Raw genomic sequence first — 402155 nt, forward strand, 5'->3', positions numbered from 1 at the left:
CTCCAGCTCTCCGTCTTTTTCCCCGACCGTATCGGTCATTATTTACGTTAGCTTTTTTACTTCAAGAGGGTTTACACAAAAAGCTTTACAGACCCGAACGCAATTTCCACATACTTCTTGAAAATCATTAATATTACTGAATTTGTTCGTACGTTAATCCACTCTCGTAGTTCGGTAGCAGTATCGATAGGTCCTCCTCGATCGGAATAACAGTACTCCCAGCGTCTCCTGTTTAGTTAAAAATCAGTCTGAAAAATCACGAAGTAGGTTCTCAAATTCCTTGCCATCGTAGTAACTGCCGTCGGAATTAAACTTTTCCACTTCTACAGTACCATCCTCCAAAAATTCAATCTCCCATCGTTGCCCAGGAACTGCCACTTCGACCATTACGCCCTCAGGTCTAACCTTACTTAACTTATAAAAAATCCTCTTACTTTCTAGAACATTAAGAAATCGAATAAACTCTTTTAGTTCTGTCATTGTTTCACCCCTATGATAAATATCAATCCAAGTTATCCCCATGTTATCCTGTCCTTTACCTATTTCTCTATATATTCCGGATCAATGGCCGATAAATAAACAACACGTGATGTGCAATGCTGTCGACACCGAAGGATTGCGTCAGGAAGAGTCGCCGGCCTCCCGCATTCGGACCACCAACTTACGATTCGGCCCACCCTGCAAGAAATCTAATAAACGGGCAATCCTTCCTCCGCATGTTTGTTAAACAAAGGCAGCCGATCTCTCGGCTGCCTACTTGTACGTATTGAGATATCGTCTCCCAAAGGGGGGCTTGTCCCCCGCAGCGTGAATACTCTGTTATGTGATCTCTTCGATAAACCTTTAATGACTATTCATTCCACATTCTTGTTACTTCTTCTAATTCCAAGTCCTCGAATTGCATTTTATAGATATCTGGTTTCTTTAATTGATTCAAAAATTCCAAGCCAAAAGCTGGATCAAAATGATTCATCATCAAAGTCATGACAAGACCATGTGTCCCGATTACTATTTTCTTCCCTCTGTGTTCTTTTAATAGGGGTTCTAGAACTGAGATTGCTCTTTTCTGACAAACAGCATTAGACTCTCCCCCGGCAAGGTATAATTGGGGTCATTGAAACTCTCTCTGATACTAGACATTAACTCTGCATTTTCAATAATAGAAGATGAAAAATGACGTTCTCTAAGATCTTCAAATACTTTTATATCTAACTTTAGGCGCTCGGCCAATCCCTCAACACTAAGAACTGCTCGAGTATAAGGACTTGATATAATCATGTCTATTGCTTCACCTATAAGTAACTTCGTTACGTTTTCAATATCGATCTTTCCTTTTGGGGTAAGCCCTCTTGTTCTTTCGTTTCCTTCATTGTATGGTGATTCTCCATGCCTAACCATATAGAGTATTGTCTTCATATAGGCCTCCATTTAGATTCCTATGCAGGAATTTTCACCGTCACGGTCGTCCCATGGCCGAACCGGCTGTCTATCGTGATCCCATAACCCTCTCCGAACAGCAGCCGGAGTCTGATATGAATATTTGTTAGTCCGATGCTTGTCTCCTCTTGTCCGTCTGGCACGCGCTTCGGATACGCCATGTCCAGCTTGGCTTGGAGGGCGGTCAGTTCCGCCGGCTCCATTCCCTTCCGCGTATCCATAATACGGAAGCACACGTCTCCATTCGCATCCATGCTTCCGCTAATTTAGAGCCGCCCCCCTTGGTCCATCCGCTCCAGTCCGTGGTAGACGGAATTCTCCACAATCGGTTGGAGGATCATTTTGGGCGTTTTCATCTCCAATAGCCGCTCATCGACATGCATGTCCATCGAGAACTTATTTTCGTACCGAATGGAGATGATCTTCATATAAGCCTGCATACAATCCAATTCTTCTCCGATCTGTACGAGCTCGTCTTTTTTGATGCTGTACCGGAAAATCTTAGACATGCATGACGTCATTTGCGCGATCTCTCTGCTTCCGTATTCCAATCCGATGCTGCTGATGCAATTCAGTGTATTATAGAGGAAATGGAGGTTGATCTGACTCTCCAGGGACGAGAACTCCGCCTGCCACTGGCTCAGCTCGGACTCGTATAATCTAGCCTGGGTATTGCAGCTTGTGGTTGACGCCTTCTTGGCCGAACTGCAGGAAGAACAGCACTTACGGGTCCGCCATCCGGTTCAGATACTTGATGGCCAACTTCGCATTTTTGCTGCTTTTCGGGATCCCCCCTTTCATTCTGATCCGGATCCCCGTCAGCCCTTGATCGCTCCGGTCATCACGCCATCGACGAAATACTTTTGCAGTATGGGATAGATCAACAAAATCGGGGGTCGTAAACATCACGCTGGCCGCTTTCAGCGACTCGGGCACAATGTAGGCGCCGACGCTTCCTTCGCCTCCTTGTTGGCTGTCCAACTGCTGATTGGCCGATAATGATCTGATACAGCTTCATCTGCATCGAATACAGATTTTTGTCCGTAACAAACCGCCTGGCTCCTTTATTTACGTGTATAATAGACCTACCAGTAGCGAATGTCACGTTCTCGGACAGAAAGCTGCATTCGCTTTACGCAATTGGAGGATATCATGTCGAAAATCAAAATTTTTGCAGGTACGTCTAACCCGTCCTTAACCGCTCAGATTTGCGACAATCTCGGCGTCGAACAAGGGCAAATCCTAATTTCGCGCTTTAAGAGCGGCGAGATTTACGTGAGATATTTGGAACCGCTTCGCACTTGCGACGTCTTCATCGTCCAATCGCTCTCCCACCCGGTCAATGACAATTTGATCGAACTGTTGGTCATGATCGATGCGGCCAAACGAGCTTCCGCGAAAACCATCAACGTGCTTATCCCTTACTTTGGGTATGCGAGACAACTGCAAAAGGTCGCGCCGCGCGATCCGATCTCCGCCAAGATGGTGGCGGACGTCTTGACCTCCGTCGGCGCAAACCGCGTCATCACGATGGATTTGCATGCGGACGCGATCCAAGGCTTCTTCAAAATTCCGGTCGACCACTTGACTACGCTTGATTTAATTACCAAGTATCTCAAGGAGACCAACATTCCGAACCCGGTCGTCGTCTCCCCGGACGCCGGGCGCGCCAAGATCGCGGAGAAACTGGCGGAGAGCCTCGACGCGCCGTTCGCGATCATGCTGAAGGAACGTCGCGAGGACAGGCCCCCGGAAGAGTCGCATGTCATCGGCGACGTGCGCGGCCGAACGCCGATCGTGATTGAGGACATTATCGATACCGGTCGAACGGTACTCGATGCCGTAGCAGCATTGAAGCGGCAAGGCTCGAATGAGGCGTACGTCTGCGTGGCGCACGGTTTGTTCTCCGACAACGCGTTGGACAAATTGCACCAAGCGCATATCCAAGAGATCGTCGTCACGAATACGATTGAACAGACGCCGGAGCGGCATCCGAAGCTGCGCGTCCTCTCCGCTTCCCAGCTCCTTGGGAACGCGATTCGCATTATTTACGAAGGCGGGTCGATCGACACCCTCTTGCACAATCCCCGTTAACGCGCCGGTACGGGCGCAACCTCGGCTTCGTGAATGCTGAACTTCACGACGTTCCGGATAACAAATCGACAGTTAGAGATCGGTTGCGAGTGTAGACGACTAATATGCAAAATTAAAAATTCGTTCCGAACATTTTCTATCTTCTTTTCATTCGAATATCAAACTAAATCCGTGAATATCAAAAAATCCCGCTGTATCTGATACATTGGGATTCGCTTTGTCCCAGTAATCTAGCAACGCGATAAGCCTCTTCCAACCGGAAGAGGCTTATCGATGTTATCCGTACTGCGATTATCTGGTCCAGTCGTTGTTACGAGCCATAAATAGCTACGTTCTGGTTCGCCAAAGTAAATCGGTTCTCTCTCCAAGCCAACGTGTTCAAGACGTTCCCAAGCGCGTCCGCGTTATATCTCCCGGCGATTCTCTGGTAGGCCAGCAGCTCATAGACTTGGTTGGCATCGAAGTCGACGGGATACAATCCGCTCAGCGGATTCACGAACCCGCTAATAGGCTGCTTCAGCTTCCCGTTCTCCTCATAGATTTCACCCAAATACTCAGCGCCTTTGTACGACAGATCAATGATATATGTCATATTGTTCGCCTTACTAACGACCTCGACTTTGTAGTCGTCCTTATAAGTAACCTCGTATTGAAAGACCTCGTTGTATACGTTAAAGTCGAAAATCACCCGCGGCGAATTGTTTACGAACGAATAGATATAGTGAAACATCATGCCCCCGCTGCCGCCGGAATCGATGCTGATCAAAATATCGTCGATCTTGTTCCCGGTAAAGTCGCCTAGAAATAATCGCGGATTATATCCCGCGTTATCTTTAAGCGGTACAGAGGTCGCCTGGCCGCTGCCGCCATCCCGTACGACCAGCGTGATCTCTTGGATAAAAGGACTATCTGCCGTTCGAATCCCCGTGAGATAGACATAATCGGCGATTCCGTCACCGGTTACATCTCCCAAGGCAGAAGAGACAATGCTCGGGTTGCTTGTAAACGCCCTAGAATAAGGATACATACGATTCCCCTTTATCACGATCTGAAGTTCTCTACATCGTATGGGCGAATTCGCGGTTTGCTACAGTTAGGACGAGTTAAGTCCCGTAATGACGCGATGGCGAACGCAATCAAGCCTCTTCCGAACGGAAGAGGCTCAACCGACATGGCTTGGCTTGCATTCATCTTGTCTTCTCTCTCATGAATACATCGATCTGCTTCTGCACTTCAGCCTTCACTTTATCCAATCCCCCCGCTTTCGCTTTCTCGATGTACGTGTTGAAGGCCGTGTCGACATCTTGTACCGACCCCATGATCAGGGGGGTGAGGAACTGATCTTTGGCGCTGTTCAACGCCGCGATCTCGGATTTGATCCATTCGGTATTGACGTTGAATTCTTCCAGCACGCTAGTATATAAGTATTTCTCCTGAACGTTCTTCAGCAATTGGATGTAATCCTCGCTCCAAGAAGCCTCGGCCGGGAATTGCCTTAGATCCGTAAACCAAAATCCGGACGCATCGGGCGGATACGTATTGCTGCCGGGCGTCACGCCGGCCGGAAGCTCAAGCTTGCCATCCTTGTTCAGGATATAATGCTCGCCTTCGATCCCGTAGTAGACCAAATAATTGTAGGATTTCTCCGAAATGATCAAATCCATCGCCATCAAGGTTCTCTCCGGATTTTTCGCCCCCGCAAGCAAGGAAAACCCATTCACGGTGTACGAAGCGGCGAGCGCTTTTCCATGGGCATCGATGAACGGAATAAGTTCAACGTCATACCCCTTTTCTTTACCTTTGGCGAGGGCTGACCGTAAACTGATCGTATTGCCGAGTCCGATCGCCGATTTGCCTTGATTGAACGCCTCCATGCTGGCTACTTTGTTAGCGAAATAATCCCGATTAATGTAGCCGGCATCATACCAAGCTTTCATTGTTTTCGCGGAGCTCTTGACCAGGGAGGCCAACGGTTCTTCTCCATACGTGTACAGTTTACCCGTACCCTCTTCCATGAAGTGGGCAATGCCTATGCCTCTGATGATCTGGATCGAGCTTTGACCTTGTTCGTTCATTAGCTGATAGATCAGGTTCGTGTCCGTCATCCCGCTCAGCTGCGCCGGTATCATGTTCGGTTCGTTTTTCTTGATCGCTTCGAAGTAAGGTTCCAGATCGGATACTTTCGTGATTTCAGGGATCTTATATTTTTTCCTCAGGTCGCCGCGGATGGCCATCATTGGAATGGCCGGAGACTTTCCCGGCGCGGGGATCATATAAATCTTGCCATTGACGCTCGCTTTCTTGAGCGCAAGCTTATTCACCGACGCGTAATATCTCGGCATGTATCTCCGGATCATCTCTTCGGTAATTTCTAAGTAGGCTCCTTTGGCCGCATGCTGGACGAATCCGTTCCAGTTGGCGGAATAGATCCAATCGGCGTCCTCCCCGGAAGCCAGAATAAGGGGATACTCGGCCTCGAGATCGTTCCACCCGATATACTCCACTTGCATGGTGGCATGGATGTCTTTCTTTAATCGGGTGTTTAATTCCGTCATGACCTTGGCCATTCCTTTGGACGCTTCACCGATCAAATACCCTTTGAGCAGCAATTCCTTGGACGTATCGATTCCAAACCGGGGGCTCGCCGCTTGCGGCGAGCCCCCGGTCCCGGTGGATGGCTTCAACTCCTGGTTGCTGCCGCTGAACACGGACAGAATCGTTCCAATCATCAGAATGGCGCTTGCCGCTATACCGAAACGATTGAACGATTTTAGCATCGATGAACCCCCTATAGCCTATAAGGCATCTAGCCCTTCACGGCTCCGATCACGTTCATTTTCTTCATTATACCGATTCTCCGGCCGGTTAGCATGCTGGATCATGACGAAGCAGCGTCATCTTAATATTCTTAGGGCGTTATATGGATGACATTGCTGAAAGATTCATTGCCTGCCGCGTCTATGGCCCGCACTTTGAAATTATACCGAGTGCCGATCGTCAGATTAGACGCCGTATATTGGGTTGCGGGCGACGCTGTCTGAACGACTAGGGAAGGTTCGGTCGTGCCCTCCGACATCAACAACTCATATTGCGGCGCCGCGGTATTGTCGTTATCCGCGGATTTGGTCCACATGAGCTTAAACTCGGTATCCGACGGTTTGGAATACGACAGGGTTGGCTGCGCAGGAGGCTTCGAATCCACCGGTTTGAGCGCCGTGCCGCCGGTGCCTGTCGGAACAGTCGTCTGGGTGGAAATCGCGATTTTATCCACATCCAATCCGCTCCGGCTTTGCAGCAGGCGCAGCGTGTGCGATCCCGCCGGGATCAAGAAGGTCGAACCCGTGCGCTGCCAGCCCCATTCGCCGGATGACAGGGCAATATTCTGCCCCGAAGCGGCGTTGTTATCGATCCGCAAGGTCACATGGTTCGGCGTTGCGCTGCCGCCCCTCCCCAGAATGCTAATGTAATAATTGCCGGTCGTCTCCACGTTCAGCTTATATTCCAGGTAGATTTGATCGTTCGGATTGGCGGACGCCGTGCGAATATAGGTGCCCTCCGATTGCGCAGAATCGCTCATCAGATACCATTGACCGGTCAATGCCCGATATTGCTCGGCCTCGATATAAGAGAGATTGGCGCTAGGGATGCGATACTCCGCGCTCGTGGTCCAGACATCGATCGAGCTGTCCGTTTGCGACCAGCCGAAGTGCTCTAATGTCGTCCGCGCGGACGATTGATTCCCCGCGGCGTCCTTGGCGACGACCGTAAACCGGTAGAGCCGGTCTGGATCGACCGCAAACTGATCGATTGGATATATAAACCGCTGCGTCCCCGTAACCCCGGATGCCACAAGTCTGTTCCCTTCATAAATGTCGTAGCCCGTGACGCCCACATTATCTTCGGACGCGACCCATTTGAGTTCGATGAACTTCCCGCCCGCGTTGGCCTGTACGTTACCCGGCACGGTCGGACGTTCCGTATCGACGGGCGTGGCTTCAATCTCATCGCTGAACTCCGAGACGCGGCCCGCCAGATCGATCGCTTTGACCTTGAATTTGGTTGCGAGCCCCGACGTTAAGCCCGTCACGATCATGGAGGTTTCATCCGTGGTACCGACGGATGTATAGGCTATGGTACCGCCCGACTCGATGCCGCGGAACACTTCATAATGTTGGATGCCCAAGTTGTCCTTGGATTCCGACCACTCGAGCGTCACGGAGTCCTCCGTTACGGTTTTCGCTTGGACATTGCCCGGCGGATCCGGCGTAACATTATCCGAGGCGAACCCGTAGTTGGTAATCGTATACTGGCCTGGCGCGCCTTCGAATTCGATGTAACCGCCTTCCTTCGTCGAAGGGACAAGGAACCCGGTTCCGCCGTCCTTCTTCACGTGCCAAAAACCAGCCGCCATGTCGGTAATCAGAAACTTCAATGTGCCGTAGGAAGTGTTGGTCACGTTAAATTTCAACGTATCCGAGTTTCGTCCCCCGCTTTGAGCAAAGAAGACCACCCTATCCAGAATCATGACGCCGTCATGCCGCTTCGCATTCGACGGAAGCGGTGTTCGCGTCTCCACGGAGACGGGCGATGCCGGAGTCGTCCCGACATCCATCACCTGCATCACGTTCAAGAACTGATCCGTCAGGGCTGCTGTCTCGGGAGCTACTTCCACCCGATGCGTTCCTCCTTCAACCGTGTTGACCGGGTACTTGTCATTGATCGGATAGTTCGTTCCATTGACAAGATATTCACTGCCGCTTCCTCCCACGGATGTAATGTCCGCAGCCGCAGGAAGGAGCGTGTCGTTCACGAGTTTGCCGTTGTAGTTTCCCTCTGCCCGCTCAATCACGGTGCGGTTTCCGTTCACGACAGGCGTCTCCTCGCTGTGGAGAAGCCATTTCTTCTGGAAGGACGTATCTTTCGCCGTAATTTTGTCATAGGTAATCAAAGCGGCCGGGATCGTCGAATTTTTCAAGTTAAGAAAAACAAACGACCGTTTCACACCCGAAACTTTATGATCCGAATACGCAGCCGTAATATCGCCCTTCAGAAAGCTGAAGTCAGGCACTCCGTCATCGTCGGCCTGAATGCCATGGGAAAGCACCTCGCCGGTCCGGTATTTCTTGGCCGGATTCTGCAAATCGTCCAGATTTAAAGGCTGGTAGCCGTTATTGGCGATCCTCTGTCCGCCGTCATTCGAGCGAACCGTGCCGCGGTATTCGAACGTTTCCGGCGTAACCTTATCTTCGACCAACAACGTGTTAGCTGCTATGGAGCGTTTATGGTAATTCAGATCGTGCTCGCTTCCATAACCTAGAAGTTTGTTGTTATTGTTCGCGTCTCTGCCTTCATATACGCCCGACTTGATCGCCAATGCGCCTTTGTAATACAACTGGAAGCTGCCCGCGTCCCAGTGGGCATGGTCGTTCACGCTCCACTCCTGGATTTTCATCTCCGCGACAACATCAGTCGACGCGAAATTAGTAGAGTCACCGGAATAAGTTTCCCACCCCGTTCTGGCGATCATCGATCCGATCGGGCTGCCGAAATACCGCGTCAGCGGAAGCTCGGTAATCGCCGTTACAGGCTCGGGCGCTAACGTCAAATCACGCAGCAGAAGCGCGAACAACGCAGAGTTGGTTCGATCGTCGGTGTCGATGTTCGGCCTTATACGATTTGCTTCCGTCAGAAATAACCCTTTCTGGTACAAGTATTCGGGATAAGCGGTAGCGCCTAAATTGTCCCAATACTCTCCGGGATCCGCGTAGGTGGAAATATAATTGTCGCCGCTTCGCAAGAGCTGTCCGTCAGGTCTTCTCTCGTACAGCCACCGATAGGGGACGTCCTTCATGGTCTGTGTCCAGTACGGGTCGTTCTCCCCCATCTTCCGATACAGCCAAGACGGCCACAAATCATTCATGTATTTGGCAGGACCATAAGCGACGCCATTGTACGGCATCCCCGACTCGTACAAGAAATCGCGCGCAGGGAAGACATGTTCAAATAGAACATCGGAAACGATGTTATACATCTCCGGCTTCTCGTCATAGATCGCGATGCCGGCGGCCAGCAGATCCCGCAGCCATACCTCGGAGCTGCCCGGGCTAGTGACGGCGCTCTGCTTAAAGGCCGGATAGCCGAGACCGGTTAACTGCGAGGCCATTCGATCAATCCGTTCGATGAAGAAGCTCTTATCCTCGTCTGTCAGCAAAGCGTAGCACCAATCGTAAACAAACGCGGCGGTCAACAGGTTTCTGCCGATCACGTGGTGATCTCCCCCTGCCGCCGGGAGTACGAGCGATCCGAAGTATTGTTTCGCTCCCGTTACCGCGGCCTGACCCGAAGCCTGATTGGCGACGGGATTCATCAAGTACTTGAAAGCGAGCGCATCCAGACTTTCTCTTGCCTGCTGGTTTTCGTTCGTCGTCGGCGAATTCGCACTGTTATACTGTAACTCCGTTAATACGAAGGACCCATCGTAATCGGCGTCGTCCTTGAGCGCTTCCGCCGCCTCTTTGGCCCAGCCGGAAGTTGCATTCCACTTTGCCGTCAAGTCCGCTCTGTCGGCCGCCGTCGCGAATACTCGCGGATGGGCTGCAATCGGTGAAGGAATCGCCTCATAGGCGGGCTCGTCGGCAATCGCCGATGGAATTGCGGTGAACCAACCTACAACCAATACGAATACAGGAACCGCGATGAATTTTCTATGCAAGAAGTTCATTTCGGGGTCACTCCTTCTCCTATTCGGTTCTCGATCAGGCATAACGCAACAAGGCCGGACTTCTTGTGCCGCGGCCTTGTTGCGTAACCGTATACGATTTAAATCCATTCTGCCCGCGAGTATTCGGCGTAGCGGCTTCTGTGTCCAAGGGACGAGAGCGTCATTGTACGGTGACCGTCATTTCCTCGCTTTCGGTCGTACCGGTTGCGTTGATCAATTCGGCTTTGTAGCGGTAAGCGCCCGCGGTCTTACCTGAAATCTGCGTGATGGCCGATTGCGCCGAAGTCGTATTCGCGTTCAGTTGCTGCGTATCGATCAGCACATCGTTCTCGTACAGCTTGTAGGTCGTCCCGTTGATGCCCCACCACAGGTTCATCGTCACCGCGTAATCGCCGTTCTGATCCCAATTGTTATGGGACAGCACCGGATTGCCGGGATTCGCGTCCTTGACGGTGACCGTCACGGGAGCGCAGGCGGTGGCGCCACGACCGTTGCGAAGCTCGCACGTGTACACGTACGTGCCGTTCGGCTTGCCCGTTACGGTCGTTTCCGCGATCTGCGCGCTAGGCGATCCGTCCGTCAGCCGCTTCGCGTCGATGGCGATTCCGTTCTCGTATAGCGTGTAGCTCGTGCCGTTCTGGCCCCACCACAGGTTCATCGTGATCTTGTAATTGCCGTCATGCAGCCCGCTGGCGTGACCGCTGTTGCTGGACAGCACGCCTTGCCCTGGAACCGCAGCGGCGCTCGGCTCGAGCGCGTCTTGGGCGGCTTCCAAGCTGGCTGCGGCCGAATCCAACTGCGCTTGCGTCGCATTCGCATCGTCGTTCGCCGCGATCGCTTGCGTCAACGCCGTCTGCAAATTCGTCCAGGATGCCGCGGTATAATCTTCCTCGTTCAGAGACTGAGCGGAAGCGATGCCGGCCGCAAGCGCGGTTTTATCGGCGATCGGCACAAGCGCTTGAATCGCCGACGTTAAGGCGGTTATTGCCCCATCGACCTCTGATTGGCCCGCAATAGGGTTCTCGTTCGCCGCAATCGCCACTTCTAGCGCGCTTTGCATCGCAGCCCACGAATCCGGCGTGAAGAGCTGTTCGTCCTTCGAGTCGGCGGCCGCGATTGCGGCGAGCAATTGGCTCTTATCCGCCTGCGCCGCCGCCACGGTGAGCGTAATCGTCGGAAGCGCCGTCAGCGCGTTCATATTCGAAGCGGAAGACCCGTATTGAGCGCTGCCGATGCCAATCGTGCCCGTCCCCGGCGATTTGGCCCGGAAGAACACGCGGTAGAGATCGCTCGATCCGCTAATCGGCGACGCGCTCACCGATGGGATGCTTACGAGCCCGCTGGCCGCATCATTCGAGACATCGCCGATCGCAAGTCCTTCGACCTGGCTTTCGGCGGATACGTACTCGAACCGGCTCGCGTCATATTTCAGGACTGCGTTATGGTGGACCGCATCCGTTACATTGCCCAGCCCGACGGATACGGGGAACGCTTCGCCCGCGCTCAGGTCCGGTTTGGCCGAGATCCGAACGCTTGGAGCCGTCTCGGTCCGATAAGCCGTCAAGTAATCCATCGTGTATTTCCCTGTGAAGGATCCCCCTCTGAGCTGGAAATGATCGACTTGCGCGACATTGATCGCGCTGACCATGAAAGGGACATCCTCCACGCGGTAGATGCCCGTGGACCGATCCAGCGTTCCCGCGCTGTCCGGGATACCCGAGTACGTCTTCAGCCCGTCGGCCTGCACGGTCAGGTCGAAGGTCTTCGCTGCCAAGTCGATATCGAAGCGGACGTTCATCCATTGACCGGAAGGCTGCTGGTAGGTGCCGTACGGCGTAATCCGGACGTAAGAATTCGCGCCTTCGACCCCTTTCTGATAGCCGATGCCGCCGTCGGAATATCCGATGAACTTAGCGAAAATCGCGCCGCTGCCGTACAGAGCCGTCTCGTAGTTGCCGACGCTGTGGTTCAATTTGTCGAACGACAGCTTCGTCTCCACCGTCACTTTCCCCGTTAGCGGGGTATGTTTGCGCAGCAGAAACGGAGGACCCGCCGAAGGATTGGCGGAATCGTGATAGCTGTCTACCGCCTGCAACCCTTGACCGCCGGTATCTGCAAGCGGCGTGACGACCACGGACGTCCCGTTACTCTTATTGAACGTCCAGCCATTGCCATTGATCGCTTCTCCCGGCTGCCAATCGTCGAATGAATCGTAGAACGCGGCGCCCGTCAAGGGCAGCGACACGGTAACTTCGGGTCCGTCGACGGTTCGGTTGCCATGCTCGTCGACGGCCTCGACCTTGAAGCGGTAGGTTCCGCCCGGCTGCAAATTCGTCACGTCATAGGTTAAGCCCGTAACCGACGTTTCGGGTAGGATCGGCGAACCGTCCCTGCTTGCGCTCAGGACGTAGGAGGTTACCGGGCCGATGTCCGTCGCTTCCGTCCAAGCGAGCCGAACCGCGTTCGGGAATGTCTGGATCGGACTAATCGAGGACGTTTCTCCCCATGTCGGAGCGGTGGTATCCGCTATCGTGATCGCAAGCTCGTTCGATGCCTTCGAAAGATTGTCGCTCGTATCGACCGCCCTAACGGTGAATGCGTAAGCGTTCCCCATGGACAGCCCCCCGATCGCCGCGTTAAGGGTGCCTGCCGGTACTACGGCTTTCCGGACCCCGTTCGCGAAGACGTGGTACTCCTTCACCTCTACGTTATCCGACGAAGCATCCCAGCTGAGCTCCACCGAATCGGACGTCTGGGAATCCAGACGCAGATTGCCCGGCGCCGTCGGGAGGATTTCGTCGTCCTTGACTTCAACGAGCGCGATCCAATCCAGGTTCATCCCGCCGCGTTGGTGCCATAGCGTCAGATCCACCGGGCCTGCCGGCAATTGCTGATCCGTCTTCACGCGAAGTCCTCTCCACTGGGAGGGGACGGAGCCGAAGCTTATCGTTTTGGGCGCCGCGAAATAATTCATCTTGTCGCCGATCTTGACGAAGCGGATCGAGGTAGAATCTTCCGCCGGTTCGCTCGGCAAATCCCAGCCCGCTACGTACTTGATAACAAGGTCGTACTTGCCGGCCTTCGGCACGTTGAAGCGCCACTCAATCGATTGGCCGATTTGATCCCAGCTGGTCACGCCCGCTCCCCCGGACAGGAACGGACGGGTCGTATACCGGGTCGGAGCCTTGCCGCCGTAGCCCGTGAACGACTCGGCTTCCTGCAGGAGCATGTTCGTGACCGCTCTCGTCGCTTCCGGGTCTTCCCATGTATCCGCGGCCGCGGGATCTCCCGTTCCGACGGACTTCAGCTTCAGGACGCCGATATCTCCCCGCACGAGAATGGCCGCATTCGCATCCAGCAGAACGCTCCGCGAACGCCCGAATTTTTCGAACGTAAAGCCGGCCGGCGCCTCCTGCACTTCGTAGAAGCCCGCCGCATTCGGCAAGTTGCCCCAAGATACCGGAACCCCGTCTATGTCGCGATAAGTCTGAAGAGCAGTCTCCGAACTTGCCCCGTCGATTTCCACCTGCATCGTCGTGGGAGGCAGAGCGCCGGGCATAGGCGCGTCGTTCAGCTTGAAAGCCTTCTGGCCCTTCTCGACGTTGAGCGTCAGAACGCCGTCGGCTAAGGCCAAATGGATACCGCGCGCATCCGTCGCCGACTGCACGGAACCGCCGGAGGGGATCGGTTCACCGCTGGCTTCGTCCCGCACGACGGTAACTCCCGGAGCGTGAATCGCGATTTGCGCGTCAGCCTGGGGAGAGACGGAGAGCCGGTCATCGCCGAATACGATCGTCGCTTGCTGATCGCTCTCGATCAGCGCGACGCCGTTGTTCTCGACACGAGTACCGTCGACGAGAAGCACCGTGTCGCCTTTGACCGCGAGCGCGGCTCCGTCGAATCGGAACCCGTCGCTTCCCGTATCGATGAGTCCGCCGGCCGTCATCCGGACATACACGGTCGATCCGTCTTCGAAGGCCAGCTTCATGAAGTCCCCATGGTCGGTCGATACCGTGCCGTTCGGTTCGCTCCCATGCTTAAAGGGCTCCATCGTCGAAACCATCTTGACCGCCCCGGTCTTGGGCGTCACGAACGCGGCATGGACTTGCTCTTCGGAGGCGAAACTCCCCGTAGGCTTCACCTCTTTGCCGTTGATGCCTATAAACTTCGTATCGATCGTCGATTCCATCTGCCCCGGAGTATAGAACCGGATCTTCAACGCGGCTTCGCCTTTATGGATCGTTGCGCCGGCTCCATCTTCGTCCAGCTCCATCTGATCCTCGGCGTGCAGGCGCCATTCGAAGTTCGAACCGCCCGGAATCGTCGTCGCGAGGTCGTCGATCACGACGAACATATCGGGCCGCAAGTAAATGACATGTCTCAGCGCCTTGTTCAGCGCGCCGTTATAAGCAGCCGACGCATCTCCGCTAGTCGCATCGAAGTCGGGGCTGGTGACGAAACCGAGAATTCGGCCGTCCGCGTCGATGCTGTTGATCGGCTGGCCCTTGCCGCCGTCAATCGTGATGGCATTCGTTGCCAGGGTCTGCCTGGTGTAATCCTTATGGTGCTCGCTGTGGTAATAATCGTAAAATCCGGCCTCCACCGCCAGCGACTCTCCGAATGCTTGAATAATGAATCCGTTCTGATCCGCATGGTTGTGGTTGTAGCTTCCGTACGGACTCGAGCGGAAATAGAACGAAACGCGGTCGGGGTCGTACAGCTCGGAGTGCATGGCGACGAGTCCCGTCGTCGGAAACCATTTCGCCTTCGGCAGATCCACGGGCGGACGGGCGGTAATCGGACTGGCGTCCCAGTAATAATCGGACAATCCGGCTCCCGGAACCGCGCCGATCGCCTGCGCTCCCCATTTCATCCGGGGATCGCCGTACACTTGGGCTAACCGGTTCAAGATGGATACGCTGGTGCTGCCGGGCACATAATGGTTGTCGTCTCCGAAAACGCCTTTCCTGGAATTATGCGGAAACGCGTAAAGCGGATAAAGACCTTCATTGCGCGAAAAAGCCTTGTCGTACAAATTGAATCCGCTCGAGGTTAACAGGATATCCATGAATTCCTTGTTCGCCGAGGAAGACCATTGCCAGTAGCCCGTGCCTTGCGACCAGGATCCATCCTCTCCTCCCCAAGGAGGCAGCAAGTTGATATAGGCGGGGACGACTTGCCGATACCAATCCGCCGCTTCGGGGACGTCATGAAGCAGCGCCGTCGCGATGACGCCCACGAAGCCGAAGTTCGTCCAGCCGTGCGAATCGTACGGATACTGCCGGATAGGCTGATCGATCAGCAGATCATGACTCATCCGCTCGGTCCGGTAGACGATCATCTCCTGTACCTGCTCCTTCTCCTCCTGAGACAGCCGGTCGTAAATCCAGTCGTACACGTACGCGGAGCGATACGAGATGGCGCGGTCCACCTGATCGTTGATCGAATATTTGGTCGCCCCGTCCGGATCCCAGGAAGCGAGATGGAGCAATTGTTCTTTCGCGTCGTCTCCGATTTCCGGATCTCCGGTTATCAGATAAACGAAGGCGGCGTCCAGCATCCTCGAGATCGCCGGATCGACGTAGCGTTTAAGCGCTCGGATCGCTTCGACGTATTCCGGCGAGTTCTTGTTGTAGTCATCGGGGTAAGGAAAGGTCGGTTCGGTCAACAGCGGAGCGTTCTTCGATTGATTGTAGGCGTTCATCTTGGCGTCGAACACGGTCTTGCCGCTAGTCTGCGCAAGCGCCCTGAATTCCGCTAATTCCTCGGGCCGCGTCAAGATCCGGGGATGCTGCGGCGTGACGTTCCCGATCAGCGTGTTGATCGCGGGAACGGGGAATGGAACGGCTTCCTCGGCGATCCGGAACTTCCGGACCGTGCTCCAGGCCGACCAGCCCGTACCTGGTTTGTGGTACCTGACGTGCCAATACCAGGTTCCGGTCTCGAACGCGTCGGGGAAATTGTAGAGGTTCGAGGTAAGCGCCTGTTGCTGGTGAACGACCTCCGACATATCCGCCTTGCGGCTTACCTCCAAAGCGTACTGATCGGCGCCGGGAATGTACGGCCATCCGAAATCCGGCGGATTCTGCGTCGTCACGAGCGCGTCCTCCGGTTTGAACTGTACGTTCACCCCGGTCCTGACGGCAGCCGGCCAATCCGAATCGGCAGCCTGAGCGGACGGAAGCCGAGAAGGCAGGATCTGGATCGAACCTAGGAACAGTATGAACGTCAATACGAGTGCCATTTTTCCTTTGATTCCCTTATACATCAGCATGGTCCTCCTAATTTATGATGGATAGCGCTTAGGACTAGTCCTTGCTCCTCCCTGATTAGTTATTGATAATTAGATCTTAACCGAGAGGATTTTTCGGAGGTACCGCATAGGATTACGAAATTCTTCATTTTCTTAGGAATTTGAAATCGCTCACATTTTCATAAAGCGCTTTGTTTGATAAAATGAGGACATTATCATTCATGTCTTTTTCAGGTAGGGGGGATATTTGTGATAAACGCGATCATCGTGGACGACGAAGCCTGCACGCGCGAAAGCTTGAAACAATTTCTGCCCTGGGACGAGATGGGGGTGGACAAGGTGGAGACGGCGAAGAACGGTCTCGCCGCGCTCGAGATCGCGCGGCGGTTAAAGCCCGACATTCTTCTGACCGACGTCCGTATGCCCAAGATGGATGGCCTTGCGCTGGCAGCCGAAATCCGTCGGCTTTATCCGGATTGCAAAATCATCTTCCTGAGCGGTTATGCCGACAAGGAATATTTGAAGATGGCCATCGAGCTCCATGCGACGAGCTACATCGAGAAGCCGATTAACCTGGAGGAAATCAAGCGCACCCTTGCGAAAGCGGTCACGGAATACAGAGATGATGCCGCAAAAAAAGCGGACCTTCGGTATGCCATGCAGGTCATGGAGGAAACCGCGCCTCTCCTTCGTCAAGAAATTACGCTTGAACTGATCCGTGAATCCGCCGATATCCCCGCATTGACGCGGAAGTATGCCGCGTTTTACCCTTTCGCTCCTTCCGGCTCTTATTTCTGCGCTTATGCCAGAATGAACTGGAACTCCGATTTGAACCGCCATGATAGAGACTCGCGCAAACGGACGCTGCTGCAGCTGCTCTTCGAATTGCCGGTCTCGGCATCCTCCGACTGTCTCGCCGGTTTCGACGTCGACGACCATCTGACGCTTATTATCTACGACTCGCAGGCTCCCGCCGCAGCGTTCGCGGAAGAACGCCTGCAGCTGCTATTGGCCCGGCTCGTTGCACACTCCGGCAATGATTATGAAGTCACCCTGGGAGCAGGACGGCCCGTCCGACAGTTATCCCAAATTCCGCCATCCTATGCCGAAGCGGTACAAGCATCGACGGGCGGCTTTTATTTGGGAACGAATCGGATCATCACAGCCGGTAGTATAGCCGGTTGCCGTTATGATATGGACCCGTCAAGCTGCATCGCGTTCCGGCACAATCTCAATGCGGATCATCAAGCGGCCGCCGAGCAAATCGTCATCGGCCTGACGGACGAAATCCGGTTGTCCATGGATGACGACCTTCCGAAGATTCGACATCTATTCCGCCAGCTTCTGAACATCATCTCGGAGGTCGCCGAAGACCGGGGACTCGTCTCTCCCCAATTGGACGGAGCCTTACGGAATTCCCGAGATGCCGCTCAGGAAGCGCCTACGCTCGCGGAACTCTCCCGCCTTGTCCTCCAACGGATCGAGACCTTGTTCGGAACCCTCGGGACATTCGATTCGGTGAGCCGCAAAATATCCGGTACCATTCGATTCATCAAGGAAAACTATAGCGACCCCGAATTGACGACCCAGAAAATCGCGGCCCACTCCAACTTCAGCCATACCTATCTTTGCGCGCTATTCAAGAAACACACGGGGAAAACGCTGAACGAATACATCACCGAAGTCCGCATGGAAAGAGCCAAGGAATTGCTGAAGGACTCGGATTTGAAATTGTACGAGATCGCCTCTTCCATCGGTTATCCGGGCGCCAACTATTTCTCGACTCTATTCAAAAAGCATACCGGCTGCTCCCCCACTACATTCATGAAGAAGTACTATTTATGATCTTCCTTCGGCTCGCCCGCCTACAGGATTTAAGCATTAAGTACAAGTTGTTTCTATCCTACTTGGCGTTGATCTTAATTCCCTTGTGCATGTTTCTGTATATTAATGCGTCCGTATCGCAAAGGGAAAACGAGAAGGATGTGCTGTACTCCGCTCGCCAGGTTCTCAGCCAAACCCGAGCTTTCCTCGAATTCAAGACCGAATCCGCGGTCAACTCCTTGAACATGATCGCGTTGAACGACACCGTGCAGGAATTGAGTCAAACAAATCGGGACCTCTACCGGAATAATATCGGACGCTGGCTCCTCGACGCCGGCACGCTCGATAAAGTCTTTCTTGTCTCCAAAAGCAATCCCGATATTCGCCATGTCCGCATCTATATGAAGGACGGATTGGTAGCATTGGCGCAGAACGACACGTTCAAGGACTTGAACCGGTATCTGCATTCCGTATGGTACGAAAGCTTGATGGCAGAGAAAAATAAAATCAAATGGTTTGGGAACGGCGTCTTCCCGCAGGAAGGCGACGAACCCTCTATCCATGTGATCCGGAGCATACCGAGCAGCACCAACCTATTGGATAGCAATGGCGCCGTCCAGCTATTGCTGCCTTCGTCCACCTTTCAGTCCATCCTGGATCAGTCCGTTTTCACTCCGTCATCGAAAGCGCTGATTCTGAATGGCAGCCATGAGATCATCAGCACGTCCAGCCAATTCGGCCGTCCCGATCTTCAAGCGTACAACGGCATATTGTCCGCATTCGCCTCCGAAGAATTGAGAACGGGACACTTAAAAACGCTCGAAGTGAATGGCGAAAAACTGCTGGTCGGGGCGCAGCATGTTCGAAATACCGATTGGACGCTGCTGCTGACGACCCCCTACGCCGATATCCACAGCCAAAGCAACAAATCCAGGAAACCGATGATTCTCGTATTTCTGCTCATCGCTTTGTTTACGCTGCCTTTCTCATTCTTCGCCGCTTCCACCGCGATCAAAAGAATCCGGGCGCTCATGGTGCTCACGCGAAAAGCCGTGCGGGGAGACTATCAAACGTCGCTCGTCCCCGGAAGCGCCGACGAGATCGGCGAGCTGATCCGAAGCTTTAACCATATGCTGACTACGATCTCCGGGAATATCGAGGAAAAGTATTTGCTGGGAAAGGAAATCAAAAACTTGGAATTAAGGGCCTTGCAGGCGCAGATCGACCCTCACTTCCTCTATAACACCCTCGATCTGATCAACTGGATGTCGGTCAAAAATCAGGCTCCGGAGATTGGCGTCGTCGTCGTCGCCTTGTCCAAATTTTATAAGCTCAGCCTAAGCGATGGCCAAGATATCATCTCCATCCGGAACGAATTGGAGCACGTAAAGACTTACATCGATATTCAGAATATGAGGTTTGGCGGGAGCATTCAATTGGAGATCGAGGTGCCCGAGACCGTACTCAGCCGAAGCATCATTAAAATCGTCCTTCAACCGATCGTCGAGAACGCGATTATCCACGGCATCTTGGAAAAACCGGAGGAACGCGGAACCATATCCATTCGGTCGGACTTCGACGGGCGCAGCATCATTCTTTATGTGAGGGATGACGGGGTCGGCATGCCGGCCGATCGGATTTCGAAGATCATGTCCAAAGCTTCTGAGCCTAAGGATCGCGCGGGTTACGGATTAAAAAATATCCATGAGCGGATACAACTCGTATATGGGGAGGAATTCGGATTAGCTTTCGATAGCGAACCGGGTAAAGGCACAACCGTCAGCGTGCGCATTCCCGCGTTGCCGGATGCCATGTCTTGAATGATTTTCACTCAATTTTCTTTATTATTCCGATAAGCTCACGTGGAGTATTGCACGTGAGCTTCAGTTTCGGGATGTTATATATATTTGTCGAAATTAAAAGATAATTCAAATAACAATAGTTATTTAATATAATGCAATACCAATTTATTGTTAAACGATAATTTTCATGCTAAAATCATGTTGTCATGATATAAATGAGGTGTTTGAGATGAATGTTAAACGGGGTTCAACCACTTTCTTGAAAGTCATCATTTTTCTGATTGGACTTGCAGTGCTTACCGTGTGTATATATTTGTTGCCTGAAGCAGCCAGAAGAGACGCGATAGAGCGTCCAGGTGATTATTCGCTATACCCGCTTTTGGTATGTGCATATGGAATATGTATTGCGTTTTCTGCAGCGTTGTATCAAGGATTTAAACTTTTAGCCTATATCGAAAAGAACCATGCTTTCTCAGCGTTATCTCTTCAATCTTTGCAGGTCATAAAAAAGTGCGCTTTTACTGTCATTTTCTTCATTTTGTTAGCAATCGTTTATTTAAGAGTGCATGCTCAATTCACAGGTGATGATGCAGCAGGTCCAATATCTCTAGGTCTAATGGGGGTTCTAGCAACAAGTATCCTCGCAGCCATTGTGGACGCACTTCAAAAGCCATTAAAAAAAGCCACAGATATAAAGTCAAAAGATGAATGAAAACAGATCATTTATTTAACTACTAAGACGATAGCTCAATAAACCGCCTTTTCACCAAGGCGGTTTTTTATGGTCAACATCTCAACCTTAAAAATTTAACATAGCATCAGCTTTGTGCCTTTGCCCAGCTGGAAGCTCTCTTTGGCTTTGAATAGGCCGATCGTACCGATGGAGATCAAGTCCTCCAGATCTTCCCCGGTGTTATCGAAATTTTTGACATTGTGAACACAACCCGATGTAATTCAGAACAAAAAATAAACCCAAGGAAATGAAATGTCTGAACAAATTCGAAGCCCTCTTGGAGGGTCCTATGAAAAGAAAAAAATATGCAGCTGCTTCGATTGCGATGTTGAGCTTAACGATCTTGTGATGTGCTTGCGGCTCGAACCGGAACCGGTATGAAAGTCTGGCGCAGGAGGAGCTCCTACAACCAATATTCGGGAGTGCTTGATTCGTTAGCTGGATGGGGTGCCAGTTGACAATCGATTGCTCAGGTCGAATCCTCCGACATGGTCGATTAACTTGCCATCAATCATCGCCCATTGTACTTGGTACTGCGGATCCAACAAGACCAAATCCGCCCTGTAACCAATTTCAATCTTGCCTAACTGGCTCATTCCAAGAATACGGGCAGGCGTAGTCGAAGCCATCGCAACCGCATCAATTAGTGGGATGCCCAATGAGACAGTCAATCGTAAAGCTTCGTTCATTGTAACCGTGCTGGAGGCTAATGTCCCATCAGTTAGCCTCGCTTCGCCGCTCTTCACGGTTACTTCGTGTCCTCCGAATTGATAGACCCCATCTCCTAGCCCCATCGCTTGAAGAGCATCCGTAATCAGGACCATTCCTTCAGGGCCTTTAATCCGGTGCATGAGTCGAACGATCGCCGGGTGTAGATGAACCTGATCTACGATTGCCTGCAGGCTTACATGATCCTCTTCGAAAGCGGCTACGACTAACCCGGGATCCCGGTGATGAATCGGGCGCATACCATTAAAACAATGGGTAACATGACTTGCTCCCGCCTGAAATGCTTCCTTTGCTTCCTCGTATGTAGCGTCAGAATGAGCAACGGCGATTACGACGCCTCTTTCTTTTAAAAATTGAATGAGTTCCATCGCGCCCGGAAGTTCCGGAGCTATCGTAACCATCTTGATAAGCTCCCCTGCTTCCTGGAAGATTTGCTTCATTTCGTTCATGTCCGGATGTCGAAGGAAACGCTCATTTTGCATGCCTTTTCGCTTCACGTTCAAATAAGGACCCTCTAGGTGTATACCGGCAATTTTCGCCCCTATTTCATGTCCGATAACGCGTTTTACAGCACGTAATAGGGCAAGTAAGTCCTCCATACTTGAGCTTACAGATGTAACCAGGAAAGAGGTGCAGCCCGTTAATGCGCAGGCTCTAGATACCTCTTGGATACTATTTTCCGTACCGTCCATCATATCGAATCCATTCGCGCCATGGATATGTACGTCAATCATGCCTGGGATCAACAAATGACCGTTTCCTTCCATGATTTCACAGCTTTTCGGATCAATATCCATCAAAGCCTCAGTCCCAATGTGAGCAATAATTCCTTCGCGAATCCAAACATCGACCGAGCGAAGTACATGGTCTGTATGAGCGGTCTGTACGTTTTTTATAAGGATTGTACTCATTATTCACACCTCCAAATCCAAGTCTACCATTCGGTTATTCATACCCATAATATAGCTTTCATACATATTGAGGTAAAGACGATCATGAGTAACATGATTGTTGTTTATCCTACTGTTAGAAGTAATGTCCTTGTTTCATAATAAAAAAGTAGCCCATCATCTCTGACAGGCCGCCGTCACATCTTTTGAGTCTAATATAGTCGGCGTTATTAATGGGTAAAATGTGCCCGATCGCTCCCCAGAAAATGCTGTATGCGAGCGTCAGTCGTACTTAGCCGACGATCGAGATTCCGGAAAAAGGGCCGAGTAAGGTCGCTGCGTCCGCTCTTCCCCGCCGGTAATCAATCCGAACCGTCCAACCACGACTTCCTTCTCCCGGTCATCGAGGATATCCAGGTTCTTATAAATCTTGCTCTTCTCTATTTTAAGTTGAACTTAAAAGTTTTCGCAGAAAACTTACTTCGGAAGCATATGCTTGGCCACGTCGTAGGCTTCCGAACCGAGGGATGTCAATGAGCGTGATTTCGTTCCCCTCTTTGTCCGTTCCGATCGGGGCACTTGCGCGGCGTAAAGAGACTTCCTCGCTATGATTCTGATCGATTGGTTATCCCCTGAGCAAGCCGCCTATCACCCCCCTGATTAATTCGATACCGGCACGAACGACCACTGACTCGTCCAATAGGTGGCCGGCACGCTGCCCTGCTGCACGCTTCCGGTCATATTCTCGGTATGCAGGAAAAGCCCGCTGCTGCGGTTCTGAATCCGCTTGTAACCTTCCTGGCTCACTTCGCTCCAGTTGCTGGTCGTCACCGTAGGCGCTACGGCGCCATACCCTGCGTTACTCCCTGATGTTCCGTTCAGATACTCGCCTGTCCAACGGTTTTTATACCGCACATAGCCATCCGTCGTCTTCTCTCTCATCCATTGGGAACTCCAATAGGTCGTCGGTACATTGCCGTACTGCACGCTGCCTGTCTTCTGCTCGATGTGCATAATCTGGCCGGTCTGTCGATTTTTGATCTGTACGAACGGTTCCGGATAGCCGCCGTTTTTCTTCCAGACGCGAACATAATCGACGTACCATTTCTTCGGAAACACGTTGTTGTGCTGACCGGAGCCGGCGTCGGTGTAGATGCCCAAGATCATGCCCATTGGGCTTTGCGGCGCCTGATTGATCGTCTTATAGAGCTGGTTATCGTAGTAGAAATTTAGCGCGGTCGGCGTCCACTCCATTCCATAGACGTGAAACTCCGCAGTTGGGCTGCCCGAAGGAACCGGATCCTCGTGCAATACCCAAGACGAAAGGAAATCCGGATCGTTCCAGCCGTAAGCGGCGATCCTCCACGTTTGCGGTTTGCTGAAGAAGGATTCGATGATGTCGATTTCGGCGTTTTTGGTCGTTTGTCCGGTTGGGGTCGTATCTTCCTGCGTCCCGACCAGCCACCAGGCCTGATGTCCACCGCCGCCTACATCGGAGAACTTGGCCCGGATTTCAAAATATCCGTATGTCGTGCTGTAGCCGTTGAATGTCGGTTCATGATGATCGTTCGGCATAGAGCCGTTAAACCGATGCAGCCAATCCCGTTCGTATGTCTGAATGCTGGACACGCGAACCGTGCCGTCGTAGGCCGGGTTCCACGCCGGGGTATCGGCGTCGATGCGTTCGATCAGCGTGCCGTTCTCGATGGTATAGCGGGCTGCCGCTTTCGTACGGTCGCTCGTCCAGTGCGGCAAATAATAGGGGAGCCACTTATTGGTATCTAGCGTTGCATTGTTGAACTCCTCTTGGAAATCAAGCGTATACCCCGATTTCGTCGTCGGATTGGCAGGGAAATCGGAAGCGGCCGCCTCTCCTCCCGGCCAAGCGCCCAACGCCAAGCCCAGTATCGACATCCAGCCTGCCGTCTTTCTGATCCATTGCTTCATGCTTCTATTCTCCTCCTTTGGATGGTTCAACGCTTTCCTCGTTCTTCGCGCTGCCTTCGGTTAACGGGCTTTTCTTTATATCGGCGATTCGCCAGGCATCTCCCTCCTTCACAAGGTCTACTACCCGCTGCTGCTTATAAGACTTGCCGAGCGACAGCTTGCGTGCGGCAAGGTATTGCGGCTCGCATGCGACGAATTCGAACTCGTCCTCCACCTTCGCCTGCGCTCGGCGGTAATCGGCTGCGAACGTAATGTCGTACCAAGCCAGATTCCGCTGCTTGATTTCGATTTGCTGCTGCTCATACAGCTGCTTCAACTCATTCTGATAGCGCTTACCAAGCTGGCTGCGGAAAGTCTCCGTATAATAAGCAAGCTCCTCCTCCGGCCGAATCGTTTTATAGCTGCGGTTATTAATGGCATTCGCATGCAGAATAAGCAACTTCCGTACCGCAATGACGTCCGGATGTTCGTCCGCCACGCTCTCTGCTTGATTTCCCTCCGCATCCAGCACATGCCATAATGTCTGAGCTGCGCGTTCCGCTTGTCTGCGCGCTTCGCCTTCTGTGCTGCCAGCCGCTTCGGATTCACTGTTGGCCGAAGAACATCCTGCGAACATGGCGCCGATTGCACCCAGCAATAAAGCAATAAGCAGGAAGGTAATCATTAGCCACAGCCGGCCGCGCACAGCGCCTCTCGCACCTCGTTTCATTCCTGCCGCCTCCTTTCGCTCTTTGGGTTACACCGTCATTATAGAAGCTATTCCGCGACACCCCCATATGAGATTTTTTCGATTCCTATGGGGATTTGCGTGGTATCCTTTCCCAAGCCTCCGACCAAAAGAAAAACGAGCCATAACGGCTCGTTGCTTATAGTTCCAACACATCCTGGTTACACGATTTTCGCATTCGCAGCACCGGACGCCTCCCTCGCAAGCGAGGTTGAACGCGGGAATGCCAGCGTCACCGTCGTTCCCTCGCGCAGGACGCTCGCGATCCGCAGCCCATACGACTCCCCGCAATAGAAGCGTATCCGCTCGTGCACGTTGCGAAGCCCGTATCCCCCCGCCGACTCCCGTTCCAACAAGGATACGCAAACCGATGATTCCATCCCCGCGCCATTGTCCTGCACAGTCAGAACGACGGCATCCACGGCAAGTTCTGCCCGAATGATCAGCAATCCGCCCGCTTCTTCCCGCTCGTCCAAGCCATGAATGATGGCGTTCTCCACGATCGGCTGCAGGACGAAATGGACGATTTCGCAGCCTAGCGCCTGCTCGTCGATGTCGAATACAACCTCCAGCCCTTCGCTGTGCATCATGCGCTGGATTTCAATATAGGCTTGGATGTTGGCCAGTTCTTCCGCAACGGTCGTCACCGCCTTCCCTTGGTTCAGGCTGGTGCGGTAAAATTTCGAGAGCATATTGGCAGCCCGGCTGATTTCCGGCGCTTCAAGCCGCACCGCTTTCCAGTTGATGAGCGACAGCGTGTTATACAGAAAATGCGGATTGATTTGCGCCTGCAGCGCGGCAAGCTCCGCTTCCTTCTCTTGCGTGCGGGCTTCGTCCACCTCTTGAATCAAGATACGGATGCGCCGCACCATCTTATCGAAGCTGGCTGTCAGCTCCCCGATTTCATCGCTTGACGCCGTTCGGAACGGTACTTGAAAGTCCCCGTTCTCGACGGAGACGATGCTGCGCTTAAGCGCGTGAATCGGCTTGACGAGCGTACGCGTGAATAGCCAGATGAGCGCGAGCAGCACGATTCCCGATAGCAGCAGCACGGACACCGTCGCCCCCAGAATATCGGTCGAGCTGACCTGCACGCGGTTCTTCGGCGCGACGTAATAAACCGTCCATGCGGTGTTCGGAATCTGAACCCCCGTAGACACATACATGCTGCCGTCAACGCGGATGGATTGCTGCCGTTGCTCCCCGATCTGCGCTGAGAGGGATTCGTTAACGCCTCCGTTGTATATGAGACTCCCGGAGCTATCCTTGATCAGATACCGTCCTTCGCCGACGGAATCCCCCGCAAGCTTGGCAAACAATAGATCATGGTCGAGACGCACCCGGAGCACGCCCGCGAAAGTGGTATTGTCGCTCCTCTGGATCGCATGCGACGCATAGAGGACGCCGCTCTCGTCAACCCGCCATAGCGTCTGGTTGCCGGCCTTTGCCTCCCTGTACCAGTCTGTCTGCCTCACTTCGTTGCTCGGATAAATAAAGTTGCCGATCTGCCGCCCTACATAGTCCGAATAGAAGAACACTTCCTTAAGCTCCCGGTGAATGTTGATGTAATACCAAATCGTCGGCTCGATATTCTCGTTCAGCTCCCGGGTATAGTTGAGCATGTTGCCAAGCTCCCGCCCGGCGACCTTCTTCACGACCGGATGGTACACCATGAAATCGATAAAGCCGCGCACCTTCTCCAGTTCCTGATCGACGTTGGCCGCAGCCTGACGAACCGTTTCGTTCATCCCCAGCAGCGCCTGCTTCTCCAGGTAGCCTTCCGCCGCGCGGTAAGCGAACACGCCAAGCGAAGCAACCGGAAGAACGCCAATAATCAAATAAGTCACGATAAGCTTGTGCATTAACTTTCGGTTGCGAAAGAATGAGAGCAGCATATTCACGACGTGCGCACCCGCTCCCGGTATTGAGCAGGCGTAAGGCCGTAGTGGCTTTTGAACATCACACCGAAGTAGGAGATATCCGAGAACCCGACCATTCTGCACACATCGACGATTTTATAATTGTTCTGATCGAGCAGCTCCCGCGCCTTCTCCATTCGAAGCTGGTTAATATATTTCACGATGCTCTGGCCGGTTGTCCGTTTGAATATATGACTGAGATAGCTTCCGGAGAGGTGCACATGGCGCGCCAACTGCTCCAAGCTCAGGTCCCGGTCAAACTGCTGCTCAATCAGACGAATAACCTCGTGCACCGCCCGTTTGCGGTGAGCCTCCTCCACGCCTGACGGTACGGCGTCCTCTCCGGCGGGAGCGGCGTACCGCTTGACCGGCTGCGCAACCGGCTGAAGGAGGGACTGTTGCTGCTCATAATCCGCCGCCAATACTCGCATAACATCCAGAAATTCCTCCGGCTCGATCGGCTTGAGCAAATAATGCTTCACCTGCAGCGTAATCGCCCGGCGGGCGTATTCGAATTCGCCATGCCCGCTCAGAATGACAATACGCAGATCCGGCTTCAGGCAGCGAGCCTCCTGAGCAAGCTGCAAACCGTCCATGAACGGCATCCGGATATCCGTAAGCAGGACGTCGAACGGCTCCTCCTGAAGAATGGCAAGCGCCCGCCTGCCATTCTTCGCTTCCTTGATCTCCATGGGCAGCCGGTGTTTCTCAATCAAATACCGGATGCCGTCCCGTTCGTTCTGATCGTCATCCGCTACAAGCATGCGAAGCATATATCCGCCCCCCTTTTAGACTTTATTCTACCAAATCCGACATTCGCCAGATAGCGAAAAACAGTGTTCCGGCTTTAGCGCCGAACACTGTTATTCAAAAGCGGTTTTGACGGCAGCGAGGTAGGTGGGCACCGATTCAGACGCGGCAAAGATGGAGTATCCGTTCTGCCGCCTCGTACACGCAGCCTGCCGGATCGTCAGCAAATACGTCAGTCCCGAGCGCCCATTCCGATTCCCAGGCGAACCAATCGATCGCCGCCGGCTCGCAGCCGTTCTCAAGCGCATTCCGGAGACTGGCGAAGTATAGCTCCCATCGCGGCCGATAGAACCGCTCAAGTAACCCTGACCACTCGCGGTGCGCATAGTCATGCAACACCTCCGCGGATGCTCGCGGTCCCCATACCGTCACCAAAGTCCGCGCGTTCCATTCCAATTGCTGCCGCTCCGATTCCGTCCCGCCAAGGCTTCGGGCTTCCTTCAGCCAGCGGCCCAGCAGGAATTCCGGGCGCGTCCGCAGCAGTTCCTCCTGCGCGTCCAGCAACGTTAAGAACCGTTTGACCCCCAGCTCGAAGAAAGCTTGCTCTCTCCGCTCATACGCCTCCATAATCTCGGCGTATACCGTACGCGAATAATCGGCTGCGGCCTGCCGGGCAACATCGGCGAGATCGTAGCGGTACCCTTCCGAAGCATCGCAAGCCACCCGGGATGCGAGCAGCAATTGGCAAGCCTCCCGAACCTTCGACGTCTCGTAATGCGGACGCGATGGCCCCCATGTAGACACGTTGGCAATAGCTGGCGCGGGTCTTGCGCACAGCAGCGATTCGGCAGCACCCTGCTGGACGGTCTGCGCATCGTAGACGCTCGCCGCGAGCAGTCGCCAAGCTTGAATGGCTTCATCCGGCGCGTTGCCGTAGCGACGGTGAATATATCCCTGCAGCCATTCGCCAATATCCGGCGCTTCGGTCCGCCACATCATGTCCGTCATCAGGTCGTACATGACCGGATTCGTGCCGATCCCCTCCATCGCCAGGCCGAGCCCTGACATGGCGCCGCTCGACGGATCGCCCAAGGCTTCAAGCGGGGCGTGCGCAATTGTCTGCAGATTGCCGAATAAACCGTTCTTGCCGCCGTAATTCTGGATCATGCACCACACCCACGGCACGCCCTGAAACGCACTCTCGCTTTTCCACGCCGGCTTGGATTCGCACCATAGATCGAGCACGAGCGCATGTTCCGGGTGTACCGCATGCAACAGTTCGCGCTTCGGATTGCCTTCCCATGCCTGGAACACCCACACCGCCGCCGGGTTGCGATGGCGCATATGCCGCTCGACTCCCTTCGCGTATCGGGGAAGATCGACGCCCACGGCGCTTCCCCCTTCATGGAAAGGGTCCATGCTGTAATAGCGAATGCCCGGTCCTGCGAGACGTTCCTGCTCCTCGTAGAAGATCGCGGCGACCGTGCCGAAGGCAGGCCATTCCGGCAGCAGCAGCGATGGCCGGCGGAACCCGCACCATAACCCTTGGTCCAGCGGCAAGTCCCCTTCCGGCGCGAACCGTTCGCCGAAGTCGGCCGGCACCATGCCGCAGTAGCCGGGAACGACCGGCGCGATGCCGAGCTCGCGCATCCGGTCATGAATCCGTTTTGCAAGCTCCGCGCGATCCTCGAACCAACCATCGGTCGGCGGCCCTCCCCAACTGGTCAAATTTTGCATCCACTGCCAGGCGAAAAAGGCCGGACCGCATATCTCAGCCGCCGCTTCCGCCATGGTATACCCGATTCGAACGAGCGTATTCCGCCATACCGTCTCCTGTCCGACCAGACTGAGCATCAGATTGATCCCGTTCAGGGCTATCCAGTCGAGTTCCCGCTCCCATCGCTCCCATGACCAGAACGCCATGGAATAGGAGTACGTGCAGTAATTCAAGTGATAGCGGTAACGATACGGAGAACGCTGGCGGATCGGACGAGCCGGCAGCGGCAGCGGATTCCGCAATTCGATTCGGCTTCCGCACCAGGACAGGTGCACGCCGCCTTCATGCTTCAGGTACCAATGAAAACCTGCCGCCAGGGCGGATACCGAGCTGCCGTTAATTTCGATCCCGCCCGCCTCCGAAGCCTTGACCTCAAACCGTTCGCCGTCCATGTTATCCGTCATGAGGTTTAGCTTGAAGCTCGTAGCAAGCTCACCTCCGATTGTGCGGGCAATTAGCGCTTGGACGGCTTGAACCGCGCCGCGTTCATCTTCCATTCCCATTCTGTCCCCCCCGCTCATCCTTTCAACGCTCCCGCCGCGACGCCTTTGATCATATATTTCTGCATGAACAGATAGAACGCCATAAGCGGCGCGACGCCGAGCATCAGCATCGGGAACAGGCTCGTCCAGTCGACCGAGAATTGGCCGATATTGCGAAATACTTCAAGCAGAATTACGTTATGTTCTCTGGATTGCAGGAACAGCAGCGGATTCATGAAGTCGTTCCACACATTCAAGGTCGACACGATCGCGACCGTCGCGATGACCGGCTTCAGCAGCGGGAACGCGATCAGCCAGAACGTCTTCGGCACCGAGCAGCCGTCCATGAATGCCGACTCCTCCAGCTCCAGCGGCACCGATGATTGAATGAAGCTATGGAACAGGAATATCGCAATGGTACAGCCGCTGCCGATATTGACGAAGATAACGGCCAACAGCGAGTCCATCAAGCCAAGCGCATTGATCAGCTTGTATAGGCTGACGAGTCCCATTTGGAATGGAACCATTAATCCCGCAAGGAACAAGTAGAAGATAGCCCGATGCAGCGTGTGCGAGCGCCGCGCCAGTCCGTACGCCGCCATCGCGGAGAAGACGACGATACCGATCACGGAGGCAATCGTGACGATGGCGGTATTCGCCAGCACGCGCGGATAGACCATCGCTTCCCAGGCTGCGGCGTAATTGCCGAAATCCAGACCTGCAGGCAGCGACAGCGGATGGAGAGCGGCTTCTTCCGGTGATTTGAACGTCGTCACGATCAAGTAATAGACTGGAACGAACACGACAGCCGCCAGCAGAATGAGGATCGCTTCCAGTATCCATGGGTAGCGGCGCAGCCGTCGTTTGGCAGAATAGGGCCGTGTTGTCATCGTATTTTCTCCCCCCACTTGCTCAGATAACGCATCATAATCAGCGTAATTGCCATGACGATGCCGAAGAACACGACGCCGAACGCCGCTCCCCGATTGTAGAAGCCTTCATTAAATGATGTTTTAATATAAGCGGTCATGATCGTCTGCGTGGCATTGCCCGGGCCGCCGTCGGTCAAGGCGAGAATGATATCGAACACCTTCAGCCCGCCGATCATCGCCGTAACCGCCACGACATTGACCGACGGTTGCATGAGCGGCAGCGTGACGCGCCAGAACTGCTTCCAGCCGCTCGCGCCGTCAATATCGGCCGCCTCGTAGAGATCCTTCGGGATGCTCTGCAGATTCGCGAGGAAAATGACCATCGCCCAACCGGTCCATTGCCACAATTGCGTAAACACAATCGAATACAGTGCGATGTCTTTATCGCCAAGGAAGTTGATCTTGCCAAGCCCCAGTGCCTCAAGCCCCTGATTGATTAGCCCGTAATCGGAAGTGGACATCAGATAGCCCCAGAGAAACCCGACGATCAATGGACTAAAGACCGCGGGCATGAAAAAGACGGAGCGTAGCAGATTCCGCGTCGCGAGCTTACGATCGAGGAAGACCGCGAGCACAAGTCCAAGCGACGTCTGGAACACCGTCATAAGCACCGCGTAGAGAATCGAATTTTTCAGGCCGGTGCGCAGCAGGTCGCTGCCGAACAGATGCTTGTAATTGTCGAGACCGACGAACGACAGGTTCGTTATTTTGCGGACCGTATAATCCGTCACGCTGTAGTAAAACATCGACAGGAACGGGTACACGGAGAATAGCACATAGAACAGAAGCGCGGGTGCGATGAACAAGCTATAGTTTAGCTCGCGTTTCCACGTTCTTTGATTCATCACGGCCTTACCGACCTTTCTTGGCAAAATAGACGGCAGCCGCCGGTTAAGCGCTGCCGTATGGTTCGTGCTATGAATAATTCTCGTCGAATACAAGTTACTAACCGCTTACCCTAATAGCTAGGAGCCCAAGTCGCTCAACTCGGCCCGTTTCTCGTCCGTGCCTTTCAGCGCGTCGCCGACTGAGCTGCTGCCGCCCAGCACCTCCTGCAGCCGTTTCCCGTACTCCTCGATCAGCGATTGCGCATTGTCGCCCCAGTTGTTCCATGGCGCATACACGTTGCCCGCTTTGAACGTTTCCTTCACGCCCTCGTATTCTGCAGGCATCTCGAACTCCACGCCTTTCAGGTAACTGCTGCCGCCCTTGTTGTCGTTCCAGAACGCCTGCTGGCCTTCCGGCGTCGAAATCAGATCGAGCACCTTCATGACGGCTTCCGGATGCGCGGATTTGCTGTTCGCCGCGAAGCCGACGCCAGGGCCGCCGATCAGCCAGCCTGGGCCTGGCTGCGAGCCGTAGAACGGGAACATGTTGACTTTGATGTTCGGGTTCTTCTTCTTGATCGCTTCCATCGCCCATGGGCCGGATTCCCACATCGCCGCTTTGCCCGTGGCGAATTCGTCCAGTGCCTGATCGTAGTCGATCCCGAGCATTTCCTCGTTCAGATAGCCGTCCTGAATAAGCGCCGACCACTGCTCGACCGCCGGGACCCAGCTGTCCGCCAGCTTCTTCGCCCCTTGGCCGAACTGTACGTCGAAGTCCTTGTTCTCCGGCTTCGCAAGGAATTCGTTCATCACGTAGCCCATGGACGACTTCATCATCGGCTCCCACGATTTGGCGCCCATCGCCTGAGGCTTTATCCCTTTGTCCTTCAGCGCCTTATGCAGGGCCAATTCCTCCGCGAATGTAGACGGCGGCTTCAGTCCGTATTGATCGAAAATATCGACATTGTAGAAAATGCCCTCGAACCAACTGATGCCTGGAATCGCATACAATTTGCCGTCTGCGGAATACACGTTTTTGCCTGCGTCGTTGTAGCGGTCCGCGAGCGCGGAGATATCCTGAAGGTAACCGAGCTTCGCGTATTTGGTGCTTGCCGACGGACTGACCGACACAATATCCGGTCCCGAACCGGCCGCTAGCTGAGTCGCGATAATGTTGTCGTATTGCTTGTTATCGATAAATTGGTATTCTACTTCAATATCCGGCAGTTTTTTCGCGATAAGGGCAAGCAGCGTCTTCACGCTGTCTTCTTTGTTCCAATAGGCGAGGCGTACCTTCACCTTCTCGGCCGTTTCCTTCTCGCTGCCTTCACCGCCATTTGGCAAGTTGCTTCCGTTATTCCCGCTGCAGCCTGCCAGCGCCATGGATATGGCCATCAGCACGACAAAGAGCGTAATCGAAGCTTTCCTCAACTCTATGACCTCCCGCTATCTACTGTTGTCCTCTTGCGAACCGGTTCTAATTTGATTATAGGCGACGACTGGGAACGCGGAAATCTAATATATTTCGGATCATTATGAGAAAACAGCTGTAATGAAGAATGAGCGCCAGCTTCTCTAACATTGTGAACAAAACCCGATAATTCCGAAACAAAAATAAACCGACTTCCATCACATGACAGAAATCGGCTTACACTTCATTTTTATTACTTTCTTGTAAAGGGCGAACGATACGACCACGACTTCTTTCTCCCGGTCATCGAGTCTTGTAGATCTTGCTCTTCTCTATTTTAAGTTGAACTTAAAAGTTTTCGCAGAAAACTTACTTCGGAAGCATATGCTTAGCCACATCGCCTTGTTCCGAACCGAGGATGTCGATGAGCGTGATTTCGTTCCCCTCTTTGTCCGTCCCGATCGGGTCGTGCAGCGAAACGTCTTTCTTCGTCTTTTTCAACGAACGTAAGTACATTAAGATTTCGTTCTCGATACAACGAGCCGCGAAGGTCGCAAGCTTCTTCCCTTTGCCCTGCTGGAAGCTCTCGATCGCTTTGATCAGGCCGATGGTTCCGATGGAGATCAGCCCCTCCAGATCTTCCCCGGTGTTATCGAATTTTTTGACGTTGTGAACACGACCTGATGTATTTTCGGAACAAAATAAACCGATCTCCGCCTCGAGACGGAAATCGGTTTATCCCCACTTATTATTTCTCTCCTGTAAACGGTCATCGATGTCTTTCACCCATTCTGGTAACGAGGTGCCAAAATGTTGGATTGTGGTGTGATCCGCTTCCAGTGCAATTTCACCGTCGTTACTACTGTTGTCAATGACAATGAGGTAGTCTATCAGATTCAGGTGTTCAAGCAAATTTCTCAAGGATGTCTGATGACGCCTAAGGATATCTTCAGTTTCGATATGATGGCCGCCATTTCGAACTCGCAAAGCGACACGTTCAATGTTAAGACGTACATCTCCTAATCCTACATAAAACACGATGACTTCGAAACCTTTCGACTTTGCCTCCTGCATTTGTCGGATCACGTTGCCGCCTGCAAGCGTGGTTTCAACGGTAAAATCACGCTTATGCACAATGCATTCCCTTGCAAGCTTAATAGCTTCTTTACCGGCCGAAACTTTGCGACGGTCAGGATTTTCTCGATCGATTCCGCGAGCCAAGGCATCCGGATCAATAATAACACTTACACCCAGCCGTTCAATAATCAGATTGCGAATCGTACTTTTGCCGCTACCGTTATTACCGGCGAATACAAACATGGTGGCAATGGGATCATTCATGATAGAGGTCCTGTTCATGTATTCGCTCGATTACGCCATCGCTGTACTCTTTGACAAATTCACCTTCACGCGTTTTGTATACTATATAAGTTCCGTTCGCTTTAGCATCCAATTTTGCTCGATCCCCGGTTAGCTTAATATACTTGCTTAGATCTTGTATACGGTTCATTCCTTTTCACCATCCACATTCAAGTGTATAGCTGAAGTATATCATACCAGGATTCTTAAAGCAGATATCAGCGGTCTGTTTACTGCCTACCAATTAACTTTTCCATCACCGATAACTTGCGTCACTACAAGTTCATCCCGTGGTACCCCATCGCTTGCATGTGGTGCGTTATTTTAAAGTGTAGAAGATAGCCAAGGCGTGGACGCCTTGGCTATTCTACGATGTTAATCAAGATTCATGCATAGTCGCGATTGGGTCGTTCTTGATGAAAGTCCTGTATTAATCACTTCTTCTGCTTATAAAACTCATGGTACAGCTTCATCAACGCCCGCTTCTCAATCCGCGACACATAGGAGCGGCTAATCCCCAACTCCTTCGCAATCTCCCGCTGCGTCCGCTCTTCCCCGCCCGTAATCAATCCAAACCGCCCCACCACGACTTCCTTCTCCCGGTCATCGAGGATATGCTCTTCTCTATCTTCAGCTGCACTTTATCCGCCACATCGTCGGCTTCCGAACCGAGGATGTCGATCAGCGTGATTTCGTTCCCCTCTTTGTCCGTCCCGATCGGATCATGCAGGGACAACACGTGTCCTTCTTGGTCTTCTTCAAACTACGCAAGTGCATTAAGATTTCGTTCTCGATACAACGAGCCGCGAACGTCGCGAACTTCGTCCCTTTGCCTTGCTGGAAGCTCTCGATCGCTTTGATCAGACCGATGGTCCCGATGGAGATCAGGTCCTCCAGATCTTCCCCGGTGTTATCGAATTTTTTGACATTGTGACACAACCTGATGCAACCAGTGGTTAGTGGGCGGTTGCGATAAAGAACGTAAACTCTTAGAGGACCTATAGAGGTCAAATAATAAGCCCAAACGATATTATGGTGACGGAGGGGGAATGATTGTTCTATAATTTAAATTCGGTTGGATCATTTGTTGAAGGTATTGAATCACCGAACAAATAGGAATGTAACCATATAAAAACGGGAAATGCCATAGGTGTCAGGAGGAAAGAAAATGCAACTGATCGACAAAACGAAAGTCCAGCAATTGTTAGATATCCTTATCGATTGCGATTTATATATCCATCTCGAGATGACAACGGGAGCTTACGCAGCGCATCTGGACCTTACGAAACATCCAGCCGCGACCTTTATTACGAACGCCGTTATTCGTTATTCCCACGGTTCGATTTCCGGGGACGGCCCATATCGTGTCGGTTTGAAAACGGGAATTGGCTGGGTTTATTCCGAAGGGCTTACCCATTATGAAGAGACGGATTCCGATAGGCTCATCCTTGCGGGTCACGATCCTGCAGGAAAACTCGTTGTGGCGCTGCAATTGAGTCGGGAACCATTCTAAGGTAAAGGGGAATTGAACAATGATGAAACGACATATCCTAGTTGTACTTCCGCATCCGGACGACGAAGCGTTCGGCGTGTCAGGGACGCTTGCCATGCATCTCGACCAAGGATCGGCGGAAGTCACTTATGCTTGTTTGACTTTAGGAGAAATGGGTCGCAATATGGGAATACCGCCTTTCGCCAACCGGGTCACTCTACCCTCCATACGCAAGCAGGAACTGGAAGCATCTTGCCATGCTATTGGCATTCGGGATCTCAGAATGCTTGGATTTCACGATAAAATGATTGAATTCGAGGATAAAGCGAAGTTAGACGGTAGCATCGAAGCGCTCATGAAAGAGCTGAATCCTTCGTTGGTCATTACTTTCCACCCGACGCTGAGCGTTCATCCCGATCACAACGCATGCGGTGCGGCGGTAATCCGAACGATCGGCAGAATGCCTGCAGATCGTAGGCCGACCGTGCATTGCATGGCATTCGCAAACAATCACGAACACGAGATCGGCAAGCCTGATATCATTAATAACGTTAGAGGTTACCTGAAACAGAAAATGGCATCTATTCAAGCCCATAAGTCCCAATTCCAAGCAGCTGAATTGTTAGGTAACAAAAAATTATCGGATGCGGAAATCCAGGCACGTTTCGGAACGGAACGATTCTGGACGTATCGGTTCTCATAAAACACGATTCTCCTGCTTACCCCCTAGTCGCCGGTCAAGTTTCCGCAATCGGTCGTCAGCCAGTCATCCGGGCCGCCCATCCAGAGCGGCCCATCATTCACTTCTTCTGCTTATAAAACTCATGATACAGCTTCATCAACGCCCGCTTCTCAATCCGCGACACGTAGGAGCGGCTAATCCCCAATTCCTTCGCAATTTCCCGCTGCGTCCGCTCTTCCCCGCCGGTGATCAATCCGAACCTTCCAACCACAACTTCTTTCTCCCGGTCATCCAATATATCCAGGTTCTTGTATATCTTGCTCTTCTCTATTTTAAATTGAACTTAAAAGTTTTCGCAGAAAACTTACTTCGGAAGCATATGCTAGGCCACATCGTCAGCTTCCGAACCGAGGATGTCGATCAGCGTAATCTCGTTCCCCTCTTTGTCCGTCCCGATCGGATCATGCAGGGACAACACGTGTCCTTCTTGGTCTTCTTCAAACTACGCAAGTGCATTAAGATTTCGTTCTCGATACAACGAGCCGCGAAGGTCGCCAGCTTCGTCCTTTTGCCCTGCTGGAAGCTCTCGATCGCTTTGATCAGACCGATCGTCCCGATCGAGATCAGGTCCTCCAGGTCTTCCCCGGTGTTATCGAATTTTTTGACATTGTGAACACGACCCGATTTCCGACAAAATAATAAACCGACTTCCATCTCGTGACGGAAATCGGCTTACATCTTTTCATTATTTCTTTCTTGTAACTGGTGATGGATGATGTTCACCCATTCCGGCAACGGGTCTGTATGGTGCTTAATACTGGTCCTATCCGCTTCCAGTACAATCTCGCAGGCGGAACTGCTATTGTCAATGACGATAAGATGATCGATCAGCTTCAGATGTTCAAGCAGATTGCTTATTGAGGTCTGATGCGCCTAAGGATATCCTAGGTCGATATGATGGCCGCCATTTCGAACTCGCGCCGCTACGCGTTCAATGTTAAGCCGTACATCGCCCAACCCGACATAGAACATAATGACTTCAAATCCGTTCGTCTTCGCCTCTTGCATCTGACGAATACGAACATGGTGGCGATGCGTCATTCATGAGGAAGGTCCTGTTCATTCATTCGTTCGACTTCACCGTTGCTGGACTCCTTCACAAACTCGCCTTCGCGCGTTTTATATACAATATAAGTTCCATTCGCTTTTGCATCCAACTTGGCTCGATCCCCGGTTAGCTTAATGAACTTGCTCAAGTCTTGTATACGATTCACGCTAACCTCGTCCCTCTCTTAGGCAGATATCAGAAGCATATCATATCTTCATGGTTAAATTTAGTTCCTCCTGAGCGTAGGTCGGTAACCATCCCATCACGTACAACTAGCTCCATCTCCAGCGAATGTTTTACGCTTTCTCCCTGTAAAACAATAATGCCAGGCTGAATTTCACCCATTGGCCGGTTGGTTCGGGAAAAAAGCCGTCCATGATTTTTAACGCCGCTTACGCAAAAAAGCCAGGGATGAACAAAAAGTTCATTCCTGACTGTCAAATCATACATGTCCCTACCACTGCAACTTACCTGAAGCGTTCTATCTCTCCCATCGTAGGCAGTGAATCGATCGCTCCGGTTCGCGTTACGGTTATGGCCGCAGCTTTATTGGCGAAAGCCAGCATTTCGCGAGCGGATGCCTCATCAATACCTCGGGCAAATGCCGGCTTTTCCGCGAGCCGAGATAACAACGAGCCAACAAAGGCGTCGCCCGCTCCTGTCGTATCGATTGCTGCCACCCGTTGTCCCGGAACCGAAACGCTGAAATCTCGTGCGTACCAGACCGCACCTAGCGGACCGCGCGTGTATACGACATGCTGCACGTCGCCGACGAACAGCGAGTCGATCGCAGTCTGCTCGTCCGCATGACCTGTGATGTATGCGAGCTCCTCATCGCTAATTTTCACGATATGACTATGCGGAAGGAATTCCAGGATCGTCTGCCTGCACGATTCCCGATCCGGCCAGAGCGGCAGCCGCACGTTCGGGTCGAAGCTGACGACAGCGCCGGCAGCCTTCGCCAACGCAATCGCTTTGCGGTGCGCGTATTTGACCGGGGCCTCGATTAAATCGACGGAGCAGAAATGCAGAATGTCGCCTTCGCCAAACCATTCACCCGCGATCTCCGATTCCTCCAGCAGCATGTCAGCGCTCGGATTGCGGTAGAAGGAGAATTCCCGATTCCCATCCGCTTTCAGGCTAACGAAGGCTAGTGCCGTATTCGCCTCGCTCGTCCGGAATACATAGCGCGTATCCACGCCGACTTGCTCCATCGTCTCCACGAGAAAGTCTCCGAATGCGTCAGCGCCAAGCTTGCCGATAAACGAACTGCGTCCGCCGAGCTTCGCGACCGCGCATGCCACATTCGCCGGCGCGCCGCCTGCGGCTTTACGGAAGCTGTCCACTTCCTTCAGCCCTCCCCCCTTCTGATGGGGGATGAAATCGATTAACGCTTCTCCAATCGTAAATACTGTCCGCAACTTCATGCTCCCTTCTTGACGTTGATCAGGCTAATCAGCGGCCCAACTCCTTACTCGATATCCCACTTCCGAAGCGACGCCACCCGGCAGGAGCCTGTCGAAAACAAACGTAAGCCCGTAGACGCCGCACCCGGATAGATCCGTCCGGTCATGACGATCTCGCCATCGCCGACAAAGACCTCCACTGAGCTTTTGTCCACGAAAATGCGCAAGCCAAGCTTCCCTTCCACAAGCCTCGTCATGGCACGGCGCTCGCCGCCGGGGCCAATACCGGACCGGTCGCGGTTGAATCGGAATAGCTGATCATCCGACCGATAGGTCAATACCGTCTCCTCGCCGTCACCGACGCGCAGCTTCAGTCCGAACTGCTCGGCTTGGACCGCTTCGAATACGACTTCGAGCTCGTAGCAATCGCCGCCGACCGGCAGCTCGCGTTCCCCGTCCAGCCAAATATCCGCTTCCGTATAAGCGTTACACCGGTAGTTCTCCAGTTCTGTAACCGGTCGGTAAATAATTCTGTTTTCATGCCGTACTGCTTCCCTTGGCAAGCTCATCGCGCCCGCCCAATGATGACCGTTCTGCGTCGGCATGTCCGTTTCCCACATATCCATCCAGCCGATGACGATGCGCCGCCCTTTCTCGTCCATCATGGATTGCGGCGCATAGAAGTCGAAGCCGTGGTCCACCTGCGCGTGCTGCTCCATTTCGAACCGACCTGTCTTCGAATCGAATGCGCCGATGACCGCCATCGTGGAATGCAGGTTGCGGTACTGCTCGCCCTGTGCCGGCATCCGCTGTGGCGACAGCATGAACACGTCCTTGCCGCCAAGCTCGAACAGATCCGGACATTCCCAGTTATCGCCGAATTGGCCGTCGCTGCGCGCCAGCTCCCCGATGAACGTCCAGTTCATCAAGTCGTCCGACCGGTAAACGAGCACAAGTCCGTTGCCCGCACCGTCATTGGAGCCGAGCAATACATAATAACGTCCATTCCGCTCAAATACTTTCGGATCGCGAAAATCTTTCTGGCTCGCCCATTCCGGGATCTGGTCATAGCCGATGACCGGATTGCGCGCATGCTTCTCAAAGGTCACCCCGTCCTCCGATACCGCGATGCCCTGCGATTGCTTGTAATCCCGGTCCTTATCCGGACCGGTCACGACATGGCCGGTGTACATCAAATAGAGCTTGCCGTCCTTGCTGACCGCACTGCCGGAGAAACATCCGCCTCGGTCGAATTCAGTATCCGGTGCAAGCGCGACCGGCAGGTATTCCCACTTGATCAAATCTCTGCTCACGGCATGACCCCAATGCATCGGTCCCCATACCGGCTTATATGGATAATGTTGATAGAATAAATGGTATTGGCCATCGTGATGGACAAAGCCATTAGGATCGTTCATCCAGCCGAACTCCGCCATCAGATGGTAATTCAGCCTGTAATCCGGTCTCAGCAGATGCTTCGATTCCCGGATGAAGCGATCAGCATGCTCTCTCGTATACTCTCTAGTCTGTGTCATAAGCCATCCTACCCTTAGCGTTAATTTTATTTGATCGAGCCTTGCATGACCCCTTGAATGATGTACTTCTGGGCAAACAGATACACCACGATGATCGGAAGAATCGTTAGGACAAGGGCTGCCATCAGCGGTCCGTAATCCGACGTGTAGGTGCCCTGGAAGCTGTACGTCGAGAGAGGGAGCGTCCGCTGCTCCGGGTCAACCAGAATAAGAGACGGCAACAGGTAATCGTTCCAAATCCAGAGGACGTTCAAAATCGCGATCGTCGCTGTCGTCGGGGTGAGCACTGGGAACACGATCCGGAAGAAGGTCTGCGTCCGCGTACAGCCATCGATCATGGCCGCCTCTTCCAGCTCCGCCGGAATGCTCTTCACGAATCCATGATAGATAAAGACGGCGAGTGAGCTGCCAAACCCGAGATACATGTAAATAAGCGACCATTTATTGTCCAGCATCCCGAGCGATCCGTAAATTTTCACGAGCGGAATCATGATCGCCTGAAACGGAATAATCATCGAGGCGACCATAATCATAAACGTATACTGATTGAACTTCGTGTTATTCCGGACAAAATAGTGCGCCGTCATCGCGGCGAACATCGAAATAAGCAGCACGCTGACGAGCGTGATGACAAGTGTATTCGAGAACGCGGTCAAGTAGTTCATCTGCTCGAACGCGTTCTTGTAGTTGGTGAAATCCAGGCGTTCGGGAAGCGACAACGGATTGGACGTAATGGCTTTGTTTTCTTTGAACGAATTCAGGATCAGCACGACGAACGGAACGATAAACAGAATGAGGCCAGCCGTTAGCAAGACGGTCTTCAGCCACGGGATAGGGGATTTGCTGCCAACCATTATGCCTCCACCTCCATTCTTTTGCTGAAATACACTTGAAGCAGCGTAATCGCGGCGACAAGCAGGAACAGTACGAACGCCTCTGCCTGACCGACCCCGTAATCGCGGGATAGGAACGCCTTTTCGTAGACATGCATCGATACCATCTCCGTGCTTTTGAACGGCCCGCCTTTTGTCAGGGTAAGGTTCAGATCATACACCATGAAGCACCGCTGCAGAGAAAGGAAGATGGTAACGATGAACGAAGGAATCATGAGCGGAAGAATCATCTTGCGCATTTTCGTCCAGCCGTTGGCACCATCGATGCTTGCCGCCTCCAAAATATCGCCGGGCACGCTCATCAGTCCGGCGACGAAAATGACCATCATGTAACCGGCATACTGCCATACCGTGACGATAACAAGCGACCAAAATGCTGTATCCGGATCAGCTAGCCAAGAAGCGCTAAGGAAGGGGATCCCCGCCTTGGTCCCGAAAAAAACGAGCACGTTAGAGAAAATAAACTGCCAAATAAACCCGAGCACGATTCCGCCAACTAGGTTCGGCACGAAAAAACCGGCTCTGAAAATGCTTTGTCCTTTCATGCCCCTGGACAGCATATATGCCAGCGCAAATGCGATCGCGTTAATAAGTACGACCGAGAGAAAGACATACTTCAGCGTAAGGCCGAACGACTTCCAGAATACGCCGTCCTTGAATACTTCGCCGTAATTGCTGAGTCCAACGAGCGAATGTGACGTGGAAATACCGTCCCAGTTGGTGAAGGTCAAATAAATGCCGTATAGAAACGGAACGATCATGACGGTAATAAATGCAAACAAGGTGGGGCCAGTAAACAGCAGCCTTGAGCGCAGTTTGTTCCATACTCCTTTTTCCGCAATCATAATGATACCTCTCGATCTGTAAGGGATAATGGGGAATGACTTGAAGAAAACAATGGATAAGACACGGTTGTCTTATCCATTGCTCCATGCTATCTGTGCTCTTGAATAGAACTTATTTCACGTTCTTCCAGTAGTCCTCGATTTCTGCCGCCAGCGTGGCGCGGTCGCCCGCTTTCGCCAAGTATTTCTGCATGGATGCGCCGACTTTCGACCAGTGATCCGCCGGAAGCGTGCTCATGGACTGCTCGGATTTTCCGTTAGCAATGTACGCTTGAATCGATTGTCCAAGCGGGTCAGCCGCTGGAAGCGTAATGTTCTTGAACGCCGGAATAATGCTTGCTTTGTTCACGAGGAAATCCTGTCCCTTTTGCTCGTAGACGATCCAGTTCAGGAACTTCTTCGCCGCTTCCTGCTGCTCAGGCGTGCTCTTTTCTTTGTCGAGCACGATCCGCTTGGAAACCGCTGACGAAATTTCCTGGTTGCCGTAATCGTCCGGATTGCTGCTGATCGGCACCGGCAGGAAGCCGTACTGCCCGTTTGCCGTATCAAAGCTGCTGATTTGTGGCCATGCCCAGTTGCCCATGAACCAGATGCCGACTTCGCCCTTGCCGAGCACTTCCGGACCGCGCTCATAGACGCCGGACAGCGGCGATTTTTGGTCCATGTTGTATTTCATCATCAGATCGAACGTATCCATCAGGCCATTGAACACCTTATTGTTCGCCAGATCAGCGGTGCCGGCTTTCAGCGAATCCATAAATTTGTTCACTTCTGCCATATCCTTGTTCTGGCCGGCATAGGCAAGCGGCAAATAGTGCGCGCCAAGCGACCAGTCCATCGGCGAGATGACAAGAGCCTTCTTGCCCGACGCTTCGATCTGCTTGAACAGATTTTCCAGATCAGCCGTCGTCTTAATCGTGGACGGATCGAAGCTGCCGCCTACCGCCTTGTCGACAACCGCTTTATTATAGATGAAACCGTAGCCTTCAATCGCCAGCGGGAACGCGAAGTTCTTGCCATCGAAGCTCGTCAGGTCAGTGGCATTCGCTACGGCATCGGCATTCCATTTCTCGCCGCTCAAGTCAAGAATGCGGTCTTTGAACTTCTCGACGTCTCCGGTATCCAGCATGATCATCGTCGGCGGATTGCCGGACGCATACATAGTAGATGCCCGTTCAAACGGCGAGGAGCCGCCAGGAACTGTCTGAATTTCAAGCGTGATCGCCGGATTGTCTTCATGGAACGCCTTGGCAGCGTCTTCAAGCTGGGTTTGAATTTCGCCTTTGGAGTTTAGAAGGGTAATCTTCACCTCATCACCGACAGCGCTTTCATTACCCGACGAATTTGCCTTTTCCGCAGTATTCGAAGCGCTGCTGCCGCTATTCGACGCGTTGCCGCCGCACGCCGTGACCGCCATAACGAAAATAAGTGCAAGCATAGATAGTTGAAACCCCTTGATGATCCTCTTCACGTTTCTTCCCCCAATTTGATTAAATATTTGGTGTGGTAGTAAATTTGAATCGCTTACATGAAACAGTATATGTCAATCGTTTGACACATGTCAATCGTTTGACATGTCAATCGTTTGACATAGCAGATAAAAGAGCGTTCTAGGTTGTAGAACGCTCTACTAACTGTACCGGCAGCACATTCTCAACCTTGAATGGTTTCCCCTCCAGCTGCTTGCGGATGAGCTCAACGGCCATACGGCCCATCTCCCCAATCGGCTGCCGGATCGACGTTATCTCGGGGTTCAGCCAGGAGGCGGCATTAACATCATCATAGCCGATGATTCGAACATCCTGCGGCACCCGTTTACCCACCCGGATGCATCCCTTGACGGCAAATGCCGCTATAATGTCGCTCGTCGCGAAAATACCGTCCGTATCCGGATGCTCCTCCAGCAGCGTATCAATTATACGCTCGTATTGCTTTTGGTCGAAGACGTTCATGTCCGTCTGAATCGTAATATGCTGAACGCCTTGTTTGCGCGCGGTTTCGTGAAAAGCGTTCGTGCGCAAGTTCGATAGCATATGCAGCTCCTGGTTGCCGCATATGTGCGCGATTTTGCGGCACCCCTTCCGAACGAGCAGCTCCGTGGCAATCTCGCCTCCTCGGTAATTGTCAGAAGATATGGATGGGATTTCATCATCAATCTGTCGGTCGATCGTCACGATCGGGGAGTGCAGATGGCGGTACTCCTCCACATCAAGCGTATGGCTGCCCATGATAATGCCGTCAACCCGGTTCCTCTTCAGCATTTCGATGTAATCCCGCTCTTTCGCCGGATCGAGCTGGGAGTTGCATAGCATCACCTTAAAGCCAGCTTGATAGGCATAATATTCCACATAGTTCGCCAGCTCGCTGAAGAACGGATGGGAGACCATCGGAATGATCAGACCAATCACATTTGACTGCTTTCGGAGCAAAGAACGGGCAATTTCGTTCGGCTGGTAATTCAATTCCGCCATGATATCGAATACTTTCTTGCGCGTCTTCTCGCTAATATAACCCCGGTTGTTCAGCACTCGCGATACCGTTGTGACCGATACGCCAGCTTTCGTTGCGACATCATGTATCGTTGCCATTTCTGTCCCTCTTCTTTTCTTGCAAAATTATGTTCACACTATAACCGATTCTTCCCCGAATAGACAAGTTCAATATCCATCGGGGTTCCTGTTTCCTTTTAAGCCATTCCGTAAATGATATGACATGCTAATTAACGTCTCTAGTTTAAGTGATCAAGGACTACCTTTATATCAATTATTTCCATTGTCCTCCTAAATAAATCTTTAAACGACCACGCAAGAGACTCCCTGCTCATAATTACACCATTCACCTGCTACAATAATAAAATATACACAAAAGCCACTCCCTCGCGGAGTGGCCCTGAACTCACTTCTTCTGCTATAAAACTCATGGTACAGTTTCATCAACGCTCTCTTCTCAATCCGCGGCACGTAGGAGCCCTTCGCAATTTCCCGCTGCGTCCGCTCTTCCCCGCCCGTGATCAATCCGAACCGTCCAACCACGACTTCCTTCTCCCGGTCATCGAGGATATCCAGGTTCTTATAAATCTTGCTCTTCTCTATTTTAAGTTGAACCAAAACGTTTTCGCAGAAAACGTGCTTCGGAAGCATACGCTCCGCCACATCGCCTTGTTCCGAACCGAGGATGTCGATCAGCGTGATTTCGTTCCCCTCTTTGTCCGTTCCGATCGGGTCGTACAGGGACACGTCCTTCTTCGTCTTCTTCAAACTACGCAAATGCATCAGTATTTCGTTCTCAATATACCGCGCCGCGAACGTCGCGAGCTTCGTCCCTTTGCCCTGCTGGAAACTCTCGATCGCTTTGATCAGGCCGATGGTTGCGCGTTGCGGTAGCCGACCCGCGCGGCGATGTCCGCGACGGCCGTGCGCGGCTCTTCCTCCAGCAGACGCGCCGCCTTGGCGAGCCGTGAGCGCGTCACGTACTCCGTGAACGTCTCATTCATGACTTCGCCGAACAAGGTCGAGACGTAAGCCGGGGCAAGCTGCGCCACTTCCGATAGGATTTGAAGCGTGAGATCCTCGTGGAGGCGCTCGTCGATATACGTCTTCAGCTTGAGGATCAGCTCCGTATGCGCGTGATTGCTCGTTTCTTTTACATGCAAGGCGACCTGGTTGGACAACAGGCGGATCGCGGCCATCGTCGCATCGAACGACGGCCTCTTCAGCTCGTCGAACAGCGACGAGGGCGGGACGATCTGCTGCACGTTCAGCTCGATCACGACTTGGTACAACGTCGACGTCAGCTGGAGCAGCGACAGCTCAACGGCCGCCAGCTGCTGCTTCCGGCTCCTCGTCACGTGCGCGAAGTCGTCCAGGAACCGGTTCATCGCGTCGACATTGCCTGCTCTCACCGCGTTCTTGAACGAGTCGTACGCAAACAAATGCGGCGTGCTCGCAAGCACCGCCAGCTCGTCATAGCGCAGCACCGCCTCCTCGCCGTACAGAAATTGGTGACGCGCCGCCTGCTGAGCGAATTGATAGGAGAGCGATAACTCCAGAGGGGAATCGACGCGCGTTCCGATTGAAGCGCCGAACCGAAGCTCTTCCCGGGCGGAATCCTGCATCTGGAGCAGGAACGCCTGGATCCGTTCGGTCTCCAGCTCGGATGCAAGGTCGTCATGCAGTACGATCGCCCCCTCCTGCTGGCCGAGGGCGATCCACTCGCGGCCCCGCACGTGAAACGGCTCCATATAAGCACTGAAGCGATGTATAGCGCCTGAGAGCGGCCGGATATGCACGACAACGTAATGGCCGACAGTCGGCAGACCGTCCAGACGATCCAAGGCGACGTCTGCCCCGAGCAGCGTGTTTTTCAACTCATGCGCCCTCGCCTGCATCTCCAGCGTCGAAATCTTCCGGCCGAGCGAATCCACGACGTTGCCGATGAACGCGAACTCGTTCACCGCGCCCTGATGATGGCCGGTCTGGTGAGAACCGCGTAGATTCGCCATCAGCTGCTTCACCGGAATATAGAATCGTTTGGAGATGAAGAACGAGACGAGCAGCCCGAGCAGCAGCACCAGCAAACAGCCGAGCACGATGTTCGTCTTGAATTGGCTCGAGTCCAAAACAAACGCGTCGATCGGCCGGATTAGCGCGTACGTCCAGCCTTGAACGGATTGGCCGTCCTTCCAATAAGAGAGGATGAAGGGAGCGCCGTCTGCTCCCTGAATGCGCTCGGCCGGCTTGCCGGATGCCATTAGCCGGTTCAACTCCCTCGCTTCCCGCGGGTCGGCTTCCGCGGTTTGAAGCGCCAGGCTGCCGTTCGCATTGTACACGTACAGCCGCTCGCGCGGCGTGGCCATCATGCTGCTGGCGATCTGCTCTACGTAAGCGATCTCCACGTCCACGTATAAATAACCTTTGGCGAATTCGTTCATCGTGCCGTACGGAAGCGCGACGGCGTAGCTGAGCACACGCTCCCCGTCCGGAAGCGTCCGCGCGATCCAGCGCCGCTGCTCCAGTCGAGCCAGATAGGCCATGAACTCGGCGTCTTCCGCATGTGCCGGATCGCTGTAGAACATGTCGCTATCAACGGCGTAATTCCCTTTGGCGAACGCGATCGTCGCATTGTAAACGCCTTCATTTCCGACCTTGAAAAGCTCCAGGCTGGTGCGCAAGGACGAAATTTTGCTGATGTTCCCCTGCCAGCCATGGTCAAGCAGAAAATTCAAATCCGCGTTATACGCATTCGATACCGTCGAGAGCGCGGTATGCCGGATGCTATTCTCGTATTTGCGCAGCACCGTGCCTTCCACGAAGTCTTTCACGCTCATCAGCCGGTTGTGGCTGTCCCTCGCGATTTCCCCGACCATCATCCGGTTCGCCTGCACGTATAGAAATCCCCCTGCCAGCCCCAGCAGCACGACCGTCAACACCGTATAAGACAAGATGAGGCGGCGGAAAAAATTGACCCTGTAACGCGTGAAGGCTCTCATCATTCTCTCCCCCTTGTCTGCAGGACCGCAAGCATCGTCCGAATTCTCCTATTATCATAACGAATCGGAAGAATGTGTAGTATTGCATTTTTTTTGGTGAAAGAAAATACACCTTTGCTTCCCTTCCGGAGCTGCCGGAATGAAACGTCCGACGCGGCGGCCACGACAACAACCCCCGAATCTTGGACTCGAGGGGTTGGGCTGCGCTTCAGGTCGCACGCTGAAGACGGTATTCTTTCGTTATGGGATCTGGATCAACTGCCATTGCTGGTCGAGGCTGCCCGTGTCGCTCCATTGCACGACTTGGCCGCCATCTTCCGTCGCCCCGCCGAGCACGCACAGCAATTTGCCGCTGTTGAGATTTTGGATTTTGTAATAGGAGCCAACGGGCACCAGCGTCCATTTTTGATCATTCTTGCTGTTTTCCACCCACTGCACAGCAACGGCTCCATCAGTCGTACTCGTGCCGTTTATCGAAAGCGCGCGGCCGCTGTTTTTGTTAACCATTGTCTTGTAGCCGTTGCCAACGTCAGTCACATGCCATTGTTGATTCGCCCCGCCGTTATCGGCCCATTGCACGATGCTCCCTCCGTCCTGAAGGTTGGCTTGGTACACATCCAGCACTTTGCCGCTTTTACGGTTCACAAGCTTGTAATAAGGACCGGCGGAATAGCCCAAATCTACATCCCCGTAGTAGACGGTATTCGGGGCGCTGGTCCAGAAGCCATCGACCGCCATCACCAGCACTTTACCGGTACCGGCTACATATTGCAGCATACGGCTGTAACCGCGGGGCATGTTCGTTTGGACCGGTGTCCATGCGCCAACTCCGTTGTTTACATTGATTCGAATATCCGTAGATCCATATGAACTATAAGCCAATCGACCGTTCGGCAGCGAAATAATGACTGGACTTCCGCCATAATCGATCGTCGTTCCTGCGTCCGCCGGATTCCACGATTCCGGATTGGAGGAAATCTTGAAGTTATTCGGGGTGCCGTTCAAGCCGACCATCTCATACGTCATGATATACTGCCCATTGGCCATCTTGGCAACGACGGGCATGCCAGGTCGAAGGTTCCGATCCGAGAGTGCTACGTCTTCCACGACCGCCCCCCAGTTTACGCCATTGGTTGATGTTTGATGGACCAGCTTCTGGGCATGATTAGCCGGATCGCGTTCGTCCGAGTAATACACGATCAGCTTGTTGTTCGCCACCAGGAGGTTCGGCTCCCACACCGGTGTCGGATTGGCGGAACCCCACTGTCCACCGCCCAATGCAACCTCGCTTACGTAAGTCCACGACTGCCCATCATCCGTACTCTTGTATAAAACAACCGCGGTGGCGGACAAATCCGCCGGAGAAGCAATGCCAGCGAGAAGAATCGTTCCCGCAGGCATATTGCCGATCGCTTGCGGCAGTACGTAGAAGAACGGATTGGTCCAGTTGATCCAGCCTTGTCGTGGTCCTGTATAAGGCACGGCAGACGTCTTCGACCAAGTTTGTCCATTATTCGTACTGGAATAGATCGGGAAATTTTGCGTAGCAACCGGCTGGCTGTTATCTTCGAAGGAGGCGAGCAGCTTGCCGCTCGTCGTCTGAACCGATTTCACATACGTAACGCAATACGCTCTCGAGCATGGGCCGGTCGGGGAATATAGAATCGAAGCTCCGAAAGCGCTTGCAGTCAGCGGCAGCATCAGGATCACGCACATGAGAGCAGCCATAATGGAAAGTTTTCTTCCTTGATTCTTCACTTCATTTCGCCTCCTAAAGATCGATGGGGTACGCAGTTTAACCGCTATACGCGTTCGGCTGATAGGCTTACAAAGGAGAGCCCCCTTTCTGTTTGTTCATCTTGCGGTTTTGGTACGAACTCATTGTAACGCGGTCATGAATACGTTTACATGATCGTATTTACGATCTTTTGATCGATTCTGCTCTCTGTGAAAAAGATAAAAAGCGGGCGCTTCACGCACCCGCTTCCTTCACTTTACGAACAGTTCCGCCGTACTAGCCCGCGTTTTGGCATAAGCATTCAGCAACATATCCAACTCCCTACTCGTGCCTCAATATCGCGATAGCATAGCTTTCCAGCACCAGCTCCCCGGTAACCGCAGCTCCCGATACAAGCTCCTGACATTCACCGGTCAACGGGATGCGGACTGCGCGGGCGTTATGATTCAAGACCACGTAGAACTCCCGGCCGTCCTTCCGCTTTCTGACGATTTCGACGCCTTCGTTCTGAACGGAGATCGGCAGCGGGTTGATGCCGGACGCTTCGGCTATTGATCCCATTAACTCCCGCATCGCGTGTTCGTCGAGATCGCAGCCTATATAATAGGCATGTCCTTGACCGAAGCCGTTAACCGTAATGGCCGCTTCGCCATCGTAATACTCGCCGGCATACGTACCGAGCGTTGTGGCCCCGTTTGGATGCAGAATATCACACCATATCGAAGCGAGGCAGGTGCTGCCGCCAATCTGCACCTCAACCTGGCGACCGTAATTTAGCGAATCGAACTCCTCTACTTCGACGCCGCATAGCTCCCTAAAGTCTCCCGGCAGCGTCTGGTCCGTCATCGCGTTATTCCAGTTTCGGGAGCCGGAGCGGAACGTCAATACCGCTCTGCCTCCATTCATGACATAGCGGCTAACCCACGCCTTTAGGTCTGGATCGGACAAATGGAACGCAGGAATCACAACTACCTTATAAGACGACAAGTCACCATGCAGGCCAACCAGATCCACATTATAGCCATGTGCGGAGAAGGCATCATAATACGATTGCAGCAGCCGCGTATAATCGAAATTCCGGTTATGCGGATGGATCGCATGGCTCCATAGATGATCGTAGGATTTCACGATCGCAATGTCCGATACCACCTGCGCTCCCTCCAAGAGAGGCGCCAGCCGTACGAGCTCTCCGCACGTTTGCTGGATTTCCCGATATCTTCTTCTTGGAACCGAGTCGTGATCGAGAATACCGTACCAGTATTGCTCCGCTCCGTACCTGGCCGCGCGAAACCGGAAATACACGATGCCGTCCGCGCCATGAGCGACAGATTGATAGGTCCACAGACGAAGCTGCCCCGGTCTGGGCGTATCGGCGAGAACATTCCAACCGCAAGGCCCGCTCTGGTGCTCCATCACCCAGAAGTTTTGCTTCTTCACGCCTCGCATCAAGTCATGGGCCATGGCTGTCTTCCGATAGGACGGCCGGTCCCAGGGATAATCGATGTAATTATCCCAGGAAACGAAATCAAGGGGCTCGGCAAGATTGAAGTAATCGATCTCCGGGAAATGCCCCATTAAATTGTGCGTAATCGGCTTGTCGCTCAGCTTGCGGATCAAGTCGATTTGAAACTGCTGGTAACGGACGACCGCATCCGACGAGAAGCGCTTATAATCGAGCACGAGCGCCGGATTATGCCCATGATACTCCGGGTCCGCGCCGTCGCAGACGCTGTAGGCCGGTAGAATAAGCTCCGACCAGTCCCGATACGTCTGGCTCCAGAACACCGTTCCCCATTCCTCGTTCAATCGGTCGACCGAGCCGTATTTTTGCTCCAGCCAGACATGGAACGCCTGCAGGCAGTGGTCGCAATAGCAATACGTCGTATCCTGGCAGCCGAATTCGTTATCGATCTGCCACGCTTGAATCCGTCGATCGTGACCATAACGCGCGGCGATGACCTGTACGATGCCTTTGGTCAACTCCTGATAGACCGGATGATTGACGCAGTAATGCCTTCGGCTGCCGTAGCCTCGCACGCCGCCGAATTTATCCCGCTGGTAGATATCCGGGTATTTATCCATCAGCCATTTCGGAGGGGTCGCAGTCGGCGTGCCTAGAATAACGGCAATGCCCCCCTGATCCAACAAACCGATCACATCATCCAGCCATTGAAAATCGTATTGTCCCGGCTCCGGCTCCAGCCTCGCCCATGCAAATTCGCCGATGCGGACCACGTTGAAATTCGCTTCTTTCATCAGCCGGATATCGTGCTCCCACATTTCCCGCGGCCATTGTTCCGGATAATAGCAAGCGCCCAATTGCATGTCGTTCCACTCCCTGTGTCCTCTTGTCGTTACTGCCACTTAAGCATACAAACGGGGAACGGTTAGCGACATGATGGAATCTACGAATATTTGATGAATTATGATGCCGCCATACTGCCTTCTCCTATTGTGTGATAGAATAATGACACTCGATTTGTAAGCGCTTAAAAGATTCTGGAGGCGGGGACCATCATGATCCGACTGTTACGCACAAGCTTCATGTCTAAATTCCTGTTCATCTTCCTGCTGTTCATCCCCTTGCCCATGTTTCTGGCGAAAAGTTACTTGTCCGGGAAAATTATCGACGTCCTCGTCGAGACGAACCAGAACAAAAATTTGCAGCTAACCGAACAAATCGCGGTCAATATCAAGGAGACGATGCGAAAGTATATCATCACCGCAGCCAGCGTCAACTTCGATAGCGACGGGATCCATTACGAGGATACGATCATACCGGCGATCAACCGTTGGCACGTTTCCGCCGACGAATACGAGAAGCTGCAGCTGTCTGATCAGATCAACAAGCGGATGAACTATTTTTTCAACTATACGACCGACTTGCTCGGCGTCTTCTTCGTCTTCCCGGACAATCGCTATTACGGCTACCGCAACTCCATTCCGAACGCCCCAGGCGAGATGCGCGCAATGCCGTGGTATGGCCAACTCAAAAGGGAAACGCCTGGCAGCGTCATGGTCGTCGGCAAAATGCGCAATACGCTGAGCCCTCTTACGCACGGCCAAAGCGCGATCGGCCTTGCCGCCTTCCCGCCCAGTCCCGGCAATGAGACGATCGATTACATCTATTTTGCGCTCAAGCCCGATTGGTTGGATAACGCCTTCACGGACATGAAGCTCTCTCACATCGGCCAAGTCGACATCTTCACCGCCGATCAGCAATCGCTGACGCGAAGCGACCGCAGCGACCCTATGCTGGACATCTTGAAGGATACGCCCGTATGGAAGCAAAATTACGGCTCTTTCCATTACAAGCGCGATGGGCAGGACCTGCTGATCAATTACTACACGGTCGACAATACGGGATGGAAAGTCGTCAGCACCATCTCGTACGGGGAATTAACGAACAGCGTTCAGAAAGTCGTGGGCGTAACCTCCATCGTCCTGCTTGCCGTTACGCTTCTTTATCTGGCCGTGTTCGTCACTTCCGCGACAACGACCGTACTCGTCCCTATTCAACGACTGATCAAACAGATGCGCAGAGTTCAGCAAGGCAACTTAAAGGCCACCTTGGCGATCAACGGCAAGGACGAATTCGCTCATCTGCATGGCGCGTTCAACTCGATGGTCGGCGAAATTAAGCAGCTCATCCGCAATATCGAGGATGAGAAGCAAGAAAAGCTGCTCATGGAGATCCGGGCGCTGCAGTATCAGATCAACCCTCACTTTTTGTTCAATACGCTGCATTCGATCTCGGTTATGGCCAGAACATACGGGATTTACAATATTCAGATGATGACGGAATCGCTAACCAATTTACTGCATAACACGATGGATAAAGGCGCTCACGTCATCTCGCTGGCAGAAGAAGTGCAGCTGCTCGAACATTACACGTATCTCATGGCGTTCCGCTATCAAGACAAGTTCGAAGTCCAGTTCGATGTACCGGTTGAAATCCGGCAAGCTGTCATCCTGAAATTCTTGCTGCAGCCCGTGCTGGAGAATGCCATCATTCACGCATCGGATGATCCTTTCCGCAAGCTTAACATCCGTGTTGGCGCGTATCGGATCGACAACCGGCTGCGGATTGAAATCTCCGATGACGGCCAGGGCATGCCCGCGGAACAAGTGGAGCGGCTGCTGGACAGTCCGAAGGAAAAGTACGACGCGTTCAATAAAATCGGCATCTACAACGTCCACCGCCGTCTTCGTCTAACTTACGGTGAACCTTACGGTGTCCACATAAGCAGTCAATGGGGGGCCGGAACCACGGTCACGCTAGAACTCCCTTATATTGAACCAACGGAGGATATTACGCATGCCTAACCTGCTTATCGTGGACGATGAACCGCTAAGCCGTATTTCAATTCGTACGCTAGGAGATTGGGAATCGCAGGGGTATCGCATCATCGGCGAAGCGTCCAACGGCATCGAAGCGCTCGAATGGTTGGACGAATCGATTGATATCGATATCGTCCTTGCCGATGTGAACATGCCCAAGATGAACGGCATCGAGCTTCTGAACGAAATTAGAGCCCGTTATCCCGATCTCATCGTGCTAATGTTGAGCGGCTTCAAGGATTATGAATTTGTCCGCGAGGCGTTTCGGCTTGGAGCACGGGATTACGTGCTGAAGTCCAATATGAATTTCGAAACGCTCGTCTCGCAGCTCGACTTATTCCTTGCCGAGAAGAGAAGCGTTAATCAGGCAACGCCTTCCCATTCGCCTGACAGTGCCCATACGAGAGCCAAGGCGCTGGAGAAGCTGCTATTCGGCGTTCTGCCGGGAGAGGCTGGGCAGATCGTTCAGGCGCTTGGACTTCGCCTGCAGCCCCGCAACTTGGCCGTCGCGCTGCTAGGTATCGATGATTTCCGCATGCTGCAGGATAAGTTCGACCCCGTCATCCTGATGAATATTGCCGAATCTTCGCATCAGTTAATCAATCAGAAGCTAAGCGAGTTTAAGGTGGGCGAATGCGTACCGCTCTCTCAAGAGCGTTATGCCCTGATCGTGCATTTCCCGGAAGCGAACAGCGAGTCTGCCTTATTCCAACAGCGCTCGATGTTCTTCCAACACTTGCAGAGCGCCTTCATGCGCATGTTGAATTTATCGGTCACGATCGGGATCAGCTCCTTCAGGCATGACTTCGGCGCCCTGCATGCTCAGTATCAGCAAGCGCTGAGATTCGTGGATTTGAAGCTGCTCTATGGCAAAGGCGCCTTAATAACCGAGAACGAGGCCCGTCAAATGGAAGCCGCTACGGACGTCACGATTTTCGGGAAAGAAAAGAAGCTGCTGCAGGCGATCGAACGCATGGATGCGAGCGCCGTCAAATCCGAGCTGCAGTCGATTATGAAGGACATCGTCCGCAGTCGGCCAACCGGCAGCTCCAGCGTGCATGGACTGTACTATGAGCTGCTGTATCTGGTCTTCATCTTTATGCGGGATAAAGGCTTCGTCACCGATGACGCGATCAGCCAGCGCAACGCCTTCCATGCCCTCAATCGGATGGATACGATACACGAAATGAACGCTTATATCGAACAGCTGCTGCTCAAACAGATCTCCGAAATGAAGACCTACCATGACGGCACCTCGAGCAAAATAAAAAAAGCGATCGACTATATCCGCTCCCATTACGCCGAGGAAATCACGCTGCGGTCGTTAAGCGAGCATCTGCAGCTGAGCGAGAATCATCTGAGCCGCATGTTCACCAAAGAAACGGGCGAATCCTTCATCGCCTATCTGACCCGGACGAGAATTCAGAAAGCGAAGGAGCTCCTGAAGCAGACCGATCTTCCCATCGGGGAAATCAGCGAAGCGATCGGCTACGCCAACCAGGAGCATTTCAGCCGCGTGTTCAAGAAAGTCGAAGGTCAGTCGCCAAGCGCTTTCCGGAACTAACATGCACGAAAGAAACCCTCGATCGCATGGATCGAGGGTTGTTCATGTACCGCGGCTATTCTTTCACGGCGCCGGCTACAAGCCCTGCGAAGATGTACCGCTGCAGGATGAAGTACACGACTAACGTGGGGAGCATAATCCAGATGATGCCTGCGCTCATGCCGGCCCAGTTGAGCGTTCGGTCTCCGTAGAACAACATCAGCGCGGTCGACAAGGTCCGGAATTGTTCGGAAGGAATGTATAGATACGGGATGTACATATCGTTGGCGATATCGACGAACTTGATAATGGCCAGCGTCGCCGAAGCGGGCAGCACGAGCGGGAAAATGATCTTCCAATAGATCGTGAAGTAGGAGGCGCCCTCCATCATCGCGGCTTCGTCAAGCTCGACCGGGATCTTGTCCATGAACTGCTTGTAGATGAAGATCTGCACCATATCCGCCCCGGTATAGATCAGAATCGGCGCCAGCAGCGAGTTGTAGATGCCCAGATCTTTGATCAACCCGAAGCGCGCAATCTCCGTCGTGTAGAAGGGAACGATGATGCCGAAGACGAACAGCGCAAGCACGATCCGCTTGAACCGGAATTCGAATCGGGCAATAATATAAGCCAGCATGGAACCGATGATCATATTGGCGAATACGCTTACTGCGCCGATAATCGATGTATTTTTGACCGCAAGCAGAACGTTGGCCTTATGGAAAGATGAGATCAAGTTATCGAGATAGAAGCTGCTTGGCAACGCCAGCGGTTTCCCGCTCGTAATCTCCGGCGTCGTCTTGAACGCCGCGAACAACAGTGTCGCCAGCGGAACGAGTACGATTAACGTGATCGCAATCAACAACCCATGTTTGGCCAGTGCCAAGGGCAGCTGCCTGCGGAAGCGTCTCGTCATCGCGGTCTGCAAATTACTCACAACGCTCCCCCCTTATCCCTTGATGGTAATCAGTTTGCTCTGCACGAAACTGACGATGCCAATGAGTATCATTAACGTGACCGCCATTGCCGCTGCCAAACCGAAGTGATTATATTGGAATGCCGTCTTGATTGTATACACCATAAAGGTCGAAGAATCATATCCCGGTCCGCCGTTCGTGACGAGGAACGGGATATCAAACACCTGGAGGGCCCCTCTGACGTTAAGGAACAAAATAAGCTCGATGACCGTTTTGATTCCAGGGACCGTAATATGCCGAAGTTGTTGAAAGCGGCTGGCGCCATCGATTGTCGCGGCCTCATAGTAGTCTGCCGGGATGGATTGCATCGCGGCGATAAACAGAATGATATGAAGGCCGGAGTATTTCCATAAGGAGATGAAGACGAGCGTAAAATTTACGACATGAGTATCGCTTAGCCAGCTTTGGCTCAGTCGGTCGAGTCCAAACAGATGGAGCACCTGATTCATCGAGCCGTCGGGCGAGAAGAAGAAGGCGAACATGTAAGCGACGGCCACGCCATTGATAATATAGGGCATAAACACGATCACTTTATAGAATTTCGCTGCTCGCAGCTTACTCACGAGCACGGAGGCTACGACGATCTCCAGCGGAATAAATGCCAGGTGAATGATGAAGTATGTCGCATTGTTCTTCAGTGATACCCAAACTTCCTCGGACTGCAACAATTCCTTGTAGTTGTCGAATCCGATGTATTGAAAGCCGCTTGTCAGTCCGTCCCAATCCGTGAAGCTCATTTGCAACAGCTTGAGAGTCGGGTAGACAAGCAGCATAAGCAGCAGGACGATCGGGATGAGCAGGAACGAAACGATGATCAACTTTCGTTGCATGTTGTAGCTCATGCTGGCCTCTCCTCTCTAAATTCGGAATGATAAAAGCCGCGCTGCCGTATCCGCAGCGCGGCCGCTGGCCGGGTGTACGGTTGACCTTATTGAATGCCCAGCTTCTTGCGCGCTTTCGCCCACTTCTCGTTCAGATCTTCCAGCGACTTCTGATAATCTTTGCCGGTGAGCATATATTGACCGATGACATGCGTGTCGAACTGCACTTCGTTCCGGATTTTATTGAAGTTTTCATCGCCGGGGATCAGCATCTTTTGCTTGTACGTCAGCGTATCCGCCGCTTCTTGGAACACGGTCTTCGTCCCGGAAGCCGGAAGATCGACCGTCGCTACCATGCCCGTCCGTTCAATGTAAGGCGCGTATACCTCATTGCCCATGAACCACGCTACGACTTTGCGCGCTTCTTCCGGATGCGCGGACTTTTTGCTGAGGACGAAGAACAAGTCCACTTGGCCTACCTGCGTAATCGTATCGCTCTCGTTATCGACATCCGGAATCGGAAATACGCCGAGATCGCCCACATCGCCGCCAAGCTTCACATAATCCGGATAGAAGAAGTTGGCCGCTACGAGCATCGCCGCTTTCTTGTTGACAATCATATTCTCGGCATCGGTCCAGCTCGTATCGAGCGCCTTACCCATGACATCCGCCTTGATCAATTGATCGAATTTGCCGAATGCCTTGGAGAACGGGCTGACTGCGGTGAATGGCTGATCCGATTTGGCCAGGTCGCTGAGTAAAGTCGGCTGCGATTTGCCGATCGCTTCCGGCAGCCATTCGGCAAACGGATAGACCGGCCATTTGTCTTTGCCGCCCATCGCGATCGGCTGATACTTCCCGCTGTCTTTGATTTTGACGGACAAATCGACGAACTGCTGCCATGTTTTCGGAATTTCGAGTCCAAGCTCCTGGAATACCGATTTGCGGTAGAAGACCCAGTCGCTCATCACTTTCATCGGGAGGCCGTAGTAATCGCCCTCCGGCGTTTTGTTATTCTCGTAAGCGCTGACGAATTTGTTGCTCTGGACGAGTACATCGTCTTTCTTCCATGGCGCGATCGTCGACTGAAAATCGATCAGATTGGCTGCCTTCAGATACGTCACATCGGGGAATTCATTAGCTGCTTGACGAATTTTCATCGTCTTCGTCAATTCATCCGCATTGGCGAACGACTGCAGGTCCACGGTTACGTTAGGCAGCGCCGCCGCGAAAGAAGGTTCCGCGATCTTTTGCTGCCAGAAATCCAGTTCTTCCGCAAATACCGCGACAGTCAGCTTCACCTTCTCCTCGCTGCCACCGTTATTCGAAGCCTTCGCAGCATTGGTTGCGTTCGTTTTTGCAGCATTGTCGGTGCTGGAACTGTTGGTATTCTGCCCGCACGCCGATAGCATTGCTGTTAGAAGAAGCGTACTGACTACCATTCCCGAGTACCATTTTTTCTTGTTCACCCCTGCTCGCCCCTTTACTTCGCTAAGTTATCGTTTGCATCCTTAGAATAGCTGATCTGTGGATGCGTTTACATGATCGATGTTACGAATATTTGATCTAGCTTATCATGTGATGTCCCTCGTCTTCAGGGTCGGGTTATCCTATACCATCCTTGTCCAAAACGGCGGGGACTCTCCGCAAACACATGAACACTTCCACCGGGCGGTGTATTTTTCGGATAAGTATCCAGCCTCATTATGATATAAGAATCAACTCATTTATACTTTAGTCGTAGATTTTCAACTAGAAGTAAAGTAACTAGTATAGCAGCAGAAAAGCTGCAGAAAAAAGGGACATTTCAACAAATGTTGAATGTCCCTACTTTCGGTTAACCGTCCACTCCCGACTTCCAATTTCTTCGTTAGCTGGATGAGGTGCCAATTGACAATCGAGTGCTCCAATCAGATCCTTAACCATGGTCCTTTAGCTTGCCATCAATCAACGCCCATTGTACTTGGTACTGCGAATCCAACAAGACCACATCCGACCTGTAACCGACTTCGATCTTGCCTAACTGAAGCTCGTGAATTCTATAACATGGAGTAGCTAGCAACTTGTCTCTTCCAAAAAGATCGATATACGGTTTGCCAAATACGTTGTACCAAACCAATTCTGGATGGATGACCGCTAGATTTATAGCCTCTTTCCAGCAATCGGCGTTCATATCAAATAGTCTGGCCATAACAGGATCCGTTAATATTGTCGATGACTCCATTAACTTATAATTCAATCTTTTCTACTTCAACCCATTGAAAGTTAAGCAAGATTGGCGGGATAAAGGCAGGATGCATCCATAGATATTGTGCTTCCCTGTTCAATTGACCCAAACAGAACCGTCCTTGCTTGTCCAGCTGGATTTTCCATTCACCGCTTGCCATTGCTTTTCCTTGCTGAACGAGTTTTCTAGCCTGATCATACGAGAATTTTGTTCCACTGGATTTATTAATACTTTCAATAATATGCGAATACTTTTTTGCTGCCTCTGCTTCCATTTCTACGGTCAATTCAGAGTCCCATATTTCTACATAGTCTACCCCGTTGATATGATGTTGTGTTAATAACTTTACATAAGTGTCTGTAACATATAGATGGTTCTTTAGTTGCTGAGGAATTCTGAATATTAATGTAGCTTCTGGTATTTGCTCTTTTATAAAAACTAACCTCTCATAACCAAGAGACTGCTTTTCAATCGACCTTGTTTCATCTACGCAATCGATTACGTTTATAACATTCATTAAAAACAATGGCTCTTGTTCATGTTCTACTTCCAAATATTCAACTTCATTATTAAATTCACTATATAGATTGAACTAATGAACAACCATTAAAAAACATACATGTGCCAAATAAGTATACCTGGACACTCAAACTAGCGATCCTTTACGTCAAACGCGAATTTGGCGAAACCTTTTCCGAAAGAGGAATGTCTAAATTGCTTCATCGACTGGGCTTCAGTCATACGAAAGCCACGTATACGATGGCATTAGCCGATCCCGAAGAGCAGAAAACGTTCACGGACAGGACGTTTCCCGCACTAAAAAAAAGCTTATAAATGGAGAGATCGATCATCTTTTGTTTGAAGATGAATGCATGATTCGCGCGTATCAATCCCTCCAGTATAACTGGTTTCCGATTGGTCACCAGCGAAAAATCCCCACCTTTGGCCGCCATGAAGGAGCCAAGCTGTTTGGAGTGCTTAATTACGAAACAGGCGAAGTTCTCTATCGGGATGGGGAGCGTTACGACACAACTGCTTTTATTCAGTTTCTTGAGGTGATTTTGGATGCTTATCCGAAGGGAAACATCGTCATGATTTTGGATAATGGGCGTATCCATCATGCTGCTCAAGTTGAACAGTTTCTAAGGAATCATCGACGCCTCACATTTGTCTTCTTACCCAAATATTCGCCCGAACTCAATTTGACAGAAGGTCTTTGGAAATGGTTGAAAAGTGATGTGGTGCACAATGTGTTTTACAAGAAGTTCTACCATATTCGAATTAACGTAGCGGCCTTCATGAGACGTGTTAATGCTAATCCAATGGAAGTCATTGATCGACTTTGTGTTCGCATGTAAATCAATAGTTCAGTCTATATAGATTAATCATATCATGATAAAAAAGTCCCCAAACCACTAATAGCAAACCTCCAGGTTCGATACACTGCCTTTTAACCAGACCACTCTAACGTGCCACAAAAAAAGTAAGCTACGTTTCGCGCAGCTTACTTTCTACAATTCTAATCACTTCTTCTGCTTATAAAACTCATGATACAGCTTCATCAACGCCCGCTTCTCAATCCGCGACACGTAGGAGCGGCTAATCCCCAATTCCTTCGCAATCTCCCGCTGCGTCCGCTCTTCCCCGCCGGTAATCAATCCGAACCGACCAACCACGACTTCCTTCTCCCGGTCATCCAAAATATCCAGGTTCTTATATATCTTACTCTTCTCTATTTTAAGTTGAACTTTATCGGCCACATCGTCGGCTTCCGAACCAAGGATGTCGATCAGCGTGATTTCGTTCCCCTCTTTGTCCGTTCCAATCGGGTCGTGCAGCGAAACGTCTTTCTTCGTCTTCTTCAAACTGCGCAAATGCATCAAAATCTCATTCTCGATACACCGAGCGGCGAACGTCGCGAGCTTCGTCCCTTTGCCCTGCTGGAAGCTCTCGATCGCTTTGATCAGACCGATGGTCCCGATGCTGATCAAATCCTCCAGATCCTCGCCGGTGTTATCGAATTTTTTGACAATGTGCGCCACAAGCCGCAAGTTGTGCTCGATGAGCAGGTTGCGGGAATGCGGGTTGCCCTCCGCCATAAGCTGCAGATGCTTGAGTTCCTCTTCTTCTTGCAGCGGCTGTGGGAAGGCGTTGTTTTTGACATACGAGACGAGCAGGGTCAGCTGCTTGATAAACAATGCGATCGCCGCGAATAATCCTGGCATTGTGCCGGCCACCTCCATGCTGATTTGACGCGTAGGAACGCTGCGGTTCCGCGCTTTTCTCGGAAGACTGTTCTATAGTGTATGTGGGCTGGGGCCCATGCGTGCCTGTACGGTCAGCCGCGAGAAAAATGATTCGTCCCCCGCTCACCCGGGTATATCGGCTGCCCCGAACTTTTATAAATCCCAATCCGCCCCTATGCCCTCTCCCTCTCCCACATCATACCAACACGAAAGTCACAATCAGTCACAATTTCACTATAATTCAACATGACTACGCACTGCATTTAACACTTATCCGTTAAGCTTGTCCCAAAGGTGCCGCACGCGCGAGTAAAAGCAGCCAAGTTATGGCAACCGTATATCTATTCGTAGAAATCAAAGAAACGGAGTTGATCGATCCCCATGCCTCATCGCACGTCCACACGCAATCTGCTCGCCGGCGCCTTATCCGTCGCCTTGTTGGCCCAAGGCCTCCTGGCCGGTACGGCGGCGGCCGCACCCGCGAACGCAAACGCAGCCAATCCAGCTAATGCCGCCGCAAACCAAACCGCTTCTACGACCGCCGCAGCAACAGCCGCCTCCCCCTACGAAACGGTCCCGCGCGCGGACGGCAATAACCTCGTCTTCCCGGTCATCAGCGACATTCACATCAACGGCAGCGCCCGGGCTTCGTCCAAATTCAAAGCGACGATGGAGCAGATTAACGCCATCGCGCCCGGCTATGACGCCCTCGTCAGCGTCGGCGATCTGACGGACAACGGCACGTCGGCGCAATATGATGAGCTGATGTCGATCTATAACGGCTTGAAGCAGCCGAACGCCCAGCATCTGTTCGCGATCGGCAACCACGACTACTACGGCTCCGCGACGCCGCAGGCCGCGCAGTCGCTGTTCAAGTCCAAGACCGGCATGGATGGCCTCTACTATGACCGATGGCTGAACGGCTATCATTTCATCGTCATCGGCAGCGAGGACCGGGCCACGAACGGCACGCTCTCCGACGCGCAGATCGAGTGGCTGGACGCCAAGCTGGCCGAGAACGCCTCGCCGGACAAGCCGATCTTCGTCTTCTTCCACCAGCACATTAGCAACACCGTCTACGGCAGCGACCTGTGGGGCCACACCCAGAACGCCGCGAAGCTGTACGGCACGTTGGCCAAATATCCGCAGGCGATCACGTTCTCCGGCCACTCCCACTACGTGCTCGACGATCCGCGGACGGCGCATCAGCGCGACTTCACCTCGCTTGGCACGGCGGCGATCCGCTATCCCGAGCTCGAGCCGGGCAAGGTGCAGGGCAACCATCCGACCGACGATATTACGCAGGGCTACATCGTGGAGGTGCAAGACGACAAGGTGCTCGTGAAACGCCGCGATTTCCACGCGAACGCCTGGACCGGCGAGGATTGGGTCATCGACTACCCGGCCGTGAAAGCCAAGTTCAAATACACCGACAACCGGGATACCGTCAAGCCAGCCTTCCCGGCTAGCGCCAAAGCAACCGTCGTGGGCGGCAGCGTAACCGAGACGAGGTTCCGCATCGAATTCGATCAGGCGACGGACAACCTGAACGTGCACAGCTATGAGATTAACGTCACGAACGATAAGACGGGTCAAAAAGCGACGTCCGTCCTCGCCTTCTCGGACTTCTATCTCGATCCGGTACCGGCGAAGCTCGCCTTCGACATCGGCGGCCTGACCGGGGACACCGCGTATACCGCATCGGTGACGGCGATCGACTCGTTCGGCAACCGCAGCGACAAGACGCTGACGGCGAAGGTGACGACCGGGGCCAAAGCGCCGTTCACCCCGCCGGTCGCGGATGTCATCGACATCGACTTCATGGACGGTACCGCGAAGGACGTCTCCGGCAAAGGCAACGACGCGACGCCGCAGGGCGACGTCGGCATCGCCTACGATCCGGCGTTCAAGAAGCCGGCCGCTTGGTTGAAGGGCAAGAGCAACGAGTTCTTCGCCATCCAGCCGAGCGCATCCATCAAATCCGTGACGCAATCCGCGTCCATTGAAGCGTTGTTCAAGCTCAATTCCATCCGGGACCACGCGGTCTTCGGCAACACGCAAAGCGGCGGCCTTTCTTTCGAATCGACGGACGACGGCAACATGGAGCTGTGGCTCCACGCGGGCGGCAACTATACCCGCATCGGCATCCCGCTCGAGACCGGCGTCGTTCATCACCTCGTCGGCACGTACGACGGTTCGGCCGTGACGCTCTACCATAACGGCGTGAAGGTGAAAACGCAGGGCGTCACCGGCGCGATCAAGCAGCCGGACATCCCGTTCGCGATCGGCGCCGATCCGGAAGCGAACCTGAAGGGCAACTACGTGCTGGACGGTTCGGTCAGCGTCGCCCGGCTGTATAGCAAGGCGCTCACGCAGGAGCAGGTCAAGTACAGCTACGATCAGCTGGCCAAACGGCTGAACGCGCCTTCCTTCAACACGCTGCATGACGGCATCGCGGCAGGACGCGCGCTCGCGGCGGACGCGTCCAAGATCGGCGACGCGCCGGGCCAATATCCCGCTTCGGCCATGACGGCATTCGGCGTCGCGCTCGACAAGGCCGACATCACGATGATGTCCCGCACGGCGGGCGAGGACGAAGCGAAGCAAGCCGCCAGCGAACTCGCCCAAGGGCGCGCCGTGCTCGAAGCCGCCAAAAATGGCGCCGCACAGACAGGCGCATACCTGGAAGGCCAGGCCAAAGCCGTAGCCGGCCAAACCATCGCTTTGACGTACGGCATCCGCGGCGACGCCGCATCCGGCTCGGTCGCGCAGGATCTGACGATCGACTACGCCGCCGATAAGCTGCAATTCCTGGGCTTCGAAGCCGCCGACCAGCTGAAGCCGGGGTTCCAAGTGGTCGACGCCGAGGACAAGGACGGGAAGCTCCGTATTATCGCCGCCGCAATCCCGCCTGCATCGGAGCTGCAAGGCCATCTGCTGCAGATTCGCTTCAAGGTGAAAGCCGGTGCCGCATCGGGCACGACGGCATTGTCCGCATCCCGTATCGTTCTCGCCGACGCATCGGGCACCGAGAAGACGATCCCATCGTCCGGCTCGCATGCGCTAACCATCGGCGCGGCCAGCGACAACGCCGCCCTGCTGAAATTGATCCAAGACGCCTCCGTCTTACATCAGAACGCGGTCGAAGGCGGCGCGATCGGCCAGTATCCGGCAGGCTCCCGAGCAGCTCTGCAGACGGCGATCGATAATGCGAAGCAAACCGCGGACAACGCGGAGGCGACCGACGCCGACATCGCCAAAGCGGCAGCCGATCTTCAACTTGCCGTGCAGAGCTTCAAGGACAGCGTCAACAAACCGACCGCCGGCGACACGAACAACGACGGCAAATTCTCCATTGGCGACCTCGCCCTCGTCGCGCAAGGCTACGGCGCAGCAAGCACGGACGCGAATTGGAACGACATCAAGGCATACGACTTCAATGCCGACGGCCGCATCGGACTCGAGGACTTGGCATACGTGGCCAGACGCATTCTCGGTACGCAGGCATAATTTTCAACGCTAGCCCTTTATCGCATCCTTTCATCTAAATAAACGTAAAGAAGCGAGCGCGCCTCCGACATCGGTAGGCGCGCTCGCTATCTATGGCCGATTCAATACTCGCCCTTTTCAGCGTCTACTATTGGTCCAATTGGTGATACAGATCGATGATGCATGCCGAGAAATCCCAGCCGACTTCCTCGGCATTCGCGGCGATTTTGCGCACGCGCTCTTCGAATTCGACGAGCCAATCTTCCGTTTCTTCCTCGTTCATGCGTCCGATAATATCCCCGTACACCGAGATCAAGCTACTCAGCAGCCGATATTCGTCGTAGCCGGACATGACGGCGAACTCGACGGCCGACTCAACGTAGATCAGCATCAGCTCGGTCACCCCCTTGGCGTCTCCCGTCAACTTCTCGTACTCGGCAATGGCTTTCTTCGCTTCCGCGATCCTCAGCTTCGGCTGGCCGCGACCCGGGAGAAACTCCTGCCTGATCTTCTTCTTATGATCTGCGAGCAGCGCCTGCGCCGCCGACTCGCCGAGTACCTCCAGCGTCAGCATACGCTCCGCCTCTTTGCTCGTCTCGAAGCAGCGCTTCACGAGCTCCCGGAGCTGTTCGGCATCCAGCTGCTTCAAATGCTTGTTCAGCTGCGATTTCGTCAGCTTCGCCGGCTTGTCCGGTTTGTCCGCCGCCGGGACGGCAGGCTCGCGCTTCGGCACGAAATGTCGCCCTTCTTCGGCCAGCAGCTCGTTCACCTCGTCCAAATCGAATGCTTCCGCGCCGAAGTCCTTCGGCATCCACCGGACGATATCCGCATAATCCGGATGCGTCTTGTCCGACAAGACGGCCAGTTTCTCATCATAACCCGCCACTCCGCCCGCATTCTCGGGCGGACAGCTTCTCTCGCCGCCCAAGCATACGGGATACGTCGGCTCCTGCGGCGACTCCTCGATGATCCGCACCGTAATGCGGTGCTTCCAATCGTCGCCGAAATCATAGACATACAGGAAGCTGTCGCCCTCCTGCTTGACATGGCTGCTCACCTTCTCCTTGCGGGCATTCCAATTATTTTGTCCGCCCAATCGAGGAAGCTCGATCATCTTCCCATCCACCAAGAACAGATAGTGATGTTCGTTTTCCCACCCCATGACCGCCTGCACAATCCGGTTCAACTGCTGGAACGTCATGTCCGCGCGGAACCGGAAGTCGCGCCAGATCGGCGGGCTTGTCTCCTCAAGCTCGACTCTGCATATGAAGTCCATTCTCCAACACCTCCTGATAAGACCTATTCTAGTAGGTTTAAGAACGAGAAAAAAGACGCAGCCGAATTACATCCAGCCGCGTCTTTCGTCCCCTACTCCTTCAACTCGTACCCGCTAATCTTCAGATGCGCCTTGAACATCTCCAGCGTCGAAGGCAGCGTCTCCTTGTCAGGCCACGTCTCGCCGCTCCAGATTCCGGATTGCTTCAGCGCGCGCGGACAGTGAACGAACGCCTCTTCGACCTCGACGATGACGGCCATGCCCGTCGTCTTTCCCTTCCACTGCTGCGCCGCGATCAGTTCTTCGCTCCGCGTGACGTACGCGCGGCCGTTGATACGCAGCACCTCGTTCAGACCCGGTATGAGGAAAATCATGCCCACCTGCGGATTGTCCGCGATGTTGAGCAGCGAATCGATCCGCCGGTTGCCCATCCGATCCGGGAAGATCAGATGCCGCTCGTCCAGCACCTTGACGAAGCCCGTCTCGTCACCGCGCGGCGAGACGTCCGCGCGGCCGCTTGCCCCCGCCGAAGCCAGGAAGAAGATCGGCGACATCTCGAGATATCGCTCGATCCCATCGTCGAGGACGCCGACCGTTTTGCTCACCACCGCGTCATGCGGCTGGCCCACGATCTCCTGCAGCTCCTCTGCCGACGTGATGATGCCTTGTTGCCACTTGCTATCTAACATGTTCGTCTCTCCTTAGCTGCCGCCGTTCTCGTGATCGTGCTTCGAATCTTCATTGTACCGTCCCGACGGCAAGGGAAGCAACTCGCGTCCCCGCGCTCCAATGGCCAGCACCGTTCCCGGCGAGCGCCTTCGTCCCCGGCTTCCTAAGATGCTCCGACGCTACCGCGCGCGAACCCCGACCGCCTCCAGCCACGCCTTCGCGATCAGCGAGTGGCCCGCCGCGGATGGATGAACGCCGTCGCCCGCCCAATACGCCGGCCCCGTCTTCATGCTCGCCTGCGCGAACAGCCCGTCGAGCGGCACGTAGGCCGCCTTGAACTCCTGCGCCAGCTCGCGGACGGCCGCGATTTTCGGATCGAGATCTTCGCGCCAGCCCTTCCGGTCCTCCGGCACGGGCAGCACGAACGGCTCGACGAGCACCAGTTTCGCGTCCAGCCGGTCCAGCGTGCTCGTGATCAACCGCCGATACCCCGCGTAATATTGCTCCGCGCTCGTCGGGTCGTTATTATCGTAGCGCCGCCACGTGTCGTTAATGCCGATGTAGATCGAGACCACCGTCGGGTTCAGCGCCAGGCAATCCTCCTCCCACCGCCGCTCCAGATCAACCACCCGGTTGCCGCTGATGCCCCGGTTGTGGAACGTCAGGTTCAGTTCCGGATAACGGCGCCCCAGCTCGGCCGCGATGAAGTACGGATAGCCGACTCCTAGATTCAGCGCTTCATGGTAATTCCGTCCGCAATCGGTAATGCTGTCCCCTTGAAACAAAATGACGTCGTTCGCCGCAAGCGCTGCCATTTTCCTCATCTCCTCTTCCGCCCATACGGGCATGCCATCGTTTTCCTTCACCTTACCAGAAACGCCGCGGCCGCGTAACCCGAACTTTTTGTCTATTTTCCATCCGCCGATTGTACATTCTCGCGATACTTTCTCCCTCCCCCTTCCCCCTCCGCCGAGGGGAACCAAAGGACTTCGCCCTCTGGACTCCCATTTTCATGCTGGTTCGCTTGTTCGGGGTCGGCGGGTTGCTTCGAACTGGCACGCTTTTGTCCTGACGGACAAAGCTTCAGTGGGTGATTAAGTCCGTCCTAAGACTTAAGCCTGTCAACAATAGGCCGCCAGGGGCATCACAGTAACCTTCGCTTTCGTCCGCTTTCGCGGACACGCTTTACTTCTATCCCTTTACAACAAAAAAGACCTTCGCCCGCGCCGAATGCGCAAGCAAAGGTCCTTGATACCACCGTTGATAGAGCCGCGGAACAGCCGCACGAAGGCAGACGCTCCCCGCTTGTTACCCTTTGACGCCCGAGATCGCGACCGATTCGATGATCTGCTTCTGGAACACGATGAAGACGATCAGCATCGGCAGGAGCGCGATGACCGAAGCGGCCATGATGAGCGGGTAGTCCGTCTGGATCGCGTACATCGCGTTGAAGCTCGCGATAACCAACTGAAGCGTCTGCTTCTCCGGCGAGTTCAAGTAGATGATCGGCGCCAGGTAATCGTTCCAGATGCCCATGAACCACAGAATGAACTGCGCCGCGATCGCCGGCTTAATGAGCGGGAAGATAACCCGGCCATAGATGCCGAAGTACGAGCTGCCGTCGATTTTGGCCGCTTCGATGATCGCGTTGGGCACGCTAGACAGGTACTGGCGCAGGAAGAAGATCATCACGATGTTGCCGAACAGCCCCGGGATGATGAGCGGCTTCAGCGAGTCGGTCCAACCCAGCTCCGAAAACATGACGAACTGCGGAATCATGATGGACGGATACGGAATCATGAGCGACGAGAGCAGGATAAGGAAGATGACGTCCTTATACGGCACCTTCAGCTTCGCGAACGCAAAGGCCGCGAGCGACGAGGTGAACGTGCCCACCACCGTGACGGACACGGCGATGATGACGCTGTTCTGAATACCGGAGAGAAGCGGCCCCGCGGTCCAAATCTCCGAATATTTGCCCCAGATGAACGGGTCCGGGATCCATTTCGGCGGCAGCGCGAACACCGCCATTTTGTCTTTCACCGACGTCGAGACCATCCAGATTAACGGAGCGATCATGACAATCGCGCCGATGGCGAGGAGGACGAATATGATGCCGTCCCCGATTAGTTTGCTGCGTGTACGCATAGGTCAGTTCGCTCCTTTCTAGTCGTTTTGGTTCGATTTGTCGAGTCTGAATTGAATCAGCGTGACGATGAAGATGAACAAGCCGAGCACGACGGACATCGCGGACGCATAGCCCATTTGCAAGTTGCCGAACGCCTTCTGCCAGATGTAGAACACGACGGATGCCGAGCTGAACTCCGGACCGCCCGTGGACGTCATGATGTTGATCTCGGTGAAGATCTGCGAGCCGCCGATGATGTTCGTGACGACGAGGAAGAACGTAACCGGCTTCACCATCGGCCACGTGATGTTCCAGAACGCCTGCCAACCGTTGGCGCCGTCGAGATCGGCCGCTTCGTAGTAATCCTTCGGCACGCTCTGGATCGCCGCCAAATACAGCAGCATCGTGTAGCCGAGCCCTTTCCAGATCGCCATCAGCATAATGGCCGGTTTGACCGTATTTTTATCGGCAAGCCAGTTCGGGCCTTCGATGCCGAAGAGATCCAGGAACTGGTTTACCAAACCATAGTCGCCGTTATATGCCCATTGCCACAGAATCGAGATCGCGGCGAGCGAAGAAATGACGGGGATGTAATAAATGACGCGGAATGCAGTCGTGCCCCAGATCCCCCGGTTGAGGCCGAGCGCGAGCAGCAGCGCCAGAATAAGTCCGATCGGAATGCCGATCATCATGAAGACCGTATTGAACATCGATTTGTGGAACAACTCGTCGCTCCACAGTTCCTTATAATTATCCAGACCGATAAAATTCATCTGTCCCAAGCCGTCCATGTCGGTGAACGAGCTATAGACGGAATAGAGGGTCGGATACAAGCCGAAGATAATGAATCCAAGCACAGGCGGAAGGATAAAGAGCAGACCGTAATATTTTTCTTTGCGGTACAGATTGGACTTCGTCTCCATAAGTCACCCCTGAGTGCGGACGTACTCGGCGATGACGCGCTGCGCTTGCCTTCGAGAAAGGCGGCCGCTTGTCGTCATCGCCGGAACGTCTTGACTATTTCTTTATTTAGGTTGGATTATTGCTTGGATTTCGCTTCTTGCTCGAGTGCTTTGTCAAGCAGCTTCTGCATCTTCGGCTGTTCGGCTTTGACGTAGTCGGCCGCCGTTACTTTGCCGTCGAGAACAGGTTGGATATCAGTGAAGAACAGGTTGTACCACTCAGCGTTGTACGTGCGCTCGCCTGGCAGGGAACGGCCGTAGTCGTTGACGATATCCATGAACTCTTGCTTGTTCGCCGGCTTCGTCGCCGTGTCCGCCGCCCAAGTTGCCGCCATGTCCTTCAGGTTCGGAATTTGAACTTTCGCGTCAACCAGCATTTGCATGCCTTCTTGGGAGCCTGTCAGGTAAGCAACCAGCTCGGCCGCTTCTTGCGGGTGTTTCGTTTTGGACGATACGCCGATGCCCAGGGAACCGACCCAAGTTGCCGATTTACCTGTGGAACCAGCTGGGTAAGGGATCAGGTCATAGTCGAATGGCAGCTTCTCGTAAGTCGGCATATCCCAAGGACCTACAGGGAAGAACGCCAGCTCGCCTTTCATCCAACGTTGGTACGTGTCCAGCGTTTGCGCGTCTTCGATCGACGGCGTGATTTTGTGCACATTCTGCATGTCGGCGAAGTATTGCAGCGCTTCTACGAACTTCGGATCGTCGATCGTGACTTTAGTGCCGTCTTCGCTGAGCCAGTCCGCGCCGTTGCTCCATACGAACGACTGCAGCGACCAGTTGACGTTAAAGCCCGTGCCGTACTGGTCCGGTTTGCCGTCGCCGTTGTTGTCCTTCGTCAGCTGCTTGTTCACTTCGATGAACTCGTCCCACGTGTACGGCTTGTCTTTGTCCGGCAGCGGCACGCCCGCTTTCTCGAACATCGTTTTGTTGTAGCCGAGCGCGAATGGGCCTAGGTCTTTCGGCAAGCCGTACAGCTGGCCTTGGCCGACCACGTTGCCGTCGTAACGGTACAGGTTCACGCCTTTTTCCCAAATGTTCGCGATATCGATATTGGAGTTGCCTTCGATTTGCTCCGTGATGTCGGCCAGGACGCCGCTGTTCACGTAAGCGCGAAGGTCGCCGTAGTTAAAGTAGAAGACGTCCGGCACTTTTTTGCCCGTGATCGCCGCTTTCAGCTTCGTGGCATATTGATCGGCAGCCGTTACCGTGATTTTGACTTTCACGCCCGGGTGGTCGGCTTCGAATTTCTCGATAACCTTCGTGTAGGCTTTCTGCTCGTCCGTGCCGCCACGGAACATGAACGACAATTCTTTCGTTTCGACTTTGCCGCCGTTACCGCTGTTGCTTGCGCCAGTGTTGCCGGCGTTCGCGCCGGTTGCGCCGTTGTTACCGCTCTCATTATTGCCGCCGCAACCGCTCAGTACAAGCACGGTAGCCATCGAGAGTGCTGCTACAGACAGAAGACCTTTCTTTTTTGCCACGTTGAACCCCTCCATTATTTATATCATGATTGCTCGCGCGCCTCCGATTGGGATGTCCGCGCATTCAGTTGAAACCGTATTCATTCAGTCGTGCGGTTCGTTCGCCGGCCTTGGGCTATAAGAAAACGGGTGCTTCTTGCTCATGCACGCCATTCCTTATTTCGATCAAATTAGTTATTTTGTTAACGTCTTTGCTTTTATGTTAGTAATATTAGTATAGAGCGCTTTCAAAGTCAACATTATCTTTCAAATTTCGCCATGAACTTCTACTCACACCTTGATATTACTGAGTTTCATAAAAACATTAACTATAACTTTAAGGTTAAAGAGACGTCTTCCCGTCCGGAACCGGCCGGCCGAAGTCCGGCATGCCGCTTTCGTTCCAACCGAACAGTTGCACGCGCGTATGACGGTTCGGATCATAGAGCGGATCGCCCGTAATTTCCTTATAATTGCGCGCATGATACACGATCACGTCGCGTCCGTCCTCGGTTACGGTGAAGCTGTTGTGCCCCGGTCCGTATTGTCCGTTCGCCTCGTCCGTGCCGAATACCGGCGTCTCCGATTTGATCCACGAGGTCGGATCGAGGAGGTCCGATGTTTCCGCAGCCCAGATAATGCCCATGCAGTAATTATAATCGGTAGCGCTGGCCGAATAGGTAATGAAAATCTTACCATTACGCTTGAGCACCGCCGCTCCTTCATTAACAAGGAAGCCGATGCGCTCCCAATCGTATTCCGGCGTCGTGATCATCGCCTGACGGTCGATGTCGATCTCCCAAGGGCTCGTCATCGGCGCGATGTACAGATTGGAGTTGCCTTTAATCTCGGGATCCTTCTGCGCCCACACCAGGTAGCGTACGCCGTTATGTTCGAACGAGGTGGCATCCAGGGCGAACGATTCCCATTTCGTGCGAAGCTGGCCCTTCTCCACCCACTCGCCTTCGAGCGGGTTGGCGGAAGCGTTCTCAAGCACGAACATACGGTGATCGAACAAGCCGTCGTTGGTCTCAACCGTGCGCGCTGCCGCGAAGTAGATGTACCACTTGCCGTCCGCGAAATGAATCTCCGGCGCCCAAATATTCGCGCTCATCATGCCGGTCTCATACTTGCGCCAAGCGACGACGGGCTCCGCTTGCGGAAGTCCCGCGAGCGTCTCGGAACGTCTGACTTCGATGCGGTCGTACTCCGGCACGGAAGCCGTGAAATAATAGAAGCCGTCGGTGTGGCGGTAAATCCAAGGATCCGCGCGCTGCTCGATAAGCGGATTGGAGATTTCGCGTGCTGCCGAAATATTGGTCATGCCTGCTTTCACCTTCTCAATAAAAGTTAATATGTTGGTTAATGATTCATGTTTTTATTATATTTATAACATACAGTTAAATCAACACATTTTTTTGAGAATGTTTGCGTTTGCAAGGGGCTAAATATTGTAATACTCCGCTAGAATCGCGCTGCTTCGCGCTTTTTAACGAAATCGACGGGCGGCTAGTCCGCTCACCACCAACTATCATTCGCGATAATGTTAACCTTCCGACAACGAGCCTTAAGATAGTTTGCAAAATCATTAATGTTCCAGGCAAGTATTCGGCATGGCGACCGACGCGCATTCGAATTGCCCTCCCCCTTCCCCCTCCGCTGCAATGCTGTCAGATTAAGAAGGGCTACGCCCGTTGACCCCACTTTTGTTGCTCCCTCCTCCCACCTCCTCCGCCGAGGAGGCTCCAAAGGACTTTGCCCAAGCGTATGCTTCCGAAGTGCGTTTTCCTTTGAAAACGCTAAGGACTCCCTATTTCGTGCTGGCATGTTTGTTCGCGGTCGGCGATTGGGCTTCAGCGGGGCACGCTTTTGTCCTCACGGACAAAGCTTCAGTAGGTTTTGAAGTTCGTCCTATGACTTAAGCCTGTCAACAATAGTCCCTAGTTTGCTTCATCGGACGTTTTTCCTTAACCTGACAGCATTGCCCCCTGGATAGGTTCATCCGGGCAGGGGCATTCTCTCCGCTTGCCGCTATTGTTGATCCGCTATTGATCCGCAATCGAGCAGCGATGGAACCCAAATGGTTGCAGTGTCCAACTATTTGTTCGTGCCAATCGTTGAATTTTAGCCCTTTTAATGAACATTTTTTTGTCAACCCGTTTCTTTCCGGCGTGATTCGTGCTATCATGAAAGCGCTAACAAATTCATCGTTTAGGGGGCGCATGTTGATGAATGTAGCGAGAGAGGACCGCAACGTGTACGAGAACTTCGAGATCGATACCGACATCCTATACTTCAAGGTGAGCCGGCTGGGGCTCGTCAGTTTCCACGGACGGAACTACAATATAAAGAAAAGCGTGCCGTCCGAACAACTGAACAGTTACATTGCCAGCGGCATATTCGTCAAGGCCAACGCCAACTGCTACGTAAACGTCCGTAAAGTCATCGCGGTAGAAGACGGCATGGCGCGCTTCGACCGCAATTCGGAATCCAAGCTCGTCCCGGTTTCCAAATGGCATCAGTCCCATTTGCGAAGCCTTTTGTCTTGATCCGGCCCTCACGCGCGCAGCAACCCGCGCGTTGATCAGCCCGGACCGCGCGATGCGCGAAGCCTTGTTCCTCCGCCGCGGGGAACAAGGCTTTTTTGCGCTTTTTTCCACTCTCTCCCTCTCATAAGACCGCCCGCGCCGATTAACACTATATCCCATGCGCGTACGAAGGGAGGGTTCCACATGGCCAAGCAGCAAGGACACGGCAAGCAAAACACGACGTCCCGCGACTCCAAGTCGGGCAACAGCAAACCGAACAACAGCGACGAATAGTCATATCCACGCCGCCGAGCATGCAGTACGCGGAGCGCATTCCAATCAAGAGACAGGGACCGGCCGCGGCTTATGCCGGGCGGTCCCTCTAACGGTCGAGTAGCGAGGTTCGTTCTAACCCGGCTAGCGAGCCAAACGAGCGAAGAGCCAGATGAAGGAACGCGATCCGCGCCCCTTATCTGGCTCTTCGTTTATTCGGCCTCCTCGCGGCGTCCCGCGTTGGCCTCGTCGATATTTTGACTGATTCGGTTCAGCAGGCGCGTCAGCTCCTGGATGTCGACCGCGGACAAGCCGGAGAACATTTTGTTCGTGATCACCATGCGCTTCTCCTTCAGCGTCTTGACGATCGACCTGCCCTCTTCTGTCACGGACAGGAAGACGACGCGTCGGTCGTCCTGCGCGCGTTCCCGCTCCAAGAGCCCCAGCTCGATCAACTTGTCCGCGATGCCCGTTACCGCGCCGGGGGTGATGAACAGCTTCTCCGCCAGCACGGATGCTTTCAACGCCCCCTCTTCGGTCAACCGCACCAAGATGCGGGCTTGCATCGGATTCAGCCCGAAAGCGTTCATCCTCGTCCATTCGGCGTCCATCCGCCTGCGAAGCTGAATAAAGGCCTGATCCAGGTCCATCCATTCCTCGTGCCCATTATCGGTCATCGCGCCCTGCCCACTCCTTGCCGCACCTTCATTCTTCCCCTTAACTTTAGAGGAATGACGGGGTAAAGTAAAGCGTACAGCGAGGCCGCCGTGGTACGGTTTGGTGAACTCTCGCCTTCAGGCCAAGACGCACCCGCTTCAATCGAGCTTCTCTATTGGCCGCTGATCGCGGACTGCCCATTCGAGGGGCAGCATGGAGCAACCGTCGATTCACAACCTCGAGTTAAACCGTTATAATTTTCGATCGTCGCGGATCCGCTCTCGGAGACAGCCCGGCTTTCGATTGCCTACTTACGAAACGTCAGCGGCGCCAGCCCCGGCACCGCTTCCCGCAGCGCCCGGCGCGCTTCGCCGAGCAACTCCTCCAGCACCCAGGCCGAAGTGCCGGCAGCCAGCACCGCGAGCCCGTGCTTGTGCGTGAGCGACACGCCCGCCGTCCAGCGTTGCCCCTCCCGTACGGGCCAAGCGTCCAACGCCCCGCGAATCGTCTCCATCTGCCCCGCGCCGATCGCGTCCGAGAACGCGTATAATGTTCCCGTATGCGTCAGATCGCCGAAGCAGCCCGGCGCACCCAGCATCTGACGCGATGGGTCGATCCGCTGATTTTGCGCGAAGATGAGCTCGCCGCCCAGTCTCACCCGCATTCGATTCCGGTACAGCCGGTAATGGAACAGCTCGCCGCGAAGCGTCCGCCCCGGGCACAGCACCTCGGCGCCCATCCATAGCGCGCTCGGCGCCAGTTCTACCTCGGTCTCCATCAACAGCGACGCGTCCTTATAGAGCATCACCGGCTCCGGCATCGACTCGGCGACCGCCCCCGGCGCCAACGCGTACCGCTGCAGCAGCTCGCTGCCCAGCTCGCCGCTCGGATGCACCTTCGTGTACGACTGGTTCGTGATGTAGACGTGCGCGTTCTCCCCGATCGTCCAATCCATCTCGTACCGGTCGCCCTCGAGCAGGCCCGGCGACACGTCCATCACAATGACGGCGAGCGGCCCTCCGAGCGGGAACGACTTGGCGATTTTGATCGGCGCGTCGTGGTACTTGGCGTCCACCCTGGTGTGACCGCCATAGCTGCCGAACGATGCGCGAAGGCGCGACACGCGATGTGCCGCGCCTTCCGTATTAGGCGTGATCGTGGGGATGCGCATGGCTATGCGAGTGGCCGTGGACATGATCGTGGCTATGCGCGACGCCTTGCGCATGCGCCAGCTCGTGCGTCAGCCAAGCGACGATCCGATCGGTGCCGATGCCCCCGTGCAGGTTGGAGAACACGTACGGACGATCGCCGCGCATCCGCTTCGTATCCGCCTCCATCACTTCCAGGCTTGCGCCGACGTGCGGTGCCAGGTCGATCTTGTTGACGATGAGCAGATCGGAGCGCATAATGCCCGGGCCGCCCTTGCGCGGGATTTTCTCCCCTTGCGCCACGTCGATTATATAGATGAAGCGATCCACCAGCTCCGGGCTGAACGCCGCCGCCAGATTGTCCCCGCCGCTCTCGATGAATATCATGTCGAGTCCTTCGAACCGGCTCGTCAGCTCATCCACCGCCTCGAAATTCATCGACGCGTCTTCGCGGATCGCCGTATGCGGGCAGCCGCCCGTCTCGACACCGATGATGCGCTCCTCCGGCAGCACGCCGGTCGCGGCCAGAATGCGCGCGTCTTCCTTCGTATAGATATCATTCGTGATGACGGCCAAGTTATATTGATCCTTCAGCGCCGCCGCCAGCTTCTCGACGAGCGCGGTCTTGCCGGAGCCGACCGGCCCGCCGATCCCGATGCGGATCGGACGCTTCTCCGCGACGATCGGTTTCTCCCATTCCACATGCGTATGTCCTTGTCCTTGGCACATAACGATCCCTCCCGATTGATAATCCGAACCTATGATGAACCTATGACATGAACAACCTTGAATACAGCGTCTCGTGCCGGATCATCGCGATATCCGCGAGCGGCATGTTCGCGTACGCGTCCTCCGGCTCCATCTCCCTCGCGTCGTCCCACGCTTCGGCCGCCGCCGGCGTCAACCTGGCGATGAGCGCTTGCCCCTCCGTCTGACCGATCGCCATGAGCCGCAGCGCGCTATTGACGCACGTGACGATGCACGTATATAAGTAGCCTTCCGCCGCCCGATCCTCCGGAATGCCGAGCTCCCGGCACGCTAGACCGAAGACGAGCGGATGCGTCGCAAGCGCGCGCTTCTCGCGGACCGCTTCGGCAAGCGGACGCAGATTTAGCTGCGGGTAGATGTTCCCGAGCAGTTGCAGCAGCCTCCGCCCCATTTTCTCGATCCCAGACCGCGATTCGGCAGCCACCCGCTGCACGTGCACGAGCCGCTCGAGCGCGAACAACCGGTCCCACTCGCCCGCCGGCACATCGCGGTAGACCGCCTTGATCACCATCGCATCCGACGTCGCCCATGCTTGCCGCAGCATCGCCAGCGCGTACGCTTCGAGCTGCGCGCTCGTCGCGACCCGCCCCTCCTGCACGAGCGTCTCCAGGCCGAACGAGTGCGAGAAGCCGCCGACCGGCAGCGCCGAATCAAGCAGCTGCTGGAGCGCCAGCCACGGTACGACGCCAGCCGGCGCGCGCGTTCCCTGTTCTCTCATCCTGCCGTCACCGCCCTTCGCCCTAGAACAGAAAATAACGTTGGGCCATCGGCAGCACGTCGGCCGGTTCGCAGACGGCCGGCAAGCCGTCGACCTTCACCTCGTACGTCTCCGGGTCGACTTGGATATTCGGCGTGGCGTCGTTATGAATCATGTCCTTCTTCGTAATCGTCCGGCAGCCGCGAATCGGCTCCACCCTTTTGGCCAGGCCAAGCTTCTCCTTCACGCCGCGGTCATAGGCCGCCTGCGAGACGAACGTGATCGAGCTCGATCCGATCGCTTTGCCGAAGGCGCCGAACATCGGCCGCCCGAACACCGGCTGCGGCGTCGGGATGGACGCATTCGGATCGCCCATCTGCGCGAAAGCGATCATGCCGCCCTTGAGCACAAGCTCCGGCTTGACGCCGAAGAAGGCCGGGCTCCAGATCGCGAGGTCCGCGAATTTGCCGGGTTCGATCGAGCCGACGAGATGCGAGATGCCGTGCGTAATCGCCGGGTTGATCGTATATTTCGCGACGTATCGCTTAATGCGGAAATTGTCCGCCTCGGCGTCGTCCGTCTCGAGGGGCCCGCGTTGGCGTTTCATTTTGTCCGCGGTCTGCCACGTCCGGATGATCACCTCGCCCACCCGGCCCATCGCCTGCGAATCCGAACTCAGCATGCTGAAGACGCCCATATCGTGCAAAATGTCTTCGGCCGCGATCGTCTCCGGGCGAATGCGCGAATCCGCGAACGCCACGTCTTCCGGGATGCTGCTGTCCAGATGATGGCATACCATCAGCATATCGAGATGCTCTTCGATCGTATTAATCGTGAACGGCCGGGTCGGATTCGTCGACGACGGCAGCACGTTCAGCTCGCCCGCGGCGCGGATGATGTCCGGCGCGTGGCCGCCGCCCGCCCCTTCCGTATGGTACGTATGGATCGTGCGTTCCTTGAACGCCGCCAGCGTATCTTCGAGGAAGCCCGCTTCGTTCAGCGTATCGGTGTGGATTGCGACCTGCACGTCGTACTTGTCGGCCACGGCCAAGCACGCGTCGATCGCCGCCGGCGTCGTTCCCCAGTCTTCATGCAGCTTCAGGCCGATTGCGCCCGCTTCGATCTGTTCAATAAGCGGATCGATGAACGACGCGTTGCCTTTGCCCGTAAAGCCGATGTTCATCGGGAACGCTTCGGCCGCCTCCAGCATGCGCGCCATATGCCAAGCCCCCGGGGTAACGGTCGTCGCGTTCGTTCCCGTCGCAGGCCCCGTGCCGCCCCCGATCATGGTGGTGACTCCCGAGGAGAGCGCCGTCTCGATCTGCTGCGGACAGATGAAATGGATATGCGAGTCGACGCCGCCCGCGGTGACGATTTTGCCTTCGCCGGCGATAACCTCGGTGCTTGCGCCGGCGATCATGTTCGGCGATACGCCGTCCATGATGTCCGGGTTGCCCGATTTGCCGATGCCGACGATAACGCCGTCCTTAATCCCGATATCCGCCTTCACGATGCCCCAATGGTCGATGATGACGGCGTTCGTGATGAGCGTATCGAGCACACCCTCGTCCCGCAGCGCCCCGCTCGATTGACCCATGCCGTCGCGGATCACCTTGCCGCCGCCGAACTTACACTCGTCGCCGTAGACGGTATAGTCGCGCTCGATGCGCGCCCACAGCTCGGTATCGGCCAGCCGCACCGCGTCGCCGGTCGTTGGCCCGAACATGTTCGCATAGCTTTCGCGGCTCATTCGGTTCATGGCTGCGCCCCTTTCCATGCATCAAGACGCGCGCGGACCTCGCCTTGCATCTGCCCGCGTATCGCCTCGCCGCCGCTCAGCCCGTTCAAGCCATAAGAGCGTTTCGCCCCGCCCAGCTCGACTAGCTGCACCGGTTTCTCTTCGCCCGGCTCGAAGCGGACCGCCGTCCCCGCGGGAATGTCGAGGCGCATGCCGAACGCCGCCTCGCGGTCGAACGCCAGCCCCCGGTTCACCTCGAAGAAATGATAATGCGACCCGACCTGCACCGGACGGTCGCCCGTATTGACGACGATCAGCTGTGCCGTCTCCCGGCCCGCGTTCAACTCGATCTCTCCCGGCGCGGTTCGGTATTCTCCTGGTATCATCTAAGCTCCCATCCTTCCTGCCTTGGCAAATAAATCGCGCGCTCTAATGCGAGATCGGGTGGTGAATCGTCACCAGCTTCGTGCCATCCGGGAACGTCGCCTCGACCTGCACCTCGTGGATCATCTCGGGAATGCCGGTCATCACCTGGTCGCGTTTCAGAATCGTCGTGCCGAATGCCATCAACTGCGCCACCGTCATCCCGTCGCGCGCCCCTTCCATGATTTCGGAGGTGATAAGCGCCACGCTCTCCGGATAGTTCAGCTTCACCCCGCGCGCCAGCCGCCTGCGGGCCACATCGGCCGCCACCGTGATCAGCAGTTTCTCTTTCTCCCGTTCGGTCAGTTGCATTCGTCTCAGCTCCGTTTTGGTTGGACTCCTTAAAAAATTTATCGCGGCAGTCTGCTAAATTACGACAAAAAACCTCACATAATAATGACTCAATTTTAAAGGATGGACTAATCACGGATTATCCCAAGCAGAACCTCACCACTTTTTTCCGCTTTAGACCCATTATAGCGATGGCCCGATTGCAAGTAAATATATCTATGTTAGTTTTTGTGACATCAGAACAAGGGAGAGCGGTTGTTTTAGTCGCTGTCCGCTCCTTCGCGAGGGGGCGCTCCCAAGGGGTGCGATGTAGCCATTTGCCAAGCGTTGTGATAGACTATCAAATATTAAACTTACTTGCAGGACCGCTATTTAGGCGGGTTTGCGCCCGCAATAATTAGAAAAAACACAGTTGTCAGACAACGAACAGGAGGAACACATATGGCGGCAAAAAGAATGCGCTCCGACATGATCAAGAAAGGCTTCGACCGCGCTCCTCACCGCAGCTTGCTGCGCGCGGCGGGCGTCAAGGAAGAGGATTTCGACAAACCGTTCATCGCGGTCTGCAACTCGTACATCGACATCATCCCAGGTCATGTGCATCTGCAGGAATTCGGCAAGCTGGTTAAGGAAGCGATCCGCGAAGCGGGCGGCGTTCCGTTCGAGTTCAACACGATCGGCGTCGACGACGGCATCGCGATGGGCCACATCGGCATGCGCTACTCGCTGGCGAGCCGCGAGATCATCGCCGACTCGGTCGAGACGGTCGTCAATGCGCACTGGTTCGACGGCATGGTCTGCATCCCGAACTGCGACAAAATCACGCCGGGCATGATGATGGGCGCGCTCCGCGTCAACATCCCGACGATCATGGTATCCGGCGGCCCGATGAAAGCCGGCAAAACGTCCGACGGCCGTTCGATCTCGCTCTCCAGCGTATTCGAAGGCGTAGGCGCGTACCAAGCGGGCAAACTCGACGACAAAGGCCTGCAAGAGCTCGAGCAATTCGGCTGTCCGACTTGCGGTTCCTGCTCCGGCATGTTCACGGCCAACTCGATGAACTGTCTGGCGGAAGGCCTCGGCCTCGCGCTTCCGGGCAACGGCACGATCCTCGCGGTGTCCGAAGATCGCAAGGAGTTCGTCAAGCGCTCGGCACGCCAGCTGATGGAACTGATCAAGCTCGGCATCAAACCGCGCGACATCGTCACCAAAGAAGCGATCGACAACGCGTTCGCGCTCGACATGGCGCTCGGCGGTTCCACGAACACGGTTCTCCATACGCTCGCGCTGGCGCATGAAGCAGAGATCGAGTACCCGATCTCGCGTATTAACGAGATCGCAAGCCGCGTACCGCATTTGGCGAAAATCGCTCCTGCGTCCGACTGGCACATCGAGGACGTTCATGAAGCCGGCGGCGTCAGCGCCGTCATCAACGAGCTGTTCAAGAAGGAAGGCGCGCTGAACGGCGACGTCATCACCGTTACCGGCAAGACGCTGCGCGAGAACGTGGCCGGCTGCGAAATCCTCAACCATGAGGTTATCCGTCCGATCGACAATCCGCATTCCCAGCAGGGCGGTCTGGCCGTCTTGTTCGGCAACATGGCTCCGGAAGGCGCAATCATCAAAGTCGGCGCGGTGGACAAGTCCGTCGGCGGCTACCACAAAGGTCCCGCGATCTGCTTCGACTCCCAGGAAGCGGCTCTGCAAGGCATCGCGAACGGCCTGATCAAAGAAGGGCACGTCGTCATTATCCGTTACGAAGGTCCGAAGGGCGGACCGGGCATGCCGGAGATGCTCGCTCCGACGTCCCAGATCGTCGGCATGGGTCTTGGCGCGAAGGTCGGCCTGATCACCGACGGCCGGTTCTCGGGCGCATCCCGCGGCATCAGCATCGGCCACGTCTCGCCTGAGGCGGCCGAGGGCGGACCGCTCGCCTTCGTGAACGACGGCGACATCGTCGAACTCGACATGAACAACCGCACGATGAACGTGCTTATCAGCGACGAAGAGATGGCGACCCGCCGCGCGGCATGGACCGGCTTCGAGCCGAAGATCCGCAAAGGCTACCTGGCCCGCTACTCCCACCTCGTCACGAACGCCAGCATGGGCGGCGTCATGAAAATCTAATCGCCTTTCGCATCTAGCGAAAAGGACCTCGGCTGCCACGTCATCGTGGCCGCCGAGGTCCTTTTCGCTAGGCATCCATCTATTCACGCGCAAACGTAAACCAGCATCCGCATTCGACGATGCTTCATTCGATCGTGCACGAAAGCGCATGGGGCTGCCGGCAGAGGAAGCGCCGACGTCCATGTCGCGTTCAAGTCGAATTCCGACCGATGCCTCTTTTGCTTTTGCGCGAGACACAGTGCGAACGCCGCAAAAAAAATGCCGCCTAGGGCGTGACGCCCCCGGCAGCATTGTGTCCTTCGAAATCGTTATGAGATAATGGCGTTGTTCGTGCTTGCGGGTTCGCGTCTTTCTCTTCCAGTCCTGCCGCGGCGCTCTGCCAAGCTTGCTCGGACGGGTCGCCGCCATAGCGCTGCCAGAAGGTTTCCATCGACATCGCCATTTTGCGCGGCTTGAGTTTCTCCTTATGTTCCTTGAGCCGAGATTTTCCCGCCGGGTTCAGCACCCGCAGCATCAGTCGCAAGTAAATCCTTGTCATCCGGTCGAACCAGCCCTTCGGCAAATCGCTGACCGTGAAGCCGAACTTCTCGACCCCTCGGTGGATCATGCTGATCCCGTAGATGGCCCGCACGTCTTGGTACTCCTTGCGTCCGGCAATCTGGGCGGCAATTCGAGGCAGCGTGCTCTCTACTTCCCGAATCATGCGAATAGCCAGATGCATCAGCGATCTGGATTCCATCATAAAGCGGTGCAGCTTGCCGTTATCCAAGTGCAGCTCGATCACTTTATCCTTATCATGCAAATCGCGGCCATCGCCCAGCTTCATCGTCTGGCCATGGTATTCGGTTACCCGGATATGGAAAATGCCGTCGTTGCCGATCGATTCCAGCCGAAAGACTAGGTGGAATAACTTCTCCCAGGCCAGCCAAACCGCGACCGCGCCTCGCTTCAACAGCCCCGGCAAACCTTTGGCCGCCTCTTTATGCTTATCCGTAATCGCGATCAACTCCGTAATATGCACGAAGCGGTAGCCGCGCTTCGTCCCTTCTTCCATGTAATGCTCCAGCGCCTTCAGCATGTTCGCGGGCGCATCGATATCCGCTCCCCACGTGGCGCCGCAGTCGTGCAGCAGCAGCACTTGGCCGGGCTTCAACTTCTTCATCATCCGGGCCGTCAGCCGCGGGGCGCCTACTCGCTTGCGCCAGTCGCTGAATAGCGACGACCAGAGAATGATTTGCAAGTAGCCGAGATTGGAGAAGTCGAACAGGTTGACGATCCCCCAAGGCGGGCGGTAGTAATGAACGCGTTCGCCGGTCGCCCCTTTAATGATGTCGTACGTCTTCTGAATCTGTTTCTTCACCGTTGCCGGGCGCATGAGCCAGTTGCTCTTGTGCACGTAGTTATGGATGCCGATGACATGCCCTTCCTCGTGCATTCGTTTCAGCAGCTCCGGATGTCGCTCCGCGTGGACGCCGACGACGAAGAACGTCGCCTTTGCGTTGTATTTCTTGAGCAAATCCAGCAGCTGCGGCGTGTATACCGGATCCGGACCATCATCGAACGTAAGTGAAATTTCGCTCTCCGCACGTCCCTTCTTGAAGACGCGAAATCCGAACGTTCGGCTGACAATCCCGGGCAGAAAGGCGTAAAAAGTCAAAAAATAAAAGCCCCATAACAATATATTCTCCATGTCCGTTCCCCACCATCCTAGTCTCGATCCCCGTCCGTGTGGAAGGCGGTGCTCCTGTTAGTCCTTCACTATTGTAACATACACGCGGCGAAAACGGCTATGGTTGCGAATCCCTTGCGAGGCGGCGCTGCCTGATTTTCGTGAGGCGAAATCCATTAGGAAATGCTGTAAATCTATAGTACAATCTTGATATTACTAAGAGCATACGAGAAAAGGAGTCAGATGATGCTTTCCTTCTACCGAAAATATTGGCGGACCGCGTTCGATATCGCGCTCATCGTGCTCACCGTCTGGTTGATCTTGTTCACGTTCAGCTACATCTACCGGATCGCCACGCCGATTTTCCTCTCGTTCATCATTTTCATGATTATCGAACCTCCAGCCAGATGGCTGACTCGGCTCGGACTTAAGAAGTCGATCGCCGCGGGCATCTCCGTGCTGCTGTTCACGATCGTCATCGTCGGCGCCTTCCTCGGCGCGTCGGTCATCATCGCGAACCAAGTGCGCAACTTGGGCGATAATCTAGGCGCTTATCAACAATTGCTCACGACCGAATTTACGAGCAATACCTCTTACTTGAAGCAAAAGTACGAAGGCCTCAATTTGCCGGATAACGTCATTACCGGTATTACCGAAGCGCTCGATTCGGTGACGAAGTGGGGAACCACCGTCGCGAAGAACTTCCTGTTTTCCCTCGGCGGGTATTTGACCTCCTTCTCCACCTTTATTTTTAATTTCGCGATCGGGATTATACTGGCGTATTTCCTAAGCGTGGAGATTAAAGATTGGAAACGCACCGCGAGCGAGAAGACGCCGCGCACGTTCAAGAACGCGTTCTTCTTCCTGAAGGACAACGTGTTTCGCGGCATCGGGATCTATCTGAAAGCCCAAATGAAGCTGATCTCCATTACGTTCGTCGTCATCTTCGCCGCCCTGCTGGCGCTCGGCGTGAACAACGCGCTAGCGATCTCGGCGCTTGCGGCCGTGTTCGACGTCCTGCCGCTGCTCGGCGTCGGCACCGTGTTCGTGCCATGGATCATCTACCTGTTCATCGTCGGCAACACGACGTTGGCGATCTGGCTGACGGTACTGTTCCTGTTCGTCGTGCTAACGAGACAAATTCTCGAGCCGAAGATTACGGGCGACACGCTCGGCGTATCGGCCTTCACGATGCTGGCCTTTATGATCGTCTCGTTGTCGCTGTTCGGCATCGCCGGGGCGATTCTCTCCCCGATTCTGATGATTCTGATCAAAGCGCTGTACGATCAGCGTTACTTCCACCGCTGGATCCGGGCGCCCAAGGGCGAATACGGGCCGGCCGCAGCGGAATCAAGCCCCGTCGAAGGGGATCCCTCTTAACGTTGAAAAGGCCGGATACGGGATGCGCAAACCCGTTCCAGCCTTTTTTTGCGTCGTTCGATACGATCGTGCAAGTACCAGCTCCTTCAGTTGTCAGTCAATCGGGCTTTTGGCCTCCGCCTCCGAGGCCAGAATATCCATCACGCCGCGGAACAGCGCCGTCGCTTGGTTGGCCGTATTCGGCAACCGGTTCTCGGCCAACACGGCGACGGCGTAACGCGGCGAATCAACAGGGCCATAACCGGCGAACCATTGGTTGTTGCGGGGCTTCCCCGCCTTCTCCGTCTCCGCCGTGCCCGATTTGCCCGCTACTCGCCACTTGCCGGCCTGGATCGATTTCCCCGTTCCGGCCTCAACGACTGCCTTCATCCCATCCAGCAGCGTTCGCGCCGTCTTCCGCGACACTTGGCCGTATGCCGACGGCGAAGCCTGCACCGGCAGTTCGGTAACCAGCTGACCGTTGGCGTACCGGATCTCGTGCACGATTCTCGGCTGCAGCACCCGTCCGTGGTTAAGCAAGGTGACGATCATGTTCGCCGCCTGCAGGGGCGACAATCTCACATCTCGCTGGCCGATGCCGGTTTGCGCCAGCACGCCGCCGTCTCGCGCTGCCTCCCCTTGGGCGAATACGGCGCCGCCTTCCTCCTCCGGCAGCAGCCGCACGGCACGTCCGAGCGGCAGCAGATCCTCCCCGCTCACCCAGCCGACTCGGCGGCCGATTCCGAGCTTGTCCGCCGTAACGGCGAGCTGTTCCGGCTGCAACCGCTCGGCAATCGACGCGAACGCAATATTGCAGGAATTCGCGAAGGCGCCCATCAAATCCAGCGTCCCGTGCCCGCTCTTCTTCCAACAATGCAGGCCGTATTTGGCATAAGTACCGTCGCAGTCGAACGTCTCGCCCGCGCGAACGGCGCGCGATTCGAGCGCCGCCGCTTCGGTGACGATCTTGAACACCGAGCCCGGCACCGCCGCGCGGATCGCATGGTTGGCCGGATCGGAGCCGGCTTGTCCGAGATGCTGCGGGTCCAACTTCGGGCGGGAAGCCATCGCAATGACGTCTCCGTTCTTCGCGTCGAGCACGACGACCGCTCCTTCCTTCAGACCGCTTCGTTCGAGATAGTCTTCTATGCGCCGCTCGATGTTCCGATCCAACGTCGTGACGACGCGAAGCGGATAGTACGGATTGCGCGATCCCCTCAGCCGCATATCCAGGCCCGGCAGAGGCTGCGACTTCGCATCCGTATAGAACGAGACGCCGGTCGGCCCCGCGCCCCGCAGCAGCGGATCGAGCGCGCGCTCCAGTCCCGCGCCGCCAAGCAGCGTCGTCTCGCGGATGCTGCCATCCGCCAGCGCCGCCCCGTAATGCGAGCGGATATATTCCGGATGCTGGCTGACATAGCCTAACGCCTGCGCCGCCAAGTAATGATGCGGGTATCGGTTGTGGTAAGGCAGCACCCGGACTCCGTTCAGCCTTAAGCTTGCCAGCAAGGCCGCTTGTTCGGCCGTCAGCGGAGTCGGTGCCTGTCCGCCTGGCGCGGTCCAGAAGGCCGGCTCGCGCAGCCCGTTCATCCAACGGGACAACTCGACCTCGGATACGCCGAGCGCCCCGGCCAGCCGGATTAGCGCATGATACCGGGCGGCGGCATCCGTCTGCCGCGCCTCTTCCTTCATCGGGAACACGGCTAGCGCTTGATAGGACTCTCCGGTCAGCGCCGCCCCGTTCCGATCGTAGAAGTCCCCGCGGCCCGAATCCAATACGAGCGAGCGCTCCCGCTGCATGACCGCCTCGTTGCGCCAATCCTCCCGCAACCCGGCCGCCAGGCGAGACGGCGCGATCTGCAGCCAAGCCAGACGGACCAGCAGAACGGCAAGCAAACCGCTCATGCCCAGCAGGATAAAGAAGATGCGTCCATTGCGTTGTCCGCGAAGCCCATTCCCTTTCATGCGATTCCCTCCGGGAGCTTGTGTGAAGCCGTTTGCTTCCCATTATCTCCTGAGGGTACCTCCCCCAAACCCCCTCCGCCGAGGTGGCCCCAAAGGGCTTTGCCCTCTGGACTCCCTTTTTCGTGCTAACACGTTAAGTTGGTGGATGGCGGGCGCTTTCGTGCTTGGCACGCTTTTGCCCTGATGGGCAAAGCTTAAGGCGCTACTCCCTCCTCCGGCGTTTCTTTCTCCTCCCACCTTCTCCGCAGAGGAGGCTCCAAGCATATGCTTCCGATGAGCGCTTTCCATTGGAAACCGCTCAGGCTCTGCCCTCTGGACTCCCTCTTCGTGCTAGTACGATAGGTCGTGGGCGGCAGATGCTTTCGTGCTTGGCACGCATTTGTCCTCGCGGACAAAGCTTACGGTTCTACTCACGTCCTTCCTGCCTCTGCCCGTAACTTCCTGTGATGTCCGGCCTTCACATGCTGACGACAACGCAAAAACGGCCGGATTCCTCCGGCCGTTCACTGGCGAATGCGTATTATTTGTTCATTTTGCAACCGAAATAGTCGAGCAGGAACCGTTGGAACACCGTCGCCACGAGCGGCAGCTTCTCGTTCGAACGGTAGATGAGCCCGATCGTGCGGGTGACGCGCGGCGACTGCACGCGTACCTTCGCCGGCTGCAGCGGCCCGCTTGCGTAGAGCGCCATCTCCGGCAGCAAACTGACGCCCATCCCGGCCGCCACCAGCCCGCGAATCGTATCGGTTTCCTCGCCTTCGAACCCGATGTTCGGCGTGAAGCCGGCCGCCAGGCAGGCATCCCAGACGATCGGGCGCAGCGAGTAGCCGGGGCTGAACAGCACGAACGTCTCGTCCTTCAGCTGGGCCAGGTCGATGACCGCCTCGCCCGCCAGCGGATGGTTCGGCGGCATGATCGCGTACAGCTCCTCGGTCAGCACCGTCTGTCCGCTCACGTGCTCGTGCGATTCCGGGCAAGGCGAGACGAATGCGAGGTCTACCTCGCCTTTCATGACGTCGCGAATAAGGGACGGGTACATGCCTTGCTTGAAGCGGAATTTGACGTTCGGGTGCTTCTTGCGGAACGCCGCCACCACCTCCGGGATCAGCGAGATGCCAAGGCTGTGCGGGAAGCCGAGCCGAATTTCTCCGCGTTCCGGGTCGAGAAATTCATGGACGTCCATTACCGCGCGCTCCAGGTCGGCCAAGATTACCTCCGCCCGCTTTAGGAATAGCTGACCGACCGGCGTCAGCTGCAAATTCCGCCCCTTTTGCAAGAACAGCTTCGCGCCAAGCTCTTCCTCCAGCTGGTGGATTTGACGGCTGACCGCCGACTGCGCCACATGCAGCTCCTCCGCCGCCTGCGTCACATGCTCCTTCCTTGCCACCTTTACGAAATAATATAACTGCCGAAGCTCCATGAAGTCCCCTCTTCCCCTCGCGCTGACAAATGCATTCCGCCGTTATTTTCGCGTGTTTAATACCTTATCGTACAAAAATCCGAAGCCGAAGCCGGCGATCGCTCCACCCAAATGCGCCCATACATTCGTGTTTGGCGACAGCAGCGAAGCAATAATGCCAAAGATCAGGATCGTATAGACGGTCCTGCGCGACCCTTCGTCCATGGCCTTCTTAAACAGAGCCAGATACAAATAAATGCCATATACGCCATAGATCGCCCCGGACGCGCCGAGAGACGATATGGTATCGGTCTCCAGCAGCGCCGTACATGCATTGCCCATGATGCCGGCGAACAGGTAAAAGAACGCGTAATTGAACTTCCCGAGTATTCGCTCAAGCGGAGGGGCAAAGACGAGAATCGCGAAACAGTTGAACAGCAGATGATCGAATCCGCCGTGCAAAAAAATCGAAGTGACATAGCGCCATGGCTCGTCAAAGCTGAAATAGTCCGTATACGGATCAACGAGCAAAACGCCGTTCCGAATGAAGTAATGATCTCCGCCCAGCCAGAAATCATAGACAAACAAAGCGATATTGATCGCAAGGATCGCAACGGTTATCGGGTAGAGTTTCAAATACGAGCGAAATCCTTCATATCTCAAAAAAATCATCACATGCACTCCTTTGGCAGGTATTGGACAAGCTCAAATCAATATGCTTATAATTAACAGGGTACCGACCATCCATTAAAAGGAGGCTATTGAATCCCAATGGCACAAGAACGTACAGGCGTTGCGACGCTGAAAGGCAATCCGATCACGCTGATCGGCCCCGAGCTGAAGAAAGGCGACCAAGCGCCGAACTTCACGCTGAACAAATCCCTCGTGGAGACGGTCTCGCTCTCCGACTACGCGGGCAAAATCAAGCTCGTGAGCGTCGTACCTTCGATCGATACCGGCGTTTGCGACGCGCAAACGCGCCGCTTCAACGAAGAAGCCGGCAAACTCGGCGACAACGTCGTCGTGCTGACGGTCAGCGTGGACCTGCCAATGGCGCAAGCTCGCTGGTGCGGCGCGGCAGGCATCGACAAAGTGACCCTGCTCTCCGATTACAAGGACAACAGCTTCGGCGAAGCTTACGGCGTGCTGATCCAAGAACTCCGCCTGGACATGCGGTCCATCTTCGTCATCGACGGCAACGACACGATCCAATACGTCGAAGTGTTGAGCGAAATGACCGAGCATCCGAATTACGAGCAAGCGATCGAAGCCGTTAAAGCTCTCGTATAACCTACATACGAACCTATACGCGAATCGTGGCAAAGAAAAAGCGAGTGAGGGCTTTCCCTCCTCGCTTTTTTGTTACGCGCCGGAAGTTTTGTAGGCGCTTAATTTCTTGTCCAGCGTGCGATAGATATCCAGTATAATGCGGTAATTAGAGCCCAAATCGCCGAAAGAGCCGCGAGAAGCCGAGTAAATATCGACGGCCGACGTTACCGGATTAACGGCAATGACAGAGACCGTAATATCCATCGTGCGGCCGGTCACGGTCCGTTTCTCCAATACGATCTCGCCGACGGATTGAACCTCGTGCAGCACTTTGTAGCCTTGCATCTTCTTCAGGGTTGAGACAACCTCTTCCCAAGCCTTATCCTTCGAGAGTTTGTAATAATGGGATTTCAGTAACGGATCTTTTGCCTTATCGCCAGTCAATTCGTGACTGCGCAGCAACCCCATTAGGGTGCGCTTCAACAAAGACGATCTCCCCCTCCGACTCTATGTACGCTACATGTTATGATAGCACATATAAACGCATAAAAAAAAGGGGTTGCCCCCTTCTTGCTTGAAAGATGGAACCCGCTCAAGCCGTCCGACTTGCTTGTTTCTGAACCCGCTCTCGCAGGTGGGTGTCCGCAGAACCGGTTTTGAGATCCCTTCCGTAAAGGGCGTGTCAGCCTCGATCCGATGTAGGACTCCCGTGAAACAGCCATTGGTTCAAAACAATTTAAAGTCGTAACGAGCAAAAGCAGGATGTATTGCTATTATAGCCGTATGCGGAGCAAAAGTAAACGTGGCCGCCGAGCTAATTATTTCCGGCTGCGCTGCTCTTGCGCGTCGTCGAGCGGCAGACCGATTTCGTCGGCTTCCTTACGCGCTTCTTCCGCTTCCGCGGCCGCCGCTTTCTCCGCTTGCATCTGCAGCTTCATATAGATGCCGTAGAAGTTCCAGAAGGCGATGGCGGCCACCACGCTGCCCGTGAAGAACGGGATGAGGAACATGAGCTTCGGGCTGCTCAAGCTAATGTAGATGACCACGCCGCACATGACCGCCGTCGAGATCGAGCGGAACGGACGGCCGATCGTGATGAACAGCGCGTTCTTGATCAGCTGGAACGTCTTCATATGATAGTGCACGACCATCGAGAAGAAGTTAAAGAGCGAGACGCCGAGCAAAATCAGCAAGGCGATAAACAAATACGAAACGAATTGAAGGTCCTTCAGCTCTCCGCCGTAAACTTGAAAGTCGACGATCATGACCGCGAACAGAACGACATAGATGATGCCGGCAATCATGCTTTGCAGGTAGCTATCCTTGTAATTGCGGAAGAAGGTTTTCAAGAGCGGCGCGTCTACTTCGCCCATGACCCACTTGCGCGCCACGCCGAACATCGCCGACGTCGCCGGGAACAACGTGAACGGCGCCACGATCCCCGCCAGAATGAACCCTTGCTTCATGAAGTCCGCAGCCTGCTCTTCCGAGACGGTTCCCGTCGCGACCGCCATGAAATGGGTAAACACCAGGAACATAAACGGTAAGGAGCAAATCACCCAAAGGATGTTCGTTACCGATAGGCGCATAATCCATTCGGATATTTTGTAAAGTCCACCCATCATGCCTTTCATTTCCATGCTTGCTTATCCCCCTGACCTTTCGCCTGGCCGGTCGTTCGCCCCTCGTTCAGGCCAAACGCCAAGCGCAAGCGATTTCATAATCCTATCATAATATAGGTTGGCCCCGAAACGCCAGCGCCCATTTTGTCCGGATATAGGCCATTGCCTTTGCGACGTCGACCTATCCGCATATAGATATAGTGTACTTCGGAAACAAACAACTTTCTAAGGGAGGCATCCTCACATGAGCAATGTTGGTTACGGCGCAGGCTACGGTGCAGCTGGTTTCATTCTGGTTCTCTTCATCCTTCTGGTCATCGTTTCCCGCGGTGTCCTGTACTAATTCCCTGACGGTATCCATGCACCATCCCATAAAAATTCGAGGAGGCAATTTCATATGAGCAATGTATACGGTGGCGGATACGGCGGAGGTTTCAGCGCAGCAGGCATCATCCTCGTTCTCTTCATCCTGCTGGTTATCGTAACGCGCGGCGTTCTGTACTAAGAGCGCCTCGGCACGCCCGAATAACGGAACACACAGTTAAACGACAAGGAGGGGAATCTCAATGAGCAACGTTTACGGCGGCGGCGGCTACAGCGCGGCAGGCATCATCCTCGTTCTCTTCATCCTGCTCGTTATCGTCACGAAGGGCGTCCTGTACTAATACCATCCCCTCCCGGCTAGCCCTAGCCGGGAGGACATTCCCCAATCAAGAGAAGGAGGGAAACATCCATGAGTAACGTATATGGCGGCGGCGGCTACAGCAGCGCGGCGCTGATCCTGGTCCTCTTCATCCTGCTCGTTATCGTCACGAAGGGCTTCCTGTACTAGGAGTCCGGCGAAAATAATAAACGGGGCGCCCCCAGCCGATCTAGCGGCGGGAGCGCCCCGTTCTTGCGTTCGTTACGCGTTGTACCCGAACGAACGTTACATAGCGAAATGCTTATTGTTCTTGGCGCGGACGACGGTATTCGCCGCTCGAGCTGCGACCGCCGCCGCTACCGCCGCCGTCACGGCTGCCGCCGTATCCGCCACGGTTGCTGCTGCTGCTACCGCTGCCATCACGGCTGCCGCCGTAACCGCCGCGGCTGCTGCCGCTGCCGCTGCCGCCGCTGTATCCGCCACGGCTATCGCCGCTGCGGCCGCCCTCGGAACGTCCGCGTGGGCCGTTACCGCTGCGGTTGCCGCCGCCGAATGGACCGCCGGAGAAACGGCGTCCGTTTGAACGAACATCCGGTCTGCGTTTCTTCGCGCGAATCGGATCTTCCGGCGTAAGCTCTATGCTGACATCTTTCTTCTCGCCCGTGATGAGCTTGATTGCCGCGGCAAGAAGGTTGACCGAATCGTATTGTTCCAACAATTGGATCGCGATGCCTTTGTATTCGTTGATGCTCTCTTCTTGAACGAATTCAAGAATCCGCTCGGCCGTTACGCGTTGCTTGCCTTCGATCGCTTCCGCGATGCTTGGCAGCGGCTTCTTCGGAATTTTGTGGCGCGTCACTTTCTCGATGAAGTGCAAGTGATCGATCTCGCGCGGCGTTACGAACGACCAAGCCGTGCCTTCTTTGCCGGCGCGGCCCGTACGGCCGATACGGTGAACATAGCTCTCCGGATCTTGCGGAAGGTCGAAGTTGATAACGTGCGTTACGCCCGATACGTCCAGACCGCGCGCCGCAACGTCGGTTGCAACGAGCACGTCGATGCTGCCGTCGCGGAATTTGCGCATAACCGCGTCACGCTGGTTCTGGGACAAGTCGCCATGCAGGCCATCCGCCGAGTAACCGCGCTTCTGCAGCGCTTCGCTCAGCTCATCGACGCGGCGCTTCGTACGGCCGAAGATGATGGCGAGTTCAGGGGATTCCATGTCAAGCAGACGGCTCAATGCATCGAACTTCTGGCGTTCATGCACTTCGATGTACGCTTGGTCGATCAGCGGCGCGCTGACTTGTTTCGGAATAACCGATACATGCTCTGGGTTATTCTGGAACTGAGCGGCAAGACGTTGGATGTTCGGCGGCATCGTAGCCGAGAACAGCATCGTTTGGCGTTCTGCCGGTACGAGAGAGAGGATGCTCGTGATGTCTTCCATAAAGCCCATGTCCAGCATTTCGTCGGCTTCGTCTAGAACAACCGTTTGCACGTCGTCAAGCTTGATGGTCTTGCGGTTGATGTGGTCGAGCAGCCGTCCCGGCGTGCCGATGATGATTTGAGGACGCTTCTTCAGCGAGCGGATTTGGCGACCGATCTCTTGTCCGCCGTAAATCGGCAGCGAACGGAGACCTTTGTACTTCGTCAGCTTACCGATTTCTTCCGATACTTGAATCGCCAGTTCACGCGTCGGCGTCATGATGAGAGCGACGATCCGATCTTCGCTAGTAGGGATTTTGTTAATAAGCGGTATCGCAAACGCAGCCGTCTTGCCCGTTCCCGTCTGAGCTTGACCGATTAAATCGCTGCCGGTGAGCGCAATAGGAATGGACTTGGATTGAATTGGGGTTGCTTCTTCAAAACCCAATTCCGTAATGGCTTGCAACACTTTTGGTTCCAAGCCGAATTCAGCAAATGTTTTCAAACTAACCTCAAACTCCTTTAATCTGTATCCACAGAAAATATACAGTTTATTATAGCACAGTTGCCTTCACGAATACCAGCTAACGGAAAAGTGGCATAATATCCGGTAATAGCCAACGCCCTAAGATATTCCCGTAATCTGGCGTTTCTTGTCGAAACAACATACAATAGGGTTCGAAAACATAACATGTCGAGAGGAACGTTCCAACAGATGTCGATTCAACACGCGCGTACCGCCATCGCCGTCGCCGTCAGCTCCCTGCTCATCGCGTTCGGATTCAATCAATTCCTAATCCCTCACCAGATGATCAGCGGCGGCGTATCCGGCATTACCATGATTATCAGCTACGGCACGGGCCTCCAGATCAGCTGGCTGTATTTCGTGCTCAACATTCCTATATTGCTGTGGGGCTGGAAGGAACTCGGCGCCCGCTTCGTCGGCTGGAGCGTATTCTCCGTCATCACGACGACGCTCGCCCTTCAGTTCGTTCCGGTCAAACCCATCGTCGACGACTTGACGCTCGGGGCCGTATTCGGCGGCATCATCGTCGGCTTCGGCAGCGGACTCACCCTTCGCGAAGGCGCTTCTTCAGGCGGCTTCGATATCGTGGCGGCGATCATTTCGCGCAAGCGGGATATGTCGCTCGGCATGCTCATCTTCCTGATGAACGGCCTCATTATCGCGGGACTCGGCGCCATGACCGGAGACTGGGATATCGCGCTGTACTCGCTTGTATCGATTTTCACAACCGGCAAAATCATCGACTTAATCCATATTAGCCATATCAAAATCACGGCATACATCGTCACCAACGAACCCGACGCGATGATCAAGGCGATGATTCCGCTGCACCGAGGCGTGACCATCATCCGCACGCGCGGCGCGTACACGCAGACCGAGCGAGACATGCTCATGACCGTAACGACGCGCTACGAGCTGGCCGAGCTGAAGCGCATCATCCAGCAGACCGATCCGAAAGCGTTCGTCAACCTTGTCGAAACGCTTGGCGTCATCGGCCAGTTCCGCAAGTAACGCGCGCACCCGGCTCCGATAGTGTGCCAACATCGCAATACCCGGCATTCATGGAATTTGTAGCCTGACCCTAGGTTTTTCAAGCAGCCGCTGATATAATGAGGATATCCCGTTAGTGCATACGTTTCATGCCATGCGTTTTACCCTACTCTCTACCGGAAAGGGTGATGCTTCGATGGATATGGAAACTGTTAAACTGTCGCGGATCGTGGAGAAGCTTGCACCGGAGCTGATTCCCTTTCTTACCCAGCGCGAAATGAATTTGAATATCGTGCTGCGGGACGGAATGGGCATTCTCGAACCGGAAGACGCGATGGAGATTGTGCAGCACAGTATATGCGAGCATCAGAAGGAAGTTTTACTGCAATAGCAGCTGACGAATATAAGAGAACGGGAACGCCCTGCGGCGTTCCCGTTCTCTTTCGTTGCTTAGGAAATTATGATACTCCTAGAAGCGCAATGCCAACTCGAACAGACGAGTCACCACCCCAGTCAAACGCTGCGTACGAAGTTCGGATGAAAGCTTTGTCCAAAGGACGATCGCGAGCTCATCCCGAAAAGACGCATCGAAGACAGCCGCGAAACGAGCCGCGGTACTTCCGGGTCTCCTAAGTGTTCCAAAGGAAAACTCACCTCCTAAGCATACGCCGGTACGGGTCACTCGAGGATTGAAGGTCGAAGCCCTTTTGTCCATGCGATTCCGATCGGACGAGGCCGGTTAATATCCTTCCAAATACCTCTGTGACGACGTCCAAAACTGCTTTATAATTTGGGTTGAAACGCCACACGCACCAAGGGAGAGGACAGCGATGGACACGATAATTGCCTTCATGCTTCTGCTGTATCAAGCGCTGGGCGGCGACGGTACCGGCGGACAGACGACGACGGCCCGGGAGGTCGCGCACTCGATCTACGCGGCGACGCTGCGCGCGGAGAGCGGGCAGATCGCCATCAACCAGCCCGATTCGGCGCCGGTCTCGGAGATCAAGCCCGTAAGCGCGGTGAAGAAGGATCCGCAGCCGGACGCCCCGAAAGTAAAAGGCGTCTACGTGACGGCCCACAGCGCCGGCGGCGCCCGCATGGCGACGCTGCTGAAGCTGCTCGACGATACCGACCTGAACGGCATGGTGATCGACGTCAAGGACGACTACGGCTATATCACGTACCCGACTGCCAACCCGGAATTGCTGAAACTCGGCAAGCCGCAGAAATACATACGCGATATGCCGGCTCTGATGAAGAAGCTCGGCGAGCATGACATCTATCCGATAGCCCGGATCGTCGTCTTCAAAGACACGGTGCTCGCCCGCAGCCATCCCGAGCTCGGCTATCGCCGCCAAGACGGCTCGGTCTGGGCCAACAACAAAGGCGACAGCTTCGTCAATCCGTACAAGAAGGAAGTCTGGGATTATAATATCGCGATCGCGAAGGAAGCCGTCAAGCTTGGCTTCAAAGAAATTCAATTCGACTACGTCCGTTTCCCTGAAGGCTTCGAGAAGAAGGCCGACGCGCTCGTCTTCGACAAGACGAAGGAAAGCCGCGTCGATGCGGTAGCCGGGTTCGTGAAGTACGCCAAGGCGCAGCTGGAGCCGCTCGGCGTGCGCGTGTCCGTCGATATTTTCGGTTACGCCGCTTCGGTACCCGCCGCGGAAGGCATCGGCCAAGATTTCGTCAAGATTTCGAAGTACGTCGACGTGATCTGCCCGATGGTGTATCCAAGCCATTACAGCACCGGCTGGTTCGGCGTGAAGGAACCGGATACCGATCCGTACGCGACGATCAAAGGCTCGATGGTCGACACGCATAAGAAACTCGACCCGATCGGGTCGTTCAAGCCGGTCATCCGGCCTTGGATTCAAGATTTTACCGCCAGCTGGCTAGGCAAAGGCCACTACGTGAAGTACGGCAAGGCTCAGGTCGAAGCGCAGATCAAAGCGCTGAAAGACACCGGCATCGACGAGTATTTGCTCTGGAACGCGGGCAACAAATATACCCCGGACGTTATCTATTAATTTATATCCTAATACAAGTCAGCGCCCCGTCATGCGACATGATCGGGGCGCTGCCTATTTTAGTGCCGTAGAACGAAGACGTCACGATTAAAAAGAAGCCTTATGGATGCGGCGCCCCGTCGGCGCCTTGTCCATAAGGCTTCTGCTCTGCTATAGCGACAACCGGCTTGCCAGGTTGTACATGTCCATGTTGAACGGCTTCTTCGTGTGCACGACCTTGTCGATGTCGGTCACGACGAGCTCGTTGTTAATGATGCCGCACGCTTTGCCCGAGTCGCCTTCCATCAGCTTGCGCACCGCGAAGTCGCCCAGCTGGCTGGCCAAGATCCGGTCGTTATGCGTCGGGCTGCCGCCGCGCTGGATATGTCCGAGCACGGTAACGCGCGGCTCGATGCCGTTGCGCTGCGTGATGCCTTGCGCGATATCTTCGCCGCTGCCGACGCCTTCGGCGACGAGGATGATGCTATGGCGCTTGCCCGATAGGAAGTTCTCTTGCATTCTGCGCGCCACCAGATCCAGATCGAACGGTACTTCCGGCACGAGGATCGTCTCCGCGCCGCTGGCTAGGCCCGCGTACAGCGCGATATCGCCGCAATGGCGGCCCATGACTTCCACGACCGAGGAGCGCTCGTGCGAGGTCATCGTATCGCGCAGCTTGTTGATCGCGTCGACGACGATGCTCACCGCCGTGTCGAAGCCGATCGTGTAATCCGTGAACGGAATGTCGTTGTCGATCGTGCCCGGCAAGCCCATCGTCTTGATGCCCAGCTTGCTCAGCTTGTTCGCGCCTTGGTAGGAGCCGTCGCCGCCGATGACGACGAGGCCGTCAACGCCGCGCTCGCGCAGAATGTCGGCGCCTCTCTGCTGCCCTTCCGGCGTCAGGAACTCCTTACAGCGCGCCGTCTGGAGAATCGTGCCGCCGCGTTGGATAATGTCGCCTACGCTGCGCAGATCCATCGGACGCAGGTCGTTGTTCAGCAGACCTTGATACCCGCGCTGCACGCCGTAAACTTCGAGACCATGGTACAACGCGCTCCGAACGACCGAACGCACGGCCGCGTTCATGCCCTGCGAGTCGCCACCGCTTGTAAGTACTGCAATTGATTTCACTGCCGTCATAATCTTCCACTCCTCAAGATGACATATGTCTATGGTTTAAGATTGTTGCTTGCGAATCCATACGCTGTTTCCCCAGAAGAACAACCGGGTCATCGGACTGCCCCGCATCAGGCTTCGCGATACGCGGCGGACGCTGTCTTGCATCCGCACCTTCGGGTCGGAAAGGTACAGCGCGAGCAATCCTTCGATAATCATCCGGTGAAACCGCCATGCAGGCAACTCTCGAACATCCGCTCTCGCGCGCTCGACGAACTCGCCCAGCCGTTTAATCAGCTCGGACTGGTCGTCGTAGTAATTGCAAAAATTCAAATCTCCGCCAAGCCGGTCTTCCTCCTGATCGATCAAGTAATCGAGCAAAATGTGGAGACCGCATACGTGCGGGAAATACGCGCCTCGGATCCCGCTCGCCTGCTCCGGCGTCAATGCCGGGTCGCAAGCCGCCTGGAACAGCATGAACATGCCGAGCGTCGAACCCGTCGCCGCGGCGAATTCGTTCCAGCGCAGATGAGCGTAACGATTCTGATGGACATCCCACCATGCAAGCAGCTTCGGCTCGCGCAAATCCTTGCGGATATGCTTGTACACCTGGAGGTCGCCGTACAATTCCACGAGCTCCCGGACGTGGAGCTGCGCGCTCTTGTACCCCGGCAGCAGACGAATGCTGCGCTGGCAGGTACGGACCAGCTCGCGCAAATAGCCGCCGTCCTCGCGTTCGGTCCGCAGCGCATAGTAATCGAGCGGTTCCGCATCCGGATCGACCGCGTCCAGCATCGATTGATGCAGCAGGCGGAAGTCCTCCGAATCGAGCGAGGTGCTTCTGTCGCACAGGTTGTCCAAATAATCGCTGATCGTCTGCAGCGATACGATGAGCGGCACCAGAATGTGCCGGCTGCCCAAATCGGCCGCGGCGTAGACGCCGCCGCCCTGGCAATGGAATTCCTTGCTTGTCATGCTGGCAAGCGCCTGCGCCCGAAGCTCTTCGTCGGGAATCGCCTCGGCGAGCGCCCGCAGCCGGTTCAGCTCGTCTTTCACTTCCGGCAATATGTATTTGTACATGCGGTACATGAGTTTCACGGGCGAAGCCGGAGCGCGTCTTCTCGCCATTGAACGGTTCATGATGTAGGGCGTCCTCCTTGGGCCGCTGTCCGACTAGGAATGACGACGCGGCTCAATCTCCTGATTGATCCGATACCAAATATGCAAATCGTTGATTCTGCTGGCCAAGTCGGCAATATCCGAATTGAGCAGGCACGATCGTTCGAAATCGTCCTCGTCGCTCAGCTGCGCCTGTTTCTCGTTAATGAGGGACTCAAACCGGATGACCAGATCCGGAATGCGGCCGCGAATGGTCTCCCACTGCTCCACGATGGCAATCCGTTCGGCTTCGCTATAGCCGTCCCATTCCCGCGCAAGCGTCGGAAGGGCGATGCCGAGTCTTTCGTTAAACACGAAAACATGATTCACCGTACCAACCCTCCAGCACTAATGTACCATTTCGTTCCGTAATAATCCAGTCTATTGCGCGCTGGGCCCATCCGGAAGGCGGACTTCCGCCCCTCCTTGCAATTGCTTCATATTATGCAACAAACTCGGGGCGAGCGGGCGCATTTTCCATGCTATACTGGTTTACAAATCATACACGTTATTGGCAGACGGAGGTAACACGCAATGGAACCAACCGAACCGGCCCCGGAGACTGCGCCGCAAGATGCGCGGGCGCGTCACGCTGCGGCCGCCAAAGAGACGAACCTGCTTCGCTCCTTCACCTTCTCGGTGTATATGACGCAGGCGGTGATCGTCTCCTTTTTGCCCCTCTATTTTTTGGATGAAGGCTTCAGCACGTCGCAGATCGGCATTTTATATTCGACGGGCCCCTTCATCTCGATCTTCGCCAATCTGCTGCTTGGCATCGCCAGCGACAAATACCGGACGCTCAAGAAGATCTTTCACTTGCTGCTGATCGGACAGCTCGTCATGGTGGCGCTTCTGTTCCAAACCTCGGCTTTCGCCAGCGTCTGCCTGGTTATGGTCGCGTTCTATTTCTTCCAGACGCCGATGAACCCGCTAACCGACAGCCTGATTCTGCTCTCGACGCAGTATACCGGCAGACCCTATTCGCTCGTCCGCATCTTCGGCTCGCTCGGCTTCGCATTGTCGGCGTACGGATTCGGGTTGCTGCTCAAGCAGACCGGCTCGGACCTGACGCTCGTGCTTGCGCTCCTGACGGTCGGCACGACGCTCGCCTTCTCCTTCACGCTGAAGGACTATCAAGGTTCGCTGCGCAAAATGGAATTCGGCGGCTTCTTCCAGCTCATCCGCAAGCCCGATATTCTCATCTTCTTCCTGATCGTGCTGGTCATCTCGATCTCGCACCGGATGTATGAAGGGTTCCTCGCCGTGACGATGCGCGAGATGGGCGCCAGCGATTCGCTCGTCGGGCTGGCCTGGCTCGTCTCCGCCGCCAGCGAAATCCCGATCCTGTTCCTGCTCGGCAAGTACGGCCACAAATACAAGGAACTTCCGCTGCTTGCCATCGCGTGCGTCATGTACGCGATACGCTTCTGGCTGGTCAGCGTCATCGATTCCCCGGAATGGCTCATTCCGGTGCAGGCGATGCACAGCGTGACGTTCGGCGTCTACTTCGCCACCGCGCTTCGTTACCTCTCCACCGTCATTCCCGACGAGTTCCGCTCTTCGGGGCAGGCCGTCTATGCCATCGTCTGGTCGGGCTTCGCGGGCATTATTAGCGGCACTGCGGGCGGGAGCGTGTTCGAATACTTCGGCCGATCGCGCTTCTATCAACTCGCCATGGTCCTCGCGCTACTGGCTGCGGTCGGATTCCTTGCGAAGCACTTATGGAACCGCCGGTCCGAGGGCCGATTGCCTTAACCGACTGACCGGCGACAAGACGCTTATAATTTCTTAAATTTTTAAAAAAGAACCCCTGACGCGCTCGTCAGGGGTTTGGCGTGCTATATGGGATCGTTCCGAGTCGGAACGGTCGGGTCGCTTACAGCTTGATAACGTTCGAAGCTTGCGGTCCGCGGTTGCCTTGGGTAATTTCGAATTCGACCGATTGACCTTCATCCAGCGTCTTGAAGCCTTCGCCTTGGATTGCGGAGAAGTGTACGAATACGTCGTCGCCGTTCTCCACCTGGATAAAGCCGTAGCCTTTCTCTGCGTTAAACCATTTTACTGTTCCTTTCAATTGAACAACCTCCTAAAATAAGTCGCCGCTTGCGCGTGCGATTGGCCCAAGTATACACCTGCTGGAAAGGAATGAAATCAAAGCTTAATTTGCAAGCCTTGTTCCGAACCTGGAATAAAGGGAAGCTTCGAGCGGTACAGCTCCGGCGTTCCTCCCAACCTGCTGGCTGCTTTCATTATATGCGGCAAGTGCGGATACGGCTCCCATTTTAGCGACAGGAGCGGATATATTTTGACGGTGCCGCCCGGCGCGCAGACGCGCATCATCTCCGAGACGGCTCTTTCGTGGAAATCAGGCCCGAATTGATCGGCGTACAGGAATAGAAAGTGGCTGCACAGCACGAGGCTGAACCGATCGTTCTCGAACGGCAGTTCCGGCAGCGCGCCGGCTACATATCGCGATCTGCCTTCCTCGCTTGCCAAGTGCTCGGCGAACTTCTGCAGAGACGCGACGCGGCCCGCCCGGTGACGGCCGATATCGCCGTAATAGGTCCAGTCGAACTGCCCCGCGAGCGCGTCCAGCTTGGCGGTCGACGTCTCGATCTCCACGCGCGCTTCGTTGATCCATGCATCGGCTTCAGGCAAGCCGTATCTCGGATCGAGCGCCGTGACTTGGAAGCCCCGCGCGCCGAGCTCCGCCGTGAAGGACGCCCCTCCGGCGGCAATATCCAGCACCTCGCCTTGCGCGAGCTGCGCTTCATTCAAATCGAACATCCGCATGTACTCGTCAAACCCGCGGCATGTCATCGCCACGCCTACCTGCGCGTATTCCTGCTTGTTGCTCATCTTCTCTCATCTCTCCTCGGCTCATCTCAACTCGGCTCGACTCTGCTCATCCACTCTGGCGAACGGCCTCCGCCGGATTTCCACATTTTAGCATGTGAACAATTTGATTTCTACCCCTCTTTATCGCTATCATGGTAGGATAACCTTTTCCCTATAATGGAGGCTTTCCTAATGTTCAAAAAACACCAAATTTACAAAACGGATAACTACAATATGCTTTCCGTCGAAGTCCAGGGCAAAACGCTGGTCGTTCGCGAAATTTCCGATCAATGGGGCGAGGAGTGCCACACGTTCGTCAGCCGTCCGCAATTAATGCATTGGGCGGAGAACCGCTTCCGCGCCGAGGACTTCGCCGGCCGCGAGGACGAGCTGGTCGAGATCATGGCGCGTTTTCGGGAAGTATAGCGGAATGCTGCTCCCGGCACTGCCGGTCGCAAACCAATTCGCATGCGCTGAATGCTGCAATTCGGCTTTGCCAAATCGCAAACCAATCAGCTTTAAAGGAAAAATTGCCCTTCCTGTCGAACATAACAGACATAGCGACCGCATAGGTTGTGCGAAAGGGAGATTACCGCCTTGGACATGTCCGCAACTACGATTATATTTATCATCGCCGCCTTTTCGCTGGGCCTGGTCGTCATCATGCAGCGGAACAATATTCCGCCGAAGCTGCGCAGAGGACTTGCGATCGCTTCGATCGCGTTTATCGCGTTCGCGTTTTTCCTGATTGTTTATAGCCTGGCAACGATGGGGTCATAATGAAGCCGCGGACGGGTCACACTAGGGGCAAACTGTAAATTGGAGCGTGGTTCCAGTTGAAATGGCTGCCCCTAGTTCTGTCCCTGTCTCTGCTGCCGGGCGCTTCCGCCGTCTCGGCGAAGCCCCCCGGCGCGTCAGCGGACTCATCCACTATATACCAACCGAGGAGGATACCGATGAATCACGTACCGAAACGTTCCGAAACCGCACCCGAGAACCGCTGGAAGCTGGAAGACATTTTCGCCGATCAGGCGGCATGGGACAAGGAATACGCGGAAGCGAAAGAACTGATGAAAAAGGTGTCCGCCTACGAAGGCAAACTGGCTGATCCGAATCAATTGAAAGCCTGCTTCGAGCTGGAAGACGAACTGTCCCTCCATGTCGAGCGGCTCTACGTCTACGCCAATATGAAGCATCACGAGGACACGGCCGAGCCGACGTATCAAGCGCTCTCCGACAAGTCGAAGAAGCTGTCCGTCGAGACCGGCGAGGCGCTCTCGTTCGTGACGCCGGAGGTGCTCAGCTTATCCGACGACCAATTGAACGCGCTCATCGCCAATCCGGAACTGGCTAAATACCGTCACACGCTCGAAGAAATGCGCCGCCAGAAAGCCCACGTCCTCTCGAAGTCCGAGGAGCAGCTGCTCGCGCAGGTCGGCAACGTCAGCCAAGCGCCGAACACGATCTACAGCATGCTGAACAACGCCGATCTCAAGTTCCCGAAGGTGAAGGACGAGAACGGCGAGGAGATCGAGCTGACGCAAGGCCGCTACATCCAATTCCTCGAGAGCAAAAACCGCGACGTGCGCAGCGCCGCGTTCAAGACGATGTACGATACATACGGCAAGCTCAAGAACACGATCGCCTCGACGCTGAACGCGAACGTGACGAAGAACATTTTCTACTCGCGCGCCCGCAAGTATCCTTCGGCGCTGGAGATGTCGTTGTACGGCGACAACATTCCGAAGAGCGTCTACACGAACTTGATCGATACGATCCACAAACATCTGCCGCTCATGCACCGGTACATGGAGCTGCGCAAGAAGCTGCTGAAGGTCGACGAGCTGCATATGTACGATCTGTTCGCGCCGCTCGTGGAGGAATACAAGCTCGACATCACGTACGAGGAAGCGAAGAAAACCGTTCACGAGAGCCTCAAGCCGCTGGGCGAGGACTACTTGAACGTGCTGCAGCAGGGCTTCGACAACGGCTGGATCGACGTATACGAGAACGAGGGCAAACGCAACGGCGCATACAGCTGGGGCGCTTACGGCACGCATCCGTACGTGCTGCTCAACCATAAGGACAACTTGAACAGCATGTTTACGCTGACGCACGAGATGGGCCACGCGCTGCATTCCTACTATTCGGACAATACGCAGGATTATCGCGACGCGCAGTACACGATCTTCCTTGCCGAGGTGGCCTCGACGCTGAACGAAGCGCTCCTGATGGACTATCTGCTGAAGAAGTCGACCGATCCGAAGGAGAAAATGTACCTGCTCACCTACTACGCCGACCAGTTCCGCACGACGGTGTTCCGCCAAACGATGTTCGCGGAATTCGAGAAGCTCATTCACGAGAAGGCCGAAGCCGGAGAGTCGCTCACGCCGCAGGAGCTGAGCAAAATCTATTACGACCTGAACGTCCTCTATTATGGGCCGGGCATGGTCGTCGACAAAGACATCGAGATGGAGTGGGCGCGGATTCCGCATTTCTACACGAGCTTCTACGTGTACAAATACGCGACCGGCTTCTCCGCGGCGACCAGCTTCTCGAAGCAAATTCTCGAAGAAGGCGCGCCGGCCGTCGACCGCTACCTCGGTTTCCTGAAGAGCGGCGGCAGCGACTTCTCGATCAATATCTTGAAGAAAGCCGGCGTCGACATGTCTTCGCCGGAACCGATCGAGCAAGCGATGAGCGTCTTCGAAGACTTGATCGGCCAGATGGAACAGTTGACGAAATAGACCTGTCGGCAGCCTTAAGGAGGGAAGATCCGTTTCCCTCTCTCTAGGTGGCCGAACACGAAAGAAGCTTTGCCCGATGGCCCGGATCTTCCGACCAATGCGGCAAAGCTTCTTTGTTTGTTCCTTGTGCCCGGGAAGGATAGGAATGAATCGGTTAGCCTGCCGCGGCCCCCGCCAGTTCCGCGAGCACCCGCTCGCGCCGCGCGTCGCGCTCGGCCGGCGTCATTTTCGGACAGGTGTAGCACTTCTCGCCGTCCACGCGGCAATGGTAGAGGCAGCACGAGGAATTCATCATGAGCGGCTTCCCCGGCTGCCACGGGTTGTCGACGTAACGCGGATTGCGGTGCAGGAACGGATTCGTCTTGCGGCCGAACACCTCCGCCGGCACGCCCTCGGTCAGCAGCGCGTAATCCGAGAGGAAGCGCGCCTTCACCTCTTCGCGCGGCTCATGCTCCAAGATGAAGTCGCGCACGTACGCCAGCTGGTACGCGTACTGATTCCAGATGAGCGCGCTCTTCATGCCGGCATGCGTCGCGATCGCCTCGACGGCGGGCACGATCTCCTCCCGCAAATAAGCGGTCCATCGTTCCAGCAGAAATTCGGCGCGGCCCTCCGCGGGGATATCCGTCCATCGAACCTCGCCGATTCGGTACCCGAGATGCGCGTGATCGTCATGCTGCTCGGCCTGGAACGTCAGGTTCGTCAGACTCAAATCAAGCAGGCGGTCGTATTGGGCCCCGAATATAAGCAGCGTCGCGCACAGATTGCACAGCGACGTGCCCATGAAGGAAGCGACCAGCTCGTTGCCCGTCGCCTGGACGAGGGCGCTCCCTGCCCGAATCGACGCGATCACCGCGTCCGCATCCGTCAAGCTCGCAGCCGCAAGCTCCAGCAGCGGGTGATCGAACCCCTCCGGCGAAAGATGAAAATACGTGCGGACAAGCGAAAAATCCATACCGTGCTGCTCCATTATGCAAAAGCCCCTTCCGGCGGCCGATTCCGCGAGGCGCGGCCGCACTGATAATCGTTATCATATCTACGCCCAATATAAGCCCCGCTTGCTCTGCCTGTCAATCCGCCCCAATTCAAGGCTATCTCGCAAAAAAAGACCGGCAGCCGCTAGCTCAGCAGCATGCCGATCCCGAAGGCAACCAGTCCCGCGGCCGCGGACGATACCATGTTCACCGCGTCGTTGGTCATGAAACCAAAACCTCTAGTCCGGCGCGTCGCGATGCCGCAGTGACTCGTTCGCTCCGTCTCCGCTCCGCAAGCGGGGCAGCTGTACATCGCCTGCGCCGTCGCCCCGAGGAAAGAATCCGCGAAGGCGCCGAACAATCCGCCGATGCCGGCGGCCGCGATGAGCGACATGGCCGGGTAGCTCGCCTCCCCGGGCAGCAAGGCGACGCTCGCGCCGATCAATAGCGCCCCGCCGGCCGCGGCCGCGCTGCCAAGCAGCGTCACGCCGCCGCTCGTCCCGGCCTTGACGACCTTGCCGCTCAGGAGCGACCGCGGCGCCGACCGGCTAAGCGCGCCGATCTCGGTTGCCCACGTGTCGGCGTTGACCGCCGCCATGACGCCCGCGAACGCATACAGCCACCCATCCGCTGGCCAAATCGCATGCGCCGCGCAGATCGCCAAGCCTAATCCGCCGTTCGCCCACACTTGTCCGGCGTCCCTGCGGCCGCTCTTCGCGTAGTTGGCTTCCGCGGCCTGCTTCTGCCGGTGACGCTTCTTCCACTTGGACCAGAAGGAAGAAGAGACGAAGAAAACGAGAAGCGTCCCGATCCACAGCGGGGACCCGAATGCCAAGAATCCCGCGCCCATCGCGAATGCGGACCAGGCCCCGCTGGCCGACAACGCCCGCGCCCGCCAAGCGGCAGCGGCAGCCAACCCGCTTCCCGCCAAGATCGCGAGCAGTCTCACCCACCAAATGTCCGTCCAATCATGCATTGCTTCATTCCCCATTTCCTGCTACATTATTCGTAAGATTCCACATTCTTCGTTCGACACACCACAACTATATTCGACAGGAATTCGCGGAAGCATGTCGAATTGCTACTTGAACCCAATTCCTTCTAAGACCATCGCCCGCCACCTATTAACCGCAAGGAGTGTCCCGCATTGCCAAACGAACGACGCGATAACGCGGGCACGAGCGGCCCGCGACAAGAGCATACTCCCGAGCAACTGCTTCGGATCATATTCGAATATACCGCCAAAATCGCCCATGAACGGAGCCTGGACAGCGTGCTGCTGCTCATGGCCGACATGGGCCGCGAGATGATCCTGGCCGACCGATGCACCGTCTGGCTGATCGACCAGGCGCGCGGCGAATTGTTCACCAAGGTCGCCCACGGCGTGGAGCATATTCGCATTCCGCTTGGTTCGGGATTCGTCGGCCACGCCATCGCCGCCGGAGAACCCCTTCTCGTCGAGGACGCGTACGCCGATCCGCGCCACAACGCCGACAATGACCGCAAAACCGGCTATCATACGAAATCCGTCATCACCGTTCCGTTCGTCGGCAGCGACGGCAGCATCATCGGCGCCTATCAAGCGATCAATAAGCAGACGGAAGATTCGCAATTTACTTCGGCAGATCTCGAACGGTTAATCCTGGCGGCTTCTTATGCCGGCAAATCGCTCGAATCGGTCATGCTTCACGAGGAGATTGTCGCCACGCAGCGGGACATTATTTTCGCCATCGGGGAAATCGGCGAGAACCGGTCGAAGGAAACCGGCAACCATGTCAAGCGAGTCGCGGAATATTCCTATATTCTGGCCAAGGGCTATGGCTTGAGCGAGGAAGAAGCCGAGCAGCTCAAGATCGCCTCGCCGATGCACGATATCGGCAAAATCGCGATTCCCGACGCCGTCCTGCTCAAACCGGGCAAGCTGTCGGAAGCCGAATACGAGCTGATGAAGGAGCATACGGAAATCGGCTACTCGCTGCTTCGCACGTCCGGCCGCGCGCTGCTTAATATCGCGGCGACGATCGCCTACCAGCATCACGAGAAATGGGACGGAACCGGATACCCGCGCGGGCTTCGCGGCGAAGATATCCATCTATATGGCCGCATTACCGCGATTGCCGACGTGTTCGACGCGCTTGCGAGCGACCGGGTATACAAGAAGGCGTGGGAACTCGGGCGAATTCTGGCGCTGTTCCACGAAGAGCGCGGCCGCCATTTCGATCCGCGGCTGGTCGATGTGTTCTTCCAGTCGCTGCCCACCATGCTCGAAATTCGCGACCGCTATAACGACTAATAAACCGGCCCCCCCTAGCGGATGCCGGTTTATTGGCGATTACAAGCCGAACGCCTGCGCGTACCGATCCGGATAATTCGTGCAAATCATAAGCCCCGGATGGATGCCGGCCAGCCGCCGCATCGTCTGCGCGTCGTTCACCGTCCATACCATGACATCCACGCCCTCCTCCTTCATGACGGAGACGAGCGGCGCGGACAAGAAGGAGTGGCCGAGCGACAAGAAATCGGCCTCGAGCTCCCGCAAATCGCCGACGAGCGTGGAGGGCGCGCCGTCGATGATGATGCCCGTCCGGATCTCCTTGGAGAGCGCCCGCACTTTGCGCAGCGCTTCCTGGTCAAAGGACGTGATGACCGCATCATGCTGCAGTCCTTTCTCGTACAGCAGATCGACCACGCGGCGTTCCAACTCGGGATAGCGGCCGCCGTAAGTCTTTAGCTCGATGTTCAGCCGGGCTCGGCCGATCGTCTCGTCCAGCAGCTCGGCGAGCGTCGGAACGCCTTCGCCCGCGAACGCTTTGTTAAACTTCGCGCCGGCATCGAACTTCCCCAGCTCGGCCGCCGTGAATTCGCCCACCCGGCCGCTTGCGGTCGTCGTGCGTCTGAGCGTGTCGTCATGGATGATGACCGGCACGCCGTCCCGGGACAGCTGCACGTCCAGCTCCATCCACTGCACGAAAGGGAAGGACAGCGCCTTGCGGAATGCCGCCATCGTATTCTCCGGAGCTAACCCGGATGCGCCGCGATGCGCGCACGCTTGTACCATCATCATCTACTCCTTCGCTTTCACGTAGCCTTGCGAATCGACCGTCGCCCCTAAGGAAATTCCTGAAAGGCGGGCCAGCAGCGCCTTCGCCTCCTCGCCTTCGAGCGGAACGGGCTGCGACTGATTGGACCGCATCGGGTGAAACTGCAGCTGGCAGTTGCCGGATGACGCGCACACCGCGTCAAGCACGCCGGTGTCTTTCGTTTTCTCGGTTTTCGTCATATTAAATATATAATTGCCTAAGCTGTATGCAATCCATTTGCCTTTATACGTCTCGAACCCTTGCAGCACGTGCGGATGGCTGCCGATGATCAGATCGGCGCCCGCGTCGATGAAATTGCGGCCGAGCTGCTTCTGGTACTCCTGCGGCTTGTCAGCCTTCTCGATCCCCCAATGCACCATGACCACGACCAGATCGGCCTTCGACTTAGCCGCCTTGATCGCTTCGATCCCTTGCTTCGCATCGCCGTAAGCTTCCGCGACGCCCGCGCGATCCGGGGCCGCCTTCCATGAGCCGACCGGCAGCACGCGGGATAACCCGATGTAGGCGACCTTGATGCCGTTCGCTTCCAGGATCACCGGCTCGTAAGCCTCTTGATCGTCGCTTCCTCCGCCCATATTCGGCAAACCCGTCTCATCCAAAAACCCGATCGTATCGAGCAGTCCCTCTACGCCTTGATCGAGAGTATGGTTGTTGGCGAGACTGACGACGTCGAAGCCGGCTTCCTTCAGCGCGGGCAGCGAGTCCGGCGTGCCCTTGAAGACGAATTGCTTATCCTGCGCCGGCGTGCCCCGCTTCGTGATCGGATTCTCCAAATTGCCTGCCGTCAAATCCGGCCCCTGCAAGTACGTCAGGGACTTGGCGTAGGGGTAATCGTAGCCGTTCTTCTCCATCAGCGCCTGAACGTTCGCGGCGAGCAGAATATCGCCTACGAACGACAAACGGACCGTCTTCCCGGACGGTTCGGGGCTATCGCTCGTTCCCGCTCCGTCGTCATCGTCCGCCGGCGAGCCTGATCCGCTCTCGCCCGTCGATGGCGGAGACGGCCGTTCGTCCTGCTCAGGCGAAGTCGCTGCTCCATTCGCGCCGGCGTTTGCTCCGCCCGCCGTCCCGTCGCCGGTGTCGCCGGCGGCGCTGCCGACCTCGGCTTCGGATGCCTCGTCTACGCCCGAGGCGTCGTCCGGCGGCTGTTCGCCCGTTCCGGCCGCATCGTCCGTGCCGTCTGTGTCGTCATTCTCGCCGGCGCCGTTCTCGCCGCCAGCGGAAGGCGCGTTATCCGCCGTCGTACCTTGCTCCCGGTCATCCGGGAGCGAATCGAGCCCTTCCTTGCTTCCGCCGTTCGTCAGATAGAAGACGGCTATCAATACCCCTATGATGGCCAGCATCGATATATTCGCGACGAGCAGCCGTTTCATTCGCCTGCTTCTTCGCTGCTTGTCCTGTTTGTGCGACTCCGAGCGCGATACGTGCATCGATCCGAACCCCTTAACAAACACATATTTTAGGATAATCCCTACCATTATACCAGCGTTGGGCCGCTCCCGTAAGAGCCTCTCTCTTTAGACGGGGAGGTATCGGAGACCTCCCGCTGATTCGGCGGCTACGAGGCGGCCGGATCGTTCCAGATAGACCAGGTGCGCCAGCGTCTCGGCCATCGCGAAGCGGAGATTGTGCGCATTGCCCGCGATACGGGGGCCGAACAACGCCTCGCATATCGCGTAGCCCGTCTGCGTGCCCGAGGCCGCAAGCTCCTCGATCCGGACCAGACGCCGCTCATGATGAGCCGCGATCGCTTGAATTCGTCCGCCGAAATCGGCGAACGGATCCCGGTGACCCGGGAAGGCCAGCTTGACCTCGTAGGCCCCAAGCTCGGCCAGCGAATCGAGAAAACGAGCGAGCGGGTCGGCGTCCTCGCCGGGCACGACGCTAATATTCGGGGTGATATCCGGCAGCACTTGATCGCCGCAGATCATCCAGCCGGCCTCCTCCGCGTATAGGCACAGCTGCCCCCTGGCATGGCCCGGCGCATCGATCGCGACCCATTCCGCGCCCCCCATGCGCAGCCGCGCGCCCGCTTCGAGATACGTGACTTCCGGCTGCGGACTCACCCGCTCCGCGAAGCTCTCGAGATGCGAAGCAACCGCCTCCCGCAGCGGCTCCGGCATGCCATGCCGTGCGAACAAGCCGATCAGCTCGCCGTTGAACGCGCGGTCGTCGCCCCACAGCCGTCTCGCGTACGCATGCGACTGCCTGGACATCCGCACCGGCGCGCCCGTGCGTTGCTGGAACCATCCCGCAAGCCCGTAATGGTCCGGATGCTGATGCGTCAGCACGATCTGACGGATGTCCGCGAAACGAATGCCGATCGCCTCCATCGTCCGAGCCCACGCCGCTTCCGACTCTTCCGTGCGCAGCCCCGGATCGATGAGCGTATACCCGCCCTCGTCCGGCACCAAGTAGCTATTCACCCATTTAAGCGAGAACGGCAGCGGGATTTTGACTTGCATGATGCCGCCCGGCCAAGCCGTCACGCCTTCCGTCTCGTTGGCGATGCTTGCCATTAGCCCTTCACCCTTCCCGCGATAATCATCCGCTGCGAAGCATCCAGATCATAATCGGCGCCGTCGTAATCCCCGTAGACGCGGTCGATTCGCAATCCCGCTTGTCCTAGCTCCCGTTCGAACCATGCGAGCGGGAACAAGCGGACGCGTTCCTCGTATGTCCTGGCCGGCTCGCCCGGCAGCCCGATCTCGATCTGCTTCGTCACCCAGCCGTCCGTCACCGCCCGGCGCTCCTCGATGACAAGCCCCGTCTGCTCGTCTACCCGGCGCGAATGCGGCACGAGGCGCTTCTCGACGTAGGCCGGATTCATGAAGTCGATTAAGAACTGGCCGTCCGGACGCAGCACGCGCCGGATTTCGCGCAGCACCCGCCCGTTGTCCGCTTCCTCCGCGAAATAACCGAACGACGTGAACAGATTGACCGTCGCCCGGAACGTCCCGTCTTCATAGGGGAGCGCGCGCATGTCTCCTTGGCGGAACTTAACCCGTCCCTCCTTGTTGTGCGCGATGGCCTCCGCGAGCAGCTCCTCGGAAAGATCGATCCCGCTGACGTTGTAGCCGAGCTCCGCCATCGCCACCGCGTGACGTCCCATGCCGCAGCCGATATCCAACACCTCGGCTTCTTCGGGCAGCTGCAGCCAACCGGCCATCCGCTGCGCTTCCGCCGCGGCTTGCTCCCAATTGCGATGCCTATACACGATCATATAATCAGAGCCGAAGCTCTTCTCGAACCACGCCTTCATCTTACGCCCTCCCAAGAAATAACCGAGAATGATTCCCCTGTTATTGTACTGTACCTTCCGCATATCTGGCAAAATCTGCACGGATCGCTGGCATACTTTGCCTCCCCTATGGCGCATACTAACCCAAGCTGCGGTACATCTGCATGCAGCGGAAGGGAGGCGCGCGTACGATGCTTAACCGGATCGGCACCATTATGGCGCAAGCAAAGGATCTGAATACCCACCGGCTTCAGAACAAGGAAAGAACCATCGAGCTGGCCTACATCTCCTCGCTCTGCGACGAAAGTAAAGTGAGCGACTTCATCATCGTCCCTTTCATGAAAGAAGAAGAGGATTTCTTGACGACGCTCATCCATAACCCGAACTTCACCGAGCTGAACGACACCGCTAAATGGGCCGACACGCTGCTGCGCGGCTTCGTGCTCATCTCCGCGGAACAACGCATCTTTACGCTGGACGCGGCCCGGATCATCCGCAGCGAGACGCCGCAAACCCAAGTCGAAACGGCGATCATGGGCTCGCAGATTGCGCTTAGCGAAGATTTAATCGACTCGATTAACATTATCCGCACCCGCTACCCTTCGCCGGAACTGGCCGTGGAAGAGACGACGCTCGGCAACGTGTCGCGCACCCGCACGATGCTCGTGTACGACAACCGGCGCGTCGACCCGACCGTGCTCGCGAACGTGCGGGAGAGCCTGCGCAAGCTTGACGTCGATTTCGTCCAGGCGGCCGGACAGCTGGAGCGGCTCATCAGCGGTCGCAAGCGCGGCTTATTCCCGACGATGCTGATCACCGAACGCCCCGACCGCATCACGGGCAGCCTGCAGGCCGGCAAAGTCGTGCTGCTGCTGCAAGGCTCGGGCTTCGCGCTCATTATGCCGGCGACGTTCTTCGAGTTCATGCACGCCGTCGACGACGAGTTCGATTCCTTCTGGATGACGCGGTTCCTGATTATTCTGCGGTATGGCGCCATTATTCTGACCATTCTGCTGCCATCGCTGTATGTCGCGGTCGTCTCCTATAATCCGGAGCTATTCCGGGTCCAGCTAGCGTTCTCCATCGCGGGCAGCCGATCGGCCGTCCCTTACCCGTCGTTCATCGAAGTCATGATCATGCTGTTCATGATCGAATCGCTCATCGAGGCCAGCGTCAGGCTGCCCAAATACATCGGCTCCACCGCGACGACCGTCGGCGGCCTCATTCTGGGTCAAGCCGCGCAGCAAGCGGGCCTTGTTAGCAGCATCATGATCATCGTCACGTCGGTCGTCGCGATCTCGAACTTCGTGGTGCCGGTGAACAACATGTCCGTCGCGATCCGGTTTCTGAAATATCCGCTCCTCGTCCCCGCGATTTTCTTCGGCCTTAGCGGGGTCGCGGTCGGCATATTCGTCTATCTCGTGTATTTGGCCGATTTGCGCAGCTTCGGCAAGCCGTACTTTCGGATCCTCGGACCGACGAAGCGGCATACGGGGGACATCGGGCAGGTGAAGCCGTCTTGAGCCGTTACTTCTACTATCACATCGTGCTCGTCGCGCTGCTGAATTTGATGCTGTTCGTGCCGCATATTCTGATCCAATACCGCTATCACGGCGCCATGACGTCGATGGCGATTTCGGTCGTCGTCGGCACAGGGCTGTGCTTGATGTTCATGTCGATCATGAGCAAATATCCCGGACAAGGGCTGCCCGAAATTTTAAACCGATTCCTGCCGCGCGCGGTCACGCTGCCGTTCATGGTATTCATGGCCGTCATGTGGATCATCGGTCCCTCGATCGCGGTCGTCTCGTATGCGGTCCTAATCAACCGGTTCATCAATCCGGATACGAGCCCGATCCTCGTGCTTGTGCTGCTGTGCGCCGTCTGCCTCTACGCGGCGACCCGGCCGACGATGACGATCATTTTCCTGATCGAAATGGGGCTGGTGCTGAACTTGCCGCTGATCGTGTTCATTCTGTTCAAAGCGGTGCGCAACGACGCGATCAACTGGGACGCGATCCATACGGTGGCCAACTATTGGACTCAGATGCCAAAATGGAACGCGATCGGCGCCGCCTCCTACATTTTCACCGGCTACGCCAACCTGGCCGTCTACAACCGCGCCATGCCGCCGAACGTGCGCATCCGCCACCGCTGGACGATACCGCTGATCGGCATGCTCGTGCTGGCGCTGACGTTTTTCGTGCCCATCGGCTTCCACGGCACCGAGTCCGTGGACGACTACCTGTACGTATGGAGCATGACGGCCGATTCGATGATCATGAGCTACGGCTTCATAGAACGCGTCATCTTCGTATTCTTGATCATGTACTTGAATTTGACGCTCATCTACACGGCATCCGGGTGGCATCAAGCGATCGAGTTTCTGAAGGGACTCGCCAAGGACTACAAGCCCGAAATCGACGGCGTCCCGATGAAAAAGGCCGGCATGATCATCGGCGCCGCCATCGTGGCCGCCACCGTGCTCTACCTTTACTTTTTCAACGAGAAGATCACCTTCCGGCTGTCCGAATATTGGCTCGGCTTCCGGCTTGTCGTCGAGATCGGCACGGTCGGGTTCCTGTTCGTGCTCGTACGAAAGGGGAAGACCCGTTCATGAGAGGCAAAGGGCTTCTGGCGGTATTGCTGCTGGCGGTTCTGCTGCTTCCGCTGGCCGGCTGCGGATTCAAGGATATCGACAAACGCTTCTTCATCGTGGCCTTGGGCATCGATGCCGCCGACGAGGGCAAGGGCTTCAAGGTGACGCTGCGGCTCGCCGTGCCTTCGCCCAAGATCGAGCCGGGTTCCGCGCTGTCGGAAGTGAAGACGATCCAGGCGCCGACGATCGCCGAAGCCGTCCGGCTGGCCAAGTCGCACGTCGACAAAGAGCTCGATTTCGGCCACTGCAAGGTGTTCGTGCTCGGGGAGAAGCTGGTCAAGAAGAACTACACCGACGTCATGGAGTGGATGAGCCGGCGCCGGGACATTCAATCCGTCGCCTACTTATCCATCGGAAGGCCGGACGCGCAGTCGATCGTGAAGATCGCGCCGAAGACGGAGCGGTACCCCGGCAATGCGCTGTTCCTGGCGTTCGGCGTAGACGGTACCGAGTCGTCCTATTCCATCTCCACCTATCTGTTCGACTTCAACCGCAGGTACGGCGAACATGGCATGGACCCCGTGCTTCCGCTCATCCGCAAGGACCCGCAGGAAGGCGATTATTTCATCTCGCGCATCGCCCTGCTGGACAAGTCGAAGATGGTCATGCTGCTGACGCCGCAAGAATCGCAGCTTTACAACCAAATCGCCAACCGCTTCGGCAAATCGACCATCAAGGCGACGATCGAGGAGGAGAACATCGTGCTCGCGGCCAACTCGGTGTCCTCCAGCTACAAAATCATGAGCGATCAGGACGGGAATCAGAAGCTGAGACTGAAGATGAAGATCAGCGGCTTGTTCGAGGAGGCGCCCCTCGGTATTTACGAGAAGGACTGGCACAAGCTGGAGCAGACGCTGAGCGAGCAGACGGAGGCGCAAATCAAACGCATGTTGGTCAAAATCCAAAAAGCCGGCATCGATCCGTTCGGCTTCGGATTGAAGTACCGAGCCACGCATGCGGGCAACGATCAAACGTGGAAAACCTGGCAGAAGATCTACCCGGAGCTGGAATTCGACGTGAAGGTCAATGTTCATGTGGAAGGCACGGGGTTGTCTAGATAGGAACGCGGTAGGAACGAAGTTTAGAACAAAGCTTGTTCTCGTCCGAGCGGGCAGTTGTCGGCGCGGGCGCATGAAAGCGAAAAGGCGGTACGCCCTCTCCGCGAGAGGGGCATACCGCCTCCAACATAAAGCCCTGCTTATGCTTAATACACCGCGAACAACGCGCCGCGCAGTTCGTCTAGCGTGCCGGCGCCGACGCCGAACATCGCCGTCCGCAGCTCGAACTCGATCCGCTCCATCTGGTCGTGCACGGCCCCGCCGCGCATGCCGTCCGCCGGCTGGCCGCCGGTCGCCCCGCCAAGCAGCGTGCGTCCGTAGCCGGCCAGATTCGCGCCCAGCGCAATCGCCTTCGCGGCTTCCACGCCGGTGGCCAGCCCTCCGCTCGCGACGACCGCATGCGCCGGCAGCGCTTCGCGCACCTCGCGGACGCACTCGGCGGTCGGGATGCCCCAATCGGCGAAGGCCGCGGCCGCTTCGGCCCGCATCGCGTCCCGCGAGCGGTATTTCTCGACCTGGCTCCAGGAAGTGCCGCCGGCGCCGGCCACGTCGATGAACGCGACGCCGGCTTCCGCGAGCCGTACCGCCGTCCGTCCGTCGATGCCCCAGCCGACTTCCTTCACGCCGACCGGGATGCCGGCTTGCTTGCAGACGGCCTCGATACGGCCGAGCAGGCCGCGAAAGTCGGTATCGCCCTCCGGCTGGAACACTTCCTGCATGCTGTTCAGATGCAGCACGAGCGCGTCCGCTTCGGCCAATTCGACCGCCCGGCGGCACTGATCGACGCCATAGCCGTAATTGAGCTGCACCGCGCCGAGGTTGGCGATAATCGGCGAGGTCGGCGCGACTTGGCGAACGCGGAACGTATCCGCCAGCCGCTCGTCCTCGACGGCGGCGCGCATCGAGCCAAGGCCGATCGCCCAGCCGCGCGCCTCGGCGGCTTCCGCCAAGCGCAAATTAATGGCCGACGCCTCGGGCGTCCCACCCGTCATCGAGCTGACGAGCAGCGGCGCCCGCAGCGCATGGCCGAGAAAGCGGGTATGTAAGTCAATGTCGGCAAAGTTGATCTCCGGCAGCGCGCAGTGGCGGAAACGGTACCGTTCCAGCCCGTTGCCGGCTATTTTGCTTTGCACGTCTTCCTCCAGACAAATCCGGATATGTTCGCCCTTGCGCTTCGCAGTCTGGTTGCCCGGCGCCGCGCCCGGCTGTTGGTCTGCCATCCAGACTCCTCCCCCGTCCTACGTGTACAGCAATGTCATGATGATTGTCACGCGTTTTCTACCATCATGACATATTGATTACGGACCCGCAACCAAGCCTGATCGCCCACGGCACGATTGCGCGCCCGCTGTTCATGATACCGTCACATATGATTGATACGATCATTTTTATGACCTTTACAATCATTTTTATTGTTATCTCGGTCTCGTTCTATTACAATAAAGGTATCGAATTTGCAATTGTACATCGTTTCAGCGCATAGCCACGATAACCCATCCCTTAGGAGGTAGATGTATGAATATCCGTTTGTTCGACACCCGCGAAGAACTGGACCGGTACGCGGCAGGGCTGTTCGTCGACTTGGTCAAGGCCAAGCCGGACGCCGTGCTGGGCCTGGCAACCGGCTCGACACCGATCGGCATTTATGAAAAAATAGTAGAGAGCTATAACAACGGACAAGTGACGTTCAAGGATGCGACGACCTACAACCTTGACGAATATGTCGGCCTGCCGCGCGAGAACGAGCAAAGCTATGCCTACTTCATGAACCACCATCTGTTCCGCCATATCGACATTCCGGCGGAGCGGACTTATCTCCCGAACGGTCTGGCCGACGATCCCTCCGCGGAATGCGCGCGTTATGACAATATGCTGTTGTCCCGTCAGGTCGACATTCAGCTGCTGGGCCTCGGCCATAACGGCCACATCGGCTTCAACGAACCGGAACGCGAGCTGCACGCCGGAACGCATATCGTCGATCTGCAGAAGGAAACGCTGGAAGCGAACGCGCGGTTCTTCGCCTCGATGGACGAGGTGCCGAAGCAGGCGATCACGATGGGCGTCGGCTCGATTCTGAAAGCGAAGACGATTCTGCTCGTCGTCAAAGGCGCCGATAAGGCCGAGATCGTCAAACGCGCGCTGCAAGGCCCGATTACGACGGAGGTTCCCGCCTCGCTGCTGCAGACGCACGCGAACGTCATTGTCCTGCTTGACCAAGAAGCAGGGAGGTTGCTGAAAGATGTCCAAATCCCAAGCATGGCGAATCGGTAACATTCATATCGTCGCGGACGGCGCGACGTTCGAAGGCGAGGTCGTCGTCGAAGACGGCGTGATTTCGGCGGTCTATCCGGCAGACGCGGCTGCCGATCGGCCGACCCCTCCCGCCGATGCCGCTTATATCGACGGCGAAGGCGGCTGGCTGCTGCCTGGCTTCATCGACGTTCATGTGCACGGCGGCTATGGCGCCGATTTCATGGACGCGACGCATGAAGCGTTCGATACGATCACGAAATTCCATGCTTCGCACGGCACGACGACCATGCTGGCGACGACGGTTACGCAATCGCCCGAAGCGTTGGAGGCGGTCGTCAAGGCCACTGCCGCCTACCGGGAAGGCGTGATGCCGTATGCTTCGCTGCTCGGCGTCCATCTCGAAGGGCCGTTCATCAGCGAGAAGTGGTCCGGCGCCCAGAATCCGGCCTACATCGTGCCCCCGCACACGGAATGGTTGAAGCGCTGGACCGTCGTCTATCCGTCCATCATCCGAATGATGACGCTCGCCCCCGAGAAGGAAGGCGCCTACGAGACGATCCGCTGGCTCACGGACAACGGGATCATCGCGGCATGCGGCCATACCGACGCATTGTACGAAGAGATCAAAGGCGCGGCCGAGCACGGTCTGCGGCATGCGGTGCACACCTACAATGCCATGCGCGGCCTTCATCACCGCGAGCCCGGCACGCTTGGCGGCGTGATGACGACGGATACGATCAGCGCCGAAATCATCGCCGACGGCCACCATGTCCACCCGGCCGCCATCGACGTGCTGCTGCGCGCGAAGCCCGCGGATAAAGCGCTGCTCGTCTCCGACGCGATCTCCGCGGCCGGCCTGAGCGACGGCAATTACGATCTTGGCGGCTTGGCCGTCATCGTCAAGGACGGCGTCGCGCGTCTCGCCGAAGGCGGCAATCTGGCCGGCAGTACGCTCACGATGATGAACGCGTTCCGCTTTATGCTGAGCAACACGAAGCTTACGGCGGCGGAAGTTAGCCGTCTAGCCAGCGGCAACCCGGCGAAACTGCTCGGCATCGCCGACCGGACCGGTTCGATCGCCGGCGGGAAGCGGGCCGACCTCGTCTGGACTAACGCCGCGTTCAACATTCGCCGCACCTGGGTGCGGGGCCGCGAAGTCTATGCAGGCGAATAATATCCCGCATATGCGGGAGTACTGAACCCGTCTTGCGCCTACAACGACAAAAAGAAAGACCATGAGCGACGCCGTTTTGGCGAATCCCATGGTCTTTATTCTTGTTAGTGGTTAAGGGGAAACGTTCAGGTGAAGAATCCTCAACCTCCGGTTGGTGTGCAGATAAAACGTTAGCTTTGTCCGTCAGGACAAAAGCGTGCTCCGCTCGAAAACACCCGCCGTCCCCCCCCTGCTTGCCTGCTCGAAAACGGGAGTCCAGAGGGCGAAGTCCTTTGGATCCCCCTCGGCGGAGGGGGTGGGGGGAGGGTGAAAGTACGGGTTCTCGAAGGGCGAAGCCCTTTGTTCTATCGCACTTTATTCCACCACATGCACGCTTATGCCATGCAGGCGCGCGGCCGATTCCAAATGATGCGGCAGCGGCGCGTCGGTGATGAACCCTTGCAGCTCCGAGATCGACGCGATCGAGAACAAGGAAGTCCGTCCGACCTTGGTATGGTCGAACATCGCGTACGTCGCTTGGGCCCGGCGAATCATCGCTTTGGCGATATGCGCCTCCTGCTCGGAGTACGTCGTAATGCCGCTCGTCGACGAGACGCCGTCCACGCCGAGGAACATCTTGCCGATGTTCAGCTGGCCGATCATGCCTTCGCCGAGCGGACCGCACAGCTCGAAGCTGTTATGCCGCATCATGCCGCCGGTTACGACGACGCCGATCTCGCTGCCGGCCAGCTCCATTGCGACGTTCACCGCGTTGGTGACGACCGTAATGCCTCGTCTTGTCTTCAGCATCTTCGCAAGCAAATAATTCGTCGTGCCGCCGGACAACCCGACGACGTCGCCCTCCTCGATGAGCGACGCGGCGGCCGCCGCGATCCGCTCCTTCTCGAGGTAAGACAGTCCTTCTTTCTCCGCGAAAGGAAGCTCGCGCACCGCGTTCATGCCGTCGTACATCGCGCCGCCGATCGTCCGGATGACCGGTTCGGTCTTCTCCATCATCTCCAGGTCGCGGCGGGCGGTCGCTTCGGACACGCCGAAGCGCTCGACCACCTCCTGGATCGTGATGCGGCCTTGGCGCTTCAGCACGTTCATGATCTGCTCCCGCCGGCGTCTGCCTTTGGAAGCCTGCGCATCCATCGTCATCTAACGTTCCACCCAGCCTTGCCCTTGCAATCTGCGCTCGACGGCGCTCCATTCCGGCAGCGCTTCCCAGTCGCCGCGCATCTGCACGACGAGCGATCCGTTGATGCTGCCGATGCGCACCGCTTCCGTCGCGCTCTTCCCTTGCAGAATGCCCGCCAGGAAGCCGGCGCAGAAGCCGTCGCCCGCGCCGACCGTATCGATAACCTGATCGGCCGGGTAGAACGGCACGCTCGTCTCGATGCCGTCCTCCAGCACGACGGTCGTGTCGCCGACGCCTTTCATGACGGTAACCGCCGGCAGCGCCGAGAGCTTCTCCTTCACCTTGTCGTAGTCGTCCGTGTCGTAGAGCAAGCGAAGCTCGTCCCATCCCGGCAGGAAGTAATCGGCTTGCTCGGCAAGCGGCAGCACCACTTCGCGCGCTTCCTCGATCGTCCACAGCTTCAAGCGCAGATTCGGGTCGAAGCTGACCTTCACGCCGGCTTCCTTCGCCGCGGCGACCGCGGCCAGCACCGTTGCGCGCGCGCACTCGCTAATGGCGAGCGTAATGCCCGTTACGTGCAGCAGCTTGCAGCCGCGGATGTAATCCAAGTCCAGATCCTCCGGACGCATCCGGCTTGCCGCGGAATGCTTGCGGTAGTAATGGACGGCGAGCTTGCCCGCCACGGTCTCGCGGAACATGAGCCCCGTCGATTCTCCGGGGACCAGCCGGGCGCGGGAGACGTCGACGCCCTCGCCGCGCACCCGCTTCAGAATCGTGCTGCCGAACGGGTCTTGCCCGAGCGCGCCGAACCAGCCGACCGAGCAGCCCAGCCGCGCGGCGCCGATGGCGACGTTGCTCTCCGCGCCGCCGAAGCTCTGCTCCAGCGCGGCCGCTCCTTCCAACCCCCGATATTCAGGCGACATGAACAGCGCCATCGTTTCTCCAAACGTGAGCAAATCCGGTGATCGCATCCTCGAACTCTCCCTATTAGAACGGCGTGATTAGTCTTTCAAAATCGGATATTTCATGAAGTAGATGATCGCCAGGTACAGCACCAGCACGACGATGCTCAGCACGCGCGCCTTGCCGATGTGGGCCGACGCGCTGCTGCCCGATTGAATCTCGATCGCGATGCGCTTGAGCGGCTTCGTGATGATGCCGCCGAGCGCGCCGATTGCCAAGAACAGCAGCGTAACGATGATCATCCAGATAACCGCGTAATCGCCCTGCGACATCAGGTAGCCGCCCGTAAGCAGCTGCAAAACAAGGAAGTATTGGGCGATGCGGTTCGCGGATACGAGACCTTCCGCAAGACCGGCTTGTCCGGCTCCGGCTAGCTTGGAAGCACGGCTGACGAGCGTCGGCAGCACGAGATAGAAGCCCATTCCCGCCGCGCCGATGACATGCAGCAACAACATAATTTTAAACATTGCGTTTCCTCCTGAATGGTAATTGGCGCCAATGCGCCCCCATAAGCGTAATCTACACAATTATACTAAAGAAAGCCGCGTTTTCAAAGCAATCAGCCTTGTTTCGACGCCAAATTGTGCTTCGTCAGCACGGCCTTGATCGCGAAGTAGTCGATCTCCTCCGGCAGCAAATCCTTGATCGGCCGCAGCTTGTCCGCGCCCGCCACCTGCACGGCCGCCAGAACGAGTCCCTCTTGCTCCTCCGTGACAAAAGCGCGCCAGTCTACTTCTTCGCCCTCTTCCGCGCAGCGAATGATATGATTCTCGACCGTGACGCGGCTCATGTCCCGCAGAGCGGCAATGTCCGCGAGCGAGCGGCCCGCCTGCAGCAGCGCGAGCGACTGATAGTGGCTCGGCAGCTCGGCGTTCTCTTCGAGAAGCGCGGCCGACTCGTCGTCCGGCGGCGTCGGCGCGGTCGCGGATCCGGTTCGACCGAACGACGTTCCCTGCGCCAGCGCGAGCCCTGAACCCGAATCATCCGAGTTAACCGGATTCGCACGGAACGAATCGCTCGGCTGCTCGCCCGATGACGCGCCGCCTTCCCGGAACCGGCGCACGATCTCCAGCACCTCGAAGCCGTACTTGCGCACCTTCGCTTCCCCGACGCCTTTCACGCCGAGCAGCTGCTCGCTATTCGCCGGCGCGACGTCCGCGATCTCCCGCAGCGCGGCGTCGAAGAACAGCATGAACGGCGGCACATGCTCCTTGGCCGCGGTCTGGCGGCGCCATTCCCGAAGCGCTTCGAACAGCGGCGAGTTCGAGACCGACGGGCCGGTGGCGCGCCGCTTGGCCGCCGTGCTTCGCTTGCGCATGACCGTCTTGCTGCCCTCGAGCACCGGCAGCGCTTCCTGCGCGAGCGACACGGTCGGATACTCTCCGTCGCTGATCCGCATGTAGCCTTCGGCCACGAGCCAATACAGCCAATCGGAGATTTCCTTCTCCGCCCAATTCGAGAATAAACCGTACGTCGACTGGCGGTCCAAGCCCAGCTCCAGCAGCCGCTTGTCCCTCGAACCCTTGAGCACCTTAGCCGCCATCGTCACGCCGAAGCGTCCCTTCAGCCGGCCGACGCAGGAGAGCGCCTTGCGCGCCTCTTCCGTCATGTCCACCTTCTCGCTCTGATCGAGGCAGTTGCTGCACTTGCCGCACGGCGTCACGTCCGCCTCGCCGAAGTAGCTGACGATATATTGCAGCAGACAGCGATCCGTCCGGGCGAAATGCATCATCGTGTACAGCTTCGACGACTGGATCGACCGCCGCTGCGGATCCTGGGTGCCGCGTTCGATCAGGAACCGCTGCACCTGCACGTCCTGCGGCTCGAACATGAGCAGGCAGTCGCTCTCTTCGCCGTCGCGTCCCGCGCGTCCCGCCTCCTGGTAATACGACTCGACGTCGCTCGGCATCTGCCAATGGACGACGAAACGGACGTTGGGCTTGTCGATGCCCATGCCGAAGGCGTTCGTCGCGACCATGATCCGGATGTCGTCGAAGCGGAAATTCTCCTGCGCGGAAGCGCGCTCGTTATCCGACAAGCCGCCATGATACTTATCCGCCGCAAGGCCGAGCTTCTGCAGATCGGCGCATACCTCTTCGACTTCCTTGCGCGTCGCCGCATAGATGATGCCGGACTGATCCGGCCGCTGGCGGAGGAAGTCGCGGAGAAATTTGCGCTTGTCCACGCCGGTCACGACGGACAAGGACAGATTCGTCCGGGCAAAGCCGGTGACGAACACGTTCGGCTCCCGCAGGCCGAGCATGTCGGCGATGTCGCGGGACACCTCCGGCGTCGCCGTCGCCGTGAAGGCGGCCACAGGAGGCCTGTGCTCCAGCCGTCCGATCCAATGGGCAAGCTGACGGTAGCTCGGACGGAAATCATGTCCCCACTGCGAGACGCAGTGCGCTTCGTCGATCGCGATGAGCGGAATCTGGAGCTGGCTGGCGAGCGTCTCGAACATCGTGCCGTCCAGCCGTTCCGGCGCAACGTATAGCAGCTTGTAGGCGCCCTGCGTCAGTCCGCGCATGACTTCCCGGTACGCCGAGGCGTCCAGCGAGCTGTTCAAATAGGCAGCCGGCACGCCGAGGCGCGTCAGCGCGTCGACCTGGTCCTTCATAAGCGAGATAAGCGGCGAGACGACGATCGTCGTCCCCGGCAGCATAAGCGCCGGAAGCTGATAACAGACCGACTTGCCTCCGCCCGTCGGCAGAATCGCGAGCGTATCGTGGCTCCCTAGTAGTCCTTCAATAATCTCGCTTTGCCCCTTACGGAACGCATCGTAGCCGTATACCTGCTTGAGCAGCCGCTGGGCTTCTTCCATCATCGTGTTTCCCCCTCCCGTATCAGGCAAAAGGACCCTGACGGTTAATCCCGCCGGGGTCCCATGTACTTCATGAGTATAGTGGAACTATGCACCTGTGACAACCTGAATGACGCCGCGGACGGAGTTGGCGGATTTCTCCAAAGCCGCCTTCTCGTCCTCCGTCAACTCCAGCTCGAACACCTTCTCGATGCCGTCGCCGCCGAGAATGACCGGGACGCCCATGAACAGGTTGTCGTAGCCGTATTCGCCCTGCAGCAGCGCGATGACCGGCAGGATCCGCTTCTTGTCCTTCAAGATCGCCTCGGTCATCTGGACGAGCGACGCGGCCGGAGCGTAATACGCGGAGCCGTTGCCGAGCAGATTGACGATCTCGCCGCCGCCGACGCGCGTGCGCTGCACGATCGCTTCGATGCGGTCCGCCGGGATCAGCTTCTCGATCGGAATGCCGCCGACGTTGGAATACCGGACGAGCGGCACCATGTCGTCGCCATGGCCGCCGAGCACGAAGCCGCGGACGTCTTCGACCGACACGTTCAGCTCTTGCGCGATGAACGTGCAATAGCGGGCCGTATCAAGCACGCCGGACTGGCCGATCACGCGGTTCTTCGGAAATCCAAGCGCGTTATATGCCACGTATGTCATCGCGTCGACCGGATTGGAGAGAATGATGACGTACGCGTCCGGGCTCGTCGCCTTGATGTTCTCGCAGACCGATCTGACGATGCCCGCGTTCGTGTTCACGAGATCGTCGCGGCTCATGCCCGGTTTGCGGGCGATGCCGGCGGTGATGATCACGATGTCGGAGCCTTGCGTCTCGGCATAGTCGCTTGTCCCCGTAATGCGCGCGTCGATGCCTTGGACCGGCGTCGATTCGAGCATGTCGAGCGCCTTGCCCTTCGTCGGATTCTCCAGCTGCGGGATGTCGACGAGCACGATGTCGCCAAGCTCCTTCTGCGCCAGCATGAGCGCCGTCGTGGCGCCGGTGAAGCCTGCGCCGACCACGGTAATCTTGTTTCGTTTAATCGCCATATCACGAACCTCCAATGTCCATATTGTAAAGGGTTGCGTACAAAACGTCTGCCCCATCCAGACGCGCGTTCCCGGCAAGTACAACCGAATTACGTTAGTCAGTATGGGGCAGATGACTTGGCTTTTAAACTAAAAGTCGCCATATTGATCACGGAGCAGATCAAGAAGTAACCCGGCATCGAATCTGGCGTTCAGGCTTGAAGTCCGGTGCTCATTTAGGTTGGCCTAAACTCCGCTCCTCCTTCTTCGCCTTCTCGCCACCTTCTCGGTGCTGAATGGTCGACTTATTGAACACGCACGAATGTGCGCGATTACAGGTTCGCGATGATTTGATTCGCAAACTCCGAGCATTTCACTTCCGTTGCGCCTTCCATCAGACGAGCAAAGTCGTACGTGACGGTTTTGTTGTTGATGGAAGTTTCCATGCCTTTGTAGATCAGATCAGCCGCTTCCTGCCAGCCCAGATGCTCGAGGAGCATGACGCCGGAGAGGATAACCGAACCTGGGTTAACAACGTCTTTGTCCGCGTATTTAGGCGCCGTGCCGTGCGTAGCTTCGAAGATCGCGTGGCCCGTCAGGTAGTTGATGTTCGCGCCCGGCGCGATGCCGATGCCGCCGACTTGCGCAGCCAGTGCGTCGGACAGGTAATCGCCGTTCAGGTTCAGCGTCGCGATGACGTCGAAGTCCGTTGGGCGAGTCAGTACTTGCTGCAAAGCGATGTCGGCGATCGCGTCTTTCACGATCAGCTTGCCGGCTGCTTCCGCATCCGCTTGCGCTTTGTTCGCCGCGTCGACGCCTTCAGCGTCTTTAATGCGGTCGTATTGACCCCATGTGAAGGTTTGCTCCGCGAACTCTTGCTCGGCCACTTCGTAGCCCCAGTTTTTGAACGCGCCTTCGGTGAATTTCATGATGTTGCCTTTGTGAACGAGCGTCAGCGATTTGCGGCCGTGTTTCAGCGCATACTCGATTGCGGCGCGCGCCAGACGTTTCGAACCTTCAGCCGATACGGGCTTGATGCCGATACCGGAAGTTTCCGGGAAGCGGATTTTGTTCGCGCCCATCTCGTTCTGCAGGAACTCGATGACCTTCTTCACTTCCGCGGAACCTTCTTGGTACTCGATACCCGCATAGATGTCTTCCGTGTTCTCGCGGAAGATGACCATGTTCACGAGCTCAGGGCGTTTAACCGGGGAAGGCACGCCGTTGAAGTAACGGACCGGACGCAGGCACACGTACAGGTCAAGCTCTTGGCGAAGGGCAACGTTCAGGGAACGGATGCCGCCGCCGATTGGCGTCGTCAGCGGACCTTTGATCGCGACGATGTATTCGCGGATTGCTTCGAGCGTGTCGTTAGGCAGCCATTCGCCATACGTGTTGAACGCTTTTTCGCCGGCGAAAACTTCGTACCACGCGATTTTTTTCTCGCCGTTGTAGGCTTTCTCTACCGCTGCGTCCAGAACGCGCTTGGAGGCTTTCCAGATGTCGCGACCCGTGCCGTCGCCTTCGATGAACGGGATGATTGGATTGCTAGGTACGTTCAGGATGCCGTTATCGATCGTAATTTTCTCGCCTTCGGTTGGAAGCGCAAATTTCTCGAGTTTCATGAGTAGAATTCCTCCTTCAATATAGTAGAGATGAATAGCTGCGATCACAGCATGACGGGTGCCCGCGGCCCCAGGCTCCTCGCCCGATGTGCAGACACCCTTCACGTAAAGCGGTATGTACGCGAAAGCCGGGCATGCTCCGAGACGGCAGCCTCATCGCGCGAGGTGCCGGATCGGGATGCGCCTGCTTTGTCTATTTCCGCTCGGCGATCGGCGTAACCTTCTGGTTCACCGGACCGGTGTATTCGGCGCGCGGACGGATCAGACGGTTGTTCTCGTATTGCTCGAGAATATGAGCCGTCCATCCCGATACGCGGCTGATCGCGAAGATCGGCGTGAACAGGTCGCGCGCGATGCCAAGCGTAGTATATACGGAAGCGGAGTAGAAGTCTACATTCGGCTTGAGGCCTTTCTGGCCCGTGACGAGCTCTTCGATCTTCACGGACATCTCGTACAGCTCCATGTTGCCGGTCAGCTTACCCAGCTCGCGGGACATCTTCTGCAGATGCTTCGCGCGCGGGTCGCCGTTCTTGTAGACGCGGTGACCGAAGCCCATGATCTTCTCTTTGTTCGCGAGCTTCTCGTTGATCGTCGATTCAACCTTGCCGAACGTGCCGATCTCTTCGAGCATCACCATGACCGCTTCGTTCGCGCCGCCGTGCAGCGGGCCTTTGAGCGCGCCGATCGCCGACGTGACGCCGGAGTAAATGTCGGAGAGCGTCGCGACCGTAACGCGAGCCGCGAACGTGGAAGCGTTCAGCTCATGGTCGGCGTGCAGCACGAGCGCTTGGTCGAGCGCCTTCACCGCGACGTCGTCCGGATCTTGTCCGGTCAGCATATACAGGAAGTTGTGCGCCACGGATACGCCGGATTTCGGAGCGATCGGCTCCTTGCCTTCGCGGATGCGCGCGAAAGCCGCCACGATCGTCGGCAGCTGCGCCTGCAGCTTGATCGCTTTCTTCAAATTCGCCTCTGGCGACATATCCTGCGCGGATTCGTCGTATAACGCGAGGCTCGAGATCGCCGTGCGAAGCGCCGCCATCGTGTTCGTGTCTTTCGGATACAGCTTCAGCTGTTCGATGACTTGCGACGGAATCGCCGCATACTCGCCCAGTTGCTTCACGAGGCCGTCCAGTTCGGACTGCGTCGGAAGCTTGCCGTACCAGAGTAAATAAGCGACTTCTTCAAAGGAAGCGTTCTCTGCCAGATCGTCGATATCGATCCCGCGATACGTCAGCACGCCGTCAACAATGGAGCTGATGGACGATGTCGTGGCGACGATGCCTTCCAGACCTTTGGTTGCTGTCATCTTTCTCTCTCCTTATAATTCGGGTATCCTTGCGGCAACAATTGAACAATAATTGGAATTTTAATCCGAATCGTCCCTTCAATCATATCGGATTTTGACAGGGAAGTGAACAAAATCGGACATAAAAATGCTTTATCGCCGTCATCAAAAAATATTGTTGTTTCCCGCCCGGATGCTTGTTTAACCCGCGAAATCGTGGGTATATAACCATACTGACTCAGTTTGCCTCATGTTTGGACAAAATACACGCGCTTTCCGCAAGGTTCTCCAAAAATTGTTCCTCCTTGTGAACAACCGACAATTTCGCATATTCCGGACAGATTCCTCCTGCTTTTAGCGACATGCGAGTAGTGGTAAAATGTTGGCATGGCAAAAATCGAACAAATCGCTCGCCTAAACTATCCCGACCGGAGGCACACATGACGGAACAACGCATCGGCATCATCGACATCGGCTCGAACTCCATTCGCCTGGTCGTCTACGAACGGACAGCGCAAGGCGCGCATCGCGTCATCGACGGCAGCAAACGGGCGGCCAGGCTGTCCGAGCAAATCGACGAGAGAGGCAACGTCCCGGAGACCGCGATCTCCGAGTTAGTCGATATGATGAATCATTTCCGGCTCATCTGCGCGCATCACCGCACCGGCTATATCCGCACCGTCGCGACCGCGGCGATTCGCAATGCCGCCAACCGCGACGACGTGCTGCGGCGCATCGAGGACGAAGCCGGCTTGCGGGTCGAGCTCCTCTCCGGCGAAGAAGAAGCCGCTTACGGCTTTCTCGGCATGATCAATTCCATGGATATCACCGACGGCTTCCTCATCGATATCGGCGGCGGCAGCACCGAGGTATCGCTATTTCGCGACCGTACGCTCGTGCAATCCGTCTCGTTCCCGTTCGGATGCGTCAATCTCACCCGCAGATTCGCCCCCAAGGGCGTGCTGGCGGACGAGGACTTGCGGGCGCTGGAAGCGTATGTGGAGGAAGCCGTCGGCAAGGAGTCCTGGATCAGCTGGTCGCCGGACCTGCCGCTCGTCGGCGTCGGCGGCACGATTCGCGCGCTTGGCAAAGTGCATCAGGCTCACGTGAAATACACGTTCCAGAGCCATCACAATTATCCGATTGCCGGCGACGAAGTCGACGCCTTATTCGAACAAACGCGCAAGCTGCCCCTGGATAAGCGCCGCAAGCTTCCGGGCCTGTCCAAGGACCGGGTCGATATCATCGTTCCGGGCATCGCCATTGCGCGGGCGCTCTATAAAGCGGCGCGTTCCTCTCATTATGTCGTATGCGGGACGGGGCTCAGGGACGGGCTCTTCTACGATACCCGATTTCCCGAGCAGCCCAGACAGACGGACGTGCTCGCCTACAGCGTAAGCAACCTGGCGGCTCTGCATCCGGCCATGCCCCGGCAGCACGTCGCGCAAGTGAACCGCTCCGCGATGCAGCTGCTGGAGTCGCTTCGCCATGACCAGCCGTTGCCCGAACGGGCCTGGCTATGGCTGGACACCGCCTCGTCGCTGTTCCGAATCGGCGCGAGCATCGACTATTACGAATACGCCAAGCATACCTTTTATTTGATGATCAATTCGCAGCTGTTCGGATTGTCCCACCGCGAGCTGCTCATCTGCGCGGCCGTCGCCTCGTACAAGAGCCGGAATCGGGCCAAGCTGCTCGCCGCCTCCTTCCGGCCGATCCTGGACGACCACGACGTGCAGCTGATCTCGCTGCTAGGCACGCTGCTCCAGCTGGCGGTGGCGCTCGACCGCAGCGAGACGCAGGCGATCAGCCGCCTCGACGTCGCGGTCGACGGCGCGAAGCTGCTGCTGTCGGCCACCCGCGCGGAAGGCGCGCTTGCCGTGGAACGCAAAGAAGTCGACGGCTTGGCCGACGACTTCAAGAAGGTGTGGGGACTAACGCCGCATCTGACGGTTCCCCACTTGCGCTAGCGCGTGAATCGCCCCTAGCGCTTCCAGACGCGAATGCGCTTGGCGACGAATTGGCTGCGCAGCGGCTCGCCCGTCAGCGGCGTCCGTTCGTACTGCCCGCTCGGCAGCAGCTCCCGCGCTTTGACGTTGTCCTTCAAGTTCAGCTCGATCACGTTCAGCAGCATGCGCCGCAGCGACGGATCGAATACCGGGCAGAGCAGCTCGATGCGACGGGTCAAGTTTCGCGTCATCCAGTCCGCGCTGGAAAGATATACTTCGTCTTCTCCGCCGTTGTGAAACACCATAATGCGGGAATGCTCGAGGAACCGGTCGACGATCGAGATGACTCGGATATTCTCGCTTCGACCCGGCACGCCGGGCCGGAGACAGCAGACGCCGCGCACGATCAGGTCGATGCGCACGCCGGCCTGCGACGCCTCGTACAGCTTGTCGATCATCTCCTGATGCGACAAGCTGTTCATTTTGGCGATGATTCGGGCCGGGCGCCCTTCCGCGGCATGCGCTTTCTCGCGGTCGATCAGCTCGAACAGCTTCTCCTTCAAGTCCGTCGGCGCGACGCCGAACGCCTTCCACTCATACGGCGACGAATAGCCCGTAATCTCGTTGAACAACGCGGAAGCGTCCGCGCCGATGACCGGATGAGAGGTGAACAGGCCGAAATCGGTGTACAGCTTCGCCGTATTGTCGTTGTAGTTGCCCGTTCCCACGTGTACATAGCGACGCAGCATCTGCTGCTCGCGCCGGACAACGAGCAGAATCTTGGCGTGCGTCTTGAGCCCTACGAGGCCATACACGACGTGGCAGCCCGCCTTCTCCAACTGTCTGGCCCAAGCAATGTTCCGTTCTTCGTCGAAGCGCGCCTTCAGCTCCACGACGACGGTAACTTGCTTCCCGTCCTCGGCCGCATTCGCCAGCGCCTGCACGAGCGCCGATTGGCCGCTGACGCGGTACAGCGTCATTTTGATCGCGAGCACGTCCGGATCGTGCGCGGCATCCGTCACGAAGTCGTTGACCGCCTCGAACGATTCGTACGGATGGTAGGTCAGCACGTCCTGCTGGCGCAGCACGGCGAACATATCGTCCGATTGCTCGAATTCGCTCGGGTACGCCGGTTCCATCCGCTCGAAGCGAAGCGTATCGTACCCGGGCAGCGAGCCGGCGAATCGCATCAGGAAGCTGAGGTCAAGCGGGCCGTCGATCTCGAACATATTGTCGGACAGCTCCAACTCTTCTCTCAGCAGCTGAAGCGCGCGCGGATGCATGCCTTTGGCGTATTCCACCCGAACCGGCATGCCCCAGCGTCTGCGGCGGATCTCCTTCTCGATCTCTTCCAGCAGGTCCTCGGCGCCTTCCTCGTTGAGCGTCAGGTCGGCGTTGCGCGTCAGCCGGAACGGATGCACCGCGATCGGCGCATAGCCGTTGAAGAGCGTATCGATGTGGCGTTCGATCAAATCTTCCAGCAGCACGAACTCCGATTTCTTGCTGTTCGTTCGTCCCGGCACGACGACGAATCGCTGCAGGATCGACGGTACTTGGACGATCGCGAAGAACGGCTCGTCTTCCGGCGGCTGATCCTGTTGGTTCAGCAGCACGGCCAAATACAGTTCCTTCGTATGCAGCAGCGGGAACGGACGACTTTGGTCGACCGCCATCGGCGTCAGGACCGGAAAGACGATTTCGTAGAAATAGTCGTCGATCGCTTTCGTCTGCGTCGCGTTCAGTTCGTTAATATTGCGGAAGGATATGCCTTCCTTCGCCAAGCCGCGCATCACTTCGCGGAACGTACGGTATTGGTCTTGGACCATTTGGCCCGTCCGTTTGATCAATCGCTTCCATAACCCGGCCGGCGTATATCCGGTAAAATCCTTCTTCGTGTATCCCGCTTTCATCTGATCCTGGATGCCTGCCATCCGAACGCTCATAAACTCGTCGAGATTGCTGGAGACGATCGCCAGAAACTTGGCTCGCTCGAGCAGCGGATTGTCGGCATCCTGCGCTTCTTCCAGCACTCTGCGGTTAAATTCCATCCAGCTTAAATCGCGGTTCACATACGGGGGCAGCGGTCTGTTCATGCCAATGATCCTCCTAAGGACACGTTCCATTTTCGATCGCACTTGCTTCCTGGTAAAAACATGAGTCTGTCCCAGTATGAGGCTTAACTATTCGAGACATGTTAAAGAATTGTAAAGAGAACGTTAACAAAGGGCGTTTGTTCCGTTTTTTTGTCAATTTTGGTCGTGTCTGGCCGGCAATGCTACAATCGGAGTATGACGACAATCGGGGGGAAGCTCATGGATCGGACCACCTCACGCCGGTTTTGGCGAGCGCTGTTCGTGCTGTTCGCCATTGCCGTAACCATCCTGCTGCTTATCTACGTCACGCCGCTCGTGTATCCATTTGTAATCGGCTGGCTGCTCGCTTATGCCATCAATCCGCTCGTCACCGGCATGCAGCGCAAGTGGAAGGTGCCCCGCTGGCTCGGCGTCACCGTCACGTTGCTGGTGTTCGTCGCCTCCATGCTGACGGTCGTCTCGGCGCTCATCACGCGGATCGTCGTGGAGATCATCAATCTATCCAAATCGCTCAACAGCACGATCGAGTGGTGGAGACGTCAGTTCGAGCAATTCGTCGCCGCGCCCGAGATCCAGGATGTGATCGACAAGCTCAGCACCTTTTACAACGAAAATCCGAACTATCAGGACACGATCAATTCGCGAATATCCGATACGGCCAATCTGCTCGCGTCCAAAAGCTCCGCCATCCTGACCTCCATCCTGAACGGCATCGTCGTGCTCATCTCTTCGCTCCCGAACGTGGCCACCATTCTCGTCGTCGTGCTGCTGGCCGCCTTCTTCATCAGCAAGGATTGGTACCGGCACACGGCCAAAATGTCGTCTTGGTTCCCGCAGCCGATCCGCCAGTCGACCACGGTCGTTTGGGTTGACTTGCAGAAGGCGCTATTCGGCTACTTGCGGGCGCAATTCATTATGATCTCCATCACCGCGTGCGTCGTGACCGCCGGACTGCTGATCCTGAACGTCGATTACGCCATTACGATCGGCCTGTTGATCGGCCTCGTCGACCTGCTCCCCTATCTGGGCGTGGGCGCCGCCATGATCCCTTGGATCGCCTACACGTTCATCTACGGCGACATCTCGCTGGGCATCGGGTTGTCCATCCTGTACGCGGTCATCCTGGTCGCCCGCCAAATGCTCGAGCCCAAAGTATTGGCGAGCAGCGTCGGGCTCGATCCGCTGCCCACGCTCATCGCGATGTTCGTCGGACTCAAGCTATTCGGCGTACTCGGCCTCATTATCGGGCCCGTATCGCTCGTCATTCTATCGGCCATCCATAAGGCGAACGTGTTCCGCGATATCTATACCTACATCGTGCGGGGGGCCAAGTAGGCCCCTTCTCCAGGATGTGAAGTTACCATTTGCGAATCGTGAACGAGCCACGGCCTATCTGCCTCTCGATCAACCGGTAGATGAGCTTGCGGTACAGCGGCCGGGTGAGCGGAAACAGCAGCGTGATGCCGACGATGTCGGTGAAAAAGCCCGGCATCAGCAGCATTAACCCGCCAATGAGCACGCACAGGCCGTCGAGCATCGCAAAGCCCGGCGGCTGGCCGCTTTGGATCTGCCGCTGCACCTCGGTTAATGCCTTGCGCCCCTCCGACCGGGCCAGCTGCGCGCCGGCGAAACCCGTAAGCAAGATGAGCAGAAACGTGGCCCATCCTCCAATAAAATGCCCCATCTGGATTATGCCCCACATCTCGATCGCGGGTATGATGATAATCGCCGCAACGATCCATTTCAGCATGCTATCGGCCCCTTTCTTCGCGCACGGCCTGCCGGAGCGCCGCGTAGTGGTCCGGCATCGCCTTGTCGAGCCGGCTCGGTCGAAATTCCGCGTTCACCCATACATGCTTCGTGCCGCCCTGCACCAGCAGCTCGCCCGGCGGAACCTCGCCCTCGAAGCGCCTGCCCTGCCACGCCTCCTCCGTCACGCGCCTCACCTCGGAGCGGAACGAAATGCGGACCGGCGAGAACTGTTCGACCGCGGTGCACACGAGCACCGTATCGTCGTATTTGGCCGGCAAGATGAACTTGCAGGCGAGATCGACGACGGGCAATAGCAGGCCGGCGGCTTCGATTTCCTTATACGACATGCTCAAATGCCGAACCAGTTCGGTCCGTCCGATCTCGAACCATGTCGCGTAATTGCCGTGAAAAACGACCCCCATCTGGTCGGTCTCCTGGTAACGCACCCGCAGCGGATGCAAATACCAGATCAGCGGCTTCTCCTCTTGCTCTTCCATCCGACTTCCCCTCTCTCAGGTGAATGAGTAAACGCGAAACTTATAAATGCTTGTATTTGAACAAAAGCGACGGCGCCTATGCGCCATCGCTCTTGTTGTCTATCTTTATACTGAACGTTACTGAGGTTCGCTCGGCCGGCGGCCATCGCTCTTGTTGTCTATCTTTATACTGAACGTTACTGAGGTTCGCTCGGCCGGCGGCCATCGCTCTTGTTGTCTATCTTTATACTGAACGTTACTGAGGTTCGCTCGGCCGGCGGCCATCGCTCTTGTTGTCTATCTTTATACTGAACGTTACTGAGGTTCGCTCGGCCGGCGGCCATCGCTCTTGTTGTCTATCTTTATACCGAACGTTACATTACTTTCGCTTGGCCGGAGTAGATGACGCCCACTTCCGCGTACACCGTGACTTCCGCGCCGTCATGGAGCACCTCAAGCGCGTTGTTTACGCCGAGAATGACCGGGATGCCCAGGTTCAGCGCGACGATCGCCGCGTGGCTCGTGACGCCGCCTTGCTCCGTGATAACGGCTGCCGCCTTCTCGATTGCCGGCATGTATTCGCGATCCGTGGAACCCGTTACGAGAATCGCGCCTTCCGTCGTCTTCGCGATCGCTTCTTGCGGCGAACGCGCCGTGACGATTTTGCCCGTCGCGCTCTGCGTGCCGATGCCTTGGCCTTTCGCCAGCAGCTCGCCCACGGTGTGGATCTTGATCAGGTTCGTCGAGCCCGAACGGCCAACCGGTACGCCTGCCGTAATGATGACCGTATCGCCCAGTTTCACGATGCCGGAGTCGATGCCGCCGCGAACGGCGATGTCGAACATTTCGTCCGTCGTGTCCGCCGGCGTGCCTTTCACCGGAATAACGCCCCATACGAGCGCCAGACGACGCATCACTTGCTCCTCCGGCGTCACCGCGATAATCGGCGATTTCGGACGATACTTCGCGATCATACGCGCCGTGTAGCCGCTCTCGGTCGACGTGATGATCGCCTTCGCGCTCAGATCAAGCGCCGCGTTCGCGACCGCTTGGCTGATCGCTTCGGTCACGGTCGTTTGCTGCGCGCTCGCCAGTTTCGTGAAAATCTCGCGGTATTCCAGCGCGGATTCGGCGCGCACCGCGATGCGGGACATCGTTTGCACCGATTCAACCGGGTATTTGCCGGCAGCCGTCTCGCCGGAGAGCATGATCGCATCCGTGCCGTCGAAGATCGCGTTCGCCACGTCGCTTGCTTCCGCGCGCGTCGGGCGCGGGTTGCGCTGCATGGAGTCGAGCATCTGCGTTGCCGTGATGACCGGTTTGCCGGCGCGGTTGCACTTCTGGATCATTTGCTTTTGCACGAGCGGCACTTCTTCCGCCGGGATCTCGACGCCGAGGTCGCCGCGCGCGACCATCAGGCCGTCGGACACTTCAAGAATTTCGTCCAGGTTGTCCACGCCCTGCTGGTTCTCGATCTTGGAGATAATCTGAATGTGGGATGCGCCGTGTTTCTCCAGCAGCTCGCGGATCTCCAGCACGTCGCTTGCTTTGCGCACGAACGAAGCCGCGATGAAGTCGACGCCTTGCTCGATGCCGAATACGATGTCGTTCGCGTCCTTCTCGGTAATGCCCGGCAGGGAGATCGCCACGCCCGGCACGTTCACGCCCTTCTTGCTCTTGACCGGACCGCTGTTGATGATGCGGCAGTGAATCTCCGTGCCTTCGATCGCTTCGACCGTCAGGCCGATCAAGCCGTCGTCGATCAGGATCGAGGAGCCAACGTGCACGTCTTGCGGCAGGTTGGCATATGTAACCGGAATCCGCTTGTTGTCGCCGATGATTTCTTCCGTCGTCAACGTCACCGTCTCGCCTTGGATCAGCTCATATTCGTCGGCCAGTTTGCCGAGGCGAATCTCGGGACCTTTCGTATCGAGCAAGATCGCGACCGTCTTGCCGAGTTCTTGGCTCGCTATGCGGATATTCTTGATCCGGCCGCCGTGCTCCTCGAAGTCGCCGTGGGAGAAGTTAAGGCGCGCCACGTTCATGCCGGCGTTGATCAATTTCTTCGTGTTTTCGAGCGATTCGCTGGAAGGGCCGATCGTACATACAATCTTTGTTTTGCGCATGGGAATGTCCATCCTCCGTCTAACTTGGCTTATTTAGTCAATACAGTAAACTTACACGATTCGACATCAAAAGTAAAAGGCGCGTAAAGTCGTTACCCTCGCCCTACATGTGCTAAGGCGCAGCCCGCTCGCGCGGGTGCGCCTTCATTATTACCCTGATTGGCTACGCTTGAGCAGGCTCGGCCGCCTCGGCTGCCAGCGCGGACTCGGACGCTGCGCGGACCGCCGGAGCCGGCTCGAAGAATCGGCCGATGCGGCGGAATTTCGCGTAACGATCTTCGATCAGCGCCTCGGCCGTCATGCCCGACAGCTCCTGCAGATGACGCCATACGGCATCCTTGATCGACTCCGACTGCGCCGCCAGATCGCGGTGAGCGCCGCCCTGCGGTTCCGGGACGATCTCTTCCACGATGCCGAACTCGACCAAGTCCGGCGCCGTGATCTTCATGACGGCCGCCGCTTCGTCCGCGCGGGCGGCGTTCTTCCACAGAATCGCCGCCGCGCCGTTCGGGGAGATCGCGGAGTAGATCGCGTTCTCCAGCATGAGGACGCGGTTGCCCACGCCTAGCGCAAGGGCGCCGCCGCTGCCGCCTTCTCCGATGACGACGCAGATGATCGGCACGCCGAAGGTCGCCATCTCGCGCAGATTGCGCGCGATCGCCTCCGACTGGCCGCGCTCCTCGGCGGTGTTGCCGGGATAGGCCCCCTTCGTATCGATGAAGGTGACGATCGGACGGTTGAACTTGCTTGCCTGCTGCATGAGACGCAGCGCCTTGCGGAAGCCTTCCGGGTGAGGAGAGCCGAAGAATCGCGCGATGTTATCCTTCGTGTCCTTGCCCCGCTGATGGCCGATGACCGTCACGGGCACGCCGTTCAGCTTGGCCAGTCCGCCCACGATCGCCAGGTCGTCCGCGAAGAGGCGGTCGCCGTGCAGCTCGATGAAGTCCGTGAATACCGCATGAATGTAATCCAGCGACGTCGGACGCTGATGGTGCCTCGCCAGATGCATCTTCTGGGCCGGCGTCAGCTCGCTGTACAATTCTTCCTGCAGCTGGCGGCAGCGATCCTCCAACCGCGAGATCTCGTCCGAGAAATCGATGCCGGAGCCTTCGCTTACTTTCTTCAGCTCCGCGATCTTGTTGCGCAGCTCGATAAGCGGCTTTTCAAATGGAAGTTCACCCGCCATGGGTGGTGTCCCCCTTTACGCTATGCATATCAAGCAGCTTCGTCAGCAGCGGCTTCAGGTCCTTGCGGTGAACGACCTTGTCCAGCTGTCCGTGCTGCAGGTTGAATTCCGCCGTCTGGAAGTTGTCCGGCAGCTTCTGGCGGATCGTCTGCTCGATGACGACGCGGCCGGCGAAACCGAGAAGCGCGCCGGGCTCGGCCAAATTGTAATCGCCAAGCGACGCGAAACTCGCGGATACGCCGCCAGTAGTAGGATCGGTTATTACGGATATGTATAAACCGCCGTCTCCTTGGAATTTGGCCAGCGCCGCGCTCGTCTTCGCCATCTGCATCAAGCTCAGAATGCTTTCTTGCATCCGGGCCCCGCTAGAAGTCGAGAAGATGATGATCGGCAGACGCTTGCTGTGGGCTTGTTCGATCGCGCGCGTGATTTTCTCGCCGACGACCGAACCCATGCTGCCCGCGAAGAAATCGAAGCTCATGACCGCCAATACGACCGGGAATCCGCCGATCGTGCCGTCGCCGGTGACGACCGCGTCCTTCAGGCCCGACTTCTCCTTCTGGGCTTCGACCTTCTTGGCGTAATCCGGGAATCCGAGCGGATCTTCCGATACGAGATCGGCATCGTATTCGTTCAGCTTCCCGTCGTCGAGAATCATGCCGATCCGCTCCCAGGCGGTAAGCCGCAGATGATGGCCGCAGCTCGGACATACCTTAAGCGTTTTCTCGATTTCCTTGCTGAACTGAATGTTCCCGCACTTCGGGCATTTGGTCATGAGTCCTTCCGGCAGCTCGGGCTTGCTCCGCTGTCCTCCGGAAGGAATGGTGGCGTATTTCTTTTTATGAAATAAGTCCTTGAACACAAGAGACACCTCTTTGGGGGCGCAGTAGTTTTTAACCTAACGTTGCGAATTCAATATGCTGTTGAGCACTTCCTGCACTTCTTCCAGCTCGCCGGATGGGACCAATATCTCAAACTGCTGCTTGGACACATTGATCGGGCGGATTTTTACAAGAAACCCTTCCTGGGTCAGCCGGTTTTTAATGGTTTCCGCAATCTTCGGTGTTTGCGCGATATAGATAACCGTCCACATGAAAGGTACCTCCTGAACATTAAACTGGCTGCAAAAGCCGCCGCGGCGCGGGTGCCGCGCCGATATTCCATCACGGTATCCGGGCATATGATGCCATAATGATATCATAAATGCGGAATTGCCCGCAATGCGCGCCGGTTCCTTGCAGCCAGCGGACGATGTGCGCCTTTCATGCGGTAACCCGAAGCTACGGACATACCTGCCTTCGGATTACTCCGGAACGCCGTATTGGTTCGCCTTCGAGTCCTGATGGGCGATTCGCGCCGACGCCGCCGCCGCGAGGCCCGCGACAAGGTCGTCGAGGAAGACGTGAATATGCTTGCCTTTCTCGTTCAAGCGCCGAATGATGCCGGGCTTCACTTTATCAAGATAACCGAAACTGGTCAAGCCAATCATGCCATATACGTTGGTAATGCCGAGCGCGAGCGTCTCGTCGACGCCGTACAAGGATTCATCCGCTTCCATGATCGCCTGCAGCGGCGCCGGAAGCAGCTTCCGTTCCGCCAGCTCGTCTAGGGCGATTCCCGTGAACATCACATACTGCACCTCGCGTTTGCCCAGGACGGCGAGCACGCTGCTCTCGCATTCCGCCAGCGTCAGATCGGCGTTGTACGGACGTTGAAGCGAGTATACGATATCTGCCACGTCGGCGACCGTCACGCCGCGGCTTTCGAGCCATTTTACCATTTCGGTCGACATAGATTCATCCCTCCGCTTCGGCTTGTACGCGCTCAGCAGGTCTAGCGACGCCTATTGGCAACGCCACCGGTCGAGCGTTCAAGCGGCGAACTGCCGGAGCCGGGGGCCTGATGGACGAGCGTCCGGGACAGCCGGCTCCGTGTTTCCTAAATGTATGCGGAGGGGCGGCCTGTTGTGCATGAAAAAAAACGCCATCGTTATTTTACGACGGCGGAACCATGCCCGAACAGCGCTTCGATCTCCCGCAGCAGCGGCTGCGAAGGCTTGACGCGGTAAGCGTCGCTGAGGGCGACGGTCTGCTGGCGGCCTTCGTAGAAGAGCACCGTCTCCAGCGGACCGGCGCTCGCCGCCAACAGCGCTTTCAGCCGGTCGAGCGCGCCGGGTTCTTCCCGCCCGGCCGGAATTTTGATATAGACGCGCTGCTCGCGCTTAGGGCGCGAGGCGCTGTCGCGAGCAGCGGCCGGGGCGGCTTTCCGCGGCTGCGAGTCATTAGCCGGCATCCGCAGGCCGGCTGTTTCCTGCCGAGCGGCTGTCGGCGCCGTCCTCGGCCCGTTCGGAACCGGGGCATGGTCATTGTCCTGCCCCTGCCCGACGGCCGCCTGACGAGCGCGCGGGCCGTCGGGCTGCGCGTTACTGACGCGTGCGGAGCCGCCCGCATGCTTCGTTCCTCCGGGGGAGGAGGCTCGCGGCGATTCTCCGCCGCGGGCGAATCCGCCCCGCCGGCCGGCGCGCGCGCGCTGCTGCAGCCGCTTCACGTCGTCCGCCAGCCGGCCCGAAGCCGCCGCTTGCGCAAGCGGCACCGACTCTTCCAGGATGAGCTTGAAATCCTCCTCCTGATGCTGGACGCCCGCCTGCAGCACCACGAGATTGCCCGGCTGCAGCAGCGCGGACTGACGCTGCCAGACCGAAGGAAATGCCACCGCTTCGACCTTCAGAATGCGATCCTCCACCTCGAGGAACGCCATCGACTGCCCCTTCTTGGTCGTAAACGGCTTGACGGATACGACCATCCCCGCGATATGGGCAGTCGCCCCTTCCGGCGCCTCCGCCAGATCGACGAGCCGGTCCAGTCCAAGCGGTTCCAGCGTCCGTTCATAATCATCGAGCGGATGGCCGGATAGATAGAGCCCCAGCAGTTCGCGCTCGAGCGCCAGCTGCTGACCGGTCGTGAACGGCTGCACCTCGGGCAAGGTGACGTCCCAGTTCTGCACCTCGTCGAACCCGAACAGCTCGATCTGCAGCTCCTCGCGGTCCTTCCGCCAGCGCGCCGCGGCTTCCACCGTCTCGTCGAGCGCCGCGAACAGCTGCGCCCGGTGTCCGCCGAGCGCATCGCACGCCCCCGCCTGCACGAGCGATTCCAGCACGCGCTTGTTGACGACGCGAAGATCGACCCGCCGGCACAAATCGACCAAACTGTCGAACGGACGCTCTGCCCGCTCCTTCATGATCGAATCGATCGCCTGGGCGCCGACGTTCTTGATCGCGGCCAGGCCGAAGCGAATCGCCTCGCCTACCGGCGTGAACGAGACGCCGCTCTCGTTGACGTCAGGCGGCAGCACCGCGATGCCCATCCGTCGGCATTCGTCCACGTATTCGGCCACCTTGTGCTGGTTGCCCGTCACCGACGCGAGCATAGAGGCCATGAACGGCACCGGGTGATTCGCCTTCAGCCACGCCGTCTGGAACGCGAGGACGCCGTAAGCCGCCGCGTGGGCGCGGGGGAACCCGTAATCCGCGAAACGCACGATCATGTCGTATACCGCGTTAGCATCCTCCTGCGCATAGCCTTGGCTTAGACTGCCTTCGACAAAATGAGCGCGCTGCTCATCCAGCACTTCGCGTTTCTTCTTCGACACGGCACGCCTCAGCAAGTCGGCTTCGCCGAGCGAGAAGCCCGCCATCGTCGAAGCGATCTGCATGATCTGCTCCTGGTAGACGATAATGCCGTACGTATCCGCCAAGATCGGTTCAAGCGACGGATGCGGGTATTCGACCTTAATAGCGCCGTGCTTGCCCTGGATATATTTCGGGATGAACTCCATCGGACCCGGACGGTAGAGCGCCAGCACCGAGACGATATCCTCGAATTCCGACGGCTTCATCTCCTTCAGCACGCGCCGTACGCCCGCCGATTCCAATTGGAAAATGCCGGTCGTATCGCCCCGGCCGAGCATCGCGTACGTCGGCGGATCATTGTCCGGAATATGCCGGAAATCGACGGTTATGCCATGCTGTTTCTTCACCCAGGCAAGCGCCCTCTCCAGGATCGAGAGCGTGCGCAGGCCGAGAAAGTCCATCTTGAGCAGGCCCACGGATTCCAGATGCTCCATCGAGTATTGCGTCAACGCGGTTCGCTCCGTGCCGGCCTGAAGCGGTACCACGTCGGTAAGCGGACTGCCCGAGATGACGACGCCGGCCGCATGGGTCGACGCGTGCCGCGGCATCCCTTCGACCTTCAGCGCCATCTCCATCAGCGCCTTCGTCTTCGGCTGGCGCTCCGACGCCTCGCGCAAATCGTTGCTGACCCGAAGCGCTTCGGCAAGCGTCATGCCGAGCTGTCCCGGAATGAGCTTCGCCGCGCGGTCCACCTCGGCGAACGGCACGTTCATCGCCCGGCCGACGTCGCGCACCGCGGCGCGCGCCGCCATCGTCCCGAACGTGATGATCTGCGCGACATGCTCCTCCCCGTACTTCGCGCACACGTAAGCGATAACCTCGTCGCGGCGCTCGTCGTTGAAGTCGATGTCGATATCGGGCATCGTGATCCGCTCGGGATTGAGGAAACGCTCGAAAAGCAGTTTATATTTGAGCGGATCGACGTCGGTGATGCGCAGCGTATAGGCAACCAAACTTCCTGCCGAAGAACCTCGTCCCGGTCCGGTCCGGATGCCCTGCTCGTGCGCGAACCGAATGAAGTCCCAAACGATCAGGAAGTAATCGCTGAACCCCATCTTCTCGATGACGGACAGCTCATACGCCAACCGCGTCTCCGCAGCCGCCTTGAATCCGGGGTCTTCATTCCACTCGGGCTTGCCGGCGTAACGAGCCTCTAGCCCCTCCGCGCACAGCACCGCCAAATAGGATGCGCTTGCCATGCCCCGCGGAAGCGGTCCGAACGAAGGCAGCAGCGCCCGGTCGAACGTCAGCTCCAGGTTGCACTTCTTCGCGATCTCGGCCGTTCGCGCGACCGCATCCGGCGCCTGACGGAACAGCTGCTCCATCTCGTCCCCGCTCTTCAAATACATCTGGTCGGTCAACATGCGCATCCGATCCTCGTCGTCGACCGTCTTGCCCGTCCCGATGCAAATGAGCACGTCTTGGACGGCCGCATCGTCCGGGCGGAGATAGTGCACGTCGTTCGTGGCGGCCAGCGGAATGCCGGTCTCCTTCGACAGCTCGATCATCCGCCGGACGACCTTCTTCTGGTCGAGCAGTCCGTGATCTTGCAGTTCCAGATAAAAGTCTTCGCCGAAAATCTCCTTATACCGCAGCGCCGCCCGCAGCGCCTCGTCGTCCCGGTCGTGCAGCAGATGCCAAGACACTTCGCCTTTCAGGCAGGCGCTCAGGCATACCAGCCCTTCCGAATACTGCGCCAGCACCTCGTGATCGATGCGCGGTTTATAATGAAAGCCCTCCAGTTGGCCGATCGAGCAAAGCTTCATTAAGTTCTTGTAGCCCGTTTCGTTCTTGGCAAGCAAGATGAGATGGTAGGTCGGATTGTCCTTCCGCGAACCCTTCTCGAACCTGGACCCCGCCGTCAAATAAACTTCGCAGCCGATGATCGGCTTAATCCCGTTCGCCCGGCACGCCTTATAGAACGCGATCGCCCCGTACATGACGCCGTGGTCCGTCAAGGCGAGCGCCTTCATGCCCAGTTTCGCCGCCTGGGCGGTCAGGTCGCGGATGCGCGCCGCGCCGTCCAACAGGCTGTATTCGCTATGAACGTGCAAATGCACGAATTCGTTCTCGGCGCTCATGGCCGTCCCCTTCTTCCCCGAGCGCGAAACACGTGTTCGCGTCCTTTTTCGACTAGTTTAACATATTACGGCCCCGAACGGCCATAGAATGAGACTAGTGGGGACACGCCTCCCCATAATTTACGAGCGAAGCGGGGCGAATGCGCGCCATGGTCAATATACATCCGGTACTCGTGCTGGCCTTTATCGATTTCTTCACGGCGTTCGGCGTCGTGTTCGGCGGCGCCATGCTGGCTGGCATCGGCGCGACTTTCTTGTTCATGCCCCCGTCGACGATGATGCTCAAGACGGCCGCGAACCTGAAAATATGGGCGGTCGTCGCGGCGATCGGCGGCTCCATCGACCCGATCCGGGTCATCGAGAGCAATCTGTCCGACGGCCAGCTGTCCCCGGTGGCGCAGCAAGTCGCCTTCATCGTCTGCGCCTTCCTCGGCGCGCACATGGGCACGGAGCTGATCCGCTGGCTCTGCAAGGGGGCGGCCTGACCGATGCGCGTTCCTCCGTTCGAACGTTACGCGGTGCTTACCCAAGGCGCGGCGAGCTTCGTCGTCGGCGCGATCGTCGGCGCGATTTTCTATCATTCCATCTTCACGGCGAACTTCGAGGCGGTCATGAACGCCAATTCGGACATGGAACAGCAGCTTTCCCAGTACGAGGTGGATCTGAAGGAGCTCAAACAGTTCAAGAACAAGCACTCCGTCATCAAGAGCGTCCTGCCGCTACAAGAGGACACCCGAGATTCGGAGGGCGAAGCGATCGTCTTCGACGAGTTGACGAAAGCCGAGCTGAAGAAGCGCGTCCGGGCGAACTTGAACGCCCTGCTCGGGACAAGCATTTACGATATCGGCACCAATTCCAAAATCGCCCGGTTGCTCCTCGACGACAAGGTGTTCACCGGCATCTACGGCAACTCGTATACGATCGAAATCAAGACGATGCTCGTCTCCGACAACGTCCTGCAGGTATGGTTCCAGGCGAGCGTCCTCAAGCCGTCGCCGGGCTGAAGCGCAGGCCCCGCTTGTTTCGCCAAGCGGCTGGATTCATGGTACAATAAGAGGCAATATGTTACACGTAAAGGAGCTGTCCCTTCGTCATGGAAATTGCCCTCCACTGGGTGCTTATCATCGCCATCATCGCGGTGTCCGTCTGTTCGGTTACCTTCAGCTTCAAGGCGCGCCGGTCGTCCGATGCCCGCGTTCGCGGCTTGAACACCTCGCTGATGAACGTCTGCATGGGCGTCATGCTTATGCTGCTATCGTTGTTCTTCCTGCTGTTGTATAGCGGGTCGACCGTCAAAGTAATCGTCAGCACGCTGCTGATCATCATTGGGCTGTTCAATCTGTTCGCCGGCTTGCGCAACCACAGCGTTTATCGTTCGATGAAAGGGTAGCCCCGGGCTACCCTTTTTTTATTGTTCCGGTTAGGAAGCGACGGCGAATCGCCGCGCCGGTCAGAACGGATCGATCAGCTGGGCGGTTAGCATGGCCTTCGCGGCGAGTCCGCTCGCATCGGACAGCTCGACCTCGAGCTTCGCGTTTTTGCGGCTCATCTCGAGCAGCTTCGGCACGATCGACACTTCGCTCTCCAACTGCAGCGGACGGATGAAATACGTGCTGAAGCTGTCGATTCCGTGATCGCGCTTGCCGAGCTCCCTGATCAGCCCGCGGGCCGCCTGCGCCATCAACGTCACGAGCACGCCTTCGGAGATGACGCCGAGCGCGCCGGACATCTGCGGCGTAATTTTGCCCCGGAATATCCAACCCTCTCCCGTCCCCTCCGCCTTCATGAATCCCGCGCCGATCAAATCTTCGAACGTATCGCCCGACTCCTGCTGCTTGCCGGCATATCGCATCGCGTCCAGCACCTCCGATCGCGTCAACGTCGCGAGCAGCTTGCGGTTCTTATCGACGATCGGCAGCAGGTCGATGCCCTCGGCCGCCATCGTGTGCGCCGCCGACGCGATCGGAATGTTCGGTGCCGCCGTGATGGGGTGACGCGTCATCAGCTTGTCCACCGTCTGCGTCTCCGGCGCGCCTTCCGCATCCTTCATCGTCATCATGCCGACGACGCGGCCGCGATCGTCCAGCACCGGAAAACGCGACCGTCCGGTCCGCGCCGCGAGGGCGTGGAAATCCCGGTTCGTCTCGTTCGTGCGCATCGTCTCGATCGGACGGCTGTACGTGACGATGTCCTCCACCAGCATGATTTTCTGCTTAATCAGCCGGTCGTACATCGCGCGGTTGATCATCGAGGCGACCGTGTACGTATCGAATTTGGACGAAATGACGGGCAGTCCGCGTTCGTCCGCCAGCCGCTTCATCTCCTCGCTCGTCCCGAAGCCGCCCGTGATCAGCACGCCCGCCCCGTGCTCCAGCGCGATGCCGTGCGCGCGGTCCCGGTTGCCGACGATAAGCAGGCTGCCCGCGTCGATATAGCGGCTCATGGCGTCGAGCTCCATGGCGCCGATGACGAATTTGTGCAGCGTCTTCTCAAGGCCCGACGCCCCGCCGAACACCTCGCCCTCCACGATGTTCGCCACTTCCGCGAACGTCAGCCGCTCGACCGCGCCGCGGTTTTTGCGGTTGATCCGCACCGTGCCGATCCGCTCCTTCGTGCTGACGAGTCCGAGCGCCTCCGCTTCCTTGATCGCTTTGTACGCCGTTCCTTCGCTCACTTCGAGTTCTTCCGCCATCGTGCGCACGGACAGACGGGTGCCGATTTTCAGCTTCGTTATATATTGAATGATCCGCTCGTGCTTCGTATGCGCGACATTGCCGCGATCGTCTGTTTCCATCGGTCCCGCTCCTTTTTCACAATACGACAAATAATGATTCCTATTTTAGCAGAAAGCCGATAAAGTAAGGAGTATAGTAGGGTTATACATAAGCTTAACACGCTCCAGCCTAGCTAAGAGAGGCAGACTACCGATGCAAAATTTGGACGAGGTCCTTAATCGCATTTATACGTTTTTCATTATCAGCTATCCGCAATTCGTCATTTATGTGTATTTTGCCGCCGTCCTGCTGGGCATATGGCAGCCCATCCTTCGGCGCCGACTGATGCTACTCGGGATCTTCGCGCTCATTTACGTGGACGTTCTATTCGCCGTGCTGCCAACATCGCTTCATATAGTAAACTCAATGGCGACCAGTCTAACGGTAATTTGGTTCGTTTTCCGAAGACAGTCCGCCAAGATGAAATTGCTCATCTTGACGCTTCTCAACTTCATGGGCATCCTATTCGACACCGGTTTTCTGATCATATATACCAAATTAGGCGGCGATTACAGCAAAATGTGGGATACCGCGCCTCTTCTCATGTACCTGGTATATTGGGTACTATTCAGCGTGCTGCTCTATGCAGGACGCAGATTGCAGCGAAGAGAAACGTCGCCGTTCAAGCGATTCATCGCGTTCCTGATGAGCCTGAGGGGGCGTCCAGCGTTTTACCTGACGCTATTGTCCGTGATGCAAGTCGTTTGCATCTCCTATTTTATACTCAAATACTATGTCGACCCTGTCTTTGACAGCGGGTTTGAAGTGGCGCTGTACGTCTCGCTTATTCTCATTGTGCTGGTCTTGGCATTGGCCATCCGCGAAATTATCAAGACGCGAGAGGAAGCGATCCGGTCCACGCAAAAAACCTACATCTCGGAACTGAATCAAATGTTCGCCACCGTGCGAGGCCAGCGGCATGACTTCATCAACCATGTACAGGTCATGCACTCGCTGCTCGCGATGAACAAAATGGATCGGCTGCGCGAATACATGCACGGCGTCGCGGAAGAAATCCGCAACGTCGACCGCGCGCACGTGGATCATCCGTCGCCCGCGCTGGCCGCGCTCGTCGAAGCCAAGATCGCGATTGCGGACGCCAAACGGATCTCGTTCGATTACCGGATCGACGATGCCCCGGCAACCTTCGGCTCCGTGACGAGCATCGACCTCGTGCGAATGATCGGCAACTTGATCGACAACGCGTTCGACGCCGTCCTCTCCATTCCCGTCGGCGAACGGTACGTGTTGTTAGATATGACTACGATTCGCGGCGCGCTCATCATCTCGGTCACCAATCACGGCACCATCCTGACGGAGGAGCAGATGAACGCCATGCTGACTCCCGGCTATACGACGAAAGCAGGCGAGCACTCTGGTCTTGGCCTAAGCAACGTGGTTGAGCGCGCTGCCGCATACCGCGGTACGGTTGCCGTCGAATCCGACGAGAGTCGAGGCGTCGTCATCACGATTCGCATTCCCAATGTAGCCAAAGCCAAACTAAAAAACCGCAAAGATGCGCGCGCAGCAGATAAAAGGAAACACATGACGGATTCATAGCACCCTTGCTTTTGTGCAGCTATCGTACCAACATTTGAAGATGACTTGGGCGAGGAGCGCGGCGTCGTCATCACGATCAGAATCCCTAACGTGGCGCGCCATGACGCAAGAAAAAAAGCGCATGCTATCAGTTGAAGCGCCTCCGCTCGCCGCGCGTTCGCGAGGCGAATCGCGATTTTCGCAAGAACGTTACGTCACACTTTTCGCCAGCAAGGGAGTTTTTCAACCATGACCTACGCTCGATTCGATGCGCTGCTTGAGTTTTTCTTCATTACGCTTCCGCAAGCCTACGCTATTTTCTGGCTCGTCCATGCGCTGCTCGGCATGCAACAGCCCTTGACTTGGCGGCGCCTCGTCATCGGAACGGCCGTACCGACGACCTATATGGAAATCATGTATAATCTACTCCCGACGTCGTTGCACCTTGTGAATGCTATCATCTCGCTGTTTTTTTCGGTCACGCTGACCTACGCGAAACAAACCTTGAAGCTGCGTTTTCTATTCGTTCTTCTTTTTATCATGCTGGCTATGCTATCGGATTTATTGGCCATATTCATCGCCTCGAATTTCATTGCATTCGAAACCTTTATTAATGGGCCGGTTTACTACAAAATGGCGTTTTGCTTTCCGATTCACTTGACGATGTACGGCATGAGCGTCTATCTCAAACGTAAAGGCTTCGCACCTTTGAAGCAAGCCATGCATTTTGTCATCAGCCTGCGTGGCAAACCGACCTTCTACTTAATCGTCTTATCCGTATTTCAATTTCTATGCGTCGGCTTTTACATCTTTGAAACGTATTTCGACAACACGTACGATGCCGGATTGGGTATTGCGATTTTCATCCCCTTGGTTCTCATCTGCATGGTCTTCATCCACACGGTCCGCCTCATCGTCCGCACCCGCGAGGAAGCGATTCAATCGACGCAGAAGACGTATATCGACGAGATGAACCAGCTGTTCGCCACCGTGCGCGGCCAACGACATGACTTTATCAACCACGTCCAGGTGATGCATACGATGCTCGCCATGAACAAGCTGGACCGGCTGCGCGAGTACATGAGCGGCGTGGCCGAGGAAATCCGCACGGTGGACCGCGCGCACGTCGACCATCCTTCGCCCGCGCTGGCCGCGCTCGTCGAAGCCAAGCTCGCTATCGCCGACGCGAAGCGGATCGCGTTCGATTACCGGATCGAGGATGCCCCGACCGCGTTCGGCGCCGTGACGGGCATCGACCTCGTCCGCATGATCGGCAATCTGATCGACAACGCGTTCGATGCCGTCCTCGCCCTGCCTGCAGGAGAGCGCTTCGTGCTGCTCGAAATGTCCGTCATGCGCGGCGCGCTGGTCATCTCCGTCGCCAATCGCGGAACGGTGCTGACCGACGCGCAGAAGAAAGCGATGGTGACGCCGGGCTACACGACCAAGGAAGGCGAGCACTCCGGTCTCGGCCTCAGCAATGTCGTTGAGCGGGCTGCCCAGTATCGCGGGACGGTCGCGATCGAATCCGACGAGGAGCGCGGCGTCGTCATCACGATCCGAATTCCGAACGTGGCGCGCGCCAAGGACGTCGGACGCGAGCAAGACTCCGCCGCGGAGAGAAGCCGGTCCGCGGACCTTTCCTAACGCCTCGGCTGGAGCAAGCCCTTCTGCTACCGAGCCCAAATTCTTATAACCCGCATAGCGCGCACAACCCAAAGAGCCCGCAGTCCGGCATCATGCCGGATTCTGCGGGCTCTTATCTTTTTTCATCGGCTCGACCCTATGATTAGCCGGCCACGGAACGAAGCGCATCGGAAATAATGCGGTTCACGTCATCGAATACCGCGCTGAACCGGCGCTCCGCGTCGAACAGCCGGCCGATCAGCGGATGACGCGCAATGCTCTCGTATTGCTCGCTCAAGCCGGCCATCACATCCTCCGACGGCTCTTCCCCCGCCATAATTTGCTGCTGAAGCTGGGCTTGGCGCTCGCGAAAATCGTCCATGAGCCGCTTCGCCTCGGGATCGGCGTCCACGGCGGCTTGCGCCGCTTTGAGCGCCTTCGCCTCCTCGCCGTCCGTCAACGCCTTAGCCAGGTCGTACGCCTTGTCGTACACGTTCATCGTCCGTCTCCTCCTCCTTCAAGCCAATCGTCTTCTATAAAAACAGGCTTATTCGCCCTGCAATCGCATGCCTTCCGCCAATCACCAAGGGTGATCTGTCCTCATATGATGAAGTAATTCGCATAAACACCCATAAGACCGCTAGCTGCCCGCCCTCAATTCCCAGCGTGGAAGGAGATTCCTATGCTGAAATCCAAAGTCGCCGTACAAGTGACTAGTCCGGGCATTCTGCCCGATGACGTGGTCATGCTGGGCGATGCTTATTTGAAACCGTGGAAAATCCCGCAAGGCCAGCCGGTCACGCTCAAGTTCGGCGCGATGCGCCAACCCGTTAAGGTCGTTGCGGTCGAGAAATTCGACGGCATGCGCATCAGCCAAAGCCTCGCCAGGCGCATGGGCATTCTGGCGGGCTGTCAGCTTCGGCTGCAGTACCGCAGCGTAGGCGCCGTGCTTGCCCTTGGCCCCTTGATCGGCGTGCTGATCAGCCGGGACGATCCGAGCATGCCGGAAAAACCGTTTGGTTCCATTACGATGTTCTGCAAAGAATTGGTCGATGCCAGCGCCGTCTACGGCGCGCATGTCTATTTCTTTACCCCGGAGGGGATCGGGTCCAGCCATCAGCATGTGGAAGGCTGGGTCTACGCCGGCGGCTGGCGCAAGATCGCCGTGCCCGCGGCCGACGTCATCAGCAACCGGCTTACCTCCCGCAAGCTGGAGAACAAACCCAGCGTACAACATTTTTTCCGAGAAGTAAAATTGCGCCACGGCACCTCCGTCTTCAACGAAAAGTTTCTCGATAAGCCGGAAGTGTTCGAGGCGCTGGGACGCGACCGCGCGCTCGTGAAATATTTGCCCGAGTCGCACGTGCTGCGGAATTACACGATGCTCAAGTCGATGTGCTCCAAATATTCGACCGTCTTCCTTAAGCCCGTCCGCGGCAGTCTCGGCAAAGGCATCATCCGCATCACGCGGCTCGATCAGGAGAATTTCGTCGCCCATCACGCCAACGTAGGAGGCACCCGCAAGCAGCATTTTACGAACCTGGCGAAGCTATTCTCCTCCATCTCCGGCAAGATGAAGTCGGTCCGCTATCAAATCCAGCAAGGTCTGCATCTGATCGATATCGGCGGTCGTCCCGTCGACTTCCGCGCGCTCGTGCAGAAGAACGAACAAGGCAAATGGTCGATGACGTCCATCGTCGCCCGTACCGCGGGCAGCCATCACTTCGTCTCCAACTTAGCCCGTGGCGGCACGCTCAGCACGGTCAAGGAGGCGGTCGCCAAGTCCAATCTGAGCAGCGCGCAAGGCCATGACGCGTCAGCGCGGCTTCAACGCGCCGCGCTCGACATCGCACAGGGCATCGATACGCATATACCGGCCCACTTCGGCGAGCTCGGCATCGATCTGGCGATCGATACGAACGGCCGGGTGTGGCTGCTGGAGGTTAACTCCAAGCCTTCCAAGAACGACAACACGCCGCTTCAGCCGGATCAGAAGATCCGCCCATCCGTCCGCAATCTGATCCGTTACGCCCGGCATTTGGCCGAATTTTAGAAGCGGCTTCGCGCCGCCGCTTAGGAGGCAGCACCGATGAGAGCCCACGCGACGCCCGTATTGGCGATCCTCGCCAGTCCTCCCCGCGCGAGCGCGGGGCAACCCGATGAATCGCCCGGCCGTCTGCCCGAGGACCGGTTCTGCCGCGAGCTGTGCCTTATGGGCGCCGAACTCGGCCTGTACGTCTATGTTGTCCATGCGGACCCGGCTATCGCCGCCATAAGGGGGACGGATTGGAACGGCTACGTCCTGCGAGACGGCCAGTGGGCGCTGCTGCGCTGCCCGTTGCCCGATCTGATCTATGACCGGGCCATCGGCGCGAATCCCGCCGAGCGGCGAGCCAAGGCCGACCTGCTCGAGAAGGTGTCCGCTCTGAAGCCGTTCGCGCCGCTGAACGGCGCCCTTCCCGGCAAGCTCGCCGTCTACGAGGCGCTTCGGGCCGATCCCCGGCTTCGCCCGGCGCTGCCGCCCACGTACGCTTACACGGGCGCCGCCGGTCTGCGGAAGCTGATCGCCCGCTTCCCCGACGGCTTGTTCCTGAAGCCGGACGCCGGGTACCAAGGACGCGGCGCCGTCGCGCTGCACGCCCGCGCCGATGGCTGGCTGGCGCATGGGCGAACGCTTGCGAACGCGGACATCGCGCGCTCGTTCGCGGACGCGGCATCCTGCGCGGCTTGGTGCGAACGTTTCGTTCGCGCCGCCTATATTGCGCAGCCGTATTTGCCGCTTCGGAACGAAGCCGGCGCGAGCTTCGACATCCGCTCGCTGATGCAGAAGGACGAACGAGGCCGCTGGCGCGTCACCGGCATCGCGGTGCGGGAAGGCGCGCCAGGCAGCATCACGTCCAATTTGCACGGGGGCGGCGAAGCCAAAGATGCCGAGGCCGTGCTCGCCGCCCGGTTCGGCGCGGAGGCGGCGCGCCGGCTGCTGCTTCGGACGGCGCGGCTCAGTCTGCGCGCCGCGCGCGCGCTGGAGCTTCGCTTCGGCCGTTTCTTCGAGCTGGGCCTCGATTTCGGCCTTGAACCAAGCGGCCGGCTGTGGCTGATCGAAGCGAACGCCAAGCCCGGCCGCATGTCCTTTCGCGGGAGACCGGTCATCTACCGGCTCGCCGTCCTGCGGCCGCTCCAAGCCGCCCTGCTGCGCGCCGGAACCGGTCGTACCGCATTGTCGCCTATTATGTCGTCGTTCCCTCATCGGTCTACACGCGGCTACACCTACACCCAGCAAGCCCGAAATCATCGGGGATGCATCCAGGAGGTTCATCCATGAGTTTGACATCGTGTCACGTCCACTTTTCACCGCATAACGATAAAGTCATCCACTTGTCGGGTTCGCTCCTTAAATCGCTCAACTTATCCGGCAAGAAGAACGTTCAGCTCAAGCTAGGCAGCGAATCGATCACCGCCGCGCTCAAGCCGATCCGCAAGCAAGGCCATCACGTCTATTTATCCGCAGGCGTACGCCAAACGATCCGCGTGCCGAAGACCGGCAGCATCTCGGTCGTGCAGGCGGCCGAAGGCGAGGTGCAGCTCGGACCGCTCGTCGGCATTCTGACCGACTCGGGCGTGCGCGCATCGAACGCTCCTTTCGGCGGCCGTACCGGGTATATCCGCCAGCTGATCCGCGCCGGCGAAAGCAAAGCCTATATCTTCGCCTTCACCCCGCGCGATATTAATTGGCAGCAAGGTACCGTCAACGGCTATTTCTTGAACGCGCAGGGCAGCTGGTACCGCAAAACGGCGCCGCTGCCGGACGTAGTCTACAATCGGCTCCCGAGCCGCCGGGCGGAAGTATCGTCGCCGATCATCAACCTGCGCGAGCGGTTCATTCGAAATAAAATTCCGTTCTTCAACTGGAGCTTCTTCAACAAGTCCGACGTGTACAAAATGCTCGACAAGGACGTTGAGGCGCTGGAGCATTTGCCCGAATCGGTCAATCATCCGAAGCCGGAAAAAATCAAGGAGATGCTCGAGCGTCATCAATTCGTCTATTTCAAACCGACCGCGGGCAGCCTGGGCATCGGCATTTACCGGTTGACGTACCATCCGAACCGCGGCTACTTCGCGCGCTACCGCCAGAATGGCAGCAACGTGCTGCTGCGCTTTACGCAATTCAACTCTTTGATGCGGATGCTTCAAGGGCGCCATGGCGCGAACCTCAGCCAGTACGTGTGCCAGCAAGGCATTCGTCTGATCGAAATCGACGGCTGCCCGATCGACTTCCGCTTCCACATGCACAAGAACGGCAAGAACGAATGGGTGCCCGTCGGCATCGGCGCGAAGAAAGCCGGCAAAGGTAGCGTCACGACCCATATCAAGAACGGCGGCCAGCTGCTGACGCCTGATCAGGCGCTGACCCAAACGTTCGGCAGCCGCTCGGGCGAGATTTTGGAGAAGGCAAAGAAGGTTTCCATCAAGCTGTGTCAGGCCATCGAGCGCAACTTCCCGCATACGCTGGGCGAGCTTGGCTTGGATATCGGGATCGATAAGGACGGCAATATCTGGATGTTCGAAGCGAACGCCAAGCCGGGCCGCTCCATCTTCGGGCATCCCGCGCTTCGCGGCCAAGGACGTGATTCCTACTCGCATATCATCGAACATTGCCTCTACTTGGCCCGCTTCAAAGGGAGGGAATAGCCGATGGAGCTTGAACTCCAGGATGCCGGGGAGGCGGAAATCTTAGGCAGGCAGCCCGTGCTCGCCATCCTGACGATCGAAGACGATATCCAGCTGTTCCGGGGCAACCGGAGCAACTTCGCGGATTTGATCCGCGCCGGCCGCGAGCACGGCTTTCTCGTCTACGTCGTCACGGTGAAACAATTGAAGCTGACGCGTCGGCAGTTGAACGGGTTTACGTACCATGAGAAGACCGATACGTGGATCGCGCATACGTTCCCGTTTCCCGATCTCATCTACAACCGGATCCCGCTCCGCGAGGACGAACTGCAGCCGTCCGTCAGACGAAAGCTTGAAGCATGCCTGAACCATCCGAACGTTCATCTATTCAACCCGCTCTTTTTCAACAAATGGACGCTCTTCAAATGGCTGCGCGAAGCGCCTGCCACCCGCTCCTATATCCCGTCGACGCGCCGCATGAACAGCCGCGAAGCGCTCAGCGAGATGATGCGGGAGCACCCTTATCTCTACTTGAAGCCGGTTAGCGGCAAAGCCGGCAAAGGCATTATGACCATCAAAGTCCGTCCCGAGAAAACGCTGCCCTTCCGGCTGCAAATTCAAGCCAAACGCAAGAGTATCGCTTACAATTGCGATACGATCGGCAAATTATGGTCGCGGGTGAAACGAGAAAGCGCCGGGGAGCGCTATATCGCGCAGCAAGGCATCCCGCTTGCCTCGTTCCAGACCCGCCGCTTCGATCTGCGCGTCCTCGCGCAGAAGAACATCCGCGGCCAATGGGACATCACCGGCATCGGCGCGCGCGTCGCCGGTTCGCTCAGCATCACGACGCACGTACCGCGCGGGGGAAGCATCGAGGATCCGGAGAAGCTGCTTGTCAGCGTATTTGGCCAAGAAGCTGCGCGTAGGATTTATACGAGAGCCAAACAAGCGGCGCTGGTCATCGCCAAGCAGATCGAACGCGGCGCGGGCATGAATCATGCCGAGATGTCGATGGATCTGGGAATTGACCAATCCGGCAGCATCTGGTTCTTCGAAGCTAACGCGAAGCCGATGAAATTCGACGAGCCGGATATCCGGAAGCAGTCGCTCGACCGGATATTCCAATACGGCCGTTACTTGCTTCGCGGCAGCGGCAAGCGATAGGCTCCGGTGGAGAGGAGGCGGATGAAATGAAGGTGCTGCTGCTCGCTCCCGAGCGCTGGACGCCAATCCTGGCGAAGCTAATCGCCTTCGCCGGACGCCATGGCGATAAGCGGATCACCGCCTCCGCCATCGCCAAGCTTCGCGCGCTCGATCCCGAAGAAGACGTAGATGCCGGCATCGCCGTGGCCACCGAGGACGGCGAACTGGCCGGATTCGCCTTTGCGCTTGCGCAGGGCGAGCGCGCCTGTATCGTCGTCGTGCGCGACGATCTGCGCGGGCGCGGCATCGGCTGCGCCCTGCTTCGCGCGCTGTGCGTGCGGTACGGGCGCCTGTCCTGCACGGTCGCGGCCGACAACGCCTCCAGCATGCAGATGTGCTTCAAGGCCGGGATGACCGCGGTCGCGCTGCAGCGCGGGCCGACCGGAAAACCGACGCTGCGCTTCGAGTACGGCCGTTCGCGCAATTGACCCAAGGAGGATTCCCATGGCCCAACCCGTGCTCGGTATATTGACCCTCTATCTCAACGACGCCGGCCTGCTCGAAGAGCGTCCGGTCTACAAGAAGATGACGCTAGCCGGACAGCAGCTGGGGCTGGATATATTCGTCTTTACGCCGGATGACGTCAACTACAAGACGAATCGCATTCATGCGCATGTTTACGACCCCAATCTAAAGGCATGGCACCGCGAGTGGCGCGCGTTCCCGAATCTGATCTACGACCGCTGCCGCATTCAACGCAGCCCCCGGTTCGAGCGGCTGCAACAGTTCCGCAAGCAATACGGGCATCTGACCTTCCTGAACCGGATGCTTCGCAACAAATGGACGGTTTACCGGACGCTCCGTCTGGAGAGCCGGTTTCGCGAACATTTGCCGGAAACCCGGTTGTATGAAGGACAGAGCGATCTATCGGAGCTGATCCGCAAATATCCGCTGGTTTACTTGAAGCCGATTAACGGCACCGGCGGGCGCGGCATTCTCCGCATCGAGAAGCAGAAGGACGGCACGTATCTGATCCAGGGCCGGGAGCACAATCGGCGGATCATCCGTCCGCAGCGCGTACCGCTCTCTTCGCTGCATGGCCGCCTTGCGTCTTGGGACCTGAAAGGCAACCGATATCTCGTGCAGCAGGGCATCCAGCTCAAGCTGTCCAACGGCCGCGTGCACGACTACCGCATGCTCGTCCAGAAGGACGGCAGCGGCGAATGGACGGTGACCGGCTGCGCGGGACGCATCGGCCCTTCCGGCAGCATCACCTCGAATCTGCATGGCGGCGGCGAGGCGATTCCGATGGTGGATTTAATGCGGCAATGGCTCCGGGACGAGGCGACCGAAGAGACGGCCAAGGCGGCGGCAGAAAGGTTCAGCCTTGAAGTTGCCGCCCATCTGGAAGCGTCATACGGCCGACTCTGCGAGCTTGCCCTCGACTTGGCCATCGATAAGAAAGGTCATATATGGCTGATCGAGGTCAATCCGAAGCCCGCCCGCGAAGTATTCAAACAAATCGGCGACAAGGACACGTACCAGAAAGCGGTCGCGCGTCCGCTCGAATTCGCCTTATGGATGTATGAGCAGAAGCAGCAGCGCAAAGCTTCGGCGGCCGCCCTTAAGCGTAACAAAGGCAAAAAAACCGGTTCTCGTTGAGCATTGAGAACCGGTTTTTTTTTTGTCTTTCAATGCGATTGCTGGCAAAACGAGGAACGCCGCTTATAGCGACAGCAACTCGCGAAAATCGCGGATGAGCACATCGGCGCCGGACAGCTCGTCCGGGCGGCCGTAGACCGCATACGCGCAGCCGATGACGGAAAGACCGTTGCCTTTGCCCGCTTCCACGTCGGAAGATCGGTCACCGACCATCCACGCGGATTCGAGGCCATGATCCCGAAGCAGCCTGGCGACCAGATCCACCTTCGTTGCCGTCTTATATTCGCCGGCGCTGTAGACGCCGTCGAACAGCTCCAGGATGCCTTGATGCTCCGCGACGCCTTTCACGTAATGCTCCAGGCCGTTGCTCGCGACGAACAGCTTGCGGCCGCGCGCCTTGAGTTCGCGCAGCACCTCCTCGACATGCGGATAGAGCGAGCCTTTTCCGGCTTCCAGTCCTTCCAGCTCATACTGAAGCATGAGGACGTCGGCGCGCAGTCTAGCCGCTTCCGTGCTGCCAGGCATCAGGTTCTTCCAAATATCCTCGAGCAGCATGCCCAAGCAGCCAAGCAGCTTCTCCACCGGCGGCGTCGGCTCCAGATAGAGCCCTTCCTCGCGCAGCGTATCGAATATTCGCTCATGCACGCCGCGCAGCAGCGTATCGGTCTCGAACAGCGTGCCGTCCATATCGAAAATAAGCGCCTGCGGCTCAGGCAAGCGTGGCGTTTGTTCCATGATCCGCTTCTCCCCTTTCATGTCTGCACTTATGATACTGGAAAGGGGTGGGGGACGCAATGAGAAGGCGGGGGCTCAACATGGTGAATGCTGCCAGTCCAATCACCATCTCCCACCATCAATATCTCCCGGCCCCAGCCCCGCCCACACGTTCGGAATGTCGACCGACTCGGAGTCGTTGAAGACGAGGAACGCGGTCGGCAGGTAGCGCCCCTCTTCGCTCTTGGTCGACGGACGGTTGAGTACCTTGTCGTCCTTGACGAGCACGGTGGACGAGCCGCCGTCCAGATTTGCCGCGATGACGGCGCCATGCTCGAGCATAATATTTTGCACGTCGTACAGGTTCGCGCCAATGCTGTGCCCCGGCTGGCGGCCGTCGATGACGACGAAGATAATCGCCCCGTCCTCTCGCTGGCCCATCGCCGTGCGCGGCGCGATGCCCCAACCGTCCTTGGCGTTCTTGATGAGCCCTTTGCCGTTGACGATGAGCCGCGGCTGGAACGAGACCGCCTCGCGCACGTTCAGATCTTTCATCTCCTGCAGCGAGTAACGGCCCGCGATCATTTTGCCGTTGTAGTCAAGCCCGACGATCTGCGTCGTCGTTTTCTTGCCCAGGTCGCTATAGAAGATTTCGCCGCGCGATATGACGACGCCGATCGGCTGGAACCCGTTGCCCTGCCAATTCGGGTCCGCGAACCCGCCCGCGTTGACCCCGGCGACCGCGCCCGTCCGCTCGACCATGCTGCGCACCCGCTCGCCCCGGCCTTGCTTAGCCGGCACCCCGAGGCGGATCTTCGTCGAGTCGTTCACGATCATGACATGGCCTTTGTAACCTGTTCCGGAGATTTCCTCGATCTCGACGAGCGGCTTCGTCACGGTTTCCGCTACCGTCTCCGTCGCCGCGGGCCGCACGATTTCATGCGTGTCCACCTCGACCCCCATCTGCTCCTCGACCGCTTTTTTCTCCGCGACCCGCTTGTCCAGCTCGACTTGTCCGATGATATATTTGGCCCAATGCCGATGCTGCGTGATGATAAGCGAATCGGCGGCCAGATATCGTAAGTTGGTGCCGGACGGCGTAAGAAACAGCCATCCGAGCCCCGATGCCGCGATCAGCATAAGGAAGGTCGCAACGTATAAGAATGCTTTAAACGACCGGCGCTTGCGCATGCGGCGCTTCATGCTTTTCGCTTGCATGGCCGCCTGCGCGCGCGTTGCCGCCGGAGAGAGTTGTGCTGCCATCTTCGTGCTTCCCCGCTTTCCATCGTCGTACTTAGCTACAATCTAGACGACGGGGAGAAGCTGAAGGTTTCGTGCCGGCGATAGTTTACTAATTAAGTAAATCAATCGCGCAATTCCGGAAGCCCACGGCCAAAGCATACCCAATTGTTACAGACCGGCGAACATTGCGCATGCGTTCAAAAAACGTTCATCCCCCTCGCCTTTACGGCGATTTCTCCCGTGTTACGATAAGGGCAACCAAACGGAAATCCGGAGAGGAGCCATCCTTGTGTTAGATAAAGCGAAGGTCTATTATGAAGCGCGCACCACGTACTACTCCGTCGTTCTCGTCGTTAACGTGATCGCCATGGCAGCCCTCACGTCGCTTGCGATGGCTCATTTCGTCGTGTTCGTCGCCAGCCTGCTCGTCTATTCGTACGGCTTGCGCCACGCGCTCGTCGCCGAGCTGACGGCCTCGCTCGATCTCCCGGTTCGCGGCGCCCGGCGTCCCCGTTTCGTCCAGCAATGGAAGCGCACCGCGGTGCTTTGGTTCTCGCTGCTGTACACCGTGACGCTAACGGCGCTCACGTTCGCCATGCAAACCATCTGATCATCGACAAGCAGGGACCGCGGCGCTAATCCGGATGGATATGCGCGGGCGCTCCCTGTTTTTTGCGTATCCGCTAAAATACCTTCTTCGCTTCCCGATCCGCCTTAATGATCTCCACCGCTTCCTTGAACCGCATCGCGTGCACGACTTCCCGCTCCCTTAGAAATTTGAGGCCGTCCTGCAGGTCGACGTCGTCGGTCATGTCGATCAGCCACTGGTACGTCGCTCGCGCCTTCTCTTCCGCCGCGATATCTTCGTAAAGATCCGCGAGCGGATCGCCCTTGGCTTGAATATAAGCCGCGGTCCACGGCACGCCGTCCGCATTGACGTAGAACATCGCATGATCACGCTGCGCGTAGTTCGCGCCCAGCCCCGCCGCCTCCAGCTGCTCGACCGTCGCATCCTTCGTCAGCTTGTAGATCATCGTCGCGATCATTTCAAGGTGCGCGAATTCCTCTGTGCCTATATCGTTCAGCAGCCCGACTACCTTATCCGGAATCGTGTACCGCTGGTTTAAGTAGCGCAGCGCGGCGGCCAATTCGCCGTCGGCGCCGCCGTACTGCTCGAGCAGAAATTTCGCCATGCGCGGATCGCATTTGCTTACCCTTACCGGATATTGCAGTTTTTTTTCGTATACCCACATGCGTCTCTTCTGCCTCCTTTAAGTACGGTCCCCAAATCGAATCGAACCAGACTCGCCTATACCTGCCAAGGCCAAGGTGCTTCCGACCACTGCCACGGGAATTTCGAATAGCTGTGTCCGTAGTTCATCAGCGGTCCGTATTGATGCTCGAAATGATAGGCGCACTGCTGTCGCTTCTGGGCCAGCTGGTTAAATTGCGTCACCGCCTGCATGTCGTTCGGGTGGGTATCCAAGTACAAGTTCAGCTCGAGCAGGGCAAAATCCAGCTGCTGAAGCTCCAGAAGCTTCGCGTAATAGTTCGCGTCCAGCTGTTTCTCGCTCATGGCCTCGGTCCTCCCGTTCCGCATTTGGACTCATAAGGGCTGTACAGCGCAGGCCACAGCGTGCCGAGCTTCAACGCCTGATCGAGCGGGAACTGCGGCAAATTCATCGGCTGATACGGAATATACTGATTCGGCGGCACGACGTACGTCTTGACGATAATCGGCGGACACGGATCGAACGGACCGACGAACGGATACCACTCGCGAAGCTGATTGTTGGCGCTCACCGTTAAACCTCCTCTGGGGTGCAGACTACATCCTCGCTCATGTATATGCGGCGTCTATCGCTTTCTTGTTCGTTTTTTCGGCAATTTCCCGGGTAATAAGACAGGTTTGTCCATCGCCGCCGTTGTCGCCCCTCGAACATCGCCTACTCACGCACTCATGCAATGCACAAAAGCCTGCATCCGCTTGCGCGGCGCAGACTTTACGATAGGAGAGAGGACGTCAGTCCAGTTTAATTTTCGATTGGAACAGTCCCGCCTTGCGCGCCGCCATATAGACGATGACGACAAGCGGTCCGAGAAACACGCCGATAACCCCAACGAGCTTAAACCCGACGTACAAACTAATGAGCGCCGGCAGCGCCCCGATCCCGACCGCGTCGCCCAGCACCTTCGGCTCGACGATCCGGCGGAATACGGTAATGACGACGAACAGAATGAGCAAGCCCGCGCCCTCGAAGCTATGGTTGGTCAACAGAAGATAACCGGCCCACGGTACGAGCACCGATCCTGTCCCGAGTATCGGCAGAATATCGACGATGACGATGAGCAGCGCGATGGCTAGCGGATATTTGAGCCCCAGTATAAGCAGGCCGATCAACGTAATCACATAGGTCAGCGCGCTCAAAATAAGCTGCGAGCGGATAAAGCCCAGCACCGATTTGCGCAAATTCTCGAGCACCTGCTCCACTTGGCCGCGCGAGCGTTCGTCGAAAATGGAAAGAAACGACGACTTGAGCGACGTAAGGCTGAACGAGAACAAATACACCGCGACGAGAAACACGATGAAGAAGATGAACATGCCCGGAATGCCTTTGGCAAACCCGACGAACGTTTGCGAAATATTCGCCACCACGTTCACCAGCGAGTTGGACAATCCTTTCAGGGTGCTCTCCAGCTGGCTGGCCGCATCAGGCGGCATATGAGCATACAGTTCTTTGGCGCTGTCGATCGTCTGCTGAACGTAGGCGTTCGCATCGCTGACGACCCGAGGCGCTTTATCCCAGAACGCGATCACTTCCGCGAATAGCTTGACGCCGATGCCGATGAATAAGCCGATCAGCAGCACCGTAAACAGCGTACAAGAGATCACGCCCGCGGCCAGGCGGTTCAACCGGAATTTCCGCATGAACAACCGGTTGAGCGGTTCTAAGAAGATCGCCACCAGCAGGGCAAGCAGGAAAGGCGAGCCTACCGTGAACAGTAGGTACAAAAAAATGAGCCCTGCCGCGGCGGTCAATACTTGTTTCAAGGACATTGGTCCGGTTCCCCCTCTATCTATCTCCCCAATCCCTCAGGTTCATCCGAGGGAGCGTCTACGACCCGAAGTTTCGGCTGCTTGTAGATATGTACGCGAAGCACGCGCAGCTTAACACTTTCGGCCACTTCAAAAATATAACCGTCGTGGATAATTTTCTTCCCCTTGACCGGATTGCCTTCAAGCCTAGTGAACAGCCAGCCTCCGATCGTGTCGACATCCTCGTCTTCGATGTCCAGTTCGAACAGCCCGTTCACGTCCTCAATTAGCGTCCGGCCATCCACCGACGTCACCTCGCCATTTACGACGATGCTCGGCCCTTCCGTATCGAATTCGTCGTGGATCTCCCCGACGATTTCCTCCAAGATCAGCTCGGTCGTCAGCATCCCGGCCGTGCCGCCGTATTCGTCGACCACGATGGCGAGCTGGGAATGCTTGCGCTGCATCATTTTCAGCACATGGCTGATCTCCATCGATTCCGGCACGTTCAGAATCGGCCGCACGAATTTCTCCAGCTCGTGATCCTCGTCCGGATCGGCCATCAACAAGTCCGTAATATGGACGAACCCGATAATCTGATCTTTGTCGTCGACGCACACCGGAAAGCGGGTATGCTTCTTCTCGTAGACCAACTTCATGTTCTCTGCGAACGGCATTTCCGTATTCAGGCAGTCCATGTCCGTGCGCGGAAGCATGATCTCGCGGGCCAACCGGTCCGAGAACTCGAAAATATTATCGAACAGCGTCATCTCGTCCTTATCGATGATACCGCTCTTCGTGCTTTGATTCATCAGAATACGGATTTCTTCCTCCGTATGCGCGGAATCATGCTCGCTGGCCGGCGCAATGCCGACCCAGCGCAGCAGCCGGTTCGCGGTTCCGTTCAAGACAAAGATCGCCGGAAGGAACAGCCGGTAGAACCAGAGCAGCGGAACGGCCAGCCATAGCGAGGTTGCCACCGACTTGCGGATCGCCAGCGACTTGGGCGCAAGTTCCCCGAGCACGATGTGGAGGAATGTAATGACCACGAAGCCGATAATAACCGATACGGTCGTTATGAGTCCTTCATCCGCCATGCCGAGCCGGTAGAACAGCGGTTCCACGATCAACTCCGAAATCGCCGGCTCCCCGACCCACCCTAGCCCGAGCGAAGCGAGCGTAATGCCAAGCTGCGTCGCGGACAAGTAGGCGTCAAGCTTGCCGTTCACTTTAAGCGCGTAACGGGCGCGGACGTTCCCTTCGCCGGCCAGCTGCGTCAGCTGCGTCGAACGCACTTTGACGAGCGCGAATTCGGCGGCGACGAACAGACCGTTGAGCATGACGAGCAAAATGACGAGCAGCAGGTTGAGTACGATAGGTCCGAGATGAAATTCGGTATGCAAGGCCGTAAATCCGCTCCTCTCTCCCGCCTTTTCTTAATACATAACCGCCTGGCGCTTCGTGAAATCGACATCCTTATAGTACATGTCCTTCACGAGCAGGTTCGGTCCGCAGCAGGAAGCTTGCGGGCAATGGCAGCTGACGCTTGCCGCGAGGGAATCGCCGAGCCAGCGGTTGAACAAGTCGCCGAGCCGGTCGCGCCGCACGTTGCCGAACGACGGCACGTCGGCGAAATCGGTCACGAACACGTCGCCCGTGAACAAATTGACGTTCAGGCGATTGCGGCCGTCGGGGTCGTTGCGCACGGTGACGTTCGGCTCCGACGCCAGCCGCCTCAGCAATTCGCGGTCCGCTTCGTTCTCGCTGCAATGGAAGAATGGCAGCGTGCCGAACAGCATCCAGACCGACTTGTCGCGGCGATCCAGCAGATCGGCGATCGCCCGGCGCATATCTCCGCCGCTGAGCACGGGCAAATTCGCCGCGAACGCGCTCGGATACATCGGATGCACCTCGTGACGCTGACAGCCCATCTCCATAATTAGTTTGTGAATCTCGACTATCTTCGTATGCGTCCGGTAGTTAATCATCGACTCCGCGGAGACGAGCAGTCCGCCTTCGGTCAGCCGACGCGTGTTGTCGATCATCCGTTCGTACATCCGCACCGCCGCCTCCCGCGGAACCGGATGTCCGCTCTTCGCGAATCCGACTTCGTGGAAATCATCGGCGTTCGTGTAGTTGAACGAAATATGCATGACGTCCAAATAAGGCGCGATCGCCTCGTAGCGCCCGTAGTCCAGCGTCACGTTCGAGTTGATCTGGGAGCGCACGCCCCGACTGCGGGCATATTTCAAGAGCGGGATGATATACTCGCGAACGGTGCGGTCCGCGAACGACGGCTCGCCGCCCGTGATGCTGATCGTCTGCAGATGCTCCACTTCGTCCAGCCGCCGCAGCATCAGGTCCAGCGGTAGCTTCTCCGGCTCGCGGAGCACGAGCGTATCGCCGACCGCGCAGTGCTCGCAGCGCATATTGCACAGGTTTGATACCGTCATCTCCACGCTCGTCAGGCGATGCCGGCCATATCGGTTCAAGGACGTGATCGGGTCCCATGGATCGTTCTGCGGGGATAACGGGGATAATGGATCATTCGATAATACTTTCATCACATGTCAACACCTTAACAGTTGAATTGTAGCGTTTATGAAGCAGATCGGAATTAAACAACTTTCAACGCCCGGGTATAATACCCTTTATTGTAATGTTCGCCACCTCAGGTTGCAATCTTTTGCGAGGCAAGGCAAGACGGTCGTACCGTCCATGATCAGACAAGGTGAAACGGCTGGCGCCGTCTTTGGCGGCACGGCGCGTTACATTCCGGAGAAATAGAAGCCTAATTATATACGTGAAACCTATAATCTCTTATATTTCAAGGTGAAACGGCTGGCGCCGTCTTTGGCGGCGCGGCGCGTTACATTCCGGAGAAATAGAAGCTGAAGGATAAGCGTGAAACTTATGCTTTCCTCTATGTAAAAAAGGGCCGTTGCCGGCCCCATATCCTCGTTATGTTCAATTAGTCGTTGTCAAACGCAGCGCCGACGCGCACGATCATGCAGCTGAGCTCCCGCGACAGATCCACTTCGTATGGCGCATGGATCGGCTGTCCGTCCCGGTCATACAGAATGCGGATCGTCGGCCGATGAGGCACGAGCGGATTCAGCTTGGCGACAACGCCCGCTTCCCCGGTCCCTAGCTTGACGGTGACGCCGATCGGGTAGATCGCCACGTGATCGCGGAAAACCTGCAGCATCCGCTGCTCGTACAACGTGCCGGAACCGGCGTACAGTCCTTCCATCGCTTCATGGGGGAGCATCGGATCGCGATATACTCGCGTCGTTGTCATAGCGTCGTACGAATCGACGAGACCGATCCACTTGGCGTATTCGTGGATTTGGTCGCCGGCGATCCCTCTCGGATACCCGCTCCCGTTCAGCCGTTCGTGATGCTGGAACGCGCAGTGCGCCGCCAGCAGCGGAATGTTCGGCTCATCTTTGAGTAGCAGATAGCCCCGCTCGGCATGCCGCTTCATCTCCTCGTACTCGTCCCGGCTCAGCGAGCCCGGCTTCTTCAGCACGCCCATGCTGATCTGAGTCTTGCCGACGTCGTGCAGCATCGCGCCCAGACCGAGCGTCATCAATTCGTCCCGGGTATAGCCGCTCGCGATGCCCAGCATCGTGGAATAGACGCATACGTTCAGCGAATGTTGGAACAAATAATCGTCGACGACGCCCATGTTCATGAGCATGATGAGCGCATGCTGTTGGCTGAGCAGATCGTCGAGCACCAAGTTCATCACGTCTCGGAATGGCTTGGAAATGTATGGATAAGGCCCGTTCTTCTGATTGGCGCCGTTCATCAAACTTTGGAATTGCTTGCGAATGGTGCCGAGCGCCTTGTGTCTCGTCTCGTCGCTGATCATGTCCGGCACGACCAAGTCCGCCGTTCGCGGATCCTCGATATAGATGAAGTGAACGCCGTGGTCCGATAACCGGTCGATTAATTTCGCGGTCAGCTCCACATGCTCCGCCAGCAGAACGAGTCCTTCTTCGGAATAGATTTTCTTCGCCAGCCTCATGCCGGGCGCGCATTGGGTGATCGATAATAGACGCATCGGATAGATCGGCCTTCCTTCATCTTTCCCTGTAGGAAATTCGACATTTTTCGTCGCACTGTCGTAATGTTAATGTAAGGGATATTGTGAAAAAGAGCAAGATGTATGCGAGGTTTGTCGACAAATTGTTCGATTTTTCGACGGTTACATGACAAAGATCCAGAACAACGCGGCGAGGAGAAAACGGTAGATGGCAAAATGCCTGAGCTTGATGCGCTGGATGTACCGAAGGAAGATGACGATGACCAGCCAGGCGACGAGGAACGAAGCGACGAAACCGACGAGAAAGAACGTCAAGTTGTCGCCTTGTATGTATTTGTAATTCTCTAGCAGCTCGTAACCCGTTGCGGCCGCCATGATGGGGATCGCCATAATGAATGAAAAATCGGCCGCAGCGCGGTAAGAAGCCCCGACGAGCATCCCGCCGGCGATCGTGGAGCCTGAACGGGAATAGCCCGGCCAGAGTGAGAGGCACTGCAATAAACCGATGAGGAACGCCTGTCGATAAGAGAGGTCGTCCAGCGTTTCGGAGACGGTCGCGATCTTGCCGCGTTCCACGAGCCACTCCGCCGCCCACATGTAGACCCCGCCCGCGACGAGCGCGAACAGCACCGGCAGCTGGTTGAAGCCGTCTCCCTTAATGATATCCCGTAGCAAGAAGGCGAGCAGCAGCGGCGGCACGATCCCGAGCGCGATATGGATCAAATTCAGCCTGCGGGAAGATCGTCGCCCGGCGGCGGACAGCTTGCCGATGACTTCGGTGCGGCGGGACAAGCCCAGCAGATTGGCGATGCGGGTACGATACACGATCGCCATCGCCAAGATCGCCGCCAGTTGGATGATGATCTCGAACGTAATGATGCGTTGGTCGTCCGGCGTATAGCCGAGCAGCTTGTTCGTCAGAATCATGTGGCCGGACGAGGACACGGGCAGAAACTCCGTCAGCCCTTCCACGAAGGCCAGTATAACCGCATTAATCAGCTCTCCCATAAGCGTCCCAGACACTCTCCTTTGCGAGATACAAGGCGAAACTCGTCTCGCCTTCTTTTAGCGGCGAGACGAGTTCCGTTCCGGATAAGCGGATTGGTTTGCGTTCACAATCGGTAGATTGGGAATGCAGCATTCAGCGATCGATAAGCGGATTGGTTTGCGTTCAGCGACGAGAAATACAGGATGATTTATAAGCGTGAAACTTATAAATTCCTGTATTTGGGTCACAGCGCGCCCGATTCGGCCGTCCATCTCGGCCGCAGGCAATCCCGCAGCGCGTCTTCGCTCTGCAGCTGGAGCGCCAGCACGCCGCGAATGAACTCGGGCAAATAATAGCGCACCTCGGTACCGAGTTTGATGGATTCGTAGCCGGCGCCGAACGTAAACATGTCGATCGTGCCCACCGCATAGTCCCGGTCGAGGTCGAACGGACGACCGTCGCTCAGCGTGATCCGCGTGATTTTGTTGTAATCCGGCGCGGACGGGTCCCATCGGATATCAAGTCCGTCTACCGCAAGCGTCCCTAAGACGAAGCCGCGGAACCCGAATCCTTTGATCGGCTTGTCGATGAACGCCTCCAGCAGCGATTCCTCCAACGCGCGCAAGAGATCCCTTCCGGATAGATTCATCCTGCACGGGTTGATCGGCGAAGGACACAGCGCGTGGATCTGGCCTTCGGTCACTTCGCCGGCGGACAAGCCGCCCAGCAGCTGACCCGCGTTGACCAGTCCAATCTCCGTCTCCGTCCATCGGCGCAAGCCGTAAGCGAGCAAATTGCATAGCGGCGATTCCTGGTCCGCGCGTGCCGGAAGCGGCTCGCGCAGCTCCGCTACGACGCGGCCAAGCCGATGCTTGCCCGACTCCAGATAACGCGCCGTTACAGCGGCGGCCGGCTCGTACTCTTCGAGCGCCGACACCGGTACGCATTCCGCGCGAATGAGCGGTTTGCCCGTTATAGGGTCAAGTCCTACTTCGACTCGCCCCACATATTCGCCGAACTTGCCGGCCGCGCATACATAGGTATCCCCGTACACTTCCGGTTGCTCCAGCAGATGATGGGTGTGGGCGCCTAGAATGAGATCGATGCTATCCAATTCCGCCGCGATCCGGCGATCGTATAGAATGCCCAGATGCGACAGCAGCACGATGACGTCGGCTTGCGGCCGCAGCGCTTCCGCTTGCTCGCGGATCTCGTCAAGCGGCTCCGATACCTCCCAATCCAGCAGCCGGTAGAACTCCGTATAGGCCGCCGTCGCGCCGATTAAGCCGAAACGGATGCCGCCTCTCGTCACGATGGCGCTCGGCTGCATCCAAGAAGGACGACGCGTCTCTCCGCTGCGCTTCAAGTTGGCGCACAGCGTCAAGAAGCTCGTGCCGCCTCCGTAGGCGCGTTCCAGCTGGTCCGCCGTCAACGTTAATCCTTCGTTGTTGCCGAGCGTGACCGCATCGTAACCGGCGGCGTGCAGGAGCGAGATATTCGCCTCCCCGTCGCTGCCTTCCGTTTCGAGCCGCGCCCGGTCCATATGATCCCCGATATCTAACGCCAGCACCTGTTCTTCGCCGTACCGGAGGCGGGTTTGATGGATATAGGATGCGATCTTCGCGGCGTTCTCGAGCCGGCTGTGAATATCGTTGCTGTGCAGCAGAACGACCGCGGAATGAGTAGGGTTCGTTTCGTTCATGCCAGCCTCCGTACGTGAGTGTTATCGTTTCTTCAGCATCTCCTGCGGCGAAAACGTGTTCTTGAAGCCATACGAAGCTTCGTCCTGCTCTTGTTCGAGACGCAGAAAACGGCAGACGACGACGCTTTTCACGTTCAAGCATTCGCTGGATCCGTTCGGCGCATACAGCCGGATCGGTCCGCCTTTGGCGAGCGGCTTGCCGTCCTGCGCGAATTGGAACGCCGCGTCCTGCAGCTGCGCCCATGGGATTAACGCTTCGAACGTATCCGCTGCTTCCACCTTCAGGTGCGTCGGGCGAGGACTCGCTTCCGTTAATCCTTGCGCCGCGCGCCATGACCCGTACCAGGCGGCAAAATCGAACGCCTCGCCCCCGCCGCCTTCCACCCGGTCCCCCAAAGGAAACGCGCTCCCGGCTAGCGTCGCCATCTCTTCCGGCGTAGTCATTGCCGCCTCGATTCCTTCATGTTCGATCCGAATCCGTTCTTCCGACATCCGTTGCTCCCCTCTCCCTGCCGATAGCTCCGGTTATCCGCCGATTTGGGACATCCGTCTTGCGGTCGGCTCATGGCTCAGTTCTTGATTCGCAAGTTTGGCCGCCATCTCGTGATTGAGCGGCTTCAAGTCCAGCGCGCGCATGAACAGGTCGTGCATCGCTTCCGGGTCGCCCAGCGCCGGCTTCACGTTCAGCTCGTCGACCCAATACAAGCACGGCTTCAGACCGCCGTCCGAGGTGAGGCGAAGCCGGTTGCAGTTCTTGCAGAAGTGGTCGCTGATCGGATGAATGAGGCCGAATGAACCGGCTCCGCCATCGATTAAATAGTCTTCCGACGGGCCGTTGCCCTTGATATCGTGCTTGGGGCTAACCGCAAATCCGGCTTCCTCCGCGATCTCGAGCACCCGCGACAATGGAAGATAATGCTTGCGCCAGCCTTCGTCGGCATGTCCGATCGGCATATATTCGATGAAACGCACGTGCAGCGGCTGCTCCGCGCTCATGCGCAGGAACGAGAGAATCTCGTCCTCGTTCACGCCTTTCAGCAGCACGCAGTTCAGCTTGATCGGCGAGAATCCGACGCGCGCGGCCGCTTCGATGCCTTCCATGACGCGCCTCAGATCGCCTCGGCGGGCGATGAATTTGAAGCGAGTCGGGTCAAGCGTGTCCAGACTGATGTTGACCCGGTTGACGCCGGCATCGCGAAGCGCTTGCGCTTGTGGCGCCAGCAGCACGCCGTTGGTCGTCAGCGATATATCCCGAATGCCATCGATGGCGGACAGCCTGGCGACCAGGCTGCTCAGATCTGGCCGGACGAGGGGCTCGCCGCCCGTGATCCGCAGCTTCGTAATGCCCAGCTTCGCCGCGGTTTGGACAACCTCCACGATGTCATCGTAACGAAGCAAGTCCGAAGAAGGAGCGAATTCTACGCCCTCTTCAGGCATGCAATATAAGCAACGCAGATTACAACGGTCGGTAACGGAGATGCGCAAATAATCATGCACCCGTCCAAAACGATCGGTCAATGTTTGCACGCCACAGCACTCCCCTTTCATTAGGTCCTATTAGCATAACATTTTTGAAGGGATTATGGTATGCTAGATGAACACGAAACCAACGGTAATGAGAGGTTTTCTGCCATGACGATCGAATGGAAACTGCAGCTATTTGCGGGACTCGCCGACCGGTTCGGCGCGCCCGTTATCACACTTGCGCGGGACGAGGAACAGATGACGGTTCAACAGTTCAAAGCCGCGTTGGCGCAGCAATATCCGGAGCATGAATCGCTGATCGGGATCGCGTTCGTCGCCTGCAACCAAGCCTATGCGGCAGATGGACAAATCATTCGGGCATCCGATGAGCTTGCCCTATTGCCGCCGGTGTCCGGCGGCGAAGATACGGCGGACGTTGCCGAAGCGCTAGCCGCCGAAGCGCCGCGCTACGTCATCACCTATGACCCGCTCTCCGTCGAGGCCATCACGAACCTCGTCATCGCGCCCGGCAACGGCGCGACGCTTACGTTCACGGGCACGACGAGAGAATGGACGCACGGCGTGCGTACCGTCCGTCTCGAGTACGAAGCTTACGTGCCGATGGCTCTGAAGACGCTGGAGCAGATCGGCGACGAGATCGCCGAGCGTTGGCCGGGAACGCTGTCCGCCATCTCGCACCGGCTCGGCGTCGTCGATATCGCGGAGATCAGCGTCGTCATCGCGGTCTCCTCCCCGCATCGAGACATGTGCTACGAAGCAAGCCGCTACGCGATCGAACGGCTGAAGCAGATCGTGCCGATCTGGAAGCGCGAAATCTGGGAAGACGGCTCCGAATGGAAGGGACATCAGCTTGGGCCCTGGAATCCGACGGCATCGCTTTAACCCGTTCCGCTAAGCTGACCCTGCCCTTCCAACATGCACCTTAACGCACTACCTTATTCCGCAGTATGGAGGAGACATCTCGCATGACCGAACATCAACTCGCCCCCTCCGGACGGCCAACCGACGAGCAGCGTTACGCCCGCCAGATGCGCTATGCGCCGATCGGCCCGGACGGACAAGCCTTGCTTGGCGCGAGCCGGGCGGCAATCGTCGGACTCGGCGCGCTGGGCTCCGTCGCCGCCCAGCATCTGGCGCGCGCGGGCGTCGGCTTCCTCCGTCTCGTCGACCGCGACGTGCTGGAGTGGAGCAACTTGCAGCGTCAGGTGCTCTATACGGAAGACGACGTGGCGCGCATGCTGCCCAAAGCGGAAGCCGCCGCCGCGCGGCTCCAAGCGGTGAACAGCTCCATCGTTCTCGAGCCGGTCATCGCCGACGTTACCGGCTTGAACGCGGAAGCGCTGCTAGGCGATGTCGACGTCATTATCGACGGGTCCGATAACTTCTCCGTACGCTACTTGATTAACGACGTCAGTCTGAAGCACGGCATTCCGTGGATCTACGGAGGCGTCGTCGGCGCGACCGGCATGACAATGAATTTCCACCCCGGCGAGACGCCGTGCTTCCGCTGCCTGTTCCCGGCCCCGCCCGCGACGGGCGCCGTGGATACGTGCGATACGGCCGGCGTCCTCGCGCCGGCCGTCGACGTCGTCGCTTCGCTGCAGGCGGCCGAAGCGCTGAAACTGCTGAGCGGCAATCGCGCCGCGATGCGCGGCACGCTGCTGCAGCTCGACCTGTGGTACCACCAGTGGATGCCGCTTCAAGTCGGCGGTTCGCGCCGGGACGACTGCCCGGCATGCGCGCAACGGCAGTACGATTATCTGGACCAGCGTAATGCCGAGCCGGCCGCGGCCGCGCTGTGCGGCCGGTCGACGGTCCAGATCACGCCTGCCGACGGCGCGCAGCCCGTCTCCTTAAACGTCCTCGAGGGGCGGCTTGCCCGAATCGGCGAAGTCGAGCGGAATCCGTTCCTGCTGCGCTATCGCCGGGACGAAGAGATCGTCGCGGTCGTGTTCGCCGACGGTCGCGCGCTCATCCAAGGCACGGAAGACCCGCTGGTCGCCAGACGCGTCTACGCGGAGCTGTTCGGCGTCTAAGACGCCATCGGCTCTGTCATCCATATACTAAAAAACTCCGGTTCGCCGCCAAGGCGGTAACCGGAGTTTTTTGTATCTGAGAAGGCGGATCGTTAACCGATCGAGCCTTCCATTTCGAATTTGATGAGACGATTCATCTCGACCGCGTATTCCATCGGCAGCTCTTTCGTGAACGGCTCGATGAAGCCCATGACGATCATTTGCGTCGCTTCCGCTTCCGTCAGACCGCGGCTCATCAGGTAGAAGAGTTGATCCTCGGACACTTTGGACACGGTCGCTTCATGCTCGAGCGTAATGTTGTCGTTCATGATTTCGTTGTACGGAATCGTGTCGGACGTCGATTGGTTGTCGAGAATGAGCGTATCGCATTTGATGTTCGCCTTGGAGCCTTCGGAGTTGCGGCCGAAGGAAGCAAGACCGCGGTACGTGACTTTGCCGCCGTGCTTACTGATCGACTTGGAGACGATCGTCGACGTCGTGTCCGGCGCCAGGTGGATCATTTTCGCGCCCGCGTCTTGGTGTTGGCCTTTGCCCGCTACCGCGATCGATAGAACCATGCCTTTCGCGCCGCGGCCTTTGAGCACGACCGCCGGGTATTTCATCGTCAGCTTGGAGCCGATGTTGCCGTCGACCCACTCCATCGTCGCGTTCTCTTCCGCAACCGCGCGTTTCGTTACGAGGTTGTAGATGTTCGGCGCCCAGTTCTGGATCGTCGTGTAACGAACGCGCGCGTTCTTCTTGCAAATGATCTCGACGACCGCGCTGTGCAGCGAGTTCGTGCTGTATACAGGAGCCGTGCAGCCCTCAACATAGTGCACGAAGCTATCTTCGTCCGCGATGATGAGCGTACGCTCGAATTGGCCCATGTTCTCCGAGTTGATCCGGAAGTAAGCTTGAAGCGGAATTTCGCACTTCACGCCTTTCGGGACGTAGATGAAGCTGCCGCCCGACCATACCGCGCTGTTGAGCGCCGCGAACTTGTTGTCCGCCGGAGGAATAATCGTGCCGAAATATTCTCTGAAGATCTCCGGATGCTCGCGAAGCGCCGTGTCCGTGTCCATGAATAGAACGCCTTGCTTCTCCAGATCTTCCTGCATGTTATGGTACACGACCTCGGACTCATATTGCGCGGATACGCCGGCAAGGAACTTCTGCTCTGCTTCCGGAATACCGAGTTTATCGAATGTTTCTTTAATCTCTTGCGGCACTTCTTCCCACGTCTTGCCTTGTTTCTCGGACGGCTTGACGTAATACTGGATATCGTTGAAATCTAGGTCGTCAAGCTCTCCGCCCCATCGCGGCAGCGGCATTTTGAAGAACTGCTCCAACGATTTGAGACGGAATTCCAACATCCATTCCGGCTCGCCTTTCATTTCGGAAATCGTGCGGACGATCTCCGGCGTCAACCCTTTACCGGATTGGAATATCGCTTTGTGCTCATCGCGAAAGCCATATTTATACTCTTCCATTTCTGGCATGCTTTTAGCCATGGGTAAGCCTCCCTTTGTATGATGCGCGCATCTCGTGCACGGTTACGATTGTTGTTCGACTCCCTTGCGGAGCGCATTCCAGGCGAGCGTGGCACATTTGATGCGCGCCGGGAATTTGCTAACGCCCGACAACGCTTCAATATCTTCGTTCTCGTCGAATTCGACGTCTTCGCCTTTGATGAAGGCGGAGAACTTCTCCGCCATCGCGAGCGCTTCGGCAAGCGTCCGGTCCTTGACCGCTTCGGTCATCATCGATGCCGATGACATGCTGATCGAGCAGCCTTCGCCAGTAAACTTAGCTTGCTTCACCACGCCATCCTCCACCTGCAGCTGAAGCTGGATGCGGTCGCCGCAGGTCGGGTTGTTCAAATTGACGGTCACGGCGTCTTCTTCAAGCGTCCCGCGGTTACGCGGGTTTTTGTAATGATCCATGATGACGCGGCGGTACAAATCATCCAATTGCATAACCGAAGAACTCCTTTGCGTGCCCGAGGGCGTCCACAAGCCGTTCAACGTCCTCTTCGGTATTGTAGATATAAAAGCTTGCGCGCGCCGTGGCCGATACGTTCAGCCAGCGCATCAGCGGCTGCGCGCAGTGGTGGCCTGCGCGAATCGCTATGCCGCGCGTATCGAGCACGGTCGCCACGTCATGCGGGTGAACATCGTCCAGATTGAACGTGATCAGACCCGCGCGGTCGTGCGCCGGACCGTAGATCGTAAGGCCGTCGATCTCGCTCATCCGCTTATACGCGTAAGCGGTCAGCGCGTGCTCGTGGCGCTCGATCTCATCCATGCCGATCTCCTGGAGGAAATCGATCGCCGCTCCGAGACCAACCGCGCCGGCGATGATCGGCGTGCCTCCTTCGAATTTGTACGGCAGCTCCTTCCACGTCGATTCGTACAGATCCACGTGGTCGATCATTTCGCCGCCGAATTCGACCGGCTCCATCCGTTCGAGCAGCTCCTTCTTGCCATATAATGCGCCGATACCCGTAGGCGCGCACATTTTGTGGCCGGAGAATGCATAAAAATCACAATCGAGATCGCGCACGTCGACACGCTTATGCGGGGTGCTCTGCGCGCCATCCACGACCATCTTGGCGCCGTGCTTGTGCGCGATAGCCGCGATTTCTTTCACCGGGTTGACCACGCCGAGCACGTTCGATACGTAGACGACCGAGACAATCTTCGTCCGGTCCGTAATCGTCGCTTCCGCGTCCTCGATCCGGATGGAGCCATCCGGCTGGAGCGGAATGTACTTGAGCGTCGCGCCGGTCGCCTTCGCGACCTGCTGCCACGGAATCAGATTGCTGTGATGCTCCATCGGCGTCAGGACGATCTCGTCGCCTTCGCCGCATACTTCCCGCGCATAGCTGCTCGCTACGATGTTCAGCGCCGTCGTTGTGCCCCGGGTGAAAATGATTTCCTGCGCGCTCGCCGCATTGATGAATGCGCGAACCTTCTCGCGTGCCCCTTCGTATGCGTCCGTTGCACGAGAGCCCAGCGTGTGAACGCCGCGATGCACGTTGGCGTTGTCGAGTTCGTAGTAACGTGTAACCGCATCAATGACGGAACGCGGCTTCTGTGAAGATGCCGCGCTGTCCAAATAGACGAGCCGATGCCCGTTTATATCTTGATGCAGAATCGGGAACTGTTCCCGAATCGCCTCAATGTTCATGCCTCCAGCTTCCTTTCAAGCAGGGAACGAAGCTGCTCTTGTACCGCCTCGATCGGAATTTCCTCGACGACCGGCGCCAAGAAGCCGTTGATGATCAGACGCTCCGCTTCGCGCTTCGAGATCCCGCGGGACATCAGGTAGTACACCTGCTCCGGGTTAACTTGGCCCACGCTTGCCGCATGGCCTGCGGTTACGTCGTCTTCGTCGATCAGCAGAATCGGGTTGGCGTCGCCGCGCGACTTAGGGCTGAGCATAAGCACTTTCTCCGTTTGCTCGCCGTTCGCTTTGGTGGCGCCCTTCTCGATCTTCGTCACGCCGTTGATGATCGCGGTTGCCGCGTCCTTCATGACCGCGCGCGTCACCATCTGGCTGTCCGAGCTGCGGCCGACGTGAACCGCGCCGGTCGTCAAGCTCATTTGCTGCTTGCCGGAGCCGATGCTGATCACTTTCGCGTCCGACGTCGAACCGTTGCCGCGAAGCAGGGAACGCGTATCGGACAGCGTGTTGCCGTCGTGCAGATCGCCGACGATCCATTCGATGCGACCGTCGTTCTCGACGATGGCGCGGCGAATCGAGAGGTCGATGATGTTCTCGGCCATGTGGTGGATCGTCGCGAAACGGACATGGGCGCCCGGCTTCACGATCACTTCGACGACCGACTGTTTCACGAGCGTCGCCGCGCCGGCGCCTTCGAACGCGCTGCTGACGTTGTCGACGTACGTCACGCGGCTGTTGTTGTCGGCCACGACCAAGATGTGCGGCGCGAATGTCGCTTCCGCGTCGTCGCTGAAGAGCAACGCTTGGAGCGGCAGCTCGACTTCAACGTTCTTCGGCACGTACAGGAATACGCCGCCGTTCCAGATCGCCGAGTGCAGCGCCGTCAGTTTGTCTTCATCCTGCGCGACGGCTTTGAACAGATATTGTTGGACGAGATCGCCGTGCTCGCGCGCCGCCGTCTCGAGATCGGTGAAAATAACGCCTTTGCTTTGCAGCTCGGCCGACAGCTGTTTGAATACGATGCCGGAGTTGCGCTGCACGACGAAGCCCGCAGGCGATTCGCCGCTCAGGTTGCTTACCGCCTCGGGCAGCTCGTCTGCCGAAGCGATGGCCGCTTGCGGCTTGTAACCGCCGATAGCCGTTAAATCCCAACGGTCGATCCGGACTTTCTCCGGTTTCGGCCATTCCAGTGTTTCCGAAAGCTCCGCGCCTTGTCCGCGCAGCGCCGTGAGCCATGCCGGCTCGCCCTTGCTGCGGGAGAGCGCTTCGGCCGCTTCGCGGTTAACCGGAGTCGATAGTTGTGTACTCATTTCGATGCTCCTCCTCCGCTTAAGCCTGGCCGACTGTTTCGTCCACGATGCCCAGTTCTTCTTTGACCCAATCGTAACCTTCGTTCTCCAAGCGCTCCGCCAGCTCCGGTCCGCCGGATTTGACGATGCGGCCTTGCATCATGACGTGAACGAAGTCCGGCTTGATGTAGTTCAACAGACGCTGGTAGTGCGTGATGATCAGGAAACCGCGCTCTTCGGAACGCATGCTGTTCACGCCGGCTGCGACGATTTTGAGGGCGTCGATGTCAAGACCGGAGTCGATTTCGTCGAGAACGACGATTTTCGGATCGAGCAGCATCATTTGAAGAATTTCGTTCCGCTTCTTCTCGCCGCCGGAGAAGCCTTCGTTCAGGTAGCGGTGCGCGAACTCGGGGTTCATCTCGAGTTCTTTCATTTTGCCTTCCATCTGGCGGATGAACTTGATCAGGGAGAGCTCGTTGCCTTCGCCGCGACGCGCGTTGATGGCGCTGCGCAGGAAGTCGGAGTTCGTCACGCCCGTGATTTCGCTCGGGTACTGCATCGCGAGGAACAGGCCTGCGCGCGCGCGCTCGTCCGTTGCCATCTCCATAAGATCTTCGCCGTTCAACGTAGCCGTACCGCCGGTTACTTCATATTTCGGATGCCCCATGAGCGCGGATGCGAGCGTGCTCTTGCCCGTACCGTTCGGCCCCATGATTGCATGGACTTCTCCACCTTTGATTTCAAGGTTGATGCCTTTGAGAATTTCTTTATCTTCGATCGAAGCCGTCAAGCCGTCGATCACGAACTGCGTTGCCATATTGTAATACTCCCTCCGTTAGTCGGCTGTCAAACTTAATGACAATTCCTTATTAATAATTATTCTAATCTGATTCTCAGTGATTATCAATCATTATTTTATTACAAGATTTTGTCTAAAGCAACTTACTGCGCCCTCAAAGCCTGTCCGCTGCGCGCTTTTATAAGCCCAACGCCCCGAGCACCGCTTCGCGCTCTCGCCCGAATGTCTCATCGTCCAATACCGGCTTCCAGTCCGGCCGAAGTCCCAGCGACTCCTCCTCCAGACTTACCCACGACTTGCACCCCGAATAGGACGGCAGCATTGGTATTTCCACGGGCTCCTCTGCCGCGTAAACCCGAAGCAGCAACAGATGCAGCGGCTTGCTCCGCTTCCACTTTAGCCGCTCCTCGGCAAATGCATCGGTCCAGATATGAAACTCCCGGATGCGGTCCAGCGTTTCCTGATCCCGAAGTTCGATATCCTCTACCGCTTCGGCATACGCGCCGACCCGGACGGTACCCTTCTCCGGATTCCAGTCCGCAAGCGTCTCTTCGATCCCTTGCCGATATGCTTCCTTCAGCAGTTCGGGCTTCTGATGCTCGTAAGCCGGCAGCAGGTAGAACGAGTCGCTGACCAGCCGGAAATCTCTCGTCTCCTCCGCGATGCCGCCCTTGCGCAGCACGAGGATCTGCTTCCCTTCCGTCAGCGCCTTGACCGCGACCGCCCAATCCCGCAGCGCCGCCGGCCGATTATGTTGTCCGCCGTTCATGTTTCGGTCCCCTCCGTTCGACACAAAATGCCCTTCTATTATAGCAGAGCGGGTATTCCAACGCGAACCGATATTCGGTATACTGTTTTAGCAGGTCAAAGCAGGCACGGCGAAACGGCAAGCGCCGTCTTTTGTGGCGAGGCGCGTTTCGTTCCACTGAAATACAAGATATAAGGATAAGCGTGAAACTTTATACGATCTTGTATTTCGGAACAGCCCGGATTACGGCTCGCGCTAACGCCCTGGAAGCTTGCACGGAAGGCCCATACCATATCAAACCGGAGGTGGACGCAGCATGTCTGCATATCATCCCTTAACGGAGAGCGAAGCCATCGAGATCGCCCGTTCTTTGAAAAACGTATTTCAAGGCGCGCCCGACAATTTAGCCTGCCGCGAAATCGGCGACGGCAATCTGAATTTGGTGTTCCATATTTCGGATCCCGCCAGCGGACGGAGCGTGATTCTGAAGCAGGCGCTGCCTTACGCCAAAGTCGTCGGCGAGTCGTGGCCGCTTACCCTCGACCGCGCTCGAATCGAGAGCGAGGCGCTCATTCAAGAAGGCAAGCTGGCGCCGGGCCTCGTGCCGCAGGTGTACGCCTACGATGCGGAGCTTGCGCTTACGATTATGGAAGACTTGAGCGACCACGTGATTATGCGCCGCGGTCTCATGGAAGGCGGCCGTTATCCGAAATTCGCGGACGATATCTCGACGTTCCTGGCGCACACGCTCTTCTTCACGTCCGATCTGGGCATGAATCAGCAGGAGAAGAAACTGCGCGTCCGCGACTTTATTAACCCCGAACTGTGTAAAATAACCGAGGACCTCATTTTCGACGATCCATACACGGTGTCGGTCAACAATAATTACGATGCGGCCATCGAAGACGAAGCCGAAGCGCTTCGCGCCGACGAGGAGCTTCACTTCGAAGTCGCCCTGCTGCGCGAGAAATTTCTGACCCAGACGCAATCGTTGCTTCACGGCGACCTACATACCGGCAGTATCTTCATCACGCCGGAATCGACCAAAGTCATCGATCCGGAATTCGCCTATTATGGTCCGGCCGGATTCGATATCGGCGCGGTCATCGGCAACCTGCTGCTGAACTTCGCGTCCCGCCGCGGCTGGGACAAGTCGGACTCCGACGCCGACGACTACCGCCAGTATCTCTTGACGACGATCCGCGACACCTGGAATCAGTTCGAATCGAAATTCCGCGCGCTCTGGGACGAGCATGGCGTAGACCGTCTCGCCTCCGCAAGCGCCGCATATAGAGACGATTACATGAAACGGCTGCTGCAGGATACGTTCGGCTATGCAGGCGCCAAAATGGTCCGGCGCGTTGTCGGCCTCGCGCATGTCGCCGATATCGACCGCATTGAAGACCCGGTTCGTCGCGAAGCTGCCCAACGGCTGGCGCTCGCCATCGGCAAATCGCTGATCAAATCCGGCCGCCAAGCAACCTCCGTCGAACAATTGATTGATATCGCCCTTACCGCAGTAGCGGGTGCCAAGGCATAAGAAAGGAAGTTAACCATGACGCAATCCGCTAACGCGGCGCTGCAATCCGTCATCTGGGCCGGCGAACACCTGGACCTGCTGGACCAGCGCCTGCTGCCTGAAGAAATTGTCTACCTCCCGCTCGTCACCGTACAGGATGTATGGGAAGCGATCCGACATCTGAAAGTCCGCGGCGCGCCGGCTATCGGCATCGCGGCTGCTTATGGCGTCGTGCTCGGGAGCCGGGATATCGCGACAGATGCCGCCGACTGGCTGACATCCGTCAAAGAGGCAGCCGCCCATCTGGCGACAAGCCGTCCGACGGCGGTCAATCTATTCTGGGCGCTGGACCGCATGACGGCCCGGGCCGAGAGCCTCGCCGGCGGCGAGGCGGAGCTGGCCGCGCTCAAGCGCGCGCTGCTGGACGAAGCGATCGCCATCCAGAGCGAAGACGAGGAGACGAACAGACTTATCGGCGAACACGCGCTCGAGCTGTTCCAAGACGGCATGGGCGTGCTGACCCACTGCAACGCGGGCGGGCTCGCGACCGCCAAGTATGGCACCGCGCTCGCGCCATTCTACCTGGCCAAGGAACGCGGCATTCAGTTGAAGGTGTTCGCGGACGAGACGCGCCCGGTTCTCCAAGGCGCTAGACTGACCGCTTTCGAGCTTCATCAAGCCGGCGTCGACGTCACCCTTATCTGCGACAATATGGCCGGCATGGTCATGAGCAAGGGCTGGGTCAACGCGGTCATCGTCGGTACCGATCGCGTCGCGGCCAACGGCGACGTCGCCAACAAAATCGGCACGTACAGCGTGGCCGTTCTCGCCAAGGCGCACGGCATTCCGTTCTACGTCGCCTGCCCGCTGTCCACGATCGACCTGAACACCGCCTCCGGCGATTTGATTCCGATCGAGGAGCGCGGCGAAGAAGAGATTACCGAAGGCTTCGGCAAGCGTACCGCGCCGAAAGGCGTGAAAGTATTCAACCCCGCCTTCGACGTGACCCCTCACGAGTACGTCACGGCGATTATTACGGAGAAGGGCGTCATCAAGCCGCCGTTCGACGTCAATCTGAAGAAGCTGTTCGATCTGTAAGGAGGACGAACGTTAAAAAGGGTTGCCAGACAGATGGCCGCATAAACGGCAGTCTGTCCGGCAACCCTGTTATTTCGGCCAACAACGACGTTTACAACATCAGTTCCAGCGCTTTCGCCCCGGTCATGCCCGTGCTGATTCCGAGCGCTGCGGCTTCGCCGGTTATCGATTCCAGGGGAGCGGCCATCAGTTCTTCCAGCGTCCGGACGCCCACCGCGCGGCCGGCAATGATTTTGCGCTCCGCAAGCCGTTCATTGAGCAGGCCGACGTCGAGCGCCCCGCACATGATATATCCTTTATCCGTCATCACGGCGATCAGCGTCGTCTTGGGCAGCTTCACCTCGACCCCGATTACGGTCGCGCCGTTCTCGAGGACGATCGGTACCACTCGCATCATCCGAAACCACCTCCTTTGCGGCGGAATCATCCGCCATATTGGAATTATCGCTCGCTCCACTATATGCGGTGCGAAGAGGTTTCGTTCGGCAGGATAAGCGCCTGCTCGCCGCGGAGACGGATATTTATTGAGCCGCGCGGGCCGCAGTAGGATTGGCGTTCAAACAGTGGTATGATAAGGGATATTCATGTCTTTATGGAGGCAGGCACTATGAAACCAAACGATACCCAGACACCCGACGATCAAACTGCCTATTTGTTTAACGTGGATATTATGGTGAAGGGCGTGACGAACGCGCAAGCCATGGAGAAGCTGCTGCGGATGATGAACGGCGGGGACGCGGAAGACTTCCGCATCGTCTCCGGCGCCAACCTCGGCATCCGGATCAACCAGATGGAACAGCTCTCCAAGCGCGTCGAACAACTCGAACAAAAGCTGGCCAATACGACCGGCATGCAGGCGCCGCCGAAAAAGCAGCCCGACCGGGTCGGAACGCAAGATACCGCTAAACTTGCGGATGCGATCAATGCGGCGAAGGCCAAGGTGAATAAGCCGGCTCCCGAAGCGCCGACGATGACGTATAGCGCGTTCTCCCAGCGGATCAACGCGGTCATCGAGGACAAGCGGCTCATTCGGCTGAAGGTGAACCGGGGCGCAGGCGTGATGCTCAGCATTCCATGCCGCGTGCTAAGCTACGATGAACGCGCGCAGACGATTACGGTTTATCACGTGGACGAGAAACAGGTGTATACGTTCAAATGGACGGAGATCGAGGACTTTATCGTCTGACTAGCGAAAGCTAGAGGCATATACGTCGCAATGCAGCCGTCCTTCATTCGATTCGGACAAGGCGAAACGGCTATCGTCGTCATTTGCGGCGAGGCGCGTTTCGTTCCGGAGACATTGAGGACGAAATATAAGCATGAAACTTATACTTTCCTATATGTCAAAGAGAGGAGCGAACCGCGGCCGCGGACGCTCCTCTTCTTTATTCTGGCGATGCGTTACTTACTTGGCTTGCCCGCGCCGCTTCCACAGCACGACGACGACGAGCGCCCATGCGGCGACGAACGCGACGCCGCCTAGCGGCGTAATGGGGCCGACCCAATTGAATTCGGTCAAGCTGAGCACATACAGGCTGCCCGAGAACAGGAAGATGCCCAGGTGCATCAGCCGGCCGGCGAGCCGCAGCTTGCCCTCGCCGCCGAGCCGGTCGGCGAGCAGCCCGATGACGAGCAAGCCGAGCGCATGGTACATATGGTAACGAACGCCCGTTTCGAACACGGTCAGCATCTCTTCGGAGATGCGCTCCTTCAGCGTATGGGCGCCGAAGGCGCCGAGAATGACGGCCAGTCCCGCGTGGAACGCGCCGTACAACCCGAATTTGGACAACATAAACACGACTCCTTATCTTTGCAGAAATGATTCCATCAGGTACAATGTGGCTAGATTCGCGCAAGCAAGGCGAACCGGCTGACGCCGTCTTGGGCGGCGAGGCGCGCTTCTCTTGTATTTCACCGCACAACCGGCAGCTTCGATAACAACCAAAGGGGAGAACCTGCATGTCCGATTCTTATCGCCCTCACGAGCACACGGACGGCTACCCGCCGTTCGCGCCGCCCGATCCGCACGATGCGCCGGCCCCGCAAAAACAGTCCGGGCTCGGCATCGCGTCGTTCATTATCGGCATCGCGAGCATTGCCGGCGTCATCGCCAGCATTTTCATTATTACTTCTTTCATTATGAACGATCTGGGATTGAACGGCAACATGATCGAGATCGACGCGGAGAACATGGGCATCGAGCTGCTGCTCGGCGGATTGATCATGATGGGCAGCGTGCTGCTCGCCCTGCTCGGCCTCATTCTCGGCATCATCGGCGCCTGTATGCGCAGCCGCCGCAAGGCGTTCGCAATCGTCGGCATCGTACTGAACGCCCTGCTCGTCGTGCTCGTCGGCGCGCTGTTCCTCATCGGCATCTTGAAAGGCGCAACGGCCATCTAACGCCCGTGTTCGCCCCTCGTCCCCGCACCAAATCCGGCTTCCGCTCCGCACGCGCCGCGCGCGCCGAGGGAGCCGGATTTTTTCGTGCGACCGCCCCCTTGTTCATTCTTCTCACATAACCGCCGGACGCGCGAATAAAATGAGTATTACAGGCAGTAGAGGACGAAGGAGGTGCGCTTCGCATGGAGGCCAATCAAGGACAATCGTTCATCGTATCCCGCGAGGACTGGTCGCTGCATCGCAAGGGCTATCAAGATCAAGCCCGGCATCAGCAGAAAGTCCGCGAAGCCATTAAGCAAAACCTGCCCGATCTCGTGTCCGAGGAAAATATCATCATGTCCGACGGCAAGCACGTCATCAAAGTGCCGATCCGCAGCCTGGACGAATTCCGGTTCGTGTACAACTTCAACAAGAACAAGCACGTCGGCCAAGGCGACGGCGACAGCCAGGTCGGCGACGTGCTCGGCACCGATCCCGCATCCGCCCAGAAAGGCGGCAAAGGCGAAGGCGCGGGCGACCAGCCCGGCGAAGACGTCGTCGAAGCCGAGATCAGCCTGGCGGAGCTGGAGTCGATGCTGTTCGCGGAGCTCGAGCTCCCCTATTTGAAGCAGAAGGAGAAAGATCAGATCGAAACGAAGGAAATCCGCTTCAACGACATCCGCAAGAAGGGCATCATGTCCAACATCGACAAGAAGCGGACGATCCTCGAGAACTTGCGCCGCAACGCCACGAGCGGCAATCCCGGCATTCACGGCATCACGCCGGACGACCTGCGATACAAGACGTGGGAGGAGATTATCAAACCGCAGTCCAACGCGGTCATCATTGCGATGATGGATACATCGGGGTCCATGGGATCGTTCGAAAAGTACGTCGCGCGCAGCTTCTTCTTCTGGATGACCCGCTTCCTCCGCCATCAATACGAGAAGGTCGACATCGTTTTCATCGCCCATCATACCGAGGCGAAGGAAGTGACCGAGGAGGAGTTTTTTACCCGGGGCGAGAGCGGCGGCACGATCTGCTCCTCGGCTTATATCAAGGCGATCGAGATCATCGACAGCCGGTATCCGCCGGCGCAATACAACATCTACCCGTTCCACTTCTCCGACGGCGACAACCTGACGAGCGACAACGAGCGGTGCGTCAAGCTGATCGGCGAGATGCTCAAGCGCGCGAACATGTTCGGCTACGGCGAGGTCAACCAATACAACCGTTCCAGCACGCTCATGTCCGCCTACAAGCACATCCAGTTCCCGAACTTCCTCCACTACGTGATCCGGGAGAAAAGCGAAGTCTACAATGCGCTGAAGTCGTTCTTCCGCAAACGCGAAGGCGTGCCGAGCTAACCCAAGGCACAGCATGAACGGATGCATAAATTCCTAAACAATAAAAAACTCCAGTCTCCCGAGTACGGGACTGGAGTTTCTGTCGTGCTGCGTAAAATCGAATAAGTGCCTTCTGCCGACTACAAGTTCGTCCGGTAAATCGCCTTGTTCTCCAGGCCGCGGATCATCGGCGTCCACGGTTCGCTCTCCGGCGTCGTGTCCAGCGCGTCCTCGACCATCTGCAGCTTCGCGTCCAGCGAGTCGATCAAGTGGAGCGCCACCGCCTCGGCCATCTGCGGCTGGACCGGGCTTCCCCACTCGCCCAAGTTGTGATGCGCCAGCACGACGTGCTGCAGCGCCAGCACCGGCTCGGAATCGAGCGGGATGCCCAGATGAATCGCCGCTTCGACGATCCAACCGGAAGCGAGCGCGATATGGCCGATCAGCTTTCCTTTGACGCTATAGTCGGAGACGATGCCCAGCTGCGCCGTCATCTCCTCGGGCTTGGCGATATCGTGCAGGATGATGCCCGCCTTGATCAGATCGGCGTTCAAGAACGGACGCTGCTTGCAGACGAATTCGCCCAACTCCAGCATCCGCGCCATATGGTACGCCAGTCCCGCGTAATACGCGTGATGATGGGTTTTGGCCGCCGGATAATGCATTAGCTTGTCTTCGACCTTCGCCGTGCAAAAATCGACGATCGCCTTAATGTCCGCGTGTCCGATACCGGCGGCCGCCTGCTTGATCGCGTAGACCAGATCGACCGCTTGGACCGGGGCGGAGCGGACGAAATCGGCGATGTTGACCCCGTCCTCCTCCGTCGCGATGCGGATGCGCTGGATTTTGACCTGCAGCTTGTCCCGGTACGTCTGCACAAGCCCGCGCACCTTCACGAGGCCCATCGGGAAGAACGTCTCCTTGTCCGTCTGCGTCGCGTCCCAGTACTTGGCCGAGATTTGACCGCTGGCGTCGCACAGCACGATATCCATGTAATCCTTGGCGGGCGTCGCGTTCGTTTGCTTGACCTCGCACTCTTTGAGTAGATAGTATCCGGTGAATTCGTCTTGGGGTTGCATTTGAATAATCTGCGTCATGTAAAGCTCCTCCTGTGGTTCGGTATGACCATTATACAATGGAACGCCGTCCGCGCGCGACGAAGCCGCAAAATACGAGCCAAGGCGAAACGGCTGCGCCGTCTTTTCGGCGATGCGCATTTCAAAAGCTGATTGGTTTGCGTTCACTATCCAAGGATGGGGAATGCAGCATTCAGCGTCGAGAAATACAAAGATCATTTATAAGCGTGATACTTATAAAGTTTGTATTTCAAATTCGGCCGTCGGCCCCCTGCGCTTGCGCTCGCCGTCCTCGGATGCCTATGATAGTCATGTACCCGAAAAAGGCGCTGGGAGGACGGAACTCATGACCGATTTCCAAACTAAACTTAACAACTATGCCGACATTATTTTGCGGATCGGCGTTCATTTGCAGCAAGGCCAGACCCTCATCGTCAACGCGGATCTCGATGCCGCCGACTTGGCTCGTCTCGTCGTCAAGCGGGCGTACGAGCTAGGCGCGGCGAGAGTCAAAGTATTCTGGACCGACGATATCGCCACGCGCCATCACTTCGATCTGGCGCCGGACGCGGCGTTCCTGGAGGAGCCGAAGTGGTCGGCGGCCGAGAAGATGGAGCTGGTCGAAAGCGGCGCGGCGTCGGTCACGATCAAGTCGTCCGACCCGGATCTGTTGCGCGGCGTCGCCAAGGAACGCATCGTGAACGCCGAGAAAGCGGCGCGGGGAGCGAATACCAAATATCGCGAATACGTGCAGGCGTTCCGATTCAGCTGGTGTCTGGCCACCGCGCCATCCGAAGGCTGGGCGGCCAAGGTGTTCCCCGATGCGCCGAAGGAAGAGCAAGTCTCGCTGCTGTGGGACGCCATCTTCCGCATGGTGCGGGCCGATCAGCCCGATCCGATCGCCGCGTGGGAGCATCATCTGGCCGAACTGAAGCGGCGCGCCGACTACTTGAACGCCAAAGCCTACAAGATGCTGCATTATACGTCGGAGGGGACGGACCTGTCGATCGAGCTGCCCGAAGGCCACGTCTGGCTCGGGGGCCGCAAGACGAACGATCAAGGCATCGCCTTCGTGCCGAACCTGCCGACGGAAGAAGTGTACACGGCGCCGCTCGCGAACGGCGTGAACGGCACCGTCCGCAGCAAGAAGCCGCTTAGTTACGGCGGCAACATCATCGACAACTTCTCGTTCACTTTCGAGAACGGGCGCATCGCGGACTGGAGCGCGGAGCAAGGCGCCGAGACGCTGCAAGGGCTGATCGAGATGGATGAAGGCTCCCATTACCTCGGCGAGGTGGCGCTCGTCCCGTTCGACTCGCCGATCTCGAACTCGAACCTGCTGTTCTACAAAACGATATTCGACGAGAACGCTTCCTGCCATCTGGCGATCGGCAGCGCCTATGCCGCGTGCGTCGAAGGCGGCGGCAAGCTCTCCCGCGAGGAGCTGAAGGCGCGCGGGCTGAACAACTCGCTCGCGCACACGGACTTCATGGTCGGCTCGAAGGACTTGACGATCCGCGGCATCGCGAAGGACGGCGCGGAGGAGCTCGTGTTCAAGGACGGCAACTGGGCGATCTGACGAAACAGTCGTCTCGAAGCTCGGACGTATGAAAACGCAACGGACCTCGGACCCCATCTGTTGGATGGAGTCCGAGGTCCGTTGCTTTAGTCGCAGGCGCCGTCCGCCTAAGTCAACGGCAGCAGCTGTTTGCGGGCGTCGAGGATGATGCCCGCCGTCTCTTCGATCGCGCGGTTCGTCACGTCGACGACCAGGCACCCCAGCTTGCGGAACAGCTTGCCCGCCAGCTCGAGCTCTTCGGACACCCGGTCGGGACTCGCGTAGCTCACGTCGAACGGAAGCCCCATGCTCTTCAGCCGTTCGATGCGGATCATGATCAGCTTCTCCGGGTTCATCGTCAGGCCGACGAGGCGCTCCGCAGGCATCCGGAAGAGCTCCTCGGGCACTTTGACCTCCGGCACGAGCGGATAATTGGCGACCTTGATGCCTTTGTGAGCCAAATAGATGCCGAGCGGCGTCTTCGAGGTGCGGGAGACGCCGAGCAGCATCAGATCCGCCTGGCTCCAGCCGCTCACATGCTGGCCGTCGTCGGATTTGACCGTGAACTCGATCGCTTCGACTCGGTTGAAATAAGCCCGATCCATCCGGTGCGGCATCGCAGCCCGCTGCGTCGGCGCAGAATCGAACGTGCGGATGAAGCCTTCCATGGCCGGCCCCATCACGTCGACCGCGCAGACGCCCAGACGGGCCGATTCCTGTCGGATCATTTCGCGTAATTCGGGGAGCACCAGCGTATAGATCACCATGCCGCCAAGGGCGGCGGCGCGTTCCATCAGCTGACGGATTTCGTCCTCGTTCTTGATATGCGCCCAGCGCTCCAGACGGACCTCCTGGCCCTCGAATTGGCGGATCGCGGCGCGCGCGACCGCATCCGCCGTCTCGCCAACGGAATCCGAGCCTACCAATATCGTTCTGATTTCCTTATTCAACTTCGTTCCGGCCCCCTCGCCTGAAATGAGCGTACGCCGCCGCTTCAGCCCCTGACGGAGGCCTCGTAAAACAGCTTCACGACCGTCGTCTTCGTAATGCGGCCGACGACCTCCACGCCCGCGTCGGCTTCCTTGCCCCGAGGAACGACGACCGGCAAGCCGTCGATCTCGCGGGCGATCATGATTGCCATCGCGTCCCGGACCGTATGCTCGGGCGAGACGGTCGCCAAATTGGACAAGCGGGTCATGACCAGGCCGAGCAGCATCTGGGACGCTTGCGGATTGCCGAGCGAAACCTTAAGCAAGTCCTTGCGCGAGACGATCCCCGCGAGCCTCCCTTCCGCATCGACGACCGCCAAGCTGCCGACGTTCTCGAGGAAGAGCGTGACCACCGCATCGCTCACCGTCGCCGTCTCGCGCATCACGATCGGCACGCTCATCGCTTCCCGCACCGGCAGCATGGCCGTGTCGTGGGCCAGGGATGCCGCCGGTTCGCCGTTCTCGTCCCGATCTTTCCGCAGAAAATAGCCTACCTTGGGCTTGGCCTCCAAATATTCCAGCATCACCAGCAATCCGAGGTCGGAGCGGATCGCCGGACGCGTCACGCCGAGCAGCTCCGCAATCTGCTCGCCCGTAATCGGACCGCGTTTGCGAACCAGCTCCACGATCTTTTGTTGTCTTGTCGATAGCTTGATCGCTTATCCCTCCGATCGCATCATCTCATCGATTTATTGTAACCGATGCCGGAAGATTTTCACAACAGTAGGCGTACGGCTAAGCCGCCCGTATAGGCGCGGCGCGTTACATTCCGGAGGGATACCCGAGGCTGAGTATGGAGCTTACCTTCTTTAGATCTGAACGACTTCCTTGCGCGGCTGCGGCGGCGCTTCTTCCAGCGCGGCTTGCGCGGCGGCGATCCGGGCCATCGGAATCCGATGCGGCGAGCAGCTCACGTAATCGAGACCGATCGCGTGGCAGAACAGAATCGAATCCCGGTCGCCGCCGTGCTCGCCGCAAATGCCGGTCTTGAGATCAGGCTTCACCGCCCGGCCGTTCTCGGCCGCCATGCGAATGAGCTGCCCGACGCCTTCGACGTCCAGCACCTGGAACGGATTGTGCGGCAGCAGCTTCCGCTCGACGTAACGGGACAGGAACTTGCCTTCCGCGTCGTCGCGGCTGTACCCGTACGTCATCTGCGTCAAATCGTTGGTGCCGAAGGAGAAGAAGTCCGCATGCGCCGCGATGGCCTGCGCCGTCAAGGCGGCTCTCGGCACCTCGATCATCGTGCCGATGCGAATCGGACTTGCCGCCAGCAGCTCCGCCGGCATCCGCTCGCGCAGGACGTCCTCGACCTCCGCCCGGACGACGCCCAACTCCGCGGCCGCGCCGACGAGCGGGATCATGATCTCGGCCCGCACGCGGATGCCCCGCTCGATGCAGGCCAAGGCGGCCAAGCATAACGCGTCGGCCTGCATCCGGTAGATTTCGGGATGCATGATTCCGAGCCGGCAGCCGCGCTGGCCCAGCATCGGATTCGCCTCGCGCAGCGCGTCGGACCGGCGCAGCAGGAGCAGCGCAAGCCCGCGCTCTTCTTCGCTTGCGGCCGCCTCCAGCCGACGCTCCAATTCCTCCCGGCCCGGCAAAAACTCGTGAAGCGGCGGGTCCAGCAGCCGGATCGTTACCGGGAGGCCGTCCATCGCCTCGAACATCCCCTCGAAATCGTGCTGCTGCATCGGCAGCAGCTCGCGCAGCGCAAGCCCGCGCTCCGCTTCGGATTCCGCGGCGATCATGAGCTGCATGACCGCCAATCGCTCGGGCGCGAAGAACATATGCTCCGTCCGGCACAATCCGATGCCCTGCGCGCCCAGCCGCCGGGCGGTTCGCGCGTCCTCCGGCGTATCGGCGTTCGCGTATACCGCCAGCCTGCGTATGTCGTCCGCCCAGTCGAGCACTTGGGTCAACTCGTCGGTCACGGCCGGCTCGCGCAGCGGCATCCGCCCGGCGATGACGAGCCCCCGGCCGCCGTCCAGCGTCAGCCAGTCGCCTTCCTTGATCGTCGCTCCGCCGGCCGACAGCTCCCGCGCCTCGCAATCGATCTCCGCGGATTCGCAGCCGCAGACGGCCGGCTTCCCCATGCCTCTGGCCACGACGGCCGCATGGCTCGTCATGCCGCCGTGACTGGTCAGAATCCCGTTCGCCGCAAGCACGCCGTGAATATCGTTCGGCGCCGTCTCCGGCCGCACTAGGATGACCGGCTTGCCTTCCCGGCTCCAGCTCTCGGCGGTGTCCGCGTCGAAGACGGCCATGCCGATCGCCGCGCCCGGAGAAGCCGGGAGTCCGCTGGCCAGCAACGCATAGCCGGCCGAATCGTCGATGCCGCGATGAAGCAGCCGCTCCAAGTGCGACAGCTCCAAGCGCCGTACCGCCTCCTCGCGGCCGATCAGCCCCTCGCGCACGAGCGAGACCGCGATGCGCAGCGCGGCTTGCGCTCCCCTTTTGCCGGTTCTCGTCTGCAGCAGATACAGCTTGCCGCGCTCCACCGTGAACTCGATATCCTGCATGTCCCCGTAGCGCTGCTCCAACGCATTCCCCCAGCGCTCCAACTCGTCGTAGACCTGCGGCATGACGCGCTTCAGATCGGCGATCGGCTGCGGCGTGCGCGTGCCGGCCACGACGTCTTCCCCTTGCGCGTTCACAAGAAACTCGCCGTACAAGCCAGGCTCGCCCGTGGACGGATCGCGGGTGAAGACGACGCCGGTGCCGCACTGCTCCCCTTTGTTGCCGAACACCATCAGCTGCACGGTCACGGCCGTGCCTTGTTCATCCGGAATCCGGTGAATGTGGCGGTAGACGCGTGCGCGCGGATTGTGCCAGGAACGGAAGACCGCTTCCACGGCCATCCGCAGCTGTCCGCGCACGTCCTGCGGGAACGGCTGCCCCGCGGCGGAGGCGATCGCGTCCTGGTATTGCCGCGTCAGCTCCTGCCAGGCGTCGCCGCTCAATTGCTGATCCTGCGCGCAGCCGTGCCGCTGCTTCAGCCGTTCGAGCAGCCGCTCGAACCGGTCGGCTTCCACGCCCATCACCACTTCGCCGAACATCTGAATGAGCCGGCGGTAGCAGTCGTAGGCGAAGCGTCGGTCCGCGGTTAACCGGGATAGCGCCTCCACCGTCTCGTCGTTCAGGCCGAGGTTGAGAATCGTGTCCATCATGCCCGGCATCGAGGAGACCGCGCCGGAGCGGACCGACACGATCAAGGGAGATTGAACGTCTCCGAACCGTTGGCCCGTCTGCGCCTCCAGCCCGTTCAGTGCTTCGCCGATCTCCGCCCAGATCGGCTCGGATAACGCGCCGCCATCTTGGAAGAAGTCCCGGCAAGCCTCCGTCGTAATCGTGAAGCCCGGCGGCACGGGCACGCCGGCGGCCGTCATCTCCGCGAGATTTGCCCCTTTGCCGCCGAGCAGAGGCTTCATCTCCATTCGGCCTTCTTGAAAGAAGTACACTTTCCTTGCGTTCATGCCGGCTCCTCCCCGCGGGCGTTCTGGCGTGCATGCATCGTGCGGCAGCGATCCGAATCGCACAAGCTGTACAGTTTCTTGACGCCGTTCGTCGGCAGCGTATCGATAATTTCATTGCAGTACCGGCACAGCACAAGACCATAGTTTTCTCGGCTTCCGTAAACTTCCGCGCGTTCTGCTCCCATTCGAATCGCTCCTTTGGATATCGTGTCGCCGACCGTGATTCGCTCCGCGATCCAGCGGTCGCGCATTGGGTAATGCCTTGCGAATAAACGCCGTTGATTCGGTTCTTTCAGAGACCAGCCGTCAAAATAACATCCTTTCGCGGCAGCCGTATTCCGAAGTCCGCCGCTTGCGTCCGCGATCAATCCCTAAAGCTCGATCACGCGGCACGCATAGCCCCATTCGTTGTCATACCAGGCATTCAATTGGATGGGGAGTTCACCCCCATCACCACGGTCGTCTCGGCATCGCCGGGCGACGTCAGCAGAAGCTTCCCCTTTCTCTCCGCCTATATGTTACGCATATATACATTATGACGCCTTATAGTGCATACGAAAGCCTTGTAACCTTATGCGCCTAATGAAGGCACCGCGCCCGCCGTCCGCTTCAGCGCCAAATCATGCTCGGTCTGGATGTAGCGGACCGTGTGCGTGGCGGCGCGCATTACGACCGAATGCGTGGACGCCCTGCGGCCCGGCAGCAGCCGTACGCCTTCCAGGAAGTCCCCCGGCGTAACTCCCGTCGCCGCGAAAATAACGTCCCCCGTTCCGACCAGATCGTCCATGAGCAGCACGCCGTCCGCAAGCCCCATCTCGCCGAGCCGCCGCCGCTGCTCCTCATTCTCCGGCAGCAGCCGGCCTTGGAATTCGCCGCCGAGACACTTGATCGCCGCGGCCGCGAGCACGCCTTCGGGAGCGCCGCCGGAGCCGACGTACAGATCGACGCCGGTCTTGGCGCCGCAAGGCATCATCGCGCCGAACACGTCCCCGTCAGTCAGCAGCCTGACGCGCGCCCCGAGTTCCCGCAGCTCCGCGATCATGCCGGCGTGGCGCGGGCGGTCCAGCAGCAGCACGTTCAGCTCGGACAGCGGCTTGCCCAGCCCTTCCGCCGCCTTGCGCGCCGTGACGGACAACGGATCGCGAAGACTGAGCTTCCCGGCCAGCTCCGCGCCGACGGCCAGCTTCTCCATATAGATGTCCGGCGCATGAAGCAGCTGCCCCTTGGGCGCGAGAGCGAGCACCGATACCGCGTTGTTCATCCCGCTTGCCACGAGCGTGGTGCCTTCGAGCGGATCGACGGCCACGTCGACTTCCGGCCCGCTCCCGTCCCCGACCTGCTCGCCGATATAGAGCATCGGCGCCTCATCCATCTCGCCCTCTCCGATCACCACGCGGCCGCGTATCGCGAGCGTGCGGAACATGCTCCGCATCGCTTCCGTCGCCGCATCGTCCGCTTCCGCCTTGCTTCCTCGCGCCACCCACGGCGCGGACGCCAGCGCTGCCGCCTCCGTGACGCGCACCGCCTCGAGCGCCAATTCGCGTTCCAATGCCCTCATCCTCTCCGGTTATAATTTCCACAACCAAAATGTATCACATTTAAATGTGAGTCACAATAAGTTAATTAAAATATATATGACGCCTACATAACCCGCCCCACCTCGAGGGCAATGCTGTCAGGTTAAGAAGGACTGCGCCCCGTTGACCCCACTTTTATTGTTCCCTCCTCCCACCTCCTCCGCCGAGGAGGCTCCAAAGGGCTTTGCCCTCTGGACTCCCCCTTCGTGCTGGTTTGATTGTTCACGGTCGGCGGATTGGCTTGTGTTGGGCACGCTTTTGTCCTGACGGACAAAGCTTCAGTCGGTTTTGCCCTTCCTAGACATAAGCGCGTTGAAGCCAGTTTACCGCTGGCCTTGGTTGGCTTCATCGCTCGCTTTTTCTTAACCTGACAGCATTGCCGCCGAGGGCACTGCCCTTCTTAACCCCATGCCCCCTCGGAAGAGTTCTTAATCACAACAAAAAACGCCAAAGGTCAAAATGACCCGTGACGTCTTCGTCTCTGAGCGTTTTTTCGCGGCAGCCTTCTTTTGATTGCGAGCCTCTCTTGCGAAACAACCGTCGTCCGCCGACAGGCTACAACAGTCGAAACAGCGCATCGACGCGCGCATCTTCGGCAACATGCCGCGGATAAATAAACCCGCGTTCATCTTTCTGAAAATAAATATCCGCCCGCGCGAAGCATTCCTCTACGAACTCGGAGCAAATATAGGCGTCATTGTCCTCGTGCCGGCCGAGGCCAAGCCCGATCCGCGAGACGATGCGGGCGATCTCCTCGTTGTCGTATTTGCGGTTCAGCAGGTCCAAGCCCCGATCGACGATAGCGCCGACGCGCGCGTCCTCGCTCTCCGAGCCGGCCAGCCCCCGGTGGCGGGCGATGTACAGCTTGCCGTTATACGGGGCGCGGCGATTCTCGTAATTGTCCAGGTAATGCGTCAGCGGCACGAGACGGACGCCGTCGTCCTCGACGCTTTCCATAATCAAAGGGCGTTCGCGCCACCGCACGATGACGGCGACATGGCTGAACATGGAGTCCGAGAACCGCTTGATAAGTTCGCTCACGACATAATTACCGGAGCCGAGCAAAATATCGCCCGTCCGCAGTTGACCGGCCGCCTCGCCGTACGCCATTTGCCCAACGTCCTTGAACTTGTCTGCCATCTTCATCCCGCTCCCCTGTTCCGATTGATTATCGCCTTCCCTGTACAGCAACCATTACCCCAATAACCGAAGCGCCTTCGGATAAGAGGTCAACACGTCGGCGGTTCCGTCGGCGCCAATATAGACGTCGTCTTCGATGCGCACGCCGCCGACGCCCGGCACGTAGATGCCCGGCTCGATCGTGAACAGCAGTCCCGGCTCGGCGATCGACCGGTTGGCGCCGTGCAGCGAAGGCGATTCATGCACGTCCATGCCGAATCCGTGCCCGACCCGGTGCGTGAAATAGTCGCCATAGCCCGCAGCCTCGATAACCTCGCGCGCCGCCGCGTCCAGCTCCGCCAGCGCGACGCCCGCCTTGGACCGGGCGATGGCGGCCATGTTCGCCGCCAGCACCGTTTCGTAGATCCGCTCTTGTTCCTTCGACGCCTCGCCCATGACGAACGTGCGCGTAATGTCCGAGCAATAGCCGTCGGCCACGACGCCGATATCGATCAACACGTAGTCGCCGCGCGCGATCGCGTATTCTCCCGGTTTGCCGTGCGGCAGCGCCGAGCGCGCTCCGGCGAGCACGATCGATTCGAACGCCGGCTTGGAGGCGCCTAGCTTGCGCATCCGGTATTCCAGCTCGGCCGTCAGCTCGATCTCCGTCATCCCGACGACGGCGCGCGAAGCGGCGAAATCGACCACCTTCTCCACGATGTCGATCGCATGGCGCACCTTCGCGATTTCGTCCTCGCTTTTCTTCAGCCGAAGTCCCATAATCGCCGGTTCTGCATCCGCGAAATCCGCGTTCGGCAGCAGCTCGCGCAGCTTCTCGCCTTGGGCCATGCTGACCGCGTTCATCTCCACGCCGAACCGTCCGCCGCGCTCCGGCAGCCGGCTGCCGAGCAGCTCGTACGCATCCTCGGTATCGGACACGGTCACGATATCCGCCGGATAGCCCGCCTCGAGCGCGGCATCCTTGTCGAGCAGCGGCACGAACAGCGCCTCTTGGCGTTCATGCAGCAGCAGCCCCATGAACCGCTCGTGCGGATTGCACAGGAAGCCGGTCAAATAATACACGTTCGTCGGCGACGTGATCAGCGCGCTCCCGATGCCTTGATCGGCCAGCGCGGCGAGCAGCCGATTTTTGCGTTCCATATAGATCGTCATTCGTTGTTCTTCCTCCCGTTCGTTCGGATCGGGCTGCCAATTCAGTCCTACTGGCAATTATAGCCGATATCCGCCGGATGCGCCGAGCGCCCCGTTAACGCGGTACAGCGGCACGCTGGGAAGTCGTCAAAATCAGAGAATAATCGACTTTGACGCTGTCGAATTTTCATATATCATAGAGACAACGTTTCCATCCGCTCAATCCAAACCGGCATTTTCTATTATCCATGCAAGGATATCCGTCATCAATTATTTTCCATTCGCTTAAGCAAGGCGAAACGGCTATCGCCGTCTTTTGCGGCGAGGCGCGTTTCGTTTCAGAGAAATACAAGATGACTTATATGCGTGTAACATATAAGTTCTTGTATTTGAACCAAAGGGGTGGCGGCATGTACAAGGTCATCATCGTCGATGACGAAGCGGTCGTGCGCGACGGCTTGAAGAACACGATTACGTGGAGCGACCACGGCTTTACCCTCGTCGGCGATTACGCGAACGGCCGGGAAGCGCTCGAGGCGGTCGAGCAGCACAAGCCCGATCTGATCATCTCGGATATCAGCATGCCGTTCATGGACGGACTGGAGCTGGCCGCGGCCGTCAGCGCCTGTTATCCCTATATCAAGATGATCATTCTCACCGGCTTCGACGAGTTCGATTACGCCCAACAGGCGCTCCGGCTGAAGGTAGCGGACTTCATCGTCAAGCCGATCACCGCCCGCGAAATCCGCGAGCTGCTCGATAAGGCGCGCGCCGAGATGGACGAGGAGGCGAAGCGCCGCGAGGACATGAGCCGGCTGCAAAGCCAGTTGAAGCAGAGCCTTCCGCTGCTCAAGGAACGGTTCCTCGAGCGGCTCGTCATCAACGGCCTCGGCCGGGCGGAGATCACGGAGCGCTTCGCTTACTTCGGCCTGCCGCCGCTCTCTTCGATGTATGTCGCGATGGTCGTCGACATCGATGATTTCGGCGACCGCGAGTCGTTCGACTTCGACGCCTTCGACGAGGAGATGCTCCGCTTCGCGGCCTTCGATATCGTCAGCGAAATTTGCGCCGGCGAGGGCGTCATCGTCTTCCGCACCCGCGAGGAGCGAATGGTCGCGGTCGTCTACGGCATCGCGGAGGAGACCGCCCTCTACGACAAAGCGTTCCGCGTCGCCGAGCAGGTGCGCCACGAGATCGAGCGCTACCTCAAATTCACGATCACCGTCGGTATCGGACAAGCGTGCCAATCGACCGAACGGCTGCCGAATTCGTACCGCAGCGCCCTCGGCGCGCTGGATTACCGGTTCCTGCTCGGCAAGAACCGCATTATTAGCATTATCGACCTCGAGGGCAAATCGGAGGCGCTGCCGCCGGTGCAGCAAGATTGGGATCGGAAGCTCGCCTCCAGCGTCAAGACCGGCTCCATGCAGGACGCCCAGCGGCTCATCGAGCAGATGGTCGCGGAGCTGAAGTCGTCCATGGTGCCGATCGAAGCGTGCGTGCTCCATATGCAGAAAGCGGTGCTCGCGCTCATGAACTCGATTCAGGATTTGTCGGCTCACGAGAGCGGCGGCCTGCCGTTCGACCCGCAGACGATGCTGACCGACGTGTATCGCTTCAAAACGGTCGACGAGATCGAGCAGTGGCTGAAGCAGGCCGTCAAGACGGTCATGTCCGTCATCGAGGGCAGCCGCACTCACTACACGGGGACGCAGATCCGACGCGCGATCAACTATATCGAGAGCAATTACGCCAACGAGAAAATGTCGCTGCAGGAGCTGTGCCGCCACGTGCTCATGAGCACCAGCTACTTCAGCCTCGTCTTCAAGCAGCATACCGGCGAGACGTTCGTCGAATATTTGACCCGCGTGCGCATCGAGAAGGCGAAGGAGCTGCTGCAGCATACGACGATGAAGTTCTACGAAATCGCGGAGAAGGTCGGTTATGGCGACCCGAACTACTTCAGCATTCTGTTCAAGAAACACGCGGGAATCACGATGAGAGAATTCCGCGAGCGGAGCGGCGTCTGACATGTTCTTCGGACACCGCCGGCCGCTGCTGCCTTTGTTCCCGCTCAAGAGCATCCAATCGAGCATCTCGTTCGCGTTCTCCATCCTCATCCTCGCGACGATCGCCGTGACCAGCTTCATCAGCTACCGGCTGTCGGTCGACGCCGTGGAGCAGAACGCGACGGGCTACGTCGAGGAAATCATCAAGCAAGTCAACAGCAATATCCAATCCTACGTCGACAACATGGAGAACATCTCGCTGCTGGCCATGACGAACAAGGACGTCAAGTATTACATCGCCGACAACAGCTTCATCAGCGCCGAGGAGCGCCGGGTATACGAGAAGCGAATCTCCGACCTGTTCCAGGCGATCCTGTACACGCGGCAGGACATCGCCTCGATCATGGTGTTCGGCTACAACGACCGGTTCGTCTCGGACCGCCGGATCACGAGCCTGAACCCGAACGTGCGCCCCGAGGACACGCCTTGGTTCAAGTCGGCCAAGGAAGCGAAGGGCCGTTCGGTCATCTCCGCGCCGCACGTGCAGAACATCATCAAGAACGAATACCGGTGGGTCGTCTCGCTCAGCCGCGAGCTGCGCAGCACGGACGGCATCATGCCCGAAGGCGTCTTCCTCGTCGATCTGAATATGAGCGTCATCAACGACATGGCCCGCCAGATTAACCTCGGCAACAAAGGGTACGTGTTCATCGTCGACGACGAGGGCAATCTCGTCTATCACCCTCAGCAGCAGCTCATCTACAGCGGTCTGCGGACGGAGCTGATCGACGAGGTGAACGCGGCCGCAAGCGGCACCTCCTTCGCGGCTGGCGGCCGGGACGGCAAGCGGATCTATTCCGTGCAGGATACGAGTTTCGGCTGGAAAATCGTCGGCGTCGCCTATACGGACGAGTTGATGGCGAACAAGAGCGCGATTCGCAAATCGATTTTCTACTATGCCCTGTTCGGCCTCGTCGTCGCCCTCGCGCTGTCGGTGCTGCTCTCCCACCAGCTGTCCCGCCCGATCAAGAACCTCCAGAAGGACATGAAGCTCGTCGAGAAAGGCAATTTCGACATTAAGACCCCCATCGGGCAAATGAACGAGATCGGCCAGCTCGGACGCACCTTCAACATGATGGTCGGCCAGATCAAAAATCTGATGGAGGACGCGATCCTCACCCAGGAGCAGAAGCGCAAGAGCGAGCTGCAGCTGCTGCAGTCGCAGATCAACCCGCATTTCCTGTACAACACGCTCGATTCGATCATTTGGATGGCCGAGCAGAAGAAACACGAGGAGGTCGTGCTCATGACGAGCGCGCTCGCCAAGCTGTTCCGCGCCAGCATCTCCAAGGAGAAGGAGATCGTCCCGATCCGGGTAGAGATCGAGCACATCAAGAACTATCTCATCATCCAGCAGATGCGCTACAACAGCCAGCTGGACTACAAGCTGGACATCTCGCCGTCCATCCTGCCCTACCGTTCGCTCAAAATCCTGCTGCAGCCGTTCGTCGAGAACGCCATCTACCACGGCATCCGCAACAAGCCGGAGAAAGGGCTCATTACGATTCGAGGCTTCGAGCAGGACGGCAATATCGTCTTCGAGGTGGAAGACGACGGGCTCGGCATGAGCGAGGAGCGGCTGGCCGCGTTGTGGAGCGCCGGCGAATCGGAGTCGTCGCCGGGCGGCAGCGGCCGAGGAATCGGCATCAGCAACGTCAACGAGCGCATTAAGCTGTTCTTCGGCGAAGCCTACGGCATCACCATCCGAAGCGAGCTCGAGGTCGGCACGACCGTGACGATCACGATTCCGAAAATCGAGTGAAAGGAGCGGACCTATGCGCACACGGCGGCTATCCATCATCCTGACCGTCATGACGGTCGTTCTCATCCTCTATGCGGTGTTCTACACCCGTCTGGCGGGCGTTACGTCATGGGTCGGCGTCACCGGCTCGGAGACGAAGAGCATCATCGTCATCCTGAAGTCCAGCAACGTCCGCTCCGACTTTTGGCAGGCGGTCAAGGGCGGCGTCGACGCGGCGGCCAAGGAGCTCGGCGTGGAGACGGTCGTGCAAAGCCCGCTGCTCGAGACCGATGCGGATACGCAAGTCACCTTGCTGGACGAGGCGATCAAACGCAAGCCGCATGCGATCGTCGTCGCGCCGATCAACGATTACCGGATGGCCGATAAGCTGGAGCAGGTCCGCAAGGCCGGCATCAAGCTCGTCCTCATCGACAACCCGATTCCGCTCGATCCGCCGCCGGTGTCGGTCGCCAATGACCACCTGAAGGCCGGACGGCTCGCGGGCGCGACCGCCATCAGCATGACCGGCGGCCATCCGAAGGTGGCGATCATCAGCGACAACGTCGACGCGAACGCGTCGAACGCCCGCAAGAGCGGCATCGAGCAAGCGCTGCTCGCCTACCCGAACGGCGTCTACGGCACCTATTATTGCTTAGACTCCAAACAGCGGGCGTATCTCATCGCCAAGTCGCTGCTCAGCGGCAGTCAGCCGCAGTTCAATACGTTCGTGACGCTGACCGAATCGGCGACGCTCGGCGTCGCTCAGGCGATCGAGGAGACCGGCATGGCCGGCGAGATGAAGCTGATCGGCTTCGAGAGCTCCATCGACGAAATTCAGCTGCTGGAGTCCGGCGTGCTCGGCGCGACGCTCGTACAGCGTCCGTTCAACCTCGGCTACCTGGCGCTGAAGACCGCGCTGCGCGACATAGACGGAGGCGATGTCGAGACGACGACGCTCATCGATTCCACCGTCGTCAACCGGATGAACATGTATTCGGCCGAGAATCAAAAGCTGCTGTTCCCATTCAGCGAGAAATAAGAGGAAAGGAGGAGAGCCTATGCACAGCCGCCCAACCGGCGTCCGGACGGCCAAGCTCGCCGCGGCATGCTCGGCGCTCGCGCTGGTAACCGTCGCCTGCTCCGGCGACAGTCCGCCGCCAACGCCGCTCAAGAACGAGGAAGAGCCGGCGCTCATCCGGTTCGTCGCCTCCGAATACAGCAGCGAGACGAAGCCGATGCTCGAAGCGCTCGTGCGGGAGTTCGAGCAGAACAACCCGTACATCGACGTCGAGCTGCAGGTCGCCAATTGGGATATTCTCGACGGCATTTACACGACGATGATCAGCAACAACCAGCCGCCCGACCTGCTCAATACGAACGTATACGCCCATTTCGCCGCCGACGGACTGCTCAACGACTTGAACGCGATCATCTCGGACGAGCTGAAGGATAAGCTGTATCCGAGTCTCATGCAGATGGATCAGTTGAACGGCATCCAATACGCGCTTCCCTATGTGGCGTCGGTACGGAATTTGTACTACAACAAGGAACTGTTCGAGGAGGCCGGACTGACGAGTCCCCCCGCGACGTGGGACGAGCTGCGCGAAGCGGCGCGCGCCATTACCGCGACGGGCAAGGCGAACGGGTTCGGCGTCGATCTGACCGACAACGAAATTCAGGCGTATCTGTCCTACTTCTTCCTCGGCGCGGGCGGCGGCTGGCTGAAGAACGGGGAATGGGCGATTAATTCCGCGGCGAACGTCGAGGGGCTAACGTTCCTGAAGCAGCTGTACGACGAAGGGCTGACCGATCCCGACCCGACGGTCACGACGCGGGACGAGAAGCAGCGGGTGCTCGGCGACGGCCGGCTCGGAATGATGATCTCCGGCACGTATTTCACCTCCGTCGTTCCCCGCGAATTTCCGAATTTGCAATGGGGCTCCGGCCCGCTCCCGGTGAAGGCCGGAGAGCAGCCGCTCGCCTTCGGCGTCCATGACGTGCTCGTCTCCTTCAAGACCGACCATACGAACAAGGAGGCGCTGTCCGCCTTCATCGACTTCCTGTACAACAGCGAATCGTACGCGCAGATGGTCGCCCGCGAAGGATTCGTCCCGGTGCTGAAGGACGTCGGCAGCCAGCTCGCCGTAGCCGATCCGCTTATGAAAAATAGCTTGGACGCCCTCGCCGTCGCCCAGTTCTACCCGATCCAGCAGCCGGCTTGGCAGGCCGTCATGGACAAAGCACGCAAGCTCGGCAGCGCCGTGCTGAATAATCACGTGTCCCCGCAAGCGGCGCTCGACCAGTTGCAGCAGTTCGCGGTGGAGCGCACGAAGGCCGTTCGCGAGGATCGGAATGGATAGATCGTGAAGCGCAGGTCTTGGAGGCTCCCAAGCTTCCGGGACCTTTTTGTTCCCGAAGGAAGGCCCTATCTCGAGATTTCCTCTCCGCTAGCGCACCCCAGTCTGAAATTTCTTCAAGTATCTTTCCATTTTCCTCAAGTGTGCTACAATAAAAGATACCGTTCGGTATCTTTTATCTCATATCTCTGATTCCCCTTTGCCGCGAATGATGTTCGGCCGTGCGGAAAACCGATTCAAGGGAAGGAGCTTCCAACTTGTCGTTCAACGAACAACTAGCCCGTACGAAAGCGAGCTTCAAAGCAGCGTTGCCCGAAGAAGCCCAGGCCAAAATACTGCTTCATGTGAAGGAGCAGCAGGAGTCCGGCATCGTTTACGGTCTACGGGAAGGAGACCAGGCCCCGAATTTCTCCTTAGCCAATCCGCTTGGGGAGCCGATCACCCTGTACGACGAGTTAGCCAAAGGTCCCGTGGTCCTGGTCTTCTACCGCGGAAGCTGGTGCCCCTTCTGCAACGTCCAGATTCGAGCCTATCAGCGCATGTTGCCCGACCTTCAGCAACTCGGCAGCCAGTTGATCGCCATCAGCCCGCAAAGCCAAGACAACTCGTTGACCCAGATGGAGAAAGAACAGCTGACCTTCCCGGTGCTGAGCGATCCTAACGGCGATGTCGCACACCGCTATAATCTTTTGTTCGAATTGCCCGCTTATCTCCAAGACGTCTTTAAACATAAACTCGGCCGGGATCTCGCGCTGATTAATCAATGCGACCGTTGGGTGCTGCCCGTTCCGGCAACGTTCCTTATCGATCGAGGAGGCGTCGTTCGACGCCATTACGTCAACCCGGACTATATGAACCGCATGGAGCCGCAGGAAATTCTCGATCACTTGAAGCGTTTGTAATAAAGAGGCCGCCGACATACGATAAGAAGACCTCATCGCCCGCAAACGCGGGTGCTGAGGTCTTCTTCTTGGCTAAGACGGCTCGCAAGAGCAGAGCGGCCTTCGCTTCGCTTCGGTGCGTTGCCTTAATCAGTGCCGCGCTTCGGGCCGTTTACGAATCTCACGCACTCTCTGCCTACTTCGCCTCTACGACGACGCTATCCAGCAGCCGTCCTCTCACATACGGCAGCAGCCGCCACTTTCCGGCTTCCGGCAGCTCAATCATCGTCGGGATATGGCGGTCCGCCCCGTTAATGGCCCCGGCCAGCGCGTTCGAGGAGAGGATCGGATTGGTTTTGAAGACGGTAATAAGCTCATCTGAACCCTCCTTCACGGCCTTCACCGTGAAGGAGCCGTTCAGCTCGTCGCGGCTCCCCCAGAAATGCCACATCGCTTTCTGCGCCTGTCCGGCCGTGAACGGTACGTCGAGAATCCCGACGCGGCGATCCACGCCGCGCATCTCATAGGCGCCCGAAGCGAACAGCGGGCTGGGCGTCCAGGACGAATCGGGCATGTTCAGCATCAGCTGCCCGTATAGCCGGTCGTCCAGCAGCACGCGAATGCGCCATTCTCCCCCGAGCGGCAGGGCGAATCGGACCGCGTATCGCTCGAGTCCCTCGTAGCCGCTGCTCGGCCTCGAGATGGACGCCGAAGACAGCGTCTCCTCCTCGCCAGTCGCGACATGTTGCGCCTTAATCGTCAGCGTTCGCCTCATGAACGTCTCCAGCGGCGCCGTGAAGGAGAACAGGTAGCCTGCCGTTTCGCCCGCCCGCGCGTTCGGATCCGGAGAAAGCGTGAACAGCAGGCGGCCCTGCTCGTCATACGCTTCTCCCGCGGCGGCGACGGACGCCGATGAATTCCCCGCGCCGATGCCGCCGCGTTGGCCAGCGCCGCCTTCTCCGCTCCAGAACGGCCCGATGACCAGCAGCAGCGCGGCGGCCGCGGGCACGAGCAGACCGGCGGCGACCCACGTCCGAACGATCCGCGCCCGACTCCGTTTTCCGCCCCCGCCCGCCCGCGACATCACCTCTCGCTTCATCGCTTCCGTGAATCGTCCGTTCGCAAACGGCGGCTTCTCCATAGCCTTCGCCCATTGCGGCTTGTCGTCCCGCATAACTACGCCTCCTCTCCCTTGCCGTCCTCGGACAGCATTGCGTTCAGCTGTTTCTTCGCCCGGTGCGACCGCGACTTGACCGTGCCCTCCGAGATGCGGAGCAAGGCCGCGATCTCCCGCAGCGTCAACCCATAGTGATAATCCAGGACGAGCACCTCCCGGTATTTGCGCGGCAGCCGAAGGACGGCTTCCCAGAGCGCGTGGTTCTCCATCCCTTCGAGCGCATTCGCTTCGGCCGAAGGCGCCGCGTCCTTGCGGACGATCCGATCCGTCAGCGTGACCCGCCGAATGAAGGCGCTCTGGACGACATGCAGCGCTTTATTCCTCGTAATGGTCAGCAGCCAGCTCTTGACCGTGCAGCCGCCCCGGAAACCGTAAAGTCCGTTATACGCGGCGAGGAACACCTCCTGCGCCACGTCGTCCGCGGCCTCGGGACGCTTGGTCAGGAAGAAGGCGTAGTTCCAGACGTCGTTCCCGTAAGCGTCCATCATGTCGCGCAGCACCGGCGCCCGGTCATAGCCCGCGTCCAGATGCTTTAAGTACTCCCAACCTTCCGCCAATGCATTCACCTCTATCTTATAAGACCGGCGAACGGCCGGTTTGGTTCCCTTGCCCTCCCCAATCCGCGAAATCATTTGAAAAAATTCCGAACAAAGTTGCGGAGCAAGAGAGGTGAGTCTGTAGAAGCGACAGCGGTCGCCTTTGCGAATGGATATCCCCCTCTTAGAGTACCTAAATCAAGATATCCATGAGCAACAGCGATCGAAAGACCACCACTCTTGCGCAGCAATTCTTTGTTCAACTATTTTAAAAGAATTTATTCAAGATTTCGCGGAAGATATTCGATTCAGCCATTTCCCTCCGTCCTCTATGATGTTCATAGGCGCCGGAACACAAGAGAAGCCGGCGCGAACTCAAGAGAATTTCGAGGAGGGTTTGCATCAATGGTACTTAAAAACAAACTCGCAATGGGGATCGCCGCGACGATGCTGGTACTGCCGCTCGCAGCATGCGGATCGAACAACGAAACAACGAACAACCAACCGGCGAACAACGCCGAAACGAAAACGAATGAAGGCGCGAACAACGCCGCGAACACGGGCGGCGAGACGGCGGACGCCGGCACGAAGCTGACGGGCGACTTCGAAATTCAATACTTCGTCGGCGGTTACGGCGACGCCTGGTGGAAGAAAGTCATTGCCGACTTCCAAGCCGCGAACCCGGAACTCAACATCAAGGCGCTCGGCGGACCAAAAATCAACGAGCAGAACAAACCGCGCTGGATCGCGGGCACGCCGCCGGATTTCGTCTACATCGACGGACCGGAGCTCAACGACCGCCAGCTCGTGGAAGACGGCCAACTTGAAGACCTGACCGAGTGGATCCAAACCGCGACGAACGTCGACGGCGACAAAATCATCGACATCCTGGCGCAAGCGCCGCAGCAGTACGACAGCAAAATTTACAACATCCCGCTCGTGCTCAACTCGTGGGGTATTTTCTGGGATAAAGCGCTCTTCGCCGAGAAGGGCTGGACGGAGCCGACCGATTACCAATCGTTCCTCGACGTCAGCGAGAAAATCAAAGCGGCGGGCATCACGCCATTCATCCATACCGGCAAATATCCGTACTACATCAACGGCGCGTTCCTGTTCCCGGCGATCGTCTCCGCGAACAACAACGACTACACGGTGCTGCAAGACATGGCGGCGAACAAGGTCGAAGCGTACGAAAGCCCGGCCGTCATGACGGCGCTGAACAAAATCGTCGAGCTGCGCGACAAAGGCTTCATCGACAAAGGTTCGGTCCAAATCAACCACACCGATTCCCAAATGCTCTTCCTGCAGCATAAGGACGCATTCATCGCGAACGGCCTGTGGCTGCCGAACGAAATGTCCAAAGACGTGCCGCAAGGCTTCCAATTCGGCTTCATCCCGTCCGTCGGTCAAGACAACGGCGGCAAAATCGTAGCGAACACGTCGACGGCGACGGTAGCGATCGCCAAGAACGCGAAAAACAAAGACGCCGCGAAAGCGTTCCTGCAATTCATCTTCTCCAAAGCGCAAGCGTCCCAATGGGCAGAACTGTCCGGCGCGCCTTCGAACATCAAAGGCGACATCAGCGCATCCAACGCGCCTTCCCATGTTAAAGACGCGGCGAAATACCTGACCGACGCGAACACGGTCGTCATCCCGACGATCACGTACAACGCCGACGTCGACAAAGCGATGCAAGACGCTTCCGCGGCGCTCGCGGCCGGCACGATCGAGCCAGCCGACTGGGTGAAACGCGTCACGGACGCCGTGAAGAAAGCAGCGAAATAATCGGTTCATCTTAGGCACAAGCGGAGGATGGCGCGGGCGACCGGCCATCCTCCGAATTTACATGAAAGGAAGGTGAACGTTATGAACTCAGGATCAGCCAAGCTGCAACGGACGGTGTTTATCGCCTCCTTCATCGTGCCTACGCTCCTGTTCTTCAGCGTGTTCACGATTTACCCGACGATCAAGGCGCTCTACTTCTCGTTCTTCGACTGGTCCGGCATGTCCCAAACGAAAGACTTTATCGGCTTCGACAACTACATCGAGATGTTCAAAGATCCGATCATCTGGCGCGCGATCGGCAACGACTACTTCCTGGTTCTCGGCAAAATCATCGGCATCATGGCGCTGGCGACGTTCTTCGCGGTCGCGCTGACGCGCTTCAACTTCAAGCTGGCGGGCTTCTTCCGTTCGATCTTCTTCATCCCGAACGTCATCTCGGTCGTCGTCATCGGCGTCCTGTGGAACTTTATCTACAACCCGCAAATCGGCTTCCTGAACTCCTTCTTGTCCCTATTTACGAAAGATCAGGTGACGATCACGTGGCTCGGCTTCGCGGATCATACGATCTGGATGCTCTTGCCGCCGGCCATCTGGGCCGGTATCGGCTTCTACATGCTGCTGTTGATCGCCGCCATTCAAAATATTCCGGAATCCTACTATGAGGCCGCAAGCCTCGAAGGCTCTGGTCAATGGCGCCAATTCTGGACGATCACGCTTCCGCTCATTTGGGAGCAAATGAAGGTATCCATCCTGAACATCATGATGACGACGCTGAACGGCTCGTTCGTTATCGTCTGGATCATGACCGAGGGCGGTCCGGACAATTCCACGCAGGTTATGGGCACGTATTTGTACCAAATGGCGTTCCGTCAATACCACTTCGGCTTTGCATCCGCGATCGGCGTGCTTATCCTCGTGTTGTCGCTCTTGACGACCGTCGTCCTGCAGCGCCTGATGCGCCAGGAAACCGTCGAGCTCGGCTAGATTTGGATTAGGAGGAGACCTACATGAATCAGGGGATCAAAAACCCGATCGCCAAAATCATCTTTCTCGCGATTCTGCTCCTATGGAGCGTGTCCGTTATTTATCCGCTCATCTGGACGCTGCTGGACTCGCTAAAGGACAACCAGCAGTTCTTCTTCAACAAGCCGTGGGCGCTTCCGAACTTCCCGCTGCTGTGGGAGAACTACTCCTACGTGTGGGAGAAGTACCACTTCGATAAGTATTTCGTGAACTCGCTGCTCGTCACGGGCGGCGCTACGCTGCTCGGCCTGCTGCTGGCCGCGATGACCGCTTACGTGCTCGCCCGCTTCAAGTTCAAGGGCAGCGGCGCGATCTACGGCCTGTATATCTCGTCGATGATGGTGCCGTTCATCCTGGCGCTCATCCCGCTGTTCTTCCTGCTCAACTCGCTGCACCTGACGAACACGAAGATCGGCCTCATTCTGGTGTACACGTCCAGCGTGCTCGCCTTCGGCATTTTCGTCCTCGTCGGCTTCTTCAAAGGATTGCCGAAAGAACTCGAGGAAGCCGCGAACATCGACGGCGCAGGTTATTACGGCACGTTCTTCCGCGTCATGCTCCCGCTCTCGCAGCCGGGTCTGATCGCGGTGGGCATCATCAACGTATTGAACATTTGGAACGAATATATCGTCGGTACCGTACTCGTGTCCGATCCCGAGCAATACACGCTGCCGATCGAGATCGGCGTCATGCAAGCCGAGATGCAGTACCGCACGGAATGGGGTCCGCTGTTCGCGGCGCTCATGTTCACGATCGTTCCGGTGCTCATCCTCTACATCATCTTCCAGCGCCAAATCGCCAGCGGCATCACGGCGGGCGCGGTCAAGTAAGCCGCCTGTCAAGGCGACCTAACCTTAGCTTGGGCTGCCGCCCGGCTAAGGTTATCTTTTTGTCCGCAATGAAACGGCTAGCGCCGTCCTGTAACGGCGTAGGGCGGCGGTTCATTCCATCGGATGAATTTCCCCCTCCGGGGCGGTTGTATGCCCGCCTTGGTCTGGAGTACGTTAAAAATGCCATAATTTGTTACATTGGCCAATTCGACGCAAAGGAAGTTATGCCTCGTGTCTACCGACATACGCAAGCTGCTCGTCATGAACTCGGTCAGCTCCGTCATCGCCATCTATATCGGCATTTACGTCAATCTGTATCTATGGGAAGACGGACAGCGGATCGCCGACGTTTCCTTCTACAACATGGTCATGTTCATCGGCTGGGGCCTCGCCTTCTGGATCGCAGCCAAGCTGTTGACCCGCTTCTCGGTCCGGCTGCTCTACAGCTGCGCCGCCGGGTTCGGCGGAATCGCCTTCACGTATCTCATGACCGTCACCCTCGACAACCGCCTGCTCTGGATCGCGCTGCTGGGTCTCCCCGTAGGCGCCATGTTCGGCTTCACGTCGGCCGCCCAGAACCTCGGCATGTCGCTGCAGGGCAAGGCGAGCGAATTCTCGAGCTATTTCGCGGCCGTCAGCATTATCGGCCAAGTGCTGTCGGTGGCGGTGCCGATCGCCTCTGCCAAGGTCATCGACTGGAGCGGTTACGGCGGCTCGTTCGTCCTCATGCTAGTCGCCCTCGGCGTCATGCTCGTCTTCTCGCTGCGGATGCCGCCGATCCGCATGCCGAAGTTGTCCGATACGAAGGAGCAGGCGGAGCTGGGTCGCTTCCGATTCCGCGCCGCGTTCAATTTCCCGGGCGCCAAGTGGATGCTGCTCTCCCTGCTCGCCGGCGGCGTATTCCTCCAGTTCCAGAACCTGTTCACGCTGCTCTTCACGTTCTCCGTGACGCAGAACAAGCTGTGGATCGCGCTGCTGAACGTGACGTATACGCTCGTGTCGCTGCTCGGCCTCTGGCTGTACCGCCGCATCCGGATCAACGAATCGCGCTGGCTCTGGATCGGGACGTTGCTGCTCGCGGCGGGCTTCATCGTCGTCATGTTCCCGTATAAGGGAACGATGATCGCCTCCAACCTGCTGACGGCGATCGGCATGTTCTACTTCAACACCGTCTGGACGTCGCAGCAGTTCCGCTGCATCCAGCCGCTCGGCGCCGCCCAGCGGGCTTCCTTCCTCGTCTGGCGCGAGACGCTGCTCATCGTCACGCGCTGCTTGCTGCTGACGCTCACCTTCTCGCTGACCGAGCTGCGGGGCGCCCTGTTCATCTCGCTCATCGTCGTCACGCTCGTCTGCCTGCTGGCGATGCCGTTGTTCCAGCTGCGCGCCCTTCGCCAGAGCGGGACGCGCGCGGAGGCCGTGGAAGCGTCGGCGTAAGCTGCACTGCATAAACAAAAGGCCGTTCGGGGCTTGAACTCCCCGAGACGGCCTTTTTGCAACGCGGCTTGACGAGAGTTCGACTCTCTCGCACGCTCGCCGATTACCGCTTCGCGGACGGCTCGACCTCGACTTTGAACACGTAGCTCGCGCTTCCTTGCGGCCATTTGGCCTGCACAATATACAGATGCTCGCCGGCGCCCGCCGCCAAACGGAAATAAGACCCGTCGTATTTCAAGCTCTCATTCGGGCGCTCCTCGTCAGGGAACGAGACCATAACGCTCACTTCGTCCGGCTCCGTTCCGAATGCCAGCCGAACGTTCTCGCCGCTCGTGCCCAGCACGTGGAACTTCTGCTTCTCCGCCAATTCTTCGTTAGACGGTACGTCCGCGCATGCATCCTTCCAACAATACCCGCCGAGCGAAGCCGCGAAAATTCGATCGCCGACGACCACGCGCAGCTCGGGCGGCAGCGGGCCGACTGCGTCCCCATCCTTCTCCCGTTCTAGAGGCGCCGCGTTCCGGAACAGTTCCGACAGTATCGCCTTGGCCGCGTCCGTCAGCTTGTAGTGGCCCGAGTACGTCTCCTTCGTCGCCAAGCCGGGCTCGTCGCCCTTGAGCCAGAACGAGAAGACGTGTAACGCATCGTCTTCCATCCGCACCGTCGCCGCGAAATCCGGCGGCCTGATATCGAATATAGCCGAGTCGTATTCGGCATCGTTCATCGCTTCTACGAACGACTGGAACGTCTTGGGATCGTCGATCCGCCGCCCCGGTCCGTCCTGCTCCTGAGCGGTAATCGACGCGATGCGAGCGGCTTCTACCTGCTCGAGTCCAGGCAGCGCCGCGCTCCCCGACTGCCGACAACCGATCAGCCAAATTAGCAAGAAGCTCACGCCTAAGGCGCGCAATCGTTTCATTCGCGTCCAGCCCCTCCGTAAATATGTACTATCTACGACTGCACGGGACGACGAAAGGTTGCACAGCATCGAAAACTTCCCCGGCTCTGCGGGGTCTACAGCCCCAGCCGCTCTTCCAGCTCGCGCTTCTGTCTTAAATGGTGGCGGAAGTGCATGCCGATCAGCGCATGCCACTCGCGCGCGTTCAGCCAGCCGAAGCCGCCATGCTCGACTTTGGCATTCGCGTTCGCCGCGGCCGCCCTCACTTCCAGCTCCCGCATCCGGCTCATGACCTGCCGAAGCCGCTCCTCGAGGCCATCGATGCTGTCCGGGTTGTCAGCCTGGTTCATGTCTTCGGGCAGTTCGATCTTAACGGGCGGGAATCCGCCGATTCGGAACGCGTCCTCGCCCGCGGCCGTCTTGCCGAGCGGCTGCTCCGTCTCCGCCTCCGCGCAAGCTTCCACGTGATCCATATACTCGTGCGCGACCGCGATAAGATGATCGTACATTTGGCCGAGCGACCATACGCCCGCCTCCGGAATCTTCCTCAGCTGCTCCAGCGTGTAACGCCGCAATTGTCTCCGGTATTCTTCGATCAGCCGATATTCGCTCATGCCGTATCGCTCCTCTCTTCTCTGCCGTCTCCGCTACCATGCTACCATATCCGGTCTCGGCGGATTTCTTCCGAATTGCTCCTTTGGATGGCGGCGTCGGGAGCCAAAAGAGAGGACTCGCCTCCCCGGCTGTCAAGCAAACCGGTTCAGCGAGTCCTGTAATTCGTTCGATAGTTTCTGCAGCCGCTCCGACAGGGCGACCAGATCGGCGCTGATGCCCAGCTGCTCGGCGCTCTGGGACGCGACTTCCTCCGAGGAGGCCAGCGACTGCTCCGAAATCGCGCTTACGTTCATCATCGCCTCGACGAGCGAATGCTGGATCTGTTCCAGCACCTCGGCCGAGGTGCTCACGCGGTGCAGCTGGCGGCGGAACGCTTCCATGCTGCCGCCGGTCTGGCGGAACAGCTCGTCCGCTTCATGCACGGCCGCGAGCTGCTCGCGGAACACCGGCTGCGCGGCCGACAGCATCGCCGCCGTCTCCGCTACGCCGTGCTCGATCGTGCCGGTCAAGCCGCGAATCTCCTCGATCGACAGACGCGAGCGCTCCGCCAGCTGCCGCACCTCGTCCGCCACGACCATGAAGCCTTTGCCCGCCGAGCCGGCGCGCGACGCTTCGATCGCCGCGTTCAGCGAGAGGATGTTGGTCTGCTTCATGATGTCGTTCAACAAGCCGAGCACTTTGCCGATCGAGGCGGCCGCGGCGTTGAGCGATTCGGCCTTCTCCGTGACGGCGTGGATGACTTCCTCGGAATGGGCGGTCTTCTCGCGCAGTTTGCGCATCGACGCCGTGCCCCGCTCGCTCGCCTCCATGACGCCCTCCGCCGCCGCGGACATCTGCCCGCTCGCCGCCATCATGTCGTCCGTCTGGCGCATCGCTTCGTCCGTCAGCTCCTTGCCTCGTTCCGCGCCGAGCGCGAGCTCCTCCCCGCCCTTGGCGATGTCCGCGGTCGCCGCCGCGACGTCCTTGGCGGCCAGCTCGGTCGACGCCGACGCCGACGCGAGCGAGTGCGCCGTCGTCAGCACCTCCTGCGCGGACATGCGCGTCTGCTCGACGAGCGCGCCGATGTTGCTCATCATCCGGTCGAAGCTCGCGCCCAGCTGGCCGATCTCGTCAGCGGCTTTGGCTTGCGTGCGCACGCTCAGGTCGCCTTCCGCGCCTTGGCGCATCAAGTCCCGCATCCGCGCGAGCGGCCGTCCGATGAAGCGCGCCGTCAAGGCCGCGATTATGATCGAAGCCGCGCACGCGGTCGCCAGTACGATCGCGATGGCGCCGAACATGTCTTCCGTTTCCTTGTACAGGTCCGCGAACGGGATGTAGCCGGCGATCTGCCAGCCGTTGATGGCCGACTGCGCGAAGACGATCTGTTGCCGTCCTGCCGAATCCGCGTAGCTGCCCTCCGTCTTCTCCTTCAACTCGGCCGGCATCGTCAGCTGAGACGGCCCTCCGTTGCCACCCACCTTCTTGTCGTACACGACGCTGCCGTCTGGGCTAATTACCTGCACGGTGCCTTCGCCCATCTCGACGCCGTTGATCTGCTCGCCCATGGCGGAGAGATCGACGTCGATCAGAATGACGCAGTAACCGCCCGTCTGCCCGGCGCTCCGGATGACGCGTCCGACCGAGAACGTCGGGTTCGTATTCCGGTTGTCCGGCAGGTTGGAACCAAGCCACGCCGATTGACCGTCTTGCCGGACGATCGATTGGAACCAGGCATCCTCCCCGTAGGACCGGTTTTTGAGCAGCCCCGATTTGGTCGGGATGAGCGTGCCGTCCATGCGCAGCAGCTCGATGGAAGTGATGCTTTGATCCGAATACATATAATCCTGCAGCAGCAGGTCGATGTCGTCCGCGATCGCCGCGTATGCTGACGAATCGGACGCGTGGTCCGCAAGCGCGGTCACCGAATCGGCGAGCTTCTCGTCGACCATCATTTTGAGCAGGAGCCCATCATACGTTTTATACAGGAAATCGAGTTTCTGGGACGTCTGCTGGGCCGTCTGGCCGTATGCGGCGACCACCTTTTTCTCCAGCGCGCGCTTGGCGATCCCGTATGAAATCATGCCGGATGCCGCGACGAACGCGACGATGGACGCGACCATGATGAGACCGATCTTGAACCCGATGGACTGAAATATACGCCTCCATACCGGCTGACGTGCGGCCTGTTTCTCTCTGACTACGCTGCGCATGGCAGGACCTCCCTTGAAGGTGAAGTGACGATTCGTACCGTTCCCTACCTCCACTATACCGGGAGCCCCCTGGGCCAACCATCGAATATCTTCCTCTTAATCTAGAATTATTTATGCAATGTGAACGACCGATTCCGACACCGAATCTTCACAAATAGGGGGCCGTCCCCGGATTGACGAGGAGACGTCCGATTTTATATAGTTTTATTGTAGAACTATTTCACTGTCGAATATTACGAGAATAAAACCGATTAGTAGAGAGAAAGGAGGTTTGTACCTGTTGGAACCGCAATTCTTGAGGGAACTGATCGTCCGCTACCAGGACGTGTTCTTCTCCGTCAACAGCAAACTCGACGCGGTGCTGAAGGATCACATGCCGGACGGCTTGACGATCGATCAATACGCGACGCTGCGCTACATTCGAGATAACGGCCCATGCACGTCGTCGGAGCTCGCCGATATTTTCTGCGTCGGGAAGAGCTCGATTACCGCGATTGTGAACCGCCTCTTCGAGAAGGAGCTGATTGAGCGCGTGCCGCACAAGAAAGACCGGCGCGTGACCCATTTGAACCTGACCGAGGAAGGCAGCCGGGTCACGAACGATATGGAAGAGCGCATTCAGCGCGCGCTCGCGCCTTATTTGGACCAGTTCGAAGCCGAGGAAGCGATGGCGTTCATTAACACGTTCGAGAAACTGGCCCGCGTACTGCATGGCTAGCCTCGCCCGCCAGGCGAAGCAGCTCATTATTTTATAAATGATAGGAGAGAGATTCACGGATGAGAACGATATTGAAACTCCGATGGGTCATGATCGTCCTTTGGATCGCCCTCGCCGCAGGTTTGATGGCGACCGCTCCCAATATGGCGGACCTCGTGCGCGAGAAGGGCCAAGTCGACGTCCCGGACGGATACTCGTCGTCCAACGCCGGCCAGCTCATCGAAGCGATGGAGGAGCAGGGCGGCGAGAGCAGCGGCGCTTCCACGGTGCTCGTCTTTCACAACGACCAAGGCTTGAGCGAAGCCGACAATGCCGAGATCAAGGCGACTATCGAGCGCCTCAAGCAGGAGAAGGCGCAATACGGCATCGGCGGCGTCACGTCCCACGTCGATACCCCCGAGCTGGCGGAGCAGATGGTCGCCAAGGACGGCAAGACGGTGCTCGCGCTGCTGAACGTCCAGCTGGACGGCCGCACGCCGGTCGAAGCCGCCGATGCGATCCACGATGCGGTCAAGGACGTCAAGGTGGAGCATTATTACACCGGCAACTGGCTCATCTCCGAGGACGTCGTCCAGAGCTCGCAGGAAGGGCTGAAGAAGACGGAGCTGATCACGGCGGTGTTCATTATCGCGATTCTGTTCCTCGTCTTCCGTTCGGTCGTCGCGCCGTTCATTCCGCTGCTGACGGTCGGCTTCAGCTACCTCGTCTCGCAGTCGGTCGTCGCGTTCCTCGTGAAGTACGCGGATTTCCCGTTGTCGAACTTCACGCAGATCTTCATGGTCGCCGTGCTCTTCGGCATCGGCACCGACTATTGCATCCTGCTGATCAGCCGCTATAAGGAGGAACTCGCGCATACGAACGATCGTACCGAAGCGATCGTGACGACCTATCGCACCGCCGGACGCACGGTCATCTTCTCCGGACTCGCGGTGCTCGTCGGCTTCGCGTCCATCGGCTTCTCGACGTTCGTCCTGTACCGCTCGGCCGTCGCCGTCGCGGTCGGCGTCGCCGTCATGCTGATCGCGCTCGTGACGATCGTACCGTTCTTCATGGCGGTACTTGGCAACGCGATCTTCTGGCCGTCCAAGGCGGCGGCGGGCCACAAGCCAAGCCGCTTGTGGGGCTCGGTCGGACGTTTCTCGCTGAAGCGCCCGCTCTGGGCGATCGCCATCCTGGCCGTGCTGACGATTCCGTTCCTCATCGCCTACCAAGGATCGACGTCCTTCAACTCCCTGGACGAGATCGGCGAGAAGTACGACTCCGTCAAAGGCTTCAACATCATCGCGGACAGCTTCGGCCCCGGGGATTCCCTCCCGTCCACGGTCGTCGTGAAGACGGATAAGCCGCTCGACAACTCGGAGGGTCTGGCGGCGATCGAGCAGCTCAGCCGCGAGCTCGCCAAGGTCGACGGCGTGAAGACGGTCCGCAGCGCGACGCGCCCGACCGGCGAAGCGCTCGAAGACATGCAGGTGACCGACCAGGTGACCCAGCTCGAAGACGGCATCGGCAAGAGCGAAGAAGGCATCGGCCAAATCACGGACGGCCTCGCCGAAGCGAGCAGCTCGCTCGCGGCGAACGCCCCGAAGCTCAATGAAGCCGTCGACGGCGTCGGCGACCTGATCGCCGGCACGAACGCGCTCAAGCAAGGCGTCGAGCAGCTCGGCGGCGGTCTGAAGCAGCTGCAGCAAGGACTTGCGAGCGGCGCGGCCGGCGCGGCCGAGCTGAAGGCCGGCCTCGCGCAAGCCAAGTCGAGCGCGGACCAGCTGACCAAGGCCAGCGAGCAGCTGCTCGGCAATTACAAGAAAATGGCCGGCGGGCTCGGTCAAGTATCGAATGCTTACGGCACGCTTACGAAGCAGCAGGCGTCGATCGCGGCCGGACTGGACGGACTCGGCCAAAGTCTCTCCGGGCTGGCGTCCAAATACCCGGATCTTGCCGCCGATCCCGAGTTCCAGCGCGCGCAGGGCTCCGTCTCCGCGCTGGCGGACGGCGCGAAGCAGCTGAGCGGCGGCATGTCGCAGCTGAACGGCCAGCTCGCCACGATCGTCGGCGGCCTCAATCAAGCCAACGCCGGCTTCTCGCAAGCTTACGCCGGTCAGTCCCAGCTTACGCAAGGGCTCGGCAAGCTGGCCGCCGGCATCGGACAGCTGCAAGCCGGCGTCGCCAAGGCGGCGGACGGCCAGGGACAAATCGTCGCGAAACTGCCGGCCCTTACCGGCGGATTCGACCGGCTCGCGGCAGGACAGAAGGAGCTGCAGGACGGCTTCGCCCAAATTAGCGGCCAGCTGGGCCAACTGACCGACGGGTTGAACCAAAGCGTCGACGGCTTGTCGCAAGTGTCCGACGGGCTGGGCTCCGCGGGCGACTACTTGACCGGCCTTGCTTCCGCGCCGGATAAGCAGCTGGCCGGCTGGTACATCCCGCAGGAAGCGATCGACGGCGAGGAATTCCAAGCCGCGCTCGACGTCTATCTCTCGGAAGATCGCCAGACGGTGAAGTTCGACGTCGTCTTCGGCGGCAACCCTTACGAGATCGAGACGCTCGAGAAGGTCTCGGATCTGGATGCCGCGATTACCCGCGCGCTGAAAGGCACCGCGTTCGCGGACGCCGAATACGCCGTCGGCGGCGTATCGAGCATCAACAACGACCTGCGCAATATTTCCGCCGAGGATTACTCGCGCACCGTCGTGCTCATGCTCATCGGCATCGGGATCATTCTGATCGTGCTGTTCCGCTCGATCGTCATGCCGATCTACCTGATTCTGTCGCTGCTCATCACGTTCTACACGTCGATGGCGATCGCGGAAGTGATCTTCGTCCGCATCATGGGCTTGTCGGGCATCAGCTGGGCGGTGCCGTTCTTCGGCTTCGTCATGCTGATGGCGCTCGGCATCGACTACAGCATCTTCCTGATGGACCGGTTCAAGGAGTACCGCCATCTGTCGCCGAAGGAAGCGATTCTCCGCTCCATGGAGAACATGGGCACGGTTATCATGTCCGCCGCGCTCATCCTGGGCGGCACGTTCGCGGCCATGCTGCCATCCGGCGTTATGTCGCTGCTCCAGATCGCGACGATCGTGCTCTGCGGCCTGTTCATGTACGCGCTCGTCATGCTGCCGCTGTTCATTCCGGTCATGGTCCGGGTGTTCGGCGAAGCGAACTGGTGGCCGTTCATGAACCGCAAGGACGACGAGGACGATTACGTCGGCCAGCCAACGGTCGCGATTTCCGGGAAAAGCGACTCTCATCACGGATAACGACAACCGCGGCATTAACGCGCGAGACCGCAAGAATAAAAGGGCTTCGCCCTTCGAGAACCCGATCTTTTCACCCTCGCCCCTTCCCCCTCAAGCGCAAGCTGTCAGGTTAAGGAAAAACGGCTGGTGAAGCCAGCCGTGGCTATAGTTGATCGGCTTACGCACATGCCTATGTCTTAGGACGAACTTCAAAACCCACTGAAGCTTTGTCCGTCAGGACAAAAGCGTGCCACACTCAAGCCCTCCCGCCGACCGCGAACAAACATGTCAGCACGAAATAGGGAGTCCTGAGCGTTTTCAAAGGAAAACGCACTTCGGAAGCATACGCTTGGGCAAAGCCCTGAACGCTTTCCAACGGAAAGCGCACTTCGGAAGCATAGGCTTTGGAGCCTCCTCGGCGGAGGAGGTGGGAGGAGGGAGCAACAAAAGTGGGGTCATCGGGGCGCAGCCCTTCTTAACCTGACAGCATTGCCCCCTCCAGCGGAGGGGAACCAAAGGGTTTGCACCCTCTGCTTTCGTCCGCTCCCGCGGACACGCTTTACGTTTTTATCCACAACATGAACGGTTGCATAATAAAAAAGCACCGCCGACGCTCAACTTCGAGCTCGCGCGGTGCTTTTTGCGTTACGTTATTAAACCAGCCCTAAACCAGGTCACGAGGTGCGGTTCAGCCTCACCGGCTCATACCGTTTGAACCGGATATCGCACACGGTTCCCTGGCCGGGCTTGCTCTTGTACCGGATCGTGCCGGACATCAGCTGAATCAGCTGCACGACGACGAGCATGCCGAGCCCCGTCCCCGCTTCCTTCGTCGTGAAGAACGGCTTGCCGATCTGCCTTAGCTGTTCTTCGCTCATGCCGACTCCCGTATCCGACACTTGGATGCACAGCTTGCCGCCTTCCGTCCACGTCATGACCGTCATCGTGCCGCCGGACGGCATCGATTCGATCCCGTTCTTGAGAATGTTCAGCATGCACTGCTGAAATTTCTTCGGCTCTCCGAGCATCATGAGCGGCCCGTCCTTCATATGCTGAATCCGAATCTCCACGTCCGCCATCGTCGACAGCGGCGTTACCCACGGCATCAAGCCGTCCAGCTCGGCCCGGATATCGATCGGCTGCTGCGGCTCGCGGGTTGGCTTGGCGTAATTCAAATAATCCGAAATGATGGCGTTCGCGTGATTGATGCCCTGCGCGGCATATTCCCGATAGCGCTCGCGCGTCTCCTCGTTAATGCCTTCCTTGCCCATCAGCTGCAGGAAGCCCTTCGCCGTCGTCAGCGGGTTGCGGATCTCGTGCGAAATCGAAGCGGCCATCTGCCCGATCACCTGATACTTCTCCGCATCCATCAGCTCCGTCTGCAAATACTCCTGGTGTTTCACCCGATGGTACACGGCGCTGACGAGCAGCGCGGAGACGACCGTACCCGCAAGCGCCCCAAGCGCGGCCACGACATCGACCGATCCGTTCCCGATCGCGTAAGCGCCCGCCAGGTAAATGGCGACGTGCGTCGCCACAAGGAGGATATACCGCCGCAAGTACCGGGTATACGGGATGCACCCCGAATCGCTACGGTTAAAATACGCGCCGAGCAGCATCAGCGCGGACGTGCCGGCGATCGTAGGCAGCCAGTCGTTGCCGACGATCAACGTGCCGCCTAGCGTAAAAGCCGCCCATACGGCAACGCCCGGCACAAGCCCCTCGAATAAGATCGTGAGCGCGATCGAAATCGGGGTCAAATGCACGGCATATACGAGCGGGTCCACCGTCTCCGTCGCGAAATACAGGCCGGACAGCAGCGCCAAAATAACCATATAGGCCAAACTTCTTCGCGTCTCCCCGAACAGCTTCACCCTCACGACCAGAGACAGAAGACAAGCCCCGAATATATAAAGCAGCCCATGAACCTCATGGGTCAATAAGGAAATCCAACTCTGTTCGCCCATGCGTCCGACGCTCCCTCGCCACGTCCTCTCCTACTTTCTCCCATTATACATCGGGAAACTATGAAATTCTCGTTTTTTTGCGATCTTTTTACATTTTTCTCACGGAATCACTTACGAAATAATCGCATCTTGTCGAAAGATAGAGTAGGACCCAAACGCGAGAGCCACTGTTCCAACGCGCCTGCCGTTAACGAGAGCTGCTCGGCTTCCGAGATGGCGGGCGGGTAGTCCTGCCATTCTTCCGCATAGGAAGCGAACTGCTGGTGGTTGCCGCCGCGGATATTGACATACTCGGTCGTACCCGGCAGTTGCTCGCGTTCGCGGTCCGAGACGTTCAACGTGACGATGCCGTCTTTCGTCGCCGCCACCTGCAGCACGGGCATTCCGCCGACGTCCTCCCCCGCTTCGCGGTCGATGAAGGAAGCGATCAGAAACAAACCTTTCACCCGCTCGCGATGCGCTGCCGCGTAACGGGCCGCTACCGCGCCGCCCAAGGAATGGCCGCCGATCACGAAAGATTCTTGCGGATGCTCGTTCAAAATTCGCGTCGCTCGTTCGGTTGCGAGCGGCGAGAAGTTGAGCGGCATTTTGACCAAATAGACGGGGTAGCCGCGCTCTGCCAGCATACGCGCCCACGGCGAATACCCCGCCGCATCCGCCAGCAGACCGGGGTACACGATGACGCCGGGGGATTTTCGGACGCCTTGTACAGGTTCAAGCAGCCACCATCCCGACGACGAGGAGACGCGTACCCGGTTATCGCTCATCAGCGCCAAGATCGCTTTGTCGCTCGGCTCGAAGACGGCGATCCGGTAAGCCGCCACCAGCGCGATCGCGAGCAGGCAGGCGAGGAACAGCGTACGGCGCAGCCTTTCTTCGAAGCGGCCGGATAGGCGCATACCCATCTTACGTTCGCCTCCTTCCAATCGCATTGCAGAAATCGCATTGCAGAAATCGCATTGCAGCGTTTTCAAATTATTCGCCCGGATTCCGGACGTTATTCCGGCATTCCGGCATCGCCATACATTCCCTCGCGAGGAGGAAGCCCGCGTTGATTCAAGGATACGACGAGTTTCATGCCAGCACGGCGCGCATTTTCCAGCTATTGATGGATGATTGATCATCTGCGAGATTGATATGCTTACGAGGAAGTCGCGGGCCAACGAGGTCCGGCACGACAAATGACACTCACAATGACGACAGGGGGATTTAATTATGAAGAAGAAAGCCGCAGTTATTCTTAGCGCATCCATCCTTATATCCGCTAACGGCATGGTGACTGAAACCTTTGCCGCGACGGCGGATCCGGCGGTTACGACCATGGCCGCGACAAGCACGACGACGACCAGTCCGACAACGACGACGGAACCGGCGACCAGCACAACGTCGGGTACGACGACAACTAGCACCACGGCGCCAACGACCGGCACGACTACGCCGACGACCGGCACGACTACGACGACTACGGGTACAACAGCGCCAACGACTGGTACGACCACGACAACTACTGGGACGACGACGGCACCAACCTCGACGACCAGCACGACAACAACAACGACAACAACTTCCACGCTGCTCAAAGTCGGCTCGACCGGCGATGCGGTCATGAAACTTCAGACCGATCTGAAACAGCTGGGTTACTTTACCTATCCGACGATCACCAATTATTACGGCACGGTGACGCGCGACGCCGTCATGGCTTTCCAGCTCGACTATGGTCTTGCGGCGGACGGCATGGCGGGCACGATGACGCAGACGGCGATCGCGCGCGCGGTGCTCAAGCAATCGCTGCTGGCGGACAGCAAATCGTACATCGGCGTACCGTATCTATGGGGCGGCACGACGACGGCCGGCTTCGACTGCTCGGGCTTCGTCTACTTCATGTTCAATAAGTTCGGCGTGACGATGCCGCGTTACACGTCCGCGAGCCTCTATACGCAAGGCACGTCCGTATCCAAAACGATGCTGCGCCCAGGCGACCTCGTCTTCTTCAGCATCGCCGGCAACGGCAAGGTCGACCACGTCGGCTTCTACTTGGGCAACGGCGAATTCATCTCGGCGCTGAGCTCCAAAGGCATCTATATTCAAAAAATGGAGAACAACTCGTACTGGACGCCGCGCTACCTGGGCGCGCGCCGCGTGTACTAATATTCGACTACGGACTTCGCCGGCAATCCCGCGGCATCGCTCCGCACTGGCGTATGGACGCCGGTGCGGAGTTTTTTCGCGTAAGGTGGAGCTCGCCTATCGTACATATAGCTTGGACTAGTCGCGTTGGTCATATGCATGGCTTCCTTCGCGAAGTCCGCCCATTCGCCTCCGCTTCCGCGTCAACCGATACCTGACATGGTCCATGTCCCGCCGCAATCGACATATCGGCCCCCCTCCCCCCATAAGATGAAGGAAGAGGAAAATCCGGGCTTTACGCCTGCCGAAGGGGGAACCGCATCGTGCATCAGGACGAAATCAAGGCGCTCGAGCGAGCCATTGACGAGATAACGGAAGTTGCCAAAGGGTTCAATCTGGACTTCTATCCCATGCGCTACGAAATATGCCCCTCAGAGATTATCTACACGTTCGGCGCTTACGGCATGCCGACCCGCTTTAGTCATTGGTCGTTCGGAAAAACTTTCAATAAAATGAAAATGCAATACGACTTTGGCCTAAGCAAAATATACGAGCTCGTCATCAACTCCAATCCCTGCTACGCCTTCCTCTTGGACGGCAACTCGCTCATCCAGAACAAACTGATCGTCGCGCACGTGCTCGCCCACTGCGATTTCTTCAAGAACAACGCCCGCTTCAGCGCCACCAACCGCAACATGGTCGAGAGCATGTCCGCCACGGCCGAGCGGGTCAGCCACTACGAGATGCAATACGGCACCGAGCGGGTGGAAACGTTCATCGACGCCGTGCTGGCGATCCAGGAGCATGTCGATCCGACGCTTCGCCTGCCCTACCAATTAGACAAAACCCGCTACATCGAGCTGCTGACCAAGGAACAAGGACGCTCGTCCAGCCAGCCGGCCACGTATGGCTACGAGGATCTGTGGGATCTCGACAGGCAGAGGAATGAAGATGAGGCGAGCAAATCCGCCAACGAGCCGAAGCGCTTCCCGCCGAAACCGGAGAAGGATCTCGTCTGGTTCATTGAGGAATACTCGTCCGTGCTGGAAGACTGGCAGCGCGACATCATGTCGATGCTGCGCGACGAGATGCTCTACTTCTGGCCTCAGATCGAGACCAAAATCATGAACGAAGGCTGGGCTTCCTACTGGCATCAGCGCATCCTCCGCGAGCTCGACCTGACGAGCGCGGAGACGATCGAATTCTCCGCGCTGAACGCCTCCGTCGTACAGCCGTCTCGGCATAGCCTGAACCCGTATTACCTCGGTCTGAAGATCTTCGAGGACATCGAGAAGCGCTGGGATAACCCGACGCAGGAGGAGCGCGACCGGTTTGGCCGCCAACCGGGCAAGGGACGGGAGAAAATTTTCGAGGTGCGCGAGCTGGACGGGGACATCTCCTTCCTGCGCAATTATCTAACCAAGAAGCTGGTCGACGACCTGGATCTCTACATATTCGAGAAGAAAGGCGCCGAGTGGAAGATTACCGACAAGAGCTGGGAGCACATCCGGGACCAACTCGTCACCTCCAAGGTGAACGGCGGCTTCCCGAACCTCGTCGTCACCGACGGCGACCACAACCGCGTGGGCGAAATGTACTTGACCCACCAGTACGAGGGCGTCGAGCTCGATCTCAAATACGTGGAGCGTACCCTCCCGTACGTCGTCCAGTTGTGGGGCAAATCGGTCCATCTGGAGACGGTCGTCGAGGATAAGAAGATCGTGTTCAGCTGCGACGGGAAGAAGACGAGCCGAAAGTTTATTTAGTAGCGAAAATGCGAAAGCCCGCTGGCCGTGATGGCTGGCGGGCTTGTTTGAATACATGACAACGCAAAACGCCCGCCCCGCTCCCTCTTCGGGAACAGGTCAGGCGTTCTCTCCGTCTTGGCCCATCCGGGCCGACAAATCCGCGATCGTCGTGCGCGCCAGCTCCTGCTCCATGGCGGTCTGCGCCTCCTTGAACGAACGCTCTAACGCGCCTTGAATGTTGCGGCCGACCTGGCAAGCCGGATTCGGATTATCGTGAATCGCGAACAGGTCATCCCGATTCTCCTGCTGCACCGCGGCATAGACGTCCAGCAGCGTGATCGCCGAAGCATTGCGGGTGAGCGAAGCGCCCGCCACGCCGGGACTCGTCGCGATCAGACCGGCACGGTTCAGCTGCCCTATGATGCGTCGGATGACGACGGGATTCGTATTGACGCTGCCGGCGATCATCTCGGAACTCATGCGCTGGTCCGAAGCGTATTCGAGAAGCGTCAGAATATGCACGGCGACGGCGAATCGGCTGTTGATCGACATGCTTCTGCTTCCTCCTCCTCGGCCCCAGCCGCAAAATGATGTGCCATCATTATAGTTACCCGGCCCTTGGCAAGTCAATAGGCGCGCTAAGCGGACAATGCGGATACCGCTGCCGAAACCAACGTCAAAGGACCGATTCAATAATAGAATCGGTCCCTCTTCTCGCCCGCCGTGAAGCCTGGCACCCGTTAGACTGCTTCGGCATTCATCCGTGTTTTCCCCTTATAGTCTCTCTCTTGTGGCCTGTCAAGTTAGCCGCGCGGTTGCGAACGCGTGCGGGATCTATTGCCGCCTCTACGGCAGCATGCCCGGTCTATCGCTGTCCGCAGATGGCTTTCGATATGGCCGATTACCGTTTGTTCAGCGCCTTCAAATCCTCCGTGACCTGCTCGATCATCGCCACGAATGACGCCAACTCCTCCGAGCGCGCCGCCTGTTCGCGGGCCTGCACCGAAGTTTGCTCGGAATCTTTGCGCACGAGCACGACCTTCTTCTCGATGTCGCGCAGACGCGTTGTGATCGCCTCCATCGCCTGCTGGGAGGAAGCCGCCGCCTTGCGGATCTCGCCGGCGACGATGTCGAAGCCGCGTCCATGCTCGCCCGCCCGCGCCGCTTCGATCGCCGCATTCAAACCGAGCAGATGGGTTTGCTCCGCAACCCCTTTGATAAGCAGTCCAACCTCGCCGATGCTCTCGACATCCTTCATCAGCTGACCGAGCGTCTGCCCCGCCTGCTCTTGGGATTCCGCCGTCGACACGGCCGAATCGGCGATAACCCGCGCGTTGTCGTCCAGCTCGACGATCATCCCCGCGAGATCCTGCACCGCTTTCGTAATCAGTCTCAGCGACTCCGCCCGCTCGTCGGCCATCTTCTGAACCCGTTCTTGCTCCGTGCGCTGGTAGGCTTCAAGCACGAGCTGCGAATCGAAGCTGAACACCTTCGTCAGCGAATGATAGATGCGCTGCCAATTATCCGGCACCGTGCGCTGCAGCACCTGAATGGCAATATCCATGTAGATGGCGTAAGCCCCGAGATACCAGTCCGTCGTCAACCCGATCTTGGAGTGAACGAGCCCGATTCTAACCCTGTTCTCGATAAAGGCTTCATCGATCTTGCCTTCGGTAATGGACATCCAATAGATACGCATCGTCTCTTTCAACCGATCGATCGTGCTGAATCTCTTGATGATCGCATTCAGCTCCGACTCCCGGCCGATCCGGTCGTAGAAGCGATCGACGACCTCCTTCACCACCTTGGCGAATAACTCCTTCTGGCTGCCTAGCAGCTGTATATCTTCCTCGGTAATTCCCGTAAAATCAAGCTGGCGTCTCCGCTCCGCCGTTACGTTGATCATGATGCAGATGTCCCCCTTATGAATCGATCCCCATGTCACTTCCTTCCTTATTATCATCGACCAAAGGGTTGTAAATATTTACACCTGTGAAAATTTCTCGCCTGCAGATCCCGATTATCGTTTCACCGCGACGACCCGCAGCCTCTCATAATCCGCCGTCCACCGGGCGCCATCCCATAATGCGGTCGCTTTCAACCCGCGCTCCGTCTCCGCGACGACCGCCTCCCGAACGTCTTCCTCAAGTCCGGACAAGATGCCGTTCGCGAAAGTCGCCAGCCATACTCGCATCCCCTGTTCCCCGTCCGACAGCGGCGTCGGACGATCCACGCGTACCGCCATTCGCACCTCTAGGCCGGCCCTCTCCAGCAGTGCCGCGTACTCGCCCACCGTCGGAAAATACCACGGCCACGCCGGCGCGCCCGGCGCCAAGGCCGCCGGCCACGCCGCGCCGAGCGCTTCCCGTATGAGACGGATATTGCCCGCCGCGCCGAACTCCGCGACGAGCCGACCGCCCGGCCGCAGCGAAGCGCTCATGCTGCCCGCAGCCCCTTCCGCGTCGGTCATCCAGTGCAGCGCCGCGTTGCTGAAGATCGCGTCGGCCGCATCTTCGCTGATATAGGACTGACCGTCCGCCACGCGCCAGTCCAGCTGCGTATACTTGGCCCGTGCCTGCGCGATCATGTCCGCCGAACCGTCGATGCCGGTCACGACCGCGCCTCTGCGCGCCAGCTCCGCCGCCAAGTCTCCCGTCCCGCAGCCCCAATCCAGCACTCGCTCTCCTGCCTTCAACTCTAGCCATTCCACCAGTTCCTCGCCGTAACGGGATACGAACGCCATCGATTTGTCGTAACCTTGCGCATGCCAACGCTGCGTCATGCCAACCGCCTCCATCCAATGTTTGGTAAGCCAGTTATATCACGCCGAGGAACATATGTTGAAATATATAAAGATGATATTATTTATAGTTATTAACTATAACTATGCAACAATACAGCCGCAGCTCTCCCAGCGTCGCCCAGGCAGGCAAACGCGCCTAAGCCGGCGTGCGCATTGCTGCGCACGCCGGCTTAGGCGGGAGTCCAAATCTTCGGCTTACGATTAACGGTTCAACAGACTGCCGACGTAGCGGAGGAGTTCATTGGCGCTGACCGGCGTATACCCATGCTCCTCGACGAGACGGTTGATGACCTCGTTGATGCGCTTGAGCTGCTTCTCGTCCGGCGTTTTCGTCGACGTCGTGATTTTGACGATGTCCTTCAGATCATTGAACAGCTTCTTCTCGATCGCTTCGCGCAGCCGGTCGTGGCTTGCGTAGTCGAATTTCTTGCCTTTGCGCGAGTACGAGGAGATGCGGATCAGAATTTCCTCGCGGAACGCCTTCTTCGCGTTCTCGGAGACGCCGATCTGCTCCTCGATCGAGCGCATGAGACGCTCATCCGGATCCATCTCTTCGCCCGTGAGCGGATCGCGGATTTTGGACCAGTTGCAATAAGCCTCGATGTTATCGAGATAGTTTTCGAACAACGTCCGGGCCGACTCCTCGAAGGAGTAGACGAACGCCTTCTGCACTTCTTTCTTCGCCAGCGTGTCGTACTCTTTGCGTGCGACCGAAATGAAGTTTAAGTATCTTTCGCGCTCTTCTTTCGTAATGGACGGATGCTGGTCCAGACCGTCCTTGAGCGCCCGCAGCACGTCAAGCGCGCTGATGAACTCCAAGTTCTGCTTGATGAGCGCGCTCGAGATCCGGTTGATGACGTAGCGCGGGTCGATCCCGCTCATGCCTTCCTCCAGATACTCGTTCTGCATCTCCTTCAAGTCCGCTTCCTTGTAGCCTTCCACCTCTTCGCCGTCGTACATGCGCATTTTCTTGATCAGGTCCATGCCCTGCTTCTTGGTCTCCTTCAGGCGAGTCAAGATCGAGAAAATGGCGGCCGAGCGCAGCGCGTGCGGCGCGATATGGATATGCTTCATATCGCTCTGGCTGATCAGCTTGGCGTAAATTTTCTCTTCCTCCGACACCTTCAGGTTGTACGGCACCGGCATGACGATCATCCGCGACTGGAGCGCTTCGTTCTTCTTGTTGGCGATGAACGCTTTGTACTCCGTCTCGTTCGTGTGCGCGATGATGAGCTCATCGGCGCTGATTAACGCGAACCGGCCGGCCTTGAAATTCCCTTCTTGCGTCAGCGAGAGCAGGTTCCACAGGAACTTCTCGTCGCACTTGAGCATCTCTTGGAACTCCATCAGACCGCGATTGGCCTTGTTCAGCTCGCCGTCGAACCGATACGCGCGCGGATCGGATTCCGAACCGAACTCCGTAATCGTCGAGAAGTCGATGCTGCCCGTCAAGTCGGCAATATCCTGCGATTTGGGGTCCGACGGGCTGAAAGTGCCGATACCGACGCGGTTCTCTTCCGAGACGAACACGCGCTCGACAAGAACGTTCTCGATATCGCTTTCGAACTCGGTCCGGAGCCTCATTTGGCAGGAAGGGCACAGATTGCCTTCAATGCGGACGCCCAGCTCTTTCTCCGCCTCCGCCCGAAGTTCGTTCGGGATGAGATGCAGCGGATCCTCGTGCATCGGGCATCCTTTGATCGCGTAGACCGCCCCGCGCTCCGTGCGGGAGAATTGTTCCAAGCCCCGCTTGAGCATCGTGACCAGCGTCGATTTGCCGCCGCTGACCGGTCCCATGAGCAGCAAAATCCGTTTGCGTACGTCGAGCCTGCGGGCGGCGGAGTGGAAATATTCCTCTACCAGCTTCTCGAGCGCGCGGTCCAAGCCGAAAATCTCCTGCTCGAAAAATTTGTACGACTTGCGGCCGTTTTCTTCTTCAACCCCGTAGGACTTGATCATTTCGTAGACACGAGCGTGCGCAGTCATGGCAGGCGTAGGGTCTTCCTTCAACAGCTCCAGGTACTCCTTGAACGATCCAGTCCACGCGAGCTTATCGCTCTCCGCCTTGTAGGCGGATATCCGTTTTAAAATATCCATGCCTTACCTCCCTCTCGTCCCTTCCGATGCGGTCCCAAGTCAGGCTACTACCGAAGGCCGTTATGCGTTTGGAATCTTGGCTGCCAGGCTTCAATTCAGCGATTGGTTGAAGTGTTATAATCCTATGCGCTAAACCGAGGGAAGTTGCCCTATATTTTAATTGCCGATCTAGCAAAATCCGACCTTTTTCACACAAGCTTAACCTCCCTCAAACTCTGAATCCCGTTCAATGTAAGCGCTTATCGCAAAATACGGCCGCCAACACCTGACATGCCTCGAAAGCTATTCCCGCAGCGAGTACGCGCACCTCGCATCGCCTCCTGCCCGGCACGCATATACTCGTCTTCGACTTGTCCGCTTATCGAACCGAAGCCGCGCATTCGACAACCTCCCCGGCGGTGAAGCGCTTGCTCAACTTATGATATAATGGTCGCCAAGAGAGGAGCGCATGACCCCATGGCCGTTCAGCATGAAACGGAGCTGTACCCTCCGGTCAAACGTTATTTCGAATCACAAGGCTACGACGTGAAGAGCGAGGTGATGCACTGCGACCTCGTGGCCATCCATCCGGCGAGCGGCGAGACCGTCATCGTCGAGATGAAAAAAACGTTCAATCTCGCCCTGCTGCTGCAGGGTATCGAGCGCCTGCGCCTCACCGATCGCGTCATTCTGGCGGTCGAACGCAATCGCAAGAAGAGCGGCGCGCACAATCAGCGGTTCGGCGATCTCGCCGAGCTGTGCCGGATGCTCGGAATCGGCCTTATGACGATCACCTTCTTCAAAACGAAAGCGCCCGTCATCGAGATGCTCTGCGAACCCGGCGATACGCCGATCCGCGGTCGTCGCAGACGGCGCGAAAGCCGGCTGTTGACCGAATTCCGCGAACGCAGCGGCGACTATAATACAGGCGGCAGCACGAAGCGCAAGCTCGTGACCGCCTACCGGGAGAAAGCGCTGCGCATCGCATGGGCGCTGCAGTTGCACGGGGATCTACAACCGCGCAGGGCAGCCGAGTTAACGGAAGTCGTCCGCGCGCGCGAGATTTTGCATAAAGATTATTACGGATGGTTCGAACGCGTCGAACGCGGGGTATATCGGTTAAAGGAGAGCGGTGCGCAAGCGGTCGCCGAGCATGCCGACATACTCGACGCCTGGCTCCGCACCAAGCAAACGCTGCCAAAGGAGACGTTGGAGACATGAACGACCACGATGAGCACGCCTATCGCATTATTGCGAGCGTAGACGAAATCACCTCATTCCCGGCTACCATTACGATCGATCGCGACCCTTTCTTTCTCGTTCAAACCGGCGAGGACGCCGAAGGCTACCGGCTCGTCTCCGCCATATGCCCGCATGCCGGCGGGCTGGTGCGGCAGCACGAGAACGAGCTGATCTGCCCGCTTCACTTCTGGGCGTTCGATCCGCTGACCGGCGAATCGACCAACGTGCCCGGCGAGCGGCTGGAATGCCAGCCCGTCGAAGTGCGGGACGGACATTATACGATTCGAACGAACGCCTAACGAACGAAACCGATACCTCCGCCTCCCTTGAGGGCAGACGGATTCGAAGCTTGGCCCGCAAGGCCAATGTCCGCGAATTCGCGCTTCCTCTCGGGCGCGCGGAGGTTTTTAGTTGGCACGAGCATCACGATCTCGCGAGAAATTCGTTGATCGCCTCCGCGAACAGCCCGATCCCCTTCACCATGCGTTCGTCGTCCAACCCCGTAAAATTAAGCCGCGCCGTATTTCGCTCCTGCACGCCCGCGAAGAACGGCGCGCCGGGCACGAACGCGACGCCTTGGCGAAGCGACGCGCGAAGCAGCGCCTCCGCATCCAGCGCCTCCGGCAGCGTCAGCCACAAGAACATGCCGCCGCGCGGCTCCTCCCAACGCAGCCCCTCGATGCGATGCGAAGCCAGTTCGCGCTGCATCAGGTCCATTCGGCGCCCATACTCTCGCGCGACGTCGCGAAGGTAATCGACGAGCGGAAAATCAGCCAGCAATTGTACGATAATCCGCTGATCCAGCGCGCTCGAATGCAAATCCGATGCCTGTTTGGCTTTGGCCATCATGCGGATCACCGTCGCGTCCCCCATCGCCCAGCCCGTTCGAAGTCCCGGCGCGATCGTCTTGGAAAACGTGCCCAAGTAGACAACCGGACTCCCCTTGCAGCTCCCCGCGAGCGTGAATAAACTCGGCTCCCGCTCGCCGTCCTCGAAGCGCAGCGCGCCGTACGGATCATCTTCCAGGATCGGTACTCCTTCCGCCCCGCACAGCTGTACGATTACCCTCCGGCGTTCCGTGCTCCACGTGCGTCCGGTCGGATTGCCGAACGTCGGCACCGCATACAGCAGGCGCGGGCGCTTCGCTTGGATGAGCCGCTTCACCTCGTCCGGCAGCGGTCCGTCCGCGTCGCTCGCGACCGGCACGACCGTCAACCCATAAACGCCGAACAGCTGCAGCGCCGCGAGATACGTGGGGTCTTCGACCAGCACGATATCGCCGGGCTCGGTCAATGCGCGCACGGCCAAGTCCAGCGCCTGCTGCGAACCGGTCGTCAGCAGCGTCTCCTCCGGCGTCGCGCCCGTGCCCGCCGCCGCCGCTTGCGCGCACAGCCATTCGCGCAGCTGCCGATCGCCTTCCGTCGGCCCGTATTGCAGCGCTTCCGCCGCCCGATCCGTTAATACGCGTGCCGCCGCCTCCCGGATCGCCTCCACCGGGAACAGCTTCGCATCCGGCAGTCCGCCCGCGAACGACAACATGTCTTTCCCCTGCGCCAGCTTCAGCATGTCGCGAATGACGGAGGATTGCATCCCCGCCACTCGTTCGGAAAACCGATATTGCATCGCGCCCGCCTCCTTGTATCGTCTTCTTTCATCATACGCGGGGGCAGGGGCGGAATGAACTGCGCGTGATTGCTTAATCGGGAAGGCCATGCAAACCAAATGCGATTACCAGAATGCTGCGTCCCTCTATCTGGACGCAAACCAATCTGGGTGTTTCACACTTCGTTCACATTTTCCCGCCTCTTCACGCATTTTCTTTTTCCAGGGGGTTGGGTATAATAAGATAGGCTTCACCATGAGCTAACATGGCCAAGCCATGTTCATTTGAAGGCAGAATTACTGGGGGTGTGCAGGATGACGATTGGATTTTTGATCGTACTGACCGTATCGGTATTGTTCTTGACCGCCATGATGACTGCGTCATACAATGACGACAAGACCAAAGGCCTCTAATTGCATGCAAGACAAAGAAGCTTCCCGCTTGAGATCACCCGATCTTGTGCTGGAAGCTTCTTTTCGTTCACCGCGCTAAAGCGTTTAGTCGCGTTTAAGATGTGACATTTCCGTAATGCATTGCGCGCACAAATAACGCTCTTTGAATTCGCGCACTTCTTCCATGTTACCGCAAAATACACATCTCGGGCGGTAACGCTCCAAAATGATATGGTCACCCTGTACTAAAATCTCAACAGGATCGCCTTCGTTCATTTGATATCGCTTACGCAGCGATTTAGGCAGCACAATGCGGCCCAGTTGATCGACCTTGCGCACAACACCAGCCGGTTTCAATGCCGTTCACCTCTTCTGCAGTCTAGGTTTGCAAGCTATGTCACGAGAATATCGCATGTATAACGTTCGCCCTGAGCCGGGTATTTCCTGCCCATTTCACATTTTTTCTTAGTATCATGCAAATACTTCTCAACGATATAACCTCAGCCAGAAGAGGAAATGAAAAACAGCCGCTTGTTTATTCCAAACCGGCGAAGCCGATTTGGCGGAACGCTTCGTAAATGACGATGGCCGCAGAGTTGGACAGATTGAGCGAACGCACCTTGTCCGTCATCGGCACCCGAAGGCAAGTGTCCGGGTGGGCATCAAGGATCGATTGCGGGAGCCCTTTCGTCTCTTTGCCGAACACGAAAAAATCGCCATCTTGGAATTGATATTCCGTATAAGGCCGGGAGGAACGGGTGCTCGCGCAGAAGAATCGCCCTTCGGGGTACAACGCCTTCAACTCGTCGAACGAATCGTGGTAATGCACCTGAACGGCATACCAATAGTCGAGACCGGCCCGTTTCAGCGTTTTGTCATCCGTGTTAAAACCGAGCGGGCGGACCAAATGAAGATGCGTCCCCGTCGCCGCGCACGTGCGCGCGATATTGCCCGTGTTTGCCGGGATTTCCGGCTCTACCAGTACGATATGAAAAGCCATATTTTGTTCGTCTCCTCTGCTACATTTTACATCCGGTTAACGTTACCTTAATCTGGGGAATAACGAAGGGCTTCATAATAGACATCGAACCCACCTAAAAAGGAGTTTTCGGGAACGATGAAAAAGAAGATTTTGGTCGTCGATGACGAGCCCTCTATTTCCATGTTAATCGAGTTCAACTTGAAACTCGCCGGGTATGACGTGCGCTGCGTCCATGACGGCGAAGCTGTATTCGATATGTTAAAGCCGTTCCGTCCCGACCTCATTGTTCTTGATCTCATGCTGCCCAAAATGGACGGGATTCAGGTGTGCCGCGAGCTTCGCAAACAGAATAACGCCGTGCCGATCGTCATGCTGACCGCCCTTCAGGACGTCACCGACAAAATAACCGGCCTCGACAACGGCGCCGACGATTATATGACGAAGCCGTTCTCCCCGCAGGAGCTGCTCTCCCGCATTCAGGCGATCTTCCGCCGGACGCAGGCGTTGCCCGGATCGGGCGGCAACGTTGTGCATGAAATCGGCCGTCTGACGGTATTCGCCGAACAGCGCGAGGTTCGCGTCGATGGCAAAGCGGTGGATCTGACGCCGAAGGAATTCGAGCTGCTGCTCTTCCTCTGCCGTCACCGCGGCAAAGTGCTCAGCCGTCAGCAGCTGCTGCACGGGGTATGGGATTACCACTTCCTCGGCGATACGCGCATCGTCGACGTCCACATCAGTCATCTGCGCGACAAAATCGAGCGTAACGCAAGGGCGCCCGAGTATATTATGACCGTTCGAAATGTAGGATACAAGCTTTCCGGCCCGGCCGCAACTGAATCTGCTATGCAAAACGCCTCATTATAAGCACGACAGAAGACCGCCCCGCGCCTGTGGATCAGGTGCGGGGCGGTCATCATTTCTCCGGCGTTTAACCGTTGCGCTTCTGGAAATCAACCATAAATTCAGCAAGCGCCTTACAGCTCTCCAACGGTACCGCGTTATACGTCGAGGCGCGAAGACCGCCGACGCTGCGGTGTCCTTTCAAGCCGACGAATCCATTCGCTTCGGATTCCTTCACGAATTGCTTCTCCAGCTCTTCGCTATGAATGCGGAACGTTAAGTTCATCGCCGAACGGCTGCCCGCATCCGCGAACCCGCGATAGAAGCCGCCGCTCTGGTCGATCGTGTCGTAGATCAGCTGCGTCTTGTCGCGGTTGTACTGCTCCATGGCCGCAACGCCGCCGCGGCTTTGCACCCATTTGAGCATCAAGTTCACGAGATAAACCGAGAAGGATGGCGGCGTATTGTACAGCGAGTTGTTCTTCACGTGCGTATCGTATCGCATCATCGTCGCGATCGATTTCGGGCTCTCCTGCACGAGATCCTCGCGGGCGATGACGATCGTCACGCCGGATGGACCCAGGTTCTTCTGCGCGCCCGCATAGATAAGGCCGAACTGGCTGACATCGACCGGACGACTCAGGATGTCGCTGGACATATCGCCGATCAGCGGAATATCGCCGGCCACCGGGAACTGCTTATATTGCGTGCCCTCGATGGTTTCGTTGGAGGTAACATGCAAATAAGCCGCGTTCGACGGAATTTCGACATTCGACAAATCCGGGATCCGGTTGAACTTGTCCGCTTCCGAAGATGCGACAACCGTCGTCTCGCCGAACAGCTTCGCTTCCTTCAGCGCCTTGTCCGCCCAGCTGCCGGTCGCGACGTACGCGCCAACTTTGCCCGCTGGCAGCAGGTTCATCGGAATCATCGCGAACTGCGTGCTGGCGCCGCCTTGCAGGAACATTACTTTGTAGTTCGACGGAATGCCGAATAGCTCCCGAAGCAGCGATTGCGTCTCCTCGTTCATTTGCTCGTAAATCGCGCTGCGGTGCGACATCTCCATAATCGACATGCCCGCGCTCGCGTAATCGACCAACTGCTCCTGCGCCTGTTGTAGCACTTCCAGCGGCAGCGCGGCCGGTCCCGCATTAAAGTTATATGCCCGTTTCGTCACCGTGATCCACTCCCGTCTTCTATTTGCCTATGGCTACTATAGCAAGATTACTCTTCGCCTTCAAGTGTCAAAAAGTCGAACATCCTCACACTGTAGATAATCAAACATTCGTCTTTTCGCCCGAAAACGACAATATCTACCCAAATTACGGCCAACTATGATCCAATTTGACTTTATCCGCAGTCCATTCGCTATATCGGCGGACGCTTATAAAAAACGAGCTCCCCCGATCGGGAGAGCTCGTTGATCCGAATGATAAGTGCGTCGATTAGCAGCCGAAGTACAGGCTGTATTCGTGCGGGTGGATGCGAGTAGCAACCGCTTTAGCTTCGTTACGTTTGATCGCAACGTAGTTCTCGATGAAGTCAGCCGTGAATACGCCGCCTTCTGTCAGGAACTCATAGTCTGCCTCGAGAGCGTCAAGCGCTTCGTCCAGCGTGCCTGGTACGGAACGGATTTCTTTCTTCTCTTCGTCGGACAGCTCGTAGATGTTCGTGTCGAAAGGACCATAGCCCAGTGCGGTTGGATCGATTTTGCGCTTGATGCCGTCCAGACCTGCAAGCAGCATCGCCGCGAACGACAGGTAAGGGTTAGCCGTGGAGTCCGGCGTACGGAACTCGATGCGGCAGCCTTTCGGCGTAACCGCCGCGATTGGAATACGAACCGCTGCGGAACGGTTACCTTTCGAGAATACGAGGTTAACCGGTGCTTCGTAGCCTGGAACCAGACGTTTGAACGAGTTCGTCGACGGGTTCGTCAGGGCGATCAGCGCTGGTGCATGGTGCAGGATACCGCCGATGTAGTGCATAGCCAGCGGGCTCAGGTTCGCGTAAGCGCCTTTGTCGTAGAACAGCGGCTCGTCGCCGTTGAAGATCGACATATGGACGTGCATGCCGCTACCGTTGTCGCCGAAGAGCGGCTTCGGCATGAACGTTGCTACTTTGCCGTATTGGCGAGCAACGTTGTGAACGATGTATTTGTACAGCATGAGGTTGTCAGCTGTTTTCGTCAGGGTCGAGAAACGGAAGTTGATTTCAGCTTGACCAGCCGTTGCAACTTCGTGGTGGTGACGCTCAACGCGAAGACCCGCTTCTTGCATAACGCGAACCATTTCGCTGCGGATGTCTTGCTGCGTATCCGTAGGAGCAACCGGTACATAGCCGCCTTTAACGCCGACTTTGAAACCAAGGTTGCCGCCTTCTTCTTTGCGGCCCGTATTCCAAGCTGCTTCTTCGGAGTCGACTTCGTAGTACGATTTGTTCATGCCGGACTCGTAACGAACGTCGTCGAAGATGAAGAATTCGGACTCAGGCGCGAAGAATGCGGAAGTGCCCACGCCGGACTGTTGCAGAAGTTCTTCTGCCTTCTGAGCGATCGAACGCGGGTCGCGGTCATAACGCTCGCCGTCTGGCGTATGGATGTTACACATAACGTTCAATGTTGGATGATCTGTGAAAGGATCGATGAACACAGATTCCGTATCCGGCATCATGACCATGTCGGACTGTTCGATTCCACGGAAGCCTTCGATCGAGGAGCCGTCGAATGCTACGCCGTTTACGAACGTCTCTGCGTCGACTTCTGTCGAAGGAAGGGTGATGTGGTGCGCGCGGCCTGCGAGATCCACGAAGCGGAAATCGACAAACTGGATGTTGTTTTCAGCAATTTTGTTCAAAACATTTTGAACTGACATTGGGTTGTTTCCTCCATTTCCGAACATTAGCGATGTGTTGAACGTTGAACGTTCAAGTTTTTCTCTAAACTATGATTGTTATTATAGAATTCTACGCAAACAATCGTCAATAGCTATGTAAGGTATTTTTTGAATGAAGTGTTAGCTATCTTCACACATTTGCTATAAAGCTTATTTGTGAACGGTTCACAAAAAAACAGGAAACCGCTTCCTTGCCATGCAAGGATTTTGCGGCTTCCTGGATGGTGCTTTCGGCCTGAGGCCGATCGCTTTATTTGGTCCAAGTCGCGAACGCTTCCGCCGGCTCCTTGGAGGTGTCAAACCGTTTGCCCACAAGCGATGCGAGCTGCTCGAGCTCCTTCAGCAGGTTGGCGAATTGGTCCGGGAATAGCGATTGAACGCCGTCGCCCGTCATGGAATTATCGGGGTCGGTATGCATCTCGATGATCAGTCCGTTGGCGCCTGCAGCCACCGAAGCTTTGGACATTGGCTCTACCAGCTCGCGCCGGCCGGTGCCGTGACTCGGATCGGAGATGACCGGAAGATGGCTCAACTGCTGGAGCACCGGAATGGCGGCCAGATCGAGCGTGTTGCGCGTGTAAGATTCGAACGTTCGGATTCCGCGTTCGCAGAGCATGACGTTCGGATTGCCGCCCGCCAAGATGTACTCGGCGGCATTGAGAAACTCGTCGTATGTGGAGCTGAAGCCCCGCTTCAATAGGACCGGCGTCTTGATTGTGCCCAATTTGCGAAGCAGGTCGAAGTTCTGCATATTGCGCGTGCCGACCTGCAGGATGTCCGCGTACTCCGAGCAGATGTCGACATATTCCGGCGTCATGACCTCGGTAATGGTCAGCAGCCCGTGCTTGCGTCCCGCTTCGGCCATCATGATCAGACCTTCCACGCCGACGCCCTGGAAGCTGTACGGACCCGTGCGCGGCTTGAAGGCGCCGCCTCGGAGCACTTGGCCGCCGGCCGCCTTCACGAGGCGCGCGATCTCGTCGATCTGCTCCGGCGATTCGACGGCGCATGGACCGCCCATAATAACGAGATTCTCGCCGCCGATTTTGACGCCTTTAATATCAATAACCGTATCATCCGGATGGAAGTCCCGGCTGGCCAATTTGTACGACTTGGAGATCTTAATGACGTTCTCCACGCCCTTCATGGAACGCAGATGCTCCGCAAGCGTCGGCTCCGCCTTGCCGATAATGCCGATGACCGTGCGGTCCGTGCCCCGCGATACGTGCGCCTGCACGCCCGCTTTCTCGATTTGCTGGACGATTTCCGCGATTCTTTCTTCCGTGACGCTATTATTAGTAATGACGATCATGATGGCCAACTCCTTTTCTCGCTTCAACGCTTATACGCTTTTAAGCTTTTATGCTTTTATTCGTTAAAGTAATTCTACATAAAAAAACCGGCTCCGTCAAGAGACCGGTTATCGTTATTCCGTGGCCGGCAGCCTTGCCGCGCTCGTCTCGAGGTGGACGCGCCGCAGCTTGCGTTTCTCCTTGCGCCGGTTAGCTACCGCCTGAATGCAATATTTCACCGGGAAGTAGAAGATAAAGCCGAGTATAACCCCGTCGATGATGCCGCCGACGATCAGCTTCAAATTCACGAGCAAGATATGGTCGAGCCGCTCGGCGAACCAGTCCGGCCCGAAGGGAACATGAATCTTCATGTTGTTCGGGAGCACCCACCCGCCGACCCGGTTATTGATGAACGCCACCGGGATAAAGATGATCTTGCCCACGACGAACCCGATCAGCGCGCCGGCCAGGCTGCCGCCCATCCAGTAGATGAGCGGGAAGATGAGAAAGAACGCGAGCCCGTACGTGGGCAGCGTAAACATCTCGATCGCCATGCCGATGGAGAAGCCCAGCGCCACGAAGGCCGCTCCTCCGGGGGCGCGCATGAGCTGCGTGTATTTTAATTTGATCCATCGCTTCCAAGAGGGAGACTTCTTCTGCTTGGACATCGCCCGGCGCCCCCTTCCCTAACCTGTCGTCTTCGTGCGAAGGGTCGGCAGCAGTTTGTTCATGTTCACCGTTCTCTTGATTTCCCACGTCGCCGGATTCGCATCGTCGAACTGTTCGAGATAGGCGATGACTTCCTTGGTGATCGGCGTCGGCGTGGAAGCGCCCGACGTGACCGCGACGCGGGTCTTGCCCTTCAGCCACTCGATGTCGATCTCCGATACGTCGGACACCCGATACGCCGTCACGCCCGCGATCTCCTCGGACACTTGCGCAAGCCGGTTGGAGTTGTTGCTGCGCGGGTCGCCGACCACGATAACGAGCTCGGCCTGGCCCGCCTGCCCCGCGACCGCCTCCTGGCGCACTTGAGTCGCCAGACAAATCTCGTTGTGCACTTCGGCATGCGGGAATTTCTCCTGCAACCGCTGCATCAGATGGCGAATATCCCATTGCGACATCGTCGTCTGGTTCGTGATGATGATACGCTCCGAATCCAGCTCGAGCACGTCGATCTCCGCTTCCCGCTCGATCAAGTGGACGCGCTCCGGCGCGACGCCGATCGCGCCTTCCGGCTCCGGATGCCCTTTCTTGCCGATATAGATGATGTCATAGCCCTCGGCCGTCTTCTCGCGGATAAGGTCATGCGTCTTCGTCACGTCCGGACATGTCGCGTCGACGACCGTAAGTCCCTTCTCCTGCGCGCGGCGGCGCACCTCGGGGGATACTCCGTGGGCGGTGAAGATAACGGTCCCTTTGTCAACCTGCTCCAATATTTCCAGTCGATTCTCGCCGTCGAGGGTAATAACCCCCTCTTGCTTGAACGCTTCCGTGACGTGCGCGTTGTGCACGATCATGCCCAAAATATAAATCGGCCGCGGCAAATCCTGATCTTTGACGGCCTGCAGCGTCAAGACCATGGCGTCGACGACGCCGTAACAATAGCCTCGCGGCGATATTTTCACGATTTCCATTTCCTGCACCTGCTTCCTTAACCAATGCCTGAATGATTCCTGAAGACTATTATACCTGATTCGATTGGTCAGGGAAAGCAAGCGGCAGCCACACAATAAATGTCGAACCTTCCGTTTCCCGGGTGGACACTTCGACGGAACCGCCGTGCTCGTCGATAATCCACTTGGCGATGGACAATCCGAGGCCGGTGCCGCTCGTCTTGCCGCGAGACACGTCCGCTCGATAGAAGCGATCGAATATATGCGGGATTTCATCGCTGTTCATGCCAATGCCGGTATCCTTGATGACGATCCCCGCTTGATTCGAGGCGCGCTTCGCGTTTAGATCCACGTAGCCCGACGGCGTGTACTTGAACGCGTTCTCAATGAAAATAAACAGCAGCTGCCGGATATAATCGGCGTTCGCGTTCACATCCGCGCCATCGAGCGCCGACAAGTCGCCGATTCGAAACTCCGCCTGGCGCGGCAGCATCTGCGCCCTGCGCGCGACGTCTTCGACGAGCGGCCTCAGCGGCTGATCGCGCTTCTCCATGACGGAGCCGGCGTCCGCCCTCGCGAGCGACAGCAGGTCGTTCACGAGCCGCGTCATTCGCCTCGCTTCGTCCGCGATATCCTGCATCGCTTCGCGCGTCAGTTCGGCGTGCTGAGGCGAAATAACCGGCATCGCGCCGTCTCCGCCGTCGTCGGCGGCCGCCATGAGCGAAGGGCGCCACACTTTCTCCATCAGCTCGATGTTGCCGCGAATCGTCGTCAGCGGCGTCCGCAGCTCGTGCGAGGCATCCGACACGAACCGGCGCTGCGCATTGTACGCTTCGTCCAGCTCGTTGTACGTCGTCTCGATCCGCTCCAGCATGCCGTTCAACGTATCGGTCAGCTGTCCCAGCTCATCGTTGGGTCCCTTGCGATCGATGCGCACGCTTAGGTTCGATCCATCCCGAACCAAATCCGCCGCCTGGATGATGCCCTGCAGCGGCCGTAGCGCCTGGCGGGAAATAATAAGGCCCGCCACGAACGTCAGCAGCACGACGCCGATGGAAGAGAAGATCAGAATCGTTCTCAGATCGGTCAAGTACTGTGCTTCCTGGCGCGTGATCACCGCGCTGTGGATGACCGCCGCGACCTTGCCGTCGATCAGAATCGGGAATTGATACGCGAGCAGCGACGTGTCGCCTACTTTCATCGTGACGTATCCTTCCTTGATTTCGTTCGACTGCTTCGGATAAGGAAGCTTTACTTTGTTGTCGACGAGATTTTGCGAACGCACCAGCTGCTCGTTCTCGTAATTATACGCTTGCAGGAAAATACTGCGATCGAACCGCGCGCCAAGACCGAAGTCGATCCAAATGCCTCTCGGATCCCGGTTGGTCGGCATGCTGATCGCGACGTTGTTATTCAAGCCTTCCAACGCCGCCGCCTTGGCATCCCGGTAGGTATTAAGGTTGACGAACGTATAAATAGAGACGCCCAGCACGAGCAGCGTCACGGCCAGCAGGCCCGAATACCATAGCGTTAGCTTAAGTCGTATGGGCATGATGTCAGTTCTCCCCCCGCAGCACGTATCCGGTGCCGCGAACCGTTTGAATAAGCCGCTTGGCTCCGCCTTCCTCGGTTTTTTGGCGAAGCATGGCGATGTAAACCTCCAGCACGTTCGATTCCCCGCTATAGTCGTAGCCCCAAATTTTGTCCATGATGGAGTCGCGCGTCAGGACGCGCCGCGGATTCTGCATGAACAGATGCAGCAGGTCGAATTCCTTCGCCGTCAGCTCGATCCGCCGTCCGGCGCGAATCGCCTCGCGGGAATCGAGGTCGAGCGTCAACTCCTCGAAGACGAGGCGGTTGCCGTTGTCCTCGAGCTTGTCCGTCTTGCGCCGCAGCAAGGCGCGAACCCGCGCAAGCAGCTCCTCGAGCGCGAATGGCTTCACGAGGTAATCGTCCGCGCCGATATCGAGCCCTTTCACCCGGTCCTGCACGTCGTCCTTGGCCGTCAGCATGAGAACCGGCACGGAGCTGCCGCCTTCCCGCACCCGGCGCACGACTTCCCAGCCGTCGACGTTCGGCATCATCACGTCGCAGATGAGCAGGTTCGGATCGCTTGTCAGCATCTGCTTGAGCCCCTCGAGCCCGTTGTTGGCCGTCGTCACTTCGTATCCCTCGAACGCAAGGCTGCGTCTGAGCAAGGATGTAATTTTGTCATCGTCGTCGATAACGAGAATATGCGGTCTCATCGGGTTCCCTCCACCCATCAAATGTTCATGCAGCTATTATACCCGATCTCTCGTCCGATTGGATAAGTTGTCCATACGGCCACATGGCCCATCAACGCAGCGAGAGCGCGGGCAGCAGACGCTGCCCGCGCTCTCGCATGGCGCTATTAAGAGGCGTTCGTTATTGCTGAAGCTGCGGGAAATCGTTCCTGTTGCCGATTTCGACGGTGATATCGATTTTCTGGCCGCCGCGGATGACGTTCAGCACCGCTTTGTCGCCGACGGCTTTCTTCTGGATTTCCGCGATCAGCTCTTCTTTCGTCTTGTACGCCGTGCCGCCGATGCCCGTAATGACGTCGTATTGACGCAGATCGGCCATGTAGGCCGGCGATTTGTACGCCACGTTCATGACGATCGAGCCTTCCGTGCTGGACAGACCGAGTTCCTTCTGCGCGTCTGCCGTGATATTGGTCAGCGTCGCGCCGATGAACGGAGCCGGCTTCTTCGGAATTTCTTTATTCGCCTTCAACGCTTCCAGATTCTCCATGATCGTGCTCGTCGGGATCGCGAAGCCGATGCCTTGCGCCTGCGAGCTCACCGCGGTATTGATGCCGATGACTTCGCCCTGCAGATTCAGGAGCGGGCCGCCGGAGTTGCCCGGGTTGATCGACGCGTCCGTCTGGAGCAAATGCTCGTAGTTGCGGTCGCCTTCCGTATCGGAGATGCTGATCGGACGCTCCTTCGCGCTCAGCACGCCCACCGTTACGGTATGATCGAAGCCGACCGGGTTGCCGATCGCGACGACCCAGTCGCCGATATTCGTATTGTCGGCGTTGCCGATCGGAAGCGTCGGGAAGCCCGTGCCTTCGACTTTGAGCACCGCCAGGTCAAGATCGAAGCTCGTGCCGAGCTTCTTCGCCACAAGCGGCTCGTCGTACCCTTCCACGGTAACCCGGATTTCGTCGGCGTCGCCCAGCACGTGCTGGTTCGTCAAGATGTAGCCGCTCGCATCGAAGAAGAAGCCCGTTCCGAGGCCGCTCAGCGTCAGTTCGCCCGAGCTTTGGCCCGAATCGCCTTGACTGCCGTCCCCTTGACCGAAATCATCGCCGAAGAACTGGCGGAAGAACGGATCGTTCAGCATGCTGTTGCTGCTTCCGCTGCTTTGCTGGCGCACGTACGTTTCGATTTTGACGACCGCCGGGCTTGCGCTCTCAAAGATCTGGGCGATGTTGTTCGGGCGCACGACGTCGGCCGCGTTCGTCACCTTCGCGTCCGTCGTGCCGCTCGCCGCCGTCGATACTTGCTTCATCGCCGACTGGCTCGTCAGCGCTTCGGCGCCGCCGAACATGTCCGATTTGTCCGCGTAGACCATCAATCCGCCGACCGCCACCACGCCGGCCATGAACGACCCGAATACCGTCTTGAACGACGTCCGGCGCTTCTCTTTCACCTGCCAGCCATTGCGGGCCTGCTGGGTCGGCGCGTACGGACGAAGCTGCGTCGGCGGCGTCACTTCGACCGCTTCCGCCCTCGCGTAGTCGGATGGCGGAGCATCGCTTGCGGCGCGGGTCGTCTCGCCGGCCTCTACGCTGTTTTGCTTGAACGGACCGTAGGAGTAATAATAGGATGGCTTCTCTTCTTGATCAGATCGCGTATGATCGGCGCTCGCCGTCTTTTCTTTCGGCTCGTCGTTTTGGTTCTGCTCTGCGTTATTGTGAAAGAAATCGTCGAAAGGATGTTTTTTGTTGTTGTCGTCCACGGTAGTTCTCCTCCTCGTCGAGCGCTGCGCGCTCTTTGTTTTTCCCATTGTTATCGGCGTTGCTTATGTTTCTATCTTGCACGATCTACCTTAAATCAAACTTAAAAAATGTATAAACGAAAATAAAAAAACCGACGCGGCGCCAGATCGGCGCTTGGTCGGTTGACGCGGGTGCCTATTAATGAACGATCGACTGCTCTACCTCTTGCAGCAGCTTCTTCGCTTGGTCGACCCACTTGGATTCGATCTTCGCGTCGGGATCGACCGGCTTCTGAAACTGGTTCAAGACGGCGGCCATCGTCGGCACGGACTGGGAATGATCGATGCCTTCATTGTAAAGATGCTTCAACACGAACGGCTGGCCGAGGCGAATCATCGCATCGTTGTTGTCGTTCTCTCCGTCGAAGTTGCCGGACACGACTTGGAACGGGATGCGCAGCCATACTTTGTGCGCCTCGTCCAAGTACCGGTCGAACATGCCATGCTCGTAATCCCAGTCGCCGCCCAGGGCGAATTCATGCTTATACAGCTCATTCTTCAGTTCGCTGAACTCCTGCTCGGTCGATTCGAGCGGTGACGATAACGGAACCATAAAATCGGCACTCTCCTTGCTGCAAATTGTCCTGCGCCTAGGATGCCCTTTATTTCCCGCGTTATCCGCGCTTGAGGCCGTTAACCCGTCTTGACCCAACCTTTGCGGTGAGCGAATACGGCCAGTTGCGTCCGGTCTTCAAGCTCGCACTTCATCAGCAGATTGCTGACGTGGGTCTTCACCGTTTTGATGCTGATATGCAGTTCTTCGGCGATTTCTTTGTTGGAGCGACCCTCCGCGATGAGCAGAAGCACTTCCTTCTCGCGATCGGTGAGACCTTCATCCGCGCCTTGGGCCGTGCGTTGGCGAAGCCCCCGGGTGAGCGCCTGCGAGACGTCCGCGGTCATAACCGGCATCCCTTTGGCCGCGCCGTTCAGCGCGTAAATGAGCTCTTCGGCGGATACCGTCTTCAAGACGTAGCTTACCGCTCCGGCCTCTACGGCCGCGACCACTTTCTCGTCCTCGAGGAAACTCGTGAGCATGACGATCTTGACGTCCGGGAACAGCTGCATAATCGCTCTCGTCGCCTCGACGCCATCCATCCGCGGCATCATAAGGTCCATGAGGATCAAATGCGGCGGGCCGCCCGGAATACTGCCGCTCTGCAGCATACGAATCGCCTCTTCCCCGTCGCCCGCTTCCGCCACGACGTCGAATTTCGGCTCCAGCATCAAATACGTCCGCAGCCCCGCGCGCACCATATCGTGATCGTCTACGATCATTATTCTCCACAGGTCATTCCCGCTCATCGCGTTCCTCGGCTCCTTTATGGCTGTAATTCGGTAGGGTAACGCGCACGCGCGTCCCGCTGCCCGGCTTGCTAATAATCGAGGCGTCTCCGCCCAACTTGCTCGCGCGCTCGCGCATCGTCGACAGCCCGTACGAGCCCCGCTTCACTTGATCGGCCCGGAAGCCGGCGCCGTCGTCCTGAAGCGTCATAATAATCTGGTGCTCGGTCTCCGCGATCGTCAGTAGCGCCGTCTGCGCGCCGGCATGCTTGACGACATTGGCCATCGACTCTTGAATGATTAAGAACAATTGATGTTCCTTGGCCTCGGACAGCTTCTCCTTCACGCGCCATTCCAGCACGCCCTGCAAGTTATTCTGGCGGCAATAATCGGGAAACCACTTATCCAGCGCTTCGCGCAGCGAACGCCCCTCCAGCTCCAGCGGCCTTAACTGGGCGATAAATCCGCGCATCTGCTTCTGCGCCATCGAGGACATGCTGATCAGCTGCTCCATGACCGACTCCGCCTTCTCGTGGTTCAACTCGAGCAACTTCGGCAGCGAGGAGGCCGACATATGAATCGCGAATAATTGCTGACTGACCGTGTCGTGCAAGTCGCGCGCAAGCCGCTTGCGTTCTTCCTGGACCGCTTCCTCGTTCAGCGCGGCTTCCCGCATTACCTGCTGCTCGCCTGTGCGCTCGATCAGCTTGACCCGCTCTTCAAGCGCGGCCTGCAGCTCGTTGAACTCGCGGATCGCGGCGGCGAAGGAGCGCGCGCCCTCCTCCGGCAGCCGGATCGCGTAATTGCCGTGCGCCGCCTGCTTCAACCCCAGATGAAGGAGGTCGATGCGCCGCTGATAGCGCTGAGCGGCCCAATAGCCGAAAGCTCCGCTAACAAGCAAAAAAACGGCGGCGACGCCGATCCACAGGTCGTCTTTGCCGACCTGCGAACCGACGTATCGCCCTCCGAATACCCACACCGCTACCGATAGAACCGACGATGCCGCGAACAGCAGCATCATCTCGAACTTGCTGCTCCTCAGAAGTCGTACCATCATATAGGCGGCTCACCCTACCTTGGTGACGCGCACATCACCGATGAAGGTGCTGACGATCAGCTTGATTTTCTTCTCGTTCTCCTGAAAGTACGGCGTTTCGACGTTCATGTTCTTGAAAATCCCGCCTTCCTTGCGGTCCAACACGGCCACGTCGCCGACGAACGCGCTTGTCACCACGTTGACGCCCGTCTCGAAATCGTTGGGCAGAAACACCTTTACGTCGCCGATGAAGGAGGAGATGTGAATGCGCGTCTCCCCGTAAGGAATTTGCGCCTTCGTCAGGTCGAGCACCGTATCCCCGATAAAATGGGAAATGTTCATCGGCTTGAGCTCCCAATAATCGTGACCCACGTAAATGTCTCCAATGAAACCGGAGCGCGTCTGTACGTTCGGATCGCTGTTCCACCACTCCATCCGGTCGTGACGGCCGCAGGCATGCCGGTCTTTGAACTTATCGGCGCGGTGTTCGATACGCTCCCGCATCCGTTCCGCTCGGCGCTGCAGCTTCTCCGCCTTGCGATTCCATTCCTCTTGCATCCGCTCGTTATGCGCGCGGCGCTTCCAGTCGCGACCGTCCGCTCCGGGCTGTCCGGAGGTCGGAGACGAGGGCGCGACCGGCGGAACGGGAGGGGCCGGAAACGAATCCTTCCCGAAATCCGACGGTTCCCCGGACGCCTTCGTCGGGTCTGGGTGCAGCGGCGGCGCCGGCGGCACCGGCTCGTCGGGGTGGAAAGACGGATATGCGCTCCACTCTTCGCCCGGCGGCTTCTCGATCTTCTCCTTCGGCTTCGGCTTCACCATCATGCGCATCCCGATCAGGATAATGACGAGCGGACCGGCGAATTGCGCCAGGTCGCCTACCGACCAGTCGAACAGATCCAGATTGCGGCCAAGGAATACAATGCCCACGGCCAGCAAAATTCCCGAGCTCCACCAGGAGCCGTAGCCGCTAGCGATTCGTCTTACCGCTTCTTTGATACCCAGGAACAGCAGGATCACGGGCCAGAAGACGGAGATGAGATCGCCAAGATCGTATTCGATCAAGCCGGTTTGCCGCAGCATGAGAAAAGCGCCGATTCCTATAATAAACAGGCCCCACATTAAACGGTTCGCAAAATGTCCGTTCATTCGATTCACCAGCTCCCAATTGCTCTTGCTAAGGTTTGTACTCCAAGTATACCCCAGGCCGCTAGGAGCATAAAGGGTCTGCCGATTGAAAACGTCTCCGTCTGCAGACCGAGCTTGCGCGGAACGTCTTTCCAAAAACATGAAAGCGATGTCACATCTTATGCCTTCACCACGTTGACATCGTTTACATGGCGCTTATATAATGGTGGACGAGCTATATGGCGATAGTTAACCTGACATGTAATCTTTCAGAACGAGACAGGGGATGAAAAACATGGATTTAGCGGCACTTTCCCGAGGGTTGGACACGATCTGGGTCGTCCTGACCGCAGCCATGATCTTGCTGATGGAAGGCGGTTTCGCGCTGCTCGAGGCGGGCTTCGTCCGGCAGAAAAACGCGGTCAGCATCATTATGAAGGTATTTGTCGACATCACGTTCGGGGCGCTTATCTTTTATTTCGTCGGTTTTGCGCTGATGTACGGCAAAGACGTCGGCGGCTTCATCGGTTCAAGCGGGTTTATGATGGGCGGCGACTTGTCGCATATCAACCTCAATATTACGCATGACACGTACTGGTTATTCCAATGCGCGTTCGTCATCGCCGTCATCTCGATCGTCTCGGGCGCGGTGGCGGAACGGATTCATTTCAAAGCCTACATACTATACACGATCATCATGACCGGTCTCATCTACCCGCTGGCCGGGCACTGGGTATGGGCGGTCGGCGGTTGGCTGGGCAAGCTCGGCATGATCGACTTCGCCGGCTCCGCGGTCATTCACGCCTTGGGCGGCTTCTCGGCTTTGGCCGCGGCGATCTTCATCGGACCGCGCATCGGGAAATTCGCGGCGGACGGCAAGGCGAACATCGTGCCGCCGTCCAACCTGCCGCTCGCTTCGGTCGGCGCGTTCATTCTATGGTTCGGCTGGTTCGGCTTCAACTCCGGCAGTACGCTTAGCGCCACGAACGGTTCGATCGGCCATATCGCCGTAACCACCATGCTCTCGGCCGCTGCCGGCGGCGCGACCTGCATTCTGTTCACGATGTTCCGCTACAAGAAAGCCGATCCGCCGATGGTCATCAACGGCTCGCTGGCCGGCCTCGTCGGCATCACCGCCGGCTGCTCGTTCGTCTCCGACGGCGCGGCGATTCTAATCGGCGCGGTATGCGGCATCGCGATGGTGCTCGTGACCGAGTACCTCGAGAGTAAGCAAATCGACGATCCGGTCGGCGCCTTCGCCGTCCACGGCATCAGCGGCAGTCTCGGCACGCTCGCGGTCGGCTTGTTCGCCAAGCCGGAACTGACCGAGGGCATCGGCCAAGGATACTACGGCCTCTTCTACGGCGGCGGCTGGAACCTGCTGGGCATTCAGGCGCTTGGACTCGCGCTTATTAGCGTATGGGGCTTCGCGCTCACCTGGGCAGCGTTCTGGCTCATCCGCAAAATCACGCCGGTACGCGTATCCAAGGACGAGGAATTGATCGGACTCGACGTCGGCATCCACGGCGTGCCCGCCTACAACCAGGAGCACGATTTCCTGGACGTCGAACGGCTTACGGCCGGCAAATAACGCTATTGTCGCTCCCCCTTCCCCCTCCGCCGAGGGGAACCAAAAGGTTAGCACCCTCTGGACTCTGCTAATTAGCGTGACTCGGTTCGCGGCCGGCGTTGATGCGTCCTTTCGCGATGAGCCCGCGTTGTCCTAAGGGACAAAGCTTTTGTTCGAGCTTCGTTCGAGACGATTTGCCTTGGGCTGAATCCTGTCAATTCGAGCTCTTGGCGGGACATCGTGCTGACCTTCGCTTTCGTCCGCTTCCGCGGACACGCTCTACGTTTTATCCAAAACATGAACGGTTGCATAATTTCCTAAATAACAAAAGACCGAATCCGCGAGCGGATTCGGTCTTTTCTATATTCATATAAAGGAGCGAATTAGTTCATCTCGGCTTCCAGATCTTGCGACAGCGCCACGACATCGGTCGGCTCGGAATGCTGGATCGCTCTGGCATGCTCGATCTCCTGGCGAAGCATTCTGACCTTCTCCATTGGCTTCTTGACGTAATGAATGTATTCCACCGCGAGATGATGATCGGGCTTCTTGCCGGACAACAAGCGGCGCAGCGCGGACATCGACTGATAGGCGCGCTCTTCAAGCAGGCGGCGCTTCTCGTAGCGCTGGACCATCTGCTCGATCTCGGCGATCTCTTGTTCCTTCTTGGCGATATAGGCATTCAGAAACGGCAGCACTTCGGCAGCCTTCCGCTGCTTGAAACGGGCTGGCGCTGTATACATGATGGGATCCGTCATGACAATTCCCCTATCCGTCCATGTTATTAATATTCACACCAACAATCATACACGAACGATTCCCGTTTGAGAATACCTAAATCCACATTAATTCCCTTCCGGATGAATGGCGATGTCAGCTCCCATGACGCCGACCACGGCGCCATCCTGTCCCCGGATCGGCACGGCCACCGTAACGCAAGGCTGTTTCGTAATCGCCGATATGTACGGCTCGGACTGATACGAGACGCCTTCCATCGCTTTCTTCCACCAAATGCGCCCTTTCGCGTTAAGGAGCCCCGCGGCCGGCAGCGAAAATACGAACGATCCGTCAGAGCGGTTCGACCAGACCGCCTCGATCTCCGCTTCCGCGCGCAGCATGGCCGTCAACCTCCGTTCGTGCTCCGCCTCCCCCAGTTCGGCCAAAGCCGAATCGGCCGCAAGCCTAGTCAGCTTCGCCCGCGTCGCGGACGTATCGACCTCGCCGTCATAGTCGCGATTCAGCCCGACACGCTGAATCGCCGCGCTTAACGCGCCCGAAGAGCGGTTCAGATCATCGCGAACCCGGTCCAGCTTGCCGATCTGCTGCCGCTGCTGCCGGGTCAGCTCCAACGTGCCGTCCACGCTATGCATTGTGTCCTGTACCGACTCCACCGCTTCGCTTAGCAGAAGGGTTGCCCTTGCCATATGATCCGATTGGCGCAGGCTGGCTTCGCTGCTTATCGCCGCCAAGTCGTCAACCTGGCGAATTTGAGCGACGATGCGCTCCATCCTCGCCTGCGTCCGGTTCATCTCCAAGGCGCCGCGTTCGACCGCCGCCTTCTCCAGCTCAACCGAACGGACGACTTCGACGACGCCCGCCTCGATTTGCCGCACCATCGCGGACGAGCGTTTGACCGCCTCGTTGCTCTGTTCGGCCAGCTTCTTGATTTCTTGCGCGACGATGCTGAAACCCCGTCCGTATTCGCCCGCGTGCGCCGCTTCGATGGAAGCGTTGAGGGCGAGGAGGGACGTCTGCTCCACGATCTCTTGTATGAACGCGTTGATTTCTTCAATATTGGACGTCTGCTCTTGCAGGTGTTGAATATTGCGCTCCATCGACAACGTCTGCGCGTTCAGCTCCTGCATGACGCCGTCGGTCGCCTCGAGAGACTGCTCCACTTCCCGCGCGATGTCACCTGTCGTCTTGCTAGCCCCGTCCAGCCGCACGGCCGACGCGCTGATTTCTTCCGCCGAGGACGTCACTTCCTGAAGGACCGAGAACGCCTGCTCGATTCGCTCGGCCGCGAGTTGGCTGCTCGCCCGCAAATCGCCTTCCCGCAAAGAAGAGCGGTCCGCGATAGAGCCGAGACTTCCGATGGACTGGTTGACCTCCTCCACGGCCGCGGCCAACTGATCCGAGATGACCATCGACTCGTTCGTTAGCTGACGAAGCACATGCACACGCTCATCCTGGTTAGACGCTTTCTTGTGATTTGCCGCGTCCCGTTTCCATCGTAATTTCACCGGTTTCGCCACCCTTTATTTGACATGTCAGATAATGCTACATTATAAGCCTCCATTCGACAAAAAGAAAGAGGAACCGACAACGGTTCCTCTTGTTTAGGTATGATTCGTTCGTTCGCTAAGTATCCGGCCGCGCTTATTTGTCCGCTTTCTGCTGAGCGGATTTGCCAGCGGAATTGGCCGTGTTCGCCGCGTTCTCTTCCGCAAACTCGGCGTTGTATTGATTGGATGCATTCACTTGCTTGTTCTTCTTCGCCACTTTGATCACCTCCCGTACATGACATAGTATGGCAGGGGGCCCACTACTGTATGTACGGAAAAGCTTGTCAATCAGACGTTCGTTTGCTCCAGCATCATTCGTTTAAGAAGTGCTTTCGTACGATGAATTCTAGCCTTCACTGTGCCGACCGGAAGCTGCAGCGCCTCGGCGATCTCTTGGTCTTTAAACCCATAATAGAATTTATAAAGCAGCATCGTTCGGGACCGTGGATCAAGTTCGCCAAGCAGCTCGGAAATCTCCAGCAGAAGCTCGGCCTCGTAGGCGGATGGCGTATCGCCCGCCGAGGACAACAGCTCTTCGTTGTCAGCCACCGTCAGCATCCTGGCGGTATGACGATTCATATTGAGCGCCACGTTCGCCGTGATCGTCTTCGCCCAAGCGTCCAGCTTGCTCGCCTCCCGCAGCGAATCCCTGCTCTGCAGCATGCGCAGCCAAGCCTCTTGAACCGCATCCTGCGCGTCGGACTTGTTGCTGAGCCTGGCATAGGCGACCCGGATCATCTGGTTGTACAACTCCCGCAGCTTCGCTTCGTACAGTTCAAAGGCCGCTCCATCGTCTTCACCGATCAAATCCATTCTGATCCGCTCCATCTGATTGATGACAACGTTTTGCAGAAGTTATTCTACCACAACAATATGACAAAAAAAAGAAAAAAACGCGGTCAACCCCTTGTTGTTCCGCGCTTTTTCCATGTTCTTCCTAGGATTCCAAAAGCTCCGACGGAATGGGCTTTTCTGCGATTACCGCGTCGTTCAATGACCTCAGCCAAGCCTCCGTCAGCTTACCTCCGCCACGACGCAGCACCTGCACCGTGACCGTTCGTTTGCCCCACTGTTTATAAACCTGCTTCTTCGTTTCGAAGTACAAATCGATCTTTTTCCCTTTTATTTTCGAGCCGGTGTCGGCGACGACGGCATAGCCGTATCCCGGCACGTAAAGAAGCGTTCCGATAGGAAACACCTTCGGATCCGCCGCGATGGTCGAGACGAGGTCACGCCGTACTTTGACCCCGGAATAAGTAATCCCGTATTGGGGGTGCCCTGGCCGCTTGCCTGTCGATTCAACGCCAGCCGTATAGCCTGTCGCGATCACTTTGACATGCTTAAGCGCTTTGCCACTCCACGCCGGGACCGCTCTCGCGGATTTGTCCGCCCCGACGCGCGCTCCTGCCGCAGCGGAATGCCCGGAGGCGCGTTTCCGCGGCTCTTTCGCTTTTCGCGACGTTTTGGCAGAGGCCGGCTGCTGCGCTTTCTTTTTCGACGTATTCTTTTGAACCGGTATTTTGGTTATTTTCGTTTGTTTCGTCTTCGCCGTTCTTTTACTCCGGGTCTTGTTGCTTTTGCCCGCTTTTGTCCTTTTCGATTTGGCGGTCTTCCCCGCTTGTTTTCCTTTGGCCGCTTTATGGGCGCTGGACTTCTTGGCCGATCGCGTCGATTTTATCGTGTGAGCCGAGCGGCTCGCTTTTTTCTTTTTGCTCGCTTTGGCAGCCTTCGCCTTGACCGTTTTCGTCTTGGTCGTTCCGCTTATTTTTGCCGCCTTGGCTTGGTGCTTTGCGACAGCGTCCTTGGCTCCGCTCTGCTTGGGCTTCTTATCCGGCTGATCCGCTTTGACGGCCGTGCCGGCGGGCATGCCCTGCGCCATCGCCCGAACCCCGTTAACGCCGGCCGCCGACAGGACGACCGCCGCCGCCGCGCACGCCGCGATCAAGCGTTTGAACGACAAAAAGCTTGTCAACATCTGGGTGTACTCCTCCTTAAGACGAAGGTTCCCCCATTGCGACAAGCTTTATGCAAAAACGAACGTTAGATGGTGATGCGATTAGATGCGCTTGGTCCGGATTTCATCCTGCAGGAGCGATACGATCTCATCGACGGATTTGGCGCCGATATCGCCTTCGCCGCGTTTGCGCACGGAAGCCATGCCGGAGCTCGCTTCGTTCTCGCCCACGACGAGCATATAAGGCGCTTTCTCCAGCTGCGCCTCGCGAATCTTGTAGCCGAGCTTCTCGTTGCGCAGATCGGATTCGACGCGAATGCCCGCCAGTCTCAGCTTCTCCTCCAGCTCGCGCGCGTAGCCTTCGTACGCGATGGAGACCGGGATGATTTTGGCCTGCAGCGGAGACAGCCAGAGCGGCAGGGCGCCCGCGAAATTCTCGAGCAGGAACGCCGTCATCCGCTCCATCGTGCTGATAATGCCGCGATGGATAACGACCGGACGGTGTTTCTTGCCGTCGGCGCCGATATATTCCAGCTGGAAGCGCTCCGGCAGCAGCACGTCGATCTGAGCGGTCGAGAGCGTCTCCTCTTTGCCAAGAGCGGTCTTGATTTGCACGTCGAGCTTCGGTCCGTAGAACGCCGCTTCGCCTTCCGCCTCATAGAATGGCAGACCGAGCTCTTCGACGACCTCGCGCAGCATGCGCTGCGTCGTCTCCCACATCTCGTCGTCCGGCCAGTACTTCTCGGTGTCGTTAGGGTCCCGGTACGAGAGACGGAAACGATAGTCTTTGATGCCGAAGTCTTCGTAGACTTGGCGGATCAGATTGACAACGCGCGCGAACTCTTCCTTGATTTGGTCCAGACGGCAGAAAATATGCGCGTCGTTGAGCGTCATTGCCCGCACGCGGTGCAGACCCGTCAAGGCGCCGGACATTTCGTAGCGGTGCATCGTGCCAAGTTCGGCGACGCGGATCGGCAGATCGCGGTAAGAGCGCAGATCGCTCTTATAGACCATCATATGGTGCGGACAGTTCATCGGACGGAGCACAAGCTCTTCGTTATCGAGCTCCATCTTCGGAAACATGTCTTCCTGATAGTGCTCCCAGTGTCCGCTGGTTTTGTACAGCTCCACGTTCGCCAGGACCGGCGTATACACGTGCTGATAGCCGAGTCTCTCTTCCAGGTCGACGATATAACGCTCCATCGTGCGGCGGATCGTCGCGCCGTTCGGCAGCCAGATCGGCAGCCCTTGGCCTACTTCGCTGGCGAACGTGAACGTCTTCAACTCGCGGCCGAGCTTGCGGTGATCGCGCTTCTTCGCTTCCTCGAGGAAATGCAAATGCTCGTCCAGCTGCGCTTTCTTCGGGAACGCCGTGCCGTAAATCCGCTGCAGCATTTTATTCTTCGAATCGCCGCGCCAATACGCGCCCGCCACGCTAAGCAGCTTGAACGCCTTGATGCGGCCGGTAGATGGCAAATGCGGCCCGCGGCACAGGTCGAAAAATTCGCCCTGATCGTAAATCGTCAGCTCCGCGTCTTCGGGCAAATCGCGAATCAACTCCAGCTTTAGCGGGTCGCCAAGCTCGGTGAACGTCGCGATCGCTTCTTGGCGGCCGATGACGCGGCGGCGGATCGGCAGATCCTCCTGAACGATGCGTTCCATTTCCTTCTCGATTTTCGCCAGATCATCGGAACTGATCGGGTTCTCAAGATCGATATCATAATAGAAGCCGTCCTCGATCACCGGTCCGATGCCGAGCTTGACGTCCGTCTTGCCGAACAGGCGCTTGATCGCCTGGGCCATGAGATGAGCCGTACTGTGGCGGTAGACTTCCAGTCCGTCCGCTGAGTCCAGCGTCACGATCTCGACCGTCGCGTCTTGCACGACCGGCGTATAGAGATCGACCACCTTTCCGTTCAGTTTGCCCGCCACCGCATTCTTCTTCAGTCCGCTGCTGATGGAGGCGGCTACGTCTTCGATCGTCGCGCCCTGCTCGTATTCCCGGACGGCGCCGTCCGGCAGTTTTACTTGAATCGCCATGACTGTTTGATCTCCTTTTCGACTTGGTTCAAGCCATGCGCGGGATGGAATGCACGCAAAAAAGCACTCATCCCGCAGAAGGGACGAGTGCTTGTCAGACCCGTGGTTCCACCCTAGTTCGACCGTGCGTACGCTTGTATGCTGGTCCTTTCGGCATTCTGTAACGGGAATGTCCCGGTCTGGCTTACTTCGGCGTTCGGCCTTTCAACCAGACAGCTACAAAGGGGTACATCCACAGCCGCCGGCGTAAGGAAATTTCAGCCGGGTTTCCTCTCTCTGGAACGGGCGCATCCGCGGATACATGTCTTTGTCAATGCTGTTCTTAAGCGTATTATAATCAACCGCAATTATGCCGGTCAAGTCCGGATTCGCTGCGCGCGCGGGAGATCCGGCAGCTGTTCCTGCTCGCCTTCGCCGAAATAAGTGCCGCAATGGCCGCATTCTACGCATAAGCGGACGCGGTTCTCGAAGATCGATTCCAGCGTGCGCATGACGGCCAGCTCCGGCTGCCTCGTGTGGATGACGATCTGCTTCGGCGATACGGTAATGAGCGTGCTGACGATCATATCTTCCATGTTCATCTCGGATTCCAGCATGTCGACGACGATCCGGTCCGCCGGCGCGGCATCGAGCAGCTCGAAGTGCTCGTCGTACAGCGCGAATTCGCTGCCGCCTTTATGTAACACGTGAACGATCGGAAGTTTGACTTCCTGCATGCGAACGAAATATTTTAGCAGCGATATAAATTCCTGATATTGCTTATCCATGACGTATTCATCGATGGCGTAAGCGGTAATCTCCCGGAGTTCTTCCCAATAAGGGGCTAGTCGGAATGTGACGAATCCGTCCAAATGGATGCGGGTATTCTCCGCGAGAAAGGCTTCGATCTCGGAGGCGACCTTCTGCTTCCTTCGCAGCCGATCCGCTTCCGCGCCGGCAGGCTCGCTCTCCTCGCCCGCGAATTGCGCGCCATCGAGCAAATTTCGGCAATACCGCTCGATTGCTTCGGCCTCTTGAGGATCCTCGTAGTGAAACTGCTTCCGAATGATCGCCTTGATGAGCAGCGGCTCCAGTTCGGCGACGATATAGCCAGCAAGCGCCGACGCCGTCTTACGGTATACGGGAGGGCCATCCTTCTCCAGATGAAAATCGTGCAGGTCCGCGAAAAAGCGGATCGCCTGCTCTTCCCGCTCCATGCGAACGGCGGAACGGGGCTTTCGGTTAGTCGTGCTATGTAAAGCGGCGAATTCATCGTGCAAGTTTTGCTCCAACTTCTCCATCGTCTCATCCGATGCGGACATGAGCGAAACCGTGAGTAGTTCCATACGATCATTCCTCCTTCCTTAATCAGTATATGGCTGCGCAAAAGCAGATATACGATACAAGCGGTGGGACTGCTGGATATTGATTGGAATTAAAGCGTATTCGTGGTATGATTATTGTCTATAGTCGTATATTGCTGGAGTGAATCCAATGAATTATGAGAACCTGGACTATAACCGAGCACGTTGGAACCGCATGCTCCTCAACGGGTTCTGGTCCATATTGATCATTACGTTCTTCTTGGAATGCCTGTATTTGCTAACGGTGGCCGGGGTAGCCAGAACCACTTTCATTACGGAATACATCGTTAGACCCACGATTATCCTGCTCGGGATCCTACTTGCGGCCGAGACCGGGATTAAGCTGCTGCGAGGCAAATACCAGGACTACATCATGATTATTACTTCCTCCCTGCTGTCGGCGGCGATCGTCTACATACACGATACCATCAACTACCTGCTGCTGGCGCTCTTCCTGCCCGTCATGGTGTCCATCTTCTACTTCCACATGCGGAAGCTCGTGTTCGCCTTCTGTGTCACGATCGCCACGCTTTATACGCTTTACGCGGTGATGCCGGCGATGAACGCTTACTTGACGGCCGTCAGCTTGACGACGATCAGCATCATGTTCCTGCTCTTCACGCTGATCGCCGGGGGCATTCTCATGCGCGGACGCGAGTTGATGGCGAATTTGCAGACGTATTTCGAAACGAACCGGGACCTGTTGGTCAAGAACGTCTGGATGGACAAGCTGTCGAAGACCGACGCCTTAACCGACCTGTACAATCACATCACGTTTCACGAATTTTTTGAACGGCTGATTGAACAGCACGAATGCAATGAAGTACCCGTACAGCTGGCGCTCATCGACATCGATAACTTCAAGCAAATCAACGATACGTACGGCCACCGCGCCGGCGACGCCGTGCTGACCCGCGTCGCGGAGACGATTCGCGCGAACGTCAACGTCAACGCGTTCGTGGCCCGATACGGCGGCGAGGAGTTCGCGGTGTTGTTCACGGACATTACGTTCGAGGAAGCGTACGAAGCGGTGGAGAGCATCCGAAACCACGTCTCTCGCTTACCGCACGAACAACTGGGCGGACGTTCGGTCACCGTCAGCATCGGGATCGGGGACTACGCCCGGAACGATGGCAAAGAACGCTTCTTCCATCTTGTCGACGAAGCGCTGTACGAAGCCAAGCATACGGGCAAGAACAAGACGGTCGTGCCGTCGAAAGATACGATGCATGCCAGTCAGCTCGCTTAAGCGGGCTGACTGCAAAAAAAGCTGCACATCCGCCATGGCGGGTGTGCAGCTTTTTGGTATGCGTTCCGAATGCGTCGGATTTAGTTTTGCATGACGAAATCGTTCTCGACCTTCGCGTTGACGTCGTCGAATACCCGTAGAATCTCGTAGCGCGTGTTGCGCTGCGCCGGGATCTTGCCCGCTTCGCGAATAATGTCCAGCGTCGAGCTGATGTTGACCTTGTGCGTCGTGCCCGCGGCGGAGACGACGTTCTCCTCGATCATCGTCGAGCCGAAGTCGTTGCAGCCGTAGCTCAGCGTCAGCTTGCCGATCTCCGGTCCCATCGTGACCCACGACGACTGGAAGTTGTCGATATTATCGAGCGTCAATCGGCTAATCGCCAGCGTCTTCAAGTATTCTTCCGGCGTCGCCTTCTCGCGCTTCATGTTCGTATTGTCCGGCTGGAACGTCCACGGGATAAAGGCCAGGAAGCCTTTAGAGTCGTAGCCATTGGCGATGCACTCATCCTGCGCGTCGCGGACGCGAAGCAGATGCAGCGCGCGCTCTTCCATCGATTCGCCGAAGCCGATGACCATCGTCGCGGTCGTGTTCATCCCGATGCGGTGGGCGATCTTCATTACGTCCATCCAGTCGGTCCACGAGCCCTTCAACCGGCTGATCTTCCGGCGCGTCCGGTCGTCGAGAATCTCTGCGCCGCCGCCCGGCAGCGAGTCGAGTCCGGCCTCGTGGATTTGACGAATGACCTCCTCCAGCGACAAGCCGTTTGATACTTCTTTCATCTTGTGGATCTCCGCCGGCGAGAAGGAATGCATCGTAATCTGCGGGAAATGCTGTTTGATTTTGCGCAAAATGTCCACATAATATTGGAACGGCAGGTTCGGGTTCGTCCCGCCCTGCATCAGAATTTCCGTACCGCCGACATTTATGGTTTCCTGAATTTTCTGCAAAATCGTCTCGTCCGAGAGGACATATCCTTCCGCGTTGCCCGGCGCGCGATAGAACGCGCAGAAGCGGCAGTACACGTCGCAGACGTTCGTATAGTTAATGTTCCGCCCCACTACGAACGTCGTAATCGGCTCGGGATGCTTGCGGATCATAATCTGATTGGCGGCATGCCCCATTTTCTCGATCTCGTCGGATTCGAAAAGCGTAATGATGTCCTCTTGCATGAGGCGCTGACCGTTCAGCGCTTGTTGTAAAATACGGTCCACTTGGTTCATATAGTAGGGACCCTCCTCTTCCGTTCGAGCTCGCGCTCGCTCCTTAACCTTCCTATCCATCGTAACACAAAAAGCCCGCCTCAGTCACCTTGGACAAAAAGGCAACTGCGGCGGATAAGTGGCTCCGGTTGTCTCGGGTGGCGCTCCCGTTGGTGGCTCCGGTTTCTCGATGACGCTCCCGTTGGTGGCTCCGGTTTCTCGATGACGCTCCCGTTGTAGACTTGTTTCCTTTATTGTGTAACTTATTTAGCGGTGAAAACAAGCCTACAAAAGTCGCTGTCATTCGAGAAACCTTCGCTTGGAAGTTTAAACCAAAACGATTTTAGATTTATTGCGCGGCTACCGTCTCGCGCACGGCTTGCGCGAACTTATCGAGCGCCTCGGCCAGCAGCGATCGCGGGCACGCGAGGTTCACGCGCAGATAGCCTTGTCCTTGCCGGCCGAATACCGAGCCCTCGCTGAACGCCACGCCGGCCCGCTCGAACATGAGCTTCTTCAGCTCCTGCGGGTTCTCCGATATCGCCCGACAGTCCAGCCATACCATGTAGGTGCCTTCCGGCTTCATCGGCTTCACCTGCGGAATCTCGCGGGTGACGTAATCGATCAGGAAGTCGCGGTTGTCCTCGAGATACACGAGCAGCTGATCCAGCCACTCGTCGCCGTGGTTATACGCGGCCACGACGGCCGTCTGGCCGAAGAAGCTCTCCATATGGATCGACAGCGTCTTAAGCAGGTAGTTATACTTGCGGCGCAGCTCGGCGTTCGGAATAATCACGGAAGCCGCTTGCAGGCCGGCTAGATTGAACGTCTTGCTCGTCGCGACGCAAGTGAACGACTGCTGCGCGAACGCCTCGGAGATCGACGCGAACGCCGTATGCTTATGTCCGGAGAAGACGAGGTCGTGATGAATCTCGTCGGCTACGATCAATACGCCGTGCTTCAGACAGATCTCGCCGATGCGCGTCAGCTCCTCGCGCGTCCAGACGCGTCCGCCCGGATTGTGCGGCGAACAGAGCAGCATCAGCTTCGCTTCCTTCGCCTGCTCTTCCAGCAGGTCGAAGTCGATCTCGAAGCGTTCCTCGTTCAAGATAAGCGCGTTATCGAGCACGTTGCGTCCGTTCATCTTAATGACGTCGTAGAACGGATAGTAGACCGGCGATTGCAAGATGACGCCGTCTCCCGGCTCGGTGAACGCCATGACGATCAAGCTGAGCGCCGGCACGACGCCGGGGCTGGACGTTATCCACTCGTGCGCCACGTTCCAGCCGTGCCGGCGGGACATCCAGCCCGCAATCGCTTCATAATAAGCCTCGGTGCGGATCGTATAACCGTAGATGCCCTCCTGCGCCCGCTCCACGATAGCCTCCACGACTTCCTTCGGCGGCTCGAAATCCATATCCGCCACCCAAAGCGGCAAAATGTCCTTGCGCCCGAACAGCTTCTCCGATTGATCCCACTTGTACGTGCCTTTGCCCGTCCGGTTAATTCTGCGGTCGAAATCGTACTGATGCGCCATGGATGCTTACGCCTCCCCGATCTCGCGCTTCGCGGCTTCCAGCGCCTGGCCGAGATCGGCGATGATGTCGTCCGCGTGCTCGATGCCGACGGAGAATCGGAGCAGACGGTCGTCGACGCCGATCTGACGGCGAATTTCCTCCGGAATGTCCGCATGCGTCTGCACCGCAGGATACGTCATGAGCGACTCGCAGCCGCCGAGGCTTTCCGCGAACGCGATCAACTTGATGTGACGCAGAATCGGCTCGACATAACGGGCATCCTTCAGGCGGAAGGAGAAAATGCCCGTATTGCCCGACGATTGGCGGGACTGAATATCATGACCCGGATGATGCGCAAGCGCCGGGTAATACACCTCGTCGATCGCCTCGTGCGTCAGCAGCCACTCGGCTACCGCGGTGGCGTTCGCCTGGTGGCGTTCCATCCGCAGGGCGAGCGTCTTCATGCCGCGCATGAGCAGCCAGGAATCCTGCGCGCCGAGCACGGCGCCGATCGAGTTGTGCAGGAACGCCATCTGATCGGACAGCTCCTTGCCTTTCGTCACGATCAGTCCGGCCAACACGTCGTTATGGCCGCCCAAATACTTGGTCGCGCTGTGCACGACGATGTCCGCGCCCAGCTCGATCGGCCGTTGGAAGAACGGAGTCAGCAGCGTATTGTCGACGATCGTCAGCAGTCCCTTTGACTTTGCCCACGCGCTGATACGCTCGATATCCGTTATCATCATGAGCGGATTGGTCGGCGTTTCGATCAGCACCGCCTTCGTATTCGGCGTACAGAGCTGCGCGATGCCATCAAGGTCGTTCGTATCCACGTACGATGCGGTCACGCCGAATCGGCTCATGATCCGCTCCAGCAATCGGTACGTGCCGCCGTACAGATCCAGGGACACGATCAGATGATCGCCCTGTCCGAACAGCGAGAACACCGTTTGCAGCGCGGCCATGCCGGAGCTGCAAGCGAATCCGCGGTCGCCGGATTCGAGTTCGGCGGCGGCCTCTTCGAGCACCTTGCGGGTCGGGTTCGTCGTGCGGGCGTAATCGAATCCCGTGCTCTCCCCAAGCTTCGGATGACGGAAGGCGGTGGCCAAGTAGATCGGGTAGCTGACGGATCCGGTAACCGGCTCTTGTACCGATCCGATTTGGGCTAAGCGGCTTTCAATTTTCATAAGTCTCGGGCTCCTTTGGTTAGGTTCGGATAGGATGCGAGCGCGGCTCCCCTTCATCGTTGTTTCATCCTGCTGCCTGGGCGGGGAATAAGTTTAGATGCCTGCTCCGAGTTCGTACGGCGTTTGCTGGTAGACGTAATAGTTCAGCCAGTTGGAGAATAGCAAATTCGCATGCGCCCGCCAGCTGGAGAGCGGCGCGAGCGTCGGATCGTCTTTCGGAAAATAATTCTTCGGCACGCCGATCGCAAGACCCTTGGCCTTGTCGCGGTCGTACTCCCACTTCAGCGTCTGCGGATCGTATTCCGAGTGGCCGGTCACGAATACCTGCTTGCCGTCCCTGGAGGCGACGAGGTAGACCCCCGCTTCTTCGGATGTGGAGAGTATCTCCAAATCCTCGATGCCCTCGATGTCTTCGGCGCGCACCTCCGTATGTCGCGACTGCGGCACGAAGAACAATTCGTCGAAACCGCGCGTCAACGGCACGTTGCGCTTGTGGATCGTGTGCGGGTAGACGCCGAAAATCTTCTCGTCCAAATTATACTTCGGCACGCCGAAGTGGTGGTAGAGTCCCGCTTGGGACGCCCAACAGATGTGAAGCGTGGAGGTCACGCAGCGCGCGCTCCAGTCCATGATATCCTTCAATTCTTCCCAATAATTCACGTCCTCGAACGGCATCTGTTCGACGGGCGCTCCGGTGATGATCAAGCCGTCGTAGTATTCGTGCTTAATATCGTCGAACGTCTTGTAGAACGATTCCAGATGCTCGCTGGACGTGTTCTTGGACGTGTGCGTCTTCGGATGGAGCAGCACCGCCTCCACCTGCAGCGGCGTGTTGCCGATCAGGCGCAGCAGCTGAGTCTCGGTCGTTTCCTTCGTCGGCATCAGGTTCAAAATCGCGATTCGCAGCGGGCGAATGTCCTGATGGTAGGCGACGCTTTCGTCCATGACGAAGATATTCTCTCGCGCTAAAATTTCTTTGGCTGGCAAATTGTCCGGTACTTTAATTGGCATCTCGATCACTCCTTTGAAATTACGGCTCTAACGATCGTCATGAAGGGTGCGGGTGAGAGGAGTACCGGGAAAATGATAAGGCAAATAGCCCCTTCTGGATAAGAAGGGGCATAATGGGTACACTCATGCGCCTCTCATCTCCCAGAAACCTAAATAAGTCTCCGCAAGAATTAGCACCGTGCTCTTGGCCGGTTGCCGGGCTTCATCGGGCTAGTCCCTCCGCCTGCTCTTGATAAGAAAGCTAATACGTATTTAATTGTACGTTTCGCGATTACAAGCTTTACTTTAATGCAAACGTCTATTGCCGTCAAGCGGGATTTGCGCGAAAAACCCGACCCGTCCGCGAACCGAAAATATGCCGCCGCATATCGTACAGGAAGGGCGTTTCGCTCGCCTTTTTAACGCTTGTATGGAATGTCGCGGGCAGAGTATACTAGACAAGGATTATGCGCAAAATAAGACTCATTTTCAAAGACGACGACAAAGGGGTGTTGACGAATATGGAAGGCGACCCGAGGCCTGCGGGCAACCGCGTGAACGACCGGAACCGAAGCAAGCGGTCCGCTCAAGGCTCCAACTATGTTCGCTCAGCGCCGCCTAGTTTTTCATAGACGGCTTCGACCAGAAGCATGGCGTGGAAGTATACAGCGGGCTCTCTTCGAGATCCGGCATCCGGGAACGAAAGCAACATGGATGAAGGGAGAGAGCACGAATGAAGATCCGACATGTCACTCAAGGCGTGTTTACGCCGGTTGAAGATATTAATACCACGCTCGTCGCGCCGGCCGACGGTTTCTATTGGATCGATGCGGACACCGAAGATTTGGCCATCCTGCAGCCGCTGTTCGCGCTGCACGACTTGGCCGTCGAGGACTGCCTCAGCGAAGAGGATCAGCGTCCGAAGATCGAGATTTACGAAGGGCATTATTTTATCGTTATTAACAGCATCCGCTTCGACGACGAAGAAATTTTCCTGCGCGCCCTCAACATTTTTCTCGGACGGCATTTCATCTTGACGGTTACGAAACAGAAGATTCACGAGCTGCGCGTCCTGAAGCCGATTCTATGGGAGGAAGAAGTGACGCGGCCCGACCGCTTCCTCTATCATCTGATCGACATCGTCGTCGATAACTACTTCGCCGTCGGCGACCGGATCGAGAACCGGATCGAGTCGCTGGAAGAAGATATTCTGATGCATACGAAGAAATCGCATCTGAACGAAATTATCGGTCTGCGAAGCGAAATCCTGTGGCTGAAGAAAATGCTCGGCCCGCAGCGCGACGTGATCGGCACGCTGAACAAGAAAGATCTGCGGCTTGTCGACGATCAGCTGCAGAAGTATTTCGGCGACATTTACGAGAATGCCGTGAAGATTACCGAGACGTTCGAGACGTACCGCGATCTGATGGGCAACTTGCGAGAAGCGTACCAGTCCAGCCTGTCCAACCGGGCGAACGAAATCATGCGCGTCTTCACCGCGATTACGGTCATCTTCATGCCGCTGACGTTCCTCACGGGCGTGTACGGGATGAACTTCGATTATTTGCCCGGCGCGCATATCCACGGCGGCTCGTATATCTTGCTGTCGATCATGGTGACGCTGGGGCTCGGGATGTTCTATCTGTTCAAAAAGAAAGATTGGCTCTGAGGCAACGAATCGCCGCTACGGCCTTTAAACGAAAATCCGGCTTGCGCCATTCCGATCGGATCGGAGTAGCGCAAGCCGGATTTTTTGGCGTACATGGATTGCGGTCATGAACGATGCATCAAGCTTCGCCGGCCAGCGCCTCCCGCGCGCCCTTCTCCAGATCGACGAAGCGCAGCAGCACCATGCCGATGATGAAGAACGCCGCAACCGAGACGATCGCGATGCGACTGGACCCGGTTAGCGTCCCGACGACCGCGAAGATCAGCGGACCGGCCACGGACGAGAACTTGCTCGAGAGGCTCAAGAAGCCGAAAAACTCCGCCGACCGCGAAGGCGGCGTCAAGTTCGCGTACAGCGAGCGTGAAATTGCCTGGCTGCCGCCCTGCACGAGACCGACCATGAACGCGAGAATATAGAAGTGAAGCGCGCTCGTCATGAAGTAGCCGAGCACGACGATGACCAAGTAGATCGAGAGCGACAGGTAAAGCGCGCGCTTATCGCCCATCCGGCGGGCAAGCGGGATGAAGAGCAGCGTGCTCGGGTAGCCCACGAACTGCGTGATGAGCAGCGCGATAATCAAATGGCTCGTGCCGATCCCGATGCCGGCCCCGTAGATCGTCGCCATCGTAATGATGGTGTTGATCCCGTCGTTAAAGAACCAGTACGCGATCATGTACTTCAACAGCTCCGGATAACGCCGCGCCGTCTTGAACGTGTGCGCGATCCGGCCGAAGCCGGCGCGGATATGGACGCCGATTCCGCCTTGCACATGCGGTCTCGAACGCTCCTTCACGTGCCGGAAGAGCGGGATCGAGAAGAGCAGCCACCAGATGCCCACCGTCAGGAACGCCGCGCGCATGCCGGTCGTCTCGTCCGGGAAACCGAACATGTCGTGTCCCATGATCATCGCCACGTTCACCGCGAGCAGCACGCCGCCGCCCAAGTAGCCGATCGCATAACCCCTCGAGCTGATCGCCGAACGCTCTTCCGGTCCCGCAATATCGGTCAACAGCCCGTCGTAGAACGTATTGCCTCCCGAGAAGCCGAGGGTGCCCAGAATAACGAGTATCGAGGCCAGCAGCCAATCGCCTTCGCCCGCAAGCGCCATCCCCGAGCTGGCCAGCGCCCCCATGAACGCGAAGACGGCCAGAAACTTCACCTTCGAGCCGGAGGCATCCGCGATCGCGCCGAGCACCGGCGACAGCACCGCCACCAGCAGCATGCCGGCCGACTGCGTATACCCCCAATAATTTTCCGCCATATTGCCTTCGAGCCCTTGGCCCGCTACGCTCTTGTAATAGATGGGCATGACCGCCGCCAGCATCGTCGTGGCGAACGCGGAATTCGCCCAGTCGTACATTAGCCAGCTCCTGATCGATTTACGGTTCACGTGTTAGTCCTCCTCCAAGAAGATCGGGCAGATCATCGCCGGGTTTTACCGCGCTAGCCATCCTTTCGACATGTACCGGATATTTCCTCCTAAAGTTCCTGTAAAGAAATAACGTCCGTTGCCCGCCGCCGCCGCGTATTCAGCAAATCTTCAGAAAGGGGCTGCTTTCCGGTTTTGCCCATAATGGCATGTTCCTTTATAATAGAGGTATACGGTGATAAAAAAGTTTAATCGACAAAGGAGGGATTCCGTGAACATTAGCCAACTGGAAACGCTGCAGACGATTTCGAAAACGATGAGTTTTCGGAAAGCCGGCGAGCTTCTCAATCTGACCCAGCCTGCCGTCTCCGCCCAGATTAAAAGCTTGGAGGACGAATTCGGCACCGTGCTGATCGACCGCAACCAGCCGGTCACGCTGACCGACCGCGGGCAAGTTTTTCTGGAGCATGCCGAGAAAATTCTCGCGATCGTCGAGGAGATGAAATCCAGGCTGTCGGATCTCAATCAGAATCCGCAGGGGCATATCGTGCTCGGAACGACAACGTCGATCGCCATTCAGATTTTACCGCGCGTCCTGTCGTATTTTCAGGATCAGTTCCCGCTTATCAAGACCACCATTCAATCCATGCCATCTTCGCAAGTGACGACCGCCGTCGAGAACGGGACGGTCGATATCGGCATTAATTATTTGTCCGAACGCAATCCTAACATTGAATCCTCTATTTTGTACTATGATACGTATGAGCTTGTCGTCGCGCCGAATCATCCGATGAGCGGACTGACCCATACCACCGTCGAATCGCTCAAGGATATCCCGATGATCATGCTCTCGCCCGACGCGCTCGGCCGTAAGTTCATCGACCAGATCTTCCGCCGGTACAACATCCAGCCGAACGTCGTCATGGAGCTGTCGAGCAGCGAGGAAGTGAAGCGGATGGCGGAGCTCAACCTCGGCGCGGCCGTCGTGTCCAAGCTCGCCGTCGCCAACGAAGTCAAACTCGGCACCCTCAAGATGATCAAAGTCGCCGAGCTCGAAATGTTCCACCCCGTCGGCGTCATCTACAAGTCGGGGCGGTACCTCAACTCGGCGATGCACCAGTTTCTCAGCGATCTAAAAGGCATGCCGGAGGCGCAGTTTATTAGTAGTGAGTAGCACATTGGATTGAACGCTGCGATAGCAGCGGGCAGCATTGTGCTAGAGGAATATTGGTTTGCCGGTACGGTAGTATCGGCAGCATTATGACAAGACACATTGGATTGAACGTTGCGACAGCAGCGGGCAGCATTGTGCTGGAGAAAAAATCGAATCGCGCAAACAAGGCACGCGATTGTCCTGCTTACAAACCAAGAGCAAAACCGCGAAGCGGGGACGGTGGTTAGCGAAGAAGCGCCTGCGTTCGCCTTTGTTGACGGATTCCCACCTCGATAAATTGTTCAATGGAATCCGGCAACAACAGCGATCGCAGCTACCACCCGACCCGCGCAGCCCCTTTTGCTCAATCCATAACCCGGAGGTAGATACCATGACGACCATCAAATTCGATTTGCACACGCACCATTTCAGATGCGGCCATGCCGACGGCAATATCGAGGAATACATCCAAGCGGGCATCGAAGCGGGGTTGACCGCGATCGGCATCTCCGACCATTCCCCATACTTCGCGAGCGAAGAGGATCAACCCCAACCGGGCATCGCCATGGCGAAGAGCGATTTCGAGAATTACATAAGCGAAGTGCTGCGCCTCAAAGCCAAATACGAGGGCAAAATCGACGTCCTGCTCGGCATCGAGTCCGACTTCTATCCGGAGCATATCGACTTGTACCGCAGCATGTACGACAAGCATCCGTTCGATTACATCATCGGCTCGGTGCACCAAACGCGCGGCATCAGCATTTTCAACCGCAACCGGTGGAAAGGCGTCACGCAAACGAAACAGATCGAGGAGAAAGCCCACTACTACGACTTGATCCGCCAGTCGGCAGCAAGCGGCGTGTTTCAGATCCTCGGCCATATCGATGCCATGAAAGGCTATTTTCCGGCCTTCTCCCATATTCCGGCCAACGAAGCGATAGACGGGACGCTGCAGGCGATTGCCGGCTACAACGTCGCCATCGAGATCAACACGTCCGGCAGCACGAAGGAATGCGGCGGCTGGTATCCATCCGACGCCATTCTGGAGCGCGCGCGTTTCTACGGCGTTCCGGTCACCTTCGGCTCCGACGCGCACAAGCCGTCCCGCGTAGGCGACGAGTGGGAGCTCGTGCAGAAGCGGCTGAAGGAAATCGGCTTTAAAGAATGGGTGTACTACAAGCAAAAGCAGCCGATCGTCGTGCCGATCCCGTAAGGGACGGCTCGCCGACAAGGGCAAAAAAAAATGGACCTGCACGCTGCAGGTCCCAAACCATATATTATTAAAAGGGGGTCTTGTTTATTATAATAGCCCCTTTGTATGAAAGGACGGTAACAGAACTATTTCATTTGTGTAACAAATAAAGGAGCGGATGGCCATGTACGACTACCATCATCTTGGGCATGTGAAACACCAGGCGGTTTCCCGGCGGTCGTTATGGACAACGCTAATCCTCACTTTGTTCTTCACGGTCGTGGAGCTCGTCGGCGGCCTGCTCAGCAATTCGCTCGCGCTGCTCTCGGACTCCGCGCATATGGTGTCCGACGTCATCGCGCTCGGCCTCAGCATGACGGCCATTTATTTTGCCCGAAGGGAACCGAACGCGAAGTACACGTTCGGTTATTTGCGTTTTGAGATTCTGGCCTCGTTCCTGAACGGATTGGCGCTGGCCGTCATCGCGGTCGGCATCTTCATCGCCGGCATCCGCCGGTTCGTCCATCCGCAAGCGATCGACTTCCCGCTCATGCTCGCGATCGCCGCGATCGGACTCATCGTCAATATCGTCCTGACCGTCATTCTGAGCCGCAGCGTCAAGGAGGAGCCGAACTTGAACGTCCAGAGCGCGCTATGGCATTTCATCGGCGATCTGCTCAGCTCGATCGGCGTCATCGTCTCGGCCGTCATCATTTTGTTCACGGGCTGGCTGTTCGTCGACCCGCTGATCAGCATCGTCATCGGCGGAATTATATTCGCCGGCGGCTGGCGCATCATGCGTGAAGCCTATTCGATTCTGATGGAGGCCGTGCCGGCTAAGTTTAATTTGGACGAAATGCGGGCATCGCTGATGGAAGTCGAAGGCGTCGAGGATGTCCACGAGATGCATCTGTGGGCGATCTCCACCGATCACTATTCGCTGACCGCGCATGTGTTCGTCCGCGAGGAAATCCAGCCATACTGCGTCATCCTCGCGATCCATGAGTCGCTGCGCGAGCGCTACGGCATCGAGCACGCGACCATTCAGACCGAGCACGCGCGGCTTCATCCGCACGGCGAATACGGCCGGCGCTTCCTGCAGCGATCGCAGCAATCATAGAAGGAGTTGTCATCATCATGTGGTTTACCGAAGCGGCGCTCAGCGCGCTGCTGTTCGGCCTAGCCGGGTGGTGGATGAAGGTGTCCCAGATGCGGGGCGGTTCATCCGCTTACTTGCTGCTGGGCCTTTACGTGTCCGGCACGCTCGGATTCGGCATCCATGCCATCGCCGTGGGCAAGCTTGCCGACTCGCTCACGGATTGGCGCGTCTGGTGCGCGGGCGTGCTGATCGGAGCCGGCTCCGCGCTTGGCAATGCTCTGTTCATGAAGGCGCTTGAATGCGGCCCCGCCAGCCTCGCCTCGCCTTTAACGAATATGAACATCGTGCTCGTCGTGCTGCTCGGCACATTCGTTTATCATGAACCTTTCACGGGTACCGAGCTGCTCGGCGTACTTCTGCTGCTGCTCGCCGTTCTCTTGATCTCGGTTCGCATACAGGATCACGCAAGCATCCGGAGCCGTCGATGGTTCGGCTACGTGGGGGTCAGCATGCTCCTCTTCGCCGTTCGCAACGGCGGGCTGAAGGTGACGGAAGAGTTATCGTTGTCGGGCGCCTCGGTTCTATTCGTCGCCTATGCGCTGTCGATCGCATGGTTCGGCGTACCCGCGCTGCGGGAGAGACGGGCAATCCACGGCGCAGGACCGATTCGCCCGGATGCCGGCCAAGTACTGGCGCGCGCCTTCCGGGCGCCCCGGATCGGCTACCGTCTCGGGCTGGCCGCCGGCCTGTTCTCGTATGGCGGACTTCAGCTGTACACCTTGTCGTTGCAAACCGGACAAGCCAACATCGCCGGGCCGATCTTCGCCTCCAACAGCCTTATCGTGGCGATCGGCTCGATCGTGCTTTACCGGGAACGGCTAACAGGGCGCCAATGGCTCGCCTTCGCCTGCTTGTTCGCGGGCTTGATTTGCATCAGGCTGTAACCATGGCGCCCTGCGGGCGTCTATCTGCGTCCCAGATGGAATCTCCGGAGCGTCGTATTCAGCAGCCGTTTCACGTTCTGACGGAAGCGCCCCGTCGACGAAATGCGCATCGTCGAGCCCCAACCGTCGTACCGGCTGTCATAGCCGGAGATGACGCCGTACAGCTCACGCACCCGCTCGTTCACCGTATCGAGCTTGACGTCGTCGAACCGGCTGATAACGAGCGGGAACGGATAGCCCTCGTCCGGCTCGCCCGGACGCTCCTTCTCGATCCGGTAGCCCAGCTGGCGGAGCGTCGGCTCGACGGCCGTCCGATCCTCCGCTTGCGCGAACAGCAGCCAGTGGTACACGTTGCGAGGCTGCCCGATATTATCGCCCTTATGAAGCAGCGCGTAGATCATATGCGCGTTATGCACGAACAGCTCCTCTAGCCGATTCGGCAGCAGGAAACCGTAAAACTCCCATACCGCGTCATCCTTCACGTAGTGCTGCGCCCGAAACGTCCATTCCTGCTGCATCCATTCCTGGAAAGCAGTCGCGGAGAAGGCGCCTTTTGGCATATAGTAATAAAACTCCAATCGCGTCGACGTGTTGATCCGGCCGACATACTTGGCGCCGAACGTTCCGGAAGCCCACTTCTCGAGCTTCGATTCGAACAGCTCAAGTTGGACGATCAGCGCTTTCTTCGTTTGCGTCGTCTGTCTTACCGTGTATAAATTCAAGGTCACGGACAACAGGTCGCTATGTTCGGCAAGCGGCATTTCGGACTTATAGCCGATGTTTACGAGAATGCGCATTTGCTCCGATTCCGTCAGCCGCTCATAAAATCCCCATTCGTCCGTCATGATGTCCACCCCATGTCCTCATAGATTTAAGACCGATAGCTAGTATATCTATCATTATAACGTTTACGGCAGCCGTTATACTAATGCTTTCGCAAGAAAAATCGACATTCGCGCCGTGCGAATATCTTCCAGAAGACGAATCGACGCGGTGAACGTATAATCTTTTTACCCCAAATAGCTTGTCTGATTATCTCTTCGCTTACCTATAATTAGTATATATAATTTCTCGGGTTATTGCAGATATTAAGCTTACCCTCTCCCTTTTAAAATGGCAATGTGCTACAATGAAGGTACCTACAAAGAGGTGATACGAATGGACTATTCGAAAATGTGCCCAAAATACGAAAGCGCTGCCGAGCTGCTTGGCAAGAAATGGACGGGCATGATTATCCGCGTCTTGCTTGGAGGCCCTAAGCGCTTCAAAGAAATTAAAGAGCAAATTCCAGAGATGAGCGACAAAATGCTGACCGACCGGATGAAAGAACTGGAGGCTTGTCAGCTAGTCAAGCGTAATGTGTATCCCGAGATGCCTGTGCGCATTGAATATGAATTAACCGAGAAAGGCCGCGGGCTGGAGCCGGTTATTCAATCGATCCAGGACTGGGGCGAAAACTGGTGCTAAACTGCCGTCATGCGAACGGCAGTTTTTTCATTTTCGCCGTCGTTCGCAGGTCACCGCTATAAGGCAGGTCCGTCTCTTTACCTTGTTTGGTTTTCTTATCCTTCATCCCGCTTGCTCCTGCAACCCCTCCACTACCTAACGCGAATCTCTCCCATTTTGTTGCCAGTTCGATTAAAATCAGTGCGTATGCATGAGCATCCAATCGAAAAAAGCGACCTCCGAATGGAAGTCGCTTTCGCAAGCTCGCGGCAGCTTAAATGCCGAGCCACTTTTTGAACATATGCTTGGTCGTGTCTTTGTTGATCGCCGCGATCGACGTCGTGAGCGGAATGCCTTTCGGGCAGGAACGCACGCAGTTCTGCGAGTTGCCGCAGCCCTCGATGCCGCCGTCGGTCATCAGCGCGTCGAGACGCTCTTCTTGGTTCATCTCGCCCGTCGGATGCGCATTGAACAGACGCACCTGCGAGATAGCCGCCGGACCGATGAAGCTGTTGCGGTCGTTGACGTTCGGGCACGATTCCAAGCAGACGCCGCACGTCATGCACTTGGACAGCTCGTAAGCCCATTGGCGCTTCGTCTCCGCCATGCGCGGGCCCGGACCGAGATCGTACGTGCCGTCGATCGGAATCCATGCCTTGACCTTCTTCAGCGCGTTGAACATGCGCTCGCGGTTGATGACCAGGTCGCGCACGACCGGGAACGTCCGCATCGGCTGCAGGCGAATCGGCTGCTGCAGCTGATCGATCAGCGCGCTGCATGCTTGGCGAGGCTTGCCGTTGATGACCATCGAACATGCGCCGCACACTTCCTCCAGGCAGTTCGATTCCCAGCATACCGGAGCCGTCGACGAACCGTCGCTTTTCTTCGGATTCCGCTGAATCTCCATCAACGCGCCGATTACGTTCATATTCGGACGGTATGGAATTTCGAACTCTTCCGTATAGGATGGCTTATCCGGCGCATCCTGACGTTCAATAATAAACTTGACTGATTTCTGAGCCGTAGTCGTTTCAGCCATGATCATCGTCTCCTTCCTTCTCCTCGCTGAATGCTACATTCCTAATCCTTGGATTGTGAACGCAAACCAATCAGCTTTCCTCGCTGAATGCTGCATTCCCAATCCTTGGATTGTGAACGCAAACCAATCAGCTTTTTAAGATTTATCCTTCGAGTAGTCGCGTTTACGCGGCTTGATCAGCGAGACGTCGACGTCTTCGTACGAGATTTCCGGTCCTTCCGGCGTCCAAGTCGCCTTGGTCGTCTTCAGGAACTCGTCGTCGTTGCGGTCCGGGAACTCCGGCTTGTAGTGCGCGCCGCGGCTCTCGTTGCGCAGCAGGGCGCTCAGCGTCATGGCGTCGGCCAGCTCGAGCATGTTCCACAGCTGACGCGTGAACGCCACGCCGGAGTTGTTCCAGTTGGACACGTCGTTGATGTTAATGTTGGTGTAACGCTGTTTTAGCTCTTTGATTTTGCCGAGCGTCTCTTCGAGCTTTTTGTTGAACCGAACGACGGTCATGTTGTTCGTCATCCACTCGCCGAGCTCTTTTTGAATCACGTACGCGTTCTCGGTGCCGTTCATTTTGATGATGCTGTTATGCTTCTCGACTTGGCGCTTCTTCTCGCGGTCGAATACCGTGGAGGAGATGTCGTCGGCCGATTTCTTCAAGCCTTTGATATATTCAACCGCTTTCGGGCCGGTGATCATGCCGCCGTAGATCGCGGAGAGGAGCGAGTTCGCGCCCAGACGGTTCGCGCCGTGGTATTGGTATTCGCATTCGCCGCAGGCGAACAAGCCCGGAATGTTGGTCATTTGGTTATAATCGACCCACATGCCACCCATCGAATAGTGAACCGCAGGGAAAATCTTCATCGGGATCTTCCGCGGGTCGTCGCCCGTGAATTTCTCGTAAATTTCGATAATGCCGCCGAGCTTGACGTCAAGCTCCTTCGGATCTTTATGCGACAGATCGAGGTAAACCATGTTCTCGCCGTTGATGCCGAGCTTCTCGTCCACGCAGACCGAGAAAATCTCGCGGGTCGCGATATCGCGCGGAACCAAGTTGCCGTAAGCCGGGTATTTCTCTTCAAGGAAATACCAAGGCTTGCCGTCTTTGTACGTCCAGATCCGTCCGCCTTCGCCGCGCGCGGATTCGCTCATGAGACGGTTCTTGTCGTCGCCCGGGATGGCCGTCGGGTGAATCTGAATGAACTCGCCGTTCGCGTAGTGAACGCCTTGTTGGTACACCGCGCTCGCCGCCGTGCCCGTGTTGATGACGGAGTTCGTCGTTTTGCCGAAAATGATGCCGGGACCGCCGGATGCGAGAATAACCGCGTCGGCCGATACCGTTTGGATTTCCATCGTGCGCAGATCCTGCGCGGATACGCCGCGGCAAACGCCGTCGTCGTCCAGCACCGCGCCGAGGAACTCCCAGTGCTCGTACTTGGTGACGAGACCCGCTGTCTCCCAACGGCGAACCTGCTCGTCCAGGGCGTACAACAGCTGTTGGCCCGTCGTCGCGCCCGCGAACGCCGTCCGGTGATACTGCGTGCCGCCGAAACGGCGGAAGTCCAGCAAGCCTTCCGGCGTCCGGTTGAACATAACGCCCATTCGGTCCATCAAGTGGATAATGCCCGGCGCTGCTTCGCACATCGCCTTGACCGGCGGTTGGTTCGCGAGGAAGTCGCCGCCGTATACCGTATCGTCGAAGTGCTCCCACGGGGAGTCGCCTTCGCCCTTCGTGTTAACCGCGCCGTTGATGCCGCCCTGGGCGCATACGGAGTGAGAACGTTTAACCGGCACAAGCGAGAACAAATCGACGTGAACGCCCGCTTCCGCCGCTTTTATCGTAGCCATCAGACCGGCAAGGCCGCCGCCGATGACGATTACTTTTCTTTTAGCCATTTCAATTCGCTCCTTGTCCTAAAGCCTAAACGAGATTCGCCCATGCCAGCGCTGCGGAAGCCGCTTCTTTAAACTCATCGCCGCGGAAAGCGAACAGCGACATCAGGAACATGACGCTGCAGATCACGAACACGCCCATCCAGATGTAAGAGGAGATGCGCTGCGCGCGAGGGCCGATCGTAATGCCCCAGCTGACGAGGAACGCCCACATGCCGTTGCTGAAGTGGAACGTCGCCGCGATTACGCCAATAATGTAGAGAACCAGGTAGAACGGCGAGTTCGCGACATCATGCATCACGCCGCCAAGCTCCTCATGGGTAACGTTGCCGACCATGACCTGATAACGGGTTTGGTACAAATGCCAAACCACGAAAATAAACGTAACGACGCCGGTAATCCGCTGCATCGTAAACGCCCAGTTGCGGCCGTATTGGAAGCGGCCCGTATTCAGGTTGGATTGATAAGCGACGTACAGGCCGTACACGCCGTGGAATAACAGCGGCAGCCAGATGCCGAACAGCTCAAGGAAAAACACGAGCGGCAAACCGTTCAAGAAAGCAACGCTGTCCTTGAATCCTTCGGGCCCGCCCTCGTATGCCGAGAAGTTCGTCAGCATGTGTTCAACAATGAACAAGCCGAGCGGGATCACTCCGAGAAGGGAGTGAAGCTTGCGCGGGAAATAAGAGTTTCGATCATTCATAACTTTTGCGTTCTCCTTTCACGACTTTAAGCTTCTTTTTCGCTACATTTCGCCAAAAACACCAATAATTATTGTAACCCCGCCCCTAAACAGCGTCAATTAAGACTTGACACAGTTTATTCACACTTCACATCATACTCTTTTTACACTTATAATGGTATTGCGTATTTTTCATTAAAAGTTATAACTAATTTGCATAAGCCGATTGGTTTGGTGTTAGGTTTAGAAGCACCAGCATTCGGCTAGACGATTGGATTGCCGGCTCCGGTAGGAGCACCAGCATTCGGCTAGACGATTGGATTGCCGACTCCGATAGGAGCGGCAGCCCCTCCACATCATTATTACCCGCGCCGCGAAAGGACGAGTTGCCTTGCTGGAAGAACTGAACATGTTTGCCGCGGTCGTCGATCAGTCGAGCATGAACAAGGCGTCGGCGCTGCTCAATCTGTCGCAGCCCGCGCTATCTCGCAAAATCGCCAAGCTCGAAGAGCAGTTGGGCGTCGAGCTATTCCGGCGCGTCGGCAAACGGCTTGAGCTGACGCGCATCGGCCAGCTGACGTACGAATACGCGGTCGAGACGCGGCAGCAGCATTTGCGCTTCATGCAGATGGTCGCCGACTACAAAGACATCGGGCGGAGCACCATGACGATCGGCGCAAGCTTGACCACGTTGCAGACGACGCTGCCGGATATGATTTGGGCGCTCACGCTGCGCAACCCGGAGCTCGATATTAAGGCGATCACGGGCAAGACGCACGAGATCGTCACGCTCGTCCGCGAACGCCGGGCCGATATCGGCATCGTCGCCTCCCGCATCGACGACGCATCGTTGACCTGCGTGCCGCTGTTCGACGACCACTTGGAGCTCGTGCTGCCCCGCAACCATTTCATGATGGAGAAGGGCAAGCCCGAAATCCAGGATCTGAACGGCATGCCGATGATCTTGTTCTCCAAAGGCACATGGTATCGCATCCTGACGGACGAGCTATTCGACAAGTACCATCTGCTGCCGGACGTGCGCATGGAGATCGATTCGTTCGAGGCGATTCTCCGCCTGCTCCATACGTGCCGCGCCTGCACGCTGCTGCCCAAATCGTACCTGCGTCCGCAGCTGCTCGCCGACAATGACCTCGTCGTCGCTTCGATCGCGGAGCTCGAGGAAACCAAACGGACTACCGCGCTCATCCACGCAGGTACAGAAAGCATGACGCCGTTGCTGCGCCAATGGATCGACGAAATTTCCAAACTGTACAAAGGCTCCTGACGAACGAGGCCCGTCTATTCATTCTCGCCAACAACCTCCTGCGCTTAAACAAGGCGAAACGGCCAGCGCCGTCTTTGCGGCGAGGCGCGTTTCGTTCCGGATTAGCGGATTGGTTTGCGTTCGCAATCCAAGGATGGGGATGCAGCATTCCGCGATGGAGAACAAAAGGACAGCGGCCTTAACGGCCCTGTCCTTTATTGTTTGCCAATTTCGGCGTCTAAATCCATCCCGAGCTTCTTGGCCATCCAGCCGGTCGTGCTCGCCTGCAGCAGAATCGTCAGCATGATGGCCATGAACGTGACGGACGCGATAATATCCGCATGCTTGACGCCCATGCCGGCGATCATGCCCGATAACGCGGCGGGGATAACGCCCGTCTCTCTCACCCAGACCATGAAGAGCATCTCGCGCAGCGACCACTTGGAGACGCGATCCGGCAAGGCGGAGGCGAACACCGACGCCGGTCGCGCGATCAGCATCAGCACGATGACGGCGAGGAGACTTTGCCACCAATATTCGGCCAGCAGCGAGAAATCCACCTGGCTGCCGAGCAGGATGAAGATCAGCATGCGCAGCAGCACCGTAATATTGTCCGTAAAATGGGCCATCTCCGCTTCCTTCTCCTTCATCGAAAGCCCGAACCGTTCGGAGTTGCCCCAGATCAATCCGGCCACGAACGTCGCCATGAACCCGCTGACATGAAGGAGATCGCCGATCAGATAGGCTGCAAGCGCCGTCCCGATCATGGCGATGGTCGAGAAATCCCGAAGCACGCCATAGCGAAGATGCGCAACAAAGTAAACGATCACGAACGACACGACGAGACCGACGACAATGCCGCCTACGGCCGTACGGACGAAATCCCACATCAACGTGCCGGCCGCAAGCTCGCTGCCTGCCGTAATCGCGCCGAGCAGCGCAAAGGTGATGATGGAACCCGTCGCGTCGTTGAACGCCGACTCGCTCTCGACCGTCTCGCGCACGCGCTCGCGAATGCGCACTTGCCGGAATACCGGGATAATGGAGGCCGGATCCGTCGAAGCGATAATCGCCGCCGCGAGCAGCGCGTACATCCAATCGATATCGAACAAATAACGGATGGCTGCCCCGACGATCGCCACCGTGATCAGCACGCCCGGCACGCTGAGCAGACCGACCGTCAAGCCGACTTTCTTCAAACCGTGCAGCCGGATGTTCCGGCCGCCGTCGAATAGGATGATAGCCGAACCTACCGACAAGATCAGCTGGTTCGTGAGCGATGCGCTGGACTCGTTGATCCAGTGCACGCCTTGTCCTAGCAGCATGCCCGCGCCAATGAACAGCGCCACGTCCGGCAGCCGAAGCTTGCCCGCAATAATACCTGCCGTCATGCCCGCCCCTAGTATAATGAGCAGCAAAATCAACAGATGGTGAATCGTATCCGTCGTACTATTTTCCATGTGCGCTCCCGTCCTTATCCGCTCATCAGTCGCCGCCCTAGCGGATAATGGTATCCTCGAACTGCTCGATGCCCTCGTTCGTGCCGATGATAACCATGACGTCCTTCTCGGCGAGCACCTCGGTCGCGACGGGGGCGATAATAACGCCCTGCGGCTTGTTGATCGCCACGATGCTGCAACCGAAGCGTCCGCGCGGATTCAGCTCCTGCAGCGACTTGCCGTTCAGGCATTTGGGGACCGTCAATTCGGCGATCGTATAGTCCTTGGACAGCTCGATGTAGTCGAGCAAATTCGGCGACACGAGCTGATGCGCGACGCGGATGCCCATGTCCCGTTCCGGATAGACGACGCGGTCGACGCCGATTTTCTCCAGCACGCGGCCGTGCAGCTCGGTCATCGCCTTGGCGACCACCTTTTTGACGCCCAGATCCTTGAGCAGGATCGTCGTCAGGATGCTCGCTTGAATATCGTCGCCGATCGCCACGACGCCGCAGTCGAAATTGCGGACGCCGATCGAGCGGAGCACGTCTTCATCGGTCGCTTCCGCCACGACGGCATGCGTGAGAACTTGACTCAAATCCTGCACCGCTTCCTCGTCTTTATCGACGCCTAGCACCTCGTAGCCCAACTCGACCAGCTCCTTCGCCAAGCTCGAGCCGAAACGTCCCAGACCAATGATGACAAACTGACTTTTTTTCATTTCATGGTTTCCCCTAACCTATCGTAATTTTCCCTTCCGGGTACCTGTACAGCTCTTTCTCCGCGCGCGGACCGACCGCGTATGCGAGCGTTAGCGGGCCTAGCCGGCCGGCGAACATCGTCAAGCTGATAAGGATCTTGCCGATCAACGTCAACTCGGGCGTTACGCCGAGCGACAGCCCGACGGTGCCGAAGGCGGAGGTCGTCTCGAATAAAATCTTCAGGAATGCCTGATCCTCCGTCGTGGACAGCACCATCGTGACCGCGAGGACGAGCGCCAGCGACAGCACCGTAATCGTCAGCGCCTTGAGCACGCGCTCGCGGGCCAGCCTCATATTGAAGAGAACGATGTCTTCTTTGCCCCGGATCATGGCGATGACGGCGGCGATGAGCGTCGTGAACGTCGTCGTCTTGATCCCGCCGCCGGTCGAGCCCGGCGATGCACCGATGAACATGAGCAGCACGATGAAGAACTGCGTCGCTTGCCGGAGCGCCACGAGATCGACGGTGTTCGGCCCGGCCGTGCGCGGCGCGACGGATTGGAACATCGCCGCCCAAATCTTGCCGTCCCAGCTTAGCGCGCCAAGCGTCTTCAGATTGGTGAACTCGAAGATAAAGATCACGATCGCGCCGACAGCCAGCAATGCGCCGGTCATGGACAGCACGACTTTACTATGAAGGGACAGACGCTTACGCTGCTTATACTCGATAACATCCGACATAACGATAAATCCGATACCGCCCAAGATAATGAGCATCATCGCCGTCAAGTTGACGATCGGGTCGTTCACGTAGCCCGTAAGACTGACATATTGCGTGCCGAACTGCCCGAACAGGTCGAAGCCCGCATTGTTGAACATCGAGATCCCATGCCAGATGCCGAAGTATATCGCTTGACCGACCGGCATATCGAACGACCAGCGGAGCGCGAACAACGTCGCCCCAACCAGCTCGATCGCCAGCGAGTAGAAGATCACTTTACGGATGAGACGCACGATGCCTTCCATGCTGCTCTGGTTCATCGCCTCCTGCAATATGAGCCGCTCCTTAAGCGATATCCGCTTGCGAAGCACGATCGCGAACAGCGTCGCCATCGTCATGAATCCGAGGCCCCCCACCTGAATGAGCGCCACGATGATGATCTGCCCGGCGACGGACCAGTGGCTGCCGGTGTCCACCGTAACGAGCCCGGTTACGCAGGTCGCCGAAGTGGCCGTGAACACCGCGTCGATGAACGGCGTGTACGTCCCGTCCCGCGAAGCGAAAGGCAGCGTAAGCAGAAAGCCGCCCAGCAAAATAATGAGCGCAAACCCGGTCACGAGAATTCGCGGCGGCGACCACTTGGAGATTTTGAAATACTCGGCCATTCCGGTACCTTGCCTTTACGTGATATAAGAGCGTTTACCCGTTTTTGGGCACAAAAAAAAGCACTGGATCCCCAATGCTTGCGCCGTCGGTCCCATTCCACATTCGCCTACGAGGTTAGCTGACGGATTCGGGCCTGGAAAGGCGGCCCTATTCGCGCTACACCCCGGACTTTGCGGTCCAAGACGCGAAATTCACCCCATGCCATCCTTATGCAAGCCGCGAAGCGCGCATTGCCGGACAGCTTTATGGTTCCCCCGTTTTCATACGAAATTCGGCTATAATCTTCAATTGCTCCTCATTATAAATCCGCCTGACAAAAACACCAAGCGCCGTACGCGCAGATATTGAACCGTATTGCGGCAAAATACGTATGGGCGGACGAGAAATCGTTCCCGCTGTTGCATTATCGGCCGATTATCTCGCGCGCATTTCTTTTTTAATGTATTAACTGACAATTTAGCGCTTACTTATGATAGGGTACAAGTAGTGAAGCTGATTGGTTTGCGTTCACAATCCGGGATTGGGAATGCAGCATTCAGCGATGGAGAAATACAGGATGGAGTGAAACTTATACGTCCCTGTATTTCAAGAAAAGATTTCATGTCCGAAAGGCGGGTTGCTCGCATTGAATCGAATCGAAGTCACACTGAATTGGAAGCGATACAGCTGGCTTGCGGCCGTAAGCGCGATCATCTATGTGCTGGTCCAAATCGTGCCGGCCACCGCGGGCGCCTTCTTCGGTACCGGATCCGAGCAGGTCATCGCCAAATCGGAGGCCGAACGGCGAGCCGCAGCCTTCCTGACGGAACAGTTCGGCCAAACGCCGAACTCCGCGCACGCGTACCATCAATCCGATAAGCTGCTCTACGGCTATTTGGCCAAAGAAAAGCTAATGGATGATTACGGGGACCGGTACGACCGCGATTTTCCGACGGATACGTATCAAGTGACGTCGACCTTGTCGGGCGGGGATGGCGGCGACTTGTACGTCTACATCCATATGGAGAGCGGTAAAGTGGTGGGCTGGCACAAGCCGCACGCGGCCGACGCGGGGCTTCCGGAACCGGAGCAGCGCATTGCGGCGGCGGTCGAATTCGCCATCGAGCAAGGCTTCAAGCGCGATTCGCTCAAAGCGCAGAAGCAGCTGACCCGGGAGGGCGATGTTCGGCTGGACGTCGCCGGCGAAGCGATCGGCGAGGCGAAGCTGTCGCTCCTGATCGGCACCGAATCGAACGGTAATGGCGGCATTCTGGTAACCAGGTACTCCCCCGCTTTCCAGGTGCCGGCCGATTATGAAACGTACGTGGATAAACAGGATTCGCTCGCTTCTTCGTTATCGCTGTTCGGCAGCACGCTCATGTCGCTCGTCTTGTTCATACTGGCCGTTATCTATGCCGCGCTCTATCGCAAGCATACGTCGTTCGTTCGAGGGTGGCTGCTGGCCGCGATCTTCCTCGGGTTTTATTTGATCAATAACTTCAACATGACCGACGGACTGGCGGCAAGCTTCGGCGAGATGGAGAACGCCCGCACCGTCGCGCTGGTTGGCATGGTGATCCAAAGCTTCATCACCGTCGTCATGGCCGCGTCGGTCTACTTCTCGCTCGTGGGCGGAGACGGCCTGTGGCGTTCCATGGGATGGCAGCTGTGGCCCAGAAGCAGGGAGCAAGGCTACGGCGAGCATATGTGGAACAGCATGAAGCTCGGCTACCTGCTCGCGTTTATTCTGCTTGCGGTGCAGACGGTCATTCTGCTCATTCTCGAAAACGCGACGGATGCGTGGTCCACGACCGATGTCATGCAGTCGCCCTACAACTTCGGCGCGCCGTGGCTGTTCCCGCTGTTGGCGTGGTGCGCGGCCATCTCCGAGGAAGCCGTGTTTCGCTTCTTCGCGATCGGCCTGCTGAAGAAGTGGCTGCGCAGCACGTTCGTCGCGGCGCTGATCCCGACGGTCATCTGGGCGCTTGGCCACGTGACGTACGCGATCTACCCTTCGACGACAAGACTTATCGAGCTTACGCTTCTCGGTCTTCTATTCAGTTATTTCTTCCTGCGTTTCGGCTTGGCCGCGGTCATCTTCGCGCACGCGATCTTCGACTCCGTCATGATGGCGATCTCGCTTATGTTCCTTGGCCAGCCGGTTAACATCGCGCTTGGCATCTTCTACATCGTGCTCCCTATCGGCGTCGCTGCCGTATTGCGGAGAATGGGCGCGCGAAAAGGGAGGAAACCGCCCCTCACGGTTCCTCCCTCAACGCTTCAATGATTTGGGCGGCGAGCTTCTCGCCGATCGACAGCGGCCGGAAATCTTCGATTCCGGCCTCTTTGATTTTCTTGATCGAGCCGAAATGCTTCAGCAGCGCCTTGCGCCGCTTCTCCCCGATGCCCGGGATCGCGTCCAGCCTGGAGGCGATCATCGACTTGGCCCGCTGCTCGCGATGGAACGAAATCGCGAACCGGTGCACCTCGTCCTGAATGCGCTGCAGCAGATAAAATTCCTGGCTGTCGCGCGCCATCGGCACGATCTGCGGCGGTTCGCCGGTCATCAGCTGCGCCGTCTTATGCTTGTCGTCCTTGACGATGCCGCAGACCGGAACCGACAAGCCGAGTTCGTGCTCCAAAATCTCCAGCGCCGCGGATATCTGGCCGCGGCCGCCGTCGACGACGATCAGGTCCGGCAACGCAAGTCCTTCCTTCAGCACCCGTTCGTAACGCCGGCGGATGACCTCGCGCATCGTTTCGTAATCGTCCGGCCCTTGAACCGTCTTCACCTTGTACTTGCGGTATTCGTTCTTGTCCGGCTTCCCGTCGATGAAGACGACCATCGCCGAGACCGGATTCGTCCCTTGGATGTTGGAGTTATCGAATGCCTCTATTCGGCGGACATGCGGCAGGCCGAGCGCGTCGGCGAGCCCTTCGGCCGCCTTGCTCGTGCGCTCCTCGTCGCGTTCGATGAGACGGAATTTCTCGTCCAGGCCGACCTTCGCGTTGTTGCTCGCCATCTGGACGACATCGCGCTTCTTGCCCCGCTGCGGCATGAACACCTTCACCTTGAGCCACTTCTGCAATGCCCCGCGGATCTCGTCCGCCGGGCTGCCGGCAGGCGCCTCGTCTTCTTCGTCCGCCTCCGCGGAAGGAGAAGGAACGTCCGAATACGGCGCGGCATCGCCCGCTTCCGCCGTAACCGCCGCTTCGGCTTCGGCCTCCGCCGTCCCGTCCGCTTGTTGGCCGTCCGCGATTGCGGATTCGGGCGTCTCCGGCGCGGACGGCAGCAGAATTTCCCTCGGGAGCGCCGGATTCTCGCTGTAATATTGGGTGACGAACGTCATGAAATCATCGTACGCTTCGCCGTAATACGGGAACATCGAGACGCGCCGCTCGATGAGCTTGCCGCCGCGCATGTACATGATTTGCACGCACATCCAGCCTTTGTCCACCGCGAAGCCGAACACGTCGCGGTCCATCGCGTCGTTGAGCGTGATTTTCTGTTTCTCCATGATCGCGTCGATCGCCATGATCTGGTCGCGGAATTCCTTGGCCCGCTCGAATTCGAGCGATTCGGCGGACGACTCCATCTTCCCTTGCAGCATGCGTCGCACCTCGTCGTGCCCGCCGTTAAGGAATTTCGCGATCTCCTGCGTCATCGCCTCGTACGTCCCCGGCTCGACGTCGAATTCGCACGGCGCGACGCACTGGCCCAGATGATAATACAAGCACACCTTGTCGGGCAGCGTGCCGCATTTGCGCAGCGGATAGAGGCGTTCGAGCAGCTTCATCGTCTGCTGGGCGGCGTATGCGTTCGGATACGGACCGAAATATTTGCCTTTGTCCTTGATCACTCGCCGCGTAACCTCCAGCTTCGGGTGCTTCTCGCTCGTGATCTTGATATACGGGAACGTCTTGTCGTCCTTGAGCAGCACGTTGTACCGCGGATGGTACTGCTTGATCAGATTGCACTCCAGAATGAGCGCTTCCATGTTGCTCGAGGTGACGATATATTCGAAATCGCGGATTTCCGAGACGAGGCGCTGCGTCTTGCCGTTATGGCTGCCGTTGAAATAAGAGCGGACGCGGTTCTTCAGCACTTTCGCCTTGCCCACGTAAATAATGGTGCCGTCCGCGTTCTTCATCAGGTAACAGCCCGGCTGATCGGGCAGCAGCGCCAGCTTGCTGCGAATGTGTTCCTCCGCCTGCTTCCTGCTCGACTGCTTCTGGCTAACGGTTCCCTCGTGATGCTCCATCGGTCTCCCCCTCCCGGAACGTATGACTTATGACTTCTCTCCCTCACAACCATCGTCCATTATTGTACCATACCGAACGGTTGTTTGCTCCTGCGGGAAGGCCTTCCGGGCCGGTAAAGTTTCGCATTTCGGCCGAGAATAATTGGCAGGTTCGGCTTTACTTTTAATTTGATTGTTGGGTATACTAGGGAAAGCAATCTTTGCGCGAGGAGGAAGTTAGCAATGGAGAACGTAAGAGATCCGCGCGAGCACTACAATGAAGAACCGCGCAACGACCTGTTCGACCTCATGTTCGGATTCGGCGGCTTCTTGGGTTTCATGACGCTCGTCTTTGCGGTCATGGTCATCATCAAGTTTGTCATCTCCTAATCGCCCGATTAGGACAAGGCTCCCGGCGCTTGCGCGCTCGGCGGGCCTTTTTTAATGCGGCTTCGAGCGCGCCGATGACGTTTGGTCTTTCCAGACGTTGACAAACCGCCCGAAGCTGGCATACAATGCAACTATTAAACGAAGGAGGCTGATGTCATATGAGAAAACCATCGATTGCCATGTTTCTGTCGGTTGGACGCTCCGGGCAGCAGTCTCTACGGAACAACTCGATTGGCTAACGTTTATTTGTCATGCCTACATTCATTGGCGGCATGACGGCTTAACGCGCGTCAGTCCATGAAGCCGCAGGAGACCGCCGACCCGGTATCTTGCGGCTTTTTTGTTGTTGTTCCGGGCATCTGCCGGGCGTACGGCCATCCCATGGTCCGATCACGCGCCCTGCCAAGTGGCGAGCAGAAGCGTTACCGCAGCATCAGCAGACGGCGTACCCTAGCATGGTGCGCCTACAAGCCGCAGGAGATTTTTCCTGCGGCTTTTTGTCTTTTTCCAAACCCAAACCACCCAATTAAAGGAGCCATCCACGTGAACCCTAATACGAATCAACCGAACGATCCAACGAATGCGCGGCAGACGCTGAAAACCTATGGCTGGAGCGCTCACTGGCAGCATCAAATCGAGTCGTTCCCGCGCGAAGCCGGGCTCGTCCCCGCTCGCGTCATCGCCCAATATTCGCACCAATACCGGATCATCGCCGAAGACGGCGAACGCTCGGCCGAGGTCAGCGGCAAGTTCCAGTACGACGCCGCTTCGCGCGGAGACTTCCCGGCCGTCGGCGACTGGGTGCTCGTTCAGCCACTTGCGGGCGAGGCGCGCGCGATCATTCATGCCGTCCTGCCTAGACGCTCCGCGATGATGCGCAAAGCGGCGGGTCCCAGCGTGCACGAGCAGATCATTGGCGCCAACATCGACACGCTGTTCGTCGTCTGCGCGCTCAACGACGACTTCAACCTCCGCAAGATCGAACGCTATCTGATCGCGGCCTGGGACAGCGGCGCATCGCCCGTCGTGCTGCTGACCAAAGCGGACCTGTGCGACGAGGTCGAAGCGCGGATCGCCGCCGTCGAAGCCTCCGCGCCCGGCGTACCCGTCCATGCCGTCAGCGCCCTGCAAGGGCAAGGCATCGAACAACTGGTCGGCTATTTGACGCCGGGCGGCACCATTGCCGTCACGGGATCTTCCGGCGTCGGCAAATCGACGCTGCTGAACAGCTTGGCCGGCGGCGATCGGATGCGCGTGCAGGGCATTCGCGAGAGCGACGCCCGAGGACGTCATACGACGACCCATCGCGAGCTGTTCCCGATCCCGGGCGGCGCCGTCATGATGGATACGCCGGGCATGCGCGAGCTGGCGCTGTGGGAAGCCGAGGACGGGCTGCAGGAGGCCTTCGCCGACATCGAGGCGCTCGCGGCGGATTGCCGGTTCCGCGATTGCCGGCACGAAGGCGAATCCGGATGCGCCGTCCGCCAAGCCGCGGACGAAGGCGCGCTAGACGCCAAGCGGCTGGCTAGCTACCGCAAGACGAGCCGGGAGCTGGCGCATCTGGCCCGCAAAGAGAACAGCGCGAGCAAGCGCCAGCAGAAGACCGCGTCCAAGCGCGCAGCCGCGCCGAGATCGCGAGGACCGGTTGCATGGGAGGAATGATCCTCTACGCCCATAAGGAGCATGGCCGGATACGCTGGCCGTGCTCTCGCGGGCCGTTTTGGCGAAGGAACGAGGCGTCTGTTTGCGGTTTGCAGCCGCCCTTCGGTCCAGATGTCGCCCTGGCCGCGGGAGAACTTTCGAACGCACGCCAAAAAACGCCCGGCTATCGTCTCCATCAAGGTGAAACGACTAGCGCCGTCTATCGCGGCGATGTGCGTTTCATTCCGGAGAAATACAAGGTGATTATAAGCACGAAACTTATAAATTCTTGTATTTGGACGAAGCTCGGGCGCTAGGCAAGCAAAACGCAGGGACAATCGCTAGCCATTGACGGCCTTCAGCTTCTCGGCTTGCGATTGCGGCTGCTGGCGGCTACTGGCGGCATCGAAGCGTTTGCGCTCCGTGCGGTCGATCTGCACGACGCGGCCATCATGCACCGTAATGAGAACCGAACCGTACTCCAGGCCGTTTACTTGCGACGAAATACGCTCCAACCACTCTTGATCGAGTACCAAAGGCTTTGCCATTGTATATCCCTCCAATTTGTAATTTACGGTCAAATGTGCACCGGCAGCGGATCGACTTTAAGCGGATTCTCCACCATGACCGCGTTATGATCGGTAACCACGTAGATGCGATGTATAAGGACGGACACTTCTTCGCCCGGCTGGATCGGCTCCTGGTCAAGCGAGCGATGGGCGGCGAGTCGGTTGCCCCCGAGGTCGATCTCCAGCTCCAGATGAGCGCCGCGGAAGAAGACGCGACGTACGGTCCCTTTCGCCGAAGCGGACGGCGTCGTCATTTCGTGCGGCCTTCCCGCCTCGACGAACTCCGGCCGGATAATCGCCCTCCCTGTCTCGGGAAGGGCAATGTCGCCGAAGCCGACGAGTTCCCTGGGCTGCGCGATGATCTGGGACTGCCCGATGAACCCGGCGACGAACGCGGTCTTCGGCGCCGTATAGACGTCGACCGGCGTACCCTGCTGCTCGAGCCGTCCCTGCTGTACGATGAGCATTTCGTCCGCGACTTCGACCGCTTCGTCTTGGTCGTGGGTGACGAAGATGGACGTGATGCCGATCGTCTCGATCAGCTGCTTCAACCAAGTCCGGAGCTCCTTGCGCACCTTGGCGTCGATGGCCGCGAACGGCTCGTCGAGCAGCAGCAGCTCGGGTCTTGGCGCCAGCGCCCTGGCGAAGGCGACGCGCTGCCGCTGTCCGCCGGAGAGCTGATGCGGGTAGCGTTTCTCGAAGCCGCGCAGCCCGGTTAGATCGAGCAGCTCGTTCACCCGCTCCGCGATTTCGGCTTTCTTCGCCTTCCGAATCGTCAGGCCGAACGCGATGTTGTCGAACACGTTCATATGTTTGAAGAGCGCATAGTTCTGGAAGACGAAGCCGATGCCGCGCTCCTGCGGCGCGACGTCGTTGACGCGTTTGCCGTTAATCAAGATATCGCCGGTATCCGGCGTCTCCAGGCCGGCCAAGATGCGCAGCAGCGTGGATTTTCCGCCGCCGCTCGGACCGAGCAAGCCGATCAGCTTGCCGCGTTCGATCCCGAAGCTGACGTCCGACGCCGCCAAGTGTCCGCCGTATGCTTTGGAGACGTTTCGCAGCTCAAGATGCAGTCCCATTAGCCTCGCCCCCCTTGGCTCTCTGCGCGGATTTCCATTCGACGAAGCTCTTGACGCCGAGCGTGATCAGCGCCAAAAACACGAGCAGCGACGCGACCGCAAACGACGCGGAGAATTGATACTCGTTATACAAAATTTCGACGTGCAGCGGCAGCGTATTCGTCTCGCCCCGGATGTGGCCGGAGACGACCGAGACGGCGCCGAACTCGCCCATAGCCCGGGCGTTGCACAGAATGATGCCGTACAGGAGGCCCCACTTGATGTTCGGCAGCGTGACACGGAAGAAAATTTGCCAGCCCTTCGCGCCGAGACTCGCCGCCGCTTCCTCCTCCTGCACCCCTTGAGCCTGCATGAGCGGAATCAACTCGCGGGCCACGAACGGGAACGTGACGAAGGTGGTTGCCAGCACGATGCCGGGCAGCGCGAACAAGATTTGAATATCATGCGAGTCCAGCCAAGGGCCGAACCAGCCCTGCGCGCCGAACAGCAGCACGAAGATGAGACCCGATATGACCGGCGAAATCGAGAACGGCAGATCGATAAGCGTTATGAGGAAGTTCTTACCTCTGAATCGAAACTTCGTTATTGCCCAAGCGGCCGCGATGCCGAACACCGTATTCAGCGGCACCGAGATCAGCGCGGTTATGAGCGTCAGCTTCAGCGCCGCCACGGCGTCGGGATCGGTAATCGATGCCCAGTACAAGTTCACGCCCTGCTGGAACGCCTCGACGAACACCGCGACGAGCGGCAGCAGTACGACGAATCCGAGGAAGAGCAGCGCGATGCCGGTTAGCAGCCAGCGGACGATCGGCTTCTCCGTGACATGCTTCGGCCGAACGGAGGCGCTATCGGACAAATGAGCGGTTACGGCTCCTGCCATAGACGGTAACCTCCTTAATCGGCGATGGCGCGACGGTTGCTGCGCCACTGCAAGTAGTTAATGAACAAGAGCATCAGGAACGAGGCGAGCAGCATGACGAGGGCGATTGCCGTAGCTCCGCTGTAATCGTACTGCTCCAGCTTGGTCATGATGAGAAGCGGCGTGATCTCCGTCTTCAGCGGCATGTTGCCCGAGATGAAGACGACCGAGCCGTACTCGCCGAGCCCGCGGGCGAACGCCAACGCGAAGCCGGTGAGCAGCGCCGGTACCAGCTCCGGCAGGATGACGCGCCGGAAGGTGCGCCACCGGTAGGCGCCCAGCATGACGGCCGCCTCTTCCGTCTCGCGTTCGAAATCTTGCAGCACCGGCTGAACCGTGCGGACCACGAACGGAAGTCCGATGAAGATGAGCGCGATCGTAATGCCCAGCGGCGTGAACGCGATCTTAATGCCGAGCGGATCCAGCAGCGAGCCGATCCAGCCGTTCGGCGCGTAGATCGCGGTCAGCGCGATGCCCGCCACCGCCGTCGGCAGCGCGAACGGCAGATCGACGAGACTGTCGATCAGCTTCTTGCCGGGGAACCGGTAACGGACGAGCACCCATGCAACCAGCAGACCGAACGCGAGATTGATCAGCGCCGCGAAGAAAGCGGTCAGGAAACTAATCCGATAGGAAGCCAACACGCGCCCGCTCGTCACCGTATTCCAGAACTGCTCCCAGGTGAGGCCCGTCGTCTTGACGACGAGGCCCGCAAGCGGGATCAGCACGAGCACGCACAGATAAAACACCGTAAACCCCATCGACAACCCAAAACCTGGCAGAACGCTGCGAGCTTTGGAACCTTTCATGTGAAGTCAGCCCCCGTTAACCCCGCATTCCTTAAGAACCCGGCGTGTAAATTTGATCGAAAATGCCGCCATCGGCGAAATGCTTCGTCTGCGCTTCTTTCCAACCGCCGAAGTCATTATCGATCGTCAGCAATTCGAGTTCGGGGAACCGATCCTTGTACTGCTCGGCCACGGAAGTCAGCTGCGGACGGTAGTAGTTCTCCGCGATGACCTTCTGCGCTTCTTCGGTATAGAGGAAATCGAGGTAGCCTTCCGCGACTTCGCGCGTACCCTTGTCGTCCACGACCTTGTCGACGACCGCGACGGGCGGCTCCGCCAGAATGCTGATCGACGGATACACGATTTCGAATTTGTCCTTGCCTAGTTCGTTGACGGACAGATACGCTTCATTCTCCCAGGCGAGGAGCACGTCGCCGATGCCGCGCTCGACGAACGTCGTCGTCGATCCGCGCGCCCCGGAATCGAGGACCGGCACATTCTTGAACAGGTCGCCCACGAACGCCTGCGCCTTCTGCTCGTCGCCGCCGCTTTGCTTCAGCGCGTAGCCCCATGCCGCGAGGTAATTCCAGCGCGCGCCGCCGCTCGTCTTCGGATTCGGCGTAATAACCGAGACGTCGTCCTTCACCAGGTCGCCCCAATCCTTGATGCCCTTCGGGTTGCCCTTACGGACGAGGAAGACGATCGTGGACGTATACGGCGAGCTGTTGTTCTCGAACTTCTGCTGCCAATCTTCGTTCACGAGCCCTTTCTCGGCGATGGCGTCGATGTCGTAACCGAGCGCAAGCGTCACCACGTCTGCCTTGATGCCGTCGATGACCGCCCTGCTTTGCTTGCCGGAGCCGCCGTGCGACTGCTTGATCGTCACGTCTTGGTTGTGTTCGGTCTTCCAGTAATCGATGAACAATTTATTGTAAGCGTCATAGAGCTCTCTCGTCGGATCGTAGGAAACGTTCAATAGTTCGACGGCCGGCTTGGGGGCCGATTCGTTGCCCGCGGCTGCGTTCGCCGCATTCCCCGCTGCGTTCGTGCCGCCCGCGTTGTTCGTGCCGTTGTTGCCTCCGCCGCCGCAGCCGGCCAGCGCAAGACCAAATGCCGTGAATACGAGTAGTGAGCGAAACGAGAATTTCTTTGTCATGTTCGACATGTTAAAGCACCCCTCATCGGTTACAGGCAGACGATCAAACGTCGACGCCAGCGGCGTTATCGAATTAATCCTACCTGTTTACTTTGTTATGAGTGCAATATTAGCAGTGGACAAAGTTTCCTGTCAACGATTAATTTCACAATTCTTATCGAATTAATAAGAATTCATTATGCTTTTTCATGCCCTTAGATGAAGGCTTCTTTTGCGATTGCTAGCGTCGAGAACATTGGCGGTCATGCGCATAGCTCATAAGGTACGGCAGCGATCAACGGTATCGAACGATTCCTCGGACGTCATTAATAACGTTAGTCGTACTAACCTAAAATTCATAGTTGACAGCTTGGAATTGTCTGGCTATGATGAATTCCATTGAGCCCACTGGACCGCCAGAGGCCCTGATATCGAACCGATTTCGGAATGTGAATGCCGCGTTTATGCGGTTTATCCATGCTCCGTCGTCCGCTCGATCCGGGGCCTCTTCGTGTTGGTCCAAGCCCAACTATCTATCACTCCGGGGAGAGATGAGAAATGAACAAAAAATGGCTGATCGCGCTCACCATTCTGGTCTTGGCGTTCACGACAAGCTCCGGCGCTTATGCCGCGACGAAGGCGAAGCCGAAGGACGTTACGCTGCTGAACGTGTCGTACGACCCGACGCGCGAGCTGTACGAAAGCTTCAACAAGTCGTTCGCCGACTACTGGAAGAAGAAGACGGGGCAAAAGGTGACGATCAAGCAGTCGCACGGCGGCTCCGGCAAGCAAGCCCGCTCGGTCATCGACGGTCTCGAAGCCGACGTGGTGACGCTCGCGCTCGCCTACGACATCTCGGCCATCGAAGAAGCCGGCCTCATCAACTCGGGCTGGGAGAAGCGCTTCGCCTCCAACAGCTCGCCGTACACGTCGACGATCGTCTTCCTCGTCCGCAAAGGCAATCCGAAGAAGATCAAAGACTGGGGCGACCTGGTGAAGAAAGACGTCTCCGTCATCACGCCGAATCCGAAAACGAGCGGCGGCGCGCGCTGGAATCATCTTGCCGCTTACGGCTACGCCCTGAAGACTTATGGCCACGATGAAAAGAAGGCGGCCGAGTTTCTGAAAAAACTGTATAAGAACGTACCGGTTCTCGACTCCGGCGCGCGCGGTTCCACGACGACGTTCGTCGAGCGCGGCATCGGCGACGTGCTCCTCGCCTGGGAGAACGAAGCGTATCTGGCGCTCAAAGAACACGGCAAAGATTTCGAAATCGTAACGCCATCCTACAGCATTCTGGCCGAACCTCCGGTGGCGGTCGTAAACAAAAACGCGGAGAAACACGGCACGCGCGACGTGGCGAAAGCGTACCTGGACTACCTCTACACCGAAGAAGGCCAGAAAATCGTCGCCGAGAACTTCTACCGTCCGACGAATCCGAAAATCGCCAAGCAATACGCGAAGCAATTCCCTACGCTGACGCTGACCAACATCCGCGCCTTCGGCGGCTGGAACGCGGCGCAGAAGAAGCACTTCGCGGACGGCGGTCTGTTCGATAAAATTTACGAGGGCTAACCGGTTTCGATCATTCCGGAAAAAACGGACTTTCTTGTAAGATAAAAGAACAACCTCCAAACGACGCGGGATGCGTACGTTTGGAGGTTGTTTGATTTGAAATAAGAATTACGCATATTAATGAAGGAATTAATTCGCCGATGCCGCCGATTGCCTATCCGCGGCCGCCGCGTTTGTTATGCCCCGTCACGACGACAGTGTCCACGAACGGGCGGACGCGGTCCATTAGCCGACGTCCCTTGTGCAACTCTTCGCCTTCCTTGTTCGTGAAGCTGAAATGCTGCTCCAGCATATCCATGTCGTAGTTCGACGTGTAGAACGTCGGCTTGCGATTCATCCGGTAATTCAGGATCGCCCCCAGCACGTGATCGCGCACCCAAGGGTTCAAATTCTCCGCGCCCATGTCGTCGAAGACGAGCAGGTCGGTGTCTTTCATCAGATCGACCGTCTCCTTCAGCTTGCCCGGCTCGTGCATGAGCGCCTTCAAATCCTCGACGAAATCCGGCATGTAGACGATCGCGCCCGTATAGCCTTCCTTGGCGAGCTCGTGCAGCATGTAGCACATGAGGAACGTCTTGCCCGTGCCGAACGAACCGCTCAAGAGCAAGCCCTGCTTCTGCAATCCCGATTCCTTGGTCCGCCCGATATATTCCATCACCTGGCCGGCCGCCTCCAACCGTTCGGTGTCGTTGAACAAAATCTCCTCCGCCGAGTAGCCCTGCTCCAATGCGCGTTCGTCGACATAGAAGCTGCGGATGCGGCCGCGAATTTGATTCTCCCGCTGTCTGGCCAACAGCTTCTTGCACGGCACTCTCCGATCGTCGAGCTGCACTTGGCCGGCGATCGTCTCGCAGGAGAGCATCGTGTAATGGCCTTCGAAATCGTTCGGGCAGTTGTCCAGTCCCGGGCAATTCGTGCACGCGCGGTATTCCTTCACATGCTGGTACACGCGGTTCAAATTGAGCCGGATGGTGTCTACGTCCAGTTCGGGGTGCTTGGCGCGCAGCTTCTCGACGAGCGGGTCGGCAAGCAGCTTCTGCAGCATCGAATCGGCTTGCTTCAATGCGTCCCTGCCGCTTGGCATCCGCTTCAGCACGTCGCCGAGCGATTCCATCATCGCCATCGTTGATCCTCCCCTTCCGTCCTAATCTTAAGATGATTGCCCAAAGTGCCGTCTATCGTTACGCCTTGCCGTCCAGCCGCTGCGCGAGCCTGCGCAGCTCCTCCAGCTTTTCCGCCGACACTTGCGGCCCCTTCGGCATCTCCTGCACGATGTCCGGCTTCTTCCGGCCGCCGCGCGCGGCGGCCGCGGGTCCGCGACCTGCGCCGGCAGCACGCTTCGTGGCCGAACCGGCCGCCGGATACCCGCCGCCGGATTGCCGCGACTCGCGCTCCTTCTCGAGACGGGCTTGTTCCCTCACGTAGCGGATCGCCTTCTCATATGAATCGATCCCTTTCATGAGCATATTGGAGGCGACCGCGTCGATATAGGTCTTCGTGACGCGCTGGGCGTCGTTCATGCCTAATACATAATGAATGAGAACGTTAATGACGGAACCGTTCAGCTTATAATTGAGATCGATCACTTCGAACACGCGCACGATCCATTCCGGCACCGTCCCCGGGAAGAAACGGGCGATGAACCGGGTATGCGGCTCATTGCGCATCAGCATATTGTACTGGTGAATGTCGCAGCGGCCCGCGAGCTGCAGCGGCACCTCCATATAGAATTCCTCCAGCACGCCGATTTCCTCGAGCTGGTCGTCCTGCGATTCCATCGCCGGCTCCGCGGCCGCGGCCGTCCGCGCCATAATTCGCTCGCGATCGTCCTGACGCTTGCGCCCTTGCCGGAACGTCAAGTTGGCGCGCAGCTGCAGCTCGTCGTACATCAGCTCGCCGCGGGCGCCGAATATCCCGTCTTCATCAAGCAGCCTGCACAAGTCGACGACGGAGAGACCGTATTTATACGCCACGTAATTAAGCTGCGCCAGCTGTTCTTCGTCGCCGCGCAGACGTTCGACATAGACGCGGTTCGCCGAGTTGCGCGGGAAGCGCGTAATGATCTCGGCGTATTGGATGCCGGCCGACGCCAGCTTCGGCTTCGGCTCGGCCGCGCGCGCAGGCGCAACCTCGGCAAGCGCCTGGTCCAGCTCCGGATCGATGGCCTGCGCGTTCAGCCGGAACAACTCGTAGAACGGCACGGTCAAATTCTCGCGGTGGAGGCCGGCCGCGCCCGCAAGCTCGTCGGACTCCTTCGCATAGAACATCTCGCGAAGCGAGATAACGGCATACTTGCCGACCTTATCCCGCAGCAGCATCGTCAGGTGCGGACTGCCGAAGAATTCGTCCGGCGACAGCGGCGCCGCCAACTCGTATTCGTACACGTAGTCGTCGCTATCCGTTACGCTAAGCCGGGAGGATTGCAGCAGCCCGACCGCCTCTAGGCGCGAGCACTGGTCGGCCAACTCTTGGCGCCCGCGTTCGTTCATGTCCAAGCCGAGTCCGAGGAACAGCTTGCGCTGCGGGTCCAGCGCGGAATACCCGATCCGGTCGTCTGCAAGCTGGTGATACAGCAGTTCGTATAATCCAGCCGCGAATGCGCCTATCATCGGCTGATAGACATGGGCCAGCATCCGACGGTTCAACGCGCTCATGGCAAAATCGCGAAACACGTAGAAACGGTGATGTTCCGTAAATTGATGCAAATTGCGGATTCGCATGTTAATCGATCGACTCCAATCCGCTCGTATTGTTCTCCTATTCTATCACACTTTGCCGAAAGTCGAAAAAAAGAAAATTCCCTCGATTGAGGGAATTTTCCGTGCGCGTTCGCATGCTGTTCGCCACCCTGCGCCGGGAGCCGAAGCAACCGAATAATTTGCATCAAAGTGGGCGATGCACGTTCATAAGCTGATCATAAGCTGATTGGTTTGCGTCCACAATCCAAGGATTGGAATGCAGCATTCAGCGATGGAGAAGGTCAGGGCAAAGGCGCGAGTGGTTCGTTATCGTTTAAAGAGTCGGCCAACTGGCCCCGTCTTGGCCGCCGACGATCCCGTTCGCGGCCAACTCTTCCATCAGCGCGTCCCGCTCCTGCAGCGTATCGGTCAACGAGTCGTCCTCGTGCTTATCCACCCATTGTCGCATGACGAGTCCGACTTGACGCGAAGATTTCATCAGCAGATGCCGGTCCGCGTCCTTCACGCCGTATAGCTCCGCGTGCGGCAGCAGCCTGAACATCGAGTTCGCATAGTGGTGTCCGATTTGATCCTTCGTGCCGTAGAGCAGCAGCATCGGCTGATGAATCGCGTGCAGCTGCCGCTCGAAGTTCGCTTCGAGGCAGACGGACGTATAATCCCGCCACCGCTGCACGTTCGCGCCGTGCGCGTCGTCTAGCATGCCGTCGAAGGCGGTGCGGTTGTCCGCTTCCTGCCAGGCGCTGGCCCAAGCGATCGGACGCTTGGCGCCCAGCCGGCTGGCCAAGAGCGAGGCCCTCAGCTTCCCGCGGCTAATCATGTCGTGATAGGCCGCCGCGCCGGACAGCAGAATCCCCCCGCGGAACCGGGTTGGATACGCCAGCAGCGCCGCGATCGCCGCCATCGCCCCCGGCCCGTAGCCGCACACGTACGCCGACGAGATCTCGCATTGATCGAGCACGCGGCGCATATCTTCGGCCAGCAGCGGCAGCGACAGCTTGGCCGCTCCCGCTTGGCTGCGTCCATGACCGCGAGCGTCCATCGTCAGCACGCGGCGGCGGTCCCACAGCTCGGATTTCACGTACGTAAATAAACGGCTTGTCGTACAAGGCGGGTGGACGCACAATATCGGCACGCCATGCCCTTCGCTTCGGTAATGGATCGATACGTCGCCAACTTGTAAAAAAGGCACTTGCAACACCTCGGATCTTCCTTGCCTCCCGCATCATAGAGCGAGCGCAATGGTTTTCCCTAGTATTGCCGTGCCTGTGCCGCTTTCATAATTAGAACATTTTGTATCCGCCGCGCCGAAGGGCGCGAATCGTGGCTCCGCTTACATATGCGCCGATGCCGGCGCCGATGATCGGCAGAATGTCCACGAAGGTGAACGCCGTGAAGTTGCCCGCGAACGTCCGGCTGTCATCCCAGGTTTGCCATATATAGACCGGGACGAGGATGAGGACGAGCAGATAAATCGGGAACCACGTCGTCTTTAGCAGCATGTTCAGAATAAAGCCGATCCCGAACATCATGACGAAGAAGAGCACGGTCGCGATGATCAGCTGCAAAAAGTTAACATCCGTATTCATATCCGTTATACCCCTTTCACTACAAATTAGTTTAGTAGATGGCCGAATGGAAGTCAATTTGAAGAAGACGGTTGTCACAAGTCCGCCATTTGCTCTAGCCGCCGCCGTTACGATACAATGAAGGCGACAATCAATGGCAACCATTTTGTTGATATAAGGAGCGATTCTTCAATGAGCGAAGCAGCACAAACCCTAGAAGGCTGGTATGCCTTGCACGACTTCCGTTCCATCGATTGGACCGCTTGGAAGCAGGCGGACGAGGGCGTACGCGCCGCGGCGCTGGACGAGCTTCACGCGTTCCTGAAGCAATGGCAGGCGGCCGAGGATGCCAAGACGGGCAGCACGGCTTTCTACGCGATCGTCGGACAGAAGGCGGACTTCGTGCAGATGCATCTGCGCGAGACGCTGGAAGAGCTGAACGAGATCGAGACGGCTTTCAATAAATCGACGTTCGCGCAGTTCACGGTCAAAACGTACTCCTACGTATCGATCGTCGAACTGAGCAATTACATGGCCGCGCCGGGCTCCGACCCGATGCAAAATCCGGAAATCGTCGCGCGTCTGAAGCCGACGCTGCCGAAAGCGGCGCACATCTGCTTCTACCCGATGAACAAGCGTCGCGAAGGCAACGACAACTGGTATATGCTCGGCATGGACGATCGCCGCGGCATGATGCGCAGCCACGGCATGATCGGCCGCCAGTACGCGGGCAAGGTCAAGCAGATCATCACCGGCTCCGTCGGCTTCGACAACTGGGAGTGGGGCGTGACGCTGTTCGCGGAAGACGCGCTTCAATTCAAGAAGCTCGTCTATGAGATGCGCTTTGACGAAGTGAGCGCGCGCTTCGGCGATTTCGGCGACTTCTACGTGGGCAACCTGCTGACGGAAGAGAAGCTGGGTCAGATGCTGGGCGTATAATCGACGTCGAATAGAACACAAAAACGCGTGCCTGCGAAGGCGCGCGTTTTTGTGTTGCTTATTTTGTGCCAACCTACTCCACGGTCACCGAATCCGCATAGATCGACGAAGTCCCGCTGCCGTTAGCCGCCCCGCCGAACTCGACGCCGATCTCCCGCACGTCGCCCAGATTCGCTTTGCCGGCCAAGGACAGACTTAGCGTCGTTCCCGCGGACGTGACGGACACGGCGCCGCTGTCGTACCACTGATAGCCGCTCCCGGTCTTGATGTACAGCTTCGCGGTCATCCCGCTGCCGAACGAACCCCACGACGCCGTAGCGACGCGCGCCTTGAGCAGCGATTTGCCCGACAAGTTGTGCGCGGCGGCCCGATATAACGTGTAGCTCTTCGTGGCGGCTCCCAAATTGATGTCCGCCTTCAGCCCGCTTGCGCCGCCGGCCTTCCATTCGGAGACGGTCCATGGGCCGCCCGTTACGTTGCCGCCCGCCCAGGACTGGGTCGAGCCTTCGAAATCGTACAAGGTCGTCGCCGAACCGCCTCCGCCTCCGCTTCCGCCCGCTTCGGTAATGGACGAGAGCGCAATCTCGCCGCGATTGACCGTCCACGCGTCGTTCAGAAGCGCCGAGGCGTTCTGGTTGCGGTGCGGCGCCCAGCCGTCGTTCCAGGCGAAGAAGTAGACCGTCTTCGGGAAATTCGTCTTGATCGCGTTGATCCACTTCGCATAGTCGAACGTCCCTTGCGAGTCGGGTCCGATCTCGGTGAAGGCGAACGGCTTCCCGAGAGCGACCAGCTCGTCATACCCGGTCACGCTGGACGCCGGGTTATCATCATACGCATCTAGGCCGACAATATCCACGTAATTCGCGCCTGGGTAATACGCTGTGCGATTGCCCCGGCTGAAGTCAGGCGCGTAAATCCAGATCAGATTGTCGAGCCCCTTCGTCACCGTGAAATAATTGTACATCTGGATCCACGCGTTCTTGAACGCGGCCGCGTCTTGATTGCCCCACCAGAACCAATCGCCGTTCATCTCGTGGAACGGCCGCCACAGCACAGTGACGCCCGCATTCTCTAGATCCTGCAGACCGACCGCCGTCTTGTCCAGATACGCCCGCCAACGCGCGCCCGTATCCGTGCTTGGGTTCAGCAGGTCGCCGAAATTGGCGAGCTTCGTGTTCAGGTTGCCGCCGGTCGCCACCCCAGGACTTGGATAATGGACGTTGACCGTCGCCAGTCCGCCCGCGGCGGCGTAGGATTTCAGCCCGCTGTTGCAATCGTAGTTAATGAGCGTCGTCGGATCCGATGCGCTCGCCCAACCCGCCCCGTAATCGCACCCGAAGATGCCGGGGTGCTGTCCGGTTGCCGTCCGCAGCTCCTCCAGCTGCTGCGTGGAGAAGGTATGTCCGCTATACCCGCCGAAAAAACCGGACACCGTCTTGTTCGCCGTTCGATTCGGCAGATGCGCGAGCCAGTTCAGCGTATCCTTCGTCTTCTGGCTGGCATTGACGTTGACCGTCCCGACCGTGTGCGCATCCGCGCTGGCGATGACGCTCGCTCCGAGCAAAAACACCAAGACATACGGCAGCCATTTTCTCATCCTCATTGTTCATCTCCCCTTCGTTATAGAATCGTGCCCATCTAAACCGATACTTGAGCGGTCCTTCTTTCTGCAAGCTGTCGCCCGATATGTATGCGCTTTCTTGATGTTGAACTCATTATAATCGCTCTCCCAAAAGCGCATCTAGAGGACGGTTTTTACTTCCGAATGACCGCGAACAGGGTTGTTTTTACCTTCGACGAATTGCAATAGGCCCGTTTTTACATGCGGTCGAACACGCAAAAATGCCCGGCGTCCATTCCGGACACCGGGCATTGCAAAGACAGAGAGGAATCCGAGTTTAGTCCTCGTCATCCTCCGCCATGATTCGTTTCATCTCCAAGTATAGCTCCGTCTGCCGATCGCGCTCGCGCCCCTTTTCCTTCAGACGCTCGATCGCGGGAAGAATCAGAATGTCGACTTCCTTCTGAACCACGGCCGACAGATCGTACCGGCTCTGCGACTCCAAGAACGAGCCGACTTCCATCAGCGCGTTATACCGGTCCAGTTCATCCCGGGTCAGCAAGCCGCGTACCTGAACGCTGCAGTGGCGCATTAGAAGAACTTCCCTTTGCGCAGCACGAGCGGAATGCCGCCGATGATGAACAGGTAGCGAAGATCGATCAGCTTCTTCAGCCAGGCGGCCACGCGGCCCTTGTACGTCTTGCCGAACGCAAGGCCGATCGCCTCGCCTTTGCCGAGAGACGCCACCGTGCCTTTGTTCTTGAACTCGAATTTGCGCAGCGGCTGGTTGCGGATCGAGGCGACCAGGTTATGCGCGCACGTGACGCCTTGCTGCATCGCGATCTGCGCGGTAGGCGGGTATGGGCGCCCTTCCGGATTCAAGATGAGCGAGTTGTCGCCGACGATGTAGATGTTCTCGTTGCTCGGCGCGCGGAGGAACTCGTCGACCTTCACGCGGCCGCGCATCGTCTCGAAGCCCGCCTCGTCGATGAGACGGTTGCCGCGAACGCCCGCCGCCCAGATGACCGTCGCGGAGCGAATCTCTTCGCCGTCGCCGACGATGACGCCGTCCGGCGTGCATTCCTTGATCGCCGTGCCGATGCGGAACGTGACGCCCTTCTTGGTCAGCACCTGCATGGCGTATTCGACCAACTCCGGATCGAAGCCCGGCAGCGCGCTCGGCGCCGCCTCGACGTTGACGATCCGCACGAGCTGCGGATCCACGTCGAACTGTTTGCACAGCTCCGGCACGCGGTCGGCCAGCTCGCCGACGAATTCGATGCCGGTGAAGCCCGCTCCGCCCACGACGAACGTCAAGTAGTCCGTACGATGCGGCTCCCGCTTGTAGCGCGCGAATTGGTATTCGATATGTTCGCGAATCAGACGGACCGAGTTGATGCTGCGAATGTTCATCGCGTACTCGCTCATGCCCGGAATGCCGAACGTCTCCGGCTCGCCGCCGACGCCGATGACGAGATAGTCATAGGAGAGCGTGCCGTCCTCCAAGATGACTTTCTTGTCCTGCGTGCGGATTTGGACGACCGTCGACTTGACGAAATCGATCTTGAACTCGTCGATCAGCTTGGAGATGCTCACGCGCGCGTTCTCGGCTTTGTCCGTGCCGGCGGCCGGCATGTGAAGATGCGTCGTAATGTAGTGGTAATCGTGCTTGTTGACCAGCGTCACGTCGGCTTCATTATAGTTCAATTCTTTCTGCAGGCGCAGCGCGGTCAGGATGCCGCCGTAGCCCGCTCCCAGAATGACGATTTTCGGTATGTTGCTCATGTTTAGAATCCCATCCATTCCTATTACTTTATCCTTTGTGAAAAATTACACATATACAGTTGTTTATGGGGTTTCTCTCTGTACGGGAAATTGTAAAATGTCGTCAAAAACCGCATAAAGACGCAATTATACACCCTATATTTAATATCACACATGATACAAATTTTTCAGTTAAGTTTCAAGGGTAAAAATATACGAAAAACTTTAGAATTATATCCAATTTCGTAATTTTCATCAACCCCTTCTGAACAACTTCATCGGGGCGTAATGGTAGTATATTTAAAATCGCGGAGGTGCTGCTCTTTGTCCGACAACGCGAATGACAGCAATACGGTCGACCTGGCCATTATCGGCGGCGGTACGGCCGGCATGTTCGCCGCCTTCTACGGCGGCATGCGGCAGGCTTCGGTGAAGCTGATTGATAGCATGCCCGAATTGGGCGGCCAGCTGGCGGCCCTCTATCCCGAGAAGTACATCTACGACGTCGCGGGCTTCCCTAAAGTGACGGCCCGGGAGCTCGTCGACCGGCTCAAGGCGCAGCTGGCGCATTTCCGCCCCGAGGTTTGTCTGGAAGAGAAGGTGCTGGATGTGATCAAACGCGGGGAGCGTCATTTCGAAATCCGGACCGACCGCGGCGTCCACCGCGCCAAGGCGGTGATCGTGACGGCGGGCGTCGGGGCGTTCGAACCGCGCCGCCTCGAGCTGGCCGAAGCGGACCGGTTCGAGGGGCGCTGCTTGCATTATTATGTGCAGGATGCCAGCCGGTTCCGCGGCAAGCGCGTGCTCGTCAGCGGCGGCGGCGATTCGGCCGTCGACTGGTCGCTTATGCTCGAGCCGATCGCCGCCAGCGTGACGCTAATCCACCGCCGCGATAAATTTCGCGCGCATGAGCACAGCGTCCAGCTGCTCAAGCAATCGGGCGTGCGCGTGATCACGCCTTGCGAGATTGCCGCCCTGCACGGCGAGGACGCGATCGAACGCGTGACCTTGCGGGACGTCAAGACGGGCGAGACGACCGAGCTTGAGGCGGATGCGGTCATCGTCAGTTTCGGCTTCGTCTCTTCGCTCGGACCGATCGCGGAGTGGGGAATCGCCATCGAAGGCGGTTCCATTCTCGTCGATTCCCGAATGGAAACGAGTATCGCCGGCATATTCGCCGCAGGCGACATTACCGCATATCCCGGCAAGCTGAAGCTGATTGCCGTCGGCTTCGGCGAAGCGCCCACCGCGGTTAATAACGCCAAGGTATATATCGATCCGTCAGCCAAGCTTTCGCCCGGCCATAGCAGCAACATGAAATTATAAATGAAGGGAAACGAAAGAGGGTATCCTACCGCTTGGGCGCCGCTTCCCGAAGAGGCGGCAGAACAAGGAGGATACCCTTTATGTTATGTCCGGTATGCAATGGTCTGGAATCCTTATTTGCGCTATGCCGCTCATGCGGCCAGCCTGCTGCGGACTGCGGACGGCTCTCGGATTATAGCGGTCCGTATTCGCCGTACGAGCCGGATCCCGACTTGCATAACACCGATGCGGCGGCAACTAGCGTCTTCTCCGCGGAGCTAACTTGCAAACATCTCGTTAGCTGCCCCGTATGCGGAATGAGCGAGGAGACGGCAGTTAAGCAATGGCGTGCAAGCGAGCATTGATTCTAGCGTACCGAGTGCATTCGCTAGCGGTTGTATCTCTAGGCGGTAATTCGACGCAAGTTGTCCGTGTTGATCTGCCTGCGCTTGATTTCGGCAGCGAGCAGTTGGATAAATTCGGGCTCCAGGTTGAACTGCATGGCCGCTTGATAAGCATCCATGAGCAGCTCGTCAGACAGAATCTCCATGGTTCCACACTCCCTTCCTGTTTCTTCCTGACTCATCTTAGCATGTCCCGATTAAGCAGAACAAGCGTTCGAGATATCCACAACATCATGTGGACAGCGTGTGTGTATATTGTGGGTATTAGAGGAAAAAACAGGAATAGCAACGAGGATAATGTGGATACGGTTATGCACAGCTGCCGAGGACCACTTCTCAATAAAAAACTTTAATGAATATTCTTCCTCCCATTAACGTAATCTATTACCTTCGCTTACTGCGGCCGCGTGTTCACCTCGAATATCCACATCTTCCCGCTCTGATCGATGCCGAAATCAAATCCCAGTTGACCAAGGCCCGGGAATCGCGACTCCAACACTTCCGTCCCGAGGCGGGTCAGCTCGCGCATTTTGCGTTTCTTGCCGGCAACGGCCGCCCCGGAGAACGAACGGCGGATCCCTTCGGAGCCGGATAGCAGCTGCCCGCCCCGGCACAGATTCGTGACGAACAACCCGGGCTTGGCCCACCTGCCCACGATCGCCCTGATCTGCCAGGCCCCGTTCTCCTTCACGTATTTCACTCGGTAATCGACCGGCCTCCCTTGGATCGTCGCCAGCCGAATGCCCTTCTGGATCAAATAACGACGGCCCTTGCGCATCCGGTCCAGCGACCGGTACATCTCGCCGAACGACGCGAAATGCTTCTTCTTCGCATAGTAGGCGTACGCGTAACCGCTTCCGCTCTTGGTAACCTTGATCACGCCATGGCCGCCCGCGCCTTTGACCGGCTTCACGACGACCATGCCGTGCGCGGCGAGCATGTTCCTCAAGTTCGCCTCCGTTAGCAGACGCGTCGGCGGGATATGCGGCGCGATCCGCGGATGCGATAACAGCGCCGCCGTTTTGTCCCATTTGCTGGCCAACTGTCTTCCGAGCTCTTCCATCTCACTCGCTCCTCCCGTCTGTTGACATGGAATAGCATATGCCGCGGAGATAGGAATCTCTTGGATGATTGCCGCCGGCAACCCGCCTGATTCGAAAGGTTGGTAGAGTCCGCCGCCGCGCGAAGCGACGTTAAACCGCGGCTTTGAGCATATTGTTCATGTACGTCCGATAGGCGACCATGAAGTAGACCGACTGCATGATGATATAGATCGCGATGACGATGCCGACATAGAGATAGATTCGGCCGCTCAATAGATTATCCAGCGCCTTCATCGCGAACAGCGTATGCAGGATGCCGACGGCCACCGGCACGTAGAAGATGACCGACACCTGTGCCATTACGACCCGCCGGATTTCGCCGGCCGTCATCCCGATGCGCGTGAGCGCCCTGAACTGCGCCTCGTCGTCCTTCATCTCCGTGTACATCTTGAAGTACAGCATGCTGCCGGAGGCGATGAAGAAGAGCAGGCTGACGAACAGGCCGACGAACAGCGTGAGCGAGCTCGTTTCTTTGATGGACAGATAACCTTCGACCCGGTTGGTCATCGCCTGGTTGCGCATCTCCTCCGGAATGGCGGCTTTCACCTTCACCATCGTGGAGAGCGCGTCTTCCCATTGCTCCAGCTCCACGCCGTAGCTGACGACCCGCTTCTCCGGCGGCGTCCGCGACAACTGCGATTCGTACGTCTTGTCGTCCACCACCAGCAGATACGTGTAGATGCCCACCGGCGTCAGCACGGCTCCCGCCCGCGTCGGCTCCAGATCGAACGTCGTCCAGATGCCGTTCAGCTTCGCCTCGATCGCCTTCCCCTTGTACAAGCCGGTATCTTTCATTTCGACGTACGGGTACACGAGGAAAGCCTTGCCTTCGCCCACGGTCGCTTGGTCGCGTCCGGTCAGCGCGGCGGCCCGGTTATATTCCGAGATGCCGATGACGGCCGCGTTGATCTCCCCAACGCCGGAGCGGAACGCGCCGCCCTTGGCGCCCCGCGTCGCTTCGGTCGCGATGCCGGCCACCTTGATCTCGTAGGCGATCTTCCGCCCGTCGGCGAGCAGGATTTGCCTCAATTTGTCCGGCTCGATGACCTCGTGAACGTCCAGCCCCTTCTCCACGTAGCCAATCGTATGCGGGGCGTGCGACATGAGCTGGGCGCGGCCGTTTTCTTTGAAGACGTACAACGTGCCCGACGCGGTCATGATGACGGCGCTCAGAATCGTCACCATGAACAGGATGCGCGCGTTGTCCTTCAGCTTGAACGCCATCTGGGCGAGCGCGATCATGTTCGTGCGATTGTAGAAGATGCCTTTGTTCCGCTTCAGCAGGCGCAGAATCGCCACGCTGCTCTGCGTGAACAGGAAGTACGTGCCGACCAAGACAAGGAACAGAATCGGCAGCGTCAGCATAAGGAACGTTCCCAAGTTCATGAACGTGGCCAACGTATAACCGCCGGCGAGCGTGGTCAAGCCCAACAGCGCGAGCCAGATGCTGAACGCCGGCTCCTTCTTCGGCTTGCTCGCCTCCTTCAGCAAATCGACGATTTCCGTCCGCCCGACCCGCAGCGCGCCGATCCAGTTGAGCGCGTTGAACAGCAGCAGGAAGCCGCCGACGGTGAGCAGCACCGCCTTCACCGGCACCGAGAACCGGATCGGATTCTCGACGCCGAGCAGCAGCGCCATCGCCATGAAGAACAGCTTGCTGAGCAGAATGCCGATGCCGATGCCGACCGCGATCGCGAGCAGGGCGATGAACAAGCTCTCCAACATGAGCATTCGCCGCAGTTGGGGGCGGGTCATGCCGAACAGGGCATAGAGCCCGAACTCCTTCTTGCGCGTCTTCAGGAAGGCCGAGTTGGCGTACAGCACGAAGAAGAACGAGAAGACGACGACGATATATTCGCACGCCTCCATCCCTCTGCGCACCTTCTCCGCCTGCTCGATATGGCCGTTAATGACGTCCGGATGGAACAGGAACGCGCCGTACATGTAGAAGACGAGCACGGAGAACACGCTGCTCAGGAAGAAGGCGCCGTAAGCGCGCCAATTGCCGCGGATGCTGCTAAGCGCGAGCGAACGGAATGTCATCGAAATTCCCTCCCAACACGCTAAGGCCGTCCAAAATTTGCTGGAAGAACAGCTGGCGGCTCGATCCGCGACGAATCTCCGAGAACAATCGGCCGTCCTTGATGAACACGATGCGCTGGCAGTAGCTGGCGGCGAACGGGTCGTGCGTCACCATCGCGATCGTCGCCGCGAAGCGCTCGTTCATCTGCTTGAGCGATTCCATGACGTCCTTGGCCGCCTTGGAATCGAGGTTGCCGGTCAGCTCGTCGGCCAGCAGAATCGACGGCTTGTGAATCATCGCCCGCGCGATCGCCGCCCGCTGCTTCTGCCCGCCGGATACTTCGTAGGTGCGCTTGTTCAAAATCTGGTCGATGCCCAGGAGCTGCGCAAACGGAATCAGGCGCGCCTCGATCTCCTTCACCGGCGTCCCTTCGAGGACGAGCGGAAGCACGATGTTCTCCTTGATCGACAGCGTGTCGAGCAGATTGAAGTCCTGGAAGACGAAGCCGAGCTCTCGCCTGCGGAACAGCGCCAACTGCTTCTCGTGCAGGCGGGCCGGCTCCGTGCCGTTAATCCAGATGCCGCCCGAGGTCGGCTTGTCGATCGTCGCCAGCAGGTTCAGCAGCGTCGTCTTCCCGCTGCCCGACGGTCCCATAATGCCGACGAATTCCCCTGCCCCCACTTCGAGGTCGATGTCTTCCAGCGCCTTGTAGGCGACGCTGCCTTTGCTGGCGTACGTCTTGCACAGCGCTTGCGTGCGTAATACGGTCATGACGATTCCTTCCCTTCGCTTGGTTCTTATGGGACCAGTATACCGTGAGGGAAGCCGTCCCCCTCATCGATTCAACTTGCAAACGGCAGGAGAAACCTTACAATATTGTCACCTCTCCTCGATGCGGTGCAAGGTTCGCGAACGGAAGGCGATCGTGACGGTCGTGCCGCTCCCCTGCTCGGATTCGGCCGTTATGGCGTGCCCCAGCTGCCGGCATACCAGCTTGGCCAAGTACAGCCCCATGCCGGTCGATTCCCCGACGATGCGCCCGTTCTCCCCCGTGAAGAACGGATCGAATACGCGCGCAAGCTCGTGGGCGGGGATGCCGATGCCTTCGTCGCGAACGCCGATGCTCGCTCCTCCGTCCGGCTCCTGCGCGATTCGGATATACAGCCGCTTGGCGCCCGGCTTGGGCGCGCTGTATTTGATCGCGTTCGTCACGAGCTGCCCGATCGCGAACGACATCCACTTCTCGTCGGTCTCGGCCGAAGCGCTCCCTTCGATCTGCGGATAGATGCCGTGTTTGATGCACAGCCGCTTATGGCGGTTGACCACCTCGCGCGCCAGCGCCTCCAGACGCACTCCTCGCACATGCATGTCCAGCTCGAATTTGGACAACCTCGCCGTATACAGCATCAGATCGAGTCCCTGCGTCAGCCGGTCCGCCTCCTCGCGGATGCTGGCAAAGACGTCGCCCGCATCCGGCTCCTCCGCCCCTTGCTGGCCGAGCAGGTCGATGACCGATACCGGCGTCTTCATCTGATGCACCCATTGATGGGTAAAATGCTGATGCACCTCCTGCTGCCGCCGATAGCGGCCGAGCTCGTCCATATAGGCTTCGTGCTGGCGGGCGATCAGCCGCTGCACGGCGCGCTGGTCGCGCGTGACGCCCGAGCGGATCTGCAGCGCGGCTTCGAGCTTGCCCGCGCGCAGCGCCTCGCCAAGCTCGCGGAAATAAGACCGCTGGCGCACATAATCCGCCAGCAGCCAGACGAGAAGGAAGAACAGCGCGAGCATGAACGCATAGACGATGCTCGCCGCGTCCAGCTTCAAGCCTTGGGTCGCGAGGGCGAGCACGAGCGCCGTCTCCGAGAGCGCAAGCGCCAGCAGGAAAGCCGCGATGTACCAGGCCTTGTCCGCCACATAACGCGCGAACGTCAGCGAGAGGTCCGATGCTTCGAATGGCGCCCTAGCCGCTAAACCTATGCCAGCGCCGTTCTCGGCTTCCCGGCCCGCTCGTTCCGTATGGCCGTTCATGCTCCGGCCTCCTTCATGTTCAGCTTGTAGCCTGACCCCCGCACCGTCTCGATGACGCCCGGCAGTCCGAGCTCCTCCAGCTTCCGGCGCAGCCGCGTGACGTTGACGGTGAGCGTGTTGTCATCCACGAACTGCACGTCGTCCCACAGCGTCTCGAGCAGCCGCTCCCGGCCGACGACGCGTCCCTCGTGCTTCAGCAGACACTCGGCGAGCAGGCATTCGTTCTTCGTCAGCGCCATTAGCCGTCCGTCCCATTCCAGCTCGCTGCGCGCCGGATGGAGGCGCAGCCCGCTCTCATGGAGCTCTCCTTCCCCCGGAGCCTGCTGCGCGGGGACGGCCGCGTATTCGCCGTATGCCCGGCGCAGCAGGCCTTTGATCTTCGCGAGCAGCAGATCGAGCGGGATCGGCTTCGTCACGTAATCGTCGCCGCCGTTCTCGATCGCCATCACCTGATCCATCTCGCCCGAACGGGCCGAGACGAAGATGATCGGGGCGCTGGTCGCCGTGCGGAACTGTCTGCACCAGTAGTAGCCGTCATAGTGAGGCAAATGGATGTCCAGCAAAATGAGATGCGGTTCCCACTCTTCCATTTCCTTCTTCAGTTCATGCATGCGCGCCGCGACGCGCGCTTCGAAGCCGTATTTGACGAGCGACCTGCGCAGCAGCTCGCCGATCTTGTCGTCATCCTCCACGATAAATATGCGGTACATCCCGGTCCTCTCCTCCCGTGCGCGGTTCCGGACATCTCGCGCATTCCGCGTGTCCGCCTTGTTGAATCCGTCGCCGCTTGTCGAACTTTATTCTAGCCGCTTTTCCAGCTTCTCTCAATCCCGGCTCCCTCCCCCTTCCCCCTCCGCCGAGGGGAACCAAAGGACTTTGCCCCTTCAGATCCCCCTTTCTCCCTCGCCCCTTCCCCCTCCGCCGCAATGCTGTCAGTTTAAGAGGGCTCCGCCCTTTTGACCCGAGTTTTATTGCTCCCTCCTCCCACCTCCTCCGCCGAGGAGGCTCCAAGGGCTTTGCCCTCTGGACTCCCGTCTTCGTGCTGGCATGTTTGTTCGCGGTCGGCGGAAAGGCTTGAGTGTGGCACGCTTTTGTCCTGTCGGACAAAGCTTCAGTCGGTTTTGAAGTCCGTCCTAAGACTTAAGCCGTCAACTATAGGCCCTAGTTAGCTTCAGCGGACGTTTTTCCTTAACCTGACAGCATTGCCCTCGGCGGAGGGGTGTAGGGAAACTCCCAAGTAAGCCTTGTCCGCCAGGACAAAGCGTGCCCGCACGAAACCATCCGCCGACCACTGACCTCACGTCAAGCATGAAACGGGTGTCCAGAGGGCGGAGTCTGAGCGATTTCCAACGGAAAACGCGCTTCGGAAGCATGGGCTATGGAGCCCCTCGGCGGAGGGGTTGGGGAGGGCATCATAAAAACCGCGGCTGCAACGATGCAGCCGCGGTCTGATGACGCGATATCGAGACGATTTTAGTACACGAGCGTCAGCCGTACCAGCTTGTCGTTCAGGGTCGTCCGCGCGAACGATTCGTACGTGTAGCTGTACCGCGTAATGCCGGTCTGCGCCGCGAGAGCCTTCTTCATATCCGACGCGAGCGTCGCGCCGCGGGTGTAACGGAGCACCACGGACGTCTCGCCCTGCTCGATTGCCGCGGAGATTTTATCCTTCAGCGCCTGCAAGGTCGTCACCGTGTAATCTTCGTTCATATACGCAAAGCCCATGTCCAAATAGAGTCTGTCGTAGAATGCGACGCGGCTTGCGTCCGTCTTCGCCAGCGCCCTCAGCGTGGCGTCGTAGGCCGTGACCGCCTTCGGATAATTCGCCGCCTTCCAGCTGTGGTCGGCCCGCAGCTGCGCATCGGTGACGTTGTAATAATTGTAGACGACGCGCCCCTTCACGTCCGGCACCGGATCGTCCCAGGTCGTATCCATATGGTACCACTGGCCGCCGAGCCGGACCAGGTTCCACGCATGGGATTGGCCGCGCGAGCTGCCCTCCACGATGCGAACCGGAATGCCGGCCTGCCTCATCATCTCGTACGTTAGCAGCGCGTAACCTTGGCAGACGGTCCTGCCCTTGCTCAGCCCGTCGAACGCCGAATGCGACACCAGCGTCGTATCGTAGGCGATATTCGTCACGATCCAGTCGTGAATGGTTTTCGCTTTCTGATGATCGTTCATGCCGGCGGTCAAAATCTCGTCCAGCGCCTGCGCGACTTTCTGCCGCACCTGCTTCGTCTGGGCAAGCGATTCCCAGTAGGTCAATTTCACCGTTATTTTGGCGCTCGTGCCGGAGATGACGGCCGAGGTCGCATAGCTTTTCACGATATAATGCAAATAATCGTCCGACGCCAGAGCGGCGGCGATCGCCCGGTTCAGATCATTCTTGAGCGCGGTCTTCGTGCCCGTATAGGAAAGGGTGACGGTGCTTGCCCGTTTCTCGATCGCCGCCACGAGCGTTTCGCTCATGTTGGCTTGGACGGCCGTCGCCTGCGCCGCGGCCGCTTCTGCCGGCCGCACCGGTCCGAGCACGGCCGCCGCAGGCGCGGCGCCTAGCAGCATTGCCGCCGCCAGCATGCCTTTAACCAACTTCATCTGCCGTTCCTCCTCGCATCCATGTCTTAGGGTGTCTCTCTCATTCTAGCATCAATCGGCGGATTTGGGACGCGTTGGCCGGCTGCCAATTATTCGCGGATGCTTGCCCAAGCCCATACGTCTATCCATACGCGCCGTTCGCCGGACTAGTACAACGCCGGCCGATCGTTCACGAAACAGGCGCATTTTCCGATCGATTCGAGCTTTGGCAACCGGGGCTAGGAAATCGTTTCCATCCCGGCGCGCCTTATGTTAAAATGAACCCGCTTCGGGGTAAGAGGACATGCAGCAGCGCACCCGCGTTTCAATGAATTTGAAGGATGAAGGAGCGTGCGAGAAAGATGAAATACCGCAAGCTTGGCAAGAACGGACCGAAAATCTCGGTCATCGGCTTCGGATCATGGGCCATCGGCGGAGGCGGCTGGGCGAGCGCATGGGGCGAGCAGGACGACGCGCTGTCGATTGAAAGCGTGCGCGCCGCCCTCGACGCGGGCGTGACGTTCTACGACACGGCGGCCGTCTACGGGCTCGGCCATTCCGAGGAGGTGCTCGGCAAGGCGCTCGGAAGCGACCGGCCGAACGCGGTCGTCGCCACCAAGTGCGGCCTCGTCTGGGACGACGCCGGCGCGATCGCGCGCAGCGGCGCCTACGAGTCGATTCTCCGCGAGGCGGAAGCCTCGCTGCGCCGCTTAGGCACCGACTATATCGACTTGTACCAAATGCATTGGCCGGCCGAAGACGCGCCGCAGGAAGAGACGATGCGCGCGCTCGAGAAGCTTGCGCAGGACGGCAAAATCCGCTGCATCGGCGTCTCCAACTACAACATCGAGCAGCTGGAGCGTTCGCTCACGGTCGCCCATGTCGATTCGCTTCAGCCGCCGTATTCGATTCTCCGTCCCGCGGTCGAAGCTCAGCTGCTTCCGTTCTGCCAGCAGAACGGCATCGGCGTCGTCGCCTACAGTCCGCTCACGTCGGGGCTGCTGTCGGGCACCTACACGTACGAGACCAAATTCAGCGACGACGACTGGCGCTCCCGCAATAAGGCCCACACCGGCGAAGGGCTTCGGCAGAACGTCGACAAAGCCGAGCGGCTGAAGGCGATCGCCGAGCGGCACGGCTTGACGCTGCCGCAGCTCGCGGTCGCCTACGTGCTCGCCCATCCGGCGCTCACGAGCGCGATCGTCGGCGTCCGCAAGCCGTCGCACATTACGGGGGTGCTGCCCGCCGCGGACGTCGCGCTGGACGACGCCACGCTCGTCGAGATTCGCGGCATCGCGGCAGAGTAAGCGCGGCGAACATGAAGCGGATTGGTATTCGTGCGGTTGATGGATAAACGTGCTATGCATGCGTGTATTTCAACGCGAAAAGACCGCCGGGGACTCCCGTCTCCCGGCGGTTCTTTGACATGCGCGCGGATTGGGGTCACCGCATGCGGACATGCCGGCCTAGCCCTCCCGCATCGCGCGAGCCATCTCCGCAAGCTTTAGCGTCGTGCGCCAGTTGCGCGTCGTGACGGTATGGCGCAGCTTGGCCAAATTGTCCGCCAGCTTCGATTCCGACATGCGCTGGCGCAGCAGCAGATAGAGCTCCCGCCCCATGACGCGGTATTCGTCCTTCTCGTTCCCGGGATCGAGCTTGCGCGCGATTTCCTCCGGCCCCGGCGCGTCGTCCGCGAGCAGCGACATCTGGATGCTCTCCTCTTCGCCGAGGCCTGCCGCGTCGTACGGACAATCGCGGATGATCGCGTCCCACTCCTCGGCCGTGCGGACCATGACCCGAACGCGAAAGCCGAACCGGCTCTCGATCGCATCCTCGATGCGGCCCGCAAGCGCCGCCGCCTCTCCCGCTTTCGCCTCGAAGACGACGTTGCCGCTCTGGATATATGTTTGCGCGCGGCCGTGCCCCATCGCTTGAAACATCATTCGAAGCTCGGCCATCGGGATTTTGTTATGCCCGCTGACGTTGATGCCGCGCAGCAGCGCGATATAGATCTGCATGAGGAATCCTCGTTTCCTTTTTCCGCCAGTATACCATGTCGGTCGGAATGCAGGCTATCCGCCCGCCGATGGCTCTTGGGGCAGCCCTCTAAAGACAAGAAACGAAAGGCTGGCAAAGGCTACCCGGATGCTTCGCGATCTACTTCGTTATTCCCCCTGCGGAATCGCGATTGCGAACGACTGCGCGCCTTCCGAGCCCGGGGCGATCTCGTATTTCTGGAATACGACGATGGCTTGTTTTCCCTCAATATAAAAAGTCGGTTCCGCCGAAATGCCTTCGAACGCGTAGACGGCGGCGTTCGCCTTCTTCGCGATCTGGGCGCGAATCGCTTCGTTCACGACCGTTTCGTAGTTCTCGCCGAACAGATCGGCCAGCGTCATGCGCGATGCCGCTGCGCCGTCCTTCACGTTATAGGCGTCGATGCGGTCGCCCCGGTCGTAGGAGCGGTACGTCTCGAGCTCGAATGACAGGATGCCGGAAGTATTGGCGTGCACGGCATAGTCGATGACCAGCTCGTATTTATGGAAAGGATAACCGCCCTTCTTCGCCTTGGCGTAATCGACGCGCGCGACTTGCTTCAGCAGCTCGATGTCCTCGGCGGCATGGCGCGCGATGATATCGTTCAGCTCGGCCTGATAGCGGGCGTCCTTCATCCCGCGGATGACCGGGATTCGCGCCTTGACGCTGACGAGGCTCGATTCGTAGTTTAGGCTTTGGGCGGTAACGGTCGTCTTCGCGGTTTGCGAAGGCGCCGCCGTATAGGTATGGACGGGTTTGCCCGCCGCCAGCGCCGAAGCGCTGCCTCCGGCGATCAGCGCCGCGCCAAGCAACGCGATGGTTGCGATCTGGAACGAAGCTGGAATGCGTGTAGTTGTCATGATGAAGGTTCCTCCGGTTGATTGTCGTTGCCACAATGGCTGATGGATTCATCATACGCCCGTCCGGGGGCAAGGGGGTTACAAACCCGTAACGAAAACGTAACAAGGCGGTAACAGCAGGCGAGCACTCAGCAATCGGCCGAAGGAAACAGTCGGAATGTCAACGTTCAACGCAGCTCCTTACAATTCCCGGATTGCGAAAAAGCCGCCTTCAACGAGAGCGCTCTCCCGTGAAAAACGGCTTCTTCCCTGTCAGATTCGTGCCGCTTCAATTCAGCCATGTCGTCTTCGCAGCCGCTTCCGTCCGCTTCGTCTCCGGCGTCTCCTCCGCCGGGTAGCCGACGAACAGCGTGCCGATCACGTTGCGGCCTTCCGGCGCGCCGATCAGCGCGTGCATCCCGCCGTCGTGCACGAGACCGATGCCGCGCGTTCGCCACACGAGACCGAGCCCGAGCTCGGAAGCGGTCAGCCACATGGCGTGGATCGCGCAAGCCGCGGCGTATTCGTTATCGTGCGTCGCCGCCGCGTCGCCCTCCACGATGTCGGCGGTGACCGCGATGACGACCGGCGTCCCAAGCAGTACCTTCATCGATTCTTCGACGAGCTTCGGCTTCGTCGGGAAACGCGCCTGCAGGTAGGCCGCGGCCGCTTCCTCGTAACGACGCTTCGATTCGCCCCGCAGGACGTAGAAATGCCACGGCTCGCGCAGCCGGTCGTTGGGCGCCCAGACGGCGGCCTCCAGCAGGGCGCGAATTTTCGCTTCTTCCACTTCGGTCGGCAGCAGTTGTCTGACCGCCCGCCGCTTGCGCAGCGCGATTGTAATGGACATAAGAGATCCCTCCTCCGCTTATGATTGCGAGCTAGCGTGTTCTCCGCTTCCGCTTCTCCCGCTGAGCTTCGCACAGATCGAGCCACTTGCCGGCGAGCGACGGATTCGAGGCGAAATGCAGATGCGCGTAACCCGCCACCAGATTCCCCCGCGCCATGCCGTCCGGCTTGGCGCCGCGCATGCCTTTGGACAGGTAGGCCGGTTGCGGCGCGTTCGACGGGTCTCCCGCTTCGGCTTCGCCGGCAGGCGGCTCGTACACCGAGTAATGAAACTCGTGCCCCTTCGCCTGCCCGCCTTCGCCGAGCAGCGCGTTGACCGCCGTGCCGGTCAGCTCCCGATAGCCGAGCGCGGCCAGCTTGCGCTGCATCCGCACCTCGCCGGGCAGCACGCCGGCCATCGGATAGCGGCGTCCCTCCGTATCGGTGATCGCTTCGGTCAAATACATGAAGCCGCCGCATTCGGCCATAACCGGCATGCCGCTCTCCGCCGCCGATCGCACGGAAGCTTTGACCGCTTCGTTCGCGGACAGCTCGGCCGCGAACTGCTCCGGGAAGCCGCCCCCGATATAGAGGCCGTCCGCATCCCACGGCACCGGCTGTCCGGCCAGCGGCGAGAAATACGCAAGCTCCGCCCCGTTCGCCTCGAGCAGCTCGAGATTCTCCGGGTAGTAGAAATGGAATGCCGCGTCCTTGGCGACGGCGATGCGCACTGGACCGCCCGCGCGCGGCACGCCGGCCGCCGCGAACAGCCGGGCCTCAGCCTCGATCGCCGACGATTCGGCGAGCGCGAGAATGCGGTCCAGATCGAAGCTCGCTTCGATCTGCTCGGCCAACCCTCCGAACAGCCCCGACAATTCCCCGCGCTCGATGGCCGGCACCAGTCCGAGATGACGTTCCGGCATATTCAGCGCCTCGTCGCGCTTCAAGTAGCCCACGACCGGTATGCCGCATTCCTGCTCGATCGCCGCGGCGACGAGACGGTAGTGATTGTCGCTGCCGACCTGATTGGCGACGACGCCGGCGATCCGGACCCGCGGCTCCAGCAGCTGGAAGCCCCGCACGATCGCGGCCGCGCTGCGCGCCATGCTCCGGCAGTTGACGACGAGCAGCACCGGCGCGTCCAGCAGCATGGCGATCTCCGCCGTGCTGCCTTCGTTCGAGAGCGGATCGCGGCCGTCATAGAAGCCCATAACCCCCTCGATGATCGAGACGTCCGCCTCCGCGCTGCCTCGCGCGTAAATCTCCTTAACCGTGTCGGCCGGGAACATCCAGCCGTCCAAGTTGCGCGACTGCCGCCCGGTGACGGCGGCATGGAAGGTCGGATCGATGTAGTCCGGCCCGCACTTGAAGCCCTGCACGGCCAATCCTCGGCGCGCGAACGCCGCCATCAGCCCGATCGCGGCCGTCGTCTTGCCAACGCCGCTGCCCGTACCGGCGATGACCAGTCTTCGGTCCGTCATCGCGATATCGCCTCCTTCGCCGAAGGGAACGGCACGATGCCGACCGAGATCGTCACGTTGCCGGACTTCTTCTTCACGAGCGCGAGCTCGCTCGCGCCGGTGTACCGCTTGACGGCCGGCTCGCTGACGCCGTAGGCCCCGGTGAATCGGAACACCGTATCCGACGGCGAATCCATCGGCATCTCGTTCAGTTCCGCGGCCGAATAGACATGCAGCGGCCAGCCGTGCCGCTCGCATACGGCGAGCAGTCCTTCTTCGTCCTGCTTCAGATCGATCGTGCATACGGCTTTGACGCTCTTGCGCGACATCCGCAGCTCGGCCAATGTCTCCTCGATGATCGCCTCGATCTCCTCGGCTGAAGTGCCCCGGTTGCAGCCGATGCCGAGGGCAATCACCTTCGGCCTGTACAACACCCCATTGCGCAAAATCGCTTCTTCCTCCTGCGCGAGCAGCCGGTGCGTCACGACGAGCGCCGCCTCCGGCTCGTCCGCCAACGCTTCCGCGATCGTGCCATAGACGCGGATCGTCGCCGGCAGCGGCGCTTCGCGCGTCCACCAGTCCGGCTCGCCCGACTCCTGCACGACCGCGACCCGCTCCTCGTTCACGACCGACGCGCTGACCGGCGTCAGCTTGTCCGCCGACTCCCAGCTCCAGCCGAACCGGCGGCCGAACAGATCGACGGCGATCGTCTTCTGCACGTCCGAGGCGGTCGTGACGACGGCGCGCGCTCCGATGGCCGCCGCCACTTCCTGCGTCAGCTCGTTGGCGCCGCCAAGATGCCCGGACAACACGCTGATGACGTGCTCGCCTTTGTCGTCGATGACGACGATGCCGGGATCTTCCTTCTTATCTTTGAGCAGCGGCGCGATCATGCGCACGACCGCGCCGAGCGAGATGATGCAGACGATCCCTTTGTACCGGGGGAACAGCGCCGGGAACAATAGCCGCACGCTGCCTTCGAACAGCTGGATGCCCCGCGCTTCCTCGTCGCCGCGCGCGAATTTGCCCATATAGTACATATCCGAATTGCCGAATAGCTGTTGCATCCGCCTGGCCAGCTCGACGCCGTGCTTGGTGATCGCCACGACGGCGACGTCCCCGTTCACGTCGATATCCGGGATTACGCCCTCGACAAGCGCAATCATTCTTTCACCCCTCGGCGGAACCGGTGAGTGAACGTCTTGTCGTACAGCTTGGAGCGGTACTGCTCCTTGCCGTGAATATCCGGATCGAGCGCCCAGCCGGCGAGAATCATCGCATGCGAGCGAATGCCGTGCTCCCGCATTTGGGCCTCCAGCTCGCCCACGGTCGTCCGGATCACGAGCTGGTCCGGCCACGTCGCCCGCTGCACGACGGCGACCGGCGTATCAATGCTCCAGCCTGCCTCGCGCAGCTCGGAGACGACCTTCCGGACGAGCGTCGCGCTCAGGAACAGCGCGATCGTCGTATGGTGCGCCGCCAGGTCGCGCAGCTTCTCCAATTCCGGCACCGGCGTGCGCCCTTCGGCGCGCGTCAGTATAAGCGTCTGCGTCAATTCAGGAATCGTCAGCTCCGCCCCGATCGCCGCCGCCGCCGCGAACACGGAGCTGACGCCCGGCACGACTTCCGCGCCGACCCCCTCCTTCTTCAGCAGCGCGACCTGCTCCATGATCGCCCCGAAGACGGACGGATCGCCCGTATGGACGCGCGCGACCATTTTCCCGGCCCGCACGCGGTCGACCATGATGCCGACCATCTCGTGCAGCTCGAGTCCCGCGCTCTTGATGACCTCGGCCTCCGGCTTCGCCTTCGCGACGAGCGCCTCGCTGACGAGCGAATCCGTGTACATGACCACGTCCGCCTCCTGCAGCAGGCGCAGCCCTTTGACGGTAATCAGGTCCGGATCGCCAGGCCCCGCACCGATGAGATATACTTTCATGTTTCCGTTCATTTTCGCACCACCATCAGCGTCAAATATTCCAGCTCGCGCCCTTCCAGCTCCTCGACGCGCCTCCAAATTTGCTCCTCGCCCGAGGTGACTTTCGTCAGCACCGCCGCCTTGTGCACAAGATCCAGATCGCGCAGCACCTGCAGCATGAGGTCGATCACCTTCGCCACCTTGATGAACACGACGCACGCGTGCGATTCGATCGCGCGGCGCATCGTCTCGTAATCGCCCGTCGCCGGCACGATCGCGACCTGCTCGTCCCCGTCCGCCAGCGGAACGCCAAGCCGCGAAGCCGAAGCGTTCACGGACGAGATGCCCGGCACCGCGACCATCTCGACCTCGGGATGGCGCTCCGCCATGAGCCGCATGAGATGAATGTAGGTGCTATAGATCATCGGATCGCCTTCCGTGACGAATACGACGTCCTTCCCGGCCCGCAGCCGCTCCCAGACCGCCTCCACCGTCTTGCCCCACTGAAGCGCCAGCGCTTCGGTGTCCTTCGTCATCGGGAACGTCAGGCCGAGCATATCCTTCTCCGCCGTGTCGACGTACAGCTCGACGATCGCCAGCGCGTAGCTCTTTGCTCCCATCTTTTTGCGCGGATAAGCGATGACCGGCGATTCCTTCATGAGCCGGAACGCCTTGATCGTAATCAGCTCCGGATCGCCGGGGCCGACGCCAACGCCATATAATCGGCCAAGTTTGGCCGGCGCTTGCGCGGACGCTACTTGGGTTGCTCCTCCGTTCATCGTGGGTTCGCCTCCTCTTCCTCTCTTCGCCATGCCGTCACGATAAATACCGGATTGAGCGCTTCGAACCGGGTCAGATCGAGAATCGGCTTGCTGCGCGACAGCTGCGCGAGCGTCATTCGCGTCTCGAACCCTTCCGCCTCGAACGCCTGCGCCGCCTCGTGCAAGTTCTCGAGCGTGACCGCGTTCAGCACGATGCGTCCGCCGGCGTTCAGCCTCGCGCAGCAGACGGCCAGCAGCTCGCGCATCTCTCCGCCCGTGCCCCCGATGAACACCGCGTCGGGAGCGGCGAACGTCTCCAGTCCTTCCGGCGCCCGGCCGTGAACGGCCGTAAGATCGACGCGGAATTTACGCATGTTCGCCTGACAGTTCGCGAGATCGCCCTCGTTCTTCTCGATGGCGTACACGGCGCCGCGCGGCGCCAGCTTCGCCGCTTCGATCGCGACCGAGCCGGTGCAGCAGCCGATGTCCCATACGACGCTATCCGGACGCAGCGCGAGTTCGGCCAGACTCAGCACGCGCACCTCGCGCTTCGTGATCAGCCCCTTGTCCGGCTTGCGCTGGGCGAATTCCTCATCCGGTATGCCAAGCGGCCAGACCGGCGCGACGGCTCCGGCATCCCGCTTCAGAATGACGACGTTAAGCGGAGAGAACGCTTCCGGCGGCTGTTCGGCCAGCTCGGCCAAATCATGCCAGCCGGTCTTCTCCGTCTCGCCGCCCAAGTTCTCCGCCACGAATGCCCGGTATTCCGTCATGCCGAAATCGAGCAAATACCGCGCGATCGCCCCCGGATGATTGTCCGCATCCGTGAGGAGCGCCGCCTTCGCCTTCCCGTCGAGCCGCTGAGCCAAGCCGCGCAAGCTTCTGCCGTGCACGCTGAGCAGCTCGGCGTCCTGCCAGCTTTCGCCGATCCGCGCGAAGGCATGCTGCACCGAGCTGACGTTCGGGTAAATCTCCGCTTGCAGCTTACCGGCGAGATAGCCGCCGATGCCGTAGAAGAGCGGGTCGCCCGACGCCAGCACGACCGTATCGCGCGTCTCCCGGTCCAGCTCGTCCGCCAGCTGCGCGAGTCCGCCTTTGATAATCCGTTTCTCTCCCTCGTAGCCCGGGAAGAAATCCAGCTGCCGCTCGCCGCCGACGAGCAGCCCGCTGGCATTGATCCAGGCCAGCGACTGCAGCGGCAGGCTGGCCGGCCCTTCGTCGCCGATGCCGATGATTCTCAACGACCGTTCCATGTCCTCATCTCCCTTGCGCTTCCCCTTGCTTCTCCACGCGTCCCAAAATGACGCCCTTCATCGACATGATGACCGTCTCGAGCGCATACGCCGCCTTCGCTTCGCGCAAACCGCTCTCGCAGCAAGCGGCGCACAGCCGCTCGAAGAACGCCAGCATCCCGCGCTCCTGCATCATGTCCCCGACCTGCGCCGCCGTGTTGGCGCCCCGGATTTCCTCGACCGTCCCGGGATCGGCCCCCGCCTCCTCGGCCGCGGACGCCAGGAAGCCGAAGTCGACCGGCGCGCTCTTCGAATGCACCATCATGACGCCTTGGGCTACCTTCGAGAACTTGCCCATCATGCCGGAGAGCGTCACCTTCCGGACGCCTTGTCTGGCGCACATCGTCAGCGCGAAGCCGACGAAATCGCCCATCTCGACGAACGCCTCCTCCGGCAAATCCGGATAAAGCCCCATCGCGACCTTCTCGCTTCGCCCGCCGGTCGACAGCACGATATGCGTGCAGCCGCTCTTCACCGCGACGCGAATGGCCTGCGCGACGCTCGCCTTGTACGCGGCCGTGGAGAACGGCACGACGATGCCGCGCGTCCCCAGGATCGAGATGCCCCCGATAATGCCGAGCCTGCCGTTCAGCGTCTTCTTCGCGATTTCTTCCCCGTCCGGGACCGAGACGACGACGCGGACGCCCCGCTCCAGCTCGAAGCTGTCGAGCGCGGCCTGCACCGATTCGCGGATCATTCGGCGCGGGACGGGATTGATCGCCGCCTCCCCGATGTCGACCGGCAATCCCGGCTTCGTCACGCGGCCGACGCCGATGCCGCCGTCGATCTCGATGCCTTCGCCGTCCCGCCACCGGACTTCGGCCACGATGCGCGCGCCATGCGTCGCGTCCGGATCGTCGCCGCCGTCCTTGATGACCTCGCACAACGCGCGTTCCGCATCATATTCGCAAGCATGCATCAAGAACGTCACTTCCTCCCCGATCGGCAGCTTAATGACGGATTCCGGCTGCGGCTCCTGGAGAATAAGCGCCGTTACCGCCGCCTTGGCCGCCGCCGCCGCGCAGGAACCCGTCGTATATCCGTGCCGCAGCGGCTTGGCCTCCTTCTCCTCCATCGCCATCCGCCGCTCCTATCCGAGGCGTTCCGCCATGAGCGAGATCGCGTTGACCGCCGCGACCGCCACCGGACTGCCGCCCTTGCGCCCGAGGTTCGTAATATACGGAATGTCCAGCTTCGCGAGCTCTTCCTTCGATTCCGCCGCCGAGACGAAGCCGACCGGCACGCCGACGACGAGACCGGGCTTCGCTTCGCCTTCCTTCACGAGCCGGATCAGCTCGAGCAGCGCCGTCGGCGCGTTGCCGATCGCGTAGATGCCGCCCTCCGCCTCGCGGATCGCCTTGCGGATCGAGATGATCGCGCGCGTCGTGTTCAGCCGCTTGGCCTCCGCCATGACGTCCGGATCGGAGATGTACACCTTCACTTCGCCGCCGAACTTCTCGATGCGCGGCTTGCTGATGCCGACCTGCACCATCTGCACGTCCGCGACGACCTTGCGCCCTTGGCGGATCGCCTCGATGCCCGCGCGGATCGCGTCCTTGTGGAACAACAAGCTGCGGCCCAGCTCGAAATCGGCCGACGCGTGGATGACGCGCTGCACGACCGGGTACTGCTCCTCCGTGAACGGATGCGTCCCGAGCTCCTCGGTAATCATCTCGAAGCTCTTCTCCTCGATCTCCTGCGGCTGCACCGTCAGCGGTTTGAACGCCGTCTTGAAATCCATCTCCATCTCTTCGCTATGCCTCCTTCTTAGCAATCGCTGCGGACCTATCGTCCGTGCAGCCCGTCCAAATGCGCGATGACCGCGCCGTAATCCGAATACGCCGTGCCGAACTCGATGTCCGGCCGGCCGATGACGATCGTCTCGATGCCCATCTCCGCCGCCGCCTCGAGCTTCTCGTCGACCGCGCCGGCTTTGCCGCTCTCCTTCGTAATCATGAGCGTGACGCCGTAATGGGCGTAGAGCGCCTTGTTCAGCTCCTTCGAGAACGGCCCCTGCATGGCCACGATGTTCCGCTGCGGAATGCCGAGCTCCTCGCACTTGACCATGTTGTCCGTGCGCGGCAGCATGCGGGCGATCAGCGTGACGTCCGGCAGCCCCTGCAGCCTCGCGGCGAAAATGTGCAGCGTCTTGCTGCCCGTCGTCAGCATGACGACGCCGCCGCGCCGGGCCGCCTCCGCCGCCGCTTCCTCGTAATCCGCCGCGTACGCGACGAGGCTGCCCCGCCCCTCGCCGCTCTCGCGCTCCCGCTCGTAGCGGATGTAAGGCACGCCCGCTTCCGCCGCCGCGGCGATCGCGTTGCGGTGCGCCTCCTCCGCGAACGGATGGCTCGCGTCGACGACGGCCGTCATGCCCTGCTCCCGAATGAGCGCCGCCATCTCCGCTGCCGTCAGCCGGCCGGTCCGGACGGCAAGCCCTGCCGAAGCAAGGCTCGCCGCCGCGCTCTCGGTCACGACCGAAGCGAGCGGCTCGTAACCGCTCGCCTTAACCCGCACCGCCAGCTCGCGCGCGTCGCTCGTCCCGCACAGCATGAGGATCATTGCAGCCCCTCCGATGCGAGCGCGGCGGGACGGTCCGATTTGTCGCGCTCATGACCATGTCCGTCGTGGCGGTGATCATGATCATGGCGATGATGCTCATGATCGTGTCCGTCATGATGGTCATGATTGTGATGATGATCGTGTCCGTCATGATGGTCATGATCGTGATGATGATCGTGCCCGTCATGATGCCCGTGATCGTGGTCATGGTGGTGATGGTGACCGCCATCGTCGTGATGATGGTGGTGATGCCCATGCTCCGCGGCCGCCGCCAGCCGGTATTGGCACATGTCGCAGTTCATCTTCACTTCTTCCCCGAGCGCCTCTCGCGCCCGCTCGAGCAGAATCGTCTGCAGCGTCGGGTGGAAGCCGAAATACCGCGCGAGCGTGAAATCATGCTCCGGATAGCGCGCCTTCAAGCCTTCCAACATATCCTCCATCCGCTTAATCAGCACGCCCGTGAACAGGAAATAAGGCAGCACGATAACATGCTTCGCTCCCAGCTTCAGACACCGCTCCGCGCCGGCTTCGACAAGCGGATCGGTCACGCCCATGAAGGCGGTCTCGACGTAGCCGACCTTCAGCCGCTCCCAGAACAGCCGCGCAATTTTGAACAGGTCGCTGTTCGCGTCCGGATCGCTGCTGCCCCGCCCGACGACGAGCACCGCCGTGTCGCGCAGCTCCGCTTCCGGATCGAGCCCGGACTCGCGCAGCCGGGCCGAGAGAATCTCCAGCACCTGGTCATGCACGCCGATCGGGCGGCCGTAGATGAACCGAACGCTCCGGTGCCGCTCCCGCGCCTCGTCGATCGCAGCCGGAATATGCAGCTTCGCGTGGCCGGCGGAGAACAGCGTGATCGGAATGACCGCCACCCGCTTCGCGCCTAGCGCGGCGCACTTGTCGAGCCCCTGATCAAGCGTCGGTTTCTCGAACTCGAGAAAGCACGTCTCGACCAGCAGGCCTTCCAGCCGGTCCGCAACCGCGCTCACGAACGCCCGGACCTCGTCATTTCCTTCGGCATCCCGGCTGCCGTGGCCGACAAACAATACTGCATCCATCTTTCGTCCGCTCCTCTTCCCTATGAAAATCCCGGCGCGCCGTCGACCGTCGATCCCTCAGTCGCCGCACACCGCGTTATCGATCGCAAACACGGGCAGGTCCTGCTGCCGGTAACCTTCCAGCTCCTTCACCCGTTTGAAAAACTTATGGAATCGTTCGTTCGGATGACCCTCCTGCCGAAAGCGCGCCACGATCCGCTCCACCGTCGGCACCAGCGCCTCCGGCTCGATCCCCTCCGCGACGGGCTGGGCGGCGTGCGCGTTGCGCCCGACCGTCTTCCCGCCCAGAAACAAATCGAATTTCCCCCGTCTGTACACGATGCCGATATCTTCGTTCACCGCGCCGTAGCACGCCATCCCGCAGCCGTTGAAGCCGATGCGCATCTCCTTGGGCACCTTCGCGCCGCCGAGTCCCTCGCCGAGCCGCTCCAAATACGGCACCGATTCGGCTTTCTCCATATTGCAAAAGTCGCATGCCTTGATCTGAACGACGTCGCCGATCGGCGCCAGCGCGAATCCCGCCTCGCGAAGGCGGCCCGTCGCCGAATCCGGATCATCCGTCCGCAGGCGAACGATGAATTGATGGTGCGGCGTATATTCCAGCTCGCCCGCGTCGCCGACGATCTCGGCCAGCAGCATCATTTGCGCCGCGCTCAGCTTCTTGTTCGCCAGCCCGGGACTGACCGTGAATTCGAATATCGCCTCACGTCGGAACGCGGCCCCCGCGCTCCCGCCATCGGCGCTCGGCCCTCGTTCAGCCGGCGCGACGCCGCGGCTGGCATCCACCCGTCGCAGCGCCTCCAGCGCAAGCGATAATGGCGAAGCGGTCCCGACAACCGCAGCCGCCCGCGAAGTCGCCATCGCCATCTCGACTTCCTGCCTTCGCGGCACGCCGTGACCTGCCGGCTCCTCCGCCGCCGCAGCCCCGAGCGTAACCGTCGCCGCCCCTTGCTCGCTTCCCGAGCGGCCGGCCGCGAGCTGCTCAAGCGCCCCGTCGTCCTCACCCCATGCTTCTTCCGATCCGCCGTCTTGTCCTGTCGCGCCGACGGCCTCCAACGCCCAAGGCTCCGCCTCGGTCCGCAGCCGCTCATGCGGACGCAGCGGCTGCACGTCCGCGCCGAGCGTATACTTCCGCTGATAACCGCGCGGCGTAATCATGAGCCCTTCATAGACGCTCGTGGCCGAATTGCCGATGATGACCGTCGTCAGCATGCCGATATCGTGCTCCAGCATCTCCCCGAGCGTCGTGATCACGACGTCCTGCCGATCGCGGTAGGCGCTCTTAACGATGCCGACCGGCGTCTGCGCCGAACGGTACTTGAGCGCGATCCGCTGCGTCTCGACGATCTGGCGCGTCCGCCGCCCGCTGCGCGGATTGTACAGCGCGATGACGAAGTCCGCGGAGGCGGCCGCTTCGACGCGCCGCTCGATGACCCGCCACGGCGTCAAATGATCGCTCAGGCTGATCGTGCACGCGTCGTGCATGACGGGCGCCCCGAGCAGCGACGCCGTCGAATTGATCGCCGAGATGCCCGGGATTATTTCCACCTCGACCCCCGTCTCCCGCCGCCAGCCCCGCTCCATGAGCACCTCGTACACAAGGCCGGCCATGCCGTAGACGCCCGCGTCCCCGCTCGAGATGACCGCCACCTTGCGGCCGGCCTCCGCCTGTCGCACCGCTTCCTGCGCCCGGCTGACCTCCTCGGTCATCCCGGTCCGCACGACCTGCTGCTCGCTCAACAGCCCGCGGATCAAATCGACGTACGTGTTGTAGCCGATGACGATATCGCTTTCCTGTATCGCTTCCTTCGCCCGTTTCGTGATATGTTCGAAGCTGCCCGGGCCGAACCCGACGATCAGCAGCTTGCCCGTTGTCCTCTCCATGCGATTCCGCCGCTCCTTCCTTGTCCACGCAAAAAAGGACATTCCCAACACAACAATGTGTTAGAAATGCCCGTGGCTCGCAAACGAATCCAAACGACCGTCCCTCGCGCATGCGCATAGGGCGGTATCGTTCCTGCTTGTCCGATCTCTAACACCACCCTAATTCCGCGTAGGTTAACAGTGCTGTTGAAACAGGCAGGTCTCCTGACTTAAAGCGATGCGGCGGCGGTCTTCCCGGGAGGCAGTCTCCCAGTGACTTCGGTTGGCGGCGCATCCGTCCGCGGCCATCGATCGGCCGGCGGACAAGCTTCTTACAGTGGCGGGTCCGTGTCGGTTTTGCACCGAACTTCCCTATTAAGCCATAATCGCCATGACTGACGACTTGGCACCTGTTCCCGATATGCAATTGTCTCGATCATCATACAAGAGCCCGCCATAATCTGTCTATGAAAATAATGGTTCGATGGCCGGCCGCTAATCTTTTCCCGTTCCCGGCGCATAACATACGATCGATCCGGCCATCCTATTCTCGACGGCGTGAAGAGAGGTGTGGTTCCATTGAGCCGAACGGTGAAAGGACTCGACACGCGAGGTATACGGAAGTAAACACATTTTGCATAGAAGCGAGGGGTTGTGCCGCAGAGCATTCTGAGGGACACTTTACCATCAGGTAAACCGGATTTCTAACGGATGTGAAACAGATGTTGTCTCATTCTACGCATCGCCGTCGGAGAAGAGCCCTTAAAACGGGCTCTTTTTTCGTTGCGCCCTTCGTAGGTTTCGCCCATCGTGTCGTGGTTTACGGCAAGGCGTGCATAGGACGGACCGGCGCGGGGCATTATATGATCGACGGCGTGAAGAGAGGTGTGGTTCCATTGAGCCGAATGGTGAAAGGACTCGACACGCGAGGTACACGGAAGTAAACACATTTTGCATAGAAGCGAGGGGTTGTGCCGCAGAGCATTCTGAGGGACACTTTACCATCAGGTAAACCGGATTTCTAACGGATGTGCAGCAGAAGTTGTCTCATTCTACGTATCGCCGTCGGAGAAGAGCCCTTAAAACGGGCTCTTTTTTCGTTACCCTGCAATGACAGGGGACTATGGAGCGTCTTTTGGTTTGCTCCCCCTTGTTACCTTTTCCGACTTGTTGAAACATCCCGCATAGAACCGTCCTTGCCCGGACATCATAATCTCGACGGTGAGAAGCGAGGTGCGGTTCCATTGGACGGCATAGTGCAAGGACTCACTAGAGGTAAACGGAAGTAACACATTTTGCATAGAAGCGAGGGGTTGTGCCGCAGAGCATTCTGAGGGACACTTTACCATCAGGTAAACCGGATTTCTAACGGATGTGAAACAGATGTTGTCTCATTCTACGATCACCGTCGGAAAAGAGCCCTTAAAACGGGCTCTTTTTTCGTTGCGTCGCAACGTCATCCGCGTTTTGCATCCAACCTGCGTCGCCTCCGCCCTTTTTCCCCCGCATAAAACCGTCCTTCCCCGGACATGATAATATCGACGGTGAGAAGAGAGGTGTGGTTCCATTGGACGGCATCGTGCACGGACTCACTGGAGGTAAACGGAAGTAAACACATTTTGCATAGAAGCGAGGGGTTGTGCCGCAGAGCATTCTGAGGGACACTTTACCATCGGGTAAACCGGATTTCTAACAGATGTGCAACAGAAGTTGTCTCATTCTACGTATCACCGTCGGAAGAGAGCCCCTGAAGCGGGCTCTCTTTTCCGTTGAAGGCGGTCGAATCGATGGCCGCGACTATTCCGAGGAGGATCAGCATGAACGACGAGTATCGCCCCGCCCAACTGAACGCCGAGCAGCTGGACGAGCTGCGGCAGACCGAAGCGCATCTCCGGTCGGCTTCTAACCCGAATATCGTGTTGATCGCGTACGAGAAGGACGACCGCTCAGCCGAAAAAGGAAGCGTCTAACCGATGATCGCGCTATTCGATCTGGTTCGCGAAGTGCTTCTCGCGGGAGCCATCCACGGCGTCGAGCATGCGTTCGAGCTGTTCGAGTCCTCGTAATACCAATACGCTTGAATTCGAAACGCCGCAGCTCACTGGCTGCGGCGTTTTCGGCGCGCGCTCGCGATCAATTCCCCCGCGCCCCGCTTATTCCCAACGCAAAAAGCCCCCTGCCACGGCGCGAAACTGCGCATTCTACCGTAGAGGGGACTTATCGCGACTTTACTCAATTGCGGATTAGCATTCGCCCGGCGCGCTCGGTTTGCCGGCCGCAGCCGCGGTACGGAAGCTGGAGCCGCAGCCGCAAGTCGCGGATGCGTTCGGGTTCTCGATCGTGAACCCGCCGCCCATCGCCGATTCCTTGAAATCGATCTGGAGACCGTTAAGGTAGCGGAGGCTCTCGCCGTCGACGACGACTTTAAGCCCGTCCAGCTCCATCACGTTGTCCTCGTCCTTCTGTTCGTCGTCGAAGCCCATGCCGTAGGAGAAGCCGCTGCAGCCGCCTTCCTTGACCCCGATGCGAAGGAACAGATCCGGCGATTCTTCCGCCGCGAGCATTTCTTTTATTTTCTCATTTGCGCTTTCGCTAATGGTTATCATACGTTTTCCCTCCCTGACTGCGGCGTCCGGCCGTCGGCGGAGCTCCCGCCAGAGCAGGTCCCCGGGTCGAACGACGCTTTATAATTTATAGTATACACCGCTTCCGGCTATCCCTCAAGGGACGCGCATACATGCACGATGGCGCTCTCGAAGCGTTCGGCACCGTTCGACTTTTGTAGTTGCCGCCTCGCGAAGTGAAGGTTTATAATAGGGGGTAGCTTTGCTCGGACGATCGGATGCAGCATCAACAGGCTGCGCATGTTATTTTTTTCACATAGTTGAATTTATTGCTCCCTTTGGCTGAAGAACGCCCGTGCGCGTAGCATTTCCCGCTCTAACACTACCCATTGACCGGACCAGAAGCGCCCGGCGGACAAGGAGGAACCCTTCATGAACGTCGCAATACCGACAGAAGACAAACAAATGCAGGCCATTATCGAGAAAGTACGCGCCGGCGAACGCCTTACCCGCGAGGATGGCATATTCCTGTACAAATCCGACGACCTGCTCACGATCGGCCAGATGGCCAACGAGGTCAACCTGCGCAAGAACGGCCGCAAGGTGTACTTCATCGAGAACATGAGCCTCTACTTCACGAACGTCTGCGAAGCGCACTGCGCCTTCTGCAACTTCCGCAAGGACGAAGGCCAGCCCGGGTCGTATACCCTCAGCGGCGAGCAGATGATCGAATACGTCGAGCAGCACATCCACCCCGGCGTCCGCGAATTCCATATCGTCGGCGGCCACAACCCGCACGTGCCGTTTCAATATTATGTGGATTCGTTAAAAGCATTACATGAGCGCTATCCGGACGTCACGCTGAAAGCCTACACGGCAGCGGAGATCGACTTCTTCTCCCGGATCAGCGGCCTCAGCTACCGCGAAGTGCTGCAGGAGCTGATGAAGGTCGGCTTGAAGAGCCTGACCGGCGGCGGCGCCGAGATTCTCTCCGACGAATACCGCCGCAAGATGAAAGTAACCAAAGCGGACGTCTCCCAGTACCTCGACGTTCACCGCAACGCGCACGAGCTTGGCTTGCGCACGCATACGACGATGTTATACGGTTCGGTCGAGAAGCACGAAGACCGCATCGACCATATGACGCAAATACGCGAGCTGCAGGACGAGACGAACGGTTTCCTCGTCTTTATTCCGTTGTCCATGCAGCCGATCAGCCCGAAAGCCGGCATTCGCAGACGCAACTCGGCCTACGAGGATTTGAAGACGATCGCCATCAGCCGTCTCATGCTCGATAACTTCCAGCATATCAAGGCGTACTTCATCAACATCGGAACCCAGCTGACCCAAGTTTCGCTCACGATGGGCGCGGACGACGTTCACGGCACGATCGTCAAGGAACGGATCAGCCACTCGGCGGGGGCGCTCACGCCGGAAGGCATTACGCGCGAGGATCTCATCTGGCTCGTGAAAGGCGCGGGCCGCATTCCCGTCGAGCGCGACACCTTCTACAACGAAGTGAAGGTCTACGACTGATCGGATGCGCATTCGCGCATACTACGCGTATGTTGCGGCGTATCACCTGGTTTACACACAATCGCTGAAACAAAGGTTGGGATTCAGATGAAACGTTTTGTAGTATTAGGCGGCGGATACGGCGGGTTGACCGTCGTGCACGAGCTGCTCGAAGGCGAGCTTCCGGACGATACCGTCATCGTCCTAATTGACCGGATGCCCCACCAAGGATTGAAAACCGAGTATTACGCGCTCGCGGCCGGGACAGTCTCGGATCTCGACCTTCGGGTGCAGTTCCCTTCCGACCCTCGTCTAATCGTCACGTACGGCGAGGTGACCGACGTCAATCTCGACGCGAAGCAAGTCATCCTGGCCGGACAAGAGCCGCTCGAATACGAGCGCTTGGTCATCGCGCTGGGCTGCACGGACAAATATCACGGCATCGAAGGCGCGGAGCTGTATTCCAACAGCATCCAGACCTTCTCTTCCGCGCGCAAGACGTATCAACGGCTCAACGACGTCAAGCCTTACGGACAAATCTCGATCATCGGCGGCGGATTGAGCGGCGTCGAAGTGGCGGCGGAACTTCGCGAGAGCCGGCCAGACCTCAACGTCCGCATCATCGACCGCGGCGGCTCCGTCATGTCCGCGTTCCCGGGCAAGGTGCAAGAATACGTCGCTTCCTGGTTCCTCGAGCACGACGTCGAGATGCGCAGCCACGTCTCGCTGAACCGCGTCGAGGAAGGCATTCTGCACGACGCCAACTCGCCGGATCCGATCTATACGGACGTCACCGTCTGGACGGCCGGCATTCAGCCGGTCTCGCTCGTGCAACGCATGTCGCTGCCGAAGGACAAACAAGGACGTCTCGTCATTAACGAATACCACCAACTCCCGGACTACCCGGAAGTATTCATCGTCGGCGATTGCGCCTCCGTGCCGTTCGCGCCGAGCGGGCAAGCCGCCGGCGCCCAGGGCAAGCAGGTCGCGCAGGTGATGCAGGCGATTTGGCATAACAAAACGCCCCGGCTTGGTCCAATGAAGCTCAAGGGCGTTCTCGGTTCGCTCGGCAAAAAAGCCGGCTTCGGTCTTATGGGCAAAACGACGCTCATGGGACGCGTGCCGCGCATGTTGAAGAGCGGCGTGCTATGGAAATCCAAGCACCATATCGGCTAATCGCGGGCGTCGACGCTATAGGTCGTCGATAATACGGTCGAGCGCTTCTCGCTCCGCCTGCTGTTCCTTAATGGCTTCCATAATGCGTTGTTCCAGCTCTTCGGCGGTTTCGCCGGCGACGATCTCGCCGTTCACCATGCCGAACGGGAACAAATAACATTCGCCGCAATTGCCCAGACAGCCATATTCGATCACATCATAATCCGGGTTTTCTTCCAGTCGTTTCATGACTTGATCCGTGCCGTGGTGCATATTGCTGGCGCAGAACTCAATAATCGGTTTTAACATGTTTGATCACCGGCCTTACGTTGATATCCATTTTCATTTGCGCGTCTTTGTACTATAATAGAGTAAGAAAGGAGTTGATTGCAATGAGCGAAAATACGGCAACGATGTATGATGAGGTATTGGATGTCCTCGATAAGCTTCGTCCGTTCCTGCAACGCGACGGCGGCGACGTTGAGCTCGTGGATGTGGAAGACGGTATCGTCAAGCTGCGTCTGATGGGCGCATGCGGCAGCTGCCCAAGCTCCACGATCACGCTCAAGGCGGGCATCGAACGCGCCCTGCTGGAAGAGGTCGAAGGCGTACAAGAGGTAGTTCAAGTATTCTAATCGTGTCCTGACGTCAGGACGTTCGTGTGCACGAAGAGTCTTGCCCTTTCGCGATTAGCGCGAAGGAAGCAAGACTCTTTTTCTTATTGCCCCGATGCGGCGGCGATTATCGAATGGACGTCTTGATCGGATCGAATCCGCCGTTGACGTCGACGACGTTGCCGGTCAAATAATCCGAATGCGGCAGACACAGAAACGCGATCACGCGCGCGACGTCCTCTCCGCTTCCCGGCCGAGCGGTCGGCGCCTCGTCTTCCTGCTCGTTCATGACGTCCGCGATCGAACGCTCCTTGTTCTTGCCTCTAATATCGCCGGGACAAATCATATGTACCGTAATGCCCGAAGCCGCTTCCTCGACGGCCAGCGTCTTCGTGAAGGAGACGAGCCCCGTCTTCGCCGCCGCGTAGACGGCCCGGTGCGGCCAAGCGCGCCCTTCGCCCGCGTGGCCGAAGCCGAAGTGAAAGATGCGGCCCCACTGCTGGGCGCGCATGCCCGGCAGCATCCGGCGGTCGAGCAGCATGACGCCGAGCAGATTCCCGTTCACGAGGCCGATGATCTCCGCTTCCCCATAATCGGCGAAGAGCTCGCGTTCCCTTCGGAACGGCCCAGCGTTATTGATCAGAATGTCGATCGCTCCGGTACGGGACCATGCCAGCGCCTGATCGGCCATCGCCGCCACGTCCTCTGGCTTGGCGACGTCACCTCGAATGGCGATCGATTGCACGCCCATGCCCCGAATGTCCTCGGCGAGCCGCTCCGCTTCTTCCTTGCTGCTCACATAGTTCAGCACGATATCGCAGCCCATCTTCGCCAGCGCGAGCGCCGTCATTTTGCCAAGTCCCTTGGCGCTGCCCGTAATGAATGCCGTTCTCCCTTGCAGCTCCATCCTCGTTCCTCCCTCGCATGAACAAAAGGGCTTCGCCCTTCAAATCTTCCGTTCTGGCTCCCCCTTTCCCCTCCGCCGCAATGCTGTCAGGATAAGAGGGCTCCGCCCTTTTGACCCGACTTTTGGTGCTCCCTCCTCCCACCTCCTCCGCCGAGGAGGCTCCAAAGCCTATGCTTCCGAAGTGCGCTTTCCTTTGAAAACGCTCAGGACTCCCTATTTCGTGCTGGCATGTTTGTTCGCGGTCGGCGGGAAGGCTTGAGTGTGGCACGCTTTTGTCCTGTCGGACAAAGCTTCAGTGGGTTTTGAAGTTCGTCCTAAGACATAGGCATGTGCATAAGGGGAACCAGAAGGTTAAGCATATGCTTCCGAAGTCGTTTTCCTCCGAAAAACGTTCATCTCTGGATCTACTTCGCAGCCGTCTTCGATGTGTCCTCTCGAAGGGAGCCCGCTCGCCAGTCCTTCGGACTGGCTCTTGTTCGAGCTTCGTTCGTTACGTTTAGCTTTGGGGTGGTATCCAATCCAGTAGGTTGTCTACTTGGTTCGGTGCTGACCTTCGATAGCGGTTGCATAGATTTATATGCGAGAACTTATGAATCCCTGTATGAGAGCAAAGAAAAAAGACTTAAAGCGGGCCGGAATCCGGCGGCCGCTTAAGCCTGGCGCTCATCGAAGAGTATAGCATATTATGATTCCCATTTCCTCATCTGGCGAATCGCGTACTCGAACATGATCCGAAGGCTGCGCGTCGCAAGATCGAGTCCTTGCTGCGCGTCCGCCAGCTGCCCCTTCAAATCCTCGATCCGATGCGCTTCGCCGTAATGCTCATGGTTCTGCTTCAAATCATCCTGCAGCTCGGAGTTCATATGATGGATCTCGACATTGCGGCGCCGGCGCAGCCGGTTGGTCGCATCCTTATGCTTCTCCTTCAGCTCGTCCAGCCGGACGGACAGCTCGGGATGCAGCTTGCGCTGGCGCATGTTGCGCAGCACGGTGAAATACGAGAAATGCGGCTTGATCCGCTCTGTCTCGAGACCGAGAAAATCATTCAGCATATTGCCCATCTTGTCCAGTATGGCGAACATGCGGATGAATCCGTTCTTATCGAAAAACACGTGGCGCTGATAGTTCAGCCGTTCGGCCGGCGACATCGCTTCCAGCGATTCGCTCTTCACCATCTCGGCGAACTTCTTGGCCGCATAATGCGTCTGCTCTAATTCGTCGAGCGAGGCGATCAGTCCATGCGTCCACACCTCGTATTTGCGAAGCTTGTGGTCGCGATCTCGCCCGGCGGCGATGCGTTTGTGCACCGTCTGGGCGAATTGCTCCATCGTGCGGATCGTCTCGTACATATCGCCCTGCAGCTCGCGCGGTTTCTCGCCAAACATCATCCGAAGCATGAAACGATGCCCACCTCCTTCGCGCCCTGGCTTATCGGCTTGTCATCTAGATTACCCATGCGGCCGGCGCGTCAATCGTGGTAATATTCGAAGCGCCCGCCTTGTCTGTTAAGGCCGGTAACGACCTTCCCGCCACTTCCAGGAACGGATGGCCAAATCGCACATGAAGGCGAATAAGACCGAGATGATCGTGTTATGAATGAGGCTCGTGAACAAGAACCAGTCCTCGTTCGTCAGCGTCGCGGTCAAGATGGCCCCGCTGAACACTTGGCAGACGACGAGCACGAACACGAGCCGGGCGCCGCGACGGATGGCCGGCTGCTCCTGCGCGTAGCGGACCGCCTTCGCCCATATCAGGCCGAGCAGCACGGTTAGGATGACCGCGCCGATCCGGTGGTAGAAGACGATTTCGGTGGCGCCCTCCAATACCGGCACGATTTCCCCGTTACAGAGCGGCCAGCCGAGACAGCCGCCGGAAGAGTCCGTGTGGCGAATGAACGCGCCCAAGTAGATGACGACGTACGTAAAAACGAGCGCGGCAACCGTCAGCGAGAATATTTGCGGATGAACGGCCTTGGACGGTCGGTCCGCCTCGACGCCGTTCCGCATTCGCCTTACCCAGATGACGAGCAGCAGCGTACAGGTAAAAGCCATAATGGAAAAACCGAAGTGCAGCGCCATAACCGGCGGGGATGTAGGCCACATGACCGCGGCGGCTCCAAGCAGCGCCTGAAGGATCGTAAAGAAGCCCGTTCCTGCGGAATAAAGCACCGCCTCTTTGTGCTGCCGATAGTCTTTGATTGTCAGGATAAAGACGGCAAGGACGATGAGTCCGACAATGCCCGTCACGAGACGGTGGGAATATTCAATCATCGATTCGATCGTATATGCGGGAATAAATTTGCCATGGCAGAGCGGCCAGTCGTCGCCGCAGCCTCGCCCGGACTCGGTGTTCGTCACGAGCGCGCCCGCGAGCAGCACCAGCAGCATTCCGATACAGGCGGCAAGCGCAAGCGCCCGATAGCGTTTAGAGATCATTGTCATCACCTGTTTCCGTATAATTCTTCTCAATTATAGCGAGTCGGTTTGTCAAATACCATGTTGAAAATGTGAACTCAATCACAAAGTCTGAAGTTGTGACGATTTTCGAGCGCTATCCCTGCCGCGCGTTCCGATTGCCTCTTCATCTTATATAGCATAACCAGAATCACGTTTGGACAAAGGCGAAACGGCTATTGCCGTCTTTTTGCGGCGATGGGAGTTACGTTCCGGAGAAATACAAGATGGATGAATAAACGTGAAACTTATACTTTCTTGTATTTCAAATAAAAAACAGACCCGCTGTTTTCTCTTACCGCCGGATGGCGGGCAGGAAAACAAACGGGTCTATTCTGGCGCTTCGCGCCGCTTATCGCTTACTTGCCCAGGGCGCCGGCGACTTCAAGGGCGCGATCGAGGAACTGCTCGATCTCGTCCCGCGACTTGCGGAGCTTGCTGACGAAACGGACGACTTCGCTGCCGCCGCGGAAGGCGATGAAGCTTGGAATGCCCAGTATGTTCAGCTCGCTGCACAGATCCGGCAGATCGTCGCGGTCGATCTCGTAGAAACGGATGCGTCCCGCGTACTGCTTCTCCACCTCGGGCATGAACGGATCGATGAAATGGCAGTCCTTGCACCATGTTGTCTTGAATACGACCACGGTTAGATCCTCGGGCGCGGTCGCTTCGCGAAACGACGCGTCATCGCGGATTTTCTCCATCCGTCTTCACCTCCTTAAGCGCTCGTTAAAACGCGGGTCCAGCTGTCTTACGGCTCGCGCGTGATGACGAGGTAGCTGTAATCGTCGCTTTCCGTCTCCCAGTATAACGTACCTTGAAGCGCTTTGACAAAGTCGCGCGCCGGCACGTACGTCGCGCCGTTGATCGAGGTCGTCGGATACGACCATTTGACGTTCTTCCCGTTCACGGACGCCCAGCTGCTGCCGACCGTAAGCGCCAGCTTCGTGCCCGTCGCGCCGTCCTTCAGCTCGATCTTCTTGCCTTTCGCGTCGGATTTGATCGTCGCGCCCAGTTGACGGGCGGTATCTCGGAGCGGGATAAGCGTAATGCCCGAAGCCGTTACGATCGGTCCGTACACGTCGTAATCCGGCATCAGGTACACCTCTTGACGCGTGATGTGCAGGTCATTGCGCAGCAGCGAGTAAAGGTCGGATTCCTTGTTGAACAGCTCCAGCGCTTCATAACCTTGCAGCTCGACAAGCTCCTCGAACGCGAGGGCGTCGTCGCCTGCTTGCACGGCATCCGGTACGACCGTCTCGTTCACCTTGGACTTCTCGGATACGGCCTTGACGGTGATGCCGGTGAACGGCACGCCTTCTTCCTCGGCCGCCGCGCCGAAGTCGATCGTTGCTTCGAATTCGGATTTGCGGATGTTCAGCTTCGTATCGACGTACAAGCCGAACTTGGCTTTGTTGTTCTTGTTGAAGATCGCGTTGAACGCTTCAACGTCTTCCGTCTTCGCCTTGGCGAGCTCGTCTTTGGCTTCTTTCAGGCCGTCGAGCATCTCGGTAACCGCTTCTTCGATGTCCGCCTCGGACGTCTCTTCGACGGTCGTGCCGAACAGCTCTTCGGCACCGCCCAGTTCTTCCAGCGCGCCGGCTTGTTCCTCGAACAGCTTGATCAGCTCGGTCGTCACCGCCGTAAGCCCCGCCTTATCGGCCATCAGCGCGTCCAGGAACGAATTGATCCAGCCGAACAGCTGCTCGCCGTCGATCTCGGCCACGACGTGCATTGCGTTCACCGTCTCGCCGCCGATCGTGACGGAGGCCGGCGTCGCGCTGATGGACGACGGATTCGGTAAATGGTCGATGACGAAGCCGGAAACCGTATCGACGAGCTTCTCAGCCGCGGCCGTGATGCTGTCCGTCTCCGCCGTTGCTTCGGAGAGGACGCTCAGGTCCAATACGAACGGCTGCTTGGCGCCTTCGAGCGCGATGACCGCCTGCTTCTCGTCGATCGAAGCTTCAAAGCCGATGCTCTTGCCGTTGAACTCCAGGTTCCCCTTCACGGAGCCGTTCTCGGCATCCTTCATCTTAACGCTTGTCAGCTCAAGCTTCGTGCTGGATAGCATGCGCGCAATCTCGGCGTCTTCTTCCGATACGTCCTCGCTATCGCTCGGCACGAGCTTAATCTCGACCGATTCCGTTCCCTCGTAGGAGTCGACCTTCAGCGATTGCTTGAGCATTTGGTTCAGATCGACGCCGCCTACGGCTTGGCAGCCCGCGACGATGACCATGACGACCGCGAGCGCGGCCAGCAGCAGCGCTCTTTTTCCTTTTATAAACAGTTTCATAAGAAATCCCCTCCTCGGATAAAAAAGACCAAGGTCTATTCTATCATGAGGAGGGGATGCGTGAATAGCGCTTTTACGCTAGATTAATCTCGGCTCGCGGCACGCTTCGGCGCCAAGCGCATAAGCGGTCCGAGCAGCTTGCGGAGCGGTCCGGGGAATTGCTTGACCTCCTCCGGCCTTATGACGCGAAGCAGGACGAGCAACACGGCATACACGGCCAGCGCCGCGATGCCGGTCGCCGCCGCGGCGAAGAAATACGTTACCTTGGCCGGCAGACCGTCGAGCGCCGAGCGCGCCAGCAGATCTACCGCGTAACCCGCGCCGGCCGAAGCGACGATCGTGACGAGATAACCGCCCCAACGGCTGCCGAGCACCGTATGGCTCACTTCCCGGCCGACCGCGCGCAGATTGAGCGTGGAGATGGCGATGAAGCAGAGCGTGGACGCGATGATGAGCCCGTATGCGCCGAGCAGCGGCGCGAGCGCCAGACTGCCGATGACCTTGACGACCAATCCGATGATCGTGTGGCGCATCGGAATGCGCGCTTTGCCCATCCCGAACAGCACCGAGTTACTCGTCATCATCGTGATCTGGAAGATCGTGCCCGCCGTTAAGGCGGCGACGAGTCCGCTCCCGCCCGTCCCCTCGAAGAAGAAGCCGGTGACGGAGACGGCAGCCACGGTGAGCGTCAGCGCGGCCGGCACCCCGGTGAAGACGACGATCCGCATGACGAGCGACGTCTGGCGTTCCACCTCGTCCATATTCCGCACGGAGAAGGCCGCGGATATGACCGGGATGATCGACGTGCTGAGCGCGATCGCCAGAATCGGCGGAATGCCCGCCAGCGACTGCGCCCGGATCGCCAGCCAGTCGAGCGCCTCGCGCGCGGCGTCCTTGCCGCCGTAGAAGCTGTCGGTCAGCATATGGAACAGGTTCGTGTCGAAGTTGTACATGAACTGTACCGTGATGGCCGCCACGACGATCGGCACCGAGATGGAGAACATTTCCCGGTAGATCGAACGGTAAGGAAGCGCCGAAGCTGCACCCGGAATCTCCTTGGAGACGGGCGGCTCGGCGGCGTCCTGACGACGCAGTTTGCGCGCGTAATAGACCATGACCGCGAATGCTCCTATGCTGCCGAAGACGGATCCGAACGTCGCGGCGGCGGCGATCCAACGGTCGCCCCAGCCCAAATTCAGCACGATCAGCGCCAAGCCTACGGCCGTCAGCACGCGCGCGATCTGCTCGATAATCTGCGAGATGCCGCCGGCAGCCATCATTTGGCGTCCTTGGAAGTAACCCCGCATCATCGCGATGAGGGGGAAGAGGAGCAGCGCCGGCGCGATCGCCATAATGGACAGGTCGGCGTTTTCTTCCTTGGAGATATATTCCGCGTACAGCGGCGCAAGCAGGAACATCAATAAGGCCATGATCACGCCGGCGAGCATGCCGAAGCGAAGCGCCGCGCCATAGATGCGCTGCGCCTCGCGCGGCTTGCCGAGGGCGTAACGTTCGGACACCATTTTGCTGATCGCGCTCGGAATGCCCCCCGTCGCGACGAGCAATAGCAGCAGATACAGCGAATTGGCGATGCCAAAATAGACGCCGCCGCTGCTTCCCATCATATAATCGAGCGGAATGCGCTGGAAGAGCCCGAGAACCCGGGCTACCAGCGCTGCCGCCGCTAATATTATCGTGCCTTTAATCAGCGAATCCTTCTTAACCATGCGAACAACCTACCGCCTTCTGCCTTATGATTTCGGCTGGATTGCCTCAAGCGGCTGGTGATTGCCGCGAACCGGCGCCGCCGCGCCCGACGGGGCCGCCCAGCGGATGCCGTTGCGGAGAACTTGACGCACGTTCTCGTTGTAGTACGTCGGATACGTCTCGTGGCCCGGACGGAAGTAGAAGATTTTGCCCTGGCCGCGGAAGAACGTCACGCCGCTGCGGAATACTTCGCCGCCTTCGAACCAGCTGATGAAGATCGTCTCGTCCGGGGACGGAATGTCGAAGTGCTCGCCGTACATTTCCTCTTGCGGAAGCTCGAAGAACTCCGGCAGGCCGCCGGCGATCGGATGCGCCGGGTTGACCGTCCAGATCCGCTCTTTCTCGCCCGCTTCGCGCCACTTCAGGTCGCAGCCCGTGCCCATCAGCTTCTTGAAAATCTTCGAGAAATGGCCGGAGTGCAGCACGACCAAGCCCATGCCGTTCATGACGCGCGCGTGCACGCGCTCGACGATCTCGTCCTCGACCTTGTCGTGGCCCATGTGGCCCCACCAGATGAGCACGTCCGTGTTGGCGAGCACGTCTTCGCTCAAGCCGTGCTCCGGCTGATCCAGCGTCGCCGTGCGCACCATGAAGCCATCCGTGCCGATGCCTTCCGCGATTACTTTATGTATGCCTTCCGGGTACACCTTCTTGACTTCCTCGTGCACGTTCTCGTGCAGAAATTCGTTCCATACCGTGACCTTGATCATGCTTGCCGCCGCCTCCTACAAAGTAAATGGTGCTTGAAAGATGATGCCTTAGTTAAAAATCCAGATGAAGAAGATGACGATCATGAAGGCTTGAAGCACGATTTTGACGACGATGCTCGAGAACAGGCCGACGACCGAACCAAAGCCGACCTTCAGCGACTTCTGGAAATCCGAGCCCGCGAACAGCTCGCCGATAATCGCGCCGAGGAGCGGCCCGATCAGCAGCCCGAACGGAATAAACAAGCCGACCACCACGCCGATCGTGCTTCCGATGATCGAGGCCTTGGAACCGCCGAATTTTTTGACGCCCCAGGCGTTGACCGCGTAGTCCGCGATGAACAGCACGGCGACCGTCGCCGTCTGGATCGACCAGAACCAGAAGCCGAAATGCTCGAACGACACGAAGAAGCCGTAGACGAAGAACGCGGCATAGATCGCGAGCGCGCCCGGCAAAATCGGGTACACCGCTCCCGCCATCCCGACGAGGAACAATAACGCGACGATAATCCATCCGGCTATGACCATGATCCCATCACCCTTTCAGCACGTAATGCTCGATCAAGTGCGCCACCGCATGCTCCGTATTCTTCACGATGACCGCGTCCGCCGCCCGCTTCACGGCCTCTTGCGCGTTGCCGACCGCGACGCCGAGACCCGCTTCGCGAATCATCGCGATGTCGTTCAAGCTGTCGCCCATCGTCGCGACCTCGCTCATGTCGATGCCCAGCACGCCGCACAGCTCGCGAATCGCGCTCGCCTTCGACACGCCTTCGGGATTCATCTCCCAGTTCCACGGAGAAGAATTCGTGATTTCGATGCCGCCCCAGCCGCTCGTCTCTTCGTAAATGCTCTGCCGAATCGCGTCGTCCTCCGTGTAATACCCGAACTTGAGCCAATGATGCGACTCGTAATCGTTCGCCGGCGCGATCCACTTCTCCTTATTGAAAATCCCGTCCACCGTATACGCCCAGTACCAAGCGCTCCCATGCTTCAGCGCCACCTCGTGCAGCCGCTTGATCGTGGCCGCCGGCATCAGCGAGCGCCGGTGCAGCACATGCGGCTTGCGCCAAATTTCGCCGCCGTTGACCGTGATCATCGGCGTATCGAGTCCTAGCTGCTCCGCATACGGCAGCGCGCTCCGAAAGCCGCGCCCGGTCGCGAAGCAGACCAGCACGCCGGCATCCAGCGCCTTGCGGATCCACAGCGCGTTCTGCTCGCTCACTTCCTGCACGTCGTTCAGCAGCGTGCCGTCCATGTCGAGCGCAACCAGTTTGATTCGTCGCATTGATTCTCGTGCCCCCTTACGTTTGCGGCTGCCCTGCGCCCGCGCGCCTTATATGCCGCCGTACGGCAAGCGCGCATGACAAGGGACCGTTCTGACGTTCACTAGAAGAATTTTAGCACAATTCGCGCTGATTCCAAACCAAACCAGCCGTCCGCGGCGCGCCTCCGCCGGGACTCATTCATTATAGAATCTTCCGTCTTGCCGCGCCCTACCGGATCTTGGGCAATTTGTGTCTGATTTTGTTCCCGAAAATAAAGATTCGGAAAAGGCAAATGCCGCCCGGCAAGCGAATTGGTTTGTGTGTACAGCCAAGGCTGGACATACAGCATTTCGCTACTACGGACGGCAATTGGTTTGTGTGTACAGCCAAGGCTGGACATACAGCATTTCGCTGCTACGGACGGCAATTCAGCACCGAGAAGGTGGCGAGAAGGCGAAGAAGGAGGAGCTGAGTTTAGGCCAACCTAAATGAGCACCGGACTTCAAGACTGAACGCCAGATTCGATGCCGCGTTACTTCTTGAACTGCTTCGTGATCAAATGGCGGCTTTTTGAATAACCTTACACGCTGCGGCTGTGCAATCTGCGCCATAGACGGCGGGCCAACAGGCCGTGGGTCGGCGAGAAGACGAAGGCGAGCACGAACAGCAGCGCGGCCGCGCACACCATGCAGCCCGCGATCGAAGCGTCAAGCACGACCGCGGCGAAGTAGCCGAGCACCGTGCTGGCAATGCCGATCGCGACGCTGATCAGGATCATCCGGCCGAGCCGGTCCGTCAGCAGGTAGGCTGCGGACGCCGGGATGATCAGCATGCCGACGACGAGGATCGCCCCAACGCTCTCGAACGAGCTGACCGTCGCCATGGATACGAGTCCCATCAACAGATAATGGAACAGCGCGACGGGAATACCGACGGCGGCCGCCAGCATCGGATCGAAGGCGCACAACTTGAACTGCTTGAAGAACAAACCGATGACGAGCACGATGACCAGCAGCGTAAAGCCAAGCATCCAGACGGCCTTCGGCCCCATGTCGGCGCCGTGCAGCGTCCACGTGTTCCAGTGCACGTGCGCGATCTCGCCGTACAAGACGCAGTCGAGATCCAGGTCGACATTGCGCAAATTCAAGCTGACGAGCACGACGCCCGCGGCGAACAGCGCGGTGAACACGACGCCGATCGAAGCGTCCGCTTGGACGCCGCTTTGCTGGAACAGCTGGATAAGGAACACCGTCACGAGTCCCAACACCGAAGCGCCGAGCAGCATAACGATCGAGTCGCGAGAGCCGCTTACCATGAAGGCGATAACGATGCCGGGCAGCACGGAGTGGCTGATCGCGTCGCCGATGAGCGACATGCGCCGCAGGACGAGGAAGCAGCCGAGTATCGAACAGCAGGCTGCCACCAGCGAGCCCGTCAGCAATATCCAGAAATCCGTCATAACGGCCGCTCCTCCTTCCCGCTTACGTTTAACTGCATGGTCTGCTCATGAATGAGCGTTCTTCGCGCTCTGGTATGGGACAGCCGCTTCGCAAGCAGGCCGCGCCGTGGTCCGAACAGCAGCGACACGCCGAACAACAGCGTCTGCGCCAGCACGCTCACCGGTCCCGTGGGCAGGCTCGCCGTCGTCGAGCTCAGCCACGTGCCGACCGCGCCGCTCAGCAGGCCGAATACGCCGGCGAGAACAACCATCGTGCCCAGCCGGTCCGTCCAATAGCGGGCCGATACGGCGGGCGTGATCAGCAGCGCGGCGACGAGGACGACCCCGACCGCCTGGATGCCGGCGACGACCGCCACGACGATGAAGAACATGAGCAGCTGATCCAGGAACGCCACCGGGAAGCCGAGCCCGCGAGCGAAGCCGGGATCGAAAGCGAGCAGCTTGAACTCCTTGAAGAGCAGCGTGCACGCCGCGATAATGACCAAGCTCACGATCAGCATGGCGTTCACGTCCGAGCCGATCATCGACGCCGCTTGGCCGAACAGGAACTTATCGAGGCCGCTCTGGTTGCCATAGTCGCTATGTTGGATTTTCGTCAGCAGCACGATGCCAAGACCGAAGAAGCTGGAGAGTACGATGCCCATCGCCGCGTCCGTCTTGATCCGCGAATAGCGGGTAATGAGTCCGATGCCGAAGGTGGCCAGCAGCCCGGCCGCGCCCGCGCCGAGCAGGAACAACCCGATCGACTTCGTGCCCGTCAGCATGAAGGCGATGCAGATGCCGGGAAGCGCCGCATGGGCGAGCGTATCGCCCATCAAGCTTTGCTTGCGCAAGTAGGCGAAGCAGCCGATGACGCCGCTGCACAGCCCGAGCAGCATGCAGCCGAGCAGAATCCATTGGGCGTTCGGGTCGGTGACCATCGCCCAGAACGATTCCAGCATGCTTACCCTCTCCCTTCGGCCGCCGCGGCGGTATCGGCCGATTCGGCATGCCGGTTCAGGAACGCGAAGCGGCCGCCGTACGTCCGCTGCAGGTTCTCCTGCGTGAACGCGTCCTCCGTCTTGCCGTACGCCTGCACTTCCACGTTCAGCAGCAGCACGGAGTCGAAATATTCCTTCACCGTCGCCAGATCGTGATGAACGACCATCACCGTTTTGCCTTCGCGCTTCAGCTCTTGCAGCAGATTGATGATCGCTTTCTCCGTCGCGGCGTCCACGCCCGCGAACGGTTCGTCCATGACGTACAGGCTCGCGTCCTGCGCCAGCGCCCTGGCGAGGAAGACGCGCTGCTGCTGTCCGCCGGACAACTGGCTAATCTGTCGGTTCGCGTAATCGGCCATGCCGACCTTCGCCAGACACTCCAGCGCGATCGCCTTCTCCTTGGCGCCTGGCCGCCGGAACCAGCCCAGCCGTCCGTAGCGGCCCATCATGACGACGTCGAGCGCGTTCGTCGGGAAATCCCAGTCGACCGACTCGCGCTGCGGCACGTAGCCGATGAGCTTCCGCTGCTCGGCGCAAGGCTTGCCGTACACCGCGACTTCGCCCGTCAGCTTAGGAATCAGTCCAAGCGCCGCTTTGATCAAAGTCGATTTGCCCGCGCCGTTCGGACCGATGACGCCGACGAGCTCTCCATCCCCGATCTCGAACGACACGTCGCGCAAGACCGGCTTCTTCTGGTAGGCCACGCTTAAGCCGCGGATCGCAAGCGGCGGCTGTTTCGTTAGCTTTGTGCTGCTTGGCATTTCGTCACTCTCCTCGCCGATTTCTTATTTGAGCGCGCTGACAATGGTATCGACGTTATGCTTCACCATGCCAATATACGTACCTTCGCTCGTCCCTGCTTTCCCCAATGCATCCGAGAACAGCTCTCCGCCGATCGCGACTTCGTGTCCCATCTTGCTTGCGCCTTCAATTACCGCCTCGATCGACTTCTTCGGCACGCTCGATTCCACGAATACCGCCTTGATCTGGTTCTGCACGAGAAAATCGCGCAGCGCCGATACGTCCTTCGAGCCGTATTCCGAAGCCGTGCTGATGCCCTGCAGCCCCATCACCTTGATGCCGTACGCGTCGCCGAAGTAACCGAACGCGTCGTGCGCGGTGACGAGCACGCGGCTTGCTTCCGGAATGGAAGCGATTTGCTCCGCGGCGTAGTCATCCAGCTTCTTGAGCTCCGCGATATAGGCGTCCGCCTGCGCGCGGTAGTCGCCCTCGTTGGCCGGATCCTTCTCGATGAACGTGTCGCGGATGACCTCGGTCGCCGAAATCCAATTCTCCACGTCGAACCAAATATGCGGATCATGCGCGCCCGAAGGATCGGTGCGCAGCGCGGATTCCGGCAGATCGCGCGCGACCGCGACCGTCGGCTTCTTATCCTCCATCTTCTCGAACATCTCGGCCATCTTCCCTTCCAGATGAAGGCCGTTGTAGAAGATGATATCGGCGTTATCCAGCTTCTTGATATCCCCTTGCGACGCTTTGTATAAATGCGGGTCGACGCCCGATCCCATGAGTCCGGTTACTTCCGCATGTTCGCCGCCCACTTCGGCCGCCGCGTCGGCGATCATTCCCGTCGTCGCCGTGACCGTCAACTTCCCGTCGCCCGCGGCCGGCTCGTTGCCGCCATTTCCGCAGCCCGCAAGCACGACCGCGCTCACCGCCGTATACGCCATGGCATACATCCACCGCCGGATGGCCGAATTCGTTTTCTTTCGCATTTCTCATCCCTGCCTTTGCCTGAATTGGTTCACGGCCGCGCGATCGGCGCCGCATGTCGTCGGACAACTTTTACACCAGACCAATATTATTTCCTTTGTACATACTATTTTACCTTATGCCTCTTTTTTATTATTATACAAAAAAGTTTCCACAGTGCAACATTTAGTCCGAGCTTTTTCGTATATTCGTCTGCCTTGCGTTCGACAAAATGCCAAAAAGACCAGCAAGGACGGGCGATTCCCGTCTTTGCTGGTCTTTTGGTTTTACAAATTCTTCGTCTGTGCGATTACTCGTTCGCTGCTCCCGAATTGGCCGCGTTCGTCCCGTTGTCCGTGCCATCCGCTTGGTTAGCATTGGCGTTCGCGGACGTCTTCGGCTTCTTCGGCACGCCGTTCATCCCGATCTCGTAATCGTACGCATCGAGAATTTTGCGCGCGACGGGCGCTGCCGCATCCGCGCCGAAGCCGCCGTAAGGCATGACGACCGCGACGGCAATGCGCGGATTGTTCGCCGGGGCATACGCGATGAACACCGAGTTATCGATGGTCTTGCCGCCGACGACCTGCTGCGACGTACCCGTCTTGCGTTCTACGGTGTAAGCCGCGCCGTTGAGCACGGCCACGTTGACCTGCGACATGCCCCGCTTCAATTCGTTCCAATACGCTTCCGGGAAGTCCACGGTGTTCAGCACCTCGGGTTTGAACGTCTGCACGACATTCCCTTCCGCGTCCTTGATCATGCTGACGAACTGCGGCTTCATGCGCTTGCCCTTGTTGGCGAGCATCGACGTATATTGCGCCAGCTGCAGCGTCGTGTAGCGGCCCTGCTGGCCGAACGACGCTTGCACGAGGGCCGACTGGGAGCTGCCGGCCTTCATTTCTTCATAATAGTTGATGAATCCGGCGCTCTCGCCCGGCAGTCCGCTCTCGGTCAAGACGCCGAGCCCGAACATCTTCTCGTACTTATCCCAAATGTCGACGCCCTCGTCGCCGTGACGAATGTAGAGCTCGTTGCCGACCATCTTCGCCATCCACGGGTTGGAGGATTTGGCGATCGCCTTGGCCGGATCGAGCAAGCCGTAAGCATGCCCCTTGGCGTTGCCGATCCGCACCCGATGCACGCCTTCTTTGCCGTAATAGAACGAGCCGTTGTCGTTCCAGGTCGTGCTCGTGGTGAACAGCTTCTCATTCAACCCGATCAGCACCGTGAGCGGCTTCTGCGTGGAACCGAGCGGCACCAGGGACGAGGGGAGTTTGCTGACTTCCTTGTCGTCTTTATACGGGCCTGGGATTTGGCGAATCGTCCCGTTCAACGAGATGCCCTGGATCGCATCGTAATCGTCCGGACTGATCCGCCCGCCTTCCCAGACGTTCGGGTCGTAGTCGGGCATGCTTGCCATCGCGATCACTTTGCCCGTGTTGACCTCCATCGCGACCGCGTACCCGGAACGGGCCATTGGCTGCCGCTTGGAAGAATCGGACGTATGCTGCAGGTAATCGATTTGATCCAGGATCGCCTGTTCCGTCGCCAGCTGCACTTCGCGGTTGATCGTCAAGTACAGGCTGTCGCCTTTCTCCGGCTTCGTCACGACGGGCGGTCCGATAATCCGGCCGCCGGAATTGATCGGGTACGTCTTCAGGCCGTTCTTGCCGCGCAGCACGTCTTGGTACATCATCTCGAGTCCGTCGAAGCCGACGTCCTCCTGGCCCAGATAGCGCATGAGCGGATCTTCGTTGTCGTCCCGGCCTTTGTACGTCTTCGTCTGGTCGGCGCCGTTCTCGAACTTCTTCAGATAACCGACCAGCTGCACCGAGACCGTGTCGTCGTCATAATAACGGATGCTTTCCTCGACGATTTCGATGCCTTTATATAAATCGCGGTGCTCCATAAAGTACGCGATCTCCTTGTTCGTCAGCCCGCTTTTGATCCGGCGCGGCACGGAGATCGTGTTTTTGCGGTACTCCAGGTCCATATTCTTGATGATCTTATCGAGCGTCAGCGCTTGCTTCGAATCGCCGTACTTCTGGAACACGCCGTGCAGCCGCGCCGCCAGCGCCTTCGAATCGTCTTCCTTCGAGCCCGGCTCGATCGTGTAGTAGAGCGACTGCGTCGAGGTCGAATACGCGATCGCCTTGCCGCTGGAATCGTAAATATTGCCCCGAATCGGCGGGATAAGCACGTCCTTCGAGCCGCGCGACGCCTCCTCCTCCTTCAGCTGAGGCCCCTCCACGAACTGCAAGATCGCCAATCTGACGATCAATACGCTGAATACGAAAAACGTCACGAAAAAAAACAGGTTCAACCGAAACGAGAAATGCCTGCGAATGCTAATCTCCCGTTTCTTCGGATCATCCTGCACGCCCGCTGCCTCCTTCATTCGTGTAGTCTATACAAACGCCCTTGCGAAAGGGCCTTATGATTCGCGAATATGCGTCCGGTCGAAATCGGCCGGGTTGAACCAGTTGCCCGACGCCGCCCACGTCGCATCCAGCGGGATCCATTGGCCGCCTTGGTCCGCAAGCCGCACCTCGTTCCATGCATGAGGACCGTATCCGCCCCGGCCGTCCGCGCCCTGTCCGGTCACGACCCGGACCTCCAAGCCGACCGTCCGCGCCATCACGGCATAGAGGCGGGCGACGTCGATGCAGACGCCCTTCCGGGAAGCGAACGTATCGGCGGGCGTCTGCTCCTTCCATACGCCGCGCTCCTCGTAATTGCGGGCTTTCTCCCAATCGTAGGCGATCCGGGAGCCCAACCAGTCGTACAGCGCCCTTGCCTTGGCTTCATCGCCGCGCGCTTTGGCCGTCACGGTCTCGGCCGCTTCCTCGATATCGGCGGGCACGGCCGCGTCGATGACCTCGTACTTGCGCTGCAGCACCCGCTTGAACTCCGTCTGCACCGCCTCGGTTAGTACCGGCCCCCGCTTGGCAAGCGCGTCGCCCGCCACCGGCTCCAGCAGCTCGTCGGCCGTCTTGGCGTAGAACGAGGAGCCGCGAATCTCGTCCACTAAAGGACCCGAGGGCAGCAAGGTGACATAAATGAACAACACCGCGAGCGCCACGAACGATCGTCCCGCCCCGAGCATCGCCCCGAGCAACGCGCCGGCCGCGCGACTGCCCGTCTTCACCTGCCCGCGCCGCAGGCCGGCATCCGCGGGACGAACCGACAGACGCTCGAACAAGACCGCCGCGAGCGGATATAGCTGGCCGAGCACGAGACGTATCAGCATATAGAGCAGCAGGAACAACACGCCGAACCTCAGCAGTTCGAAATCGCGCAAGCTCGTCGCGAACGTGTACCAGAGCTGCTTGATCGGCCCCAACTCTTCGCGAGGCACCGTTATTTCCCGCGCAATAAGCCAATCTCTTACATAGGGCGACATTCGCGAGGCGAATTTGCCGGCCAATACGAGCGATAGGACCGTGCTTGCGGTCTCCCACACAAAAAAGAAAAGGTGCTTCGCAGAACCCGACGCACCTCTCCTCACCCCTTGAATGAGCGACACCAGCAGGACAACCAGCACGAGAAGCGCCACAGGCTCCGGCTTCAGCAGCGCCTGTACCCATCCGTTCATGGCTTCTCCTCCTTGTAGCTATGCCGCCCAGACCTCCCGAACGGGTCGCCTCGGCCAACTAGCCGTTCGTCTTCGCTTGCGTAATCAATGCTTGAATCGCATCGTCAATCTTCCAGGTGCCGAGCGCGTTGCCTTGAAATTTCACTTTCACTTCGCCCGCGCCCGGCGTGCCGGTCAGCTCCACGTTCTTCGACTTCACCGTGAAGGTGCCGTCGGCATTGTTCGTGAACGTCGCTTCCTTCGCTTCGCCGGCCATCGCGGAGATGGCTTGTTCCTTAAATTTATCAGTAATCGTCGATCCGATTTCCTTCAGATCGATGCTCTTCAGGTCGTCGAGCGTGTACCCGCTGTATACGATGATGCCCACGATGATGACCGCGACGATCAGCCACTTCACGACCGTCCTCACGATGCGAATGACGAGCCATAGCACGACCAGCGCAATCACCAGCACGAACCAATTGTCTTGGAAAAACTGGGCCCACGTGTCCCAATTCGCGTTCAAATCAAACCCCATCCGATAGTCTCCTCCATTATACCGCTTGCTTACTTTGAATACAAAACATTATACCCGAACCCCTTATGCCCGTAAACGGCCGGAAATGCGCGGGTTTTGGCGGGTTTGGATGGCGGAATTGCCCGTGATTGGCGACTATTGTAGACCAGTTCCCCACCTTATCTGGGAACATCTCTACAACGGGAGCGGTTGCGGGAAATCGGAGCCCTTGCGCGGCTAGCGATCCTCTTCGAAGCATTACCCTCACCTACAGCGGAGATTTCCCGCAACAAGCGACTTTTGCGGCGGAGATTGCGCACGGCAAGCGACTTTTGTAGACGTGTTCCCACCTCTTCATCAGTCATCTAATCCAGGAACACGTCTACAACGGGAGCGGTTGCGGGATCGGAGCCCCAACGGGAGCAATCGGGCGCAATCGGAGCCCTTTAGCGGCTTGCGATCCTCTTCGAAGCACCACCCACACCCTGCAGCGGAGATTTCCCGCCAACAAGCGACTTTTGTAGACGTGTTCCCACCACCTCTTAAGTCACCAAATCAGGGAACACGTCTACAACGGGAGCGGTTGCGGGAAATCGGAGCCCGAGCGGCCCGCGGGAAATCGGAGCATACATATCCAAGCCCTTCCAAGCGTACAAGTAGTAACAGCACAAGCCCTGCGGCGGCGACCGGACCGCATTGCCGCAGGCGGAACAGCGAACTACCCGGCGCACGCCGAGCGCGAGCGCCGACGCCTGGGAGGAATTTCGTTGAAAACCGCAGTATGGCTGTACTTGTTTCTGTTCGTCGCGTTCTTCGATTTGCACGCGCAGTACCCGATCCTGACGCCGTTCGCCATCTCGCTCGGCGCGGCGCCTTCGTTCATCGGGCTGATGATGGGCATCTACTCCATCACGCACTTGCCGGGCAATCTGATCGCCGGCTTCGGCGTCGACCGGTTCGGCAGCCGGCTCTTCATCGTCCTGTCGCTGGCGGCCGCGGGCATCATTCTCGTCATCCAGGCCGGCATCACGAACCCGTGGCAGCTGCTCGTGCTCCGCTCGATCAGCGGATTCGTGCTCGCCTTCCTGTCGCCGGCATGCATGTCGCTGCTCGCCCGCATCGCCCAAAACCAGGTGCAGCAGCGCAAGCTGATGGCCGGCAACGGACTGGTCCATACGCTGGCCTCCGTCGTCTCGCCGGCGGCCGGCGCGTACATGGTCGCCCAAATCGGCTTCACGACCGCCTTCCTCATTCTCGGCTGGGTCCTGATCGCCACGGCCGCCTGCGCGCTGTTCTTCATCCGCGAAGCGCCGAGGAAAGCGCTCGCCGAAGCCGGCGACTCCGACGCGGACGGCTTCGGCGCCCCGGCGGGCGAGCGGAACGACGACGTCGGGCTGCACGAGGGAACCGCGAAGTCGATTCCGTGGCTCGTCTTTCTCGTTCCGATCGCGATGAGCTGCGCGCAAGGCATTCTGTCCTTCGAGCTGCCGCTTATGGCCAAGACCCAGGCGGCCATGATGACGACCGGCCTGCTGTTCTCCGTCGTGAGCCTAGGCGCGCTGTTCACGCTCAGCCTGCTGTTCTTGAACCGAATGTCGCCTTACTTGCGAACGTTGTGGGGGGCGTTCATGCTGGCGATCACGTACTTCGCGATTGCCGCCGAAGTGCCGGCGCCGTTCTATGTACTCCTCTTCGTGATCGGCATGGCCAAAGGAATCATATTCCCGGCGCTCTCTTCCCTGCTGATCGAGCTGAGCGGAGGCGCACGCTACGGCCGAACGTTCTCGGTGCTGTCGATCGCCTTCTCCATCGGCTCGTTCATGGGACCGATGCTGGCCGGCCAGCTTCGGGATTACGTCTCGCCGTATTACATCGCGTTCCTCGCGCTCATGCTTGCCGTCTCGATCTTGCCCTTTCATGCGATCCGCACGGCCGGCGGCAGCGCCCATTTTTCGAAAACTGGGTGAATGCACAGGGCCGCTACCCCTCCAAGACATAAGATACAGTGTGGCAAACAGCTAGCAAGGCAAACACGAAATCAGCAGGCCTTTGCCAAAGACAGATAAGTTGAAAGAGGGGTGAAATACCATGTCTCAATGCGTAGAACACGGCCACAAACACGGCGGTTTTACATCGGCCGGCATCATCCTCGTACTCTTCATCCTGCTCGTCATCGTAATCGGCGGTTTCTGTTACTAGGACCGCATCACCCGCTTCCACTAGGCGGCCTGCCCGAGCAGGCCGCCTGCTTTTATTTAGACGACGCGACGCGCCGAAAAGTATCAGCCCCTCCGGTCTCGTGCCGACACTCGATCCCATCCGCAGGCCGTGCCTTAATCAATCCGCGAAAATCGGCTACAATAAGCGGGTGAGGTGAAAATTGGATGGATATCGCCATTATCGTCGAAGGCAAAAACGACCGCAGCCGGCTGCGCCGCGTCCTTGCGGAAGAAGTGCCGATCTTCTGCACGTACGGCACGCCGAGCGCGAATCAGATCGAGACGCTGCGCAAGCAGGTCGGGGACAAGCAGGCTTACCTGTTCACCGACAACGATTCGTCGGGCAAGCGCATCCGCGGCATGCTGCGCGACGCGTTCCCGGATGCCGAGCACATCTACACGAGACGCGGCTATCCGGGCGTCGAGAAGACGCCGGAAGATTACTTGATCGAACAATTAGAAAAAGCGGGCCTTGAGGCGTACATCGTGTACCCGCCGCAAGATCCCGCTCCCTGGAGCAAAGACGATCAAATTTGAATATCGAGCGCGAAAATAACGAACGTGACGGTAGCGATGCTCAGCACCGTCGAGAGCAGCACCGCCTGCGAGGCGTATTCGGGCTCGTTGTCGAACTCGACCGCCAGGAGCACGCTCGACAGCGAGGTTGGCACGGCGGACGAGACGATGAGCGCCTGCGCCATCAGCCCGTCCAGCCCCATCGCCCAGACGACGGCCGCCGCGAGCAGCGGGCCGGCAACCAGCCGCAGACCGCTGGCCAGCCAGACGTCCGCATGCAGGAGCGCCTTCATCGACCACTTCATGTTCCCCAGCTGCACGCCGAGCGTAATAAGCGCCGTCCCGATGAATGCATTAGCCAAATATCCGAGCGGCGCCTCCACCGCCTTGGGCAGCTCGATCCCCCATTGATGCAGCGCGAACCCAAGCGGAATCGCATAGATGACGGGCTGCTGAATAATGGTGCGCATCACGCCGCGAAGACTGCTTTTGTGCGCGTTGACGCTGTAGATCCCGTACGTGTTGGGGAGCAGCGACTGCGTCATCATGACGAGGATCTGGACCGAGAGCGTGAACGGATTGTTCGCGAAGACAAGGCCGTTCAGCGGGATGGCGTAGTTGGCGCTGTTATAGAACAACACGCTGTTGCGCATCGCGGCCCGCATGCCGCCGCGGTGACCGCGAAGGCGGACGAACGCTTCCGCCGCCCCATACTGAAGCACCATGAAGATCAACAGAAACAGCAGCACCTGAAGCGCCACGCCGGCCGATATGGATGTCGTGTATAAGAGCTGAAAAATCATGGCCGGCGAGAACAAATAAAAGTTAAGCTTGCTGAGCGTGCGAATATCGAGCGTGAACGCGCGCTGAAGCACGATGCCGAGCGCGATCATGACCGATAGCGGCAGGACGTTGTTCCAGACGATCGTAGTCAGGACGCTCATGCCGCGTTAGTCGTCCAACAGCGCGTCGGTAATTTCTTTCAGCTTGTCGGCCGTCATCAGTTCATCCAGCGAGCCGCGCACGTATTTGCGAATATTCCCCTTCTTGTCCACGAAGAAGATCAAGTCGCTGTGGGTGTACAGCTTGGTCGCCGGATCCTTCTGCAGCATGAGCCCGAATTCGGTCATCAGCTTGGTCGTCTCCTGCTCGGTCGCCATATTGAGGAATTTCCAGCCCGTCTGATCGATCTCGTTCGGAATATTGGCGATGAACTGGCGCACCGCATCCGGCTTGTCCCGCTCCGGATCGAACGTGACCGAATGGAACTCGACGTCCTTGCCGAACGTGCCGTCCGCCTTCAGCTCGTTCTGCAGCTCGCTCATCAAGAACGTCGTCGGCGGACAAATATCCGGGCAATTCGCGTAGTAGAAATAGATCAGGCGCACTTTGCCGTCGGAATCGGACAGCTGCACCTGGTTGCCGTCCAGATCGGTCATCGTATAGTTCGGCGCCGGCTTGTCCATTTCGAAATTAACCGTGCTCTTCTCCTGCATCGAGACCAGCAAATAAATCCCCATCGCCGCGCAAAGCGCGAACAGCGCGATTTTGAATGCATGTTTGCGTACGAATGCCATGCGTGTCGTTCCCCCCAAGCAAAAACGGCGCCATTCTCGATCGAAGGTGCCGCTTCACGAATTTTTAAGACCACGTTGTGTTGACGATCATAAGCAAAAAGACGACCATCAAGTAATTAATCGAGAAGAAAAAGTTGACCTTCGCCCACTTCGTCTCCCGCTCGCCTTCCTTCCCGAACCCCATCGCCGTCTGGACGAGCCAGGCGATGCCGCATAGCGCGCCCACGATCAAGAAGACGACTCCTACATAACCGTATGTATAGAGCAACACGACGTTCGGCACGAGCAGCACGATATACGGCACCATCTGCAGCTTCGTCCGGCGCACGCCCTTCACGACGGGCAGCAGCGGGAACCCCGCGGCGCGGTATTCCTCCACCCGGCGAATCGCCAGCGACCAGAAGTGCGGCGGCTGCCAGAGGAACAACAGCGCGAACAGCAGCCAAGCGCCCATATCGACTTCTCCCGTTACCGAGCAATACCCGATCACCGGCGGCATGGCGCCGGAGACGCCGCCGATCGACGTGCTCCACGTCGACGAGCGCTTCAGCCACATCGTGTAGATGACGACGTAGACGAAAATGCCCAACACGCCCAGCCACCCCAGCAACGCGTCGAGCGCGAACAAGATCGCAAGCCCGACGACGCCGAGCGCGATCCCGTACGCCAGCACGGCGCCCGGCTTCAGCCGCCCTTCGGCCAACGCCCGCTTCTGGGTCCGCTCCATCTTCTTGTCCAGTTCGCGGTCCCAATAATTGTTGATGACGCACGCGGAAGCCATCGTGAACGTGGTGCCGATCAGCATATAGAGAAGCAGCAGCCAGTCGATATCCCATTTGGAAGCAACCCAGAAACCGCCGAACGCCGCGAACGCATTCAGCCGAAGCAGTCCCGGCTTGGTCAGGGCCACATATTCTTTTAACACACAGCGAGCCTCCCTGTTCCGATACCGCAAGAGACGCGCCTGGCGCCTCATGGTAATAAATCGTAGTTAATCATACCTCATCCCGCAATCCTTTGACAATCTTCGCGGTCGTTGTTCAAGAATTTGTTGGTTTAGCCCGGAACGCGCGAAGGCCCCCGTTCATTCCTTCGCAAAAACTTGTGGAACAATTTCAGCTCCTGCCTAATATGATGTCTTGTGGATCATCGCCCAACCGAACGCAAAGGAAGTGAGATTCCCCAGCATGGCCGTCATAAAAGCGAATTCGGAGGACATCAAGATGCTAGCCCGGCTAATGCGGGCGGAGGCGGAAGGCGAAGGCGACCTCGGCATGCTGATGGTTGGCAACGTCGGCGTCAACCGCGTCAGAAGCGGCTGTCTCGATTTCAAGAATATCCGAACGATCCCGCAGATGGTGTTCCAAAGTCCGGGGGGATTCGAGGCAACGCAGAAGGGCTATTTTTATCAAGGCGCGCGCGATCGGGAAATTCGGCTGGCCAAACGGATGATCAACGGCGAACGCCAGCACCCCGCGTCCAACTCGCTCTGGTTCTTCAAGCCCGCGGGCGCCTGCCCGAGCCAATGGTTCGACCAATGGAACGCGGGCCGGTTTAAATCGCACTGTTTCTTCCGGCCGACCAGTGCGGACTGCCCGAACGTGTATTAGTTGAGGGAATCAAAGCAAGCGACGAGAGGCCGACAAGCGCAAGGCGAATTTATGTTCATGATCAGAAAGCGAGGAAATCGAATCATGTCTAACGGTTACGGGTACAAAGGTGCAGTAAGTCCGGCGAATACGGCTGGTTGGGGCGGTTACGGTTATGGGGCTCCATACCCTGGAATGGGAATGGGCGCGGCTCCGGCGATGGGGATGGGCGCAGCTCCCGCGATGGGTATGGGCGCGGGTCCAATGATGGGTATGCCCGCCATGCCGCAAACGGCCGTTGCCGGCGTCCAATCCCCGCAAGCCGGCGTTCCCGCCGGCGTACCTAGCGGCGCGTTCGTCACGCCGCAAGGCGGCAATATCGTTACGGTCCCGGTCGTCGAGGAATCCTACGTCGAGAACATCATTCGCCTGAACCGCGGCAAAATGGCGACGTTCTACATGACGTACGAGAACAACCGCGAATGGAACGCCAAAATTTTCAAAGGCATCATCGAGGCGGCCGGCCGCGACCATATCATTATCAGCGACCCGACGACGGGCAAGCGCTTCTTGCTGCTGATGCTGAACCTGGATTACGTGGAATTCGAAGGTCCGATCAACTACGAGTACACGTTCCAAGGCGTGACGATCACGAACACGACGCCGGTCAACGGCGGTACGCACGCCGCGACGACGCTGCCCGCGATGAACGGGCGCTAAAGAGCGGGACGAAACGTCCATGCATGAAGCTTGGCGGCGCCGCCCGGAATCCAATCGGACATGATGCGCCATGAAGAACGCTCTCCGCAGCGTTCTTTTTTTATCGCTTCGGCGGCTTCTACGCTCCCCGCCTCCCATACCTCGACGAACAACAGCGGCTGGTCGGTGCCTTCATACAGCTTAAATCCGCCGGGATCCGCCGACCGCCCCGCGATCCACGATCGAAATTGTTGTTCATGCTCCGGCAAAATCCGGTATTCGACGAAACAGATCACCATGGGCGAAAACTTCCCTTCCGTTATAATAACCCGCGATTCAGAAGATACTGAAACGTACAATATAGAAGTATAACATTTCACGGGCAGGTGCTTCTTATTATGGATAGCGGAACGCATTTGGTCATGGGACTCGGACTCGCCGGTCTCGCCTCCGTCGACCCGGTGGTCGCTTCCGATCAGACGGTGTACGCGGCGGTGCTCATCGGTACCGTAGTCGGCTCCCAGGCCCCGGATTTGGATACGCTGCTTCGGTTCAAAGGCAATGCGATATATATCCGCAATCACCGCGGCATGTCGCACTCCTTGCCTGCTATCGCAATTTGGACCCTTTTGATCACGCTGCTGCTTCAACTCGGCTTCAATTTCGGACTACCCTGGGCGCATATCGCCGGATGGGTGCTGTTGGCCGTCGTCATTCACGTCTTTACCGATTTGTTCAACACTTACGGAACGCAGGCAATGCGGCCCTTCACGAAAAAATGGATTTCGTGGAACATCATCCATATTTTCGATCCCGTCATCTTCACGGCGCATGTCATCGCGATCGCCCTCTGGGCGCTGCGCGCCTTCGATCCCGCCGCGCTGTTTCCGGCTCTGTACGCGCTGCTGATCGTGTACTACGTTTGGCGGACGATCTCCCACCGCATGATTCTGAGGCGGCTGCCGAAACTGGACGATCAGCACGAGCCCGAAGACGACTATATGATCATTCCGACCATCTCCCTCTATGACTGGAACGTGGTCAAGCAGCGCGGAGACGGCTCGTACGTCATCGGCGACTTGAAACAGGGACGGCTGCGCTGGATCGACAGCGCCCGCTGCTCCAGCCATCCGGCCGTGGAACGGTCCAAGCAGGATATCTCGATCCGTTCGTTCCTCTCCTTCACCTCGTTCGCCTGCGCCGAAGTGCGCGAGCATTCGTGGGGATACGAGGTCCGCTGGTGCGACGTGCGTTACCGTCACCGCAAGCAATACCCGTTCGTCGGCGTGCTGCTAATGGACAGCGACTATAAAACGCTGGGCTCCTACGTCGGTTGGCTGAGCGACGAACGGCTCCAGAAACGGCTGCGCATGAACACCTACTGAGCATGAGGCTTCGCCGATGCCAGCGGTTCGCGCTTGACCTATGCGATCCCTTCTTGCACAATGAAGAAGGGATTTTTGCATGTCGCCGGCATGAATCGCGCTCGCTCCGTCCGATATGGACGTTGATCGCCGTCACGCCTTGCCCGCGCGCATGCAAAAGGCTCAAGGTTTCCCTTGAGCCTTGTGGTCTTGCATGTCCGAATTAACGGAACTGCGAACCCGACAGTTGTTGCTCGGCGATTTGCACCAGTTTGCGCGTGATGTAGCCACCAAGCGAACCGGCGTCGCGAGTTGCGAAGTTGCCGTAGTAACCGTCAGCAGGAATTTGGATGCCCAGTTCCTGTGCAGCCTCGTATTTCAGTTGGTTAAGTGCCGCGCTTGCTTGAGGTACGACCAGCGTATTGCTGCTGCGAGATTGTCCTGCCATGTGGAATTTCTCCTTTCATCCTCTTCACGTTGTATGTGTTGCAAGCTTGCAAGCTTATTATGATACGTTGGCCGAAAGAATATGCTTAAGATTTCGTTCATTTTTAAAAACTTTTCAAAGGAGCTTTCGCCCCATGTCCAAGACTCTCTCCCTGCTGTTCGCCGTCGTCTCCGTCATCCTCATGACCGCCACGGCGATCGCCATCGCGCACAGCGCTTGGCTGACTCTTCTGCTCTTCATCCTGACGATGGGCTGCATCGGCGCGGGATTTATCGTAAAGGCCAAACTAAGACGCCGCGGTCAGGGGTAATCCCCTTCCCGCGGCGTTTGGTTTGAATTCTTGCTCTATGCCCTACCGGCCCTATCGCGCCGGCAAGAAGCCCATCCGCTCCTTGACGTCGCGCACCGTCTTGTTCGCCACCTCGGCGACCCGCTCCGCGCCCTGCTTCAGGATCGCGTGGATCTCGCCCGATTCGCGGATCTCGCGGTACCGCTGCTGCAGCGGCTCGAGCGTCGCGACGACATGCTCGGCGAGGTCTTTCTTGAACGCCCCGTAGCCTTGCCCCTCGTACTTCGCCTGAATCTCCTCCAGCGATAGACCCGAACAATGCGAATAGATGCTCATCAGGTTGCTGATCTCCGGCTTCTCCGCCGGGTTGTAGATCACGTCGCGGCCCGAATCGGTCGTCGCCCGACTGAGCTTCTTGCGGATTACGTCCGGCGGGTCCAGCAGCGCGATGTAGCTCGCCGGATTCGGATTGCTCTTGCTCATTTTCTTCGAAGCGTCGTCCAGCGACATGATTCTCGCGCCGACCTTCGGAATATACGGCTCCGGAATCGTAAAGTAGTCGCCGAACCGCGCGTTGAACCGGTGTCCCAGATCGCGCGTCAGCTCCAGATGCTGTTTCTGGTCGTCGCCGACCGGCACCAGATCCGCGTTGTAGAGGAGAATATCCGCCGCCATGAGCGTCGGGTAGACGAACAAGCCCGCGCCGACCGAATCTTTGCCGGACGATTTATCCTTGAACTGCGTCATGCGCTCCAACTCGCCCATATAGGCCAACGTGGTGAACAACCAGCCGAGCTCGGCGTGCGCCGGCACGTGCGATTGCATGAAGACGCTCGCTTTGGCCGGATCGATGCCCGCGGCGATGAACAGCGCGGCAACCGCCTCGGACTGCTCGCGCAGCGCGGCCGGCTCCTGCGGCACCGTGATGGCATGCAGGTCGACGACCATGAAGAAGCATTCGTGCGTTTCTTGCAGCCTGACGAAATTTTGCATCGCGCCGATGTAGTTGCCCAGCGTGAGCTGGCCGCTCGGCTGGATGCCGGATAGTACTCTTTTCATTGGATGATATCCTCCTTTTTTCAATACGCTTCTTTTAAGTTCGCCTTACACTCCGCCTCCCCCAACCCCCTCCGCCGAGGGGGCTCCAAGGGCTCCGCCCTCTGGACTCCCGCTTTCGTGCTGGCGAGTCGAGCTGACGGACGGCGGTTGCTTTTGAGCGGGGCACGCTTTTGTCCTGCCGGACAAAGCTTACGTGAGTTGTCGCTCGTGACGCGGACGTCGTTGATGAGCCTCAAAAAAAAACGCAAAAAGGCCCTCCGCCCGCAAAGGGACGAAGGACCGTGGTGCCACCCTAATTCGTTCGCTTCCGAATGCGCAGCAAACGGGACGAACCTCAAGTTCCTTAACGCGGAACGACGCGTATGCCGCATACTTGCCCGCCTTCTTGCTCGGGTTTCCTCGGCCCTGCTCCGGGATCCATTCCGCCTCGCTCGTCCGCACCGGTTCGCACCGACCACCGGCTCTCTGACGCTTCCGCGCGCGCGTACTTGTTCCCTTCCTCGCATTTAGGATGATTATACTCGCACGCCCGCCACATTTCAATATGGCCATCCCTCCCATTTTCGCCTGCCGGTTCCTTAAAAAAAGAAAGTCCCTCGAGTCCTGCCGCGGCCAAGCTCCGCATATTCTTTCTATAGACTAGTCCAACCCGAAAGGAGCGTTATTCTTATGACCGTCGTTTACCGGGTCGGCATGCCGCTGCTGACCGCCGGCTGCTTGGCGATGCTGGCGCTGATCCTCGCGGACAACGGCTGGCTGAGCGCCCTCGCCTCGCTCGATCCCGCCACGGTGCAATCGTTCAAGCTGCTGCTGCTCGGCATCATTCTCGAGACGTTCCCGTTCATCCTTCTCGGGGTGTTCGTGTCCGCGCTCCTGCAGGTGTTCGTATCCGATGCGACCATCGCGCGCCTGACGCCGAAGCATCCGGTGGCCGGCGTGCTGTTCGGCAGCCTGCTCGGCCTGCTCTTCCCGCTGTGCGAATGCGGCATGATCCCGGTCGTCCGCCGGCTGATCCGCAAAGGCATGCCGCCGTACATCGGCATGGTGTTCATCTTCGCGGGACCGATCGTCAATCCGGTCGTCTTCACCTCGACGTATACGGCCTTCCGCGGCCAGCCCGGGATGGCGTATGCCCGGCTTGGGCTGGCGCTGGCGATATGCGTCGTGCTCGGCCTGCTGCTGAGCCGGTTCCTAAAGCGCAATCCGCTCAAGCGAGACGCTTACGAGCTGGCGGCGGCGAACAACGGCGCGACTTCGATCTACGAGCATGACCACTCGCAGGGGGCCAAAGGCTTCTGGGGCCGCATGGCCGCGACGCTCGCGCACGCCTCCGACGAATTGTTCGACATCGGCAAATACGTCATTCTCGGCGCGTTCCTGACGGCGGTCGTGCAGACGTCCGTCGACCGCGAAGTGCTCGCCGGCATCGGCGGCGGCACGTGGTCCGGCAGCGCGTTCATGATGGGCCTTGCGTTCCTATTGTCGCTGTGTTCCACCTCCGACGCGTTCGTCGCCGCTTCGTTCAACGGCATCTTCGCGCCGTCGGCGCTGCTCGCCTTCCTCGTCTTCGGGCCGATGGTCGATCTCAAAAGCGTGCTCATGCTGCTCGGCACGTTCCGCACGAAGATCGTCGCCGCCATCGTCCTGCTGCTGTTCGCGCTCGTGCTGGGCGGTTCCTTGCTGACGGCGCAGCTATGGTTATAGCCAGTCAACCTACTTGATGAAGGAGGAATAACGATGGCCGGTTCCGACCGCAGGCGCATGGTCCATTATTTGATAAGAGCCGTCCTGCTCGGCGGCTTCGCGCTGTTTATCGTCCAGTTGGCCCGAGGCGACGGCTTGTCGCTCTATATCGCTCCCCGGATGGAGCCGTTCGTCAAACTGTCCGCGCTCGCGCTCTACGCGTCCGCCATCTACCAGGTCTATGCGGCCTTCCGGGCTTCGAAGGGACAACAAGCCGCCGACTGCGGATGCGACCACGAACCGCCGGTGTCTATTCCGAAGAACGTTATCGTCTACGGCATGTTCGTGCTGCCGCTCGCGCTCGGCTTCCTGCTTCCGGAGGCGACGCTCGGAAGCTCCCTCGCCGCCAAGAAAGGCATGACGTTCGCCGGCGCGGAGACGCTGGCGAACGCCCGCTCCGGCGAACGCGCGGCGCCATCCCTGCCCGCCTCGGGCAACGGCGGCGGGGACGCGAACGCCTCCGCGTCGGAAGCGATGTTCCCCTCCGATGAGTATACGGCCAGCTACGCCGTTTACGGGAAGCAGCTCTATGCCCAGCCCGCGATCGCGGTGCCGGACCAATGGTTCATCGAGACGTTGACCACGCTCGATCTATACCGCAAGAACTTCATTGGCAAACAAGTCGAGCTCAGCGGGTTCGTCTACCGCGACGAAGCGATGGGAGCCGACCAATTCGCCGTCAGCCGATTCGCCATGAACTGCTGTTCGGCCGACTCGCTGCCTTACGGCCTTGTCGCCACTTTCGATAACGCCGCCGCGCTTCGCAAAGATTCTTGGGTGAAAGTCTCCGGAACGCTGGAAGAAGGTCAATATGACGGAGGCACCATCTTGCAGCTGCTCGTTACGCACATCGAATCCATCCGAACGCCGGATTCTCCGTATGTGTATCCCGATTACAACTTCGACAAACAGTTCGAGTAAATTGGAAATAAATACATGTAATGTCTCTGTATCCGTTTTCGTATAATCCCCCTCCCAATCTAGCCATACTATCCTTACACAAGGGAGGTGAATTCAGATGGCAGGACAAGGTCAATCCCGCAGCAGCAATACACTCGTGGTGCCTCAAGCTTCGCAAGCGCTGGATCAAATGAAATACGAGGTGGCGCAAGAGCTTGGCATCCAAATCCCGCAGGACGGTTACTACGGCTACATGGCGACGCGCGACACGGGCGCGATCGGCGGCTACATCACGCGCAAGCTCGTGCAAATCGCGGAACAGCAAATCGCAGGTACATATAGCCGCTAATACGGCAACGGTCTGCAACTTCTAGATCGCATCGAACGGAGTGCAGCCGTCATAGCAAGGCGAAACGGCTATCGCCGGCTTTGAGCGGCGATGGGAGTTACGATCAAGACGAAAAGACCTGAGCAGGCTAACCTGCCCAGGTCTTTTCGTTGTTCGTCAAACTGGCCTGCACCCTGCTTAAGGCGCATCCCGCAGCGCGTGCGGCGCGCCGTACTTCGGCTGCAGACGGAACATGCCGTTGGCGATGTTCGCCATATTATAATTCGATTCAAAAGTGATGCCGGCCGACCACGATCCTTTGCGAACGCTGAAATCAAAGCGGATCTCGCCGTGCGTCCAGCCCCGCTTATAGTTCAACGAGTCGAGCGCCAGCTTACGGAACGCGAGCACTTGATCGGGCTTCAGGCCGGGTTCGGCGGATGCCGCATCGATGCTGCCGTCGCGGCTTTCGATCGGATTATGGCAAACGCCATACTTCCCGATCACGTCATTGCGAATTTGAATTGTGACTGTTCCTGCTGCCGCATGGATCAATTCCGGCTCCATCTGCCGAAACACATAATCCATTTGCCGCGCAAGCGGCGTTGCTTCCATTCCCATCATCTACACCTCATCACATTTTTTCATAAAGTTACCATATTAGTACTTCGGACTCATTATAAGACGAAAGACTTACATATTTCAATCATTTTTTACAATATACTTACATATACATTCAATTTCTTCGCAAAAAGCTCTCGTTCGAGCGATTCCGACCAGATCATTCGACCCATTCGCCACTTTTTAGACAAATATAGACAATCCCCGTACCGGTGATATAATAAGGGAAAAGATACCTATACAGGTGACAAACGAAAGGGGCAAGGGTCGGTCTATGAAATGGCTGCACGCTTTATCCGTCCGCAAGAAGCTGATGGTTGGATTTTATTCGAACGTAGTCCTCTTCGCCGTTCTTCTGCTTATCGCGCTTCTCGTCTTCGGCGGCAATGTATGGGCCGGTCTCGTCATTATCGCCGTCATGGCCGCGGTTACTTATCCGGTCGTTCTATTCTTCGAGAAGACGCTCTCGCATTCGTTCGAAGAGCTCAGGAACGCCGCCTACTCCGTGTCCAAAGGCGACTTCACGCAGACGCTGGATGCCTCCTCGACCGGGGAGCTGGGTCATTCCTTCAACAGCATGGTCGGCAAGATCCGCGACATCTTGAAAGAAACATCCGGCATCTCGAACGTCGTCAACGATTCAAGCCGCACGATCTACTACAAGAACACCGACCTGAAGCAAATGATGGATCAGGTCACGACGTCCGCCACGGAGTTGGCTACTGGGGCGGCCGAAATTTCGGCCGACATCAACGTGATGGCCGACTCGATCCGCGAGATCGAAGCGAGCTTCGCAAGCTACGCCGACGCGACCAAGCAGATGAACGAACGTTCGGAGCTGGCGCTGACGCTCGTGGACAAAGGCCGCCAAGCGGTCGAAAGCCAGGCCGAAGGGATGAAACGCAACGTCGACGCGACCGCAAATGTAGCCGCTTCCATTGAAGATTTGGCGCATAAAGCGGACGGCATCTCCGCGATTACGCACACGATCTCCGAAATCGCGGAACAGACCAACCTGCTCTCGCTCAACGCCTCCATCGAAGCGGCCCGCGCGGGCGAGCACGGACGCGGCTTCGCGGTCGTCGCGCAGGAGGTCCGCAAGCTTGCCGAGGAATCGAACGCGGCGACCAAGGAAGTATTCACGCTCGTGAAGAGCATCGACGCCGCCGTCAAGCAAGCGATCACCGGTATTCAGGTGAACGGAGAGGTCGTGAAGACGCAGACCGAAGCGCTTCACCAAACCGAGCAATCGTTCGCGGAAATCATCGGCAGCGTGAAATTCATCTCCGAACAAATTTCCCAGTTCGCGCGCGACAGCGCGGCGATGCTGGAGAGCACGAGACGCATCTCGTCGACGATCCAGAACATCTCGGCGATCACGGAGCAGTCGGCGGCCGGCACCGAAGAGGTAGCCGCCTCGATGAACGAACAGATCGCGTCCGTCCAATCCGTCATTCAAGAGACCGAGCGCATGCAGCAGCACGTCAATCAGCTCCAGCGCACGATGTCCGTCTTTAAAGTGTAAGCAACCTAAAGCAAAAAGCGCCGCCAGGACATCCTGGGAGGCGCTTTTTTTGGCGTTCATGCCGCTCTCTTATTCTTCGCTCAAGAAAAATTGAATGATCGTGTCATGCAGACCCGGCAGTCCTTCATGGCCGAAATCCGGATACACTTCCAGCCGCTTGCGGGATTGAATCTTGTTGTACGCCGCGAATTGGGTCGACGGCGGACAGATCGTATCCATCAAGCCCACGCCCATGACCACGTCGGCCCGAATGCGATTCGCCAAGTGCTGGATGTCGATGTAGCCCAGTCGGGTGAACACCTCGTCCTCCCGCTTGTGCTGCGGATCGAACCGGCGGAAGTATCCGCGCAGTTCCTCGTACGCATCCTTCGCCAAGTCCATCTGCCAGACTCGTTTGTAGTCGCTCAAGAACGGATAGACCGGCGCCGCTTTGCGGATGCGAGGCTCCAGCGCCGCGCAAGCAATCGTCAGCGCCCCCCCTTGCGACCAGCCCGTCGCGTATACGCGGGTTTCGTCAACTTCCTTCATGTCCATGGCGATCGAGGCCAGCTGGGCGGTATCGAGGAAAATGCCGCGGAACAGCAGATTCTCCGGTTTATCGTCAAGCCCCCGGATAATATGACCGTGATGCGTGTTGCCCTTCACGCCGCCCGCGTCCTCCGACGAACCTCCCTGCCCTCTGCAGTCCATGGCGAAGACGGAGAAGCCCAGCGATACGTAAGCCAGGCGCTCGTTCCAGTCGCCGGCGCTGCCGGTATAGCCGTGGAATTGCAGGACGGCCGGATGCGGTTCGGACGCGCCGCGCGGACGCGCGTATTTGGCATGGACGCGTGCGCCCCCTACGCCCGTGAAGTACAAGTCGAAGCATTCGGCCGCCGGCGTTTGGAACGAGCTTGGAATCAGCTCGACCTTCGGGTCCGTCGCGCGCATCTCTGCAAGCGCCTGGTCCCAGTAATGTTCGAAGTCCGCTGGCTTCGGGTTGATTCCTGAATACGTTTGCAGCTGCGCGTACGGCATATCGATTTGCGGCATTTCCATTCTCCTTTACGGTGGTGGATTGGTTTCCTGATTTTCTCATGTTACGCCTGCCGACGAGGTCATGTAAAGTATAAAAATGCGCATTTCCCTGCAATTAATCAAGATTGCCGGTGCATGTTCGCGCCGCATTAGCGGAAAAATGATCACACAGTAACTCGCCACCGGAATGGAGGGAGACAAATGGCTAACGCAGACGGCAACCGGAAATCGGCTGCAGGACGATGGCTTACCGTTCCCGCCCTCCTTGTGGCCATGCAGGCGTGTGCGGCTTGCGCCCTCCCGATCCGCGATTCCGCCCCCCCTCACGCCACGCCGGGCATTCATGCAACCGCGCTCCCGTCGGACTCCCCCGCCTTCCAAGAACTGACCGATTCGCGCCAAGGCAAGCGTTCGGCGGGCTCATACTCGTGGCTCGAGCTGCAGCGGCGGTATCCGGGGACGTTCTTCGTCCGGGGCTCGCGGGGCAGCATGAAAGTCGCGCTGACGTTCGACGACGTCCCCGATCCCCGGTATACGCCGAAGGTGCTCGATCTGCTGGCGAAATACCGGGTTCGCGCGACGTTCTTCGTACTCGGTTCCAAAGCTAAGGCGTATCCGGCCATCGTCGCGAGGATGCGCAAGGAAGGCCATATGATCGCCAATCATTCCTACGACCACCCGGTCTTCACGAAAATATCGGTGTATCAGTTCGGTCAACAGGTAACTCAGACGGATCGACTGCTGCGCTCGCTTGCCGGGTACAGCCCGCGTTTTGTCCGTCCGCCTTACGGCGCCATTACGCCGAGACAGATCGAATGGGCGCAGGCGAACGGCTACACCGTCGTCAACTGGGACGTGGACTCGGAGGACTGGCGCAGCATCGGCAGCGGGCGCATTATGACCAATATCAAAAGCACGCTCCAGCCGGGTTCGATTATTTTGCAGCATGCGGGCGGCGGACCGACGCAGGATTTATCCGGCACGGTACAAGCGCTCCCGCAGCTCATTCAATTTTTGCGGAAGAAGGGGTACGACATCGTGCCGCTGCCCGAGCTTCTTGGCCGCCCGGTTGCCCGGTCGCCGCGTCCGAAGCGGTAGCCAAACACAAAAAGCGCTGCCCCATAACGGCGCAGCGCTTGCGGCGGACCGCGCCGATGGGCGCAGACCTCCTTCTTCCCATGCTTATTTCAGCACATAGACATGGACATATTGATACCCGAACGTGCGCGCTTGCTGCTGCGACGACGAGACGAAGATGTCGATGCGGTTGCCTTTGATCGCCCCGCCCATGTCGGACGCGACGGCAAACATACCGCCCATCGGCAGACCGTTATAATCATAGCCGGTCACGAACAGTTTGGTGCCAAGCGGAATGAGATTCGGATCGACCGCGACGGTCCCGACCTTAAGCGGGTTGCCGAAGTAATCGACGGCGCCCCATTGGCCGTTCTCGCTCGCCGCCGCCGTATAGGCGCTCGCTTTCACCTGCAGCGCGTCCGTGTATGCCACGGCTTTGCCGTTCACTGTCAGCGTCGGCTCGGACTCGTTTGTCGGCAGTTCGGCCGCCATCATTTTCATGACCGGCTTGGCTTTCGCTTTTGCAACAGGTTGCTGCGGCTTGCTGTCGCCATCCGGGATCGCGATCGTAAGTCCCGCGTAGATGTTCAGCGGATTGACGGTCGGGTTGGCTTCCATGAGCTCTGCCACCGACATGCCGTACCGCTTGGACAAACTCCAGAACGTATCGTCGTCCGTTGCTTTGTGCGACGCTGCTTCCGCGCTTGCGGCGCCAGCCGAGGCCAGCAGCGCAAGCCCGAGAACAGCGGCTGCCGCGGTTTTTTTCCAAGACTTGAATGTTAACAATGGACATCCTCCTTTATTTACGAGAAACGCGCCGTCATTCGCGACGCTCGCTCTCGTCAACGCGAACGGAACCGCGGCCCGATACAGCCCGCAAACGATCCGCTCCAGCATGTGGCCTACGAGGTTAGTTGTCGGATTCGGATCGAGGAGTTCGACCCTTCGCGCGCACCCGGCTTTCGCCGCTCGCGATTCACCCCAAGCTTTTGCATCCATCGGGTCGTTCAGTCGACCGTTCGCGGTCTTCCGGACATCCGTGGATGAATCGCAGAATCCATGTCGCCATGCGAACACGGCGGAAAATATCGGCCAGCGATAGTTCCCGAAGTTCCCCCGTACATTAAGTTTCGGCTCGTGTAAAAGGTTACAGTGTCCACAGCCCGATTCCTACCGGTAAATTGCGGCATCGGTTGCGATGTCAGGTATAAACACTGTGTTCATAAACGTTTGCGCGCGAAAACTTTTTATGACCAAGACGAGCGGATAGACGTAGTTTGCAGAAATCAGAAGCGGGATGAGCAAGAAACTCACCTATGCAAAGCGAGGGAGGAGGCATTTCGTTGGGCGGAACCTACTCGGCTATGGAGGATGCCAGAAGTTAACGGTCGACCGGAAGGGCTTGGCAGTATTTATCTTTCGCGCATCGGGGCCGATAGTTGTAGTAAGAAGATTGTGCCGCGCGGATAACGAACGTGTTGCAATTAGTGAAGGCGGCCGGCTGGGTCGCCGCCGCGAGCGCGGTTGTGCTCGGGGTGGGCGCGATCTGGAACCGGGTGAGCTAACGGCTATCAAGGCGCCCGAACGCCGCGTTAGACGTCAAGAAGCGGGTTCCCTGTCCGACAGGAAACCCGCTTCTTGTTGTTCGCCGATCCGCTTTACGTGTGCAATCTTCACCGTACCGGCTGTCCCGGTTTTACCGTCCGCGATGCTTCGCTTTGACGTTCGCCTCGGCCAGCGATTTCATGCGGCTTCCCCTCCATCTTCAATGAAGAGCGATGGACATCCCGAGAGGGAAGGATACTGACTGCGCAATAGCCTCATTTGAACGTGGTGACGAACGTCTTGAACGTCATGCGATTGTCTTTCATCTCCGACGTGCCGGTGATCAGCTTGCCGCCGGACGGACTCCATCGCAGCGGATCGGACGCGTACTGCACGTCGACCGATACCGGCGTCGCCCCGCCCGATACGGCGTCCGCCACGAACACGCCTTGCGTGCCGCCTCCCTCCGAGGTAACGGTGTACCCGATGCGCGCGCCGTCCGGCGACCAGCTGGCGCCGAAGATTTGATTGCCTTTGGCGATCGTTTTCTTCGCTTTCAGCGCGGTATCGGTGAGCACCAGTTCCATTTGCAGCGGCTGCCCGTCTTTGCTCACCCGTTTGACGACGGCGAAATGCTTGCCGTCGGGCGACGGAATGAACCAAATCACGTCGGAAGCGATTCTCTCGTTCTTTTTCGTCTGCGTATTATAGGCGTTCAGCGAATAGTTGCGACCTACGTAATACACGATGTCGCCACGTTGCCGCGGATTCGCGGCCGCGAAATCGCCCGTCCGGTACAGCAGCTCCGTCTTGCCCGTCACGTCCGCTCTTGCTAGGGAGCCGTCCTCCGTCGTAAAGACGATCCGCTCGTTATCGGCCCATTCGCCGTCGGAGATGCCGATCGGCGTGTCGCCGGCGGGCACCGCCTCGCCCGTGTCCAGGTTCAATATAAGCCCTTTCGCCGTCTCTCCTTCATACTGCTTGTAGAACACATGCTTCTGATCCGGCGAGACGATCGCCCCGCCCTGGTCTTCGTTCGCCTGCTTCAATATTTCGTCGGTTCCCGCGGCCAGATCGCGCACGAACAGGTTGAATGGATACCGCGTGCCGCCTTCGACCGCGATCGGGGCGGCCTGCTCGTTCGGCTTGGCGACGATGAGCTGCTCTTCCCCGATCCAATCCATCCCCCGCACGCCTTGCAGCGTGTCGATCTTGGCCACGACGATGCCGGCGGGCTTCTGAACGGGCTCGCTGCCCACCACCGTGATCGTCTTCTCTTCCTTCTGAATCACCTCGCGGTCCGGCGCCGCATCGCGCGCCGAGCAGCCGGCAAGCAGCAACAACGCGACCAACCCCGTAATACCCGCGGTTCTGTAACGCCTGCCCTGCGCGAGCGTTGATGCTTTTCTCATTGTCTGTGCCTCCATTCATCATGATGTCTAAACGTTACCCTGCTTCGGTATCTTGAACGTCTCCGCTTTGTTTCAACGATGTAAACGTTTGTCGCGCGGCGCCGATTGCACGAGCGGCAGCGTAATTTCGAACGTCGCCCCGCGCTCGCCGGTTACCGCCGGCAGCAGCTCGATCGTGCCTCCCTGCAGCAGCACGAGCCGCTTCACGAGCGACAAGCCCAGCCCCGTGCCGCCGCTCAAGCGAGCCCTGTCCTTGCTGACCGTATAGAAGGGCTCGAACAGCTTCGCTCGCGCTTCCTCTGGAATCCCCATGCCCGTATCCCGGACGCGCACGACCGCATAGGTACCTCTTGCGGAGCCGGTGACGTCGACGCGCCCGCCGGGTTCGTTGTATTTGACCGCGTTGTCCAGCACGTTCATGAAAATATGGACCAGACTTTCCCGGTCGGCCATGACCGTCAAATCTTCCGCTTCCGCATGAATCGCGATGCCCAGTTGCGTCGCTTTGGCCTGCAGGCGGCTGGCCGATTCTTCGAGCAGCGGCCGCAGCGCGACCGGTTCCGCGCGTTGACTGAATTCATACTGCTCCAGCTCGGAGAGGCGCAGTACCTTCTCGACCATCTCGAGCAGCCGGTCCGCTTCCTTGCGCATGCTGGCCCTCGCCTCTTCCAGCAGCTGCGGATCGTCGCGGTACATATCGAGCAAATCCGTGTAAGCGATAATCGAGGTTAACGGCGTTTTGAACTCGTGGCTGACGCTGCCGATGAACTGCTTCTGCCGGTCGAAGCTGCTCTTGATTTCCCGGCTCATATAGGCGATGCCTTCGCTCAGTTCGCCTAGCTCATCCCGCCGCATGACCGGCGGCTCGGTCAAATAGCGGCCTTCCCGTATGTCGCCGGCCGCCCGATGCAGCTTACGAATGGCGATTACGACCCGCCGCACGTACAGAAACCCGAGCAGGAAGCTGACCGTCAGCGCGCCGAGGCCGATGTTGCGCAAGCCGGCGGCGACGGATTCATAGAAGAGCCGGTCGGCCTGAAGCGAATAGTGGATCTGGACGACGCCGACTTGTCCGATCGTCCATGTCAGGGGCGCCATATAGATAAGGCTGTCTCCGGCTACCTCGTACGCGATTTTGCCTTGTATCGCGTAATCGAGCGTATCCCGCGCGGCATCCGTACGAGAGAGCGGCAGCGAGTTGCCGGCCTCGCGTCCGTTCGCATCGTACAGCACCACGTGCGCGCCGCTAAGCAGACTGCTCAAATCCGCCGCCAGCTGCGGTCCGGAGCGGCGCAGGAACGTCTGCGCGTCCACGACCGGATTGCCGAGATAAGTCTGCTGCACGCGGAGATTGGCCAACTCGCCGCGCTGCTTGAGCAGCGCTTCGACCCGGTCGCGCTGGTTCACTTCGATCTCCCGCAGGACGAGCAGGCTGAGCGAACCGACGGCGAGGAGCAGCAGCGCCGCCAGCGCAAGCGAGAAGCGCCAGGTCAGCCCGAAGCGCAGCCGACCGCGTACGCTGCCTTGAGGCGACCGGTAAGAAGAAGCGGAGACGGCCTCCCTCACGAAGGAAGCCCCCGAAGCGCTTTATATCCGACGCCGTACACGGTCTGCAGCAGCCCTTGATAAGGCTCGCCGAGCTTCTTGCGCAGCCGCTGCACGTGAATGTCGACCGTGCGCGTGCCCCCGGCGTAATCGATGCTCCAGACGAGATCGAGCAGCTCGTCGCGCGTATAGACCCGTTCCGGATGCAGCAGGAGCAGCGCGAGCAGATCGAATTCCTTCGGCGTTAACTCCACGGACGCGCCGGCGACCGTAAGGGCCCGGCTCGGGACGTGCAGCCGCAGCTCCCCGATCTCCGCCCCCTGCTCCTCCGCGGGCTTGCTCTCCAGCCGTCTAAGCAGCGCCTTCGCGCGGGCGATCAGCTCCCTCAAATCGAACGGCTTCGTCATGTAGTCGTCCGCGCCAAGCTCCAGCCCCAGCACTTTGTCGACGATATCGTTCTTCACCGTCAGCAAGATGATGCCCAGTCCGCTGCGGTTCTCGAGCTTGCGGCATACGTCGTAACCGTTCATCTTCGGCATCATGACGTCGAGCACCATGACGTGCGGACGGAAGGAGGCCGCTTTGGCCAGCGCTTCCTCTCCGTCGCTCGCCGTCTCGACGATGTAACCCTCGCGCCGGAACGCGTAGGCGATGGCGCTCGCGATACTCTGCTCATCGTCGACCACCAGTATTTTCTGTTCCATGATTCCCATCTCCCTAAGGCGATATTGTAGTAGTTCCCAATTGCCGCCGCATTTCTACCTTGTTTCCAAGTTGTAAACAAATTATCGTACACCTTAGGCAGGCAGGCATAACTCCCCGCAGGCCAAGGCATATTATACGAAATACTTGAACGCCTTTTAAGTTTTCAGAATATTATGTATAATAAATGTGTAAGCGCTTGCAATTCAAATGGCTCATTCACAGCCAAGGAGGAATCGCTTATGATGACGTTCGAATCGGAGTACAGAAGACAGGCCATCCGCACGCTGCGGGAAGGACGAGAAGAAGCCAAATCGGAGATCGCCATGGAGGCGAGCCGCTATAGACGCACTTTCGCCAATTGGTTCAGCCGCATGCATGCGGTTACGGCGCCTTTCCTAGGGCCCTCCAACCGGCCGATGCGTTAATGCAAGGCGAAAGGCGCCTCGCCGTCTTTTAGCGGAGAGGCGCCTTTCGTTCCGGATAAGCGGATTGGGTTGCGTTCATAATCCGAGGATTTGGAATGCTTGTATTTCAAAAAACACCGCCAAAGCCTAAGAGTCCCGTTGCGGGAGACTCTCTGGCCCAAGCGGTGTTTGTATGTTTATGGTTTGGTGCGGCGGCAAGACGGTTCGCGGCTCAGAAGTCGTCAAAGACGAAATCCAAATGATCGGCCTTCTTCAGGTTGCATTCCGCGCAGGCGCATACGCAGTTATCCGGCGTGGACAATCCGCCCTTGGATTTGGGCATGACGTGGTCGATCGTATCGCCGAACCTGCCGCAGTACTTGCATATATAATCGTCCCGCTGCAGAATGAGCAGCCTGAAATCCGTCTTCGTGTACAATTTGTGGATGAGCGAAGGATTGATAATTCCGGCCGCTCCTTCCGACACCATGCGGATCGCCATCTCGGTCGGAATCTCCGTTGACCACCGCTTGCCCGTCTCTCGCCGTCCGCGCAGCCGAATCAAGCCGGTTCCCCGGTCATTCAGCAGGGCAACGTCGAATTTGAACGGCCCTTTGATCGGCAAGATCCGCTTGTAAGGCGGCCTGATCTGCGGCCTTGCCGGCGCGATCGCTTGGTCTGCGCCCGATTTGCGCTTGCGCCGCCGCCTCCGTTTGCGCTTGCGCGTCGGCGCCCCGTCGCCTTCGTCGCCATCTGCCGGCGCTTCCTGCCACTCGGCATCGCCTGCGAAGGCATCGTCATCTTCCTCGTCCGGAAGCAGCCATTGGGCTTCCGCTCGCTCTTCGCCGCTTGGCAGGGCGCTCGTCTGAACCGGCTTCGCCTTGGATTTGCGCCGCCGCCGGCGCTTCCTCTTGCGCGCCGGGGCTTCCCCGTCCGCCTCCGGCGCGGCGACTTCGACAAGCGCCATCGCGACGTCGCTCTCGCCGGCGGAACTTTCGCTCTCCGACAACAGCGGGATTAATCCGCTTTCCCCATCTCCCGACTGCTCGTCTTGACCGCGCGCCTCTGCTTCGGACGGCAGTTGAACGAGCTGAGCCGGCTCAACCGGCGCGGCCGCGCGCTTCTTCCGTCTTCTCCGTTTGCGTTTGCGCGGTCGCTCGGCGTCTATGTGAGTCGACGCGCCGTCCATGTCCGCGTCGATATCCGCGTTAAAGGACGTCGGATGATCGGCGTCCAAGCGTTCATCCCGTGTCGAGGTCGCCGGCATTGCGACGTTCCGGCCCGTACCGCTCCGCGCCGCATCCGCGCCCGCGCTTGGCCCAGGAGGATCCTGCTTCTGATTGGCCGCTTCCGCCGCATGGCCTAGCTCGTCTTCTCCGGCGCTAAGTCGCGTTGCCTCGTCGCCCGGCGTCGGCCCCGTATCGGCTTCCCGCCCTCGCTTACGCTGGCAGGAACGGCACGTCCCGCGCCGGCCGCTTCGGCCGGAACGCTTCGTGAAGGAGGTGATCGGCTTCTCCAAGCCGCACGCTCCGCATCGTTTCGCTTCCATTTCCGTTCGCTCCGTTCTTTCGTTCCGATTGAATTCTATCCGGTTTTAACCTTGTCTTGCCAAGGCGAAACGACAGCGCCGTGTTTGGCGGCGCGGCGCGTTTCGTTCCGGAGAAGTACAAGGTGATTAATAAGCGTGAAACTTATAAAATCTTGTAGTTCAAGGCGAAACGACGGCGCCGTGTTTGGCGGCGCGGCGCGTTTCGTTCCGGAGAAGTACAAGGTGATTGATAAACGCAAAACTAAGTCATGGGGCCGCCCATCCCTGCAGCTTACGAAACTGCTCGGGCGTCATCCCCTCGGTCTTGCCGAAGGCGGCGATGAAATGGCTCGGATCCCGGTATCCGCAAGCAAGGGCGATTTCCTTCACCGTCCGCCTTTCGGCCCGGCTCATGATCTCCTTTGATTTGCGGATGCGCAGCCGGATCAGGTACGCGTAGGCGGTAATGCCGAATGCCTGCCGGAACAGCGCGTTCAAGTACCGCGGGCTGATCTGCAGCCGGTCCGCCATGTCCGTGAGTCCGATCTCGGGGTCGCCGAAGCGCTCTTCCAGCCACTGCAGCAGCGGGTCCAGCTTCTCCAGATGATGAAACAACGACGAGCGCCCGCCCGTCTGGCCGTATTTCTTGAGCGTCGTGATGAAACGATAGAGCTGCGCGGAGGCATCAAGACCCGTACGATCCTCGTCGTGCTCCGCCGAATCGATCATCTCGAACAACTGCTTCGTGATCGGGGCGTCTTCATTCCAATGAAACCATTCCGTATGCCGGATATCAAGCGCCGCCAACATCGCCTCGGCCAGCGTGCCGCCGAAGGTCAAATACAGCGTCGTCCATGTTTTGCCTTTCTTCGCGTACGCATGCGGCACGCCGGGGAACAGCAGCGCCCCGTTGCCGGGCGTAAGGGTGAAGCTGCGGCCCGACAGCTCGAACTCGCCTTCGCCGGCCATCGTCTGCAGCCAGTGGAACACGGGATAGCCGGAGCGGCGCTCGATCGGCTCCTGTTCCGGGTTCATGCCGATGCTCTCGACGTATAGCGGAAGGTCCTGCTCGCCCAGCGCGAACAAAAACCGGCGGAGCTGTCCGTTCACCACATACTCCGTTCGGCGGACATTCTGTTCCATATTCTCATATACCGCCTGTTCTTATATTATATTTCTCTTGCTAGCATCATAGCATAAAATAAAGGCAACATCCTAGTATTGCCTATGGGAAAGTGCTTACATACATCAATGCGACGAAAAAAGGAGCTGTTCGCTTGGATACATCGAAACTGCCCAAAATGTTATATGGCGGAGATTATAACCCGGAACAATGGGACGAATCGGTCTGGCCGGAGGATATGCGCCTGATCCGCCTTGCCGGCATGGACATCGCCACCGTCAACGTCTTCTCCTGGGCGCTCTTGCAGCCAGACGAGAATACCTATAACTTCGAGACGCTCGACCGCATTATGGACATGCTTCAAGAGAACGGCATCCATGCTTGTCTGGCGACCGGCACGGGCGCTCATCCGGCATGGATGGCGCGCCAATACCCGGAAATTCTGCGCGTCGATTTCGAAGGACGCAAGCGCAAATTCGGCGGTCGTCACAACTCCTGCCCGAGCAGCGAAGCGTACCGCGCGCATTCCGTCCGCCTCGCAAGCAAACTTGCGGAGCGCTATAAGGATCACCCCGCCCTCTTGCTGTGGCACGTGTCGAACGAATACGGCGGCGACTGCTACTGCGACAACTGCGCCGCTCGCTTCCGGCTGTGGCTGCAGCGCAAATACGGCACGCTGGACAAGCTGAACGAGCAGTGGAACACCCGCTTCTGGGGCCACACGTTCTACGACTGGGAAGAGATCGTCCCGCCGAACGTCCTCTCCGAGGCTTGGGAAGGCGACAGAACGAACTTCCAAGGCATCTCCCTCGACTATGCCCGCTTCAATTCGGACGGTATGCTGGAGTGCTACAAGCTCGAATACGACGCGCTGAAGGCGCACACGCCGGACGTGCCGGTGACGACGAATCTGATGGGCACGTACAAGCCGCTCGATTATTTCAAGTGGGCGAAGCATATGGACATCGTCTCGTGGGACAACTACCCGTCGGCGGACACGCCGGTCAGCTTCACGGCGATGACGCACGACCTGATGCGCGGCCTGAAGGACGGCGCGCCGTTCCTTCTGATGGAGCAGACGCCGAGTCAACAGAACTGGCAAGCGTACAACACGCTCAAGCGTCCCGGCGTCATGCGGTTGTGGAGTTATCAGGCCGTGGCCCACGGCGCGGACTCGGTCATGTTCTTCCAGCTCCGCCGCTCCGTCGGCGCCTGCGAGAAATACCATGGCGCGCTGATCGAGCACGTCGGCCACGAGCACACGCGCGTCTTCCGCGAATGCGCGGAGCTCGGCGCGGAGCTCTCGAAGCTCGGCGACGCGTTCCTCGGCGCGCGGGCGGACAGCAAGGTCGCGATCATGTACGACTGGGAGAACCGGTGGGCGATCGAATATTCCAGCGGCCCGACCGTCGCGCTCAAATACGTGGACGAGGTGCACAAATATTACGACGCGCTCTATCAGCTCGGCATCAGCGTCGACATGGTCAGCTTCGAGAGCGACCTGAGCGGGTACGACGTCGTCATCGCGCCGGTCATGTACATGGTGAAGCCCGGCCTTGCCAAGCGAATCGAAGCGTATACGCAGAACGGCGGCACGTTCGTCACGACGTTCTTCAGCGGCATCGTCAACGAGAACGATATCGTCACGCTCGGCGGTTATCCAGGCGAACTGCGCGGCCTGCTCGGCATCTGGGCCGAAGAGATCGACGCGCTTTTCCCCGGCCATACGAACCGGATCGTCATGAACGAAACGTTCGGATCTCTGCAAGGCGAATACGATTGCTCGATCCTGTGCGACCTGATCCATGCCGAGACGGCGGACGTGCTGGCCGCATACGGGCAAGATTTCTATCAAGGCATGCCGGTACTGACGCGCAACCGGTTCGGCTCGGGCGAAGCGTATTACGTGGCGTCGAGTCCGGAAGCGAGCTTCCTGCAGGGCTTCCTCGGCGAGCTATGCGCGCGGCGCGGCATCGCGCCGCTGCCCGGCGTCGCCCAAGGCGTGGAGGCGACGCGCCGCGTGAAGGACGGACGCTCGTATTTGTTCGTGCTGAACCACAACGCCGAAGCCGCCAGCATCGACCTGAAGCACGGGGGCACCGATCTGTTGACGGGCGCATCCCTCTCGGGCGTCAGCGAGATCGCGGGCCGCGGCGTCTTGATCGTGGAGGAAGCGCGTTAAGCGCTAGCGCGGGATAAGGTCTATTGTCTACCAGACGAGCCGGACCGCTATTTGGGTGCAAGCGAACGATTGCCATTCGCGTCGCCCGCTTCATGCGGCGACGGCGCAAAAAGTCAAAGAAGCTCCCCTTTCGCACGGGCGAAAAAGGAGCTTCTTTTATTTGTCGCGGCGACGTTCGGCCGGGCCCGATGAGCGGATTCGAGAGCATCGGGAAGAACTTCCAACCGGCGCGCCGCGTTACACCGGCGCGCCGTGCCGATCGTACACGTCCAGCGCCGCCTGCACGGCTTCGCCGGCCGGCAGCTTGAGCCCGTGGCGCGCCAGCACCGCTTCGAACGCGCCGAGCGTGTGCAGCACGTTTTTGCGGCTGCAGCTGTAGCCCATCGTGCCGATGCGCCAAATTCGACCCTTCAACGGGCCGAAGGAGCTGGCGATCTCGATACCGAACCGATGCAGCAGCATCGAGCGGACCGACTCGCCGTCGATGCCGTCCGGGATCGCGACGCACGTGACGACCGGCAGTTTGCACGACGGATCGCCGTAGAGCGGCAACTCCATCGCCGTAATGCCGGCGACGAGCGCCTCCTCGTGCAGCCGATGGCGGGCGAACCGCGCCGTAAGCCCTTCCGCCAGCAGGATGCGAAGCCCTTCGTGCAGCCCGTACAGCATCGAGGTCATCTCGGTATGATGATTCAACCTAGCCGGGCTCCAATAGTCCTGCAGCTGGCTTAAATCCAGGTAGTTGCTCTGAATGCGGAAGCCGGTCGCCGCGTTCTCGTCCGCATCGCCGGAACGAAGTCCGCGCTCGACCCGCTTGCGGGTGAGTATCTTCCTCTCCGCCCGCTCGTTGTACGTAATCGGCGACATGCCGGACGGCACGGAGAGACACTTCTGCGTCCCGCCGATGACCGCGTCGAGGAACCAGGCGTCGCTCTCGACGGGAACGCCGCCGATCGTCGCCACCGCGTCCACCGCGAGCAGCACGTCCGCCTCCCGGCAGGCGCGTCCGATATCCGCCAGCGGCTGCAGCCGGCCGGTCGACGTCTCGCCGTGCACCAACGCGACCAGCTTCGGCTTCTCCCGATGGATGGCGTCGATAACCTCCTGCGGATCGAACACCTCGCCCCACGCGCGCTCGATGATCGACACCTCGGCGCCGCAGCGCTCGGCGATCTCGACCAGCAGATGACCGAATCGGCCGTAGATCGGCACGAGCACGCGGTCCCCCGGCTCGATCAGCCCGGTCAGCACCGCCTCGATGCCGGAACGCGACGTGCCGTCGACCGGGTACGCCCACTGGTTGCCCGTCTGGAACAGCTCCCGCAGCATCCCCATCGTGTTGTTCATCAGCGCCGTGAATTCCGGATCGAACTGGCCCAATATCGGATACGACATCGCCCGAAGCACGCGCGGGTCGACCTCCACGGGCCCGGGCGTCATGATCGTGCGCGGCGACGGCGACAATTCTGGATATGCGTTCATGATCAAAAGCTCCTTTTAATGGTCAATTCGAAAGCGGGTCAGCGGTAGGCCAGCTCGTACAAGGCGGCGGCCAACACGCGGACGCCATCCTCCAATTGCGCGGGCGTCGTGTACTCGTCGGGCGAGTGGCTAATGCCGCCCCGGCTCGGGACGAACAGCATCGCCGACGGACATAGGCCGCCCATCAACTGGGCGTCGTGCCCCGCGCCGCTGACCATCCGGCGATGCGTCAAGCCCGCCGCTTCGCCCGCGCGCTCGAGCAGCGCCGCGAGCGAAGCGTCCATCGGCGCAGGCGCCGTGGCCAGCCAGTTGACCGCTTCGAACGCCAGCCCCCGCCGCGCGGCGATCGACTCGAACCGCGCGAGCGCAAGCGTGCAGAAGCGCGCAAGCTTCTCTTCGCGGTCCAAGCGAATGTCCAGCGTGAAGCGGACGCGGCCCGCGACGACGTTCGGCGTGTTCGGCTCGGCATCCAGCCGCCCGACGGTCGCGACGAGCGGATCGCCCTGCTCGAGCGCCATCGCCTCCAACGCGGCGATCATCTCGGCCGCGCCGGCGAGCGCGTCCTTGCGCAGCCCCATCGGCGTCGTCCCCGCATGATTGCTCTCGCCCGCGAGCGTCACCGCGTAGCGCCGCTGGCCGACGATCGTCTCGACGATGCCGATCCGCTCGCCGCCCCGCTCCAGCACGATGCCCTGCTCGATATGCAGCTCCACGTAAGCGGCCAGATCCGACCTTCGGCAATCCGGTTGTTCCGGAGCGCCGAAGCCGACCGTCTCCATCGCTTCGCGCAGCGTGATGCCGTCCGGGTCCGATGCCGCGTCCGCGAGCGTCCAATCCTGACGGCCGCACACATGCCCAGAGCCCCAATACGCAACCGGGAAGCGGCTTCCCTCTTCTTCGCAGAACGAGACGACCTCCAGCGTCCGCTTCGGCGCGCCGAACGTCCGGGACAGATACGCCAGCGCAGCGATGCCCGCGGCAATCCCGTAGGCGCCGTCGTACTTGCCGCCGCGGACGACAGTATCGACGTGCGAACCGGTTAGAATGACGTCCGCGCCGGCTTCCGTCCCTTCCAGCCGGCCGAACAGATTGCCCGCCCGGTCGAAGCGCGCGGACAAGCCCGCCTGCCGCATCCGCCCGGCCAAAAAATGCTGCGCCTCCGCCCACGGCTTCGTATACAGCAGCCGGGTCACGCCCCCCTCCGGGTCGGCGCCGAAGGCGGCCAGCTCCTCCAATAACGGCAGGAGACCGGCGGAGGCTTCGCGATGTTCGAGTGGATTCAATGCCGATCTCCCCTTATCTTAGCTATTTTTAGAAGCGTATCGAGGGGCGCACGAGCTCGCCGCATCCGGGTAGCAGCACCCCTTCGCGCCGGTCGTACACCGTCATCCCGCGCACGAGCGTCGCGTCGACCCGACAGGAGAACGTTCTGCCGATATACGGGCTGTGCTTATGCAGCTGCAGCAAGTCTTCCTCGCGCAGCGTATAGCCCGCTTCGGGATCGAGGATCGCGATGTCGGCGTCGAACCCGACCGCGATCTCGCCTTTGCGCGGGTACAGCCCCAGCCGCTTGGCCGGCTCGGCTGCCGTGACCGCCGCGATCCGCGCGAGCGGAATGCCCCGCGCGAGCGCTTCATGCACCATCAGCTCCAAGCTGCTTTGCGCGCCGGCGATACCTCCCCACGCGTCGGCGAAGGTTCGGCCCTCCATGCTCTTCATCGACCAAGGACTCGGCGAATGATCCGACGCGACGATATCGATGCGTCCTTTGGCCAGATGGCTCCACAACCGCTCGACCTGCTCCGCATCCCGCAGCGGCGGCGCGCACTTGGCCACCGGGCCGAGACGCTCCATGTCGTCCGCCGTGAGCGTCAGGTAATGCGGACAAGTCTCGACCGTCACGTCGAGTCCCCGCCACTTCGCCTGCTCGATCAGCTCGACCGCGTCCGCGCTGCTGATATGCACGAAATGCAGGCTGCAGCCGGTATCTTCGGCCATCGCGATCGCCTGCGACACCGCGGCAAGCTCCGCCGCGACCGGCCGGGCCTCGATGAACGCCCGCGCGTCCAGCCTTCCTTCCGCCGCCGCTTGCGCGTGCAGCGCGTTCGTCATCGCTTCGCTCTCCGCGTGCAGGGCGACCATGCCGCCGAGAGATGCGATCCGCTTCATCCCTTCATACAAAGTCGCGTCGTCCACCTCGCGGAAGCGCCCTTCGCCTTCCCCGCCCGGATTGGACATGAACGCCTTGAAGCCGATGACCCCTTCCGCGTGCAGACCGGCCAGCTCCTCTGCGTTGCCCGGCACGAGACCGCCCCATATCGCGTAATCGACCGCCGAGCGGCCGGCCGCGAGCGACTGCTTGAGCCGCAGCGCTTCGAGCGTGACCGTCGGCGGGTTGCCGTTGAGGGGCATATCCGCGTAGACGGTAACGCCGCCGGCCGCGAGCGCGGCGGAGCCGGCCTGGAAGCCTTCCCAATGACCGTAATTCGGTTCGTTGAAGTGAACGTGCATATCGATCATGCCCGGCAGCGCGAGTTTGCCCCGCGCCTCGATGACGCGGTCCGCGGCCAGCGCCGACAAGCCCGCTTCCAACGCGGAGATCCGTCCGTCCCGAATGCCGATATCCAATCTGCGCACAGCCTGCGAAGTGACGACCTCCGCGCCGCGAATGAGCAAATCAAAGCCCTCTCCCATGCGAACCCCTCCTTCTCAGCTTCCGCGATAGGTGCTGTAGCCGCCCGGCGCGACGAGCAGCGGCACATGATAATGCGCCTGCGTATCGCCCACGCGGAAGCGGACCGGCACCGCATCGAGGAACAACTCGCTCTCGGCCACGCCCCGCCGCGCCGTGAAATACTCGCCAGCCGCGAATATCAGCTCGTACAAGCCGGCTTGCAGCTCCTCGCCCTGCAGCAGCGGCGCGTCCGCGCGGCCGTCGCCGTTCGTGCGGATTTCCTTGAGCCGCACGGAAGCCTCCTGCCCGCCGCCAAGCCGCCACAGCTCGATCCGAAACCCGACGGCAGGGCCGCCAACCGACATATCCAGCACATGCGTCGTCAACCGACCGCTCATCCCCAGCGCCTCCTCATGCTTTCGCCCTGGCCGCTCATCCTACTCCCCGAACGCGATCAGATCCTCCAGCCGCAACCGCGTGATCCGGCCGATCTGCCGCATCGCCTCCTCGCGCTCCTGCTCCGCCGTGTTGCCGATGCGCGCCGCCATGGACGCCTCGATATCCGCCTTCGTTCTCCCCCGTACCGAGAATATGAACGGGAAACCGAACTTCTCCATATACATGCGATTCATCGTCGTAAAGCGCTCGTACTCTTCCGGCGAGAGTCGATCGAGTCCCGCGCCCTGCTGCTCCTTGACCGAATACTCGCCCATCGCCATGCGCGTCGCCAAGTCCGGATGCTTCCGTATAAAATGCAGCTCCGCGTCGTCCGGCGCCTGCCGCACGATCCGCAGCATCGTCTCGTGCAGCTCCGCGCCCGAACGGTAAGGACGTCCCTTCTCCGCCTGCTCCGTCACCCAAGGCGAATGCTCGAATATCGCGTTGAACGTCTCGAGGAACGCTTCCTTGCTTAGTTCGTTTACTTGTTCGATTGACAGCTTCATGTCCAATCCCCCTCATGCGCGGCGACCGCTTCCGCTTCGACCTCCGGGAAAGGCCCGATCACGACCGGTTTGCGTCCTCTGGCGAACACCTCGCGGCAAGGGAGATCGAGCGTCGGATTCTGCTCGTCGTTCCCGTCAGCTGCGCCAGTCTTTCCCCCGAAATCGCGTATACGGCGCGCCCGACGTGCCCCAATAGATCGAACCCGCGCGCATCGCGCAAGGCTCGTCGGACGTATACAGCGTGCAGTCCCGCAATTGTTCTATGGCATAGCGCTTGGAGGCGGCTTCCATTAACGTCGTCTCCCCGTTCCCCGCGCCTCCTCCAAATCACGCGCCGCCCTCCATTGTACGCGGCAGCCGCTTCGTTATCCAAACTATAGGTTCAGGCGCATCATGCGTCAATTAAGCTCACGCCCCATTTGGGGAAGGTGATGAAAGGCATGAAGCGAATTTGTGCACCATGCCGCCACGAGGCGTGAGGACGGTTCTCGTAAAAAGCGGCCCTGACCCGATACGGTTCGAAAACGATCCCCTCCGACGCCAGCCACCCGACAAGACTACTGACGCTCCAGCCGCTTGCGGAACGTGAACGCGAGCTTCAACCGCATCAGGTCGTTCATCTTCTTGAAATCGACCTGCAGCAGCTCGCTCAGCTTCTCGATCCGGTACGTCGCCGTGTTGCGGTGGATGAACAGCCGTTTCGCCGTCTCGCCGAGCTGACCGTCGCACTCCAAATACGTCTCGAGCGTGCGCAGCATCTCCTGCGCGTAGTCCGGCTCCTTCTCCAGCAGCGCGCCGAGCCAGCGATCGCAGAACGTCTTCATCCGTTTCTCCGATACCTGCTCGAACACGAGCGCCAAATCCAGCGATTCGTAGGCGATGATCGCGCCGCTTAGCTCCCAGTCGACCGCCAGCTTGCGGGCGCGGCAGCATTCGTCGAACGCCTCGAACAGCTGCTCCCCCTGGCGCTTGCGGCTGCTCACGATCGACTGCGGCTCTCGGCCGCCCCGCTGCCAATCGGCGAAGAAAGCCCCGAACGCGGAGTGAATCCGCTCCTCCGCTCCGCCTTCCTCGTCCGGCACGATCGTGAGCAGCCCCTCTTCGAGCGCGACGTGAATACCCTGCAGCTCCTGGATGCGCGCATGGCTGAGGAAGGCGTCCTTCAGCCCTTCGATCTGTTCCAACCGCTGCTTGGGGACCGGCGCGGCCGGAAGATCCGTCAGTACCGCCCGATACGGCTGCCGGAGCAGTTCGATCTCCCAACGTTCGGCGTACGACTGCAGCGTGACAAGCGGAAGACCGTGCTTCAAGCAGCGCTTGACGAGCTGCGCGAAATCCTTTTGCACCGAGATCGCGAAATAATCCTCGAGCCGCAAATTCGTATGATGCGCGATCAGCTCCGCCGCCTGCGAATAGAGTCCTTCCTCCATCGCGGAGAGGAACGGCTGCGGACTGAAAAACAGCGCAAACCCGGTGCACCTCTCCTGCCGCATGAGCGGAATCCGGTACGCCTGCCACCCCGGCGTCTTCATCCACTGCGCATGGATCGGCCACGGGCGCTTGGCGAGCAGCTGTTCGTCGGGAACGCCGGAGTCATTGTGCATCATTTGGCCGCGCGAGCCGACGACGGCGAGCGGATGTCCGATCACCTCGGCGACCGAATCGAACAGACTGCCGATCGGCTCCGCCCGCAGCGCGAAGCGCATGAGCCTCACCTGCTTGCCCATGACGTCCTGCATCGCGCCGGTGCTGCGTTTCATCTCGTCGCGGAACAACCCGTTCATTTGATCGGAGAAGGTGAATTGGTACGGCAGCTGGATGAGCGGAAACCCGAGCTCGTTCGCCTTGCGGACGAGATTGGCCGGAATTTCGGTCCAGAACCGCCCGAGCTTGATGCCGAGCCCCGCGGAGCCGCATTGGTTCAACTTATACAGCAGCGCCTCGGCGTCCTCCGGCTCGTCTTTGATGAGATAAGCGGTCGTGAACAGCATCTCGCCTTCCTTGATCCAATCCGTAATGTCCGGCGCATCCATCACATTGACCGATTTCACGATCCTTCGCTTGCCCGCCTCGCCCGCGATCAGTTTCGCCTCCGACAACGGATAGACCGACAGCGCTTGTTCCACCGTCATATACATTGCACGCACCTCCGCAAATGACAAGCTTTTCTTCGTGTTATATAACCTTACATTATGCGAAGAGGTGCTGAACTTCAAGACCAAACGTTAACCAAACTTTCAAGTCAGCCTCGTTATTTTGGAAAGGGTTCACAAAATCTCAAATTGAGCCTCTGGTTTCACAGTCAAGCCATCGGCCATGCGCTATAATGGATCTACCTTCATTTGGAAACGGGAGTGCTGCGCTTGCCGAAAACGAAAATCTTCCTGAGCTCCGTCAACGAAGACGGCCTCCGGCCGCTTCGCCAGCATACGTTCCGCGAGCTGCATGGTCTCGGGCACGAACCGCTCATGTGGGAGGAGAATCTCGGGCCTTGGCCGATGCACGTCAATCCGGTCGTCAAGTGTTTGGAGGCCGTTGCAGAATCGGATATTTATTTATTATTTATTGCGACCAAAGCCGGAACATACTATCCCGACGCCAAACGCACGGTGACGCATCTGGAATTCATCAAAGCATGCGACCGCGGCAAAACGGTGCTCGTATTCGCGGACATTGAAGTGAAAGCGCTCTTTTTCGGCAAAGCGAAGCCTCGGATCGACGCCTACCGCGAGCATATGAAGCTGGAGGCGCGGCGATATCCGGAGCCGGAGGAGCTGCTGGCGATGCTGGCCGGCCACGACGATTTGCCGAAGCACATCGACCCGTACGTGTGGTTCTTCCTGCACGACATGATGACGCGCGGCGTGTTCATGGACGATTTGCGGCATGGCGTGCCGGTCGACTGGCGGACGTACTTGAGCGATTTGCTGCGGCGGGGGACGATTTTGCTGCCGATGGAAAGCTCCTTCCTCGCGAACCAAAGACGGGTCGAGCTGCTGGACGAGGCGTACCAGGTGGTCTCGGACCTCGTGCCGATGCTGCGGATGGCGCCGCTGGCGGATTGGACCGTTTTCCTGCGCCATATCGTGGGACGAATGGACGGCGGGCGGATCGAGCACCGGTACGGCGGTTTCATGACCGAGACGGCCGGGACGTACGAGGCGTGCGTCGCCGCCACGCTCTACCGGTACGACGACGAGCAGAACCGGCTGCTGTACGCGGGCGGTTCCGGCTCCGAGGCGGGGCCGGCCTTTTATTCGCTGAGCCGCAAGGATTCCTACGTCGTGCTGACCTATAATATGGGCCACGGCGCGCAGGCGGTCTACTTCACGGACGCCAAGCGCATGTTCTACTGCTGCATCCGCAGCGGACGCTACGTGCTCACCTTGCATATCCCGTCCGGCCCGAGCTGGAACGCGGAGCGCTTCATGCTCTACCAAGAGAGTGTAATCGATGGTATAATCAATAAAAATCCGTACATGATCGAATTTATCAAAATGGTCTTAGGAGGCTTGCAGTCATGAGCGTATTCGTCCTGAAGGAAGGCAAAGTATCGCTTGCCGTCGGCGCGCAGCCCAAAGACGCGTTATTGTTCGCTCCCTCCAAGCAGGCCGCTCAGGCGATCCAAGAGGACCGCGCCCGCTGGAAGCGCGAGAGCGAGCTGCTGCGCGAGCGTTTCGCGCTGGCGGCGCGGCGGTAACCGATCGGTGTAGCAAATACGGCTTCGCATCCCGTCTCGGGAAGCGAAGCCGTTTTGTTGTTTATCGTGCATATCCTCACGACGAAGAGGCTGGGCCATGGTTGCAGCCCGCGCTCCTCTACCACCCGATCACCGAGCCGTCGCTACGCGGGTCGGCCGCCCCGCTGATGACGCCGTCTTCGCCGATCGCGATGCCCTGCGACTGTCCCGTCCGACCGTCCCACGCGTCCAATATCTCGACCTGGTGGCCCATCGCCCGCAGCCGTTCCGCCGTCGCTTCGCCGCACCGGCTCTCGAGTTTGAGCGTATCGCTGTCCTCGCCCCAAGTGCGCCCGTATATCCAGCGCGGCAGCCCGATCGCCTCTTGAATCGTCAGGCCGTAATCGAGCACGCCGGTGACGACGGACAGCTGCGTTTGCGGCTGGCCTTCCCCGCCTTGCGTGCCGTAGAGCAGGCAAGGCTTGCCGCCGCGCGCGACCATGGCCGGCATAAGCGTATGAAAGGAGCGTTTGCGCGGCTCCAGCACGTTCGGCGACGACGGGTCGAGACTGAAGAACGAGCCCCGGTTCTGCAAAATAACCCCGGTATCTCCCGGCACATAGGCCGCGCCGAAGTCGAAGTAGAGGCTTTGGATGAACGAGACCGCGTTGCCCGCTTCGTCCACCACGGCCGCGTAAGCGGTGTCCTGCCCCATCGCGTTCGAGAGGAACGGCGCCGGCGCGGGCCAGGCTTCGGCGATCTGGTCCCACAGCCCCCGCGCGAAGTCCTTCGACAGCAACCGCCCCATCGGAATGGCGTTGAAATCCGGATCGGTCAGCACCGCGTCCCGCTCGCGGAACGCCTTCTTCACCGCTTCGGCGGCCAGATGGTAGAAGTCCGCGGAATCGCGCGGAATGCGCGCAAGCTCCGTATGCTCCAGCATGTTCATCATAAGCAGCATTGAGAAGCCCTGGGAATTCGGCGGCATCTGGTACAGCTCGTAGCCCCTGTACGAGACGGACAGCGGCGTCACCCACTCGCCCGCGTGCTCGCGAAAATCCGCCTCGCGCAGCAGGCCGCCGTCCCGCTCGATCGCCTCGGCCATGCGCGCCGTGAAGTCGCTCGCATAGAACGCGTCGCGCCCGCCGCTCTGCAAGAGCCGCAGCGTCGCCGCAAGCTCCGGCTGCGCGAGACGCTCTCCTTCCCCGATCAGCTCGCCGTCGTCCGTCACGTACAGCTTGGCAAGCGGCGGATGCGCGCGAATGAGCCCTTCATCCTTCTCGATCCATGCCCGCAAATGCCGCGACACCGGGAAGCCTTGCTCCGCATAGCCGATCGCCGGCGCGAGGAGATTCGCCCACGGCAGCTTGCCGTAGCGGCTCCATACGCTCCACCAGGCGTCGACCATGCCCGGCACCGTAATCGCGCTCTCCGCGCCCCGCTGGGGAATGCCGCTCATCCCGCGCGAGGTATAGCGCTCCGCCGACGCCAGCTTCGCGGAGCGGCCGCTTCCGTTATAGCCTTCGAACTGCTTCGTATCCGCATGATAGGACATGAAGAACGCGTCTCCGCCGAGTCCGGTCATATGCGGATAGACGACGGCCAGCGCCGCGCTGATCGCCACCGCCGCGTCGAAGGCGTTGCCGCCCTGCCGCAGCACCGCCGCGCCGACCGAGCTGGCCAAATAATGAGGCGTCGCTACCATGGCCCCGTATACTTTCGGCATCCTATTTTGCATCCTGGTCCCCTCCTTGGCTCGCGACAAAGGCGCACGCGGCAAGCTTGCCTGAATAAGTGCTCTCATTGTAGTGCGGCGAGGTTTGGACCATCAACGGCTCCGAAACGATTTTGTCCTTTATTCTAACACGCCCTCTTTATTTTGTTCGTTGTGCACATGGGCGCGTCAAAGCCGGCATCGCCGAACTTCTGGAGAAGACGGATAAGTCCCCCTCCGATTGTACATATTAGGGCGTGAACAAACTCAAGCGAAGAGGAGCTTGCCCATGAAAAAACTGCTGCTCGCTGCGCTGCTGGCCTTCGGCTCGGCCGCCGCATTCCCGGTAGCGATCGGCGTGGCGAACGCGGCGGATACGGACACGTATACCGTCAAGCCCGGCGACACAATGTGGTTTATTTCCGTCCGCTACCAAATCGGCTTGTCGGAGATTATTCAAGCCAATCCGCAAATCCGTAACCCGGCGCTCATCTATCCCGGCCAGAAGCTGACGATCCCGCTGCTCACCGCGACCAAATCGTTCGAAGCCCAGGTCGCCAAGCTAGTTAACGCCGAGCGGGCGAAGGCAGGTCTCAACCCGCTCTCGCTCAATTGGCAGCTCTCCCGCGTGGCCCGCATCAAATCGGAGGATATGCGCGACAAAGTCTATTTCTCGCACAACTCCCCGACGTACGGCAGCCCGTTCGATATGATGAAGGCGTTCCGGATCGGCTATTCCTACGCGGGCGAGAACATCGCGGCCGGCCAGTCGACGGCGCAGGCGGTCATGACGTCCTGGATGAACAGCCCCGGCCACAAAGCGAACATCCTCAGCCCGAACTTCACCGAGATCGGCGTCGGTTACTGCACCGGCGGCAGCATGCGCGTTTATTGGACGCAAATGTTCATCAAGCCTTGAGCGAGCGCAGCTTGCTCGAACAATGCAAAAAACGGTCAGACAGGAGCAGCCTGTTTGACCGTTTTTCGTTCTATTCGGACGGAGCGTCCTTCTATGGCGGCATCCGCTTAGTAAGCGTTGACCCCCAGCGCGTTGATCGTCTCTTCAATAAAGTACGGCTCGTCATCCGGCGTGCGCGACGTGATCCAGTTGCGGTCGACGACGACTTGCTTGTCGATGAACCGGGCCCCGGCGTCGTTCAATTCCGCGTGCAGCTCCGGATAGGCGGTAATGTTCCGCCCTTGGATGAGCCCCGCTTTCTCGAGCAGCAGCGGACCGTGGCAGATCGCCGCGATCGTGATGCCCTGCTTGTCTACCTCCCGCACGAAATCCAGCACGCGCGAATCGTTCATCAGCTGTTCGGGCGAATGGCCGCCCGGAATGATGAGCGCCGAATAATCTTCGGCTTTCGCCTCTCCGATGCCCAAATGGGTCGTGTAGGCGGTACCGTTTTTCCCCTTCAATTCGGCCTTCTTCTCCAGTCCGATAATAACGGCTTCATGGCCGTTTTTCGTTATCGCCTCGAACGGATTGACCATCTCGGAATCTTCGAATTCGTTTGCTAGCAGAAACGCGACCTTCTTCGGCTGCCCTGTCATGCGGTCCACTTCCTTTCGTCTATCTCAAAAGTTAGCGCCCTACTGTCAGGCTGCTTATGGTGTATTACCACGGCCGGCGGGTCGGGAAACAAACTTATTTCTTGACATTTTTTTGAAAATCTAGCGCGCGAGTCTAAATCTTTCTGGCAATCTATGATACAATGTATTCTCCTACTAGCCGTCCTGAAACAAAACCAGCCTAGATTCGTCTAAAGAACAGGCAGGAGGAGAGATGCAAGATGAATACCGAGTATCAAACCGCTCCGCACGCGATGATGGAGCGCAAAACCAAACGCAAGGCGGGCCCGTCGCCGCTTGCGTTTCTGCTCGTCTGGGTGCTGTTGATCGGCACCGGCGTCTTGGGCGCGATCTGGTATACCGGCAAAATCAAAGCCGATATCGCCCAAGACGTCGGCGCGCAGACGTCCGGCCAGATCACGGCGATGCAGCAGCAGTATGACGCCAAGCTGACCGCGCTCACCGCGCAGTATATGGACGATTTGACCAAGCTGCAGGGCAAGGTGGACGCGCTCAACGAGCTGCTTCAGTTCTCCAAGGACAACATGAGCTCGAAGACCGACAACAGCAACAAGCTGTATACGCAGCTGAGCGACGTCAAGAAACAGCTGGATCAGTTGAAGAAAGAGCTGGATTTGCTGAAATGAACATGACCGTCAAACAAATGAACCGGTTCGGCCTGCTCGTCACCGGTCCGTTCTTCGGGGCGCTGCTCTGGCTCATGCTCGCCCAGGTGTCCGTCACGCTGCCCGGCAGCGCGTACCCGTCCGTGCCCGAAAGCCCGTCGGCCTTGGCGCCGGAGAATACGCAGACGCTCATCGGCTCGCTCGATACCGCCAAGCAAACGGCCATTCATACGGCGCAGTCCATCAAGCGCACGGTGCAGTTATATACGAAAACGAACGAAAGCATGAACGCGATCGCCAAGACGGCGGCCGCCCAGGCGGGGAGACCGGCGTATATTTACGACCGCCGCATTACGCGCCGGATCGGCGCCCCATCCAAGACGATTCAGTCCGGCAATATTACGGCGCAGCTGTTCGCGATCCATGCGCAGAACTTCAACGGCTACGCGTTGAAAGTGAAGCTGAAGAGTCCCGAAGCGATGCGCATGGTGCTCGGCAAAGACAAGCTCGGCGGCGCGGAGACGACGCTCGCGGCGGTCCGGCGCACCAAGGCGATCGCCGGCGTCAACGCGGGCGGCTTCGCGGACAGCGGCAGCAAGCGATATCCGCTCGGCACGACGATGGTGAACGGCAAATACGCCGGCGGCTTCGAGCCGACGCGCAAAGACTTGTTCTTCGTCGGGTTGAACGACGAATTGGAGCTCGTCGGCGGCAAGTTCGCGAGTCAGGCGCAGCTCGACCGGCTGCAGCCGAAATTCGGCGCCACGTTCGTCCCGGTGCTCATGAAGAACCGCGTCATCCAGCCGATTCCATCCAAATGGCAGACCAGTCCGGCGAGGGCGCCGCGCACGGTCATCGGCAATTACAAGGACAATCAGCTGCTCTTCCTCGTCGTCGACGGGTATAACGAGAACGGCGGATCCGGCGCGACGCTGTTCGAGATGCAGCTGCTGCTCAGCCGCTTCGGCGTCATCGACGGGTATAACCTCGACGGCGGCGGATCCTCGTCGCTCGTGTTCGACGGACGCATCGTCAATCATCCTTCGGACGGCCGGCTGCGGCCGCTCCCGACGCACTTTTTGTTCTTCGATTAATAAGCTTGGACGGCATGCGAACAGCCGGTTGACCGCAAGGGACGACCGGCTGTTTTTTTGTTGCGTTCGCGGCTAACGCAGAGCCATGCTCGATTGGCAGTACGATTCGTTAGCCGAGGCTTATGTCCAACCCGCACGTCGCCAGCACGATCTCCCCTTCGAACCCCGCCGCCGCTTCTTCCGCCAGCTTCGGCAGCTCGCCGAAATGCGGCAAATGCGTCAGCACGAGCTTGCGCGCGCCTGCTTCCTTCGCGAGTGTCGCGACTTCGGCCGCATTCATGTGACCATACTCGGACGCCTCCATATCGGCGTAGAACGACGTCTCCGCGATCAGCACGTCCGCATCCGCGCAGTGCGGGATCAGCCGTTCATCGAACGTCGTGTCGGCCGTGTATACGAGCTTGCGCCCGCCGGCTTCGAATGCCATGCCGAGGCAATAGACGCCGTGATACGTCTTGAAGAAGGTCACCGTCAGATCGTCCAACTTCAGCTTGCGGCCCGCCCCGACCGGATAAATAACCGATCCTTTCATCGACTTGTACGCGATCTCCGCCTCGGATTCGCCCGCGAAATAAATCGGCAAATTGCCTTGGCGCAGCGCAAGGTCCGACTCGATGAGACAGCCGTACTGCAAGCACCCCAGATCGGCCGTATGGTCGTAATGGCGGTGCGAGACGAACGCGCCGTCCAGCGCATGGAGCGGAATGATCCGCTGCAGCGCGGACAGCACGCCGCTGCCGCAGTCGATCAAATATCGTTTGCCGCCGCCCGTCTCGAGCAAATACCCCGCCGTCGCCTCTCCCGCCTTCGGGAAAGCGCCCCACGGGCCGAGCACCGTTACTTTCATCGTCATCTCCGCCTCTCTACCTGAACTTCAATCGGATTCCGGCGCGCAAACGCGCCAGCTCCCGTTCGCGCGCGAGCAGCAACCGCTCCGCTTCGCTTGCGGTTATCGCCTCGAACACGACCCGGTCACCCGGCTTCAACTGCGCAAGCAGCGGAAGATCGACGCTTGCGACCTGCGCGATGCGCGGGTAGCCGCCCGTCGTCTGTCGGTCCGCCATCAGCACGATCGGCTGGCCGTCCGGCGGCACCTGCACCGTGCCGAAGGCTACGGCTTCGGAGAGCAGCTCGGCCGGCTGCCGAAGCCGAAGCGGCGTCCCGGTCAGCCGGTAGCCCATCCGGTCGGATTGCGGCGCGACCGCGAACGCTTCGCCATAGATTGCGTTCAAACTCTCATCGGCGAATAGCGCTTCGTGCGTCGCCGGCAGGACGCGAATGATTGCGGTCGCCGCATGCGAGGACCCGCTTGCGCCGGCTAACGCCGATCGCCCTTGCCCGGGACGTCCCGCCGCAATCGGCTCCGCTCCCGCCGCGCGCACGAGCCGCTCCCACGGATGAAGCCCGACCGCCGACCACGTCGCGGCGAGGAACGGCCGCTCCGAAGCGGACAGCTCTCGGCTCATATGCGCCGCCATGCGGGAGCCAAGGTCGTCCGGCGCCCGGATCGCCAGCCTGTCGCCCGCCTGCAGCGCCCTGCCTTCATAGCCGCCGAGACCGCCTCGCAGGTAGGTGCTTCGGCTGCCCATCGCTTCCGGCACGTCGAAGCCGCCGGATACCGCCACGTAAGCCCGGCATCCCCGCCGCGGCCGTCCGAAGGCGAGCGTGCGCCCTGCGGGCACGTACAACGGACGGTTCATCGGCGCCGGCTCGCCGTCGATCGCGGGCGACAGATCCCCGCCTGCGATCGCGAGCAGCGTATCTCGCTCGAACGCCAGCGATGGACCGGCCATCGTCGCCTCCAGCACCGCTTCCCTCTCGTTGTTCCCTGCCAGCACATTCGCCATACGCATCGCAAGCGTGTCCATCGCTCCGCCCGGGGTCACGCCGAACCGCTGCAAGCCGGGCCGGCCGAGATCCTGCACCGTCGTCAAGAGACCAGGCCGGATGACCTCGATGCTCATGCTCATGATCATGTCGCCCCCTCCTCATAACGGTCGTACTCCTTCCGCGTAATAGGACGGAACCGCACGCGGTCGCCTGCGCGCAGGAAGCTCGGGATCGGCTCCTCCGGCCGAAACAACCGGATCGGCGTGCGTCCGATAATCCGCCATCCGCCCGGCGTCGCCAGCGGATAGACGCCCGTCTGGCCGCCGCCGATGGCGACGCTTCCGGCCGGTATCGCAAGCCGCGGGGTTGCCTGCCTGGGCGTTGCGATACGCGGAGACAAGCCGCCCAGATACGGGAAGCCCGGCGCGAATCCGATCATGTATACCGTATAGTCGCCAGCTGCATGAATCGCGATGACCTCCTCTTCGGTTAAGGCGCTATGAGCCGCCACCTCGCCGAGATCAGGCCCCAGCTCCGCGCCGTAACAGACCGGTATATCGACGATTCGCGCCTGCGCAACGGCCGCGTGCCCGCCGGCTTGAATCAGCTCGGCTAAGCAGCGGCTCACATAGCCGAAGCTGCCGCCCGCTTCCCGCACGGCCGTTCCATGCCGAGCGTGAAGCGCGATCGGATCATAATGCACCGTCAAGCTCGCGAACGCCGGCACGACATCCGTCATGCCCGGAACGGGCGAATGCGCGAGTCGTTCGGCCAGCCCGATCACCCGGCGGTGTACCAGCGGATCGATCGTCTCGCCGAACCGGACGACCGCCGCCGAATCGCCGAGCGGCTCCAGACGGATATCGGCTGCCGACCGTTCGGCGCTCTCCCGCTCCGTCATCATTCGTCGCTCCCCGCCAACGCGATGCCGATGCCCGCCGACTCGAGGGCGGCACGCAGCGCCGTCGCATATTCGAGCGCGCCCGGCGTATCGCCATGGATGCAGATCGTGTCCGCCTGGACGGCGAGTACCGTTCCTTGTCGCGTGACGACGCCTCCTCCTCGGGCCATCCCGACCGCTTGCGCGCACGCTTCGCCGGCGTCGTGAATGACCGCCACGGCCAGGTGCCTCGGCGTCAGCGATCCGTCCGCTTCGTAGCGCCGGTCCGCGAACGCCTCGTTCGCCGCCCGAAGTCCGAGACGCTCGGCCGCCCGGATCAGCTCGCTGCCCGCCAGCCCGAACAGCATCAGCTCCGGATCGATCCGATAGACCGCCTCGGCGATGCCCTCCGCGATGGCCGCATCCGCGGCCGCCATATTATACAAAGCGCCGTGCGGCTTCACATGCCGCATCGCTCCGCCTTCGGATTTGACGAACGCCCCTAACGCGCCGATCTGATAAAGGGTTAGTTCATACGCCTCCTTCGCATCGATCCGCATGGCACGCCGGCCGAAGCCCGCCAGATCCTGCAGACCAGGATGGGCGCCGATGCCGACGCCGTGCCGCATCGCAAGCCGGACCGTCGCCCGCATGACGGCCGGGTCCCCGGCATGAAATCCGCACGCGATATTCGCCGACGTAATATAGGGCATAATTTCCGCGTCCATGCCCATTCGATATGCGCCGAAACTTTCGCCCAGGTCGCAATTCACATCCACCGTTATCGCTGCCATCGATGTGCGGCACCTCCTTTTTCCTGCCCCTATCATACTAAACAATGCCCGAGGGGAGAAGAGAGATCGAGGGCGGGATGCAATCGCGGGAACGCGACAGGATACACGCATTCTCTATACGCAACTCTATGTCAGCTAATCTGCCGCCACCTGGACAAATTTACATTCCGATAACATTTTTGGTCTAACAATTCATGCCAAGCCCTCGTATAATAAAAGAACAATCCGCTTTCATTCGCCCATTTGGAGATGCCCTATGCCCATAATTCGATATACGCGTTACGTCGTCGTGCCGATGTTTACGGTCATTATCGCCATCTGCTCGATCGTGTTGGGCAAGAGCGCCTCGGAGCCGCTTCTTTTCGTCTCCTCCGTCCTCTTCCTCGGCCTCGTCATGGCCGAGAAACGGGTACCGTACGCCTTCTTCTTGCAATTAGTCACGCTGGCCCTCTTCCATTGGCACAGCCAGCTGAACTGGACGCAGATTTTGTACTACCTCCTAACGGTGCTCGCTGTACTCGATTATCCGAAGCGCGGATATACCCTCGCCGTCTCGCTGCTTTATTCGCTGGGCTACACCGCCGTTCGGCTGTCTTACCAGCCGCACACGATGTATAACCTGCTCGTCTCGTTCTACGACATCGTCTCGTTCGTCCTGCTGATCGTGCTCATGCGCTACTTGTTCGCGGCCGAGCGGGAGAAGCGCCAGCTCCGCGAACGGAACGATTACCTGTCTACGCACGACCCGCTGACGGGCTTGCTGAATTACGAGGGTTGGATGGAGGCCATGCGTAATCTGACTTCCCGCCCCGATGAACGCTATACGCTGCTGCTGCTGGATTTGCAAGGATTCCGGAGCATCGGCACGATCGACAATAAGCAGGAGATTTTGCCCGCCTTCTCGCACGCGCTGCAGCAGAATTTCGCGCACGCCAACATCATCGCCCGCTATGCCGGAGACCGGTTCGCGCTGTTCATTCCGCAGTCCGCGCAGCCGCTGGTCGCCATCAAGCAAGTGATTGAATCGAACCGGCTCGGCTACGAGGTGCTTTACAGCTTCGCGGTATTCCCCGACGAAGGCGCTCAGATGCAGGAGCTCGTCAACGCGGCGGAAGAACGATTGTTCCAGAAGAAGCGGCAGCGGTGGCTGAAGAACGAAGAAGATTTCTTCCGCTCGGAGAAGCTGCGTGCGGTCGGGGAGCTTGCCGCCGGGATGGCCCACGAAATCCGCAATCCGCTGACGACGCTGCGGGGCTTCATCGACCTCTCCCGTTCGCATGGCTACAACATCGAGCGGTGGTTCGACGTCATCACGCAGGAAATCACGCGCATGAGCGAGCTGACCGGCGAATTCCTGCAGTTCTCCAAGCCGCACATCAGCAACATGCGGCTCGAGCCGATCGGCGCGTGCATCGACCGGGTGCGGCATTTGACCGAATCGGCCGTCACCTCCAAGGGCCATACGCTGGACGTGGATCCGGTCGACGACCTCGTGCTTATTTTCATGGACCGCGACAAAATCGTGCAGGTGCTCCTCAATCTGCTGCGCAACGCGATCGAAGCGATGGACGAGCCCGGCCATATCGTCGTGCGCACGCGCGTAACCGCGAGCGATGTGATCATCGACATCGAAGACACGGGCTGCGGCATCTCGGAAGCCGACGCGGCCCGAATATTCGACCCGTTCTTCACGACGAAGGAACGCGGTACCGGCCTTGGCCTCTCGATCTGCCGCAAAATCATCGAGGACCATGGCGGAATCTTGACGGTTCGGAGCCAGCCCGGCGTCGGCACGGTGTTTACGGTCGAGCTGCCGAGGGGCTATGGAGAGTAGCTAGCCCCTTCGCTCTCCGATCGGCATCGTTTGTATATGACGGCTTATTGTGCTATAATTAACACACGATATAAAACGAGTCGGCAGATTCACATATTGCGAAAGGTTACCCGAGTTGACGTTACCTTTTGCGGCATGTGAATTTTTTTTGTTTTCCGCCTTCGCTACGGCAAGAAGAGAGGGGTAGTTCATGTATTACCGTAAAAAACCGATCGAAGATCTGCCGCATGAAGAGACCGCCATCTGGACCTGCATGACCGAGGGGTGCGTCGGATGGATCCGGGATGAGTTCGCGTTCGCCACATTGCCCACCTGCCATCTTTGCTCGAATGCCATGACCGCCGGCGTCAAGCTGCTGCCTACGCTCGTGAACACGAACAAGGACATGAAGGCTTTGAAGAAAGGCACGCCGATCTCTTGATCGGAATGCCCGTTTCGCCGCGAACACCCGGATAGCGGGTGTTTTTCTTTTTCCGGCATCTATTTCATCTCCCCCTTCTCCAGTTTGCTCTTCAGCAGCCCGATGACCGGGGTCATGTACTGGCTGAACGGCAGCCCCAGCCTGCCGTAATTGTCCGCAAGCGAGATGAGCTCGTGCATCATGAAGCCGTACAAGACTCCGATCATCACATAATCGATCTCGAACGCGAGATCGATCCGATGCGCAAACCAAACCGCGCCCGCCATCAGCACCTTTTTGAGCAACCCCCATCCCCCCGCTTGTCCGACCAGCCCGCGCCGCTCCTTAATGGAGACGGCCAATCCCGTTACGTATTCGAATGCCATCGCGAGAAAGAAAATTTCGAGCAGCCCGCTCCAACCTCCGTACAGGTAGGATGCCGAGGCGCCCGTGAAACCGATGATGCCGTTCAATAGCCATTGCATAATATAAAACCTCCTTAGTAGGGTGCAAGATTAGGGTGCAACATTATGGACTACATGACATTACTCTCACCAACACTTGCAAGGATTACGAATCTGCGGCATACCACCTCCCCATTACACCTATCCGCTTATGCATCCCCCTCTCCCTCTTCCGGCAGCCTCACGTGCGGCCAACTCCTATGCGGGTTTGCTCCGCGATCGCGATCAGCTGCTCTCTGTCAGATGTTTGATACTAAGATGGTAGCACGGCCATTCTGATCAAAACGGCCTTCACGCGGCTGATATGCGGCCAATGCCCGGTCAATTTTCGGCCATGCTTCACCTACCGGAACAACCGGCTTGAACGGCAAATAGAGGCCGTCCCCGCCGCCGAAGATAACGAGGGGATGCCTCTGGATTGTCCCTTTCTCATGAACCCTTATCTAATGGCAACCGGCCCCACGCTCGGTCGCTCGTTCTTCCCACAGTACGCGGCAATGGATGGACATGGCGAACGGAATGCCGTCCTTAATCCGCAAGAGGCCTTCTCACACCGCCATGAATTTCCCGTACAGCGTCAACGCCTCCTGCTTCCATCTGCGAAACGTCCGTTCCGCAATCTGAAGCTCCATCGCAATCGCCACGGCCGTCTTGCCTTCCACATACTGCAGGCGCAGCAACCGGCCGTATTCCGGCTTGAATTCTTCCAGCACCTCGAGCGCCCATTCGATCTGCTTCTTCCGCTGCTCCAACTCCTGCAGCTCGCCGAGCCGTTCGATCACCGATTCGAAGCCGTCCAACTTGCCCGCGCGCGCCTCGATGATCGTTTCGATTCGTGCCCGAAGCTCGCTTAGCAGCCGCTCGTCCTCCTCGTCCGCTCCTCTTGCCTTGCGCACCTCGGCGAGCTGACTCTTCGTTCCCGCCGGATAATGGGACAAATACGCGTGCGCCGCCGTCTCCAGCTTCTGCTCATGCTTGGACAAATACATATAACTCGGCAGCTTGCGAAGCCGGCCGTGCAGCTCCCGCAAATGATCGTCCCGACTCATCGCGCTTAAGTATATCCCGGATCCTACCGGGTATTTCTCTAGTATTTTCATTCGGGCGACGATCGCTTTATAACTGGACAACTGTTCGATGGCACGCTTGTCGCTCATTGCGTCATCCCTCCATCTACGAAATTCTATTCTTCATATGGATGCGTCAATCGCTGCCGCGCTCCTGGAAGAAGCCTGCTAATGCGCCGCTCATCGCGGCTCGCATGCCTGTCCATTCCACGCCCAACTGTGCAATTGCGTCGATATCTCTTCTCTTACTCAAAACCGGTTCTGCTGCCACAAGCCTGTTCGAAAGTCTTGTTCCTAAGCGGCACCAATAAGCTATCATCCGCCAATTCTCACGTACCTAAGCCGCGCCATCCAACCGGCGTCTGTCGAGTCTCTCGCGCCGAGCTGCGCCATACAACCGATATTTGCCAATCACTCATAGGTAAGTAGCGTTATCACCTCTAGCGACTTCCATTATGCACGGTAAGCTTACCGAGCTACAAGATGGCCTTGAGTAGATACTATTCCATTTGGATACTTTTATCAAGGATACTTATGATCCAAAAAATCGAATATCGTTCGCATTAATGGACAAAAACTCCATTTTTCCTCTCATTTCGTTACAATCCTCTCGTTTCTTCTCGGTATCTCATTTGTTTTCTATCCAAATAGATGCTAAGTTAAGACTACTAGCCTGAACGGAAGGTGGGTATCATGCATTCCTCACACGATCGCATACGGATCACCCGGCGCGTCAAAGACTTGACCGGCGCCGAGGTGGCGGAGAAGCTCGGCATCTCGACCCAGTATTACTACAACATCGAGCGCGGCAGAAGGAAACTGAGCGCCGAGCATGCCGTAAAGCTAGCGGAGCTGTTCGGCGTATCGCTCGATTACCTGCTCGGCCAGCCCGACCACGCGCTCGTCGAAGACAAGCTCATGCAGGGCGGCATGACGTTGGATAGCGACTCGCTGCAAGCCACGGTCGCGGTTTCGAGGCCGATACAAGGCGAGAACGGGAACGGAAAGACGGAGTCCGCGGGCCTAACGCAGGCCTATGACGATTTGGAGACGGTTGCGGCCCATCACGAGAGCGAGGATTGGACGGAAGAGGAATTGGAGGAGATTCGTCAGTTCAAGGCATTTGTCCGATCGAAACGAAACCGCCGGGGGTGATGCCTGTGGGATACGAATTTCTGCTGCGAAGGGCGGAACGAGAAGGCGTCGACGTCTATGAGCGCTTCATGCCTCCTGCCATCAAAGGTCTCTACGGCGACCGCGTCATTTGGATCAATCGCGCCATTCCGACGATGACCGAGAAGGGGTGCATCCTCGCCGAGGAACTTGGACATTACCACACGACCAGCGGCGATATCCTGGACCAGCGGCGGCTCGAGAACCGCAAGCAGGAGAAGCGGGCCCGCAACTGGGCTTACGAGAAACTCGTCCCGCTATCCGGCATCGTGCTCGCCTACCAAGCCGGCGTGAAGGGGCGATTCGAACTCGCGGAATATCTCGGCGTCATCGAGGATTTTCTGGAGCAGGCCATCAAGCATTATCAGGAGAAGTACGGCCGGCTGACCGTATACGAGGAGAAGTATATGATCTATTTCGACCCGTTGGGCGTGGCGGAGATGTTTGAGTAGACGGGAAGTGTCCAATAAAAAAACGACAAGCGATTTTAGAGTTAGTTCGCTTGTCGTGTTCTTATCGTTGTTCCAAAACTGGAGAGAGACCCTAAGCGCTTCGCTCACAAAAGTGACAACGTTGTGAAGGAACTAGCGCAGACGCCCGAACTGAGCACACACCGCTCAGGCGACCTCCGCCTACTGCCTGAGTTAAGCTTTAGGAATATAGCACTTTTCTAACTTCGCTATTTTACCGATCCCCTCATTGACCGTCCCTAGAAAGAGGGATGAGCCAATTAAACTCCTCCGCCCGCTCAAAGCGATCTCATAGTATCCACATTTGGCAAAGATTTAATTATTGTGCATTCCAAATAAAGCAGGCCTATGATACAATTCGTATCAAATGAATGCCTTATTTGGGGGATTGGTCGTATGCAGAAGGAAAGATTTATCGAGCTTGATTCACTTAGAGGACTCGCTTCATTTAGCGTAATGCTTCATCACTTTTTACTGGCAGGGCCTGCGATTCTCTGGATTTCAAAAGTAGAAAACACACCTTTGCATTTCTTTTGGAGCGGACATTCCGGTGTTCTACTGTTCTTTTTGCTTAGTGGATTTGTATTGTCACTGCCGTTTTACAAAAACAAGAATTTACCTTACGGTCAGTACTTAGTAAAGAGAATTTGTAGAATATGGTTGCCATACATCTTCTCTGTGGGTCTGGGAATACTCGCAATGACTTTACTTAAGACCGGAGCAAATCCAGAACTTAGCAGTTGGTTCAATGAGAAGTGGGCAAATGAGCTCACGCCAGGAATAATTATTAACCATATTTTTCTTATTGGTGACTTTCACCACAATATTTTCGATCCTGTTTATTGGTCGCTGATTCACGAAATGCGCATATCCATAATTTTCCCACTACTAATCATTTTGATCATTCGCCTCAATTGGAAAACCAATATTGCGATCGGTGTGTTTGTATCAATGCTCGCATATGCTGTGCGTTACGTATTAAATAACTATACATCTTACAACGACTACCAAACTGGCTTCGCCGATACACTACATTATTCGTTTATCTTCATGGCAGGTGCATTGCTGGCAAAACATAGGGATCATTTGGGGCGCCTCTACACTATGATTAACCCTTTCAGCAAGTGGGCACTATTTGCCTTCCTTGTTCTAACTTATACTTATCCATACTGGTTCTTACCTGATACCAACATATTACATCTTTGGGTTGGCGATAATTTTGTCGTTCTTATGGGATCTTGTCTTATGATTTGGTTTTCTTTGAACTCTAAAACACTCTCAAAGATACTGAATATAAGACCAATCGTATTCCTAGGCAAGATTTCTTATAGTTTATACCTCATCCATACTATTGTGTTGCTTGGAATGTTAAACCAGTTATACGGGAAATTGCCTGTCAGTTTGATCTGGCTTATAACGGCGGTTATCTCGGTAGTATTAGCTTCAGCGGCATATTATTGGGTTGAAGAGCCGTCCATAAAGATTGGCAATAAGATAGTTAAAGCACTACAATCCAAAAAGAATACGATTAAAGTGGCATCAGCAAATGCCGAAAACCGATTTTAATCTATATATAAAACTATATATAATATAGGTGGGGTAAAGAAAATGAGTAGAAATTTGGGTCTAGATATTATTAGAGCCTCAGCAATAGCGATGGTTTTGCTTTGTCACGGTATTTCTAATTTTCTCCTTAAAAACCATGAATCAACAGAAATGAGTGGTATCATGCTCATGACTGGAATTGTGGGTGTGGAACTTTTTTTCGTTTTAAGCGGTTTCCTCATTGGTAGAATAATAATTAAAGAAGTCATTGAGACTGGCAGATGGAATTCTCTAAAAAACTTCTTCATCCGTCGTTGGTTGCGAACATTGCCGATTTATTTTGTGATAGTAATAGGGTTGTTTTTAATGCATCGAACTTTCTATTGGGATTACTTCTTGTTTTTGCAGAATTTTAATGAAGTGCACTTAGACTTTTACTCTTTAACATGGAGTTTGTCCATCGAAGAATGGTTTTATCTGATAGTACCTGTTATTTTTTTAATTGGCATTAAGTTTTTTAAAGGGAATGCTAGAACGGTGGTTTTTACAATATGTGGGCTCTTTATAGTTGGAGAGCTAATCGTTAGATTTATTTACACCTTAGCTTTTGAACCTACTTACGATTTCGGCGTGAGAAAACAAATATTTTTAAGACTAGACAGCTTAATGTTCGGTGTCACATTAGCCGGGATCAAACATTACCATCCCCATATTTATCAAAGAATTTCAAGATCAAAAACTTTATTTTCATTAGCCTTCTCTGGGTTTATGGCGTGCTGCCTCTACGTTTATTATCTCGGCTTTAGCGACAACTTGGATAACTCGTACTTCTTTAAAACAGCTTACTTCAGTTTGAATTCTTTGTTCATCACTTTTATTATTGCAAGTCTCGAAGCAAGTCAGAGACTAAAATCTTCTCCAAATATAAGGGGTACAAAACTAATATTAACTCTAAGCTTGACCAGTTACAGCGTATATTTATTACATGGGTTTGTTTTTGCGGTAACAGTTAAAGCAACGGAAGCACTTAACTTAGATGACATCGCTTTAATTTCTGTAGGAGCATGGTTAATTGCGGTTGTGATAACTATCACATTTGGTTTTTATATCCATAGATACTTCGAATTGCCAATAATGAAGTACCGTGACAGAATAACATCGCTAAACGCCTCCCCTCCTCTAGAGCAAACAACTACTGCAAAAGTGAATACACTTTGATATAGTCTATAGAACGCGCTGGGCTGTGTCCCTCAAGAAGGACTACTGTACAAAATGACCCGCTGCTAGGCAAATTCACCGCAACTTTCGCTTGCAGGAATTAACGTCATTCCACAAAGGTCTCAAAAGTTTACAAATTATATCATAACTAAATAGTTCTCAATGATACAAATTACTGTAAAACAAATCATTTCCCTTGATGAAATGCTCCCCCTTTCGGGTAGACAGGTGAAATACTAACAACCTGTATAATACGAACTGTGACCCCAAGAAGGACACTTGTAAAAAGTGACCCTCTTGTGGGTCATTTGTGTTTTAACCAAAGTATTGCAAAGGAATCGGAAGAACACAGGTCATAGTAGCTTAAAGCCTACGAAAGGACGTGAAAGCTATGACAAAGGGTCGCACGTTAAGATCGGAAGTCTACCTTTGCCTGGCTAATCAGCAGTACTATAAGACAGCAGAAGCATTTCAAGTATCTCCGCAAGTTGAGCAATGGGTCTGTCGGACCAGATGTGTTACAGGATAGCCGGGGGAGAAAGACGAAGAGCTGAAGGAGCATTTGGCCCCAGTTTTGCACACGCCCTGTCCAATTGCGAGTGGCATCCCATCGTAGCTAAAGTAGAGCATTTTCAGCAGAGTTGTCACTTGGGAAAATGCTTTTTCCTTTGGTGACCTTGCGAAGCTGGCGATGATAGCCCTTAATCATGTTCGTCGTGTAGAGCAACTTACGAATTTCAGGCGGGTATTTAAAGAAGGTGGAGCGCTTCTCCCGATTGTTGCGCCTGGAACGCACAATGAGGGTATTTACTGCCCCAGGTGACAATAAATCGGTCCAGTTCCAACAAGACTGTTTCTTCCGTAACCACTTTGTAGGTCGGCTTTAGATTAGCGGTAACCTTCTTCAGGTCCGTCGGAGCAACCAAACGGCATACGGAAACGCGGCTATGACGATGAACTTCATACACTAGCCAATAAATTACGAAAGCACTTGCTACCATGCCGCAAGTGTTCCACGCGTTCAAAGCAATAATACGGGTTGGCAAGAATGAACTCGAGTTGCAATCAACTTAGAAGTTCCCAATCATTTGGTGGACAGGTCTATTGTCACCAATAATACTGTGGAAGAAAATCAATGAAATATCTTTAATATTATGACACTAATCAGTTCTCCCGTGAATAATCAGAGCTCCCATGTTACCTAAATTAAAATTTTGAGAAAAGCCAGAAAACCGATATCCAATCTCAATCATCCCTCCAGGCAAAACAATCATGTCATGATACAATTCCGGATTCCCAGTTCCAAAGGATTCAATAATGGTTGTTGCGGATGGGGTAAAGTCCATATTTAAACGGTTTATCACTAAACGGAGATTCATCCCAGGTGGTGTAATCAACCTTATTTCACTTATATTCACAGTCTTACCAGTGTTATTTTTCCATGCCATTATTGTAGCACGCGAGTCACCTGGCCGAATGGAGTAAACCTTCCCAAAATTAAAAGCTGAGTTGCTTATGAAATGTACTTCGCTCCACCCAGGTTCTAAGTTAGCACTTGTAGCAACCGGAATGAAAACTAGTGTAGAGCATCCAAGTAACATCGATAATGCCATCCGTTTTATCAGCAAATTATCCCCTCCCCTTATAAGTATATTTTAATAGACAATGCGGAGGTTATACCACTAAATTCACAAACTCCGATGGCCACAGCATGCCGATGTTATAACTCTTAAGCCCCGAAATTGGATTTGAGTCTAGACTACTTAACGTAGTAAGCTAGAAGCAGAACCAGTGGAGGGGATTTTTTATGCAACGGAG

The 402155-nt window shown here is 58.0% G+C and carries 351 protein-coding genes, 1 other RNA gene, 10 pseudogenes and 4 riboswitches; of the genes and pseudogenes, 116 read left to right on the forward strand and 246 right to left on the reverse strand.

Annotated elements, in window-relative coordinates; all coding sequences use genetic code 11:
- Positions 1-243 precede the first annotated feature (243 nt).
- From BCM02_RS24285 to BCM02_RS36095, 4 genes and pseudogenes are all read right to left on the reverse strand, one after another.
- Complete coding sequence (locus tag BCM02_RS24285; RefSeq protein ID WP_148931738.1) at positions 244-480, reverse strand: hypothetical protein; 237 nt, start codon at positions 478-480, stop codon at positions 244-246.
- A gap of 370 nt (positions 481-850) precedes the next feature.
- A pseudogene (locus BCM02_RS24290) lies at positions 851-1416 on the reverse strand (histidine phosphatase family protein).
- Positions 1417-1436: 20 nt separating this feature from the next.
- Positions 1437-1691, reverse strand: a complete 255-nt coding sequence (locus tag BCM02_RS36090; RefSeq protein ID WP_342791334.1) for a sensor histidine kinase — start codon at positions 1689-1691, stop codon at positions 1437-1439.
- 12 nt (positions 1692-1703) lie between these two features.
- The gene (locus BCM02_RS36095) at positions 1704-2081 is read right to left on the reverse strand and encodes a sensor histidine kinase (RefSeq protein ID WP_281288235.1); all 378 of its coding nucleotides are present in this window, start codon (positions 2079-2081) and stop codon (positions 1704-1706) included.
- Between the two features lie 505 nt (positions 2082-2586).
- Here BCM02_RS36095 and BCM02_RS24305 point away from each other — a divergent pair.
- Positions 2587-3531 (forward strand): ribose-phosphate diphosphokinase, encoded by a 945-nt coding sequence (locus BCM02_RS24305; RefSeq protein ID WP_148932051.1) that lies wholly within the window; start codon positions 2587-2589, stop codon positions 3529-3531.
- Positions 3532-3841: 310 nt separating this feature from the next.
- Here the strand turns inward: BCM02_RS24305 and BCM02_RS24310 are convergent, their stop codons facing one another.
- The 4 genes from BCM02_RS24310 to BCM02_RS24325 all read right to left on the reverse strand — a co-directional run bounded on the left by BCM02_RS24310 (position 3842) and on the right by BCM02_RS24325 (position 16520).
- Entirely contained in the window at positions 3842-4558 is a 717-nt protein-coding gene (locus BCM02_RS24310) for a VCBS repeat-containing protein (protein WP_148931739.1), read from the reverse strand.
- A gap of 160 nt (positions 4559-4718) precedes the next feature.
- Positions 4719-6308: a DUF3502 domain-containing protein gene (locus tag BCM02_RS24315; protein ID WP_148931740.1), complete on the reverse strand. Its 1590-nt coding sequence runs from the start codon at positions 6306-6308 to the stop codon at positions 4719-4721.
- Positions 6309-6439: 131 nt separating this feature from the next.
- Complete coding sequence (locus tag BCM02_RS24320; RefSeq protein WP_187434392.1) at positions 6440-10252, reverse strand: fibronectin type III domain-containing protein; 3813 nt, start codon at positions 10250-10252, stop codon at positions 6440-6442.
- Between the two features lie 160 nt (positions 10253-10412).
- On the reverse strand, positions 10413-16520 hold the full coding sequence (locus tag BCM02_RS24325; protein ID WP_187434393.1) for a DUF4962 domain-containing protein: 6108 nt from the start codon (positions 16518-16520) through the stop codon (positions 10413-10415).
- A 234-nt stretch (positions 16521-16754) separates the two neighbouring features.
- Here BCM02_RS24325 and BCM02_RS24330 point away from each other — a divergent pair, with 234 nt between their 5' ends.
- The 3 genes from BCM02_RS24330 (at position 16755) to BCM02_RS24340 (ending at position 20843) form a co-directional block, all read left to right on the forward strand.
- The gene (locus BCM02_RS24330; RefSeq protein ID WP_148931743.1) at positions 16755-18350 is read left to right on the forward strand and encodes a response regulator transcription factor; all 1596 of its coding nucleotides are present in this window, start codon (positions 16755-16757) and stop codon (positions 18348-18350) included.
- A complete protein-coding gene (locus tag BCM02_RS24335; protein ID WP_148931744.1) occupies positions 18347-20149 on the forward strand; it encodes a sensor histidine kinase in 1803 nt (600 codons plus the stop codon). The genes BCM02_RS24330 and BCM02_RS24335 overlap by 4 nt, the downstream gene beginning before the upstream one ends.
- Before the next feature lie 211 nt (positions 20150-20360).
- Positions 20361-20843, forward strand: coding sequence for a DUF2975 domain-containing protein (locus tag BCM02_RS24340; RefSeq protein WP_148931745.1), 483 nt, complete (start codon positions 20361-20363; stop codon positions 20841-20843).
- Between the two features lie 107 nt (positions 20844-20950).
- Here BCM02_RS24340 and BCM02_RS36105 read toward each other — a convergent pair.
- The 14 genes and pseudogenes from BCM02_RS36105 to sigK (BCM02_RS24410) all read right to left on the reverse strand — a co-directional run.
- Positions 20951-21085, reverse strand: a pseudogene (locus BCM02_RS36105) (flagellar biosynthesis protein FliA); the annotation flags it as partial.
- 213 nt (positions 21086-21298) lie between these two features.
- Positions 21299-22504: an N-acetylglucosamine-6-phosphate deacetylase gene (nagA, locus tag BCM02_RS24350; protein ID WP_148931746.1), complete on the reverse strand. Its 1206-nt coding sequence runs from the start codon at positions 22502-22504 to the stop codon at positions 21299-21301.
- A 279-nt stretch (positions 22505-22783) separates the two neighbouring features.
- Positions 22784-23057, reverse strand: a pseudogene (locus tag BCM02_RS36110) (hypothetical protein); the annotation flags it as partial.
- Between the two features lie 86 nt (positions 23058-23143).
- Complete coding sequence (locus BCM02_RS24360) at positions 23144-24430, reverse strand: glycoside hydrolase family 16 protein (protein ID WP_222871033.1); 1287 nt, start codon at positions 24428-24430, stop codon at positions 23144-23146.
- A gap of 4 nt (positions 24431-24434) precedes the next feature.
- A complete protein-coding gene (locus BCM02_RS24365) occupies positions 24435-25139 on the reverse strand; it encodes a hypothetical protein (protein ID WP_148931747.1) in 705 nt (234 codons plus the stop codon).
- 179 nt (positions 25140-25318) lie between these two features.
- A complete protein-coding gene (locus BCM02_RS24370; RefSeq protein WP_246183555.1) occupies positions 25319-27052 on the reverse strand; it encodes a cache domain-containing sensor histidine kinase in 1734 nt (577 codons plus the stop codon).
- Between the two features lie 2 nt (positions 27053-27054).
- Entirely contained in the window at positions 27055-27849 is a 795-nt protein-coding gene (locus BCM02_RS24375) for a response regulator transcription factor (protein ID WP_148931749.1), read from the reverse strand.
- Positions 27850-27985: 136 nt separating this feature from the next.
- Positions 27986-30106 (reverse strand): alpha-N-acetylglucosaminidase, encoded by a 2121-nt coding sequence (locus tag BCM02_RS24380; RefSeq protein WP_187434394.1) that lies wholly within the window; start codon positions 30104-30106, stop codon positions 27986-27988.
- A gap of 14 nt (positions 30107-30120) precedes the next feature.
- Positions 30121-30975, reverse strand: coding sequence for a carbohydrate ABC transporter permease (locus BCM02_RS24385; RefSeq protein WP_148931751.1), 855 nt, complete (start codon positions 30973-30975; stop codon positions 30121-30123).
- Positions 30972-31862 (reverse strand): carbohydrate ABC transporter permease, encoded by an 891-nt coding sequence (locus BCM02_RS24390; protein ID WP_148932054.1) that lies wholly within the window; start codon positions 31860-31862, stop codon positions 30972-30974. Before BCM02_RS24390 ends, BCM02_RS24385 begins: the two co-directional genes overlap by 4 nt.
- A 120-nt stretch (positions 31863-31982) precedes the next feature.
- Positions 31983-33275 (reverse strand): ABC transporter substrate-binding protein, encoded by a 1293-nt coding sequence (locus BCM02_RS24395; RefSeq protein WP_148931752.1) that lies wholly within the window; start codon positions 33273-33275, stop codon positions 31983-31985.
- A gap of 367 nt (positions 33276-33642) precedes the next feature.
- A pseudogene (locus BCM02_RS24400) lies at positions 33643-33966 on the reverse strand (sigma factor); the annotation flags it as partial.
- A gap of 24 nt (positions 33967-33990) precedes the next feature.
- Positions 33991-34596 (reverse strand): ATPase, encoded by a 606-nt coding sequence (locus tag BCM02_RS24405; RefSeq protein ID WP_148931753.1) that lies wholly within the window; start codon positions 34594-34596, stop codon positions 33991-33993.
- A 452-nt stretch (positions 34597-35048) separates the two neighbouring features.
- Positions 35049-35559: pseudogene (sigK, locus tag BCM02_RS24410) on the reverse strand (RNA polymerase sporulation sigma factor SigK).
- Positions 35560-35782: 223 nt separating this feature from the next.
- Here sigK (BCM02_RS24410) and BCM02_RS24415 point away from each other — a divergent pair.
- The gene (locus BCM02_RS24415; RefSeq protein WP_148931754.1) at positions 35783-36127 is read left to right on the forward strand and encodes a YojF family protein; all 345 of its coding nucleotides are present in this window, start codon (positions 35783-35785) and stop codon (positions 36125-36127) included.
- A 22-nt stretch (positions 36128-36149) separates the two neighbouring features.
- Positions 36150-36809 (forward strand): bacillithiol biosynthesis deacetylase BshB2, encoded by a 660-nt coding sequence (gene bshB2, locus BCM02_RS24420; protein ID WP_148932055.1) that lies wholly within the window; start codon positions 36150-36152, stop codon positions 36807-36809.
- 97 nt (positions 36810-36906) lie between these two features.
- On the opposite strand, the pseudogene sigK (BCM02_RS24425) reads toward bshB2, so the two are convergent.
- The 11 genes and pseudogenes from sigK (BCM02_RS24425) to BCM02_RS24480 form a co-directional block, all read right to left on the reverse strand.
- Positions 36907-37460, reverse strand: a pseudogene (sigK, locus tag BCM02_RS24425) (RNA polymerase sporulation sigma factor SigK); the annotation flags it as partial.
- A 903-nt stretch (positions 37461-38363) separates the two neighbouring features.
- Positions 38364-39317, reverse strand: coding sequence for a carbohydrate kinase family protein (locus tag BCM02_RS24435; protein WP_148931755.1), 954 nt, complete (start codon positions 39315-39317; stop codon positions 38364-38366).
- 50 nt (positions 39318-39367) lie between these two features.
- Positions 39368-40837: a glycoside hydrolase family 32 protein gene (locus tag BCM02_RS24440; protein ID WP_148931756.1), complete on the reverse strand. Its 1470-nt coding sequence runs from the start codon at positions 40835-40837 to the stop codon at positions 39368-39370.
- Between the two features lie 26 nt (positions 40838-40863).
- Entirely contained in the window at positions 40864-41691 is an 828-nt protein-coding gene (locus BCM02_RS24445) for a carbohydrate ABC transporter permease (protein ID WP_148931757.1), read from the reverse strand.
- Positions 41691-42575 carry a carbohydrate ABC transporter permease gene (locus tag BCM02_RS24450; RefSeq protein ID WP_148931758.1) on the reverse strand — a complete coding sequence of 295 codons (885 nt, stop codon included), beginning with the start codon at positions 42573-42575 and terminating at the stop codon, positions 41691-41693. The genes BCM02_RS24445 and BCM02_RS24450 overlap by 1 nt, the downstream gene beginning before the upstream one ends.
- Positions 42576-42687: 112 nt before the next feature.
- On the reverse strand, positions 42688-44013 hold the full coding sequence (locus BCM02_RS24455) for an ABC transporter substrate-binding protein (protein WP_148931759.1): 1326 nt from the start codon (positions 44011-44013) through the stop codon (positions 42688-42690).
- Positions 44014-44185: 172 nt separating this feature from the next.
- Positions 44186-45163, reverse strand: coding sequence for a LacI family DNA-binding transcriptional regulator (locus BCM02_RS24460; RefSeq protein WP_148931760.1), 978 nt, complete (start codon positions 45161-45163; stop codon positions 44186-44188).
- Between the two features lie 312 nt (positions 45164-45475).
- A pseudogene (locus BCM02_RS24465) lies at positions 45476-45943 on the reverse strand (sigma factor-like helix-turn-helix DNA-binding protein); the annotation flags it as partial.
- A complete protein-coding gene (locus tag BCM02_RS36505; protein WP_148931761.1) occupies positions 45931-48066 on the reverse strand; it encodes a helix-turn-helix transcriptional regulator in 2136 nt (711 codons plus the stop codon). The gene BCM02_RS36505 and the pseudogene BCM02_RS24465, both read right to left, overlap by 13 nt.
- A gap of 237 nt (positions 48067-48303) precedes the next feature.
- A complete protein-coding gene (locus tag BCM02_RS24475; RefSeq protein ID WP_148931762.1) occupies positions 48304-49821 on the reverse strand; it encodes an RICIN domain-containing protein in 1518 nt (505 codons plus the stop codon).
- 301 nt (positions 49822-50122) lie between these two features.
- Entirely contained in the window at positions 50123-52126 is a 2004-nt protein-coding gene (locus BCM02_RS24480; RefSeq protein ID WP_148931763.1) for a beta-galactosidase, read from the reverse strand.
- A gap of 192 nt (positions 52127-52318) precedes the next feature.
- Between BCM02_RS24480 and BCM02_RS24485 the strand changes: the two genes are divergently transcribed.
- Positions 52319-54127 carry a cache domain-containing sensor histidine kinase gene (locus tag BCM02_RS24485; RefSeq protein ID WP_148931764.1) on the forward strand — a complete coding sequence of 603 codons (1809 nt, stop codon included), beginning with the start codon at positions 52319-52321 and terminating at the stop codon, positions 54125-54127.
- Positions 54120-55706, forward strand: a complete 1587-nt coding sequence (locus BCM02_RS24490; RefSeq protein ID WP_148931765.1) for a helix-turn-helix domain-containing protein — start codon at positions 54120-54122, stop codon at positions 55704-55706. The genes BCM02_RS24485 and BCM02_RS24490 overlap by 8 nt, the downstream gene beginning before the upstream one ends.
- 55 nt (positions 55707-55761) lie before the next feature.
- Here the strand turns inward: BCM02_RS24490 and BCM02_RS24495 are convergent, their stop codons facing one another.
- From BCM02_RS24495 to BCM02_RS24510, 4 genes are all read right to left on the reverse strand, one after another.
- Positions 55762-56622 carry a carbohydrate ABC transporter permease gene (locus BCM02_RS24495; protein ID WP_246183538.1) on the reverse strand — a complete coding sequence of 287 codons (861 nt, stop codon included), beginning with the start codon at positions 56620-56622 and terminating at the stop codon, positions 55762-55764.
- Positions 56623-56634: 12 nt separating this feature from the next.
- Positions 56635-57504: a carbohydrate ABC transporter permease gene (locus BCM02_RS24500; protein ID WP_148931766.1), complete on the reverse strand. Its 870-nt coding sequence runs from the start codon at positions 57502-57504 to the stop codon at positions 56635-56637.
- Between the two features lie 86 nt (positions 57505-57590).
- Positions 57591-58952, reverse strand: coding sequence for an ABC transporter substrate-binding protein (locus BCM02_RS24505; protein WP_148931767.1), 1362 nt, complete (start codon positions 58950-58952; stop codon positions 57591-57593).
- A gap of 759 nt (positions 58953-59711) precedes the next feature.
- Complete coding sequence (locus tag BCM02_RS24510; RefSeq protein ID WP_148931768.1) at positions 59712-60263, reverse strand: imm11 family protein; 552 nt, start codon at positions 60261-60263, stop codon at positions 59712-59714.
- Positions 60264-60331: 68 nt separating this feature from the next.
- Here BCM02_RS24510 and BCM02_RS36680 point away from each other — a divergent pair, with 68 nt between their 5' ends.
- A complete protein-coding gene (locus tag BCM02_RS36680; RefSeq protein WP_187434396.1) occupies positions 60332-60544 on the forward strand; it encodes a helix-turn-helix domain-containing protein in 213 nt (70 codons plus the stop codon).
- A 20-nt stretch (positions 60545-60564) separates the two neighbouring features.
- Positions 60565-61068, forward strand: coding sequence for an IS630 family transposase (locus BCM02_RS24520; protein WP_148931769.1), 504 nt, complete (start codon positions 60565-60567; stop codon positions 61066-61068).
- A 165-nt stretch (positions 61069-61233) separates the two neighbouring features.
- Here BCM02_RS24520 and sigK (BCM02_RS24525) read toward each other — a convergent pair whose 3' ends face one another.
- Complete coding sequence (sigK, locus tag BCM02_RS24525) at positions 61234-61935, reverse strand: RNA polymerase sporulation sigma factor SigK (protein WP_148931770.1); 702 nt, start codon at positions 61933-61935, stop codon at positions 61234-61236.
- A 402-nt stretch (positions 61936-62337) separates the two neighbouring features.
- Here sigK (BCM02_RS24525) and BCM02_RS24530 point away from each other — a divergent pair, with 402 nt between their 5' ends.
- On the forward strand, positions 62338-65466 hold the full coding sequence (locus tag BCM02_RS24530; protein ID WP_148931771.1) for a LamG-like jellyroll fold domain-containing protein: 3129 nt from the start codon (positions 62338-62340) through the stop codon (positions 65464-65466).
- Between the two features lie 127 nt (positions 65467-65593).
- Here BCM02_RS24530 and BCM02_RS24535 read toward each other — a convergent pair whose 3' ends face one another.
- From BCM02_RS24535 to BCM02_RS24565, 7 genes are all read right to left on the reverse strand, one after another.
- The gene (locus BCM02_RS24535; protein ID WP_148931772.1) at positions 65594-66721 is read right to left on the reverse strand and encodes a DUF6155 family protein; all 1128 of its coding nucleotides are present in this window, start codon (positions 66719-66721) and stop codon (positions 65594-65596) included.
- A 92-nt stretch (positions 66722-66813) separates the two neighbouring features.
- On the reverse strand, positions 66814-67410 hold the full coding sequence (locus BCM02_RS24540; RefSeq protein ID WP_148931773.1) for an MSMEG_1061 family FMN-dependent PPOX-type flavoprotein: 597 nt from the start codon (positions 67408-67410) through the stop codon (positions 66814-66816).
- A gap of 159 nt (positions 67411-67569) precedes the next feature.
- Positions 67570-68205 carry an SGNH/GDSL hydrolase family protein gene (locus tag BCM02_RS24545; protein WP_148931774.1) on the reverse strand — a complete coding sequence of 212 codons (636 nt, stop codon included), beginning with the start codon at positions 68203-68205 and terminating at the stop codon, positions 67570-67572.
- Positions 68206-68698: 493 nt separating this feature from the next.
- Complete coding sequence (locus tag BCM02_RS24550; RefSeq protein ID WP_148931775.1) at positions 68699-69538, reverse strand: carbohydrate ABC transporter permease; 840 nt, start codon at positions 69536-69538, stop codon at positions 68699-68701.
- An 18-nt stretch (positions 69539-69556) separates the two neighbouring features.
- Positions 69557-70441 (reverse strand): carbohydrate ABC transporter permease, encoded by an 885-nt coding sequence (locus BCM02_RS24555; protein WP_148931776.1) that lies wholly within the window; start codon positions 70439-70441, stop codon positions 69557-69559.
- A 116-nt stretch (positions 70442-70557) separates the two neighbouring features.
- A complete protein-coding gene (locus BCM02_RS24560) occupies positions 70558-71967 on the reverse strand; it encodes an ABC transporter substrate-binding protein (protein ID WP_246183539.1) in 1410 nt (469 codons plus the stop codon).
- A gap of 322 nt (positions 71968-72289) precedes the next feature.
- Positions 72290-73270, reverse strand: a complete 981-nt coding sequence (locus BCM02_RS24565) for a glycoside hydrolase family 43 protein (RefSeq protein ID WP_187434397.1) — start codon at positions 73268-73270, stop codon at positions 72290-72292.
- Positions 73271-74174: 904 nt separating this feature from the next.
- Here BCM02_RS24565 and BCM02_RS24570 point away from each other — a divergent pair.
- Positions 74175-74495 carry a hypothetical protein gene (locus BCM02_RS24570; protein ID WP_148931777.1) on the forward strand — a complete coding sequence of 107 codons (321 nt, stop codon included), beginning with the start codon at positions 74175-74177 and terminating at the stop codon, positions 74493-74495.
- Between the two features lie 464 nt (positions 74496-74959).
- Here BCM02_RS24570 and BCM02_RS24575 read toward each other — a convergent pair whose 3' ends face one another.
- From BCM02_RS24575 to BCM02_RS24605, 7 genes are all read right to left on the reverse strand, one after another.
- Entirely contained in the window at positions 74960-75424 is a 465-nt protein-coding gene (locus BCM02_RS24575) for a MarR family winged helix-turn-helix transcriptional regulator (protein WP_148931778.1), read from the reverse strand.
- Between the two features lie 287 nt (positions 75425-75711).
- Entirely contained in the window at positions 75712-76629 is a 918-nt protein-coding gene (locus tag BCM02_RS24580; protein ID WP_246183540.1) for an urease accessory protein UreD, read from the reverse strand.
- On the reverse strand, positions 76550-77281 hold the full coding sequence (gene ureG, locus BCM02_RS24585; RefSeq protein ID WP_148931779.1) for an urease accessory protein UreG: 732 nt from the start codon (positions 77279-77281) through the stop codon (positions 76550-76552). The genes BCM02_RS24580 and ureG overlap by 80 nt, the downstream gene beginning before the upstream one ends.
- 40 nt (positions 77282-77321) lie before the next feature.
- Positions 77322-78038 carry an urease accessory protein UreF gene (locus BCM02_RS24590; protein WP_148931780.1) on the reverse strand — a complete coding sequence of 239 codons (717 nt, stop codon included), beginning with the start codon at positions 78036-78038 and terminating at the stop codon, positions 77322-77324.
- Between the two features lie 22 nt (positions 78039-78060).
- Complete coding sequence (gene ureC / locus BCM02_RS24595; protein WP_148931781.1) at positions 78061-79776, reverse strand: urease subunit alpha; 1716 nt, start codon at positions 79774-79776, stop codon at positions 78061-78063.
- Positions 79773-80141, reverse strand: coding sequence for an urease subunit beta (locus tag BCM02_RS24600; protein WP_148931782.1), 369 nt, complete (start codon positions 80139-80141; stop codon positions 79773-79775). The genes ureC and BCM02_RS24600 overlap by 4 nt, the downstream gene beginning before the upstream one ends.
- Before the next feature lie 43 nt (positions 80142-80184).
- Positions 80185-80490 (reverse strand): urease subunit gamma, encoded by a 306-nt coding sequence (locus tag BCM02_RS24605; protein ID WP_148931783.1) that lies wholly within the window; start codon positions 80488-80490, stop codon positions 80185-80187.
- Between the two features lie 420 nt (positions 80491-80910).
- Between BCM02_RS24605 and ilvD the strand changes: the two genes are divergently transcribed.
- The gene (gene ilvD / locus BCM02_RS24610) at positions 80911-82596 is read left to right on the forward strand and encodes a dihydroxy-acid dehydratase (protein WP_148931784.1); all 1686 of its coding nucleotides are present in this window, start codon (positions 80911-80913) and stop codon (positions 82594-82596) included.
- A 265-nt stretch (positions 82597-82861) separates the two neighbouring features.
- On the opposite strand, the gene BCM02_RS24615 is transcribed toward ilvD, so the two are convergent.
- Positions 82862-84286, reverse strand: a complete 1425-nt coding sequence (locus tag BCM02_RS24615) for a polysaccharide deacetylase family protein (RefSeq protein ID WP_148931785.1) — start codon at positions 84284-84286, stop codon at positions 82862-82864.
- Positions 84287-84511: 225 nt separating this feature from the next.
- Between BCM02_RS24615 and BCM02_RS24620 the strand changes: the two genes are divergently transcribed.
- Positions 84512-85645, forward strand: coding sequence for an AI-2E family transporter (locus BCM02_RS24620; protein WP_148932061.1), 1134 nt, complete (start codon positions 84512-84514; stop codon positions 85643-85645).
- Between the two features lie 93 nt (positions 85646-85738).
- Here the strand turns inward: BCM02_RS24620 and BCM02_RS24625 are convergent, their stop codons facing one another.
- The 3 genes from BCM02_RS24625 to BCM02_RS24635 all read right to left on the reverse strand — a co-directional run bounded on the left by BCM02_RS24625 (position 85739) and on the right by BCM02_RS24635 (position 89660).
- Complete coding sequence (locus BCM02_RS24625) at positions 85739-87589, reverse strand: peptidoglycan D,D-transpeptidase FtsI family protein (RefSeq protein ID WP_246183541.1); 1851 nt, start codon at positions 87587-87589, stop codon at positions 85739-85741.
- A gap of 520 nt (positions 87590-88109) precedes the next feature.
- Positions 88110-89009 carry a glutamate biosynthesis transcriptional regulator GltC gene (gene gltC, locus BCM02_RS24630; protein WP_148931786.1) on the reverse strand — a complete coding sequence of 300 codons (900 nt, stop codon included), beginning with the start codon at positions 89007-89009 and terminating at the stop codon, positions 88110-88112.
- Positions 89010-89051: 42 nt separating this feature from the next.
- Entirely contained in the window at positions 89052-89660 is a 609-nt protein-coding gene (locus BCM02_RS24635; RefSeq protein WP_148931787.1) for a rhomboid family intramembrane serine protease, read from the reverse strand.
- Between the two features lie 99 nt (positions 89661-89759).
- Between BCM02_RS24635 and tpx the strand changes: the two genes are divergently transcribed.
- A complete protein-coding gene (tpx, locus tag BCM02_RS24640) occupies positions 89760-90278 on the forward strand; it encodes a thiol peroxidase (RefSeq protein ID WP_148931788.1) in 519 nt (172 codons plus the stop codon).
- 72 nt (positions 90279-90350) lie between these two features.
- Here tpx and BCM02_RS24645 read toward each other — a convergent pair whose 3' ends face one another.
- From BCM02_RS24645 to BCM02_RS24655, 3 genes are all read right to left on the reverse strand, one after another.
- A complete protein-coding gene (locus BCM02_RS24645) occupies positions 90351-90743 on the reverse strand; it encodes a DUF1499 domain-containing protein (RefSeq protein WP_148931789.1) in 393 nt (130 codons plus the stop codon).
- A 95-nt stretch (positions 90744-90838) separates the two neighbouring features.
- A non-coding RNA gene (gene ssrS / locus BCM02_RS24650) (6S RNA) lies at positions 90839-91024 on the reverse strand.
- Between the two features lie 51 nt (positions 91025-91075).
- Positions 91076-91897, reverse strand: coding sequence for a YesL family protein (locus BCM02_RS24655; RefSeq protein ID WP_148931790.1), 822 nt, complete (start codon positions 91895-91897; stop codon positions 91076-91078).
- Positions 91898-92123: 226 nt separating this feature from the next.
- On the opposite strand from BCM02_RS24655, the gene BCM02_RS24660 reads away from it, so the two are divergent.
- The 4 genes from BCM02_RS24660 (at position 92124) to BCM02_RS24675 (ending at position 92711) form a co-directional block, all read left to right on the forward strand.
- Positions 92124-92222, forward strand: coding sequence for a dihydroorotate dehydrogenase (locus tag BCM02_RS24660; protein WP_148931791.1), 99 nt, complete (start codon positions 92124-92126; stop codon positions 92220-92222).
- A 54-nt stretch (positions 92223-92276) separates the two neighbouring features.
- On the forward strand, positions 92277-92384 hold the full coding sequence (locus tag BCM02_RS24665; RefSeq protein ID WP_148931792.1) for a dihydroorotate dehydrogenase: 108 nt from the start codon (positions 92277-92279) through the stop codon (positions 92382-92384).
- A 61-nt stretch (positions 92385-92445) separates the two neighbouring features.
- Positions 92446-92544 (forward strand): dihydroorotate dehydrogenase, encoded by a 99-nt coding sequence (locus tag BCM02_RS24670; protein ID WP_148931793.1) that lies wholly within the window; start codon positions 92446-92448, stop codon positions 92542-92544.
- Between the two features lie 68 nt (positions 92545-92612).
- On the forward strand, positions 92613-92711 hold the full coding sequence (locus tag BCM02_RS24675) for a YjcZ family sporulation protein (protein ID WP_148931794.1): 99 nt from the start codon (positions 92613-92615) through the stop codon (positions 92709-92711).
- A gap of 112 nt (positions 92712-92823) precedes the next feature.
- On the opposite strand, the gene cshA is transcribed toward BCM02_RS24675, so the two are convergent.
- A complete protein-coding gene (cshA, locus tag BCM02_RS24680) occupies positions 92824-94452 on the reverse strand; it encodes a degradosome RNA helicase CshA (RefSeq protein ID WP_148931795.1) in 1629 nt (542 codons plus the stop codon).
- A 210-nt stretch (positions 94453-94662) separates the two neighbouring features.
- Here cshA and BCM02_RS24685 point away from each other — a divergent pair, with 210 nt between their 5' ends.
- From BCM02_RS24685 to BCM02_RS24695, 3 genes are all read left to right on the forward strand, one after another.
- On the forward strand, positions 94663-95484 hold the full coding sequence (locus BCM02_RS24685) for a YitT family protein (protein ID WP_148931796.1): 822 nt from the start codon (positions 94663-94665) through the stop codon (positions 95482-95484).
- A gap of 175 nt (positions 95485-95659) precedes the next feature.
- Positions 95660-95854, forward strand: a complete 195-nt coding sequence (locus tag BCM02_RS24690) for a hypothetical protein (RefSeq protein WP_148931797.1) — start codon at positions 95660-95662, stop codon at positions 95852-95854.
- Positions 95855-96293: 439 nt separating this feature from the next.
- Positions 96294-97496 carry a putative glycoside hydrolase gene (locus BCM02_RS24695; protein WP_148931798.1) on the forward strand — a complete coding sequence of 401 codons (1203 nt, stop codon included), beginning with the start codon at positions 96294-96296 and terminating at the stop codon, positions 97494-97496.
- Between the two features lie 150 nt (positions 97497-97646).
- Here BCM02_RS24695 and pfkA read toward each other — a convergent pair whose 3' ends face one another.
- Genes pfkA through BCM02_RS24710 form a run of 3 tightly spaced genes read right to left on the reverse strand, consistent with a single transcriptional unit; the run spans position 97647 to position 100079 of the window.
- The gene (pfkA, locus tag BCM02_RS24700; RefSeq protein WP_148931799.1) at positions 97647-98615 is read right to left on the reverse strand and encodes a 6-phosphofructokinase; all 969 of its coding nucleotides are present in this window, start codon (positions 98613-98615) and stop codon (positions 97647-97649) included.
- A gap of 36 nt (positions 98616-98651) precedes the next feature.
- Positions 98652-99731 (reverse strand): tetraprenyl-beta-curcumene synthase family protein, encoded by a 1080-nt coding sequence (locus BCM02_RS24705; RefSeq protein ID WP_148931800.1) that lies wholly within the window; start codon positions 99729-99731, stop codon positions 98652-98654.
- Between the two features lie 33 nt (positions 99732-99764).
- Positions 99765-100079, reverse strand: a complete 315-nt coding sequence (locus BCM02_RS24710) for a hypothetical protein (protein WP_148931801.1) — start codon at positions 100077-100079, stop codon at positions 99765-99767.
- A gap of 204 nt (positions 100080-100283) precedes the next feature.
- On the opposite strand from BCM02_RS24710, the gene BCM02_RS24715 reads away from it, so the two are divergent.
- On the forward strand, positions 100284-101504 hold the full coding sequence (locus BCM02_RS24715; protein ID WP_148931802.1) for an MFS transporter: 1221 nt from the start codon (positions 100284-100286) through the stop codon (positions 101502-101504).
- Positions 101505-101625: 121 nt separating this feature from the next.
- On the opposite strand, the gene BCM02_RS24720 is transcribed toward BCM02_RS24715, so the two are convergent.
- Together BCM02_RS24720 and BCM02_RS24725 are read right to left on the reverse strand one after the other, a co-directional pair.
- Positions 101626-101823 (reverse strand): cold-shock protein, encoded by a 198-nt coding sequence (locus BCM02_RS24720; protein ID WP_148931803.1) that lies wholly within the window; start codon positions 101821-101823, stop codon positions 101626-101628.
- A 77-nt stretch (positions 101824-101900) separates the two neighbouring features.
- On the reverse strand, positions 101901-102608 hold the full coding sequence (locus BCM02_RS24725; protein WP_148931804.1) for a class I SAM-dependent methyltransferase: 708 nt from the start codon (positions 102606-102608) through the stop codon (positions 101901-101903).
- A 171-nt stretch (positions 102609-102779) separates the two neighbouring features.
- Here BCM02_RS24725 and BCM02_RS24730 point away from each other — a divergent pair, with 171 nt between their 5' ends.
- From BCM02_RS24730 to pepF, 3 genes are all read left to right on the forward strand, one after another.
- Complete coding sequence (locus tag BCM02_RS24730) at positions 102780-103013, forward strand: hypothetical protein (RefSeq protein ID WP_148931805.1); 234 nt, start codon at positions 102780-102782, stop codon at positions 103011-103013.
- A gap of 177 nt (positions 103014-103190) precedes the next feature.
- Entirely contained in the window at positions 103191-103367 is a 177-nt protein-coding gene (locus BCM02_RS35415; protein ID WP_187434398.1) for a hypothetical protein, read from the forward strand.
- A gap of 176 nt (positions 103368-103543) precedes the next feature.
- A complete protein-coding gene (gene pepF, locus BCM02_RS24735; RefSeq protein WP_148931806.1) occupies positions 103544-105334 on the forward strand; it encodes an oligoendopeptidase F in 1791 nt (596 codons plus the stop codon).
- Positions 105335-105488: 154 nt separating this feature from the next.
- On the opposite strand, the gene BCM02_RS24740 is transcribed toward pepF, so the two are convergent.
- Positions 105489-106304 (reverse strand): hypothetical protein, encoded by an 816-nt coding sequence (locus BCM02_RS24740; RefSeq protein ID WP_148931807.1) that lies wholly within the window; start codon positions 106302-106304, stop codon positions 105489-105491.
- Positions 106305-106453: 149 nt separating this feature from the next.
- A complete protein-coding gene (locus tag BCM02_RS24745) occupies positions 106454-107284 on the reverse strand; it encodes a DUF92 domain-containing protein (RefSeq protein WP_148931808.1) in 831 nt (276 codons plus the stop codon).
- Between the two features lie 171 nt (positions 107285-107455).
- On the opposite strand from BCM02_RS24745, the gene BCM02_RS24750 reads away from it, so the two are divergent.
- Positions 107456-108601: an HD domain-containing phosphohydrolase gene (locus tag BCM02_RS24750; RefSeq protein WP_148931809.1), complete on the forward strand. Its 1146-nt coding sequence runs from the start codon at positions 107456-107458 to the stop codon at positions 108599-108601.
- 39 nt (positions 108602-108640) lie between these two features.
- Here the strand turns inward: BCM02_RS24750 and BCM02_RS24755 are convergent, their stop codons facing one another.
- From BCM02_RS24755 to BCM02_RS24770, 4 genes are all read right to left on the reverse strand, one after another.
- Entirely contained in the window at positions 108641-109372 is a 732-nt protein-coding gene (locus BCM02_RS24755; protein WP_342791336.1) for a glycerophosphodiester phosphodiesterase, read from the reverse strand.
- A complete protein-coding gene (locus BCM02_RS24760; protein WP_148931810.1) occupies positions 109373-110839 on the reverse strand; it encodes a CapA family protein in 1467 nt (488 codons plus the stop codon).
- A gap of 87 nt (positions 110840-110926) precedes the next feature.
- A complete protein-coding gene (locus tag BCM02_RS24765) occupies positions 110927-111928 on the reverse strand; it encodes an MBL fold metallo-hydrolase (RefSeq protein ID WP_148931811.1) in 1002 nt (333 codons plus the stop codon).
- Complete coding sequence (locus BCM02_RS24770) at positions 111928-112671, reverse strand: class I SAM-dependent methyltransferase (RefSeq protein WP_148931812.1); 744 nt, start codon at positions 112669-112671, stop codon at positions 111928-111930. Before BCM02_RS24770 ends, BCM02_RS24765 begins: the two co-directional genes overlap by 1 nt.
- A gap of 170 nt (positions 112672-112841) precedes the next feature.
- Between BCM02_RS24770 and BCM02_RS24775 the strand changes: the two genes are divergently transcribed.
- Genes BCM02_RS24775 through BCM02_RS24780 form a run of 3 tightly spaced genes read left to right on the forward strand, consistent with a single transcriptional unit; the run spans position 112842 to position 116370 of the window.
- Complete coding sequence (locus BCM02_RS24775) at positions 112842-114173, forward strand: spore germination protein (RefSeq protein ID WP_148931813.1); 1332 nt, start codon at positions 112842-112844, stop codon at positions 114171-114173.
- Entirely contained in the window at positions 114170-115270 is a 1101-nt protein-coding gene (locus BCM02_RS35420) for a hypothetical protein (RefSeq protein WP_187434399.1), read from the forward strand. Before BCM02_RS24775 ends, BCM02_RS35420 begins: the two co-directional genes overlap by 4 nt.
- On the forward strand, positions 115267-116370 hold the full coding sequence (locus BCM02_RS24780; RefSeq protein WP_187434400.1) for a Ger(x)C family spore germination protein: 1104 nt from the start codon (positions 115267-115269) through the stop codon (positions 116368-116370). Before BCM02_RS35420 ends, BCM02_RS24780 begins: the two co-directional genes overlap by 4 nt.
- 143 nt (positions 116371-116513) lie before the next feature.
- Here BCM02_RS24780 and fni read toward each other — a convergent pair whose 3' ends face one another.
- Positions 116514-117587 (reverse strand): type 2 isopentenyl-diphosphate Delta-isomerase, encoded by a 1074-nt coding sequence (fni, locus tag BCM02_RS24785; protein ID WP_148931815.1) that lies wholly within the window; start codon positions 117585-117587, stop codon positions 116514-116516.
- A 295-nt stretch (positions 117588-117882) separates the two neighbouring features.
- On the opposite strand from fni, the gene nagB reads away from it, so the two are divergent.
- Both nagB and nagA (BCM02_RS24795) read left to right on the forward strand, forming a co-directional pair.
- Positions 117883-118638 (forward strand): glucosamine-6-phosphate deaminase, encoded by a 756-nt coding sequence (nagB, locus tag BCM02_RS24790; RefSeq protein WP_148931816.1) that lies wholly within the window; start codon positions 117883-117885, stop codon positions 118636-118638.
- The gene (gene nagA / locus BCM02_RS24795) at positions 118607-119794 is read left to right on the forward strand and encodes an N-acetylglucosamine-6-phosphate deacetylase (protein WP_148931817.1); all 1188 of its coding nucleotides are present in this window, start codon (positions 118607-118609) and stop codon (positions 119792-119794) included. Before nagB ends, nagA (BCM02_RS24795) begins: the two co-directional genes overlap by 32 nt.
- 354 nt (positions 119795-120148) lie before the next feature.
- On the opposite strand, the gene BCM02_RS24800 is transcribed toward nagA (BCM02_RS24795), so the two are convergent.
- The 7 genes from BCM02_RS24800 to citZ form a co-directional block, all read right to left on the reverse strand.
- Entirely contained in the window at positions 120149-120928 is a 780-nt protein-coding gene (locus BCM02_RS24800) for a DeoR/GlpR family DNA-binding transcription regulator (RefSeq protein ID WP_148932064.1), read from the reverse strand.
- 6 nt (positions 120929-120934) lie between these two features.
- A complete protein-coding gene (locus BCM02_RS24805; RefSeq protein WP_148931818.1) occupies positions 120935-121885 on the reverse strand; it encodes a sugar kinase in 951 nt (316 codons plus the stop codon).
- 30 nt (positions 121886-121915) lie between these two features.
- Entirely contained in the window at positions 121916-122344 is a 429-nt protein-coding gene (locus tag BCM02_RS24810) for a hypothetical protein (protein ID WP_148931819.1), read from the reverse strand.
- 92 nt (positions 122345-122436) lie between these two features.
- Positions 122437-124701: a DNA helicase RecQ gene (recQ, locus tag BCM02_RS24815; protein WP_148931820.1), complete on the reverse strand. Its 2265-nt coding sequence runs from the start codon at positions 124699-124701 to the stop codon at positions 122437-122439.
- Positions 124702-124785: 84 nt separating this feature from the next.
- Positions 124786-125730 carry a malate dehydrogenase gene (gene mdh, locus BCM02_RS24820; protein WP_148931821.1) on the reverse strand — a complete coding sequence of 315 codons (945 nt, stop codon included), beginning with the start codon at positions 125728-125730 and terminating at the stop codon, positions 124786-124788.
- Positions 125731-126041: 311 nt separating this feature from the next.
- Positions 126042-127334, reverse strand: coding sequence for an NADP-dependent isocitrate dehydrogenase (gene icd, locus BCM02_RS24825; RefSeq protein ID WP_148931822.1), 1293 nt, complete (start codon positions 127332-127334; stop codon positions 126042-126044).
- A gap of 193 nt (positions 127335-127527) precedes the next feature.
- Positions 127528-128643: a citrate synthase gene (gene citZ, locus BCM02_RS24830; RefSeq protein WP_148931823.1), complete on the reverse strand. Its 1116-nt coding sequence runs from the start codon at positions 128641-128643 to the stop codon at positions 127528-127530.
- Positions 128644-129062: 419 nt separating this feature from the next.
- On the opposite strand from citZ, the gene BCM02_RS24835 reads away from it, so the two are divergent.
- On the forward strand, positions 129063-130592 hold the full coding sequence (locus BCM02_RS24835) for a Ppx/GppA family phosphatase (RefSeq protein WP_148931824.1): 1530 nt from the start codon (positions 129063-129065) through the stop codon (positions 130590-130592).
- A 14-nt stretch (positions 130593-130606) separates the two neighbouring features.
- Here BCM02_RS24835 and ppk1 read toward each other — a convergent pair whose 3' ends face one another.
- Positions 130607-132664, reverse strand: a complete 2058-nt coding sequence (gene ppk1 / locus BCM02_RS24840) for a polyphosphate kinase 1 (RefSeq protein WP_148931825.1) — start codon at positions 132662-132664, stop codon at positions 130607-130609.
- A gap of 219 nt (positions 132665-132883) precedes the next feature.
- On the opposite strand from ppk1, the gene ytvI (BCM02_RS24845) reads away from it, so the two are divergent.
- On the forward strand, positions 132884-133999 hold the full coding sequence (gene ytvI, locus BCM02_RS24845) for a sporulation integral membrane protein YtvI (protein WP_148931826.1): 1116 nt from the start codon (positions 132884-132886) through the stop codon (positions 133997-133999).
- A 22-nt stretch (positions 134000-134021) separates the two neighbouring features.
- Here the strand turns inward: ytvI (BCM02_RS24845) and BCM02_RS24850 are convergent, their stop codons facing one another.
- The 8 genes from BCM02_RS24850 to BCM02_RS24885 form a co-directional block, all read right to left on the reverse strand.
- Positions 134022-134414: an FxsA family protein gene (locus BCM02_RS24850; protein ID WP_148931827.1), complete on the reverse strand. Its 393-nt coding sequence runs from the start codon at positions 134412-134414 to the stop codon at positions 134022-134024.
- A 1-nt stretch (position 134415) separates the two neighbouring features.
- Complete coding sequence (locus tag BCM02_RS24855; RefSeq protein ID WP_148931828.1) at positions 134416-134913, reverse strand: acyl-CoA thioesterase; 498 nt, start codon at positions 134911-134913, stop codon at positions 134416-134418.
- 353 nt (positions 134914-135266) lie between these two features.
- On the reverse strand, positions 135267-137018 hold the full coding sequence (pyk, locus tag BCM02_RS24860) for a pyruvate kinase (RefSeq protein WP_148931829.1): 1752 nt from the start codon (positions 137016-137018) through the stop codon (positions 135267-135269).
- 163 nt (positions 137019-137181) lie between these two features.
- Positions 137182-138204, reverse strand: a complete 1023-nt coding sequence (locus tag BCM02_RS24865) for an acetyl-CoA carboxylase carboxyltransferase subunit alpha (RefSeq protein ID WP_148931830.1) — start codon at positions 138202-138204, stop codon at positions 137182-137184.
- Positions 138194-139066 carry an acetyl-CoA carboxylase, carboxyltransferase subunit beta gene (gene accD, locus BCM02_RS24870; RefSeq protein ID WP_148931831.1) on the reverse strand — a complete coding sequence of 291 codons (873 nt, stop codon included), beginning with the start codon at positions 139064-139066 and terminating at the stop codon, positions 138194-138196. The genes BCM02_RS24865 and accD overlap by 11 nt, the downstream gene beginning before the upstream one ends.
- Before the next feature lie 36 nt (positions 139067-139102).
- The gene (locus BCM02_RS24875; protein ID WP_148931832.1) at positions 139103-139297 is read right to left on the reverse strand and encodes a glutamate decarboxylase; all 195 of its coding nucleotides are present in this window, start codon (positions 139295-139297) and stop codon (positions 139103-139105) included.
- A gap of 210 nt (positions 139298-139507) precedes the next feature.
- Entirely contained in the window at positions 139508-139996 is a 489-nt protein-coding gene (locus BCM02_RS24880; protein ID WP_148931833.1) for a phosphatidylglycerophosphatase A family protein, read from the reverse strand.
- Between the two features lie 197 nt (positions 139997-140193).
- Positions 140194-143973: a DNA polymerase III subunit alpha gene (locus BCM02_RS24885; RefSeq protein ID WP_148931834.1), complete on the reverse strand. Its 3780-nt coding sequence runs from the start codon at positions 143971-143973 to the stop codon at positions 140194-140196.
- A 149-nt stretch (positions 143974-144122) separates the two neighbouring features.
- On the opposite strand from BCM02_RS24885, the gene BCM02_RS24890 reads away from it, so the two are divergent.
- The 3 genes from BCM02_RS24890 to BCM02_RS24900 all read left to right on the forward strand — a co-directional run bounded on the left by BCM02_RS24890 (position 144123) and on the right by BCM02_RS24900 (position 145363).
- Positions 144123-144458 (forward strand): YtrH family sporulation protein, encoded by a 336-nt coding sequence (locus tag BCM02_RS24890; protein ID WP_148931835.1) that lies wholly within the window; start codon positions 144123-144125, stop codon positions 144456-144458.
- A 3-nt stretch (positions 144459-144461) separates the two neighbouring features.
- On the forward strand, positions 144462-144977 hold the full coding sequence (locus BCM02_RS24895) for a sporulation membrane protein YtrI (protein ID WP_148931836.1): 516 nt from the start codon (positions 144462-144464) through the stop codon (positions 144975-144977).
- 89 nt (positions 144978-145066) lie between these two features.
- Positions 145067-145363, forward strand: coding sequence for a YtpI family protein (locus tag BCM02_RS24900; protein WP_148931837.1), 297 nt, complete (start codon positions 145067-145069; stop codon positions 145361-145363).
- 60 nt (positions 145364-145423) lie between these two features.
- Here BCM02_RS24900 and BCM02_RS24905 read toward each other — a convergent pair whose 3' ends face one another.
- Complete coding sequence (locus BCM02_RS24905) at positions 145424-146767, reverse strand: DRTGG domain-containing protein (RefSeq protein ID WP_148931838.1); 1344 nt, start codon at positions 146765-146767, stop codon at positions 145424-145426.
- A gap of 133 nt (positions 146768-146900) precedes the next feature.
- On the opposite strand from BCM02_RS24905, the gene BCM02_RS24910 reads away from it, so the two are divergent.
- The gene (locus BCM02_RS24910) at positions 146901-148307 is read left to right on the forward strand and encodes a sensor histidine kinase (protein ID WP_148931839.1); all 1407 of its coding nucleotides are present in this window, start codon (positions 146901-146903) and stop codon (positions 148305-148307) included.
- Between the two features lie 228 nt (positions 148308-148535).
- Positions 148536-149933, forward strand: coding sequence for a sensor histidine kinase (locus BCM02_RS24915; RefSeq protein ID WP_148931840.1), 1398 nt, complete (start codon positions 148536-148538; stop codon positions 149931-149933).
- A gap of 142 nt (positions 149934-150075) precedes the next feature.
- On the opposite strand, the gene BCM02_RS24920 is transcribed toward BCM02_RS24915, so the two are convergent.
- Positions 150076-150411: a YlbF family regulator gene (locus BCM02_RS24920; RefSeq protein ID WP_148931841.1), complete on the reverse strand. Its 336-nt coding sequence runs from the start codon at positions 150409-150411 to the stop codon at positions 150076-150078.
- A gap of 183 nt (positions 150412-150594) precedes the next feature.
- Here BCM02_RS24920 and BCM02_RS24925 point away from each other — a divergent pair, with 183 nt between their 5' ends.
- Genes BCM02_RS24925 through BCM02_RS24950 form a run of 6 tightly spaced genes read left to right on the forward strand, consistent with a single transcriptional unit; the run spans position 150595 to position 157385 of the window.
- A complete protein-coding gene (locus BCM02_RS24925) occupies positions 150595-151965 on the forward strand; it encodes a YheC/YheD family endospore coat-associated protein (protein ID WP_148931842.1) in 1371 nt (456 codons plus the stop codon).
- Positions 151966-152001: 36 nt separating this feature from the next.
- Positions 152002-153234: a YheC/YheD family endospore coat-associated protein gene (locus BCM02_RS24930; RefSeq protein WP_148931843.1), complete on the forward strand. Its 1233-nt coding sequence runs from the start codon at positions 152002-152004 to the stop codon at positions 153232-153234.
- The gene (locus BCM02_RS24935) at positions 153231-154601 is read left to right on the forward strand and encodes a YheC/YheD family endospore coat-associated protein (protein ID WP_148931844.1); all 1371 of its coding nucleotides are present in this window, start codon (positions 153231-153233) and stop codon (positions 154599-154601) included. Before BCM02_RS24930 ends, BCM02_RS24935 begins: the two co-directional genes overlap by 4 nt.
- Positions 154602-154604: 3 nt before the next feature.
- Complete coding sequence (locus tag BCM02_RS24940; RefSeq protein ID WP_148931845.1) at positions 154605-155744, forward strand: YheC/YheD family endospore coat-associated protein; 1140 nt, start codon at positions 154605-154607, stop codon at positions 155742-155744.
- 26 nt (positions 155745-155770) lie between these two features.
- Positions 155771-156211 (forward strand): GNAT family N-acetyltransferase, encoded by a 441-nt coding sequence (locus tag BCM02_RS24945; RefSeq protein ID WP_148931846.1) that lies wholly within the window; start codon positions 155771-155773, stop codon positions 156209-156211.
- A 16-nt stretch (positions 156212-156227) separates the two neighbouring features.
- Positions 156228-157385, forward strand: coding sequence for a YheC/YheD family endospore coat-associated protein (locus BCM02_RS24950; protein WP_148931847.1), 1158 nt, complete (start codon positions 156228-156230; stop codon positions 157383-157385).
- A gap of 63 nt (positions 157386-157448) precedes the next feature.
- Here the strand turns inward: BCM02_RS24950 and BCM02_RS24955 are convergent, their stop codons facing one another.
- Together BCM02_RS24955 and BCM02_RS24960 are read right to left on the reverse strand one after the other, a co-directional pair.
- Complete coding sequence (locus tag BCM02_RS24955) at positions 157449-158120, reverse strand: HAD family hydrolase (protein ID WP_148931848.1); 672 nt, start codon at positions 158118-158120, stop codon at positions 157449-157451.
- A 102-nt stretch (positions 158121-158222) separates the two neighbouring features.
- Positions 158223-159362, reverse strand: a complete 1140-nt coding sequence (locus BCM02_RS24960) for a phosphodiester glycosidase family protein (RefSeq protein WP_148931849.1) — start codon at positions 159360-159362, stop codon at positions 158223-158225.
- A 268-nt stretch (positions 159363-159630) separates the two neighbouring features.
- Between BCM02_RS24960 and BCM02_RS24965 the strand changes: the two genes are divergently transcribed.
- Positions 159631-159951, forward strand: coding sequence for a hypothetical protein (locus BCM02_RS24965; RefSeq protein WP_148931850.1), 321 nt, complete (start codon positions 159631-159633; stop codon positions 159949-159951).
- A gap of 73 nt (positions 159952-160024) precedes the next feature.
- Here the strand turns inward: BCM02_RS24965 and BCM02_RS24970 are convergent, their stop codons facing one another.
- The 11 genes from BCM02_RS24970 to moaA form a co-directional block, all read right to left on the reverse strand.
- Complete coding sequence (locus tag BCM02_RS24970; RefSeq protein WP_148931851.1) at positions 160025-160594, reverse strand: manganese catalase family protein; 570 nt, start codon at positions 160592-160594, stop codon at positions 160025-160027.
- Positions 160595-160650: 56 nt separating this feature from the next.
- Positions 160651-160917 carry a spore coat protein CotJB gene (locus BCM02_RS24975; RefSeq protein ID WP_148931852.1) on the reverse strand — a complete coding sequence of 89 codons (267 nt, stop codon included), beginning with the start codon at positions 160915-160917 and terminating at the stop codon, positions 160651-160653.
- Positions 160914-161144 (reverse strand): spore coat associated protein CotJA, encoded by a 231-nt coding sequence (locus BCM02_RS24980; protein ID WP_148931853.1) that lies wholly within the window; start codon positions 161142-161144, stop codon positions 160914-160916. Before BCM02_RS24980 ends, BCM02_RS24975 begins: the two co-directional genes overlap by 4 nt.
- A 220-nt stretch (positions 161145-161364) precedes the next feature.
- Positions 161365-162399 carry a sporulation integral membrane protein YtvI gene (ytvI, locus tag BCM02_RS24985; protein WP_148931854.1) on the reverse strand — a complete coding sequence of 345 codons (1035 nt, stop codon included), beginning with the start codon at positions 162397-162399 and terminating at the stop codon, positions 161365-161367.
- Positions 162400-162419: 20 nt separating this feature from the next.
- On the reverse strand, positions 162420-163781 hold the full coding sequence (locus tag BCM02_RS24990; protein WP_148931855.1) for a hemolysin family protein: 1362 nt from the start codon (positions 163779-163781) through the stop codon (positions 162420-162422).
- A gap of 33 nt (positions 163782-163814) precedes the next feature.
- Complete coding sequence (gene yfkAB / locus BCM02_RS24995) at positions 163815-164942, reverse strand: radical SAM/CxCxxxxC motif protein YfkAB (RefSeq protein WP_148931856.1); 1128 nt, start codon at positions 164940-164942, stop codon at positions 163815-163817.
- 407 nt (positions 164943-165349) lie between these two features.
- Positions 165350-166447 (reverse strand): HD-GYP domain-containing protein, encoded by a 1098-nt coding sequence (locus tag BCM02_RS25000; RefSeq protein ID WP_148931857.1) that lies wholly within the window; start codon positions 166445-166447, stop codon positions 165350-165352.
- A 144-nt stretch (positions 166448-166591) separates the two neighbouring features.
- A complete protein-coding gene (locus BCM02_RS25005) occupies positions 166592-167437 on the reverse strand; it encodes an undecaprenyl-diphosphate phosphatase (RefSeq protein ID WP_148932065.1) in 846 nt (281 codons plus the stop codon).
- A gap of 224 nt (positions 167438-167661) precedes the next feature.
- A complete protein-coding gene (locus BCM02_RS25010; protein WP_148931858.1) occupies positions 167662-169119 on the reverse strand; it encodes a bifunctional metallophosphatase/5'-nucleotidase in 1458 nt (485 codons plus the stop codon).
- 21 nt (positions 169120-169140) lie between these two features.
- A complete protein-coding gene (locus tag BCM02_RS25015) occupies positions 169141-169611 on the reverse strand; it encodes a hypothetical protein (protein ID WP_148931859.1) in 471 nt (156 codons plus the stop codon).
- A gap of 33 nt (positions 169612-169644) precedes the next feature.
- Positions 169645-170646, reverse strand: a complete 1002-nt coding sequence (gene moaA / locus BCM02_RS25020) for a GTP 3',8-cyclase MoaA (RefSeq protein ID WP_246183543.1) — start codon at positions 170644-170646, stop codon at positions 169645-169647.
- A 105-nt stretch (positions 170647-170751) separates the two neighbouring features.
- On the opposite strand from moaA, the gene BCM02_RS36395 reads away from it, so the two are divergent.
- Together BCM02_RS36395 and BCM02_RS25030 are read left to right on the forward strand one after the other, a co-directional pair.
- The gene (locus tag BCM02_RS36395) at positions 170752-171486 is read left to right on the forward strand and encodes a molybdenum cofactor biosynthesis protein (RefSeq protein WP_148931861.1); all 735 of its coding nucleotides are present in this window, start codon (positions 170752-170754) and stop codon (positions 171484-171486) included.
- An 83-nt stretch (positions 171487-171569) separates the two neighbouring features.
- Positions 171570-172640, forward strand: a complete 1071-nt coding sequence (locus BCM02_RS25030) for a ThiF family adenylyltransferase (protein WP_148931862.1) — start codon at positions 171570-171572, stop codon at positions 172638-172640.
- Positions 172641-172732: 92 nt separating this feature from the next.
- Here the strand turns inward: BCM02_RS25030 and sufB are convergent, their stop codons facing one another.
- The 6 genes from sufB to BCM02_RS25060 form a co-directional block, all read right to left on the reverse strand.
- A complete protein-coding gene (gene sufB, locus BCM02_RS25035; RefSeq protein ID WP_148931863.1) occupies positions 172733-174130 on the reverse strand; it encodes a Fe-S cluster assembly protein SufB in 1398 nt (465 codons plus the stop codon).
- A gap of 42 nt (positions 174131-174172) precedes the next feature.
- Positions 174173-174595, reverse strand: coding sequence for a Fe-S cluster assembly sulfur transfer protein SufU (sufU, locus tag BCM02_RS25040; protein ID WP_148931864.1), 423 nt, complete (start codon positions 174593-174595; stop codon positions 174173-174175).
- Entirely contained in the window at positions 174582-175808 is a 1227-nt protein-coding gene (locus tag BCM02_RS25045) for a cysteine desulfurase (protein WP_148931865.1), read from the reverse strand. The genes sufU and BCM02_RS25045 overlap by 14 nt, the downstream gene beginning before the upstream one ends.
- Complete coding sequence (gene sufD / locus BCM02_RS25050) at positions 175805-177115, reverse strand: Fe-S cluster assembly protein SufD (RefSeq protein ID WP_148931866.1); 1311 nt, start codon at positions 177113-177115, stop codon at positions 175805-175807. Before sufD ends, BCM02_RS25045 begins: the two co-directional genes overlap by 4 nt.
- Positions 177116-177134: 19 nt before the next feature.
- A complete protein-coding gene (sufC, locus tag BCM02_RS25055; RefSeq protein ID WP_148931867.1) occupies positions 177135-177914 on the reverse strand; it encodes a Fe-S cluster assembly ATPase SufC in 780 nt (259 codons plus the stop codon).
- 160 nt (positions 177915-178074) lie between these two features.
- A complete protein-coding gene (locus BCM02_RS25060) occupies positions 178075-178665 on the reverse strand; it encodes a DUF1802 family protein (RefSeq protein ID WP_148931868.1) in 591 nt (196 codons plus the stop codon).
- A gap of 295 nt (positions 178666-178960) precedes the next feature.
- Between BCM02_RS25060 and mtnK the strand changes: the two genes are divergently transcribed.
- Positions 178961-180184: an S-methyl-5-thioribose kinase gene (gene mtnK, locus BCM02_RS25065; RefSeq protein ID WP_148931869.1), complete on the forward strand. Its 1224-nt coding sequence runs from the start codon at positions 178961-178963 to the stop codon at positions 180182-180184.
- Between the two features lie 15 nt (positions 180185-180199).
- Positions 180200-181261: an S-methyl-5-thioribose-1-phosphate isomerase gene (gene mtnA, locus BCM02_RS25070; RefSeq protein ID WP_148931870.1), complete on the forward strand. Its 1062-nt coding sequence runs from the start codon at positions 180200-180202 to the stop codon at positions 181259-181261.
- A gap of 91 nt (positions 181262-181352) precedes the next feature.
- On the opposite strand, the gene BCM02_RS25075 is transcribed toward mtnA, so the two are convergent.
- Positions 181353-181658, reverse strand: a complete 306-nt coding sequence (locus tag BCM02_RS25075) for a YunC family protein (RefSeq protein ID WP_148931871.1) — start codon at positions 181656-181658, stop codon at positions 181353-181355.
- A 210-nt stretch (positions 181659-181868) separates the two neighbouring features.
- Here BCM02_RS25075 and BCM02_RS25080 point away from each other — a divergent pair, with 210 nt between their 5' ends.
- Positions 181869-182447 carry a hypothetical protein gene (locus tag BCM02_RS25080; protein WP_148931872.1) on the forward strand — a complete coding sequence of 193 codons (579 nt, stop codon included), beginning with the start codon at positions 181869-181871 and terminating at the stop codon, positions 182445-182447.
- A gap of 219 nt (positions 182448-182666) precedes the next feature.
- On the opposite strand, the gene BCM02_RS25085 is transcribed toward BCM02_RS25080, so the two are convergent.
- Positions 182667-183053 (reverse strand): DUF423 domain-containing protein, encoded by a 387-nt coding sequence (locus BCM02_RS25085; RefSeq protein WP_148931873.1) that lies wholly within the window; start codon positions 183051-183053, stop codon positions 182667-182669.
- Between the two features lie 167 nt (positions 183054-183220).
- Here BCM02_RS25085 and BCM02_RS25090 point away from each other — a divergent pair, with 167 nt between their 5' ends.
- Together BCM02_RS25090 and yhbH are read left to right on the forward strand one after the other, a co-directional pair.
- On the forward strand, positions 183221-183661 hold the full coding sequence (locus tag BCM02_RS25090; RefSeq protein ID WP_148931874.1) for a hypothetical protein: 441 nt from the start codon (positions 183221-183223) through the stop codon (positions 183659-183661).
- A gap of 182 nt (positions 183662-183843) precedes the next feature.
- Positions 183844-185007, forward strand: a complete 1164-nt coding sequence (gene yhbH, locus BCM02_RS25095; RefSeq protein WP_148931875.1) for a sporulation protein YhbH — start codon at positions 183844-183846, stop codon at positions 185005-185007.
- Positions 185008-185126: 119 nt separating this feature from the next.
- On the opposite strand, the gene BCM02_RS25100 is transcribed toward yhbH, so the two are convergent.
- A complete protein-coding gene (locus BCM02_RS25100; protein ID WP_148931876.1) occupies positions 185127-186083 on the reverse strand; it encodes a 3'-5' exoribonuclease YhaM family protein in 957 nt (318 codons plus the stop codon).
- A 325-nt stretch (positions 186084-186408) separates the two neighbouring features.
- Here BCM02_RS25100 and BCM02_RS25105 point away from each other — a divergent pair, with 325 nt between their 5' ends.
- Positions 186409-187641, forward strand: a complete 1233-nt coding sequence (locus tag BCM02_RS25105; protein WP_148931877.1) for an aminopeptidase — start codon at positions 186409-186411, stop codon at positions 187639-187641.
- Positions 187642-187748: 107 nt separating this feature from the next.
- Here the strand turns inward: BCM02_RS25105 and BCM02_RS25110 are convergent, their stop codons facing one another.
- From BCM02_RS25110 to BCM02_RS25140, 7 genes are all read right to left on the reverse strand, one after another.
- Positions 187749-188570, reverse strand: a complete 822-nt coding sequence (locus BCM02_RS25110; RefSeq protein WP_148931878.1) for a pyruvate, water dikinase regulatory protein — start codon at positions 188568-188570, stop codon at positions 187749-187751.
- 44 nt (positions 188571-188614) lie between these two features.
- The gene (locus tag BCM02_RS25115; RefSeq protein WP_148931879.1) at positions 188615-189265 is read right to left on the reverse strand and encodes a helix-turn-helix transcriptional regulator; all 651 of its coding nucleotides are present in this window, start codon (positions 189263-189265) and stop codon (positions 188615-188617) included.
- 153 nt (positions 189266-189418) lie between these two features.
- Entirely contained in the window at positions 189419-192085 is a 2667-nt protein-coding gene (ppdK, locus tag BCM02_RS25120; RefSeq protein WP_148931880.1) for a pyruvate, phosphate dikinase, read from the reverse strand.
- Entirely contained in the window at positions 192082-192270 is a 189-nt protein-coding gene (locus BCM02_RS25125; RefSeq protein ID WP_187434402.1) for a GapA-binding peptide SR1P, read from the reverse strand. Before BCM02_RS25125 ends, ppdK begins: the two co-directional genes overlap by 4 nt.
- A 386-nt stretch (positions 192271-192656) precedes the next feature.
- Complete coding sequence (glpX, locus tag BCM02_RS25130; protein ID WP_148931882.1) at positions 192657-193634, reverse strand: class II fructose-bisphosphatase; 978 nt, start codon at positions 193632-193634, stop codon at positions 192657-192659.
- A 583-nt stretch (positions 193635-194217) separates the two neighbouring features.
- Positions 194218-194802, reverse strand: a complete 585-nt coding sequence (locus BCM02_RS25135; RefSeq protein WP_148931883.1) for a YiiX/YebB-like N1pC/P60 family cysteine hydrolase — start codon at positions 194800-194802, stop codon at positions 194218-194220.
- A gap of 54 nt (positions 194803-194856) precedes the next feature.
- On the reverse strand, positions 194857-195954 hold the full coding sequence (locus tag BCM02_RS25140; RefSeq protein ID WP_148931884.1) for a M24 family metallopeptidase: 1098 nt from the start codon (positions 195952-195954) through the stop codon (positions 194857-194859).
- A gap of 389 nt (positions 195955-196343) precedes the next feature.
- Between BCM02_RS25140 and BCM02_RS25145 the strand changes: the two genes are divergently transcribed.
- From BCM02_RS25145 to BCM02_RS25165, 5 genes are all read left to right on the forward strand, one after another.
- Positions 196344-197963: a response regulator gene (locus tag BCM02_RS25145; protein ID WP_148931885.1), complete on the forward strand. Its 1620-nt coding sequence runs from the start codon at positions 196344-196346 to the stop codon at positions 197961-197963.
- A 1-nt stretch (position 197964) separates the two neighbouring features.
- The gene (locus tag BCM02_RS25150; RefSeq protein ID WP_148931886.1) at positions 197965-199764 is read left to right on the forward strand and encodes a cache domain-containing sensor histidine kinase; all 1800 of its coding nucleotides are present in this window, start codon (positions 197965-197967) and stop codon (positions 199762-199764) included.
- Between the two features lie 13 nt (positions 199765-199777).
- Positions 199778-200782: a substrate-binding domain-containing protein gene (locus BCM02_RS25155; RefSeq protein WP_148931887.1), complete on the forward strand. Its 1005-nt coding sequence runs from the start codon at positions 199778-199780 to the stop codon at positions 200780-200782.
- Positions 200783-200801: 19 nt separating this feature from the next.
- Complete coding sequence (locus BCM02_RS25160) at positions 200802-202103, forward strand: extracellular solute-binding protein (RefSeq protein WP_148931888.1); 1302 nt, start codon at positions 200802-200804, stop codon at positions 202101-202103.
- A 254-nt stretch (positions 202104-202357) separates the two neighbouring features.
- Positions 202358-203002, forward strand: coding sequence for a peroxiredoxin-like family protein (locus tag BCM02_RS25165; protein ID WP_148931889.1), 645 nt, complete (start codon positions 202358-202360; stop codon positions 203000-203002).
- A gap of 175 nt (positions 203003-203177) precedes the next feature.
- On the opposite strand, the gene BCM02_RS25170 is transcribed toward BCM02_RS25165, so the two are convergent.
- On the reverse strand, positions 203178-204155 hold the full coding sequence (locus tag BCM02_RS25170) for a DUF4871 domain-containing protein (protein WP_148931890.1): 978 nt from the start codon (positions 204153-204155) through the stop codon (positions 203178-203180).
- 2 nt (positions 204156-204157) lie between these two features.
- Positions 204158-204715: an RNA polymerase sigma factor gene (locus BCM02_RS25175; protein WP_425466205.1), complete on the reverse strand. Its 558-nt coding sequence runs from the start codon at positions 204713-204715 to the stop codon at positions 204158-204160.
- Between the two features lie 384 nt (positions 204716-205099).
- On the opposite strand from BCM02_RS25175, the gene BCM02_RS25180 reads away from it, so the two are divergent.
- The 4 genes from BCM02_RS25180 (at position 205100) to BCM02_RS25195 (ending at position 209766) form a co-directional block, all read left to right on the forward strand.
- Positions 205100-206479: an ABC transporter substrate-binding protein gene (locus BCM02_RS25180; protein WP_148931891.1), complete on the forward strand. Its 1380-nt coding sequence runs from the start codon at positions 205100-205102 to the stop codon at positions 206477-206479.
- A gap of 81 nt (positions 206480-206560) precedes the next feature.
- Positions 206561-207463, forward strand: a complete 903-nt coding sequence (locus tag BCM02_RS25185; RefSeq protein WP_148931892.1) for a carbohydrate ABC transporter permease — start codon at positions 206561-206563, stop codon at positions 207461-207463.
- Positions 207464-207486: 23 nt separating this feature from the next.
- On the forward strand, positions 207487-208332 hold the full coding sequence (locus BCM02_RS25190; protein WP_148931893.1) for a carbohydrate ABC transporter permease: 846 nt from the start codon (positions 207487-207489) through the stop codon (positions 208330-208332).
- A gap of 231 nt (positions 208333-208563) precedes the next feature.
- Positions 208564-209766 (forward strand): MFS transporter, encoded by a 1203-nt coding sequence (locus tag BCM02_RS25195; protein ID WP_148931894.1) that lies wholly within the window; start codon positions 208564-208566, stop codon positions 209764-209766.
- 103 nt (positions 209767-209869) lie between these two features.
- On the opposite strand, the gene BCM02_RS25200 is transcribed toward BCM02_RS25195, so the two are convergent.
- From BCM02_RS25200 to BCM02_RS25210, 3 genes are all read right to left on the reverse strand, one after another.
- Positions 209870-210685 carry a YhfM domain-containing protein gene (locus tag BCM02_RS25200; RefSeq protein ID WP_148931895.1) on the reverse strand — a complete coding sequence of 272 codons (816 nt, stop codon included), beginning with the start codon at positions 210683-210685 and terminating at the stop codon, positions 209870-209872.
- 95 nt (positions 210686-210780) lie between these two features.
- A complete protein-coding gene (locus BCM02_RS25205) occupies positions 210781-211278 on the reverse strand; it encodes a DinB family protein (RefSeq protein WP_148931896.1) in 498 nt (165 codons plus the stop codon).
- A 132-nt stretch (positions 211279-211410) separates the two neighbouring features.
- Positions 211411-213468, reverse strand: coding sequence for a methyl-accepting chemotaxis protein (locus BCM02_RS25210; protein ID WP_148931897.1), 2058 nt, complete (start codon positions 213466-213468; stop codon positions 211411-211413).
- Between the two features lie 280 nt (positions 213469-213748).
- Between BCM02_RS25210 and BCM02_RS25215 the strand changes: the two genes are divergently transcribed.
- Positions 213749-214186 carry a MarR family winged helix-turn-helix transcriptional regulator gene (locus BCM02_RS25215; protein ID WP_148931898.1) on the forward strand — a complete coding sequence of 146 codons (438 nt, stop codon included), beginning with the start codon at positions 213749-213751 and terminating at the stop codon, positions 214184-214186.
- A gap of 59 nt (positions 214187-214245) precedes the next feature.
- Positions 214246-217443, forward strand: coding sequence for an MMPL family transporter (locus BCM02_RS25220; protein WP_148931899.1), 3198 nt, complete (start codon positions 214246-214248; stop codon positions 217441-217443).
- A 653-nt stretch (positions 217444-218096) separates the two neighbouring features.
- Here the strand turns inward: BCM02_RS25220 and BCM02_RS25225 are convergent.
- Entirely contained in the window at positions 218097-219389 is a 1293-nt protein-coding gene (locus BCM02_RS25225; protein ID WP_148931900.1) for an ATP-binding protein, read from the reverse strand.
- Between the two features lie 107 nt (positions 219390-219496).
- The gene (locus BCM02_RS35425) at positions 219497-220294 is read right to left on the reverse strand and encodes an alpha/beta fold hydrolase (protein ID WP_187434403.1); all 798 of its coding nucleotides are present in this window, start codon (positions 220292-220294) and stop codon (positions 219497-219499) included.
- A 310-nt stretch (positions 220295-220604) separates the two neighbouring features.
- Here BCM02_RS35425 and BCM02_RS36130 point away from each other — a divergent pair, with 310 nt between their 5' ends.
- Together BCM02_RS36130 and BCM02_RS25240 are read left to right on the forward strand one after the other, a co-directional pair.
- Positions 220605-221537, forward strand: coding sequence for a C40 family peptidase (locus BCM02_RS36130; RefSeq protein ID WP_246183544.1), 933 nt, complete (start codon positions 220605-220607; stop codon positions 221535-221537).
- A 302-nt stretch (positions 221538-221839) separates the two neighbouring features.
- A complete protein-coding gene (locus BCM02_RS25240) occupies positions 221840-223282 on the forward strand; it encodes a SpoVR family protein (RefSeq protein ID WP_148931903.1) in 1443 nt (480 codons plus the stop codon).
- 99 nt (positions 223283-223381) lie between these two features.
- Here BCM02_RS25240 and BCM02_RS25245 read toward each other — a convergent pair whose 3' ends face one another.
- From BCM02_RS25245 to BCM02_RS25260, 4 genes are all read right to left on the reverse strand, one after another.
- Positions 223382-223816, reverse strand: a complete 435-nt coding sequence (locus BCM02_RS25245) for an Rrf2 family transcriptional regulator (RefSeq protein ID WP_148931904.1) — start codon at positions 223814-223816, stop codon at positions 223382-223384.
- 349 nt (positions 223817-224165) lie between these two features.
- Positions 224166-225170, reverse strand: a complete 1005-nt coding sequence (locus BCM02_RS25250) for a globin-coupled sensor protein (RefSeq protein ID WP_148931905.1) — start codon at positions 225168-225170, stop codon at positions 224166-224168.
- A 114-nt stretch (positions 225171-225284) separates the two neighbouring features.
- Positions 225285-226046 carry a class I SAM-dependent methyltransferase gene (locus tag BCM02_RS25255; protein ID WP_148931906.1) on the reverse strand — a complete coding sequence of 254 codons (762 nt, stop codon included), beginning with the start codon at positions 226044-226046 and terminating at the stop codon, positions 225285-225287.
- Positions 226047-226268: 222 nt separating this feature from the next.
- Positions 226269-228164 carry a PrkA family serine protein kinase gene (locus BCM02_RS25260; RefSeq protein WP_148931907.1) on the reverse strand — a complete coding sequence of 632 codons (1896 nt, stop codon included), beginning with the start codon at positions 228162-228164 and terminating at the stop codon, positions 226269-226271.
- Between the two features lie 456 nt (positions 228165-228620).
- Here BCM02_RS25260 and BCM02_RS25265 point away from each other — a divergent pair, with 456 nt between their 5' ends.
- Complete coding sequence (locus BCM02_RS25265) at positions 228621-229364, forward strand: DUF2161 family putative PD-(D/E)XK-type phosphodiesterase (protein ID WP_148931908.1); 744 nt, start codon at positions 228621-228623, stop codon at positions 229362-229364.
- Positions 229361-229684: a Rieske (2Fe-2S) protein gene (locus BCM02_RS25270; protein ID WP_187434404.1), complete on the forward strand. Its 324-nt coding sequence runs from the start codon at positions 229361-229363 to the stop codon at positions 229682-229684. The genes BCM02_RS25265 and BCM02_RS25270 overlap by 4 nt, the downstream gene beginning before the upstream one ends.
- Before the next feature lie 124 nt (positions 229685-229808).
- Here BCM02_RS25270 and BCM02_RS25275 read toward each other — a convergent pair whose 3' ends face one another.
- From BCM02_RS25275 to trmL, 3 genes are all read right to left on the reverse strand, one after another.
- Complete coding sequence (locus BCM02_RS25275) at positions 229809-231008, reverse strand: aminotransferase-like domain-containing protein (protein ID WP_148931910.1); 1200 nt, start codon at positions 231006-231008, stop codon at positions 229809-229811.
- 477 nt (positions 231009-231485) lie between these two features.
- Positions 231486-231737 carry an AbrB/MazE/SpoVT family DNA-binding domain-containing protein gene (locus tag BCM02_RS25280; protein WP_148931911.1) on the reverse strand — a complete coding sequence of 84 codons (252 nt, stop codon included), beginning with the start codon at positions 231735-231737 and terminating at the stop codon, positions 231486-231488.
- A gap of 178 nt (positions 231738-231915) precedes the next feature.
- Positions 231916-232380 carry a tRNA (uridine(34)/cytosine(34)/5-carboxymethylaminomethyluridine(34)-2'-O)-methyltransferase TrmL gene (gene trmL, locus BCM02_RS25285; RefSeq protein WP_148931912.1) on the reverse strand — a complete coding sequence of 155 codons (465 nt, stop codon included), beginning with the start codon at positions 232378-232380 and terminating at the stop codon, positions 231916-231918.
- Between the two features lie 117 nt (positions 232381-232497).
- Between trmL and BCM02_RS25290 the strand changes: the two genes are divergently transcribed.
- On the forward strand, positions 232498-233226 hold the full coding sequence (locus tag BCM02_RS25290; RefSeq protein ID WP_148931913.1) for a response regulator transcription factor: 729 nt from the start codon (positions 232498-232500) through the stop codon (positions 233224-233226).
- A gap of 64 nt (positions 233227-233290) precedes the next feature.
- Here the strand turns inward: BCM02_RS25290 and serC are convergent, their stop codons facing one another.
- The 12 genes from serC to liaF all read right to left on the reverse strand — a co-directional run bounded on the left by serC (position 233291) and on the right by liaF (position 246490).
- The gene (gene serC / locus BCM02_RS25295) at positions 233291-234379 is read right to left on the reverse strand and encodes a 3-phosphoserine/phosphohydroxythreonine transaminase (RefSeq protein ID WP_148931914.1); all 1089 of its coding nucleotides are present in this window, start codon (positions 234377-234379) and stop codon (positions 233291-233293) included.
- Between the two features lie 268 nt (positions 234380-234647).
- Positions 234648-236072 carry a type I glutamate--ammonia ligase gene (glnA, locus tag BCM02_RS25300; protein ID WP_148932067.1) on the reverse strand — a complete coding sequence of 475 codons (1425 nt, stop codon included), beginning with the start codon at positions 236070-236072 and terminating at the stop codon, positions 234648-234650.
- 271 nt (positions 236073-236343) lie between these two features.
- The gene (aroF, locus tag BCM02_RS25305) at positions 236344-237405 is read right to left on the reverse strand and encodes a 3-deoxy-7-phosphoheptulonate synthase (RefSeq protein ID WP_148931915.1); all 1062 of its coding nucleotides are present in this window, start codon (positions 237403-237405) and stop codon (positions 236344-236346) included.
- A gap of 114 nt (positions 237406-237519) precedes the next feature.
- Positions 237520-238053, reverse strand: a complete 534-nt coding sequence (locus BCM02_RS25310) for a DUF2062 domain-containing protein (RefSeq protein ID WP_148931916.1) — start codon at positions 238051-238053, stop codon at positions 237520-237522.
- Between the two features lie 18 nt (positions 238054-238071).
- Positions 238072-239022 (reverse strand): 4-hydroxy-3-methylbut-2-enyl diphosphate reductase, encoded by a 951-nt coding sequence (locus tag BCM02_RS25315; RefSeq protein WP_148931917.1) that lies wholly within the window; start codon positions 239020-239022, stop codon positions 238072-238074.
- A gap of 49 nt (positions 239023-239071) precedes the next feature.
- The gene (locus BCM02_RS25320; RefSeq protein ID WP_148931918.1) at positions 239072-240553 is read right to left on the reverse strand and encodes a sensor histidine kinase; all 1482 of its coding nucleotides are present in this window, start codon (positions 240551-240553) and stop codon (positions 239072-239074) included.
- A gap of 4 nt (positions 240554-240557) precedes the next feature.
- Positions 240558-241247: a response regulator transcription factor gene (locus BCM02_RS25325; RefSeq protein ID WP_148931919.1), complete on the reverse strand. Its 690-nt coding sequence runs from the start codon at positions 241245-241247 to the stop codon at positions 240558-240560.
- Positions 241248-241407: 160 nt separating this feature from the next.
- Positions 241408-242985 carry a S1C family serine protease gene (locus BCM02_RS25330; protein ID WP_148931920.1) on the reverse strand — a complete coding sequence of 526 codons (1578 nt, stop codon included), beginning with the start codon at positions 242983-242985 and terminating at the stop codon, positions 241408-241410.
- A gap of 178 nt (positions 242986-243163) precedes the next feature.
- Positions 243164-243577, reverse strand: a complete 414-nt coding sequence (locus tag BCM02_RS25335) for a YugN family protein (protein WP_148931921.1) — start codon at positions 243575-243577, stop codon at positions 243164-243166.
- A gap of 80 nt (positions 243578-243657) precedes the next feature.
- Positions 243658-244326: a response regulator gene (locus BCM02_RS25340; RefSeq protein WP_148931922.1), complete on the reverse strand. Its 669-nt coding sequence runs from the start codon at positions 244324-244326 to the stop codon at positions 243658-243660.
- The gene (locus BCM02_RS25345) at positions 244313-245362 is read right to left on the reverse strand and encodes a sensor histidine kinase (protein WP_148931923.1); all 1050 of its coding nucleotides are present in this window, start codon (positions 245360-245362) and stop codon (positions 244313-244315) included. Before BCM02_RS25345 ends, BCM02_RS25340 begins: the two co-directional genes overlap by 14 nt.
- A gap of 9 nt (positions 245363-245371) precedes the next feature.
- On the reverse strand, positions 245372-246490 hold the full coding sequence (gene liaF / locus BCM02_RS35720) for a cell wall-active antibiotics response protein LiaF (protein ID WP_222871034.1): 1119 nt from the start codon (positions 246488-246490) through the stop codon (positions 245372-245374).
- Between the two features lie 274 nt (positions 246491-246764).
- On the opposite strand from liaF, the gene BCM02_RS25355 reads away from it, so the two are divergent.
- Positions 246765-248060 (forward strand): ammonium transporter, encoded by a 1296-nt coding sequence (locus BCM02_RS25355; protein ID WP_148931924.1) that lies wholly within the window; start codon positions 246765-246767, stop codon positions 248058-248060.
- A 362-nt stretch (positions 248061-248422) separates the two neighbouring features.
- On the opposite strand, the gene BCM02_RS25360 is transcribed toward BCM02_RS25355, so the two are convergent.
- The 7 genes from BCM02_RS25360 to BCM02_RS25385 all read right to left on the reverse strand — a co-directional run bounded on the left by BCM02_RS25360 (position 248423) and on the right by BCM02_RS25385 (position 255643).
- Positions 248423-248797 (reverse strand): hypothetical protein, encoded by a 375-nt coding sequence (locus tag BCM02_RS25360; protein WP_148931925.1) that lies wholly within the window; start codon positions 248795-248797, stop codon positions 248423-248425.
- Between the two features lie 87 nt (positions 248798-248884).
- Positions 248885-250282 carry a methyl-accepting chemotaxis protein gene (locus tag BCM02_RS25365; RefSeq protein ID WP_246183545.1) on the reverse strand — a complete coding sequence of 466 codons (1398 nt, stop codon included), beginning with the start codon at positions 250280-250282 and terminating at the stop codon, positions 248885-248887.
- A 136-nt stretch (positions 250283-250418) separates the two neighbouring features.
- A complete protein-coding gene (locus BCM02_RS36400) occupies positions 250419-250541 on the reverse strand; it encodes a hypothetical protein (protein ID WP_281288231.1) in 123 nt (40 codons plus the stop codon).
- Positions 250542-250612: 71 nt separating this feature from the next.
- Entirely contained in the window at positions 250613-251137 is a 525-nt protein-coding gene (locus tag BCM02_RS25370; protein WP_148931926.1) for an RNA polymerase sigma factor, read from the reverse strand.
- A gap of 124 nt (positions 251138-251261) precedes the next feature.
- Entirely contained in the window at positions 251262-252299 is a 1038-nt protein-coding gene (locus tag BCM02_RS36685; protein ID WP_425466206.1) for a 3D domain-containing protein, read from the reverse strand.
- Between the two features lie 81 nt (positions 252300-252380).
- Positions 252381-254318, reverse strand: coding sequence for a threonine--tRNA ligase (thrS, locus tag BCM02_RS25380; RefSeq protein WP_148931927.1), 1938 nt, complete (start codon positions 254316-254318; stop codon positions 252381-252383).
- 356 nt (positions 254319-254674) lie between these two features.
- Positions 254675-255643 (reverse strand): putative sporulation protein YtxC, encoded by a 969-nt coding sequence (locus BCM02_RS25385; protein ID WP_148931928.1) that lies wholly within the window; start codon positions 255641-255643, stop codon positions 254675-254677.
- 148 nt (positions 255644-255791) lie between these two features.
- On the opposite strand from BCM02_RS25385, the gene BCM02_RS25390 reads away from it, so the two are divergent.
- Positions 255792-256910, forward strand: coding sequence for a GGDEF domain-containing protein (locus BCM02_RS25390; protein WP_148931929.1), 1119 nt, complete (start codon positions 255792-255794; stop codon positions 256908-256910).
- 80 nt (positions 256911-256990) lie between these two features.
- Here BCM02_RS25390 and mqnC read toward each other — a convergent pair whose 3' ends face one another.
- From mqnC to metA, 4 genes are all read right to left on the reverse strand, one after another.
- Positions 256991-258130: a cyclic dehypoxanthinyl futalosine synthase gene (gene mqnC, locus BCM02_RS25395; protein WP_148931930.1), complete on the reverse strand. Its 1140-nt coding sequence runs from the start codon at positions 258128-258130 to the stop codon at positions 256991-256993.
- 328 nt (positions 258131-258458) lie between these two features.
- On the reverse strand, positions 258459-259646 hold the full coding sequence (locus tag BCM02_RS25400) for a MalY/PatB family protein (protein WP_148931931.1): 1188 nt from the start codon (positions 259644-259646) through the stop codon (positions 258459-258461).
- Between the two features lie 6 nt (positions 259647-259652).
- Positions 259653-260813, reverse strand: a complete 1161-nt coding sequence (locus BCM02_RS25405) for a PLP-dependent transferase (protein ID WP_148931932.1) — start codon at positions 260811-260813, stop codon at positions 259653-259655.
- A gap of 93 nt (positions 260814-260906) precedes the next feature.
- Positions 260907-261824 (reverse strand): homoserine O-acetyltransferase MetA, encoded by a 918-nt coding sequence (metA, locus tag BCM02_RS25410; protein ID WP_148931933.1) that lies wholly within the window; start codon positions 261822-261824, stop codon positions 260907-260909.
- Between the two features lie 131 nt (positions 261825-261955).
- Positions 261956-262063, reverse strand: a riboswitch (SAM riboswitch).
- Positions 262064-262536: 473 nt separating this feature from the next.
- On the opposite strand from metA, the gene corA reads away from it, so the two are divergent.
- Positions 262537-263472, forward strand: coding sequence for a magnesium/cobalt transporter CorA (gene corA, locus BCM02_RS25415; RefSeq protein WP_148931934.1), 936 nt, complete (start codon positions 262537-262539; stop codon positions 263470-263472).
- Positions 263473-263590: 118 nt separating this feature from the next.
- Here the strand turns inward: corA and BCM02_RS25420 are convergent, their stop codons facing one another.
- Complete coding sequence (locus BCM02_RS25420) at positions 263591-264862, reverse strand: MFS transporter (protein ID WP_148931935.1); 1272 nt, start codon at positions 264860-264862, stop codon at positions 263591-263593.
- Between the two features lie 250 nt (positions 264863-265112).
- On the opposite strand from BCM02_RS25420, the gene BCM02_RS25425 reads away from it, so the two are divergent.
- From BCM02_RS25425 to BCM02_RS25440, 4 genes are all read left to right on the forward strand, one after another.
- Complete coding sequence (locus BCM02_RS25425) at positions 265113-266015, forward strand: LysR family transcriptional regulator (RefSeq protein ID WP_148931936.1); 903 nt, start codon at positions 265113-265115, stop codon at positions 266013-266015.
- Between the two features lie 379 nt (positions 266016-266394).
- A complete protein-coding gene (locus BCM02_RS25430) occupies positions 266395-267207 on the forward strand; it encodes a histidinol-phosphatase (protein ID WP_148932071.1) in 813 nt (270 codons plus the stop codon).
- 163 nt (positions 267208-267370) lie between these two features.
- A complete protein-coding gene (locus BCM02_RS25435; RefSeq protein WP_148931937.1) occupies positions 267371-268306 on the forward strand; it encodes a cation diffusion facilitator family transporter in 936 nt (311 codons plus the stop codon).
- Positions 268307-268323: 17 nt separating this feature from the next.
- Positions 268324-269229 (forward strand): EamA family transporter, encoded by a 906-nt coding sequence (locus BCM02_RS25440; protein WP_148931938.1) that lies wholly within the window; start codon positions 268324-268326, stop codon positions 269227-269229.
- A gap of 20 nt (positions 269230-269249) precedes the next feature.
- On the opposite strand, the gene BCM02_RS25445 is transcribed toward BCM02_RS25440, so the two are convergent.
- Positions 269250-270074 carry a DUF695 domain-containing protein gene (locus BCM02_RS25445; RefSeq protein WP_246183562.1) on the reverse strand — a complete coding sequence of 275 codons (825 nt, stop codon included), beginning with the start codon at positions 270072-270074 and terminating at the stop codon, positions 269250-269252.
- A gap of 313 nt (positions 270075-270387) precedes the next feature.
- On the opposite strand from BCM02_RS25445, the gene BCM02_RS25450 reads away from it, so the two are divergent.
- A complete protein-coding gene (locus tag BCM02_RS25450; RefSeq protein ID WP_148931940.1) occupies positions 270388-270696 on the forward strand; it encodes a winged helix-turn-helix transcriptional regulator in 309 nt (102 codons plus the stop codon).
- Between the two features lie 253 nt (positions 270697-270949).
- Here the strand turns inward: BCM02_RS25450 and sdhB are convergent, their stop codons facing one another.
- The 3 genes from sdhB to BCM02_RS25465 all read right to left on the reverse strand — a co-directional run bounded on the left by sdhB (position 270950) and on the right by BCM02_RS25465 (position 274298).
- Complete coding sequence (gene sdhB, locus BCM02_RS25455; RefSeq protein WP_148931941.1) at positions 270950-271714, reverse strand: succinate dehydrogenase iron-sulfur subunit; 765 nt, start codon at positions 271712-271714, stop codon at positions 270950-270952.
- Between the two features lie 135 nt (positions 271715-271849).
- A complete protein-coding gene (gene sdhA, locus BCM02_RS25460) occupies positions 271850-273598 on the reverse strand; it encodes a succinate dehydrogenase flavoprotein subunit (RefSeq protein WP_148931942.1) in 1749 nt (582 codons plus the stop codon).
- Positions 273599-273623: 25 nt separating this feature from the next.
- Positions 273624-274298, reverse strand: a complete 675-nt coding sequence (locus BCM02_RS25465; protein WP_148931943.1) for a succinate dehydrogenase cytochrome b558 subunit — start codon at positions 274296-274298, stop codon at positions 273624-273626.
- 370 nt (positions 274299-274668) lie between these two features.
- Here BCM02_RS25465 and BCM02_RS25470 point away from each other — a divergent pair, with 370 nt between their 5' ends.
- Positions 274669-275562, forward strand: a complete 894-nt coding sequence (locus tag BCM02_RS25470; protein WP_148931944.1) for a LysR family transcriptional regulator — start codon at positions 274669-274671, stop codon at positions 275560-275562.
- 194 nt (positions 275563-275756) lie between these two features.
- Here the strand turns inward: BCM02_RS25470 and BCM02_RS25475 are convergent, their stop codons facing one another.
- The 3 genes from BCM02_RS25475 to BCM02_RS25485 are packed head-to-tail and all read right to left on the reverse strand — an operon-like array spanning position 275757 to position 279067.
- The gene (locus tag BCM02_RS25475) at positions 275757-277001 is read right to left on the reverse strand and encodes a cation:proton antiporter (protein WP_148931945.1); all 1245 of its coding nucleotides are present in this window, start codon (positions 276999-277001) and stop codon (positions 275757-275759) included.
- Between the two features lie 37 nt (positions 277002-277038).
- A complete protein-coding gene (locus tag BCM02_RS25480; protein WP_148931946.1) occupies positions 277039-277701 on the reverse strand; it encodes a potassium channel family protein in 663 nt (220 codons plus the stop codon).
- A 13-nt stretch (positions 277702-277714) separates the two neighbouring features.
- Complete coding sequence (locus BCM02_RS25485; RefSeq protein WP_148931947.1) at positions 277715-279067, reverse strand: TrkH family potassium uptake protein; 1353 nt, start codon at positions 279065-279067, stop codon at positions 277715-277717.
- Positions 279068-279156: 89 nt separating this feature from the next.
- Positions 279157-279355: riboswitch (cyclic di-AMP (ydaO/yuaA leader) on the reverse strand.
- Positions 279356-279693: 338 nt separating this feature from the next.
- Between BCM02_RS25485 and BCM02_RS25490 the strand changes: the two genes are divergently transcribed.
- On the forward strand, positions 279694-281334 hold the full coding sequence (locus tag BCM02_RS25490; protein WP_148931948.1) for a CPBP family intramembrane glutamic endopeptidase: 1641 nt from the start codon (positions 279694-279696) through the stop codon (positions 281332-281334).
- On the opposite strand, the gene uvrC is transcribed toward BCM02_RS25490, so the two are convergent.
- Positions 281306-283309: an excinuclease ABC subunit UvrC gene (uvrC, locus tag BCM02_RS25495; RefSeq protein WP_148931949.1), complete on the reverse strand. Its 2004-nt coding sequence runs from the start codon at positions 283307-283309 to the stop codon at positions 281306-281308. The genes BCM02_RS25490 and uvrC overlap by 29 nt on opposite strands.
- 222 nt (positions 283310-283531) lie before the next feature.
- On the opposite strand from uvrC, the gene BCM02_RS25500 reads away from it, so the two are divergent.
- Both BCM02_RS25500 and rsgA read left to right on the forward strand, forming a co-directional pair.
- Complete coding sequence (locus BCM02_RS25500; RefSeq protein WP_148931950.1) at positions 283532-283678, forward strand: YqzM family protein; 147 nt, start codon at positions 283532-283534, stop codon at positions 283676-283678.
- A gap of 543 nt (positions 283679-284221) precedes the next feature.
- Positions 284222-285340: a ribosome small subunit-dependent GTPase A gene (gene rsgA / locus BCM02_RS25505; RefSeq protein ID WP_246183546.1), complete on the forward strand. Its 1119-nt coding sequence runs from the start codon at positions 284222-284224 to the stop codon at positions 285338-285340.
- Positions 285341-285660: 320 nt separating this feature from the next.
- On the opposite strand, the gene BCM02_RS25510 is transcribed toward rsgA, so the two are convergent.
- The 5 genes from BCM02_RS25510 to BCM02_RS25530 are packed head-to-tail and all read right to left on the reverse strand — an operon-like array spanning position 285661 to position 289830.
- Complete coding sequence (locus BCM02_RS25510; protein WP_148931952.1) at positions 285661-285867, reverse strand: YezD family protein; 207 nt, start codon at positions 285865-285867, stop codon at positions 285661-285663.
- Positions 285868-285896: 29 nt separating this feature from the next.
- Positions 285897-286961: an ABC transporter ATP-binding protein gene (locus tag BCM02_RS25515; RefSeq protein ID WP_148932072.1), complete on the reverse strand. Its 1065-nt coding sequence runs from the start codon at positions 286959-286961 to the stop codon at positions 285897-285899.
- Positions 286951-287847, reverse strand: a complete 897-nt coding sequence (gene cysW, locus BCM02_RS25520; protein WP_148931953.1) for a sulfate ABC transporter permease subunit CysW — start codon at positions 287845-287847, stop codon at positions 286951-286953. Before cysW ends, BCM02_RS25515 begins: the two co-directional genes overlap by 11 nt.
- 14 nt (positions 287848-287861) lie before the next feature.
- A complete protein-coding gene (gene cysT, locus BCM02_RS25525; RefSeq protein ID WP_148931954.1) occupies positions 287862-288695 on the reverse strand; it encodes a sulfate ABC transporter permease subunit CysT in 834 nt (277 codons plus the stop codon).
- Between the two features lie 31 nt (positions 288696-288726).
- On the reverse strand, positions 288727-289830 hold the full coding sequence (locus tag BCM02_RS25530; protein WP_148932073.1) for a sulfate ABC transporter substrate-binding protein: 1104 nt from the start codon (positions 289828-289830) through the stop codon (positions 288727-288729).
- Between the two features lie 537 nt (positions 289831-290367).
- Here BCM02_RS25530 and BCM02_RS25535 point away from each other — a divergent pair.
- Positions 290368-291384 carry a sulfate ABC transporter substrate-binding protein gene (locus BCM02_RS25535; RefSeq protein ID WP_148931955.1) on the forward strand — a complete coding sequence of 339 codons (1017 nt, stop codon included), beginning with the start codon at positions 290368-290370 and terminating at the stop codon, positions 291382-291384.
- A gap of 154 nt (positions 291385-291538) precedes the next feature.
- Here the strand turns inward: BCM02_RS25535 and dnaI are convergent, their stop codons facing one another.
- From dnaI to BCM02_RS25555, 4 genes are all read right to left on the reverse strand, one after another.
- Positions 291539-292498 carry a primosomal protein DnaI gene (gene dnaI / locus BCM02_RS25540; protein ID WP_148932074.1) on the reverse strand — a complete coding sequence of 320 codons (960 nt, stop codon included), beginning with the start codon at positions 292496-292498 and terminating at the stop codon, positions 291539-291541.
- 67 nt (positions 292499-292565) lie between these two features.
- Positions 292566-294104, reverse strand: a complete 1539-nt coding sequence (locus BCM02_RS25545) for a DnaD domain protein (protein ID WP_148931956.1) — start codon at positions 294102-294104, stop codon at positions 292566-292568.
- 292 nt (positions 294105-294396) lie between these two features.
- Positions 294397-295272, reverse strand: coding sequence for an alpha/beta fold hydrolase (locus BCM02_RS25550; protein ID WP_187434405.1), 876 nt, complete (start codon positions 295270-295272; stop codon positions 294397-294399).
- A gap of 91 nt (positions 295273-295363) precedes the next feature.
- Positions 295364-295669, reverse strand: coding sequence for a YuiB family protein (locus tag BCM02_RS25555; RefSeq protein ID WP_148931958.1), 306 nt, complete (start codon positions 295667-295669; stop codon positions 295364-295366).
- A 171-nt stretch (positions 295670-295840) separates the two neighbouring features.
- Between BCM02_RS25555 and hemQ the strand changes: the two genes are divergently transcribed.
- On the forward strand, positions 295841-296587 hold the full coding sequence (gene hemQ / locus BCM02_RS25560; RefSeq protein ID WP_148931959.1) for a hydrogen peroxide-dependent heme synthase: 747 nt from the start codon (positions 295841-295843) through the stop codon (positions 296585-296587).
- A 73-nt stretch (positions 296588-296660) separates the two neighbouring features.
- Here hemQ and BCM02_RS25565 read toward each other — a convergent pair whose 3' ends face one another.
- The 3 genes from BCM02_RS25565 to BCM02_RS25575 all read right to left on the reverse strand — a co-directional run bounded on the left by BCM02_RS25565 (position 296661) and on the right by BCM02_RS25575 (position 299933).
- Complete coding sequence (locus BCM02_RS25565; protein WP_246183547.1) at positions 296661-298190, reverse strand: glycosyl hydrolase; 1530 nt, start codon at positions 298188-298190, stop codon at positions 296661-296663.
- A 295-nt stretch (positions 298191-298485) separates the two neighbouring features.
- On the reverse strand, positions 298486-298740 hold the full coding sequence (locus BCM02_RS25570) for a hypothetical protein (RefSeq protein ID WP_148931960.1): 255 nt from the start codon (positions 298738-298740) through the stop codon (positions 298486-298488).
- A complete protein-coding gene (locus BCM02_RS25575; RefSeq protein WP_148931961.1) occupies positions 298740-299933 on the reverse strand; it encodes an NAD(P)/FAD-dependent oxidoreductase in 1194 nt (397 codons plus the stop codon). Before BCM02_RS25575 ends, BCM02_RS25570 begins: the two co-directional genes overlap by 1 nt.
- Positions 299934-300236: 303 nt before the next feature.
- On the opposite strand from BCM02_RS25575, the gene BCM02_RS25580 reads away from it, so the two are divergent.
- Positions 300237-301238 (forward strand): NAD(P)/FAD-dependent oxidoreductase, encoded by a 1002-nt coding sequence (locus tag BCM02_RS25580; RefSeq protein WP_281288233.1) that lies wholly within the window; start codon positions 300237-300239, stop codon positions 301236-301238.
- Between the two features lie 382 nt (positions 301239-301620).
- Here BCM02_RS25580 and sda read toward each other — a convergent pair whose 3' ends face one another.
- The 7 genes from sda to BCM02_RS25615 all read right to left on the reverse strand — a co-directional run bounded on the left by sda (position 301621) and on the right by BCM02_RS25615 (position 309373).
- A complete protein-coding gene (gene sda / locus BCM02_RS25585; protein ID WP_148931963.1) occupies positions 301621-301767 on the reverse strand; it encodes a sporulation histidine kinase inhibitor Sda in 147 nt (48 codons plus the stop codon).
- Positions 301768-302015: 248 nt separating this feature from the next.
- Positions 302016-302684 carry a YheC/YheD family protein gene (locus BCM02_RS25590; RefSeq protein ID WP_148931964.1) on the reverse strand — a complete coding sequence of 223 codons (669 nt, stop codon included), beginning with the start codon at positions 302682-302684 and terminating at the stop codon, positions 302016-302018.
- A gap of 130 nt (positions 302685-302814) precedes the next feature.
- Positions 302815-304767, reverse strand: a complete 1953-nt coding sequence (locus tag BCM02_RS25595) for an FtsX-like permease family protein (protein ID WP_148931965.1) — start codon at positions 304765-304767, stop codon at positions 302815-302817.
- On the reverse strand, positions 304742-305518 hold the full coding sequence (locus tag BCM02_RS25600) for an ABC transporter ATP-binding protein (RefSeq protein WP_148931966.1): 777 nt from the start codon (positions 305516-305518) through the stop codon (positions 304742-304744). The genes BCM02_RS25595 and BCM02_RS25600 overlap by 26 nt, the downstream gene beginning before the upstream one ends.
- 108 nt (positions 305519-305626) lie before the next feature.
- Complete coding sequence (locus BCM02_RS25605) at positions 305627-306775, reverse strand: sensor histidine kinase (protein WP_148931967.1); 1149 nt, start codon at positions 306773-306775, stop codon at positions 305627-305629.
- Positions 306772-307485 carry a response regulator transcription factor gene (locus BCM02_RS25610; protein WP_148931968.1) on the reverse strand — a complete coding sequence of 238 codons (714 nt, stop codon included), beginning with the start codon at positions 307483-307485 and terminating at the stop codon, positions 306772-306774. Before BCM02_RS25610 ends, BCM02_RS25605 begins: the two co-directional genes overlap by 4 nt.
- 763 nt (positions 307486-308248) lie before the next feature.
- Positions 308249-309373, reverse strand: coding sequence for a transglutaminase domain-containing protein (locus BCM02_RS25615; protein WP_148931969.1), 1125 nt, complete (start codon positions 309371-309373; stop codon positions 308249-308251).
- 341 nt (positions 309374-309714) lie between these two features.
- On the opposite strand from BCM02_RS25615, the gene BCM02_RS25620 reads away from it, so the two are divergent.
- Positions 309715-310659, forward strand: coding sequence for an aldo/keto reductase (locus tag BCM02_RS25620; RefSeq protein ID WP_187434406.1), 945 nt, complete (start codon positions 309715-309717; stop codon positions 310657-310659).
- Positions 310660-310818: 159 nt separating this feature from the next.
- Here the strand turns inward: BCM02_RS25620 and BCM02_RS25625 are convergent, their stop codons facing one another.
- From BCM02_RS25625 to cobJ, 13 genes are all read right to left on the reverse strand, one after another.
- A complete protein-coding gene (locus BCM02_RS25625; protein WP_148931971.1) occupies positions 310819-311370 on the reverse strand; it encodes a DUF1697 domain-containing protein in 552 nt (183 codons plus the stop codon).
- 147 nt (positions 311371-311517) lie between these two features.
- On the reverse strand, positions 311518-312249 hold the full coding sequence (locus BCM02_RS25630; RefSeq protein ID WP_148931972.1) for a DUF3298 and DUF4163 domain-containing protein: 732 nt from the start codon (positions 312247-312249) through the stop codon (positions 311518-311520).
- Between the two features lie 268 nt (positions 312250-312517).
- Entirely contained in the window at positions 312518-313078 is a 561-nt protein-coding gene (locus BCM02_RS25635; RefSeq protein ID WP_148931973.1) for a nitroreductase family protein, read from the reverse strand.
- A gap of 31 nt (positions 313079-313109) precedes the next feature.
- Entirely contained in the window at positions 313110-314537 is a 1428-nt protein-coding gene (locus BCM02_RS25640) for a cobyrinic acid a,c-diamide synthase CobB (RefSeq protein WP_148931974.1), read from the reverse strand.
- The gene (locus tag BCM02_RS25645; protein WP_148931975.1) at positions 314534-315682 is read right to left on the reverse strand and encodes a cobalt-precorrin 5A hydrolase; all 1149 of its coding nucleotides are present in this window, start codon (positions 315680-315682) and stop codon (positions 314534-314536) included. Before BCM02_RS25645 ends, BCM02_RS25640 begins: the two co-directional genes overlap by 4 nt.
- Positions 315679-316455, reverse strand: coding sequence for a precorrin-4 C(11)-methyltransferase (gene cobM / locus BCM02_RS25650; RefSeq protein ID WP_148932076.1), 777 nt, complete (start codon positions 316453-316455; stop codon positions 315679-315681). Before cobM ends, BCM02_RS25645 begins: the two co-directional genes overlap by 4 nt.
- Positions 316456-316463: 8 nt before the next feature.
- Positions 316464-317213: a precorrin-2 C(20)-methyltransferase gene (gene cobI, locus BCM02_RS25655; RefSeq protein WP_246183548.1), complete on the reverse strand. Its 750-nt coding sequence runs from the start codon at positions 317211-317213 to the stop codon at positions 316464-316466.
- Positions 317210-318448, reverse strand: coding sequence for a precorrin-6y C5,15-methyltransferase (decarboxylating) subunit CbiE (gene cbiE / locus BCM02_RS25660; protein WP_148931977.1), 1239 nt, complete (start codon positions 318446-318448; stop codon positions 317210-317212). The genes cobI and cbiE overlap by 4 nt, the downstream gene beginning before the upstream one ends.
- Positions 318449-318452: 4 nt before the next feature.
- The gene (locus tag BCM02_RS25665) at positions 318453-319562 is read right to left on the reverse strand and encodes a cobalt-precorrin-5B (C(1))-methyltransferase (protein WP_187434407.1); all 1110 of its coding nucleotides are present in this window, start codon (positions 319560-319562) and stop codon (positions 318453-318455) included.
- A gap of 15 nt (positions 319563-319577) precedes the next feature.
- Positions 319578-320228, reverse strand: a complete 651-nt coding sequence (locus BCM02_RS25670) for a precorrin-8X methylmutase (RefSeq protein ID WP_148932077.1) — start codon at positions 320226-320228, stop codon at positions 319578-319580.
- A gap of 44 nt (positions 320229-320272) precedes the next feature.
- Positions 320273-321046, reverse strand: a complete 774-nt coding sequence (cobK, locus tag BCM02_RS25675) for a precorrin-6A reductase (protein WP_148931979.1) — start codon at positions 321044-321046, stop codon at positions 320273-320275.
- The gene (locus tag BCM02_RS25680) at positions 321043-322104 is read right to left on the reverse strand and encodes a sirohydrochlorin chelatase (RefSeq protein WP_148931980.1); all 1062 of its coding nucleotides are present in this window, start codon (positions 322102-322104) and stop codon (positions 321043-321045) included. Before BCM02_RS25680 ends, cobK begins: the two co-directional genes overlap by 4 nt.
- Before the next feature lie 57 nt (positions 322105-322161).
- Positions 322162-323988 carry a precorrin-3B C(17)-methyltransferase gene (gene cobJ / locus BCM02_RS25685; RefSeq protein ID WP_148931981.1) on the reverse strand — a complete coding sequence of 609 codons (1827 nt, stop codon included), beginning with the start codon at positions 323986-323988 and terminating at the stop codon, positions 322162-322164.
- 177 nt (positions 323989-324165) lie between these two features.
- Positions 324166-324396: riboswitch (cobalamin riboswitch) on the reverse strand.
- 1388 nt (positions 324397-325784) lie between these two features.
- Between cobJ and BCM02_RS35430 the strand changes: the two genes are divergently transcribed.
- Positions 325785-325937, forward strand: coding sequence for a hypothetical protein (locus tag BCM02_RS35430; RefSeq protein WP_187434408.1), 153 nt, complete (start codon positions 325785-325787; stop codon positions 325935-325937).
- Positions 325938-326210: 273 nt separating this feature from the next.
- Here BCM02_RS35430 and erpA read toward each other — a convergent pair whose 3' ends face one another.
- Positions 326211-326573: an iron-sulfur cluster insertion protein ErpA gene (erpA, locus tag BCM02_RS25690; RefSeq protein WP_148931982.1), complete on the reverse strand. Its 363-nt coding sequence runs from the start codon at positions 326571-326573 to the stop codon at positions 326211-326213.
- A 390-nt stretch (positions 326574-326963) separates the two neighbouring features.
- On the opposite strand from erpA, the gene mqnE reads away from it, so the two are divergent.
- Both mqnE and BCM02_RS25700 read left to right on the forward strand, forming a co-directional pair.
- Entirely contained in the window at positions 326964-328067 is a 1104-nt protein-coding gene (mqnE, locus tag BCM02_RS25695) for an aminofutalosine synthase MqnE (protein WP_148931983.1), read from the forward strand.
- Positions 328068-328154: 87 nt separating this feature from the next.
- The gene (locus BCM02_RS25700; RefSeq protein ID WP_148931984.1) at positions 328155-329222 is read left to right on the forward strand and encodes an NAD(P)/FAD-dependent oxidoreductase; all 1068 of its coding nucleotides are present in this window, start codon (positions 328155-328157) and stop codon (positions 329220-329222) included.
- 15 nt (positions 329223-329237) lie between these two features.
- Here BCM02_RS25700 and BCM02_RS25705 read toward each other — a convergent pair whose 3' ends face one another.
- Positions 329238-329510: a YuzB family protein gene (locus tag BCM02_RS25705; RefSeq protein WP_148931985.1), complete on the reverse strand. Its 273-nt coding sequence runs from the start codon at positions 329508-329510 to the stop codon at positions 329238-329240.
- Between the two features lie 83 nt (positions 329511-329593).
- Between BCM02_RS25705 and BCM02_RS25710 the strand changes: the two genes are divergently transcribed.
- Complete coding sequence (locus BCM02_RS25710) at positions 329594-329836, forward strand: NifU family protein (protein ID WP_148931986.1); 243 nt, start codon at positions 329594-329596, stop codon at positions 329834-329836.
- Between the two features lie 106 nt (positions 329837-329942).
- Here the strand turns inward: BCM02_RS25710 and BCM02_RS25715 are convergent, their stop codons facing one another.
- The 16 genes from BCM02_RS25715 to BCM02_RS25790 all read right to left on the reverse strand — a co-directional run bounded on the left by BCM02_RS25715 (position 329943) and on the right by BCM02_RS25790 (position 347480).
- Entirely contained in the window at positions 329943-330722 is a 780-nt protein-coding gene (locus BCM02_RS25715) for an SDR family oxidoreductase (RefSeq protein WP_148931987.1), read from the reverse strand.
- 683 nt (positions 330723-331405) lie between these two features.
- Positions 331406-332119, reverse strand: coding sequence for a Cthe_2314 family HEPN domain-containing protein (locus BCM02_RS25720; RefSeq protein ID WP_148931988.1), 714 nt, complete (start codon positions 332117-332119; stop codon positions 331406-331408).
- A 108-nt stretch (positions 332120-332227) separates the two neighbouring features.
- Positions 332228-333157 (reverse strand): COX15/CtaA family protein, encoded by a 930-nt coding sequence (locus BCM02_RS25725; RefSeq protein WP_148931989.1) that lies wholly within the window; start codon positions 333155-333157, stop codon positions 332228-332230.
- 377 nt (positions 333158-333534) lie between these two features.
- Positions 333535-333879 (reverse strand): thioredoxin family protein, encoded by a 345-nt coding sequence (locus BCM02_RS25730; RefSeq protein WP_148931990.1) that lies wholly within the window; start codon positions 333877-333879, stop codon positions 333535-333537.
- Positions 333880-333926: 47 nt separating this feature from the next.
- The gene (locus BCM02_RS25735) at positions 333927-335471 is read right to left on the reverse strand and encodes a copper amine oxidase N-terminal domain-containing protein (protein WP_148931991.1); all 1545 of its coding nucleotides are present in this window, start codon (positions 335469-335471) and stop codon (positions 333927-333929) included.
- An 83-nt stretch (positions 335472-335554) separates the two neighbouring features.
- On the reverse strand, positions 335555-337198 hold the full coding sequence (locus tag BCM02_RS25740) for a putative polysaccharide biosynthesis protein (protein ID WP_148931992.1): 1644 nt from the start codon (positions 337196-337198) through the stop codon (positions 335555-335557).
- 24 nt (positions 337199-337222) lie between these two features.
- Positions 337223-337948, reverse strand: coding sequence for a ThuA domain-containing protein (locus BCM02_RS25745; protein ID WP_148931993.1), 726 nt, complete (start codon positions 337946-337948; stop codon positions 337223-337225).
- Between the two features lie 48 nt (positions 337949-337996).
- Positions 337997-338473, reverse strand: a complete 477-nt coding sequence (locus BCM02_RS25750) for a DUF456 domain-containing protein (protein ID WP_148931994.1) — start codon at positions 338471-338473, stop codon at positions 337997-337999.
- Between the two features lie 7 nt (positions 338474-338480).
- Positions 338481-339233, reverse strand: coding sequence for a Cof-type HAD-IIB family hydrolase (locus tag BCM02_RS25755; RefSeq protein WP_148931995.1), 753 nt, complete (start codon positions 339231-339233; stop codon positions 338481-338483).
- Positions 339234-339793: 560 nt separating this feature from the next.
- Positions 339794-340672, reverse strand: a complete 879-nt coding sequence (locus BCM02_RS25760; RefSeq protein WP_148931996.1) for a metal ABC transporter permease — start codon at positions 340670-340672, stop codon at positions 339794-339796.
- On the reverse strand, positions 340669-341613 hold the full coding sequence (locus tag BCM02_RS25765) for a metal ABC transporter permease (protein WP_148931997.1): 945 nt from the start codon (positions 341611-341613) through the stop codon (positions 340669-340671). Before BCM02_RS25765 ends, BCM02_RS25760 begins: the two co-directional genes overlap by 4 nt.
- A gap of 2 nt (positions 341614-341615) precedes the next feature.
- The gene (locus BCM02_RS25770; protein WP_148931998.1) at positions 341616-342413 is read right to left on the reverse strand and encodes a metal ABC transporter ATP-binding protein; all 798 of its coding nucleotides are present in this window, start codon (positions 342411-342413) and stop codon (positions 341616-341618) included.
- A 24-nt stretch (positions 342414-342437) separates the two neighbouring features.
- On the reverse strand, positions 342438-343388 hold the full coding sequence (locus BCM02_RS25775) for a metal ABC transporter solute-binding protein, Zn/Mn family (RefSeq protein ID WP_148931999.1): 951 nt from the start codon (positions 343386-343388) through the stop codon (positions 342438-342440).
- A 287-nt stretch (positions 343389-343675) separates the two neighbouring features.
- A complete protein-coding gene (locus BCM02_RS25780; RefSeq protein ID WP_342791337.1) occupies positions 343676-345748 on the reverse strand; it encodes a peptidoglycan D,D-transpeptidase FtsI family protein in 2073 nt (690 codons plus the stop codon).
- Positions 345749-345802: 54 nt separating this feature from the next.
- Positions 345803-346963, reverse strand: coding sequence for a transglutaminase-like domain-containing protein (locus tag BCM02_RS25785; protein WP_148932001.1), 1161 nt, complete (start codon positions 346961-346963; stop codon positions 345803-345805).
- Positions 346964-347021: 58 nt separating this feature from the next.
- Complete coding sequence (locus BCM02_RS25790) at positions 347022-347480, reverse strand: hypothetical protein (protein WP_148932002.1); 459 nt, start codon at positions 347478-347480, stop codon at positions 347022-347024.
- A gap of 746 nt (positions 347481-348226) precedes the next feature.
- Here BCM02_RS25790 and BCM02_RS25795 point away from each other — a divergent pair.
- From BCM02_RS25795 to BCM02_RS25800, 3 genes are all read left to right on the forward strand, one after another.
- Positions 348227-349426: an MFS transporter gene (locus BCM02_RS25795; RefSeq protein ID WP_148932003.1), complete on the forward strand. Its 1200-nt coding sequence runs from the start codon at positions 348227-348229 to the stop codon at positions 349424-349426.
- Positions 349427-349547: 121 nt separating this feature from the next.
- Positions 349548-349658 carry a YjcZ family sporulation protein gene (locus BCM02_RS35725; protein ID WP_222871035.1) on the forward strand — a complete coding sequence of 37 codons (111 nt, stop codon included), beginning with the start codon at positions 349548-349550 and terminating at the stop codon, positions 349656-349658.
- Between the two features lie 185 nt (positions 349659-349843).
- On the forward strand, positions 349844-350215 hold the full coding sequence (locus tag BCM02_RS25800) for a toprim domain-containing protein (RefSeq protein ID WP_148932004.1): 372 nt from the start codon (positions 349844-349846) through the stop codon (positions 350213-350215).
- Here the strand turns inward: BCM02_RS25800 and BCM02_RS25805 are convergent.
- The 3 genes from BCM02_RS25805 to cyoE form a co-directional block, all read right to left on the reverse strand.
- Positions 350206-351138, reverse strand: a complete 933-nt coding sequence (locus BCM02_RS25805) for an AEC family transporter (protein WP_148932005.1) — start codon at positions 351136-351138, stop codon at positions 350206-350208. The two genes, BCM02_RS25800 and BCM02_RS25805, sit on opposite strands and share 10 nt — an antisense overlap.
- 6 nt (positions 351139-351144) lie before the next feature.
- Entirely contained in the window at positions 351145-351771 is a 627-nt protein-coding gene (locus BCM02_RS25810) for an SCO family protein (RefSeq protein WP_148932006.1), read from the reverse strand.
- A 64-nt stretch (positions 351772-351835) separates the two neighbouring features.
- Positions 351836-352696 carry a heme o synthase gene (gene cyoE, locus BCM02_RS25815; RefSeq protein ID WP_246183549.1) on the reverse strand — a complete coding sequence of 287 codons (861 nt, stop codon included), beginning with the start codon at positions 352694-352696 and terminating at the stop codon, positions 351836-351838.
- 262 nt (positions 352697-352958) lie between these two features.
- Here cyoE and BCM02_RS25820 point away from each other — a divergent pair, with 262 nt between their 5' ends.
- Both BCM02_RS25820 and gerQ read left to right on the forward strand, forming a co-directional pair.
- Positions 352959-353381 carry a cell wall hydrolase gene (locus tag BCM02_RS25820; RefSeq protein ID WP_148932008.1) on the forward strand — a complete coding sequence of 141 codons (423 nt, stop codon included), beginning with the start codon at positions 352959-352961 and terminating at the stop codon, positions 353379-353381.
- Between the two features lie 84 nt (positions 353382-353465).
- Positions 353466-354080: a spore coat protein GerQ gene (gene gerQ, locus BCM02_RS25825; RefSeq protein WP_148932009.1), complete on the forward strand. Its 615-nt coding sequence runs from the start codon at positions 353466-353468 to the stop codon at positions 354078-354080.
- Here gerQ and BCM02_RS25830 read toward each other — a convergent pair.
- On the reverse strand, positions 354077-354358 hold the full coding sequence (locus tag BCM02_RS25830) for a hypothetical protein (RefSeq protein ID WP_148932010.1): 282 nt from the start codon (positions 354356-354358) through the stop codon (positions 354077-354079). The two genes, gerQ and BCM02_RS25830, sit on opposite strands and share 4 nt — an antisense overlap.
- Positions 354359-354457: 99 nt before the next feature.
- Here BCM02_RS25830 and BCM02_RS25835 point away from each other — a divergent pair, with 99 nt between their 5' ends.
- Positions 354458-355444 carry a metal-dependent hydrolase gene (locus BCM02_RS25835; RefSeq protein ID WP_148932011.1) on the forward strand — a complete coding sequence of 329 codons (987 nt, stop codon included), beginning with the start codon at positions 354458-354460 and terminating at the stop codon, positions 355442-355444.
- Positions 355445-355646: 202 nt separating this feature from the next.
- Here the strand turns inward: BCM02_RS25835 and BCM02_RS25840 are convergent, their stop codons facing one another.
- Complete coding sequence (locus tag BCM02_RS25840) at positions 355647-355871, reverse strand: alpha/beta-type small acid-soluble spore protein (RefSeq protein WP_148932012.1); 225 nt, start codon at positions 355869-355871, stop codon at positions 355647-355649.
- Positions 355872-356004: 133 nt separating this feature from the next.
- On the opposite strand from BCM02_RS25840, the gene BCM02_RS35435 reads away from it, so the two are divergent.
- Positions 356005-356181 (forward strand): DUF5325 family protein, encoded by a 177-nt coding sequence (locus BCM02_RS35435; RefSeq protein WP_187434409.1) that lies wholly within the window; start codon positions 356005-356007, stop codon positions 356179-356181.
- A gap of 51 nt (positions 356182-356232) precedes the next feature.
- Here the strand turns inward: BCM02_RS35435 and trpS are convergent, their stop codons facing one another.
- The gene (trpS, locus tag BCM02_RS25845; protein ID WP_148932013.1) at positions 356233-357219 is read right to left on the reverse strand and encodes a tryptophan--tRNA ligase; all 987 of its coding nucleotides are present in this window, start codon (positions 357217-357219) and stop codon (positions 356233-356235) included.
- Positions 357220-357888: 669 nt separating this feature from the next.
- Between trpS and BCM02_RS25850 the strand changes: the two genes are divergently transcribed.
- The 3 genes from BCM02_RS25850 (at position 357889) to BCM02_RS25860 (ending at position 360211) form a co-directional block, all read left to right on the forward strand.
- A complete protein-coding gene (locus BCM02_RS25850) occupies positions 357889-358923 on the forward strand; it encodes a permease (RefSeq protein ID WP_148932014.1) in 1035 nt (344 codons plus the stop codon).
- A gap of 33 nt (positions 358924-358956) precedes the next feature.
- Entirely contained in the window at positions 358957-359883 is a 927-nt protein-coding gene (locus BCM02_RS25855) for a TIGR03943 family putative permease subunit (RefSeq protein ID WP_148932015.1), read from the forward strand.
- 97 nt (positions 359884-359980) lie between these two features.
- Complete coding sequence (locus BCM02_RS25860; RefSeq protein ID WP_148932016.1) at positions 359981-360211, forward strand: alpha/beta-type small acid-soluble spore protein; 231 nt, start codon at positions 359981-359983, stop codon at positions 360209-360211.
- A gap of 177 nt (positions 360212-360388) precedes the next feature.
- Here BCM02_RS25860 and BCM02_RS25865 read toward each other — a convergent pair whose 3' ends face one another.
- Positions 360389-360811 carry an O-methyltransferase gene (locus BCM02_RS25865; protein WP_148932017.1) on the reverse strand — a complete coding sequence of 141 codons (423 nt, stop codon included), beginning with the start codon at positions 360809-360811 and terminating at the stop codon, positions 360389-360391.
- 274 nt (positions 360812-361085) lie between these two features.
- Between BCM02_RS25865 and BCM02_RS25870 the strand changes: the two genes are divergently transcribed.
- Positions 361086-362336, forward strand: a complete 1251-nt coding sequence (locus BCM02_RS25870; RefSeq protein WP_148932018.1) for a methyl-accepting chemotaxis protein — start codon at positions 361086-361088, stop codon at positions 362334-362336.
- Between the two features lie 69 nt (positions 362337-362405).
- On the opposite strand, the gene BCM02_RS25875 is transcribed toward BCM02_RS25870, so the two are convergent.
- The gene (locus tag BCM02_RS25875; protein WP_148932019.1) at positions 362406-363368 is read right to left on the reverse strand and encodes an alpha/beta fold hydrolase; all 963 of its coding nucleotides are present in this window, start codon (positions 363366-363368) and stop codon (positions 362406-362408) included.
- A 186-nt stretch (positions 363369-363554) separates the two neighbouring features.
- On the opposite strand from BCM02_RS25875, the gene BCM02_RS25880 reads away from it, so the two are divergent.
- Positions 363555-364451 (forward strand): polysaccharide deacetylase family protein, encoded by an 897-nt coding sequence (locus tag BCM02_RS25880; RefSeq protein ID WP_148932020.1) that lies wholly within the window; start codon positions 363555-363557, stop codon positions 364449-364451.
- 84 nt (positions 364452-364535) lie between these two features.
- Here BCM02_RS25880 and BCM02_RS25885 read toward each other — a convergent pair whose 3' ends face one another.
- From BCM02_RS25885 to BCM02_RS25900, 4 genes are all read right to left on the reverse strand, one after another.
- A complete protein-coding gene (locus tag BCM02_RS25885; protein WP_246183550.1) occupies positions 364536-365216 on the reverse strand; it encodes a 3D domain-containing protein in 681 nt (226 codons plus the stop codon).
- Positions 365217-365313: 97 nt separating this feature from the next.
- Positions 365314-365576: riboswitch (cyclic di-AMP (ydaO/yuaA leader) on the reverse strand.
- 674 nt (positions 365577-366250) lie between these two features.
- Positions 366251-367387 (reverse strand): hypothetical protein, encoded by a 1137-nt coding sequence (locus BCM02_RS25890; RefSeq protein ID WP_148932021.1) that lies wholly within the window; start codon positions 367385-367387, stop codon positions 366251-366253.
- A 72-nt stretch (positions 367388-367459) separates the two neighbouring features.
- On the reverse strand, positions 367460-368953 hold the full coding sequence (locus tag BCM02_RS25895; protein ID WP_148932022.1) for a sensor histidine kinase: 1494 nt from the start codon (positions 368951-368953) through the stop codon (positions 367460-367462).
- Positions 368950-369636 (reverse strand): response regulator transcription factor, encoded by a 687-nt coding sequence (locus BCM02_RS25900; protein ID WP_148932023.1) that lies wholly within the window; start codon positions 369634-369636, stop codon positions 368950-368952. Before BCM02_RS25900 ends, BCM02_RS25895 begins: the two co-directional genes overlap by 4 nt.
- Before the next feature lie 240 nt (positions 369637-369876).
- Here BCM02_RS25900 and BCM02_RS25905 point away from each other — a divergent pair, with 240 nt between their 5' ends.
- Entirely contained in the window at positions 369877-370062 is a 186-nt protein-coding gene (locus BCM02_RS25905; RefSeq protein ID WP_148932024.1) for a hypothetical protein, read from the forward strand.
- Positions 370063-370273: 211 nt separating this feature from the next.
- Here BCM02_RS25905 and BCM02_RS25910 read toward each other — a convergent pair whose 3' ends face one another.
- Together BCM02_RS25910 and BCM02_RS25915 are read right to left on the reverse strand one after the other, a co-directional pair.
- The gene (locus tag BCM02_RS25910) at positions 370274-371590 is read right to left on the reverse strand and encodes an HNH endonuclease (protein WP_148932025.1); all 1317 of its coding nucleotides are present in this window, start codon (positions 371588-371590) and stop codon (positions 370274-370276) included.
- Positions 371591-371836: 246 nt separating this feature from the next.
- Positions 371837-372712 (reverse strand): AraC family transcriptional regulator, encoded by an 876-nt coding sequence (locus tag BCM02_RS25915; protein WP_148932026.1) that lies wholly within the window; start codon positions 372710-372712, stop codon positions 371837-371839.
- A 134-nt stretch (positions 372713-372846) separates the two neighbouring features.
- Between BCM02_RS25915 and BCM02_RS25920 the strand changes: the two genes are divergently transcribed.
- Positions 372847-374874: a beta-galactosidase gene (locus BCM02_RS25920; protein ID WP_148932027.1), complete on the forward strand. Its 2028-nt coding sequence runs from the start codon at positions 372847-372849 to the stop codon at positions 374872-374874.
- Positions 374875-375111: 237 nt separating this feature from the next.
- On the opposite strand, the gene BCM02_RS25925 is transcribed toward BCM02_RS25920, so the two are convergent.
- The 7 genes from BCM02_RS25925 to BCM02_RS25955 all read right to left on the reverse strand — a co-directional run bounded on the left by BCM02_RS25925 (position 375112) and on the right by BCM02_RS25955 (position 382112).
- Entirely contained in the window at positions 375112-376356 is a 1245-nt protein-coding gene (locus BCM02_RS25925) for a pyridoxal-phosphate-dependent aminotransferase family protein (protein ID WP_148932028.1), read from the reverse strand.
- Positions 376357-376394: 38 nt separating this feature from the next.
- Complete coding sequence (locus tag BCM02_RS25930; protein ID WP_148932029.1) at positions 376395-377639, reverse strand: Zn-dependent hydrolase; 1245 nt, start codon at positions 377637-377639, stop codon at positions 376395-376397.
- A gap of 28 nt (positions 377640-377667) precedes the next feature.
- Complete coding sequence (gene allB, locus BCM02_RS25935) at positions 377668-379050, reverse strand: allantoinase AllB (RefSeq protein ID WP_148932030.1); 1383 nt, start codon at positions 379048-379050, stop codon at positions 377668-377670.
- A 15-nt stretch (positions 379051-379065) separates the two neighbouring features.
- Positions 379066-379428 carry a hydroxyisourate hydrolase gene (gene uraH, locus BCM02_RS25940; RefSeq protein ID WP_148932031.1) on the reverse strand — a complete coding sequence of 121 codons (363 nt, stop codon included), beginning with the start codon at positions 379426-379428 and terminating at the stop codon, positions 379066-379068.
- Positions 379429-379467: 39 nt separating this feature from the next.
- Positions 379468-379974 (reverse strand): 2-oxo-4-hydroxy-4-carboxy-5-ureidoimidazoline decarboxylase, encoded by a 507-nt coding sequence (gene uraD / locus BCM02_RS25945; RefSeq protein ID WP_148932032.1) that lies wholly within the window; start codon positions 379972-379974, stop codon positions 379468-379470.
- 135 nt (positions 379975-380109) lie between these two features.
- Positions 380110-380265 carry a tRNA-specific adenosine deaminase gene (locus BCM02_RS36140; RefSeq protein ID WP_246183551.1) on the reverse strand — a complete coding sequence of 52 codons (156 nt, stop codon included), beginning with the start codon at positions 380263-380265 and terminating at the stop codon, positions 380110-380112.
- A gap of 266 nt (positions 380266-380531) precedes the next feature.
- On the reverse strand, positions 380532-382112 hold the full coding sequence (locus BCM02_RS25955) for a PucR family transcriptional regulator (RefSeq protein WP_148932033.1): 1581 nt from the start codon (positions 382110-382112) through the stop codon (positions 380532-380534).
- 225 nt (positions 382113-382337) lie between these two features.
- On the opposite strand from BCM02_RS25955, the gene BCM02_RS25960 reads away from it, so the two are divergent.
- Positions 382338-383498, forward strand: a complete 1161-nt coding sequence (locus tag BCM02_RS25960; RefSeq protein ID WP_148932034.1) for a DUF4062 domain-containing protein — start codon at positions 382338-382340, stop codon at positions 383496-383498.
- Positions 383495-383674 carry a hypothetical protein gene (locus BCM02_RS25965; protein WP_148932035.1) on the forward strand — a complete coding sequence of 60 codons (180 nt, stop codon included), beginning with the start codon at positions 383495-383497 and terminating at the stop codon, positions 383672-383674. Before BCM02_RS25960 ends, BCM02_RS25965 begins: the two co-directional genes overlap by 4 nt.
- 118 nt (positions 383675-383792) lie before the next feature.
- Here the strand turns inward: BCM02_RS25965 and ggt are convergent, their stop codons facing one another.
- Entirely contained in the window at positions 383793-385391 is a 1599-nt protein-coding gene (gene ggt, locus BCM02_RS25970) for a gamma-glutamyltransferase (RefSeq protein ID WP_148932036.1), read from the reverse strand.
- Between the two features lie 265 nt (positions 385392-385656).
- Between ggt and safA the strand changes: the two genes are divergently transcribed.
- Positions 385657-386286 (forward strand): SafA/ExsA family spore coat assembly protein, encoded by a 630-nt coding sequence (gene safA, locus BCM02_RS25975; protein WP_148932037.1) that lies wholly within the window; start codon positions 385657-385659, stop codon positions 386284-386286.
- 107 nt (positions 386287-386393) lie between these two features.
- Here safA and BCM02_RS25980 read toward each other — a convergent pair whose 3' ends face one another.
- Complete coding sequence (locus tag BCM02_RS25980) at positions 386394-386924, reverse strand: type 1 glutamine amidotransferase domain-containing protein (RefSeq protein ID WP_148932038.1); 531 nt, start codon at positions 386922-386924, stop codon at positions 386394-386396.
- A 239-nt stretch (positions 386925-387163) separates the two neighbouring features.
- On the opposite strand from BCM02_RS25980, the gene BCM02_RS25985 reads away from it, so the two are divergent.
- Together BCM02_RS25985 and BCM02_RS25990 are read left to right on the forward strand one after the other, a co-directional pair.
- A complete protein-coding gene (locus tag BCM02_RS25985; RefSeq protein ID WP_246183552.1) occupies positions 387164-387589 on the forward strand; it encodes a coiled-coil domain-containing protein in 426 nt (141 codons plus the stop codon).
- Positions 387586-388662, forward strand: coding sequence for a phosphodiester glycosidase family protein (locus tag BCM02_RS25990; RefSeq protein WP_148932039.1), 1077 nt, complete (start codon positions 387586-387588; stop codon positions 388660-388662). Before BCM02_RS25985 ends, BCM02_RS25990 begins: the two co-directional genes overlap by 4 nt.
- 109 nt (positions 388663-388771) lie before the next feature.
- Here BCM02_RS25990 and BCM02_RS25995 read toward each other — a convergent pair whose 3' ends face one another.
- The 4 genes from BCM02_RS25995 to BCM02_RS26010 are packed head-to-tail and all read right to left on the reverse strand — an operon-like array spanning position 388772 to position 392166.
- On the reverse strand, positions 388772-389515 hold the full coding sequence (locus tag BCM02_RS25995; RefSeq protein WP_148932040.1) for an MBL fold metallo-hydrolase: 744 nt from the start codon (positions 389513-389515) through the stop codon (positions 388772-388774).
- A gap of 10 nt (positions 389516-389525) precedes the next feature.
- Complete coding sequence (locus BCM02_RS26000) at positions 389526-390638, reverse strand: 5-oxoprolinase subunit C family protein (protein WP_246183553.1); 1113 nt, start codon at positions 390636-390638, stop codon at positions 389526-389528.
- Positions 390635-391396, reverse strand: coding sequence for a 5-oxoprolinase subunit PxpB (pxpB, locus tag BCM02_RS26005; protein ID WP_342791338.1), 762 nt, complete (start codon positions 391394-391396; stop codon positions 390635-390637). The genes BCM02_RS26000 and pxpB overlap by 4 nt, the downstream gene beginning before the upstream one ends.
- A complete protein-coding gene (locus tag BCM02_RS26010) occupies positions 391393-392166 on the reverse strand; it encodes a LamB/YcsF family protein (protein ID WP_148932041.1) in 774 nt (257 codons plus the stop codon). The genes pxpB and BCM02_RS26010 overlap by 4 nt, the downstream gene beginning before the upstream one ends.
- Before the next feature lie 256 nt (positions 392167-392422).
- Here BCM02_RS26010 and BCM02_RS26015 point away from each other — a divergent pair, with 256 nt between their 5' ends.
- Complete coding sequence (locus BCM02_RS26015) at positions 392423-394000, forward strand: sensor histidine kinase (protein ID WP_148932042.1); 1578 nt, start codon at positions 392423-392425, stop codon at positions 393998-394000.
- 190 nt (positions 394001-394190) lie between these two features.
- Positions 394191-394421 (forward strand): cold-shock protein, encoded by a 231-nt coding sequence (locus BCM02_RS26020; RefSeq protein WP_148932043.1) that lies wholly within the window; start codon positions 394191-394193, stop codon positions 394419-394421.
- 59 nt (positions 394422-394480) lie between these two features.
- On the opposite strand, the gene BCM02_RS26025 is transcribed toward BCM02_RS26020, so the two are convergent.
- Positions 394481-394885, reverse strand: a complete 405-nt coding sequence (locus tag BCM02_RS26025; protein WP_148932044.1) for a phage holin family protein — start codon at positions 394883-394885, stop codon at positions 394481-394483.
- A 527-nt stretch (positions 394886-395412) separates the two neighbouring features.
- Positions 395413-396021, reverse strand: coding sequence for an RNA polymerase subunit sigma-24 (locus BCM02_RS26030; protein WP_148932045.1), 609 nt, complete (start codon positions 396019-396021; stop codon positions 395413-395415).
- A gap of 603 nt (positions 396022-396624) precedes the next feature.
- Between BCM02_RS26030 and BCM02_RS36690 the strand changes: the two are divergent.
- The 5 genes and pseudogenes from BCM02_RS36690 to BCM02_RS26050 form a co-directional block, all read left to right on the forward strand.
- Positions 396625-396807: pseudogene (locus tag BCM02_RS36690) on the forward strand (helix-turn-helix domain-containing protein); the annotation flags it as partial.
- A gap of 162 nt (positions 396808-396969) precedes the next feature.
- A pseudogene (locus BCM02_RS36695) lies at positions 396970-397086 on the forward strand (helix-turn-helix domain-containing protein); the annotation flags it as partial.
- Complete coding sequence (locus BCM02_RS26040) at positions 397086-397556, forward strand: ImmA/IrrE family metallo-endopeptidase (protein ID WP_342791339.1); 471 nt, start codon at positions 397086-397088, stop codon at positions 397554-397556. The pseudogene BCM02_RS36695 and the gene BCM02_RS26040, both read left to right, overlap by 1 nt.
- A gap of 414 nt (positions 397557-397970) precedes the next feature.
- Positions 397971-399140 carry an acyltransferase family protein gene (locus BCM02_RS26045; RefSeq protein WP_187434410.1) on the forward strand — a complete coding sequence of 390 codons (1170 nt, stop codon included), beginning with the start codon at positions 397971-397973 and terminating at the stop codon, positions 399138-399140.
- A gap of 42 nt (positions 399141-399182) precedes the next feature.
- Positions 399183-400337: an acyltransferase family protein gene (locus BCM02_RS26050; RefSeq protein ID WP_148932049.1), complete on the forward strand. Its 1155-nt coding sequence runs from the start codon at positions 399183-399185 to the stop codon at positions 400335-400337.
- 532 nt (positions 400338-400869) lie between these two features.
- Here the strand turns inward: BCM02_RS26050 and BCM02_RS36700 are convergent.
- Both BCM02_RS36700 and BCM02_RS26060 read right to left on the reverse strand, forming a co-directional pair.
- Positions 400870-401266: pseudogene (locus tag BCM02_RS36700) on the reverse strand (transposase); the annotation flags it as partial.
- Between the two features lie 231 nt (positions 401267-401497).
- Positions 401498-401965, reverse strand: coding sequence for a hypothetical protein (locus BCM02_RS26060; protein WP_148932050.1), 468 nt, complete (start codon positions 401963-401965; stop codon positions 401498-401500).
- Positions 401966-402155: the final 190 nt, after the last annotated feature.

Origin of the sequence: Paenibacillus methanolicus (assembly GCF_008124765.1) — a bacterium.
Lineage (GTDB): Bacteria > Bacillota > Bacilli > Paenibacillales > Paenibacillaceae > Paenibacillus_Z > Paenibacillus_Z methanolicus.

What these genes read in the sequence shown, in the direction of transcription:
- BCM02_RS24805 (WP_148931818.1), bottom strand. Translation starts at nt 121,885, where the DNA reads ATGCGATCACCGGATTTGCTCACGTTTGGAGAAACGATGGCGCTGTTC.
- BCM02_RS24800 (WP_148932064.1), bottom strand. Translation starts at nt 120,928, where the DNA reads ATGGATGCGCAGGCTTCCAAAGGCAGACGCCGGCGGGAGCAGATCATG.
- BCM02_RS25250 (WP_148931905.1), bottom strand. Translation starts at nt 225,170, where the DNA reads ATGATCAACGTAACGGCGGAGCGGAGACGCCAGCTTGATTTTACGGGA.
- BCM02_RS25500 (WP_148931950.1), top strand. Translation starts at nt 283,532, where the DNA reads ATGGAGAACGTAAGAGATCCGCGCGAGCACTACAATGAAGAACCGCGC.
- BCM02_RS24310 (WP_148931739.1), bottom strand. Translation starts at nt 4,558, where the DNA reads ATGTATCCTTATTCTAGGGCGTTTACAAGCAACCCGAGCATTGTCTCT.
- BCM02_RS25705 (WP_148931985.1), bottom strand. Translation starts at nt 329,510, where the DNA reads ATGTTAAAACCGATTATTGAGTTCTGCGCCAGCAATATGCACCACGGC.
- BCM02_RS25615 (WP_148931969.1), bottom strand. Translation starts at nt 309,373, where the DNA reads ATGAAGTTGGTTAAAGGCATGCTGGCGGCGGCAATGCTGCTAGGCGCC.
- BCM02_RS26050 (WP_148932049.1), top strand. Translation starts at nt 399,183, where the DNA reads ATGAGTAGAAATTTGGGTCTAGATATTATTAGAGCCTCAGCAATAGCG.
- safA (WP_148932037.1), top strand. Translation starts at nt 385,657, where the DNA reads ATGAAAAAACTGCTGCTCGCTGCGCTGCTGGCCTTCGGCTCGGCCGCC.
- BCM02_RS25855 (WP_148932015.1), top strand. Translation starts at nt 358,957, where the DNA reads ATGGCCGGTTCCGACCGCAGGCGCATGGTCCATTATTTGATAAGAGCC.
- BCM02_RS25510 (WP_148931952.1), bottom strand. Translation starts at nt 285,867, where the DNA reads ATGGCAAAGCCTTTGGTACTCGATCAAGAGTGGTTGGAGCGTATTTCG.
- uraD (WP_148932032.1), bottom strand. Translation starts at nt 379,974, where the DNA reads ATGAAGCTGTCAATCGAACAAGTAAACGAACTAAGCAAGGAAGCGTTC.
- ilvD (WP_148931784.1), top strand. Translation starts at nt 80,911, where the DNA reads ATGGCGGCAAAAAGAATGCGCTCCGACATGATCAAGAAAGGCTTCGAC.
- metA (WP_148931933.1), bottom strand. Translation starts at nt 261,824, where the DNA reads ATGCCAATTAAAGTACCGGACAATTTGCCAGCCAAAGAAATTTTAGCG.
- BCM02_RS24890 (WP_148931835.1), top strand. Translation starts at nt 144,123, where the DNA reads ATGGTCAATATACATCCGGTACTCGTGCTGGCCTTTATCGATTTCTTC.
- BCM02_RS25155 (WP_148931887.1), top strand. Translation starts at nt 199,778, where the DNA reads ATGCGCACACGGCGGCTATCCATCATCCTGACCGTCATGACGGTCGTT.
- BCM02_RS24335 (WP_148931744.1), top strand. Translation starts at nt 18,347, where the DNA reads ATGATCTTCCTTCGGCTCGCCCGCCTACAGGATTTAAGCATTAAGTAC.
- BCM02_RS25610 (WP_148931968.1), bottom strand. Translation starts at nt 307,485, where the DNA reads ATGTACCGCATATTTATCGTGGAGGATGACGACAAGATCGGCGAGCTG.
- BCM02_RS25080 (WP_148931872.1), top strand. Translation starts at nt 181,869, where the DNA reads ATGAAACCAAACGATACCCAGACACCCGACGATCAAACTGCCTATTTG.
- BCM02_RS26025 (WP_148932044.1), bottom strand. Translation starts at nt 394,885, where the DNA reads ATGCAATGGCTATTGAACGGCATCATCGGTTTCACGGGCGCCTCGGCA.
- BCM02_RS24455 (WP_148931759.1), bottom strand. Translation starts at nt 44,013, where the DNA reads ATGCTTGCACTTATTTTCGTTATGGCGGTCACGGCGTGCGGCGGCAAC.
- BCM02_RS25910 (WP_148932025.1), bottom strand. Translation starts at nt 371,590, where the DNA reads ATGGAAGCGAAACGATGCGGAGCGTGCGGCTTGGAGAAGCCGATCACC.
- yfkAB (WP_148931856.1), bottom strand. Translation starts at nt 164,942, where the DNA reads ATGAAAGTATTATCGAATGATCCATTATCCCCGTTATCCCCGCAGAAC.
- BCM02_RS35415 (WP_187434398.1), top strand. Translation starts at nt 103,191, where the DNA reads ATGTCCGCAACTACGATTATATTTATCATCGCCGCCTTTTCGCTGGGC.
- BCM02_RS25565 (WP_246183547.1), bottom strand. Translation starts at nt 298,190, where the DNA reads ATGAGGATGAGAAAATGGCTGCCGTATGTCTTGGTGTTTTTGCTCGGA.
- gerQ (WP_148932009.1), top strand. Translation starts at nt 353,466, where the DNA reads ATGTCTAACGGTTACGGGTACAAAGGTGCAGTAAGTCCGGCGAATACG.
- BCM02_RS25645 (WP_148931975.1), bottom strand. Translation starts at nt 315,682, where the DNA reads ATGATTGCGCTTGTCGAGGGCGTAATCCCGGATATCGACGTGAACGGG.
- BCM02_RS24780 (WP_187434400.1), top strand. Translation starts at nt 115,267, where the DNA reads ATGAGAGGCAAAGGGCTTCTGGCGGTATTGCTGCTGGCGGTTCTGCTG.
- BCM02_RS25730 (WP_148931990.1), bottom strand. Translation starts at nt 333,879, where the DNA reads ATGGAGAAAATCCGCGATGACGCGTCGTTTCGCGAAGCGACCGCGCCC.
- BCM02_RS25850 (WP_148932014.1), top strand. Translation starts at nt 357,889, where the DNA reads ATGACCGTCGTTTACCGGGTCGGCATGCCGCTGCTGACCGCCGGCTGC.
- BCM02_RS24360 (WP_222871033.1), bottom strand. Translation starts at nt 24,430, where the DNA reads ATGAAGCAATGGATCAGAAAGACGGCAGGCTGGATGTCGATACTGGGC.
- BCM02_RS25015 (WP_148931859.1), bottom strand. Translation starts at nt 169,611, where the DNA reads ATGTCGGAAGAACGGATTCGGATCGAACATGAAGGAATCGAGGCGGCA.
- BCM02_RS24930 (WP_148931843.1), top strand. Translation starts at nt 152,002, where the DNA reads ATGAGAGCCCACGCGACGCCCGTATTGGCGATCCTCGCCAGTCCTCCC.
- BCM02_RS24615 (WP_148931785.1), bottom strand. Translation starts at nt 84,286, where the DNA reads ATGGAGAATATATTGTTATGGGGCTTTTATTTTTTGACTTTTTACGCC.
- BCM02_RS25905 (WP_148932024.1), top strand. Translation starts at nt 369,877, where the DNA reads ATGATGACGTTCGAATCGGAGTACAGAAGACAGGCCATCCGCACGCTG.
- thrS (WP_148931927.1), bottom strand. Translation starts at nt 254,318, where the DNA reads ATGGCGATTCAAGTAAAACTGCCGGACGGCGCCGTCCGGGAATACGAG.
- BCM02_RS25925 (WP_148932028.1), bottom strand. Translation starts at nt 376,356, where the DNA reads ATGAACGCATATCCAGAATTGTCGCCGTCGCCGCGCACGATCATGACG.
- BCM02_RS25180 (WP_148931891.1), top strand. Translation starts at nt 205,100, where the DNA reads ATGGTACTTAAAAACAAACTCGCAATGGGGATCGCCGCGACGATGCTG.
- BCM02_RS25390 (WP_148931929.1), top strand. Translation starts at nt 255,792, where the DNA reads ATGAATTATGAGAACCTGGACTATAACCGAGCACGTTGGAACCGCATG.
- BCM02_RS24945 (WP_148931846.1), top strand. Translation starts at nt 155,771, where the DNA reads ATGAAGGTGCTGCTGCTCGCTCCCGAGCGCTGGACGCCAATCCTGGCG.
- cobM (WP_148932076.1), bottom strand. Translation starts at nt 316,455, where the DNA reads ATGAAAGTATATCTCATCGGTGCGGGGCCTGGCGATCCGGACCTGATT.
- BCM02_RS26030 (WP_148932045.1), bottom strand. Translation starts at nt 396,021, where the DNA reads ATGAGCGACAAGCGTGCCATCGAACAGTTGTCCAGTTATAAAGCGATC.
- BCM02_RS25600 (WP_148931966.1), bottom strand. Translation starts at nt 305,518, where the DNA reads ATGACCGTATTACGCACGCAAGCGCTGTGCAAGACGTACGCCAGCAAA.
- BCM02_RS25060 (WP_148931868.1), bottom strand. Translation starts at nt 178,665, where the DNA reads ATGAACGGCGGACAACATAATCGGCCGGCGGCGCTGCGGGATTGGGCG.
- BCM02_RS36140 (WP_246183551.1), bottom strand. Translation starts at nt 380,265, where the DNA reads ATGGAAGCCGCCTCCAAGCGCTATGCCATAGAACAATTGCGGGACTGC.
- BCM02_RS24715 (WP_148931802.1), top strand. Translation starts at nt 100,284, where the DNA reads ATGGAACCAACCGAACCGGCCCCGGAGACTGCGCCGCAAGATGCGCGG.
- BCM02_RS24620 (WP_148932061.1), top strand. Translation starts at nt 84,512, where the DNA reads ATGCTTTCCTTCTACCGAAAATATTGGCGGACCGCGTTCGATATCGCG.
- BCM02_RS25145 (WP_148931885.1), top strand. Translation starts at nt 196,344, where the DNA reads ATGTACAAGGTCATCATCGTCGATGACGAAGCGGTCGTGCGCGACGGC.
- pyk (WP_148931829.1), bottom strand. Translation starts at nt 137,018, where the DNA reads ATGCGCAAAACAAAGATTGTATGTACGATCGGCCCTTCCAGCGAATCG.
- BCM02_RS24340 (WP_148931745.1), top strand. Translation starts at nt 20,361, where the DNA reads ATGAATGTTAAACGGGGTTCAACCACTTTCTTGAAAGTCATCATTTTT.
- BCM02_RS25665 (WP_187434407.1), bottom strand. Translation starts at nt 319,562, where the DNA reads ATGGAGGAGAAGGAGGCCAAGCCGCTGCGGCACGGATATACGACGGGT.
- BCM02_RS24550 (WP_148931775.1), bottom strand. Translation starts at nt 69,538, where the DNA reads ATGCGTACACGCAGCAAACTAATCGGGGACGGCATCATATTCGTCCTC.
- BCM02_RS24285 (WP_148931738.1), bottom strand. Translation starts at nt 480, where the DNA reads ATGACAGAACTAAAAGAGTTTATTCGATTTCTTAATGTTCTAGAAAGT.
- BCM02_RS25465 (WP_148931943.1), bottom strand. Translation starts at nt 274,298, where the DNA reads ATGAATGATCGAAACTCTTATTTCCCGCGCAAGCTTCACTCCCTTCTC.
- BCM02_RS24675 (WP_148931794.1), top strand. Translation starts at nt 92,613, where the DNA reads ATGAGTAACGTATATGGCGGCGGCGGCTACAGCAGCGCGGCGCTGATC.
- uraH (WP_148932031.1), bottom strand. Translation starts at nt 379,428, where the DNA reads ATGAGCGGTCGGTTGACGACGCATGTGCTGGATATGTCGGTTGGCGGC.
- BCM02_RS25635 (WP_148931973.1), bottom strand. Translation starts at nt 313,078, where the DNA reads ATGTCCATTACAATCGCGCTGCGCAAGCGGCGGGCGGTCAGACAACTG.
- BCM02_RS25875 (WP_148932019.1), bottom strand. Translation starts at nt 363,368, where the DNA reads ATGCCGCAAATCGATATGCCGTACGCGCAGCTGCAAACGTATTCAGGA.
- BCM02_RS24440 (WP_148931756.1), bottom strand. Translation starts at nt 40,837, where the DNA reads ATGACACAGACTAGAGAGTATACGAGAGAGCATGCTGATCGCTTCATC.
- BCM02_RS25820 (WP_148932008.1), top strand. Translation starts at nt 352,959, where the DNA reads ATGGCCGTCATAAAAGCGAATTCGGAGGACATCAAGATGCTAGCCCGG.
- BCM02_RS25575 (WP_148931961.1), bottom strand. Translation starts at nt 299,933, where the DNA reads ATGAGCAACATACCGAAAATCGTCATTCTGGGAGCGGGCTACGGCGGC.
- BCM02_RS24600 (WP_148931782.1), bottom strand. Translation starts at nt 80,141, where the DNA reads ATGATACCAGGAGAATACCGAACCGCGCCGGGAGAGATCGAGTTGAAC.
- BCM02_RS25205 (WP_148931896.1), bottom strand. Translation starts at nt 211,278, where the DNA reads ATGAGCGAATATCGGCTGATCGAAGAATACCGGAGACAATTGCGGCGT.
- BCM02_RS24955 (WP_148931848.1), bottom strand. Translation starts at nt 158,120, where the DNA reads ATGGAACAAACGCCACGCTTGCCTGAGCCGCAGGCGCTTATTTTCGAT.
- ytvI (WP_148931826.1), top strand. Translation starts at nt 132,884, where the DNA reads ATGGATCGGACCACCTCACGCCGGTTTTGGCGAGCGCTGTTCGTGCTG.
- BCM02_RS25385 (WP_148931928.1), bottom strand. Translation starts at nt 255,643, where the DNA reads ATGGAACTACTCACGGTTTCGCTCATGTCCGCATCGGATGAGACGATG.
- pfkA (WP_148931799.1), bottom strand. Translation starts at nt 98,615, where the DNA reads ATGACGGCAGTGAAATCAATTGCAGTACTTACAAGCGGTGGCGACTCG.
- BCM02_RS25715 (WP_148931987.1), bottom strand. Translation starts at nt 330,722, where the DNA reads ATGGAGCTGCAAGGGAGAACGGCATTCATTACGGGCAGCGCCAAGGGA.
- BCM02_RS25030 (WP_148931862.1), top strand. Translation starts at nt 171,570, where the DNA reads ATGACCGAACATCAACTCGCCCCCTCCGGACGGCCAACCGACGAGCAG.
- BCM02_RS36505 (WP_148931761.1), bottom strand. Translation starts at nt 48,066, where the DNA reads ATGATGAGAGCCTTCACGCGTTACAGGGTCAATTTTTTCCGCCGCCTC.
- BCM02_RS25170 (WP_148931890.1), bottom strand. Translation starts at nt 204,155, where the DNA reads ATGCGGGACGACAAGCCGCAATGGGCGAAGGCTATGGAGAAGCCGCCG.
- cobJ (WP_148931981.1), bottom strand. Translation starts at nt 323,988, where the DNA reads ATGGAGAGGACAACGGGCAAGCTGCTGATCGTCGGGTTCGGCCCGGGC.
- BCM02_RS24975 (WP_148931852.1), bottom strand. Translation starts at nt 160,917, where the DNA reads ATGAGCGAGAAACAGCTGGACGCGAACTATTACGCGAAGCTTCTGGAG.
- BCM02_RS25005 (WP_148932065.1), bottom strand. Translation starts at nt 167,437, where the DNA reads ATGGGAGAGCTGATTAATGCGGTTATACTGGCCTTCGTGGAAGGGCTG.
- BCM02_RS25980 (WP_148932038.1), bottom strand. Translation starts at nt 386,924, where the DNA reads ATGACAGGGCAGCCGAAGAAGGTCGCGTTTCTGCTAGCAAACGAATTC.
- BCM02_RS24405 (WP_148931753.1), bottom strand. Translation starts at nt 34,596, where the DNA reads ATGAATGATCCCATTGCCACCATGTTTGTATTCGCCGGTAATAACGGT.
- BCM02_RS24970 (WP_148931851.1), bottom strand. Translation starts at nt 160,594, where the DNA reads ATGTGGGTATACGAAAAAAAACTGCAATATCCGGTAAGGGTAAGCAAA.
- BCM02_RS24905 (WP_148931838.1), bottom strand. Translation starts at nt 146,767, where the DNA reads ATGGAAACAGACGATCGCGGCAATGTCGCGCATACGAAGCACGAGCGG.
- BCM02_RS25045 (WP_148931865.1), bottom strand. Translation starts at nt 175,808, where the DNA reads ATGAACATTGAGGCGATTCGGGAACAGTTCCCGATTCTGCATCAAGAT.
- BCM02_RS25400 (WP_148931931.1), bottom strand. Translation starts at nt 259,646, where the DNA reads ATGGCGCATCAGTACGATTTCGACCGCAGAATTAACCGGACGGGCAAA.
- BCM02_RS25320 (WP_148931918.1), bottom strand. Translation starts at nt 240,553, where the DNA reads ATGCCCATACGACTTAAGCTAACGCTATGGTATTCGGGCCTGCTGGCC.
- BCM02_RS24755 (WP_342791336.1), bottom strand. Translation starts at nt 109,372, where the DNA reads ATGATGATGGTACAAGCGTGCGCGCATCGCGGCGCATCCGGGTTAGCT.
- BCM02_RS25800 (WP_148932004.1), top strand. Translation starts at nt 349,844, where the DNA reads ATGGATATCGCCATTATCGTCGAAGGCAAAAACGACCGCAGCCGGCTG.
- ureC (WP_148931781.1), bottom strand. Translation starts at nt 79,776, where the DNA reads ATGAACCGAATGAGCCGCGAAAGCTATGCGAACATGTTCGGGCCAACG.
- BCM02_RS25440 (WP_148931938.1), top strand. Translation starts at nt 268,324, where the DNA reads ATGTGGTTTACCGAAGCGGCGCTCAGCGCGCTGCTGTTCGGCCTAGCC.
- BCM02_RS25105 (WP_148931877.1), top strand. Translation starts at nt 186,409, where the DNA reads ATGACCGATTTCCAAACTAAACTTAACAACTATGCCGACATTATTTTG.
- BCM02_RS25245 (WP_148931904.1), bottom strand. Translation starts at nt 223,816, where the DNA reads ATGTCGATCAACAGCCGATTCGCCGTCGCCGTGCATATTCTGACGCTT.
- nagA (WP_148931746.1), bottom strand. Translation starts at nt 22,504, where the DNA reads ATGAGTACAATCCTTATAAAAAACGTACAGACCGCTCATACAGACCAT.
- BCM02_RS24580 (WP_246183540.1), bottom strand. Translation starts at nt 76,629, where the DNA reads ATGCGCAAGGCGTCGCGCATAGCCACGATCATGTCCACGGCCACTCGC.
- BCM02_RS26040 (WP_342791339.1), top strand. Translation starts at nt 397,086, where the DNA reads ATGCCTGTGGGATACGAATTTCTGCTGCGAAGGGCGGAACGAGAAGGC.
- BCM02_RS25700 (WP_148931984.1), top strand. Translation starts at nt 328,155, where the DNA reads ATGAAACGTTTTGTAGTATTAGGCGGCGGATACGGCGGGTTGACCGTC.
- BCM02_RS24535 (WP_148931772.1), bottom strand. Translation starts at nt 66,721, where the DNA reads ATGGACTTCATATGCAGAGTCGAGCTTGAGGAGACAAGCCCGCCGATC.
- nagA (WP_148931817.1), top strand. Translation starts at nt 118,607, where the DNA reads ATGTCCAAATCCCAAGCATGGCGAATCGGTAACATTCATATCGTCGCG.
- BCM02_RS24460 (WP_148931760.1), bottom strand. Translation starts at nt 45,163, where the DNA reads ATGGCAACGATACATGATGTCGCAACGAAAGCTGGCGTATCGGTCACA.
- BCM02_RS26045 (WP_187434410.1), top strand. Translation starts at nt 397,971, where the DNA reads ATGCAGAAGGAAAGATTTATCGAGCTTGATTCACTTAGAGGACTCGCT.
- BCM02_RS24590 (WP_148931780.1), bottom strand. Translation starts at nt 78,038, where the DNA reads ATGAGAGAACAGGGAACGCGCGCGCCGGCTGGCGTCGTACCGTGGCTG.
- BCM02_RS25000 (WP_148931857.1), bottom strand. Translation starts at nt 166,447, where the DNA reads ATGCGTCTATTATCGATCACCCAATGCGCGCCCGGCATGAGGCTGGCG.
- gltC (WP_148931786.1), bottom strand. Translation starts at nt 89,009, where the DNA reads ATGGAGCTTCGGCAGTTATATTATTTCGTAAAGGTGGCAAGGAAGGAG.
- BCM02_RS36395 (WP_148931861.1), top strand. Translation starts at nt 170,752, where the DNA reads ATGACGATCGAATGGAAACTGCAGCTATTTGCGGGACTCGCCGACCGG.
- pxpB (WP_342791338.1), bottom strand. Translation starts at nt 391,396, where the DNA reads ATGATGACGGAGCGGGAGAGCGCCGAACGGTCGGCAGCCGATATCCGT.
- BCM02_RS24940 (WP_148931845.1), top strand. Translation starts at nt 154,605, where the DNA reads ATGGAGCTTGAACTCCAGGATGCCGGGGAGGCGGAAATCTTAGGCAGG.
- BCM02_RS24655 (WP_148931790.1), bottom strand. Translation starts at nt 91,897, where the DNA reads ATGGAAATGAAAGGCATGATGGGTGGACTTTACAAAATATCCGAATGG.
- BCM02_RS25270 (WP_187434404.1), top strand. Translation starts at nt 229,361, where the DNA reads ATGAACGACCACGATGAGCACGCCTATCGCATTATTGCGAGCGTAGAC.
- BCM02_RS24760 (WP_148931810.1), bottom strand. Translation starts at nt 110,839, where the DNA reads ATGCACGTATCGCGCTCGGAGTCGCACAAACAGGACAAGCAGCGAAGA.
- BCM02_RS24740 (WP_148931807.1), bottom strand. Translation starts at nt 106,304, where the DNA reads ATGGAGCAGCACGGTATGGATTTTTCGCTTGTCCGCACGTATTTTCAT.
- hemQ (WP_148931959.1), top strand. Translation starts at nt 295,841, where the DNA reads ATGAGCGAAGCAGCACAAACCCTAGAAGGCTGGTATGCCTTGCACGAC.
- BCM02_RS25985 (WP_246183552.1), top strand. Translation starts at nt 387,164, where the DNA reads ATGAATACCGAGTATCAAACCGCTCCGCACGCGATGATGGAGCGCAAA.
- BCM02_RS25535 (WP_148931955.1), top strand. Translation starts at nt 290,368, where the DNA reads ATGAACAAAAAATGGCTGATCGCGCTCACCATTCTGGTCTTGGCGTTC.
- BCM02_RS25995 (WP_148932040.1), bottom strand. Translation starts at nt 389,515, where the DNA reads ATGACGATGAAAGTAACGGTGCTCGGCCCGTGGGGCGCTTTCCCGAAG.
- BCM02_RS25625 (WP_148931971.1), bottom strand. Translation starts at nt 311,370, where the DNA reads ATGCAGATCTATATCGCGCTGCTGCGCGGCATCAACGTCAGCGGGCAT.
- BCM02_RS24480 (WP_148931763.1), bottom strand. Translation starts at nt 52,126, where the DNA reads ATGCAATTGGGCGCTTGCTATTATCCGGAACAATGGCCGCGGGAAATG.
- bshB2 (WP_148932055.1), top strand. Translation starts at nt 36,150, where the DNA reads ATGAAACGACATATCCTAGTTGTACTTCCGCATCCGGACGACGAAGCG.
- BCM02_RS24370 (WP_246183555.1), bottom strand. Translation starts at nt 27,052, where the DNA reads ATGCTGCTCTCATTCTTTCGCAACCGAAAGTTAATGCACAAGCTTATC.
- BCM02_RS25760 (WP_148931996.1), bottom strand. Translation starts at nt 340,672, where the DNA reads ATGACGGATTTCTGGATATTGCTGACGGGCTCGCTGGTGGCAGCCTGC.
- ppdK (WP_148931880.1), bottom strand. Translation starts at nt 192,085, where the DNA reads ATGAACGCAAGGAAAGTGTACTTCTTTCAAGAAGGCCGAATGGAGATG.
- BCM02_RS24385 (WP_148931751.1), bottom strand. Translation starts at nt 30,975, where the DNA reads ATGACAACACGGCCCTATTCTGCCAAACGACGGCTGCGCCGCTACCCA.
- ppk1 (WP_148931825.1), bottom strand. Translation starts at nt 132,664, where the DNA reads ATGAACAGACCGCTGCCCCCGTATGTGAACCGCGATTTAAGCTGGATG.
- BCM02_RS25545 (WP_148931956.1), bottom strand. Translation starts at nt 294,104, where the DNA reads ATGCGAATCCGCAATTTGCATCAATTTACGGAACATCACCGTTTCTAC.
- BCM02_RS24725 (WP_148931804.1), bottom strand. Translation starts at nt 102,608, where the DNA reads ATGAGCAACAAGCAGGAATACGCGCAGGTAGGCGTGGCGATGACATGC.
- BCM02_RS25265 (WP_148931908.1), top strand. Translation starts at nt 228,621, where the DNA reads ATGGCCGTTCAGCATGAAACGGAGCTGTACCCTCCGGTCAAACGTTAT.
- BCM02_RS25315 (WP_148931917.1), bottom strand. Translation starts at nt 239,022, where the DNA reads ATGGAAATCGTGAAAATATCGCCGCGAGGCTATTGTTACGGCGTCGTC.
- BCM02_RS24450 (WP_148931758.1), bottom strand. Translation starts at nt 42,575, where the DNA reads ATGATTGCGGAAAAAGGAGTATGGAACAAACTGCGCTCAAGGCTGCTG.
- BCM02_RS24380 (WP_187434394.1), bottom strand. Translation starts at nt 30,106, where the DNA reads ATGGGAATGGAAGATGAACGCGGCGCGGTTCAAGCCGTCCAAGCGCTA.
- BCM02_RS24950 (WP_148931847.1), top strand. Translation starts at nt 156,228, where the DNA reads ATGGCCCAACCCGTGCTCGGTATATTGACCCTCTATCTCAACGACGCC.
- dnaI (WP_148932074.1), bottom strand. Translation starts at nt 292,498, where the DNA reads ATGGAATCGCTCGGCGACGTGCTGAAGCGGATGCCAAGCGGCAGGGAC.
- mtnK (WP_148931869.1), top strand. Translation starts at nt 178,961, where the DNA reads ATGTCTGCATATCATCCCTTAACGGAGAGCGAAGCCATCGAGATCGCC.
- BCM02_RS25405 (WP_148931932.1), bottom strand. Translation starts at nt 260,813, where the DNA reads ATGAAAATTGAAAGCCGCTTAGCCCAAATCGGATCGGTACAAGAGCCG.
- cysT (WP_148931954.1), bottom strand. Translation starts at nt 288,695, where the DNA reads ATGAAAGGTTCCAAAGCTCGCAGCGTTCTGCCAGGTTTTGGGTTGTCG.
- BCM02_RS25555 (WP_148931958.1), bottom strand. Translation starts at nt 295,669, where the DNA reads ATGAATACGGATGTTAACTTTTTGCAGCTGATCATCGCGACCGTGCTC.
- ytvI (WP_148931854.1), bottom strand. Translation starts at nt 162,399, where the DNA reads ATGTCCTTGAAACAAGTATTGACCGCCGCGGCAGGGCTCATTTTTTTG.
- BCM02_RS25865 (WP_148932017.1), bottom strand. Translation starts at nt 360,811, where the DNA reads ATGGGAATGGAAGCAACGCCGCTTGCGCGGCAAATGGATTATGTGTTT.
- BCM02_RS25085 (WP_148931873.1), bottom strand. Translation starts at nt 183,053, where the DNA reads ATGTTGTCCAAATTCGGGTTGTACGGCGCGTTCCACGCGGGACTGGCC.
- BCM02_RS24835 (WP_148931824.1), top strand. Translation starts at nt 129,063, where the DNA reads ATGACGGAACAACGCATCGGCATCATCGACATCGGCTCGAACTCCATT.
- BCM02_RS25485 (WP_148931947.1), bottom strand. Translation starts at nt 279,067, where the DNA reads ATGGCCGAGTATTTCAAAATCTCCAAGTGGTCGCCGCCGCGAATTCTC.
- BCM02_RS24960 (WP_148931849.1), bottom strand. Translation starts at nt 159,362, where the DNA reads ATGGCAGCACAACTCTCTCCGGCGGCAACGCGCGCGCAGGCGGCCATG.
- BCM02_RS24920 (WP_148931841.1), bottom strand. Translation starts at nt 150,411, where the DNA reads ATGAACGTGTACGACAAGGCGTACGACCTGGCTAAGGCGTTGACGGAC.
- sufD (WP_148931866.1), bottom strand. Translation starts at nt 177,115, where the DNA reads ATGAGTACACAACTATCGACTCCGGTTAACCGCGAAGCGGCCGAAGCG.
- mqnC (WP_148931930.1), bottom strand. Translation starts at nt 258,130, where the DNA reads ATGAACCAAGTGGACCGTATTTTACAACAAGCGCTGAACGGTCAGCGC.
- BCM02_RS25605 (WP_148931967.1), bottom strand. Translation starts at nt 306,775, where the DNA reads ATGAACGGCCATACGGAACGAGCGGGCCGGGAAGCCGAGAACGGCGCT.
- BCM02_RS26010 (WP_148932041.1), bottom strand. Translation starts at nt 392,166, where the DNA reads ATGGCAGCGATAACGGTGGATGTGAATTGCGACCTGGGCGAAAGTTTC.
- BCM02_RS25345 (WP_148931923.1), bottom strand. Translation starts at nt 245,362, where the DNA reads ATGATGGTACGACTTCTGAGGAGCAGCAAGTTCGAGATGATGCTGCTG.
- BCM02_RS24315 (WP_148931740.1), bottom strand. Translation starts at nt 6,308, where the DNA reads ATGCTAAAATCGTTCAATCGTTTCGGTATAGCGGCAAGCGCCATTCTG.
- glnA (WP_148932067.1), bottom strand. Translation starts at nt 236,072, where the DNA reads ATGTCAGTTCAAAATGTTTTGAACAAAATTGCTGAAAACAACATCCAG.
- nagB (WP_148931816.1), top strand. Translation starts at nt 117,883, where the DNA reads ATGAATATCCGTTTGTTCGACACCCGCGAAGAACTGGACCGGTACGCG.
- BCM02_RS25150 (WP_148931886.1), top strand. Translation starts at nt 197,965, where the DNA reads ATGTTCTTCGGACACCGCCGGCCGCTGCTGCCTTTGTTCCCGCTCAAG.
- citZ (WP_148931823.1), bottom strand. Translation starts at nt 128,643, where the DNA reads ATGACAGCAACCAAAGGTCTGGAAGGCATCGTCGCCACGACATCGTCC.
- BCM02_RS24565 (WP_187434397.1), bottom strand. Translation starts at nt 73,270, where the DNA reads ATGACCAATATTTCGGCAGCACGCGAAATCTCCAATCCGCTTATCGAG.
- BCM02_RS25090 (WP_148931874.1), top strand. Translation starts at nt 183,221, where the DNA reads ATGTCCGATTCTTATCGCCCTCACGAGCACACGGACGGCTACCCGCCG.
- BCM02_RS25340 (WP_148931922.1), bottom strand. Translation starts at nt 244,326, where the DNA reads ATGAGCGGGAATGACCTGTGGAGAATAATGATCGTAGACGATCACGAT.
- BCM02_RS24445 (WP_148931757.1), bottom strand. Translation starts at nt 41,691, where the DNA reads ATGGTTGGCAGCAAATCCCCTATCCCGTGGCTGAAGACCGTCTTGCTA.
- BCM02_RS24325 (WP_187434393.1), bottom strand. Translation starts at nt 16,520, where the DNA reads ATGTATAAGGGAATCAAAGGAAAAATGGCACTCGTATTGACGTTCATA.
- BCM02_RS25335 (WP_148931921.1), bottom strand. Translation starts at nt 243,577, where the DNA reads ATGGTTCCGTTATCGTCACCGCTCGAATCGACCGAGCAGGAGTTCAGC.
- BCM02_RS25725 (WP_148931989.1), bottom strand. Translation starts at nt 333,157, where the DNA reads ATGATCTCTAAACGCTATCGGGCGCTTGCGCTTGCCGCCTGTATCGGA.
- BCM02_RS36130 (WP_246183544.1), top strand. Translation starts at nt 220,605, where the DNA reads ATGAAGAAGAAAGCCGCAGTTATTCTTAGCGCATCCATCCTTATATCC.
- BCM02_RS25965 (WP_148932035.1), top strand. Translation starts at nt 383,495, where the DNA reads ATGAGCGTATTCGTCCTGAAGGAAGGCAAAGTATCGCTTGCCGTCGGC.
- BCM02_RS24665 (WP_148931792.1), top strand. Translation starts at nt 92,277, where the DNA reads ATGAGCAATGTATACGGTGGCGGATACGGCGGAGGTTTCAGCGCAGCA.
- mdh (WP_148931821.1), bottom strand. Translation starts at nt 125,730, where the DNA reads ATGGCGATTAAACGAAACAAGATTACCGTGGTCGGCGCAGGCTTCACC.
- BCM02_RS24575 (WP_148931778.1), bottom strand. Translation starts at nt 75,424, where the DNA reads ATGACCGATAATGGGCACGAGGAATGGATGGACCTGGATCAGGCCTTT.
- BCM02_RS25785 (WP_148932001.1), bottom strand. Translation starts at nt 346,963, where the DNA reads ATGAACGGATGGGTACAGGCGCTGCTGAAGCCGGAGCCTGTGGCGCTT.
- BCM02_RS25720 (WP_148931988.1), bottom strand. Translation starts at nt 332,119, where the DNA reads ATGCTTCGGATGATGTTTGGCGAGAAACCGCGCGAGCTGCAGGGCGAT.
- BCM02_RS24625 (WP_246183541.1), bottom strand. Translation starts at nt 87,589, where the DNA reads ATGAAAGGGAATGGGCTTCGCGGACAACGCAATGGACGCATCTTCTTT.
- BCM02_RS25955 (WP_148932033.1), bottom strand. Translation starts at nt 382,112, where the DNA reads ATGTATATGACGGTGGAACAAGCGCTGTCGGTCTATCCGTTGTCGGAG.
- BCM02_RS24900 (WP_148931837.1), top strand. Translation starts at nt 145,067, where the DNA reads ATGGAAATTGCCCTCCACTGGGTGCTTATCATCGCCATCATCGCGGTG.
- BCM02_RS36090 (WP_342791334.1), bottom strand. Translation starts at nt 1,691, where the DNA reads ATGGATGCGAATGGAGACGTGTGCTTCCGTATTATGGATACGCGGAAG.
- fni (WP_148931815.1), bottom strand. Translation starts at nt 117,587, where the DNA reads ATGGCAGACCAACAGCCGGGCGCGGCGCCGGGCAACCAGACTGCGAAG.
- BCM02_RS24375 (WP_148931749.1), bottom strand. Translation starts at nt 27,849, where the DNA reads ATGCTTCGCATGCTTGTAGCGGATGACGATCAGAACGAACGGGACGGC.
- BCM02_RS25530 (WP_148932073.1), bottom strand. Translation starts at nt 289,830, where the DNA reads ATGACAAAGAAATTCTCGTTTCGCTCACTACTCGTATTCACGGCATTT.
- cbiE (WP_148931977.1), bottom strand. Translation starts at nt 318,448, where the DNA reads ATGGAACGGTCGTTGAGAATCATCGGCATCGGCGACGAAGGGCCGGCC.
- liaF (WP_222871034.1), bottom strand. Translation starts at nt 246,490, where the DNA reads ATGAACGGACATTTTGCGAACCGTTTAATGTGGGGCCTGTTTATTATA.
- BCM02_RS25640 (WP_148931974.1), bottom strand. Translation starts at nt 314,537, where the DNA reads ATGACGGACCGAAGACTGGTCATCGCCGGTACGGGCAGCGGCGTTGGC.
- BCM02_RS35425 (WP_187434403.1), bottom strand. Translation starts at nt 220,294, where the DNA reads ATGGGTATGCGCCTATCCGGCCGCTTCGAAGAAAGGCTGCGCCGTACG.
- BCM02_RS25190 (WP_148931893.1), top strand. Translation starts at nt 207,487, where the DNA reads ATGAATCAGGGGATCAAAAACCCGATCGCCAAAATCATCTTTCTCGCG.
- BCM02_RS25255 (WP_148931906.1), bottom strand. Translation starts at nt 226,046, where the DNA reads ATGACGCAGCGTTGGCATGCGCAAGGTTACGACAAATCGATGGCGTTC.
- BCM02_RS24500 (WP_148931766.1), bottom strand. Translation starts at nt 57,504, where the DNA reads ATGAGCTACAACATGCAACGAAAGTTGATCATCGTTTCGTTCCTGCTC.
- BCM02_RS25225 (WP_148931900.1), bottom strand. Translation starts at nt 219,389, where the DNA reads ATGGGCGAACAGAGTTGGATTTCCTTATTGACCCATGAGGTTCATGGG.
- BCM02_RS25370 (WP_148931926.1), bottom strand. Translation starts at nt 251,137, where the DNA reads ATGGATTTGATCGGTGAAGACGATGGAGCGGCCTTTGAACTGTACGAA.
- BCM02_RS25135 (WP_148931883.1), bottom strand. Translation starts at nt 194,802, where the DNA reads ATGGCAGACAAGTTCAAGGACGTTGGGCAAATGGCGTACGGCGAGGCG.
- BCM02_RS24490 (WP_148931765.1), top strand. Translation starts at nt 54,120, where the DNA reads ATGCCTAACCTGCTTATCGTGGACGATGAACCGCTAAGCCGTATTTCA.
- BCM02_RS35435 (WP_187434409.1), top strand. Translation starts at nt 356,005, where the DNA reads ATGTCCAAGACTCTCTCCCTGCTGTTCGCCGTCGTCTCCGTCATCCTC.
- BCM02_RS24810 (WP_148931819.1), bottom strand. Translation starts at nt 122,344, where the DNA reads ATGTTTAAAATTATGTTGTTGCTGCATGTCATCGGCGCGGCGGGAATG.
- BCM02_RS25185 (WP_148931892.1), top strand. Translation starts at nt 206,561, where the DNA reads ATGAACTCAGGATCAGCCAAGCTGCAACGGACGGTGTTTATCGCCTCC.
- BCM02_RS35430 (WP_187434408.1), top strand. Translation starts at nt 325,785, where the DNA reads ATGAACGACGAGTATCGCCCCGCCCAACTGAACGCCGAGCAGCTGGAC.
- BCM02_RS25710 (WP_148931986.1), top strand. Translation starts at nt 329,594, where the DNA reads ATGAGCGAAAATACGGCAACGATGTATGATGAGGTATTGGATGTCCTC.
- BCM02_RS25475 (WP_148931945.1), bottom strand. Translation starts at nt 277,001, where the DNA reads ATGGAAAATAGTACGACGGATACGATTCACCATCTGTTGATTTTGCTG.
- BCM02_RS24775 (WP_148931813.1), top strand. Translation starts at nt 112,842, where the DNA reads ATGCTTAACCGGATCGGCACCATTATGGCGCAAGCAAAGGATCTGAAT.
- BCM02_RS24855 (WP_148931828.1), bottom strand. Translation starts at nt 134,913, where the DNA reads ATGGAAGAGCAAGAGGAGAAGCCGCTGATCTGGTATTTGCATCCGCTG.
- BCM02_RS25160 (WP_148931888.1), top strand. Translation starts at nt 200,802, where the DNA reads ATGCACAGCCGCCCAACCGGCGTCCGGACGGCCAAGCTCGCCGCGGCA.
- BCM02_RS25200 (WP_148931895.1), bottom strand. Translation starts at nt 210,685, where the DNA reads ATGAAACGATTGCGCGCCTTAGGCGTGAGCTTCTTGCTAATTTGGCTG.
- BCM02_RS24915 (WP_148931840.1), top strand. Translation starts at nt 148,536, where the DNA reads ATGACCTACGCTCGATTCGATGCGCTGCTTGAGTTTTTCTTCATTACG.
- BCM02_RS25990 (WP_148932039.1), top strand. Translation starts at nt 387,586, where the DNA reads ATGAACATGACCGTCAAACAAATGAACCGGTTCGGCCTGCTCGTCACC.
- BCM02_RS25260 (WP_148931907.1), bottom strand. Translation starts at nt 228,164, where the DNA reads ATGGATATTTTAAAACGGATATCCGCCTACAAGGCGGAGAGCGATAAG.
- BCM02_RS25765 (WP_148931997.1), bottom strand. Translation starts at nt 341,613, where the DNA reads ATGCTGGAATCGTTCTGGGCGATGGTCACCGACCCGAACGCCCAATGG.
- BCM02_RS25735 (WP_148931991.1), bottom strand. Translation starts at nt 335,471, where the DNA reads ATGAAACTGTTTATAAAAGGAAAAAGAGCGCTGCTGCTGGCCGCGCTC.
- BCM02_RS24745 (WP_148931808.1), bottom strand. Translation starts at nt 107,284, where the DNA reads ATGCATGATTGGACGGACATTTGGTGGGTGAGACTGCTCGCGATCTTG.
- BCM02_RS24670 (WP_148931793.1), top strand. Translation starts at nt 92,446, where the DNA reads ATGAGCAACGTTTACGGCGGCGGCGGCTACAGCGCGGCAGGCATCATC.
- sufC (WP_148931867.1), bottom strand. Translation starts at nt 177,914, where the DNA reads ATGGCAACGCAGTTCGTGATCGACGGCTTGACGGCTTCGATCGAAGAT.
- BCM02_RS25750 (WP_148931994.1), bottom strand. Translation starts at nt 338,473, where the DNA reads ATGGTCATAGCCGGATGGATTATCGTCGCGTTATTGTTCCTCGTCGGG.
- yhbH (WP_148931875.1), top strand. Translation starts at nt 183,844, where the DNA reads ATGGAGGCCAATCAAGGACAATCGTTCATCGTATCCCGCGAGGACTGG.
- BCM02_RS24635 (WP_148931787.1), bottom strand. Translation starts at nt 89,660, where the DNA reads ATGATTTTTTTGAGATATGAAGGATTTCGCTCGTATTTGAAACTCTAC.
- BCM02_RS25680 (WP_148931980.1), bottom strand. Translation starts at nt 322,104, where the DNA reads ATGGATGCAGTATTGTTTGTCGGCCACGGCAGCCGGGATGCCGAAGGA.
- BCM02_RS25325 (WP_148931919.1), bottom strand. Translation starts at nt 241,247, where the DNA reads ATGAGACCGCATATTCTCGTTATCGACGACGATGACAAAATTACATCC.
- sda (WP_148931963.1), bottom strand. Translation starts at nt 301,767, where the DNA reads ATGGAGATTCTGTCTGACGAGCTGCTCATGGATGCTTATCAAGCGGCC.
- BCM02_RS25670 (WP_148932077.1), bottom strand. Translation starts at nt 320,228, where the DNA reads ATGGATTTCAAGACGGCGTTCAAACCGCTGACGGTGCAGCCGCAGGAG.
- ggt (WP_148932036.1), bottom strand. Translation starts at nt 385,391, where the DNA reads ATGCAAAATAGGATGCCGAAAGTATACGGGGCCATGGTAGCGACGCCT.
- BCM02_RS24705 (WP_148931800.1), bottom strand. Translation starts at nt 99,731, where the DNA reads ATGAACCGTTCAATGGCGAGAAGACGCGCTCCGGCTTCGCCCGTGAAA.
- BCM02_RS25075 (WP_148931871.1), bottom strand. Translation starts at nt 181,658, where the DNA reads ATGATGCGAGTGGTACCGATCGTCCTCGAGAACGGCGCGACCGTAATC.
- pepF (WP_148931806.1), top strand. Translation starts at nt 103,544, where the DNA reads ATGAATCACGTACCGAAACGTTCCGAAACCGCACCCGAGAACCGCTGG.
- BCM02_RS25100 (WP_148931876.1), bottom strand. Translation starts at nt 186,083, where the DNA reads ATGACGCAGATTATTCAAATGCAACCCCAAGACGAATTCACCGGATAC.
- BCM02_RS25590 (WP_148931964.1), bottom strand. Translation starts at nt 302,684, where the DNA reads ATGGAAGAGCTCGGAAGACAGTTGGCCAGCAAATGGGACAAAACGGCG.
- cysW (WP_148931953.1), bottom strand. Translation starts at nt 287,847, where the DNA reads ATGGCAGGAGCCGTAACCGCTCATTTGTCCGATAGCGCCTCCGTTCGG.
- BCM02_RS24660 (WP_148931791.1), top strand. Translation starts at nt 92,124, where the DNA reads ATGAGCAATGTTGGTTACGGCGCAGGCTACGGTGCAGCTGGTTTCATT.
- BCM02_RS25595 (WP_148931965.1), bottom strand. Translation starts at nt 304,767, where the DNA reads ATGACATTCCGTTCGCTCGCGCTTAGCAGCATCCGCGGCAATTGGCGC.
- trpS (WP_148932013.1), bottom strand. Translation starts at nt 357,219, where the DNA reads ATGAAAAGAGTACTATCCGGCATCCAGCCGAGCGGCCAGCTCACGCTG.
- BCM02_RS24540 (WP_148931773.1), bottom strand. Translation starts at nt 67,410, where the DNA reads ATGTTAGATAGCAAGTGGCAACAAGGCATCATCACGTCGGCAGAGGAG.
- BCM02_RS25435 (WP_148931937.1), top strand. Translation starts at nt 267,371, where the DNA reads ATGTACGACTACCATCATCTTGGGCATGTGAAACACCAGGCGGTTTCC.
- BCM02_RS24530 (WP_148931771.1), top strand. Translation starts at nt 62,338, where the DNA reads ATGCCTCATCGCACGTCCACACGCAATCTGCTCGCCGGCGCCTTATCC.
- BCM02_RS25830 (WP_148932010.1), bottom strand. Translation starts at nt 354,358, where the DNA reads ATGGTGATCTGTTTCGTCGAATACCGGATTTTGCCGGAGCATGAACAA.
- BCM02_RS25620 (WP_187434406.1), top strand. Translation starts at nt 309,715, where the DNA reads ATGAAATACCGCAAGCTTGGCAAGAACGGACCGAAAATCTCGGTCATC.
- BCM02_RS25805 (WP_148932005.1), bottom strand. Translation starts at nt 351,138, where the DNA reads ATGAGCGTCCTGACTACGATCGTCTGGAACAACGTCCTGCCGCTATCG.
- BCM02_RS24910 (WP_148931839.1), top strand. Translation starts at nt 146,901, where the DNA reads ATGCAAAATTTGGACGAGGTCCTTAATCGCATTTATACGTTTTTCATT.
- BCM02_RS25360 (WP_148931925.1), bottom strand. Translation starts at nt 248,797, where the DNA reads ATGACGGATCCCATCATGTATACAGCGCCAGCCCGTTTCAAGCAGCGG.
- uvrC (WP_148931949.1), bottom strand. Translation starts at nt 283,309, where the DNA reads ATGGAGCATCACGAGGGAACCGTTAGCCAGAAGCAGTCGAGCAGGAAG.
- BCM02_RS24695 (WP_148931798.1), top strand. Translation starts at nt 96,294, where the DNA reads ATGGACACGATAATTGCCTTCATGCTTCTGCTGTATCAAGCGCTGGGC.
- BCM02_RS35725 (WP_222871035.1), top strand. Translation starts at nt 349,548, where the DNA reads ATGTCTCAATGCGTAGAACACGGCCACAAACACGGCGGTTTTACATCG.
- BCM02_RS25310 (WP_148931916.1), bottom strand. Translation starts at nt 238,053, where the DNA reads ATGTCCAAGCAGAAGAAGTCTCCCTCTTGGAAGCGATGGATCAAATTA.
- sufU (WP_148931864.1), bottom strand. Translation starts at nt 174,595, where the DNA reads ATGCAATTGGATGATTTGTACCGCCGCGTCATCATGGATCATTACAAA.
- BCM02_RS25860 (WP_148932016.1), top strand. Translation starts at nt 359,981, where the DNA reads ATGGCAGGACAAGGTCAATCCCGCAGCAGCAATACACTCGTGGTGCCT.
- BCM02_RS24415 (WP_148931754.1), top strand. Translation starts at nt 35,783, where the DNA reads ATGCAACTGATCGACAAAACGAAAGTCCAGCAATTGTTAGATATCCTT.
- cobK (WP_148931979.1), bottom strand. Translation starts at nt 321,046, where the DNA reads ATGATCCTCATGCTGTGCGGGACGAGCGACGCGCGCGAGCTGGCGGTG.
- BCM02_RS24895 (WP_148931836.1), top strand. Translation starts at nt 144,462, where the DNA reads ATGCGCGTTCCTCCGTTCGAACGTTACGCGGTGCTTACCCAAGGCGCG.
- icd (WP_148931822.1), bottom strand. Translation starts at nt 127,334, where the DNA reads ATGAAACTCGAGAAATTTGCGCTTCCAACCGAAGGCGAGAAAATTACG.
- sdhB (WP_148931941.1), bottom strand. Translation starts at nt 271,714, where the DNA reads ATGGCTGAAACGACTACGGCTCAGAAATCAGTCAAGTTTATTATTGAA.
- BCM02_RS25450 (WP_148931940.1), top strand. Translation starts at nt 270,388, where the DNA reads ATGGACTATTCGAAAATGTGCCCAAAATACGAAAGCGCTGCCGAGCTG.
- BCM02_RS25290 (WP_148931913.1), top strand. Translation starts at nt 232,498, where the DNA reads ATGAAAAAGAAGATTTTGGTCGTCGATGACGAGCCCTCTATTTCCATG.
- BCM02_RS25210 (WP_148931897.1), bottom strand. Translation starts at nt 213,468, where the DNA reads ATGCGCAGCGTAGTCAGAGAGAAACAGGCCGCACGTCAGCCGGTATGG.
- BCM02_RS25755 (WP_148931995.1), bottom strand. Translation starts at nt 339,233, where the DNA reads ATGCGACGAATCAAACTGGTTGCGCTCGACATGGACGGCACGCTGCTG.
- BCM02_RS25125 (WP_187434402.1), bottom strand. Translation starts at nt 192,270, where the DNA reads ATGGGAGCAGAACGCGCGGAAGTTTACGGAAGCCGAGAAAACTATGGT.
- BCM02_RS24865 (WP_148931830.1), bottom strand. Translation starts at nt 138,204, where the DNA reads ATGGCGGGTGAACTTCCATTTGAAAAGCCGCTTATCGAGCTGCGCAAC.
- sufB (WP_148931863.1), bottom strand. Translation starts at nt 174,130, where the DNA reads ATGGCTAAAAGCATGCCAGAAATGGAAGAGTATAAATATGGCTTTCGC.
- BCM02_RS24605 (WP_148931783.1), bottom strand. Translation starts at nt 80,490, where the DNA reads ATGCAACTGACCGAACGGGAGAAAGAGAAACTGCTGATCACGGTGGCG.
- BCM02_RS24390 (WP_148932054.1), bottom strand. Translation starts at nt 31,862, where the DNA reads ATGAATCAAAGAACGTGGAAACGCGAGCTAAACTATAGCTTGTTCATC.
- BCM02_RS25220 (WP_148931899.1), top strand. Translation starts at nt 214,246, where the DNA reads ATGAGAACGATATTGAAACTCCGATGGGTCATGATCGTCCTTTGGATC.
- BCM02_RS25775 (WP_148931999.1), bottom strand. Translation starts at nt 343,388, where the DNA reads ATGCGAAAGAAAACGAATTCGGCCATCCGGCGGTGGATGTATGCCATG.
- ureG (WP_148931779.1), bottom strand. Translation starts at nt 77,281, where the DNA reads ATGTGCCAAGGACAAGGACATACGCATGTGGAATGGGAGAAACCGATC.
- BCM02_RS26020 (WP_148932043.1), top strand. Translation starts at nt 394,191, where the DNA reads ATGTATTACCGTAAAAAACCGATCGAAGATCTGCCGCATGAAGAGACC.
- BCM02_RS25770 (WP_148931998.1), bottom strand. Translation starts at nt 342,413, where the DNA reads ATGCCAAGCAGCACAAAGCTAACGAAACAGCCGCCGCTTGCGATCCGC.
- BCM02_RS24555 (WP_148931776.1), bottom strand. Translation starts at nt 70,441, where the DNA reads ATGGAGACGAAGTCCAATCTGTACCGCAAAGAAAAATATTACGGTCTG.
- BCM02_RS24770 (WP_148931812.1), bottom strand. Translation starts at nt 112,671, where the DNA reads ATGAAGGCGTGGTTCGAGAAGAGCTTCGGCTCTGATTATATGATCGTG.
- recQ (WP_148931820.1), bottom strand. Translation starts at nt 124,701, where the DNA reads ATGATGGAAGAAGCCCAGCGGCTGCTCAAGCAGGTATACGGCTACGAT.
- BCM02_RS24875 (WP_148931832.1), bottom strand. Translation starts at nt 139,297, where the DNA reads ATGTGGACGGTTATCTATATCGCGCAAACACCGAAGATTGCGGAAACC.
- BCM02_RS25010 (WP_148931858.1), bottom strand. Translation starts at nt 169,119, where the DNA reads ATGAACGAAACGAACCCTACTCATTCCGCGGTCGTTCTGCTGCACAGC.
- BCM02_RS24690 (WP_148931797.1), top strand. Translation starts at nt 95,660, where the DNA reads ATGGATATGGAAACTGTTAAACTGTCGCGGATCGTGGAGAAGCTTGCA.
- BCM02_RS25630 (WP_148931972.1), bottom strand. Translation starts at nt 312,249, where the DNA reads ATGACAACTACACGCATTCCAGCTTCGTTCCAGATCGCAACCATCGCG.
- erpA (WP_148931982.1), bottom strand. Translation starts at nt 326,573, where the DNA reads ATGATAACCATTAGCGAAAGCGCAAATGAGAAAATAAAAGAAATGCTC.
- tpx (WP_148931788.1), top strand. Translation starts at nt 89,760, where the DNA reads ATGGCACAAGAACGTACAGGCGTTGCGACGCTGAAAGGCAATCCGATC.
- BCM02_RS24765 (WP_148931811.1), bottom strand. Translation starts at nt 111,928, where the DNA reads ATGGCAAGCATCGCCAACGAGACGGAAGGCGTGACGGCTTGGCCGGGC.
- BCM02_RS24730 (WP_148931805.1), top strand. Translation starts at nt 102,780, where the DNA reads ATGTTCAAAAAACACCAAATTTACAAAACGGATAACTACAATATGCTT.
- BCM02_RS25480 (WP_148931946.1), bottom strand. Translation starts at nt 277,701, where the DNA reads ATGAAAAAAAGTCAGTTTGTCATCATTGGTCTGGGACGTTTCGGCTCG.
- BCM02_RS25445 (WP_246183562.1), bottom strand. Translation starts at nt 270,074, where the DNA reads ATGACGGACGAATGGGGATTTTATGAGCGGCTGACGGAATCGGAGCAA.
- BCM02_RS25840 (WP_148932012.1), bottom strand. Translation starts at nt 355,871, where the DNA reads ATGGCAGGACAATCTCGCAGCAGCAATACGCTGGTCGTACCTCAAGCA.
- BCM02_RS25900 (WP_148932023.1), bottom strand. Translation starts at nt 369,636, where the DNA reads ATGGAACAGAAAATACTGGTGGTCGACGATGAGCAGAGTATCGCGAGC.
- BCM02_RS25835 (WP_148932011.1), top strand. Translation starts at nt 354,458, where the DNA reads ATGGATAGCGGAACGCATTTGGTCATGGGACTCGGACTCGCCGGTCTC.
- BCM02_RS24365 (WP_148931747.1), bottom strand. Translation starts at nt 25,139, where the DNA reads ATGAAACGAGGTGCGAGAGGCGCTGTGCGCGGCCGGCTGTGGCTAATG.
- sigK (WP_148931770.1), bottom strand. Translation starts at nt 61,935, where the DNA reads ATGCCAGGATTATTCGCGGCGATCGCATTGTTTATCAAGCAGCTGACC.
- BCM02_RS25810 (WP_148932006.1), bottom strand. Translation starts at nt 351,771, where the DNA reads ATGGCATTCGTACGCAAACATGCATTCAAAATCGCGCTGTTCGCGCTT.
- aroF (WP_148931915.1), bottom strand. Translation starts at nt 237,405, where the DNA reads ATGATCGTCATTACTAATAATAGCGTCACGGAAGAAAGAATCGCGGAA.
- BCM02_RS25275 (WP_148931910.1), bottom strand. Translation starts at nt 231,008, where the DNA reads ATGCAATATCGGTTTTCCGAACGAGTGGCGGGGATGCAATCCTCCGTC.
- BCM02_RS24570 (WP_148931777.1), top strand. Translation starts at nt 74,175, where the DNA reads ATGAATGTAGCGAGAGAGGACCGCAACGTGTACGAGAACTTCGAGATC.
- BCM02_RS24880 (WP_148931833.1), bottom strand. Translation starts at nt 139,996, where the DNA reads ATGTCGACCGAAATGGTAAAATGGCTCGAAAGCCGCGGCGTGACGGTC.
- BCM02_RS25870 (WP_148932018.1), top strand. Translation starts at nt 361,086, where the DNA reads ATGAAATGGCTGCACGCTTTATCCGTCCGCAAGAAGCTGATGGTTGGA.
- mqnE (WP_148931983.1), top strand. Translation starts at nt 326,964, where the DNA reads ATGAACGTCGCAATACCGACAGAAGACAAACAAATGCAGGCCATTATC.
- BCM02_RS24545 (WP_148931774.1), bottom strand. Translation starts at nt 68,205, where the DNA reads ATGGCAGCGCTTGCGGCGAACGACGTCATTTTGTTTCAAGGGGACAGC.
- corA (WP_148931934.1), top strand. Translation starts at nt 262,537, where the DNA reads ATGAAGATCCGACATGTCACTCAAGGCGTGTTTACGCCGGTTGAAGAT.
- BCM02_RS26015 (WP_148932042.1), top strand. Translation starts at nt 392,423, where the DNA reads ATGCCCATAATTCGATATACGCGTTACGTCGTCGTGCCGATGTTTACG.
- allB (WP_148932030.1), bottom strand. Translation starts at nt 379,050, where the DNA reads ATGGGAGAGGGCTTTGATTTGCTCATTCGCGGCGCGGAGGTCGTCACT.
- BCM02_RS25880 (WP_148932020.1), top strand. Translation starts at nt 363,555, where the DNA reads ATGGCTAACGCAGACGGCAACCGGAAATCGGCTGCAGGACGATGGCTT.
- sdhA (WP_148931942.1), bottom strand. Translation starts at nt 273,598, where the DNA reads ATGGCTAAAAGAAAAGTAATCGTCATCGGCGGCGGCCTTGCCGGTCTG.
- BCM02_RS25570 (WP_148931960.1), bottom strand. Translation starts at nt 298,740, where the DNA reads ATGCGCCACTGCAGCGTTCAGGTACGCGGCTTGCTGACCCGGGATGAA.
- BCM02_RS25745 (WP_148931993.1), bottom strand. Translation starts at nt 337,948, where the DNA reads ATGATCAAGGTCACGGTATGGAACGAATTTCTGCACGAGAACGTGCAC.
- BCM02_RS24320 (WP_187434392.1), bottom strand. Translation starts at nt 10,252, where the DNA reads ATGAACTTCTTGCATAGAAAATTCATCGCGGTTCCTGTATTCGTATTG.
- BCM02_RS25915 (WP_148932026.1), bottom strand. Translation starts at nt 372,712, where the DNA reads ATGGAACAGAATGTCCGCCGAACGGAGTATGTGGTGAACGGACAGCTC.
- BCM02_RS24925 (WP_148931842.1), top strand. Translation starts at nt 150,595, where the DNA reads ATGCTGAAATCCAAAGTCGCCGTACAAGTGACTAGTCCGGGCATTCTG.
- mtnA (WP_148931870.1), top strand. Translation starts at nt 180,200, where the DNA reads ATGACGCAATCCGCTAACGCGGCGCTGCAATCCGTCATCTGGGCCGGC.
- cobI (WP_246183548.1), bottom strand. Translation starts at nt 317,213, where the DNA reads ATGAACGGAGGAGCAACCCAAGTAGCGTCCGCGCAAGCGCCGGCCAAA.
- BCM02_RS25355 (WP_148931924.1), top strand. Translation starts at nt 246,765, where the DNA reads ATGGATTTAGCGGCACTTTCCCGAGGGTTGGACACGATCTGGGTCGTC.
- BCM02_RS25740 (WP_148931992.1), bottom strand. Translation starts at nt 337,198, where the DNA reads ATGGTTAAGAAGGATTCGCTGATTAAAGGCACGATAATATTAGCGGCG.
- BCM02_RS36685 (WP_425466206.1), bottom strand. Translation starts at nt 252,299, where the DNA reads ATGTTGACAAGCTTTTTGTCGTTCAAACGCTTGATCGCGGCGTGCGCG.
- BCM02_RS24685 (WP_148931796.1), top strand. Translation starts at nt 94,663, where the DNA reads ATGTCGATTCAACACGCGCGTACCGCCATCGCCGTCGCCGTCAGCTCC.
- BCM02_RS24885 (WP_148931834.1), bottom strand. Translation starts at nt 143,973, where the DNA reads ATGAGCGCCGAGAACGAATTCGTGCATTTGCACGTTCATAGCGAATAC.
- BCM02_RS24850 (WP_148931827.1), bottom strand. Translation starts at nt 134,414, where the DNA reads ATGCTGAAATGGATCGTTGCGGCGATTATCATCATACCCGCGATCGAG.
- trmL (WP_148931912.1), bottom strand. Translation starts at nt 232,380, where the DNA reads ATGGCTTTTCATATCGTACTGGTAGAGCCGGAAATCCCGGCAAACACG.
- BCM02_RS25140 (WP_148931884.1), bottom strand. Translation starts at nt 195,954, where the DNA reads ATGACGATCTATATGGAACGCAAAAATCGGCTGCTCGCCGCGCTGGCC.
- BCM02_RS24935 (WP_148931844.1), top strand. Translation starts at nt 153,231, where the DNA reads ATGAGTTTGACATCGTGTCACGTCCACTTTTCACCGCATAACGATAAA.
- BCM02_RS25890 (WP_148932021.1), bottom strand. Translation starts at nt 367,387, where the DNA reads ATGAGAAAAGCATCAACGCTCGCGCAGGGCAGGCGTTACAGAACCGCG.
- BCM02_RS26000 (WP_246183553.1), bottom strand. Translation starts at nt 390,638, where the DNA reads ATGATCATGAGCATGAGCATCGAGGTCATCCGGCCTGGTCTCTTGACG.
- BCM02_RS24485 (WP_148931764.1), top strand. Translation starts at nt 52,319, where the DNA reads ATGATCCGACTGTTACGCACAAGCTTCATGTCTAAATTCCTGTTCATC.
- BCM02_RS25790 (WP_148932002.1), bottom strand. Translation starts at nt 347,480, where the DNA reads ATGGGGTTTGATTTGAACGCGAATTGGGACACGTGGGCCCAGTTTTTC.